This window comes from Mucilaginibacter gossypii, from assembly GCF_017569325.2.
GTDB lineage: Bacteria > Bacteroidota > Bacteroidia > Sphingobacteriales > Sphingobacteriaceae > Mucilaginibacter > Mucilaginibacter gossypii.
On the sequence record NZ_CP071878.2, the window covers coordinates 634,386 to 1,095,758 of the forward strand.

Sequence of the window (461,373 nt, forward strand, 5' to 3'; positions counted from 1 at the left end):
GCCACACGGCGCAAAAGCTGCGCACGATCCGCCATCGGCGTTTTTTTCCAGGTTTGAAAAGCATGATCGGCAACCGCGATCTTTGATTCGATCTACTCATCGCTCATCATTTCGAAAGATTTGACCAGTTCATTGTTAAAAGGGTTTACCGTTTTTATCGGCGAAGTTTTCGCTGCTGTTTCCATTTTGATTGATTTTAAATACTCTTTCAAAATTAGAAACTCGCTGGCCGGCAGAAATGACACAGAACAACTTTTGAAATGAGCATACTCATTTCTTTCGGCGTGGTTTTTCCTAAAATTTGCCTTGTTAAACAATAGATCATGAGCAGGGAACTGATAGAATTTTCGGACCGGATAGATGAATTGTTCGATCATCAAATGGTTGAACCGGATGATTTTTGGGAACAACCGTGTAACCTGTTTATCTGACAATATTTACTTCTTGCACGTTGCATCCATGCCTAAATATTTAAGCATGTCAGGAAAAGACAAAATACCGGACACTTACCGGGGAAAATAACGGAATCGGAGTTGAATAACATGAAGAAATAGACAACGAAGCGGATGAAACGTGGTGCCTGTTTGACGAGCAACTGGTGGATGCCGAATTATATGCCATCTGGACCAAATTTGCGGCCGGCGTAAGGATATTGATTATATCCTGCAGCTGCCATAGCGGTACAATCATCAAATTTAATAATACCGAGATTATCCGTAAAGGCGCGGAAAACCTTCCGGAACGAGAGGTAGGAAAAGGCGCCGCAGCTATTGAACATCGGACAAAACAATGTGGTCCAGTTTCGTCGACAATAGCCCTGAAAAAGCCACCAAATACCAATTCGATCCGGACCCCAAAGGGTTTTACATCGGTTTTCAATATAATTTCCGACTTTCATGTAATAGCAAATCAACCACACTCAGTGAGCTAAATGGAAAAAAGCCCCTAAATCATTGATTTAACGGCTTTTAAGCGATTTTACGCTGCTTTTGTAGTCAGAGCGGGAATGAACTCCGGTATTATAAGCTTTAAAATCAATGTTTTATAACGATGCGTTTTTCCTACTCAATGAGTCGCTCACTATAAGTAAAACTGGCTTTACCAACGCGTATAAAAAAGCAAAAATAATTTAGGTTTCAGTGGCAACTGCAACCGTTTTATGCAGCCGTGAATATAAACTCTATCTGCTAGGCAAAGAATAACTCAAAAAACAAAATCAAATAAAATAAAATATCAAAAAAGGAGGGCTCACCGTCAACCTATCTAAGGTACGCTTGGGTGGCCGAACATAATCTATTGTTCAAGTGTGATTATAATTCAAGCATGAGGTGTTCGCATTTTGCGAACCCTACAGAGCCCGCTGGAGCGAAGCCCTTGGCGTCTGCCCCCCCCCCGGAATATTAAACCTGATAATGACCAATATCATTAAATGGGCCGTTAACGATCACCTTGTTTTCGTGCTGTTAGTGTAACTTTAATTATTCAACAATCAGTAAATGCTAAAATGACTGCCCAGGGATTTAAATTTCTATTTTTTACAGGAAAAGGTGGCGTAGGTAAAACTACGCTGGCCTGCGCCACTGCGGTGGCCATGGCGGATAAGGGTAAGAAGGTGCTGTTGATCAGTACGGATCCAGCTTCCAATCTGCAAGATGTATTGGGCACCCCCGTTAGCGATCAAATAACGCAGCATCAGGATCTAAATCTCCTGTTCACGGTCAATATCGATCCCCAAACTGCTGCAGAAGATTACCGCAAAAGGGTGATAGATCCGCTTGCAGCCATTGCTACAGCTGATGAGATAAGCAAAATAAGAGAAGGGCTTTCTGGCGCCTGTACCACGGAGATCGCTTCCTTTGATGAGTTTTCCCGGTTTATCACCGGGGAAGGTCTTTCAGAAATATTTGATAACGTCATTTTTGATACTGCGCCGACCGGGCATACCATCCGTCTTCTGGAATTACCCGCCGCCTGGGATGATTTTCTTGGGAATAACCCGAACGGGGCTTCCTGCATCGGGCCTTCGTCGGCCCTGAAAAGTAGTAGGGAAAGATATGAAAAGGTAGTGTCCAGTTTAAGAGATCCCTTGCAAACTACTTTTTTCCTGGTAACGCGGCCCGACGCTGCATCATTGAAAGAAGCGGGCAAAACAAGCCGGGATCTGATCGACCTGGGGATGGCCAATCAAAGCTTATTGATCAACGGAATATTTCAGGCAAGGGACCAAACGGACACTACCGCGCTAAAAATGGAAAAAATAGCGGAAAGGGAATTGCTGGAGATGCCCGGGATATTAAAAAACCTAGCTGCTGAGCATTATCCATTATTGCCTTATAACGTACTGGGCCTGGAAAATCTACGGTCTGTATTTGATACGGACCTCCAAAGTAAAATCGTAGCCGCTGAATTTTTAAAATTAACGGAAGCTGGTCATTTGCTGCCTGATTTGAAGGCATTAGTTGATGAACTGGAAAAAAATAGCGATAGTGGCCTGATCATGACCATGGGAAAAGGCGGTGTAGGTAAAACCATCGTAGCAGCATCAATAGCAACGATGCTGGCCCATCGGGGGCATCCCGTTCTTTTAACCACGACCGATCCGGCGGCACATATCAGGGACTTTATGGATCAGTTAACGGCCATCCCGGAAAAATTAACCATTGAACGGATCGACCCGAAAATTGAAACGAAGGATTATATCGATAAGATCGCCGCACAAAAGGGGAAACATTTGGATGAGGAAGGTAAAAAACTCCTGCGTGAAGACCTTCAGTCGCCTTGCACGGAAGAAGTGGCTGTATTTCATGCTTTTTCTAAAGCAATTCAAAGTGCCAGGCGGCGGTTTGTGGTGATGGATACTGCGCCGACAGGCCATACACTACTACTGCTGGATACAACCGGCAGCTACCATAAGGAAATCATGAAAAACATGGCTGTAAGTCCAAGCAAGATTACCACACCGTATATGATGTTACAAGACGGTGTTTTTGCCAAGATTCTATTGGTCGCCTTACCGGAAACAACGCCCATGAGGGAAGCTGAAGCGCTTCAAAAAGATCTGCAACGGGCCGGAATTGTACCCTATGCCTGGGTTATTAATGAATGTCTTTCAGCTGTAAACGATTTAAAAGATCCCCTTTTAAGAAAACGGACATCCGCTGAAGTTCCTATCATTGATCATATTGCTGCTCATTTATCAAAAAGAACGTTTGAGATCCCATATATAGCGGAAGAAATATTGCTGCCGGCGATCCTTTCACGCTATGACGACGCGGTGGTCCAGGCGATTTGATTTTTTCCCCGACTATAAAAGGCGTATATTATTGCCTATGAAAAGCTAACGCCGGTAGCCGTAAAACGGGCCATAGAACTCATTGGCCTGTCGGCCTGGGACGATCATCGTTTCCGGGAACACGATCCTATGCTCTTGCTGATGGCTTTTTTTTTGCCGGTATCCTTTTTTTCAGAAAGATAGGGATTCCCGAAGTGATCGCCGTTTTTTTACCATGCTTTCCATCTTTTTTTGATCTCCAGGTTCATCACCATATACTTTTCCCCGTCTGCCAGGGGGCTTGCCGTTGGACGGGCGTACACCATATTTGTTGAAGTAATAATTGGGGGATTGGCCAAAACGTTTGAAATGCAGGGGCAGGCCAATCTGGCCTTTATTGCTTATCACGCGGTCATATCGACAATAGACGAATCCTTTTGCAATAACTAAATGTATTTTGTTTTATCTCTGGTTGGAAATAAAATACCTTGTAAATCATCAATTTACAAGGCTATGATAGAAGTTGATATCCGATTTTGTAAACGATTTCAGCAATTCGAAAACTAATAGCAGGTTAAAGAGTGTTATTTCTCCAGTACATAGATTTTCTTTTCGTTAAAATCCCAAACCGTTTTGTATTGGTCAAAAAACCGGTAGCCAAAATATATATAGCTGGCCTCATTGATTTGCATCCCTTTTCGAAACGGAGCATTGTCTGCAAAGGTATATGGAGCAATACCTTTGATATTTACTTTCAATCTACCATTTAAAACAACATCATTAACATTCACTATCGGATCATCAAATGCTATAATCAAATATACAAAATGCAGTAATATGAAATACTGATCGCCAAATTAATTATATAATTTCTATAGAAATTGTAGTATTTATCAAATCTTTTTCTACATTTGTGCCAGTAAACAAAATCACTACAAAAAAACAGTTTAAAAGCAACCACCATGCAACCCGAACTTTTACTTAAATACGGCTTTGCTAATCAACATTTAACTGCTTCTGCTTTTACATGCTGTTGTCCTTCTTGTTGTTGCTGTTAATAAAGCAATACAGGGATTCTCTCCCTTCCTTTCATTCTGCTATTTATAGGCAGATGCTCTGATCCTTTTTAATTAACAGGTGCTTGTACCGGTAATCCGGACCGCTATAAGGTGCCTATGCTATAATAACTTAATCAGATTTATCATGACGCTTAACGACGTTTCCCTTATCGGGAAGAAGGTATTGGTGGGCATTATCGTAACCATTATCCCTTTCATTATCATCTTCGGAGGCCTGTGGCTCGGTCGCAAATTGCTCGACAATGCGCCGAAGGCCAAGACAGCGCAAATTGTTCAACCTCAAAACACCAACGTATCATGAAATTAGAACAATCAACCAAAAAGCAGATCATCAAAAACGCTTCATTGAGCTTGTTGCTGTACATACTGCCTATCGCACTCATGTTTGGCACTTTCGCCATTACTGGTCAGCGGCCTTGGGAAAAAAAGCGGCATCAGGATAAACAGGAAAACACAGTAAAAACTAAAACCACGAACTCGCAAGACAATGATTGAGCAAATAAAACAAGTAATAGATAACCTTAACGGCTACGGTTTTTCCGTTTTAACGCTGGTATTGGGCGTACTCGAATTTTCGTTCGGCCTGTACAAAAAACGTTGGAATAAAAATGAAAAATGGGTGGATATAGCCTGTTTTACAATTCCTAAACTGGTGGTGAGGCCCTTGGTAGCCTACTATAGTTTATTGGTATTGCCAGCTTTGTTACCGGCTTTAAAAAACACGTTTGATTGGGTGCCATTTTTATGGGGATGCGCCATCATAGCTGTGGCCGACGATTTGACCCAGTACTGGTATCACCGCCTGCACCATCAAGTGCCATGGTTATGGCGTTTCCACCGAACGCACCACTCGGCATCGTACATGGGCATGGCTATGGCCAGCAGGCAAAATATCATTTACACGCTGTTCTTTTCGCAAACTTATTTAACCGCAGCTTTGGTTTATCTGGGTTTGGGAATCCCAGCTTTGGTTGTGAAAGGTATTAAAGGTACTATCACCACGCTGGCGCATTCAAGCATCCCATGGGATAAACCTTTTTATCAGTATAAGGTGTTACATCCGCTGGCCTGGATATTGGAGCGCACCATATCAACACCAGCAACACACCACGCGCACCACGCAGCTACTACCGATGATGGCGTGGGTTATTACAAAGGCAACTTTGGCAATATGTTTTTTTGGTGGGATGTCATTTTCGGTACAGCGCACATCTCTCGCCAGTATCCTAAAGCTTACGGTATTTCGCACTATGGGGGCGACCAATGGTATGCGCAACTGGCCTGGCCAATTTTTAAATCGAAAGTTGAGGGAAGTGAATTAGCTGCCGATGGCCCTATGGTTAAGGACGATGTGCCTTTGCAGCCTCACCAGTTATACCGTCCTGATCCATTGGCCAAAGCCGAAGCGGAGCAACCTGTTGCAGAGTTCCAGTTACAGCCGGTAAAAGTGTAATGAAAAATAGAATACTGATATTGTTTGGGGCGATATTACTTGCTGCGTGCGGGCAGCAGGAAAAACCGGTGACCATTGCTGCTATTGCCCGGGTTCCGGGCAATAATAAGAAGGTTTGCTGCGAATCGAATTTACCAGGCAGGTTTAAAACAGCAGGGCTAAGCGGTGCTGCGCTTATCCTGCCTGATACTGGCAACACCCATGCCAACCATGCGGGGATGGTTTGGATACCCGCCGGGACTTTTAGGATGGGGGCAGATAACCAACAGGCCGAGCCCGATGAGTACCCGAAACACGATGTTACTGTTGATGGCTTCTGGATAGATAAAACCGAAGTAACCAATGCCGAGTTTGCCCGGTTTATTAAAGCTACCGGCTACGTCACCACCGCCGAGCGCAAGCCTGATTGGGATGAACTGAAAAGGCAAATGCCGCCAGGCACCGAAAAGCCTGCCGATAGTTTACTGGTACCGGCGTCGCTGGTATTTGTACCGGCAGAGCACCCGGTTAATCTTAATGAGTACGCGCAATGGTGGGCCTGGAAAACGGGAGCCAACTGGAAGCATCCCCATGGTCCCGGCAGTGATATCAAGGGCAAGGAAAACTACCCGGTAGTGCAGGTATCATGGTACGATGCCGTGGCCTACAGTAAATGGGCCGGAAAACGCTTGCCAACCGAAGCCGAATGGGAACGGGCGGCAAGGGGAGGACTGGAAGATAAAATCTACCCATGGGGCAATGAAAAAATAAACGAAGGACAGCCAAAAGCCAACACCTGGGAAGGAAGTTTTCCTTACAAAAATACCCAGCGAGACAGATACTATTATCTGGCCCCGGTAAGTTCGTTTAAACCAAACGGCTACGGATTGTATGATATGGCCGGCAATGTATGGGAATGGTGTGCCGATCTGTACAACAATAACTATTACAAAACATTGGGTACATCAAGCGTGAAAAACCCCAAGGGCGCTTCCAAATCGTACGACCCGGATGAGCCTTATGCCATAAAACGGGCGGTACGTGGCGGGTCATTTTTATGTAACGATAGCTATTGCTCTGGCTACCGGGTATCGCGCCGGATGAAAACTACCGAAGATAGCGGGATGGAGCATTTGGGTTTCCGTTGTGTTAGTAACTAAATTAAATACCCCGAATTAAATAATTGACCTGCCTGCTTAATGGCGGGCACAAACAGAAAGGAACATGAAACGATAATATTTACCTACTGCAAATAAGGGAAAAGCATTGCTTTTCCCTCCGGATCAAAACAACGAAACAGGGATCGATTGGCGTTGAGCCTGTTTTATGGTGTCATTTTAATTAATCAAATCTATGCAAAATATTGCAAAGGCGGGAAAAGGCTATACGTTGCCTTTTGCCCGGCGGGCAGCAGCCTTTACGCTGCAATTTATGGAGGATGCTTTTCATCCGCACCAATTATACAAGCTGTTTTACGCAGACAATCAACCGGCGGAGTTTTTAACCTTTAACAACCTGTCGACATGAAAAAACTGTTATTAATTACATTTTTATTATTGATAGGCTTGCCGTTGCTAACCATAGCGCAGCAAACCCAGCCTACCATCAATTCGCATTTGGTTGGCCGTGTAATTGACAGCGCAACCCGCGAACCATTGCCAGGCGCTGTGGTTAAGATCCAGGGTACCACGCACGTGGTTTCAACAGACATTGAAGGTAAATTCAGCTTTATTACCGGCCAAAAATTTCCATACAAACTCATTATCACTTTCACCGGTTACGAAAAGAAAGAGTTTATTGCTGATGGCAGTCCGGTTGAAATTAAACTTAAAGACGCTCAAACTCAGCTAAATCAGGTTGTTGTAGTGGGATATGGTTCACAGAAACGTAAAGACATCACCGGTTCGGTAGCATCGGTACCCGCCCTTGCTTTGAAGCAGCCGGTCCCTTCGCTCGACAGGGCTTTGCAGGGCTCTGTGTCGGGCATCCAGGTTACACAGGCCACCGGGCAGCCGGGAGCAGGTGTAACAGTGCAGGTCCGCGGTGTAAACTCTATCAATGCGGTTGCCGAACCGCTGTATATTATTGATGGTTTCCCTACTTCAAACAGCAATTCGCTTACCGACGCGGGAGTAACCAACGGTCCAAAGATTAACCCGCTGGCTTCTATCAATACATCGGACATTGAAAGTATCGAGGTTTTAAAGGATGCTTCGGCCACAGCTATTTATGGTACACGCGGTGCCAATGGCGTAATCATTATCACCACTAAAAAGGGTAAAGCAGGTGTATCATCAATCAATTATGATGGCAGCTACGGTAAGCAGGAAGTGATTAAAACTTTGTCGCTGCTTAACACCCCTCAATGGGAAGCTTTGCGTAACGATGCTTTGGTGAACACCGGAAAAACCGCCCAAACAGAAGCGCAGCTAAACCCATATAATGCCAATACCGACTGGCAGGCTGCGGCTTTCCGCAAGGGAACTTCGCAAAATCACAGCCTTTCGATATTTTCAGGTACCGAGCGTACAAGACTTGCCTTTTCCGGCAATTACTTTAAACAGGACGGGATCTTGCAAAATACCAACTTTGAGCGTTACGCAGGCAGGGTAAATGTAGAGCACGATTATAACGATAAGTTCAAGATCTCGTCATTCATTACCGGAAGCCGCACCACCGCGCAAATTGCACCCCAGGGTGTTGTACCAGCCATTTTGCTGATGACGCCAACCACGCCGGTTTACAATAGCGATGGTTCATTTTTTATCAAAAACGTATTTGAGGGCACTTATGGTAACCCGATCAATACGCTATATAACCAAACCAATACAACTACCACAAGCCGCATTTTAGGCAATATCGCAGGTGATTATAAGATCACCGAAAACCTTACCGCAAGAGTATTGGCCGGTGTCGATATCATCGACAATAAGCAAAACCGCTACCTGCCTTCTACTGTTTATGAAGGCTCGGGCTATTCAGGCCTTGGCGAGGTTGGTACGCTAAACTCATTTAACTGGCTAAACGAAAATACGCTTACCTACAACAAAAAATTTGGCAAACACTCTTTAAATGTTTTAGCTGGTTTTACCCAACAGCAGTTTAAGGCCGAAGGCGCCATAACCGGTTCATCGGGTTTTGTGAGCGATTATGATACCTTTAATAACCTTGGTTCGGGCAGTGTTACTTCGGTATCGGGCAGTGGGTTTGCAATCGCTCCATCCTCATCGTCAAATACCTGGGCTTTAAAATCATACCTGGGCAGGATCAATTATGGTTTTAACAGCAAATACCTGTTAACGTTGACCTTGCGTGCTGATGGTTCGTCGAAGTTTGCGCCGGGGCATCAATGGGCATCATTCCCTTCTGCTGCTATAGCATGGAATGCATCCAGTGAAGATTTTCTGAAAAATGTAACAGCCATCAGCCAGTTAAAACTGAGGTTGAGTGCCGGTCAAACAGGTAACAGCGATATCCCGGCTTACCAGTCGTACTCGCAGTTAGGTTATTATCGCTACAATTTTGGTAACTCTACAGTTGCAGGTTTCGCGCCAAATAGTTTATACAATCCCAACCTAACCTGGGAAAAAACCAGTCAATATGATTTTGGCTTCGACCTGGGTTTGTTTAAAGACCGGGTTACTGTAACAGCCGATGTTTATTATAAGAAAACAACCAACCTGCTGCTTTACCTGCCTTTGCCGGCAACAAGCGGTTTAACTATCATTACCAACACAGCTATTACCAATCCGCAGCAGTATGAAAACGTGGGTTCGGTGCAGAACAAAGGTTTTGAATTGGGTATTAACTCGCGCAACATTGTTGGCAGTTTTGTATGGAGTACCAACCTGGTATTTGCAGTTAACCGTAATAAAGTGCTGAGCCTTGGCGGTAACGGCGTTAACCAGTTCATCCCAGATTCGTCGCTACCATCCATCATTAAAGTTGGCGAACCTATAGGTTCATTTATCGGTTACAAAACCAATGGCCTCATCCAGGCCGGTGGACCGGTACTTACCCCGGCTGCCAATACTTCGCCGGGAGGTCAAAATTACCGAGATATTAATGGAGATGGTAAAATAACACAAGCTGGTGACAGGGTTATCCTTGGTAACTCACAGCCTAAGTTTACCGGAGGCATTACCAACACATTCGCTTACAAAGGCTTTGATTTAAGTGTTTTCTTACAAGGATCATATGGCAACAAGATCTACAATCAGCAAAGAGGTGTTTTGGAATTAGGAACAGGCTATACCAATGCCACTACCACTTTGTTAAACCGCTGGGCACCAACCAACACCAATACCGATGTGCACAGTGCTTACCAGGACCCTGCGCCAACTATATCGGATAGATTTGTGGAGAATGGCTCATACCTGCGCCTTAAAAGCCTTGGTTTGGGTTACACTTTTCCGCAGTCGGTACTTTCCAGGTCGCCTATCAAGAAAGTCAGGATCTACCTGAGCGCCCAAAACCTGGCAACCTGGACTAAATACACCGGTTATGACCCTGAAGTAAGCAGCAATGAGCAATCGGCCATTACATCAGGAGTTGATAACGGTGCTTACCCGAACAATAAATCTGTAATAGTTGGTATAGGGGTTACCCTGTAACGGCTAAACCTTGATTTTTTAAGATATGAAGACGAAAAATATTAAATACCTTATTATACTGGTTGCTCTTGCCGCTGTTTCATGCGCCAAACTTAAGGAAGACCCGCGGTCGTTCATCCCGGCAAGTCAGTTTTATAAAACCCAGGCAGATGCCGTAGCGGCAGTCACAGCTGCTTATTCGTTATTGAACGCCGGGGCAAATAGTGTTCAAACACCTTATAATACCCTTTTTAACACAGGGATGAATTTTATGGGTGATGATGAAGGCCCCGGCCCCGGCGCTACCAATGCCGACGTACGCTCACAGTCTGTATTAGGCCATTCAGCTTCCGGTCTAAGGATCCTGCAGATCTGGCAACAGCATTATGCAGCTATTAAAAAGGCTAATATCGCCATTGATACCATTCCTGATATCAAATTTGATGCTACGCTAAATAAAAGGCTTGTTGCCGAGGCGAAGTTTTTGAGGGCGCTATATTACTTTAACCTGGTGAGGCTTTATGGCGATGTGCCTTTGGTTTTGCACGATCAAACTTCCATTAACCTGGCTGATCTGCAGATACCAAGAACAGCTGCAGCTACAGTTTATGCCCAAATAGAAACCGATTTAACTAATGCAGCTACCGACTTACCTAATAATTACACCGGTCCGGATGTAGGCAGGGCTACAGCGGGGGCAGCCTACTCATTGCTGGCTAAGGTTTATTTGACCGAACGTAAATGGGATAAGGCTGTGGCGCAGGCCGAAGCTGTAATTAATGGCCCATACGGCTATGACCTTTTTGCGAATTATGCCGATGTGTTTTTGCCTGCAAGTAAAAACGGAAAAGAGCACATTTTTTCGGCACAGTTTAAATCAAACTCACAGGGGCAGGGCAATAACCAGGCACCGCGATCAATATTGAACGGCATCCCGGGGATGGTGGGCAGCTATGCCGATCAGGTGGTGTTTTATTCGGTGCCCGATGCTACCAAACCCGGTGGTGTGGATAAGTTTTTCAGTATTTATAAGTTGTATCCGGCTAATGATAAACGTAAACGGGTAAGCTTTGTAACACGCTTTCAAAGCCCTGCTACCAACCTTTGGTATGGTAAGCTCAATGATGCTACTATTCCCAACGATTCGATCCCCTTCTTTAATAAATATTACGATCCAAGTGTGGCATCTAACGAAGCGGAGTCAGGCGCTAATGTATCTATTATCCGCTTTTCGGATGTACTGCTGATCCATGCCGAAGCTGAGAATGAATTAAACGGGCCAACAGCCAAAGCATATGCATCCATCAACAGGGTAAGGAAACGTGCCGGGCTGGATGACCTTGCCGGGCTTGATCGGGCTTCATTCCGTAACGCGGTTTATTTAGAGCGCAGGCTGGAATTTGTATTTGAATACCAGCGCTGGTTTGATCTGATCCGTGAAAGGGATGCATCGGGTAAAGGCATTCTTGAGGCAAGTCTGCTGAAAGTTGGCAAAACCAATGTAAGCAAAGGCGCGGCTGGCAAATTTTATTTGTTCCCGATACCGCAGCAGGAAATTGATAACAGCAATGGTAAGCTTACACAAAACCCTGGGTGGCAATAACAACCGATGACCTGAGTGATGCGGGCAATGGCCAGCGCGATTCCCCTCTTGAGAGGGGTGGAGGGGTGTGTTACTCTATAGGTGACTTATCGCTTTGTACAACACACCCCTCCCCACGCTCTGTCCTTCGCGCCCCCTCTCAAGAGGGGAGTATGAATTTTAAAAGCAATACCTATGAAAAAGATAACAATGTTCCTGCTCATCTTGGTCGTACTAACCGGTAAAGCATCGGCACAAACGGCATCAACGGAAAGCGGCTCGCATGGCATCGATCCAAGGGTTAGCGCTGCCGTGCTGCAGGTGCTTGACGAGTATATGGCCACTTTTAATGCCAAAGACCTGAAAGGGTGGGAAGATACTTACCAGTTTCCGCACTACCGGCTGGCAGGCGGCAAAATGTCTGTGCTGGAAAAGGCCGGTCTGCGCGATTCGGTAAAAGTATTTGGCGAGTTGCAAAAAGCAGGCTGGGACCATAGCCAGTGGAACCACCTTAACATTGTTCAGGCATCAGCAGATAAGGTACATGTAGATACCCGCTTTTCACGCTTCAGGGCAGATGGTAGCCTGATAGGGCATTATGAATCATTATACATATTAACCAAAGAAAACGGCCGCTGGGGCGTAAAGTTTCGCTCCAGCTATGCCGAATAAACTTTTTATCAATGAAAACAAGAAAAATAACATTGTTCCTTTCGCTTGGCTTGCTTGCAGCATTTACAGCCAAAGCACAAAACGGACAAACGCCGGTATTTGGCGGTACGGTGGGCAAAACGCTCGATGAGTCGAAGGAGTGGTGGCCGGAGCCTCATAAAGCGCCCACCGGCGCGCCAAACGTATTGTGGATTATTTTAGATGATGTTGGCTTTGGCGCTACAAGCACCTTTGGCGGCATTATCAAAACCCCCAATTTTGATACCCTGGCCAATAACGGTTTGCGTTACACCAATTTCCACACGGCAGGAATCTGCGCGCCAACGCGTTCAGCTTTGTTAACCGGACGTAACCATCATTATGTTCATGAAGGTGGTTTTTCGCATGTAACCTTATCGGCGGGTTTTCCGGGGTACGACGGGCGGATCCCATCTGATAAGGGAACCATTGCCGAGATTTTGCGCGAGAATGGCTACAACACATTCGCGGTTGGCAAATATGGTTTAACACCCGATGAGGACGCTACCGACGCCGGTCCGTTTGACCGCTGGCCTACAGGCAAGGGCTTTGACCATTTCTTCGGATTTTTAGGGTCTGCAACTGATCAGTACAAACCCGATCTGGTTGAAGACAACGCTCACGTAACACCCGATGGCCGTCACCTTACCGATCAAATCACGGATAAGGCTATCTTCTATTTAACACGCCAGCATAAGGTTGCGCCTGATAAACCATTCTTTTTATATTATGCGCCAGGGGCTACGCATTCGCCCCACCAGGTGGCAAAGGAATGGAGCGACCTGTACAAAGGCCAGTTTGACAGCGGCTGGGACGATTTCAGGGAGAAGGTGATCGCAAGGCAAAAACAATTGGGTATTATCCCAGCCTACGCCAAATTGCCCGAGCGTAACTCACGCATCCCGGCCTGGAAATCATTGCCTGATGCCGAGAAAAAACTGTACGCCCGCTTTATGGAAGTTTATGCCGGATACCTTACCTATACCGATCATGAGGTTGGCAGGCTCATCAATCATCTGAAACAAAGCGGTCAGCTGGATAATACGCTGGTGTTCGTGATCATTGGTGATAACGGGGCCAGTAAAGAAGGGACGGTTCACGGTGTTATCAACCCTAAAAAGAACTCGGCTAAACTTGTTGCAGAAGACGCTTACCTAAAAACCAATATTGAAGACATTGACGATATCGGTACACCACAGGCCAGCACTAACTACCCGTTAGGCTGGGCGCAGGCAGCCAATACGCCATTTAAATACTGGAAACAGGATGCCAATTCTGAAGGTGGTACCCGTAACCCACTGATAGTTTACTATCCAAAAGGAATTAAAGACAAAGGCACTATCCGCACCCAATACGGGCATGTGATTGACGTATTGCCTACTACGCTTGAATACACCGGTATCAAACTGCCCGAATATATCCGCGGTATTAAGCAGGATACTTTGCAGGGCACATCACTGGTATATTCATTTGATCATCCCGAGGCAAAATCAAAACATGTTTTGCAGCACTATTACATTTTTGGTTCGAGGTCGATTTATAGCGATGGCTGGAAGGCCGAAGCTGCACACCACCCGGATAACGTAGAACTGGGTGACTTTAAAGTTGGACAAAATGTGCCCGATAAGAGCTTTGATGAGGATACCTGGGAGCTATATAACCTGAACGAGGATTTCAACGAGCGGATTGATCTCGCCAAAAAATATCCCGAAAAACTGAAAGAGTTGAAGGCTGTATTTGAAGCACAGGCTAAAAAAAATAACCTGTATCCATTTATCGACTGGTATGATGTTTACCACCAGCGTATCCACAAAAACTATAAAAAGTAACTAATAACATGAAAGCTGAAAGCGGAAGGCAGAAAGCCCAAAGCTATAGCTTGATTGGATTAATTAAAAAACTTATATAACCATTTACAATTATGAAATCCGTTTATCAACGAATTGCCGCCATGTCGGCAATGGCTGTCGTGTTCAACGCGCCTGTTTTTGCGCAACTGCCGCAGGTAAAGGTAACACCGGCCAACATAGCGCCTATTGATCCCGCTAATTACAAAGGCGTGGAAGGCAAAACACTTGCCGAATCAAAAGAGTGGTGGAATAAGCCACTCAAAGCACCAAAAGGCGCTCCAAACATCGTTTGGATTTTGCTTGATGACGTAGGCTTCGGCGCGTCAGGAACCTTTGGCGGGCTCATCAGTATGCCCAATTTTGATACGCTGGCCAACAACGGCTTACGCTATGTTAACTTCCATACGGCAGGCATTTGCGCACCAACACGGTCGTCGCTGCTTACCGGGCGTAACCATCATTATGTACACATGGGTAACTTTGCCCATGCTTCTACAGCTGCGGGTTTCCCGGGTTATGACGGCCGCATCCCGCCAGATAAAGGAACTATTGCCGAAGCGCTTCGCTCTAATGGCTACAGCACTTTCGCTGTAGGTAAATGGGGGGTAACGCCCGATGAGGATACCACGGCCGTTGGCCCGTTTGACCGCTGGCCTACCGGTAAAGGCTTTGATCATCACTTTGGTTTCCTTGAATCGGCTACCGACCAGTATAACCCGCCGCATTTGGTGGAGGATAATTTCCACATCAAGCCCGACGGCCGTAACCTGAACGAGCAGATCACTGATAAGGCTATCGCCTATATCGATGCCGCTCATAAAGCTGCACCTGATCAGCCTTTCTTTTTATACTATGCACCGGGAGCTACCCATGCGCCGCACCAGGTGAGCCATGAATGGAGCGACCTGTATAAAGGTAAGTTTGATGAGGGATGGGATGTCTATCGCCAAAAGGTTTTTGACAATCAAAAGAAAGCCGGTTATATTCCTGCTTATGCAAAACTGCCCGAGCGCAACGAACGGATCCAGGCCTGGAACAGCCTGCCTGCCGATCAGAAGAAATTGTACGCCCGGTTCATGGAAGTTTATGCGGGTTATTTGACCTACATAGACCACCAGGTTGGCCGCGTGATCAGCTACCTGAAAGCTTCGGGCCAGTTTGATAATACTTTGGTTTTTGTGATGATAGGGGATAACGGTGCCAGTAAAGAAGGAACTGTACACGGCGTTATCAATCCTAAAAACTCGGCAGCAACCACACCCGAGGCCGATTATATCAAAAAGAACGAAAGCGATTACGAAACCATTGGTACGCCGGAAGCTTCCGCTAATTATCCTTTAGGCTGGGCACAGGCTGCCAATACGCCTTTCAAATACTGGAAATCTGACGCTGACGCTGAAGGGGGTACCCACAACCCGCTTATTGTTTATTACCCGAAACTCATTACCGAAAAAGGCGGCATCCGTACGCAATACAGCCATGTATCTGATGTATTCCCGACCACTATTGAAGCTGCCGGTTTAAAACTGCCGGAGTACGTTAAGGGCATTAAGCAGGATACGTTGCAGGGTAAATCATTTTTTGGCTCGTTCAATAATGCACAGGCGAAAACCCTGCACACACAGCAGTACTATTACATTTTTACGTCAAGGTCTATCTACAAAGATGGCTGGAAGGCCGAAGCTGCACACCGTCCTGATAACGTGGACCTGCTAAACTTCCCGAAAGAGAAAACTATCCCAGAGCGCAATTACGATAAGGATGTTTGGAAGCTTTATAACCTGAACGAGGATTTTAACGAGCGTGTTGACCTCGCCAAAAAATATCCTGAAAAGTTAAAAGAACTGAAAGATCTGTTTGACGCGGAAGCCAAAAAGAACCACATCTATCCTTTTATCGATCGGGATGATATCAACAACAAACGAATCCATAAACTCGAAAACAATAATTAATCATGAAAAACCTAAAAATTGCTCTACTGGCCTTGCTGGTAGTTTTCACCGGCGAAGTGAAAGCGCAATCACCTGCTTTATTATCTCTTGAAGCATTTGCCGCCAAATTAAAACAGGCAAAAGAGCCGCAGATCTTAGATGCCCGTTCGGCAGAAGAGTTTGTACAAAATCATATCAAAGGCGCGGTAAATATCGATGCCAAAGCAGCAGATTATCAGCAAAAACTGGAAGGCTTAGATAAGGAAAAACCAACTTTTGTATATTCGATAGCTAATGGCCGCAGCACCGTACTTTCGCGCGAGTTGAGGACTAAAGGATTTAAGGATGTAGAGGAATTACCCGGTGGCTTAGCCAATTGGATAGGTTCAGGTTATCCTATCATTTCTACAACAAAAAAGAGCGTTTCACTGTCAAAAGCCCAATTTGATGAACTGGCAGCTTCGTCATCTTTAGTGTTGGTTGATTTTGGGTCGAAGTATTGCGGGGCCTGCAAAAAGCTGGTGCCTGTATTGGATTCGCTCAAAGCAAATTCAGCCTTTACGCCTAAGGTGATCAGTATCGAAGTTTACGACAATACTAATCTGGCTAAAGAGCTAAAAGTAAATGTATTGCCAACGTTGGTGCTGTACAAAAATGGTAAGGAAGTTTGGAAAAAACAGGGCTTTTCATCAACAGCTCAGGTTATTGCAAACACCGAACTGGCCAAAAGCGGATTGGCCTCGAATAATAAATAAAGCTGGAACATGATTAAATACATAGGCTACCTACTGGTAGCTATATTTTGCACGGGGCCTGTATTTGGGCAGGCCCCTAAGCAAAAGCCCAATATCGTTGTCATTTTGGCCGACGATATGGGCTTTTCTGATATAGGCTGCTTTGGTTCGGAGATCAGCACACCTAATATTGACAGGCTTGCCCGGGAAGGGCTGAAAATGACCCAGTTTTATAATGCTGGCAGATGTTGCCCTTCACGTGCGGCTTTGCTTACGGGGCTATATCCGCATCAGGCAGGCGTTGGCGACATGGTGAAATACAAAGGTTCGCCGGCATACCAGGGTTACCTGAATGAGCATAGCGCTACCATTGCCGAGTTGTTGAAAGATGAGGCTGGTTATAATACCATTGTATCGGGCAAGTGGCACGTTGGGTTACAGCAATCTGCATTAGCCTATAACCGCGGGTTTGATAAATCGTTTACGATGTTGAATAATGGTAGTAGCTATTTTAATTCGGCACCATTGTATAATGATGGTAGTAAGATCACCTTTATGCTGAATGATAAGGAGATCACTCGCAGTGATACTTCAAAGTATCTTACACAGGCCATTACCGATTTTGCTGTGAAGTCATTGGATGAGATCAAAGACCAGCATAAGCCATTCTTTATGTATGTGGCTTACAATGCCCCACACTGGCCCATCCAGGCACTGCCGCAAGATATTGCAAAGTTTAAAGGTCAATATCTTAAAGGCTGGGATGTGTTACGGAAACAGCGTTATGAAAAACAGCTGGCAACAGGTATCGTCAAAAAACAATGGCAGCTATCGGCAAGGGATAAACGCGCCCCGGCATGGGATTCATTATCTCCCGATGAAAAAGATAAATGGGATACCCGGATGGCTATTTATGCCGCCATGGTTTACTGCATGGATGCCTGCATAGGTGAGATCATGACCAAATTGAAGCAACTGGGAAAAGACAAAAATACCATTGTCCTTTTTGCATCAGACAATGGCGGCAGTGCCGATGAGGTAAGAAGCCTGAAAACAGTGATCCAGAAGAACGGTGAGCCCGGATCAGTAAATTCTATCGATAGTTACGAGATTCCCTGGGCTAATGTAAGTAACACGCCTTTTAAACTATTTAAGCGCAACACCCACGAGGGTGGGATAGCAACGCCCATGATTGCTTGGTATCCAGGGCATATTAAAGCGGGAAGTACCAGCAGTAGTGTAGGGCATCTGGTCGATCTGATGCCTACCTGTTTGCAGCTGGCCGGGGTAACTTATCCCGCTCAATTTAAAAACCGGGAACTTACGCCTTTGGCAGGTAGAAGCCTTATTCCAGTTTTTACAGGCAAGGCAAATAATGGGGAACGCACACTTTTTTGGGAACACGAAGGCAGCCGCGCCATCCGAAAAGGCAAATGGAAGCTGGTTGCAGAACCGAAACAGCCCTGGGAACTCTACGATATCGAAGCAGACCGTTCTGAAACGAAAGACCTGGCTAAAAAATGTCCCGCAAAGGTAATCGAACTGGAGAAAGCATATCTGGCCTGGGCAAATAAGACCGGCGTAGTTGACTGGGAAACAATAAAAGACTTGTAACTTAATTAATTGCTGATAATATCTTTTCTAAATGTAAGTTCGCGCATATCCGCGCTCACTTTTTTATCTATCAGTTTTGCATAATGTTGTGTTTGTTTAATATTGGTATGACCAAGCAATTTTGATACAGTTTCTATAGGTACACCATGATTCAATGTTATTGTTGTAGCGAATGTATGTCTGGCGATGTGAAAGGTCAACTCTTTGTTGATACCCACTATTCCTGCAATCTCTTTCAAATAGGAGTTCATTTTCTGATTACTCAACATAGGAGGGGCCAGTCCTGTATTTAGGCATTTTGGGTTTTTCTTATATTTTTCTAGAATAATGATTGCTTCAGGTAGTAGTGATTGTGATAATGAGAGGAGTGAGTATTCGTGATCGAAAGCGTAGGTTTTCGTTACCTGTGAAACATTAACTTTTCCTCATGACCCACTAACTGTTTCACTATTGTTTCACCAGAAATTTCAGAAAACAAAAAAGCGATTAGTGTCTTTCATCTAATCGTTTGATTTTCAAGTACTCAGAGTGGAAATCGAACAGTGTATGTAAGTCCTTGATTTTTATTGACTTGTAAGGTGGTGTTTAAGCTACTCAATGAATCGTTCAATAAACACATATCGACCTTTGCCGATTGTGTTACGAAGATAGTAAAAAAGTTTTTATGGGCTTTTCATATTCCTAATAACTTATTTTATACACTCATTGCGAACACCTGATATGAAATAATGAAATAAAAGACAAGAATGGGATAATAGTTGTCATAAGGATTAAAGTCTAATTTTTTATATCTTAGGAGCAGCCCCCGAGGAATTCTCGGTGGTTCAATACAACAGCAATCGCATTTTTTCTGTTATAGAAATGCCTATTGATGTTGTGCATTTTTTGCATAAGTTATTGTCTTGCCTAAATTGGCGGGCTTTTCAAAAATATAGCGACCCGACAGTTACTGTTAAGGAAAATTCAATTATGTATCCTGATGTTTTTGTAACTGCTTAGGTAAATTAACTATGGATAAGGCTTTCAATATTACCAAACCATAAAAAAATCAGTTTTGGCGCGATTTAGGAATTATATCAATTAAACAGACTTTCTAGTTTGATATCATTTTGTACAAGTCCTATTTTGTAGCTATTGTCTTGTGTGCCAAAGGTCGTAACCATGACAATAAATAGTGTTTTGGCGGTTTTAGTCTTGTTTTTAAACACATCTTTTTTATGCACCAAATCTGCCGCATAAGCCTTATCTATTGTGAAAACTGAGTTTGAGAATTTCATTTCACAAATACTGATACAGAAATCCTGACGATCAAACAGTAAATCAATTTGTGCGCCTGGCTGGCCTTTCCCCGGAACATATCGCCATGCCGACTCTTCGGTATAAACCCCGGCGATCCCCAACGCCGCTTTAATTTCTTTTATGTGCTTTAAGCAAACGCTTTCAAAAGCTGTACCACTCCAACTTCGCCATGAAGAACTTGTAGAAAGCTTTATCCAGGTTCCAGCACCAGTTGCACGGCTGTTTTCTATGAATTTAAGATAGAATCTTGAATATTCATCCGATAATTTATAAATGCTGTCGCGTACGTTTTTTTCAAATGGCAGATAAGCGGAAATAAAGCCCGATTCTGTTAGTTCCTCCAATAGTAAGGTAGCCGTTCCACCTGTAGATAAACCACATTCTGCAATAATTTCCTTGCGTGTTAAACCTGATGGTTTATTGGCAAGCGCCCTTACAATAGAAATATGTTTATCTGCTTGGGCAAATAGCGATTGGTACAGATTATTAAACTCATTTTGCAAAATGCCATCTTTTGTAAAACAAATCCGGTCTATATTTTGAGCTGCGCTTTGTCCCGGCGAAATTTCTTTCAAATATTGTGGGATTCCCCCCATAGCCATATATAGCTGTGCAATTTGATAATGGTCCAGATTTATATTGTTGTGTCGCAAATATTCATTTGTTTCAGCAAGTGTAAATGGAAGTAACCGTAGTTTCTTTGTAATCCTGTTATGTAGGCCGCCTTTATTGTTTACTACTTTTTGGATCATCCATGATGCTGCTGATCCACAAATGATAAGAACCAGGTTGTTTTGTTGTGTTCCCCATGAGTTCCAAAAAAACTCAAACGCAGGTAAAAAGCCAGATTTGGCCGAGCTTAACCAGGGGAACTCATCCAGGAAAATAACACATTTGTTTTTCTTTAATAGCGGCTCTGCATAGTTTTTAAGCATTTGAAAAGCCTGTGTCCAGTTACTTGGAATAGCCGGAGGGATAGGTAATTGCATCCTTTCAGCCAATGTGTTGCTAAAATTTATTAGCTGATCTTTTAATGTTGCATTATGGACACCAGAAATTTCAAAAATAATATGTTTTTGAAAGGATTTTCGGATCAGATAGGTTTTGCCAACTCGCCTTCTGCCAAATATAGCTATCAATTCAGCTTCATTAGATTGCAAAGCCTGCCCGAGTATAAGCTGTTCTTCTATACGACCGATAACTTCTTTCACTTCTATTTTAACTTTGATTTTCCATGCTTGTGAGCAAATCGTATTCTTTATAATCAGCCACAACTATGCAAATATAAATACTTGTGGCTAATTATAAAAACACATAATCAGCCACAAGTCCATTTAAAAAGATGGTTATGGCTGAGTATGATATTAGGCTAATGTTTGTAGATATAGGGTTTCCAGGCTTCGCATTTTGCATTAATCGGAAAGGTTTTTGACAGCTTGGAGGACCTATACTTAAAGCTTTTTTAAGTAATGCTTTTTACGTACTCGCCTTTTTGAGCAGCAATTTCATTCCCCCAGTTAAGAATGGCATCAAGTACCGGTGTAAAGGATTTCCCAAAATTAGTTAAGCTGTATACAACTTTAACAGGCGGCTTTTCACCATAAACCTGCCTTGCAATTAATCCGCATTCCTCTAATTGTTTTAATTGCAAACTCAAGGTCATTTCAGTAATGCCAGGCATTTCTTTTCTCAGTTCGCCATAGCGCTTACTCGAATCTTTTAAATGATACAGGATGACCACTTTCCGCCGACCAGGTCCATAGCTACACTTACGGTGCAGGAGTATAACTTATTCCGTTTTTTTATAAGTTATTTTACAAATAATGTTAAATTATAATGCAGTAATCGGTGTTTATCCGTTTTTGTATAAATTATTTTATATGCCATCCAGAGAATCAGGCGGGGTTCCGCTTGACGAAGAGGGGGCAACCAAATGGTTTTTCCATAAAGGGATCATTGCTGGGCAAATCCCAGCCAAACATCAGCGGTGAGCGAAAAATACATCATAGGCTCATTAATGTAGCTGAACCTACTCATGCGGTTATCACCCCTTTCGGCACGGATACCGATCCTGCCAAGTGGCAGCATATTACCGTCGGGCCAGCCTCCGGGTATGCGGTAGGCATTCCATCTTCTAAAGACATCAAAATGGTCTTTGAGTATGTGCCAGTTGTCCCAGAAATCGTCCATAGTGCGCACATATTCGCATGTTGCTACACATCGGCGGGACTTTTTATAGGGGTTTCACCCGGCGAGGTACTCAATGCAATCTTTCTCCATGTCTTGTCAATTGCTTTTCGGATCATTTCCACATTTCATTTCCTCTTCTTTAACCAGCCTGAATAAGGTAAATCAGTGCAGGATATTTTTTAGGAGCCATAACGCTTTCATCCCATTAATCATATTTGCAGTTCCTACTGGCGTAATTTTACCTGCATTTAATACACTTTGATACAACAATTTTTTTGATCGCATTGGCCACTTGGTCAATGTCCGCCGACTTTGATATAAAAAAATCACTACCGGAGTTGAGCATTCGATTAGCGACTTCAGGGATGGTTAATGAAGAGTGGATGATAATGAAAACTTCCGGCCACAGTTGCTTAATCTTCCTTGCCGTTTCAAATCCGCCCATGACAGGCATCTCTATGTCCAATATTACTGCTGATGGCAATGCCGAGCAACGACTCATTTGGTCGATGCCTGCCTTCCCATTATTTGCCTGGAATACCACAGCGACACCCGACCGTTGCAGCAATCTCGTTACAATTGTTCGGTAGAGGTCGTCATCGTCAATAATGGCTACAGAAATAGGCATTTCACTCATTTCACTCATTTTATTACATCGTTAGTTTTGTTGCGGTTCTCTTTCATATGCTGATTTTTTATACCATTCCAGAAAGCTGCTACTTTTTTTGAATCCTAATTCTGTCGCAATTTCTTTAAGTGTCTTTTCTCTATTTTCTATCCTATGCAATGCATAATGCACCTGTAGGTTTCTGAAGTATTCCAAGGGGGTAACACCATGCGTCTCTTTAAAATCACGCTTGAGCTTCGATACAGATACGTTACAACTGAAAGCGAGATCTTTGATGCCCGGAAACCTCGTATGAAATTGTTGTTCGAGAATTTTCGCCGCTTTCAACATTGCATAGTCGGAGGCTCCTATTGATACATTGGCGGTACCTTTCTCATCCATAGAGAGCCTAAAAAAAAAGCGGTTAGCTCAAACAGTATGCTAAAAATGGAAGATTTATAGTGATATTTCTTGCGCTCGTATCTTAAAATATTAAAAAGACGGTCTTGCAGGAACACCTCTGCCCGGGTAGCAACGCGAAACAATGGTGAATGTTCCAACCTGTCATCTGTTGCCTCCGTCTGCCTATCGCCTAGACCCTCGTTGTCTGTATTGGACAATCCTGTCAAGTAACTACCGGTAAAAATCAGACGGCAGCACTTTAAAACTTTGCCTTTCTCCGCGTAAATTTCAGTCACGGTGCCTGGACCCGAGAAAACCACCTGATTGTCCGCCCAATGAACGTCCTGATTATTGAGATAGCCTATTCTTCCGGCGCTGGAAAAGAAATTAATTGAAAAGAGCCCTGGTGAGTGCCTTTTAGCCTCCAAGATGTAGTGATTGTTGCTTTTAACGTGGATTTCCATCGCAACCAGCCAAAATCCAAAATCAATCCGCTCGTAAAAAACCTCACACCAGCTATGCTTCTCGTCAATGAAAAAATGGTGCCCGGCGGCCAACTGTGCGAAGCCCTCCTTACGTCTGTAATAGCGGGGGTAGACGTGCGGAGTGACCCTGCCAAGTGTTATATTTTCCCATCGTATCGGTAGACTGTTCATGATCAAGTGCTAAGTGGTATCTATGTTGGTGAAAGGTTCATTTTGCAAGAAATTTTATTTGTCGACGAAGATTGAAATAACATTAGGGACGTCACGTGAAGAAGATGGCGTAGGGTCTTTCTTACTTTCAGTGTGATTGTGTACCTGTTTTTTCAGGAGCACCTTTTTAGTCATGCATCGGTAGCAGAAGTAATTTCTTATTGGGAGCCAAAAAAGAACGGTTTTCATAAAAGGTGTTCTTGGGATGCGCTCAAGTGGTTCGTTGCACTTGTTACAATGTGGCTTTGATTTTTTGTTGTCTAGTCGGGGGACAGCGGGTTTGTTATGCATAGAAGAATCGGTTTAGCATTGCGCAATGTTACATAAACGCCGCTTTCGCATTAAGCCCAAATCACCCCCAATAAGCCCATAATTGCCGGTTGTTTGCAAGCCTGCATTTTGCAGGACTTAGCATCTGATTGCATATAGCTTCAACATTCGCCAATTGCCGGTGCAGCACGGGGCTTCATATTACGAACTATCAACCAACACTGTGCGGGGGCGTCCTTTTCAATGCTTGCATGCATAGTATAGTCTTGATGTTTGATGATGTCACAGATGATAGCGCGCGAAGAGCCTTCGTAGTCGAGAGTTATCGGTTTTAGTTGCTCGAAATATTCGCACGTACCTGCATTGATGATCGCCTGCAATTGCGGCAAGGTATAACATAGATATTGCGCCAGGACTTTAGAGCTGCCGTATTCGCTTTTGATCTCGAAATTCATTCGAAATGATACTGCACTCAATGCGTTCATAGCCGCGATCTTTTCTTTGGTGGCTGACTTTCCATACGAGCGTCAGGAACTGGGGAAGCGTCGCGCCATCGGTGATTACGTAACTGGCTTCGGTCCCCCAATCAAGTTGGTCGCCTTCGGAAATTGCAAATAAAGAGCTACGGCTATAACTGATTGGCTTGGTGTCGATAGGGGAGATTAGCATAATGATGGATGATAGAATGGCTACTTGTCACCCGTAGTACTGTTGCATAGCGTCGCGACGTGCTGGACACTGATGGGAGGGCACTGGTGCTGAAAAAAGCACTTTGTTTTCTCATGAGGGGATAAGATTTAACGGCATAAAGGTAACTCCGCAGACATTACATTTTCTCCGTATTTTGGCCAATAATAGCCTATTATTATCTTACAGTAAGCGGAATACTGCGTTGCTATGGTAAGATTGTCACAAACACATATCAAACACCTTATCAAGGGTGTTTGATAAAGCGCCTGGGTATGCCAAATGATAAATTCTTTGTCTTTATTGCAGACTACTTTTTTACCTTGTTCCCGGCATACTGCACCATCGATTGAAACTTGCAAATGATCGACACATTGTTTAAAGGTAAATCCTAAACAATATTGAATCTGCTTCAACTTTCCATTCAGACTTTGAAGATGTCTATAACATCCCGCATAGCCCTCTGTTCCACGGGAGCTTTGCTCTGACGTAGTCTGTTTAGGGACTGATGCTCCGATCAATTCCTCCTATTATCGTATGCAACGGTGTGTTCTGTGCGGAGTTCCTAATCTCGAAGATAAGAAGGATATAACATGGCAAAAGATAAAGACTAAACGATTATGTCGACCGCTATAGTTAAGTATCTTTTCGTAACAGTTTTGCCCCTCTTGCATGTCATAATCAATTTTGCTAAATTCAATAGGATTAATTATTCAAATAATTCATAATTAGATATTTAATAAAAATTATTTCAAATCGCTTCATAATTCGACCTGTTTTTCAGACTTTGGTATTACCTAAGTATTACCTAAAAGGGCACTTTTAATATTACCTATTATACTATGGAGATATTGAAAAAGTTAGTTCTATGAACCTACAAAGAGCCCGTTAACGGGGAGTATGAGATCAGGATCAGGCTGACCCTTCGCAAAGAATAAAAATATTTTAATGTCGGTCATTCCTGTTCCCTGGAGAACTTGGATAATCAAGTTTGCACGCTTATGGCAATCATACGTTTTATAATAGCTCATCCACAGGGAATAAAAACTGTTTCCGTAGGTCGAATCAGGATTAATAAACACGATACGTTTCACGCGGCTGACCAATAAGGCGCTAGTGCAAAAAGGACAAGGTTCGAGCGTGGTGTAGATGGTAGTACCCGCATTTAGGGTATCATAAGACTGAGCATCATTAAAGAGCATGTTGCGGTAATATTTTTCATCGGAAGTTGTCGTCGGTTCTCTTGACGAAATCTGTTTTTTCTTCTCTACAGCTCCCTGTAGGGTTAGTTACTCTGCATGCAGTAAAGCGCTATTAAAATGATGGGAGCAGTAAAGTATCTGAAGCCAGGGAATGCAAAACAGCGAGGACGAACAAAAAAGAGGATATAATTAATTCTTCGTTGTGGGTCCGCTTTTTTCGTTTTTACCTGTTTATTATTAAACTCACCAATATGACATTTTACAATAAACGTTTCGATTGAACTATTCTCCCCGCTTGATCGTTGTCACCAGGTGGCCGGAAAGATCGATGGTCTTGAATTACAAATTCTTTCCCTAAAGCAGACGCTCTGTGAGATTGGGAATTCTTTTTATTTCTTCGTTTTCCCAGCCAGATCAAAAAGCCGGTGATGGGTAATGAGCCACATATCAGACTGGCTATAAAAGCCAATATTTGTGTTGGCAAACCATAGATGCGACCGGTGTGTATATCCTTGTTTGAATTGCGCCACTTTAAACCAAGCGGTTTGTTTGGATGCTCTATGCGGTCAAACATTTCGCCGGTGCGAATGTCGAAATAGTAATAATTGATCGGCCGCCAACCGTCGGTTCGACTTTTAATGTAGACAAAAGCCATCAGGACCTTGTTCCCGTTTTCAGGCAAATTAAGCCCGATAGTAAGATAATTGCCGCTGAGCTTCGTTTGCAGCGTGTTCAGGATTTGATCCAGATGATTGCCGGTGCTATCAGCAGCGGTGGCCACGGGTGCTTTACGTAGCAGTACCACAGGTTTTGGTGACCCGAGTATTTGGTAGATGCCTTTTTCCCACCATTTGAAAGACCATGTTAAACCCGTTACGACAATTATCAGAGCAACCGGGAGCACCCAAAAACCCAAGGTATTGTGCAGGTCATAATTGACACGTTTCCACTTAGCTTTCCACCTGACTGAAATATGCCGCTTGAACTGACGGTAGTTTTTTGGCAGCCACAGCAGAAAACCGGTGACCAGCATCAAAAGGAATAACAGGACACAACCACCAACCAGAACACTGCCGACAGGTTTGACCAGCAGTAATTGCCGATGTAATTGCTCCACGACATTGAAAAACTCATAGCGGACATCCACCACGCCTAAAACCTGACCCGTATAGGGGTTCACATAGATATCGTCCCTGTATTTGAACTGGCTGAAATAACTAAGTGTAATATCCTTGCGCTCATTGATTTTAGACGCGGTGAAGACAAAGCTTTTTGTTTCCTCACCGATGCGCAGATCGGTGATTTCTTTTTTCGCTCCAACCGCTTTCTGCGCAATGGATAATAACTCAGAAACAGGTCTTGCAGGTCCTGTTTTGTTTACAACGATCAGATCCCGATGAAAAAACGCGAAAAGTTCTTCATCAAATACCTGGAGACATCCGGTAAGGGAGACGATAACGACAACGATACCGGTAAAAAGTCCTATCCACAAATGCAGCCAGGCAGCAAAGAATTTAATGCGCATCCAGATCATTGCGATCAATTAAAAGTATAAGTAAGCGTAGCCAGATAATTGCGCGGCGCACCCGGGAATAAACGGATGTAATCATAACCGCCAACCCAGTATTTCTTGCCGGTGACATTATTGGCGTTGAGCTGCAACTGGACCTTACCAACTGTGTAGTAAGCTGCCGCGTTCACCAGCATGTACTCAGGTATGCTCTGCGTCAGGTTGATTGACAGGTTGCGCTTCCCGACGTAATTGGTGCCGGCACCAAAGCCAACGCCCCTGAATGCCCCGGCAGAAATATTGTAACGTGTCCAGATGTTCGCCAAATTACGTGGCGCATTAGGGTTTTGTACGCCTACTTCTTTTGCCACCGGGCTTTCCGAAATGTATGAGCGGTTGTAAGCGTATGAAGCTATTACGCTCCAGTAGGGCGTGATGCGTCCGGTAACATCGAACTCGATTCCTTTGGATATCACGCCACCTACCTGCCTCAGCAAATCCGGCTGGCCGGTTACATTCGCCGGGTAAAGTACATTGTTCTGTTTGATACGATAAACAGCCGTGGTTAAGCCCAAACGGCCATTCAAGAAATCACCTTTAGCACCTATCTCCTGCATATTACTCTCCAGGGGTTTGAAAGGACCACCCGCATTGGGATTGGCCAGCGTGGCCGCATTCTGCGGGTTGTAACCTGTTACGTAAGAACCGTAAATATTCAGGTTGTTGATGATGCTGTAGACCACGCCAACGCGCGGTAACCAGGCATGTGAGTTTGTTTTAACCTCATTCCTGGCAGCGTAATTGCTGAAATCGGTATAATACTCATAACGCAGACCAACCAGCACCTGGAACCTGTTCCAGCGAAGTTGATCTTGTGCATAACCTGCATTGAGATAATAATAAGCGGGCGCTATCGATGCAACCGAGAAAAATGCCTTGCTGTCATCCTGCAGTTGCTGTGATGCGCGGATATTGGTCAGATCAAAGCTCGGTACATTCGGCACAGGGTTCCCATTTTTATCGAGCAGGTAATTTTGTTTATTGGCTGGGTTATAGGTAGCAATGAAACCCGTATTTGCAGCGTTACGGTAACCCGACGCTGTCAGTTGAGATGCACCCACCGGCGTTTTTTCACTGCCGAAATCATATCCTAATACCAATTTATGTTCAATGGGGCCGGTATTTTCTTTGTAATTGAAAAAGCCGGAGAAGTTATCGATATAACGCTTTCTTTTACGGGTAAATATCTGCATGGCGACCATATTGCTGATCTGTTTCCCGTTGGCGTCCGAAGCATAGGCATTGGCACTGCGGTGCTCATAGAGATCTTCATCATAGCCTGTTTTCAGGTATGCGGCGCTGAAGCTCAGTTTATCGGTAAGTTGACGGCTTAAGGAGAAGGACACCATATAGGTATTCTCGTTCTCACGGTCGTTGGGCGTGCTTAAAGCTAAAGATATCGGTGTAGAGTTCAGATCATCACCGATCACTGATTGCCCTCTATCAAGCCTGCTGCGAGACGAATTGTAAACAAGATCGAAGTTGATCCGGGTTTTGCGGTCCGGAAGGAAAGATAACGATGGCGCAACGACGACATTTTTATCAAATTGCAGGTCCCGAAATGAATTGGCATCTTCATAGCCCAGGTTCAGGCGGTAAAGCAAGGTGCTGTCTTTTGTAGCAGGACCTGTAAAATCAGCCAGTGCCCTAAAGGTGTCGAAGCTTCCCAAGGAAATGCCGATTGATTTACGGGTTTCGTCCAGCGGCTTTTTGGTTACCCTGTTGACAACACCACCGGGGCTTGCATTACCATATAACGCGGAAGCCGGGCCTTTCAAAACTTCCAGCCGCTCCAGATAGTTGGTAAGCGGTTGTTTCCAGAAGCCGGTACTGGTGCGCATGCCGTTGAATAGCTGGGTGTTGCTTTGACCGTTCACACGGAAGCCTCGAATGGTCAGGTCATCATAGAAAGTGAACTGGCTGACACCGCTGAAATTTTTAACAACGTCGCCTGTTCGTACTATACCCTGGTCTGCCATCAACTCCTTGCTGACATAAGAAACTGACTGCGGCAGATCTAATATGTCGGTTTGTGTTTTGTTGCCGATAAAAGTTGACTTTGTTTTATAGGTACGCTCTTTCCGCCCGGTGATCTCCACCGTTTGCAGTTGCTGCTTATCTTCATTGAGTATAAAATTCAATTCAAGTATTTGACCGGCTACTATATTGAAGCTTTTAGAAATGGTTTGATAGCCCACACCGGAAATGGTTAGCTGGTGAGAGCCGGATGAGACGTTGTCAAGTTGGTATTCCCCTTTGGCGTTGGTCATCGTTCCGCGGTGACTTGCTTGTAATGAAATGCTGATGAACTCGGCTGGTTTATTATCAGGTGTACTTACGCTGCCTTTGATCATCCCGGCGTTTTGAGCAAAAGATAGCACAGGAATCAACAGGGCAGCTATGAGCAGGATAAAATGTGAATAAAGTGATTTCATTTAGATATGAGTTAAACGCCGTAAACATAATTCTTATTTAGACTAATTACAAATAAAGAATTGATAAATTATTTTCCTGACCTTCAAAGGCTGGAAATCATCGTTGAAGATCCATCAGACGCCCAAAAAAAATACCCATCGTATTACCTGTGTAGATATTCCGGCAGGCTTAACCATATTGTTCTGCGCTTTTTAGCGCAACGAATTGTGTTAATGAATTTTTAATTTAGCAATCTGAGCGAAGAAGATAGCATGGTCAGAGCGTAACGGAATGCCCTGCCCTATTTTTCGGAATGAATTGGTCAACGGTTCCGGAATATCCAAGCAATTAACAGGGCGATGTTAAAAAAGAATATATGCAGGAAAAAAAAGAAAAGATTCTGATGTTTAACAAAACATGGGATATGAAAGACGAAGGGGACTTTACGATTCCGATAGTTGACGGGTTCGAGCTGACAACAGAACAACGGTTTATGGATGAGGCAATAGCTGTTATTTTTCACATGCCGACTTTATCGTTAGCGGATATACAACTGATCAGACATAAAAAAAAAGCGGGACAATTCTGGGTTTTTTGGTCGATGGAATGTGAAGCGCATTATAGCTGGCAGTCTGAGCCCGAGATACTGGGTTTATTCGATATAAAGGCAACCTATAAGTTCGATTCAGATATTGTAGTACCTTACCTATACCCCAATTACCAGGAATTGCTACGGCGTGCGTCGATCCCTAAGACCGGCTTTATAAACGCGTTCATTTCCAGTAGTTTTGACTTAAGTGGCCGGTATAAATATCTAAAGGAGCTCATGAATTATGTAGCCGTAGATTCCTATGGAAAAACGCTGAAAAATAAAACAATACCTCAGGATTCCGGGGAAAATTCGAAACTTGAACTCATCGCAGGCTACAAATTCTCTTTGGCTTTTGAAAATGCCCGCGCACATGATTATGTAACTGAAAAATTATATCAACCGCTCATCGCCGGATCAGTACCTGTTTACCTTGGAGCGTCCAATGTCGAAGATTTTGCACCGGGTGAAAAATGCTTTATTAATGTAGACAAATTTGCTACAGTAAAAGCAGCGGCCGATTACTTATTGGAACTTGCCAACAACGAGGAGGAGTATAACCGATTTCTAAAATGGAAAACGGAGCCTTTCAGGAAGGAATTTAACGACAAGATGGAGGCCGTGAAATTGCACCCGCTCAAAAGATTGTGCAAGGTAATCGAAGATAAGGTTGCGATGACGAAATTTCAATAAATCCGGCATCGTACCCATTGTTCACCATTTCTATTTCTGAGGAATAACAATGAAACTATGCTTGTTGCAAGGGGTTGACTAAAAGATAAAGCGAAAAAAACTGACAGAATTTTATTTCGATCATTTGCCCCGCTTTAAATATTATCGATTATAATTTGTAAAGTTATGGTACAGTATGTCATGTGGCAGTCCGGCTGGCAAATCAGCTTTTTAGTCAGCCCCGATTTTCGATCTCTTTTCCGCTAATTATACCTTCTTTTTGTTGGAAGTAAGGCTTACTGCCCTGGTGCCGGTAATTATTAAAAACAGAGGGCTTATTTTCTGCAACAAAGCATGTCGACCTGCCCGGGTGCGAGGCAAATAACTCTACTAACAACACGGCAAAGCGTCGGGAATTGCTCATTTAAACATCAGAAGCAACCCGCAGTATCAGCTTAGCCGCAAAAAATGCAGCTGAAGATGACGATGTCATCACCATTTTTTCCCATAAAAAAGTCAGCTATGCAGATTAATATGTCAGTTATCTATGCAAAAGTAATGTTCGTGTAAAAAATTTTCGCATAGCCTATCATTCAGCTACATTCATATCGTTGATTTTTTAATGTTTTTGCTTGGAGTGATGCAATGAATTTTAGATGGCATTGCCCACACACAATACTTAAGAAAGCGGATAAGTTGTTACCCGCTGTTGCGATAGCATTTCCGATTTCGACAATATAGTTATTGATGATTTTTTCGAAAAACAAGCCCTTAAAAGTATGAGCGGAATGACGCAAGGATGGAATCTGATTTATACCAAACCTAAACATGAAAAGAAACTAGCTGGCGAGTTGAGCTTAAGAAATATTGAATATTTCTTGCCCTGCGTCAAAGTGGAGAAACAGTGGCGTGATCGAAAGAAAATAATCGATGAGGTATTATTTCCATCCTATATTTTTGTAAGGACTGCTAATAAAAAGGATTTTTTTGAATTGGCAGCAGCTCCGGGGTATTGTGGTTACGTGAAGTTCGGTAAAGTATATGCCTCGGTGTCGCAATTGGTAATCGATCAGATTAAAGTGATTATTTCAAGCCAGCTCAATACGGTAGTGACCAGCGCCTTTTATCAACCGGGACAACGAATCGTAGTTAATGAAGGTCCATTATCTGGTTTATGCGGTGAGGTGGTGAAAAACGCCGGAGAGGCTAAGATTCTTGTCAGGATGGAAATACTGAACAGATGTATTTTAGTCGATATGCCTGCTGCTTACCTGCTATGATAAAATCAAAACTTTTCACTTAGTTCTGAAGATGAGCGCCCGGCTCACAGGGATTGCTACGCCATAATTTTTTTAAACACCTATCAACTCGCAGAGTCAATAAATATGTTCATTATCATTCGATTGCTTAAGTCTAAATCCCGGTGGTTCTTCGCCTTTTTAGCAGTATTAAGCGTTACCAGCACTTTGACCAATTTCGGAATTTTATTTTTGATCAATATAGCATTAACACACAATTATAACAGCCTGATTGGTGATCTCAGCTTTCCGATCTTCCTGGGCCTGATTACGCTTTCTTTTGCAAGCAATGTTTTCTTTCAAAATCAGATGAATATCCTGACTAATGATATCATTTATGACCTGGAATTGTCCATTGTAGAAAAAGTGAGAAATGCTTCATATGATTCTTTTTTAAGAATGGGACGGGAGCGCATTTACGCGGTTATCGGGGATGCGGAAGTTTTGGGCCGGCTTCCCGAAATATTGATTGTGTTTTTAAACACTTCTATTTCTATTGTATGTTCGCTGACCTACCTGATCTGGGTGTCCGGGCTTGGAGGGGTGTCAATACTCACTTTCGTCGCCGTTTTATTTGTTGTGTTCGTATACAGAAATAAAGGTATACTAGCGGACTTAAACAGGGTAAGGGATCAGCAGGATACTTATTATTCATTTTTAAGGGAGCTTATCGATGGCTTTAAGCAAATACGAATATCGGATGCCCGCAACAATATTCTTTTTGAGCAATATATTCTTCCTAACAGAACGGTATCCAAAAACCTCAGGGTTAAAACTTCCAGAAATTATATCATTAATCAGTTGTCCGGGATATTCAGCTGGTATTTTATCCTGGGCCTGATCATATTTGTGCTGCCTTTGATCTTCAAATTTAATCTGACTCAAATGGCAACCTTTGTGACGACCATACTATTTTTAATGGGACCAATATCCGGCCTTATTAATGTCATCCCGTTTTTTACAAGATTGAAAATTTCAGTAGAGCGCATAGAGGAAATTAATGACCTTCTCGCAGTCGATGCAGTAAACCCCGTGAAGCCGGCTGCTGAATTCGTAAATTTCAAATCGATCAGATTTGAGAATATTGTCTACCGTTATGGCCAAAATGGAGCTGAGGGATTTTGTATCAAATTAGACGACCTGACGATAACTTCCAATGAAGCACTCTTTTTGGTTGGGGGAAACGGAAGTGGCAAAACGACATTTATCAACTTTCTAACTGGTCTATGTAAACCGGAAAGTGGGAGTATTTTTCTTAATGAACAGCGAATAAGCTGGGACGATTTCAGGTCTTTTAGCAATCAGATGGCAGTGATATACACGGACCATTATCTGTTTAAAGAGAATTATGATAATCATGATTTTGATAAAAACGAAATCAAAGAATTCAAAGATTTATTCAATGTGCAGGACATTTTCAAAGTGGATGATCATTCGAAAAGTATCAACACGAAGTTGTCAAAGGGGCAGCAGAAAAGGATAGCATTGCTGATGGCGATGCTGGAAGATAAACCCATCATTGTTTTAGATGAATGGGCTGCTGAGCAGGATACGCTTAACCGCAATTTGTTCTACACAAAATGGCTTGCAGAATTAAAAAGGCGGGGTAAAACTGTAATTCTGATTTCACACGACAACGATTGCTTTGGACAAGCGGACAGGCTGGTGAAATTCGAGTTTGGAAAGATTGTAAGTGACGTCTATTCAAACCAATCTGTCTTGATTAACTAAACAGCTATCATGAACAAAATCAAACTATTCTGCCTGCCCTTTGCCGGGGGTAATAAATATTCCTACAGGTCATTTTTGGCTTCGTGCCCTCCCTGGATAGATCCGATTACATTAGAATACCCCGGGAGGGGCGAACGGATCAGGGAAACGTTTTTAACGGACATCAATCAACTGGCGGCCGACGTTTTTGATCAAATAAAAAAAATGGGAACCGGAATGGTTTACGCATTATACGGTCACAGCATGGGGGGGCTGGTCGCTGTTTCGGCCTTGCAGAAAATGGCTCTCGAACGAAATTTAATGCTCCCGAGCCACGCGTTCGTCTCCGGATGTGCCGGACCGGCATCACAGAAAAGGAATAAAAAACGACATCTACTCGAAAAAAAAGAGTTCATACGCGAAATAATAAACCTCCACGGCAGCCCTGCAGAGATTTTACACGATGAGGACCTCCTGGATTTTTATGAACCGATCCTTCGCGCTGATTTTACAGCTTGTGAAACCTACGAACATCTGTGCGCCCCCCCTTTAAATATACCACTTACTGTTATAACCGGAGCTGAAGAAGATATCGAATTGAAGGAAATCGGCCTTTGGCAACTGGAAACAATTCAACCTGTCCGTTTTATACAAATGGATGGCGATCATTTTTTTATCCTGAAAAAACAAGCACAGATATGGCAGGTCATCAGCAAGGAGCTATTAAAAAAAATATAAAATAATTATGAAAGAGAACATGTTATACCTGAAATCAAATGTTGTAATAGAGCCTTTAGTGGATAGATGGTATGCCTGGAGCCATTTGATCTCACCTGCGACGGCAGCCATGAACATCGTTGAAAGGCATATGACGATTATGGAGTCCTTTATCATGGACCCGGATATTCATGCCCAGGCTGTATCGAATCCCAAAATGAAGGGAGGTCCTTTTATGGATATTCCTGAAAAAAGGCGGGAAGATGTTCAAAAGCTATTGGAGAGCACCATGACAAACCAGCAGGATATTATAGCTTTCTGCAAAGCGGTAAAGCAACTCGATAAGTTGTTGAGTACGGAAGCCAAGGGGTTCGGGATGGAAGACTTGTATCCTAAAGTACCGGCAATTCTCCGCGGATATGTGGAATTGTTTTATGATCGGAATAATAATCCCGATTTCAGGTTTTTCGAATCGTTATTATATAAAAGTAAATTTTATAACGAGGCCAGCCAGAGCATCGCGCTTTGGATTACGAATAATGATCACAGGCCTTTTTGTTTGAGCACTCCGCGCCTGGATGAGGCAGATGTTCTTCATTTGAGCATCCCTTTCAATCACCCGGGGATAGATGAATTGGCAAAAATGAAAAATGTCCCTCAAAGTCTCGGCTATATAAGTTCTATTTTGCAAATCAGCGATATTCAACTTCCTTTATTTCAGACTTTTTTCACTGAGGATGCGCCTTTGCCTTATAAGAAGTATGAAGGCGACAAAATCAGAATGCGGTATTTTGGACATGCCTGTGTAATGGTTGAGACCAAGGATGTATGTATCCTGGTAGACCCCCTTATCAGTTACTATGGCTATCAATCTGAGGTTGATCGCTTTACCTTCGAAGATATTCCTGAAGTGATCGATTACGTATTGATTACACACAATCACCAGGATCATATCCTTTTTGAAACGTTGCTCCCGCTGAGGCATAAAATCAGGAATATCATCGTACCACGCCAGGGCAGCGGTAAACTTGAAGATCCGGATTTGAAAATAATGTTCAATAGCCTGGGTTTCAATAATGTAACTGCTATTAATGAAATGGAGAGTATCAGGTTCGATAAGGCGATGATCATGGGGCTGCCATTTATTGGAGAACACAGTGATTTGAATATTCTTACCAAATCCTGTTTCCTGGTAGAGATCAGTGGATTCAGGTTGCTTTTTCTCGCCGATTCGAGAATTGTAGAATCGGCCCTATATCAGCATATTCAACGGGTAATCGGTAATGTCGATGTGATGTTTTTAGGAATGGAATGTGATGGAGCTCCTTTATCCTGGCTTTATGGTCCGTTAATGACTAAGAAACTGCCAAGAGACCAGGACGGCAGCAGAAGACTGGCCGGGTCTGATTGTGAAAAGGGTATAGCGCTGGTTGAAATATTTCAACCGGAGGAGGTCTATGTTTACGCCATGGGACAGGAACCATGGATCGAGTTCATCAGCAGTGTGAAATACACTGACGAATCAAACCCTATCGTTCAATCGGACAAACTGGTAGAATGGTGCAGAACAAAAGGGCTGATCGCCGAAAGGCTTTACGGCGAGAAGGAACTTCTTTACCAGACCGATTTAGTCGGTATCGCCGGGCATGAATAACTGCATTGCCCGTGTGACCGGCAGATAGGTCTACTGCCGGTCACACATCATAACGATTTTTATTCTTTCAATTCGCCCCGGGCACCGTTAATAGCTGATTGACGGATTTTAACCGCTTTTCGTCTGGCGTGCGGGTGATGGTGCCTACTATCGTCACAAGATTCAATTGATGACGTCCTCGTAAACTTTAAACATTTAAATTATGCAAAATACCAGATTTCCGCTGCATCCTTCGCAGCAGGATGTGTTTCTTGATCAATTAGTGAATTTGGATAGCCCCCGGTATAATACAGGAGGCTATCTGAAAATCATCGGTAATTTAAACCTGGAAAAGTTTATAGAGGCAACGTATTCGTGTACTGAAGTGTTTGATGCCCTTCGGATGCGGTTTGATTTTGATCGTGATGAGCTCTCATTTACTGTGGATGACGATCGCGCCCGTATCGAAATCGAGTTAATTGATTTTACTGACCGGGAATTCGCATCCGCTGATGCTTTGTCATGGGCGAAGGAACAGTTTAATATACCCTTTAGTTTCCGGGAAAGCGGCCCGCTGGCCCGGCACGCGGTGCTGATGGTCGCTGAAAATGAATTTTGGTTTTTTTTTAAATATCATCACTTGATTAATGATGGGTTTGGTTTTTCAGTATTGTTCCATTATGTGGCCAAAAAGTATTTGTCGTTGATTGCTGAAGACGGTGCCGGGTTCGAATATCCTTCTTATATAGCCGAAGCTGTAAGGGCGGCCGGATATGCTGCATCTGAAAGCTACAGACAGGAGGGGGAGTTCTGGAAGGAAAAAATTATAAAAAATCCTGAACGGCTTTTTTATAAAGAAAAAGGTAGGTTGGCAGGAGGGAAAAGCCAGGTTTTTATTTACACGTTAAGTGTTGAAGAAAGGAAGTCTCTTGTTGAGTTGGAAGCCCTGACCCAGGCTGGTATACAGCAGCTGACTATTGCGGCACTGATCATCTTTTTTGGGAAGACCCGCAGGCAAATTGACTTTGTATTTGGTACGTCTATTCATAAAAGAACGTCCAGAACACTGCGCAATATGGTAGGTATGTTCACAGGGATACTCCCATTCAAAGGAACTTATCAGGAAGAATTGTCGTTAAATGATTTCATTCGCGAAATCGTATCATCCCAAAGAAAGGATTATCGCCATCAGAATTATTTGATAGGAGACCTTAACCGGTATTTCAAAAACAACGCTTCCGGGGACTACCTTGTGCAGGTCATTGTCAATTATGAGTTATTCAACTTTGAGCTCGATTTTGGGCCTGCTGTTGAGAGCGTTATGCACGACCTGTCAAGTGATTTTGAAACAGACCCCCTGCGTTTCGGCTGGAGGGATTTCGGGAAAAATCAGTCGTTGGAGCTGCATGTCAATTTTCAGGCTGATTATTTTGACCGTTCTGAAATAGAATTATTTGTACAACGCTTGTTTTTTATTTTTGGACAGTTTCGATCGAAGCTGGCACTGCCGGTCAAAGATGTAGCCATTGTCCCTCCTGCGGAGTCGTTAGAATTACTTACGCATGGGTGTGGAAGTTTTTCGGGGGATACTTTTGTACTTCGGGAACATCTTCGGTCGGTAATGGCTGCGGAGTCGTTTAGGCCTGCGGTTCGCTGCGGAGAGCGTGTAATGAGTTATGGTTTATTGGGATCGGTTTGTGAGGCGGTTTCGGTATACCTTCGGGGGGAGTGCGGCCTGGTCAAAGGAGACCGGGTTGTGGTTATGATACCCCGTACGGAATGGGTGCCGGTTGTCTTTTTATCGTTATTGGACAGCGGGCTGGTTTACATTCCGGTAGATATGAACTATCCTGCGGACCGGATCCGGTTTCTACTGGAGGATGTGTCCCCCAGGCTGGTCATCTGCACTGCGGAATCCTCGGAGCTGTTGGCTGTTACGGAAAAGTATCCGGTGTTGTTGTTGACAGCGCTGGAGGAATTTACAAGCAGTTATGCAGGGGGCGGCTTTGAAGGTCCGGATCTGGAAGCTGCTGATACGGCTTATATCATCTATACTTCAGGTTCTACGGGTTTGCCTAAAGGTGTTTTGGTCAGCCACGGGAACCTGGGCCACTTTCTGGGCCATGTATACCGTCAGTATGTCCAGGAGGCCGGCATGGTGATGCCGTTTATCGCCTCTTCATCCTTTGATATATCGGTGTTCCAGCTGCTGTTTCCGCTGTTACGGGGCGGGATAAGTCTGATCGTAGATAAATCAGAACTTCAGGACCTGGAAAAGTTTACCAGCCTTTTAAGATCGGCGACTGTATTAGATACGGTTCCCGGGGTTTATGCGCTGCTGGCCGATTACATCCTGGAGCACGGCTTGTCAGGCTCTTTCGGGCATATAGAACGGTTGTTTATCGGTGGGGACAGTATCCCTGACAGTTTATTACTGAAGTTGTCATCAGTTTTCAGCTCGGCCTGTATTACGGTCACTTATGGGCCGACGGAAGGTACGATATTCTGTACGGACCTGGTTTACACCGCCGGAACGCCTGGGCCTTTAAGCCGAGGGTCAATGATAGGGCACCCGATAAGCGGGAGCCGTATTTATATACTGGGGAACGACCAGGAACTGTTACCGGCAGGCGTGGATGGGGAAATATGTATAGGGGGAGCAGGTGTTACGCAAGGCTATTTTCAGCGGCCAGAGCAGACCCTGTCCCGGTTCGTTGAACATAAGGAGTACGGGTTATTGTACCGTACCGGAGATATTGGGCGATGGAGCCCGGAATGGGTGCTGGAATTTCGTGGCCGGAATGATGGGCAGGTTAAGATCCGGGGTCACCGGATAGAACTGGGAGAGATAGAGAATAAACTGCAGGAGAGCGGCCTGTGCAGACAGTCGGTCGTTTTATCCAGGGCCGACGCCCATGGGAATAAAATGCTGGTTGGGTATGTTGTACCTGATGGGCCGTTTGATCGTGACGGGCTGATGACTTACCTGGAACGGAAGCTTCCGGAGTATATGATCCCTTCGCTGCTTATCGCGCTGAAGGATATGCCTTTGACCCCGAACGGCAAGATAGACAGGAAATCACTTCCGGATGTGGACGCTTTATTGGGGGAGAATGCCTATATGGCGCCCCGTACAGAGGCGGAGGCCGCCCTGGCTGTGATATGGGAGGATTTGTTGCGCGTAGAGCGGGTAGGGGTCAATGATAACTTTTTTGAGCTGGGAGGGGACTCCATCATAACTATACAGGTAGTAAGCCGGGCGAAACGTTCAGGCTATAATATACAGATCAAAGATATATTCAGGCACCAGACCATCGCCCGGCTTGTGGCAGCGCTGAATCATCAGGAACAGGGGGAGTCCTGCCGTGGAGAACAGGGATTATTAAGCGGGCGTAGCGGGCTTCTTCCGGTACAGCAAATGTATTTGGAACATGCGGAGCAGGATAGTCCGTACTTTAATCAAAGCCTGTTGTTGGGAATAGATAAAAAGATCAGCGCCCCGGTGATCAGGGAAGCAGTGAGCGCACTGGTTCGGCACCATGATGCTTTACGTTTTGTTTATAGTAAGGAAGGGGCAGAGTGGCAACAATCCTACGGTCCGGAAGCCGTTGGGACAGTAGTTACAGAGCAGATCAGTGCCACACTGCCGGAGCTTTTCGGGGTGATCGTCAGTGATGTCTGCAAAGGTTATCAGCAAAGCCTTTCTATGGGCGGAGGGGAACTTATCCGGGTGGTTTTACTGGAAACGGATAAACGGGTGGCGCAGAACCGTTTGCTGATCGTGATCCATCACCTGGCCGTAGATGGGGTATCCTGGCGTATCCTCTTATCTGACCTGGAGCAATTGCTTTCAGGCATAATGAGGAATGAATACGCTGACCTTGGCCTGAAAAGCAGTTCAGTACGGCAATGGTACGCGGGCCTGCAACATTATGGGAGCAGCGCGAGGTTAAAGCGTCAAAAAGGCTATTGGGAGAATATAACCGGGCAGTATCGTCCATTGATGACGGATACCTCCTACCAGGGCAGGGTAACGACCGGAGATACGGCGGCCATCCGGGTCAGCTTATCGGCCGGGGATACCCGGTCTTTACTTCAGGAGGCGCCCCGGGCCTATCATACGGAGGTGAACGACCTGTTGTTATGCGCCCTTGTGAAAACGTTTTGTGACTGGAACAAGAGCGATCAGCTGCATATCGGGCTGGAAGGCCATGGCCGGGAGGATGATATCCTGGCGGGTGTGGAAAGCAGCCGCACCGTAGGGTGGCTGACTAACCTGTATCCGGTTTTGCTGCAACTGAACGGGGCCCAGTCAGTGGGTTCCTGTATAAAGGAGATAAAAGAACAACTCCGCCGGGTGCCGGATAAAGGTATGGGCTATGGGGTATTGAAATATATCAATAAAGAGCCGGGGCTCGGGGAATCCACGCCGTGGAATGTGGTGTTTAATTACCTTGGGCAACTCGATACGCTGCTGGAAGGAGATGGTACCTGGCTGAGCCGGGTGGACGAGTCTCCTGGCAGGAGCATAAGTGCGGCGCACGAGGTGGACGAGAAGTTCGTCATCAACAGCATGATCCGGAATGGTGCGTTGGAAATAAGCTGGGGTTACAGTACCCTTCATTATACGTCTTCCACCGCCACAGAACTGGCTTCAGCCTATGTTCAAAACCTGGAGTTGCTGATCATGCATTGCAGGTCACAGGCTGTTTCGGTCCCTACGCCATCGGACTATGGTCTTGGTCAGGAGATCAGTTATAAAGAATTGGATGCTTTCCTGGACTTACCCCAAAGCAAGGGAATCGGCAGCATATACCGTTTAAGCGGCTTACAGGAAGGCATGCTTTTCCATAGTTTGTATGACCAGCAGGCCGGAGGTTATGTAGAGCAGTTTGTATGTGACCTGTATGATACCGATGTAGCTATTTTCCACAAGAGCTGGAATATACTGCTTTCCCGTCACAGTGCCCTGCGCAGCACCTTTCATCCGGATACGTTCAGCATTCCGGTACAGTGCGTTCACTTGTCGGTAACGCTGCCGCTCGAAGTCCTGGACTACCGTCACCTGAGTGAAGGGGCGTGTTTACAGGCGATAGAAGAATACGAATCAGCAGATTTGTTAAAGGGGATTGACCTGGGTTCTGCGCCGGTGATGCGGATCAGCTTGTTCCGTATGGACGAAAGCCGTTACCGGATGCTTTGGACCCATCATCATCTGCTGACTGACGGGTGGTCGCTTCCGGTACTGATGGGAGAATTACTGAATACTTATGAGCAGCTCCATGCAGGTGAGGAACCGCCCATCCTTGAGGGAGATAATTATGAAGACTATATCCGCTATATAGAACATCGTGACAAATATGAAGAAGAATCCTACTGGCGGGGTTACCTGAGCGGTTTGGAAGAAAGCAGTCTGCTGCCGTTTATAGGTACGACCGCAGACCGGAATAAAGGGATTGGCAGCTATGCGGAAGAGACGCTGGTTGTGGAAGCGGCATTAAGGGAAGAAATAGCAGGCTATGCACAGCAGCACCGTCTAACGTTAAATACGGTAATGCAGGGTGTCTGGTCGTACCTGTTGTACCGTTATACCGGTAATGCCCATATCACGTACGGAGTAACAGTTTCAGGGCGTCCGGATGACCTTGCGGATATAGAGCAGCGTGTGGGCATGTATATCAATACCCTTCCGCTGCATGCGTTCATTGATGAAGATGAGGGTATATCGGGCTGGCTTGAGGCTATCCAGCAGGGCCAGCTGCAAAGCAGGGAATACCAGTACACCTCACTGAGCGATATCCAGCGGTGGATCGGGCTACCGGGCGACCTTTTTGACAGCTTACTGGTATTTGAGAATTACCCGGTAGATAAGGTATTGTCAGACAAGACATGGTCTTTGCGGATGGAAAAGATCAGTGCACCGGAGAAAACGAATTACCCATTGTGCATTACGGTAAACAGCTCCTCGGAGATCAGCATATCGTTCAGCTATAACACAACATTACTGGGTTCAGAGGAAATCCGCCGGATAAAAGGGCACTTTGCGCATATACTAATGCAGCTGCCGTCCCCGGATAAGGTCAAGCTCGGCGATCTTCAGCTGCTGACGCCGGAAGAGGAAACCGCGCTGGCGGCGTTCAATGATACGGACCATGACTACCCGTCCGACAAGACGATCGTGGACCTTTTCGATGAACAGGTAAAGCTCCACCCCGAAGCTATCGCCGTCCGGTTCGGCGACCACAGCCTGTCCTATCATGAACTACATACCAAAGCTAATCACATTGCCAGTTGTTTGCAAAATGATTACCAAGTACAATCGAAAGATTTGGTTGGACTGGTTATTCACAGATCTGAAATGATACTTGCCGGTATATTCGGCATACTAAAAGCTGGCGCGGCCTATGTGCCGATCGACCCGGGACTGCCCCGCGAAAGAATTGCTTACATGCTAAATGATACCGGAATAAAGGTACTTATACTACAGCCGGAAGACGCTGATTTCCCCGGACGGTTTGGCTTCGAAGGGGCTGTTTTGGATATGGAGCTTTTCAATCAGAAGGGATATTTGCCTTCGCCCTCGTTGACTGCCGTTTCCCCAATAGGGATTGATGACCCGGCTTATGTTATTTATACTTCGGGCTCTACGGGCAGGCCCAAAGGGGTGGTGATTCCTCACCAAGGTGTAGTTAACTTAAGTCACTGGCAAGCAGCTCAGTTTGATGTCAAACCGGGTAAAAATATTTTGCAGTTTTTTTCTTACAGTTTTGACGGGGCGGTTGGCGAAACCTTCATGGCCCTATTGAATGGGGCAACCCTTAAAATGTTTAATACGGAAAAATTAGACCCGGATTACCTGACGGATTTTATAAACAGGGAGGATATTTCTGTCGGCGTATTTGTACCTACCCTGCTGAAACAGATAGACCCTGAAAACCTTTCCTTGATAAAGGATAAATGGATAGTTTCTGTCGGCGAAGAGTGCCCGGTGGATTTAGCTGATAAATGGTCATCATTATGCCGGTTCGTGAACGCTTACGGGCCAACGGAATACACGGTCTACTCTCATCTTTATGAAATGCAAAGCCATAATGTGGTGCCGGTAAATCAAGTCCCGATCGGGAAACCCATATTTAATTCAAAATCATATATTCTTGATCACCGTCTACGCCAGGTCCCGGTAGGGGTACCCGGAGAAATTTATATATCGGGTATGGGCATGGCCAAAGGCTATCTTCGGAATAACCTGATGTCATTGAGCCATTTTTTACCCAATCCATTTACCTTATCCGCTAAATGCACTTTTGGAGAGTTCTCGGAACCTGCCAGTGTCAGAAGTGATATTGAACGATTTAAAGAAAGAAAACGTCATAGCGGCTTTGCCGAAAAAATCTTTAAGGTCGATCATTTTTCTGACGATGACCTGTCTGCTTTTATAAGTAAACTGGATGCCGACCTGATCTTTTTAAGCCAAAAATACCTGAATAACCTGGAATCCGACCGGGAGAAATATAAAAGTTTTAAACGTTATATGCTGGAAGGCGTTCATGATACCTACGCATCGTGCGGGATTAACGAGGAGGTATTAAGAACCTTATTGCCTTTTGAAAATTACAACCGGTTAAAGGGGGTAGACCTGGGTTTCGGCAATGGAGAGGTAATGGAAATTCTGGGAATGATGGGAACGGATACCATCGGTATCGAACTGAGCCCGTTCTCTGTTCAAAGGGCAAGAGATGCCGGATTTGCTGCGTATATGGGCGAAGTCGACCTGGATCCGGCCGACTTTTGTGACCAATACGGCATTAATGCCGGATCTATGGACTTCGCGATTTCCAATTTGGTTTTGGACAGGGTTTCTAACCCACTGAATTACATCAGAAATCTGGTCAATGTTCTGAAGACAGGTGGCCGTTTTGCTTTGCAAACCTTATTGCCGGTAGTCCCTGTGGATGACGGGGAAACTGATAAAAAAATTATTTATACCAGCCCGGAGAACAGGGTAACGCTCGGTAATGATGCGCAGGAAGACACGTGGAAGATTGTTCAATTACTCTGTGAAGTGGGCGGATTGGAGCTGAAGATATTCCAGGTGCCCTTTGTTGTTTCCAGCAGGGATGGTATGCAGGAATATAAAATGTGGAGTTTTAGCGGACTGAAAGGTGCAGTACCCGATGTAAAGCATCAAATGCTGGGATGTTTTTACAAAACAGGAGATTACGGCTTTTATGATAAGGAGGGCCGGATTTACTTCAAAGGCCGCTTGGATGATCAGGTAAAGATTAGGGGTTTCCGGATTGAGCTTGGTGAAATTGAAGAGGCGATCAGACGACATGGCTACATCCAGGATGTAGTAGTGGTAGCATTTGGCAAGGTCCCGGGCGGGAAAACTTTAATAGCCTACGTTGTTGCCGTTGGTGGTTTTGACAAGGAGTCGCTGATGCTTTACCTGCGGGGGAAATTACCGGAGTATATGGTTCCGGCGGCTATTGTGGAACTGGACCGGATGCCTTTGACTTCAAGCGGGAAGATCGATAAACGGTCTCTCCCGGATCCTGACCTGGGCAGCTTGTCGGGAGGGGATTATGTGGCCCCGCGCACGGGGCTGGAGCAAACGCTGGCGGAGATCTGGCAGGACTTGCTGGGCGTCGAGCGTATCGGTATCCATGATGATTTTTTTGAGCTCGGCGGCCATTCTTTACTGGCCACCCGGATTGTATCGGCAATCCGTAAGAAGATAGAGGTCGAGTTTGCGGTCAGGACTTTTTTTCAATTGCCAACCATCGGACTTATGGCGCAATATATCAGTGTTCAGCAACATAATTTGATACTGGAAGCCGATGATTACCAGGTAATAAAATTATAAATCACATTTTCTGCTTTTAACCTAATTATAATGGCCGATTTTAACATGAACGATATAACCAGATTATTGCAAAAGGCCAATGAACTGGGTTTCAAGATTTCCTTTCAGGATAACGAGCTGATGATCCGCTTGCATAAACATATGGAAGCGGATGAGTCTTTTTTGACGGAATTAAGGTGTCAGAAAGAAAATCTCATAGAATATTTTAAAAAGTACCAGATTCAGATGGGTGACGCTGTCCAGGTGAACGGGTACCGTCCCGCGATAACCGCCGGAGACCGGAATGGCAGGGTCCCTCTATCTTTTAGCCAGGAGCGGCTGTGGTTTATCGACCGCCTTGGGGGAAGTGTGCAGTATCATGCATCCGGCGCTATTCGCCTGCGGGGCGAGGTAACGGCGGTCGGGCTGGAACATGCGCTGGGTTCGATAGTTGACCGCCACGAGGTGCTGCGTACGGTGTTGTACGAGGAGGATGGCCGTGCCTACCAGCGTGTCCTGCCTCCGGGCGGCTGGCGGCTGCGGTCTGGTAACTGGGAGGGCGTTGATGATTTGCAATCCGGGATAATGGCGCTTGTGCAGGCGCCTTTTGAGTTGTCTTCGGATCATATGCTTCGGGCAGACCTGCTACGGATCGGGGATAATGAGCACCTGCTGGTGATAACGATGCATCATATTGCATCGGATGCCTGGTCGTTACCGCTGATCATCCGGGAGCTTACGGAGCTTTATGCGGCATACGTGGAAGGGCGGCAGCACAGCCTATTGCCGCTGAAGCTGCAGTATGCGGATTATTCGCTGTGGCAGCGTGAGTATTTGCAGGGTGAAGTGCTGGCAGGTAAACTGAACTACTGGCGGGATCGTTTATCAGGGGTGAGCCGCCTGAACCTTCCGTTGGATTACGTTCGTCCCTTATCAGCGGGGATCTCGGGGGGCGAGGTGGGGACTTTATTGGACAGTGGTATTTATAATCAGTTGCTGGCATATTGCCGGCGGGAAGGTGTGACCTTATATATGGCACTGCTGGGTGTGTTTAATGTATTGCTTCACCGTTACAGCGGGCAGCAGGATATCTGTATCGGCAGTTCTATTGCGGGGCGTCAGTATCAGGAGATCGAGGATCTGGTCGGCTTTTTTGTCAATACACTGGCGCTGCGGAACCATGTTGATCCGTCAAAGCACTTTCGGGAGTTGCTGCAGCAGGTCAAACAAACCACGCTGGATGCTTACGAGCACCAGGACGTACCGTTTGAAAAGGTGGTGGAGGCAGTCGGCGGCGAACGGGACCCCGGGCGCAACCCGATCTTCCAGGTCATGCTGGTACTGGAAAATGTGCCGGATGCGGAGAAGCTGCAACTGGGAGATCTGCAGCTATCAGAAGAACCTACGGGTTTGATCAGTTCGAAGTTTGATATTACACTGAGCATATCAGAATCAAGCCGGGGACTTCGTCTTAATATTACTTACCGTACAGACTTATACCGGGCGGAAACAATCCGCAGGATGCTGGGGCATTATGAACAGCTGATAACGGGTATATTGTCAGATGGAGACTGCACGATAGGGGACCTGGATATGCTTGGCGAAAGTGAGCGTTACGAGTTGCTGGAGTCGTTCAATGCTACGGGTGTAAGGTATGCTGAAGAACAGGAGACGGTAATAGAACATTTCCGGACGCAGGCTTTGCGGAGTCCAGATGCGTTAGCAGTGGTATTCGGGGAAGAGCGCATGAGCTACCGGGAACTGGATGAGCGCTCGACACGGCTTGGTCATTACTTACAGGAGCAGGGTGTCGGCCGTGAGAGCCTTGTTCCGATCTGTGTAGACCGTGGTTTATGGATGATCACGGGTATTTTGGGTATCCTGAAGGCAGGAGGTGCTTATGTTCCGGTAGACCCTTCTTATCCGTCGGACCGGATCAGTTATATGCTTTCGGATACTGGAGGTGCTTTATTGCTGAGCGAACGGGGTGTATTAGGGTCAGGGGTGGTTGATGGGGTTTCCGGTGTGCGGTTTATAGCGCTGGATGAGCTTGAAGAGGAACTGCGGGGTTATCCGCTGAGCCTTCCGCCGGGGCAGGCCCGTGGCGGTGACCTTTGTTATGTGATCTACACTTCGGGCTCGACAGGCCGCCCCAAAGGGGTAATGATCGAACACCACAGCCTGCTGGATTATGTATGCGGGCTTTGGGAAAGAGCCCCTTTAAGCAAGAACAGCGGCTCTTATGCATTGGTGTCGACGATCGCGGCGGATCTTGGGAACACGGTATTATACAGTTCTTTATTGTCCGGAGGGACATTGCACCTGTTTACAGGCCCGCAGGTCAATGATGCGGAAGGTCTCTGCACATACTTTGAATCCCGGCAGATTGATTGCCTGAAAATAGTGCCGTCTCACTGGAAAGCCCTATGTGCCCCGGGCCGGTTGCTGTTACCTTCCAAGTTACTTATTTTCGGGGGAGAGCCCCTGCCGGTAAGTCTGTGTGAACAGTTGGCGGCCTCCGGCGCGCCCTGCAGGATTATCAATCATTACGGACCAACTGAAACTACTATAGGTAAACTGCTTCATATGGTGGACCGTGACGCCGGTTATCCCACGGGCACCATTCCCATCGGGAAGCCGATCGGGAACACGCGGGTGTATATACTGGACGGTCGGGGAGGTTTATGCGGCATCGGTATACCCGGGGAGCTGTACATTTCGGGGTCGGGTCTTGCGCGTGGTTACCTGAACCGTCCAGACCTGACCGGAGAGCGTTTTTTAGCGGACCCTTACGGCGGTGCGGGGAGCCGGATGTACCGTACGGGGGATGTGGGCCGGTGGCTTGCTGACGGAAACATAGAATATATAGGTCGTTCGGATGACCAGGTCAAGATCCGAGGTTACCGTATCGAGCCTGGTGAGATCGAGAGTGTGCTGCAGCAGAGCGAGCAGGTTAGCCAGGGAGTAGTGAGCTGTCATACGGACGCACAGGGTAATAAGCGTCTTGTCGGGTATGTTGTAGCGGGAGCGGGTTATGACCGTGATGGGGTAATGGATTACCTTCGATCCCGTCTTCCGGAGTACATGGTTCCGGTCCAGCTGATCGTTTTGGAGAGTCTTCCGCTGACGGCGAACGGAAAGATCGACCGCCGTCAGCTTCCGGACCCGGAGGAGTCCAGGGGCGGGGGTTATGTTGCGGCCACGACGGGCCTGGAGTTTTCCCTGGTATCGATCTGGGAGGGCCTGCTGGATACGGAAGGGATCGGGGTGACGGACAACTTTTTTGAGCTTGGGGGGCATTCGCTGCTGGCCATCCGGGTGGTCTCTGCGATCCGCAGGGAGCTCGGGGCCGCTATTTCGATCGGGGATGTTTTTGATTACCCGACGATATGCGGGCTTGCCTCGCGCCTGTCTTCAGCGGCAAAGTCATCGTTACCGTTGATCAAAGTAGGAGAGCGTCCGTTGCTGATCCCGTTATCCTACGGTCAGGAGCGTTTATGGTTCATAGACCAGCTGGAGGGCGGTAGCCTTCAATATAATATACCATCGGTACTGTATCTTGAAGGGGGGATAGATATAAGAGGACTTTCGCATGCGCTGGGTTCGATAGTATCTCGCCACGAGGTATTGAGGACGGTTATAGAGTTGCATGAAGGTATTGCTTACCAGCGGGTACTGCCCGCGGGCGATTGGGAGCTTCGGGTAACGGATGATGCGTTATTGCGGTCAGAGGGGGAAGCGCTACAGTCGTATATAGACAGGCAGGCAGGTGAAGGTTTTGATCTTTCGCGGGACTATAAGCTTCGAGCAGAGTTGATCCTGACGGGATCGTCTTCGTCAGTGCTGTTGTTATGCCTGCACCATATCGCATCTGACGGCTGGTCGGTACCGATCCTGGTACGCGAACTGACGTCATTATATAACAGCTATGTAAACGGTACGGAGAAGGAGTTACCTTCCCTGCCGGTACAGTATGCTGATTATTCGCTGTGGCAGCGGGGTTACCTTTCGGGGAATGTGCTGAACAGCAAACTGAGTTACTGGGAGGAAAAGTTATCGGGGTTGTCTACGCTGGAACTACCGTCGGACTACCGGCGTCCTGCGGTTCAGAGCACCCGTGGTTCTGTATATCACTTCCGGATAGAATCGGAATTGACGGGGGCGCTTCATCGGCTGAGCCAAAGTCATGGTGTTACGTTATTCATGACGCTGCTGTCTGCGTTTAAGGTATTATTATACCGTTATAGCGGTCAGGAAGATATCTGTGTCGGGAGTGCGATCGCCAACCGCGGGCAGCACGAGGTAGAAGGTCTGATCGGCTTTTTCATCAATACGCTGGCGCTGCGGAGCGACCTGAGGGGTAACCCGTCCTTTGAGGAGGTACTGGCCCAGGTCAGGGATACGACGCTGGGCGCTTATGAGCACCAGGATGTGCCGTTTGAAAAGGTGGTTGAGCGTGTGGTGAAGGACCGTGATATGAGCCGCAGTCCTTTGTTCCAGGTGATGTTCGACCTGCAGAATAATGAGCGTGATACGACCTCGTCGCTTACAGGAATCACAATCCGTCAGGACCGGCGGGTCCATAATACGTCGAAGTTTGACATCAGTTTTTCGCTGGCAGAGTCGTCTGGGGTGCTGGAAGCGGGTGTAGAATATTGTACAGATCTTTATGATGGTTCAACGATAGCGCGCATGTGCGCGCATTATGTGGCGCTGCTGGATGCAGTGGTGCAGTCGCCGGGTGACCGGATAGGGGACCTGGATATGCTTGGCGAAAGTGAGCGTTACGAGTTGCTGGAGTCGTTCAATGCTACGGGTGTAAGGTATGCTGAAGAACAGGAGACGGTAATAGAACATTTCCGGACGCAGGCTTTGCGGAGTCCAGATGCGTTAGCAGTGGTATTCGGGGAAGAGCGCATGAGCTACCGGGAACTGGATGAGCGCTCGACACGGCTTGGTCATTACTTACAGGAGCAGGGTGTCGGCCGTGAGAGCCTTGTTCCGATCTGTGTAGACCGTGGTTTATGGATGATCACGGGTATTTTGGGTATCCTGAAGGCAGGAGGTGCTTATGTTCCGGTAGACCCTTCTTATCCGTCGGACCGGATCAGTTATATGCTTTCGGATACTGGAGGTGCTTTATTGCTGAGCGAACGGGGTGTATTAGGGTCAGGGGTGGTTGATGGGGTTTCCGGTGTGCGGTTTATAGCGCTGGATGAGCTTGAAGAGGAGCTGCGGGGTTATCCGCTGAGCCTTCCGCCGGGGCAGGCCCGTGGCGGTGACCTTTGTTATGTGATCTACACTTCGGGCTCGACAGGCCGCCCCAAAGGGGTAATGATCGAACACCACAGCCTGCTTAACTACCTGTTATGGAGCAGGGTGCATTATCTGGGAGCCCTTCCGTCTGACAGGGGGAGCTTTATACACCTGTCCTATACATTTGACGCGTCGCTAACGGCGATGTTCATGCCTTTATTAGCAGGCAGGTCAGTTGTTATCGGCACAAATAAATCTACAGCTGTATTTGAAGACAAGTCCTTTCTGTCAAATGCGGATTATGACTTTATAAAGTTAACGCCCGGCCACCTGGGCCTGCTGGAAATGGCGATGCAGGGGGAAAAACCATTAACCGGAAAACTGGTAGTTGGGGGAGAAGCCCTTCATTGGGGCCAGCTTCAATACTTATATGACCAGGGTATCCAGATGGAAGTGATCAATGAATACGGGCCGACCGAAGCCACCGTTGGCTGTATAGCCTATACGATTAAAACGGATGAGGGCCCGGCTGAAACAGGCCGTGTGATTCCCATCGGGAAGCCGATCGGGAACACGCGGGTGTATATACTGGACGGTCGGGGAGGTTTATGCGGCATCGGTATACCCGGGGAGCTGTACATTTCGGGGTCGGGTCTTGCGCGTGGTTACCTGAACCGTCCAGACCTGACCGGAGAGCGTTTTTTAGCGGACCCTTACGGCGGTGCGGGGAGCCGGATGTACCGTACGGGGGATGTGGGCCGGTGGCTTGCTGACGGAAACATAGAATATATAGGTCGTTCGGATGACCAGGTCAAGATCCGAGGTTACCGTATCGAGCCTGGTGAGATCGAGAGTGTGCTGCAGCAGAGCGAGCAGGTTAGCCAGGGAGTAGTGAGCTGTCATACGGACGCACAGGGTAATAAGCGTCTTGTCGGGTATGTTGTAGCGGGAGCGGGTTATGACCGTGATGGGGTAATGGATTACCTTCGATCCCGTCTTCCGGAGTACATGGTTCCGGTCCAGCTGATCGTTTTGGAGAGTCTTCCGCTGACGGCGAACGGAAAGATCGACCGCCGTCAGCTTCCGGACCCGGAGGAGTCCAGGGGCGGGGGTTATGTTGCGGCCACGACGGGCCTGGAGTTTTCCCTGGTATCGATCTGGGAGGGCCTGCTGGATACGGAAGGGATCGGGGTGACGGACAACTTTTTTGAGCTTGGGGGGCATTCGCTGCTGGCCATCCGGGTGGTCTCTGCGATCCGCAGGGAGCTCGGGGTGGAACTCCCGCTCAATGTGTTATTTCAACATCCGGATATCCAGACACTGGCCAAACTTATCACTATTCTTTCCGATAATCTCCCTGCCTCTGCGATTTTTAATGAAGAAATTCATATTTAGGGCGCTTAAAGCCGTCTTACGGTTCGTTTTCATAACAAATCCAGTACAACTTTTTGATCAAGTAACAATTCCCCGCGATAACCATACACCCAAATTAAAATATGATGTCTGAAAAATATCCTTTGATTTCTTGCATATGTGTAACATACAGGAAACCGGAATCCCTGAAAAATGCAATCGCTTGCTTTGAAGCTCAAACCTATCCCCATAAAGAATTAATCATCCTGTTTGAAGATCACGACCAGGAAACCGTGGCTTTCCTGACCAATGACCTTACCCGGACTGAAAATATCCGAACAATCGGCGTTGCCGGAAGCCCAAAAAAGACATTAGGAGAACTCCGCAATATTGCTTTGCAATGTGCAAACGGAGTATTTGTTTGCCAATGGGACGATGATGACTGGTTTCATACGGAAAGGATTGATTATCAATATAATATTATTGCAGAAAACGGGGTTAACGGATGTATCCTGACCCGCTGGATCATATTTGACCAGTGCGGAGAACGTGTTTTCATCTCCAACCAAAGACTATGGGAAGGTAGCCTGATGTGTAAACGAGATGTTTTAATGGCCAAAAAATATGAAAATAAGGCAAAAGGAGAGGATACCGATGTGGTGAATTATCTATATGACAACGGCCATTTGATCGGCATAAATGACCGTCCGGAACTTTATGTATATATCTATCACGGGAAAAATACCTGGGATATAACGCATTTCACCAAGATTTTCAATGCCAGCAGTGAATTACCGGGAGCAGCCGTATTATTAGCTGACATCGTTTTAAATAAATATGCTCCGGGAAAAACCATCACGATTTTTAATGAATGGATGTATAGCGAGACCCGGCTTGTTTTTTAAATTACGTTGTTAATCTATTCAAAAGCTAATTTGGTGTAATATATTTTAAAAGGCGGCATAGGGTGGTTAAATTCAAATCATCATCAGGCGGTACTGCATATTATCGCTATGATCTTACAATTAAAGACTTTGATGAAAAAGTATTACCGATAACGTCTTGTTACTGGGGACAGCGCAAGCTTTATACAGCGGGCAAATTTGAAACTCTTCATCTGTTTTAAGCCTCGGAACTGTAATAGACAAACCAAATTCTTTGCAACGACAATCAATCACACCAGCCAATAACAACTGGTCAACCGGATCCTTCATCTATCATATGTCAAATTCATCTCATTCGGAAATTATCGACTTGTTGGACCGGGCCAACAGGGGAGGTATCAAAGTCACGTATGGCAATGCGGAGCAGTTAAGTTTAAAAATAGCGCATGGATTAACCCCTGCAGGCGACCTGATCGATAAGTTAAAACTGAACAAAAAGGAAATCATCCGATATCTTGAACAGTTTCAACTTCAGCACAGTTTGTTCTCATCCCAGGAAACCGACACCCTGAGCAAGGACGGCAATTTATATTATGAAACTACCCCGATCCAGGATTATTGGCTGAATCATCTGAAAGACAAAGAATATAAAGAGAATGAAAGTACTCACGGCAATATCCTGCTGACTTATGAGGTCCGTGGAGCTTTGGATATGGCGCTTTTGAGTAAATCCATCTCAACAGTTGTTCATCGCCACGAAAGCCTGCACTCGACATTTCACCAAATCGGGAACAGATTTTACCTGAAGGTGGAGCAAGACCTCACACCTTATGAGCCAGAAGTAATTGACTTAAGGGAAAAGAAAAACCTTCTTGCCGGGTTGGAAGGGCTGGCGAAACTCGATGACAGGCCGCTGGTTTTATTGGGGGGAGCCCTGTTTTTTTCGCGGATCATTCAGCTATCGGCGGAGAGGTATATTATTTCTCTCAAATTGCATCACGTGATCGACGATACCTGGTCTGATGAGATTCTAATGAGTGAATTAACTTATTGTTATCATTGCTTCCAACGCCATAAACCAGTTGAATTAAAAACGCTAAGTTTTCAGTTCAAAGACTATTTATCGTTTGTTAACCGCGACCGTAAACAAAACCGGTTGAAGCATAAAGCCTACTGGGAGCGTTTATACCAGACGCTTCCCGGGCCACTGATACTCCCCGGAGCGGTGCGGCCGGGGAAGCGCCTGCAGAAGGACCGGCTGCTCGAAAGCCGCATCCTGGAGATCACTCCGGAAATCAGAGATCAAGTCCATCATCTGTCCAGACATTTTTCGACAACTGCCTTCGTCATATTGCAGGCGGCTTTAAAAGCGTTTATTTTTAATAAAACCCGCCAGCACGATATTTTAATAGGAACGATTATTTCCGGACGTGACCATCTGGAAACCCAGGGACAGATTGGCAGTTACGCCAGTACCGCTCTGATCAGAACGGTATTTGATCATGCGGATTCCTTTTCGGATGCTGTTTTTAAGGTCATAAAGTCCAATCAAGATTTGGCGGAATACAAAGCTTATTCCCTGACGGATCATATTAACAGCATGTTATTGCCTGGTCAGAATTATGATTCATTCTGGAAAATCAATGTCCTTTATTCCGATAAAAAAACTGGTTTTTATACCGATGGGAATGAAACCGAACGTTTAACACAAGACCTGAACTTGAGCTTTAAACCAATTTACCAGGAAACGCAACGGTTGATCCCGATAGATTTTATTCTGCGGTTTGTGAATTTCAAAGATAAACTGCTACTTAATTTTCAATACGATAGCAGCACCTATGACGATGCCTATGTTGACGGCTTATTACAGGACTATCACGATTATCTACACTTGGTTATAAGCGACGTCAATGGATGCTTATTAACTGATGCGGCAGCTTCATAATCACCTTTTACTTTTAATGCCGGCTTAATAACGGACGCTGTTCGTTATAACCGAACAGATCCAATTTTACCTACACATACTTACGAAAATCATGATCAAAACAATAGCCGATCGGAAGATTAAATTAAAATGGATGGGGGCTAACCCGGGGCAGACCAAAAAAGCCGCATTGCTAATCCCCCAGTTTAATGAAAGCAGGAACTGTAATTTTGTCAGTCGCCTGGAGTATTTTAATGAAGTTGCTGAAAAGTTCGGGAAGGAACTTGATGTCATACTGATCGATGACGGATCCACTGATAACAGCTTGACAGTCATGGAATCATTCCAACAGGAGTACAACGCTTCGTTTTACATCGCTTCCGTATACCCAAATGCCGATAAGGTGGGAGCTCTTTTTGTTACGACACTCTCTGTCAGCCATGAACTGATCATCTTATCCGATTTTGATACTGACATCCTGGGACTGGAGGATGTTATTTCCAGTTTGGACTTTTTCCAGAACGATCCTTCTTTAATGGGCGGATATTTCAGAATGCTGCCTTTTGAAGGCGAAGGTCCCGTATTTGACTTCCAACGGCTGGAGTATACCTTATTGAGGAGCCTTTACAAGTTTCAGGAAAAGGAAAGAAGTGTTTCTGTTATGCCCGGCGCGGGATCCTGTTATAAAAGAGAGATATTGATATCGATATATCACAATCATAGCGGGTTAAGAAGTGGTGAAGATCGGGAAGCTACTTTAATTGGGCTTAAATTAGGTTATAAAACATTTTACCTTGATCGCATCCTTACCCTGACCCGGCCCCCACTATCTCTTTCCGCACTTATCAAACAAAGGATCAGGTGGAATCTGGGTTATTTGGAAACTATCAATAAAGAAAAGAAGTATTATTGCACCCAAATCGCCAGGCTGAGCCGTGTGGGGTTAAGGACGGTCGGCGATTTTATAATAGTATTCTGTACGATCGCCCTGCCGGTACTGATTATATGGTTAAGTTTTATAAACCCGTTGTTTTCCCTTTGGCTATTTCTTGGCATTTACCTTGGTGGTATATGCTGGTCGTTAAACCTGCTGTTCATTTCCCCCGCAGAAAGCAGGGAATTGAAAGAAAAATTGACGCTGTCTATCCTGCTTTATCCTGCAATTAAACTAACGCTTGATTATCTTGCATGGACGGGGGCTATCCTGACTTTTATGAAAAAGCTGATTAGTAAGGACTACAAACTTCAGGGCCTGCCTGGCTAATGCCAGCCTGCCCCGCAGAAAAGGCTATTTGACCTCTATTTAATGTTTTGACCGAAGGCATTACACGCCGCCTAAAAAGATTCTTAGAAGGTGTTTGTCTTGATAATATATTACCCGGAAACCGAATGAAATTTGATATAGTTGGCGCGGAACCAGACTTAAGGCAATTGGTATACGCCGCTTTGGTGAACATCAGCGGAGCGGAACATGTGCTTTGTGATGAAGAGTCTGTATGGAAGTACGGTGCGGACATGACTGGAACTTTTCGGTTTGATTTTGATTTTGTTGTCAAGCCGGCAGACCCTCAGCAAATCGCCGCGATCGTCAATGTCTGTAACCGGTATGGTATTCCTATTACTCCGCGCGGGGGAGGCAGCGGCGTGACCGGAGGGGCATTACCCGTCAGAAGAGGAATAGTATTGTCGCTGGAAAGATTGAACAAAGTAATCTCCATAAAAGGGGAAGATGGTTATGCCATGGCTGAATCCGGTGTTTTAACGGCGGACCTTTGTGAACAGGTGGAAAATGCAGGCTATTATTTTCCGGTTTTTCCTTCGAGCGGCGGTTACTCGATGTTAGGTGGGAACGTTGCTGAAAATGCAGGAAGTATTAATTCCTGTAAATATGGAAATACTTCCAGATATGTCCTCAATCTGGAAGTAGTGCTCTCGTCAGGAGCAATCATATGGACGGGGTCAAATGTCAGAAAAGATGCTACCGGGTTCAATTTGACGCAGCTGTTTGTAGGAAGCGAAGGGCTTTTAGGTATTATTACCAAGGTTGTATACCGGATTATTTCCAAACCAGTGTTGCAACACTCAATGTTGGCAGGATTTACTACGCTTGAAGGAGCGATAAACGCTGTAAACGCGATCAGCAGTTCGGCATTGGAGCCCGCAGCTGTTGAACTGATCTGTGAAAATGCATTGCATATTACCGCCGACTATTTTTCCGGGGGGCTTCCGCTGATCAGCGCGCATATCAAAGCACATCTCGTGCTTGATTTTCATGAAGATCATTTTTTTAATATGGAAAACGCCCTGGAACAGGCCGCCACACTATTAGCCCGCTTTACAGCGGAAGATATCTTGCTGGCTGATTCAAAATCCCAACGAGATAAGATATGGAAGTTAAGGTTGGGCATTGGAGCGGCGTTGACAGCAAAAAAACGAAACTACAGGGATATAGACATTTGCGTGCCATTATCGGCTTTATTGGCTTATATACAGGAGGCAGAAAGTATTTGTAATAAATATGGTATAACTATGGCGTGTTTTGGTCATGCGCTGGATGGCAATCTGCACACCATGCTAATTACCGAGAACGGAACAGCAGGCGAGTGGCAATTAATTCAACAGGCCGCAAAGGAGATTTATTCATTTGCGATCGAACTGGGTGGAGTTATTTCCGGCGAACATGGGATAGGATTACTGCAAAAAGATTTTATGAAGTTACAGTTTTCTGAAGATCAGCTTGAAGTGATGCACGGAATTAAAAAGCTACTGGACCCTGCGGACATTCTGAACCCGGGGAAATTTTTGTAACCGGCTCAACAGCAAGACTGCTTAATGACTTCTTTTCCATGGGTTTTCTTGGACCCCAAATCGCGTAATGTATTCTGACACCACTTCTAGGGTAATATTCTTAAACTTTTTTAATATCAATGTATGAAAAGCACAACCACTACACAGGACTACAGCCGCTACGTGGCCGAGGACCATCATACCTGGGCTACTTTGAGCTCCAGGCAAAAAAAACTAAAAGACAACCAGATTTCTGAAGCCTACCTGGATGGTTTAAAAGTACTGCAAATGGACGATCAGCAAATCGTCCGCCTGGATGAAGTCAGTGAAAGACTGGAAGCACTTTCGGGATGGACATTGATCCCGGTAACGGGTTTAATGCCAACCAAAGAGTTCTTTTGCATGCTGATCAGTAAAAAATATCCCATAACGGTATCTATCCGGAAACCGTATGAGATAGATTTCAGCGAACAGCCGGACATTTACCACGATGTGTGCGGCCATCTGCCTTTGCTGACCAATAAGAAGTTTATCGAGTTTCTCACGTCTTACAGCATAATAGCGCTTAAGTATGTTAACAATGAGAAAGCGCTTGATATTTTGGGTAGGTTTTATTGGTTTACCTATGAAATGGGAATTATCAGAGAGAACGGTGTTTCCAAACCTTACGGCGGAGCAATTATCACATCGGCTGAAGAGATTGAAAATAGTAATAATCCGGCAGTTCCGAAACACGAGTTTGATCTTGATCATATATTCAGGACTACTTTTGATCCATATAAGCTTCAAAAAGAATACTTTGTCATAAATTCATTTGATGAATTGTTTGACAGCCTGGAGCACATCGAATCGAAATTAATTGAATACCTGTTGCTGCCTGAACAGGACCTTGTACTTCGGAATTTTGCACTGAACCCTTTTATCGGCAAAGACTTTAATAATGTGATTGGATTCCTCAACGACATTCAATTCAAATTCCCTAAAGCAATTTCTTTTGTAGCCGGCCAACCTGATGAGCGTTTTTTTGAAATTGAAGATAATATCTCCAGGTTCGGGTCCTATGTAACTCATATGATGGAAAGGACGGGACGTTCCAGGAAAGAGGTGGTCAATGGCATCGGCCAGTACAATAAAACAAAGGGGATAGTAAACGATATTTTATCGAAATACTTAAAAAAAGATGAGAATATAATTGTTAAAGAAGAAGATGTATTGGTGACGGTCGGGGCACAGGAAGCTTTCTCCATTATTGTTTCTACGATCTGCAACCGGGAGAATGACGTTATTCTGGCAGAAGATCCGGGATATATAGGCGTCAGTTCTTTTGCCAAGGTCTTTGACTATAATATCAAGGGTATCCGGGCGGATGAAGACGGTATCGATATCAAAGAGCTCAAAAATAAGATAATTGAGATTAACCGGTCAGGAAAAAAAGTCAAGTTACTTTACGTAATTCCGGATTATCAGAACCCGTCCGGCTTTTGTATGCCGATCGGCAACAGGATCCAACTGCTGGAAATGGCCCAACAATATAACTTTTTGATTATTGAGGACAGTGTTTATAACAGCTTTACCTACGCTCAAAAGAAAAATCCGACGTTAAAATCATTGGATAAATTCAATAAGGTCATTTATGTGGGCTCTTTTTCAAAATCTTTATTTCCGGGATTGAGGCTTGGACTTATTGCCGCCGGGCAGCTCATAGAAGATGAAAATGGAGATATCGTCGCGCTGGCAGATGAAATGGCTAAAGTCAAAGCGCAGTTAACCAACAACACCTCGACCATCAACCAGGCTATTCTTGGAGGGATTTTGTTAGATCAGGATTACAGCCTGAATGATTTTAGTAAACCCAAATTCGACAGTTATAAGGTAAAAAGAAATAAAATGGTCGATTCGCTGAATAAGTTTATTCGTTACGAGGATTGGGCAGAGGGCATAAGCTGGAATGAGCCGGATGGCGGATTTTTTATTAAAATGTGCCTGCCATTCGTTGTAGATAATGAATTGGTTTACGAAAGTGCGAGCAAATACAATGTTATCTTTTGCCCGATGTCCAATTTCTACAAAAACGGGGGGGGCGAAAATGAAATACGGCTAACGTTTTCTAATGTTTCTTTAAATGATATTGAAACGGGGGTTAGACAACTCGCCTTGTTTTTAAAAGCAAATATTGTTGGTGAGCAACTTGATTATACGCACAATCAGGTTTTGAATTACTAAGGAAGTCGTTTAAAGCAGATATTGAAAATTTATAGAAATGCAATAAAATCCGGTTTGATCTTCAAAGAAAAACCAGCAAGCTACGGATACTGAAAAAAAAATTAAATGTTTGAAACAAGATATGAAAGCAATTTTGGAAAGCTTCGATATAGATTATATTGAAATATATTCGGCAATGGCTAAATCAATGGCCTACTGGCATTCGGAGGCGTTGGGTTTTACACTTCAGGCACTGAAGAATGCAGAAACAGGTCACCCAGGTATTTCATCATATATGATGAAAAGTAGGGACATCAGGTTGGTCATCACATCTACTTATCCCTCGCAACATGCTGCTGACGGTGAAATTTCAGCTTTTATAAGCTCTAATTACTGCGGCGTTAAGCGGATAGCATTAAAGGTGCCCTCGGTTAAATTGATTTTTGAACATTGTATGGCAAATGGCGCTGTTCCAACTAAATTTCCCTGCATCCAGCAGGATGAATTTGGAAAGATCGAGGAAGCCGGAATCAAATTCTACGATCACAGTGAGCTGTTGTTTATTAGCAGAGAGCAATATGTAGGGGTGTTTAAGCCTGGTTATAAGCAGGTTACAACCTCTGTAGATGAAAAGGAGGAGGTGTTTACAAATATCGATCATGTGGCTAGCGAAGTGCGGATTAATGAAATGTCTTTTTGGACAAAATACTTAACCGATACTATTGGAACATCCCTCGTCCAGCGTATTAAAAAGAGCGCGGACAACAGGACTGGTATGATGCTTAACATCAACCAGTCCCATGATAAAAAATTAACATTGGTTATTGCAGAACCTGAAAGTTATTTAGGGAAATCAAAAGTACAGCAGAATATCGACGCGTTTGGGCCGGGGATCCACCATCTCGCATTTGCAACGGAAGATTTAATTCAAACCGCGGAACAGCTGCTTAAGAAAAATGTAGAGTTTGTGACCTTTCCTCCTGCTTATTATGATTTGTTAAGGACAAATGAGGATTTCAGGGAGATTGACATTGATATACTGCAAAAACTGAATATTTTATGCGACAAAGAAGGGGATACCTACTTGATGCAAAAATTTATTAAGCCCATTAGTGACAGGCCATTTTTTTTATATGAAATCGTACAGCGGGTTAACGGCTATAGTGGGTTTGCCCTGAAAAATATAAACATTTTGAAAAAAGCGGAAGAAATGGAAATAATGAGGACTGTGGAGTAAAAAAGCAGTTTATGTTTTTTCCAGGCATGTTTAAGTGGTATTTGAAAATTTAAATGTGTGATTTTTGCTTGTGCCTCATATAATTAATCGGTTGTCACTGGTTTGTCTATCGTTGCCTGCTGCCCTGGAATTCGTCCGTTGACCGGAAAATGCCCCGGTTGAATGTTGTTTCATTGTCATGATTTAGATCCCCTACTGTACAGAAATTCAATTTATCCATATCGGATCGCCTGGTCCAGCAAGAATTAACTACATCTGAATATCTTAAAACAAATTAGTAGAATGAAGAAGAAACATACCTACGTCCTTGGCGTCGGATTATCGCATGATGGATCCGCCTGCCTGCTCAAAGATGGAAAAATAGCCGTTGCCATAGAAAAGGAAAGACTTACAAGGGTGAAGCATGACGGCGGAAATGACACTGATGTCATTAAATATTGTCTCAAAGCCGAAGGGATTATCCTGGATGATATAGATCTGGTCGTGCAGAACGCCAATTATGGATCTTTCGAATTTGGTAATGATTATTACCGGGGCGAGAGGCTGTTTAATGACTCTGTTTCAGTTCCGGTACATACCATTTCCCACCATCTTGCCCACGCTTATAACGCACTCGGAACCTGCCCTTTCGAGGAAACCGATATCCTGGTTATTGACGGCTGTGGTAGTCTGTTTGATGAGTGCATTGATCTTCAGGGTGCAACGATACCCGAAAATGTTCCTTCTGATATACGTCATCTATTTGCGGAAAAAGATAGCTTTTACCACTATTCAGCAGATAAGTTTTCATCTGTCTATAAAGATTTTTCCCCTTTTGGCATGAGTTTGAAACATTATCCCATGCACCCCCCCACAACTTTGCATTCCATAGGTGGTCTTTACAGCGCGGTAAGCCTTTACTGTTTAAATGGATTTGACGATATCGGCAAATTAATGGGACTTGCACCGTTCGGAAAACCGGGCCAATTCAAAGCTCCCATTTTTGATTTAAAAGACGGCCGGGTCTTTGTAAGGTATGACTGGATGAAATCATTCAGGCAACCGTCCAGGGGCTATGAAAGGTTTAAAGCAGATTTTCAATATTATGCCGATATTGCTTATTGGGTTCAGAAAGAAGTTGAAAAAGCAATTCTATACGTCATTAAGAGCCGATCAGCACTTACTGGGTCAAAAAACCTTGCATACAGTGGCGGGGTTGCGCTAAATGCAGTTGCCAACGCCCACATTACTAAATTTACTGATTATAAAAATATTTATATAACCCCTTCCGCAGGTGATAACGGAATCGCAATTGGATGCGCGTACTATGGATGGCTGAATTTGCTTGGACGCGAGCGTAAGATACACGATGGAAGATCCTATTTCGGGAAATCCTATTCGAATGAAGAGGTAAAAAAAGAACTCGACGATTTTCTCCTTTTTGATAGCAGCGAGAGGATATTTATTATTAATAAAATACTTTCCGACCTGCTGGATAGCGATGCGCAGGGAACAACGCCATTTATGGGACTGGTTTTTCAACTGAATTTTGATGATATCCATAAATACGCTGTTAATTTCCGAAGCAATAAAGAATGTTTTCCCGGTATATTTCCTAACCCGGATTGTACCATTGACATGAGCAGTATTGATTTCATCAAATCAGTGAAATACGAAGGGTATCTCGAGCATGTGAAAATTCGAACCAGTAACCAGGAGCAATGCTATAAGTTTCTAAAATTCATCCGGGACTCCGGGCTTCTTGATCAGGGAGCTATAAACATGCTCAACGGTTTTGAAGAAAAAGCGCGTACCGGTTTTTTTGCTGATGAGGAACTATACCGCAAAGTTGCATCGTTATTAGCTGAGGGAAAAATTATCGGCTGGTTTCAGGACGGAAGCGAGTTCGGCCCCCGTGCTTTAGGCAACAGGAGTATTTTGGCAGACCCAAGAAAAGCCGATATCCAGAGGATTGTCAATTCCGACATCAAATTTAGAGAGGATTTCAGGCCTTTTGCGCCCTCTGTCTTAAGTGAGGACGTTTCACGGGTATTTGAATTTGAAGGCGACAGCCCTTACATGATCATGGTAGCACAAGTCAAGCCAGACTGGAAAGAGAAAATAAGAGGGGTTGTTCATCAGGATAATTCCAGTAGGATACAAACGGTTAAGCTCACGGATAACGAAAAATATTATCGATTAATAGCCGAATTTAAACGCCAAACGGGTATTCCGCTTTTATTAAATACCTCGTTTAACCGGAAAGGAATGCCGATCGTGGAAACTCCCGCTGAGGCTATTAATTTCTTTTTTGAGTGCGGTCTGGATTGCCTCGTAATGAACAATTACCTCGTCATAAAGAAAACACCTGCAGAAGCGCTGAAGCTAAAAGACCTCCTTTCCGCCTTTTATTAACATTTTCCCGGCTTTCCGCCTTTAAACTGCTTATGCTATTCTTAATTTCTGTAATCTAATTTTTTTAAAAATGATTTGGATTACAGAAATTTTGCTACATTTGTAGTGTACTATTTAACTAATACACTAATTAAGTATGATGGTAATCGAAAATATGAACTTTAGTTACAGCAATAGTGTAAAGCTGTTTGAGTGTCTCAATCTTAATTTGGAAGCTGGCCATGTATACGGGCTGCTAGGTAAAAATGGCGCCGGCAAATCAACGTTGTTAAAGAATATGACAGGTCTCGCATTTCCGCAGCAGGGAAGATGCTTACTTAACAACCGCGATGTGACGAAGCGATCGGCAGAAGTGTTGGAGGAGGTTTTTTTTCTGAGTGAGGACATCTGGGTACCGTCATTGTCAAGCGCAGAATTCGGCCACGTAACAGGCTTGTTTTATCCGAAATATGACCAGCAATTTTTTTTAAAATATCTGGAGGTTCTCGACGTGAATCCACGCCTTCAAATGGACACCCTTTCTTACGGGCAACAGAAAAAAGTCATGATTGCCTTTGGATTGGCGACTAATACCTCCCTGCTGTTAATGGATGAGCCAACTAACGGCCTGGACATCTCTTCAAAGGTTCAATTTCGTAAATTAATTGCATCAGCCCTTACGGAGGACCGTTGTGTGGTCATGTCCACTCATCAGGTGCGGGATCTGGAAAGTTTGATCGATACGCTCCTGATACTTCACGGCAGGGAAATTACGATAAATATGTCCATCGAAAGCATAACTGAAAAGCTATATTTTGAAACGTTACAGGGCCTGCCAGGTGGCCCTATCTTATACGAAGAAAAAAATTTAAGAGGACGTAAGGTGATCAGTCGGAACCGCGATGGAAAATACAGCCATATTGATTTGGAGTTGCTGTTCAATGCTGTCACCAGTAATTCTGAATTGGTTTTGGAAGCTTTAAAATCAACAATATGAGAAATTTTAGGATCGATCGGTTTTTAAAGCTTTTCGCAAAGTATAACCGGGAACACTATAAAGAATACCTAATGTCTTTTATGGTTTTACTGGGCGTGTTAATGGGCGGCGCTGGTGTGTTGGTTTTTATCAGCCACGTACCGCTGGGTAATAATATGCAGATTTCAGCTTTTGCCATTGTTCTGTTTTTATCAGGTACCCTATTTACCAGTAACATTTTTTCGGAATTAAGCAGCAAACAAAAAGCAGTCGCATTTTTAACCTTGCCAGCCTCTCACCTGGAGAAGTTTATCATAAGGTGGCTATATAGTTATGTTTTTTTTCCCATAATGTATGTAGCCGGATTTTATGTCGTTATGCTGATTTTATCGAATTTGGATTTAAAAGGCCATGGTTACTTTGACCTGGTTAATATCTTTAAATTAAAGGAAATTACCTATATCATTTTTTCGGGTTATACAGTCTTACATGCGATGGCCTTATTTGGCGCGGTTTATTTCAGTAAAGCCCATTTTGTAAAGTCTGCCTTTGTTTTTTTTATAACGGTTATAACGTTAATCCTGGTAAACAGATTCGCCATGGAGTTGGTTACGGGACGTCCGCTTTTTTCCGCCATACCATTTGGTCCGTTGAATTTTGAAGAGAATAAAAGTAACGTGTCTCTTCATTTGAATCAGGGATTGATGATAAAGTTCGCTGTTCTGCCTTTGGTAGTAGCTGTTTTACTTTGGATTGGGGCATATCTCAGGTTTTTAGAAAAAGAAATTTAAGCATGGCAATTGAGTTTAGCAGTAGTGAATCGATTTATATTCAGATAGCTGACTATATAAGCGATAAGATCCTATTGGGAGAGTGGACGACGGATGAAAAAATCTCTTCGGTCAGGGAGCTCGCGATTGAACTGGAGGTAAATCCTAATACGGTGAACCGCTCTTATGAGTTTTTGCAACATCAGGAGGTTATATATACAAAACGCGGGCTCGGTTTTTTTGTCGCACCTAAAGGGAAGGAAAATATTAAAAGCTATAAAAGAAGGCAATTCTTTGAAAAGGACCTGCCGGGATTTTACCGCAACCTTCTTTTATTGGAAATTGACATCCTGGAAATTGAAGCGGGTTTTCAACAATACAAACTGCTCAATAAAGGGTCAAATAAATAAGATATGAAAAATAGTAATTACGTTTTTTGGGCAACGGTTTTATTGATATTGATTGCCTTGATCATATATGATTATTTGATTTACCTGGTTTATTTACAACATCATATAGCTGTAAATAGTGCCCGATAAACATGTTCGCCTACTGCGAAGGAGAACAAATGACACCAGAAAATAGGTAAAGAACAGCGCAGGCTGAAAACTATCATGTAGGTTTTTAGCGACAAATGAAGTAACGGTTATAATGATAATACTATGAAATTAATAATTGATTCAATCGGAAAAACCTACAACAATGGCGTGCATGCTTTGAAAAATATCTCGCTTATCCTGCATAACGGAATGTTTGGCCTCCTGGGGCCTAATGGCGCGGGCAAGTCTTCTCTGATGAGGACCCTGGCTACGCTTCAGGCTGCTGACTCGGGCAGTATTTTCCTTGATAACCTGAACGTTTTAGAACAAAAGACAGAAGTTCGTCAACTGCTGGGGTATCTACCTCAGGACTTTGGTGTATATCCCAAGATATCCGCGGTAGAAATGCTGGACCATGTGGCGCGCTTGAAGGGTATCAGGAATTCTAAGGAGCGGGCTGAACTGGTTGCCGAATTGTTGGATTGTGTTAATCTTACTAAAGATAAGCACAAGGGCCTGGGTACTTATTCGGGAGGAATGAAACAGCGGTTTGGAATCGCCCAGGCATTGATAGGTGACCCTAAACTTATCATAGTAGATGAACCTACCGCCGGGCTTGATCCCGCTGAACGAAACAGGTTCTATAATTTGTTAAGCCAGCTGGGGGAGAAGACAATTGTTATTTTGTCCACCCATATTGTAGAGGATGTAAGTACGCTTTGTTCAAATTTTGCTATTATTTATAAAGGGGAGGTGCTTTATACCGGAACACCTGACCAGGCCATAAAATCGATGGACGGCCAGATATTCAGCAGGGAAATAGCTCAGCATGAACTGGATTTTTACCATAAAAACTTTCGGGTTATCTCGACAAATCTTAAAGGCGGAAGGCTTTTTATCAGAATCCAAAGTAAAGTCTACCCAGGTAACGATTTCTACCCGGTTATCACAAGCCTGGAGGATGTTTACTTTCATCACATCGGGAATAAAGTAACAGACAACACTTTTCGGTTAAATTAATTAGATATGTTTCAGCAGATTCTTTTACTCGAAATCAAACACTGGTTGAAGCAACCGGTTGTGTACATCTATTTCGCGGCCTCTCTCTTATTTGCGCTGTTCTCCTTCACTTTTGGGTTTCTTCCCGTAAAAGAAAAAGAATTTTACAACTCGCCGGATATACTCGCGACTTACCTGGCGATAGCCAGCATGCTGCTGATGTTGATTTCATCTTCACTCATGGGCAGCGCCATCTTCCGTGATATTCGGTACAATACCAAGAGCTATTATATCGCCTATCCCATAACTAAATCCGGATACTTCTGGGGCCGGTTCCTGGGATCTTTTATATTTGTCGTGTTAATTTGTCTGGCATTGCCACTTGGTGCTTTTGCGGGGACCTATCTCGGGCCGTTGACAGGCCATTCAGGAATTCATTATGGCCCCAATTACTGGATGTATTATTTACAGCCGGTATTCGTGATCGCGCTCCCGAATGTTTTTTTTACTTCTGCCTTGTTTTTTGGCCTGGTTGCTGTAACCAGGAACATTAAAGTCATTTACAGTGGCGGGGTCCTGTTATTGTTGGGTTATATGATCTCCGGCTTTGTTCTTTCCCACTCGCCTTGTCAAACCATAATTAATCTTACAGATCCGTTTGCTATTAATGCATTGAAGTATCAGACGGCTACCTTGCCGGTTACCCTGTTGAATACTTCCCTGACCAAAATGGAGGGAGGTTTCTTGTTCAATCGCCTGATGTGGTTAAGTATAGGAACACTTTCGCTAATCATTGTTTATCTGAATTTTAACTTTGAGCATTTCTTTAAGACCGCTTACAATAAAAAAAAGCAGAATGGCGCTGAAGATTCAATCGGTAAAGCCTATAGGTCGGTCCGCCCTGACTTTAAATCGGGGTATTCAAATGATACCCTGATTGCTCTGGTCAGGCTGGAATTAAAAAATATAATAAGAGATAATTATTTTTGGATTATTGTCGGCGGTGGGGTAATTTTCATGGGCTTCGTGTTCTGGCTGGGGTCTCAGAATTACGGGACGCCGGACCTTCCGCGAACAGTTATGCTCGTAGGTATCTTTAATGACACCTTTTTGTCTGTTCTGTTTTTGATTATTCTCTTTTACACCGGCGAAATTTTAAATCATGAGAAATTATCGGGGTTTTCCCGTATCGGGGACAGTCTGCCTCCTTCGGATGGTGTTTTAAATATGGCTAAGGTTCTCACTGTCTGTGTGCTGGGAGTTTTTTTGTGCGTAGTGCCCATTGTCGTCGCAGTATTTATTCAACTTATCAAAGGTTACCATTTATTCAGCTGGCCGGTTTATACTACGGAAGTATTATTCGTCATTTTTCCCAAAGTATCTGCGATGGTCATGCTTTCTTATACAGTTCATATATTGGCGAACAATAAATTTGCAGGCCATGGGGTTGGTATCCTGATCTGGATATCACTATATATTTTGGTTTTTTCGGGGACCATTGACAATCACTTATTGCTGTATTCTTATACCCCTATTGTGCGTTTTTCAGATTTTGACGGCATAGGGCCGATGTTAGGCCCGGTTATTTGGTTCGATTTGTACTGGATGCTGTTTGGAGGTATTTTGCTTACGGTTGCAAGTTTGTTCTTTAATCGGGGTAATTTCAGCTTTGCCAGAGAACGGATAAAATTAGCCGCCGCCCGTATAACACCGCGCACTTTTTTTTTCATCGTTATACTGCTCGTTGCCTTTGTTGCCACGGGAGGCTTTATTTATTACAATATCAGTTATGTTAACAATTATCTTACACCAGGTGAAAAAGAGGAACGTGCTGCATTGTATGAAAGGACGTTGAAAAGATATGCGTTTCTGGCGCTTCCAGATGTGGTCGCGGTAAGGCTAAACGCTGACCTATATCCTCAACAGCAACTGACCAGGACGAAAGCCTGGTTAACACTGGTCAACAAACGCACTGTTCCGGTTACAGATTTATTGATGGATGCGGAAAGCCTGGACTCTTTTTATCTAAAGATAAATGGTAAAATAATTCCTTATACTTCGCCATTGATTTATCCGCGGGGCAAATTTAATTTGTTCAGGGCCAGGTTCGACACAGCTGCCTACAGGTTGTACCATATGGAAAATCCGATTCAGCCGGGTGATTCGCTGGAGGTAGAGGTTGGCGCTGAAACCCATTCAAAAGGTTTCCGGAACGACTTCGACCCGGAAAAGATGCTCTTCGATGGAATGGCTTTTAATGGCGGACTGCCTGCTTTGGGTTACAATCCGGGTAAAGAATTGCGGCAAAATGATAAAAGGCTAAAATACGGGTTGCCAGTAATTCAAAAGATGGTGAAGGCGGGGGCACAGCGACAGGCGTTGCTGTCGGGGGACAGCACTCATCTGCAGCCGATGGACTTGACCATCAGCACGATCGCTGGGCAGGATGTAATAGCACCCGGAAAAATACAAAAAGAATGGAATAGCCGCGGCCGGACTTATTTTCATTATGTCAAACAAACTCGGAATTTATGTTTGCCTTTATCGATAATTTCGGGACATTATGCCGTTGTTCGTGAGCGTGTAAAGCTGGCGGCTTCGCGCGGGGTTAACCTGACTTTATATTTTAACGCGGTTAACGGAAATAATATCGATAAAATGATGTCGGCTTACCGCGACGGTCTGCTCTACTTTTCATCCGCATTTGGAGATTTTATGTCAGAGGATATGCGTGTAGCGGAAACATCTTCTCACAGTCCGGGCACGACCTCTTTTCCCGGACTAAATTCGATTTCGGAAAACCTGGGGTGGAACGCTGATTTTAGAGATCCGGATAAGATGGATTATTGTTATTGGATTGCTGCCAGGCAACTCGCCGGGCAATGGTGGGAAAATGAGGTTGCTTCCGATAATCACGCCGGGTCACCTGTTATTTCTGAAGGACTTTCCAGTTATGCCGCCCTGATGCTTACCAAAAAGAAATATGGGCAACAACACGTTCGGAGTTTTCTGAACTATGAATTGCAAACCTATTTGTCTGCTAGGGCGAACGCCCTGGACGCGCAAAAACCACTGGTAGCTGCAGATCAATGGTATGTATGGGATAATAAAGCCTGTTTGGCGTTATATGGTCTGCAGGATCTGATTGGCGAAAAAAAAATGAACGCCGCTTTACATGAGTTCAGGGATCACTACCTACTGGCAACGGAGCCGTCCATTGGTGGCAACCGAGATCTTTACCGGATCATAAACAAATACGTCCCAGATTCCTTAAAGTACTTTTTGGACGATTGCTGGAATAAAGTCGCTTATTATGACAATAAGGTTATCTATGCAAAGGCTGAGCGGTCTGGTGGTACGAACGACTACCTAGTCAGCCTTACTATCAGCACTGGCAAAACATATGCTGATGCTCGGGGAAAGGAAGTTCAGGTTGCTGGCATGAATGACTACATCGACCTCGGAATATTTGCTGCTGAAACACGAAATAAGCAGGGACTTATTCAAAGTCATCCGATTTACTTTAAGAAATACCGATTTACTCCAGGATTACATTACCTGCATATCCGCGTAAAGGGCCTGCCGTGTATAGCTGGCATTGACCCATACGGAAAACTCATCGACCGGCTTCCTGATGATAACGTAAGGAAACTGTAAGACAACCTGAGTTCCCGCAGAAAATAGCAAAATCATCTTTTTATTGAATTTTAAACAGGGTTTTTTAAATAAAGCCGGCTGGGGGCCAAAGGTTTGCCTTTTTTAGCCGCCAAACTGACTAAACATAAAAAAAAGCAATCTATCATGAAAAAAGCATTCTTTTTACTTCACTTTCTGACAGTGGTCGGCATGACCACAGCCACTTCAGCCTTTGCCCAAACAGACCCGCCTAAGGGAATTATTTCAGGCAACATTACGGACGAAAAAAAACAGCCTGCAGCCTATGCTACCGTAAGCTTGCTCAGGGCAAAAGACTCTGTATCCATAAAAGGGTCGCTTACAGGTGATGATGGTCTGTTTAGTTTCGATAAAATACCGCCGGGCAGTTATCTTGTCAGTATTACGGAGATCGGATATTACAAAAAAATAATCGGGCCATTTATCATTCAGCCGTCCCAGGAAATTTGTTCGGTCGGTAATATCCTACTTCAAAAAAATATAAAAGAACTCAAAGAAGTAACGGTCGTTACACAAAAACCTTTGGTTGAACGCCAGGTCGATAAAACGGTACTTAATATTGCCAACAGTGCCCTGGCGACTGGCAATTCCGCCCTTGAGATACTTCAAAAAGCGCCGGGGGTATCCGTTGACAAGGACGGGAATGTGAGTTTACGCGGAAAAAAGGGAGTTGCCCTAATGCTGGACGGTAAGCCGACTTATCTGTCGGCAGACCAGTTGATGAGCTTATTGAGATCGACAGAAGGAAATGCTATCCAAACGATTGAGTTAATTACTAACCCATCTTCGAAGTATGACGCTGCAGGAAATTCCGGCATTATTAATATCAGGTTGAAGAAAAATAAAATGTTCGGAACAAACGGCTCTTTAACAGCGGGGGCTGGCTACGGCAGTTATTATAAGAGCAGCGCGGGTATTACGCTGAATCACCGGGAAAAGACATTTAACATATTTGGGAACTACAATTTTTCCAACAATAAAACATTTGACGATCTGGATGTAGACCGTATCAATGCTGCGAGTACGGGTAACACTTATTTTAATCAAGTCAGTAAGACGATCCGAAAAAGGACGAACAATAGTTATAAAATAGGATTGGATTATTTTATAAACAATAAAAATACCCTGGGCTTCGCCGTTAACGGGTATGTCAATAACGGGAATACGTCGACTTTAAATAATACGCTGATTGGCAGCAGCCCGGCCCAGACAGATTCTTCGGTTCTGGCTGAAAACCCCGGTAAAAATCGTTTTTCCGGAATTTCCTATAATTTGAATTATAACGCGGTACTGGATTCCCTTGGCCAGGAATTGTCTTTGGACCTTGACTTCTCAAAATTTAACAGCTCCGTCCAGAATGTTTATAATAATAACTTTTTGGATGGTTCCGGTCAGGCCTATAAACCTTCCTCTATCTTTAGGAATTCAGCCCCCTCTGTAATCAAGGTATGGGCGGGGAAATTAGATTATACCTATCTTTTTAATCCCAAATTAAAATTGGAGACGGGCGCCAAGAGCAGTTATGTTAGTACGGATAACGACTTTCGATTCGAAAACCTGATTGATGGCGCGTACCGGAATGACGAAACCAGAAGTAACTACTTTGTATATCAGGAGAATATCAATGCCCTTTATGCAAACTTGCGTAAGGAATTTAAAGCAACTACGGTTCAGGTCGGTTTGAGAGCAGAGCAGACAAATTCGAAGGGCAATTCGATTACAGAAAACAAGATTGTCGACAGGCATTACCTGAACCTGTTTCCAACCTTATTTATTAATCAAGTCTTATCCAAGAACAATGAAATGGGCTTTTCTTATAGCCGAAGGATAGACCGGCCGGATTACCAGTCATTAAATCCGTTCATTTACTTTATTGATTTTTACACATTTTTAGAAGGCAATCCATTTTTGAATCCTCAGTATACGAATTCGTTTGAATTGTCATATTCCTATAAGAAACGGCTGAATGTCAGCTTAGGATATAGCCATACCACAGGCGTTATTACCCAGGTGTTACTAACCGATACCGTTAAAAAAACACTTTTTCAGACAACGCAGAATTTAGCCCAGCAGAGCTTTTATAGTTTAAATATAAATTATCCGTTAAACCTGGCTTCCTGGTGGACGGTTAACAATAATTTAGCGGTATATTATAATGATTTTAAGTCTCCGAACCTGCTGGGGGCTCCTTATCACAGCGGAAAATTAGCATATCAGTATAACATGAATCAGACGATCAGTATCAATACTGCTACCCGAGTAGAATTATCCGGCAATTATCAGTCTGCGCAGGTTTATGGAACGTACGCGGTTAAACCAATGTATGTTGTCGACCTGGGTATCAGTAGATCTTTTGCCGATAACAAAGCCAATATCAAGATTGCTGCCAATGATATTTTTAATATTAGAAAAATGCGGATCAGTAGTGCGATCCCGACACAGAATTATAAGTTGTTCGAGAAAGAGGAATCCCAGGTATTTAGACTGGCTTTCAGCTATCGGTTCGGCAGTAATGAAGTCAAAGGAGCCAATCAACGGGTAAAAGGTTCCTCTTCGGAAGAAAACAGGGTTAGAAAAGGTAATTGATGCACTTGGTTGGGTTATTCAAGTGTTTTAACGGCTGTTGGCCGAGCGGCCTTATTTTATTAAAACCAGCAAGAAAACGAGATTCAAATGATTAGTTATAATTTTTTTTCCAGGGTGATGCTGCGTACACCGGCTCTAAGTTTTGATGATTATTCCCTGTCCCTGTTGAATTCGACGTTATCGCTTCCTGCTTTCCGGGCAGGCATTTATCTGGCCAGCCCGATTCTGTTCGATCAGTTGGAAAAGCGGAATTTCGATATCAATTTGCTCAAAAAAAAAGAGGTTAATACCTTAAAAAAGTACTTTAACCGTATGTCATTCAGGGCTACACCTTTCGGTATGTTTTCAGCGGTAGGCATGGTTAGTTGGGTGACGGAACAAATGCCAATCATATTTGATCAGGCCGACATAGCTGTTCATCTAAGTGCCGATTTTGAGTTTGAACTAAAGTTGTCCGGATGGTTATTGAAGGGGGAATTAGCCGGATCGGATAAGTGGTATCCTAACAACACGCTCTATAGTGTTGATAGCGAGCTTCGTTATGTAAAAACTATCCGGCAGGATAAAGCGTCCAGGTTTGATTTTTTTCTGGAATCTTTCAGGCCCGATCAGCTTTTCCGCGATTTGGCTGGTTATTGTACTACAGCCAAAACGAGGTCTTCCATTATCAACTACATTATTGAAGTTACTGGTTGCAGTCAGGAGGATGCACAGGCCTATTTTAATCTTTTATGTGACAGACAGATTTTTATTAGTAATTATGGCCCAAGCCTTTCGGGTAAAGGATATTTACGATCCTTAATTGACAGCGTGGGAAAGCATGCTTGGTCCGATCCTTTTATCGCTGAACTGATTCAGGAAATCGAGGCGTTAAGGAATCATAGATCTGTAGACGCGGAATCCCTGAAACATGTTGACCATAACCTGGATAAACTGGTCGAAAATCCAAATTTATCCAAAGCAGCAAGTAATGTCAATGCTTTGATGGAAATCCAGTCAGTAGACGGTGGACTTGCTGATGGATATCAACAGCATATTGCCGATGGCATTTATGCTTTGAATAAACTTCTTCCTTACCAGCCTGTTGGCGGCACTGCGGATTTTGTAAGGAATTTTAAAGAAAGGTTTGAGTTGCAGGAAGTTCCTTTGCTTACCGCTTTAGATCCGGATATTGGTATAGGGCATGATTTTTTGGTGTCTTCCGTACATGGCGTCAGCTTGGTAAAAGATATCGGTTTTGAAGAAATAGAGCAGGCCGACCCATCTTTGCCCTGGTCGTCAACCCATGTCCTTCTGATGAAGAAATGGGTTTCAACCCATGGAAATCCGGTTTCGGAAATCGTTTTGGAAGAACCGGAGCTGCATGCGCTATCGGGCAACGAAGAGTGTAGATTGCCTGAGGCAATGAGTGTCATCTTCAAATTGCCGGATGGAAAGCTGTATATGGAATCCGCCGGCGGCATAAACCCGGCATCACTCATTGGCAGGTACACCAGGTTGTGTCCGGATATTAAATCGCTGGCACTGGAAATCGCCTGTAAACTTCAAAATAATTATCCTGATTGTGTTTTCGCAGAAATCCTCCATGTAAGCGATGCGAAATTGGACGATATCAACCAGCGGGAACACATCTGGCATTATGAGATTCCGTTAACAGCGCAATCCACTTTACCGGAAGATCGTATTATCCCATTATCGGATATTATGGTATCCGTAGATAACGATACCGTTATGTTACGGTCTCGCCGGCTTAATAAAATCATTATGCCCCGCTTGTCTACGGCTTTTAATTATTCTAAAAGCAGCCTGCCTCTTTTTAGGTTTCTGTGCGACCTCCAATACCAAGGCGTTAAAAGCAACCTGACGCTGGATATGGCACTTTTTTTCCCGGGGCTGGCATATTATCCCAGAGTATCTTACAAAGGAGTCATCCTGTCTCTGGCCACCTGGAAGGTCAATGCTGGTGACATCAAAAAGGTATTGGAAAGCGACAAAATAAACCAGTATCGGAATTTCCTGATTTGGGCCGAACATAACCGACTCCCCCAATCTTTCTCCCTGGTTCACCATGATCAGCAATTGATTTTTAATACACACCATGAAGATGAAATAGTGTTCTTTTTGGATTGTATCGCGAAGCAGCCATTTTTTGTGCTGAAGGAAAATATCAGCAGCAGTTCATCAGGACAGTTCGTTATGGATAAACAGGGCAGGCAATACAACAGCCAGTTTATCACCTTTATGTATAATAATGCGCCCCGTAAGCCAAGTGAACTACAGGTAACGCAACAGGCAATTCCCGAAAAAAGCAGGCTTTTTGTCCCCGGTAGTGAATGGCTATATATTAAGATTTACTGCCAGCCTTCCATGTCAAACCGTTTGCTTAAAACTTTTCTGAGCAGTATTTTAGCGGGCGTTGGCAACGAAAATATGATATGGTTTTTTGTTCGCTACCGGGACCCCGGTTACCATATCAGGCTTAGAATCCGATTGCCTGAAAGTGAAATTGGTGAAGCGATAGCCCTATTTAAGAAGAAACTCACTAAGGTCATTCGTGAGGGCCTAATCAGCGATTATCAATTTGATACCTATAAAAGAGAATTGGAACGCTATGGTTATAAAAAGATCGACCGGGTCGAGCTTTTCTTTTGTGAAAGCAGTAATCTTATCCTGAAATTTATAAAACACGATCTGGACGCTTTCTCAAATTGGGGGTACAGCAGTTTGGCTTTCAGGTCCGTTAATGACCTGCTCACCTGCGCATATCAGGATATAAGGGACCGGGATTATTTTGTCCAAAAAATTTATTGTGCTTATTTTAACGAGTTTAAAAATGCTGGCCTTAAAACAGACCTGGATAGCAAATACAGGAATTTAAGACCTATGCTTAGCGAATTGCTTACAGATGATTCTTTTTACAACCTACACAGATCAGATAAGGCCTTCGCAACATTGAAAAAGTCGTTTATAAAGTTGCTGAATTTCAGTAAAAATGAAAGCAGGGAAGTCAGAGAACGTCTTTTGGGCGACATTCTGCATATGCATCTTAACAGAATATTTACGGAACAGCCGCGTAAACAGGAATTGGTATTATATTATTGCCTGCATAAATATAATCAATCAGAGATAGCAAAAAACGGGTTGAAATCGGCCGGAAAAATATTTTAGCTGACAGCGTATATTTATGATTATTAGATAACTTATAAAATGAGAATAATAGCAATGCCTGCGTTGATGTATATTGTCAAAAGCGATAACCGCTTTTGACAATAAAATGCCGTTACCTGTAGTAACCTATCATCAGGCGCAACCGACTGATGATAGGCGTTTATAAACAGAGTAAATTGATTTTTTGTTAAATTATAATACTCTTTTAATCAGAGATTTAGATGTTTGTGCGTTGGCGAATATCCCGGTTATAGTAACGGTCGATGATGTTGGGTCTGTATCTCCTGAATATTGTTGATGACCCGAGTTTTCAAATTTAAACAGCGTTTTTGACTGGAGGTTCCGGATAGATTTTGATATCTTGTTCATGGGTAATTTTTTATTTACCCTAAGCTATTATTAATAATAATACTGGTTGAGTTTATTACGTAAAATGCATTTTTTGATATTTATAATAGCATATTAGAATGGTATATGATTTTTAAGAATTTTAATCCCGTCCTGATTTTTAAGCACACGCTGGCTTGGTTATTATTTGTTATTTACGAAGTATCATTCATCGTGATCACGACTGGAAAAGTAAACGGCGGCTTTTTGAGCTTCTTTTCCTATTACATTGTTAATGTTTCTTTTTTCTACTTTAATGCCTCTGTCGTACTTCCTTCCAAAAAGAATTTGGGAAATGCTAGAATGATCTTTTTAGCGGCGGGCATAATGCTGGAATTGTCTATTTATGTAATTATTATGCTCTCATTGGGTAAAGTGCTGGATTGTGTGAAAACCGGAGCCTCGATCTTTACTCCATTCGTGATTAATAAAATAATATTAGTCAAGTATATTTGGAGAGGGCTTTATTTTCTCGGTTTTAGTACTGCATATTACAGCATGCTTTCCGCTATTGAGCAGAGAAAGAAGATCAACGAACTGGAGCGTAGAAACCTGATCAATCAAAAGGAAAAGGTCGAACTGGAAAGAAACCTGACTCTCGCTGATAATGCTTATCTCAGGTCACAGATCAACCCCCATCTTTTATTTAATTCCTTAAACTTCATTTACAATTCGATTCACGAAATTTCTCCCAAGGCATCAGAAACTGTAATTCTGCTGGCTGATATCATGCGGTATTCTTTGAGTGAAATGGATGAAGACGGCAAGGTAGAAATGGAAAAGGAAATAAGTCATATTTCAAACCTGTTGAAAATAAATCAAATTAGATTTAATAATAAACTGCAGTTGGAATTGGTGCTCGACGGTGATTTTAAAAATCTCAAGATCTTACCTTTGTCATTGCTTACGTTGGTCGAAAATGTTTATAAACACGGTGATTTGACAGATTCCCGGGTTCCTGGTAAAATCATCATTTCCTACGATCGCGGCGTTTTTCATATGATTACACAAAATAAAACAAGAAAGTATTCACTGGACAAAGGAAACGGTATCGGATTAATAAACTTAAAGACAAGGCTTAATAATTTCCATAATAACAAATTTAGTTTTGAGGCGGCAGATGACGGCGAGCTTTTTATTACTGATCTGAAAATTTTTTACCAATAGTTATGATGAATTGTTATGTTGTGGACGATGAAAATCATTCAATTGATATCATGTCCAGATATATATTAAAAACACCAGGGTTGCTTTTAGCTGGCGTAGCTGATAATCCGGTAACTGCACTGGGGGTGATTAACAATGCTGAAGAGAAACCCGATGTTATATTCGTGGATATTGAAATGTCCCAGTTTTCCGGTATAACATTTTCAGAGATGGTTGATAGGTCTATGCCGGTAGTTTTTATTACCGCTTCCCCGGATTATGCTATTCAGGCGTTCGAAAGAAATGCTTACGATTATTTGCTAAAACCGATTACTTATGAAAGATTTCTAAAATCAATTGAAAAAGTTAAAGATCGGTGGAACGGTAGGGCGAGCATCAAGGAAAATAACGATGATTTCTATGTCAAGTGTGATATCAAAGGGAAAGTGGTACGCATAGAGAAAGCTGATATTATATATGTGGAGTCTCTGAATAATTATGTCATGATTCACACGATTGAAAAAAAACATATTACTTACCTTAGTATGAAAGAAATTGAATCATACCTGCCGGCAAGCGAGTTTCTGAGAATTCATAAATCTTATATTATAAACCTGAAAAAAATTATATCCGTGGAAGGCAATATGGTCGTACTTCGTGGGAATCATTCGGTGATTTTGGGAACCAAATATAGAACGTTATTTTTTGAGGCGCTAAAGCACAAGTTACTCGCCAGCAAAAGAGGCGTAATTGAAAGATAAGTCTGTGCCCGTTCGGATATTTTGGCGGATTTAATTATCTTTCCTACCTGCTGATACTGTGTTTCCCTGGCTTTTATCGTTTATCTACGCCAACGGCTGTTTGGTGTAAAAAACTGTAAAAGTTTCCTGCATTTTCAAATATTTGTATTAACTAATAAGCAAGCCCATTCATTATTTTAAACTCACATCATTAATGCGACTATTTTGATAGCTTGCCATATTTAAGGCTCTTAAAAGTAACACTGTTTCACGTTTAAAAAAGGCCCTGCAGTCGAAAAACGCCCTGTTAAATTATTGGTAAGATGATGGTGTTGTCAAAATAATGAAAAGCTATTCGGGTAATTATATTAACAAAAAAAATTACATGATCAATTGTATTGTAATAGACGATGAACCGCACGCAATAGAAATTTTAAAAGGTTTTATTCAAAAAACGCCGGAATTGAACTTTTTAAAGTCTTTTGAAAACCCTCTGGAGGCTATAGAATATGTGACCAATAGTGAAACAAGCATCCATATTTCCTTTGCCGATGTGGATATGCCGCAAATTTCCGGAATTGAGCTTGCCGGGATTGTCAAAAAATATACATCTGTCATTATTACAACCGCTTTTACAGACTATGCATTCAGCGCCTTTGAAAAAGATGTTTACGACTACTTGTTAAAACCAATGACCTATGAACGATTTTTAAAATCGGTCAATAAGGTCATGGATAAAATTCGATTGGTAGCGAGTAGCAGCGAAGCTAAACCCGATTACTGTTACCTGAAATGCGAGTCTAAAAGCAAAAAAGTGAGAATTAAATTTGATGAAATCTATTACGTAGAATCCCTGAAAAATTACATTATAGTATATCTGCAATACGAGAAACATATTACTTATCTGACCATGAAAGAAATGGAAGAAAATCTTCCGGCAGCTATTTTTTCCAGGGTACACAAATCATTCCTGGTCAACCATGAAAAGATCAGGTTTATCGATGGAAACCAGATTGTCCTTACTGACGGGCGTTCTGTTGTTATGGGGCTCACTTATAAAGAGCATATATTTAACAAAATTAACCTTATCATCAGCAAAAGGCAAAGTGAATAGCTTATGTCGGGAATCGTAACTTGAAAATTTATCGTGGTATATGTGGCGGGAAGAAAATAACAAATTATTCAAAGCATTCGAGTTCGAAGATTTCTCCGAAGCTTTTGCCTTCATAATCCGGGTTGGATTTTTGGCAGAATCCGATAATCATCATCCACAAATATTTAACGATTGGAATAAAGTTCATGTTTGGCTAACGACGCATGATCAGGGAAATATAATAACAGACAAAGATATTTCCATGGCTTCAAGGATCGATAAGTTAATTAAGAGCGGGCAATAGCTGCGGCAAGGGACGTGGAAAGATCTTATCTTAAAGCCCTGGATTACTCAATGTGCCAGCCGATTATGGAGAAAGATATTGGTGTTTGAATCCTTTACAAGAAGAAGTTAAGGGTTCGTAATCGGCGAAGGAGATAATTCGGGCAAGATTTAAGGAACGGCAGGGATGGCAGCTTTATCCCCGAAATGGGAGAGGTTTTAGATTGGATAGTCAATGATTATTGTTTATTATAGTTACATTAACGGTTCGTCGTTTTCGGTAGCCAGCCTTGGAAAATATGGTTTCCCGCAGAGCTATTTGAAACGCCTGCTGCGCTTCAGGAACGATCGTGATGCACTGTTATCAATTCATGGACGGCTACTGCTGAAAAATATCCTGAATAACGAATTTCATTTTCAGCTTGACTTTGAATCTATTGTTTATAATCGGTTTGGAAAGCCTTTTATAAACAAAACCAATTTCGATTTCAGTATTTCGCATGCTAGTGGTGTCGTTGTCTGCGCTGTTTCTGATGAGGGCCTGGTGGGGGTTGATCTGGAAAGGGTCGATGAAGTTATTCTAGCCGATTATAGAGATCAGATGACTGATTTCGAATGGACTACTGTGGTCAGCTCGCCTGCGAGCGACGCATTTTTTAATTACTGGACCCAAAAAGAATCTGTCCTGAAGGCTGCCGGAACGGGACTGAGCACTGATTTAAAATCGTTTGAAATAATCTCCGGGAAAACAGTTGTCGATGATAGCAAATGGTTTGTATTACCGATAGAACTGCGGGCGGGTTATGTGTGTCACCTGGCTGGTAACAGCGACTTCGACTCAGAGACCTTGACGTTAAGGGAAGTTGGTTTCAACGACTATTTTTGACAATGTGGTGGTAAACTGGATATTCCGTAAGGCTTGACCATGTTGTTCCGTGCTTTTTAGAGCAACACCAACAATCCGTTTCAAGGGCTACTATAACAAGCCCTTATGCAGCATCTGCGCCAACCAGGCCACCTGGCTGCCGCTTTGCGGAAATTTACCAAAAACGAGTACTTCCTGCTCAAAACTTTTGAAGGCAGCATTCAATGTTTCCGACAAAAAATCAATGTCTTCCTTTGTCAATTCGCCGATATCTTTGTTTTCGATGCCCCATTCGATGATCTGCCTGACAATGGCAATCTCTTTTTCGTCAAATCTTCTGAATTTGAACATAAACCCTATAGGATCTAAACGCAGGTCATCGATGGCTAACTTATACTTTGAGACAATATGACGGAGGTTCTTTAATTTGGTGATATTAAAAGATTCGATATTAGCCGAAAAAGAGCGTCTTTTACTTATCGTAGCTTCACTCTCTGCTAAACAATTAAAAAAAAGCTTCTCGCATACCGCATCCAGCACCTCCTCCTTATTTTTAAAGTAATGGTATATCGTGCTTCGGCCTTTCTTACACTCATTAGAAATATCCTGCATGGAAACCCTGAGATAACCATAACGCTCAAATACCGCGTCAGACCTTACTTTTTTGCCTCGCGTTAACTATGTATGACATGATTGTCGATATAGCTCTCAGTAATATAATTGTTCCGGCAGCGATGAGTAATAGTTTACCGATGATTTGCCTGAGCGTATTGGTAACACGGTGAGATGATCGTCTACTAAAGACTCTTTGAAGAATTAGATTGATCTTTTTGATCTTTAAAAGTGTACAAGCGAGGCATCCAATCCACATCATTAAAAAGAATATCAGTAAACCATTAAGTCCATTGTTTTTAAACCAGGTTATCAAGGAAGTAATAAAAAGATTGAAAAAGAGGACAAACGCTACCAGCATGAATGAAAGGACTTTTCCTGTTGAGCATATTATGGATAACACTGCCTGGAGCCATGGTAAATAATGTGATACGACAGCATTCCAGAATTCGGGCGGAAGCAAAAATAAAATGATAAGGGCGGCTTTGTTTTTATTCATTTGTGATAATGATAACATCAAATATGCATATGGCTCGGTCTATTTGCAAAAACTAACATATGAGGAGTTTCAATTACAGCTTAGGCATTCATTATCAAGAGGGAAATACACAATATGCGAATAAATTGACATAAAAAGGCTAATGCGTGATTATCTAATTATATTTAATCATTCTAAATAGTCACATTTCTTATTGACACACTTAGTTGTATAAAGCATGTGTTATAATAATCTTCTATCCCAAATATGAGATATACTTATTTTTGAGTTAATTACCCACCTATGAGCGTAACATATTTTAAACCGCGTGACCGACTAGTTTATGCCGTACTCTTTAGCGCATCGAGTTGTGTTCGCTATTTATAAAAATGATCACTAAAATTCTATAAATTACCATGGCCAAAGTGTTGCCGAATGGATTATAAGATATTTTAGAACGAATTGATTAATGGCCCCAGAATATTTATTACAAATTAATTGTGAAAATACTGATCATAGAAGACGAAGTTCGTATAGCCTCGTTGGTACAGCAGGGACTGGAAGAACAAGGGCACCAGACAGTTATTGCCCACGATGGCCTAAACGGTAAAAAGTTGGCCCTCCAAAAAGATTATGATCTGGTGATCAGTGATATTATTTTACCCGGCCTGAATGGGATCGAAGTATGCCGCGAAATTCGTTCAGCAAAACCGGATATGGCCGTTATCCTGCTTACTGCCCTGGGTACAACTGACGATAAGGTGGATGGTTTTGATGCCGGAGCAGATGACTATTTGGTAAAGCCGTTTGATTTTCGGGAATTGCTGGTACGTATCCGGGCAGTAATGAACCGCAAAGGCGGCACAAGCATTGCCAAATCTGACATTTTAAAATACGCCGATCTGGAATTAAACAACCAAACCAAAATAGTGAGTCGTTCGGGTAAGGAGATAAACCTTACCCCAAAAGAATTGAAGCTGTTAGAATACATGATGCAAAACAGCGAACGGGTTTTATCCAGGGCAGAGATTGCGGAAAAAGTATGGGACACCCATTTTGATACGGGTACAAACTTTATTGATGTATATATCAATTACCTGCGTAAGAAAATAGATAGAGACTTTACCGTCAAGCTCATCCACACCAAACCTGGTTTGGGCTTCATTTTTAAAGAAGAGGCATGACGATACGTAATAAACTCACTTTGTTGTTTACCTCCATCATCGCGGCCTTATTACTGGCCTTTGCATTGGTGGTCTATTTTTCCTTTTCAAAAAATAGGGAGGATGAGTACTACAGTTCTCTGCGTCACACTGCCATCAATAAAGCGAACCTGTTGCTGGATGCCAAAGTTGCGCCTGCCGTTTTACAACTGATCTACCGTAACTCGGAAAACTCTTTATTCGAAGAAGAAGTCGCCATCTATGATACATCCTTTCGTTTATTATATCATGATGCGGTGAATATTGATCAGGTAAAGGAAACCCGGCAAATGATAGAGGAAATTGTCCAAAAAAAGGAGATCAGGTTTTATCAGGGAGAAATGCAGGTTGTCGGTATTTTTTACCGTCACCATAACCAGAATTATGTGGTCACGGCGATAGCCAATGATCAAGGGGGATATATAAAACTTCGCAACCTGAAATATACCCTGATCATGTCTTTTTTTGTAGCGGTATTCCTGATCTATATAGCGGGGCACGTTTTTTCAAGTAAAGCCTTAAAACCGGTCTCCGATATGGTGGATAAGGTAGAGGAAATAACGGCTACCAATTTGGACCTGCGTATCGATACCGGAAAAGAAAAAGATGAAATCAGCGAACTGGCGGTTACTTTCAACGAAATGCTGAACCGGCTGGAAAAATCTTTTGATGCTCAAAAGGAGTTTGTATCCAATATTTCGCATGAATTAAGAACGCCGTTGACCGCCATGCTGACTGAATTACAGGTTGCGGTTGAAAAAGAGCGTAGCAACGAAACCTATAAGGCATCAATACAACACGCAATCAGTGATGCGCAGAAACTGGTGCGCTTGTCCAACAGCCTGCTCGATCTAGCCAAAGCTAGTTACGACCACACCGAGATCAGTTTTAAAGAGTTGCGGCTGGACGAAGTGATGCTGGATGCCCGGAATGATGCCCTGCATGACCAGCCGAACTGCAAGATTAATATCTTATTTGAAGGTGAAATGGACGATGATAATGATGTTTCTGTCAGCGGAAATGAATACCTGTTAAAGGTAGCTTTTATGAACCTGATGGAGAACGGGTGTAAGTTTTCAGCGAACCGGGAGGTCTCTGTAGCGATCTCTTATTTTAAAGATAAATCCATTCTGCATTTTCGGGATAAGGGTATCGGGATAGCTGAGCTGGAATTACAGCACATCTTTGATGCCTTTTACCGGGGGGCCAACCAGCAATTCGCGGGAGGGAATGGCATCGGGCTATCGCTTACTAAAAAGATCATAGAGTTACACAAAGGAAGTATCTCGGTATCTTCCGGTATTAATGAGGGAACAACGTTTACCATTGAGCTGCCTCACTTATAAAGTATTATTTACCCCAATGCCATTGCATGGCATAATTCTAATGGATTTCTAATTTTTTTCTAATACTCCTCTAACAGCTTGCTGAAAACAGGCCATCTACCTTTGCACCGTTCATAATTGCTGTCTCCGGCAGTTGTTAAGTATTGATTAAAAGCAAAGGTCGTCATGAAAAAAAATCTATTCTTCTTAATAGGACTTACCACCAGTATGTGCCTGGTGGCTGCCTGCCACGGGCCGGAAAAAGCCAAAGAAACAAGCGATTACACCTTATCGGGCGATACGATCCTGGTAACACCAAATTCTAAACTGGAGGGCAAGCTGAAAAACGAAGTGGTTAAAGAGCAATCTTACCGCTTGCAGCTATTAACAGCTGGCACGGTAAAAGCTATCCCAACTCAATATGCCGAGATCGCGCCGCCATTTTCGGGCCGGATCGCCAAATCCTATCTAAAGCTGGGGATGCGTACCACCCCGGAAACACCTTTATTTGAAGTGAGTTCTCCGGACTTTATTACCGCTCAAAAGATCTTTTTCCAGGAAAAGTCACAGTTGCAACTGGCCGAAAAAACTCTGAAAAGACAACAGGACCTGACTGCGCATGGTGTGGGTACACAAAAAGATATGGAAGAAGCCAAAACCGCTTATGAGGTAGAGAAAAAGGAATACGAGAACGCGGTGATCGGCATTAAAATCTTTAAAGCCGACCCTGACCAACTGGTACTGGGCCAACCGCTGGTGGTGCGCTCACCAATTGCCGGTCAGGTGATCGAAAACAAGGTGGTACTTGGGCAATTTATCAAAAACGACGCAACCAGTGTAGCAACCGTAGCCGAACTATCCAAAGTTTGGGTAGCCGGGCAAATCAAGGAAAAGGATATCCGCTTTATCCACGAGTTGGACGAATGTTCTATTCAGATAGCTGCCTTGCCCGAAAAGCAAGTTAAAGGCAAAGTGTATCATGTGAATGATATGGTAGATGAGGATACACGCAGCGTACAGGTACTGATAGAATGTAATAATGCAGACCGTACGTTAAAACCGGGTATGTATGTTACTGTAGATTTTGACAATGCCCCCTCACAGGTTATCCTGATTCCTACCACAGCCGTATTGCAAATGAACGATGAGAGCTTTGTTTTTACTGAGCCGTCACCTGGAAAATATGTAAAACAAAAAATTGAAACAGCCAATACTGATCATAACCAAGTAGTGATCAAATCGGGCTTAAAACCAGGCGACCGGATACTGACCTCGGGTGGTTTTTACCTGTTAGACGCTAAATAAAATACAGCCATCATGAAGAAACTCATTTTTACCGCTATAAAAAAGCGCTGGCTTTTCGCTGCGTTATTTGTCCTGCTGGCCATATTTGGCTATTACTCCTGGACACAGCTATCCGTAGAGGCTTATCCTGATATTGCCGATGTTACCTCACAGGTAGTAACGCAGGTACCCGGCCTTGCTGCCGAAGAGGTGGAACAACAGATCACCATTCCTGTAGAAAGGGCATTGAACGGGATGCCGGGCATGCACGTGATGCGCAGCAAAAGTACGTTCGGTCTTTCTATCATCACCATAGTTTTTGAGGATGGTATTGAGGACTACTGGGCCAGGCAACGCATTACCGAGCGCCTGGGTGATGTCACCCTGCCTTATGGCGCGCAACCTGGGTTAGATCCGCTAACCTCACCCATCGGCGAGATCTATCGTTATATCATCGAAAGCAAAAACCATGACCTCCGGGAGATCACCGGCCTGCAAACCTGGACCATCATCCCTCGCATTAAGCAAGTGGCAGGTGTGGCTGACGTGACCAACTTTGGCGGGATCACCACGCAATACCAGTTGGAAGTTGATCCCGGTAAGCTGGAACAATACAAACTATCACTAACCGATATACAAACAGCTATCAATAATAACAATGCCAACGCGGGTGGCAGCGTGCTCACACGGGGCGATCTGGGCTACGTAGTACGGGGCATTGGCCTGGTGAAAACATTGGAGGGTTTGGGTAACGTTGTGGTTAAATCTGTAAATGGCGTACCTGTTTTTTTAAAGGACGTAGGTACTTTGAAATATGGTAACCTGGAACGCAAGGGTATTTTAGGTTATACAGATCGGAAGGTAAATTACAGTGAAGGCGATGAAGGCATTGTATTATTGTTAAAAGGTGAAAATCCATCAAAAGTATTGGAGGGTATTCATGCTGCCGTAGAAGACCTGAATAAAAATGTATTACCCGAAGGTGTGAGGATCCGACCATATATAGACCGCACCAGTTTGGTTGACACCACCCTGCATACCGTATCGCATACGCTGTTGGAGGGCATGACCCTGGTTATCATTGTGCTGATTGTTTTTTTGGGTAACTGGCGCGGTGCCTTGATCGTAGCTATTACTATTCTGCTGGCCTTATTGGTGGCCTTTATCCTGATGCACTTTACCCATATCCCGGCAAACCTGCTTTCGCTTGGCGCTATTGACTTTGGGATCATCGTAGACGGAGCCATTGTGATGATGGAAACCATTTTGAAAAAGCGGGAAGAAAGCCCAGCGGAAGAGCTACAGGAAACCACTATCGGACAAAGGGCGTTAGCTGTTGCCAAACCCATTTTGTTCTCCACAGTTATTATCATCACCGCATACCTGCCCCTGTTCTCTTTTGAAAGGGTAGAAAAGAAATTGTTTACACCAATGGCTTTCACGGTGGGTTTTGCATTATTGGGTGCATTGGCAGTTGCGTTGTTTCTGATACCAGGGCTGGCTTATGCCGTTTACCGGAAACCCCGGAAACTATTTCATAACAAATGGCTGGAAAAATTAACCACGGCTTATTTTGAAGGTGGTAAAAAGGTGATGAAAAAACCGCAGCAGGTTTTTATTCCTTTAGCTATTGCCTTAATAGGAGCAGTGATCCTTTCTATCACTGTAGGCAAGGATTTTTTACCCCCTTTAGATGAAGGCTCCATCTGGCTTCAGGTACAGCTTCCTCCAGGCGTATCCTTACAAAAGTCAAAGGAAATGAGTGATACGCTACGGCAGCATACCATGAAGTACAGCGAGGTAACCTATATGATGGTGCAGGCAGGCCGAAACGACGACGGCACCGATCCCTGGACAGCCTCACACTTTGAATGTAGCATAGGTATCAAGCCTTACAGCGAATGGAAAAACGGCAGGACAAAAGCCGACCTGATCAACGACCTGGCCAAAGAGTACGCAACCATGCCGGGTTATACGGTTGGGTTCAGTCAACCGATGATCGATGGCGTTATGGACAAAATTGCAGGCGCACACAGCGAGCTGGTGGTAAAAATATACGGGGAAGATTTTAAAGAGACCCGTCGTATTGCCGAAAATGTAATGACCACGATTAAAGGTATCAAAGGCGCTGCTGATGTGGCCATTGACCAGGAGCCACCATTGCCGCAATTACAGATCAGTGTTGACCGCGATGCCGTAGCCCGTTATGGTTTGAATGTAAGCGATGTATCAGAACTGATCGAGGTAGCTATCGGTGGTAAAGCCATATCACAGGTGTTTTCCGGCAATAAAGTTTATGATGTGATCTGCCGCTATAATGAAGAAAGCCGCAACACGCCCGAGAAAATTGCCAACCTGATGCTTACCTCTCAAACAGGTGCAAAAATCCCTTTATCGCAAATTGCAACCGTAAAAACGGCTACAGGCGAAAGCACCATTACCAGGGAGTTGAATAAGCGCCACCTTACTGTTAAACTCAATCTACGAGGCAATGATCTGACCGCTTTTTTAAACGAAGCACAAAGCAAAATTGAAAGCAACATCAAATACGATCACGATAAATATACCATCAAATGGGGTGGGCAATTTGAAAACCAGAACCGGGCTTATGCCAAGCTGATGGTAATTGTACCGCTGGTACTGGCCATCATGTTTTTATTGCTATATGGTGCATTCGGTAAATTCCGCCAGGCAGGATTGATCTTGTCTATTGTGCCACTGGCTTTATTTGGTGGTATGCTGGCATTGAACATCAGGGGTATGACACTGAATGTGTCTTCAGCAGTGGGTTTCATTGCCCTGTTTGGTGTAGCCATACAAAATGGCGTGATACTGATCTCGCACATTAACGATCTGCGAAAAAAAGGATACGATTTACTAAAAGCAGTTGTGGAGGGAGCTGAAGACCGTTTTCGGCCGGTATTGATGACAGCTACGGTTGCTGCATTGGGCCTGCTGCCCGCATCGCTGGCAACCGGCATTGGGTCAGATGTGCAACGGCCATTGGCTACAGTAATTGTATACGGATTGTTTGTAGCAACGGCCATTACTCTGTTTGTACTGCCCGCCCTGTATTACATGCTGGAAAATAAATGGGGAAAGGATGATTTTAAACCGGCAGAGCCTCAGAAATAACGTTATGAAAATTAAGAAACTCAATATCATATACCTGTTACTATTTGTCCTGATGATGAATGGAACAGCAACATTTGCACAACCAAGCAGTGATACCTCTTTTGTAAAGATCAAACTGCCACTTATACAGTTTTTAAGTTTGGTAGGAAAGCAGAACCTGGATTACCAGGCCCAAAAGTATAATGTAAGTATTTCCGAAGCGGGAATAGAATCCGCAAAGGTGTTTCCTGATCCGGAGCTATCTTTCGGGGCATTTGATAATCAGAATGCCAGTAAGAAACTTGGATACGGCTATAACGCCGGCCTGAGTACCACTTTGGAGCTGGGCGGAAAAAGAAGATCAAGGATAGATCTGGCTAAAAGCCAGGTGGAATTAAACAAAGCTATGCTGGAGGATTTTTTCCGTAACCTGCGGGCAGATGCGTCGTTAGCTTACTACACAGCCATACAGAACTTCTATATTTTCCAGGTTCAGAAAAACTCATGGGAGAATATGGACAAATTGGCCAAAGCTGATTCTATCCGTTTTAAGCTAGGTGCTATTACTGAAACCGATGCCCGGCAATCCAAACTGGAGTCAGGTACATTGAGGAATACCTTGTTCCAGAATGAAGCCGACTGGAAAACGGCCCTGGTACAACTCAACTTACTGACCGGAAAAGCCCATGCTGATACGCTGTTTATACCTTCAGGCGATTTTGATAAACTGGACAGGGGTTATTTATTGGGCAACCTGATTGCCAACGCGCAGAATAACAGGGCTGATCTGGTGGTAGCTTTAAACACCAAAACTGCTGCCGAAAAAAGCCTGCAACTGGTTAAGGCCAACCGGACAATTGACCTCGGCATTAACCTGGGAGGCACTTACAATGCGGCAGCCACCAATGAAATAGCACCAACCCCAGCTTATCGGAGTTTAAATGCTGGTCTGTCTATCCCGCTGAAATTCTCCAATCATTATAAAGGCGATATTAAAGCCGCACAGTACACCATCAAACAATCAGCGGTGCAATATGATCAGGTGCTACTGCAAATTCAAACGGAAGTAACCCAATCATGGATGAATTACAAGGCGGCCCAACAACAGGCCACGCAGTTTAAAAATGGTTTATTGACCGAAGCGCAAAAGGTGCTGGACGGGAAAATATACAGTTACAAAAGAGGAGAGACTTCGCTATTAGAAGTGTTGAATGCCCAACGTACCTATAATGATGTGCAGCAGAATTACTATCAATCCTTATTCAACTACGCCTCGGCCCTGATTACGCTGGAGCGCTCAGCTGGTATCTGGGATTTACAATAATCAACCGAATCATGAAAAAGAAATTTTACTTAATCTGCTTATCGTTGGTTTTCCTGACCATGTTTTATTCCTGTGAAAAAGATTCCAGCGGTAATGGCAGTCTAAATATTACGGTGCATTATCATAACCAGCCCGTTGCAGGGGCTAAAGTATATCTAAAAATGGGGGGTTACATCAACCCAAACTTTACGGATAGCCAGTATGATGGCATCCTCACTGCGGACGGCAGTGGAGTTGTGACCTTCAGTAACCTGATGCCGGGAAGATATTACACAAGAGCCGTCGGGTATACAAACCAAACAACGGTACAGGGAGATAGCATTGCTACTGTGGTACGTCGTTATAGGGGAAATAACATAGCTAACTTTACAATTGATGTACAATAAGCAAAGTGCCTTTGAATATTAAAACAAAATGATTTTATAAACCGCTCCTATCAAAATGAAAAGAAATCATTCAAAAAGATAGCCATTTTAAAGGTTATGAAGTTTTTATATAGAAAAATTGAAGAGTATAAAATAGAGGAATTCTAAGCTTGACGATGTTGTTGTTTTAGCGCTCCTGATTAAGTGAGATGATCCCTAAGGAAGTACCTAATCAGGTGATGGCGTCGATAAACCGACGGCCTATAAACCAAATTTGCATTTAACGATATACTCCTGTTTATGGCTTACCCGTTGTTTTTTTCAGAACATGGATCATTCCCGCGGAATAGCCCGCAACTTGCAGATTATCAAGGTCTGTTTTTAAATTTGGCACCACAACTTCGATACTCTTTTGTTGAAAATATATTACATTGCTATCCTGATTGATTTTTAAGGAGGGGGCAGCATTATTATCCTCCAGTATCATTTTTAACAAGGGGTTGTTTTTGCTTAACTCCAAAACAGATTGACCAATAACTGACTTTTCGCCAAGGTTTAGGACGCTCTTAGCTTCATGATTAATAAACAGGATTTCCTGTTTTTCATTGATTCCCCATACCGGGTTCTGTATTTCCTCAATCAGTATTTTTATCCGGCATTCGGCTGCTATTATTTTAGTAAGATCAGCATTTGCCTGGTCGCCAAGATTCAGAGCCATGATATTAAATGCCTTGGCTAATTGGGTAAACTCTTCGCTTGCATTAAATTTAAGCCGGGTATCATAATTTCTTTTACTAACCTGATCAAGACCATCTGCCAGTTCGCGAAGCGGGTTCAGTATAACCCCGGGGAAATTAACTATTAAAATAAAAAGGATAAAAAAGGTAATAAATACCATGGCCCCAAGATATAAGGTCGCCTTGTTTACTGTTGAATGGGTGTACGCATTTTTAAGCTCAATTGCATGCATGTTTAGCTCCTCGATCTTTTTCAACTGCTGGCGCGCGTTTCGTTCTGCTTGTTGCTTTTGATTTAAACCTGATGAGGGTCCGATGAGTAAAATGAAGGCATCTCTTAAGCTGGCGGTTGCTGTTTTTTCACCAGGTTCTGTAATATTATTTTCCTGTTTTTGAAGTGCCTGATCAAATGCACTTGACGCGATGGACGGTAGTGGTAAATCATTTTCATCTAAAACCGAGCGCATCTCCCGGGTAAATGTTAATGTTTTATAATTGTTTTTTAGGGTAACATTTGAAGTTTCGGAAATAACTTCAATATAGTAAACAGAAGCAGCACCAAAAACCAACACAACGACAAACAAAAGGCCGAATCCCAAAAGAAGCTTTTTTTTGATTTTCATGACGGTACAATGAGTTGAATAAAACTGTATTATTATTTAGTTATGAGGCGGATTGTATCGTAAAGATAATTAAATATCACCGTTGTTTTTCTTTACGAACTTATAGGCAGGTTATATTTGAATCACCAATCTTTACATGATGGTTCATCAATTGATATAACACAACTATCATATTGATAAATCTTATCACAAAACGAGATGGCTGTGAAATTTCCTAAATCTGTTTATAAATAGAATTAATGGTTTATTGAACGCAGGAAGGTGTTATGTTCAATTTTACACTATGGGGCAAGCTATTAGCTGATGTATTAATTCAAAATCAAATGTAATTTATTATAATCAAACAAACACATGTTTATCGCTATTTTAGGAGTAATATTACTCGTTGTCGGAATTGTTGCCAAACGCTCACCTGAACCTGTCGGTCGCCTGAGTGGAACCATTAGTACTGTTGGAATTGCCGTTGTCGTTATTGGGCTACTGTTGTCCATGTTTAAAGTTATTGAGCCAGGTAAGGTAGGGGTACAAACCCTGTTTGGAAAAGTACAGGATCATGTGCTTGAAAGTGGTTTGCACATTATAAATCCTATAGTTGATGTCACTACCTTCGATATTCAGACCCAAACTTATACGATGAGTGCGGTTAGCAACGAAGGCCAGAAGGAGGGTGACGACGCGATCAGGGTGTTGTCTTCTGATGGCTTGGAAGATCGCAGGTGAGCATGATATTCTGATCATCAGGGATTCGCTGCTGCAAACGGTTCCGCTTTTCAAAACGTCTGCAGGCAATTCAGTACTTGGAAATGAAAACCTAAAAGGCGATGAAGCCTGGATGACCCTGACCAATCCGGAAGCTATGCGATTTCTGATCTTTCATGAAGAAATGCATTACCGCAGGATTGCCATGCTGATGGATATTGTGCAAAAATGAAAGCCTGACACCGGAGGTTCGGTCTAAACCGGGCGTTGTCAGATTGAAAAAATGACCGATCTGTTCATCTGCACTAAAAAGGCCGTCTCGATCCTGGTGTGACCCCAAAAAGTTAGACAGGTTACAAAATTAAGTTTTTTGGGCGAGAGCTCGGTATTCCACCGGGCTCTTTCCATTTAACCTGTTTTTTATTCTCTTATTATTGTAGTAATGAATGTACTCGTTTAACGAAGCGATAAATTCATCCGCAGTTTCGAAGTTCTGTCTGTACAGTAATTCTGTCTTCAAGACGCCAAAAAAACTTTCGGCCAAGGCATTATCTAAGCAATTTCCTTTTCTGGACATGCTTTGAATAATTCCATTTTTTTCCAAGGCCTTTCGATATCCGTAATGTTGATATTGCCACCCCTGGTCAGAATGAAATATAAGTCCTTTTGTATCTTTCACTTTATCAAAAGCCTCATATAACATTTCGTTTATCATCTGCATATTGGGACTTTTGGAAATACTATAAGAAATCACTTCCCCATTGAACATATCAATTATAGGAGACAAGTAAATCTTCTGATCTTTAATGTTCACCTGAGTAACATCCGTAGCCCATTTCTGATTAGGCAAACTTGCCTCAAAATCCCTTTCAAGCAGATTAGGGGCAATTTTACCCACCTCACCCTTGTATGAGCGATAACTTACTTTCCTGACATTGCATTTTAGGCCTAATGTTCTCATCAATTTTTGAACAGTCTTGTGATTGATACTATAACCCCGGTTCTTCATTTCGGCGGTGACCCGCCGATAGCCATATCTGCCTTTATGCAAGTAGTATATACTTGCGATCTCTGCTTTTTCATGCTTGTATTTTTCATCGTTCAGGCGCTTGCGATGATAATAAAATACCGAGCGGGCCATCTGTTTGCAATCCAACAGAATTGCAACATCATGTTCCGGTCTTAGTTCTTCGATGGCTTTTGCCCACTCTTGCGTTCGCGGGCCTCTCTTTCCTTGACTAAGACCTTGACTTTTTTTAATAACGCATTCTCTGCCCGCAAGCGGTCATTCTCCGCCTGGAGCTTCTCCAATTCTGTTTCAGGTTCAAGCTTCTTTGATCTTCCCATGCATTTAGGTGGCCGCCCAGGATTCTTTTGCTGGTGTAGTACTGCATATCCCTCAACCCGTACTAATCTTACCCAGCGCTCTAAAGCAGTCTTGCTTAATCCATATTCCAGAACAACCTGATTTAAAGTTACTTTTTTTTCTAAGACAAGCCTTACAACTTCTTCTTTGAAATCAGGCGTGGGCTTGACGTTAGGTTGCTTGAGCAGGCCACTTTCACCATAAAGATCATATTTCCGAACCCATTCCAATATCATGCCTTCACGGATATGGCGTTCGCGGGATATCCGAAGAATTGGCTTTCCTTTTCTTACTTCAGAAACTACATCAAGTTTCTCTTCAAATGTGTGCTTTGACATAAATAGTAAACCCCAAAAGTTTTGTCCAACTTTTGGTGGAAAAAACATTTTAGTTGACCCCACCTCGCCAATTTTGTTTGCATTTCTAACTGCTTGATTACAAAAATAGAAAGTGGTCAAAGACAAATCGGCCGACAGGGGGCAATATACTGTGGTTTATCCACCTGATCGCGGTTCCTGTCTCTGAGCAGATCTGGGCTGAGCGAATAAGAAAGGCACAAAAACAGGCAAAAAGTCGTGGCCGGGCACTTTCTGAAGAGTATAAAGAACGTTGCCGGTTCAGCGTATTCATTACCAATGTGGATGCTACCGTTCTTAAATCAACAGATGTAATTGAGCTTTACCGACTCAGGTGGCAAATTGAGATCATCTTTAAAAGCTGGAAATCGCTGTTAAATCTGCACCGGGTAAAACCTGTAAAAAAAGAGCGGTTTGAGTGCTTGCTCATTGCCAGGTTCATTTGGATATTGATCCACTGGAAAATATTCCGATGCCTGGATGTATTTGTTAAGAAAAGAAATAGAGAATATGCCTGTTCTCATTGGAAGTTTTTTAAACAAGCCAGGTTATCGGCATACGCGTTAAGAATGGTGATAAACCATAGCATAACATTTGAATCCTGGCTTGAGTTATTTATCTTTCCGATTATAAAAAGCCTGCTTATTGAGCCTAAGAAAGGCAAAAAAGCAAGCTTTTGTATTGTTAATGATATCTTTAACCCATTAAGTTAACGGCTATGGCCGGCGGCCGCTAAACGCTGGGCTGTTTAGTTTATGATTTGTTTTAACAGCATGAAGGCTTCGGCATAACTTTTTCCTATAGCACTTCCTCTGTAAGTTGCAAGTGCTTTTATGGCTATCAAAGATCGCGGCCCGGGCGGAGGCATTACCTCGCTTTTATAAAGCTCCATTATCTGCAGTTTCTGCTCAACGAAATCAGATATATTAATGTAAACATTAGGTATAAAGCTATGGTCAGAAACAGGGGCAAACTCCGTTTCTGAAATAGTTTCATATAGTAATACTTTGGTTATAAATGGGAAGTTAAAGTTTTTAGTACAACTAAATGCGGCTTTAAAAATTATTTGATGATCTGTATGGATATCGCTTCCATTTGGCAAAAAAACAACAGATGGCTTTATCTCATTTACTATGGCTGTTATTTTTTTTACAAGCGGGCTCACATCTGCTGGAGTTAATTCCGCCGCTGTATAACCTAATTCAAACCGTTTTATAAAACCATACTTTGACGAAACACTTTCTATTTCATTATTTCTTATGGCGATGTTTTCATTGGTTTTCCCCCCTCTGTAAAATTCGGTGCATATTAACCAGTAAACTTTATATCCCTGGTGTATGTATTTCAAAGCGGTACCGCCGCAACCCAGGGTTTCGTCATCCGGATGTGGGGCAACAATTAATATGCTGTGGTTATCATCCATATATTATTAATTTTGTTTTTGCATGTACACCTGATCATGTAATTGAGATTCGGCTATTGCTTTTTTGTATTCCTCTTTACTTCCTATATCTTGCCAATATCCTTCAAATGGATAAACAGCCATTGGCTGATTTTTTCTCAACAAATCATAAATCAATTGATCCATTCCATACGTTTTACAGTTGGGTATAAAATCAACTATACGCTTGCCTGTGGCATAAATACCGGCATTTATTTGTATCCATTCGGGCTTTTCGTCTATTTTAAGAAGCTGCCCTGAGGCATTTGTTTGCAATACCCCGTAAGGTATTGGATATTTCTTTTTATAAGCAGCAATGGTAAACAGGTTTCGGTTTTGTACATGATAATCAAAAAAGTCTTTAAAATTAAGGTCGGCCAGAATATCGCAATTGATCACAATTAAATTGTCGGGAAGATCTTTTAAAATTTTTAAAGGCCCGGCTGTTCCCAACGGGAAATCCTCAACTGAATAGGTTATCCGCAAATTCCATTTGCTGCCGTTGCCGAAATAGTCAATGATGCTTTGGGCGAAATGATAAACCGAAAAAGTAATATCTGAAAAATCGTAATATTTAAGCTGTCTTACAATTATTTCAAGTACCGGGTAATCGCCGACCTGCAACAAACCCTTTGGAATGTTCCTGGTAAAAGGCAATAAGCGGCTGCCTTTACCTCCACAAATAATTATTGCCCGTTTATACATTGTAAAGCCCGCTTTTATATTTGATAATATTGGCCGGCTCAAGCAACCATTTGATTGTTTTAGCAAGCCCCTCATTAAAATTATATTGAGGGCTAAAGCCTGTATGTTTTTTTATTTTACTGTTATCGCACAACAAATGCAGTACTTCTGCATCGGCTGGCCTTATCCTTGATAAATCTGAAACCAGCTCAACCCGGGCATCCATTTGTTTGCAAATAAGTCTAAACACGTCACCTATTTTATGATCAATACCCGAGCCTATATTAAGTGTTTGACCAAATAAATTACTATTTTCTGCAATCAGGGTAAGGCCCTCGCAGGTATCGGTAACATAATTAAGATCACGGCGCGGACTTACATTGCCTATTTCGATTTTCTTTTTACCCTCGGCTATCTGAATTATTATTGCCGGAATAATAGCCCTTGCCGATTGCCGCGGTCCGTATGTATTAAAAGGACGTGCTATTGTAGCTTTTAAAGCGTATGATCTGAAAAAGCTATAAACAATTGCTTCTGCACTTATTTTTGATGCACTGTAGGGAGATTGGGCCTGCAGCGGGTGATTTTCGTCAATAGGCAGGTATTGCGCTGTGCCGTACACTTCACTGCTTGATACATAAATAAGTTTTGCATCAGAAGCCAATGCAGCCTGACAAATGTTAAAGGTGCCGGTGATATTATTGTCAATAAATCCTCTTGGGTTACTAATTGAATATGGAACAGATATAAGAGAAGCTAAATGAAAAACAATGTCTATTTCCTGGGTGAGTTTAATGCATGCTTCTGCGTCCCTGATGTCGCCGGCTATAACTTCAATATTGGAATGATTTTCCAGCTGTTCAAGCCAACCCCAGCTATTAAATGAGTTATAAAGTACTAAAGCACGAATTTGTGCGCCTTTTTTTTGCAGGTTTTCCACCAAATGAGAGCCGATGAACCCTTCGGCACCGGTAATTAGAACCCTTTTTCCCGTCCAGAATTCTTTCATATGTAGTTTGATAAGTTTATATTCAGGTTTAACAATATAGCAAAAGCAGCTTAATCTTTAATTAATTAAAGTTAAAAAATTTCCACGGGGGAAATTATATTGACTGCGTTTTCTTGCCAGTGTAAAAACTGTAAGTATCCTGCAGGCCTTGGTGTAGTGTTATGCTTTTTTCCCAACCTAATGCAGTTAACCTCGATACATCGGTAAGTTTTTGTGTGGTACCATCAGGCATGTTGTGATCCCAAATAATGTCACCGGTATATCCAACTACTTCCTTTACAATCAGGGCTGTCTCAAAAATGCTATTATCGGCACCTGTACCTATATTAATTTGGGTATTTCTAATTTCCTCTTTTACCAATCCTTCAGAATATTGTGATGGCGAAATTTTATGCAAATCTTCAAAATCAATATTCTTCATGATATAAATGCAGGCATCTGCAAGATCATTTGAATGAAGTATTTCACGTCTTGGCTTCCCTGTGCCCCACAATAAGATATTAACTTTCTTCCCCCCGGCAGTTTTGGTAATGCCATAACTTTTTAGCAGTTCAACAATCTGTACGTCAGATGCAGTGCCATTGAGGCCGTTTACCGGATTTTTGTTGAGATCAATACGAATAGCTGCCAGATCATCTTCCATCAACGACTTGCCTAAGTGCATTTTACGTATAAAAGCTGGCAAAAAATGTGAATTGTTCAGATCATAATTATCATTGGGACCGTATAAATTAGTTGGCATTACAGATATAAAATTGGTGCCATATTGTAAATTGTAGCTTTCACACATTTTTATGCCTGCTATTTTTGCTACCCCGTATGGTTCGCTCAAGTATTCTAACGCTCCTGTCATTAAGCACATCTCTTTCATAGGTTGCGGGGCTTCAAACGGGTAAATACAGGTACTGCCCAAAAAAATCAGCTTTTTTACCTTGTTTAAATAGCTATTATGGATAACGTTATTTTGAATTTGCAAATTTTCGTATATAAACTGTGCCCGGTACGTATGGTTGGCCATAATGCCCCCAACTTTTGCCGCCGCCAAAAAGACATATAAAGGACTTTCCCGAGCAAAAAAATCCTTCACCTCAGCAGGCTCCAAAAGGTTTATCTTAACAAACCTGCAAACTTGTGCCCCCGCTTCCGTTTTCTCAAAGTCCCTATCTGGCTTACTAAGGTGATAGCTTGCTACAACATTGGTAAATCCATTTTTTAAAAGACCTCTTATTATGGCCGAGCCGGCCAGCCCTGTGCCACCCGCCACAAATATTTTATCGTTTGTATTCATAGGTTTCGATTTATGTTAAATAAAAGTATTGTTGTTATTAAGCTATAAGCTTCGTCAACAAAATCGCTAATAGATCTAACGCTTAAATAGTTATGCGCGATTGCTCGGTTAATCTGGTGTTTAAATGGGCCTACCGGTGTTTTGCCGGGAACAAACACAATGGTATTAAATTCATTAAAATATTCACAACGAAGAAGGTAACTGTTGTTAGTAATTATTTTTGTTTGTAACGCGATGCTTTCAAAGCATCGCATGGTAATACCGGTTTGGCCGTCGTTGGCGTAGTCAATAACAAACTCCGCCGAACTTAAGGCATTTATATAATCGTTGTGCGCCAATGGCTTTATATTAATATGATGCCAGTACTTTAAGTACAACCCCGGGTTTTTAAGAAAATTAAGCACTCCAAAAAATACATTGTTTTCGTGCAATTGCAAGTAAAAAGATTCTGGCTTTATTGCCTGCAAAACACTGTGGATATATTTTAACCTACCGTAATAATTTTTGCCGATTGCAGTCACCTTGTACGTAACCTGCTCTTTTTTTTCGCTTTTAGGGGTTGCTGAGAACAGCTCAAGAATAGGAAGTTGGTATTGTTGAGCGTAGGCGTAGTCAAATGTGTAATACTTATCTACCTGTTTAAACCAAGTTAATGGAGAACTATTAAATTTAAACGTATCCCAGTTGTAGCCGATTACATAAGGAATTGACTCTTTTATTTTTTTTATCAGTTTTAAACTGATTCCCCTGCCGCGAATAATTACCGCAATATCGTATGTGTTGCTATTAAGAAATTTCGTAACGATATGATTATAGGTACTTCGATAAACAGTAGGAAATTGTATTTTACCGAGAAATTTTCCTAAAAGATTTGTTGGGTATACGTCATTAGCAATAGTAACCCGGTAACCTTTTGAAATAAATGTTTCCGTTAAGAATTTTTCAAAGTGGTGAAATTCCCGGTGAATAATAAGTAAGCAATGCTTTTTTGGAGGCGATGTAATCACTTATATTGGTTTATTGTTTTAAAATTTAGGTGTTCTTGGAGCTTTTATTCTAAGCCGTCGAGTCGAATATAATAAATATTATTGAAAACAATAGTTGATTTTTATTAACTACTGTTTATAGTGTCGTCAGATATTGCTAATTAATCATTGTTTATTTTAGCAATAAGTATACGATGCTCAAAATGCCTAAAATTTATTATATGCCGCATTTGCATATACCTGTTAATTCTGCTTACGAATGATACAAGGTCGGCTACCCGGATCTGACACCTGAACTGACCAATTTTTAGATGATCTGAAACGTTTATCCACCCTGTTTAATAATTAAGCAGTTCCAGGCCAGGGTAATTAAGAATGGCCACGTTAACCTCGGCCCGGACAAGCATTATTACAGCGTCCCTTATCGCTATATCGGCAAGCGGGTCAAACTGTTATACTCCCGCACTACCGTAGAGATCTACTCCAATTATGAGCGTATCGCCTTGCACAAGCGCAATAAAAACCCTTATGGCTATACCACAGACAAAGAGCACATGGCCAGCACCCACCGCTTTAAAAGTGACTGGACACCAGATATGTTCCTGGATTGGGCAGCCTCCATTCACGAGGATGTAAGGCTGTATATCCTCCAAATACTGGAGCGTAAACAACACCCTGAACAGGCTTACAAGTCCTGCCTGGGGGTACTTGGCTTTGCTAAAAAAGCAGGGAATGAACGATTAACAGTGGCCTGTCAGCGGGCATTGAGTTATGGCGTCTATAACTATAAAACGATACAAACCATACTCGAAAACAAGATGGATAACTATGAGGAAAGCTTATTTGCCAATGAGTTGCCAATGCCAGATCACGGTAATATCCGGGGAGAAGACTATTACAAATAACCATTTAAAACAACAATAACATGAATACAAGCACCTTAGACAAACTGCGGAAGATGAAGTTCTTCGGCATGTTCCATGCCTTTAAAAGCAGCATAGAAACCGGTAAAACGAATGATTATACAGCGGACGAACTGTTGGCCCACCTGGTAGAAGCCGAATGGGATGACCGGCAAAACAGGCGTATCGAACGCACGATCCTTTATGCCAAGTTCCGCTATAAAGCGGCTATAGAAGACGTTCATTATCATGCCGACCGAAGCATCGACCGCAACCAGATCATGCGCCTGGCGGACTGTACGTTTATTGACCGCTTCGAGAACCTGCTGATCACTGGCAGCACAGGTATCGGTAAAAGCTACGTGGCTTCTGCTATAGGCCACCAGGCCTGCATATTGGGTTACCGGGTATTATATACCAGTACGCCCAAACTGTTCGCTAAACTGAAGATGGCAAAGGCAGATGGCTCTTATATCAAGGAGATCGCCAAACTCGAACGGCAGCAACTACTGATACTGGATGACTTCGGTATACAGCCTTTTGATGCACAAAGCAGAGCTGCCCTGATGGAGATCATTGAGGACCGGCATGGAAAGACATCGCTGATCATCACCTCACAATTGCCGGTCAGTAAATGGTTTGAAGTAATTGGTGAAAAAACGATTGCTGATGCGATCCTGGACAGGATCGTTCATGATGCACACCGTATCGAACTGAAGGGAGAATCTATGAGAAGAAAACGTAGTGTTGAACCGGAAAACAGCCACTAATGGAATTACCTTTTAAATAACTATTTTTGTACATGCTTTTATAGCATTTGCTGCAACTCAAAAGTCAGCTAACCCGGTGGTCAATTTGGCCCGGAACAGGGTGGTCAACATCTCCATAACATACAGGATGGAAATGGAAAAGGAATTATTGTTGTTGATGAGACAAAAGCAAATGTCGTTAAACAGATTTTCGCTGATTATCTGGATGGGAAGCCAGCTTTTGTCATCCATAAAGAAGTACGAGCGCTCGGCTTTAGTATTAGTGGTAACAGCGCCATTGTACGCGTGTTAGGTAATTGTGTTTATGCCGGGCTTATCAGAGTACCTGCTTATCAGAATTCACCCGAACGGTATATTAAGGGGATACATAGAGGAATTATCAGTGAGGAAGATTTTTGGCTGGCTCAAGAGATGCTTGGAAATAAACGTCCCTCAAAGACTCAGGCAAATAGTGAAGTCCCGCTACGAGGAGTATTGAAATGCCCTTGCGGATTAAGTATGACAAGTGGTTGGAGTAAAGGGAAGAAAAAATACTATTTATATTACCGTTGTACAAAGCATCATGGTATAAATATCCCTGCAATAAAGTTACACGAGGAGTGGAATGAAATTTTGCGACTGTTAAGTTTTAGTCCGGAGCAAGTAAATAGGGTGATTGGGAATAGTAAAGCAAATCTACAAGCTACGTTAAAAGGAATAGTCGAAAAAGTTGGCGACCGTCAAAAAGAGCTAACGGATATTGAAACTAAAATTGAAAGGTTGGAGGAAAAGATGATGAATGATGAGATCGAACCTAGTACTTACAAAAAATGGTTCAATAGATATGCTGGGGAAAAGGCATTCATTGTAAGTGAAATAAAGAAATTAAAAGAAGATAACAAGGATAAGTGGCAAAAAATGATGGATTTATTACCAACACTTCTTGACATTCCTGGGATTTTCGAAAAAGCGGATATAAACGATCAACATTCATTAATTAGGGAGGTGTTCAAACATCCTCTCATGTATAAAGATGGTATGTGTCGAACACCGACAATATAACGGATCAAGCAGAAAAATTGTGGGGGAATAAAAAAAGTGTTTGCTTTGTGGATATAAAACACAACAGGCATCCACTTGTCATCAGCATACGAAACCCTCGTCCGTTTAATCCTACCAGAAGGCCTTTTAAACTATTTTGAACTTACAGATGTTCATTCCTCGGAGAAGGGTCAATTGAATATCTATCTTGAAGAAAAGAACCTGGTGCCATCGGGTTATGATAAATCACAATTAGAGTCGAAAGGCTTCTTGCCGGAGACGGCAATTCAGGATTTTCCTATTCGTGGCCATAAAGTAGCCTTGTGTATAAAAAGACGCAGATGGGAAGTAAAGGCGAGCGGGGAGATCATCACAAGAGATTGGGATTTGGTAAGAAAAGGGGCGCGAATGACAACGGAATTCGGCATTTTTTTAAAAGGAATATTTAGATAATCACCCGATCAGCAGCCATTTATTAGGCCGGTTATACCAGGTAGACGGCAAGCAGCTCGGGCAGCAATACAAAGACCACCTAAGTGATTTCCACAGCTGGGATCAAAAAGAGCATGCAGAGGACTGGATGCTGTTTGCAGATAACATAGGCCCTTATCTGAGTATAGATGAAACCGCGTTAAGCAACGGGGAGCTCTATACCATCGTGACTAACAAACAGGCCAAAGGGAACAAAAAAGCTATAGTGGCGATGATCAAAGGCACACAGTCTGAACAGATCATAGCTGCGCTGGAGAAAATACCCTTAAGGTCAAGGAATAAGGTAAAGGAAGTAACGATGGACATGGCGGCTAATATGATCAAAGCTATCCGCAGGTGTTTTAATTATGCTGTGCGTGTGGTAGATAGGTTCCATGTACAAAAGCTGGCTTATGATGCTGTACAGGAAGCAAGAATAAAGTATCGCTGGGAAGCTCTTGATGCGGAAAGTGAGCTGATTGAACAGGCCCGGAAAAACAAACAACCCTATCAGCCCGAAGTATTTAGTAATGGCGATACTTTAAAACAATTACTGGCCCGAAGCCGCTACTTATTGTTCAAACACCGGTCAAAATGGACACTATCTCAAAAAGAGCGGGCTGATCTGCTTTTTACCAGATATCCGGAATTACTTAAAGCTTATGATCTTGCCATCGGTTTAGGTAAGATATTTACAACCTGTAAAACCAAAGTGATAGCCTTTAAAAAACTGGCTATCTGGTATAATGATGTGGAAACGGCAAATATTGACGCTTTTAAAACTGTAGCCAGATCTGTTCATCAACATTATGAATCTATCTTAAACTTCTTCGACAACAGAAGTACAAACGCATCTGCAGAATCTTTCAATGCGAAGGTGAAAGCTTTCAGGGCAACTTTAAGAGGAGTCAGAGACACTTCCTTTTTTCTATTCAGACTCGCTAAAATCTATGCATGACTTTTATCCCCCCCCCCCAACTTTTCGGTCTGATCCTAGATAACTCAATGAATCACTCAACAGAATTTTGTGTTTATTTGCGAATTTTGAGTGGGCTTTAAAACAAAAAAGCCCCTAAATCATTGATTTAAGGGCTTTTGAAGCGATTTTACGCTGCTTTTGTACTCAGAGCGGGAATCGAACCCGCACTCCGTTTACGGGAACAGGATTTTAAGTCCTGCGTGTCTACCAGTTCCACCATCTGAGCAGGTGTCTAACCTTTTAAAAATAAAACCCTTCTTTTTATCAGGAAGGGCTTTGAGCGAAAGACGAGATTCGAACTCGCGACCCCGACCTTGGCAAGGTCGTGCTCTACCAACTGAGCTACTTTCGCATTGGTATTTTCCTCGCTTTGATCCGGCTTTCGTTAACCGGCTGCCTATCTCGTTTGCGGGAGTGCAAATATAGGCAGAAATGCATACTCTGCAAGGAAAAATTTAATTTTTTTGAAAATAGTTTATAACTCGCTGTTTTTCAAAATATCTGATATCAGCTCAGCTTCAAATCCGCGGCCCATGGCGTACTGCTGCAGCTTGTACCGGCGCTTCAGTTGGTTCTTCTCGTTTAGGGTAGCTTCTTTTTTTTGTAATAAGTGGGTCAAAGCAGTCAAATAATCGTCAGGGTCAATAGTAAGGAGAGCTTTTTTGATCAATACATCGGGCACTCGTTTAAGTTTAAGCCCTTGTTTAATTTTAATACGTCCCCACACTTTTTGGTTAAATTTACTTTTAGCATAGATCCGTGCAAAGCGTTCCTCGTTAAGGAAATTGCCCTCTATCAATTGGCTTATAATGCGTTCAACAGCATCAGGCCATAGTCCCCACTCGTAAAGTTTGTCGCGTACTTCCTGCTGGGCGCGCTCCTGGTAGGCACAAAAGTGTTCGGATTTTGCAAGGGCAACTTTCTCGTCAGTAATTTTAATTGATTTGGTCTGATCCATTTAAAAACCAAAATTCGTTAAAAATTATTCTATTTGTTTTAATATCTCCAAATTAGCAGCATGCCAACTAACTCGTACACCATAAGCGCTATAAAAAAGATCATCAAGGCAGATGGCAACATTGTTGAAGAATATACGATCAGTGCGCTTTTTACCGATAGCCGCAGGATCAACAACCCTGCCGAAGGCTTGTTTTTTGCCCTGAGCGGCAGACGCAATGGCCATGAGTTTGTTGCCGAAGCTTATGCAGGCGGTGTGCGCAATTTTGTGGTAGAACATGGCCCGGAGTTTAACCTGCCCGGCGCAAACTTTTTGATTGTGCCAGATCCGCTGGCTGCCCTGCAAATGCTGGCAGCCTATCACCGCAGCCGTTTTAAGCTGGAGGTAATTGGTATTACGGGCAGTAACGGCAAAACTATTGTTAAAGAATGGCTTTACCAGCTGCTTTCGGCCGATAAAAATATTGTACGTAACCCTAAAAGTTATAACTCGCAAATTGGGGTGCCGCTATCCGTATGGCAAATCAACGACCGGAACGAACTTGGGATTTTTGAAGCGGGCATCTCCACGGTAAACGAGATGAATAAGCTGGAAGCTATCATTAAGCCCGAAATAGGGGTACTCACCCACATAGGCCCTGCGCACGACGAGGGTTTTGAATCGCCCAGGCAAAAGCTCCTGGAAAAACTTGGGCTATTCAAAAACAGCAGGCTGTTGATCCATAATTACGATCAGCTAATCGGTTATGAAAAAGATATCGCGGCTAAAGAAACCTTTACCTGGAGTCGTAAGTTCCGTGAAGCTGATCTGTATGTTTTCAGCGAGACGGTGATCTCTAAAAATTATTATTTCCGTGCACGGTACCAAGGTAAAGAGATTGAGTGTCTTGTTCCTTTTACCGACCAGGCCTCGGTAGAAAATGCCATTACCTGTTGGGCTACTATGCTGGCTTTAGGCTACAGTGCTGTGGAGGCGGATAAGCGCATAGAGCGCCTCGCGCCGGTAAGTATGCGGTTGGAGTTAAAAAACGGCTTAAACAACTGTTCCGTTATTGATGATTCATACAATTCGGATCTGCAATCGCTGGAGATAGCGCTTAACTTTTTGTCGCAGCAAAATCAGCATCAAAAAAAGACGCTGATCCTATCAGATATTTATCAATCGGGCCTGCAGCAAGATGTGCTGTACAAACAGGTGGCCGAATTGATCCGGGCCAAAAAGATTGATAAATTTGTTGGCGTAGGGGAGGCGCTGCTCGGCCACCAGCAATATTTTGACATAGCCCAACAATATTTTTATGCCGATACAGCCACTCTGCTGCAACAGTTAAAAGTGCTCAATTTTAAAGATGAAACCATCCTGATCAAAGGTTCGCGCAGTTTTGAGTTTGAGCAGGTGAGCCGCGCGTTGGCCCAAAAAGCGCATGAAACCGTAATGGAGATCAACCTGAACTCCTTACTAAACAACCTTAACTTTTATAAATCAAAGCTTAAGCCGGGCGTAAAAGTGATGGCTATGGTAAAGGCTTTTAGCTATGGCAGCGGCACTTTTGAGGTTGCCAATATGCTGCAATATAATAAGGTTGATTATTTGGCGGTTGCCTATATTGATGAGGGGGTAGCTTTACGGCAGGCGGGGATTAACCTGCCCATCAAAGTGCTTAACCCCGAAGCTTCGGCATTTGATAAGCTCTCCGAATATAAGCTTGAGCCGGTAATTTACAGTTTTGGTTTATTAGATGATTTTGTGAGCTATGCTTCGGCACAAGGCATTGCCGGTTACCCGGTACACCTTAAAATTGACACCGGTATGCATCGCCTGGGTTTTGAAAATTACGAGATAGAAACCCTGTGCGATATGCTGGAGGTCAACCGTTACGTGCGGGTGCAATCGGTATTTTCGCACCTGGTAGCAAGCGAAAGTCCGGAACACGACGAGTTTACTAAAAAGCAGATAAGGCGCTTTGAAAAGGCTTTTAAAGAAATAGAGCGCACACTGGGTTATAAGGTGATCAAGCACATCTGCAATACAGCCGGCATTATCCGCTGGCCTTCGGCACACTATGATATGGTTAGATTGGGGATAGGATTGTACGGAATCGATTCGTCGGTACCAGGGTCTGATGCGGGTTTGCAGCCCATAGCCAGTTTAAAAACCAGCGTTGCCCAGGTTAAAAAGATTGGAAAAGGAGACACTATCAGCTACGGGCGAAGCGGGAGCCTTGTTAAAGACGGGAAAATAGCTACCGTTCGTATTGGCTATGCCGATGGTTACCTGCGTGCCTTTGGCAAAGGCGTGGGTAAAATGCTGGTGAAAGGCACACTTGTGCCTACCGTGGGCAACATCACTATGGATATGTGCATGCTGGATGTGAGCGGCCTTGATGTGCATGAAGGCGATGAGGTGATCATCTTTGATGAGCATCAGCGCATTGAAGAACTGGCAAAGCAGATAGGTACCATCCCTTATGAAATATTAACCAATATTTCGCAAAGGGTAAAAAGAGTGTACTTTTACGAGTAGAAATCAGGGGCTTAAAATGAACAGGTTAGCGCGGGCATTATTCAGGTATTTTGTAAAAGGGATGTTGGTGGTTGTACCGGTAGGCGCAGCTATTTTCCTGATGTACTGGGCGGTGGCCAGCATTGATAAGGCGCTTAATCTGAGTGATCTTTGGGTTGATAAGACCGGGAAGCACATGTATATCCCGGGTTTGGGGATCCTGAATGTGGTAGTGGTTATCATGATCATGGGGGTGCTGGTTACCAATGTAATCACCGAACCAATTAAAGCCTGGTTTAAGCGGTGGTTTGCACGTTTGCCCATCTTCGCGTTCCTGTATTCGTCGATAAAAGATTTGACAGAAGCCTTTGTCGGCGAAGAGAAAAAGTTCAACGAACCGGTACTGGTTGAGGTTAATGAGTTCGGTTTAAAAAAGATAGGTTTCCTGGTTCAGAAAGACCTGACAAAGATTGGCTTGCCCGGCGAGGTGGCTGTATACTTCCCGTATTCCTACTCGTTTGCAGGGCAGGTAATCATCATTGCTGCCGATAGGGTAAAACCGATGGATAAGAGTGCTGCCGATGTGATGAAGTTTGTGATATCTGGCGGCGTGAGCGGATTGGATTAGCTCTCTATAAATCTCCTCCGGTGTAGGGGCGATTTTCTTAAAGCCTTCCTTTCGGGTAGGGTTGGGGTGGGGCTTGCGTGTTTCTACGGCAACACTTCCACCTGTTTTGAATCTGTCACCCTGGCTTTCTTGAAGCTTCTTACTGCCCAAAAAACAGCTATTAGCATTAAAATCGCACCCAAAATATACGGAGCGCCCGGAAAATATGTTGAAGTATTACGATGGGTGAACAAATGAAACACCGAACTCATTAACAGGGGGCCGATGATTACTGCTAAACTACTGATACTGGTCAATGAGCCCTGCAATTCGCCCTGCTCTTTAGCTGATACTGTACTGGTAATCATACCCTGAAGTGAAGGGCCCGAAATACCGCCAAGGCAATAGGGTACCATAAAAACATACATCATCCAACCCTGGTTGGCAAAAGCAATTAGGGTTAAGCCGATGGTGTAAAATAGTAAGCCGGCTACGATATTTTTCTCCTGCCCGAATTTAGGAATGGTAAACCTGATGAGCCCTCCCTGTATGGCTACCAGTACAATGCCGATGAAGAACCCTAAAAAGCCAATGCTTTTCAGCGACCAGTCAAACTTTTCGGTTACGTAAAAGGATAACACATATTCGACAGCTTTTTGGGCGATATAAACCAACGAGAATGCTCCGATCAATCCGGTTAAGGATTTATAGCGCGACAGACTGCGTAATGAGCTAATGGGATTAGCCTTCTTCCATTCAAAACGCCTGCGGTTTTTGATATTTAATGATTCGGGTAATACAAAATAGCCATACGCCGCATTCAGGAGTGCCAGACCGGCCGCCAGCATAAAAGGGAACCGCACATTTAATGCACCCAAAAAGCTCCCGGTGCCTATACCAATAATAAATCCAAGCCCGGATGCTGCCCCAACCAAACCAAAATTTGCCGCCCGGTTTTTACCTGTACTGATATCGGCAATGTAAGCGGTTGCTGTGGTATTACTGGCGCCCGCAAAGCCCGCTATGGCGCGGCCGATAAATAACCAGGCCACAGTAGGAGCAAAGGCCATAAAAATATAATCTATCCCAAAGCCAATAAGCGAACCTAATAATACAGGCCGGCGCCCGTACCTGTCGCTCAGGTTACCCAATAGTGATGAAAACAGGAACTGCATGGAGGCGTACGTGAAAGTTAAATAGCCATTATATTGCGCAGCGGTGCTTACATCCATGTTGCCCAGTTTCTCGAGCAGCGAGGGCATTACCGGTATAATGATGCCTAAACCAAGTACATCAATAAAAAGCGTTACGAAAATAAATCCTAAGGCGGCGGTATGTTTTTTAGGTTTGGCGCTCATTAATAATGATAAAGGTTTAAGCAGGTCAAAAGTTTTATTTCAAGCTATATTACAGCTTTATCTTCAATCCATATTCATGTTTTAAGGTAAGCAATGCTTCGGCATTGCCTTTGGCATCATCAGCCGGGTGATGTGTGTGCGATGTTTGGCGCAGGTGTTTAAAGTTCTGAAACATATCTTTTACTATCCCTTTGTACAGGCTGCCCAGGTTTTGCGAGCTGAAACCAAAAGGATTGTCGCCTGTGAAATGATGAAAATACCAGCAGATGAACATCCAGTCAAATCCATTATTATCACTGATGAAATGTGGTTTATCATGGCAAACCCGTTTTAACCACGCTGCGAAATCATTCATGACCTTTGCCGGATCATCAAAATTTAAAGTTTCCTCGCGGGTATGTCCGGATACAGCCAGCGCTTCTGGAATGTAATTTTCAGAAATGGGCTTCAACTGCCCGTAAAAAGTTTCTTTGAGGCCGTCTTGTACCAGCACCGCCCCAAACGAGATCATAGAATAATCGCCCGGAATTGGACCGTCGCTTTCTATATCTACCATAATGTAAGCCATTGTATTAATTATTATAGTTTGTATTGGCTTTAAATAAGCATGTTAATTATCTATAATATACAAAAAATAAATGATCAATGCAATGTTGCTAAGGCACCCACGTCCTTTGCTGAGGTTTTCTTCACGTTTTTGAAATTACGGATAGCAAGCAACGCGCTTATCAACATCAGTATTGCACCTAAAATAAAGGGGGCTCCCGGAAAAAAGAAGGGCCTTTTATCGTTGGTGAAATAATAAAATAAAGTGGTCATTACCCAGGGGCCAAAAATGGCGCTCAGACTCATGAGGCTGGTTAGGCCACCCTGAAGTTCGCCCTGTTCATTGGCGGGTACCTGGTTGGTCATGATGCCCTGCAACGCGGGGCCTGCAATACCGCCAAGGGCATAAGGCACCATAAAGGCAAACATCATCCAACCCTGGGTTGCCACAGCAAACAGGATAAGGCCGATGCTATATAGCAGCAAGCCAACCCAAATGCAACGTTCCATGCCCAGTTTAGGTAAGATCAGGCGCATCAGGCCGCCCTGTACCAGCGCTATCATCAGGCCTATAAAGGCGAGAGAATAACCGACAGTATCCTCGCCCCATTTAAATTTTTCGAAAGTAAAATATGTCCAAACGTTTTGTACGGCCTGCCCGGCAAAATATACCAGGAACAGCGATAGGGCCAAACCCATAACCGACGGATATTTTTTAAGCTGCAGCAATGAGCCAAGCGGGTTTGCCCTTTTGATATCGAAGGGGCGGCGATGGGCCTCATCCAGCGATTCGGGCAGGATGAAGAAACCATAAAGGGCGTTCAAAAAGGCTAAACCTGCGGCAGCGAAAAAGGGATATTGAACATCCATTTTACCTAACACACCGCCAATTGCCGGACCAATGATAAAGCCGAGGCCAAAGGCAACGCCAATCATACCAAAGTTTTGGGCGCGCTTTTCGGGAGTACTCACATCGGCTATATAGGCCGATGCTGTGGTGAAGCTGGCGCCGGTAATGCCTGCAATTGCCCGGCCTAAAAATAGCCACCATATGGATGGTGCAAAGGCAAGGAACAAATAATCAATGCCAAAACCCAGTAAGGAACAAAGCAAAACCGGGCGGCGGCCATACTTATCACTCAGGTTGCCTATCATTGGCGAAAAAAGGAACTGCATTACCGAATAGGCCAGCGTTAAAAAGCCGGCATACAAAGAAGCTTCGCTCAACCCGGCGTGGATCAATTTTTCAATCAGTTTGGGCAGTACAGGTATGATGATCCCTAAGCCTACCACATCAATCAGTAAAGTAACGAATATAAAGCCTAAAGCTCCCTGGGGTTTATTCTTGGCGGACTTATCCATGGCGCAAAATAAATTATTAACGTTAATAATTGTTAAAATAATTGTATTTATAATAATTTGTATTTAACTTGAACTATATAATTAGTTAAACCTATGAAACCACACAAATCAATGCTACTGTTGCCGGCGCTGCTGGTTGTGCAAAGTGTTTTTGCACAAAGTAATCATCTTACATTATCTGATAGTTATCCATCGGCAACCGAAAAGGTTAAAATTACTTATGATCCGAAAGGTACGCCTGTTGCCGGTAAAAAGGATATCAGCGCAGAGGTATACTACATTGATGGGAAGGATAACCCGGCGGCCGACATCGAATTAAAACCTAATGGCTCTTTACTTTCCGGCGATTTCACTATTCCTGCCACAGCGAAAGCTTTTTTTGTAAAGATTTTTAGTAACGGTGATATTGATAATAATAACGACAAAGGGTACATATACTTAGTTTATAAAGATAAAAAACCTGTTCAGGGTGCTTATGAAGCAAAAGCTTACATATTGGCCAGTGGGGTTGGCAGTAATTTTGCCAAAATAAAGATAGACTCCGAAGAAGGCCTGACTTTATATAAAAAAGAATATGATGCCTACCCGCAGGCCGAAAAACCATATCAGTTTAATTACTACTATATATTGGCCAAGAAAAAAGATCCGGCTACTTCTGCCTTGTTAGAAGCCAAAGTTAAAGCGCTTGAAAAAAGCGCGGTAGAAAAAGATCTGATCCTGGCCGCTAACATACTGAACTGGCGTAACAAAAAAAACTCTGCCGATTCATTGGGAGAGATTATCAAAGCTAAGTATCCTAACGGCGAATCAGTAAAAAACGAGGCGGAATTTGCCATGATGCGCGAGAAGGATGTGCACAAAAAAGATTCGCTTTATAAAGCATATATAGCCAAATTCCCCGCTATGGCTACTGATAAAGGTTCTCGAATAGATTATATACGAGGGCAACTGGCTACCGGCTTTTTGACTGATGGTAATACAGCTGCTTTTAATGCTTATGCAGCACAAGTCCAAAATAAATCAAGCATTGCAAACAGCTATAACAACATAGCTTATGGCTGGGCTCAACAAGATGAGCGACTTGATGAGGCTGAAAAACTATCAAAACAATCATTGGACATCGTTATTGAAAAAATGAAGCATCCTGAGGCTTCGCCGTTTATGTCGGTAAAGAGCATGCAAAAGCAAAACAAGGATGTATATAACATGTATGCTGATAGTTACGCATTCATTTTATATAAAGAGAAAAAATATAATGAGGCCCTTAAATATCAAAAAGAGGTTTATACAGACAACAAGGATAACGACCCTATCACCACCGAGCATTACGTACTTATTTTAAATGCCCTTGGCAAATATGCCGAATCAAAAGATGTAATTGAAGGCGCGTTTAAGGCAGCTAAAGTTTCCCCTGCTTTAACAGAAGAGTTAAAAAAGGCCTATGTAGGCTTAAAAGGCAATGAAGCAGGTTACGATCAATACCTGGCCGGTTTAACAGCTATTGCAAAAGACAAAAAAAGGGAGGAGGTGGCTAAGCAAATGATCAACGAGCCTGCTGCCAAATTTGCCCTTAAAGATTTCGCGGGAAAAACCGTTTCGCTGGCCGACTTAAAAGGCAAGATTGTTATAGTTGATTTTTGGGCTACCTGGTGCGGCCCTTGTAAAGCATCTTTTCCGGGGATGCAAATGGCTGTAAATAAATATAAAGATGATGAGGATGTGAAATTCCTGTTTATTGATACCTGGGAAAACGGCGATAATTATATTGATGGCGTAAAAAAATTCATTACCGATAATAATTACACTTTTAACGTGCTGGTAGATGAAAAAGGCAGCGATGGCAGGCAATCAAAAGTGGTTTCACAATTTGGAGTAACCGGTATTCCAACCAAGTTCATCATCGATAAAAACGGCAATACCCGCTTTAAGGTTGTGGGATTTGGTGGTTCGGCAGAAGGGTTGGTAGAAGAAGTGAGCACAATGATTGACATGGCAAAAGCGCCGGTTGCCGCGGAAGTTGCTGCTACGCCAAAACAAAACATGAAATAGCTGATTGCAAACCTAAAACTATATCAAACAAAAATGCCGCCCTGTTGGAGCGGCATTTTTTATTGTATTGCCTGTTAAAAGTTTGGCTTAAGTACGTATTTGTTATAGAAACGGGTGATGTGCTCAACAGCTTCTTCCGCGGTATCAACCACGCGATAAAGGTTCAGGTCGTCGGGATTGATATTGTGCTGATCGTTCAGCATTTTTTCTTCAACCCATTTAAACAGGCCTTTCCAGTACTCAACCCCAACAAAAATGATTGGGAAACGGGCAATTTTACCGGTTTGGATAAGGGTAATGGCCTCAAACGATTCATCCATAGTGCCAAAGCCGCCGGGCAAAATGATAAAACCCTGCGAGTACTTCATGAACATAACCTTGCGGATAAAGAAGTAATCAAACTCCATGATCTTATCCCTGTCGATATATTTATTGTGGAACTGCTCAAATGGGAGTTCGATGTTTAAACCTACCGATTTACCGCCGTTTTCATAGGCGCCCTTGTTGGCAGCTTCCATTATACCGGGCCCGCCGCCTGATATTACACCGTAACCATGCTCGGTAAGCAGTCGGGCGGTTTCTACGGCCAGTTGGTAGTATTTGTTGTCGGTATGCGTACGTGCCGACCCGAAGATGGATACGCACGGGCCAATTTTGGCCAGTTTTTCAAAGCCGTCAACAAATTCGGCCATTATTTTAAAGATCTGCCAGGAGTCGGTAACCTTAATTTCCTGCCAGTTTTTGTTCTCGAAAGCTTGTCTTATTTTATCTTCTCCGGTCATATTCTTTTTTTAGTCCGGAAGTTGGGGAGTCCAAAAGTCCGGAAGTGTTTTTTTAGTCCGGAAGTCGGAACGTCCGAAAGTCCGGAAGTTTTTATTCTATATTAATTAATGCAAAGTACAAAGAAAATTGATTCCGGTTTATTTGTTGTTTTACTTTTTAATTACCCGATCTCCGGGTTTTCCGACTTACGGACTTCCCCAGCTTTCGAACTCGAAGTAACCCAAAGCCCAATAAATGTAATTAATCCGTTTACAATGATGAGTTCGTTACCAAAAACATATCCGCCTAAAATTGATTTTGATTCGGCATTTAAAAAATAGCATATAGCAGGAGAGAGTATGCAAATGAAAGGCACCAGTTTATCCATTACCTGCCTGTTGCCTACAAACAGGCCAAATGAATAAAGGCCAAGCAGCGGCCCATAGGTATATGATGCCACGGTGAATATGGCGCTAACTACAGCATCATTATTAATGGCGTTAAATATGATGATGGTTAAAAACATCAACCCCGAAAAAGCAATGTGTACCCAATGACGTACGGCCACCATTTTTTTGCTATTCACATCCTTGCGCTTGTTAAAACCTAAAAAGTCTACACAAAAAGAGGTGGTGAGCGCTGTAAGTGCCGAATCGGTAGTGGCAAAGGTAGCAGCTGTTAAGCCCAGCATGAATACCATAGCCGGAACAAGCCCTAAATATTGCAGGGCGATAGTAGGGTAAAGATAGTCGGTTTTAGTAACGTTGATGCCGTTTTTGGCAGCGTACATGTATAGCAAAGCGCCTACGCTCAGGAAGAATATGTTAATAATCACGAAAACGCCAACAAAGCTGAACATGTTTTTTTGCGCTTCTTTGATATTTTTAAGGCTAAGGTTTTTTTGCATCAGGTCCTGGTCAAGCCCGGTCATGCCGATAGTGATAAACATGGCGCCTAAAAACTGTTTACCTAAATGCAGCTTGCTGCTCATGAAATCGTTAAAGAAGAATATTTTAGAATAGCTGCTGTTTTTGATGGTTTCGGCAGCTTCAAAAATGTTCATGTGCAGGCTTTGGCAAATAAAATATATCGACAGGAAAACAGATGTTACCAGGAAAAATGTTTGCAAGCTGTCGGTAATGATAATGGTTTTCAATCCTCCCTTAAAGGTGTACGACCAGATGAGCAGCAAACAAATAAGCACTGTAACCGCAAAGGGAATATGGTAGCTGTCGAAAATAAACTTCTGCAGTACGATAACCACCAGGTATAACCTGAAAGCCGAGCCGATAACCCGGCTCACCAGGAATATAGCAGCAGCTGTTTTATAGCTCCAAACGCCTAAAGCGCCTTCAATGTAGCTGTAAATGGATGTGAGTTTAAGCCGGTAATATAATGGAAGCAATACCGTGGCTATGATGAAAAAGCCGGCAGCGTTGCCCAGCACAAACTGGAAATAGGCAAAATCATCGGTGCCAACCTTACCGGGAACAGAGATAAAAGTAACCCCGCTCAATGCCGTACCAATCATCCCGAAGGCAACTAAATACCATTTGGAATTTCGGTTAGCTACGAAAAAAGTATCATTATCCGACGATTTTTTTGATGTAAGCCAGGAGATGACCAGTAAAACCAAAAAGTAACCGATGATGAATGACAATAATACTCCGGGCGACATAGATGTGTGTTATGTTTTTTTCTAAAGTCGGAATCTTTTTTCAAAAAAGGTAATTATTGTTTGATGGGTATTTTAGCTCCCGTCATTGCGAGTAACCATCAGGGAAGCCCTGAAAAAAAATGAAATGACATGCATTGCGATGAGAAGTAAGATATTTGTCTTGAACATCGGGCAAACTACACACCCCGTATAACCCTTGGGGCCTTTAAGAGCCCGCTTGCGAGTTTGGGACTGTCGCTTTTTGCAAAAAACATTATAGGGAACCACCAGTTCTGACCAACTGGTGGTTTACCGCGCTTTTAAGCTTAGACTTTTTAAAGCGGCAGAGTTTGCCCTGTTTTTTAAAAATATGGGCAAAGCTAAACAAAACAAAAAGAAGAAGGGGGCAGGAACTCCTGCAGGTTCAAAAAAGATGGAACGATTTGGGATTCTTTACCCCAGATCAGCCGGGATCGATGTAGGGAGTATGCTCATGGTCGTATCTTACACTGATTCCAGGGATCAGATCCACCTGAAACAGTTTGACAGTTTTACCTCCAGTCTTAATAAACTGGCCGACTTGCTACAGGGGGAAAAGGTGGAGATCGTAACGATGGAATCAACCGCCAACTATTGGATGCCCCTGCATAGTATCCTTGAGTCCCGGGGCATAAAGGTGGTGATGATCAACCCAAGCCATTATCGGAATGTATCGGCACGAAAAACGGATATTAATGATGCACAGTGGTTGCATAAGCTGCTTACCCATGGTCTTTTACGCGAATCACATATTGCTCCGGCCTGTTACCAGGACCTGCGGCAATATATCCATGAAAGGCAGATCTGCCAGGACCAAAAAAGCGATACACTCAACCGTATCCAAAACACCCTGACCAAAATGAATATCAAGTTCCAGCACCTGATCAGCGATATTGAAGGTGTATGCGGCATGAAGCTTTTGCGGATGATCTGCTCAGGGATCTCAGATCCGGAAAAACTGCTTTGTAGTATCGATCATAAACGGCTGAAAGCAAGTCAGCAGGAATTGCTCCATTCTCTTGAGGGAGACTACCGGGACAGCCAGATCAATACACTTAGGGGCAGCCTAAAGGCATACGACTTTTTTAAAGAGCAGATGCTTTATTACGAACAGCACATCGAACAAACGCTTAAACTATTGGCACCGGAGATAAAAAGCTCAAAGAAACAAGGCATGGTCCGCAAGAATCAATATCATATCAACTTAAAAGATTACCTGGTAGCAATTTTGGGCGTGGACCTGACAGCAGTGGAAGGCTTGGATGAGATCGGCTTGCTAACGATACTGGCAGTAACAGGGCCTGAGATGAGCAAATGGCCTACCGCAGGCCATTTTACAAGTTGGTTAAACCTGTCACCCCGTCCTAAAATAACAGGAGGCAAGCTCGTAGGCTATGAAAAACGGATCACCCACAACCCGGCTACGCAGGCTTTCAGGTTGGCGGCAAACTGCCTGTGGCAAAGCAAGGGGCCGTTAGGGCAGCAATACCGAAAATTAGCTGCAACTAAGGGAAAGGCAAAAGCTATTAAAGCAGTGGCCAGGAAAATAGCCGTGATATTTTATAATATGGTACTTAAACAGGAAGCCTACGATGTCACTAAAGTCCAGCAAGATGTAGAGGTTCAAAAGGCAAGAAAGATCAGCCGTCTGCAAAAAGAAGCGCAAAAACTTGGTCTTACACTCCAAAAATCAGCTTGATTATGAATCTCTTACAGACACGTCATTATAAGGTACGAAGCAATCGCGAACTTTACAGGGAAACCTTACATGGCCCTCTGCAAATCGGGGATTGCTTCGTACCTCGTAATGACGGTGGAGATGATGTGATTGTTGGAAAATGCAATCACATAAAAAATATTTACCTTCGTACAATGAATTTTTCGTCCAAATTGCTGGAAAATGCTGTAGCCGAATTTGCTAAATTACCAGGGGTAGGTCAAAAAACCGCCCTTCGTTTGGTGCTGCATTTACTTAACCAGGACAAGCAGGATGTTGAACGTTTCAGTACCGCGGTAACCAAGCTTCGCAACGAAATACAGTTTTGCAGGGTTTGTCATAATATCTCTGATCAGCCGGTTTGCGAGATCTGCTCATCGCACCGCCGAGACCACAGCCTTATCTGTGTGGTTGAGGATACCCGCGATGTAATGGCTATTGAAAATACGAATCAGTTTAATGGCGTTTACCATGTGCTGGGCGGCTTAATATCGCCGATGGATGGCGTTGGGCCGTCAGATTTGCAGGTGGATACGCTGGTCGAACGTCTTAAGCCAACCACAGATAACGAGGTTAAAGAAGTGGTTTTTGCCCTCAGCGCCACTATGGAAGGTGACACAACCTTGTTCTATCTTCATAAAAAATTAAAAAATTTCAATATTACCATCACAACTATAGCTCGTGGCATAGCTTTTGGTGGTGAATTAGAGTACGTAGATGAGATAACTTTGGGCCGTTCCATAGCTACCCGCGTTCCGTACGAAAATTCACTATCTAAATAGCATGAAACTATCTATAGTTGTTGTAAGCCATAATACCTGCAACCTGCTCAGGATTGCCCTGAATGCAGCGGTCAGGGCTGCTCAGGACCTTAGTCACGAGGTTTTTGTGGTCGACAATGCTTCGGCTGATAAGTCGATAGCCATGTTAAATACTGAATTTCCGGATGTAAAGATAATAGCCAACGATAAAAACGAGGGTATGGCCCGGGCATATAACCATGCACTTAAACTGGCTACAGGCGAGTATGTTTTACTGGTCAATGCGGATACTATTACAGGCAAGAAGACCATAGAAAAGGCCCTTGAATTTATGGATCTGCATACCGACGCCGGTGGTTTGGGGGTACGTATGATAACTCCTGAAGGCAAATTTTTAAAAGAATCAAAACGCGGGTTCAACAAGCCCTGGGAAACCTTTTTCAAGCTAACCGGCCTGGCAAAACACTTTTCAAAATCAAGGCTTACCAGCCCGCAAAGTAAAGACTGGGTTGAAGAGTTTCAAACCTCCGAATCGGATATCATCAACGGTGCCTTTATGCTGCTGCGTAAAGAGGCGCTTAACCAGGTAGGATTAATGGATGAGCGTTTTCATACCTATGGCTATGACATCGATTATTCATACCGGATCAGGCTTGCCGGGTTTAAAAACTACTATTTCCCCAAAACATATATCATCAATTTTAACATACAAAACAAGGTTAAATTTAGCTGGGCACACATTAAAGAATATTATGGGGCTATGATTATCTTCGCCTCCAAATATTTATTTAAGGTGCCCGAACTTAAGGTGGAAGGCATCCCCCAGCTAATTCCTCCTTCGTATGAAGTTAAATGATAAGATCGTAATCATCACCGGCGCCTCGTCGGGCATCGGGAAATCACTTGCTTATGAATGTGCCAGGCGCGGCGCCAATGTGGTACTGGCGGCAAGGCAATATGTTACCCTTTGCCAGCTTACCGAACAGCTTGAGCGGGAATATAAAATCAAAGCATTAGCAGTACAGTGTGATGTAACCAATGAAGATGATTGCGCCCAGCTCATTAAACAAACCCTTATTACTTTTGGTAAAATTGACGTATTGATCAACAACGCAGGCATCACTATGCGTGCCCTGTTTAAGGATGTAAAAGTGGATGTGCTGAAACAGGTGATGGACGTTAATTTTTGGGGAATGGTTAACTGCATCAAATATGCACTGCCCGAAATTACTAAAACCAAAGGCAGTATAGTAGGTGTATCATCTATAGCGGGGTATAAAGGTTTGCCCGGTCGTTCAGGTTACTCGGCATCAAAATTTGCCATGAACGGCTTTTTAGATTCATTAAGGATCGAAAATCTTAAAACAGGGGTACATGTATTAACAGCCTGCCCTGGCTTTACGGCATCAAACATACGTAACACCGCTTTGAACAGCGAAGGCAAACAGCAAGGAGAGAGCACCCTTGAAGAACAAAAAATGATGAGCAGTGATGAGGTAGCCAAACATATTGTTGATGGCATTGAAAACCGGGCCCGCACATTAACCCTCACCGGCCAGGGCAAACTTACGGTAGCCCTGAGTAAATTTATACCGGCATTTTTAGATAAAATGGTTTATAAGCATTTTACCAAAGAACGGGACCCGCTTCTTCATTAGTCATTCTTTCATTAGGTCATTGAGTCATTGCACTTACGCTGCAAAAAAATGACTTAATGACGCAATGACTAATGAATGGTATCATATGCACTGATCCTGCTCAAATCCAATACAACGCGACCTGTTTCGTCGCGCTCAAAGGCTGGTTTAAATTTAGCGTCCCATACAAAATCGTCGTATTGGTATGAAGTACGGGAATGGACGGTTTGCGAAAAAGTATCGTCGAAAGTTTTCAGGATTACCGAAAGGCCGGCTTGCCTGCGTTCAAGCTCCTCGGGTGTGATATCTTTAATCGGGCTGTTTTCATCAAGCGGGTGAACTACTGTCCAGTTCAGGGTTAAGATACTAACGCGGGTTCGTTCCAGTTCGAGCTGGAAGAATTTACGTACGGTTTTGCCGTTTTCCTCGTCGTTATAGCTGAAAACTACTTCCATTTCCAGGTCGATGAGGATGTTTCTGCGTTCGTTGGCCAGGCGAAACATCAAACCTTTACCGCCTTCGCGATAGGGCGCGATAAGCACATTGCGGCTATACATGATCTTGGCCGAGGGACGTGAAAAACGACCGTAAAGTAAACCGGTTGCCAAAGCAAAAGCCAGCAGGCCCATCATTGATTCGAGCGCGGCGATGGTATTGGGAATCATGCCCCTGGGACTGATATGGCCATAGCCTACGGTTGATATGGTTTGTGCCGAAAAAAAGAAGGCGTCCATAAAGCGGTCGAAATCGGTATTGCCGCTTTTGCCGTCAAGCACATCAGGACCCAAGGAAAAATAAATAAACGCGAAAATAATGTTTACTATAAAATAGCAGCTAAAAACAATGAACCAAAACTTGCGCCAGCTCATGGTAATGAGCGAGTGGTAGTTGTTTGATGTAGTAAAAAACGGAAGGCCGGTACGTTTTACATTGATAGTGCCATCCTTATTTATAACAGGTTGGCTTTTAATAACAGGCTGGGTACCAAAACCAAGATCATCTTCGGGATTAATTTTCTCTTTATGTATGGCCATGGAGCTAATTACTGAATTAGTGAGTTAATGATTTAGTGAATTTTTGATTGAACACGGGCAATACTGCCAATCCAATAAATCAACAGCTAAAATATCGAATTTAAGTAATCTGGGATTGCTTTCCAGATTAAATCACTAAATCGCTAACTCACTAATTCATTAACTGATCTTAAATCACTAACTCACTAATTCAAAATTGATTTCACTATCTGTTTGTTTTTATAAAAACTATTTACATATTTGTGCCAACAAGTAACAATGACAAAATTAAACAACAATTGGTGGTGGCTTAACGAGTAATCGTAAGGCAATTCCATGTTTGTTTAAAAGATATATTCAAAAGGGTTGCCATACGGCAACCCTTTTTTTATGCTTCGCCCCCCGGCCCCCTAAAGGGGGAGTAACGGCAAAAGGGGGTAAAAACTTTAACAATAAACTACCCCCTTTAGGGGGTTGGGGGGCATATGAAACAGATATTAAATCATCTTTTTGAACACAAAACCTTTAGCAGGGAACAATCAAAAGGCATTTTGATCAATATTGCGCAGGGTAAGTACAATAACGCGCAAATGGCAGCTTTCATGACAGCCTATTGTATGCGAAGCATTACCGTTGAAGAACTGGAAGGCTTTCGCGATGCCATGCTGGAACTTTGTCTGCCCGTTAACCTGGAAACCGATGGCCTCATTGATCTTTGCGGTACCGGAGGCGATGGTAAGGACACTTTTAACATTTCAACGCTTGCTTCATTTGTTGTTGCGGGTGCGGGGTATAAGGTGGCCAAGCATGGTAACTATGGGGTATCATCGGGCTGCGGTTCATCAAATGTGATGGAGTACCTGGGTTACCAGTTTACCAACAATATTGACAAGCTGAAACGGAGTGCCGAGGAAGCTAATATCTGTTTTCTGCACGCGCCTTTGTTTCACCCGGCTATGAAAACCGTTGCGCCTATCCGCAGGGAACTGGGTGTTAAAACCTTCTTCAACATGCTGGGGCCTCTGGTTAACCCGGCGAAGCCCGATAATCAATTGGTAGGGGTGTTTAACCTGGAGCTTGCCCGGGTATACGCTTACCTTTACCAAAAATCAACTACAAAATATACTATCATAAACGCCCTGGAAGGCTATGACGAAATCTCATTAACCTGCGATTTTAAGACCTTTTCGGCAGATGGTGAAAAGATCAACAGTGTTGAAGACCTTGGATTTGAAAAGCTTGATCCTAAAGAAATCATCGGCGGCGATACTGTGACAGCTTCGGCTGCCATATTTAGTTCGGTGCTTAAAGGCGAAGGCACCCCAGCCCAAAATAACGTGGTACTGGCTAACGCCGCGCTGGCCATTAAAACCATCGGCCCTGAAAAAACTTTTGGTGATTGTTTTTATGAAGCCGAAGAAGCATTGTTAAGCAAAAAAGCGCTGAGGAGTTTTAATACTTTATTACAAAACTAAACCATGAAAATAAAGGTTTGCGGTTTAAAACATCCTGAAAATATTAAAGCGGTTGCCGCTTTACAGCCCGACTATGCAGGCTTTATTTTCTACGGCAAATCGCCACGCTATATGGCAAACCTGGCGGCAGGTGCGTTGCAAACCATACCCGCCTCTATCCAAAAAACGGGCGTTTTCGTAAATGAAAGCTCTGAAAATATTGATCGCCTGGTCACTGAATATGGTTTTAACGCGGTTCAGTTGCATGGTGATGAAAGTCCGGAATTTTGCGCTGCTTTTAAAGGTAGGGTAACTGTAATCAAAGCTTTTGGTATTAACGAAGATTTTGATTTTGAACAGTTAAAAGATTATGCCAACAATGTCGATCTTTTCCTGTTCGATACCAAAACAAAAGAATATGGAGGCTCGGGCAAAACTTTTGACTGGGCTATTCTTGATCAATATAAACTGGACATTCCCTTCTTTTTATCAGGAGGGGTGGGGCTTGAAAATATAAAAGAGGTTAAAAACATCACACATCCCCAATTTTATGGGGTTGACCTTAACAGCAGGTTTGAAAATGAGCCGGGCTTGAAGAATATCGAAAAATTAAAAGGGGCATTTAAAATCATCAACAATAAAACACAACAGATGAAATACGGAGTTAACGAACAAGGTTATTATGGCGATTTTGGGGGAGCATATATCCCCGAAATGTTGTACCCTAACGTAGAGGAATTAAGGGAGCAATACCTCAATATCATAAATGACGATGATTTTAAAGCCGAGTTTGATGACCTGCTTAAAAACTACGTCGGCCGACCTTCTCCGTTATATCATGCCAAAAGGTATTCGGAAAAATATGGCGCTAACATCTTCTTTAAACGCGAAGACCTGAACCATACCGGCTCACATAAGATCAATAACGCCATAGGGCAGATCCTGTTAGCAAAACGCCTGGGTAAAAAGCGTATCATTGCCGAAACCGGCGCAGGTCAGCATGGGGTGGCTACCGCTACCGTATGCGCGCTCATGAATATTGAATGCGTTGTTTACATGGGCGAAATTGACATGGTAAGGCAGGCGCCGAACGTTGCTCGTATGAAAATGCTTGGCGCTAAGGTTGTACCGGCCACATCGGGCAGTAAAACACTTAAAGACGCTACCAACGAGGCCCTGCGCGATTGGATAGGCAACCCGGTTGATACACATTATATCATCGGTTCTGTAGTTGGCCCGTATCCTTATCCGGATATTGTGGCCCGTTTTCAATCTATCATATCGCAGGAAACAAAGGCACAGTTGCTTGAGCAAACCGGCAAGGAGTTACCGCAATATGTGATGGCTTGTGTAGGCGGAGGCAGCAACGCTATGGGGATGTTTTATCATTTTATAGAGGATGAGGCTGTGAAACTGGTTGCTGTTGAAGCGGCAGGTAAAGGCGTAAATAGTGGTGAATCGGCCGCTACAACAGCTTTGGGCGATGAAGGGGTGCTGCATGGCAGTCGCACCATATTGATGCAAACCGAAGACGGACAGGTGGTTGAGCCTTATTCAATTTCGGCGGGACTGGATTATCCGGGTATAGGGCCGCAGCACGCACATTTGTTTAAAACTGGCCGCGGGCAATACGTAAGTATTACCGATGAGGAGGCTTTGCAGGCAGGTTTACTTTGCTGTCAGCTGGAAGGGATTATCCCGGCCATTGAAACAGCCCACGCTTTGGCGCAGTTAGAAAAAATGAAGTTTGAGGCCAACGATAATGTGGTGATCTGTATTTCGGGCAGGGGAGATAAGGACCTGGATACGTATATTAATTATTTTGGCTATTAATTTGGAAATTGTCAGATATCGGGACTGGGTCTTAGAGGTTGACCGGAAAGAAACTGAGGCTGTATACCAACAGATTGAAATGAGCGGTACACAAAGCTGTGGCTGTGGCAATTGCAAATATTTTGAAACCATAGCTAATGAGATTTTTCCTGATGAAATCAAACAGCTTTTTGAACAATTAGGTGTCGATATAAAAAAGAACTTCGAAGTAAATGATTTGGGAGACGGCGTAAATGAATATGACTTTGAAGTTCGGTTTCATTTTAAAGGGAATTTGATTAAAGGTGACGATTGTTACTTGCCCTTACTTTCAAACGGATACACGATCAAGCTGTCGCCTGTAAATGATATGTTTGAGATCGGTTTTACTAAAAATGGCCCGAGATCGTTTTTTAACGAACAGGAACAAATAATTCAAATACACATTATGACCAAGTGTCATAGAACATTATAAAAACAAACAACCGGCTATCATGAACCGTTTAAACAAGCTTTTTGTATCAAAAAATAACAACCTGTTATCCATTTATTTTACAGCGGGCTACCCAGCGCTGAACACTACAGTTGATATTGCCGAAGCCCTTGAAAAATCAGGTGCTGATTTTCTGGAGATTGGTTTTCCTTATTCTGATCCCGTAGCTGATGGCCCGACTATTCAGCATAGCTCAGAGGTAGCATTGGAAAATGGCATGAGCCTTAAAGTTTTGTTTGAAGAGCTTGCCGAACTACGCAGCAGGGTAAGTATTCCTATTTTGCTCATGGGCTATTTTAATCCCATTGCACAGTATGGTGTTGAACGGTTTTGTAAAAAGGCTGCCGAGGTAGGTGTTGACGGTATTATTGTACCCGATCTGCCGATCTATGAATATGAAAAAATGTACTCGTCATATTTTATCGATAACGGCCTGAGTAACATATTCCTGGTAACCCCGCAAACATCCGAAGAGCGCATCTGCAAAATTGATGAACTGAGCAACAGCTTTATCTATCTGCTGTCGTCATCAACAATAACCGGCTATAACCTGAAACTGAGTGATAGTGTAGAAGAATACTACAAACGCATTACCGCGATGAAGCTAAAGAATCCGACAATTATTGGTTTTGGGATTACTGATAGTAGCAGCTTTGCCAAAGCATGCAATTATGCCAATGGGGCAATTATAGGCAGCAAATTTGTGAAGCTTTTAGGCGAGGACGGTTATATGGATAAGATTGATGGGTTTGTGAAGGGAATAAGGCCGTAAATAAATATACACCGGTCGATGAATATTAATGAATAAAACCGAATGTCATTTCGACGAACCGGTTCTGGAAAATGTGTGAAGGGGGGAGGAGAAATCTTATACGCCTTGTTCTAAAACGTGTGTACGACTCTACAGTGCGTATAAGATTTCTCTTTCGCCCCAGCGCCGATGCCCAGCTGCTCAATCGAAATGACATTTTCTTTTAGTTACAGATGTGTTCACATAGTAGTGCAATGCCCTGAATATTTAAGGCTTTTCTACAAATACAACTCCAAATCACCTTTACCTTCACGCACAATATCAAAGTCGCCGGTAGTGCAATCTACTATCGTTGATGGGATGTTATCGCCGTAGCCGCCATCAATTACAATATCAACAAGGTCTTCATATTTTTCGTGGATCAGCTCCGGGTCGGTTGAGTACTCGATAATATCGTCGTCATCCCTTATAGATGTTGAAAGGATAGGATTGCCTAACACACGCACAATTTCGCGGGCTATGTTATTATCGGGTACCCTGATACCAACCGTTTTTTTGTTAGAGCTGAGCATTTTGGGCACCATATGACTGGCGTTGAATATGAATGTAAAAGGCCCCGGTAATGCCTTTTTCAGTACACGGAAAGTAGTATTGTCAATGGGTTTGATATAGTCAGAGATATGGCTCAGGTCATAGCAAATAAATGAGAAGTTTGCTTTTTCGGGTTTGATGTTCCTGATCTTGCAAATGGCCTCAATAGCGCGGTGGTTGGTGATATCGCAGCCTAAACCATAAATGGTATCAGTAGGGTATATGATGAGGCCGCCTTTTTTTAATACCTCAACCACCTGCTCAATAGCCTTTGGATTAGGGTTTTCGGGATATATTTTAATTAACATAAGTATAAGAACAAAGATACAGCTACTTGGTTTAAAAAGCGCTTGAAAATCAAGGTTATTGACATTTGGTAAAACTTGAAATTGATAACTGCCGTTTAGTTCTTTAGTAGTATTTCGAATTTTGAAACTCCTGGGCCTCATCCAGGTAAAAATATCCTGTTATTAAATGATCGATATCATCAGCCTTTTCTATCAATACTTTTTTTAATTTAAGCTTTTGGGTTTCCTCGCCAGTAAAAAATATAGCATTTAATTCATCATCAATATGTTGTTTTAGCAGCTTGATGTAAAGCTGTTTTTGTTTTGCTACATTATATTTTTTAAAATCCTTATTCTGTTCATGGTATTTGTATTTATAAACAGAATATTCGGCGTAGCCAAATATACGTGCTTGCTGATGGTCGAAATACGTACCTCCGCCGGCCAGCTGTTCATATATAAAATTTATATCCTGATACATTTTGATCAGTTTCTCTCTTTGATCCGCATATTTTTCCTTCCCGGTTTTAAGCATCAGGAAATACGCGTATAAGAGATAATAATCGTCCATCCCATTCTCGCTGCCGTAGTTTATATAACTGGTATCGTTGGGACGGTTACTTAATGGCCCCTCGTTGTAGGTAGCATCCGGAGAAAGCGGTATTTTATTACCCAATTCGGAGTTGTAGTACAGAATTTTTTTTAGCTCTTTTTTTGAGTATTTGATCGTATCTGTTTTAACAGTGCTGATGTTTATAGTGTCGTTTATAGAGGGGGATGTATTGTCTGCTTTAACGATGTTTATCAATGAATTTACTTTTTTCCTCTTTTGAGGGTGAGTACATGCTGATATTAGTAAAATAACGAACAGAATTGAAAGGTGTTTCATAAGGCTTGGTTACTCGTTTTAAAATTAACCAATTGAAAGCAAAATCCATCTAAAAACAACAAAGCCATCCCGATTAAATCAGAATGGCTTTGCTATTTAAATTTTAACCTGTTTTGCTGTTTCAATAATGCCGTGTTGTTTGGATCCTTTAACAACAGCGGCATTTTAAAAGTTAAAACACAGCAACAGTATTAAAACAATTAAGCTTGTTTAGTAAACTGTATGTTGATCAACAATTTAATGTCTTCGCCAACTACAATTGAACCGGCTTCGGTTACACCGTCCCAGGTTAAACCGAAATCTTTACGGTTGATTTTACCGCTGATCTCGAAACCAGCTTTGGTATTGCCATAAAAGTCGGCAGCCGAACCACCAAATTCTACGTCGAGCGTTACCGGTTTGGTTTGATCTTTAATGGTCAGGTTACCTTTCAATTCATACTCTTCATCATCAGTTTTGGTAAATGAAGTTGATTTGAAAACAATCTGTGGATATTTTTCAGCGTCAAAAAATTCGGCCGATTTCAAGTGCTCGTCGCGCTGTGTCTGATTGGTGTCAATGCTGTTGATATCTAAAGAGAAATCAATTTCAGCATTTTCAAAATCATCATTATCAGTTAATAACTCACCATTAAAGCTTTTGAAAAAACCACTCACGGTTGAAATAACCAGGTGTTTAACTTTAAATTGTACTTCTGAGTGCATAGGGTCAATAACCCATTTTGTTGCTGTTTCTGTTGCCATGATTTTTATTTCTTTTTTGTTGATACAAAGATAAGCACAAAATAGATGTTTAAACATCTATTTTTACTTTGTGACTTTAAAACGACATTGAGTAAGTTTCTTAACCACAAATTTGCCCTATTGTTTAAATTATAAATCTATTTTTATCAAACTTAATAGCCGCTTCATATAAAATTAACTATCCATGAGAAAGCTCTTCGTTGTTTCGTTCTTTATCATATTCAGTATGCTTGCTTTGTGGACTGTCATCTGGCCACCCGCTGCATGGTCGTTCCTGTTCATTGGACCTATATATCTTATCGGTTTTTATGATATGGTGCAGCCTAAGCATAGCATTGTGCGCAATTACCCTGTATTTGGCCACCTGAGGTATTTGATGGAAGAGTTAAGACCTAAAATATACCAGTACTTTATTGAAAGCGATACCAACGGTACGCCCTTTAACCGTCAAAACAGGAGCGTAATTTACCAGCGAGCCAAAAAGGTTGATGACACCCGTCCCTTTGGTACTGAGCTTGATGTTTATGATAATGGCTACGAATGGCTTAACCATAGCATCGCCGCTATGGATCACCATAAATTAAATATGGATCCCCGCGTAAAGGTCGGCGGGGCATCCTGTACGCAGCCTTATATGGCCAGCGTATTTAATATTTCGGCCATGAGCTTTGGTTCGTTGAGTATGAACGCCATACTGGCCCTTAACGGCGGTGCAAAACTGGATAACTTTGCCCATAACACCGGCGAGGGCGGATTGAGTGATTACCACTTGCAACCGGGCGGCGATATCATTTGGCAAATAGGCACCGGCTATTTCAGTTGCCGCCATAAGGATGGTACTATGAACTACGATGCCTTTGCCGAACGCGCGGTGCTGCCACAAGTGAAAATGATCGAGATCAAGCTGTCGCAAGGAGCAAAGCCCGGTCATGGCGGGATATTGCCCGCTGCCAAAGTCACCCCTGAAATTGCACGGATCAGGCTGGTGGAGATGGGGGAGGATGTAGTATCGCCGCCATACCATACCGCGTTCACCAATCCATTGGAGCTGATGGTATTTATTCAAAAGCTTCGGGATCTTTCAGGCGGCAAGCCAATCGGATTTAAATTGTGTGTAGGTCATAAAAGCGAGTTTTTAGCTATTTGCAAGGCCATGGTTAAAACAGGCATTACTCCCGATTTTATTACTGTTGATGGGGGAGAAGGCGGCACCGGCGCTGCCCCGCTTGAGTTCAGTAACTCGGTAGGGATGCCGCTGCGCGAGGCTTTGGCTTTTGTTTATGACGCGCTGACCGGGTTCGATCTTAAAAAAAATATCAAGCTTATAGCATCAGGAAAAGTAGCCACGGGTTTTGACCTGGTCAAAAATTTTGCCCTCGGTGCTGATATGTGCAACAGTGCCCGCGGCATGATGTTCGCCCTTGGCTGCATCCAGGCGCTGGAATGCAATACGAATACCTGCCCAACCGGTGTGGCTACACAGGATAAAAGCCTGATGAAGGGCCTGGTAGTGGATGATAAAAAAGTACGTGTGGCTAATTTCCACCGGCAAACGGTGAGCAGCGCCATTCAAATGATAGGTGCCGCGGGTTTAAGCAAACCGTGCGACCTGCACCGCATGTATATTTACCGTCGTGTTAACCACAGCCAGATCCTGACTTATGGCGAGTTGTTCCCTTACATCCCCAAAGGCAGTTTGTTAAACACACCTTATCCGGCATCGTTTGAGTTTGATATGGCCATCAGCAGCGAAAATACGTTTGTGCCTGATTATAGTGGGATTACAAATGTTGACTATAGCAATGTGAGCTCGTATTGAAGAGATTTGAGGCTTGGTGATTAGATATTAATTAAAAAAGGCGCGATTGCCGGTTCAAGCACGAATGCCTGACCCGGCGGGTTATATTGCGAAAGCCCCGCGCTTGAGAGGGAAATTCAAAACACTTAACGGATCTGTTAGCATAATTAATGTCCTACACTTACTACCCTTGTCACTTTCCATTGCCCGTCCTTATACTGCCAAATGTGTACGAATTTCATCAGACCGATTACCGGTTGGCCGTTTTCGGTATGTGTGAAACGATGCGTACCCATTTCAATAGCGCCAAAACCGGGCATGGGGTAAACCTCAAGCGTTTCTTTAAGCAGGTCGCGGCGCAGGTCGGCGGCTTGTTTGTTTTCAAAAATTCCTTTAAAGCCGGCCATGGTGCCGTCATAGTCGGTTAAGCCCTTACCGTCATTATAAAATTCAACATCGGGCGCAAACAGTGTTTTCATCACTTCTAAATTACGGCCGTTAAAGGCGTTGAACATTACACTATCCATGTGTGCGATGGTGTTAAATAACTGCTGGTCTTTTGGTTTAAACGCCTTGGTTTGCGCGTTGGCAACGGAGGCAGACAGTATTGCGGCAAAGCCAATAATAAACAGGGTATAGGTTGATTTTTTCATGATATGATAGAGCGTCTAATAATTAATTCACATAAAATAATTAAATAATGTTAATAAACAGAATGCTAAGTTTTCGGCTGTGTACGTTCTGTTTTTAGCTTTATATAAATGTATTAAATATATCATCATGACGCGCCACCATGACCGATAGTGACAATGATATAGACCATTTTCATGGTTAAAAAAACCGTATGGTACTCCTGCAATTCATAATTAAGTAAAAATGCTCCCGATTAACATAATTTAACGGTTTATGCCCGGTGCCTGTGTAATATTTGGACTGCATTTTACGTAACTTTACTTATTAAATTAAGCGCAATGAAAAGGAATATCTTTATGATAGGCTTGATGCTTTTAGGCGGTTTGTTTAGCGGCACCGTAAAGGCCCAGGAAACTGCATCGCTGGTTGCCGATCAAAATCCACGCTACATGGAAAGCCAGGCAAAATATATCAGGGTTGCCGATACCCTGAACAGCCTGCACGGGGTAACCATACAAAATACTTACAAAGCTTACGATTGGTATGAAGCCAAACTTGAACGTCGCCGTCAAAACCGCGCGTGGCGGCATGAGGAACGCATGAACGGATATTATGATTATTCACCGTCATGGGGCTTATATGGCGGCTACTCTTATTCGCCATTTTTAAACTATGGATGGGGCAATCGCTGGGGCGGCTATTATGGTGGCCGCTGGGGCGGCCGTACAAGCATCGGTATCGGTTTTGGCTGGTAACAAATTAAGCAACAATCAATCTAACACATCATAATTTATAATATACTACAAATGAAATTTAACAGGATTTTAACAGTTGCTGCAATAGCAGTTTCAGGGATTTTTATAGCCTCATGTTCAAGGCAGGTTACACGCGTTAGCACCGACCAAACTATTGATGTTAGCGGCAACTGGAATAACAGTGATGCACGAATGGCAGCCGATGAGCTTACCGGAAAAATTTTAGGTGCTAACTGGATAGATACTCACCTTAACGAGCACCAGGGTAAACGCCCGGTAGTCATAGTTGGCTTTGTACAAAATAAAAGCCACGAACATATTGATGCCGAAACATTCTTAACTGATATTGAAAGCTCATTCATCCAATCGCAAAAAGTACGTTTGGTGCAGGGCGGTAAAAAACGTGATGAGTTACGTGCCGAAAAGGCCGATCAGCAAACAAACGCTACGGTATCAAGCATGAAAAAATTTGGCCTGGAAAACGGTGCCGATTATATACTGCAGGGCTCAATCAATTCAATAGTTGATTCGCACAAACGCCAAAAAGTTGTTTACTACCAGGTAAATCTGGAGCTTACCAACATTCAAACAAATGAAGTGGTTTGGATAGGCGAAAAGAAAATTGCCAAATACGTTAAAAACTAAAGCTGGTAAACATCATTGCCCTGAACACGGTACGCCTGTGTTCGGGGCAGTTTGTATTTAATAATGATCAACTTACGTACGCATATTCTCCGGGTATTTTCTTTTATCGGGCTGATGCTTTTTTTATCGGCGTGTTCAACCTATAATCAAAGTGTTGCTCCTTATTACAAAAATGTATTGGCCGGTAACTATCCACAGGCTGAGAAGGAGCTTGATAATAACAGCCTGATTCAAAAGCCCCGAAATAAGCTCCTGTACCTGATGGAGAAGGGGAGGATCTGCCATTTAAAAGGCGAGTACGAAAATAGCAACAACTACTTTAACCAGGCAGATCAGTTGCTTGATGAAGGTTTGACCAGCGCATCTGACGCCGCTGTTGGCGTTTTGCTTAATTCCGCATCGCAAAGGTATAAAGGAGAGGATTTTGAAAAGTTCATGATCCATTATTATAAGGCGCTCAATTATTTGTACCTGAATAAAACAGAGGATGCAATTGTTGAAGCCCGTCGTATTACTTTACAGGCTCAGGAACAGGGCGATAAGTATAACAATAAAGACAGCCGTTACTCAAACGACGCTTTTTCGCTGACGTTGCAGGGAATGTTGTACGAAAGCAACAACGATGTAAACAATGCATTTATATCATACAGGAACGCGGCGGAGATCTATCTTAAAAGTCCTGATAAAACTTATTACGGTACCCCGATGCCCGCTGAACTGCAGGAGGACGTGATCCGCACGGCAAAGCTGAACGGTTTTACAACAGAAGCTGACCAGTTTGAAACAACCTTTGGCATTAAATATGAACCTGTAAAACCATCGGACGGTGGTGAGCTGATATTTTTTTGGGAGAACGGCCTTGCCCCGGTAAAAACGCAGGTCGACCTGTTTTTTAGCCTGATTCGTAACAGCAACGGCGACTTGTTTTTTACGGATGCTGCCGGAGGCCTGGTAATTCCCTTTAATTACGACGGTGACAGGAACAGGGTGAACACCAAGTCGGTTGAAAGCCTACGGGTTGCATTTCCTAAATATGTTGCGCAAACGCCATATTATTCAAGCGCAAGTATCTCGGTTAATAACCAGGATGCGTCATTGGTAAAAGCTGAAGATATTAATGAGCTGGCATTTAAAACTTTGCAGCAGCGTGCATTAAAAGAAATGAGCGGGATCCTGTCGCGCCTTGCTGTGAAGAAGATAGCCGAATATTCGATACGTGCAGCTGCCAAAAGCGATGGCAAAACCAACGGGTTATTGGAAGGGCTCGGTTATGGCATTCAGCTTTACAGCTTACTATCTGAAAAAGCAGATACCCGCAACTGGCAAAGCCTGCCGGCTTATATTTCTTATGCACGGATCCCTTTGCAAAAAGGAGATAACCAGGTGCATATTACCCTCAAAAATGCCCAGGGCGCTACTGAAACCAAAACCATTACTATACAAGGGAATGGCAGGTTGCAGTTTTATAATTATGCTACCTTGCGATAGCTGGCAACAATATTTGAGATTTTTATATAAATAAAAAAGCCATTTGCTGTTAAGGGCAGATGGCTAATTTATATTGATAGGGTTTAGGTTCGATATTTAAATACTTTTCTAAGTATTTTTCAATATAATAGCTTTAATATTATCTCCTTGAAATACCCCTTTATCAGTATATTTAAGTATTTCACGGTTCGCTTTCAAAAAAACTAAAATATCTACTGCAATTGCCAGCTCAGTAATCTTTCGGTGTATTGAACCATCAATAGTTTTCATCACATATTGAAAGCAGGTTTAAGCCAGTTGTTTTTCCGTTACCGAGATCAGGTTTACCAGTTCGTTCCCGGCAAGTTCAATAGCACCGTCATTCTGTATTTCGATGCAGTTTTCGAGATTGGTGTTGAGTTCGGCAGTGCGGGCTATACGATTGGCTATTTCTTCAGTGTTTTCCCGTCCGCGCCCAACCAGGCGACTTGCAATAGCTTCGGGACTCGCAGTTACTAATATTACTATCAGATCGGGGTAGAGCCGCTGTGCAACGGGCAGGTATTCGCGCGATCCGTTAACCACCACATTGAAGCCTTTATTAAGCCAGTTGTTTATTTCCTGGCCTATGCCATAGTATTTATCGTGGCTGCCCCAGCTTAAAGCAAACATCCCGGCTTTGCTTCTTAATGCAAATTCCTCATAGGTTAAGCTAACGTGGTTCTCATTGCCAGAAAATGGCGGACGGGTAATATACCGGTGTGCAAATACCACATTTTCCGATCCGTTAATTTGCTTGCGGGCGTAATTCATCAAGGTGTCTTTGCCTGCTCCGGATGCGCCAATAACATAAAATAGCTTGCTCATGGTGGTTTTTTATGGATGAAAAGAGCGGATTGTTTGAACCGCTATATTTTGGATGGTAAAATTACCGATTGACGGCAGGTTGTTTATAGTCAATTTATTACAAGTGTTGTGGTGATGCCGAAATGATCGCTCGGGTACAAGCCGGTTTCTTCATCAGGCACATTTAATACCACTGCCGAATCAATAAACCGCGGGTAATTATCCGTACCAGGGAAGGGCAAAGTAAAGATCTGGTCAACACATACTTGTTTGTTGGCTTTGTAATAGGCGTCCGTAAGGCTGTATCTCGGTTCTGCACCATTACCTTCGGTATAACAGTCAGCAGCTTTAGATAATTCCCGGAAAGCCATAACCGCTTCCGAATCGGGTGTAGCATTAAAGTCGCCGCAAATAATGTGGTATGGCTTTGGGCTTTCCTCAATAACAAAAAGCGCAAGGGCTTCGGCCTGGGCTTTTCTTAGTCCTTTATGCTGGCCCAGGTGTGTAAGATGGGTAGTGGTAACAGTAACTATTTTTCCCGATGGTAGGTTTACGTTTACCCGGAAAGCTTTACGGTCGTTATCTTCGGCTACTACAGGTAAATCAAAACTCCCGGTTTCGGTAACCGGGTAAACTGATAATATGCCCAGGCCCGATGTACTGTTAACCATACTCCCTTCAAACCGTCTTTTTTTTGATCGGCCGGGTAAAAAACAATAGTGCATATTTAATTCGGCAGCCAAAAAATTCAGGGTATCGGCATTTGCTTCTTCACTGTAAAAACATTCCTGGCAAGCTATAATATGAGGTTTTAATTGTTTAAGTTGTTTGGCAAGTATGCCCATGCGTACCCTGTACTCACCATCACATTTCCATGTATTTATGGTGACAATTTTAACATTTTCCACTCAGGCAATATCAGCAATCTAAATTATACAATCAACATTCGGTAATTATTAACTGATAACACCGGCGTGGCGATGCTGATCAGGAGCCTACCGGTTAACCCGTGTAAAATTTACAGTATAAAAATTCCAATTGAGCGTGGCAAGAGGCAAGGTGTTTTCAGTAAACAGGTTAATAAAACTGGTGAATGTTTATTTTACCTTTTTAAACAAGGCAAGTGAAAGTGCATTGCCCTTTAACCTTTAACCAAATTTTCATTTTTTTTTGAAAGTTTAAAAACTTGTTTATATTTGTGCATGGAATTGGCAGAGGCAAAGTTAAAGTTCATTGAGGCCTGGGGTAAGCTGGGGTCGGAGTGGGGGATTAACCGCACCATGGCCCAGGTACATGCTTTGCTGATGATCTCGCCAGAGGCTTTGACCACTGAAGAAGTGATGACCGAATTAAGTATATCACGCGGTAATGCCAATATGACCCTGCGCGACCTCATTGATTGGGGTTTGGTTGAAAAGCAGCATAAAACCGGCGAGCGTAAGGAGTTTTTTTACGCAGAGAAAGATGTGTGGACTATTGCCCGCCGTGTTGCCGAAGAGCGTAAAAAGCGCGAGCTTACACCTATCATTAAAATACTTGATCAACTGGCTGAGGTTGATGGCGATACAAAAGATCCGGCTTATAAAACATTTAAAACCACGGTTACTGATATAAATAAGCTGGCTAATAATGTGAACAAAACACTTGATACCATGCTCAGGGCCGAAGAGAACTGGTTTTTTGGTTCGATATTGAAAGTGTTCAAATAATTTTTTTTACAAATAAATTTCAATTTTTACTGAAAATTCTAAATAATTAATAACAACTAAATCTTTATATCATGAACTACTTTATTTTAACCTATGTCATTTACCTGTTGGCAAGCATAGCATTAACAGTATGGGTTGCCAAAGTGCTGTTTAAAAACGGGCGTATATTTTTAGTGGATATTTTTCACGGCAATAGTGAACTTGCCGATTCTGTGAACAAGCTGCTTGTAGTAGGCTTTTACCTGGTAAATATAGGCTATATGAGCCTGGCCTTAAAGGAGTATGGCAGTATTGCCAATATGCAGGTAGTGGTTGAAGTACTGAGTTATAAAGTGGGCTGGATAATTTTAATATTGGGCGGTATGCATTTCCTAAACCTTGTCATTTTCTTTAAGCTGCGTAATCGCGCTAAACGGGAAAATGCATTTACTATAAATGCTTAGTTTTTAGTTTTGTTTTGATTTGACGGGGTAGGCCAATATTTGCCTGCTCCGTTTTTTTTGCGGGGACATGTCCAGTATATCAGGCGGCATTTCTTAATTGTCTGTTTATACTATTCAGCAAAACATCAATATCAAAGGGTTTGGCTATAAAATCATCAGGCGAACCGGCCTGGCTGAGCATACCCGGATTATGGCTTGCCGAAATTAATATAACAGGGATGTTTTTGGTTTCCTGTTGGTTTTTAAGGGTCTTGCAAAGTTCACGGCCATCTAAATTGCCGAGCATAATGTCAAGCAAAATCAAATCGGGTTCATGTTGCTTTATCCGGTCAAACAAATTTTTGCCTTCAGTTAAGGTATCAACCTCATAGCCTGAATCTTCCAGTATATATTTTATGATTTCTAAAATATCTTTGTCGTCGTCCACCGCTAATATCCGTCGCATAAGTAATCTGTTAAAAAAATGTATCAGCAAAAAAGTCAATGGCGATATGGCTTTATACAATATCAGAAAAATTAGAGCAATTTTTATACCAAGTATTATGCTTAACTATCTTAATCCAAATTTGTAGTTTATACGGCTTTATATGGGAATACTCTGTAATTCTGTATTTATAACATATACAACGATTATATTTTTGTATACAAATAAGGTCGGGGCTTTAAAATAACAGTATAAGAGGAGTGCAAACGCAGATTATCTGCATTTACTGGTAATAACAGGGTATCAATACACCAAAGAAATTGATTAATTGAAAATTATTTGATGAAAACGTGAGCCGATTTTTTGCACTTTGCGCAAAAATATTTCCTGACCGGTATAAAAAACAGGACGTTTTTCAAAAACCAACTCCTTCGCATCTGGAAGTGGTAAGGGGCTCCGCATTTTGAACAATAATAGCTTTTCTTTGACTTGGCTTCGTTTTCTTCCACAAAATTAAAATAACAGGCAGCCAAAATACAATATCTATATTATGGTGAAGAAGAAAAGGAAGAAAAAGTACTTTTAAGTAAGTGTTGATTTCTTTTTGTGAAATAAATTATCGTAATACGTATCTCTTGCGTTGGCATTTGAAGCACATGTACCTCTTTAAAGGGAGAAAAAACAAAACTTTTTTCACAAAAAAGCCTCTGGGCACACGGTTATCAAGCTCTGATTTACACCTTGGGCATACCGGTGCCTTTTTTACTTCTGTTTTCTCGTGTTGATTTATTGATAGTACCATAATACAATCAGGGGCTTATTGTATTTAATTAATTATTTTGCTTTAACCTATAAAACAAAGTTAAAATAATTACCAATATTTCAATCATGCTCTTTAAGTATTGATAATTAATCAATTTATACCTTAAAAATATGCTGTATTTGTAATGTTGAATGCTTTAAAGCGCTTTCTTTGCTTTTTTTATAATTATTATCCCGGTTTAGCAGAAGAAAAAAATGAAATAAAGGTTAAATGGATAGTGCAAGAGGGAGGTAAATTGACCGCTGAGGTTGAGATTACGTTTTTAAAGCAGGTTATTAACCTTTTCAACAAGTTCGGTCAAATCAAATGGTTTGTTGATTATTGCGTCGCACCCGTAGCCGATGAGCTCATTTTCATTGTTCACGTAGGCCGAGAATATAATAACAGGAGTATTGCCAAATTTAGGATGTACTTTTATGTTTCGGCAAATTTCGCCGCCATTGGTACCCGCTACCCGGTAATCAAGTATAACAAGGTCCGGTTCAAAACTCTCAATTAACGGAAGCACATCGGTGCTTATTGATGTACTTTTAACTTCAAATTGTTCATAAGTAAGGGTTTCATGCACAATATCAAGTATGTCTTGATTGTCGTCTAATACTAAAATACGCTTTACCATAATAAAAGTTAAAGAAATAAATGCCGAAAAGGTATTAAAGTATGTGTTAAAATTACAGTATCCTGTAAAATAGCGGTTTGGGTTAATCTTAATCGGATAAAACTTTAACGCAAAATTAAAACTATTTTTTATAAAATTAATAAAACAATGCTATAAATAGCAACATGTTGTATGTTAGTTACACAAACTGCTTGTTTTTCAAGTACAAATGACAAAATTAAAAGGCTTATTGATTATTGAGGCCGGGTTATCAAAGCTTTTACCATATAAAAACCCTAAACTCAAATTTTGTTATTACTTTAGTTGGCATCAGCAGGTGCCCTATACTGAGGTTGCACGCCCGCTGGCCACACATAACCTATAACTTAATGGTACTGTTAACTATCTTTTTTTGTATTGTTTTACTGGTTTTGCTGGTGAGCCTGGTAAAAATAAACCCTTTTATTGCCTTTCTCATTGTTTCGATAATTGCAGGTTTGTTATTGGGCATACCCATTAATAAGGTAACCGCTTCCGTTCAAAAAGGCATGGGTGATATTTTAGGTCAGCTGCTCATCATTATTTGCCTGGGCGCTATGCTTGGAAAGCTGGTTGCTGTGAGCGGGGCCGCGCAAAAAATAGCGAGTGTACTTGTTGCCGCCGTAGGCGAAAAATATATTCAATGGGCGCTGGTTGCAGCTGGGTTTATTATAGGCATTCCGCTGTTTTATGGTATTGGCTTCGTGCTGATGGTACCGCTTATATTCTCGGTGGTTTACAAGTATAAACTGCCGGCTGTGTATATAGGCTTACCCATGCTGGCTTCGCTGTCGGTAACGCATGGTTTTTTGCCCCCGCACCCGTCGCCATCGGCATTAGTGGCTTTATTTCACGCTAATATGGCAACTACCTTTATTTACGGACTTATGATAGCTATTCCGGCTATTATACTGGCGGGGCCGGTGTTTGCACAATTTCTTAAAAAAATCCCGTCGGAGCCGCTGGCTACTTTCAGGGCTGAAGAGTTACCTGCCGAAAAGCTGCCCGGCGCGTTCAATAGCTTTTTTACGGCTTTATTGCCGGTTTTGCTTTTAATGCTTACCGCATTTTTTCCATACCTTAACATACAGGATCCGGGTGTAGCAAAGTTTATCACATTTCTTGGCGATCCCTCAATTGTTATGCTGATAGCGCTTATGGTTGCCACTTATACTTTAGGTATAAAACAAGGTAAAAGCATGGGCCAGCTTGCGGGCAATTTTACCGATGCCGTGAAGGATGTGGCCTTGATATTATTGATCATAGCAGGATCGGGCGCCTTTAAAGAGGTTTTAACCGCCAGCGGTGTAAGCGGCCAGATAGCATCGCAACTGCAATCGTTCAATTTGCCGCCGTTGTTATTAGGCTGGGTGATAGCCGCTATTATCCGCGTTAGTTTGGGCTCGGCAACAGTTGCCGGACTAACAGCTGCAGGCATTGTTGCGCCGCTGGTTTTGCAAAATCATATTAATCCCAATTTAATGGTATTATCTATCGGGGCCGGGAGCCTGGCATTTTCGCACGTAAACGACTCGGGTTTTTGGTTGTATAAAGAGTATTTTAATTTAAGTATTAAGGATACTATAAAATCATGGTCATTAATGGAAACGCTTGTTTCTGTTATAGGGCTTGTGGGGGTAACCTTTATTAATCTGTTTATTAAATAAAAATATGCTTGTTATCAAAAAACTATCGGCAAGTTTAGCTCTGTTAATTTTTATGCTGATTACCGGCAATTGTGTATTAGCGCAGCCGGTTACTGCTCCGGGCAGCTATTATACCTCGTTTGATGGTGTTAAAATCCATTATGAAGCGAAAGGCGATGGCTTCCCGGTGATACTGGTACATGGTTTTTCGGGCACGGGCGAAGGCTGGAAAAAAGGAAAGCTTTATAATGATATGTTAACGGCTGGTTATAAAGTGATTATACTGGATCAGAGGGGCAACGGACGGTCGGACAAGCCCCACGATGATGCGGGTTATGCTAACGATGCCGAAGCTAAAGACATTATGGGCCTGGCTACAAGCCTGGGGCTGAAACGATATGATGTTGTTGGATACTCCCGCGGATCGATCATTACTTCGCGCGTGTTTGTGCTGGATAAACGGGTTCAAAAGGCGGTAATGGGTGGTATGGGCGATGCTTACACTAACCCCGAATGGCCGCGAAGGATTCATGCTTATAAGGCTTTAATGGGCGATACAAGCTTTCATGATGTTGATGGGATGATCAATTATATCCACAGTAACCCTTTTGATGAACTTGCTTTAGCCTATCAGCAAAAGTGGCAGCCATCAACCAGCAAACAGGAGTTAGCTAAGGTGAAAATCCCGGTACTGCTCATAGATGGGAGCGAAGATCATGATAACGGCGACGAGGTTGCTCTTCATAAACTCATTCCCGGCTCAAAGCTGGTTCACGTTCCGGGCGATCATAACAGCGCCAGCCGCACTCCCGAATTTTCAAAAGCTGTAATGGCTTTCCTGAAATAAACATTGCCGGTTAACATTCAATTGTTGAATTTTTGTGCCGCTATTTTCGATAATGGTCTATTATTTGCATGAGTGTTTATGTTAACACTTATAAATACATACCATTATGAAAAAGCTAATGATATATATGTGCTTTTTAATTGGCCTGATGCTATCCATCAGTATCACTGCCAATGCACAAACCACGCAGAAAAAGGGAATAAGTAAACAAGGCAAAGGCGCAATCATAGGTGGAGCAGGCGGTGCAATTGCGGGTGGCCTTATTACGCATAGTGCGGGCGGCGCTTTAGTTGGCGGTGCGCTTGGTGCCGGTGGCGGTTATATTATCGGTAATGAAGCCCGCCGGCGCGAAGAGAAAAGGCAGCGTGCTGCCCGCATTGCATGGCGCAGGGCACATCCCCATCACCATTATACCACAACCAAAACAACCGTAACAAAACAAACAACCTATCATTAATTTAAATGGTTGTTATAAAGGCCTGTAGGTTTCAATGCTTACAGGCCTTTTTTATTTCAATTAATTTAGCTAAATTGAAGCGATTGCCCTGTTTTCTCCGTTATTAAAATTATTAACAGCCAAACAGCAAGTCAATATTTTTCGTTTAAGGTACGATGGTAAAAGGGTTATGCGTAATAGTTTTATGTTTGATTCCGGCAATGTTGCTGGCACAGCAGCCGGTTGCAGATACCATCAGCATAAAAAAAGATTCAGTACCGCAACGGGATGTTATTGACATTGTACGTTCGCTTTTTAAAATACAACCCCGGCACCAGGCAACTCAGCGGAAAAAGATCTACTTTTCTGTTTTTCCCACCTCAACAACCGATGGGCGCAGTGGCGGAAAAGCATTGTTTACTTCAACAACAGCTGGGTTTTACCTGGGGGATGAAGCTACTACTAATTTATCAAGCTTTACTTTTACCCCTTATTTTAATTTGAAGGGGAGGTACGGCTTGCCTATCCGGTCAAATATCTGGCTTAATAATAATGAGTGGAATATACAGGGTGATACCCGGCTGATGGTTTACCCTCAATATACCTGGGGCTTGGGTGGCAACCAGGGGCCAGCGGATAAGTTTTTGATAAATTATAATTATCTCCGCTTTTATCAAAGCGTGTTAAAGCAGATTAAGCCATACTTTTATGCCGGGTTAGGCTATAATTTGGATTACTATATGGATATTGAAAGCAACGGCGATCAAAACCTGCGTAAGTTTACCGGTTATAAATATGGTACTGCGGCCGATCAGGATGCGTTTTCATCGGGTGTAACGCTCAATTTATTATACGATTCGCGCAAAAACTCAATCAATCCACTACCCGGGGCTTATACCAACATAGTTTACCGGGTTAATGCCAAGGCCTTTGGAAGCCATACCGACTGGAGGTCACTGTATATCGATATGCGTAAATATGTGCAGTTAACCAACTCGGGGCCTAAAAACGTGCTGGCTTTCTGGGCCTATTACTGGACAACACTTACGCCCCGCACACCTTATCTTAACCTACCAAGTCTTGGCTGGGAGCCTTATCAGCGATCGGGCAGGGGATTTCCGCAAAGCCGTTACCGGGGCGACAGGCTGGTATATTTTGAAACTGAATACCGCCGCGATATCACCCGCAATGGTTTATTGGGCTTTGTAGTATTTGCTAACGTAAACTCCGTTACCGAGCCCGAGAACCATGCTTTTGTGTACTGGCACCCGGCCGCCGGCACAGGCCTGCGTTTTAAGTTCAATAAAAAAACAGGAACCAATATCAGCCTCGATTATGGCGTGAGCAAAAACTTTTCATCAATAAGTCTTAATTTAGGCGAGGCGTTTTAGGGGAGTTCATAGTCGATGGTCCATAGACAATTGCCTGGGCTTTGAAAAATCACTAAGATACAATAAATCCAATACCACCATCGACCATGGCCTATTGATCATGGACCAAATAAATATGACCAAACAAAAATATACAGTACTGATCCTCATATTAGGTTCGCTTACAGCACTTGGCCCTTTTTCTATCGATATGTACCTGCCGGGCTTTAAAGCCATAGCTAAGTACTTGCATACCAGTACCGATGAGGTAGCGCTGTCATTATCGAGCTATTTTATTGGCATCGCCGCCGGGCAATTACTTTATGGGCCTTTGCTCGACAGGTTTGGCCGTAAAAACCCATTATACTGGGGGCTTGGACTTTACATCGTGTCATCAATGGGATGTTTTTTCTCTTCATCGCTCGAAATGCTTATTGCACTGCGTTTTTTTCAGGCGGTGGGCAGCTGTGCGGCAAGTGTAGCCGCCATGGCCATGGTGCGTGATTTGTTCCCGATTGAGGATAATGCCAAAGTATTTTCGTTGCTGATCCTGGTACTCGGTGCTTCGCCCATGCTGGCCCCTACCGTAGGCAGTTACATTACCGCGGCTTTTGAATGGCAGGTCATTTTCCTGGTGTTAACTATTATAGCGGTGCTGATATTGCTGGCTGTAATATTCTGGCTCCCCGAAAGCTATCAGCCCGATCCTGCATATTCTTTAAAACCAGGGCCGATTATAGGGCATTTTATAACAGTTTTAAAGGATGCGCAGTTTGTAACCTATGCCATAGGCGGCGCGTTCGCTTTCGCGGGTTTGTTTGCCTATGTTTCGTCATCGCCCATTGTGTTTATTGAGGGCTTTAAAGTAAGCGAAAAACAGTTCGGCTGGATCTTTGCTGGGCTTTCGGTAGGGTTTATTGGTTCAAGTCAGCTAAACAGCGTATTGATTAAAAAATACAAAAGCGAACAAATGATAGGCGCATCACTTATTTTAATGGTGATTATCTCCACGTTTTTTTTGGCGGGTTCATTAAATCATTGGTTCGGGATAGGTGGTACTATAGCGATGATATTTGGAGTGTTATGCTGCGTTGGCATTTGCGCGCCCAATACATCAGCATTATCCCTTGCTCCCTTCTCTAAAAATGCGGGTTCGGCTTCTGCAATATTAGGCGCATCGCAAATGGCGGTGGGAGCCTTATCATCTATAGGTATCTCCGTAATAAAACAACACAGCTCGCTGCCCATGGCGGCCGTTATGGCAGCCTCATCAATTTTGGCACTCCTGATTGTATTTATTGGCAAGCGGTTTATAAAAAACAAGGTTGAGGCAAGCAGAGATGTTGTTGCGGCACATTGAACCTTGATTTTAGGATTACAGGATTAGCTTGATTTTAAATTACTTGTAAGTGCAGGCCAGAAGGCTGTGTCTTGTGGCCTGCAAGCAAAGAATCAACTGATTTAAAATTTGCTTGCCCGCAAAGCTGTAACCTTTGAGCCTTCGGAGCCGGTACTTTCAAAAACTATCTTATTTTCGGTTAGTTCCGAAACGTAAAAAACGAAATTGCGGGTTTTGCCATCAGGGAGTTTCTCGGTTACATTCATGTTGCTTCCATTCAGCGTAAAAGAGCCATGCGACAGGAATTTGCCGCCCCATACAATCAGGAATTTCATTTCGGGCGTAAACTGAATATAAGGTACGTTGGCATCCAACTCGGCTTGTTTTACGGTATCGGGCGGGCTTGCATTTGGATGCTCGATTTTTTTATATTTCCATTTGCCGGTAAGCGTCCTAACCGAAACTTCAGGTTTACATGATGCTATAAAAAGCACTACAACAGCAAACAATAAAAAGCCTTGTTTTATCATAACAGAAAAATGTTTGGATAAAACTATACAATTGCTTTTAAAATTGAAAGCGAAGGCTTAGTCTTTAGTCTAAAGTCATAAGTCTGAAATGCGGTGAGGAAAAAGAGATCTTTTGACATCCGACTTAAGACTATTGACTTTACACTATCTCTTCTTCAAACCTTTATTAGTACGCTCTTCGGCTTGCTTCACTTCGTCTTTTTCACTTAGCGGGCCCTCGGTTTTGATCTCTTTGGCTTTCTGTCCACCCGCTTTTACCGGACTTATCCTGGTACCTTCTTTTTTGATGTCTTTGGGGATACTCATAGCGGTAATGTTAAGTATTCATTAAACAATAGGATACTTATTTAACTATACCTGTTGTAAAATGTTTCCTGAAAATCGTTATAAAATTTACTTTCTGTGTATCAATTAATTACATGTATCTGACGATGCCCTTAAAATATTTTTAGGATTTTTCGTAACAAAGCTTAATTGCAACTGTCTTAATGACACTATATAGCCAAGGTACTCTTCCAGGTAAGCTATAAGTGTTGTGAGGGCCCGCACCTTAAGGGTTCCGTTAAAAAAATCAAAAACAATCTTTAAAAAAATGGACAATCTAATTGTTAGTCTGTGGTGGGTTATACCCGTCATAGTGTTATTGCTGATGTACAAATTTGTTTTGCGCGTGTTTTGCGGCATGGTTATCGTTCCGGACGACCGTATTGGGTTGGTGATCAAAAAGTTTGCCCTTACAGGTAACAGCCGCCTGCCCGATGGTCGGATCATTGCCACCAAAGGCGAGGCTGGTATGCAGGGCCGTGGCCTTGCGCCGGGCTTATATTGGAAAATGTGGCCATGGCAGTATACTATTATCATGCAGCCCTTTACCATTATTGAGCAAAACAAGCTTGGCCTGGTAAAAGCAAAAGACGGTGCCTCGTTTGATACCGGCCGTGTGCTGGGTAAACCGGTTGATTGTGATAAGTTTCAGGATGCGGTAGCATTTTTGGATAATAATGGTCAAAAAGGCCCGCAGGCAGCTTTCCTTACACCGGGTAGTTATCGCATCAACACATTTTTGTTTGATATTGAGATGGTGCCTATCACCCAGATCCACGAAAACAAGGTAGGTATTATTACCACTTTGGATGGCGAGCCGCTGAACAAAGGCGAGATAGCCGGCGAATCGGTTGCAGGGCATAAAAACTACCAGGACCCAATCGCTTTTATCACCGCAGGCGGTCGCAAAGGTTTGCAGGAGGATGTGATCCTGGCGGGTACTTACTACCTTAACCCCTGGTTTGTGAGCGTTGAGCAGGTAGATATGATCTATATCCCTATCGGTTACGTAGGTGTTGTGAACTCCTTTGTGGGCCCGGAAGGAAAGGATACCAGCGGCGATAATTTCAAACATGGTAACATTGTTAAGCGTAACGAAAAAGGGGTTTGGGACGAACCGCTCGATCCCGGTAAGCACCCGGTAAACATCTATACCCATGCTGTTGAAATTGTACCCACAACCAACATCGTATTAAACTGGGCAGATAGCCGCACCGAGTCGCACGAACTGGATAAGAACCTTTGTACCATTACGGTAAGGTCAAGCGATGGTTTTACTTTTAACCTGGATGTGTCACAGATCATCCACGTGCCACGTAACGAAGCACCGAAAGTGATAGCAAGGTTTGGTAAAATGAAAAACCTGGTATCGCAGGTACTGGAGCCAACTATTGCCAACTACTTCCGTAACTCGGCCCAAAAAAGTGATGTGATCGGCTTCCTGGCCAACCGTATCCAAAGGCAAACTGATGCCCGTGAGCATATTGGTCGCGTACTGGAAACCTATAACGTAATTGGTGTGGATACCCTGATAGGTGACATAGTGCCTCCGGCAGCGCTGATGAAAACACTTACCGACCGTAAACTGGCCGAGGAGGAAAAGGTTACTTACGAGATACAGCGCCACGCGCAAATTGAACGTAAAGAATTTGAAAGCGCCCGTGCCGGTGCCGATATGCAGCCTGAGGTAGTAAAATCAACCCGCCAGGTTGAGATTAACACCCAGATGGCCGCTTCAAGGGTTGCCGCTTCAAAAGGTGAGGCAGAAGCTAAGACCATCAACGCCAAAGCTGATGCTGAGGTAAGGATCACGATAGCCAAAGCCGATGCCGAAGCAAAAACAGTGAACGCCAAAGCCGACGCTAACGCCACAGAGGTGAATGGTATGGCCGAAGGTGCCAAGATCAAAGCCATAGGTTTATCAGAAGCCGAGGTTACCAAACAAAAAACCGAAGCCATGGGTACCGAACAATACGCCATAGTGCGTGTGGCCGAAGCTTTGGCTGCTGCAGGTATCAGGTTGGTGCCTGAGATATTGGTAAGCGGCAAAGAGGGCGGTAGCGGCGGTATGATTGATGCCTTGATAGGTACCGAAATGCTCAAAAAACTGCAGATCGAAAACCAGGGCAAAGGCGGCAACACCACTAAAGGCGAATAATTGAATATCCCTTTGCATAAAAATTTGCAGGTTGGTTATGTAATCCCTTCAAATTATGCATCGTGGTTAAGGTTTGTGATGAGAGATTTTTGAGGAAGAGTACAAAATAACTCAAAATCCTAAACCTTTTTATTGAAGAGATCAACGGTTGGAGGTTGGTAATTAAATGCCGCCTCCGGCCAAAAGATAATACGTTCTTTATACCTAAACCTTTTTTATACTGATCAGAGCTTGAAGATTAGAGATAGGTTGCTGTGATAGTATCCGGCTTTATGATTCAATCGCACTGATTTAATTGACGAGGCTTTTAACCTAAACCGATCAATGAACAAAGGCATCCCGCGAGGGGATGCCTTTTGTGTTTTTACAAGTTAAAAAATCAACGAAATCAAAACCAATCAACGGTTAAAGGTCGCTTAGTTTAAACGTATCCTTAACCCGGATGCCTTTTTCTGTTTGCTGTAAAGTGCAGCATTCATTAACCGGGTCGTGCTCAAAGTATAGTATGTATTCTTTTTCAAGGGCCTCGTTTAAAAATAGTTTTTTTTCAGTAAGCGTTTGAAGCGGGAACATATCATAAGCCATTATATAGGGGATAGGCAGGTGCCCGATTGATGGTAGCAGATCCGCCATATAGAGTACCTTTTTCCCTTTATAATTAATAAGCGGCAGCATCATTGATTCGGTGTGCCCGGATACAAAGCGGACCTCAAAATTTTTCATAAAGTTAATGCCGTCTTCGGTATCAACAAATTTTAGCTGGCCGCTTTCCTGTATAGGGATGATGTTTTCTCTGAAAAAGGAAGCTTTTTCCCGTTCGTTAGGGTTAACTGCCCAATCCCAATGTTTGGGATTACTCCAGTAGGTGGCGTTTTTAAAGGCAGGGAGCAGGTTTTCGCCCTCGCGTACAACGGCACCGCCCACATGGTCAAAGTGCAGGTGGGTTAAAAACACGTCGGTAATATCGCCGCGATGAAAACCGAGCGAAGCCAGCGAACTATCTAAACTTGCGTTGCCGTGAAGATAATAGTGGCTGAAAAACTTTTCGTTTTGCTTGTTTCCTATGCCGGTATCAACTAATACTAACCTGTTTTCATGTTCAACCAGCAGGCAGCGCATGGCCCAGGTGCAAAGGTTGTTTTCATCGGCAGGATTGGTTTTGTTCCAGATGGTTTTCGGAACAACGCCAAACATAGCCCCGCCGTCTAATTTGAAAAAGCCGGTATCGATGGTGTGTAGTTTCATTTTAGTTCATGGAGTATGGTTCATGGATCATGGTTGATAGTTCATGGTCTTTGATGTGTAAAAGTCCATAGTACTTACAAGGCTAAATTAGGATATTATTTTTAAGATGACTTTCACTTAATGACCTTATAAAATTAAAAAGCCTCAAACTAAATGCTATACATTTAATTTGAGGCTTTGAATATGTGTTGAAGCTGTAAGCAGCTATCAACCATGAACTATGATCCATGAACCATACCCCATGAACCAAAAACTACAAGTGGATACACTCACCGTAAGCTTCGGCAGTGGCTTCCATTACGGCTTCGCTCATGGTTGGGTGAGGGTGTACCGATTTGATGATCTCATGGCCGGTAGCTTCCAGTTTGCGGGCGGTAACTACTTCGGCAATCATTTCGGTAACATTGTAGCCAAGCATGTGAGCGCCTAAGAACTCGCCGTATTTGGCATCAAATATCACTTTTACAAAGCCATCTTTAGCGCCGGCAGCACTTGCCTTACCTGATGCCGAGAATGGGAATTTACCAACTTTAACTTCATACCCAGCCTCTTTAGCTGCTTTTTCGGTATAACCAACAGAAGCAACTTCTGGTGAGCAATAGGTACAGCCCGGAATGTTGTTATAGTCAAGCGGGTGAGGGTTTTGACCGGCAATTTTTTCAACGCAGATAATACCTTCGGCAGATGCTACGTGAGCCAGGGCCTGGCCTTTAACAATATCGCCAATGGCGTAAACGCCTTCAACATTGGTACGGTAGAAATCATCAACCAATACTTTGCCGCGATCGGTTTTAACACCGTTTTCTTCAAGGCCGATGCCTTCAAGGTTGGTGGCGATACCTACCGCAGAAAGAACGATCTCGGCTTCAAGAGTTTCGGTGCCGGTAGCTGTTTTTACAGTTACCTTGCACAAATCGCCGCTGGTATCAACCGACTCCACATTGGAGCTGGTCATGATGTTGATGCCTTGTTTTTTAAGAATGCGGTTTAATCCTTTTGATACATCCTCATCCTCTAACGGAACGATATTATCTAAAAACTCAACTACGGTAACTTTTGTGCCTATTGAGTTGTAAAAATAAGCAAACTCAATACCGATAGCACCCGAACCAACTACAACCATTGATTTGGGTTGCTGCGGCAATACCATGGCCTGGCGGTAACCGATAACTTTTTTACCATCCTGTTTCAGGTTAGGTAACTCGCGCGAGCGGCCGCCTGTTGCTAATATAATGTGTTTTGCACTGTAGGTTTTAGCTGAGCCATCGGCAGCTTTAACTTCAACAGCGCCTTTGCTTTTCAATTTACCAAAGCCAACAAGAACATCTATCTTGTTTTTCTTCATCAAAAACTGAACACCTTTGCTCATGCCATCGGCAACGTTACGGCTTCTTTTAACAACCGCGGCAAAATCAACTTCGCCGGCGCCGTTAATTTTAATACCGTAATCGGCACTGTGGTTAAGGTATTCAAAAACCTGGGCGCTTTTTAATAAAGCCTTGGTTGGGATACAACCCCAGTTCAAACAGATACCGCCTAATGATTCTTTTTCGACAATGGCGGTTTTTAAACCAAGCTGGGAAGCGCGGATAGCAGCAACGTAGCCACCCGGACCAGACCCAATAACAATTACATCGTAATCCATATTATTATTGATATACTTTAATTTCGTTTCAAAGGTAAATAAGCTGCGCGGATTTTTGTGGTTTTTCCGCAGCGCCTATTTTTTGAATGCCAAAGCTAAGGAAAAGGGCTGAAATCAAAAAATGTACTGCCGGTATATATTACCTGCCTTGGGTTATTTATATCTGCGCTGTGTCATAAAAGCAAATGGTGTAATGTAACCGTTAAGCTCCGATATGATTTAAACTATATTATTTGTAATATTTTCATTGTTTTTGGCGATTGTTTTATGGTTTTTATACTTATAATGTAAAATGTTGATAAATATATAATAATTGTTAACGTTAACTTAACATTGGTAATTAGTTCATTAATTATCTTTGCGCCAATTAATTAAACGTATAATTAAAAAAGCAATTTATGAGGAAGCATTACCTTCTTTTATTCATTTTTTCGCTGCTCACACTAAACTTTGCGTTCGCGCAAAACGTTACTACAAGTAGCATGTCTGGTACAGTGGTTGATGAAAAGGGATTACCACTCCCTGGTGTAACCATTACCGCGTTACACACACCCACAGGTACTAATTATTCAACTGTTAGCCGCGCCGACGGCCGTTACAACTTACCAAACATCCGTGTTGGTGGTCCGTACACTATCAGTTTTAAATTTATTGGTTTTAATACCTTCAGCCAGGATAACATAACGTTATCATTAGGTCAGGACTTTAAGATCAACGCTAAACTTGCACCAACCAATACCGAACTTAAGGAAGTTGTGGTTTCGGGTGTACAGAACAAGGTTATTAATACTTCAAGAACAGGTTCTCAGGAGATTATTAACCGCGCCCAGATCGATCGTTTACCAACTATCAGCAGGTCAATTTATGATTACACTAAATTAACTCCTACTGCAAATGGTACATCATTTGGCGGTCGTAACGGTAATGGTAACAACTTAACTGTTGACGGTGCCTTGTTCAATAACTCGTTTGGTTTATCAAACACCTTAGGTGGCCAGGCAAACTCACAGCCAATTTCATTAGACGCGATTGAGCAGATCCAGGTTTCTGTATCTCCTTTCGACGTTAGCCAGGGCCGTTTTGCCGGTACCGGTATCAATACCGTAACCAAATCGGGTACCAACGAATTTAAAGGTAGCGTTTACTACTACAAACGCTCGGCTGGTTTAGTAGGTTTACATACGCTTACTACCGATGTTCAAAAACCAACAGTTGATTATAACCAACGTGGTATCAGCTTAGGTGGCCCGATCATCAAAAACAAATTATTCTTCTTTGTATCAGGCGAGCAGGAAAGGATCAAAGATCCGGCTACTTCTTACACCGCTTTACGCGATGGCCAAACTGCCGGCGGTAGCATTTCACAAGCATCTTATGCTGATTTGACAGCCCTGTCTACCTTCCTTAAAACTACTTATGGTTATAATCCTGGCGCTTTTGAAAACTACCAGTTACGTACGCAATCAGATAAGATCGCTGCCAAATTGGATTGGAATATCGACAAAAATAATACCTTGTCATTGAAATATTTCTATTTGAAATCTTTCCGTGATGTGCCTCCAAGCAGTTCAGGTGCGCCTACAGGTGGTCGTGCACCAAGCAGCACTTCGTTGCCGTTCTTTTCATCTTACTATACCATCAACAACAACTTCAATATTGGTATTGCCGAGTTGAACACCCGTATCAGCTCAAACCTTGCCAATAAATTAACTGTAGGTTACCAGGCCCTGCGCGATTTCCGCCAGTCTCCGGGCGGTGGTTCATTCCCATTGGTTGATATCCAAAACCCTAATGGTACTACTTTAACCTCATTTGGTTATGAGCCATTTACTGCCAACAACGTATTGAATACCGATACCTGGCAGGCATCTGATAACTTAACCCTTTACAAGGGTAAACACGAGCTTAACTTTGGCTTATCATATGAGTCGAATAAATTTAAAAATGGGTTCGCTCCTAACTACTATGGTGGTTACCGTTTTAAAAGCTTAGATGATTTTTACGCTTCGGCTAAACAAGGCTTGCCAACCGCAACCCGCTACGATTTCCGTTATTCAGCTTTGCCTGATGGCTCGTTCCCGTTTGCTATTGTAAAATCATATACCATCGGCGCTTATGCTCAGGACAAATGGACAGTTAACGACAACTTTAAATTAACTTACGGTATTCGTTTTGATTTACCGGTTTACAATACTGACAGCCAGTATAATACCAATGCAGCGGCGTTAACGGGTTTCAGGGACGGTTACAAGATCAATACTTCACAGTTCCCTAAAACGAATATTCAAATTTCACCAAGGGTAGGCTTTAACTGGGATGTTAACGGCGATGCCAGCACACAAGTTCGTGGTGGTGCAGGTATCTTTACCGGTCCGGTTCCTTATGTATATATATCAAACCAGGCCAGCAACAATGGTGTACAGTTTGGTTCATACAGCATTGTGCCTGGTGCCGGTGGTGTATTACCAACCGACCCCCGCTTGGTTTTTAGCCCGGATGTTAATAAAAACAGGCCAACTGGGGCTGCTGCAAACACTTCATATAACCTGGTTGTTACCGACCGGAATTTCAAATTCCCATCAAACTTCCGTTTAAACCTGGCTTTAGACCAAAAATTGCCATTAGGCATTATCGGTACTTTAGAAGGTATCTATTCAAAAGATATCAACTCGGTATATTTTGTTAACCTTGCGTTGCCTACATCAGGCCAGGCTTTGGTTGGCAGCGATAACCGGATCCGTTACAGCAGTACTACTGTTTATCCTTCAATCCCTGCTGCCCAGGGTGGTAACACAGCTGCGGTGCCTAATATTACCGATGCTATCCTGATGAAAAACACCAGCAAAGGTTATACTTACAGCGTTACCGGCCAGTTACAAAGAACATTTAAAGAGCTTTACTTTAACATAGCTTACACTCACTCTGATTCACGCTCGGTTAATGACGGTGGTTCTATCGCCCAGTCAACCTGGAGAGACCGTGTTGTATCCGGCGATCCAAACGCTGATGTTACTTCATATGCTAACTTCTACCAGCCAAACCGTATCATCGCTTCGGTATCATTCCGTAAGGATTATATCAAACACCTTACTACTTCGGTTGGTTTAACTTACGAAAGCGCTAACAACGGTGTTGCTTCATACACTTATAATGGCGACTTGAATGGTGACGGTCAAACTACCAACGATTTGATGTACATCCCTAAAGATATAAATGACATCGTACTGGTAAAAGACAACGCAAATGACCCTCGTACTGTTGACCAGACTTACCAGCAGTTGAACGCGTTTATTAACCAGGACCCATACCTGAGCAAACACCGCGGTCAATATGCTAAGCGTAATGCTTTGGTATTGCCATACTTTCACCTGGTTAACTTTAATTTTACCCAGGACCTGTATGCTTCAACCGGCAAGTTTAAAAATACTTTACAGTTTGAATTTAACATCATCAATCTTGGCAACTTCCTGAACAGGAACTGGGGTAACTTTAAATTTGTTAACCGTACAAGCCCGTTATCATTTAAAGGTTTATACGCTAACAATGCTAACCCTAATGATCCTAACATTGGTAAGCCAACATTCTCGTTCCCTTACTTTGATGATAAAAACCAAATCCCGCTTACATCAACTTTTGGTAACGGTATTTCGCAGGTATCACGCTGGCAAGCTCAAATTGGTTTAAGGTATCTCTTTAACTAATTGAATTTACCATATGATTTAAAGCCCCGGTCAATTTGACCGGGGCTTTTTTCGTTAGAAATAATTTGATTATATATTTATATTATTTCATAGTGAGTGAAGGTTAATGTATTGGTTAATAATTATTAACCAATACATTAACTTTGTTTTGAATTATGTTTTATATTTGAATAATACTTAAATTTTATCACTTATGAAAACAAATATCAAAATCATCGTGCTCATCCTCTTTAGTTTTTTAATCGGCTTCTCCATACACTTAGGCTTTACTATGTCAATTGTGTCGTTTGAATTTACGTTATTGAAAGATATATTAAACCCCGGAAATAGCTTTTGGAATCAACTAAATATCTCACTTTTAGTGTTGTTTCATCTTGGATTGTTAGCGCTGCCCTTCATAAGATCATCAAAGTATTATAAAGTCTTTTTGATCTTTATTCCGGCGTGTTTTCTGTTAACTGTTTGCACAAATACGGTCATCTTTTTATTAATAGCGCCGGATTTGGCAGTCTCGATGATTCCCTTTATAGTTATGTGGATCATCTGCCTGGTTAAAAAAGATAATTCTAAGCGCATACCATATGAGGTATCGTTGAACATATAAGCAAGGATAAAATTCGATCTAACCAATTATAGCCGGGAGCATTTGCATCGCCTCCGGCTTTTATTTTTTATAAAAGGTGAGCTTATAAGCCTATTGTTTAAGGCTTATAAGTTTTAAATAACCTATCCCAGATGTTGGTATAAAAGCCGAAATTAAAATCAATTTCCAGGTGATGCCGATGGTGAAAAGAGGGTGTACCTAAATATTTAAAAGGAGCCATTTTTCGAACAGAGGCAGGAACGGGTTCGATACCTAAATGGCCCATGATACCGAAAAATACATTGGCTGTAAGGTAAATCAGTACCGCATAGAAATTGAAACCATAAAGAGCCAATATTACAAGCCATAAAGAGCCAAAGCCAATCGTTTCGATAGGATGGAGAACAAATAAGTCGATAGGGATAGGATCGGTGTAATGATGGTGAAATTTGTGGATCGCTTTATAAATAACTGAGTGGTGGATGAAGTAATGGAAAATGAACATGGCCAGGTCCATCAGCATAAATAAGAGCAAGAAATCAAGAAGGGTGTACCACTTTAACTGGAACGTGAGTGTTATATAGTTGTGCTTAAAAAGCCAATAACCGGCATAGGTGATCGCTGTGTTGATGGCATTGGTTAACATGCATACCAGAATCTCGTTTCGGCTTGCCCATTTTATTGGTTTGTTGGATAGTTTTAAGATCAACCATCCGAATAGCAGGGCCAGGGTAGTAACAAAAAGGTTTTCGGCTAAAAATATCGCCCATAATTTTAATGGGGACAAAGTAGCCAAAAACCTCAGCATAAATTTATGTCGTTATTATTTACTCGTACTCAAACACTCCAAACTCCGATGTCACGGTTACTTTTTTAGTATCTGCCTTTTCTACACGGCCAATGATCTGTGCATCAACACCAAAGCTTTTTGAAATATTGATCAGGTCGGCAGCAATAGCTTCAGGTACATAAAGCTCCATACGGTGCCCCATATTAAATACCTTGTACATTTCCTGCCAGCTGGTTTTTGATTCCTCGTGAATGAGTTTAAACAATGGTGGTACAGGGAACAGGTTGTCTTTTATAATATGCAAACCTTCTACAAAATGCAATACTTTGGTTTGCGCGCCGCCGCTGCAATGTACCATGCCATGAACCTGGCTGCGGTAGCCATCAAGTATTTGCTTAATGATTGGCGCGTAGGTACGGGTCGCACTTAAAACAAGCTTGCCTGCCGTTACGGTTTCACCGTTGCCAATGTCAATAGCGTCGGTAAGGTTTTTACTGCCCGAAAAGATCAGCTCGTAAGGGATGGCCGCGTCATAGCTTTCGGGGAATTTATCGGCGATGGTTTTATTAAACACATCATGGCGGGCAGATGTAAGGCCGTTTGAGCCCATGCCGCCGTTATATTCTTTTTCATAGCTGGCTTGTCCGTACGAGGCAAGGCCTACAATAACGTCGCCGGGTTCAATGCGGTGGTTGGAAATCACATCTTCGCGCTTCATACGGCAGGTAACTGTCGAATCAACAATGATAGTACGTACCAGGTCACCCACATCAGCAGTTTCGCCGCCGGTGGAGTAGATGCCTATGCCGGCCTCGCGCAGTTCGGCTAAAATTTCCTCGGTACCATTAATGATAGCGGCAATAACTTCACCGGGAATGAGTCCTTTATTGCGGCCGATGGTTGATGACAGCAGGATATTATCTGTAGCGCCAACACAAAGCAAGTCATCAAGGTTCATGATGATGGCATCCTGGGCTATGCCGCGCCATACAGAGATATCACCTGTCTCTTTCCAGTAGGTATACGCCAGGGACGATTTGGTACCGGCACCATCGGCATGCATAATATTGCAATACTCAGGATCGTTGGTTAAGATATCGGGTACTATTTTGCAGAAAGCTTTTGGGAAAACGCCCTTGTCGATATTTTTTATGGCATTGTGCACGTCGTCTTTGGAGGCTGATACGCCACGCTGATCATATCTTTGCGAAGAAATCATGGGCAAATATAATGCTATTAACCTTAATTTCCTTACCTCAGCTATCTGAAGTCGGGGACTTAGGAGCATTATACTTGTAGTGCCAAAACTGTAATGTGTTTTAGACTTAAAAAATTATGGAATAGCTGTGGTTGCAACTACTATTATAGATAATTTGAAATCGGCGAATTTTAACAGGGAGTTTTTAATATTCCCATCCTTCATACTTGATGTCTGGTATTTCGGTTTTAGGTGATTGTCTTATTTTTCGGTTCCGCTGCTTTTTTAACCATTTTCTAAAGCCGGCTTTAGGCTTTACGTCGTATTTTCGATTAAACCAGTGTTCAATCTGTTGGTTTCTTAAAGACATATAATAAGCTATAGACGCAAGTTTAATAATTAATTAGTTGTTGTAAATTAACCTCTATTTACTTTAATGAATATAAATTGCCCTGAATTGTGTTAATTTGTAACAAATCGACTAATACACGTCATTAGTCTGTTTTATCAGCTTAATTGAAAACAATTCGCGCTCATAACTCTTCATCAGCAGAATTGGTAGTATATACTTCTTATGTTAAAAACGCTTTCCTACAAAATAAACCGCTGGCGGTTAAAACGCAATAGTCAACGTAACTTTTTAATTTATTGCAGCGTGTTTGTAGGTTTTATGGGCGGACTGGCCGCCGTTGCCCTTAAGTTTTTAGTGCATTTAATGGAAGAGTTAAGCCGGAATATCTCTTCGCACCTGTATTATCATATAGCATATGTGTTTTTACCTGCAATAGGCATTTTGGGTACGGTGCTGTATCAACACCTGATCAATCGCGATAAGATTGAAAAAGGGATAGGTAAGGTGCTCATCAATATCAAAAAGAACCGTTCAAACATCAAAGCCAATAATATTTATTCGCATTTAATAACCAGTTCATTAACCATAGGTTTCGGTGGCTCGGCAGGGTTGGAGGCGCCTATTGTTTGTACGGGTACAGCAATCGGTTCAAATGTAGGTAAGTTTTTTAAGCTTACACCCTATGAAAAAACGGTATTGTTGGCTGCAGGATGTTCGGCGGGCATAGCTGCGGTATTTAACAGCCCTATTGCCGGGGTGCTTTTTTCGTTGGAGATATTAATAGGAGAGATCACCATTCCCACCTTTATACCTTTATTAATAGCCTCCGCTACAGGAGTTGTGGTTTCCAAATTATTATACTCGGGGCAATTGTTCCATCTGGTTACCGAAGGCTGGGCAATGAACGCCCTGCCATTTTACGTGCTGCTTGGCATATTAAGCGGATGGATAGCGATATACATATCCAAAGTAGGGGGTAAACTTGAAGGAGGGATCCTTAAAAAACAAAACCGATATGTGAGGGCAGTTGGTGGCGGTGTGATATTAGGGTTGATCATTGCTGTGTTTCCTCAATTGTTTGGCGAGGGGTATCATTATCTCACCGAAATTTTAAATGGTAATATCAATGTATTAAAGGAAGAAAGCTTTTTTGCCAACTGGCTTTCCGAACCGCTTATCATGCTGTTATTTATAGGGGCACTCGTGTTTACCAAGATCATTGCTGCGGGTATTACCATTGGTGCCGGTGGCAATGGCGGTACATTTGCACCTACGGTATTTACCGGCGCTTTCCTGGGCTTGTTTGTGGCTTATGGGGTTAATCAAACCGGGCTGATACATTTAAATACGGTTAATTTTATTGCGGTGGGTATGGCGGGGGCCCTGGCCGGTGTATTGCATGCACCCTTAACTGCTATATTTTTGATAGCCGAAATTACCGGTGGATATGTGCTGTTTATCCCGCTCATGATCGTATCAGCTATGTCATACATCATATCGCGTTACTCATCGCCCCATAATATGTACTGGAGCCAGCTGATTCATCATAATAATATTCACCCGGGGCAGGATTATGGCATGCTTAACAGTATAATGCTTGATAGCATCATTAACCGCAAATACACCCCGGTTGATAAACAAATGCCGGTTGGCGAATTTTACCAGGTACTGGCCAAAACCGATGCTAATATTTTCCCGGTGCTTAAAGGGGATGGGAGTCTTGAAGGTGTTGTATTGATAGACGACATTCGCCGGCGCCTGTTCAATAAAGATATCGCGGATGAAAATATAGCCGATATCATGATTGAGCCACCGGCTATAATTGATTATGATCAACCGGCCAGCAGCGTTATGGACACCTTTGATGCCATTGACGTATGGCAGTTACCGGTAGTAAAAGATGAGGTTTTTATCGGCTTTATATCCAAATCGGCATTGCTGTCAAAATACAGGGCTGTGATTATTGAACAGCATAAGGCGAGTGATTTGTTTGCGTAGGCACTAATTTTACAAATTCAATCGAATTTCACGAATTGCCTTGCTTATTTGTGAGAATTAAGAGAGGAGATAGGGGCCTGGTAGCTCAGGTTATAATTCTGCACAGCCAGATTATGGGATTAAAATAAAAAACGAATTGCCACAAAATTTATCGAACTATAATTGGTGTAATTCGATTTAATTCGTGGCAATTCGTGTTAATATCTTATTTAATAAACAACAGCTCCCTGAATTTAGGCAGCGGCCACTGGCGGTCATCAACCAGTTGCTCCAGTTTATCAACATGGTAGCGGATAGGCTGGAAGAATGATTTTACCTTTTCATCGTAATCAATAGCGCGCTGACGAAGGTCGTCGATAACGTTAGCTTTTTTGCGCTCGTTAACCATTTGCTCGGTATTGGTTTTAATGAAGTTCACATGCTCAGAGATCCTGTTAATGATGTCAAGCTGCGAAGCATAAGTTGCTTTATCCAGGCCAATATCTTTTAGTCCTTTTACATTTTCAATCAGTTTGCTTTGATAAGCAATTGCTGCCGGGATAATCACGTTCATCACCATTTCGCCAATTACGCGGGCTTCTATCTGTAGCTTTTTGTAGAAAGCATCAAGTAAGATCTCGTGACGTGCATGCGCTTCACGCACGGTGAATACGCCGGTTTCGGCAAAAAGATGTTCAGACTTATCGTTTATTAAAGCATCCAGCGCTTTTGGTGTGGTTTTAATATTGGGTAAACCTCTTAGCGCGGCTTCTTTTTCCCATTCTTCGCTATAGCCATTTCCCTCAAAGCGGATGTTTTTTGATTCTTTGATGTACTTTTTGATCACCATTAATAAAGCAAGATCTTTTTTCTCGCCTTTTTTCATCAGCTTATCTACATCGTATTTAAATTTTTTAAGCTGATCGGCAACGATAAGGTTAAGAATGGTCATCGGGCTGGCCGAGTTGGCTGATGAGCCTACTGCGCGCAGCTCAAACTTGTTACCGGTAAAGGCAAAAGGCGAAGTACGGTTACGGTCGGTATTGTCGGGCAAAATTTGCGGGATCTTAGGGATGCCCTGCCATAACAGGTTTTCTTCTTTGATTTTTTTGCTGATGCGGGATGTTTCTATCTCATCAAGCACGTCGCTAAGCTGGCTGCCCAAAAATATAGATATAATGGCCGGAGGGGCTTCATTGGCGCCTAAACGGTGGTCGTTATTAACTGATGCAATGGATGCCCTTAACAGATCAGCATGCTCGTGTACCGCTTTTATGGTATTCACAAAAAAGGCCAGGAACATGAGGTTGTTTTTAGGCGTTTTGCCCGGCGATAACAGGTTTTTGCCTGTATTGGTTATCAGCGACCAGTTATTGTGCTTGCCCGAACCATTAAGGCCCGCATATGGTTTTTCATGAAGTAACACCTTAAAGTTATGGCGCCTGGCAACACGGTCCATCAAATCCATTAACAGTTGGTTATGGTCGATGGCGAGGTTAATCTCTTCATATATCGGTGCACATTCAAACTGGGATGGAGCAACCTCATTATGACGGGTTTTAAGCGGGATGCCTAATTGCAATGCTTCGGCTTCCATATCCTGCATGTAAGCATACACGCGCTCAGGTATCGAGCCAAAGTAATGATCTTCCAGTTGCTGGTTTTTGGCCGACATGTGGCCGAATAAAGTACGGCCGGTTAAATAAAGATCGGGACGGGCATTAAATAAGGCCAGGTCAACCAAAAAGTATTCCTGCTCAATACCTAATGATGCATTTACTTTTTCTATGCCTTTATCAAAATAATGGCAAACATCAACGGCCGCTTTATCAAGCACGTTGAGTGCCTTTAATAAAGGTACTTTATAATCAAGTGCTTCGCCGGTGTACGATACGAACACTGTTGGGATACACAGGGTACGCGCCATTAAAAAGGCAGGCGAGGAAGGGTCCCAGGCAGTATAACCGCGGGCCTCAAATGTATTACGGATGCCGCCGCTCGGGAAGCTTGAAGCATCAGGCTCCTGTTGTGCAAGGGCATCGCCCGAAAAACGTTCTATAGCACCGCCATCTGCAGTGGGCTCAAAAAAAGCGTCATGCTTTTCGGCAGTGGTGCCGGTAAGCGGTTGAAACCAGTGTGTATAATGGGTTGCGCCTTTGCCCAAAGCCCAGGCTTTCATTGCCGAAGCGATCTGTTCTGCCAAATCACGAGGGATCGGCTCACCTTTTTCAATTGAATTTACTATTCCCTGGTAAGCCTCTGATGAAAGGTATTCTTTCATCTTCTTTTTATCAAAAACATTCGACCCAAAATAATCGGAAATTTTTGGTGAGGGTGGTTTTACTTCAGGGATAGTTCTTGAAAGTACATCCTGTAAGGCTTTAAAACGGATATTGGACATATTTTATGAGGTTTAAATAAAGGTTAGTGTTCAAAAATATAACTATCCTTTAAAATATCGGGCAAAATTAAGTGAAATATAACATACCACCTAATCATTAAAAAACTGATATAATTTAAAGGAAAGTCTTAATTATTCTAAAAGTTCTGCCTGAAATCAATAAAATCGTATTTTTTCATTGCTTTTGAGCGATTATTTGCTTTTAAAACTGATTAAATTGTATTTTAAACTGTAAAAATTAGATTTTTTAATTTTTTTAATGATTAAAATGAATTTATATTCAAAATATCATTTTTAAATGTTTAAAAAATGACATTTTAAGAGCCTTGTTTTTGCAATTTTCATAATTTTTCTATTTTTTGCCATTAATTTATCATTAATAATTTGTTATTCTTAAAAATACTACCTAATTTCAGAAAATAATTTACGAAAACACACCAATTATTATGCTTTTTATAAAAAAATGAAAAAGATTAAAGGCAGGATTGAAGATTTGGAGGTGAAAAAGGTTTTGTAATTCAGGATAGCAATCAAACTAAATTTAAATACAACAATCAAACTAATTAATTTTTAAAAAACAATCAAACTAAATTAAACGATGAAAGTAGGTTCTACAAAACACAACTTCCTAAGTGCAGTCCGACAGCTGACACGTGAAAAATGGGCGCTGGGAGCAACCATTTTTACAGGGAAAATGATTGGCTTATTGCTGGTGTTTGCCGCAATGATGGTTTTGCCAGGTGTATTTGGCACAAAAGCTAACGCTGCCGAAACGTACACCGCCCATGAAACAGCGTTAATTAACACGGTTAATACTGTTTGGACACTGGTTGCTGCCTTTTTGGTATTTGGTATGCAGGCGGGTTTTGTTATGCTCGAGGCTGGTTTCGCCCGTAAACGCGAAACAGTGAACGTGCTGATGGAGTGTATTTTTGATACTTGTCTTTGTGGTTTACTATTTTATGCTGTAGGTTATGCCTTTATGTTTGGCAACGGTAACGGCTTTATTGGCTGGGGTGGTGCTGATGGCAAAACCTGGTTCTTCCTTCAAAACACCCCTGAAACTTATGGTTCAACCGGCATCCCGGTATTGGCACATTGGATTTTCCAGTACGCTTTTGCTGATACCTGCTCAACGATCGTATCTGGTGCAATGATCGGTCGTACCAGTTTCCGTGGCGATATTCTTTACAGTATCGGTATTACCGGCTTTATCTATCCTATTATCGGTCACTGGGCATGGGGTCCGGATGGTTTCCTTGCGTTAATGGGAACTTCAGGCTTCTTTAAATCAATAAGCGCTCAGCCTTTCCGTGACTTTGCAGGTTCAACAGTAGTACACACTATTGGTGGTGTGGCTTCTTTGGCTGGTGCAATGGTATTAGGCCCACGCTTAGGCAGGATATTTGCCCGCGATGATAAAGAAAAAGGCGGTTTACCTCCAGGTCACAACTTATTGGTTGCTGCTGTAGGTGGTTTTATACTTTGGTTTGGTTGGTATGGTTTTAACCCTGGTTCAACGCTATCAGCAATGGATATGCAGGGTATCGGCCGTGTTGCTGCTAACACTACGCTTGCAGCCTGCGCCGGCGGTTTTGCTGCTATGCTTGCCGCTTTATGGTTTGGCCCAACTAAAGGCAAATTTGATTTGGCCTTTACAATAAATGGATTTTTAGGTGGCCTTGTTGCAATTACCTGTCCTTGTTACTGGGTAAGCCCGCTTGGCGCTATCCTGCTGGGTGTGGTTGCCGGCTTTGTAATATTTGCAGGTGTTTACCTGATCGAGTGGTTCCGTATCGATGATCCGGTTGGTGCGGTGTCAGTACATGGTCTTTGCGGTATCTGGGGTACTTTATCATTGGGTTTATTTGCTTCAGGTCAGTACGGTGCTACAGGCCCAACAGGCGCAGATAACTCTGCTCCGGTAGCAGGTTTGTTCTATGGCGGCGGCTTTGATGTGTTGAAGGCGCAGCTTATAGGTAGCTTAACTATTACCGTTGCTGTGTTTGTAATTACTTATGTGATGATGTTTGTGATCAACAAATTAGGTCATCCATGGAAATTACGTATCGAAGAACACGGTGAAACAGGCGCAGGTGGTATCGACGTATTTGACCACGGTATCGAAGTTTACCCTGTTCAGGATGATGAGATCAGCTTAAGCGGCCTTTTTGATAATGGCGCTAAGGTTGCTTCTGAAGCCTGATCATATAGGAGCTTAACAGCTTAAATAAAGATATTGATGCCTTGTGCGGTTGGAGAGTGGTAGTATTAGCCTGTAGTCCTCAGTTTAAAGTCGGGAGTTCATTTCTGACTTTAAACTAAGGTGGAGGCTTAAGACTAAACAGCATTTCATATTAAAACAGCAGTAGTTGTTTAAATGGACGTTGCCGTTGCCAATCGTGCAGGGATTTTTTATGCCGACACATAAACTATCCTTTTAACTGCAAGGTGTTGATAATCAAATAATAACAGTGTATTTATCCCAAAAAACAACAATTAACAAATAGTTTATCAATTCACAATTAAATCGTTATCATGAAAAAAGTATTTCTACTCTTCTCATTTTTTTCAATTGCGGCCTTTACGGTTAAGGCTCAGGACACGGTTAAAACAACCTCAGATTCTCCTCTGGTGATCTACGGTTCGGTAGATACCTATTATAAATATGATTTTTCTGATAAGGGTTCGCAAATCCCTACCAGCTTTGCAAGTGATCATAATTCAGTATCAATTGGCATGATTGATCTGGGTTTGAAGAAAAAAGTTGGTAAAGCATCTTTTGTGGGCGAGCTTTCATTTGGTCCGCGTGGCCAGGCCCAATCAATTCCTAATGGTCCTAATGGCGATTCATTCCACATTCAAAATTTGTACGTATCATATGATCTAACCGATAAATTAAACCTTACCGGTGGTTACATGGCTACCTTTATTGGTTATGAGGTTATTAGCCCGGTAGGTAACTTTAACTACTCTACTTCGTATTTATTTACCAACGGTCCGTTCCAAAACCCTGGTGTTAAATTAACTTACGCGTTTAGCGATAAAGTAAGTTTAATGGCCGGTATTTTTAATGATACCTGGAACAATTATACTTCAACGCATAAGGTAAATACTTTCGGCTCACAGTTGTTTGTATCTCCTGTTAAAGGATGGACTGCTTATCTTAACCTTGCTACCGGAAGTACTTCAGGTACCGAAGTTGATTTAACAACCGCTTATCAAATTACTGATGCCTTTAAACTGGGCTTAAACGGCGCTACTTATTCAGCTCCGCATGATGGTGGTGGTTTTAGCGGCGTTGCTTTATATCCGCAGTTAGCAGTATCAAAAACAGTAACTTTAGGTTTAAGGGGCGAGTACTTTAAAACTAAAAAAGGTGATTTAGTAACTTTAGGCCCTCCTCCGGGACAAAATGTTAAAGCATTTACCTTTACTGCAAATATCAAATCAGGCCCGCTTACTTTCATTCCTGAAATCAGGTTAGATCACGGCTCATCTACTTCATTCCTGAACCACTCTGGCGATCCTTCAAAATCAGCCGGTCAGTTTGCTGTAGCTGCTGTGTACGCTTTCTAAAAAAAAATAATTTAATCTATTTTTATCACGAGCCGTTCCGGAATTATCCGGAGCGGCTTTTATATTTGTTACATGAAAAAGATACTATTAGGCTTTGTCGGTCTCCTTTTTTCATCAGGCGCTTTCGCGCAGAAGGATTCACTGGCTTTTGATGAGAATAATAAATACATTTATTATAAAACGGTTGACCAGCCCGGCTCTATTACAGATTCGCTTTATAGCAGGGGATTGTATTTTTTAACTAAAGCCTATCCTAAAAAAGTGCTTAAACTGGCAAAGGCCGATAAGGATGGCAATGCGCTTACCGGTACGGGTATTTTTTTGGTTAACAAAAAAGGCCTGATGGGTAATAGTGAAGGCGGTGAGCTAAGCTATACGCTTAAAGTAGAGGTAAAAGATGGCAAATACCGTTATTGGTTAACGGATTTTGTTTATCAGCCATATCAGCGTAACCGTTATGGTAATGTGGAACATATGCATGGCAAGGATGTCGCCCTGGAAAAGGCGTCGGAAAAATTATCAAAGGTTGATTTTAACGCCTGTTTAAACCAGGTGCTGAGCAACAGCAAGCATGTAGGTGATAATTTAAAGGCTTATATGCTTAAAACCTCGTCGCTTGAAAAGCCGGCGGAAGTTAAAAAAGTAAAAAGGGTATCTACTAAAGAATGGTAGTTTTCTTGAGTTTGCAGTTGCAGTTTTGCAGTTTCAGTAGATAATGCGCAAGATGAAATAAAAGAGCCGCACGCTGTACAGGGTGCGGCTTATTTTTTATGTTGTTAATTGAGTTTAATCAGGTAGGGTAGGATCTGGTTATAGTTCCTCGTCGTGCTGGCTGATGTCAAGACCTGCAAGCTCTTCTTCTGGTGTTACACGCAGTGTGCTGATCATGTCGGTGATTTTTAATAAGATGAATGAGCCGAAGAAAGCGAAGGCTGATACACCTACAAGGGTAATTAAATGAATAATGAAAAGGTGTGTTTCGCCGTAAAATAAACCGTTACCGGTTGTGTTGGCGGAGTTTACGTTTTGGTGTGCAAATACACCGGTTAATAACATGCCTACCATGCCGCCTACGCCATGGCATGGGAATACATCGAGGGTATCATCAATGCTGGTTTTTGTTCTCCAAATCACAACCAGGTTACTTACAACTGCTGCTACGATACCGATAATTAATGAATGGGGAATAGTTACATAGCCCGCTGCAGGGGTGATAGCCACCAAACCTACAACCGCGCCGATACAGGCACCTAACACACTTGGTTTTTTACCGCGAAGGATATCAAAGAACATCCATGCCATAGCAGCCGCGGCTGATGCTGTAGTGGTTGTTGCCAAAGCGGTTGCTGCCAATGTGCCCGAACCCAGGGCCGAACCTGCGTTAAAGCCAAACCAGCCAAACCACAATAAGCCTGTTCCTAATAATACATAACTGATCCGGGCCGGATTGTGTGATGTTTCATTACGGCCCTTTAAATATATGGCTGATGCCAAAGCTGCCCAGCCTGCACTCATGTGCACCACGGTGCCGCCGGCAAAGTCAAGTACACCTTTTCCGAAAAGGAAGCCTTTTGGATGCCAGGTAGCGTGAGCCAAGGGTGCATATATAAACACCATGAACAGGCAAAGGAAAATAACATAAGAGTTGAAGCGGATCCTTTCGGCAAACGCGCCGGTGATGAGGGCCGGGGTGATAACCGCAAATTTTAGCTGGAACATAGCAAATAGTATCAGCGGGATAGTTGGGGCCAGTTCCCAGGTGGCGTTGCCCAATGTGCCTTTCATCATAAAGAAAGTGCCGGGATTACCAATAAAGCCACCAAACTCATCTTCGCCAAAGGCAAGGCTAAAGCCGAATATTACCCATATAACAGTAATTACACCCATACAAACAAAGCTTTGCAACATGGTTGACAACACGTTTTTTTTGCTCACCATACCGCCATAAAAAAATGCCAGGCCGGGGGTCATGATCAGTACAAGGGCGGTACTTACTAATAGCCAGGCGGTATCACCTGTATCAATTTTGCTGTCTTTAATGGTTGTAAGTGTAACTGAAGGGTATAGAAGGGCTAATACAATTACAATTAAAAGTATGCCGAAGGGTATGAATTTTTTCATGTTTTGGGTTTAAGGGAGGAAAAATGAAGGTTTGAGTAATACTGCCCGGTATCCAATCAAAAATACCGGACAGCATTAAAACTAAATTTTTTTAAAAAACAATAAATCCTGCATGCTTAATCAGAGCATGAGGGTTGGTTTATTGTTTTTTGCCTACCAAAAATCGTGAAATGGAAAAAGGATGAGCTTGCGGAACCTGGAGAGCTTACTTGTATCCAGTCCGCAAATGAAATCAAGGTATTTAAATTTAATGGCGTAGCCGCCGGGCGTTGCTACAAAGGCCTGTAAAGAATGTGCACCCCTATGCTGGTGTATATTAATAGCGGGCGTGAGCGCATTATTGAGTGTGAATTCAAAATTTAACGGGCGGTGATGCGGTATTGTCGCGGATACCGTGGTTTTTTTTGTGGTTTTGTGGTAATAATGGTATAATTCACCCTTAGCGGACGCAGTGAATCCGCTAAAGAGTAAAAAAAATAAGGCGATAAGTTTATAAAGCCTGTTAACCATATCTAAAAGTAATAAAAAAATAAAATAACTGCACTTTTTTTTAAAATATTTTAAGTTTTTAATGATTTATATATAAAAATTTTGTTTAAATGAATGTTTTTGTGCTGTTTTTGTTTAATTGATAAAAAAAATTGGTTTGGTTATTGATTTTTGAACAGAATATTATGATTTGATGGTTTTTGTGAGAAAATGAAAATTTGATGAAAAATTAGGCGGAATTTTTTTCGATAAATTTAGTTTTATACAAAATATAATATAGGTATATTCGTTATAATTGAAATTTAATTCTGAAACTATGCTTATCACCAAATTTGATTTGTACAATGCCGAGTGGCTCGACCTTGTATTTGACCATCGAAACAAAAATTACGGCGCTTATGAATTAAGACAAAGCTATGGGCGTACCATGACAAAATCCATGGGGATCGCCTTTGCAGCAGTAGCCCTTTTATCGGCCGCAGCCATTATTTTTAAGGCAAAGCCAAAGCCAATTGATAATAGCCGGAGAATTGAAGTGACACTTGATCCTTCCATCCCCAAACCACCTGTTGAGGCCAAACCCAAGCAACCGGATGCTCCTGCTCCAATGGAGCATCAAAAGCCGGCCGCCCCGGTTGAAACAAAAGGTCTTACAACTCCGCATATAGTTCCAACAAATCCGCCAACAGACCCGCCTACAATGGACGAACTGAAAAATGTTGCCATTGGCCCAACTGATATAGCCGGTAAAAGCGGGACAGATAATGTGGCCAAATCTGATGAGGGGACACCCGGAGGAACATCATCAGTTCCTGCTAATAATAATGAAGTGTACACACCCGGTACCCTCGAAGTAATGCCCGAACCCGTTGGCGGGGCTGCCGCCTGGGCTAAGTTTTTGCAAAAAAACCTACGCTTTCCGGGAGCCGCACAAGATGCAGGTGTGTCAGGCAAAGTGTTTATGAGCTTCATCATTGAAAAAGATGGTACGCTTTCAAATATCAAAGTCGACCGCGGTGCCGGTTATGGTTTTGATGAAGAAGCAACCCGCGTACTAAAATTGGCCAAAGCCTGGAAGCCTGGTGTGCAAAACGGCCAGAATGTACGGGTTAGGTACAGTATTCCAATAAGCTTTCAGTTAGCGACAGAAGAATAGGTAATAATTTGCTGTGTGTTTTTAATTAAATGTGTGTTATATAGTAGCTAACTGTTTCGGCCCCGCTTACGCGGGGCTTTTTGTTATCCATCATGCCTCCCGGAAAGTGGTTTATGAACAGGTAAAACATTTTTGGTAGAGACGCATAATTGCGTCTCCTGGAGGGATAATCCGATTTCGAAAATATTCTACTGCCATTAATTGCAAGCGCCAGACGCAATTATGCGTCTCTACATAAAAAATAGATAAAAATGCATCATTGTAAATAACCACCCTGGGGAACCCGGAAAAAGTTGCGGTGATGTATAAAATAGGTTTTAACGATGGTGAGCGGGGCCGCGTTAGTGATAGGAGCGGATACCGGCCAATGAGCATAAGGCCTGCAGGCGTATGAGCGGATAGCACGGCCGCAGGCAACGCCCATATTTATAATATTGACCGGGAAAACACATTTAACGATCAGTAACTTACAGTCGCGTTATTATAAGAAATGAACTAATGACGCCTTTTTTTATAAAATCTTCATCAGGCTGTTTTTAAAAAGCCTCTTAATACCTCATTATATAAAGACTGTGCCGAAACTATCGCCGAGTATTTGCCACTTTCTGTTATTACAATAAAAGGATCTTCATTGGCGAACAGGGCGTTTGTTTGCTGCTCATTATCCCAGTTTTTGTCTATCTGTTTTTTTATCAGTACCGGCTTAAATAAATTATCAAGGTGTACGGTGCTGATATGCTTTGCGCCGCCCGTGCTTTCAATAGTTTGGCCAAGTTCGTTCTGTAAAAGTTGCTCGGTTAATAATTCGTTAGGTAAACCGGTGGTGGTTGAAAACGCCATCCAGGCGTGGCTCAGGGCAAGTATACCCTGCATCCAGGGCGGCGGCGGCGGAGCATTATAATAACTGCCGGGCGGCAAGAGGGCTAAGGGGCCTAATAATGCCCATTGCGCGGCAGCCGCACGGGCGGCATAAAAGGTTCTTAAATATCGCGGGTCTTCTTTTAGCAGCTGTTCCAGCAGGTCGCCGGGGCGGGCCCACCCTAAATAAGTTTGCTCTCTTGCTTCGGCAGTTGCTACAAAAACAATTTTATCGGGCTTTTTAAGGCGGTCAGCGCCGGCCAGTAAAACTAACAACCGGGTTTCCCACCAGGCGTGCCCATCTTCAAGGTCGATCACCGCGACGCCCGAAGAGGTGGCCGCGCGCAGTGTTTCGAGGATATTGGATGTGCCACTGTCGGCAACATACTGTCCCCGTACCCCAATATTGGCGGGCACGGTAAAACCCGAGTTTGACAGTTGCTGGATTTTTGAAAAGTCGATCTTGAGGTCGCCATAGCCTATGCTGCCCCCGCGCTCAATAACTACGTTGAGAATTGCGAGGACAATAGGGAGCAGGCTAAGGATAAAAATACCGATCAAAACGGTGTTATTGGCCGATTCGGCAGGCCAGCCTGTATAAACACGGAGCACCCCGGTGAGCAGCAGGAGTACCAATAAAACAACAACGGCGGTAATGATACTCACCTTTGGCGTAAACGGCCAAAAACTATGATCGCGCGGTTTCATTTATTTCGCCTTTTAATAAATATTAATGATGGTAAAAGCACAATTGTGCTTGTGCAAATCCTAATTGCTGGTTGGTATGGTTTTATTGCTGTTAGATGAATGAAATTAAATATAAATTATTGAAAAGCAATGCGTTGAACCACGTTTTGCGTGTGCGGTTTTTACGTGAATGTAGTATATAATATAGCGAAAACAACTATCTTTAATTCAATAAATTTTTTATGAAAAAGTTAATTCTGGCTACATTTTTACTGGGTTTTAATTGTGCTTTTGGTTATGGGCAGGAATATGGGGCAGCTACAAATGCAACAGAGCGAAAGGTATTAAAGCTTATTAATGCTTTACCAGAGGTGCAGCGGGAAAATGAGTTTAGAAAAGCACATAAAAATCCCAGGTTGTTAAAAGCACAAATTGAGGATACACCAACTAAAGAAAATAATTATTACAAGGTATCAATAATTGAAGATCTCGGCTTTCAATTGCGAACTTATGAATGGTACGAAGTTGATGCCAAAACCTTCGCTATAAGGTATTGGGATGTCGCGAACGATAGAACCATGTCATTAAGCGAAATGCGCAAGCTTAAAAGATCTCAATGATAAACAGAATTATTTTGCAACTTCAGGAGCCGCCTGGGCCATTTCCCTTATAGAAACCCAACCGTAGGGGCTGTTTTTATACCTGACAAAAACAGTCATTGATCGCCCCCGGCCTACAGACGGCTTGCCGCCATTTACCGGGGTTGCCCTAAACGCGAATATGCAGGTTTCGATAATGGTGTTGCCATTAAAGGCGGTACTTTCAACCTGGTTCTGGATTAATTCCATCCTGGATGTGCGGAACATGGCCGTTAACTGCCGGGCCAGCTGCGCGCGGCCGGTAACCACATTGCTGCCGCCAAAATATTTAACAATATCAGGATGGTGCAGCGCTACAATAGCCTTTACATCACTATGAGCAAAAGCCGCGGTAAAAGCGGCCTTGGTTTTTTCAAGAGCAAGTTTGTCGGCGGCAAGGTTATCGCTTTGGGGTGCTGAGGAGCAGCCGCAAAATATTAAAGCGATGAAAATAAGGTAGCGTGATGTTTTCATACCGGCTATTGGTTTTTGATAACAAAATAGCTAATGTTAACGGTATGGGTTTGAGGAATTGATGACTGTGTTGGGATAATTGACGAGATGCGGGTTGGGCGGGATGAAGGGGGCCGAAGTTACGCTATCGCTAAACTTGGACCAGTAAAGGAGACCAGTGAAGGTAAAACAGAACGGCCATTACTATAAAGTATCGGCTGTTTTAATGAATTTAGGCTTAAGCGCCGGATAGCCCCATTTGCTGCTTACCACATATGAGAGAGTGTGCCTTTTAGTGTTCCAATGTTTCCTGGGCTTTTTTGATCCAATCGTCTTTTTCCTGCAAATAAACGGCGGGCTTTATACCCGTTTCATCAATTCCCTGGCCTACATCCACGCGGCGGCTACGAGAGGAAGAATAATGAAGAACGTACGGCATGCAAGAAAACGGAGCTTGTAGTACGTTGGAATAATCGAGCGTTCCTGATGTGTTCTGCCCCATCAGCGTAACTTTTTTACTTTGGCGGCTTTGTAGTAAAAACTCTTCGGTAGTACTGGCGCAATTATTATCAATTAATATAACAACCTTAGCCGGGTTGGGCTGTATTTTGTATCCGGTGATGTCAAAATCGTTAGCATTCATTACCATTTTACCCCTGTTTGCTTCAAGCGAGGCAACTGTTTTTCTGAGTGATTGTTTGTTTTCTTCGGATCTGTCATTGTCATTTAATATATTTTTCCAGCCGGCTATATTGGCATCGGTAGACAGCAAATCATTACCTATATGTTTAATCGGGCCGGTATACACCAAATCCATTAAGGGGGTAAAGGTATAGTCGGCGCCGCCGCCATTGCCTCTCAGATCTAAAACCAAATTAGGGGTGTTTGAAAGTATCGCTTTATTTGCCTTAACAATAGAATCAATATTTGTTGCATTTGACGGAGAAAAGGTTGATATTTTCAGATAGCTGGTTTTATCAGATAATTTACGGAATGCCACCGGTTCGTATTTGGATGAGGCGGACTCAGTAACTGTAGTCCCCTCGCGATGCCAATCGCCATAAATCCGGTTGCCTTTAAAATAAAACCCTTCTACTTTTGGCATCCCGTTAAGTATATATAATACACCACGCCCAATACTGTCATTAACCATTTTAGCTTCCCATTTGATCATGCCTGGTTTCCATCCCGGCAGGTTGGAGCTTATAATCACAGCCAGATAGTCGTGCAAAGGTGTTTTGTCTTTTATTACGGCTATCTTATATTTGGCCGGATCATGAAAATCATAAATACCCTCAAAGCCTTTAGATTTTCTTAATTCGGCAATTTTTTCTGCTGTTATTGGAACGATCTCCCGGTTTGCTATATACGCCGAATCAATTTTAGTTGCATCAAATTTAACACCAACGGATACATGGTGGTCTTTAAATTTACCAAGATATTGGGCGATGATCAGGAGACAATGTTCATTGGCATGGGGCTTTTTTGCAAGCCCGATATATTCATTGAGCATTTTATCGTAGCTGGCTTTAGTCATCAGTGCCTGCTTGTCCTTAAAACCGGCGTAATTCTTTTCCATAAAGCCGGCGATATATTTTACTTCGGTTTCACAGTTACAGGTTTGCGAAAAAGTACGGTAACCGATAAGTGTTAAAGTAAATAGTAAGGCGATTTTTCTGATCATTGCGAAAGGCTTAAGTTTTACCGTAAGTTACAATAAAACACTTTACTTCAAAGCAGAATAACAAAATAGTTACTGAAAATATATATACTATGCATATTTATGACCCGAACGCGGGGCACAATCAAAGACGCTTGCGGGAGCCTCGCTTGTATACCTCAGATATGCAGCTTGATATTCATATTTGATGTTATGTTGTCGCTAAGCTTCGGCCAGTTAACGGTGCGACCAGCTAAAGAACGATCAGCCCAAATTCCCAATCATTTCCCCGCTATTTTCTTATCATACTCAGCCTGCAGTTCATTTATTTCATCGTAATAATTCTTCTTATCAGCAAAAACCATTGGATTATAAGGGCTGCCGGGCTTGTACTTGCTGAGGAGATCAAATTGGATGCCATGGGATGCAACCCAGAGATCAAATTTTAAACCCTTCATTGCGTTAAATGTATACTCATAGTCTTTAGCGATGTTAGGGTAAGAAGGTATATCTGTGAACTTTTTATCGGTAACGATAGTGGGCATGTTGGCGATCAAAACCCTGTAGTTTCGTTTATTATCTTTTACATCAAATAAATAGCTGCAGGAACCTTTGGTATGGCCCGGATGGTGAAGTACAGTTAGTTTCATGTTACCCAGCTTAATACTATCGCCGTTGTGTAAAATACGGTCTGCTTTTACAGGGTTGAATGTGCGCACATCCCCTTTAAGATCATAATCGGAAAGACCGCCATCGGCTGCTACAGCCGCGTCACCTTCATCTACCATCATCCGCGCTCCGGTTATCTTCTTTATTGCGGCCATAGCGCCCATGTGATCAAAGTGCGCCTGCGTTGTTAAAAGGATTTTTGTGTCTGAAATCCTGAATCCCAGGGTTTTGATATTTGCTGTGATTTGCTGTTCGGAAGACGCCAACCCGGTATTGATCAGGATATTGCCTCCGGAAGTGGTGATGAGATAACAAGCCAGATCGGTGGTGCCCACATAATAAAGATTGCCCGCGATTTGAAAAGGCGGAAAGGAGCGGCACCATTCCGGGTGCTTTTCTGCTGATGGTTCCATTACCCTTTGGGCCTGTACTATTAAAGCGTTGCAGAAAAATAATAACAGGATAAGCGTTCGTTTCATTTCATCAATCTTTTAAAGGTGAAAGGATTTATTTATGCGCGCATGGTGCTGCAACAAAAATGCAACAAACTCGAAAGTATTTGCAACATACGCGTAAGTGTTTTTTTTACTGGTAATGTAGCTTTGTAAGCTAATTGCATTTGCGTTATAGCCCCGGCAACAAAGCCTGCAATTTACACTAAACCTAATATCCATTAAATACCCTATGAAAAACACTTATCCATCCGGGCTTTATAGCCTATCGTTTAATGCTTTGAAAATCAGTAGATTAATTGCAATTGCAGGTCTGCTGTTTTTTGCCGCCTGCAAAAAGGATGCACCATCTGTAACTAAAACAAACAACGGTGCAGATACAACCGGTAAAGGAACGGGTACAGGTACCGGAACAGGTACAGGTGGAGGAACGGGTACCATTATTGATACCCTAACCCCCAGTAAAGTTGCTGTTGCCGCTTTAGATGATGAGGTAAATACCTTTATGACTACTTATGATGTACCGGCGGTATCCGTAGCGATTACCAAAGGCGAAAAACTGGTTTACCTGAAAGCTTACGGCGTAAGCGATAAATCTAAAGGTACCAAAGCCGTGATCAGCGACCGTTACCGGTTGGCCAGCTGTTCAAAACAATTTACGGCGGTTGCCATCATGAAACTGCTTGAACAGGGCAAAATAAAGCTATCGGACAAAGTATTTGGCGATGGCGCTATTTTAGGTAAAACCTATGGTACTAAAGCCTATGGCTTACACATTGCCGATATTACGGTTGATGAATTGCTGCACCACACCTCGGGCGGCTGGGGAAATGAAACAGATGACCCGATGTTCAGTAACCCGACAATGACGGCAGCACAGCTCATTACCTGGACTTTAGATAACCGCCCGCTCGATCATGTACCGGGTACCAATTACGACTATTCTAACTTTGGATATTGCATATTGGGGCGCGTAATAGAAAAAATTACCGGCCAAACCTATGCTGAAGCTGTAAAAACATTGGTTTTAACTCCAATCGGAATTACGGATATGACCATTGGCGGCAACACACTGGCCGATAAACAGGCTAAAGAAGTTACCTATTACGGTCAATCCGGAGAGGATCCTTATGCTTATAATATTACGCGGATGGATGCGCACGGGGGCTGGGTTGCTACCGCTGCCGACCTGGCCAGGTTCCTGGTTTATATTGATAAATTTCCCGTACGGCCAGATATCCTTACCTCGGCTTCGCTAACCACCATGTATACCGGCTCAACGGCCAATGCCGGCTATGGTTGCGGCTGGGCCATTGCAGGCGATAGCTACTTTCACCAGGGAAGCTTGCCCGGTACGGCTACAGAACAAGCCCGTTTGGGTAACGGGTTTAATTTTGTGATCCTGACCAACACACGCAGTTTCAAAGCTAATTTCGATCTTGCCCTTGATCAGATCTTCTGGAAGGCATACGCCAAAAACCCAACCTGGGCTACAGGGGATCTGTTTCTTAAATAGTTAATAGTTAATTGGCTGCATCCCCTCGCCGGTTGGGAGACCGGTGGGGGATGACTTATTTTTGCTTCAGTTTTGCAAAGAAATCGGTAATAGTGCCAATAACCGCGCATGGCGAATTGGCCGGGCAGTTACTAACTACGGGAACATAAAAAATCCTTCGGCTACCGGCTTGCCCGTCGGGGCTTATTTCCACAACGTAGGTTTCCTCACTCATACCGCCGCAATTGCACTCCCGCTTGTTGATATTTTCAAAATTTTTGGCGGTCAGCTTGCTCATGAAGTTGTTCATGGCGGCATCAGCAATGTATTTACCGTTTTCAGCCGATAAAGGTTTGCCTATTTGCGCATGGGGTACTTTTTTAAAGTAATAACACTTAGCCGCCAAAAGTGCTATGGCCTTAACCTTATGGTCTTTTTTGTGGTGCGGATTGTACCGGTAGATGATAACCTGCTTTGAATTTAGGTTTGACGGGGATTGGCTGGCGGCCCGGGCAAAAGTATTTCCTGTGCTTATGATAAGCAACGCTGTCGATACGATTTTTACGAATATGGACATTGGTTTAATTGTATTTGCGGTGATGCCTTTTGCGTGTGCCTAATAACTCTTTATTGCCTGTTCAACGTATCTGCTGTGCACTTTTGCTTCCTGCCAGAAGGGTGAGGCTGTTCGGTTTGGTACTTGGTTGAATAAAATTAAGGATTTGCTGGGGGAATGGCAATTGTTGGTTGTTGCAAAGTCTTATGTGCGTCCTTTGCCTGCCGAAAGCGTCCTCGCTTGTGAACGTCATTTAGCTATGTTGGTTTGTCTTGTAATGTTTATGACCCAAACGCCGGGGCAGAAGCGAGGACACTTGCAGCAGCGGGGGGATGGCAGGTGCGCCGGCAGCAAAAGGTCACTTCGCCGTTGTTAATTAAAATTTCAAAATGAATAGACGCTTATGATCATTTTTTTTGAAATAATAAATAATATGCCGACGATCATTCAGTGAATCGTATACTATTGTATCATTGTTGATTTTTATTGATTTTTTACCGATAACCTGGCACGCTAATTTTGGTTTCAGATCATTCTCTTCTAAAAAATTCTTGAGCTTTGAAAATTCATCTCTTTTAAATTCAAGCCAACCTTCCGATTTTAAAAAGCTTACAGCGTTAAGCGATCCATCTTCGTCGAAGATTTCGGAAGTTTTAATTAAATAATGGTGTTTTTTGTAATGGATTATCCTATCCGCGGAAGGCAGTGGAAAATGTTTTTCTATTTCAATAGCTGATAACCGCTCATTTACCCTAATTTTCTGCTGAGTGCCTGGCAGTAGAATTGTTAGTAATAATATCAATTGTTTTTTCATGCTGCTATTTACCGAAGTCACATACTGCTGTTGCCTTTTATGCTAAGTGAATAATGATTGTCAATATTTATCTTGTTCGAAAATAAGTTTACACAATTGTAAACAAACATGAAAAGATAATTAAAAATTATGGAAGAGTCCGTTCGCTGGTGCAGGTTCATATCTGTAAAAAGGCAACTTATTTGCTTCAGCTTTGAAAAAAAGCCGGTAATGGTGCCAATTACCGCTCATGGGGAGTTGGTCGGGCAGTTACTAACTATGGAAACAGAAAAAATCCTTCGGCTGCCGGCTTGTCCGTCGGGGCATATCTCTACAACATAGGTTTCCTCACTGATACCGCTGCAATTACATTCCCGCTTTTGATGTTTTCAAAATTTTTTGCGGTTAGCTTGTTCATGAAGTTGAGCATGGTGACATCAGCTATGTATTTGCCGTTTTCGGCCGATAAAGGTTTGCCTATTTGCGCATGCGGTACTTTTTTAAAGTAATAACACTTGGCTGCCCGAAGCGCTATAGCTTTAACCTTATGGTCTTTTTTGTGGTGCGGATTATACCGATAGATGATAACCTGTTTTGAATTGATGTTTGACAGAGAATGGCTGCATACTCGCGCCAGTAAAAGAATGCTCAAATTTGCCCTTTAGCCATCAAAAACCTCCAAATCCGCTTACGTTAAACTTGTCACTGTAAAAAACTCAACTACTTGTGTTTAGTTACCACAATGCCTGTAGCCTGTGCCCTCGATGTTGCCAGTACAACCAGCGAATTATTTTTCCAATAACCCGCAATACCGCTATTATTTCCCGGCGGGGAGCTATATCCGGATATATATAAATCATTATTGTAAAATGCTATCCCTGTGGCGTTTGGTGATTGTTCGCTCATCCCCAACATGATAGTGGTGTTATCTTTTTTATAATAAGCATTAATTGCGTCATAAGGCCCTGCGGTATAAACTGCAGAACCATTAATGCCAATAACACTGCTTTTTGAATAAATGGAGTTATCAAATAATTGAACACCTGTAGTATTTTTCCAATACACCGCACCACCAATGTCTGTAGGTTTTGCCAGGATGCCGGTGGCCGGAATAATAAAACCAGCCATATAAATATCAGTTCCCTGAACCACCAGATCTGTTACCATAGACTTCGCACACAAATTACCAAAGCTTGATGAATAAGTTGTGAGATTGGTTGCCGCCCCGTTTTTCCAGTAGAGGGCAACTGTATTACCACCACCATATGTGCCATTGCCAAAACCTCCAACATATACATCATTGCCAGAAACTGAAATAGCTAATGCGTCTGCATTAGGCAGCCCACCACTTATATCTCCAATAGGATTTACCAACTTATTAATAACCCCGTTTTTCCAATATGCAGCAACCATAACAGGTGGCACAGAAGTTCCATAGACGTAATAATCAAAATTCCCTGATACATAGACATCTGTCCCCTGTACGACAATGTCCGTAGCCGCGCCGTCATCAAGTACAACCATGTTGCCATTTTTCCAGTAAACGGCTTTCTTTTTCCCGCTAACCTGCGCGGATCCCGCTACATAAACATCATTATCCTTAATAAAAATAGCATTAGCAACCGTGTTTGAACTACCATCGCCTAATTTAACAAGCGTGTTCCCTTTCCAATAGACAGCGGTAGAGTTGAATCCAACTAACAGGTTCCCGCTTACATAAACATCAGTTTCCTGGACAACGGGAGGAACCACAATGGGTGGTGGGATTACGACGGGAGGAACTACAACTGGCGGAGGTACAACTGGCAGAGGTACGGGCGACGGACCCCTGGATTTTCCGCATGCAGCTATAAACAATAGTATAAATAGCGCAAATATTCGGCGGTTTGGTTTAAATATAACGTGCATAAGGATTTGTATGCTAATTTATAATAATAATATTAATTGCAAGATTTTCAAATGCTCTTGTTAAATTTAAAACGTATGTTTTTGATCATAATATCCTAAAACAACAACCTCGGATCTTCAAACCTGAAGTTTTTGTTTTTTTTCAACTGAAGTAAGCGACCTATTCGTTCCTCAAACTCCTCACAGGGTTAGCCAGGGCCGCCCCGTTACCGCAAGCAAATTCAAGACTTAGCATATTTACCACAGGGCACAGCCCTGCGGTAGCAAAAAATCTGAAATGCTGCCGCAAGGCTGTGCCTTGTGGCCCACATGCAAGGTATAATCCAGAAATGTTCAGCTATCGTAAGCAAAATCTAAACGCTTCCACATGGCTGTGGCTTATGCCCTACATGCAAGGTATAATTTTACGGAGTTTAATTTTCCAACTTCTCCAGCATCTGCCTACCATTACTATTCTGCGGATTTAACTCCAACGACTTTTTGTAATAGCGGATCGCGTTAGGTTTATCCCCTAAATGCATATACGCTTCACCAAGGCTGTCGTATGCATTAAATGATGCGGGATGTTTCTTAACGTTTTCAGAAAAAATGCTAACCGCATTTTTAATATGATTTAAGCGCAATTGATAATAGCCGCAATTATTTAGAAATTCTTCGCTTGGGGTCATCTTGTAACCGAATTCATCAGACAGTTTCTGAAACCTTGCATCAATAGCAGGCATGGTCAGGTTATCGTTTTCGTAATAATCTATAAACCAATCCCAATAGATGAATTTTAAGCCATCAAACACCGTTTTATAGGGGGCTGTAAAATGGTTTTCATCGGGGTAATATTGATTGGCCCAGTTAAACCAAACGGGGGCCTGTCGCTTTAAGTTGGCAACTAACAGATCTACTTTTGATGTGTTCTCATTGCCGATCCCAACAAACATTTTGCCGTTATACGGGTGGTTAAAATTAAGGAAGCGTGCCAGGTTAGCAAGCAATCTGTCGGTTGTAACGGGACTGCTCAGTATCATACCGGGGAAAAGCAAGGGATCTGTTTCCTTTGCGTAAAGCGCGAATAAGCCACCCAATGAATGTGCTGCCAGTATACGATAAGGTTGCACCCGGTAATTTTTATCAATATATGGAACAACCTCCTGTTGAAGGTAACGAAGAAAACGTCCTGCACCGGTGTCGGGCATAATTTTGGAACTGTCCCTGTTTCCGTCTTGTTTCTTTAAATATACCGGCGTAAAATCCCGGCCCCTGTCAATATTTACTACGCCGACAACAATCATCTTTGGTGTCCTGTTGCGGTCATAGCCCGAAAGAAAGTCGGTTGTGCGGGCGAGGTAATTAAAATGAGAATCACCGTCCAGCACATAAAACACGGGGTAGTCATTGTTACTGGTATAGTAATCGTCCGGGACATGGATCCACAGTGTCCTGGTTTCGGCCATTACCTTCGATTTAAAATGAATTGCGGTATCATTACGGGCCGGTAACGGGTCATCTTGCGCATAAGCAACCTGAGGATTAAAAAATAGAAGGGATGGTAACGATAATAAAAGGCAGTAACAGATAATGGCAATTTTTTTCATCTCAAGTTGTTTTTATTACTTCTACCAAAAACAATTAAAGATATGGCACATTTACTACAAGGCTGTATTTTAAATTCCAATAATGGTGACGCTATTCTGTCAGTACCTTTTGCAACTAAATCGCTGATTGCAGAAAATCTCCAAAAAATTATAAAAAATGAATGAAATAAATGGAAGATGAAAAATCGATGGTTTGATCCCATTTTTTACTCTTTATAGTTTTATTAGCTGATTATGAGGTATTTAATGACGTTTCGGGTAAAATGGTAGTTCTTTGATTTTCAACGTGTTTCAATAAAAAGGTGTCCCGCGTTTTCACACTCAAAATTTGGAACATGCTCATTTTTTAAAAAAGACGCCGGAGATTTTTTTATTTTTTTTAGGGAATCAAAAAATTGGGACAGCCGCTTTGTTACAATTGAATGCCTCAACTTACGCAATCATCTGCTCATACCTTTCGCCTTTTACCTTTTAGCTTTCACCTAAACCTAAACTCCCTTTCGCCTTTCCCTCAAAAATTCATACTTTTGCGCATCCTTTCAAATAAAACAATATTACATTGGAGCACCAGGAATTAACCACCGTTGAAACCGCTAAAGATCTGGGCCTTTTACCCGAAGAATTTGCACGTATAAATGAAATATTAGGGCGTGTGCCCAACTTTACCGAGCTTTCTATTTTCTCGGTTATGTGGAGCGAGCACTGCTCATACAAAAATTCAATTACATGGCTTAAAACTTTACCAAAGGATAGTCCGCGGATGCTGGCTAAGGCAGGTGAAGAAAATGCCGGTCTGGTTGACCTTGGCGATGGCATAGGCTGCGCCTTCAAAATCGAATCGCACAATCACCCTTCGGCCCTTGAACCATACCAGGGCGCCGCGACAGGGGTAGGCGGTATTAACCGCGATATTTTCACCATGGGCGCAAGGCCAATCGCACAGCTTAACTCATTACGGTTTGGCGACCTGAGCCTTGACAAAACCAAATGGTTGGTTAAAGGTGTGGTTAAAGGGATCAGCCACTATGGTAATGCTTTCGGCATCCCAACCGTAGGTGGCGAATTGTTTTTTGACGATTGCTATAATGTTAACCCGCTGGTTAATGCTATGTCGGCCGGTATTGTTAAGGCCGGCGAAACCGTTTCTGCTACATCATACGGTGTAGGCAACCCGGTTTATATAGTTGGTTCGGCTACAGGTAAAGACGGGATCCACGGTGCCGCCTTTGCTTCTAAAGATATTACCGAAGATTCGGTGAACGACCTTCCTGCCGTACAGGTAGGCGACCCTTTCCAGGAGAAACTGTTACTGGAAGCTACCCTTGAGGTTATTAAAACCGGTGCCGTTGTTGGTATGCAGGATATGGGCGCTGCCGGTATCATCTGCTCAAACTCGGAAATGAGTGCTAAAGGCGAGCACGGTATGCGTATCGACCTGGACAAAGTGCCAACCCGCCAGGATCATATGAAACCTTACGAAATCCTGCTTTCTGAATCACAGGAGCGCATGCTGATCGTGGTTCATAAAGGTCGCGAAAAAGAAGTTGAAGACATTTTTGACAAATGGGACCTTAACTGCGCCATTATTGGTGAAGTTACTGATACCAAACGTTTGGAGTACTTTATGCACGGCGAAAAAGTTGCCGATGTGCCTGCCGATGACCTTGTATTAGGCGGCGGTGCCCCGGTTTACCAGCGCGAATACCGCGAGCCTGCTTACTTTGCCGAAAACCAGAAATTTAATATCGATGACGTTGCCGAGCCTGCAAACCTGGTTGAGGTTGCAGAGCATTTGGTTGGTCACCCTAATATTGCTTCAAAACGTTGGGTAACCGACCAATACGATAGCATGGTAGGCGTACAAACCATGACGGCCAACCGTTCATGCGATGCTGCCGTTGTTGCCGTTAAAGATACCGATAAAGCTATCGTATTAACTACCGACTGTAACTCGCGCTACGTATACGCCGACCCATACAAAGGTACTGCCATTGCCGTTGCCGAAGCAGCACGTAACATTACTTGTGCCGGTGGCGAGCCTGTGGCTATTACCAACTGCTTAAACTTTGGTAACCCTTATATCCCTGAAGTTTACTGGCAGTTTGTAAGCGCTATTAAAGGTATGGGCGATGCCTGCCGCAAGTTTGAAACTCCTGTTACCGGTGGTAACGTGAGCTTCTATAACCAGTCTGCCGATGGTGGTTCGGTATTCCCTACACCAACTATTGGTATGCTTGGTGTAATGGACAACGTTGAAAACATCATGACTGCCGACTTTAAACAGCCTGGCGATCTGATCTATCTGATTGGCGAATCGGTTAATGATATTGCTTCGTCGCAATACCTTGCTTCATGGCATAAAATAACTAAAGCACCTGCGCCGCATTTCGATATCGATAAAGAATACGATATGCAGCAAACCGTTAAGGAACTGATCAAACACAAAGTGGTTGAATCGGCTCATGACGTTGCTGACGGTGGTTTATATATTGCGCTGTTAGAGTCGGCCATGCCTAACGGACTTGGTTTTGAGATCGCTTCTGACGATAGCATCCGTAAAGATGCCTTCTTATTTGGCGAGGCACAAGGCCGGGTAGTAGTGAGCGTTGCACCGGAAGAGGAGGAACGTTTTGTTGAGGTAATGGCTACCAGTGAGGTTGAATTTACCTTATTGGGTACTGTAACCAACGGTGGTTTAACTGTCGATGAAGAAGCCTTCGGTCATGTTACCGACCTGAAAATGGTTCACGCCAATATCCTTCACGGTATTTTAGGCGAATAATGTTAAAACTTAACCGGGTACATCATATAGCTATCATTTGTTCGGATTTTGCAAAATCCAAACGGTTTTATACTGAGGTGCTTGGTTTAAAAATAGTTCGTGAGGTTTACCGCGAACAACGACAATCATACAAGCTTGATCTGGCATTGGGAGACCTCTACCAGATCGAGCTTTTTTCTTTTCCCGATCCCCCTGCACGTCCGTCGCACCCCGAAGCAGCAGGTTTACGTCATTTAGCGTTTGAGGTTGATGATCTGGATGAAGCGGTAGCGCATATTTCTTCATTTGGTGTGGATATTGAACCTATCCGCATAGATGAAACCACCGACAAACGCTTTACGTTTTTTGCCGATCCGGATGGTTTGCCGCTGGAGTTGTATGAGATCTAATTTTGGTAGTCGTGCCGAATTTATTTCGGCATCCCACAGGACAAGTCTGCTTCGTTTTAAATAACTTTTGTTGTTATTAACAATCATCGGCCCGCTCAATTGCCGCGGGAGGGCTGTTACTTTTGTCTTGACACAAAAGTAACCAAAAAGTCAAGTCAGCAGATAGGCTTCTTTACCGCACCGGCCAGTGCACATGCCTTTGTTTGGCCTTTGCCCTGCAAACCGGGCATAACCACGGGCTGCAATTATTTTGCCCCGCTTCGCCCGCGCTTGGCCAATACTTCTGCAAAAACTTGCTATGCCCCTGCAACCGCACAGGCCACCATTGTTCTGCCCGCTTTCGCCCGAAGCTTACCTGCTGACGGGGAGGGGAAAAGATTCAGGAGATCAAGATGCAAGAGACAAGAAAGAGGTGGGAAAGAGAAGCGAGAAATCGATATACAAGCAGTAAGTCAACTGCTTCCTTAGGAGAAAAAAATAACCTTACGATTCCCAAACCAAAAGCGGGTAAAGGCCCGGCAAAAAAGCGGGCCAGGGAGTATGGCCTGTGGGGGGAAGCATTTTTTTGCCTTGATGTTTGGTTACTTTGCATCTAAGGTAAAGTAACTGGCCCCGCCCGGCCAAGAGGGCGACGATGTAAGTTATATAGTAGAAATATCTTTAAAACCCAACCAACAGAATAAAACAATAACTTCGCCCTCATGTTCCGTTTCAAACAATTCAGCGTTGATCAAGCCGGCTGTGCCATGAAAATTAATACCGATGGGGTATTGCTGGGTGCAATCGCAGGTGATGGTCATCCGTTAAACATACTTGATATTGGCACCGGAACAGGTGTAATAGCCCTGATGCTCGCACAACGTTTCACGGATGCCAAAATAGACGCAGTTGAAATTGATGAACAAGCAGCAGCTACGGCCAAAAGCAATTTCGGCAATTCGCCATTTAAAAACAGGTTAACCCTTTATGCAAATGGATTTGAACAGTTTTTTGAAGATTATCCTGAAAAAAGATATGACCTTATTGTATCTAATCCGCCGTTTTACATCAACTCCCTGCAATCGCCGGGAGTTAAAACAAATTTAGCCAAACATGCTGCTGATGGCTTTTTTGAAAAGTTGATATCGGTAGTCGCAACGCAGCTTACAAAGCAGGGCATTTGCTGGCTCATACTGCCTGTAGATACTTCGGCACTGGTGAAAAACCTCGCCTTACAAAGCGGTCTTTATCTGCAAAAAACAATTAGCATTCACTCCTTTAAGGATGATACAGCGCACCGGGAAATTCTTGCTTTCGGAAAAAACAACACGCATATGATAACCGGTAAATTTGTAATCTACAGCGAACCAAATGTATATACGGAAACGTACCGGGGAGTGCTAAAGGATTTCCTGACGATATTTTAGCCCGCCTCGAATCTTAATTCTTGGCTCTTAACTCTTGACTAATTAAATCCTAACTTTGCCCCATGACCCGCATAGGCCTCATTTCCGATACCCACAGCTACCTTGACGATGCCGTTTTTAAACATTTTGAAAACTGCGACGAGATCTGGCATGCCGGCGATTTCGGCACCCTTGCACTGGCCGACAAGCTTGCCGCTTTTAAGCCTTTAAAAGGCGTATATGGCAACATCGACGATAAAGATGTACGAATTGTTTACCCCGAATATTTACGCTTTAAATGCGAAGATGTAGATGTATGGATGACCCATATCGGGGGCTATCCCGGCAGGTATAGCCAAAATATCAAGGCTGAGATTTACAGCAATCCACCTCAATTATTTATTACCGGCCATTCGCACATATTAAAAGTGATGTTTGATAAAAAGATCAACTGCCTGCACATGAACCCCGGCGCTGCCGGTAAGCAGGGCTGGCATAAGGTGCGTACGTTGTTGAGATTTAATATTGATGGTGACAAGATCCAGGATCTGCAGATAATTGAACTGGCGGGGTGAAAGTTTTGATGTAGAGACGCATAATTGCGTCTCCCGCAAAGCTAAACCATCCCTGCCCTTGCATTCTCAGCCTCAAAAACAGAATCTATAAGCAGGGGAGGGCGTTTACCAGCAGCTACTGCCAATTGGTCGCAACGCTCATTTTCGGGGTGGCCGTTATGCCCACGCACCCAGGTGAATTTAATTTTATGAAGCTTGCTGATCTCCAAATAGCGCATCCACAGATCTTTGTTTTTTTTGCCTGCGAACCCTTTTGCTACCCAACCATTAACCCAGCGTTTTTCGATAGCGTCAATAACATATTTGGAGTCGGAAAAGATCATTACATTTTGATTGGGCGCTTTCAGCGCTTCCAGGCCTTTGATCACAGCAAGTAGCTCCATCCGGTTATTGGTAGTTTTCCGGAAACCTTCGGATAGCTCTTTATAATGCTGTCCCGAACGTAATATCACACCGTATCCACCCGGTCCCGGATTTCCGCTTGAAGCCCCGTCTGTAAAAATCTCGATCATATCTTAAGTCCATGGACGATAGTTGATAGTCCATGGCAAAAGTAAGAAACTTTAAATCATACGTTGCATTGATCTAAAGCAAATAGAAACTATGGGCTATAGACTATGGTCTATCGACTTTCTTAATCTTCAGTCTCAATGAGTTCCCAATCACTACCACGTCCGAAAACGCCATGGTGAGTGCGCCAACCATAGGATTAAGGAAACCCATTGCTGCCACAGGGATAGCTATGATATTATAGGCAAAGGCCCAAAAAAGGTTTTGTTTTATGGTAAGCAGCGTATGCCTGCTGATCTGTAAAAACTTGATCACTGAATGCAGGTCGGTATTTAATAATACCACACTGGCCGACTGAATTGCCACCTGACTGGCGTCATTCATTGATATGCCAACATCGGCATGGGTTAGGGCAGGAGCATCGTTAATGCCGTCACCTATCATAATGGTTTTACCTTTTTGTTTATAAATGTCAATTACCTTCAGTTTTTCTTCAGGAAGTTTTTCGCCATGAACCTCTGTGATACCTAATTGATGAGCTATGCTAAGGCAACGGTCTTTTTTATCACCGCTCAACAGTACCGGGATAATACCCATTTGTTTAAGTTGAGTTATAAGCGTGGCGGCTTCAGGTTTTACCTGATCATCGACAGCAATTTGCGCCATCAGTACCTGGTTTTTATACAGCACAATGTTGAAATTGGCCTGGTGGTTGGTTTTCGCTGTACCCAAAAAGTAATTATTGCCGTGGATATCTTCTGCACGCATACCCAGGCCTTTTTCTTCTTTAACCGATTTTAAAATGAGCTTTTGCTGAGGTAATCCTTTTAAACCATTTACAAGCGATTTGGCTATAGGATGATTAGATCGTTCCTCAATAGCAGTGATCATGCCCCTGATGTGTTCTATATCCGCACCATTCTCAATCCTGATCTCATTAACGATAAACTTGCCGGTTGTAAGGGTACCTGTTTTATCAAACACTACATATCTGGTATTAGTAACAGCTTCAATCGTATCTCCGCCTTTTACCAGGATGCCGTTCTTAGCCGCCCGGCCCAAACCAACCATAACAGCAGTGGGCGTGGCTAAACCCATGGCACATGGACAAGATATAACCAGCACAGCAATAGCATTCATGATAGCATGTTGTAAACCCGAACCGCCAACAAAGTAAGTGAGCATAAAGGTGGTCAATGCTATCAGTATTACCACAGGGACAAATACAGCCGCAACCTTATCACCGAGTTTTTGAACAGGTGGTTTAGCCGCCTGGGCTTTCTTCATCAGGTCGATGATCTGCGCAAGAATGGTATTTGAGCCAACACGGGTTGCCAGCATATGGAAATTGCCATTAAGCAATATAGTACCTCCAATAACCTTATCGTATTTTTGTTTTTCAACCGGGATACTTTCGCCTGTGAGCATGGCCTCATTAACCGAACCCTGGCCTGAAAGGATCTCGCCGTCAACAGGTATTTTATCGCCTTCATTAACCAGTAATGTATCACCAGGGCGCACCTCTTTGGCATTGATTATTTCAACGCTTCCATTTATGATGCGATTGGCATTCACTTCCTGAAATTTGATGAGGTCTTTTACAGCCGAGGTAGTTTGACTCACCGAACGTTTTTCGAACACATTACCTAACAACACCAGGGTAATAATGGTGGCGCAAGTTTCGTAAAACTGGTATTGAGGGCCGAGGTTTTGTATTGTGCCGATAAGGCTATATATAAATGCCGATGTTGAGCCCACAAAAATGAGCACATCCATATTAGGGACACCTCCCTTTATTGAACTAATGGCGCTTTTGCCAAAGTGTAAACATCCAGCTATAAAAACCGGAAGGCATAACAACAATTGAATTATGGGCTGATGCAGAAAGTGCCAGGGTAATATCATGTGCAGCAAAAGTGGTGCGGTAAAGATGGCGCAGAAGATAAATTTGTTTTCTACCCGTTCGTAAAACGGTACCGAATGGGTGCTGAGATCCTCGACAACTTTAAAACCTAAACTTTCTATCCCTTTTTTTATTTCAGGCAGCCGGGTTTCATCGTTGGTTGAAAATTTTACCTCTTCGCCGGCAAAATCAACCAGGATATTGTGTAAACCTTTTTTTTCGAGGAATTTATGGACGGACATTGCGCAATTATTACAATGCATGCCGGTCACATTTAGTTCTATCAATTGCTCAGCCATAGTTACAAAAATACTTATTAAGCATAATCATTCTAAATTAAACGGGTAAGCTTAATGTAATTTTAAAAAAGAGTTTGCAATTAACCGGGAGATTTCTATTTTTGCACACTCGAAAAACAAAACGGTAGGCATAGCTCAGTTGGTTAGAGCACCAGATTGTGGTTCTGGGGGTCGTGGGTTCGAGCCCCATTGCTTACCCGCTTTTATAGGGCTCATTTACATACGTAAATGGGCCTTTTTTTACGCCCATATTATGGCTCATTATTACCTGGCACGGTCCGGCAGGTTGGGCACCTGTTCAGACAGGGGGAGAAAAATAAAAAAACTGGAACCTGTTCCGACAGTGCTTTCATAATTAAGCCTGCCGCCCTGGCGTTCCATGAAATCTTTACAAAGCACCAAGCCGAGGCCAATACCCCGTTCGTTTTCTGTACCGTAAGCGGGTTCGGTAACCGGAGAGAAAAGACCTGCTCTCTTGTCCGATGGTATACCAACTCCATTGTCGTTTACTTCTAGCTTACAATCAGCACCGGATATGCTTCCACGGATTAAAATGAGACCGTTCGGTCGAGTAAATTTGATCGCATTGCTGATCAGGTTGCGGATCACCAGCTCAAGCATGTCTTTGTCGCCGGTTGCGGTAAGCCCGGATGCAATGTCCCATCTAAGATCTATCTTTTTTACTGCAGCCAATGAACGTTCCATTTCCAGTGTTGGCAGGAGGGTACCCAGCAAGTTAAGCGCGGTGAGGTGAACAACGGGGCCTGTCATTTGTGTCCTTGACCAGTTTAACAGGTTAGACAACATGTTGATCGTATCGCGGGTGGCGTTTTTCAAACTGTTTTCCAGCATTTCCCTATCCTGGCTGTCCAATTGATCCTCGCTTAATAGCTCCAGATAATTTTGGATATTGATCAGGGGCGCTCGTAGGTCATGTGAAATGATCGACATAAGTTTGCTCTTTTCTGCGTTGCTTTTTTCAAGCTGTTCTTTGTGTTGCAGCATTTGCTCGTTTCTTAATTCGATGGACTTCGTTTTTTCCGATACCTCGCTTCTTTCTTTATCATAATTTTTCCTGATAAATTTGATTATGATATAAATCGCCAGCACAGGAATGGGAAACGCCGTGATCCGGTCAAGGACCTGGCCCTTGCCCTGCACGAAAGGATGGCTCACCAGGGAAGGATCGAGGTATTCGGCCAAGTGGATCAATATAAAAACGATGACATATGTTGAAAGCCAGGCAAGGTGCTGCCGGTATGGCGAGATGGCAAACACGAGTAACAAGTAAGACGGCCAGATGAGGTCTGTGGAACCGCTGATGCCGGCGTTGGAAAAATAGTTTACTGAAAATATGAAAAGTCCGGTTATTCCGAATATGACATTACTATGCGGTTTGCTCCTGAATCTGGAGAAATAGAATTGATGCAGGAAAACGGTGCCAATCAACAGGCATGATACAGCTGCTACTTTCAGACCCGCGACAAGATTGTATGGAATATAACAGGCGGCCAAAACCATCAGGCTTAGGCTGATTGAATGAAATATACGTGATTCAAGCGAGAAATTTGAGGAATCGCCAATTAATGAGTTCCACAAGTGAGGAATACGTCGGCAGTACCGAACAAAGAAGTAGTTTAATTTAGGGTTTTGCATGATGAACAGGTACTTGGAGCGCAAGAATATACTTCTATACGCCATTTATTTTAAAAAGTTGTTTATGTGAGATTTAGGCCCCTGGGTTGTTTTTATTTTTTCTGATATTGTTTGTCGGATAATGACATATCATTGCTTTTCATTACCTGATTAATAACCCGGCCATGTACGGCCACTTTATCGATAAGTAAAATCAGATACTGGAACTGCCTTTTCGAAAATTTTTGACGGGAGTGACCTCGGCGTGACATTACTTGATCGTCGCTTTAAGATCCTCTACCGGAGCCCGGCCGCTAAACGGATAAAGGGTTAGGCGTGTTTGAAATATTTTAAATCCTACGCTCTCCGCCTCGCTAATTGAGCAAAAATGAATTTGCCCCATTGAAAAACCTGGCGAAAGCAAAAAAACTGCACAAACAACCGGCACAACAGAGAGATGGCTTTAGCCATTATCAAATTATTCGTCAGGCAAGGCGCCTATTTTTATAACACCGGCACCGCCAAGAACGACTCAATCCCACCGCTAAGTATTATTTAATTAGAGCGAAATTTCTGTAAGTCAATTATTTACAAGTTTTTTATAATTTTAGCCCGACCAAAATAAACCATTAATCGCTTTGTTCCGGTGACCTGTAGATGAATTTGTTAGCGGTAAAACTGCTGGTTATCAAAACGGTTATATAAAATTTTTGCCGTTTAAAGTTATTCACCTTTGCAGACTTTCATTTCAGAATTGTTATTTATATTTTATTTCCTCAGCATTTTCAACGATTTCTAATATTATTGCATCTAACTTATTAACTGCAGTTAACAAATGATTTAATACCTCCCCCTTTTCAGCCTCTGTTAATTCCTCGTTTTTCAAAACATTCATTAAGCCCAATAAATTTGCAACATGAGGCCGGGTTAAGTGCGATTGCATCCAGGCAACTGTCCTTAATTTTTCATTTTGTTGCTCTATAGCTTTGGAATGAAGCAACCTTTCGGTAATGTCCTTAAAATACACCGACAATCCGTTTTCGGATGGGTAAACCATTACGTCAAACCACCTATTCACGGCAGGGCTTAATGTTTCAAACGATTGTACAGTTTTTTCTTTAAACGCTTTTTTGTAGTGCTCGTAAGTAGCACGTCCCGGTATATCGGGGTAAATATCTCTCAGGTCTCGTCCAATAACTTCTTCGCGAGGCTTTTCCAGAATAATTTCGGCCCTTTTATTCCAATAGTTTACTACCCAATTTTTGTCCATCGCAAAAAAGCCATCGCCAATGCTTTCCAGTATTTCATTTCTTTCCTTGTAAGAACTGTTTAATTTTTGCTCTGCTAATTTTTGCTCTGTAACATCCCGCTCAATCGCAATCCAATGAGTAAACCTACCCTTTTCATTTGCTATGGGTGTAATAGAAGTGTTTATCCAAAATTGCTCGCCACTCTTTTTATAATTGATAATTGTGATCTCACAGGATAGCCAATTACGGATTGCCTCATTAAGTCGTGCCAACTCGGCCCGATCACTGTTCGGCCCCTGCAGAATTCTTGGCGATTTACCCAGAACCTCGGCTGCAGTATATCCCGTCATTTTAGTAAATGCATTATTAACATATATGATACGTGGTCCCTGCTCATCAAATGGCTCAGCCTCCATTATAATTACCGAATCGTTGGTATTAGTAATCACAGATTCCAATAATCTCAGCTGTCGTTCTTCTTTTTTCAATTCGGTAATATCGTGTACCGACCCTACCAGTTGCATACAATTATTGTATTGGTCAAAAATTGGTGTAACTGTTACTTCCCCTATTTTTGTGCCTGTAGGGTATGGTGTTGTTTCTGTCCAGGTAATTTTTTCTTTACTACTTATCGCCTGTTTATACTTAGACACCGCCAGGGTTAAAGATGGTTCGGGAATTATATAGTCAATGTATTTTCCTATAACATCACTTTCCTGAATTCCTGTTATGTCGGTAAAGGCTTGGTTTACAGATAGGAATTTAAACTTCCCGTCCGCTTCAATGCTAATCACAAAAATTACATCTTTAACATTGTTATATATAAGCGATAACTGCTGTTGGCTATCCAATAGCTTTTGTTCGTTATCTTTTATCTTCTTCAAGCTAATTTCCTTTTCGGTAATATCGTTAAATACAACCATCATGCATTCTTTGTCGTCATAAGTGATGGCGTAACCCGAAACTTCAACGTTAATAGTCGTGTTGTTTTTTTTTAAATGCTCATATACCCCAAATTGGTATGCCCGATTTTTATCAATAAGGCCATTAAGTATCTTATTAACCTCTTCAACATCTTTTTGAGGCCTGTAATCATGTATAGTCATGTTTAAAAATTCGGCCTTGCTATATCCGTAATGTAAGACAGCCATCTCATTTACATCAAGTATTCTATAACTAGATAACTCATATATGAGCATTGGTAACGGGCTTTTGTCAAACAGCACACGGTATTGCAAGTCGTGTTTCTTGGTTTTTACCTGGCCCTTGGTTTTTTCTACGTAACTCCCACCAGCAGCGGTAATTTTTTGTAAAGAAGCATCATTTCTCTTTGACATAATCTTGGTCCTAACACCTGTAAATACAAATAAATGTAAGTTATGAGAGTTTAAAAAGTAACAAAAGAATGAATTTTATTTTCGTTTAAAAATTGGTTCGAGCACAATACAACTAAGTTTAATTAATTACAGTAAATGCATGTTGAAGTCAGATAATTAATCCGACATAAGATGTTAATTTCCGAACAATAATATCGCGTGCGATCTCATATCATGTGCCAAGATATTTTGACTTATCAAATGGCTGGATAAACCATAACAGATTGACCCCTGCAGGCCAATTTGATTTTGACCGCCTTTATTTATCAGTCAAAACTTTAAATAAAATTGGTGAAGACGGGGCCAATCAAAACAGTTTCTCCAGTTATCCAAAATACAGGTGAGAAATCGTTGAAGACTTTAACGCTATATATTAATCCAGATGCAAAAGACAACGCTACGGGCGAACTTTACTGGGATAAGGGCGAAGGTTGGGGATTTAAGAAAAGCAGTACAGCAAAATCAAATTCAAGGCAGCAAAAAACGGCCACGAAATTACGCTGCGTGTGGTTACCCAGGAGGGCAGTTATCCCATTAATAAGGAGGTTGCCAATTTAAAAGTTGTCGTCCTTAAGGATGGCAAAGAACATTTGGGAGCAGGTAATTTGAAAAAGGCGTTTCTGTGCAAATCTGAAGTTTTTGGCTACTGCAATCTCGTTAGTTCAAGTTGCCGAACAACCGGCAATTCTGGTAGCTGCAAAAAACGGGTCAACTATTATCTGCCAAATGTGTAATTATTAAAATGATAGCGGATAACAGGCAAGTTGCTAATTAAAAGATTTCCTGAATTCCAGCGGCGAAAGATTCGTCCTGGTCTTAAATAGCTTACTGAACGACTGTGAATGCTCAAAACCTAAAGCATAAGCCACCTCGTTGACCGACAGGCTTGTGGTAGATAATTTTTCCTTCGCTTTTTCAATGAGATGATCATGAATGTGCTGTTGGGCGCTTTGCCCGGTCAGTGATCGCAGCATGTCACTCAGGTAGTTAGGCGAAAGGTTCAGTTTTTCGGCCAGGTAGGCAACGGTAGGGATTCCGTGGCTCAACGTCAGTTCATCATTGAAATACGTATCCAGCGTTTCCTCCAACCGTTGCAGGATGTCGGTGTTGGCCGCTTTGCGCGTCAGGAACTGCCGCTTATAAAAACGGTTGGCATAACTGAGCAGCAGTTCAATCTGGGAGATCATCACCTCCTGGCTGAAGTCGTCGATCCGGCCTTCGAGTTCATTTTCCATAAAGCTAAAGATAGCCAGGACCGTGTTTTTTTCTTCTTCCGAGAGATGCAGTGTTTCGTTGGTGCTGTAGGAAAAGAAGCCATATTGCTTGATCTTTTTAGCCAGTGGGTACCCCAAAAAGAAATCCGGGTGGATGATGAGAGTGTACTCTGAGCACACCGCCCCCTCCAGGTCGTTACCGCCGATGATCTGCCCCGGTGCGGCGAATAACAAACCGCCGTTATCAAAATCATAATAGCCCTGGCCATATTTCAACTTACCGCCTAACCTGGGCTTGTAGGCGATCTTGTAATAGGCCAGCACATGCCGGGTGGGTAATTTGCCTTCCAATACCGTGTGTGCACCGTTAATCAGGCTGATCAGCGGGTGTTTAGGCTGCGGTAAGCCGAACATCCGGTGCGCCTCGGTCAGCGACTCAAGTTTCAATGGCGGGTTCTCATCCTTTTTCATCATAGCTAAGTTAAGGACACCAAGCCGTAATTTGCAGTGGCTGGTGTCCGTATTTTGTAATTTCATTGCGCCGAGCGCGAAACTTCATCCCAGGCTTCCCAGGTGGCAATGCGCTCCGCGTAGGCAGTTTTCAGGCCGGTTAGGTTATGGCTACCAAGGTTAAAACGCAGCGGCGGGTTTTCGGAGTCCACCACTTTGAACAGTGCCTGCGGGGTAGCGGCCGGGTTGCCTCTCTCCATGCCTTTTATACCCTCCATGAATTTCGCTTTAAAATCGTGGTAAACCGGGTTTCCTTCGAAAATCGTCGGGATCTGATCGCTACCAAATTCGGTTGCATATGCGCCAGGTTCAATGATGGTGACTTTGATACCGAACTGTGCCACTTCCAGGGCCAGGCTTTCATGGATAGCTTCAAACGCCCATTTGGACGAACAGTAATAGCCCAGGATCGGCATAGCCAGATGGCCCAGGTTACTGGAAGTACCCAGGATATGTCCGTAACCTTGCCCACGCAGCAGCGGCAAAGCCGCCTGGATCACACTAACAGGGCCTATCACGTTGGTTTCGTACAGGGCGCGGATATCGCCGGCACTGCCGTCCTCGATCGTCCCGATCAGTGGGTACCCCGCGTTATTCAACACGATGTCTAACCGGCCAAAATGCTCATGCGCTTTATTTACGACTTCTTTGACCTGAGCAGGGTTGGTCACGTCAAGTTCCAGTGTTAATACCCTATCTTCATATTGTTCTTTCAATGCAGCGATGCTGCTCAATTCGCGGGCCGTCGCGGCCACCTGATCTCCGCGCTCCAATGCCGCTTCTGTCCATATACGTCCCAGACCGCGCGAAGCGCCAGTGATGAACCATATTTTATTCGTTTGCTGTGTCATACTATATTTTATTTGATGAAAGCAAAGTTCAGGGAACAAGCCTTTTGCTTTGTAGCCTAATTACTGTTCTTTGTAGGCTGATCTCTGTATTTTTTCAGGTAATCCGGGACACATCCAGAGAGATCTCCAAAAAAGCGCAGGGACATATCAGGGCTTTAATCGCTGCGGGGAAAAGTATATTTTGCCCATGCTGCAGGTGCACAGCGCCCCACAGGTAGGAAGCCAGAAGCAATAGCCCCAAGAGGGCGATCCATCAAATGATGAATAAGCCTGCCGAAGTTAGTTATGTAATGCCTAACAACTGATAGGTTCCGGGTGCAATGACAAAAAATTGCGTCATTAAGCAGGCTCTGTTATTATTTAATTCAAACAGGTTAATTAAATGCTTTTATGTGAATTTGAATGGGATGCTTTTATTACAGAACCTGACTTAGTTTTAAGTTACTTATAAATTGTTATTATATAAATTCTAAAAAAAAAGTGGAGGCGGGGGGATTCGAACTCTCGACCCAATAATTATGACGGCCAATAATCTTAGGAAAAGATAGAGATAGTCAGAATAATTGGTTTGAATCAATATGTAAATGAAATCCATGTTAACATGAGTATCGACGCTCTGCTAATATGCCCAGTTAGAATTTCAAAATTCTGAGTTGAAGTATTATGCTATTTATGGGAAGGGTCATCTTTCGGATCGACATAAGTTACTCCGGATGGGCCGAACCCGGTTATTTCGACAATAACTGGTTCTTTTCCGGTCATGGCAAAGTGATTCTGTCCGGCTACTTCCGAATAAATACTGCCTGCGGGCAACTCTTTGAGTTTTGATGAGTCAAATTTGTCACCGTAACCAAAGTGCCATGTGCCCGACAGTACCGTGGCCGTGCGTTGGTCCGGATGCATGTGGGCGGCTATTTTGGTATTCGGTTCAATCTCCAGCAGTATCATATACATTCCTTGTTTGGAGGGGTTGCCCATGATTACTATTTCCTTAACAGCCGAATAATTGGACGATCCGGGAGCATTTGTACCCCAACCGGTTTTAAGGGCCTTCACTTCGTGGAGATTTAGACGAAATTGACCGTTCTTGGAAATTTGGGCGCTGGCAGTACCGGCGAATAAAAGCGCCGACAACGAGAAAGTAAGGATGCGAAACATAAAGTTTTTTTTAAAGGTGAAAAAGACGTTCATATCATCACTTCATTCAACTTAGATGCCAATTATTTAATTTTCTGATAATCAGAAATTTAATATGTTGTTGGTTTTTTTTGGTACGACATATCGAGGTTGTGAATAAACAACCACGATATGCAGTGGTCTCAGGCAATCTTGAATGAAAAAGAATCCCAGTTGGGGAGGGGGATGTTCTGTACCGTAGGTTAAAGAAAGAAGGGGGGATGAGTCATCCTCCCATTAAAACCGCATCGGTTTTGAACGAGATCTTTAAGCACAAACCTTTTTCGCTGATGATTTGAAGCTTGCCATTTAGCTGTTTACTTAAACCCTTAATAAGTTTCATCCCTAAAGAGCGGCATTCCTCTATATTAAATCCCGGCTCAAGCCCCCGGCCATTGTCGGCTATGATCAATAAATAGCTGTTTTCACAAGTTTCAGTAAGAGTTATGTTGATTGTTCCATAGCCATCTTCGGGGAAGGCATATTTTATAGAATTCGTGATCGCTTCGTTCAAAATAAGGCCAACAGGAACAGCCTGTGCAACATCCAGTTGTATCGCGTCCACCTCTCGCAGAAAGATTATCCGGCTTTGTGGATCAAGGTATTCTTTTAGATAGGAAACAAATCCATCAATGTAATCCGCCATGTCAATTAATGCCAAATCGTCGGACTGGTAAAGTTTTTGGTGGATCAAAGCGATCGACTGCATTCTGTGTTCGCTATTCTGAATGATCGCCAATGCCTCGGCGTTGTCGACAAAAGACGATTGTCTTTGTAAAAGGCCGATGACGATCTGAAGATTGTTTTTCACCCGGTGGTGTATTTCTTTGATCAGCCATTCTTTGTCCTTAACTAATTGGTTAAGTGCATCATTTTTCTCCCTGATCTCATTATTGGTTTTTTGTTTGAGCCGGTAGTTGTAATAAAATAACACCATGAATAAAACTACCGCGGCGCTACCACCCAGGGCAACATTGCGTGAAGTATTTGCCTGCCGGGCAATGTTATCCTTGATTTGATTGCTCTTAGTTAGTAATTTTATATCTTTCTCCTTTTGATCTGTTTCATATTTAATTTGCAATTCGGCAATTTGCTTGCTTGTGGCTTCGTTGAAAATCGAATCGCTTAAGGCTTTATATCGTTTAAAATGGTTTATGGCGGAAGGAAAATTTCGCAGCGCTGAGTCGATCTGAAAAAAAAGCAATTCAAAATCGCGGGCCCGCGGAATGCTATTTATCGTTATTCCTCCCTTTGAAAAGTAGGCGGCTTTGGTATATTTTTTCTGATGTATATAAAACCTGGCAATATCGTATTTCGCAAGTTCAATTATTTCCGTGTTTATACCGCCCTCATTGTAATCTCTCATCATCGCCAGGTAGTTTTTTTCGGCCATAGTAGGTTCGTTTAGCGCCTCGTAGCAATTTGCTTTGATTTGCTCAATTACGGCAGCCATGAACTTACTGTCATGCGGATGCCGCCTTTCCATATATTCGATATAATTCAGCGCTTCACGCGGCTGTTTTAATTTAATCAACCCCTGTACTACGAATCCCGCTGTCCTGAATATATATTCCTGCGGGACGTTATTGCCTTTCTCTCTCAGCTCGATCGTCTTTTTGTAGTAATAAATGCTCTTCTCCGTTTCTCCAAGGTCCTGATAGATCTGTGCCAGTTCACCATAGGTCGATTCAGAGGCTTTGCCCTTTGACTCCGATATTTTGACGCTTTTCAATATATAAAAAAGGGATTGGTTCAAATTGCCTTGATATCGGTTTACAGACGCCAGGAGCCTGTATACCTGGTCAAGTTGCAGGTCATTAGCGTTTTTATATTGGCTGACAACTTTTTTACAAATCTGTTGGGCTGTATCTAATTTATTTAGCGATACATAGCCGCCGGCAATTTCCAGGTTGACATCAATGATCCTCGCCGGCATTTTTAGTTTTTGAAAAATTTCGAGCGCCTTCTTTAAAATTTCAATTTTTTCTGAAGCATTTGTTTCTTTCTCACCGAACCATTGCAATATGACCGCCTGATTGTAGAGGTCGTGGATGTCCTGGTAATGATTTATGATTTTCACGAAGTAAGCATCGGCTTGGTCTTTATTACCTTTCGCAAAACTGACTTCTCCTAGTTTGCCCAGGCTTTCGTACTTACCATACCTAGATGTGTCGTTTAAAGCATTGCTAAGCTCAAGTTCCTTAGTGAAGAAGTATTTTGCACTGTCCAGGTCGCTCTTCTTTTTCTGATATTGCTTTTTTAGGTAATAATTGCCTAATTCATGTAGGATTTTTAATTGAGCAGTATCTGGCTTGCTATCATGAAGTTTTTTTAATAAGTTGTTTTGCTGGCTGAAACAAGGGGAAACAATTGCCAATAACATTCCGGCAAAGAAAAGAAACTTCAGAATAGTATTTTTAGATCGTGCAGCCATTGAGTATTAACCAAAAAGTATCGTTCAATTTGTGATAAAAGGTTATTAAAAAAATATTAGCGTGATTAACGAGCCATGACTTGTAAATAATCGCCCGCAAAAAAATACTAACGGTCACTACATTATTAGCCCAATGAAGCAAATAACATAGTGACCATTAAAATTAAATATAGCAAATTACTTTAATTACCCGCCTTAGTTCTGCAGAAAGAAATCGAGCAGATCTTTCTGAACCTGCGGCGTATTTTCCTGCACAACCCAATGCCCTGAATTTTTGATGATTGATTCCTTTACGTTTGTGGCTACCAGCCTGCAATGCTCTGCAAGAAAAGAACCAGCAAAATGATCTGATCCCATAGCCAGCAAAGGCATCGGCAGCTTATTCTTCATCAGCTCAAGGTTATCCTGGCCGTCCTGGTTAAATGCACCGAACCAATGAAAAGCCCCTGTGGTAGCACCTGGAACCGAATAAGCCCGGATAAATTCATTCCGCTCAGCTTGCGTAAATGCGTCTTTTACATAACCCACCACAGGCCAGAAATCGGTGAAGAATGTCCCAACCCTGCCACTAACGAGCTCGCCTGAATGTGGCTGGGCGAAAAAGCCAAACCACCATGCCTGCGCTTTAACCTGGCTCCAGACAGGCTCAACCCCTGGCAGCAATGCGTCCATCAATGCCAGTTTCTTAACTTCGTTCGGGAATTGTGCGGCATAAGCATAGGCTACCATCAGGCCGATGTCGTGTCCGGCAAGATTGATAGTTTTATAGCCGAGTTTTTTCATTAATTCGTGCATATCTATCGCCATATTTTTTTTGTCATATCCATCGGCTGGCTTCGCTGATTCGCCGACGCCTCGCAGATCAGGTGCAATCACCCTGAAGTGTTTTGAAAGCTCAGGCAACAAACGGTTCCACATATACCAGTTTTGACCGAACCCATGAATAAGAAGTAAAGGCTCTCCTTTACCGCCGGTTACGTAATGAATTTTGACGCCGTTTACTGTTGCGTATTGGTGCTTGAAACCAGTTGGGGGTGATGCAGGCGTTGTCGTAGAAGCTGGTTTAGTTGCCGCCATGAAAGCTGAGGCATGTGTTGGGGCCAGCCAACCGGCGCTTGCTACTATTAAAAGAACGAGAAATGATTTGGTAATTGTTTTCATGATTTTGATGGGGTTTTATTGTCTGATAATTGTTACTGTCATTTGCTAAGTTGTTCTATTTTCCGGTGGGCAATTGCTCTATCCAATGGGCAATAAAATCTGCGTCTTCCTTCCAGGTGGGTTGACCCAGAACAAAATGATTTCGTCCTTCGAATTCTTTATAGGCGGTTATCGATCCTGTATGTTTATAATTTTTATAGTTGGCGTAATTCAGTGACGCCGGGATAAAATTATCGGTTGAGCCTGCTATGAATAATAAAGGTGCGTGCGGCTTTTTAAAATCGACCTTTGCAGCTTTGGATATGGCATCCCTAACCACCAGTTTGGATTCTGGTATAAGATATTTGTAATACCCTTCCTTTTGTTCTTCATATGACATCCCATTTGTAAATGCGTATTGCCATTGCTTAAAAGACATTAAAAAGGATTTTTTTGCTGAAGTAAAAAATCCAAGTGGACCCCAACCGGCTTTATAAAAAGAGAACTTGAAGGTGAAGACGCCTTGCGGTTGCAAGGAGTGTATTGCTACTCCGGCAGCTGCCAATTCCCGTTCAAGTAAAATTTGGGTAATGAGCCCGCCCATCGAATGCCCGATTAGGATAGGTTTTTCAGGCAATTGCCGGACAAACTCGTCGAAATAATTCGTTAGGTTTTCCAGCCGTAGGGCCGCAATACAGGAGTTCGGTTGCGTTTGCCGCAGGTCATTGGCTGCGCCATCCTTAGCGGGCCATGGAGGAGCAATCGTTTTATAGCCTTCTCCTTCAAAAAAAATACGCCATTCGTCCCAACACGAATTGCTCACAAATGCTCCTGTTATAAAGACTATGGTTTTTGAAGAATCTTTGTTCATGGTGTTCTGATAGTTAAAATTGAAATCGGACTGGCAGTCGCCGGGATCAACTCAATAGATATGCCAGTGCTTGAAAATGATTGATAATCAGATTTTTGTAAAATGTAATTATAGCCGCGTTACTTTATCTCGTAGCTGGCTCAGCATTATAACGAAATAGCGTTGTTTTTAGAAGGTATTTTGGGAATCAATACAGTGCGATGTAGCCTGCGATGTTCCTTGATTGCAGTTATTTTGCTGCGATAGCTTGGCCCGGAAGACAGTCAAACGAACACTTGTCCCGCTTATTTTTGGAAGGATCTTGTAATGCCTAATTTCTTCATTTTGGAATTTAAGGTAGTCGGCGGTAAATTCAGCAACCTGGCGGCACCGCCAGGGCCCCAGATTTTCCAGCCGCATTCATTCAATGCCCGCAGAATATGTGTTTTCTCATTTTCTTTCATTGTTTGAACGCTTGCATTCGCAATGAAACTCATGGCTGGTTGCTCAGTTTGGAATGGTAATGCAATTGTATCAATAAAGTCGCTTTTAGCCAGTAACACGCTTCTTTCGATCAGATTTTCGAGCTCACGGATATTGCCGGGCCAGCGATAGGTCTGCATACTTTCCAAAACCTTTTCCGACAAGCCTTTAATTGCTTTCCCGGTTTTGCGGCTGTAAATAATTAAAAAATGATTAGCAAGCGCGGGGATATCTTCTTTACGCTCGCGTAGCGGAGGCATAACAATCGGGAAAACATTTAATCGGTAATACAGGTCGAGCCGGAAGCGACCTTCAGCGACTTCCATTTCTAAATTGCGGTTTGTAGCAGCGATAATGCGAACATCAGTTTTAATAGTAGTTCGACCCCCGATACGTTCAATTTCCTTTTCCTGCAGTACCCGCAACAACTTTACCTGCAATTCCAACGGGATTTCACCAATTTCGTCTAAAAACAATGTTCCTGTATGTGCTTGTTCAAACCGCCCTATTTTTCTCTCAAACGCTCCGGTAAAAGAACCCTTTTCGTGTCCAAATAATTCGGAATCAATTAAAGTGGCAGGCAAAGCAGCACAGTTTACCTTAATAAATGGTTTGGATTTACGCGGGGACAAGTAATGAATACGCTCTGCGATTCTTTCTTTGCCTGTCCCGCTTTCGCCCAGGATAAGGACGGAAGAATCCGCCGGCGCTACCTGTTGAACATTATCGAAAACATTTAACAAAAGGTGGCTGCTTCCGATAATCCCGGCAAATAAATTAGCACTCATTTCCTGTCCCGCTGTTCTGTGCACTCCATTATAAACGGGGTTGCTACCCAAAGGGCTCTTTGAGTCAGAGACCATGATTTGGGCAAAATCACCAATTAAATTCCTGAATTGGTCGCACAATATTAAATGATCAGAGTCGTATGCGTCTGGCCGACGGCCGTAGAAAAAGAAATAAATTGCCTGGTTGCCAGACAAGGGTACCGGAAAAACCAAAAGCGATTTCATTGAAAACGTTTCCGTTATCAGTTTTCTCATCGGTTGTTCATTAAAAGCCGCCTGCAGCTCCTTTTCGTCATACCAGGTTGCCAACTGCTCCCATGTGCTTTTTCCTTTCAAGGCTGAAAGCTCATATGATTTTTTGTTGGTGATAACCATAAGTTCCTTGGGACCAATGGTTTGGTATTCCTCGAATCCAATACGCATAAATCCAATTTCGTCATTATTGTTGTCATTTGACTTAAGGCCAACGGATAGATATTCGAATGGAATATAAGGTTGAAGTGCCTGGCCGATTTGCATCAGTTTGTAAGTCCAGTCTGCTTGCAAATCAATGATCCGTGCCACTTTTTTCTGCAATGCCGCATTTTGCCTCAATTTATTTTCAAGGTTGTTTTCATGCCGGTAAACGGCAATGTCTAAAGCCACAAGAACATCTTTTTCGCGGAATGGCTTTACGATAAAGCCGTAAGGATTCGTTTTCTTTGCTTCTTCAAGGATACTTTGATTGGAGTTCGCAGAAAGATATACAAATGGAATATTTTCTTCCGTTAACTGATTCGCCAGGTCGATACCGGTTAATTTGCCTTTCAGGTAAATATCCAACAAGACAAAATTAGGCCTATTGATCTCGATCAACTCCAGGGCTTCATCAACTGAATCAGCTATACCGCATATATCATAGCCGGCATTCTGTAATAAATTGCGTAAAACATCAGCAATGATATATTCGTCTTCGACGATCAAGATCTTCTTACTTAACTGGTCTGTCATGTTTAGCCCACCTGATATTGATTACATTAGTCGGTTACAGTTTTTGTAAACGCACTAATTCATAAATCCTGCCAAATGAATCGAAAGTAACGCTTAATCAGCCGCTCGACTCAAATCAGTTAAAATTACATCACTTTCACCTAATATAACGAACATGAAGGTTTAATTCATGCCGAGATCTACATGGATGGCCATTATGGATTAATAATTACAACCATATTTCGTAAGGTTTGAATTTCAAGAACCACGATATTTCGTTGTTTTAACTCAAATAGTAATCATAAAATCACTGCTAAAAAGCATTATGCTTGATATCTTTAATGAAGTACGTCTCTTATTTGTCATATATGTCAATCTTCTCTTGAAATAGCGTGATGTTGTACCTGTAGTCGAAAAATGGCGCAACCGATTGTTTTGCACTGTATTCTCGTACATTACATATGATCTCATCATTTTTGCCTGTTTGGAGTGTCAAACAGGCCCGTCCAATTTTTGAGGTATTAATTATGTTTTATATTTGTGTGTGCGTACACACAAATACTTATTCTCTTTTTTCTCGTAATTTATCAACTATGCTAAAAAGACTGTTGTTTTTAATTTGTATCGGCCTAACAAGCGCTACCAAAGCTCAGGATGTTTTTCTTTCGGGTGTAAAACCGGGCAAGGCATTGGCGTTTTCTACTAAAGGGACATTGGTTTTAAAAAATAATTGTTTATCTGTAAAGTGGCTTGCTGGTAAATCGATAATTACCATAAACGAATCTGCCGTTCAGAATAAGAAACAAATTAATTTAAAAGGCTCTCCTTTATTTGGATTAGAGTTTAAGGATGGTACTATAATCAATTCTGCTGATTTTCAATTAAGCACCATTCCGCAAATTGTTCAGATCAAAGGAGATCCTGGGGCAGTTAAATTTTCTGAAAAGGAAGATGGTGTGAAAATTTTAGCCGAATTTTTGAATGTGAAATATGGTGTTAGTGTAAAGTGGGAGGCTGTTTTGAAAGATAATTCCAATTATATCAGACAAGTTTTCGGCGTTTTTGCTTTGAAAGACTCTTTAAAGATCAGGAAATTGAATCTGATCAATTTTCCGGCAGAAACGGGCATTAAGCCGTTGGGGGTTGTGGACGGATCGCCAATGGTATCGGATGATTTCTTTTTTGCCTGTGAAAGTCCAATAAGTAAATACAATAATCAGAATGGCCGGATCTGCAGTTATATTGAACGGCAGGAGCCAACTCTTGATTTCGAAGCTTCTACCGTATGGGGAATTGCCCCTGAAGGCCAGTTACGAAGGGGATTTCTTTATTACCTTGAGCGGGAAAGAGCAGTGCCATACCGCCAGATGCTTCATTATAATTCATGGTATGACCTGTCCTGGGCCGATCGTAAGTTAACCGAAGCTGGTTGTCTTGATCGTATTCAGGCATTTGGTGACAGCCTTACGGCAAAACGTTATATTAGCTTAAACGCATTTTTGTTTGACGATGGCTGGGATGACAACCAAACATTGTGGCAGATCAGCCAAAAGAATTTCCCTGCAGGTTTTGATAACATTAAAGCGCTGGCTGATAAATACGGAGCTTCATTGGGAGTGTGGATGTCGCCCTGGGGTGGTTACGAGCAGGCAAAGGAACAGCGGCTACAGTATGGCCGAAGCCAAAATCCTCCTTTTGAAACTAATTTGCATGGGTTTTCTCTTTCCGGGCCGGTTTATTCGTCCAGGTTTAAAAGTACTGCCGCTAAGTTCGTAACCAGTGATGGTATCTCTATGTTTAAATTTGATGGTGTAGGGGCGGGAGATCAGTCTACAGGTGCCACTGTTGAATATCAAACAGATATGGAGTCTTTGCTGAATTTAGTAACGGGCTTGCGTAAGGTAAAACCGGATTTGTATTTTAGCCTCACCATAGGTACCTGGCCGTCGCCTTTTTGGCTTAAATATGGTGATGTAATTTGGCGGAATGGCTGGGATACAAACACGCAAGGGCAGGGCAATGGTCGTCAGCAATGGCTCAATTACCGGGATGGTCAGGCCTATAAGAATATTGTAATGCGCGCTCCCCTTTATCCTTTGAGCTCCCTGATGTATCACGGGATTTGTATTGCGGATAATGGCGCGCCTGCTAAGTTTGACATGGATGATAAAGATATTTCTGACGAGATATGGTCGTTTTTTGGATCTGGAACCAGTTTGCAGGAGTTGTATATCAATCCCCATAAGCTAAACGAGGCCAACTGGAATTGCCTTGCCGCTGCCATAAAATGGTCGCGCGAAAATGCGGATATTATGCCGGATGTGCATTGGGTAGGCGGCGATCCATCCAAAGGGGATGTTTACGGTTTTGCAGCCTGGTCTCCGCAAAAGGCTGTTCTTACCTTAAGAAATCCCTCGAATACAGCTAAAACATACCTGGTTAATACCCGGGAAGTATTTGAATTGCCATCAAATAGTACTCCAGATTATATCTTTTATAATGCGAAAGTTAACAGTAAAGAAACGAAGTCGTATGTGTTTAAGGGAGCCGTTCATGCTGTTAAGCTTGAGCCGTTTGAAGTGATGGTTTTAAACGCTGTACCTGTAAAATGACGGTTTAATCCATTTGTTTGTCTTCTGATTTGAATTATAAATTGATGTTGTAAGTGTGCGCGCAAACGCATTGGCCTGCATGAGGGTGTGTATGGCAACATTGTTTTTAAATAAATAAAAATGAAACGCGTATTCGTAGTAGTATTGCTAATCCTTTGCCTTTTTAATAAAACATCTTTTTCGCAAAATTTAGCTCCATATAAATGGTATAATCCGGTTAAGGCTGATTTTCCGGTTATAGAAGGGCAGGCCTGGTCAAAAGAAACGGCAGGTAGTTATGACAGGCTTCCGGCGCGTGCTCAAAAGGGCCTTAATCCCAATGTGTGGAACATCTCCCATAGCAGTGCCGGTTTGTACATTAAGTTTAAAACAGATGCACAGAATTTGGTTATCCGGTATAAAGTTAATGGCGAGTTTGCTATGTCACATATGCCGGCCACTGGTGTAAGTGGGTTGGACCTTTATGTATTGGATCCTAATGGCCAATGGTGCCTTGCTCCGGGTAGTTTCTCGTTTAAGGATACGATTACTTACCGGTTTTCAAATATTAAGGTAAGTGCCGATTTTGCGGGGCGAAGTTATGAATACCGGCTTTTCCTGCCTTTGTATAATTCGTTATCATGGCTTGAAATAGGCGTTCCACTTGGTAGTGCATTTAATTTTATGCCTTTATCCAAAGAAAAGCCGGTGCTTGTATACGGAACATCCATTGCGCAGGGGGCCTGTGCTTCAAGGCCAGGTTTAGCATGGACCTCCATTTTGCAGCGCGCGCTGGATCGCCCGTTGATTAATCTTGGTTTTTCCGGCTCCGGATTGCTTGAGAAATCAGTTATTGATCTGATGGCAGAGGTGGATGCGAAAGTATATGTGCTTGATTGTATGCCTAATATGATAAGTTTTTCTGACCAGGAAATCGAAGCACGTTTATCTGCAGCGATACAAACTTTAAAGCAGAAGCACCCATTGGTGCCGATATTGCTTGTTGAACATAGCGGGGGTAACACGGGTGGACTATTGGACACGGGCAGAAATGCCGGTTATGATCATGTCAATAAAGTGCTTGGCCTGGCTTATTCAAAGTTGACTGCAGCCGGAGCAAAAGGCATTTATTTATTGACTGGCAAAGAAATTGGATTTGGTATCAACTCAACAGTTGATGGTTTACATCCTAATGATATCGGAATGGAGCAGTATGCCGCAGCATTTGAAAAAACAATCCGTGTTATAATTAATGAACCAGTTGGCCGCTATTCAACCACGCGGCCTGTAGTGCAAAGCAGGGATGGGTATTACGACTGGCGAAGCAGGCATAATGAAATATTAACGCTTATCAAAACCAGTTCGCCAAAGATTGTATTTCTTGGTAACTCTATTCTGAATTACTGGGGTGGTGAGCCTAAGGCGCCTTTAGCAAGAGGAGCTGATTCGTGGGATAAATATATCGAACCTCTGGGTGTGAAAAATTTTGGTTTTGGCTGGGACCAGGTAGAGAATGTGCTATGGCGTGTATACCATGAAGAAATAGAAGGGTTTAAGGCGGACAAAGTGATGATTATGATAGGCACCAATAACTTGTCTGCCTGCAGTGACCAGGAAATATCAGAAGGGTTGAAAATGCTTGTGCTGGCTGTGAAGGAACGTCAGCCCACAGCGGAGGTTATTTTGTCGGGTTTGCTGCCCAGGAGGGCGATGGAAAGCCGGATAAAGGTGCTCAATAAAGCCATTGCTAAACTGGCAGCTCAAACCCAGGTCCGTTTTATTGATCCGGGCAAACTATTGCTTAACCATAAAGGGAAGATTGATGAATCACTTTTCGGAGATGGCCTGCACCCCAATGAGGTTGGTTATCAAAAGCTGGCGGTAACATTGGTGCCATATCTTAAAAAATAATAAAGATGCTGGTATGAAATGCGCTTGACATGTGCAACGCTGAAATAAGTTCAGTATAGCGGAATTGTTTTAAAAGTAATTTCTATCAAATGATAGTCGATATTGATGAGATGGACTATATTAAATTACTTTTGCTATCTTTTCTACGCTAAAGTTTATTATGAAGAATAAAATTGTTCGCATTAAAGACATTGCCGAAAAAGCGAAGGTTTCGACGGGTACGGTTGACAGAGTACTGCATAAGCGCGGGCGGGTATCAAAAAAGGTAGAAGAGAAAGTGCTCAAAATTATTGAAGAGATGGATTACGAGCCCAATCTTATGGCAAGGGCTTTGGGATCCAATAAAATATACCAAATAGCAGCCTTAATACCCGATCATGAAATTGATTTCTATTGGCACGCGCCTAAAGCCGGAATTGAAAAGGCAGAAAAAGACTTGAAGCAATATGGCATTATTGTACAACAATATGTGTTTGATCCATATGATGTAGATTCATTTATAAGCAAGGCCAATAAATTAACCACTGATAAGCCCGACGGCATAATTTTATCGCCTATATTTTACCGGGAAACCCTGCCTTTTTTCGAGAAATGGAAGGCTGCCGAAATTCCCTTTGTGCTGTTTAATACACAAATTGCTGAATGTGAGCCTTTAAGTTATATAGGCCAGGATTCATATCAGAGCGGGTTTTTGGCTGGTAAGCTTATTCATTATGGGCAACCCGATTCCTGCTGTATTTTAATTGCACACATTGATGAAGAGACGAGCAACGCCGCTCACCTTTTAAAAAAAGAGCAGGGATTTCGCAATTATTTTGCTCAAAATAACCTGGATCATCAGTACAAAATTCTGAGGGTTGAGTTAAACAGGTCAAATGCCGCTGTTTTTATGAAACAACTGGGGGATATTATTGACAGCACCCCTGATTTAGGCAGTATTTTCGTGACAACATCTAAAGCTCATGAAATTGCGAAGTACCTGGAACAGCGATATATAAAGCATATTAAAATAATAGGATATGATTTATTGCCTCCCAATCTGTATTTTCTGAATAAAGGGACAATCAGTTTCCTGATCAATCAAAACCCGAAAGGGCAGGGCTATTGGGGCATCTACCAGTTAACCGACAGCCTGGTGTTCAAAAAGGAAGTACCCATTATCAAGTATCTTCCGCTTGATATCGTTACAAAGGAAAATGCGAACTATTATGTTGATGATGAGGATGCCGTTTATTTAGATATCTGATCTCTCTTTAGCTAATTGTCCTTCATTCACAGGTCTGTATCCGCCATTGTTCGGTTATCCGGTTCAAACCCCAGTCAAATCCTTTTCTGCCAAAGCCCAATTTTTATGGGTTAAGAAAAAAAGGTACAATAAATTACTTGATCTCTCACAACGGCGCTATGCTTTTAAGTTTCCCATTTGCGGCTTAGTGTCCTTGTACGCAAAAAACTTTTTAATAACATTTTTTGTGCACAACCAGAGGGGCTCAGCTCAGCACGATATCCACCGATAAGTTCTCGCTGATTAATCTGTTTCATTTATATGATCCGAAGGTTTTTCCGGTGCATTATCCTCATGAAAAAAATAGTAACAAAAGATTAACAAAGTGTGTGCGAACACACTAATATAATTATATTTGTATCAAGGTGATTATGCTAATTTAATGTGTTCGTAAACATTTTACTGATCGCAACGTATAAACGAAAAATAAATGTCATATAATATCTCTGAAATAGTATCCAATTTTTGCATTGAAGGAAATGTCGCAGCTATTACTCCGTATGGGTCCGGGCACATAAACGATACATTTCATTTAAAAAATACAAATCCGGGTTTGTCGGGGTATTTGCTTCAGCGAATCAATCATCACGTGTTTGAAAACGTTCCGGCTTTGATGAAAAATGTACAATTAGTAACAGATCATTTAAAAGAAAAATTGACCGGCATTCCGGGTTCAAGCCCTGACAAAGAAGTACTGACAATAGTTTCGGCTAAAGACAAACAGTGTTTTTTTTGTGATGAAACAGGTAATTACTGGAGAATGTATTGTTTTTTGAAAGATACCAAGAGTTATGACATGGTATTAACCGAACAGCAAGCTTATGAAGGCGGAAAAGCATTTGGAAAATTCCAGTTACTGTTGTCAGATCTTGATAGCGGATTACTTTACGAAACTATACCCGGCTTTCATAACATCACCATGAGGCTTGATCGTTTAAACAAAGCGGTATTGGCTGATCCGAAAAATCGGATTAAGGATGTTTTGACTGAGTTGTCGTTTATAATTGAAAGAGCAGATCAGATGGCTACTATCATGAATTTGGGAAAGGAAGGGAAATTGCCGCTGCGCATTATTCATAACGATACCAAATTCAACAACATATTGCTTGATATGAATGATCATGAACAATGTGTAATTGACCTGGATACAGTTATGCCAGGCTATGTGGCATATGATTTTGGCGATGCCATCCGCACTATCATCAATACCGCGCCCGAGGATGAGCAGGATGTTACTAAAATAGAGCTAAACATCCCCTTATTTAAAGCTTATGCAGCGGGGTATTTTGAATACGCCGGTAGCTTTTTGTCAGATACAGAAGTTAAATCGCTTTCGATGGGAGTTTTATTAATACCCTATATGCAGGGTGTGCGTTTCCTGACGGATTATATAGAAGGGGATGTTTATTACAAGATCCACTCTCCCGAACATAATTTACAGCGAGCCAGGGCACAGTTCGAGCTGCTTAGTAAGCTTGAGAAGAATTACGATGTTTTAGACCAGATAATTCATAACACAGCAAAAAAGTACATACAGATAACAACCGAAATTAAATAATGGAACTTACAGTAGCATTTTTAGAAGATATGGACAAAAGCAGTCCTATTGAACACGTGTCTGTTTTGTTAGACGAGCAGGAGAAGCACCTTGTTGGAATTGTACCATGGCCCGATTATGATTACAAACCCGATGTTCATTTTGCGATAGCTTACAGCAATGATTGTTTTATGTTGAAATATTACGTAAAAGAAAAAGCGATAAAAGCTTCCTGTTACAAGCCCAACGAACCCGTTCACCAGGATAGCTGTGTGGAATTTTTCATTGGTTTTGGTACCGAGCTGGAGTATTACAATTTTGGGTTTAACTGTATCGGAACTTGTTCGCTTGGGTTCGGAAGGGGCAGGGAAAATCGCGAGTTATCACCTGAAAAGCTAATACGGCTTATAAAGTCTCAGGTGCGGTTAACACAGCAAACAAATATTGGGCATGGCGATATTAGCTGGGAGCTTACCCTGATGTTACCGTTGGATGTGTTTTATCATCATTCATTTACATCATTAAAAGGACAACAATGCCATGCTAATTTTTATAAATGTGGCGATGAACTACCTGAGCCACACTTTTTAACGTGGCATAATATTGAATGCGACGACCCTGACTTTCACCACCCGGAGTTTTTTGGGGAAATAAAGCTTGAAGCTTAACATAGCCATGCGGCATTTATATGTGTTTTAAGTTATTTGCAAGGTAATAGCACAGAGTTTTTTGTTTTTATTATTGATAATGTAGATCCCGGAAGAACGACGATTTTATGAGAATGAAACTTATATTAATAATGTTATTATATAGTGCAGTGGCTTTGGCACAGGTTAAAGTTGATGAAACTTACCAGGAGCTTCCGGATCCCAAACCTGTAAAACAGGCAAGCTGGAGTACGCTGAAACCCGGAGTTTATGTAAGTTTCGCTACCGCCAATATACGTTATGATAAACATAATGCTCCTGCTATATCTCCTTTACAGGCTCAATGGAAAACCAAAGCCTGGAAAGGAGAAAAAGTGCATACTCAATTCCTGATATGGACAACCCGGAATCTGAAACAACTAAGCTTTATATGGAATAAACTTAAAGATGGTAAAGGGCATGAAATCCCCGAACAAAATATAAACGCGAGTTTTGTACGTTATGTGATGGCCGATGGGTTAAACAACGAAGGCGGTGGCTGTGGTATATTGCCCGGCCATGATTCCAGCCTTGTTGAGGATGTTATTGACCCTGTAAAAATGCTTCCGGCGGGTAAAAATACAACCAGGCCGGTTTGGTTAAGTGTGAGTGTACCGGCTACCGCTGTTGAAGGCCTTTACAAGGGGAATGTGAAGTTAATTGAGGGCAAAGGCAAGCCCCCTTTAATTTTACATTACGCTATACAAGTGCTTAACCATACTTTGCCTGCACCGGAGCACTGGAAATTTCACCTTGACTTGTGGCAAAATCCCTATTCGGTGGCCCGGGTGTATGGTGTAAAGCCATGGTCAAAGCAACATTTTTATGTAATGCGCCCTTACATGAAAATGCTGGCAAATGCCGGGCAGAAAGCAATTACTACCACACTCATTCATGATCCGTGGAATAGCCAAACCTATGATATTTACGGATCGATGATAAAATGGACAAAAAATAAGAATGGCTCATGGAGGTACGATTATTCAGTATTTGATAAGTGGGTGTCTTTTATGATGTCATTGGGGATTAATAAGTTAATCAACTGCTATAGTATGATTCCCTGGAATCTAAAGTTTTACTACTATGACGAAGCCCTGAGAAAAGACACGATGATCGTGGCTAAACCCGGCTCGGCAGAGTACGAGGCACATTGGCGCCCAATGCTGATGGATTTTGCCCGCCATCTTAAAGAAAAAGGATGGTTTAATAAAACCACTATAGCTATGGACGAAAGATCCATGGCCGATATGCAAAAAGCTATAGCGTTAATAAAAAGCGCTGATAAAAATTTTAAGATTTCGTTAGCGGGCAATTATCATCCGGAAATTGAAAAAGATTTGTTTGATTATAGTGTGGCGTCAAACCAGTTAATGGATGAAGCAACAATTCGTTTGCGCAGGGAATCGGGTTTAAATACCACCTATTATACCTGCTGCACAGAAGGGTATCCCAATACATTCAGTTTTTCGGCCCCGGCCGAGTGTGTTTGGTTGGCATGGTATGCCGCTTACAAAGGATATGACGGGTATTTGAGATGGGCTTACAATTGCTGGACCAAAGATCCTTTACGTGATACACGATTTGGGTCATGGTCATCGGGCGATGCTTACCTGGTTTATCCCGGTCCACGGTCCTCTGTTCGCCTGGAACGATTGATCGAGGGCATCCAGGATTTTGAAAAAATTAATATTTTAAAGGAACGGTTTATGAAAAATAACCAGCAGGATAAATTGCTTCAGCTAAAAAATATATTGGAAGGTTTTGACATAGGCGAGTTGAAAAATAAGACTGCCGCCGAAACACTTCAGGCCGCGCAGGAACGACTGAATAGCTTATAAATCGCAAAAAAAACGTTTTAATAATTTATATTAATTGTTTGCCCGCTTTCATTTTCAGTTTTTTTTTGACTTTATTTATACCTTCTGATTATTTTGAAAAGCTTAATATAAATGGCTTACACCAAGCCCTTAAGAAATAGCTTTTTTAATTTTAAAAAGTTAAAATCAATAATCGATAATAAGTACATTCTTTGGATGATGCCAATTATAAATTTTATAATGCAGAATGAATAGCCTGGAAGTTCAGCTGATGACGGATGAGGATCTTATAGCATTGATCAGGGAAAATGACCTTGGGGCGTTTGAACGTATTTATAATAAATATTGGTCAAAGCTTTATCTTTCAGCATATAACATCATCAGAGATCGCCAGGTAGCTGAAGATGTAACCCAGGAAGTATTGGTAAACCTGTGGATGAAACGGGCCAATCTTAAACTCACTTCGTTAAATGCCTATTTATATACATCTGTTCGTTACCAGGTGTTTAATGTTATCCGTTCGGGTAAAGTAAGAGCGGATCTTTTTAACAGGCTGGAGGAGCTTTTTAGCAATAACGGCGGCGAGGAGCTCCTGTCTGAAAAAGAAATTAACCGTTTGCTGGAACAAGGTGTTGCTGAGTTACCTGAAAAGTGCCGCCAGATTTTTATTATGAGCCGCAAAGAACACTTATCAACCAAAGAAATTGCCGAACGGCTGGGTATCGCGCCAAAAACAGTCGAAAACCAACTGACTGTAGCCCTGAACCGCTTGCGCAAAACGCTGGGCGATTTTGTATGCATAGCCGCCATTATGTTATGCGGGCGTTGGTTTTAAGCTTTTTTACCTGTATCTCGTTGCATTTATCCCTTCCTTAATATTATTACGGGTTTTACTCTCCAAAATTTCATGATTCCTTAATGCTGTAGAAATATTTTATTATTCTTTGGGGGTATGGCCTGTTTAGGGTTACTTACATACAATAACTACCCAAATGAAAAAACAAACACTGATAAACTTAATAAACAAATACTTATCAAACGAGGCTACCCCCGAAGAGGAGGCCCGGTTGCTAAGCTATTATGATACACTCCAAAAAAACAAGCTGCAATGGGATGAGCTTGAAATGGGCGATGAGAATGTAACAAAGAACGAGTTGTACAGCAAGATACTATCGGAGATAAAAAAACGTGAATCTGCACCTAAAAAAATGATTTTTCTGAGGAGGTGGTTTGTGGCAGCCTCTATCACAACATTGCTGATCGCGTCGGCTTCATTGGTTTTTTACATGAAGCATAACAGCTCATATTTCATCGCAAAAAATAGTATCTATCCCGTAAACAAGCACAGTATTGCCCCGGGAGGAAATAAAGCATTACTAACTTTAGCCGATGGTTCAAAAATTACCCTGGATGATGCCGCATCCGGCGAACTGGCCAAACAATCGGGTACAAAAGTATCTAAGGCGGCAAATGGTCAGTTGGTTTACACAGTTGAAAACTCTGCATCTCATGCCACTGCTCCGGGTTTGCCCGAATACAATGTTATTGAAACCCCAAAGGGAGGGCAATACCAGGTTAATTTAGCCGATGGCACTAAGGTTTGGTTAAATGCCGGATCTTCGCTCAAATATCCTACAAATTTTGATAGTGCAGTACGCAAGGTTGAATTAGCAGGAGAAGCTTACTTCGAAGTTGCTAAAAATGCACATAAACCATTTCAGGTTATCAGTAACCAGCAGATGGTGGAGGTTCTGGGTACACACTTCAATATCAGCTCTTATACGGACGAAACTTCGGTTAAAACTACTTTATTAGAAGGCTCGGTTAAGGTATCTGCGCTCAAGGCCAATCAATCCAAATTACTGAAACCAGGTCAGCAATCCGATATCCATTACGCAAATAACACAATTTCGGTACAACCGGTTAATACCGAAGAGGTTGTGGCTTGGAAAAATGGTTATTTCCTTTTTACCGACGAAGATTTGAAAAGCATTATGAGCAAGTTTGCCCGCTGGTATAATGTTGAGGTAGAATACCAGGGCAATGTGGATAATTTAAGATTTGGAGGGATGGTGTCGCGTTCAAAAGACCTTGCGCAGGCATTGAAGATAATTGAACAGACAGGGAACGTAAAAACCAGGATCGAAGGAAGGAGGGTTATCATTATGCCGTGATCATTACCCAGCATAAGGTAGCCTAAAAAGGAAAGCCGGAAGTGGTGGAACACTTCCGGCCGGAAAGTTAGGGCTTTACCATGAAATTAAATTCGTAGTCCAATTACAGATTAAACCCAAAACAAGTTCAAATGTATGAAATGTTATGAAATAAGTTTATACACGATCCCCCGTATAAAAAATAAAGCACTGTTGGTCATGAAATTATCGATCATATTGTTACTGGCGACAATACTTCAGGTAAGTGCTAAGAGCTATGCACAAAAAATCACATTGTCAGAGAAAAATGCTCCGTTAGAAAAAGTGCTTAAAGAAATAAGAGAGCAAAGCGGGTACGATTTTTTTTATAACTCAAAGCTGATTAAAGAGGCTAATCCGGTTAGTATCAATGTACGGAACATAGAATTGGAAGAAGTATTGAAACTGGCACTTTCAGGTCAGCCGTTTATCTATAGCATAGAAGAGAAAACAATAATTATAAAACCTAAGCCTGCGCCTGTTAAGCCTCCCGTTCAGGCAGTACCTACTATCAAAGTTTCAGGTGTTGTTACTGATTCAAAGGGTGTTACTTTACCCGGCGCGAGTGTACGTATCAAAGGGACTGATAAGGGGGTAATAACTGATAGTGAGGGGCGGTTTACCATTGAAGCTAATGATAACAGCACCCTTGTTATTTCATTTGCCGGGTTCGTTGCCAAAGAAATTACGGTTACCGGAGCAACATCTTTCCTGACCGTTCAGTTACTTGACGATACCAAGGGTATAAATGAAGTAGTGGTAGTAGGCTATGGTAAACAAAAGAAGCTGACCATAACCGGGGCTGTTACTACGGTAAATGTTGCTGATATAACAACTCCAAACCGCTCCCTATCTAATGCACTGGCAGGTAAAGTAGCGGGGGTTATATCCATGCAAAGAAGCGGGGAGCCGGGTTATGATAACGCGTCATTTACCATCAGGGGCATTGGCACTTTTACAGGTAACTCAAACCCGCTTATTATTATAGACGGAGTGCAGCGGGATGACGTGAACAGTACTTATGGTGGAGCTTACAACAACATCGATCCAGAAGATATTCAAAGCATTTCCCTGTTAAAAGATGCATCGTCAACCGCCGTATATGGAGCCAAAGGCGCCAACGGGGTTTTGATCATTACCACCAAAAAAGGTGTCGCAGGTAAACCTAAAATTTCCTTTAAAACAGAAACATCCATGTCGGGCCTTACCAGGACCCCTAAAATGCTGGATGCCGTTTCATGGATGAGGTTACATAACGAAGCAACTACAAACGATGGTAACCCCCCTGCATATTCTGAAGAAACTATCCAGAAAACGGCAAGCGGTTTGGACCCGTACCTTTATCCCAATGTAAACTGGATAAAATCTGTATATAAGAATTGGGCCCCCGGTTATAATACCAACTTAAATGTTACCGGGGGTGCTTCGTCGGTAAGGTATTATGTTTCCGCTTCTTTTTATGACCAGGATGGAAGTTATAAAGTAACCAAACAAAATGGCTATAATCCCAACCTTAACTTTAAGCGTTATGACTTCAGGTCAAACCTTGATATAGATATCAGCAAAACCACTTTACTGACCATGAACCTGGATGCGATGCTGGTAAGCAGCCGTTATCCCGGCATCTCGGCAGGAAACATCTGGTATGAATCATATTTAACCCCACCTAACGCGTTCCCGATAAGATACCCCGATGGCAAATGGGCCGGTCCGTATAACAATGGCGGATCCAACCCGGTAAACGATATCCAAAACTCAGGTTATAACACCGAGTTTCGCCCTACTATCCAGTCTGTTTTTTCCATTAACCAGAAACTGGATGCAATTACCAGCGGGCTAAGCGCCATGGCCAGGTTTTCGTTCGATTCGTACAGCGAAAATGACAATGGCAGAACAGGTACCAATGATCTTTACTTAGCTACGTCAAGAGATCCGCAGGGTAACCTGGTATTAGGTCAATCGAGGTACGGAAACCAGTTTTTGGGTTATACGCAGTATTCATCTGCCGAAAAAACCATGTACCTGGAAACCAATATTAATTATGATCAGTCTTTCGGCAAGCACCACGTTGGCGGATTGCTTCTATACAATATGCGATCGAGGGTCCAGAGCACCGCAGGTAGTGTTATTACCTCTATCCCTTATAACAATCAGAGTTTGGCCGGCAGGGCAACATATACTTATGCCGATAAATACCTACTTGAATTTGATGCCGGCTATACCGGTTCAGAAAACTTTGAACCAGGCAAAAAGTTTGGCTTTTTCCCGGCTGTCTCTGCGGGTTGGGTAATTTCAAGGGAGCCTTTTTTCAAAGATTTTTCAAAAACATTTAACCTGCTTAAAATAAGGGGTTCACATGGTCTCGTAGGTAACGACCAAATTGGCTCAAACTATCAAATCACCAGGTTTCCTTATATCAACCAATATGGCAGTGGCGGTTCTGTGGGTTTAGGCCTTAACGGAACAATATATGGAGGTACTACCGAAAGTGTGATAGGAGTGGAGAACCTGACATGGGAAAAAGCTACAAAAGATAATATTGGCCTGGAGATTGGGCTGTTTAATAAACTGAATATCACTATTGATGCTTATAAAGAGAGAAGGAAAAGTATTTTGGTTCAACGGAGTTCATTATCCGGTATATTGGGTGTAAGCGGCGCTGTATTCGCCAATCTTGGCGAAATGAATAACCATGGTATTGAGGGTAACATTGAATATAATGATAATATAGGTAAGGTAGGCTTGCGCCTGTATGGCAATTTCACTTATAACAATAATAAAATTGTACAGAAAGATGAGCCTAAACAATTATACGCCTATCAGCAGGCTACCGGTCGCAAATATGGCGATAACCTGATGTACGTTGCGGAAGGGTTATTTACTTCGCAGGAAGATGTTGATAAAAGCCCCACCCAGTTTGGCGCTGTGTTGAGGCCCGGCGATATCAAGTATAAAGATGTAAATGGCGATGGCGTGATCAACAGCTATGACAGGGTTTATACAGGTAAATCCGACATACCTACCATATTGTACGGCGCAGGGTTTACGGTTGGTTATAAGAAGTTCGATCTCTCTCTTTTCTTCCAGGGAACGGGTAATGTAATTATTATGGCAAACGGTTCTTCTATAATCGGTGCAGGTGCACAAGGCGCGGGTATTGTACCATTTACAGGCATGGGCACTTATCCATCGGGTATGCTTGCAAGCCTTGAGGACAGGTGGACAGTTGATAACCCGAGTCAGAATGTTTACTATCCGCGTTTGGGCATTGCTAATCAAAACAGCAATAATTATCAGCCCAGTACATGGTGGTCAAAAGACGCAAGTTTTGTCCGTTTAAAACAGGCTACATTGGGTTATACTTATAAGCCTTTGTTTCTTACCAGGGCGGGTGTAAACTCAGTTTACTTTTATTTAACGGGGCAAAACCTGTTAACATTCTCCAAATTCAAACTTTGGGACCCTGAACTTGGCTCAAACGGTGCAGGCTATCCACCGGTAAGAATACTTGCCTTAGGGTTAAGGGTCGCGTTATAGAAATCGTGAATTTAAATCAATTTCAAAAGAATTTAAAGTGTGCCAAATGAAAAAAAACATACTAATAATGGTAGTTGGGATCTGCTTCCTGAGTGCCTGTTTATCGTCCTGTAATTACCTTAATAAAAAACCGGATAACCTGTTAACATCAGATCTGATCTGGAGCACCAGGGCTAATGCCGAATCGTATTTATATAATATATATGGTTATATCAAACAAACCGATGGGGGAGATTACAGCGCGATGGGCGCCAGTGACGAGTCGTCGGTATCCATTCCGGGTACCAATGTAAGACAAATGGTTGTGGGCAACTGGAGCCCGGTAAACGCCTATTTTGATTACTGGGATAATTACTATACCGGCATCCGGTCGTCTTTCATTTTTGAAGCCAATATTGATAAGGTTCCCGCTACCCAACTAAGTGTCAGCCTAAAAAATCAATATAAAGCCGAAGCAAGGTTTTTGCGCGGGTGGTTTTACTGGCAGTTAATGAAGCAATATGGTCCGGTGGTGAAAGTAACGGAAACGTTAAGCTTAAATGATGACTTCAATAAGTACCCGAGAGCGTCTTTTGACGAATGCAAGGATTATGTTAACCAACTGATGGATCAGGCCGCTTCGGGTTTACCGGCGCAATGGCCTTCAACCAGCAATTACGGTCGGCCAACAAAAGGTGCCTGCCTTGCTGTAAAAGCTCAGCTGGCCTTACTGTCGGCAAGCCCCTTATGGAATGGTAATCCATCATTTGCTTCTTTTAAAAACCAGGATGGCACCCCGCTGGCACCCACAGTATTTGACGCCGGCAAATGGAAAATAGCTGCCGATGCAGCCAAGGCTGTAATTGATCTTGGTTCGTACAAGTTATTTACAAATCTGGATAATGGCGGAACCCAGTTTGATCCTTATCTGTCTGTCAGGGACCTTTTCTTAACAAACTGGAACAGTGAGATCATATTTTCAAGAAACTCCTGGAATTATTGGGGATATACCAAATGTGTGTCGCCGGGGCCGGGAGGATATAGCATGTACAATGCCACCCAGAATGTTGTGGATGCGTTTTATATGAATAATGGCCGCACCATTGATGATCCGCTTTCGGGATATACAGCTACAAGTTTTGCTCAAAGTAATGGCGCAAAATATTGGGAGCACAGCAAAGGGCAATGGAACATGTATGCTAATCGCGAACCGCGGTTTTATGCCTATATCCAGTATAATGGCCGACCGGTATTGCCTGCGCCAACTGTTGATGATAAAAACTATTATTCATCTGCAGCGAATATTGACGGCACAGGCCGGGTTGAATTTTATTATAACGGTAAAGCCGGTGCAAAAGCCAGCGGCGCAAGTAATAATATTACCGGATATGATGTATTAAAAAATGTAAGTCCTGCCGATAACATAAGGATGGATGCCACCAACTACAGGCCGTTTATATTGATCAGGTATGCCGAGATATTATTGGATTATGTAGAAGCCCTGAATGAATATGATCCTTCGAACCCCAATGTCGTGCTTTATCTTGATCAGATCAGGACAAGGGCAGGCTTGCCTGGCATAGAGACAGTTTATCCGGGAGCTGTTGGAAACAAGGATTTAATGCGGAAATATATTTTAAGGGAACGCCAGGTAGAGCTTTGTTTTGAAAGCGACCGATACTTTACCCTTGTAAGAAGGCTGTTACTGGGTGCCGATGAAAATCAGACTATTTATGGCCTTAATGTCAACACTGACGATCAAGGCCTGGGATTTGCATTTACCGGGCTTTACAACAAAACGCTTTTTCAAAAAAGGGTATGGAACAATAAAATGTACCTATTCCCAATATCCCAGTACCAATTGGACCGCGATAGGGCACTGGTACAAAACCCGGGTTGGTAATGATGACTCTTGTTAACCCAACAGGGCGTAAAAGGTCTGGAAATAAATAATTAAACCGTATTATTCAAATGAAAACATTCATAAATATATTGGCAAAAGGCATCAATCAATACCTGCTTGCCGGGGCGCTTTTTATAATGATAGCTTTTATAAGCTGTAAAAAAGAAAAAGTCCCTGCACATGATCCTGCATCACCTATCAGTATTAGTACATTTATCCCGGCACAAGGTAGCGGTGGTACCGAAGTATTGATTTCCGGTACCAACTTTTCAACAGATACCTCGCAAATTTCGGTTACCCTGAATGGGTTCAAACTGAAGGTCATTGGTGCCAACACCAAACAAATGATGGTAGTGGTGCCTAAGAAAGCAGGTTCCGGGCCCATAGTTGTAACTATTGGAAAAGGAACCGCAACAAGCACCGATAATTTTACATACCAATATACCAGGACTGTCACCACCCTGGCAGGATCAGGTAAAGCAGGCTTTGCAAACGGTAAAGGAACAGATGCTATGTTTGATTTTAGCGGGCAAAGCTGGTACCGAAGCTGCGGAGTAACCGTTGATGACAACCTGAATGTTTATGTTGCCGACCCCGGAAATCATTGCATCAGGAAAATTGATACGGCAGGTAATGTATCTACACTCGCCGGTAATCCCCAGGTTTCGGGTTACGCGGATGGTAAAGGGGGCGCGGCAAATTTCTCCCTACCTTACGATGTTGCCGTTGATGCCCAGGGAAATGTATATTCCGTTGATCCGGGAAATTATGATATTCGTAAAATAAGCCCCGATGGTACTGCAATTACCTGGGCTTGGGGAAACCAATCGCCATGGAGCATTGCTGTTGACAGAACCACAGGTTATATTTATTACTCCAGCTGCTCCAGCCCCGGAAACATCTACCAGGTATCAGCTCAATGGACTACCAAACAGGTGATATCCGGTCTTAACTATCCCGCTGGAATCAAATTTGACAAAGCCGGCAACTTATACGTATCGGTTAATGGTGACCAGGTTATCAGAAAATTTAATGCCGGCGACTGGAAGGGCAGTATCATTGCAGGGCAGCTTGGGGTTTCGGGTTATTTAAACGGAGCGGCTGCAACTGCAAAATTCGCTTATCCATGGGGCATCGCGGTTGACAATAGCAGCAATATTTATGTGGCAGGCAATGGAACCTGGGACGGCGGAAGCTACAACCCCGACCAAAGTATCCGCTTTATACAAGCTAATACTTTTGATGTGAGCACCTTTGCCGGCAGCGGTACGGCAGGTTATGCTGACGCAATAGGAGGATCTGCGCTTTTCAGCGCGCCAACCGGTGTTGCTGTTGATAAGAATGGAACCGTGTATGTTTTGGATAAAAACAACAATCGGATAAGAAAAATAGTTTCGGAATAATTACGATCCTTTTTAAAAATACTATCACAGTTTATTTTTCAACCCAGGCATATCCTTGTTGTCCGGGATAAATATGAGTAGTAGTTAATAATTGTTTGGGTTTATTTAAGGGGTACTCCGTAGCAGAAACGTGTTTCTGCTACGGGCAGGTACTGCGCGGTTTTAAGTGCGAATAAACTTAATGCATGTCAAACAATAGCTACGGCAATTTTTCTTAGAATAAATTTAATGAAACATTATATAAATATCTTTTTAATACATGTTTTTGCCATTCAGACAATGGCTTGCAGCAAAAAAACGGTAGGTAATGACGTAATAGTCTCAACCGGTAATACGCATATCTACTATGTATCAGTTAACGGCTCTGATGCTAATTCGGGTAAAATCAATACCCCTTTCCAGTCCATCAATGCCGCCTTAGATCATGCCTTGCCCGGTGATACCGTTATGGTTAGAGGTGGCAGCTATTATGATAAGGTGGTGTTTCCGCAATCGGGGATCATGAATAAGTTAATCACTTTAAAGGCATATCCCGGCGAAAAGCCGGTGATAGACGGGAGCAAAATAATAGTTTCGGGCTGGGTGCCGCTGGTTACACTGAGCAATGTAAGATATATAACATTGGATGGCTTTGATATCTGTAATCTCACGAGCTCAACTTTTAATACCGATCCTGAAGGGATCGCCATCAATGGCAATTCGCACGATATCACTATCAAAAACTGCAACATTTATAACATAAAGAACAACGCATCCCTGAACGACTGGCGAAGCGGACACGCTATACTGGCAATTGGTAACGGAACTACTGCCATTACTAACCTGGTTATTACGCATTGTACTGTACATGATACGCAGACCGGTACAAGTGAAAATGTAACGCTGGCCGGTAATATTGACGGCTTTGTTTTTAGCCATAATAAAGTATATGATACAGAAAACATCGGGATAATTGTTGCCGGTGGTGATGGTTTAAATCCCAAGGGAGATGTAGCTACCAACTATGCCCGCAATGGCGTGATAAGTGATAATATTTTTCACGATAATACCATGACCAGGACCCCGGAAACCTGGGGCCCCGACAGGTACGGTGCTATCTCCATTTACGTTTGCGGCGGTGCTAATACCATTATCGAAAGAAACACAGTATATAACAGTGACCGGGGGATTGGACTGGTGAGCGAAAGCAACGTATATGCAACCAAAACCACCATCGTGCGAAACAATTTTGTATATAACTGCTATCGCACAGGTATATACATGGGCGACTATCTGAACTACACATCCGGCGGAACTAAAAACTGTTACATAGTAAACAATACCTTATATCAGAATAACCGTGTACTGGGCGCTTTTGGCGAAATTGAAGGGGAGATCAGGCTTACGGAGCACTGCGACGATAACGTGATCAAAAATAACATAGTTTATGCAAGGCCCGTTGATGTATTTATTCATAAGTATACCACAACAGGCAGCAATAACATTATCGACAATAATTTATACTATACTACTGGCACTCCGCAATGGATTTGGAACAGTACTAACGGTGCTCCATATACCGATTTGAGCGCCTGGAAAGCATTCAGTGGCAATGATGCCGGTTCAACAAACGGGCAGGACCCTCTTTTGTTGAGTACATCATCGCCTGATCTCCATATACAATCGGCCTCTCCTGCAAAAAATACCGGAAATGTAATCTCTGCCGATATAAATGGCACTACAGATATTGACGGAAATACACGCATTGTAAATAATAAGATAAGTAAAGGCGCACAGCAGTAACATGTTTAATTAAAAAAGTATGCTTATGAAATGTAATGTCTATGTTTTTTTAATGCTTGGTTTTGCTATACAGGCATTTGGTTGCAGTAAAAAGAACGATCCCGGCGGTAATGTCACAATTACCGGGAGCACTCATGTTTATTATGTAGCTGCCAACGGGTTAGAGTCAAATAAAGGAACAATTGACGCGCCTTTTCAAACTATCAATAACGCGCTTTCCCATACCATTCCCGGCGATACCGTAATGGTAAGGGGTGGAGTATATAGCGAAAAGGTTGTATTTCCCAAATCTGGCGTAATGGATAAGTATATCACGTTGAAAGCTTACCGTGGGGAAACACCTATAATTGACGGTAGTGCTTTTAGTGTTAACGGGAGGGAAGCCCTGGTAACCATTGATAAGGCAAAGTATATAGTTGTAGATGGCTTTGAAATACGCAATCTTAAAACCGCAACTGGCGATCCCAAAGCCATTATGGTTGAAGGTGGATCCGACTACATTATTATAAAAAACAATACGGTATACGGTATTGATTATACTCAGCTCCCGCTCAATGGAGGCGGAAATGCTATACTGGTCATCGGGAATACTACCGATCCCGTAACTAATATTACCGTTACCGGGAATACAATCCATGACTGTAAAACCGGGTACGGCGAAAATTTAACCATCAATGGCTATGTTGACGGTTTTACCATCACCAATAATACCATTTATAATGCTCAAAATATTGGGATAGATGCAGCAGGAGGTTATGCAGCAAATAGCGATCCAACGCTTAACTATGCCCGTAATGGTGTTATCAGCGGCAACACCCTCTATAACATTGAAAGCAAAAGAGGACCGCTTGGTGGACATGGCGCCATAGGTATTTATGTAGACGGCGGCAGGAATGTGGTAGTGGAAAAAAACAAAGTGTCCGTTACAGACAGGGGGATTGGTGTTGTGAGCGAAACCAATGGCTTCCCCACCGATCATGTTACCATAAGGAATAACCTGGTATTTAACTGTTGGTGCTCCGGGATCTATATGGGTGGGTATTTAAATTACACAGGCGGTGGTACAAGCAACTCGGCTATAGTAAACAATACCTTGTATAATAACAACCAGGCATTAGGTGCCTTTGGCGAAATAGAAGGGGAGATAAGTATCAGGGAAGATTGCACCAATAACGTAATAAAAAATAACATCATTTATGGTGGGGCATCAGATATGTTTATTCATAAATATACCAACCGCGGATCGGGTAATATCATCGATTATAACCTGTATTACACCACAGGCCCCGCGCAGTGGACCTGGAACGGCGTGGCCTATACCGACTATAACTTATGGAAGACAGCCTGCGGCGGGGACGCCAGTTCAACATATGGCACTGATCCTTTATTTGTCAATACATCCGGCCTTGATTTTCACCTGCAATCATCCTCAGTAGCAAAAAATAGCGGGCAGGTGATATCTGATGGCGTTAACGGTACGGTTGATTTTGATGGTAATACGCGTATCGTAAATAAGCAGATAAGTAAAGGGGCATATCAATAATCAATACCCATTGTTTTTAATCTTGATTACAAAATGGAAAAGATTCCCACAATTAAAGAGATAGCTAAACGCTTAAAAGTAAGCCCTTCAACAGTGTCGCGTGCTCTTCATGGTCATCCCAGCATTGGCCTTGTAACTACCATGCGGGTTAATAAGGTAGCAAGCGAACTAAATTATGAGCGAAATCAAACAGCTGTATTTTTTAAACAACGAAAAACATTAACTATTGGTGTAATTGTTCCGGATTTTTCTGACGCTTTTTTTTCTTCGGCCCTTAGTGGGATAGAAGATTACGCCAGCAAAAGGAATTATAACGTTTTTGTTGGGCAATCGTTAGAAAACCCTGATAAGGAAAAACGTATCCTGGAAACAATGAAAACACATCGGTTAGACGGCATTATCATTTCGATAAGCAAAAATACCACGAATTATGAAGTGTTTGAACAATTGAAAAAATATAACATTCCTGTTGTTTTTTTTGACCGTATTCCTGGTATGGAAGATATTCATTACTCGGCTTGTAATCTCCAATCGGGAATGTTACAGGCCATTGATTGTTTAATAGAAAAAGGGCATCGTAGTATTGGGTTAATTAATGGTCCATCGCAACTGGCTGCAAGTAAAGAGCGCCTGGATGCTTACAAACAGGGGCTTGATAAATATCAGATAGCAGTAAATACTGACCTGATAGTCTCTTCGGATCTATCGTCGGCGCAAAATACTTATGCTATGCGGCGGCTATTATCTTTAGCAGATAAGCCCACAGCTATTATCACTTTTAACGATTATGTGGCACGCGATGCAATTAAGTTGTTGAAGAACTATAATTTGGCTCCCAATCACGATATTAGCTTTGTCAGTTTTGCAAATTCTCCTATTTGGAGTTTTATGGATAGTGCCCCAATGGCGTCCATTGAACAATTTCCCCAAAAGCAAGGCATAAAAGCGGCCGAAATACTTTTTAAAATAATTGATGATCGCATCAGTGAAGCGTCGTTAACCCCGGTTTTCCATCATGCGGTATTTGATTCCAGTATGGTGTCTCATAGAGGGCGTACCAATGTATAGGATAAGGTTATAACAGTCCCAATTTCGATTTGCATAAAGCATTAGCGGGTAATATTTATAGAAAAAGGGGTTTACATATTTTTTAGAAATTACACTTAATAATTTGATTATTAACTGTATATGTGAATGTTAGCCCTGAATTGTGTTAACCCTGTTAACCCCTCTTTGTTAATAGAGTAAATCCAACCCAACACTATATATCGCTTAGTATCTGAAAAATTCAAAAAAAGCGAGGCTCATCATACCGCCTCGTTTGTTTTGAATTTATAAGGCAGAGGTTGATAGGCTTGTTGTTTGTATACTCTTTAATATTCCAATTCAAAAGTGTCACTATACTTTAATTTGCTGTTCTTTTGTAAAGATTTGGGAATTTGAATATTCAACTGCCCATTTTGATAGGCCCATTTTAACTTTTCAGCGTTGCCCAACAGGCTTACTTTTTTAATCCGTTTAATATTGTTTACAGGGAAACTTACCTCGGCCGGAAGGGTTATATTATCTTTTTCTGATAGCCAGAAGGCATATAATGTGTTTTTTGTTTTTGACCTTGTAAAATATATGTTCCCAACAGAATAAGGTATAACAGGTTCGGAAGCGTAGATCCCTTTTTCGTTAATCTTCATCCAATCCGCAATGTCCTGTAACCTTTGATAGGCAATCGGATTCCAGTCGCCATTTGGTCCGGGGGCTATATTAAGCAAGAGGTTACCTCCCCTTGAAACTATTTTTATCAGCGTTTGTACCAATTGACGGCTGGGCTTAAATTCGTCATCAGGAACATAACTCCAGTATTTGCCAATGGTCATACAGGTTTCCCATGGGTAGGATAAGGGCTTGTCCGGGACTTCCTGTTCGGGTGTGGTATAGTTTTCAAATTCGCCGGTCGCTGTCCTGTCTACCATAATCAAACCTGGCTGATAGCTGCGGCTCATTTTTGCTATCCGGGCCATATCAATGTCCTGGTTATAATGTTGCGGGTCGTTATCCTTTGTAACTGATGGCCGTACCCAGCCGCCATCGAGCCATAGAATATCTATTTTACCATAACCGGTCATTAATTCTTCAATTTGGTTGTAGGTAAAATCTTTAAATTTTTGCCAGCGTTCAGGATATCGTTGCGGATCGTAATTTACATTATGATCTTTAGGAGGAAAGTAAGGCCACCAATAATTTTCATTATGCCAGTCGGGTTTTGAGAAATATGCCCCGATCATAAAATTGTCTTTACGGAAGGCGTTAAATATTTCTTTGGTGACATTGCTTCGCGGATTTTTTGAAAACGGAGTTTTAGGGTCGGTAATTTTATAATCTGTTTGTTTAGTATCAAACATGCTAAAACCATCGTGATGTTTAGTGGTAAATACCACATAATTCATCCCCGCAGCCTTGGCCGCTTTAACCCATTTTTCGGGGTTAAAATTGACGGGGTTGAAAGTGGTTTGGAGGTTTTCGTATGCTTTTTTATAAGCGAAATAATCATTGCTATAGGGGCCGGTACGCGTAACCCAGTCATCAGGGCAAATGGTCCAGCTTTCGGCCACACCCCATTGACTGTATGTTCCCCAGTGCATAAATAAACCAAACTTTTGGTCTTGCCAGCGGGCAAGTTTTTGCCGTACCAGGGAATCTTTAGGAAGTTGGTACGTATCTGACATTTTATGTTCGTTTTGTGCCAATGCCGCGTGGGTGCATCCTAAAATAAACAGGTAGGGTAAAAGTTTTCGGATCATGATGGTATAATACATTGGTAGTTTTGCTTTCATAGGTAGATGAGCAAACATTAATTTAAAACCAATTCAATTACCGGTATCTCACTATCGGGCTTGGTTTCTGGTAGATTTAATATCAGGTCGTTACCTGTATCCTTTGATTTGCTATCCTGTTGTATCTCCGACGCGTCATGTAAAAACTGAACGTATTTTACTTTATCCTTATAGCCTGGTAAAGTAAGTGTTTTGCCGGGATATGCTAACAAATGCACGTATAAGCGCCGGGTATTTGCATTATAGGTAAGCAGGGTGTGCTCCGGGGCTACAAAGGTTTCCGGAGCTTCGGTACATCCATAAATGGAGCGGCTGTTATATTTCATCCAGGCTGCTATTCCGTCCAGCCTTTCGTTAGCACGTTTATCAAATAAACCGCGTGCAGTAGGGCCCACGTTAAGCAACAGGTTACCTCTTTTGCTTACAGCCTCTATCAGCATGGTAATTAATTGCGTGGTACTTTTCCAGCTGTTTTCGTCGCGGAAATAACCCCAGGAACCAGAAAACGTTTGGCAAGTTTCCCAGTAGGTTTTGTAATCATTTTTTTTGACCCATTCCGATAAATTTACCTGTTCGGGTGTCAGGTAATCCCAACCATCCTGGTATTCATTTAAATCGAGGCGGTTATCAATTATAATATTGGGCTGTAGTTTTCTTATTTCTTTAACGAGTTCAACAGATCCCCAGTCTTTGGCCCCTTTTCCATGTTTGCCATTATCAGGGTACGAAAAATCGAGCCATAGCATATCAATTTTGCCGTAATTGGTAAGCAGTTCTTTAATCTGGTTGTGCATATAGGTACGGTACCTGGCCATATCACGCCCTTTGTTCAGCTTATCATAATCCTCGTCCTTTTCGCTTGCCGGTTGCAATGGGTGTAAAACATCAACCGTAAAGTCAGGATGGTGCCAATCCAACAGTGAGTAATAAAACCCTATTTTTATACCCTCGGCCCTAAAAGCATCAACAAACTCCTTTACAAGGTCTCTTTTAGCAGCGGTTTTAGCAGCCTTGTAGTCAGTATATTTTGAATCAAACAGGCAAAACCCTTCATGATGTTTAGTGGTAAGCACAGCATATTTCATCCCGGCTGCCTTAGCTTTCTTTGCCCACTCTTTGGGATTAAACAAATCTGGATTAAACTCATCAAAATAAGGCTGGTATTGCGCATCCGTCATGCGCTCCCATCTTTTTACCCATTCATGCCTTGCCGCCTGCGAATAAAGTCCCCAATGGATAAACATACCAAAGCGATCATCAGTCCACCAGGACATACGTTTGGCTTTTTGTTCGGGTGTTTCCGTTCCTATTTTCTTTTGGGCATATAAAGGGGAAAATGCAATAAAAACCAATAAAATACCTGTTAACGTTTTTTTCATTTGGCGGATAGCTGACGTTAGTTTTAAAAAGCGTGTTTAAAAAAGGAGATGTTTTACATCGATAAAATTTCATCAACCACTTCCAGTAAAGGCCTTTGAGGCTTTTCGGGATTTAGCTTTTGGTTGTCGTCCACCCATTTTCGTTCCCAGGAAAAGTAATCAGGTTCCTGAACGTTTTTACCTTGCAGATTGCTGCGCAAATAATCAAAATAAATCTCCCAGCGGGGCAAGTAATAGCTATCCATCAGACCGGCCCACTCTTTATAAGCATACTCATGCAGATTGTCTTCGGTACGCACATTTTCGCCCCAATAGGTAATTTGCATTAATTCGTTTTTTAAATTGTTTGCTTTTTCTTCTGCGGTATTGCCGTTATCTATGGCTTGTTTGAGATAGGTGTTGAGCCTGAAATACTGATCGGTATTTAAGAGATCATCTGTCAGCCTTATCATATGCAGGAATTTTGCGCTGGCTGCGTTAAATGTTTGCAGATTCTTGCTGTTATAAGCAGTTACCATTTCATTAAATGTGAGCGTGCCTTTATTAGCCAGCAGTTGCCGCACCATATTGATGAGGTCTATTTTATAAGTAGCCGAATTTTTAAGAGCAGGCGCCGCTTTTGCAAATTCTTTTACCGCATTTGCAAAAGCAACTGTGTCATAATTCCGGGTGAGCGTACCCCAACTGGAAATTGATTTAACTTTAAGTGCGGGCCTTGCGCAAAAAATGGATTCGCCAGCCCCTTCCTGGTAACCGGGAAGGCTTTGATAAATGGTTTGTAAAAATCCCTGCCAGGCATTACTTGCATGCCCATTGCTTTTACCATAACGATATAGAGCGTATTTATCTATCCAACTGCGGGTGTCTACATGTTCCTGGTGCCAGCCCAGTTCAAGCATCAGGTCATAATCAGGAGGGTTATTATTGATGCCTTCAGGCATAATCCCCACACCTTTAAGATAATTGCTGTAAGTGCTTTTACGGGCACGGTATACCTCATCGGCAAAGCGCTGCAGTTTTCCATATACGCCAGGCCGTTCGCCAAAATTGTTAACGCTGCACCATATAAATGGTGTATTATCATAAGCCTTACGCTTTTCCCAGTTATTGGTAAACTCACCAAAAAGTTCCTGTACCAATACTTTTGATTTATCGAGACCATCAAGCATGGCCTGCTTGGGATTATCCTGCCAGCCCTGCAATACCCATGTTGAACCGGGGTAGTAATTTTGCATCGATGCCTGTATGGCAGTGCCTGCTTTTTTCAAATCGACACCTTCCGTTTTACCACCCTCATGAAAAGGGTCGCCGGCAAAAAAATGGATGTTCTTACCGTATAATTTTTGAATTTCGCTATAGTAGATGCCGGCAATGCGGCTAAACTCAGGATCAGTGGGGTCAAGTATATCAGGTCTTTTAAAAGCACCCCAGGTACCCTGATCAATGATATGTGCTTTACTTTTGTTTTTTAATGAGCTTGGCACCATGCCATAAAAACCTTGCAACACAGGTTGTATACCCAACTCCTGCATCCGCTTCATCATTTTCTGTTGAATCAGCTTTCTGTTGTCTATCTGGCTTTGAGGCATGGGACCTCCCCAGCCTTCAATATTTCCCATCAGCCACCATGCGGTATAAGCAGGCCCAACAATGAAACTGTTAATTTCATTTTCAGTGTATCCTATTTTCCTCAGCGTGTTTTGCCATACCGCTTCCATACCTTCAACAGTAAGCATTGTATTAACACCATTTAACGCCATCCAGTCAAGCTCCCGTTCCCAGTCGGGCCAGCTATAAAAGCTCATTGTGTAATTATAGGTGCAGTAATTTAACGCATAACGATACTTGGCCGCAGCTTGTACGGTTACTTTTTTGTTAACATTAGGAATAGGAAACACGGGCAACATGTTATCACCCATGTGAGACATAGAGCGATAGCAGTAATATTTTAAATACCAGTTTATACCAACAGCTGCCGCATTGGCTCCTGAAGCATGGATAACCAGTTTATTCTTGATGGTTTGCAGTTCAACTATTTCTGAACTGGTGTTTTTTAAGGGTTCAAAAACGATATGGTTGCTTAACCACGGAGCGCGCCTTTTAACCAGTGCTTTTACAGCATCAAATTGTTGCGCTAAAAGCTGTATAGGCAATAATAAAAGTAGCAGACAGGTTAGTTTTCGCATAAAAATTTGTTGGTTTTTTCTGTTAATATGTCCGAAACTAACTAAAATTTAATGGAAAGATTATGCATAATTCTATGCCCTGGAGCCTTGAAACCTACGCAAACGTTTGTTACTGTAAAGACAAACGTTTGCGTAAGTTTTCACTGTTTTTTATCAAATATAGAGCGGGCGATATGCTAATCCTGCCTGGATAACCCCGATTGACATTAACAGCCTGGGTTATTTTATGATAGGGCGAAAAAATGTAGCCGATATTACAGTTACCTAAGGACTGCCGATAACTACGGCCTATAACGGCCGCTGAAAAATGGAATAAAGGCGCTAAATTAGAGCAGAATTACGGATATTAATAACCTAACCAAACTGGTGGTTTAACTCACGAGTTCGGTTGATTTTTAATATGGTCACATGATACAATATTATAAATGTTAAAATCACTCTTGAATACCCGCATAAGTTATTATAAATATTATAACCGCAGTATATTAAAAGCAACACCGCTACTGCATTTACTGGTAACCTTAACAACAATAAGCGTTAGTGCTCAAAATTTGAGTGTAAAAACTGCTTTAGCCTCAAAATCAACAGATATTACAGTGGCCACTGCTCAAAAAAGTATAAGTTTAGCTATTGATAATTCTGATTACCAGGCGGTGAAACTTGCGGCTTGCTTTTTTGCTGACGATATAAAACAGGTTACCGGAACTTTGCCGGCTATTACTACTTTGCAACACCCCGCCGCTGAAATGATTATTGCCGGCACTATTGGTAAAAGCCCAGCTATTGATAGGTTGATAGCTGCACACAAGATCAAAGATATTATTAAAATTAAAGGCCGTTGGGAGGCTTCATTATGGCAAATAGTTAACAACCCCGCACCTGGTGTAAAAAAAGCGCTCATTATAGTTGGAAGCGATAGACGAGGGACAGTTTATGGACTCTTACAAATTTCAAGGAAAATGGGTGTATCGCCATGGCATTGGTGGGCAGATGTTCCTACTGCTAAAAGAAAAACAGTTACAATCTCCGTACCTAAACCAACTTGGGATGAACCGGCAGTTAAATATCGCGGTATTTTTATTAATGATGAAGACTGGGGAATAAATCAATGGGCGAGGAAAAACTTTGAAAAGGATTTTGCACATGGCATTGGCCCCAAAACATATGAAAAATTATTTGAATTGATGTTGCGTTTGCGGCTCAACTATATTTGGCCTGCTATGCATGAGGTGTCTAAAGAATTTGGCGATACTCCCGAGAATGTAGCTTTGGCCGATCATTATGGTATTGTTGCAGGTTCATCACATTGCGAACCGATGCTGTATAATAACGTGCATTGGAACGAGAAACTTAAAGGTGCCTGGAATTATAGCACTAATCCTGATAGTATTTATAAATATTGGAAAGAAACTGCTAAGGACAGAAAAGACAAAGAAGCAGTTTGGACAATGGGTATACGCGGTATACATGATCGTGGTATGGAATCGCCACCATCAGGTATACCTGAAAGGATAACCCTTTTAGAAAAGGTATTTAAAGACCAGCGAGATCTTATTAATCAATACGTCAATAAACAATGGGGGGCTGTTGCTCAATGTTTTGTTCCTTATAAAGAAGTATTGCCTGTGTATGATGCCGGCTTAAAAGTACCTGATGATGTAACTCTGATTTGGGTAGATGACAATTTTGGATACATTCGCCGCTTATCGAATCCAACCGAAAGGAAGCGGTCTGGCGGTAGCGGATTATACTGGCACTTATCTTACTACGGTGGTCCTCATTCGTATACATGGATTAATTCTACCGCCCCGGCATTGATGTGGGAAGAGTTTCATAAGGCCTGGGAAAATCAGGCCCGGACGATGTGGGTGATTAACGTAGGTGATGTTAAACCGATGGAATTGGGGATCGACTATTTTTCACGCTTATCATGGAACCCGGAAAGTCAAAAGACGGATGCACAACCCCAATTTTTAAAAGCATTTCTTACAGAACATTTTAATGAAAATGTAGCTAAGCTTAACGACTTGCTTACAGAATTTTATCGTTTAGGCACAGTACGAAAACCTGAATTAATGAATCGTGATTGGGCTATTTCTTTGTCGGATAACGAAGCTGTGCAATTACAAGCTGATTATCAGAGATTATTAAATCTTGAAACTTCTGTAGCAAAGTCTGTACCCTTAAATAAGCAGGATCCTTATACAGAAATGATTGGTTTTCCGGCCCGTATCATGGCAGAAACCGGACTTATATTTATGCATGACAGGGCAATTGTTTATGGCGCAAATCAAGCTACCCATCATGTCGAGATAGATCGCCTTAAAGCGGCTTTGGAATCCGAAGTTAATAATTACAATAATAAAATAGCAGGGGGGAAATGGCAATATATGATGCCGGGAACAATAACCTGTCAAAATCTTCTATCATGGAATAGCCAGGTAGCATGGCCATGGGCTGAAACCAGGAAACCGGATACCACCAAAAAAGCAATTCAGGCGGATATAACAAGAAACGCTTCATCTGCCGATGAACAAACCACAGCTGGAACCGCAAAATGGTCGGTTATACCAGGATTGGGCAATAGCGGCCGGGCTATGGCATTGACACCGGTTAACCTTAATTTATCATGGAAACCTGGCGATGCAAAAGCTCCAACATTGAATTACAATTTTAAAACTGATGGTAATTCAGCAAAGGTGAGGATTGATTTTATGCCAACTTTCAGAATTTATCCTGGTATGCAATTAAGGGTAGCCATTTTAGTTGATAATAAATTTATTTCAACAACAGAAGTGCCGGGGTCAAATGGCAAGGAAGATGAGAATGGACCCAACCGTAACCAGGGTATTAGAAATAATTACGTTAGTGCATTAATAGATTTACCAGCATTAACCACCGGTACACACAAATTGTCTATCAGGGCTATCGACCCTGGCGTAGTAATTGATAAAATTTCATTTTATAAAAATTAGTGTCCTCAACTTTTTTATTTATCCCCCACAGCCGACGGGGCCAAAAGAAAACGATATATTCAGGAAACCGCCCTGCGGAAATCAGTAGGTGATTGCTGCGTATGCTTCTTAAAGTATTTCATAAAGTACGATGGGCGTCTACGACCCATGCAAAGCTCCATTCCTTTATTGCAGGATCTGTAAAATTTGTATTGGACATGCAGCGCCGTTTTGGAGAAACTAGGGTTATGCCAGCTCATGAATATTTAATCCCTGATGAACAACAAATGATGATCAAGACCAATTTTTCAGGAATGAGGCAAAAACTTCTTTATATTGTTCTGTTACAGGTATCGTAGTATTTGTAATCTGGACAGAATTTTTGGTAACGGATTTGACTGCTTCTTTGGATACGATAAATGAGCGGTGAATTCGCAGGAAAATACTGGCCGGGAGTTTCTCTTCAAGGTTTTTCAGGCTTGTGAGGGTTAATAACGGTTTATCCTGGTTCGCCAGGAAAATCTTTACATAATCTTTAAGTCCTTCGATATAAAGGATGTCTGCTATATTAACCTTTACCAGCTGATAATCAACCTTAAGATAAATATAGTTCTTTTCAACAGGCGTTCCGGGAGTTATATTATTTTGAGCGCTTTCCAAAATCTCAAAATAATCATATGCTTTGGCAGCCGCTTTTGAAAAATCAACAAAACTAAACGGTTTCAGTAAGTAATCTAACGCGTTCACCTTAAAGCCCTCTAAAGCATATTGATCATAAGCCGTTGTAAATATAACGCGCGGACCTTTTTTCTTTCCGGTTTGCTCAATGATCCTTGCCAGTTCAACACCGCTTAGGTCGGCCATCCTGATGTCTAAAAATATCAATTGAAGGCCGGGTTGTTGATGAATAGCTTTCAGCGCTTCGATAGCGTTGCCGAACGTACCCTGTAAATTTAAAAACGGGGTTTGTTCAATGTACGAAGTAATTAGCTTTAAAGCTATCGGTTCGTCGTCTACAGCTATGCAGTCAATTTTCATTTGAATCGGAAAGTTAAATTTACAATGAATTCCCTGATATTGGAGTCGCGGTCAACCGATAATGTGTAGCGCCCGGGATATAGCAGGTCGAGCCTTCTTTTCGTATTTACAATACCGATGCCATTACTATCTTCCAACTGAGCTGTTTGTTCTTCAAAAAGTGAATTCCTGATCTCCAGCTTCAACTCTTCGGCAGATTGGCTGACCTCTATATAAATGTAACTTGGGTGTACACCGCTGATGCCATGCTTAAAGGCATTTTCAACAAATGGCAGGAAAAGCATGGGGGCTATTTCATGATTTTTTAGGTTGACCTGTTTTTCAAAAATGATCTGTACATCATCGCTCAGTCTCAGCTTCATCAGTTTGATATAGTCCTCAATAAATTTGATCTCTTTTTCCAGGTCGGTCAGATCGTTCTTGGTTTCATAAATAACATAACGCATCATATGCGAAAGCGTGTAAACCGCATCTTTAGACGCCACGGGGTTGCTATCGGCGAGTGCATAAATGGTATGCAGGATATTAAAAAAGAAGTGCGGATTGATCTGCGCTTTTAAAAAAGAAAGCTCTGAGCTGATTTTTTCCTGTTCAGTGGCACGGAAGGCTTCCTGATCGGCCTTGATCTTCCTGGAGACCGCGATGATTGTGCTTACTCCCAGTAAAACAAGTGCAGTTATGATAGTCCAATAATTATAAACATGGTTATCGTCAGATGATTTTTTAGCCGGGTTTTTGTAAACTTTGGTAAATACAGCTTTCCAGCCGGTTACTTCATCTAACCAATTGTTTAAGTACACAACGGAGACGAGAATAGCTATCATCAAAAGAACAAATAATACAGCCTTGTTTTTATAAATCAATTGGGGCGTAAAATAAAACAGATTGGCATAGAATAATGTTGCCCATACCAAATGTATCAATACCTGTTTGATCCAAAATTCACCGGGGAGTTTTAAGGGCCAGGATAATGGGAATAACATTAACGCTAATAAACAGGCCACTATATAAAAGTGAACTGAGAAAAAGATCTTCTTTAAGCCTGAAAAAGCCATATCGCGAATTTTACCATAAAAATAGCGGAAAAAAAGTGCGTTTTGTTTCTCAGGCAAAACGCACCATACTGTATCAAATACAGTAATCAACTAAATCCCATCTCACCGGGATGCTGCAAATGACAAAATGTTTTTTTATTTTTTTTTAGGAATAGATGGTTTACAGGAATTAATAGACAGAATGGCAACTTTGATCTATAGCTTTTATTGAAAATTCCTCCAATCACAAAGTCATAGACTCTAACGTTCATTTGGTCTATTATTAAGGCCGATCCGTCTATTCTGCAGATTTTGATCAATGTATTTACTTTGTTTTGTTTCAAAATCTCGAATATGGGAACTGAAAATTACAAGTTCAACTTAAAAAATACAACGAGCCTGCGGGCATTGAAACTGATAACCTGGTTTTTATTGGCAGCAGGGACCGTGCAAGCCCAACAGCCCGCAGGCCCGCCATCAGGTGCCCCTATGGGTAATGGAACTATCTTAGGAACCGTAATAGATTCCCTTACTAAAAAGCCACTGGACTATTCGACAGTAAGCTTATTTAAAGCAGGTACAACTGCTCCAGTGAACGGTAGCCTGACAGATCAGAAAGGTGGTTTCAAAATCACCGGTGTGGCGCCGGGAACTTATCGCATCCAAATCGCTTTTATAGGTTACTCCACCAAAACAATTGACGGCGTTGTTTTAACGGGAGCCAAAACCGACAGAAACCTTGGGCAGGTTATCGTTTCGCCAAGCGCTAAGATGCTGGCTGATGTTCAGGTTACCGGGCAAAGAGCCCTGGTGGAAAACCACATTGACAAATTAGTTTTTAATGCAGAAAAAGATGTAACCAGTGCAGGCGGCAATGCTTCTGATATCTTGCGCAAAGTGCCCATGGTTTCGGTTGACATGGACGGCAATGTTTCCCTCCGCGGAAATCAGAACGTACGGATACTGATCAATGGCAAGCCTTCAGGAGCGTTGGTAACCAACGCGGGCGACGTTTTGAAATCCATGCCTTCCGATCAGATCAAGAATATTGAAGTGATAACGGCACCCTCGGCTAAATACGATGCGGAAGGTTCGGCCGGCATCATCAATATTATTACCAAGAAGAAGGAGGTTGCCGGTGTAAGCGGCTCCATCAATATGGGTATAGGCACCCGTCAAAACAATGAGAGCGGGAATATCAATTTCAACAAAAATAAACTAAGCATCACAGCTAACCTGGGTTATAACGTTGGATGGCCGCAAACCACCTATCAATCCTTCAGCAGTCGAAATACCGAGCTGGGTACATCATCCTCGTCAAACGGGCAAAGTACATCAAATCGTCATTTTACTAATGGCTCGGCATCTTTGGGATATGATTTTAATGATCAAAACACGTTTAACTCTACTTTTAGCCTAAGGGGAGGGGCATTTAAAAATAAAGGTAACTCGGTAAATAGCAATAATTCTGCATCAGAGGGAAATATCGATTATACAGCCTTAACAAGCAACGAATTCAAAGTCTCCAACTTTGACTGGAATAACGATTTTACTCATAAGTTTAAAAAGGAAGGTGAAGAATTAAGCTTTGCTTTTCAATGGACACATGGTACATCAGATGTAAACTATCTGTCAGAATATTCTGCTTTTACTCAAAACCAGCGTGCGGTTAATAACGGTATCAATAACGAGTATACTTACCAGCTGGATTACGTACTACCGGTCAGCAAGGTATTTAAGCTGGAAACAGGTGCGAAAAGTATTTTAAGGAGGATCTCCAGCGAATACGATTTTTTCAATCCAGATGCTTCAGGCGCGTACGTATTTAATACGGCCACATCCAACACCTATAGTTACGACCAGGACGTGTACTCAGGCTACGGCTTGCTTACTGCAAATTTGAAAGATGGTTTTACTGTACAGGCAGGCGCCCGGTTAGAGAATACAAAAATTAATGGAAATTCGGGCAATGTCAGTGCCGGCCTGGCACCTTTTGATAATACGTATACCAACTTTATTCCAAGTTTTGTGATTTCAAAGGCTTTAACGCCTACCCAAACGCTGAAACTAAGCTATAGTAAGCGTATCCAACGGCCGAGCCTGCAATATTTAAACCCGTTTCTGAATACCAGCAACCCTCTCAACCAAACGCAGGGTAACCCGGAATTGTCGCCCGAAATTACGCAGACCGTGGAAATGACTTATTCTACTTTCATCAAAAGCAGCGTTATCAATGCCTCCGTCTATTACAGGAAGACCAATGATATTATTGAAAGCTATGTACGTACGGTGCCTTACACAACGGTGGATAATAACGGGAACCCGGTTACCAGGGATGTTTCCCTCACCAATTACCTTAACGTGGGTAACAATAATTCCATTGGTGTAACCTTCTTTGGCTCAACAGAACTGTTCAAGGTCCTCACGATACGGGGCAACATTAATGCGTTTACCTATAAACCGCAGGTGATCAGCAGCCTTCAGCAGGCAAGTCAGTCTACCTATGTTCAGTACAATGCCTTCATTAGCGGAACAGTAAAAATAAACAAGGCTTTGTCTGCCGAAACTTTTTTGATCCAGAACTCGGCAAGGAGAACTTTCCAGGGAACAAACCCATCTTTCAATTTATGGGTGATAGGTTTGAAGCAGGATGTTTGGAAAAAACGCGGAACTATTGGTTTGAACATTACGCAGCCATTTAAGGATTATAAAGACTTTACCTCCAATATTAATAGCGGCCCGCTTAGTCAAAGCAGCAGGTTCTCAGTGCCGTTCAGATCTTTTGGCGTTAGCTTTGCCTATAACTTCGGTAAAATGAATTTTGGTCCGCAGATGCCTAAGAAGAAACGCGGCGTTAACAATGATGATTTAAAACAGGGCGACAGTAGTGGGCAAGGGGCGCAAAATTGATAGAAAATATTGAGGGTAAATTTTTGAGTAATTCCCTTATCAAGGAAAATGAGGGCTATATGGGCTATATCTCTAACGAACTGATCCCGGCAATAACAAACAATCTGACTGAAAAAATATTCAAAAAACAGGAAAGGTACTACTGGTAGAGATTAAAATGGAAAAGCAACACCCCCATAATTACCTGAACCTTGCGCCGGGCTCGGCGGGAAATGACATGCCTGCCGGGATATTTAAAAATGATAAAAAGTAATCCTGATAAATATCCCGGACTGGTTTGTTTGATATGGTGATGCTATTTAAATGATTTAAAAGCCTCCGCAGCCTGGTTTAATTGCGCTGCGCTGTTAGTTTGCGGGCCATTGTGTATGATGATCCGATACCTGAATGTTACCGATTCGCCTTTCTTTAAAGTCAGGTTCTTTTCAGATTTGCCGTTGGTAAACACCTTTTCGCCCAGCGGATTGGCTGCAAACAGGCCGTAGCCACGGGCATGCCAAAAAGTAGGGTAATTTGGGTTTTGAGGATGATCAATAATAGTAACGCTTACCGAATCTGCTCCAATTTTACCATATACCTTGCACCATACACCGCGGGTGCTCCATGCGTCGTTACCTGTTTTGCCTTCGCTGGTGAGGTAAGTACCGTTAGCTACCTTATCGGTACCTCCTTTTACTATGGTTACGTTACCTTTATCGTCGGTAAATTTCTGATCGGCAGGGTCAGGGATTTGCAGCTCATGGGCCAGGCGCAGGCCAAGCATGCCATCTTTGGCATCTTTAAAAAGAGCGTCCTTATCCGCAGTAAGTGTAGTTGCACGGTCAATGATCCGTTCCCGGGCATTTCCGCTAAATTCAAAACGCGTTTGTTCTTCTAATATCACCTGCTTTTGCTGATCTGTCCAGTTTGCATGATAGGCCAGTATACCTTTTGTGCCATCTTTTGTTTCCAAAATTTTGTCGGTTCGGATCCAACCATAACCACTCTTTTTAGCGGCCGGTATGGCATAAGAGTTATTCCAGAAATCAAGACCGTTCAGGTTTTCAAAGTTAAACCATAACCCTATGTGATGCGGATGATCTGTAGGATCGCCAGGTCGTGGGGCCAGCGGAAAGCCGCGGGTCACCAATGTGCCGTTTGCCGACCGCAAAGGGTAAAGAACGGGTTTTTCTAAACTATCCGGATAAAGGAAACTGGTAAAGGGTTTTCCACCTATCAGGATATCTATTTTATTATTTGTTGTTTTTACCAGCCTTACCGGTTCGGCTTTTTGAGCGTGTACTACAGGAAACAATAGCATATTTGCGGCAACGGCGAGCCCCAGTTTTTTTATGATCTTCATTGATTGATGTAAGGTTAAAAAAGGCTGTGCCCTAATGGTAGGGCACGGCCAATGTCAATAATGTTTGTGACCTATCCGGCTATTAATATTTAAAAACTTTTCCATTAGCCATTACTTCCTGGGTAGCTTCATCAAAAGTGGCCTTATAGCCGGTATGAACAGCTGCATTGGTCATGATATTGGCTATCGAATGGCTGTAACCGGCTTCAACCGGGGCGTTTGGCTGCTTACGGCTGCGTACGCATTCCATCCAGTTGCGTACGTGGTTTGAAGTAAGTATATCACCTCCGGTATTGGCTGATGCTACCACCTTTTCGGTATTAGCCAGGCTAATCTCAGGCAGCAGGTTTGCCTTCATATGCATGGCATCGGCCATTTTTTGAGTAAGACCTCCTTTTGGCGATACTGTGTTGGTGATGAGGTTAAGCTCACCGCCGTTTGAATAGTAAATTTCGGCCGGATGCTCATCGCCATTGTGCATGCGTGAGCCAAACGTAACCTGGAAGCCGGTTGAAGGATCATTAAGCGGACCGTAATCAAAAGCGGCAAGTATGGTATCCCAGTTGCGGCGCCCATCTTTCCACATATAGATGCCGCCGTTGGCAACTACACTGCGCGGGTGTTTTAAGCCGGTAAACCAGTGTACAGTATCAATCTGATGGCTCATCCACTGCCCTGGCAGTCCTGACGAATATGGCCAGAACAGGCGGTATTCCAGATATTTACGCGGGTCGAAATCTTCATAAGGCCGGTTCATTATAAAACGTTTCCAGTCGGTATCCTGTTCCTTCAGCTGTCCTAATAACTCCGGCCGGCGCCAGCGGCCTGGTTGATTCACATTCCAGGTAAGCTCAACCATGGTGATAGGGCCAAACTTGCCCGAACTGATAAATTCATTGGCCGCATGATAATTAGCGCCGCTTCTGCGCTGCGATCCAATTTGCACAATTTTGCCCGATTCCTTTACTGCTTTTAAGGCAGCCCGGTTATCTTCCATGGTTTCGGCAAATGGTTTTTCTACATAAGCATCGCAGCCGGCCTTCACAGCTTCAATAGCATGGCGTGCATGCTGGAAATCAGCAGTGCTGATGAATACAGCGTCCACACTTTTACTATCATATAATTCTTCATTATTGCGGTAAGCTTTTACATCGTGCTGCATTTTTTCTTTCCAGAGGGCAGAGCCTTCCTCACGCCGCTTGTTCCAGATATCAGATACGGCTACTACATCAAAGTTGAGTTCTTTATAATGGTTCATGAAACTGGGCACGTGCGAACTTTTGTGCCTGTCTGAAAAGCCTACCACCCCAACCCTGACCCGGTCATTGGCGCCAATGATACGTTTATAACTTTGTGCGCTCCAACTTTTGGGGGCAAGCATAATTCCGGCCCCGGCTAACGAGGCCTGCCTGATAAAGGTACGGCGTGATTTTTCCATGTAGTAAATAGTTTTATTTGCAGGTTGTTTTCTTCAAAATACGGGTACGTCAGGGGGCAGGTGCCTGTATTTTTTGCTGATTAAAAGGTAAACTGGTTAAAGCCGGCGCTTATGCGTGGCTAAATCAAATATCGAAGAATAGAATTGAAAAGCAATAGTGTTTTTAAATGTTAATGTAACAATAATACTGTTTTTTGCAGATCAGGTTTCCTTAAAATAGTGTCCTGGTTTAAAATGTAACAGGTTAATATTTAATTAGGCTAATTGATTAAGCAACCCAAATTTATAGCAGTATAAAGTTTGAGATAAAATAATTGATTAAACCCTCAAGCGCCTTTCATGAAAAATGAAAGGCGCTTGAGGGTTTAAAAGTTGTTCGAAACTTTTAGATTTTAGTTTCAATATATTGACTAATAGAATATTATGTTTTATTTGGTTAGCTTTAATTGCGTTAACTAACTTTCTTTAGGATTAGGTTCTCCTTTACCTGTGGTAATGAGGTTGTACAAACTTCCCGTAATATAACCGGCCCAGGCGTTTGAGCAAACCTCATAACATTCATGAGGTGGAACCAGGCCCTGGTGGATGAAGCGGACTTGTGTTTTGTCGTCCTGTTCGGAAATTTCAAAGATCACTTTGGTGCCTTTCCATTCGGTTTGATCTTTGGTGAAACTAAAATAGTTGTCCAGTACAAGCCAAACCACTTTTTGGTTGGGAACAACTTCTGTTAATTTCAAGGTACAGCGGTGAAGGTCCCTGGCTTTGTAGGTAAACTCGTCATTGAGTTTTTCTGTGCCGCCTTTAACTTCTTCCGACCACCATCCGCGAACATTATTGATGGCATCATAAGCCTCTTTAGGGGTTTTATCTACCGAAATGGTTAATGTTAAATCCTGATCTTTCATTTTTTGTTCATTTTATCGTTCATTAAAACTCCCAGTTTGTCCAGTTTATCGCCCCAGAATTTATCATAGTAGGCTAACCAGGCCTGTAGCTCTTTAAAGCCGTCTTGCTTCAACACACAATGCCTTTCTCTGCCGATGTCTTGTATAGAGATAAAACCGGCATTGTAAAGTACTTTGATATGCTTTGAAACGGCCGGCCTGCTCATATCAAAGTTCTCAGCCAATGAGTTTATTGTACGGCTGTCTTTTGAAAGCAGGTGCAGGATCTGCCTCCTGCTCGGATCGGCAATTACCTGGAATACATCAAGCCTGTGCTGTTCCATCTTTTTCTGCGTTTATGATCTGCAGCATTTTATTGATAAGCACCAACCAGCCTTTTTCCATCGAGCTAAACATCAACGGGTTTACAGAGTCTGCAAAATCACGGTGTACCAGCAAAAGTTCGGTGCCATTATCTTTTTCGGTTAACATCCAGTTTACTGTCGAGTTGCTTAGTTCACCATTGCCCGGGCCGAATTTCCATGAATAAGAAAGTTTTTTGAAGGGGATAACCTCCAGGATCTTGCAATAAAAAATCCCGTCGAAATCCATTTCGGGCATAGGTTTGGCCTTGAGCTGAAATTCGTGACCCAGTACAGGTTTCAGATCGCCGGGCATGAGCCATTGCGATATCAGTTCCTGATCGGTTAAAAATTCCCAAACCACTGCGGGTGGGTGCGGGTAAAATAATTGGTGCTGAATAATTTTTGCCATGATAGGTAACTTTTAAGTTACTCAAATGTATATGTAACTTGTGAGTTACGCAAATTTATTTTTATTTTTATTTGGGATGTTCGAAAAAGCTTGTTAAAAATGTAGAGACGCATCACATGCGTCTCCCACATGCAGATTACGATAGGCAAGCGCTGTGTAAAGGAAGCTTGCCCTATGGAAGACGCAATTATGCATCTCTACGTAAAATGATTGGGGACTTTGTGTTTTAGGGTAGCTTTTCTACGCGGGATGAGCGTTTTGATATAGGATCCACCCAATTATTATCAAGGCTATTACAAGTAGCACGGCCAGGATAATCTTAATGACGCTTACCGGGCGCTGGCCGATAACTTCACCGGTGCTGGCATTAACTGTAAATTGATAAATCTTGTTATTGTAGTTATAGGCACTTACCCAAACCGGTAACATCAGGTATTTTATAGCTTTATCAAAATATTGGGTGTCGGTGCTGTCGATTCTTTGCTCGTCTCCGCCTATGTCGTCCCGTATTGCCGAATTTATCGCTCCAACAGTTTGTTCGGCCGCTTTAGTAAAACCTTGTTCCGGGCCTAACTGGTAAGTTTCGGAACGGAAACCGCTCATATAACGTTCATCAAACTTAACCAGCATATTAAAGTTCCATGGGCCGAGTTTGGTAAGCGTTTTTTCGGGCAATGAGTTGCTGGCGGGTACCATCAAATCGCGAAAATCACATTCCACCCTTCCTGATGCATATGACCAATCAGTATGGCGTACCTGCCTGGTTCTGGTCTGCGATTTCCCGTCTACAGTTTCAGTATACGTTTCGGTGGTGTAGTAGTAATCGCCGCGCTCACCGCTATAATCGGTGATGGTGTAGGTATCATAAGTCCAGTGAGGAAGATATACACCTTTTAGCGCCGATGAGGCATCACTAACTTTTTTTGCCAGATCGTTTGGCGCCCACCACAAGCTTTTAAGCCATTTTTTGAAAAAATCGACCCCTTGTTGTTGCGTAACAGCAAATGGTAAGATATAATGGGGCGGTACATATTGCTGTCCGCTTTCTAAATCTAATACAAGCGGAGCAGTACAAAAAGGGCATTTATCTGAAGTTACAAACTGATCAAGAATTGTTTGCGAACCACAATTTTTACAGTTCACTACTTTAAGGTCGGCGCTTTGTTTATTATCATCGATTTCGGCAATAAACTCATCGTAGTCATAAGATAAAATATCGCAGCTATCGGGGGCACTTTCAATGGCATTGCTTACACCGCAATAATCGCACAGCAAATTATGGGTGCCGGGATTAAAGTGCAATAACGCCCCACAGCCCGAACAATTTAAAGAGTTGTTTATAGCCGATGGGTTAACCTCGTTGTTCATTTCAGAAATATAGAATTAGGAATGATTATAGGTTAGGCTATTGGTGGAGGGACGTTACTAAACAATTCGGCTATTTCCTCAACAGATGATGCTACAGCCCAGGCAGCCATGCCTTTTTTCCAAACCATACTTTCCCTGCTTAGCTGCCCGCTGGCTATCATCGCATTGATGTCGTTTAATGAATGCGGACCGTCAGATTTGCCGTCTTTCGCAATATGGTACTGAACAGCGGGCTGGGGTGGAGGAGGCGGTACATTGCCACCGGTATTGTTGGGAGTAACCTGATTTTGCTGAAAGATATTGCCAACCTGGCTCATCATCGCAGCGCCAACACCAAGGCCCATACCGGCAGCACCTAAATTACCGCCTATGGTATTTTCGGCAGATTTTTCAATAGCGTTGGCCGCCTGGAATTGCGCGTATGCACCAAGGTTGCCTAATATGCCCATTTCGCTGCGTTTATCAAGCACCTGCTCAACTTCGGGTGGCAGGGAGATATTTTCGACTAATAGTTTGGTTAGGTTTAAACCAAGCTCAGCGAAATCGGGTTGGATAGATTCTGTTATGAATTTGCCCATTTCGTTGTAGTTGGCTGCCAGATCAAGCACGTTTATTTTTGATTCGGCTACGGCATCCATCCCCCGCGAAACAACGGTGTTTCGTAACTGCTCATTGATATCGTCAATAATGAAATCGGGATTAGTGGCAGCGATTTCCTTAATAAATACTTTGGGGTCCAGAATCTTAAAGTTAAACGAACCAAATGCCCTCAACCTCACCGGTCCAAATTCAGCATCGCGGATCATTACCGGGTTTTTGGTACCCCATTTTTGATTTGTGAACTGGCGCAGGCTTACGAAGAAGATATCAACCTTAAACGGGCTTTCAAAGCCATATTTCCAGCTCATTAAGGTGGTTAACAAAGGCATGTTCTGAGTTTGCAACTCATAAGTACCGGGAGTAAATACATCGGCGATGCGTCCCTCGTTCATGAAAACAGCGGCCTGCGATTCGCGAACAATAAGTTTTGCACCCATCTTTATGGCATTATCATGGCGCGGAAATTTCCATACAAGCGTATTCTGGGTGGTATCAACCCACTCTATTACATCTATAAATTCGTTACGAAGGATATTGAACAGGCCCATATTTTTCGATGTCAGGTTTAAATAATGATTAAATATGTGAAAAAATCAGAAATGTAAAATGTTCGCCCGGCTAATTATTTTTATCCTGTTAAAATCTCCATAAAAAAACCGGACGCTAATCAATTGACTAATGCCCGGCTCAAATGTTACAAATCAACTAAATTATGGTACTACTTTATCAAGAGGCGGGATATTGGTTTCGGCGCCCGCGTATCCTTTACTTTGATTGATGTGACCATTTACATTCAGGTCGATCTCGCTTTGCGGGACAGGCCACAGCACGTGATATGGTGAAATAGTATAGTGGTTGCCCGAGTTGGTTACAACATTAGGGTTTTTGTAAAAATCGTTCTTCTCCATTATCCTGTCGTAAAAGAAGTTGCTTGTTGAAAAATTAGCTATGTTATAGCTTTTTCCGTTATAAGCGGCAATTCCTGTTTGCGCAAAAATGAAAGCGATACGGGTAAGCTCGGTTTTACGTGGCTCCTCCCAATACAGTTCTCTTTGGCGTTCGTCAAGTATAGTGCCGATATTAACTTTGCCCGGATCTGTTAACAACTGTGCATTTGCACGTGCCCTTACTTTGTTGATATCATCCATAGCAAGTGCGGTTTGGCCTTTCCATACGTAGGCTTCGGCACGCAGCAGGTAGGTTTCGGCTAAGCGAAAAACATACCAGTCGGTGTTGGTACCACGCGGCGGGCTCCACCATTTATCAAGCGCAATAGGGCCCGAGCCTATGAACACTTTGTAATGCGGCCAGCCAAACCAGGCACGGATGGTATCTTTTGCACCATTCAGGAAGCGTTGCTTAACGTTAGCATCGGTATATTGCTCAAGATGCTTACCATACCATGCCGGATCGGAGGTTTTAATGGCCGGGCTATTGTAAACCAAATCGGTCATGTTCATCCAGTTACCGGGGGCGTGCCTTAAGTCGGTATTATCTGTCCATATGTATTTGGTAGCATAAGGCGTACCGCGTAAACGACCGATACCACGGCCATACCATAAAGTAAGCGGGAATTCTTCGGTTACTTTATCTGAAATGCCCGGTTTCAGCGCTCCGGGGGTAAGAATAGTACCGTTATGCCACATCGGCACGCAGTTCCTCATCACCTGCGATCCGTTTGGTGTTGCTCCGTCAAGTGTTTCACGGTCAAGTACTACATATAAAGCCTCGGCATTTGTTCCCAAAGCCTTGTTTTCGGGTCGGTGAAGGTCCCAGATGATGTTTTTTGAAGCATCACCCGCAACTATACCAAAACGATTGGTCATGAGGTGATACGGGCCGTTGATGGCAACGTTGGCGGCTGCAATGGCGTCATCAAATAAACCAAGGGCAAGGTCAACCTTAGCTAAAAGGTGGGCAGCGCCGCCTTTGGAAATATCACCTTTGGCGTTCGCATCGGTAAGATTAGCTACGGCGAACTCCAGGTCTGTTTTCATTTGCTTTAGGATAACGATACGCTGCGTACTGAAGTAGCCGGTGTTTACCGCAGTTTCTTCTTTTAGCAGCAATGGCACATCGCCAAACTCATGTACTAAGCGATAGTAACGGTAAGCCCGGTGAAAAAGCGCGGTAGCCTTAACCAGATTTTTATCAGCATCCGATGGCCATTTAATGTTATCCAGCCTCGATAAAATAACGTTACAGTCATGTATCCCCTGGTACCAGGCGCTCCAGTAGCGGCCTATCTTGTTATAGTCGTCGCTGTTTAAGTTGGCGGTAGGGGTGATACGCGCGTTCAGATCTTGCGCCGGCGTGGTTTTATCGGTAGTACCTTCAACCGCAGCATCAGTAAATATCGATTCGGTAAGCAACGGGGCCGAGTCGCCAAAGTATTCAAACCTAACGCTTACATTTAATGTAGCCAAAGCGGCTTTAAATGCAGCAGGTGAGGTATAAGTTACGTCGGGTGTAAATTTTGAAGGTGCCTGCGGATACAGATCAGCCCGCTTGGTGCAGCCTCCGGTTATAAATATGGTTGCCGCTGTTAAAGCCGCAGCCATGATGTTTTTGTTTATCTTGTTCATGTATTAAATCCCTCCTTTAAAAAACTACGTTAAACCCGGCTGATAAATATCTTGGAGTAGGACCGCCATTTTGCGGGTCCCAAAGCGGCCAGCTTGAAAACACAGCTGCATTGCTTGCGTTCACAAATAATTTGGCGCTTGATATGCCCAGGCGTTTGATAAGCTGCGGACTGAAAGTATAGCCGATAGAAGCGGTTTGAAGCCTCACAAATGAAGCTTTGCGCCAAACGTTGATGGTAGTGCCGGATGAGCCTGAGTTTAAACGGGCGTAATCATCAATCTCGTTATCAGGTGTCCAATAAGGTAATACATATGAGTTCATACGGGCAAAGCCTACGCTCCCCGGGTTGTTTAAAGCCTGGTTATATTGCCTTAACTGACCAATGCTTGATACCAGCAGGAATGATACATCGAAATGTTTAAGGAAATTAAAATCATTGCGTAAAGACCAGCTAAAGCGTGGATTGGTTGAACCCAGAAATTGCTTATCATCATTGGTGAATTTAAAATCGCCGTTTACATCCTGCAGTTTAAAATCACCGGGTTTAGCGCCGTATTTAGCTGCTTCAGTAGCATCTGCGGTTTTCCAAACACCCAGGATCCTGTAATCCCAAACAGCGTTGATATCGTGACCAATGAACCAGCCGTTGCCGATATCATCTTTTTCAACATTGGTGGTAACGCCGTTGGCATCAGTAACCGGGAATGCACCGTACAGGTGAACAATTTTGTTGCGGTTTAAGAAAAACGTTCCACTGGCATTCCAGTTAAAGTTTTCGCTTTTAATGATCTTGCCATCCAATGAAATTTCAAACCCCTTGTTGTTAACCTGGCCGATGTTGGTGTATGGGTTGGAGTTGTTAGCCCCACCAACTAAATCGCCCGATGAGTTGTAGCCCTGAACATCAAGAATACTTCGTTTAACCAGCAGGTCGGTAGTTTTACGGTCATAAACGTCTATTGAACCGCTAAGCCTGTTGTGCAATATGGTGAAATCCAAACCGATGTTAGGCCCTACGGTACGTTCCCATTTTAAAGCCGCATTTTGTAAAGTACTTACATAAATGCCGCTGTTGTTGGTTACAGTACCAGAGTTGTTTGCTGTTGGATATTTGATACCGCCCAATACAGCTAATGAGATAGATGGATCGGCAGTGGTTGTAGAGGTACGGTTACCGTTTGCACCGTAGCTGAAACGTAGTTTACCATAGTCAAGCCATTTAAATGCGTCACCTTTCATGAAGCTTTCATCGCTGAATACCCAGGCAATTGCTCCAGAAGGGTATACCTCGCGTGGATGCTGCAAGCCAAATGCAGAGAAACCGTCGCGGCGTACAGTGGCGGTAACAATGTACCTGCCCAACAAGGTGTAGTTGATCCTGCCCATGATGGCATCGGCATTATAAATTCGGTCATCGCTGCTTTCAACAGGTAAATTACCGGCGCCTATGTTGTGGTAACCCAAAATATCGGTTGGAGTTAACTGTGTGTTTGAAGCATTGGTATACCAGGTTTGGTATTTTTCTTTGTTAAGCAGGAAGGTTGCATCAAAGCTATGGATGCCAAATGTTTTGTTCCAGCTTAAAATATTATCGAGGTTGTACCTGTAGCGGTTTTCTTGCGAGCGTATAGCTGTACCTCCAGAAAGTTCATTAGGGTTAGCTACCGGGCGGAAAAAGAAGTTCCGGTACGATTCGATGGTTGGCGCATAATTCACCGTATACTTAATACCGAAAGGAAGATCCAAACGGGCAAAAAGCACCGAGAACAGCGTGTTTTGAACCGCTACGTTTTGATTATAGCGGTTCCCGAGGAATGGGTTACGCTGGTTCAAACCGCTGTCATCAGTATCGATACGGCGTAATGAGCCATCGGCATTGTACACATCTCCATAAGGAGATGAGTTAATGATCTGCGTCCAGTCGGCTTCGGTAGCGTCAATACCCTGACCGCTTAGCGGGGTACTGGCAGCGCCTTCATCACGGCTTGCAAACTGTGCGTTTACACCCAGGGTTAAAAACTTAGCTGCCTTACCTTCCAGGTTTACGCGGAAACGTCCGTCGGTATACTGGCCGCCCTGAATCAGGTTCTGGTTTTTGGTGTAGTTGCCCGATACATAATATTTAACGGTTTCTGAACTTCCCGAAAAGCTGCCGGTATAATCCTGGCGGAAGCCATTGCGGAAAATCAGTTTTGACCAGTCGGTCATTTTACCAGCCTGGTAGTTGGCAATCTCGTTAGGGAATAAGCCTAAACGCTGCAGCCAGATGGTAGTTGGATCGCCGGTAGCACCGTTTAAGAACTGTTGTAGCGTTACACCATCAGGCAGTTTGTTGGGGCTGCTGTAATAATAATAAGGATTTGAAGTATTGGAACTGCGGGCTCCGTCGGCACGCCAGTTAAGAAAGCCGTCGCTGGTGTAATATTTTTGATTTTGCAATAGTTGAGCGATACCAAAGTTGGCATTCAGGGTGATTTGGGTGCCGCCTTTTTTACCTTTTTTAGTGGTAATGGCTACAACGCCGCCAGCAGATTGAGCACCGTATACAGCAAGTGCGCTTGGGTCGCGCAGTACATCAACGCGGTCGATATCGTTAGGGTTGATATCAGCCAGCTGGCCGGGATAAATAACACCATCCAATACGATAACAGGCTGTACGTTGCCCGAAAGAGAGGCTTTACCCCTGATCTGCAGGTCGCCTGTACCGCCGCCTTTGGCTGAGGTATTCAATGCAACCGATATCCCCGGGATGTTACCCCTGATAATGTCTGTAGCACTGGCCGGGTGTTCATTTTCCAATTTCTCGGCCTTAACACTGCTGATGGCACCGGTAACATCTTTAACGGCACGTGTGCCGTAACCTATAACTACAACTTCTTCCAGTTGTTTGTTGGCATCGGCCAGTGTTACATCAATTGTTGTGCGTCCATTAACCGGCTGCTCTTGTGTGGCCGAACCCACAAAGCTGAAAACAAGTGTAGCGTTGCTGTTGGCTGTGATAGAATAGCTGCCTTTTAAATCCGTAACTGTTACCGCACCTGTCGACTTGTTTTTTACAGTAGCGCCAGGTATTGGCAGACCCTGGCTGTCTTTAACAATACCTTTCACGGTAATGTCCTGTGCGAACGTGCGTGTTAGTATTGTAATAAGTAAAACAAAAATTAGCGTAATTTTTTTCTTCATAATTAATTGCTGTTTAATTGGTTAAGCAGCCCATGGCTGCCGGAACGGGCTATAGGCAAACCTGGTTTACACCATAGCGATGCAGGTAAATAACTGCTGTGCAATCTTTACTTCATATAAGCGATTTGTTGGTTAAGCGTATTACTAATTGGTATTTGGTGGGGTAAATTTAACGTGGAATAAACCAATAATGCAATAGGTGAACTTTATGTAAGTTATTGATTTTAAGATATTTAAATCAATTTTGATACGTTTTGATAACGAGGAACTCAAACGTTGAAGTGGCGTATTTACAGCAGATTACACCCGGTTTGTTTTTGCAGCTGATACGCTTTGTGAACAAGAAAAAAAAGTGAAAATAATTTAAAAAATGACAAAGGAGGAGATCGGGGAGATGGTTAATACTTGTTTTATAATGATAAAAATGAGGTTTTCACGCTATGAGGATCCTCTGCGAGCTTGGGTTAACGCACAAAACTAATAGCAAATGGCTATTGCCAATTGATTGATCAACGCGGGTTGAACCCCTCTGGGGTTCGTACAAGTGGGGAAGGATATTTCTACAAACCTTTTCCCGCTCTGGGTGACTAATAAACAAACATTAATTGAGATGTACTGACAGGTGGTGCACCAGAGGTGCAAAAGGTTTGCAGCTTCTAGTTCCAGTGGTAATCCTTTGCCCAGAGGGGCAAAACAAGGAGCTTTGCTGAATAAATCATCGTCGGCCACAACGGCGTCGTGTTTATAGCAAATATGGAGTATGTTTTAGCGCGTAGGTGCCTTCTATCGATATTCAGAAAGTTTACCTCACATCACCAACACCGTCCAGCCTTGCTGATCATTCTTCTTTCGTGATTTTTTCTTTTCATGCAACACTTTTTTTATGCGGATGGCGTAAGTCCAGCAGGTGCTTTGGCGGATATCGAGCTTTTCGGAAAGCTGGTGCGATGATATCGTGCCGTTAGTACTGTAAATAAGATAGGTTAGATAAAAAGCCTTATTGATAGGGATGCGGCTGTTTTGAAATATGGTATTATGCAGCGCTGATTCTTCATAACTGCATTTGGTACAGCGGCGGCTGTGCGGCAACCTTCCGGCACAATATGTTGTATTTGAGCAGCGGGTACAGATAAAGCCATCTTTCCATTTTAAAGCCGACAGGAATTTAAAACAGGTTTCCTGGTCGGGATACTTTGCGCTGAATTCTTCATAGCCCAACTCTGTAGATAACGCTCGTGATTCGGTAACCTTTTCAATGTTTGTTTTGAGCTGAACATTATCTTTTTCAAGTAAAATATTCATTCTTAATATTTCACCAGCCTGCTTTTCCAACTGCTCGTTGGCCCGTAACAATTCTTTGTTTTGGTTTTCGATGATCTGACTTTGTTGCCTCACCTCGTTTGATTTTTCAACCAGTTCATGCGTGCGGATTTCAACTTGGCGCTCCAATTCCTCATTTATCGAATCCTTCAACTGGCTGTTCAATTGCATTTGCCGTATGGTTTCTTCATGGGCTGCATCCTTCTCTTTCCGCAGGATCCTTACCTGGTCGCCAATGGCAAATGATAACAGTACCATCTCAATAATAAAACAAAAGCTGAGGCTATAGTAACTTATAGGAGCTGGTAAAAAGTAAGTATAACCAAGAGCGGTAAGAGCTTTAACTATAAAGCCCACAAACAAAATGGAGTAGGCCAGCACAAAAAAGCGGGCCGGCTTGTAACCGTTTTTATAGATATACACACCGGTAGCAAAAGCCAGCGATAGCGGAATCACTTCAACAAACTTATATACAAACAGCGAATTGTTGAAGATAAGGCAATACAGAAAATAGGTGGTGCGCAGCAATATCACACAATTGATTAGCCTGTTTAATTGCGGAGCTTTTGTTTTAACCTGCAATAACTCCTTGCTGAATATCAGGGCACAAATACTGGTAAAATATAGAGCAGTGCCGTTCCCGTAATTATTTAAAGCCGGCGCTCCCGGCCATAAATATTGGAACGCGATACCATCGGCACTCATTTCGTAAAGGCCTACGCTTAAAATGTAAAATACGTAGTACAGGTATTGTTTCTTTTTAACCGCAAGGAACATGAGTAGGTTATGGAAACAAAAAATAAGGATCATGCCATAAAACAGGCCGTAGGTTAAGTATTCGTTAAGCGCATAATGAATAAAGTAATTAATGGTACGGTAAACTATAATAACATTTACCGCATTGTGCGATTTGATCCTGAAATAATAAGTATGATAACCAGGTTTGGTATCTCCGATCTGAAACTCAAAGTTTTTATGATGAAAAAGCCTGCTGTTGAAATTAAGGCTAGCGCCCGATTCACTTTTGATATAGTTACCTGTCGCATCAGGCATATAAGCCGTTACCTCATCGGTTGTTTGATCAAAGAGCTCAATAATGCTGTTGTTGTTTACAGGTTCGCTAAAGTACATCCGCACGCGAAACCAGTAAGCAGAGTTTTTATAGTGATTGCTGGGATAGTATGAGCTGTTTTCGTTAAAAGAGGAGCTCATTTCCTGTATATCCCGGAAAGTTAGCTTGCCGGTGCTATCCTGCAGGTATTTTACCTCGTTAAGGGTAAACTTATGTTGCTGAACACTTTTATCAACCCGGAGTATATTTTGAGCACGAGAAGTAAGTGCCCATAGGCATATAAAAAAAACAAATAAATACTTAGTCAATGCAGGTAAATGTTTAATCAAATGTTTTCAATAAGTAGTGTAGCTTGCAATAATTTAAAATGCATAGTTATTGCATTCTCCCATTTTTTGGGATGACGGCCATACACAATAATGTTTATTAAGAACAGGTTTATAATATCCCAAATATAATTAATTGTTAATTATTTGTCGTTGCTGGTTGCTCTATTTTCTTTATGTTTTCTGACACGCTTTTGATGTATTGTAATTCACGATGTATCAAAATAGGATAAAATTTGCGAATGAAAGCCTGCTACATTTTGATACCTTTGGCAACAACCAGTTATTAATTACGGCGGATGTTTCAGCAATTAAAGGCCTTTTTGCTCATTTCTTTTTTATGCTATTCTTTAGCAGCCTCAGCAAAAGGCCCTGGTTTCCCGGTTAGGTATTTAGGTATTGAAGATGGTCTTTCAAACAATGCGGTAACCTGTATTACACAGGATAAATATGGCTTTATGTGGATGGGGACTTATGACGGGCTCAACAGGTATGACGGTTACACATTTAAAGTCTTCCGGAACATCTGGGGCGATAAAAACTCGCTCGTCAATAATCACATTAAATCCATTAATGCCAGCGGCGGGCGAATATACGTGGGAACCGAAAAAGGACTCATGCATTTTGATTATGCCGACTCACGCTTTCATGCACTTTATTGTTATAACGAAAAGCATCAACCAATAAAAATAGGGTTTAATATCAATGAGATAGTTGCCGACCGGTCGGGCAATATTTTCGCTACCAATGGTACATACGGTTTCCTAAAATTTGGGAAGACAGATACCATTGGCAAAGAGATCCTGTATGATGTCAAAAAACAACAGTTTAATACCATTGCTGCCCAGATGGATAAGCAGGGCACTATCTGGATTCTGGTAAACGGGGTTGGGCTTGGCAGGTACGATGCAGCGGCTGAAAAGATAAAAATTGTATCACCAGAACTGGCATATGCGGGTTGTATGACCATTGATGGAAAAGGTAAAATTATTGCAGGCGCAGGTAATGAATTATGGATGTATGATCCCGTCACCTTGAAAACTACGAGGCTGGAGAACGGGCTTAACAAAGTGACCAACAACAATATTTTTAGCCTCACCACAACAAGAAACGGCGATATCTGGATTGCAACCAATGGGGGAGGGATTAAAGTTTGGAACCCGGAGACCAATACGCTCATCTATATCAATGCAGGCGAAACACCTAACAGCTTACGGAGCGATGCTGTTGATGCTGTTTATGAGGATGATGAATCCCGGATCTGGATAGCAACCTTACGGGGTGGCGTGAACATTATTGACCGTAAACCGGCCTCATTTCATGTGTTCGCGCATGATGCTTTTAATAAAAACAGTGTTATCAATAATTTTATCCTGTCGTTTTGCGAAGATAAGCAGCATAATGTATGGATTGGCACTGACGGCGGCGGGTTAAATTACTGGAACACTAAAACAAATACGTTTACTGCCTATGTACACCAAAATATTCCGGGATCTATCAGCAGTAATTTTGTTGTAAGTATTTTAAACGACTATACCAATAAGATTTGGGTGGCAACCTTTAATGGTGGCATTGATGCGTTTGATAATGCAACCGGACGGTTTAAACATTATAGCTGTTATAACCCGGTAGATAAAAAAGAAGAACGGAATTTTTGGAAGCTTTATGAAGATTCGCAGCACCGTTTGTGGGCAGGCAGTACCTGGGGAGGGGCATTGTTTTTGTACAACCGAGCCAAAGATCAGTTTGAACTTTTTGATAACAGCCTGGTAAATCTCCACGCGCTTTTTGAAGATCACAGAGGTAATTTGTGGGCGGGAAATTATAGTCGTCTCATCAAAATAGATGTTCAGCATAAAAAACACCAGGTTTATTTTATCGGCCAGGCCATCAGGGCTATTACCGAAGATAATAAACGCAATTTATGGATTGGTACTGAAGGCGGAGGGCTGCTTCAATATAATACCAACACCCATCAGTATAAAAGATACACCGAATCGGCAGGGTTACCGAGCAATACTGTACTGAATATATTGGTTGATAACAGCGGCAATTTATGGTGCAGTACTTATAATGGCCTTTCCTGTTTTAATGTAATCACAAAAAAGATCACCAATTACAATGCATCTGATGGTTTGCAAAGCAACCAGTTTAATTACAACGCGGCCTTAAAGCTGGCATCGGGCAAAATGTTGTTCGGCGGAATCAAAGGGTTTAATTTGTTTTCGCCCGATAGTATCGCTCCTTATGCACACCAGCCCCGGCTCATGCTTTCTGATTTTAAAATAAATAACGTTTCAATTGAACTCGATAGTGCATATGGCCCAAAACTGCCGTTAAATGAATTAAAAAATATAGCCATCCCGTTTAGCCAGGCAACGCTGAACATCAGTTATACAGCGCTTGAATATTCATTTCCCGAAAAGATCTCCTATGCATATTACCTTGAAGGCTGGGACCATGGCTGGAACTATGTAGGCAAGCTAAAGTCGGCCTACTTTTCGCGTCTCAATGAAGGCTCCTATACACTGAAAATCAGGGCTACCAATACGGAAGGACAGTGGACAGCGCCACCCATTACCATTAAAATTATTGTTTTGCCACCTTGGTATCGTACCTGGTGGGCCTATATAGTTTACCTGTCATTAATAGTTGCTATAGGCTACGCGTTTTACAGGTACAGATTAAACCAGGCCAGGCTCAGGTTTAAGGTAAAGCTGGCCAACCTGCAGGTGGAGAAAGAAAAGGAGCTCAACGAAAAGAAACTGACTTTCTTTACCAATGTATCGCATGAGTTCAGGACTCCGTTAACGCTTATTATTAACCCCATCAAGGATCTCCTTAATCAAAGTAAAGGCAATACCGAAGAGTTGAGCACGATATACCGCAACGCACGCCGTTTGCTGGGGTTGGTTGATCATTTGCTCCTTTTCAGAAAAACCGAAAGTGAAAATGCGTCGCTTAAAGTGAGCAGGTTAAATTTTGTTGCTTTATGTAATGAGGTTTATTCGTGCTTTATTCAGCAAGCCAGAATTAAACACCTTAATTATACCCTCGCAGGTGGAGCAGATGCTATTGAAGTATACTGCGACCTGGAAAAGATAGAAATAGCCTTATTTAACCTTATTTCAAACGCAATAAAATTTACTCCGGATAAGGGGACGATCAACGTTGTAATTGAACAGGACGATGTTTATGTATATTTTAAGGTAATTGATAATGGTATAGGCATAAATACCGAAGCGGGCGACAGGCTGTTTGATAAATTTTACCAGGCAAAGGATAAAAATTATTTCCGCAAGGGTTTTGGCATAGGCTTATACCTGGTTAAGGTTTTTATAGAAAGTCATAAAGGTAATATCCGCTACTCTAATAATCCCGATGGGGGGACAACTTTCGTGCTTGCGTTGCCAAAGGGCAAATCACATTTTTCGGAGGATGTTATTGCTGACGATGTTGTGCCAGATTACACTTACGTAAATGACCTTATTGGCGAAGATAACAAGGATGTTATGCCGGAAGATGAGGACTTGGCGGCATTGGAACTCTTCAGTTCGGCGCGGCATACGCTTATCGTGATTGATGATAATGATCAGATCCGTTCATACATCAAAAAAATTTTTACGCCGGGCTATAACGTAATCGAGGCGCAGGACGGTACTACTGGCCTCGAACTTATCAAGAAGCATATTCCCGACGTAATTATAAGCGATATTGTAATGGACGGCATTAGCGGACTTGACCTGTGCCGGATTGTTAAGGAAGATCAGGCTATAAACCATATCCCTGTTATCCTATTAACCGGGGACACTACGCCTGATATTATGCTTAGAAGTATAGATGAGGGAGCCATTGATTTTTTACGCAAACCATTTGATAAAGAATTGCTGATAGCACGGGTAAAAAGTGTATTGCGCAATAAAACCGAGCTCCAAAACTATTTTTATAAGGAAGTTACCAAGAAAAGTACCGGCCGTAGCATCTCCCAGGAAAACAAAGACTTTCTGAATAACTGTATTTCGGTAATTGAGCATTACTTTACCGACGATCAGTTTGATGTATATGTGTTGGCCAAAGAGATTGGTATCAGTTATGCAACGTTATTTAAACGTCTTAAAAACATCACGGGGCAATCGGTCAATAACTTTATTCGGTTTGTGCGCCTGCGCAAAGCTGCCGAATTATTGATCCAAACCAATTGTAATGTCAACGAAGCCGCTTTCCAGGTTGGCTTTAGTGATGTGAAATATTTTCGCGAACAATTCTTCAAACAGTACGGCATCAACCCGTCTGATTTTATCAAAAAGCACCGCGCCAATTTTCAAATTTCGTATCGACTGAACGAGTTCGAAAAAAGCTCTTCCAAATAGGCCGCCTTTGTTAGGATGACATTCCATCACTCCGAAAAGCTTGCTGAAATAAAATAAAAGTGAATTTGACACTTATTTTCTCGTGTATTCTACAAAAATCATCAAAAAGGCTTGTTTTTGTATGTTTTGACCCCGGTAATTTATAGTTTTACCCCTCTCTCGTAATGCCGAATTACGCTTATTTCGTTCCAACCGACAGGCAATAAGCAGTGCCAATATTTTATTGCCGGCAATTCATAAACTAAAAATTAATGCTATGAAAGTTTCAAAAATGCGCAACCGGGCAGCTTTTGCCATGGTGTTAAACCGGCCCGGATAGGCTCAGTTACCACCCGAAATACCAAATTAAATGAACCCTATAAACCAAATTAAATTATGAAATATAGATTTACTCTCTTAAAAAGTTTTTCCGTATTGCTTTTAATGATGATGCTCACAAGCATTGCTCAGCTGGCAAGCGCGCAAACAAAAATTAATGTAAAAGGTGTTGTAAAAGATGCCACCGGCAATGTATTGCCCGGTGCAACTGTAAACATCCAGGGCACAACCCAATCAACCACAACCGATGTTAATGGCGCTTTTAAAATGGAAGTTGCCGAAGGCTCAACGTTAAAGATCTCTTTTGTGAGCATGGTAACCAAATTCATTGAGGTTACAAAAAATACCACCACACTAAATATCGTGCTTGAGGATAGTAACAAGCAGCTTAACGAAGTAGTAGGTTACGGTACGCAAAAACGTTCAGATGTTACCGGCTCTGTTACAACGGTGCCTAAGTCTCGCTTGTCGCAGTTGCCTGTTACAAACGTTTTGCAGGCCGTAGAGGGAGCGGTTGCCGGGGTAACTGTAACCACATCATCCTCAATTCCTGGTCGCCAGCCTTCAGTTACGGTTAGGGGGCAAAACTCTATCTCGGCTGCTTCTGGCCCTTTTGTGGTAGTTGATGGTATCCCGCTTACCAAAAGTGGAGGATCACTTAATGATATTAACCCCAACGATATTGCATCAATGGAGATCCTTAAAGATGCTTCCGCCGTTGCTATTTATGGTGCTAACGGCTCGCAAGGCGTTATCCTGATCACTACAAAACGTGGTACTACTGGTAAACCTGTAATTCGTTACAACGGATATGCCGGTTATGAAAATCTTGGGCATATCCTTGAACCACGTGATCCGGCCTCATTTACCCAGAAGTTCCTTGATTATGAATCTCAAAACCACTTAACCCAACAATTCCCGGAGCCGGTATATAATAACTCTGAAAGGGCTAACTACGCTGCCGGCCGCACTATTGATTGGGTAAAAGAAGTTACCCAGCAAGGCTTTATACAGGATCACAACCTGAGTGTAACAGGCGGTACCCCTGATGTTAAATACTTTTTATCAGGCGATTACCTAAAACAAAAAGGTGTGATAAAAGGCTATCAGTATAACCGTGCAAGCGTACGTTCAAACTTGGATGTAAACGTGACCAGCTATCTGAGTGTAGGCGCCAATTTGTATTTCGCCAATAATAATTATGATGGCGGCAGGGCAAACTTACTCAACGCTACAGCCATGAGCCCCTATGGTAACATATATAATGCTGATGGCACTTATGCCATTTACCCAATGGCCCCCGAACAGCTATATGTTAATCCTCTGCTTGGTTTAACTACCGACCAGATAAACCGAAGCGTGAATATAAGCGGCAACGGCTATGCCGAAGTAAAATTTGGCGGTGTACTCAAAGGTTTAAAATACCGCTTAAATGCCGGGTATACTTACCTGCCTACCCGTGTAGACGGCTATAGCGGCCGTTTGGCTAATACACCTTTAGGTTCGGCAACCGCGGTAAGTTCCGAAACAAATAGCTACACACTTGATAACCTGTTGCTTTATACCCGCGATTTTGGTAAGCACCGGATCGATTTCACCGGCTTATACAGTGCTCAACAACGTAAATATTTCATTTCGGGAATAGCCGGTACTGGTTATATAAACGACGAACTGTCATTTAACCAGATTGGCATTGGCGCAACGGTATCAGGTGCAAGTGTAAATGGCTTTTCAGGGAGCTATTCAGACAGATATGCGCTTAATTCGCAAATGGCCAGGTTGAATTATTCATATGACAGCAGATATCTGGTAACCCTGACCGTAAGGCGCGACGGTTCATCAGTATTTGGTGCCAATACTTCCAAATATGGCTGGTTCCCGGTTGCAGCCCTGGGTTGGAATGTAAGTAATGAAGATTTTCTCAAAAACTCAAAACTGATCAATAGCTTAAAGCTTAGGGCATCATATGGTAAAACAGGTAACGAGGCTGTAAGTGTTTACAGAACCATTACATCGGATGGTACGGTAAGGTTTCCTTTTAATGGGGTAAGCACCGTAGGCATACAAGCAAGCAACCTTGGTAATGGCAACCTGCACTGGGAGAGCACTAATCAGGCTAATATCGCGGCCGACTTTTCTGTGTTGAATAGCAGAATCAGCGGTACCGTGGAATATTATGATTCAAGAACAACCGGGCTATTGTTAAACCGTGCACTACCAACCATTACCGGTTACAACCAGGTTGTTGATAACATAGGTAAGGTAGCAAATAAAGGTATCGAGGTAACGCTAAATACCCGCAATATTGATGGCAAAGATTTTAGATGGGAAAGCACTATTGTGTTTGCAGCTAATAAAAATAGAGTTGTTGCCCTTTATGGCGATGGCAAAGATGATATTGGCAACAAATGGTTTATTGGCAAACCTATCAATGTAATATATGATTATAAAATGACCGGTGTTTGGCAAACAGGCGAAGATCCCTCCAAGCAGGATCCCGTTGCTAAGCCGGGGGATTTGAAATTTGCCGATATTAACGGCGATGGTAAAATTACTGCCGATGGGGACAGGGTAATATTGGGACAGCAGGACCCTAAATGGACCGGCGGTTTAACCAACACATTTCATTATAAGAATTTTAACCTGAGCATCTTTGTACAAACGGCACAGGGTATGTTAAAAAATAACGCCGATTTAAATTACGCCGATGAATCGGGCAGAAGAAATACACCTGCCGCGGTTGGTTACTGGACACCAACCAATAATAGCAACGAGTTTCAGTCATTAACTTATACCAACACGCGTGGTTATGGTTATCCGCGTAATGCCAGCTATACACGTATTAAAGATGTGACTTTTAGTTACGTAGTTCCTCAAAGATTGCTTGATAAAGCAGGCATAAGCGGTTTAACCTTTTATTTAAGCGGTAGAAACCTGAAAACGTTTACAAACTGGATAGGATGGGACCCTGAGGCCAATTACTCAACCCGCGGATCGGGCGATTGGGTAAATAATTATCCACAAACCCGTACAATCATTTTAGGTGCTAATATTTCTTTAAAATAACTAACCCGTAAAAAGACATGAAAAACTATTCAGCAATATTACTCTTTGCAGGTGTGTTAACAGCATTCGCATCTTGCAAAAAATCATATCTCGACGAAAAACCATACTCGTCATATACTCCCCTTACTGTTACGGATTCATTGGGTATGGAGGCATCGGCAATAGGTTTATACAACCTTGAAACCGGTATCCTAACCTATTCAGGTGCGCAAGGCTGGCCAAGTGTTTGGCAGGTAGGTACCGATGTGGCGAACGCTACAGCCCAGCAGCAGGGGATAGAGGTGCCTTATTATAATTATAGTGCGCTGGCACCACAGGATGACGCCGCCAAATATATCTGGGGCAAATATTATGCGATGATCAATAACGCTAATATTATAATTGACAATGCTGAAAATCCATCAAATACAAAATTAGGATCTGTAGGAAAAAAACAAGTGGAAGCAGAGGCCAAGTTTTTCAGGGCCTATGCCTACAATAACTTGGTTACCTTATTTGGTAAAGTGCCGCTTACTGATCACGCTTTAACTGTTCCGAAGATAAACTTTACCCGTGCGTCTCTTGATGATTTAAACGCGCTTATTGCCAGTGACCTTAACTATGCAGTTACTAACCTGGCCGACCTGAATGCCGGTACCGCGAAAACAAACGCTCAGGGTAAGCAGGTTGGCAGGGCTAACAAATACATGGCAATGCAGTTGTTAGCCGAAGCTTATCTGCGTATGGGTAAAAATGACCTTGCTGAGCAGCAAGCTCAAGCCATTATCAATAGTGGCAAATTTAGCCTGATCAAAGCCCGTTATGGCGTAAGGGCAGGTGGCGCCGGCGATTACTATTCAGATATGTTTGTATATGGCAATCAACGCCGTGCACAAGGCAACGCCGAAGCTATCTGGGTGCTTGAACAGGAAAATTCATCAGTTGTTGTAGGTGGAAATGTGGATAATGCTCAGCAACGCAGGGTGTGGGGCGCGGCATACTATCAGATTCCGGGAATGTTGCCTTGCGATTCATTAGGTGGTCGTAGTATCGGGAGATTAAGATTAAGTAACTGGGTGCTTTATGGGCTGTATCCACAAGGGGACATTCGTAATTCACAATACAATATTAAAAGACAATACTATTACAATGATCCTAAGTACCCTGCGTTATTAGGAAAACCTGTACCATTTGCTGGCGCGGATACCTTATTCAGGATTTGCCCGAGTACAACTAAATGGGGCGCGTTTGATCCTAACGATACTTTTGGCTACGCCATGATCAAGGATTTTATCATGATGCGTTTAGGCGAAACTTACCTGCTGCTCGCTGAAGCACAGTTTAAACAAGGTAAAACTGCTGATGCAGCCACTTCTATTAACGTGTTAAGGACGCGGGCTAATGCACCACAGGTAACGGCCGCGCAAATGACACTTGATTTTATACTTGATGAACGTGCCAGGGAATTGATAGGCGAGGAAAACCGCCGCCAAACCTTGATGCGAACAGGTACACTGGTTGACCGTGCCACGCGGCTTAATAGTAACGATGCCGTTCACCCAACAACCGGGCTTGCAGCTAAGAATCTGCTGCTACCTATCCCACTGTCTGAAATTCAATTGAATAAAGATGCGGTACTGGAGCAAAATCCGGGTTATTAATTAAAACACAAATAAAAAGTAAGGGCGATATTAATTGCCCTTACTTTTACTTTTTATGAAGCTATACTGTTTAAAATACCAACTTTTACTATGTATCCTGCTTTACGGCGCTGTGTGTGCAGTGGCTCAAACCGGTAGGGTAACTACCAGTACCATAGGCTTGGGATGGGCAAATAACTCGGTTAATACGGTGATATTCCGCAAAAATTCGCTCATTACCTTTAAGGGCGAACAGTATGCCGCTTATTATAACAACGACCAGGTACTGGTGTTGGCTAAAAGAAAAAGCAATTCAACCAATTGGCAGGTTGCCACAACGCGATATAAAGCGGATGCTGCCGATGCTCATAAGGATATCAGTATTATGGTTGATGGTGCCGGTTATTTGCATGTTGCCTGGGGGCACCATAATCAGGCTTTAAACTATGCTAAAAGCATTAAGCCCGGCAGCCTTATTTTATCAGATCCGCAAAGCATGACGGGAGTCGGCGAAAATAAGGTCAGCTATCCCGAATTTTATCGTTTACGGGGCGGCGATCTGTTATTTGTTTATCGGGACGGCGGTTCGGGTAACGGAAACCTGGTCATGAACAGGTATAGCATAGCTACTCAAAAATGGGTCAACATACAGCAAAACCTTATTGACGGTGAGGGCAAACGCAATGCCTACTGGCAAATGTGTATCGATAAAAAAGGGACAATCCATATTTCATGGGTATGGCGCGAAACGCCAGACGTGGCAAGTAATCATGACATGTGCTACGCCCGATCAAATGACGGAGGTTTAACCTGGGAAAAATCGACTGGCGAAAAATATTTGCTCCCGATTAATGCTGCTAATGCTGAGTACGCATGCCGGATTCCGCAGCACAGCGAGCTCATCAATCAAACATCCATGTTTGCCGATGACGGGGGCAACCCTTTTATCGCAACCTATTGGCGCGATAGCAGTTCAACTGCACCGCAGTATCATATTGTTTTTAAAACCAGCAGTGGTTGGCATTCGGCCAATCTTGGTTTTAGGAAAACGGCATTCAGCCTTGGAGGCACAGGTACCAAACGGATCCCGATATCTCGCCCGCAGATCATTACCTGGAACAATGGCGGGATGCAATCCGCAGCGCTAATTTTCAGGGACGCCGAACGCGGCGATAAAGTTTCGGTGGCGATGAATGCCGACCTGAAAACTTCAAACTGGCAGGTTAGTGATTTAACTACCACGCCTGTAGGGGAGTGGGAGCCAACCTATGATACCGAATTATGGAAGGATAAAAAGATTCTTAACCTGTTTGTACAACAGGTAACCCAGGTTGATGGTGAAGGGAAAGCCAGTATACCGCCCACTAACGTACAGGTATTGGAATGGATGCCTTAAAGTTGAAAGTCTTTAGACATATTTTAAGAAAAAACGACTTAAGACTTAGGGCTTTCGACTTGAGTCTTACAACATGGAACTTGAATCAAAGTATAATAAACAAATAAACATCCCGGATGAAGAAACTCATATTTTACTTTCTATTGATAAGCGCTCCGTTTTGTGCATCCGCCCAAAGCAAAAAGAATACCGTGCAGGTATCTGACAGGAAATTGTGGTTAAGCTACATGGATAAGGTGGCCAGGCCGGTGATTAGCAACCTTGCTGCTGATCAGCTCAAAGAAAAAATGTTCATGGAATTGTCTGATAGGGTTGATAATAAGGAAAGTCGTGCTAAGGTGGGATACCTGGAAGCTTTTGGTCGTACATTGTGTGGTATAGCACCGTGGTTACAATTAGAAGGTGGTGATCCAGCCGAGGTAAAACTTCGCGAACAATACAGGGCCTGGTCTTTAAAGGCTATTGCAAACGCGGTTAATCCGCAGGCTAAAGACTATATGCAATGGAGCGGTGGCCAGCCATTGGTTGATGCTTCGTTTGTTGCTTTTGCCTTGGTACGGAGCCCATGGTTATGGGAGCACCTTGATGATGTCACCAAAAAACAAGTGGTTGAAGTAATGAAAACTACCCGTGCAACGGTTCCGGTTTACTCCAACTGGATCCTGTTTTCGGGGATGATAGAAGTTTTTTTTTGCAAATATGATCTTGGCTATGACCCGGTAAGGGTTGAATTCGGTATCCGCGAATTTACAGAACATTGGTATGTTGGCGACGGTATGTACTCGGATGGGATGAACTTTCATCTCGATTATTATAATAGCATCGTAATCCATCCTAATCTGAGTACCATATTGGAAGAGGTAGATGCTAAAAAGAAAACTTATGTGCGTGAGGAACAACGTGAGCTGGCTGTTGGCCAACGTTATGCCGAAGTGCTTGAGCGCCTTATTAATGCTGATGGAAGCTACCCCGCTATAGGACGGTCGATAGTTTATCGCGGCGGCGCATTTCATCATTTAGCAAATATCGCCTACAAAAAACAACTGCCTGCAAGCCTGAAACCGGCACAGGTAAGATGCGCGCTAACAGCTATGATCAAAAAAACGCTTGGCGCGCCGCAAACTTTTACTGCCGATGGCTGGCTTAATATGGGTTTATATGGCAAGCAGCCCGGCCTGGCCGATTTTTATATTACAACAGGCAGCCTGTATTTCTGCGCCACCGCTTTTGTACCATTAGGTCTGCCCGAAGCCGATCCGTTTTGGGCTGATGCGGAAGAACCCTGGACCGCAGTTAAAATTTGGAGCGGTCAAGATGCACCTGCAGATCATGCACTTGATATCAGAAAATAATACAACATCTTTATATGAAATACTATCGTTTTTTATTGCCGGCCTTTTTGCTGCTAAGTATCCTCGGTCGTGCGCAAACCAAATTAACCAGTTTTAGTCCGGGCGCAATCTGGCCAGATGATAAAGGGGTGCACATTAATGCCCACGGAGGAGGCATTCTGTATAATGATGGGGTTTATTATTGGTTTGGCGAACACAAAATTGCCGGCGATGCAGGTAACCGGGCAATAGTTGGAGTTCATTGCTATTCGTCAAAAGACTTATACAACTGGAAGGATGAGGGGATCTCGCTGAGTGTTTCGCCAGATACCACAAATGATATAGCAAAAGGCTGCATCCTGGAAAGGCCCAAAGTTGTTTATAACAAAAAGACAAAGAAATATGTAATGTGGTTTCACCTGGAACTATTAGGCAAAGGCTACAGCGCTGCCCGCGCCGGGGTTGCTGTAAGCGATAAGGTGACCGGCCCGTACAAGTTTATTAAAAGCTATCGCCCTAACCCAGGGCAGATGCCGTTTTATCCGGCACTTACACCCGAAGGTGATAAAATAAACTGTGTTAATCCGGCTCACGAAACCGATAAGTTTTTTTGCCGCGATTTGCCCGGCGGCCAGATGGCCCGCGATATGACTGTTTTTGTTGATGACGACGGCAAAGCCTACCACGTTTTTTCATCCGAAGAAAACTACACCCTTGATTTGGCCGAACTAACTCCCGATTATACAGGGCATACAGGTAAGTTTATCCGTATCTATATAGGCCATCAAACCGAAGCTCCTGCATTATTTAAACGTAACGGAATTTATTACATGATAGGCTCGGGTTGTACAGGTTGGGCACCCAACGCCGCCCGTTGGTTCAGTGCAAAATCAATTTGGGGGCCTTGGACTTACCACGGTAACCCTTGCCAGGGACAGGATAGCAAAATAACTTACGGCGGTCAAAGTACGCATGTATTGCCTGTGGCCGGTAAAAAAGATGCCTTCATATTTATAGCCGATAAATGGGCTCCAAAAGACGCCATTGATGGCCGTTACCTCTGGCTGCCCATCAGCTTTAAAGGTGATGATATCGAAATAAACTGGGTAGATAAATGGAACCTTGAAGTATTTAAGAAATAACATGCGAAACTTCATAAGCTTATGCTGCCTGCTGTTCGTTACCGGTACGGCGACCGCTCAAGACAGTCTCATTACCAATATCCAAAGCCGTAAAGCACTTGATCTGAACGGCAAATGGCAATACATTGTTGATCCGTACGAAACCGGGTTTTATGATTATCGGTATAAGGAGCTCAACGAAAAAAATGGCGATGCCTATTGGAACAGCGGCATCCCGGCTAATAAAACTGAGAAAAAGGAGCACGGCTATATCGATAAATATAGCATTGATGTACCCGGCGACTGGAACCATCAAAAGCCGGAATTTACTTATTACGAGGGTACTATCTGGTATAAAAAATCGTTCGACTACGTTAAACCGGCCAATGGCGGCAGGCAGTACCTTTATTTTGGTGCGGTAAATTATAGGGCCGATGTATACCTGAACGGTAAAAAGCTGGGCATGCACAAAGGTGGCTTTACGCCGTTTAATTTTGAAATTCCTGCCGGGCTGCTTAAGGGAAAGGATAACCTGTTGGTGGTTAAGGTTGATAATAAGCGCTATGCAGACGAGGTGCCAACCCTTAACACCGATTGGTGGAACTACGGAGGTATCACCCGCGATGTAAAACTGGTTGAAGTACCGGCAACTTATATCCGCGATTTTGTAATCCAGCTTAAAAAGCCTGTTAATGGTGCGGCTCCCGCAAAACAACCGGAGATAAGCGGATGGGTTAAACTGAGCGATACTCCGCCAACTGGTCAAAATATCACCGTACAAATACCCGAGCTCAAGTTTAGTAAGCAGTTTGCTGCCACAGGCAAACTTACGCAGGTTAGCTTTAAATTGCCAAAGGTGCAGCTATGGTCGCCCGAAACACCTAAGCTGTATAAAGTTATCATAAGGTCCGGTGCCGATAAAACAGAAGATAAGATAGGGTTCCGCACCATCGAGGCGTATGGCCCGAAGCTATTGTTAAACGGTAAGCCTGTGTTTTTACGGGGGATCTGTATCCATGGTGAAATACCGCAGGATGTAAGAAGGGCTTACACCCAGCAGGATGCTGAGCAATTGTTCACCCAGGCGCATGAACTTGGCTGCAATATGGTTAGGCTGGCACATTATCCTCACGATGAAAAGATAACCCGCCTGGCCGATTCGCTGGGTATTATGGTTTGGTCGGAGATCCCGGTTTACTGGACAATTGACTTTGGCAACGCAGCAGTACTTGGAAAGGCAAAAGCGCAGCTTAGTGAAATGATTACACGGGATCATAACCGCGCCAGTATCATTATCTGGTCGGTTGGGAACGAAACACCGGTGAGCCCAACACGTACGAATTTTATGCATGATCTGATTATCAGGGCCAAACAACTGGATGATACGCGCCTGGTTTCAGCAGCGCTTGAGGTAAACTATGGTTCGGGTAAAGATTTGAATGTGGTAGATGATCCGCTGGGTGAGTTTGTTGACCTCGTTGCTTTTAACGAATACCTTGGCTGGTATGGCGGCCTGCCCGATAAATGCCGCACTACAAACTGGAGCACGCCATACAATAAACCTTTATTTATCAGCGAAACCGGGGCCGAAGCTAAAACCGGTTTTCATGCCGATTCATTGACCCGCTTTAGCGAGGAGTACCAGGAGTGGTATTTTAAGGAGCAGGTAGCTATGTTTAAGCGGATGCCTGCAAATTTCGTGGGCCTGTCACCATGGGTAATGGCCGATTTTCGGTCGCCCAAACGGAATAACCCACTGTACCAGGAAGGCTGGAACCGCAAGGGTCTTTATGATGATAAAGGCAACAAAAAGAAAGCTTTTTATATTCTTCAAAACTATTACAAACAAAAAAGCGCAGAAGCGCTGAACAGATAGCGCATCACAATGAAAAAAATTACAATATCTTTTTTAACATTATTTTTATGCTTCAGCATAGCGGGCTTTTGCCAGGTACCCAAACATACCTTTGCGCTGGGCGATGAGGCTTTCCTGCTTGACGGGAAACCTTTCCAGATGATCTCGGGCGAAATGCATTATCCCCGCGTACCGCGCGAAGCCTGGCGCGCCCGCATGAAAATGGCTAAGGCAATGGGCTTAAATACCATTGGCACCTATGTTTTCTGGAACCTGCACGAGCCACAAAAAGGTAAGTTTGATTTTACCGGCAATAATGATGTGGCCGAATTTGTACGCATAGCCCAGCAGGAAGGCCTGTGGGTGATCCTTCGCCCAAGCCCGTATGTTTGTGCCGAATGGGAGTTTGGAGGATATCCTTACTGGTTGCAGAACGAAAAAGGCCTTGAGGTGCGTAGCAAAGAAGCTCAATACCTTAAAGAGTATGAAAGCTATATCAAAGAGGTAGGCAGGCAATTAGCCCCGCTACAGATAAACCATGGCGGTAATATCCTGATGATACAAATTGAAAATGAGTACGGCTCATATGGCAGCGATAAAGAGTATTTGGGTATTAATCAAAAACTATTTAAAGAAGCCGGTTTTGACGGATTACTGTACACCTGCGATCCTGCCCCCGATTTGGTAGCCGGTCACCTGCCGGGATTATTGCCAGCTGTTAACGGCCTTGACAATCCTGCAAAAGTGAAAAAAATCATCAATGAAAACCACGATGGCAAGGGCCCATATTATATTGCCGAGTGGTACCCGGCCTGGTTCGACTGGTGGGGAACTGCTCACCACACCATCCCTGCCGAACGTTATGCAGGTAGGCTTGATTCTGTGTTGGCAGCAGGGATTTCTATCAACATGTACATGTTTCATGGCGGTACTACCCGTGCGTTCATGAATGGTGCTAATTTTAAAGATACCTCGCCTTATGAACCGCAAACGAGCAGCTATGATTATGATGCACCCTTAGATGAGGCAGGTAATGCTACCCCGAAATTTATGCAGTTCAGGCAGGTGATCCGTAAGCATTTGCCTGCCGGTATGCAATTGCCGGATGTGCCGGCAGCCAAACCGGTAATCACAATTCCTGCTGTTAAACTAACACAATCGGTAAGTTTATTAAATACTCTGCCAGCTGTTAAAGAAAATCTAAGTCCGCTTACGTTTGAAGACCTGCACCAGGACTATGGCTTTGTGTTGTACCGAACTGTTTTAAACGAAAGCAAAAGCGGACAGCTCAAACTAAAAGAGCTTAGGGACTATGCGGTGATTATGATTAACGGTAAAAAAGTGGGCACGCTCGACCGTAGGCTTAATCAGGATAGCCTGTATCTAAAACTTCCGGCAGGTAAAGTAACGCTTGATATTTTGGTGGAAAACCTTGGCCGCATCAACTTTGGTAAGTATCTTTTGCAAAATAAAAAAGGGATCACTCAACAGGTGCTTTTAAACGGAACAGAAGTGCAGCATTGGAAAATGTATTCGCTGCCGTTTCATGATCTAAGCACCGTGAAATTCTCCGCTGCAAAGCAAAATGTAGAATCGCCGGTTATCAGGAAAGGTGGATTTACGCTGGATAAAGTGGGTGACACTTACCTTGATATGAGCAACTGGGGAAAAGGAGTGGTATGGGTAAATGGCCACAACCTTGGCCGGTACTGGGGCATTGGTCCGCAGCAAACCTTATACCTGCCGGTTGAGTGGTTGAAAAAAGGATATAATGATGTTGAGGTGCTTGAGCTGTTAAAACCTGAGCAAGATCAGTTAGCTGGAATTGATAAACCGATATTGGACGTAGTAAAACCTTAAATAAGCTTAAAGCCGAAGGCTAAATGCTCAAAGCTTATTTTACACGTATTGGCGAAAAAAAGAAGCTTTGGGCTTTAGGCGTTTTGCTTTAAGCTCTTTTGATAACAGACATATATAAATACTATTTACAATGGCAAGAGTAGCGTTTAAAATGAAGCTTCATGAAGGGCAAACCGCCGAATACAAGGCGCGGCATGACGCCATTTGGCCCGAATTAAGCAGTTTGCTTAAGGATGTGGGGATCAGTAATTATTCTATTTTTTTAGATGAGGATACGCATTGGCTTTTCGGGGTGATGGAAGCTGAAGATCAGGAAGCCCTTGATCATTTGCCTGATAGCCCCATTATGAAAAAATGGTGGTTATACATGGCAGATATTATGGATACCAATGCCGATCATTCGCCGGTAAGCACACTTTTAAAAGAGGTTTTCTTTTTGCCATAGATACAAAAATATCCCTTCCGAAATGGCTGTCATAAATGGCATACTGCGTTAGGTGCCTTTATGATAGCCATTTTTGTTTTATACAGGTCAAGCACCTGCTGGGCTGTTACTTTACTATGTGTGCTGATTTTAATAAAAAGAATTATTTTTACAGATATAGTTAACACTGATGAGTATGGTTGAGATATTTCAGAATATCCGTAAAATATACAGGTTCAGCGCACCTTGTGAAGAGCTGGTTAACTATATCGAATTTTATTCGCAATCGGTTTTAGATTTATCAGTACAGCAGGTAAAAGCTGAGTTTTCAACTGTGAAAATGTTCCCGAGCTGGACACCCACTTTTTATATTAACCTTGGTTCGCCTTATTACATTGATTTAAAGAATACCAGGTATCATGTAAAGGAACAGCAGGATGTTTTGTTATTGAGGAATGAGGATGTTACCAGGCATAAACTAACCACCGACAATATATTCACGGTTAAATTTAACCCCGGCGGTTTGGAAGCCGTATTAGGCCTTAACCAGGTGCCGGTTATTGATAAACTAATTGATCTTAATCAAATTTTACCCCGGCAATTACTTCAAAAAATAAAGCAACCTCTAAGCTTTGAAGAGCGAGTAGTAATCATTGAAACTTTTTTGTTAGATAAGCTGATTAAACAAACAACCCCAGATCATTACGTTAAAATGGTTAATGACAGCATTGGCGAATACCGGGGTACCGGTATGCAGCTAAACACATCAAAAGTTGCCGAAAGGCTGTTCATTACATCTAAAACCATCAATCGTTATTTCAACAGGGTGATAGGCACAGCGCCTAAAAATTACTTCTCAATTATGCGGGGCAGAAACGCATTAACCGCATTTGTTAATGATAGAGAAAACTTTGTTCCGATAGATTATGGATATTATGATTTGAGCCATTTTCATAAAGACGTTATGAACCTTACGGGCCAACGGATAACAAAGCATCAATTTTAAATTGTCCGTTTTTTACTTTCAACAGGTAAAGTCAATCTCTTTCTTTGTAGCTAAACAATGGTCATGAAAAAAATCCTTATCATATTACTTTGCGCTGCTATTTTTATTCAAAAAGTGTACTGCCAAAAATATAAGCCGGTATTAGAACCATATCCCGGGCTGGTTAAAGCAGACCCAAGGCTTATTTTAAAAACAGGTTACCTGGTAGTACCTGAAAATAGAAGCAAGCCCGAAGGACGCAAAGTTAAGATCCCGTTTTTGTTTGTACGCCGACCAGATCAGGACCCACGCAAAAACATCACGCTTTACACTACAGGTGGCCCAGGCTACAGCACTACACTAAATATTGATAGCATAAGCTATAACTCCGGCTGGTTAGCCTATGGCGGTTTTATTGCGTTTGACCAACGGGGAACAAAGAGGGCACAACCATGCCTGGATTGTATGGAAGTAGCAGCGGCCATCAAACGCAGTTACAGGGAAGGGAAAAATAAAGATAGCCTCGTATCTCAGGCCGTTACCCAATGCCGAAACCGGTTTACAAAACAGGGTGTCAACTTGTCAGCCTATAATACTATTGAAAGCGCAGAGGATATAAATGATTTAAGGTTAGCCTTAAATATTGATTCGCTTAACCTGGTTGGTATATCTTACAGTGGCGGCCTGATGCTTACCATGGCGCGAAACCATCCCGAGGGCGTTCGGGCGTTGCTTTTGAATTCACCGCTCCCCGGTTACGTAAATTTTGAAGAACACGCTTTGTTTAATATTAATGAAGCGCTTGAGCAGGTATTTCATAATTGCGAAACGGATTCCTCTGGTACGAAATATAAAAATTTAAGAACTAAGTTTCATCAATACTTCAGCGCTATCAACGGGAAGAAGTATACCATGGCTTATCAGGAAAAAGGAAGCAAGCAAGCTAATAATCTCACTTATACAAAAAACGAACTACTCGATGCAATAATAGGCCGGATGAACTCCCGGCAGGTTAGCACGGTGCCTGCGGTAATGATTGATTTAATTGAAGGACGTCATGATAAATATGTACAGGAGGTGTTTGATGGCTATTTCGCGGGTAATTCAAGCGTATCACTGGGTATGAGGTATTCTGTTTATTGTTCAGAACAAATTTCATACGATGATCCTACCTTGGAAGCACAACAACATTTGGTATTACCGTGGTTGGCCGGGTATCCGTTTAATGATGTAAATCATGCTATATGCAATTGTTGGAAGGTGAAGGCAGAACCTGCTATAGCAAAACAACCTGTCTATTCTGCAATACCGGCGTTGATTTCGGCAGGTGACGTCGACCCTGATTGCAGGCCATTTTATAATAGATTAATTAAGCGTTATATGCCTAATAGTCAACTATTAATCATTCATAATAGAGGGCACGCGCCGGGTTTCAGTGTAGATGGAACTGATTATGTGAAGCTATTTTTAGATAACCCACATCAGAAACTTACATCTCAATCAAAAAACCTGATCATTGAATAGCTTAATAGCCATTGTCAGATTTCTCGGTAATAAAGGTTTCGTCGTCTGTTAACATAGTGCTAACATGGCAGTCTTACATTTGGGCCAAAACAACTCTTTGGCATGTATCCTGCACTTACTGATGAAGCGTTGATGGGGCTTATACAACAAGGTAACCCCGTTGCCCTTGAAACTCTTTTTAATCGTTACTACAAAACCTTATGTCAGCTGTGCACGGTGTACACTAAAGATTATACCGTTGCCGAAGAGATCACCGCCAATCTTTTCGTTAAACTTTGGGATAACCGCGATACAGCCATCCTTAATGTAAAAAGTTACCTGTTTGTTGCTGCCAAAAACCTCTCTTTGAATCATATCCAAAAAAAGAAGGATCCGGTACATTCCATCGAAGATATCGACCTGCAGGGACATGTATTAAAAGACAGGGACAACCCATTCAAAATCCTTTCGGGTCGCGAATCGTACAATAAAATACTAAGCCTTATTGATACGTTACCAACCAGTCAGAGGCAGGTGCTGCTCATGAGCCGTATCGATAATCTCGACAAAAACGAGATAGCCAAAGTGTTGGGTATTTCTGTTCGTACGGTTGAAACTACACTTTATCAATCTATCAAAAAACTTCGTCAGCTGTTAAAAGGGCAGCACAATTTCACTTCCGAGGGTTAATAATTTCTTAATGTAAACTTAACTTTTTTCGCTACGTATCGGCTACGTAAAATCAGTCTTTATTGCAGAGACAGATTTAATGGAAGATAATAGTTACCGCTTAATAGTTGAATATTTTGAAAAAACCATCAGCGATGATGGCTTAACACAGTTACAGGAGTGGATTGAGGAGAACCCCGAAAACCTTGCCCAGTTTAGTGAAACCATCCAGATCCTGGAAGCATCCAAAACATACTTTAAACAACCGGAAAATGCCGAGAGCACCTGGGCAAAAATCAATGCACATATAACCCAACCTCAAATACCTGTAACTAAACGCACTACTAAATTCAATTGGATAGCTTACGCTGCCGCCTGCCTGCTTATTTGTACTACCGGTTGGTTTGGATACCGTTATTTCAAACAGTCGCCTGTTTTGGTTTATGAAGAGATCAGCAATGTTGATGGCAAGCATTCAAAAATAATGCTGCCCGATAGTTCGACAGTTTATCTGGGTGGTGGCAGCAAACTCAGATACGCTAAAAACTTTAGTGATGAAAAACGTGATGTAATGCTTAACGGCGAAGCTTTTTTTGATGTGGTTCACCAGGCTAAACCTTTTGTAGTTAAAAGCGGAGATATCACCACTGTAGTATTGGGTACTTCCTTTAATATAAAAGCCTACCTGGCCGATCATAAAGTAGCTGTGACCGTGCAAAGCGGAAAAGTAGGGGTAATGGCCAATGTGCAGGGAAAACCTCAAATGGTTAAATACCTGGTAAAGAACGAAGTGATCAGCATCAATACCCAAAATGGCATCTACACTTTTAACAACACTGATGCATCATCAGTAAGCTCGTGGATCAATAACGAATTTGTTTTCTATAATACAACTTACAGTGAGATAGCCGCTTCGCTTGAGCATCATTACGGCGTTAAGATCAGGTTTACAGAACAGGATTTGGGCAATGTAAGGCTTACAGCCAAATTAAGAGGTATGACATTGACAGATGCCATGGAAACCCTCAGCGCGCTATCAGGATTAGGCTATACGCAAAAAGGTAGTCAGCTTTTTATTTCAAACAATAATCAAAAAGGAGGAAGTATAATGAAATAGTATTACCCGGCTATTGGTAAAAGCCTGGACGTTGCTGGTAACAACCCCAGGCTTCAGAATTTTGACAATTTAAACTCACGGTTAGACAAGTATAAATTAAAGTAAATATATGAAAAAGTTATGGTTATTAACCATGCTGTTATTTTTACAATTGCCTTTTGGCGGCATAAACGCTAAGGCTCAAACAGTAATAAACAAAAGGATCACGTTTGGTGCCGAGGGTACCATGCTCAAGGATGCCTTTCAGCAAATTGAAAAATCAAGCGATATCTCTATCAGCTATAATAACAGCTTGCTGGATGATAAACGCAAAGTACACGTAACAAAAGCAGAGCGCTCTTTAGGCGAAACACTTGACCTGCTTTTAAAAGGAACTACCTGCACATACAGAGCAGCAGGTGAACGTAATATCCTCATCATTGCAAAAACACAGGATAGGGGTAGCATTAAAGGGAAAGTGGTTGACGAAAAATCAGAACCACTTCCCGGTGCTACTGTGAAAGTTCCGGGGACCGGGGCAACTGCCATCAGCGGAGTTGGTGGTTCATACACGTTAAATATTGTGCCGGGTACTTACACGGTTGAGGCAAGCTTTATCTCTTACGAAACTAAGAGAATCCAGAATGTAAGTGTTAGCTCAAATGCAAACACTGTTTTAAATATTACGCTTAGTCCGGCCGATAATAAACTTAACGAGGTTGTGGTAACAGCACTCGGTATCAAAAGGGAAGATAAAAGTTTGGGTTATTCCGCCCCGGTTATTAAAGGTGATCAGCTAACAGGCGCCCTTTCTGGCAACTGGACTGATGCATTATCGGGGAAAGTAGCGGGTTTAAACCTCATCCGTTCAAACAGCGGCCCTGCGGGATCAAACAAAATTATCCTGCGTGGTGAAAATAACCTGACCGGTGATAACGAAGCTTTGATAGTGGTTGACGGTGTTGTAATTAACCAGGGTAGCGGCAGACGTACAAGCAACTCCGGCGAATCGGCTTATGGTACCAGCAGCGATAACATGCCTGCCGATTATGGCAGCAACCTGAACGACATCAACCCAGAGGACATTGAAACGGTAACGGTATTGAAAGGCCCGGGCGCGGCGGCGCTTTATGGCCAGCGCGGTGCCAATGGTGCTATTATCATCACAACAAAATCGGGTAAAAAGCATAGTGGCCTGGGCATCACCTTTAACTCAAATGCAAGCCTTGAAAGTGTAAACCGCTGGCCCGATCTGCAATATGAATACGGACAAGGTACGGCGGGTTCCCGTTATTATTCGTACGGGGCAGGGCCGGATGGTGCAAGCACCAGCTCGACAAGCTCGGCTTACGGCCCTAAATTTGATGGCCAGCTTTTTTATCAGTTGGATCCGGTTACACAAAAGCAAAGCACAACACGTACGCCATGGGTACCATATAAAAACCAGATCCGTGATTTTTTTGATGTTGGCCAAACTTTCACCAACTCGGTAAGTGTTGACGGCGGCAGCGATAAAACAACGGCCCGTTTTTCGGCAACCAACGTTACCAATCACTGGATTACGCCGAATACAGGGTACACCCGTAACAGCATTGCTTTATCGGTTAACTCCAAAATCAATGATAAGTTAACCATCAATGCAAAAGTAAATTACAATAATAAAAACAGCGATAACTTACCAGGTGCAGGTTATGGTAACCAGTCGCTGATGTATTGGTTTATATTCTGGCAGCCCAATGCCAATTTAAACTGGTTGAAGAACTACTGGAAAAACGGGCAAGATGGTAAAGCGATCTTTTATCCTTTCAGCTCGTTCCCAGAAAACCCTTATGCTGTATCTTACGAGTTTATCAATAAATCAAACCGTAATTCGGTTACCGGAAACGTTGAAGCACTTTACAATGTAACAAAAGAGTTTAGCGTACAGGTTCGTGCTACTTTAGATATGGGCTATGAGCAGCGCGCACAGCAGCGTCCATATGATGCCGGAAGTAAATACCCGAAAGGCTCGTACCGTACACAAAACATTTATTCGGAAGAGCAGGGTGCCGATTTCCTGTTGAAATACAACAAGAAAATAACACACGATGTTAACATCACCGCTACGGCAGGTGGTAGCATGCTCCGCAACAATTATAACCGCGATGAGGTACGTGCCGACTCGTTAGTATATCCGGGTGTGTATTCAATGGCTAACAATGCGGGTCCTCTGGTTACCCTGCCATATAAATCAAAATATGCTATCAACAGCTTCTACGGCTTATTGTCCACATCTTTTAAAGATTACTTGTATGTAGATTTAACAGCCCGCCAGGATTGGATCAGTACACTGGCTACTGCGAACCGTACCGATCAGGTTGGTTTCTTCTATCCATCGGCAAGCATGAGCTTTTTGCCATCTGAAGCATTCAAGCTGCCTAAATTTATTGACTATGCAAAAGTGAGGGCATCGCTTGCAGGTGTTGGTAGCGGTACAACAAATCCTTATCAAACCTCATTTAATTATGTATCGGCGGGTAGCACTTATGCAGGTGGTTTGCAAAATCCGCGTACACTATCAAACCCCGATCTGAAACCTTTACGCACCACAACGCTTGAAGTTGGTGCCGAAACCAGGATGTTCAGCAATCGCTTAGGTTTTGATATAGCTTTATATACGGGTAACACTAAAAACCAGATCCTGAGCCGTACTGTGGATCAATCGTCAGGTTATAACCAGGCAGTTATCAACGTAGGTAAGGTAAACAACAAAGGCATCGAAATTACATTGAACGGAACGCCTATACGCAAAGCCAACGTGTTTAGCTGGAATGTTACTGCAACCTTCAGCGCCAATAAAAACACCATCGAGCAACTTGCCGATAGCGCGGTTGTGTTGCGGAATGGCCCTACCGGCGGTGGCCAGATTGTTGCCCGTGTAGGCGGCAGTATGGGCGATATGTACGGTCGCAGTTATTTGCGCTCGCCTGATGGGCAGATCGTTTATGATGCTTCTACAGGTTTTGCCAAATTAGCTGATAACCTGGTTTATTTAGGCAACACCATCCCTAAATGGAAGGCAAGCATGGGCCACGATTTCAGGTATAAGCAATTTAACCTGCACCTGTTGTTTGATGCCCAGGTTGGCGGTGTATCATATTCGCTTTCAAACTATAAACTGGCCGAGCAGGGTAAAACAACGCTCACCCTACCCGGCAGGTATAACGGTATCATAGGCAAAGGCGTTATCCAAAACCCGGACGGCAGTTACAGACCGAACGATGTTATTGCAACAGATGTTGACGGTTACTACCGCTCACACTATGGTATTGATAATGCCGAAGGTAATACGTTTTCAACCAACTTCCTGAAATTCCGCGAGGCAAGGTTTGATTATTCATTGAGCCCTCGTTTAGTTAAACGCCTTGGATTAACGCGTGCTACGGTAGGTGTATATGGTCGTGACCTGTACATCTGGACTAAGTGGCCAATCTTCGATCCTGAATTTGGTACGCTTTCGGGCAGCGATATAGTGCAGGGATTTGAGATTGCACAGTTTCCATCAACCCGCACATTTGGTTTTAACATAGTTATTGGCATTTAATAATTAACAATATGAAAAGGAACGGATATATACTTATATCGATGATGATGTTGTTCGTTAGCATAATGTCGTCATGTAAAAAGGATTTTATTGAACTTAATACCGATCCCAACGGCACGCCAAACGCCCTGCCGCAGCAATTGCTGGCTCCGGCGTTGGTAAATACATTGGGGACTAATATGCTTCGCGCCCGTAATTTTAATAACGAGCTGATGCAGGTTACCGTTGATCCCGGCGATTCGGAAGGCAAAGTATTCAGGTATGATATCAAACGCACCTGGGCCGATGCTACCTGGAATGCCTGGTATACCCAGTTAACCAACTTTAAAGATATTTATAACATAGCCAGTAAGGAAGTTACCTACAACAAAACGTATATGGGCATTTCACTTATTTGTCAGGCATGGTTATATTCCTTGTTGACAGATACTTATGGCGATGTGCCTTACTTTGATTCGAACAAAGGCAAGGAAGGGAACTTTACGCCTGAGTTTGATAAGCAGAAAGATATTTACCTGGATATTTTCAAAAACCTGGAAGCTGCAGATACCCTGCTCAATGCGTCGGCAAACGTAGTTGCCGGCAGTGATCCGGTATTTAGCGGCAATGCTTTAAAATGGCGCAAGTTTGGTAACACGCTTTATTTAAGGTTGTTGTTAAGGGTATCTGGCAAAGCCGATGTTTCGGCTGATGTGATAGCTAAGATCAAGCAAATTGTTGATACCAATCCCGATGTTTACCCCATTATGGGCAGCAATGATGATTCGGCAGTTTTGCGGTGGACCGGCTCCAGTGCTTTAACATCTCCTTTTATTGGCGGAGTACGTGAACAAGACTGGCGACAGCCCGGTGTTTGTGAGTTTTTTGTAAACAACCTTGCCAAATGGGCTGATCCCCGTTTAACTGCTAACCGCTGGTCGATATCAAGCTATCAGGGTGGTATCCAGGGAATCCCGAGCGGCTATGCGCCCGGCCAAAACATTGGTATCAAATCATATTTCCTTTCTACCACATCGGCAACTACATTGATGAACGACCCATTGATGGGTAACATCATGAACTATTCGGAGCTACAGTTTATCCTTGCTGAAGCTGCAGCGAAAGGCTGGATAGCCGGAGATGCGGCCACTTATTATAAAAATGGTGTACAAGCAGGTATCACATTCTGGATCCCGACTTATGCAACCCCTATAGATACCTATTTAGCAGGCGCCGATATTGTTTGGGACAATGCTGCCCCGCTTGATGAAAAGATGGAGATGATCCATGTTCAAAAATACTACTCCATGTTTTACACTGATTTTGAGCAATGGTTTGAGTACCGTCGTACAGGTCACCCGGTATTGCCAAAAGGTAACGGTTTAAGGAACAACGGCATTATGCCGGCAAGGCTGCAATACCCGGTTTATGTACAATCGGCCAATCCTGATAGTTACAAGGCCGCAGTGGCTGTACAGGGTGCCGATGAGATCAGCACGCAGGTTTGGTGGCAAAAACAATAATCAACTGGTTTTAAACTAAGAGATCTATAAAATGAAAAAGATATATTTATTACTGGTGCTTGCAACAGCCATCGGTATAAATTCATGCAAAAAGAATAACTATGCTGAAGGTTCGTTAAGCCCGATTATTGCCGTTGTTGACCTGAAGGGGATTTACAAAGGCTCGGATGTTGTGCTGAACAGCACCAATATGGGCGGAGCAAAGGAAATAGTGGGCGTAGTAATTTCAAACGCCGCAGCAGGTAATAGTCCTGCCGGCGTATTAGTGGTGCAAAACAACCGCCGTAACGCAGTTAGGGGTATTTCTCTCGAAATAGGTAATGCAGCTGCAAACTATGTTCCCGGCGATTCGGTAATAGTGCAAGTTGAGGGCGCTACACTTACCAAAGTAAACGGCAGTATGCGTGTTAAAGGCCTTACCGAAAGCTCAGTGAATAAAGTTGCCACGAATAAAGCCGTTAAAGTGCAGTCGGTTCCATCAGCAACGTTGCTGGCTTCGCCCGATGTTTACGAAGGTACACTGGTTACGATAGCTAAGGCGGTAACCGACCCGGAGCCGCAGCAGGGCGAAACTTACGCGGGTGATAAAACACTTAATGACGGTTTTGGCAAAATAATAATGCATACAGAGGCTAACGCTGCTTTCGCAACTACCGAATTACCGTTCAGCGCTAATTTTACAGGCATTCCGTTAGTGATAACATCAGGCACCGATACCAAAATGCAGCTTTGGCCGCGTACTATCGATGATGTGTTTACGCTTGCTGCAACCAAACCATCGCCAATCATTATAACCGGATACCTTACTAATCCTTCGGGCAGCGATGCTGATTATGAGTATATCCAGTTCAAGGCAACTAAGGACATTGACTTTGCGGTAACCAATTATGCTGTTGTAACCTGTAATAATGCGGGTACTAACCCGGCACCTGCCAATGGCTGGGCGCAAGGTTTGGCAAAAACTTACAAGTTTAACCTCACATCGGGCACAGTTAAAAAAGGCCAGTTCTTTTATGTAGGCGGTAATAAAAATATCTGGGGTAAAGGCTCAACAGATATCAGCTCATCCAACTGGATCAACAGCACCATGTATGCCGAAGTGCCGGGTGCTGATTTCGGCAATGTAACTACCAATCTGTTAGCTAACAGTGGTAACGTAGCAGGAGTTTCAGTTTTTGCGGGTACAACAGTGAGTGCCGCAAGCGTTCCGCTTGATGTTATCATGTACGGTGGCGGTGGTACCGTGTACTCGGCTGGCCCGCCGGAGATTGGTTACCGCATCACCAATACCGATTACTACAGTACCATTAACCCGGTAACCCGTACAGAGCAGGGCTTTTATGGCGGCGGCTCCAATACGTCAAAACTACCTTTACCAACCGATGGCTTATTTAGCCAGTTAGGCGGTGTTTATGATGCGCTTACCGGAAGATGGGTGGCCGGCAGAACCGTAACCAGCGTTCCGCTTACATTGACATCGCCAATAAGCACCATTGAAACGGCTACAGGTGCAACAACAATTCAAAATTAAAACCTCACCCCAACCCCTCTCCAAAGGAGAGGGGCTTTATATAACAGGATCAAATATTTATTTAAGTCCTCACCTTTGGAGAGGATTTAGGTGAGGTTAAAATATTATTACATGAACAGAAGATCATTTTTACAGGGCGTTGGCCTTATAACCGGCGGTGCATTCATATCGCTCCGTGCCAACGCACTTACACAAATATTAACCGGTGATACCGTAAAAGGCCGTGTTACCGCAGGCAAAAAGGGAATTAAAGGAGTAGTAATATCCGACGGTTTTTCGGTAGTGATTACTGATGACAAGGGCAATTACCAACTTACGCCAAATGAAAAGGCCAAAAGCATTTTCATGAGCACACCATCAGGCTACGAGTTTAAAACAGATTATAATGTTGCCAAGCATTACGAAAACATAGGCAGTAGTTCGCATTTTGATTTTAAGCTGGGCCCGCTAAAAGTTGATGATCACAATCACCACTTTATTATCTGGGCCGATCCGCAGGTTAAAAACAAAAAGGATGTTAAACAGATGATGGATACTTCGGTTCCCGACACCATCGCCACCATAAAATCATTAGGTAAAAACGCACTGGTACACGGCATTTGTGTAGGTGATATTGTATGGGATAACCATGAGCTTTTCCCCGCTTATAATGAGGCTGTGGCTAAAATGGAAATCCCATTTTTCCAGGCGATTGGCAACCACGATATGGACTACCGTATGGGCGGCGATGAAACCTCGGATGTTACTTTTAAGCAGATTTATGGACCAACTTACTATTCATTTAACCGGGGCAAGGCTCATTATGTAGTATTGGATAATGTTCGTTACCTGGGTGTTGAGCGTGAGTATGATGGCTATATTACCGAAGATCAGCTAAACTGGCTGGCAAAAGATCTGCAATATGTGAAGAAAGATCAATTGCTGATTATCAACCTGCATATCCCTGTTTATAACCAGGTGAAAAACAACCAGGATTTTTATAAAGTGCTGAATGACTTCAGTAATGTGCACATCATGTCGGGTCATACGCATTACCATGATAACAATATCACCAACGGCATTTTCGAGCATAACCACGGCACCGTATGTGGCGGCTGGTGGACGGGGCCTATTTGCGTTGATGGTACCCCGCGCGGTTATGGTGTATATTCTGTAAATGGTACCGAGCTGAAATGGTATTATAAATCGACAGGTTTACCGGCCGAAAACCAGATCAGTGTTTATGCCGAAAAACTAACCGACCAGATGCACCTCATCGCCAATGTTTGGAACTATGACCCAGAGTGGAAGGTAGTGTATTATTTAGATGACAAACCGATGGGAGCGTTGTCAAAAGAACAGGGATATGATCCCTTATCGGTAAGTTTGTATAAAGGCGATCAGTTACCGGCAGGCCGGCATTTTGTGGAGCCGCATGAAACAGGGCATTTGTTTGTGGCGCACTTTGATCCGTCGGTTAAAAAGGTTAGGGTTGAAGCTACAGATCGTTTCGGAAATAAATATTCAAGCGAATTAGATGCAAAATAAATTGAACATTGTTACCGGTATAAGTCTTATCTTGTTATCAGGCTTTACTGTTGTTAAAAACATGGAATTAAAAAATGCAGATTTTCCCTCATTTAGTGCCGAAGCGCATCGCGGGGGCAGGGGACTGAGGCCCGAAAATACCATTCCTGCTATGAAAAATGCCATCGACCTCGGCACTGTAACCATGCTGGAGATGGATACGCATATTACGGCTGATGGGCAGGTGGTTTTATCGCATGACGAATATGTCAACCCGCTGTTTTCGCTTACTCCTGATGGTAAGGATATCCTCAAGGAAGATGCGAAAAACCTGATCCTCTATAAAATGAAATATGAGGACCTGAAACAATATGATGTAGGTTCAAAGCCGTACAGCAAATTTCCGCGCCAGCAAAAGATCAAAACCTATATGCCGCTTCTGTCTGAATTGATTGATTCGGTACAGCATTATATTAAGATAAATCATAAAAAGCCGGTGTTCTACAACATCGAAACCAAGTGCTCACCCGAAGGTGACGGTATTTATAATCCAGCTCCGGACGAGTTTGTGGATAAGCTGATGGCTGTTTTGATCGAAAAGAAGGTCCTGCCTTACGTTGTGATCCAGTCGTTTGATAGACGTACGCTGCAGATCATCCACAAAAAATATCCTGATGTGCGTACTTCTTATCTTATCGAAAACAAAAAATCGTTTGAAGATAATATGGCCGATCTTGGTTTTACTCCTTTCATCTACAGCCCGGACTATAAACTGGTTGATGCCGACCTGGTAAAGAAATGCCATGATTCAAAGATTAAAGTACTACCATGGACAGTAAATACAAAAGCCGAAATTGAACAGCTTAAAAGTTTAGGTGTTGATGGTGTGATTACTGATTATCCGGATTTGTTTTAGGAAGCAAATCCGCCCTTTATAGCATGCGATTGCCACGTCGCGCCCAAGCTTATTCCCGTTTCGCTCCTCGCAATGACATGTTTTTTGTTGTGCCGAAGCTTATCCACGCCAAATAAGCTGAATGTAATGTCAATTTACCATAATCTAAACATTGAATTTAAATGTGATATTGCAGTTTGTTAAAACGTTTTATCAATTTAACCAACAACCCAATCATGTTTAAGTTAAAAGCTATATGCTTTATTGCGATTTGTGCCGCTTCACTCTCACTAAAAGCACAAACGGCCCGGCAGCCTGTAAAACCGCTTGCCCAGCTTCAGCAGGAATTTGTCGATCTGCGCTTTGGTATGTTTATCCACTTTAACATCCCAACCTATATGGATCAGGACTGGGCCGATCCTGATGCTTTGCCAACTATCTTTAACCCTAAAAAACTGAATTGCGACCAGTGGGCAAAAGCCGCTAAATCGGCAAACATGACTTACGGTTGTATTACCACAAAACACCACAGTGGTTTTTGTATCTGGGATACCAAAACAACCGATTATAACGTGATGAACAGTCCGCTGAAAAAAGACGTAGTGAAAGAGTATACTGATGCTTTCAGGGCTAACGGTCTAAAGGTGTTTTTATATTACTCAATACTGGATACTCACCACAGGTTAAGGCCAAACATGATCACGCCAAAGCATATTGATATGGTAAAAGCGCAAATCACTGAGTTGATGACCAGATACGGCGAGATTTCGGCTCTGATCATTGACGGATGGGATGCACCATGGTCGAGGATTTCATATGATGACGTTCCGTTTGAAGAAATCTACACATTGGTGAAATCATTACAGCCAAACTGTTTGGTAATGGACCTTAATGGTGCCAAATATCCGGCAGAAGGCATGTATTATACTGATATCAAGACTTACGAAATGGGAGCAGGGCAACGGGTTTCAACTAAAGATAACCGCATGCCGGCCATTGCCTGTTTACCATTGCAGGCCAACTGGTTTTGGGAAACAAGCCACCCTACAACCTCGGTTAAGGAGCCTGCCAAACTGGTTAATGATATCCTGAAACCATTGAACAACGTCGACTGTAATTTTATCCTGAACGTGGCACCAAACCGCGATGGTTTATTTGACGATAACGCCCTTGCCGCGCTTAAAGAAATAGGCAAACTTTGGAAGAACGAAGGGCCAGTGGCTAAGCTTTCTACGTTGGATGCGCCGATTATTTCATCAAACATTGCAAAAAATCAGCCGGCAAGCGCAAGCTGGAGCGATGATTCTGCTATTATGGATTTTGCTAACGATGATGATTTTCATAGCTCGTGGGTGTCAAATCCAACAGTTAAAAATCCATGGTATGAGATAGATTTTAAGAAAGACCAGGCATTGAATACCATTGTTATTGCCGAAGAAAAACCGAATATTTCACATTACCGTTTGGAATATTACCTGAACGGAAGTTGGAAGCCATTGTTTGATGGTGATAATGCTAATAAGATTAAAGTTCACCGTTTTGACAGGGTATGGGCAGGCAAGGTTCGGATCTCGATAGATAAATCCGAGCACCAGGTATCGATAGCCGAATTCCAGGTTTATAACGAAAGAAGATAATACACTATAACTGACTGAAATTTAATAAGGAAGACCCGCCCGCAAGGCGGGTTTTTTTTGCTGTAACCCGTTTTTGTATATTAAAATGCCAATAAGCATTATTTTTTATAGCTGTTGCATTGGTATACTTGTAAAAACAATTTTAACCTATTTTATGAACCAAGGCCTGAAAACAACATTCCTGTTTGTAGTTTTACCGCTATGCATGCAATTGATTGCGCCAAACGCAAACGCGCAAAACAATACTTTATGGTATAAAAAGCCCGCAAAAGCGTGGACAGAAGCTTTGCCGATAGGTAACGGCAGATTAGGAGCCATGATTTTTGGTGGCGTTGATGATGAGTTGCTGCAACTCAATGAATCTACCCTATGGTCGGGTGGGCCGGTGAAGCAAAATGTAAATCCCGGTGCATTTCAATACTTGGCCCAGGTAAGGGAAGCGTTGTTTAAAGGGGAATATCAAAAGGCACATGAGCTAACGCAAAAGATGCAGGGCTTATACTCTGAAAGCTTCTTGCCTATGGCCGATCTGCATATCAAACAATCATATAATGGTGGTAACAGCACCAGCTATTACCGCGATCTGAATATCGGGAATGCTGTTGCCACAACAAAATATACCGTTGGCGATATAAACTATAAACGCGAAATTTTTGCTTCGGCACCTGATAAGGTAATTGTTATCCGGTTTACGGCTGATAAGGCTAAACAGTTAAACCTTAAAATAAATACGAGCAGCCAGCTTCGTTTTCAAAAAGAGGTGCTGAATAAAAATGTATTGCAGCTTAGCGGTAAAGCTCCGGCGCATGTTGAGCCAAGCTATGTTGATTCAAAAAATCCGATAGTTTATGATGATGATGATAAGTGCAGAGGTATGCGGTATGAGGTGTTGGCAAAGGCCGTAAGCAGTGATGGTAAAATAACTGCCGATACAAGCGGGATCACCGTAAAAGGGGCATCAAGTTTAACGCTGTATGTTACCGCAGCCACCAGTTTTAAAGCGTACAACCAATGCCTTGATGGCGACGAAAAGGTTGCGGCCAAATACCTTGATAAAGCTGCTGCTAAACCTTATGCACAGTTGCTCGCCGCCCACCTGACCGATTATCATCGTTTTTTTAACAGGGTAAGCCTTAAAATTAACGATAACAAGGGCAGTCATGCCGAATTGCCTACTGATGAACGACTTGCGCTTTACAATAAGAATCATGGTACTGATCCTGGCATTGAAGCTTTATATTTTCAATATGGCCGTTACCTGTTGATAAGCAGCTCCAGAACACCGGGCGTTCCTGCTAACCTTCAGGGCATCTGGAATAAAGAATTACGTGCACCATGGAGCTCAAACTATACCAGCAACATCAACGTGCAAATGAACTACTGGATGGCAGAGGATTGTAACCTGTCTGAAATGCACCAGCCTTTATTTGAGTTGATCAAAGGATTGTCGGAAACGGGCGCTGGTGTTGCTAAAGATTTCTACCATGCTAAGGGCTGGGTAACCCACCATAATACAGATATCTGGGCTTTGGCTAACCCTGTAGGCGACCTTGGTCATGGCGACCCTAAATGGGCAAACTGGGCAATGGGTGGCGACTGGCTAACCCGTCATCTTTGGGAGCACTATTTATATACCGGCGATAAAGCGTTTTTAAAAAATACAGCTTACCCTTCAATGAAAGGCGCCGCCGAATTTACTTTTGATTGGTTAGTGCCCGATGGTCAGGGCCATTTGGTAACTGCACCGTCTATGTCGCCCGAAAATGATTTTATTTATGCTGAGGGTAAAACCGGGGATGTTTCTGTTTCTACTACAATGGATATGGGTATCATCCGCGATCTGTTTGATAACCTGATAGCAGCAACTAAGGTACTGGGCGTTGATGCAGCTTTCAGGGATTCGCTTATCGCCAAAAAAGCTAAACTGATCCCGTATCAGATAGGCAGTAAAGGCCAATTGCAGGAATGGTACAAAGACCAGGAATCGCCTGACCCGCATCACCGCCATGTATCGCATTTATATTCGGTTTACCCGGCTAATGAAATTTCGATAGCTACAAATCCTGAGTTGGCAGCCGCGGCTAAAAGATCGTTAGAGTTACGCGGTGATGAAAGCACCGGCTGGAGCCTGGCCTGGAAAGTAAACCTTTGGGCCCGGTTGAGAGATGGCAACCATGCCTACAAACTTTACCGCGATCTGCTGCGCTTAACCGGCGAAAGTGGATACAACTACAGCGAGGGGGGAGGACTTTATCCGAATATGTTCGATGCTCACCCTCCGTTCCAGATAGATGGTAACTTTGGTGGTACCTCTGGTTTGGCCGAAATGCTGCTGCAAAGCCAGGATGGTAATGTACACCTGCTACCTGCATTGCCCGATGCCTGGGCCAATGGTGAAATTAAAGGTTTGGTAGCAAGAGGCGCATTTGTAGTTGACATGAAATGGGCAGCGGGCAAGGTTGTGACCGCCCAAGTGTTATCAAAAACAGGCGGCACCTGCCATATTATATCTAAATCTAAACTGACAGTTAATGGTTTAAATGCTACTCCTGTTAAGGTAAAAGAGGGGTATGAGTTGGTGATCAATACAGAAAAAGGCAAATCATACCAATTAGTAAGCAGCATATGAGCAGCAGCAGGAGAGATTTTTTAAAGAAAGCATCGCTGGCGGGCGCAGCAGCAATGGCAGCACCGGGATTGGTATCAGCATCAGCAAAGAATGATGATTATTTGCCAGATGATGGCATTGGAAAAACTTTTCTTTTCCAGGGCGATTCGATAACCGACGGCGGCCGCAGTTATGATAAAGACTGGAACCATGTTTACGGTCAGGGCTACGCTTATTTGATAACTGCCCGTATTAATTTTGACTATCCCGGCCGTGATTACCAGTTTTTTAACCGGGGCATCAGTGGTAATACCGTAAATGATCTTGCATCACGCTGGCAAAAAGATACGTTGGATATTAAGCCCGATGTATTAAGCATACTAATAGGCATTAACGATGTGCACAGGGTAATAATGCAGGGCCATAAAGCAACCGCCGACGATTTCGGCAATGCTTATGATAGGCTGTTAACACAAACTAAAGCTGCGTTACCCGATGTTAAGCTGATCATGTTAGAGCCTTTTATTTTACCCGTTGGTATGGTAAGCAAGAACCCGGAGCTTTGGACAACCGAAGTTCAAAAGCGACAGGTTATAGTTAAATCACTTGCATCAAAATTTAACGCCATTTTTGTGCCTTTGCAGGAGGTGTTTAATAAAGCTTTACAAAAAGCCAATGCTGAGCATTGGATCTGGGATGGTGTTCATCCCATGCCGGCAGGGCATGAGCTCATTGCCCGGGAATGGATGAAGGCGGTTAAAAAGCTGTATTGATTTTTGCCGTTTTACGATACAAAAACTCGTTGTGAGTATAGCGTGGCAATCCCATAGTCAATGCATGTCCCATTTGTACAGCTACGAGATTGTCTCGCCGTTTCTTTACATGACTTTTTAACCACTATCTCCAACCCAAATCTCTTCTTCCGAACACTAACAACGGCGTAGAAATTAATGAATCTTTTTCCAATCTATGATATCATGATATTCGTAGTAATCAGCAATAGATTCAATATCATAAAGAATTGGTTCTGCTGAAATGTGAATGCTTTCTAAATATTTTAGATATTTCTTATGGGTTGAAAAAACCCGCTCTATTTTTTTTGCTGGAACCACAACATACCACCCTTCTTTAACATAATTTCCATGAAGAATTGAATTAGTGTAATAAACCAGAATTACGCCATCTATAACATTTGCTTTTTTAATGTGAGAAAAGCCTGTATCCCCATCTATGCCTTCCAGATTCATTCCCCATCCTGATTCTTTAGTTACAATTATTGCTTCATAAGGTTTAATGAATGGTAACCTGGCTGAATCCCATTCTCCTTTTGCTGTGTAAAATTCATCTATATTAGATCGTTTATGAGATTGCCCGGAGCAGGAGAATAGCAGTAAAATGGTTAAAGGAAACAAAAGAGTCGTTTTCATTGTGGTTTATTGTACATTTCGTTGCCAAGAGCTAACCAAAAAACTGTCTTCACGCAATTATTGATTAAGGTAATAGAATTGTAAATAAAAGCTCTAAAAAAATATCAAACAGGCTGTTGGTCGGTTAGTTCGTAGCACAAATAAACTTTATCACTGGCTTTGTTTTTGATTTTAAAGAAAAAGCTTTAGTACTAAAAAAGCAGATCGGGTAAGCCTGATCCGCTTTTGTAAAACTTAATTACTTTCTGCTATCAGCTGAATAGCTTCTTCTCGGGTTTTGTGTTCAATGGCCATTACAAATTCAACAGGGCCGCCGCCTTTACCGCAGCCAAAGCATTGAAAAATATTTTTTTCGGGCGACACCATCAGGGAGGTTGCCTGGTCTTTATGGAAAGGACAGCGGCCTTTTAAATTTCTCCGGCTTTCTTCAAGCAACACATATTTTGAAACAATTCGTACAAGATCGGCCTGTACCGGCAACAGGGAATGAGATGCAGACATGTTGGGCGATAGAATGATTAATTTATCAGGCTGCGAAAATAATTTTTTACCAGGTTGCAATAAGGGATTGTTGAAAAAAAGTTATTCCCACGGGACAAAGTAATGCCTCTTTATCACATGTGGTAATTTACGTAGCAACTGGGCATCATTTTATTTAGCAGCCCACATGCTAAGTTGATGGATGTTTAACAGATTGCTTGCCCCGCGCATTCCCAAAACAAGTTCGGTATGACTTTTTTTTAGTAACTGGCCATGCTTTCTGCTTTTCTCAGAAATATCTACTTTAGCCACACAAGCAAATCGGCAAAAAGACTTTGCGCTTTGCGAGAGAAAAATCAAACACCATGAACTACACTCAAATTTGCAAAGCTTTTAATGATTTAACCGTTACCGAGCTGTACCAATTACTAAAGCTCAGGAGCGAGGTATTTGTAGTTGAACAAAATTGTGTGTTTTTAGACACCGATGATAAAGACTACGCTTGCCACCATCTGTTATTGTTTGATAATGATCAGGAACTGGTGGCCTATGCCCGTATTGTACCCGCGGGTAAATCATATGCCGAAGCATCAATTGGGCGTATAGTTAGCAGCAAAAAAGTACGCGGTACGGGTGTAGGTAAAATACTAACCCAGGCCGCCATCGATCAAACTAAAAAGATCTATGGAGATGTGCCTATCCGGATAGGGGCACAGTACTATGCTATCAAGTTTTATGAACAGTCGGGCTTTAAAATTGATGGTGAAATTTATGATGAAGATGGTATCGACCATATTGAAATGATCCTGTCCTGACAGATCTCTACCTGAAAAGAGCACTGATGATTATTGTTGCCCGCTTTACTAATTTGATGCAGTTGTAAATGTGTTACTGATTAAATTGTATGATGACACTTCCAAAAAAACTACATAGCATGAAAGTCATAATCTGCGGGGCGATGGTGTTTATCACGCTTGTACTGTCATCTATTGGTTGGGATTTGTCATACACATACCATGATCATCCTATGCCGTTGATTTTTTACTTTTGGGTAACCGCATTTACGTTATATTGGCCCCGTAAAAAGACAGTTCAGCGTGTATAGGCATCTGCCAAAATATGAATAAGTTATAACAAGAATAACAATCACAAATTACATATATCATGAAAACAAACATCGGAATTAATGAAGCAGACCGCCAGGCCGTTTCAGATCAGTTAGCCAAATTATTAGCCGACGAATTTGTACTGTACACCAAAACCCGTAATGCTCACTGGAATATTGAAGGCCCCGACTTTCATTCAATGCATGTGTTTTTTGAACAGCAATACAACGAGCTTGATGAAATTATGGACAGCGTGGCCGAACGTATCCGTAAGATAGGTCATTACGCACCAGCTACTTTAACCCAGTTGTTGCAACTTACTCATTTAACCGAAAAGCTCGATCACAAAAACGATAGCGCTGGCTTTTTGAAAGAATTGCTTGAAGACCATGAAAGCATCATCGAGTTCATACGCGGTAATATCAATCCCTTCGCAAATCAGTTTAATGACGCCGGTACCAGCGACTTTATTACCGGCTTGATGGAAACACACGAGGGCATGGCCTGGATGCTGAGGTCGCACTTTAGATAAAATGATCTCCCCGTTTAAATAACACCTTTCGGCTCAAATGATCTTCCGGATACAAACGGAAGATCACGAGCGGAAAGTAAAATGATTATCCCTGCAATATTATTCAGCCTGCTCAAGGTAAGTTAGTTGTTGATGATAATCCTATTGCCATGTAAACCTTTTGCAGCTTCGGTGCATTGCTTACTTGTTCCTGAAGTAAGCGCCCCAGAGGAGAGCGTTAATACCATCGATAATATAATGTATTAAAAAAAGATAGTACAGGATGCCAGATCATGATGAAAGCGTTAGTATTGTTTAATTATAAACTTACCAGCTTTCACGATAAATCTGTCTCATTTGTATTTAATCTCCGGTAATATCTTTAAAGAAGGTGCGGTTAAAGACCTTGACTCGATAAAAAAGACTGTGATTAACCGGCAACTAATAAAGCAGTGCGAAATACGCCTTTACAGCAGTATTTTCCATTGGGCTCTTTCTCAAGAGCGGAATTTTAAAAACAGACAAAAAGATATTTTCACATGAAGAAAATCATCGGCATACTTACACTAACCATCATCTGTTTTATCTGTCAGGCCCAAAAGCTTCCTCCGGTTTTTGATGCTAAGCGATCTGCCGAAGCGCAATCTACAGAAACGGTAAGGAAATATCTTTCACCGGTCCGCATTCTTTGGAAATCGCCGAATGCAGCTACCAATATTATCAATGCCGAAAAACTGCTGAAGCAAGGTGATGGACAAGCCGATCTTTCAGGTAATGACTTGTGCATTCTTCAAAGTGATGAAAAGGGAAAGTCCGGTTTATTGCTTGATTTTGGTAGGGAATTGCACGGCGGTTTGCAATTGGTAACCGATCAGTCAAGGGGTGGCAAGCCGGTGAGGGTGCGTATCCGTTTTGGCGAATCGGCAAGCGAAGCTATGTCAAACATCGATACCATAAAAGGTGCTACTAACGACCACGCTATGCGCGACATGATCATGTCCCTGCCATGGTTGGGTAAGCTGGAAATCGGTAACACCGGTTTTCGCTTTGTACGGATCGATTTGCTGGATGATAACAGTCAACTTAAGCTGAAAGAAGCAAGGGCTATTTTTGTTTACCGCGATATCCCTTACCTCGGCTCATTTAAATGCAGTGATACGCTGCTTAACAAAATATGGCTTACCGGTGCGTACACCGTACACCTCAATATGCAGGATTATCTTTGGGACGGTATTAAACGCGACAGGCTGGTTTGGGTAGGCGATATGCATCCCGAAACATCAACCATTGCCGCTGTATTTGGCGATAATCCGGTAGTGTCAAAGAGCCTTGATCTGGCACGGGACATTACCCCTTTGCCCGACTATATGAACGGTATGGTATCTTATTCTATGTGGTGGATCCTAATCCAACGCGATTGGTATATGTACACCGGTAATTTGAAATATCTGCAGCAGCAGAAAGCTTACTTGGTAAAGTTGCTGAATCAGTACGCTGTACAGGTTGATGCAAACGGCAGCGAAAAGTTGGACGGCGCCGGTCGGTTTTTGGACTGGCCATCGAGCGAAAACAAACCTGCTATTCATGCGGGTTTACAGGCCATGCTGGTGATGACCCTGAATGCCGGTGCCGAACTCTGCAAAATATTGAATGATCAGGCCACCGCCAAAAAATGCGAAGCCGCGATTGCTAAACTAAAAAACAATGTGCCGGATGCCAGCGGTTCAAAACAGGCGGCAGCCTTATCGGGTTTATCGGGTTTACTCCCTGCCGAAAAAGCAAACGATATTCTTTCTAAAGATGGAGTACACAATTACTCAACGTTTTTTGGTTATTATATGCTGTTGACCAAAGCCAAAGCCGGCGACTACCAGGGTGGCATTGATGCTATCCGTAACTTTTGGGGACCGATGCTGAACCTTGGCGCCACTACTTTTTGGGAAGATTTTAATATCGACTGGTTGCCCAACGCTTCGCGGATAGATGAGTTGGTGCCCGATGGTAAAAAAGATATCCATGGTGATTATGGCGCTTATTGTTATAAAGGTTTCAGGCATAGTCTTTCGCATGGCTGGGCATCAGGGCCAACACCGTGGTTAACTGAGTATGTGTTGGGTGTAAAGATATTGGCGCCAGGTTGTAAGGTAATTAAGATTGAACCCCATTTGGGCGATCTGAGCTTTGCCGAAGGCACTTATCCAACGCCATACGGTATTGTGAAAATTAAACATGTTAAGCAGGCTGATGGTAAAGTAAAAACCACAATTAATGCGCCCGCGGAAGTTAAGGTGGTCCAATAAATATCTACCGTTGCCGCTGGCAAAACCGTAAAGTATTGCCGTCAGTATCCGTAACATAAAACTCGCGCGTTCCCCAGGTTTGGTCGGTTGGTCCCTGGTGAACGGGCGATTCTTTTTTAACTGAGGTATCCAGCCCGCGGGATATGTAATTCTTAAACTCGCTATCCACATCATCAATCCAAACATTTACTACAGAGCCAAACAAACGGTCGCTTTCATATATGGTTAGCTGCAGCTCTCCAAAATCACTTACCAGATCAATAACGCCGTCATCAGCCGTGGCTTCAGGGTATTTGAGCCTGAAATCAAGCACGTTGGTGTAAAAACCGACGGCTTGTCGTAAATCGCGGCATTTAAAAAGCGGGATCATTTTCATTGTGAAGTATTTGCTTAAAGTTAGCCCTAAACTTTTGTTAGAAGAAATATTAAAAGCGCGGTGATTGAATAATTGGATTTTTCATTGTTCAAAACAAATTTGTTACGGAGTTATTGATATTAAAAGTGCTATCTTGGTGTAATTATAAATCGCTGTACCTATGTCTACAACAAAGCCCTTCACTCCAACCGACGGCGAAGACAATTCAAACGGAACGCGCCGTGATTTTCTTAAGCAAACATCGCTGTTAACGGCCATTGCCTTAACACCGGGTACTGTAGTTAAAGCGGCCGAAAACCAATGGGATGAGAAATTTGCCGGCGTTTTTGAAAAGCAAGCCCTGCACCTGGAGGTGAACGGTGTAAAACATGAATTAATGGTTGAACCGCGTGTGACCTTGCTGGAAGTGCTGCGCGAACACCTCGACCTTACGGGCACCAAAAAGGGTTGCGACCGCGGCCAATGCGGCGCTTGTACGGTGCATGTAAATGGCGTACGCGTTAACTCATGCCTAAGTCTTGCATTAACAAATGATGGTAAAAAGATAACCACTATTGAAGGTCTTGCCAAAGAGGAAGAGCTGCACCCCATGCAAGAGGCTTTTATTAAGCATGATGGTTTTCAATGCGGATATTGTACATCAGGACAGATCATGTCGGCTGTGGCTTTGCTTAAAGAGGGACATGCCGGTTCTGAAACAGAGATCAGGGAATTTATGAGCGGTAACATTTGCCGTTGCGGCGCTTATCCCAATATTGTTAAGGCTATTCAGGAAGTTAAAGGAGGTATGGTATGAACCAGTTTCAATACACACGACCAGCCGAAACGGCTGTCGCCATTAAATCATTGGCAAAAGAACCAAACGGTTACTTTTTGGCAGGCGGAACCAACTTGGTTGATATGATGAAAATGGGATTGGTGGTACCGGATAAATTAATAGATATTAACCGCCTCCCGCTTAAAAAAATAGAGAAAACGCCTACAGGTGTACACATAGGTGCTTTAGCCTCCAATAGCGAGGTTGCCGAGCACGCTTATATAAAGGCGCAATACCCGTTGCTGGCGCTGGCCATCAATGCCGGTGCTTCGCCGCAGTTGCGCAATATGGCTACCGTTGGGGGCAATCTTATGCAACGTACCCGCTGTCCTTATTTTTTTGATACTGCTATGCCTTGCAATAAACGTACTCCCGGAAGCGGTTGTGGAGCATTGCAAGGGATTAATCGTATGCATGCCCTTTTTGGCGCCAGCGATAAATGTATTGCTGTTAACCCCAGTGATATGAATGTGGCGATGGCCGCGTTGGATGCCACCATCCACGTAACGGGTGTAAAAGGCCCGAGAGCCATTAATATTGGTGATTTTCACCGCTTGCCAGGCGATCATCCGGAACTTGATAATACCTTGCAAAAAGGCGAGTTGATCACTTCAGTTGATCTGCCCGCAGCATCATCTGCTTATAACAAGCATGTTTACTATTTAAAGATCCGCGACCGTACATCATATGCCTTTGCCCTGGTTTCGGTGGCTGCCGCTTTGCATATCGAAAATAATACTATTACAGGTGCAAGACTGGCCATGGGCGGGGTGGCACATAAGCCATGGCGTTTAACCGCTGCCGAAACATTTTTAAAAGGTAAAGCTATTACTGAAGATAATTTTAAGCAAGCGGCGCAAATTGCCATGCAGGGAGCTAAAGCTTATGAGTACAATAAGTTTAAGTTAAAGCTTGCGCCCAATGCTATTGTACAATCCTTAAAATTGGCCACCGGCCTCGCATCATAAATTAACGACTATTTAGCTAATAGATTTAATACTGATCTTCATGAAAAAAGACGCAATTGGCGATTCCTTAAGCCGTGTTGATGGCCGGTTAAAAGTAACCGGCGGAGCTAAATACAGCGGTGAGTATAAAGTCCCCAACCTCACCTATGGGGTGCTGGTATCGGCAACTATTGCTTCTGGCACGGTAACTGCACTTGATACCAGGGCTGCCGAGCGTGCACCGGGAGTGCTTGCTGTCATTACGCCATTTAATGCGCCAAAAGTACCGGGCTACCAGGCCGGCGCCGAAAGGCCGGTACGCGGGCTTAAGTTATTTAATGATAATAAGATTTACTTTAACGCGCAACCCATTGCGTTGGTAGTTGCTGATACCTTTGAACGGGCTACCTATGCGGCAAGCCTGGTTAAAGCAACTTACAATACTGAGCCTTTTGAAACGGATTTTCATAAAAACATAGATAAAGGGGTAACCCCGCAAAAAGGTAATTATAAAGATTATGTGCGCGGTGAGGCAAATGCCTATAAAAATGCCCCGGTAGTGGTTGAGGAGGAATATCTGCTTCCTACAGAAGTACATAACCCTATGGAATTGCACGTTACCACCGCGTTTTGGGATGGGGATGATAAGGTTACACTGTATACCAAATCGCAGGGCGTAAAAGGCTCTCAGCGATCCATTGCTGCGGCGTTCGGACTTAACCCCGATAATGTGCAGATCAATTCGAGGTTTGTTGGTGGAGCTTTCGGCTCTTCGTTACGTACCTGGCCGCATGAAATTGCAGCCGCACAGGCAGCTAAACTGGTAAAACGCCCGGTTAAACTTACACTCACCCGCGAACAGATGTTTACGCAGGTAGGATATCGCCCTTTAACCATCCAAAAAATAGGACTGGGTGCAACTGCCGATGGTAAGCTGATTGGTATTACCCATGAATCGCATTCGCAAACAGCCGTTTATGAAGAATTTACCGAAGGGGCGGTAAATGTATCGCAGTTTTTATATAACAGTCCTAATGTAAATACGCTTTACAAGGTAGTGCCTTTAAATGTAGGCGTGCCTGCGCCTATGCGCGGTCCGGGTGAGGCTACAGGTTCTTTCGCACTTGAATCGGCGCTGGATGAGTTATCTTACAAGCTTAACCTCGATCCCATAGAGTTAAGACTAAGAAACTATACCGATACTGATCCTGAACGGAACAAGCCATGGTCGAGCAAATACCTAAAGGAATGTTACCAGAAAGGGGCCGAGGCCATAGGCTGGGCTGATCGTAAAGCCCAACCCGGCGCCAATAAAGAGGGCGAATGGCTGGTAGGCTACGGGATAGGCTGCGGTGCGTTTGGCGCATACCGGGGCAATGCCGTGGCTAAAATAAAGTTGACGGCCGATGGCAGTGTGAACATTCAGAGTGCCACGAGCGATATCGGCCCGGGCACCGGCACATCAATGGTATTGATAGCTGCTGATACTTTGGGAATCCCTGCGGATAAGATCACGTTTGAGCTGGGCAATTCGGCTTTTCCTAATGCGCCAACGCAGGGTGGGTCGGCAACGGTATCATCTGTTGGTTCGGCGGTACATGATGTGTGTGTGGCTTTGAAACAGAAGCTGTACACCATGGCCGGCAAACCTGCCGATAGCACGGAGCCTATTGATTACGTTGCTGTGTTAAAGCAAAACAATATGCCGTCGGTTGAGCTTACACAAGAATCAAAAGGCAATCCCGAAGCGCAAAAATATTCCATGTACTCGTTTTCGGCGCATTTTGCCAAAGTGCATGTACACCCGCTTACAGGGCAGGTAAAGATCAAAAAGATTGTAGCCTGTGTTGATGCCGGAAAAATAGTTAACCACAAAACCGCCAGCAGCCAGATGATTGGCGGCGCGGTTGGTGGCGTTGGCATGGCCATGACTGAAGAAGCTGTTTTTGATGATCGTTACGGGCGCTACATTAACGGTAACTTTGCCGATTACCACGTGCCGGTAAATGCCGATATCCAGCAGATAGAAGCTATATTTATTGATAAGCCCGATCCGGTTTTGAATCCGGTAGGCACCAAAGGTATTGGCGAAATTTCGTTGATAGGGGTAGCTCCTGCTTTGGCAAACGCCATTTATAACGCTACGGGCAAAAGGGTAAGGGAATTGCCCATAACGCCCGATAAACTGATATAGCTGTAAAGCTGCTGATGAAAGAGATTATTGACATAGTTGCCGCCTATGATGAGGCTCATGCACTGGGTAAAAAAACTGCCCTGGCTACTGTTGTATTGGTGGAAGGTTCTGCCTATCGCCGGGCCGGCGCACGTATGCTGATTACTGAGGACGGGCAACTTACCGGCGCCATCAGCGGCGGGTGTTTGGAAGGCGATGCCCTGCGTAAAGCCCGACTGGTGATCCTGCAGCAACAACCTTTACTGGTAACCTATGATACTACCGACGATGATGATGCCAAGCTGGGCGTAGGATTGGGCTGCAACGGCATTATCCATATTCTTATTGAACCCATAACCAGCGATATCAATAACCCAATTAGTCTGTTGAAAAATATCGTCAGCAATGGTCAGCATGCCGTACTTGCAACTGTATTCTCCGTTAAAGACAGAAAAGCGGCGCAGCCCGGTACGTGCCTTTGCCTTACCGAAGATAAACTTGCGATAAGCCATCCCGGGCACCTGCAATACCAGATTGCTTTGGTAAGTGATGCTGAAAGGGTGCTGGAAGAACAGCGATCAGAAATACGGTTTTACCAGGCTGATACCGAGTATACCGCTTTTGTAGAACATATTAAACCTGTGATTTCGCTCGTGATTGTGGGGGCAGGTAACGACGCAATTCCTTTAACACGAATAGCTGCGGTTTTAGGTTGGAATATTACCGTGATAGATGGTCGGCCTAATTATGCCGTTAAGCAACGGTTCCCGTTTGCTCAAAATATTGTAACTGCCAAACCAGCCGATGTATTATCGCATATAAAGACCAATGATCGTACCGCTATTGTTATGATGACCCACAATTATAACTATGAGATAGCGCTGCTTAAAGAACTATTACCGACATCGTTACCCTATATCGGCATCCTCGGCCCCAAAAAGAAATTGGAACGTATGCTGGCAGAAGTTGAACATGCAGGCATATCTATTAGCGAAGCACAAATGAACAACATCTATGGCCCGGTAGGCTTGGATTTAGGTGCAGAGGGGGCCGAAGAGATAGCCTTATCGATTATGTCTGAAATTAAAGCGGTATTATCAGCACGCCAGGGATATTCATTGAAATATAAACCTGCGCCTATCCATATTTCTAATCTTCAATACCTGGTTAAGTAGCCGTCAGGTATCTGGATTTGAAAGCTAAAAGCAGAAGGCAAAAAGCACAAAGCTTAAATCCAAAGATTGTCTATTAACTTTATTCAAATATTTTATATGAAATTAGTAGACTCTATATAATTACTTTAGTTAGTTTTTCAAATCTTCTTCGAATTAACAGTTTTGGTTGCGATTTGTCATACCGCAATCATTAATTGTCCGGAACCGTAAAATAGACCAAACATCAGAACTTTAGCCATTTTTAATCAGGTATTACTGCGCAATTTTGTATCGCATAGGTGAGGTAATGCAGAGGAATGGGTTGAGTTTTTAAGTGTGTAATATTTACACTAAGATGAGGCCGGTTGCCATAAACTTCAGTAAATTTATGGTAGAAAAACGAGGCAAATGAAGCCGGAATATTTTTCAGATCGGAACCTGATCCTGCTTTACCTGCCTATAAAATATTAAGTATCATGACAAGTATAACACCCCAAAGCGGCAAAAAAAAGATAGTAATTGTTGGCGGCGGTTTTGCCGGGCTTAACATTGCACAGCAGCTATATAAAAACAATTATTATGATGTTACCCTGGTTGATAAAAATAACTACAATTATTTTACACCGCTGCTTTACCAGGTAGCAACCAGTTTCCTTGAACCATCAAGTATCAGCTATCCCTTCCGTAAGCTTTTCAGGGATAAAAGATTGAGTTTCCGTATGGCAGCCGTGGTTAAGGTTGATCCTGCGGCAAAGATTCTTTATTTGAGTAATGGCGAGCTATCTTATGATTACCTCGTTTTCGCGGCCGGTGCAAGTACAAATTTTTACGGGATTGAGAGTATCAAACAAAATGCCATCTCCCTTAAAGAAATTGACGACGCGCTCCGAATGCGTAACAGCCTTATTAAAACAATGGAAAAGGCAGCCATTACTACCGATCCAATAGAGCGTCAAAAGCTTTTAACCATAGTAGTTGCCGGGGGCGGTCCAACTGGTGTTGAAGTAGCTGGTATGCTTGCCGAGATGAAAAACTATATCCTGAAAAAGGATTACCCCGAGCTAATGAATGCCAAAGGTAAAATTTACATAGTTGATGGCGGCCCTGATTTGCTTGCCCCCATGAGTGATAAAACCCACAAGGAAACCCGCCAGGCGCTGATTGAGTTGGGTGTTGAAGTTAAATTAAATGCCCATGTAAACGATTTTAATAATGGTGTGATAACCTTTGCCGATGGTGAAACACTTGAAGCCAAAACCCTGATTTGGGCTGCCGGTATCATTGCCAATACTTTTGAGGGGATCCCTGCGAGTAGTTTAGGCATAGGCCGCCGCATGATCACTGATGAATATAACCGGGTTAAAGACCTTGAAGATGTATATGCCATAGGCGATATCAGCGTGCAAATAACCGATCCGGTTTATCCCAAAGGGCACCCGCAACTGGCACAGGTTGCCATACAAATGGGACGCAATACTGCCAAGAACTTTATAGCCATGGCAAAAGGCAAAGCCATAAAACCATTTAAGTATTTCGATAGGGGAGATATGGCCATTGTTGGCCGGCATAATGCCGTGGTCGACCTGTTTAAGCACAAGGTACACCTTAGTGGTATTGCGGCTTTATTTGTATGGCTATTTATCCACTTAATGTCGTTGGTGAATTATAATAATAAAATTAAAACTTTGTATAACTGGGCTGTAGCCTTTTTAACACGTGATCAGGCACTAAGGATGATATTCGGGAGCGGGCAGAGCCGGGCAGATTAATCGTCTGTATTAAATGGTTTGCTTATACAAAAAAGGGGCAGCGCCTGGTGCAGGTTGCTGCCCCTTTTTCGTTTCTCAAATAATGAGCAAGCGCCTTTATGGCCGGGAGCATTGTAACAAATGAGGTGTCCCAATTTTTTGATTCCCGAAAAAAAAATGAAAAAAGCCCGGTGCTCCTTTTTTTGAAAATCCATGTGTTCCATTTTTTAAGTGAAAAATAACGGAACGGGATAAAAATGTTATTCGTTGATAATAAGAGGTTTGTGTTTTTGTGTGGAACACAGTTAAATTATTGATAATCAGTATTTAAAACTTTTTTGGGTATTTGTTAGGTGTTTCACCCTTAATCCAACGGTGGCTGATTTTGAGTGTATTTTTGTGCTTCTTTTTATGTTTTTTGATAAGACCGGTTGACGAAATCTTGATGGTGACAAAGTACTGCCACCATTGCTTAAAGCCGGGAAGATTAGCTTTGCGCTTTTCTGTGTATATGACGAAGCTTCGCTTCGTCGGCCCTGAGGCCTGAGTACTTTTATTGCCGCTGCACATATGCCGCATGTGCTTTATCTGATATTAGTTTAAACATACCCGCGAAACGCGTACCAGCATGGTAAAATACTTGTTCGCACAATTGAGATTTAGCAGTTTAATGGTAGTTTTGAGCCAACCAATCGCAATTTTATGAGACGTTTAATTTATATGCTTGCTTCAGTATTTACTATGCTGACTGCCAATGCACAACCGGCTCCCGTTAAGGTAAATGAAGGGCTGCTGCAGGGTACTTTTGAAAATAGCCTCACAGTTTATAAAAGTATTCCATTTGCCGCTCCTCCGGTTGGTAAATTGCGCTGGTGCCCTCCGCAACCCGCCGCAAAATGGGATGGTGTGCGCCTGGCCGACAAATTTGCCCCGGAACCTATGCAAGGGGGCAACCCTGTGTCGGGAAAAAGTGAAGATTGCTTGTACCTGAACGTTTGGACACCTGCTAAATCACCCGATAGCAAAATTCCGGTCCTTGTATGGATTTACGGCGGTGCTTTCAATGCCGGCGGCACTGCCGAATGGGCTTATAACGGTGCCAATCTGGCGAAAAAAAATGTGGTGCTGGTAAGTATCGCCTATCGCGTGGGCCAGCTTGGATTTTTGGCGCATCCTGAATTGAGCGCCGAAAGCCCCAAACGAGTATCCGGTAACTACGGCATTCTTGATATGATAGCAGCACTTAAATGGATTAAACAAAATATTGCAGCCTTTGGAGGCGATCCCGGCAAGGTAACTATTTTTGGCGAGTCGGCAGGAGGCATCGCGGTTAGTATGTTATGTGCAAGCCCACTGGCTAAAGGACTGTTTCGCGGGGCCATTTCCGAAAGCGGGGGCTCATTTGGCCCAACGCGTACCACAACATTTCCGGGCGAAAATATGAAAAAGCTGCATGATGCCGAAGCTGCCGGCGAAGCATATGCTAAAGGTGCCGGGTATCCCTCAATTGACAGTTTGCGAAAAGTTGATGCTGATAAGCTCCCCGCCGTACGCGGGCTTGCATGGCCCATTGTTGATGGCTGGGTGATTCCCGATGATCAATATAAGCTCTACGAATCCGGTAAGTATAACGACATACCAATACTGGTTGGTTATAACTCTGATGAAGGGGCCAGTTTTTCGCCGCCTAAAACTACGGATGACTATATCGCCGCAGTAAAAAACCGTTATGGAAAATTCGCCGATGAACTTATTAAGGCTTATCCGCCCGGCACCGGTACGGTAGCCAAAACCGCGCGCGACTTAACACGTGATGCAGCGTTTGGCTGGCATACCTGGAGCTGGGCTACATTACAGGCAAAAAGGGGCAAATCCAAGGTTTTTTATTATTATTTTGATCAACACCCCGAGTATCCGGCAGGTTCCTCGCAGGCAGGTTATGGATCGCCGCATGCACAGGAAGTGGCTTATGTGTTCGGCCTGCTTAATGTATCAGGTGCGCAGGCTAAAGCAGACCTTGATATTTCGGATGCAATGAGTACTTACTGGACAAACTTTGCAAAGTATGGCGACCCCAATGGTGACGGAAAGCCCGAATGGCCGGCCTACAGCCCCGCCCGTCCGGCAGTAATGTACTTTTCCCAAACGGCGCATACCGGCCCTGTTCCGGACCTTGCGTCGCTGAAAGTATTGGATGCTTATTTCAGATGGAGGCGTTCGCCGGATGGCCAGGCCGGTGTTAAGTAAACCGGAGCGCCCGGCTCCTCGTAAATGGCAGGTACCGGATCAAAGAAAATAGCTGTTAGTCCGATTAAGCTTTAAATAAAACTTGAATGAAGTTAAGAACTATTGATGCAACATCACTGACACCGGCCGAAATGCAGGTTTATCTGCACTATGCCATTGCTCCCCGGCCAATATGTTTTGTATCCACTATCAACAAAAGCGGCGGGGTTAACTTAAGTCCGTTTAGTTTTTTTAATGTTTTTAGTATCAACCCGCCAATATGTGTTTTTTCGGCCACAAGCAGGGCGCGGGATAATACCACTAAACACACGCTCGAAAATGTTTTGGAAGTGCCTGAATGTGTGATCAATATTGTGAACTATGATATGGTGCAACAGACCTATTTAACCAGTATGGATTACAAAAAAGGGGTAAACGAATTTGCGAAAGCGGGCTTTACTGAACTGGCTTCGGATACGGTAAAACCACCGAGGGTGGCGGAGTCGACCGTTCAATTGGAATGTGCAGTGAATGATGTGATATCGTTAGGAAAAAACGGGGGCGCGGGTAATTTGGTTATTGCTGAGGTGAAACGGATCCATATCAGCGAAGCTATTTTGGATGCTAATGATAAAATAGACCCGCATAAAATAGATCTGGTGGCCCGTTTAGGTGGCGATTGGTATTGCAGGGTAACCGGTGATAATTTATTTAAAATTTCCAAACCAACAGGCAGCGCCGGAATAGGTATCGGTGTAGATGCTTTTCCAAAAGAGGTTAAATATTCCAAAGTATTAACCGGGAATGATCTTGGGATATTGGGGCTTGTTGAAGCGCTGCCATCACATGAGGAGGTAAACGCTTTTAGCAAAACCGATGAAAAGAAAGAACTGGTTGATGCTGCCACCAGTGACACTCACACCCTGCACCTGCATTTAAAAGCCAAACAATTGTTAGATAACGGCCGTGTAACGGATGCATGGAAAGTGTTGCTGATGTAGGTTACGCTTGTGCCTGTAGGTGATTAGCTTATAAAAGTCAATGCTACCGTAAGCGGTAGTGAGTACTTACGGCAACGGGAATTGACAGCATAATAGTAATTGGCTTTTATAGTAAGGTGGATATTAGCTATTTTTGAGCATGAAACTAAACCGCCTTATCATACTGTGTTTTGCTGTTTTATTTTTTTATGGATGTAGAAAAGGAGAAAACGCAAAAGAAATAATACCAGCACTTACACCCGGTCCGGGAGCGGCAGAAATTGGACTATCAGGTGATATAAAAAACCCTGATGGCTCCGCGGCCGAAGGAGTGGATGTTACTATAGATGGACATAAAATCACAACTTCAGCTTCCGGCTTGTTTGAGTATACCGGCAAAGTAAGTAACGCTGATAAGGTAAAACTTTCGATATCTAAAAAAGGGTATTTCAAATTCAGTAAAACCTTTACCCTGGAAGAGAATAGTACGATAGAAAACCTCTCTTACCTTTTAGTTTTGGAACAAACCGTCGGAAGTTTCGGATCGGCAAGCGGCGGTACCATTACCACTACCTACGCTACGCTGGTTTTTCAGCCTAATAGCTTTGTTAACCAAGACGGAAGTGCCTATAATGGAAACGTGACCGTAAAAATGCCTCCCAATATCATTAGCGAATATGCGGATAAATTGCCGGGGGATACCAGGGCTTTAACGGCAACGAATCAGAAAGTTGTGTTAGACCATTGGGGCGGGATGAATGTGCAGGTTTATGGCAACACGGGGCAACTGCTTAAACTGGTAAAGCCGGTTAATTATACCTATAAAATTGACTGGCGATATGTTTACATTAACAAAAGCAACCCAATAAAGATATGGAGTTACGACGAAGCCGATGATATCTGGAAAGAAGCCGGCGACGCTACCTTGAACGGACAATATTTTACCGGTAGCACAACAAGCCTATCCTATTTGCAATGGGGCACAGCTTATCCGCAAGCTTTGCTCAGGGCTTATGTAACGGATGGCAATTCAAACCCGGCCAGCTTTTTTAGGCTTGGTTGCGGTATAGATAATTACGCCGTTAATAGTTTTTCGGGCGTAAGAATTAACTCGAAAGGCGTTGCATTAATTTACGTGCCGGCCAATACACAAATACGTACAGCCGTAGCATCGCCATGTTATGATATGTTGAACGCCTTTTTAATCCCGCCAATTGCGGTCGATAAAAAATTGGAGCAACCACTGGTTGTTAATTTGGCGCTATACATAACCACCTTTGAGGGTAAAATAGAAGATTGCGGATTTAACGGCGTGAAGGGCAGGGCCGAGTTTACTTTTAACGGCAAAAAGATGCTGAGTAATCTTGATAACAATGGCTATTTTAAGTTTACCTTCCTTCTGTGCCAGTTCAATGGTTACAATGGTAAATTGGTTGTTTATGATGAGCAAAACAAAATTATTCATCAAAACAGCAATAACCCGATAAGGGCCGGCATTAAAAATGCCTATTTGGCTTCATTGTGTACTGTACCGCAAGCTGGTAAGGTAACAATAAATGTAAATGGAAAAACCTATACGTTTGAAACGCCTAAAGATAGCCTGTCGATGAGCGAGACTTTTGAACCCTGGAATGGTAGCCCGACAACCATGATCTCTGCGCACAGTGCCGACAGAACACAGGGCTTTCTTCTGACTTATCTTGGCTTTAAAGGGGGGAAAGTTGATTTGTATACCTGCGGCTTTTCTATACCTTCAAATAATTACACCATGACCTGGGGGCTTTACGAACGTGGTACAACCCAGATCACAAAATATAAAACGAGCGACACCTTAATTGAGGGAACGTTTAAAACTAAAACTAATCTCAATTTTTCGGTAGGGGCGCCCGGTGAGGTGGTGGAGATAAGCGGTAGTTTTAGTATTTCGAGGTAACGGGGGATTAGCCTATAAAATCCCCCGCTGCCGCAAGCGCTGGGGGGGCGGCACGTGTGCACCAACTAAAGGCAGCGTATGCTATGATTAATTTTATAAAAATTCAATCAATTCCGCTTCTCCAATGCATCTTGGCCCTTCGTGTATCCACCATTTTCTGCCTATATTTAAGTAGTGCTCTATTTTCCAACCTAAAAAGAATCTTACAGTTACTGCTTTTTCTTCACCGGGCTCAATTGTAAACCCATCATCCCACCTAATATCCCCGATGTATGTTTCAAACCTGTTGCCATCTTTGTTATATTCAAAAACGTGATTGGGCCGGTATCCGCTTAATATCCCTGTTCGTCTTCCGCCATCTTTGGTTGCTTTTAGCTTTATTAAAGCTTTAACAGAAATTAGTTGGTGTTCTTCCTGCTTTATTTCCCTGATACTCGCAAGAGTATATTTATCATAAGCCATAACATCAAATACTTTTGATGCTCCAGTATCAAGCCATCTTTTGTAAATGAGTTTGCCGTTCATATAAAAATGGAGTTCCCGGTCTTTAATTTCTTTGTGGATTAGCATGGTATTTATAAAGGTAGAAATTGTGGGTGTAAATACCATGAACTATAAGACAGTCAGTGTTGAGAACAGCGGGTAAATTCATTGATCTGCTTTTGGAATAGTATTGATGATAAATGCCCAAAGCGATTTGTTATTAAATAATGCTTCCCTATAATAGAAATGCCCAAATTGATCAAAGCAATACTTAACGGTTGAGTTTGAATAGCTGAAAATTATTTTGCCCCGGACGTCTATTGATTTGAACTCCTTTTCTGTCTTAAAAAGCTTACTTATTCGCAATGAACTTAACCTTGTTAGTTCTGGTTTTTTACTTATTACGCAATACTTGCGTGTATCTAAAAAAGAGGATTCAAAATCATCGCAGCTAACGGCACGGAAAGTTTCGGTTGAAAACGATTCCCATTCGATTTTTACAGAGTGTAACGAAGCTTTTTGGGCAAAAACGGTGTTTACGCATATTAAAGTTATAAAAATGCAGACTGTCCAAATTCTGTTCATGAAGAAGGGATTTAGAGTTACTTTGACTTGTGTTGATAATTCACATAAATTTAATTATTTCAGCCCAATGCTGGTGCACGCGTGTCGTGGCCGTTGCACAACGCGCCAGTTATTTTATAATAATTTATGTTAAGATACTGGTTTTTAGTATCTTAATGACATGCAAGGAAAGAAGCACTATCAAGAGAAACTCTTTACCAATTTCCAATTATCCGACCGTGTTCCGGCAGACAACATATACCGAAAGCTGAAAGAAACACTAGATCTTCAGTTTTTATATGCTTCTACCGCTAAGTATTACGGAAAAGACGGACAAAAAAGTATTGACCCGGTTGTTTTCTTTAAGTTATTACTCGTAGGCTATTTGGAGAATCAGCCAAGTGATAGGCGCATCATTAACATATCATCCATGCGCCTTGATATTCTTTATTTTATTGGTTACGATATCGACGAAGAATTGCCTTGGCATTCTACTTTAAGTCGTACCCGTCAGCTTTATGATGAAGACATATTTAACCAATTATTTAAACAAGTATTAAAGCAGTGCATAGACAAAGGAATGTTAACCGGCAAAAGACAGGCAGTTGATAGTGTGTTTGTAAAAGCGAATGCATCAATGAGTAGTGTTGAGGATATTTTAGAGGATGGACAGGTGTTCACAGACCAGTTAAAAGAAGGTCAGGCAACTGAAGGAGATGATCACTTATCCGATAAATCAGGAAGGCAAAAAACACAAAAGCGCAGTAATGCTAACCGGGCAAGTACTACTGATCCGGATGCGAGAATGTCTGTAAAACCGGGCAAGGTAACTAAGTTAAATTATCTCAGTCAGCTTAGCGTAGATACATCCAGCTATGTGATTACAAGCATTGGAGCCTGCCATGCAGACAAAAAGGACAACCAATGTCTTGATACAGTGCTTGATAAAGTTTGTGTCAATCTCGGAGATCATGGTTTGGAGGTAAAGGAAGTAATTGCGGATGCTAATTATAGCAGTTCAACTGTATTGCAAAGCCTTGTTTCAAGAGGAATTACCGGATATATCCCCAACACAGGCACTTACAAGTCAGAACGGCAGGGTTTTACATATAATGCTGAAAATGATACATACCAATGTAGTCAGGGTAATAGCTTAAAATTTATTGGTTATAAGGATCATCACGGCGTTTCTAAAGAATATATGAGTAAACGATCCGATTGTGCGGTATGTTCTGTTCGCAAACAGTGCCTCAAAAAATCAACCTATAAAACAATTACAAATTCGCTTTCTAAGCCGCTGTTTGACGACATGCACAAACGATTAAACGAGGCCTATGGCAAACAAATGATGGTCATAAGAAAAAGCACAGTGGAGCCTGTCATTGGAACGCTGGTTGAGTACCTGGGAATGAGAAAAGTAAATACAATTGGAATAGAATTAGCCAATAAATGCATGTTGATGGCAGGAATCGCTTACAATCTTAAAAAGTTAATTAAATATGAAGGAAAGTCGTTCTTGCAGGTAATAATGAGCCTTTTAGAAGCATTTAAAAGCTCCCGTTTTTACTACACATAATCAGGTTTTTCAGGAAAGTGATTAGATAACGAATACTTATTTGTTGTCTAAGTATTCGTTGTGCAACGGCCACGTGTCGCGTGTACTTTACTCATCTTGTTTTGAAATAATATTTAGCAAGATAACTTCATTTAACTGGGGCCAAGGCAAGATTGAGAGGAACACGCGTGCGCCAGCGGAGGGGGGACGTAGGGACGATTCTGCCGCAGCAGGATTTAAACAACTTTTGCAGGAATGGTTAGCGTTTATCAGCTAGCGGATAACCAGTTCAAATTACTGTTAATAAGTCTATCATTCTCTTATTCTGGACGAAGTTACGCTGTCGCTAAACTCGACCAGTTGGGGACGCCTGCGGCGCCTTTAGATCTGCAAAACGCATTATAATACAGCATTTCCGTCAAATGGTGGCTGTAACAGAAAGTCCCGCCATGCTTCTACAAGTTCTTTTAATTCTGTAGTAGGAACTTCCGGATAATTCCTCCCAACATCATCTAGATAAAATATCGTAATGGTTTTGTAAACCGTAATTTCTACAAGATCGGAACCAGATTCATATTCGGCAAGTTCACCGCTGAGTACTTTTTCTATCTGTGGGATTACTTCTTCAGTCAGGTCATCCGCCCCCCAACCATATAAAAAGCTGCTGGCTATACTATTGGTATGTGGTATCTTACTAATCTTTTTACCCCATTTGCCCATGTCCATAACCTTATTGGTAAAATTAATCTCGTATTTTTCTATTAACTCCCGGTTCATTTAGCGGTATTTTTTATGAGATAGATAAGCGTCATCGGTTATGCTCTCTTGTGGGCATGGTTGTGTTGATGATTTCTGTTTTTAAAGCTATGGTTAATTCTTGAAAGATACGGTATATATGATTGCGGTGTTGAGTGTTTTAGTACTGGTGCACGCGTGTCGCGTGTACCTTGTCCGTTTTGTTTTGAAAAGATATTTGACAAATTTGTAACTTCACCTAATTAGACATTCATGATCAGTTGAAAGAAACACGCGGCACGCGTGCTCCAGCGAAGAGATAGAGCATTAGTTCATTATATCAAATCAATACTTTCCAATGAATAACAATACGCGGACGGTATGCGATGTTACAACGTCAATATTTTAACTACAACACAAAAAAAGTAATAATATATAACTATTAATATTGGGACCTAAACTTGTTTATTATGATTATCAATAAAAGCAAAATTATTGCTGCTCCATTGTTATTATTTTTTGTTTTTTGGAGCATCATTTTAATGGGGCAGACGAAGAAAATCCATTTATTGTGTCCACGTAAAAATTTTGAAAAAAAAATTATAGATTCTGTATTTGGCTATTTTAATTCAAGGAAAAAAAATACAATTCTGCTAAGAATTCAAAAGAATAAGGATTCTACATCCAGTGTCGGAGTAGGTGTCTATCAGGTAAGACTTACAACATTGGCAGAAGATGATCTTTATAGTTTACTTTTAAAGAAAGACAAATACTACGGCTTCTTTGAATATAAAAAGCACCCTGTTTTAGTTTATGGCCGAAGTGAAGACCCGGGATACTTCTTTTCGAGATTAAAAGCTACGAAAGCCTTCAAATTCTTAAACGCATATCAAGGAGGTTTTGATAACGAACCGCCTGTAAGTATTGAGCCAACAGTTTTTATTTTTTATTATAATAAAGATCGTTTTTTATTTGGATTGAGTGGTATGTTTGGCTTTTGGGAATAAAGTTAATATAAGCGTACAAGAGATCTTAGACGAAATCTTGAATTACGAATGCTGTTACTTATTGTATGTTTGAACAACAAGGGCAGTTCTCTGAAACTGGAATATATATTCTGGTCGAAGCGGTAGCCTGACTTGAACCTAAAACTGTTCAAGCATTTTGCTTGCATGGCCTAAATAGTAATAAACGATATAACTGTCATAAAGTTAAGCTGAAAGCTTAACTCATTTTAGGAGTGATTCCTTTATATAGTTAATCTTGCTTTGCCAAAGAAAACGGTCCTTTATATCTTGCATAATTTGATCTCTTTTTGGAATACTCTTTTTGCTTTGATATTGCTTAGTTTCTTTGAATAACAAATTCTTTTAAAAAATCTCTTAGCGCTTCACCCACAAATCAACCCCGCCACAGTCCTCACCTCCACAAAATCATCCCCTTCCAAATCTTTACAGTTCACATGCGTATCGGTACAAATGAGTTTCTTAATAGCCCCACAGGCTTTTAACTTTCCAATGCCATCGTTCACAAATAAACCATGTGTGGTGATCACATAAATATCCCCGGCACCGGCATTTTTGTAAGTCATCGCGGCGTTTACGATGCTGCCGCCCGAGCGGATCATGTCGTCATAGATAATAACCGTTTTGCCGGCTACGTCGGCGTTGATGGCGCTTACTTCGGTATGGTCGCCTTTGAGGCGGCGTTTCAGGATGAAAGCGGCATTTACGCCCATGTCGTTAGCTAATGACTCAACCCATTTGGCACGACCTGCATCCGTGCTGGCCATTACAAAGTTATCGCCGCCGTATCGGGTGGCCGCTTCAATCACAATATCTTTGCAGTATACGTGTACGGGGTACAGGTCCTGCTCAAAGTAGTACTGGATGCCCTCGCTGTGCAGGTCGAACAGCATCACTTTATTGCCCCGGTTTGATTTGGGTATAGCCGAAAGCAGGCGGGCGCGGGTTTTGGCCGTTACAATTTCGCCGGCTTTAACGGCACGCTCCATGGTGCTGTAACCAAAGTAGGGGATCACCAGCGTAAGCGAATCGGCTCCATAACTCACCAGCGACGAAGCCAGGTCATACAGTTCAAGCGTGGCGCTGTCGCTCACGGTACCGCCAATCAGCAACACCTCGCGGCCTTCCACGTTGGATAGGATGCGCTGGTAACGCTCACCATCGGTAAAGTGGCTCACTTCAATTTCGCCGCGTTCGCAGGTGCCCAGGGCAAGCACTTTTTCGGCAAGGTATTCATATCCGGTTATGGCGAATAGTAATTTTTTCATTTGAGCATCTATATATGAGCTGAAAGCAGAATGCTTAAGGCTTAAAGCTTTTTTTGTTATCGTTATTTATTGGTGTTGCAAGGTATCAATCACCTGTTCAAAGGTAAAATCTTTCATGATATGGCCGTTCTCAAAAACGGTTTGCAGATGATCGGCCAGTTCGGGTTGCTCGTCTTCATGAAGGGTTTTATAACCTTCGGCTGTTTTTACCAGTTTAAGGCGGCCGCCTTTGCTCTTTTTAAAACTGGTAGTGATGTTGCCATTGGCGTCCATTTCGGCAGGGCTTTTCTCAACGGCTATCTCTTCGCCATTTATCACGGCGCTGCTGCATTTAAGGGCAAATTTCTGGGTGTCACGGTCGACTTTTTGCAGTAATGCGCCGCCCATGCCCAGCACCAGGTTTTCGGCGCTGATGCCGTTTTCTTTCAGGGCTTTGTAAATAACACCTATCTCGGTATAATTAACCCCATCACCCTGGATCACCCTAACCTGCGGAGGCAATACTTTATAACCTTTGGCATTGGTGGTAAAGCCAAATTTATCAAACAGAATTTTAAAGATCTCAAGGAGGGTCATCACCGGGTCGCCGCTATCCGGGCGGATCACCAGGGTACCATCGCGTTTTAGGATCTCCTGTTTCAAATCCTCGCCCCAGTACTCGCTGCAGGCACGGAAAATGTTGTAGCTGTCGCTTACACAGGCAATGACGCCGGTAGGGAAGCTGCGCAGCACATGTTTAAACACTTCCAGTTCGCCTTGCTGCCCAAGCAGGGTGCAAATACTGTGCTCGGTAGCAGGGATGCTGAGGCCATATACTTTTTCTGCATGGTAATATTTAATAGCCATGCCAGAGCCAGCAAGGTTATCGCTGCCTGCAAAGCTGAGCAGGTGAGCCGCACCACCAATTTTGGCACTTTCCACGCTGCTCACCCCACGGAAACCGAAGTCATTCAGCACAAAACCAATCCCGCCGAAAGCTTCGGGTGTGGCGGTTTCCTCGTAGTATTGGGTAACTACTTTTTTAACCTCATGGCTAAGCGTAGCTACGGTGCAAGGGTACCAAACCTGCATCAGCAGCGTTTCGAGGAAGTTGGTGAGCCAGTAACATTCAGGGTCGGTATTTTCGATGGTCATGAGCACGTTGCCGGTGGGTACGCTGCTGCCTTCGGCCACAGCTTTGATGCGCACCGGCAGGTGGCCGTTGTATTTATCTAATATGTATTGAAACTTGTTGCAATCAAACACATCATCCCTGCCGAAAACCTGTTTCATAAATTCGTCGGCTTCGTCCAAATCAACCTGGTTAAAGGTTGGTCCCTGCAGGTATTCCTTTAAAAAATATTGCAGACCGAAGAAAACGGTTTCGTTGAACATCCCACCGCGGCTTTCCAGGTAACTGTAAATATTGGTGGTGCCGGGGTAGTAAAATTTATGGTGGGCGTATTTATATGCGTCGGCTAAGAGGATCAGATTTTCCTTTTTCATGGCTTTAGTTTTTAAGGTATTTGCCGGTGATGAAATTAAACAATTCAATGTGTTCTTCGCTAATAGAGCTGTCTTTTATCATTAAAGGCAGGTCTGTTAGTTTAAACCAGGCCAGGTCGGCAATATCATCCTGGGCCTTTGGTTCTCCTTCAATAAAGTCGCAGCTAAACAGCAGGGTAATGATCTTATCAGCTTCACTGCGGTAGCGCCAGTCGTTTATTTTGGCCGATGTTTCGTACTGCATGGCAGTGGTTTGCATTTCGCCGCATTCTTCGGTAAGCTCGCGTTTGGCAGCATCTTCGTAACAGGCATCCTCAGGGTCAGAAAAACCACCCACAAAACGCCATTTATTGTTGATGGCTTTTTTGCCTAACAGGATCTCGCTGCGGTTATTCCTGAACAGGGCTACATCCACGGTAGGGTACACTTTTGGATATTGATTATAGTAAGCGTAAAGGATGCCTGCACGGAAATCGTTTGAGTCGAAAACCTTATCGGCGTATTGCTTGCGAAGTTCGGTGGCGTTATAATCACCGTGTTCGGGCAGTTCGATGGTTTCAAATTTACCGCTATAGTAGGGAATGAAGCTGTCGCGGCTGCCGTACAGACAAAACTGCTCGGCATTGAAAACACTTTTCAGCAGGTTGTCCAGGTTATCCGACCAAACTTTATCGCTCGGATTATCGCTGATGGGGAGCACCACAATTTCAGGATAATCTTTTTTGATCATCTTTTCACGCGTGTAATAGTCGTAAGGATTTTTGCGACTGCCTTTTATGGGGCTAACGCCCAGTAATATAATCAGTTTGGCATGGTTTTGCTTAACTTGTCCTATCAATTCCCTGTGACCCTCGTGCAGGTACGGCGTTTGAAAGCGTGCTATTATTACTCCTGTTTTCATTTCTAATTTGCGTTAATTACACACAAATATAAATATGTGTTTTTAATACGCAAATTATTTTTTAATTTTTTTGGGGATAAACTTGTAATGGTGTTAAAATAAACTGGTCACGCTGAAGTTATTTCAGCACGCCATAAGCCGAGGCGCAAACATAGCGGAGACATAGCATGTGAGATCCCGAAATAAATTCGGGACGACGGGTGTGGGCATGTTGAACTTATTTCAACACGCCATAAGCCGAGGCGCAAACATAGCGGAGACTTAGCATGTGAGATCCCGAAATAAATTCGGGACGACGGATGTGGGCATGTTGAACTTATTTCAACACGCCATAAGCCGAGGCGCAAGCATAGCGGTGACTTAGCATGTTGGATCCCGAAATAAATTCGGGACGATGGAAAAGTAAAAGTCTCCCCAACCGGGGGAGATTTAGAGGGGGCTCGCTATATCTCGAAACTAATACCCTCTTTTTGTAGCTGAAAATACTTTTCCTCATTAAAGCGGAAAAGGTTACCCGGTCTGCCGGCGCCTTCGAGGGCCTGTTTTTCGGTAGTTTCTTCGAGGAAGCCGTATTTGGTGATCTTCTTTTTAAAGTTACGGCGGTCGATAGGGCGGTCGAGCACGGCGAGGTAGAGTTTTTCGAGTTCAGAAAAGGGGAACTTTTCTTCAAGCAGCTCAAAGCCCACGGGCTGATAAAGCATTTTGCTTTTAAGGCGTTCGCGCGCTACGCTGATAATGGTAGTATGATCGAACGCCAGGGCAGGGAGCTTTTTGATATTGAACCAGTTTACATCGCTGGCGTCGGTAGCGGCTTTAACAACAAAGGCATCCGGCCGTACAAGGCCATAATAAGTTATGGAGATTACCCGGTTACGCGGGTCGCGCCCCGGCTGGCCAAAGCTGTACAGTTGCTCCAGGTAAGTGATGTTTACGCCAGTTTCCTCACGCAGCTCGCGCTGAATAGCTTCCTCTAATGATTCATGATCAGCTACCAGGCCACCAGGCAACGCCCAGCTGTTTTTAAAAGGTTCGATATTGCGTTTAATGAGCAGTACGGATAATCCCTCCTTGGAGGTATATCCAAATACTACGGCATCAACGGCAACCTTTATATTTTGGGTGACTGGCATAATACAAAGTTAGATATTGGGAAACGGCGGGGCAAGGGTTTATAAATAAATCAATCATATAAAGCCAGGGTATCAAATGCCATTTTTCGATACTTAATTATAGAATCAAGCTTGTTATAGTTTTTATTGTGTGAAGTGTTGAATAAAACACGACGACCATCACTGTTATAGATCTCCATAATTTTTCGGGATATCGCCGTATCAGGCTTTTGCAAATAGGATTGACACAAACAGCGTGCTAAACGCCCTTTAGCCGCATGGTCTTCGTCTCCCTCCATACCGGGCCACTGGGTACTATAATAATAATTTTCTGTGCAATTTTTAAAAGAAACGGTTTGCATCGAGCGCTTGTTTATACAATTTATCAAATTATAGATGCCAGTCCCCAATGCATAAAAGTATCACAGTTAATGTCCATTTCCTTTCGTTCATTATAATTTTCGGCATAGGATATTGGTTTGTATTTAATACGATGATTACCCAAAAGTAACCCTGTGGATAGTTAAAGAACGTGATAACACGAATGGCTTAACCCCAATCTTTTTACCATTCCAGATTGATCGAATAACCTGGTTTAGCGCAAGTAATATTTAAAAGTTTTTTTATTTAAAAATTTTCTTGTAAATATGCCCTACCAATCAGTAAACCGTTTTACCGCCGCTATGCTTCACGATAAGGAATATCAAATGTGGCCTGATGCCCGGTTATTGGAGCAGTTAAGGCTTGATGACCGTAAGGCATTTGAAATTCTGTACCATAAATATTCGTCGAAGTTGTTTTACGCAGCTTATAATCTTTTCAGGGATAAGGATGTCTGTGAAGACCTGGTGCAGGAATTATTTATTGATCTGTGGACAAAGCGCAATCAGCTAAATATTACCTCGCTCGAAGCTTACCTCAAAGTGGCTATCAGGCACCGTGTGTTATTTTATCTGCGCACAAAAAAGGCATCGGTAGATCTTGCGGTGATTGAAACGCTCGTTGAAAAATATTCGGCCGATAGTAAATTGTTCCAGGATGATATTGCTCATTTACTGGAAGATGGCGTAGCCCAGTTACCCGAAAAATGCAGGCAGATCTTTACCCTGAGCCGCAAAGAATATCTCAGCAATAAAGAAATAGCTACCCGGCTAAACATCTCTATTAAAACTGTCGAAAACCAGATCACTATCGCTTTAAGATACCTGCGCACCGGTTTAACCGATTATCTGCCGTCGGTAGTGGCGCTGGTATTGCTGCATATTTTTGGCAAATAGACCCAAAAAAATATTTTCAATTGCTTTGGGGGGTACCCCGGTTTATTGCATCCTGCAGTTATAAACCATGGCAAAATTCCCTTTCAGAAAAAAACAATCCGGTGCAAATGACAGGCATTTGCAGGAAGAGCTTGTAAATAAATATTTCGACGAGCTCGATCTCCGCAGCGTACAAAACGAGGCAGGTGATGAGGTGGAATTTAATGCTGATGGCGTGTACAGCAGAATCAATGCTGCTTTAGATAATACGGAAAAGAAAAATCCGGGAAAATTAAAAAAATGGATGGTTGCGGCTTCGCTTCTTGCAGGCTTATGTATTTCGGTAACAATAGCTTATCAATACCGCTATGCCCTGCTTGATCGTTTGGATCCTATTGCCAGCAAACAATTGGTTGCCGCTAACGGGCAAACTGTAAATTTCACCCTTGCCGATGGTACCAAAATATGGTTAAATGCTGGCAGTAAACTTACTTATCCCGAAACCTTCCGGGGCGAAAAACGAGAGATCAGGCTGGAAGGTGAAGCTTTTTTGGATGTAGCCCATGATCCGGCGAAAGCTTTTATTATACATACGGGGCAGGTGAGCACCCATGTATTGGGTACCAGTTTCAATATCAAAGCCTACGCTAACGAAAGCTTTATTAAGGTTGACGTTTTAAGCGGCAAAGTTGGGGTAGTTACTCCGGCCGGTGCAACAAAAAGTACAACCACATTTTTAATCCCCGCCGAGGAGGTTGTTTTTGATAAGGATAAGCTATCCGTGATAAAAAATGCTCAGGTTGATGTGAACGCCCTAAGCAGTTGGAAAGACGGTGAATTGGTATTTAAAAATATGGCGCTGCCCGAAGTGCTCAACACCATTAACCGCCGCTTCAATGTAACCGTAAAGGCCGATGTTAATCTGGCACGTTGCTCTATCACCGCCAACTTTACCAATGTTTCACTGGAAAATATCATGAAGATCATATCGAAACTGGTGAAGGGAAAAGCTGTGCAAAAGGGCCCGGCTTATCAGCTAAAAGGCAAGGGCTGCTAACATAAAACCAATTAATAAAAGAGATATACCAATTATCAGTTAACCTAAATACAAGCTATGATAACATAAATACATTAAAAAACCCTGCTCAAAAGGGATTTTGACAGGGTTAAACTAAAATGCCGGGTTATTAATAAGTGCAGCGTTTAGAGGTCCAATTCAGAACGAAGCACTTGAATTTCAAACACTTTAATTTTCTCAAATCTATGAATATATCTCTATTTTCAAATGGAGTAATTCGTCATGTATTAATATTAATGAAAATTACCTCGCTTGCCTGCTTTGTGGTTTGTCTCATGTGCTTTACGGCCGTGGCAAACAACTCGTTCGGGCAAAAATTTCTGGAGGCATCGGTTACGCTCAAGCTCAAAAATGCCAAGCTAACCGATGCGCTGGATAAGATCTCGAACCAAAAGCATATCAAATTTGCCTACGCCGATAATGTACTTAAACCAACTTATGTCATAAGCCTTAAGGTTAAAGACAAAAGTATCAGGGAAGTACTTGACCAGGTTTTAACGCCCTTTAATCTCAGCTATAAGATCATTGACGATGTTATAGTTATTGATGAAAAGCCGGAGATAGAAAGCAGTACCGGGGGTATTGAGCAAGGCCCCAGGCAACCCATCAAAGTTAAAGGTAAAGTTACCGACGAAAATAACTTAGTTATACCCGGTGCAAGCGTACGGGTTAAAGGCACCACCATAGGTACTGTAACCGATGTTAACGGAAACTACACCATTGATGCGCCCGATGCTGACGCTGTACTGGTGTTTAACTTTATAGGCTATGCAACAAAAGAGCAGCCCATCGGCAACCAGGCTACGCTGAATGTGCAACTGGTCCCCGAGCGTACTTCGCTTAATGAGGTAGTGGTGGTAGGCTACGGTACCCAGCGGCGCTCCAATGTGATAGGCGCGGTAGATCAGATCAGTGCGAAAGCCATTGAATCAAAACCTTCAATAAACTTAACACAGGCTTTGCAGGGTACTTCGCCCAACCTTATTATACAACAAACCAGCTCCGAGCCCGGGGCTTACGCCAATGTGAATATCAGGGGGGTGAGCACACTTAATGATAACACCCCATTGGTGGTAATTGATGGTATTACCGGTGGTGATATCAACCTCCTTAATCCACAGGATATCGAAAGTGTTTCGGTACTGAAGGATGCCGGTTCGGCGGCTATTTATGGTTCACGCTCTGCTAATGGGGTTATTTTAGTAACCACCAAAAAAGGTAAAAACAATTCACGCACTACCGTAAATTATAATGGTCAGGCCGGTATTCAATCCCCGCACGTGGGTTATAAACCGGTACACAGCTATGAAAATGCCATTTTACGCAATGAGGCTATGGTTAATGCCGGTTTGCAGCCTATTTATAGTCCGCAGCAAATTCGTGATTTTCAGCAACAGGGCGATCAACAATGGTTCCTGGATGCTATTTTGAAAGACTCATGGCAGCAAAGCCATAACCTGAGTTTAACAGGTGGCAACGCCACAACATCGTTCCTGGTGTCGGCGGGCGTAACCGATCAGCGCAGCAACCTTGTCGGGCCTGACTATGGTTTAAGGCGCTATAACTACCGCATGAACTTAACCAGTAACTACGGTAAGTTAAAGCTTACAAGTATCCTGGCTTATTCACGCTCCGAAATCAGAGAACACTCCTACAGCACAGGCACGCTGATAGTGGATGCAGGCCGTACACCCACCTATTATAAAATTAAGGACGATCAGGGCCGGTACCTTACTAATGATGTACTCACAGAGTTTAACCCGCTTGGTATCCTGGAACAGGGCGGTTACCGTACCCATGACGATGACAATCTGTTAGGTAACTTAAATGCAGAACTTTCTGTTACCAAAGATTTTAAACTGAAAGCTGTTTTTGGCGGCAGGTTATTGTCCGATCACCAGTTTACGCGTGTTAAGCAGGTGAATTTTTATCCATCCGGAACTTACGGGGCAGATCGTAACACCAATGATGATAATAACAAAACCCTGTTCACCAATACGCAGTTACTGGCCGAGTTTGCCAAAACTTTTAATAAATCACACAATGTTGATGTATTGGTAGGCGTGGCTAACGAATCTACCACGGCAAAGCAAAACAGTATCCATCTTAAATATACCGACCCGGAACTGGGTACACCTACCACCGGTACTATCATTGACCCCGCTACTTCATCAGCATCCAATAACGGAACTACCGAAACAAGTCTTAACTCATTATTTGGCAGGGCAAGTTATTCGTACCAAAATAAGTATTATGGCGAGTTTGATTTTCGTGTAGATGCTTCGTCAAAATTTGCGCCGCAAAATCGCGGCGCTTTCTTCCCTTCGGTATCGGGCGGCTACCGCCTTACCGAGGAGCGCTTCATGCAAAACTATCGTAACAACATAGGCGATTTGAAGCTGCGTGCCTCATACGGTATTTTGGGTAACCAAAGTGTTAGCGATTATCAGTACCTGCGCACTTATGGCCCTTTTCAAAATGCTTATGGCTTTAACAACTCGGGCGTGGGTGGCACAGCCATATCCTTTGCCAACCCCGATCTGCGTTGGGAACGTGCTGCAACACTGAATATTGGGGTTGATGCAGGCTTCCTGAAAAACAGTTTGACCGTTGCTATCGACTACTTTAATAAAACCACCCGCGATATCCTGCTGCCACCCATTGTGCCGGGAACCTTTGGTGCTGGTTTGCCAAGTTATAACGCGGGCAAAGTACAAAACCATGGCTGGGAGCTAACGGTTAACTATTATCTCACTACGCAAAACTTTAAACACTCCTTTAGCTTCAACGTGGCTGATAGCAAAAACAAGGTGCTTTACCTTGAGGGCGGCGATCAGCTAAAAAGCTATGATGAGATGCAGGTGATCAACCGCGTAGGCTTGCCGATAGGCTCATATGTGGCCTTAAAACGCGACGGCTATTTCCAAAACCTTCATGATATTCAAACAGGTGCTAAGCCAACCGGTTTAACCGTATCGCCCGGCGATAACCGCTATGTTGATGTTAACGGCGACGGCGTAATTGACGATAACGATAAGTTTGTTTTCGGTAACCCGTTCCCTCGCTTAACTTTCGGCTTTACATATAATGTAAGCTATAAAGGCTTTGACTTTAACCTGTTTTTACAGGGCGTAGGTAAACGCAGCATGTTTATTAGGGGCGAGCAGGTTGAGCCATTTCACGTAAACTACTCACAGGTTATCTATCAGCACGAGCTTGATTTCTGGACACCTCAAAATCCTGATGCCCGTTTTCCGCGCCTTGCGGCCAGCGGCAGCCAATCAAACGAAAACAACTTCAGGCGTGGATCAGATATGTATTTGTTTGATGGCAAGTACCTGCGCGTAAAAAATGTACAGGTGGGCTATACACTTCCAAATGCATGGGCCAAGTTGCTGGGTTTACAAAAACTGAGGGCTTATGTATCGGGCCAAAACCTGCTTACGTTTTCGGGCGTGAAATTTATCGATCCAGAATCGACCGAATTTAACAGTAACCTGGGGGCTGGCGGCGCTAACAGTGCGCGGTCATACCCAACGCCAATTTACTACGGTTTTGGTTTAGATGTAACCCTATAACACTATCCATCATGAAAAAATATTCGACATATAAAACCGCCTTTTTAGTATTACTGGCCAGTTTATCGGCTTGTAAAAAACTCGATCTGGCGCCTACCAATAAGTTCACCGACAGCAATTTCTGGACTACTACCGAAAAAGCCGGCGCGGTGCTTAATACCGCTTATTCGCAAATGTTCAGCAACGACTATTTCTTTTATAACGAAGGAGCGTCGGACAATGCATACAATGGCCGCGGTGACAACCAGGGTGCTGCCTCGCTTGCCGCGGGTACATATGATCCGTCGTTAGGGCGTATCAAACAGGAGTGGGGGGGCCACTACAGTGGCATAAAAACCTGCAACATTTTTTTAGAGAATGTAGACAGGGTAACCGCTATGGATGCAACGCTAAAAGCCCGTATGAAAGCTGAAGCAAGGTTTATTCGAGCTTTTCATTATTTTATGCTGGAAACCTGGTGGGGCGATGTGCCTTTGTTTGATCACGACATCAGCATTGACGAATCAAAAAGCATTGCCCGCACACCAAAAGCGCAGGTTGTTGATTTTGTATTGAAAGAGCTTGACGCTGCAGCAACTGATTTGCCGGTAAATACCGCCTATAAAGATGCCGACAGGGGCCGGATCACCAAAGGTGCAGCCATAGCCTTAAAAGCAAGGGTGCTGCTATATGAAAGCCGCTGGCAGGATGTAGCAGCCACCTGCGAAAAGCTGATGAACGATAACAGCAATGGTACTTACAGCCTGTTTCCATCGTACGAAAGTTTGTTTTTACCGCAGAATGAGTACAACAGCGAGGTGATCCTCGACCTGGAATTTGTACCGGATGTAAAAACATACAGTAACTTTTTTGATATGGCTCCGCTTGCTGTTGGAGCCCGTTTAAATGCCCTTGCCCCAACACAGGAGCTGGTTGACAGTTACCTGATGGAAAATGGTAAAAAGATCACCGATCCAGGCTCAGGGTATGACGAAAATAATCCCTATGTAAACCGCGATCCAAGGCTTACCAACACGGTTGTGTACAACGGTTATAAATGGAAAAAGCCGGATAACAGCGTACAAATTATTTATACCAAACCGGGCGGCGATCCGGGTGCTACCAAGCCTGATGAATATGCGCCGGGCAAGGTAAGTTCACCAACAGCTTATTATACCCGTAAATATTACGACCCTTCATCTGCCGTAAATTTTCAATCCGCTTTAAACCTGATTCTCATCCGTTATGCCGATGTGCTGCTGATGTATGCCGAAGCTAAAAATGAGCTTGGTCAGCTGGATGCCGGTGTTTGGGATAAAACTATCAAAGCGCTGCGCAGTCGTGCAGGCTTTACCGATGCCCCTGCATTAAATTTTGCAGCTGGAAGCCAGGCTGATTTAAGAGAGATAGTTCGTAACGAGCGCCGTGTAGAACTGGCTATGGAAGGCCTGCGGGTATTTGATATCCGCCGCTGGCACACCGCCGAAACCGTATTGAATGGTTGGGTGCACGGAGCCAAATTTGGTCCGGCATCGGTTGATAATGGCTACATCAGGGCCAACCTGCGCACATTTGACAAAGGTAAAAACTACCTGTGGCCAATCCCTCGCGATGAGCGCGCTGTTGACCCTAACCTAACTCAAAACCCGGGCTGGTAAATCATTAATTATTTATAAAAAGACATTATAATCAATTACGATCATGAAAAATATTACATACTGCCTCATGGCAGGCATCATAGCCATTTTAATGGTAACAGGCTGCAAAAAGGATAAAACCTTACAACATACACAGGTATCGGCAGTAACCAACCTTTTTGCTCCTGCAAATAACAAATTCATCCAGTTGGAGCCGGTAACCGGTTCGGCCACATTTGAATGGGCCGAAGCCCATGCCGAAGACAATGGCCTGGTTTTGTACGAGGTTGCTTTTGATAAAGAAAGCGGCGATTTTTCAAAGCCAATTTATACTATTCCTTCAGATGCTAACGGACTCTACAACAAGCTTACCATCTCCTACAAAGACCTGAATAAGGTGGCCGATTTAGCGGGGATCCAACCGCAGGCTACAGGTAAATTGAAATGGACCGTAATGTCGTCGAAAGGTATCAATGTGGTTAAAGCGACTGCATCAAGCATTATTGAAGTGCAGCGTGCCGCGGGTTTTACTGATATTCCTGCCGATCTGTACCTGACAGGTTCGGCTACCGAAGGCGGCGAAGACTTAAGCAAAGCGGTACATTTTAAACAAACTGCTGCTGGTGTATTTGAGGCCTGGACTTCATTAAAAGCAGGTACTTATCACTTTGCCGAGCGTAACACAGGCACGCCCGCTACCTATTCTATTGACGGTATCAAGCTGCTGAAAGATGGTAGCACTACCGTAACTGGCGCAACTAAAGTTGAGCGTATCGTAGTTGACTTTACATCTGCATCGGCTACTATAACCGAAGTAACCGAGGTTGGTTTATGGTTTGCGGCAGATAATAAAGTATGGTTCCCGCTGCCTTATAAAGCCGGTGGTAAATGGGAAATAGATAATGCTTCTATTGTGTTTCACCAGGAATCATGGGGTAGGGATGAGCGTTACAAGTTCCGCTTTACCTTTAAAGATGCTGCGGGTAATACTTCAACCCAGTTTTATGGCAGCAAAAATTCGGATAACAGTCGTCCGGATGCCAATACAGCTAAATCATTCTGGTACATGGTGCCGGTTAACAACTCGCAATATGATTTCTGCTTTAAGTTTACCGGTGCAGCCGATAATCACAACGCCGATATCGTAGTTGACTTTAGCGCTGATGCTGCTGCTTATACCCACTCTGTTACTGTTAAATAATATTAACCGCCTACCTGCCGCCGTGTTGTCAAAATATGGCGGCAGGTTGACGATAAAAGATATTTTATGAAAAATAAATTGCTCAACATAGCTACTGCTGTCCTTATGGGTGGCATAGCCATGACTTTTTCATCGTGTTTAAAGGATAAGCCTTTCCCCTTGTACGGCAATAAAGCTTCGGCAAAGGTGCAATATAAGTACGCCGAAACAGCCGATTCATTACAGGAAAAAACATACACAACCTTCATATCGGCAAACGGAAATTATTTTGTGGCGAACAATGCCGGCAGTACCACTTTTAATTACTGGCCTAATGCCCATACCCTTGATATTTTTACCGATGCCTACCTGCGCACCAATAATGATATCTACAAGCAAAGAATGAGCTCGCTTTTAGCCGGAATAAAAACTACTAACGGCGGTCTTTCCAATAATTTTTACGATGATATGGAATGGCTGGATCTGGCTACATTAAGGGCTTACAATGCTACAAAGGATGCCGCTTATCTAACGGCAGCCCACACGCTTTGGACAGATATTCAAACCGGCGAAAACAGCAACCAGGGCGGCGGCATAGCCTGGCGTAAAAATCAGTTGGATTATAAAAATACACCTGCAAATGCTCCGGCCATCATCTTTGCGGCCCGTTTATATGCTTTGGAAAAAAATGAGGCTGATCTTGCGACAGCAAAAAGATTATATACCTGGCTCAAGAAAACCCTGCTTGATCCTTCGGGCATTATCTGGGATGGTATCAACGCCAATGGCGACGGGCAGATCAGCAAGTGGAAGTTTACTTATAACCAGGGCGTGTTTATCGGGGCTGCATTGGAACTTTATCACGTTACCAAAGATGCTGCTTACCTTACCGATGCGGTAAACACAGCCAATGCCACCATTAATGATACAGATATTTCACCAGGCGGCATCCTGAAATCGGAAGGACAGGGCGATGGTGGTTTATTTAAAGGTATCCTGATCCGATACCTTACATTGCTGGCGCTTGATCCGGATGTTTCAGAAGCAGACAAAACTAAGTTTATCAGCTTCCTAAAATTTAACGCCGAAACGCTCTACACAGCCGGTATCGAGCGGCCGTCACTCATGATCAGTCCCGATTGGAAAAAACAGCCATCGGGAACAACGGACCTTACTACCCAGTTAAGTGGTGTGATGATGGTTGAAGCTGCCGCAACGCTGAAAGCGGCCGGTAAATTTTAAACAACAGCTTTGTAACAATAAAAGCCATAAAAGTATTCAACCACTTTTATGGCTTATTTTAGTATCTGATTTATACCTGTCCCAAATACAATTATCTATGAAAATTAAATTGATTACGCTGCTTTGTCTGTCTGTTGCCTTAAGTACAAGTGCCCAAACGCCCGGCTACAAAGAGCGGATAAAAATCATTAACCAAAATATCAACAGTTGTTTTGCTGATACCAAAACAGGGTTGTATCTTGAAACTACCGACTCGGTTGCGAATAAGGGCAACCATTCGTTTTTGTGGCCACTTTGTGCCCTGGTGCAGGCTGCTAATGAAATGGAAGTGCTGGAACCTTCCAAACAATATCTTAAGCCTGTTATGGTTGCTATCCAGCAATATTATTCGCCTCGTTCACCTGCACCGGCTTACCAGGCCGTGGTAGCAAAGGAAAAACAGGATTCGCGTTTTTATGATGATAACGAGTGGGTGGCCATTGCCCTGATGGATGCCTATAACCGTACCCATAACAAACAATATTTGGAAACCTCCAAAATGATCTACCGCTTTTTACTAACCGGTTATACCAATGAAGCCGGTGGTGGTTTTTATTGGGAAGAAGGCAACCGGAAAAGTAAAAACACCTGCTCAAATGGTCCGGGGATTTTGGTGGCCTTACAGCTTTACAAAGCAACCGGGCGTAAACAGTATTTAGATACCGCATTGCTGGCTTATAACTGGACAAACAAAAACCTGCAGGCGCCATCCGGCTTGTTTTATGATAACATAAAGGTGCCGTCGTTAAAGATCGATTCGGCCATTTATACTTATAACGCGGGTACCATGCTGCAGGCCAATGTGCTGCTCTATAACATCACCCATGATAAAAAATACCTGACCGAGGCGCGCCGCATAGCCAAAGCTTCCGAACAATATTTTTATCGTAACAACCGGTTGCCGGGCAATTATTGGTTTAATGCAGTTTTACTTCGTGGCTACCAGGAATTATATCGTGTTGATAAAGACAAAACACAATTTCGTTTTTTTGTTGACGACGCTAACCGCATATGGCAACAGGAACGGAATGATAAAAACCTGCTCGGCCCGCATCGCATCAAAAGCCTGATAGACCAGGCAGCGATGATAGAGATTTATGCGAGGTTGGAAGAGATGGGGGGGTAAAAACGTCGGTGTACAGCAAAAAAATGGATGTCATGCTTCGACGAGCTACCCTATGACAACTTAAAAAAGGGGTGTCATACTGAGCCAGTCGAAGTATGGCGGGCAGGCCTCTGCGCGCGAGTCTTCGACGGGCTCAGACTGACAGGCCCTCTTTGTCATCTAACCTTCAGAGGCCCCGGATTATATCGTAAAGGCCGTTACGCACAACCCTCGGCTCAAAAGGACAGGCCTTTAGTTTTTGCTTTCGCTTTAGCTAATTCCGGTAAAAGGTCCCAAGTGCCGTTTATGATAGCTTCTTTCTTTTCTCTTCGCCATCCTTTAACCTGTTTTTCAAATGCTATAGCTTGGTTAACGTCATTAAATACCTCATTAAACACCAGTTCCAAAGGTCGCCGTTTAAAAGTATAACAAGTAGGATTCTCGCCTGATTGATGCTCAATCAATCTTCGCTCAATATTATTAGTTATTCCAGTGTAATATGAGCCATCAGCACACTTCAATATGTAAACGTGATATTGATTAAGACCAACATTTATCATCCCCTACCCAAACAAATTATTCGTAAACTCCATCTTTATCCTTGTTTGAAAGTTATCTATCGTCTTAAAAATCTCCTTTAAGGCTACCTTTTCAATTTTGGTGAGTTTATCCGGGTCGATGTAGTTGTCGGGTTCGGTGCGGTCCCGAATAATTTGGGAGGCCTGGTTGCGGAGGCGCAGGCCCATCAAAAAATAGTACGACTGGATCAGCTCGTGTACCTCTTTTTCGTTGAAAACGTCTTTTTCTTTCAGGGCTTTCAACCGCTCGCCGGTGTTAACTTCAAAAACCCGGTGACGCAGGGCATACATGCGCACCAAATCAACAATTGGGGTCATTGATTTTTTGATGTCGAAAACTTCCTGGCTGCCTTTGGTGAACGTTTTGATGTTTTTGAAAAAGGTGAGGGGCGGCTCGTATTGCAGAGCATTTTTAGCCATATGGAAAAAGATCTTACCCAAAGGTTTTTGCAATTCCTCGTCCAGAAACTCTTTTAACTCATCCATAATGCCGGCTTCGCCATAGAGGTATCGGCAGTCAAAAAATGTAGAGAACTGAATTACAGTTTCGGGAACAGCTTCGGTCATCCAACTTTCGTAATTGCGTTTCCAATGGGAGAGAGAGTGCGTCCATTTGGGGTTTTGGGCCATGTAGCCGCCGGTGCAAAAGCTGAAGCCGATATGGTCAAGTTTTTCAGATACCTGTTGCGCAAAACTCAGGAAATATTCGCGCACTAACTCACGCTGCTCGTTGGCTTTATCTTCGTAAATAATGGCGTTATCCTGGTCGGTTTTAAAAGTTTGTTCCTTACGGCCTTCGCTGCCAAGCACCATGAAAACAAATTTGGCCGGCGGTTGGCCCATTGTTGCAATAACGCTTTCAATTACTTTTATGGCAATGGTATCGGCAATAGTGGTGATCACCTGGTTTACAATTTCGGCGTTTACACCCCGACCAAGCAATTGTGTGACCATTTGCGGTACGGATTCCCATTTGCGCTTAAGCTCCTGTACTGAAATGGCTTGTTTTACCGATTGAATGAACACCAGGGGCGATTGCGCCTGTTCGGACAATAATTTATTCCTGCTGATGCTGCCTACAAATTCATCCCCGTTTTTGATGAGTAAATACCGGGTTTTGGTACGGAACATCATCAAGATAGCTTCGTATACATAAGCGTTGGTGCTAATGCAAACGATAGGGTTATCCATAATGTTGCCGACCGGTTGGGCGGTATCTGCCTGTTTTGCAACTACATTATCGCGCAGGGTTATATCGGTCACATAGCCTACAATTTTGGCTTGCTCATCGCGGATAAAAATGCAGCTTACCTTGTGTTTGGCCATCAACCGTGCCGTTTCATAAACCGGGGTCCCTTGAGGGCAGGATACTATCTCGCGGTATTCGATACTTTCAATTTTGCGCGAGTACATTTGTTCGGAAGCTATATAGCTTTCCTCAAAAGTTGCCGGGCGTTTGTAAAAATGGGCAAACTCATCATTAAGCATCCGTTTACCAAAATCGGCAGTAAAATATTGTACAAAGTCTTCGTAAGCTTTGCACAGCGACCGGAAATCTTTGCGATGTAAAAAGAAAACGGTTGTGCCCTTTTTGGCTATTACCGTACGGATAGACTGTTTACGGTTAAGCAATACCGAAATACCTCCATAGCAGTAACCCGAATGATGATACTCCAACAACCGCTTATTTTGCTGGGTGTCATAAAAAAAGGATTCGTATTCGCCTTCGGCAATGATGTCTACGCCGCGCATTTTGGTTACTTCCTGCTGGTAAATAACCGTGTCTTTACTATAACGGATCTCCTGCAACTGGTCGGCAACCTGTTCCAATACTTCTGTTGGAAGCAGATTAAAAGGGGATACTTTACTTAAAAATTCAAGACGTTGAACCATATAACCAAAAAGCTATGATGATGATCAAAATTAAAATGATCGCTGCGGGTAAAAGGTATTTTTTTTCGGAGCGGATTTTTTGCAGGTAAACCTCCTGGTGCTCCACGCTCTCTTCGGTAATATCGCCGCGTTTCAGCATCTCAAAAAAGCACTCGGCGGTAGCCTCGGCATCTTCAAGGGCGTTGTGCTGTCTGTCAAAGGTTTTGTTAAACAATACTTCGTACAGTTGGTTTAACCTTAAATACTTGGTTTGCGGGTTTTGTACCCACTTGGTGGTAGCCAGCATGGTACAAAAGGTTTTTAAATTTTGAAGCGGATTGGTGATGCCGGTGCGGTAAAACTCAACGCCGGCAACATTCAGGTCGAGCTCAATAAAATGACCTATTACCAGTGGTTGATACTCTAAAAGATCATTGGCCAGCATGGTCATTACATCTTTGCGCCATTCGCCGTGCTCAACCAAATACTCCTGGGTAAGGCCGTGTACTGCGTATGCTTTTGGGCTTATGGTGAAGTCATTATCTTTAATATAATGATCTTCACGCTTTACCTCCCGCATATCTTTGGTGTACACGATCCACGACACCTGCAGGGCATAAGGCCAGTTGTCGTTATCACAATAGGGCAGGTCCCACTTTTTGGGCAGGCCGGAGGTTTCGGTATCTATGAATAAAAGGTAATCTTGCACATGCTAAATTTATGAATTTATTTGAATGATGGTAACAGGCAACAAAATCCCTGCGGGGAAATATTGGTTTAAATAAAAAACACTCGCCTTGGGCGGGTGTTTTTATATGATTTTACTCCAATAGTTGCCCCTTTAGGGGCTGGCGGTTACGGCGCTATCAATGTCTTCCTCTCCACCGTATGAACACTAAAATATCCCAGTGCGCCGCCCTTGATATTGGTTAACGGATTTGCCGGGGCGGCGTTATTACCATCGCCGTTGGCGCTGTTGCTAAGACTGTAAAAGTATTTGTAAACGGCCTGGTCAATGCTCATCATTTCAATGGTTACCTGATTGCCAGGGCGGATGTCGCGCGCCTGGTTATCGTTGCTGTTATCAAACCTAAGGTTGTTGTTCACCTCCTGTCCGTTGGTAAATTCGTCGTCTTCCAACATGATCGTTTCTTCTTTGCGGCCGTTTACATACTGAACAAAACGGTAATAGTTTTTGGTAGCTATAGGGTCGTCATATCGCACGGTAACATATTTGCGCGGGGTGCCGTCCTTGTTATTTTGAAGTTCGTCTTTAACCAGGTAAATACTATCTAAGGGAACCGCGGGATGCATTAAGCAGCTTGAGGTGAATGTTTTGCCATCAACACTCACACTAAGCTGATAGGTATGGCCAGGGGTGCCTGTTAAAGTACTGTTTTGGTAAATGCCGGTACTTGTAGCTGTAAGCGGGTAAACATTGTTATTATCATCGGCAATGGTAACGGTAGCGCCGCCTATGCCATTGAAGTCATTGTTATCGGTGAAGTTTTTGGTCTTACTTAATAATACTTTGCAGCCGCCGGCCTGGTTGGTTAATACACCTTCAACTACATATTGCGGGGTGGTATCTTTCAGTTTAAGGTCGATGGCCTTTTCGCAGCTGCTTAGGCTTGCTGCAAAAAGCATAAGGGTTATGTATTTTATAGTATTTTTCATCGGCTTAAAATTTAAAGTTATAAGTAACCGAAGGCACAAAGGTGAACAGGGTAGTGCGCACCGCCTCGGTACGGCTTGCGTCGGTCTTGTTGTCGCGGAAAAATATGCGGTAAGCGTTTGGATTACCGTATGCATTGTACAAACTGAATGTCAGATCAGACTGAAATTTCGCCGTTTTTTTAAGTTGCCTGGTTGCCCCTAAATCTAAACGGTGATAAGCCGGCATCCTGTCGGCATTTCGGTTGGTATAGTAGTAATAAGTTACGCCGTCAACCTGGTATTTACCACTCGGAAAGGTCACGGCATCGCCGGTATAGTAAACAAAGTTGGCGGAGAATGTCCATTTTTCGCTGGCTTTATACATGGCTACAATGGCAATGTCGTGGGTGCGGTCCTGCCGGGCATTATACCACTGATTGTTATTGATGCCGTCAATCATCCGTTCAGATTTTGACAGCGTATAGCTGATCCAGCCGCTAAGCCTGCCGGTTTTCTTCTTCAGCAAAAACTCGGCACCGTAGGAGCGGCCTTTTCCAAAAAGTAACTGTGTTTCTATGGGTTGGTTGGTGAACACATTGGCGCCATTGCGGTAATCTATCTGGTTTTGCAGCTTTTTGTAATAGCTTTCAACGGTAAATTCATAGTTGTGTTCGTTGAAATCCTTGTAGTATCCCACAGAGAACTGGTCAGCAATTTCCGGCTTAATGATATTAGTGCTGGCCACCCATTTATCCGTTGGTGAACCCGAGTTTGAGTTGGAGATCAAATGCAGGTTTTGCGCATTGCGGGCGTACGATGCCTTGATAGAACTTACATCATTTAGCTGGAAAGCCGCTGCAATGCGGGGCTCGGGGTTTATATAGGTTTTTACCTCCTGGCCGGAAGTGTAATGTTTAGAGCCTACGATGTTCCCGTCAGCATCAATGTCATAATAATCGCCTGAGCCAAGTATGGTAAAGGCCGACAGGCGTACCCCATAGGTTAGGGTAAAACGGTCTGTCGCTTTCCAGGTGTTGGTAACATAAGCGGCGTTTTCAAGGGCATACCTGTTTTGCAGGCTTTGTGATATAACCCCGGAGTTACCGGTAGCCGAAATTTCGCCCGGCTTAATGGTATGGTAAATGCTGTTTACACCAAAGCTGATGGTGTTTTTGTCGCCGGCATACCATTGCATGTCTTCCTTAAAGTTAAAATCGCGGATCTGCGAATAAATATTGTATTCGTTTACATCCTGCTTAATGTTAAGCTTATAGTCATAATTGCTGTAGATGAGCGAGGTGTTTGAAAATAGCTGACTGTTAAAAATATGGTTCCAGCGCAGGGTAGCCGTGGTGTTACCCCAGTTAATGCCGGCTATATCGGCAGCCTTAAGCACATCCTTTCCAAAATATCCCGAAACAAACAACCTGTCTTTATCGCCTAAAACATAGTTGGCTTTGGCATTAAGGTCATAAAAATAAAGCTGGCTTTTTTTGGCAATACTGTCTTTTGACAAGGCCAGGAAAGCATCTGCATAAGTACGCCGTGCAGAAATCAGGAAAGATGATTTGCCCTTTTGAATAGGCCCTTCGGCATTGATGCGCGCGGCAATCAGGCCAATGCCGCCGCTTACGCCAAACTTCTGGTTGTTACCATCGTTCATTTTAATATCCAGTACAGATGAAAGCCTGCCGCCATATTGCGCGGGCATGTCGCCTTTATAAATATTGATATTCTTGATGGCATCCGAGTTAAAGGTGGAGAAGAAACCCAGCAAATGCGATGCATTGTATACGGGTGCCTCATCCAGCAGGATCAAATTTTGATCGGTTGCGCCACCACGTACAAAGAACCCGCCGCTGCCTTCCCCGGCCGATTTGATACCGGGCAGCAATTGGATGGTTTTGATCACATCACGCTCGCCAAGCAGCACGGGAATGTTTTTGGTTTCCTGAATGCTAAGGTGCTCAACGCCCATTTGCGGGCTGGCCAGGTCGCGCGCGCCGGCAGGCACTGCTTTAACGGTTACTTCCTGCAATTGCTGGGCATTGTCTTCCAGTTCGATATTTAAACGAAGGTTGCCGGCTAATGATACCGGAACAACCGCGGCTTTTTGCCCCATAGCGCTTACCGAAAGTTGATGGTCACCGGCAGGCAGTGTAAGCGAATAAAAGCCGTATTCGTTACTTGATGTGCCAAAGTTTGCATCGGTAACCCTAATGCTTGCGCCAATAATAGTTTCGCCGGTTTGTTTTGATTTAACAGTGCCGCTTACCGTGTATTTGCCATCAGTGCCGGCGGCTGCCTGCTTTTTTACCTTGCCGGCATCGTATTTGATCAATACTTCATTATCAAGCACCGTAAAAATAAACGGGTGCGGAGCAAGGGCCTTGCGTAATATATCGCCCAAAGGCTGGTTTTTGGTATTCACACTGATCTTAACAGTGCTTTTGGCAACTGTTTCATTATAGGTAAACCTTACGCCACAGGCAGCTGTGATTTTATCCAAAGCCTGCTTAAGCGGTTCGTTGTTTATGGTTATAGTAACGGGTTTATCTAAAGGCCCCTGGGCTTGTGCTTTGCTTAGTGCCGTCATTAAAAATAACAACATGCAGAGTGCCGTTCGGAAGGGTGTTCGCGTTATTTCGCAAATCAGCATGGAGGGCCATGCCGGTCTGTTGGTTTTCATAGTTGCTTTAAATTGTTGGTGTGGTTTGTTTCCTTTTTAGGGATGATGTTTTAGAATGAAAAGGTTAATTGTTGGATGATAAGGGTTGCAGGAAATATTGGTTTTCGACCCGTTTCCACCGAAGGTCCATTACGGCGCAAAGTTTGTTAAACGTTTTGTCGATCGGCTCATTCGTGTTGATGTGGCCGTAAAAACCGTTTTGGGTGATATCCGGAGTAAGGTTTACGCGGATACCATACTGATGCGACAGGTCGTCAACCACGGTTTGCAGTGACGCCCCGTCATAACTGAACAAACCGGTGCGCTGTGAAAGGAATTTGGAGGCATTGGGATAATTTTCCTTAATTAACGATCTGTCAGCCTTGTTATACAAGGCCCGTTGATTAAGTACCATAATGGCTTGCTGGCTTTTGGGCAGGTTATGCTCCTGCACCGCCACTTTTCCGCTGATAACCGTAACTTCAGAGATAATCTGGTCGGGATAGGCCTTAACATTAAAGCTGGTACCCAATACAACGGTTTTAAGCTGTCCCGATTGGATAACGAATGGATGGTCCTCATCATGTACTACGTCGAAAAACGCCTCGCCCTCCAGTGTTACCAAACGTTCTTTAGTCCTGAATTTATCTGGATAACTGATGCGGCTGCCGGGACTAAGCCAGATCCGGGTGCCATCGGGCAAACTGATTTGCCGGTGTTTGCCCGGAGCTGTAACCAGATCGATCTGTTTGGCAGGATCAATAACTTCCAATACCTGGTTTTTGTAAAGCGCGGCAAAGGTAACCAGTAATACCACAGCCGCTGCAGCAGCTATATTTCGCCATAAGGTAAATACCTTACGTACAGGTTGTTCAGGTGTTTCCATTTGCGCGGTTATCTTACTCAAAATACTTTCCCGCAGCTGCTCAGGATTTTGGTATTTCGAGGCAGATAACAATACTTCTTCATCATTAAAACCAGCATACCAGGTATCAAGCCAGGCTTTTTCGTTAGCACTGATGGTGCCTTGTTTTAATTTATGAGCGAGCTCCCTTACGTTGTAGGTGTTGTTTTCCATTGTGCCTGATCTTTCAACCTTTTGCACATATAGTCAGTGATGGAAGCAGATACCCTTAGTGGAAAATGAAAAATATTTACCGCTATCTTTTTTTTCTTTTTTGGTGAGATAAAGATCTGTATAAGTTATGCCGGTTGAAAATTTACTAATTTTAAAAAAGCCAATTAAAACCAATCAAATGAGAAAAGTAATCTACGGCATTAACCTAAGCTTAGATGGTTGTTGCGACCATGCCAAATTTAGCGGTGGCAAGGATATATTAGAACATTTTACCCGACTTATGGATGATGTAGACCTGATTGTATACGGGCGTAAAACCTTCGAGCTTATGGTTCCGTATTGGCCGGATGCCGCAAAAGATCCTTTATCAACCAAAGAGGAAAAAGAATTTGCACAGGCATTTGACGGTATTGAAAAACTTGTTTTCTCACGGACGCTGACCGGCACCAACGATAAAAACTCTGTTATTAGTCAAGCAAACCCTGGCGACGAGATCCGCAAACTGAAGCAACAGGCCGGAGGTAATATTTCAATAGGAGGTGTGAACCTGCCCTTACAACTCATTGAACTTGGTTTGGTTGATGAGTTCCATTATGTTATACATCCCGTAATTGTAGGCGAGGGGAGAAGTTTGCTGGAAGCCGTAGGTTTAAAGGAAAATGTAGGCTTAAAACTAATTGAATCAAAGATCCTTGAATCGGGCTGTATCGCGCTTCATTATGTTAAAAACTGAAGTGTATATTAGCTGAGGAGTAAAATTAGCACCGGCAGAGAAATACCCAGCGATTGCCTTAACGAACTTAGTGCCTTTGACATATGCGCTTCAACGGTTTTTTGTGATATGCCCAGTTCAGCAGCTATCTCGGCATAGGTTTTATTTTCATCGCGGCTAAGCAGGAATACGATGCGGCATTTTTCGGGCAGAAGGCTGATGTTGTGGTTAAGCCGTTGGCGCAGTTCTTTTTCCTCCAGCCATTGAATGGTGCTGTCGTCTGCTTCGGGCGAGGTAAAAGCGAGTTCATCCAGGTGCTGTTGTTTCCTGTACTGGCGATCAAGATGATTGATCACCTTGTATTTAATGGCTACCGAAAGATACGTAGCCATGGTATGTGTTAACTTAAGGCTTGCCCGGCGCTGCCAGATACTTAAAAATACTTCCTGCACTACTTCTTCGGCTTCATGCTCGTCATCTAAACGGTGATAGGCTACAGCAAAGGTTTTATCCCAATACCGGTTATACAGCTCGGTAAAGGCATCACGGTTGTCGCGGGCCATTAGCTGTAATAACTGTTCGTCCGTGTGGGCTATGTGCTGGTTTGGTACAGGCATTATTTCATCTGCAATGCTATGTTAAATAGATTGCAAAATCTTATTTTTTGAACCTATTTAACATGTTTTAACAGTTTACAAGTTTAGAGTTTAATCAACATATAAAGTTACAGAGCTATCAATATTTATGAATCTCCTCTAAAATGAAAAAAGGTCGCCCCACAACCGGGGCGACCTGTATCGAATCAGTCAGTTAATAGTTTTTCAGTTAATTATTTAAAATGTAAAGCCTACCCTGGCAAAAAAGCGGCGGCCGTTTTCGCCCATTTGTACGGCATCAAACGGGCCTGATGGTTCGTTGTTATAAGCCCATCCCTTAGCTCCCTTTACATAAGCCAGATCGGGATGTACGTTAAAAATGTTATCCGCTCCGATAGATACACGAACCGATTTTGCCACTTTATAAGCGAAATACAGGTCGCTCACAACTTTGCCGCTGTAAATATATTGGTCGGGCAGTTGTGCCGAACCATTATCGGTTGGTACGGTAGGTGTAAGAGTTGTACCGTCGCCATAGCCATCAATCACAACTTTGCCAAAGTAAGTAAAGCGGGTACCTACGGTAAAGCTTTTGTGGCTAAACTCGGGGTTTAAGCTAAGTTTTTGAGGGGGGGCCGATGCCAGGATAAATTTCTTTTCGCGCTCGCTCAAAAATGTTTCGCGCAGGGCAGGGGTAGTACCAAGTATAGGCGGGTAGTTTACCTTGTCAATCTTCATGGTTTGGAAATTGCCTGTAAAAAGTACCCTGAACCTGTTGGTGCCAATGGTTTTGTTGTAGTCAATAACTACGTCCAACCCTTTATTGGTAGTGTTTACAGCATTGGCAAAAAACTGGGCAGAGCTTACATGCAGGTTTTTCAGGGCATTGGTAAATGTAGGGTCGAGGGTTTCGTCATCGGCACTGAACTGGCCAGAAAGCACAACGCGGTCGGTAACTTTAATATAGTATCCATCAACAGTAAAGCTTAACTCAGGCATCGGTTTAAAGGTAAAGCCTAAACCAGCATTTTTTGATTTTTCCTGTTTAAGGTTAGGGATGCCTGCTGCTTTGGTGATGGGGCTGTAGTTAGGGGCTATTTTAACTTCAGATATCACAGTGCCCTGTACGTTGGTAAAAGTTGAACTGTAATTGATCTGTTGTAATGAAGGTGCGCGGAAGCCTGTTCCCAATGAACCGCGGATGTTAAAGTTATCGGTGATTTTGTAACGGGTGGCCAGTTTGGTATTAAAGTTTGAACCAAAGTCGCTGTAATGTTCATAACGGTTAGCGAAATCGACCAGCCATTTTTTAGTGATATCGCCTTCAAGATCAACATATACACCTTCTACCGAACGGTGGGCATTTACCACATCACCGGGCTGATAGCCTGGAAATCCCTGTGAGCCTGCCGCTTTTACACCGGTCGGGTCGTAATTTTTGTAGGATGCCTCTTCGCCCGAAAAGATCTTATAGCGCTCGTAACGGTATTCGCCGCCAAAACCAAGGTTAAGGCCCTGCATTACATTGCCAAAATGTTTGTTGATGTTCAGGTTACTGGTGTTTTGTAAAAACTCCGATCCGCCGTCGTCAAAATTGGTTTTATCAGCCCCTAAAGAAGCATTAAATGTTTTATAGCCAAAAAAGTGGAACTTATTGTTACCAATATTATTGCTCAAATCCCAGTCCCAGGCATTGCCTAGGGTGCCTTTTGCGCCTACGGCAATGGCAAGATCTGTATTATGTGTACGGATAATGGGATTGTAATATGATTCGCCGTCTGGGGTGTTAAAAATGATACCGCTCACCGGGATCATTTTGCCGCTGTTGTCGGTAGGGAAACGTTCAGGACGGCCAGAGAAATTACGGGTAAAGGCATAATCGTCAGATGCCTTATAGCTGTAACCACCAAAGCTGTACAAGGTTGTACGGGTACCGGCAAGAGGTGATTCATGGTTGAAAAAGAATGTGCCGCTCTCGGCCGATCCATCGCCATTGGCACGCCTGTACGGGTTTATAGGCAGCGCTTTAGGGTTTGAGGTTGTGGTATCATGCGTTTGGCGAAAGGTTTTGCCGTTTTTGGCATAGTCGCCCGTAAAGTTGATGAAACCGCCGTTTTTGCCGAGCGCTAAACCATAGTTGGCATCAATAGTGATACCATTGCCATCAATAGCACCCCCGTGAGGGTATTGAGACGCAACAACACTTTTACCACTGTTAAAAGCGGGATCATAATAACCAGAATAACCAACATTGGCATTAAACACGCCGGTGGTTTTCTTTAAAACAAGGTTGATAACACCCGCAATAGCGTCAGAGCCATATTGGGCCGAAGCTCCGTCACGGAGGATCTCGATCCTGTCGATAGATGCTGTTGGGATAGAACTCAGATCGACACCGGAGTTACCGCGGCCACGCGTACCGAATACCGAAACGAAAGCAGTGGAGTGCCGGCGCTTACCATTTATCAATACAAGTGTTTGATCGGGACCGAGGCCGCGTAAGGTACCCAGTTCAACGTGATCGGCACCATCCGAACCCGATTGTTTATTATAGTTGAACGATGGGGCCGAGTAGTTAAGGATGTCGGTGATATCCATACGACCGGTTACCGATGCCGCTTTACCCACGTTAACAATATCAACCGGAACTGCCGTTTCCAGCTTTACCCGCCCGGCAGATCGTGTACCTATTAATACCACTTCATTTAATTGGGCTATATCACTAACCATGGTGATGTCAATTTTAGAGCGCCCGTTAATGGCAACTGTTATGGTTTTGTAGCCCGTATAACTTATAATCAGTTCATCAGTTGCTGCTGCCGAAATGGTGTATATCCCTTTTGCATTGGTGCTTGTACCTAAATTGCTGCCTTTTATATGTACCGATACCCCGGGCATTGGTGCATTGCTTGCTGCATCGGTAACGATTCCGGTTATAGCTTTCTTTTGTGCTAATGCCAATAGGGGAGTTATGGTTAGCAAAATGAGAGTGAATAGTAAAATTTTCTTCATAAAACGGAAGTTATGGCTGTTTGAATAATGTTAATTTTAACGTAAGTTAATAATTATTGAATAATTATCAATATAAAATCAATTTTATTGGAATGTTTGCACTCTAAATTTGCTGTTTTAGGTAATTGGTATTAAAAATATTGACCTAATTGTGTTTTTTTATGCCTAATTGTTGAAGTAATAAAAAAAGCCAATTGTTGAAAGGTTTTAACCCGTTAACAATTGGCTTTTTTGAATTTAAAAAATGGATTGAGCGTCTTTTATTTGTTTGTTTTTTTTAACTAAACGGCTTTTTCCGCCTCTGTATCTTTTATCGATTTGCTCGCAGGCGCTTTTGCAGGAGTAATTGGTGCAGCGTCGGTTGCTTTTTTCTCTTTTTTTGCTTTGGGTTCAGCGGGAGCGGCGTGTGCTTCAGGACTTAATTTAGCCGCCAATATTTTTGCCAGGTTTTTTGCAGCTTTGTCTATAGCTTTTTTGGCTTTGCCGGCATCGGGGCCAAATTCACTTACCAGGGTTTCAATCTGGATAACTAATTTCTCTTTTATTTGTTTCTTAAGAGCTTTACGGGCTTGTTTAGTAGCGGCTTTATCTTTTATGTTTTTCATGTGAATGGATTAGAGATCGGGTGAAGCACATTTTTTTCTGTGCGTTGCAAAGTTATGTTAATATAATGTGGTTTTAATATTATGTTTATGTTAACATCTACTATTTATGTTAAATTTTTATTAATTGATAATCAACGCTATTAATTGTTGTTGCTTTATTTATTTTTTGTTTTATAACCCTTGGCCTAATACGGCTTTACTAATTTTTTGAAAGCCTTAGGGTTAATTCTTAACTTAGCCGTTTATTTATTGCCCTAAAACAACATGATCAAAGATTTAAGTGCATTAACCCAGGTAGCCGAATTTCATGCCACTTTTAAGCACCCTATAATTGAAAAACCTGCAATACCCTCAAGAGCACGCTGCGATCTGCGTATCGAACTGATTGCCGAAGAATTAAAAGAACTGCAGCAGGCTGTTAATGATAATAACATGGTTGAAGTAGCTGATGCCCTCTGTGATCTGCAATACGTATTATCAGGAGCAGTACTTGAATTTGGCCTGGGCTCAAAGTTTAAAGAACTGTTTGATGAAGTGCACCGCTCCAATATGAGCAAAGCCTGCAAAACGGTTGAAGAGGCTGAGAAAACCATCGAACACTATAAAAATACGGCCAGTACGGATGCATACTATAAAGAGATAGACGGTTTGTACCTGGTGTACCGTACCTCTGATCATAAAACATTAAAATCTATCAATTATTCGCCTGCCTATCTGAATGGTATTGTGGGTTAATCATAAACTAAAAACACTATTCCATTGTCAGCACAAGAATCCAATCAGCCTCAGGCTAAAACCAATATGCACCCGCGTAATAAACACCGCGGGGGGTATGATTTTAAAGCATTGATCAAAGCCACGCCTGCCCTGAGGCCATTTGTGCGTACCAATGAGTATGATAATTTTACCATTAATTTTGCCGATCCGGAAGCAGTAAAAACACTTAATAAGGCATTGCTGCAACATCATTACGATATAAACTACTGGGACATTCCCGAAGGTTTTTTATGTCCGCCTATACCTGGTCGTGCCGATTATATCCATTATGCGGCCGATCTGCTTGCTTCTGTTAACAACGGTGTTGTGCGCAAAGGCAGGAAAGTACGTGTACTTGACATCGGAACAGGCGCTAACCTGGTTTATCCCATAGTAGGTTTCAAAGAATATGGCTGGAACTTTGTTGGCTCAGAACTCGACCTGGAGGCTATGGCATCCGCACAAAGTATTGTTGAGCAAAACAGCCAGTTAAAGGTTGCTGTTGAATTGAGGCAGCAAAGCAAGAAGGCTGATATATTTAAAGGGATCATTAAACCCGGCGAGTTATTTGATCTTACTATCTGTAACCCGCCCTTCCACGCTTCGGCTAAGGAAGCTGCTGCCGGTTCGGCCCGTAAATGGGATAACCTGGGTTTACGAAAAGATAAACAGCCTATACTTAATTTCGGCGGCCAAAATACCGAGTTGTGGTATCCCGGGGGCGAAGCTGCATTCCTGAAACTGATGGCCGCGCAAAGCAAGGCCTTTGAAAAACAGGTTTTATGGTTTACCACGCTGGTTTCAAAAAAAGAAAATCTCAGGATCTTGTATAATGCCCTTCAAAAAGAAGGCGTAAAAGATGTGCAAACCATCAATATGTCGCAAGGCCAAAAGGTAAGCCGCATCATGGCCTGGACTTATTTAACGCCGGAGGAGCAGAAAATGTGGTTGAACCCTGATTTATAGGATTAAAGGATGCCGTGATATTTAAACCTTGATTTGCCGGACTTTAGGATAGCCTTGATGCTTTTTAATTCATGGTTATCCTAAAATCCTTTCAATCAAGGTTCAGCTTACACTCTCAAAAATGTCTTCTTGGTATATAAATAATACAAAAACGCCCATTTTACCATTACGAAGCAAATAGCCATTACTACAATATTGTATGGATCGCCTACTAACTGGCCTATCCATCCAAAAAAGCCTTCGGTTGTATAACTCCATTTAATAAAATGGCCCGAAATATAAATCAAAATGGAGTTCATGCCTATCACCCTGAAATAAAATGCCCATTTCTGATAGCCTTTTACATCAATGATATAATAAAATAAAGCCATCAATAATAAGCTTAAACCGCCTACATGCAGCACAAATGAGCTTGTCCACAGGTTTTTGTTGATCGGGAAATCGAGGTTCCAGATTTGTGCAAGGATCAGGAAGATGATACCTACTGCAGCCATGGTAGTTACCTTGCGCATTTGTGTAACGCCGCCTTTTTTTAGCAACAGGCCGGTAAGGATGCCTAATATGCCCGTGCTGATGGCCGGGATGGTTGAAAAAAGTCCCTCAGGGTCGTGGATGCCTAAATACAACCGGCCCGGTAGTATGCTGCGGTCAACGTATGAGGCAAAGTTGCCTTTCATGGTCAGGTCGCCCATAGGGAAGCCCGGTGCGGAGGTAAACTTAAGCAGCAGCCAATAGCCGATGATGAAAAAGCCAAACCAAAACATTTGCCAGCGCTCGGTACTGTACAGGTAAATGATGTTGGCAAACATATAGGCGATACCGATACGGCCCAATACGCTGGGAAACCGGATCTCTGAAACAGGCATAATTTTTAACCCGTTGTTTACCACAAGGCCGAGCAACACTAAAATAAATGCCCTTTTTATAACGCGCAGCAATAATTGCTGGCGTGTTTTGCCTTTTTCCAGTTCGCGCCCCACAGAAAATGGAGTTGATACGCCTGCCATAAACAGGAACAACGGGAAGATAAGATCATACAGGTGAAAACCATTCCAGTCGGGATGGGTAAATTGGTTGGCAATAGCGCCCCAGAAAGGTGAACCGGTGGCTTTGGCCATGCCGTGGAAGATCTCTTCGCCGCCCATAATCCAAAACATATCAAATCCCCGGAGGGCGTCCAATGAAAATAAACGGGTGCGCGCCGCGTTAATATCGTCGGCTTGTTTAGCACTTGCCTGGTCTGCTGTGGTAGCCATTAGTTTAATTGTATTTAGGTATGAACTAAAGATAGGAAAAGCAATACTATTTAAAATTATTTTTTTACATCAATAACTTTTAAAAGCTGTTTAAAAAGATTTTGTGAGGTATTTTAATGTGATGCGTTTCTGCGATGGAAAGATTTCGGAAATAAATCCAAAATGCTGCCGTAAATTCGCAGCCTTGTAATTATGCCCATGTTAGAGATCATATACCGCGATGAACACCTGATTGCCATCAACAAGCCCCATGGATTGCTGGTTCACCGGTCGCCCATAGCAGCCGATGCTTCAGAGTTTGCCCTGCAATTGCTTCGGGATCAAATTGGCATGAAAGTTAACCCTGTTCACCGCATCGATCGTAAAACCGGTGGCATCCTGCTTTTTGCTTTTAATAAAGAGGTAGAGATTGCCATGCAAAAGGCATTTATGGAAAACCGGGTGAGCAAGAAATACCTGGCCATAGTAAGGGGCCATACACCTGATGCGGAAGATATAGATTACCCGCTGCGCAAAGAGAATGGCACTTTGCAGGATGCATTTACCAGTTACACTACCCTAAAAAGGGCAGAACTTGATATCGCCTTTGGCAAACATCCAACTTCAAGGTATTCATTGGTTGAGGCTGTGCCTGCAACCGGGCGTATGCACCAATTACGCAAGCACCTGAGCCACATTTTTCACCCAATTATAGGCGACCGCACCCACGGCTGTAACAAACAGAATAAGTTGTTTTTAGAGCAATGGGCAATGACAACCATGCTACTGCATGCATCGCAGTTAAATTTTAAGCACCCCATAACCAGCGAAGAAATAACGATCAAAGCTGCACTTCAACCCGAATTTACCCGGGTTATGGAGATCATGAGCTGGTAAGCCAGTCTTAAGGTAATTATTTAAACAAAACGGGCTTAATATTGTAGTTGATAGATGGAAAAGTCGGTGATCTATGATCTGGATACCGAAGATGGTATACGCCAGATCGGCATTGAAGCGGTGCAGCAGCTGATACCCGGTACAAATGTGTATGCAACTGGCGTATTTAGGTTAAGTGAAGGGGAAACAGATCTTGGAGATATTGTTTTTGACGATCATATGCACGAATGGGAATATACCTGTATGGGAAATTTAACCCATCGGGAAGCTAAAAAGGTTGCAAGGTTTATTAAGCATAATTTTAAAACGGAAGTGGCGGAGTAAGAAGCTAAAGGGAAAAATCCCCTCTCGGGAAGGAAATCGCACAATCTCCCGCTTTTTTAGTCCGTTAAGTTAATAGCTAAGCCGATACAGATAATCGGTCCCCCGGGGAAATTTTACCGTATCTTTGCGCCTCAACAAAAACAAACCATGATTGATCATGCATTGAGTAACCTCGGCATAACTGCCCTTAACCCCATGCAGCTTGCCGCGCTTAGTGCCGCTAAAAAAGGTGATGTAATCCTTTTATCACCTACGGGCTCGGGGAAAACACTTGGCTTTTTATTGCCTTTACTTAACCTGCTTGATGCCGGTGTTACCACAGTACAGGTGATGATCCTGGTGCCCTCGCGTGAGCTTGCTTTACAAATTGAGCAGGTTTGGAAATCTATGGGTACAGGTTTCAAGATCAATTGCTGTTATGGCGGCCATGCCGTAAAAATTGAACGGAATAATCTTTCACATCCGCCTGCAGTTTTGGTTGGTACGCCGGGGAGGATTGCCTTTCATTTGCGTGAAGAAAATTTTAGTACTGATACTGTACGTACGCTCATTCTCGATGAGTTTGATAAAGCGCTTGAGTTCGGTTTCCAGGAGGATATGGCTTATATCATCAGGCAGTTGCCCCTTGTTAAAAAGCGGATATTGACTTCGGCTACAAAAATGAGTGAGATCCCGGATTTTACAGGGATTGCTAAACCTGTTGAAGTGAACTTTTTAAGTAATGTTACTTCGGCGCCAGATATTAAACAAAAAGCGGTGATATCCGAAGCTGCCGATAAACTGGATGCACTTTTTGCCCTGATCTGTAAAATTGGTAATAAAGCAACCCTTGTGTTTTGTAATCACCGTGAAGCGGTTGACAGGATCAGCGAGCTGCTTTGGTACAAGGGGTTGGAGCACGATGTTTTTCACGGCGGTATGGAACAGGACGACCGGGAACGCGCCCTGTTAAAATTCAGGAACGGAAGTCACCGTTTATTGATCACCACCGATCTGGCCTCACGTGGGCTGGATATCCCTGAAATAGAATATGTGGTACATTACCAGCTGCCGCATAATGAGGAGGCTTTTTTACACCGTAACGGCCGCACAGCACGTATGAACGCTAAAGGTACATCATACCTGATGCTAACACCCGATGAAAAGTTGCCATATTTAAAGCAATTGCCCCAGATTGAAGAACTGCCCGAAAAACTGATATTGCCGCCCGCATCGCCTTGGCTTACGCTGTACATAGCTGCCGGAAAAAAGGATAAGGTTAATAAGGTGGATATTGTAGGACTGCTGCTTAAAAAAGGCGGACTGGCAAAGGAGGACCTTGGTTTGATAGAAGTGCTTGACTACTCATCGTACGCGGCTATCAAGCGCGATAAAATAGAAAGTGTAGTAAAGCAGGTAAAGGCCGAAAAAATTAAGGGCAAAAAGGTGAAGATGGAAATTTCGAGGTAATTTTGTTTAAAAGAAAGATATATAATGAGCAATAACGATATCATGAAAAAGCTGCGGGTGGCTATGAAATTTACTGATGATGATATCATCAAGGTTTTGGCATTGGTTAATTTCAGGATCACCAAAGCCGAGATTGGTGCCATATTCCGTGCTGACGATCACCCCAACTTTAAACCCTGCGGCGATCAGATCCTGCGTAATTTCCTGAATGGCCTCATTATCTACAAACGCGGCCCAAGGGAGCCAAAACCAAAACCGGAGTAATCTGAACCGGGATTTGGGGTGATTCACCGGATTTATAGGATTTGATTTGTGAGCGGATAGATAAACCCGGGCAATCCTTTAATCCTAAAAATCCCGGTTCAGGCAATAATCAATGCCCTTCCACAGGCTTTTCCTGTATTAATCTGTATCTCCCTGATTTAATCAACTTTTGTTGCTGAGCCGAAAATGAGGTCCGGCCGCCAAAATCCTGTACCCAATAGGTTTTATATTCTGCCACGCCAACTTCTTTAAAGTCCGGGTTCATGAGATTGCGGCAATGGCCTTCACTTTTAAACCAGCCATCCATCACTTCTGCAATGCTTTGTTGGCCCTGGGCTATGTTTTCGCCTATGGCAAAACTTTTGAACCCTTTGAATTTATAACCGGCGTATACTATGCGGTCTTCCATGCTGCGGCCGTCTTTGCTATCGTGACTAAAATAGCTTTTGCGGGCCATGTCTTTAGCGTGCCCTATGGCTGCATCTTCCAAATCATTATTCCAGGTGAGGGGAGGAGCCGGCGGGAAATATTTGCTGCCGCAATTGCAGCCTTTTTGGCGTGTAGCATTAATGCTGTTTAAAAACTCAGTCCTAAAGTGTTTGCTGCTTTGGCTGTAGGCATTTGCAAACCAGAATAATGTAGCAAATAATACTATCAATTTTTTCATCTTAGTGCTTTGACATTTTTAAACGCCTGTGGTTTAAATTATTGTTTAGGCCGCCTGATAGCAGAACGCCAGCGACCGGTTTTCTTTCGCCTGTAAATGATAATGATAGCTATAACGACGAGAATAATAGTGGTGACTGTGAGGATGATAACGATGTTATGTGCCTGGCGTACCTTAGCATTGGCCTGCGCCTGGAGTTTTTGGTAAATACTTTTTTTTTGGCTATCGCCGAATCCTGCTTTTTGATCTTGATCGAATCGGCAGCAGCTACCTTGGCAATGCTGTCAACTGTGACCTGGTTAAGGCTATCGTCTAAAAACTCATGGCGCTTAATGGCTACTGCAGCTTTATCATAATCGTTCATTTTCCGGTACAGTTCGGCAAAACCTACCTGCACTATCGACTCTTTTTTAGGATCGTGGGTTTTGAGCGATAAGGTTAAAGCATCGTTCAGGTCCTTCATACTGAGTTTATAGTCTTTGATGTCGCTTTTAATGGCTGCAAGCTCTATAAGCGAGTTGATAATATTAAGCGTATCCTTCCTTTGCCTCGATATGGTGTTCGATTGCAAAATGAACCATTTGGCCTGGCTGAATTTACGCTGCGAACGATAAACCTTTGCAAGCGCGTTAAAGCTCGTACGCAAGCCTAAAGTATCGTTATAAGTGGAATAGCTATGCAGGGCGAGCATAGTGTAATTAAGCGCCTCAGTTTGGAAATAGTATTTCATTCGCCGGGTTGATACGGTATCGTATCCTAAATAATGGGCAGCTATTTGGGTATAGATAGGGCCTTTTAACGAATCACTGGTAACCTGTAATTTTTGCTTAAGACTATCAAGCTCACTGGCGTGTGCTGATAATTTAAGCATGGCTGTCAGAAAAAAAAGTAAGGTAAAAAGTCTCTTCATATAACAGATTACTCGAAAATGCAATAATCTACTTGTAATTACGCAAATAGCGTGCCTGTTTAAGATCACCGCCATGGGTGTTTGTGAAAGGTGCTTGGCTTTTTGTTCGTTTTTGAACAGTATGAACTGTTTTTCAGGAGGATAACCCTGGAAATATTAATTAACAATTGCCTGCGCATATTCCACAGCATCAGCTTTAATGCATAGTATTGTATACAAAAAAAGATTTTGCTATGCGATTGCTTAAGAGATTACCCGTTCGTAATTATTTAACGCTGATCGTAAACCTGCAAATTGCTTTAACAGTACGTTGTATAACGTAATACCTGATACCGCGCAAGTGATACCGGCTAACACGTCAAGCACGTAATGGTGGCTTGCATATACCGCCGTAAACCAGATGCCAACGGTTACCACCGCAAAAAAGATATTAGCAAATCCCAGCTTGTTTTTTAAGCCATAGTAAAGCACTATAACCGGGTATGAGGAATGCAGCGACGGCATGGCAGCAAATACGTTTGATCCTTTTGTATAAATCCCTTTAAAAACCCCGGCATGAAAATAGGCGTCAAACCTGGCCAGGCCGGCCGTATTGCCCATAGTTAAGGGAATAAAATGAAATCCGTGATATTGAACAAACCAGGGTGGTGCGGCAGGGTAGGCGTAGTAAACTATAAAGCCCAGGATATTCACCAAAACAAACGTTAACGAAAAATTAAGGAACTGTTTTTTGTTTTTGAAGAACAGGTAAGCGGCAAAGCCCAGCGGCACAGGGATCCAGCACAAATAAAACAAGCCCGATAACACATCAATAAAAGTGTTGCTGTTGGCCAGCCAGTATTCGTTGGGTGTAAGCAGCTTGCCATTAAAATGAATGCCGAACAGGTGTTTCTCCGCATTATAGAGCTCGGCAATATGTACCGGGTTGTAGTTATAATTGGGGAAGGCTTTCATGTAATCAAAAACAATCCAGTACACTATGAAAATAGTGAAGCCCAATATAAACTTGCGGGTTATTGCCGACGCATAGAACAGCACATTGAAAATAACTACCAGCGTAAGCTCGTCTGGTTTATAACCAATAAGGAAAGTTGAAAACGCCAGGTAAGCAATGGAAAGCAGCGAAACAATAATTATCGACCGGATATTTACTGTTACGCCTGTATTGGCATTGGTCATTGCTATTTTTTTAAGAAATCTGAACGGAAAATTTTATCCCAGAAAGGTGAACTCACACCATAACCTTTTTCAGGATCCTGATAGTGGTGCAGCATATGGTGTTGTTTTATTTTTTTGAACAGGCCGCTTTTAAAGTTAAAATGGTGCATGGCATAGTGAGATATGTCATAAAACAGGTAGCCTAAAATAAAGCCCGGAAAAAAGCCCCAGATGTAGTTTACAGGCAATAACCATTTAAACAAAAAGAAAAAGCCTGTAGCCAGCGGAATACTTAATGACGGGGGCAATACCAAACGTTTGGCATCGCTCGGGTAATCATGATGCACACCATGCATAATAAAATGGAGTCGTTGCGCCCATTCCAGTTTTTCACTTGGTTGATAGTGAAAAACAAAACGGTGCATAATGTATTCGGTGATGGTCCAAATGAAGAGGCCGAAAATGAACAGGCCTATGTAGGTTAATATGTCTAACCCTAAATCAAAGAATTTATAACTGCAATATCCAATAACAGGCACAAAAATGTACAGGGGCACGGTATAATGTACCTTTGATAAGCCTTCTAAAAAGTCGCTCTTAAACATTCGCACCGATTCCTGCGAGTTGGATATATATTTCTTTTTCATTGTTATAATCAGGTTTTAAAATGTTTTATTATTTCTCTGCCTGTTTATGGATGTTAAAATTTTTCAGAATGGCTGGCCTTTAATCACCAAAAGGCAATTTTAGCAAAGATATTGCTAAGTGTAAATGCCTTTATTTTATTGTTGCGAAGATATGATATTTGTTGGTAAGTCTTAAGCCAAAAGTTTTAAGTCTAAAGTTCGCAGCCTTAAGAGAAGTAATTCAACGTCCTTGCTTAAGACTTTTGACTTAAAACTATAAACTTACTTACCTTCTTCCTCTTCCAGTTTAATTAATGCTTTTTTAGCCTCTCTTAACCTGTTAAAAGCGGTGATATTGGTTAAAACAGCAAGTATTACCAGCGGAATAGTAAATATCGATATGGTTTCAAATACATGAAATTTGATGCCGGGAACAAATAATTTATAGTTACCGCCGATGTACTGAGCTACTATGCCCGATAAAGCTGCGCATAAGCCGATAGTTACTACACGTTCAGGTCTTTGCATTAAACCGCCTTTAATTTCAACCCCTAAACCTTCGGCACGTGCACGTACATAACTAACCATCATTGAGCCGATCAACGCTATAAAGGCAGCTATCGAACTCAGGAAGTAGTGGTGCGCCACCAGGTAATAGCAAATACCCAAAAACATGATCAATTCGCTGTAGCGATCAAGTACGGAATCGTACAAAGCACCAAAGGTTGATTTCATATTCCCTAAGCGGGCTACCTGGCCGTCAAGCATATCAAATAAGCCTGCAAAAAGGATGAGGCCGCCGGCCCAGCCTACGTAGGTTAAATCGCCGCGGTTACCTTCTTCGGCACCTAAAATAAATATCCCTGCAACGCCTACGTTAAGTACAAAACCTATAGTAGTTACGGCATTGGGGGTTAAACCTATTTTTATAAGGATCTTCACAAACGGATCAATAACCTTATAAATGCCTAATTGCAAGTTGGTTCTGAATGATCTCCTAAGTGTTGTTGTTTGCTGTTCCATGTTATTCTCTCTGCTTATTTAGGTACGATGATTAGAAGTCAAATTTAAGCCTTGTCCGTAACCCCCATTGGGCAACGTTTGGCTGGTCAAGGTAGTTAAAGCGCCTTACAAAATCTATGCGTATAAATTTAAATATATTTTCGATACCAACACTACCTTCAACGTAAGGTGTTTTACCTAATGTGTAAGTAATTGGTACACCATCAACGCCAACCGGCAATTGATACAATGACGGATGTATTGAAGGATTATTTTGGTCAGACAAACCACCGTATAATACTTTTACTGATGCGGTTTCGCGCCATTTAAGTTTCTTTAACAACGGTATTTTGTTGAAGAAGAAGCCGCTGAAATGCTGGTCAATCCTGAAGCTTGCATATTTATCACTCACAAACTCCAAAAAGTTCATTAAGTTGTATGAGTCTATATCGTATGCATAGGTTTGGTTTGCCCTGTGTATAGTTAACAACGGGTAAGGTACCGAACCAAAAATTTTACCTGCCGAAACATTGATATCCGCATAGCCTAACTGTGAAAAGTAAAAGCGCTTATCAGCACGGAAATCAAGCTTTTGGTAGTTGTATTCGCCATTAAAAAAGCCTTTAATACCAGCTGCATAATCAAGCTCAAAAGCGGGGTATTTGTTAGGAATAGGGATCCTGTAGATTTTACCCTGGTAAAACTGCTCATGCGGTGCCCAGCGTACGCTTGCTGTAAGTTCGGTAGTAGTTAAATGGTGGATAGAGTTTGGCAAATCGTTAATGATGTTGTCAAAATACAGTGATCCTGCAGGTTCTTGTGTCCATTTTTTAAAGCCACCTGCGTAAGAGAAGTGGCTTTCCAGCTCGTGTACATAATCAAACCTGTAAAAGTCATTATACAGGAACTTGTCGTTTACACCACGTTTAAACGATAACAAAAAGTTGTCTTCCTGTACAAACTGCAAGTTCGCACCGGGGATCTTGGTATCACGCTGAAAGCTTGCCCTAATGTAATTTTGCGGGAAACGGTAGATGGACTTATCGTTAAGCGAGTATGTTGCGCTAAGAAAGTACTTCCAGCGCTCATCTTTAAAGCCATAAGCTGCATAAGTTTCAAAATAGTAACGCTTGCTTAGGTCTGGCGTGGTTCGGCCGCCTACACGTAAACGGAATCCCTCAACAGGGTTAAAGCTGTAAAATGTATTAGCCGGACCTAACTCAAACTTGCCGAAGCCTTTGTAACCTGCAAGCAAAAGGGTTGCTATATCAACTGTGCGCTTAAATGATGGCATATTGCGCAGGCTGTCAATATTCTTGTATACTTTAGATTCGGCAGTTCTTAAAGTATCTGGCCTGTTTTCCTGCCAGAATGATTCGGGTCGATGCTTCACTTCATCGCTTAATTCCGCATATTCTGATCCCTGGTAGGTTGTATCCGGCCGGGGTTTGTTAACCACGTAATTGCTGTAGGTTATAGCCCGGATACCAAATAAACCACTCTTTGCATCTTTTTTGGATGCGCCAAAATCTGCAATGGTAGTGCTTTTGCTCAGGTGATAGCGGCCATCCGGGTTTTGTTGAAACTCCAGGTTAACGGTCATCGACCTGATGAAGTTGATATTGATATGCTTGTTGATAGTTAAATCACACTTTTGAACAGCGTAGTTGCCATCGAGCGTTATGTATATGCTACCCTCAAAAAGTACGTCGGTACTGTTGCGCGGCGTAAAATCAAGTTTAACAAGCTTGTTATTGTGCTCATCAAGAACAGTATCCGCAATAAAATATTTGTAATAGTTTGGCGAGTTATCAGAGATTGGGCTCAGGAACTGGCTGGTTATCAAAAATACGTTGTTGGTGTAAATATCAACTTTGTTGTACAGGTGTTTAAAGTATTGGGTAAGGCCTTCATTATCAATACCAGGGCCAAAGTTTACACTTTTTTGGCCAGTTATGTTTTCCCTTGTTTTTTCGGGGTTTTTACGATAATAAACTTGCTGCAATTTTTCATCAAGGTAAATAGGCAATAACGATTTGCCGGGTACCAATGTACTATCCCTATTATCTAAAATGAACTTATACTTACGGAAAAATTTCCTGTCCGAGAATTGGGCTGATACATTGCTCAACGCAAACATCATTTTATCATACTCCTTGTATTCAACATAGTTGTACGCTTCGGGACGGTTCTTTTCTTTATTTTCGATAACCTTACGGATCAGCTCAACAGCGGGGTTATCTTTATTACGGTATTTAGGTTTTTTGCCCGATTTTACCACAACTTCGTTAAGTTGTTGCGAAGCCGGGAACATTTTTACATTTATAACCTGCTCTTTACCGGGAACAACAGCTAAAAAAGCGTCTTTATAACCTAAAAATGAAATTTTGATTTGTTTGTATTGCTGATTGTTTGTAGCCAGGCGATATTTGCCATTAACATCTGTAGTGGTACCGGTAGTGGTGCCCGTGAAAGAAATACTAACAGAAGGCAGGGTTTGTTTGTTACCTGCATCGGTAACAGTACCCGTTATTACCGTTTGCTGCGCATATAATGCCGAAGCAGAAAAGAACAGTATTAAGAAAAATAAGCTTTTATAAAATTTTTTACAATCCATGTACTTTGTGCAATTGTGCAAATACAAACTTCTTTTTTCGGCTCAATACTGTTATTATTGGATAAAGAGGTATGTATTAATTATTCAAATATTCCTGGCAGATTAATTATGTCCGCCCCTGTATGTTTTTCGTTGTTCTGCCACCCAATCTTTCCTCACTTACCTTGCTTTGTACACTCCCGGCAGATGGTTATTACGGAGTTTACAATTAACAGGCCAAAGGTAAAAAAAATCACTACAGACTAATGTGGTCAAAAAGTCAAATATTGTTTACAGCTATTTACTGTATTATATTACCTTAGCCATAATAACCCAAACAACGGCTTTGAGCAGCCATTAGTATGCTCGTTACTTTTCGGTTTACTATATTGTTTATTTTATAATCATCTGGTAATCAAATATAATCAGGGGTTTTGTTGCCGACTGAAAGGGTGCCGGGCTATCCAAATAACATTATTTAACAATTTATACTTGGCGCTAATAAGACTAATGCTGATAAAGGAATGTTACCCGCCCCTGGATTTTTTTACCTCACAAAAACAAAACAGCCGTGAAGCAGGGGTTCAACTGCTTACGGCTGTTTTGACGGTATTTGGTAATTTAACGATTATTCGGTCGCGAACATGTCGTCATAGTAATCCAAACCAAGGTGGGTGATCAGGTCTTCGCCCATCAGGTAACGAAGGGTATTCTCCAATTTGATCAGTTGTTTAAAGATGTCGTTTTCTGCATGTAGGCCTGGTGCTGTTTGAGGCGATTTCAAGTAGAATGACAACCACTCCTGGATACCGCTCATGCCGGCACGTTTAGCCAGATCGCAGAAGATAGCCAAATCAAGCGCGATAGGGGCAGCAAGGATCGAGTCGCGGCAAAGGAAGTTGATCTTAATCTGCATTTTGTAGCCTAACCAGCCAAAAATATCGATGTTATCCCAGCTCTCTTTGTTATCACCATGCGGAGGGTAATAGTTGATACGGATTTTGTGGTAGATGTTACCATAAAGTTCCTGGTTATCTTCCGGTTTGAAGATATCTTCCAATACACCCAGTTTTGATACTTCTTTAGTTTTGAAGTTATCCGGATCGTCAAGAACCCAGCCATCGCGGTTACCCAAAATGTTGGTCGAGAACCAACCGTGTACACCTAATGAACGTGCTGCCAAACCTGGGGCCAATACTGTTTTCATTAAAGTTTGACCTGTTTTGAAATCTTTACCTGCAATTGGAGTTTTGGTTAATTTAGCCAGTTCGATTAATGCAGGGATATCAACTGTTAAGTTAGGGGCGCCGTTAGCAAAAGGAACACCTAATTTTAAAGCCGCGTAAGCATAGATCATACTTGGAGCGATCAGCTTGTCGTCATTCTTCAAACCTTCTTCAAAAGCTGCTAATGACTGGTGTACAGCTGATGCTTCGTAGTAGATCTCGGTTGAACCACACCATACCAACACAACCCTGTCAAGACCATTAGCCTCTTTAAAGTTTTTGATATCTTCCATTACCTGCTCGGCAAGCTCAAGCCTGGTTCCGGTTTTAACGTGGGTGCCATCAAGGTTTTTAGCGTAGTTTTTATCAAACGCTGCTTTCATTGGCTTTATAGCTTCCAATTCGGCTTTAACCGAATGTAAAAGTCCTGCTTCCAGTACCTGTGCGTTTGATGCAGCTTCAAATACGTTATCTTCATAAACATCCCAACCGCCAAATACGATGTCGTTTAAATCGGCTAAAGGAACAAATTCTTTAATTTTCGGGTTACGGTTTTCGGTCCTTTTTCCTAAACGTATGTGGCCCATTTGAGTAAGGGAGCCAATTGGCTGCGAGATGCCTTTTTTAACGGCCTCTACGCCGGCAATTAAGGTAGTTGCTACAGCGCCTAACCCGGGGATCAGGATGCCAAGCTTACCTTTAGCAGGTGTAATGTTGATTTTCATTTATGTTACTATTATTTATTTCAAATTAATCGGCTAAAGCCATTTGTTGGCTTTATACCATTTTAGCGTTTCGGCCATGCCGTTTTGCAGATTGTATAAAGGATAAAAACCCAAGTCGGATTTAGCTGCTTCAATATCGCAATTCCAGTTAATGGCGGTCAGTTCATTAAGCTTTTCAATATTCAGCACCGCAGCTTTGTTGCTCAAAGAACTTATTTTTTCAGATACTGCTGCAATCATTTTAACAAAATTTACAGGCAGATGAAACTTTAGCGTTTTTAGCATTAACACATCTTTGGTGATGGTGCCTAACTCGTAACGGTTATAAAAATTACCATCGCTCAGATTATATGTCTTGTTATTGCCACCGTATAAGGCCTTGATACTTGCTTTGGCCAGGTCTTTAACATATATAAAGCTGAGCTTTTGCTGCGCCTTGCCTATATAGGGCTCAATGCCCTTCACTATCTGTTTGAAAAATATAAATATGCCGGTGTCCCTCGGTCCGTAAACCGCGGTTGGCCTTAGGATAGTATAATTCAAGCCGTTTACCGTTTTTAATTTTTCTTCGGCAAGCAATTTGCTCCTGCCGTATGCTGTAACAGGACGCGGAGGGGTTGATTCGGTTATGGTGCCGGTTAGCGTGTTAAGCGGCCCAACTGAAGCCAGGCTGCCAATAAGTACAAACTTTTTTAAATCAGGGCAAGCTTCATAAGCCGCCGAAGCCAGGTTATGGGTATATGTAGCATTGATCCGGTTATATTCGGCCTCGGAGCGGGCGCTGGTTACACCTGCCGCGTGGATGATATAATCGGGTTTTATTTCTGCCAGTTGCTTCTTTAATGTTTCTTTATTGTTAAATTCGGGGTAGATATATTGAATGTCTAATTCCTTTAGGTGATCAATTTTGCTGCTTTTACGTACAGCTATAAAAACCTCCAGGTTGTTTTGCAGGGCTTCTTCAATTAAATGATATCCAACAAATCCGCTTGCACCGGTTATTAAAACCCGTTCCCTCATATCGCTTTTTGATATAACCTGTATTTTTTATACGGGTCGCCTTTTATAGCTTCAATGGCACGGTTCATCATATCGTTGTTCTCCAGTGTCCAGCCGGCTTCGGCATGTTTATAACCCTTGGCCTTATATTCCCTTATAATGGTGCCGTATAAGCAGGCTTCAATGCCCATTTTGCGGTAATCTTCAATAACGCCGAGGGCATAAATGCGGATGCCGGTGATGCTTTTTTTGCCGAACAATAATTTGAAAATGCCGGTGGGCAACAAGCGGCCGCGTTTTATTTTTTTGAAGATATCGTTATAATCGGGCAGGGCCAGGCCAAATGCAACTATCTTGCCACGTTGCTCGGCAACAATAGCAAAATCAGGATCAAGGATCAGTTTAAGATCTTTGGCCAGGTAATCATATTCTTCATTGGTAAGCGGCACAAAACCGGTGTTTTTGTCCCAGGCCGAGTTATAAACGTCGCGAAGTTTTGCAGCCTCTTCCTTAAAATTTTTAAGGTTGATCTTGCGGATAATGATATCATTGCGTTTTAACCGATCTTCAAGCGCGTTTAATAACCTTACCGATTTGTCATCATAGGCTTGTCCTTCCCAATGCCATCCAATCAGGTCAACATCTTTTTTAAAGCCAAAATGCTCAACCAGGTCGGCATAATACGCAAAATTGTAGGTGTTCATCAGGAATGGTGAACTATCAAATCCCTTTATTAATAAGCCACAGGGCTCATTTGTTGAAAAGTTGGTAGGGCCTAACAGTTTACCGGTAACGCCTTTTTCTTTAAGCCATTTGGTAACGGTTTCAAAAAGCAGGTTAGATATTGCCGTGTCGTTAATACAATCAAAAAAGCCAAAAAAGCCATCGTTAACATGGCTGTATTCGTTATGCCCGTTATTAAGGATCGCGGCTATCCGGCCAACAATTTTATCGCCATCATAAGCTAAAAAGGGTTGTACGGTATTGTGTTTATGGAAGGGATGTTTGGTTAAGAGGTCCCTTTGGGCAATAAACAACTCCGGAACATAGTAAGGATCGTCCTTGTACAGGTCATGCGGGAAATCAATAAATGAAGCCAGTTCTTTTTTTGATTTAACCGTTACTATTGTAATCATGTGTGGTAAATGATTGAATAAAGCAAATTGGTATGCTTTAAAATAAAAAGTGCATTTAGCTTACTTTAATAAAAAAGCAGCTAAATGCACCTCAGGTTTCTTCATTATATTTTTTCTTTAACAGAAGCGGTTACACCAACTTCTTTAAAGGCTTTTGACAGTTTTTCAACGGCTTCGTCAATTTGCTCAAAGGTATGGGTAGCCATCAATGAGAAACGAAGCAGTGACGAATCGGAAGGAACGGCAGGGGATACAACCGGGTTAACAAATACACCTGAAGCTTGCAGGTGTTTGGTAACCGCGAAAGTTTTTTCGTTATCACGAACGTAGATCGGCAAAATAGGGCTTTCGGTAGGGCCAAGGTCAAAGCCTTCTTCCAGCAAAAGTTTCATGGCATAATTGGTGTTATCCCATAATTTCTCGATACGCTCCGGTTCTGATTCAATGATATCTAATGCTGCAATTACGCTGGCTACAGAGCCCGGAGGCATACTTGCGCTAAACATCAATGAACGTGCGCGGTGTTTGATATAATCAATAGTGTCCTGATCGCTGGCGATGAAACCACCTAACGAGGCTAATGATTTACTGAAGGTACCCATGATCAGGTCAACTTCATTGGTAAGGTTAAAGTGTGAGGCGGTACCTGCACCCTTATCACCAATTACACCAAGGCTGTGGGCATCATCAACCATGATATTGGCACCGTAAGTATCGGCAAGCTCAACAATCTTAGGCAATTTAACAATATCGCCTTCCATGCTGAAAATACCGTCAACAGCGATAATCTTCACGGCATCTTCAGGAAGTATGCTTAATTTGCGCTCCAAATCGGCCATATCGTTATGAGCGTACTTGATCACTTTTGAAAACGACAGGCGGCTGCCGTCAATGATACAGGCATGGTCATACTCATCAAGTATGATATAATCATTCCTGCCGGTAACGCACGAAAGTACACCAAGGTTAACCTGGTAACCTGTGCTGAATAAAACAGTAGCTTCTTTGCCTACATAGTTAGCAAGCCTGTTTTCAAGCTCAATGTGGATATCAAGTGTACCGTTCAAAAAACGTGAACCGGCACAGCCTGTGCCATATTTGTCAATTGCTTTTTTTGAAGCTTCTTTGATTTTTGGATGATTGGTAAGGCCTAAGTATGAGTTAGAACCAAACATTAATACCCGCTTGTTGTCAATAATTACCTCAGTGTCTTGTGCAGACTCAATAGGCCTGAAATAAGGATATAACCCCCGTTCACGCAGCATATTTGCTACTTGAAACTGAGCGATTTTCCCATGTAGTTTTTTAACCATGTATATTAACTCTGCTTAAATTTTGTGTAAAAATACCATGAATAAGCATATAACTTATACGGTGTGTGTAAATTTTTTTAAAATAATGCCTATTAACGTATCAATACTACTTAAGAAGCACACAAATTCTTACACGGCAAATTAATTAATTTTTTTGTTTATATCGAGCCTATTATTTTCATTTTTTTGTCAAAAGCCCAAAAAGCTGATACTATCCCGTGTTTTTGTAATTTTTTTACGTAAAATTCTTGTTCGTGATTTTAAATTAGTAATATTAATTACATATTCGCATTCCCCATAACAATCCTGCACTAATTATAAAATTTTTTCTTATAATTTTTGCCTGATATACATTGTTATTTATAGCTACCCTATGAAAAAACACAAGTACTTTTTGGCGCTTCTTGTACTTAATTTAACATTGAATTTACATAGCAATAGTTATGCCCAAACTGCCGCTGATAGTATAAGCGGATCGGTTTCCCTCAAACAGGCTATTGACTTTGCCTTGCGTAACCAACCAACAGTAAGGCAGGCTTCCATTGATGAACAGATCAATGAGCGTGATATTAGAATTGGCCTGTCGGCCTGGCTGCCGCAGGTGAACGGCTCGGGCCTTTATAATTATTACTATAAGGGCAGCCCTCAGGCTGGTGCCTCCGGTGCTAACATCCCCAGCAACGCGGGCAGTATCCGTAACCTTTCAACCCTGGGCGTTACGGCATCGCAGGTACTATATAACAACGATGTATTTCTTGCTTCAAGGGCGAAAAGATATTCGCGCGAGTACTATAAGCAGAACACCTTGAGCAGCCAGATTGATGTAGTAAGTGATGTAAGCAAAGCTTTTTTTGATGTTTTACTATCCGGCAAGCAACTTGACATTACTAATGAGGACATCATCAGGTTGCAAAGAAGCCTGAAGGATGCCAAAAGCAGGTATACTGCCGGTGTATCCGATCCTACGGATTATAAGCAGGCAACCATCGCTTTAAATAATTCATTGGCTACCCGTAAACAAACCGAAGAAGCCATCAAAAGTAAAACGGCTTTATTAAAACGGATCATGGGCGTAGGGGCGGCTACACCGTTAAGCCTTTCTTATGATTCGAGCCGGTATGAGCAGGAGGCCAGTATTGATACTTTACAATCGCTCAATGTAAATAACCGGATCGAATACCGTTTGCTTGAAACAACAAAGGCACTCAATAATCTCAACGTAAATTACTACCGCTTTGGGTTTTTGCCTTCATTATCGGCGGTAGGGAGTTACCAGCATGCATACTTCAGTCATGATTTAGGTGATTTGTATAATAAGTCTTTCCCTACAGGTTATGTTGGCTTAACGCTGGCTGTACCTATTTTCCAGGGGACGAAGCGCCTGCAAAACCTCGCTAAAGCCAGGCTGCAGGTTGAACGTACCGACCTGGACCTGATCAATACAAAAAATAGTATTTATACGGAATATACCCAGGCACTGGCGGCATATAAAAGCAATTATACCAGCTACCAGCTCATTCGCGAAAATGTAACACTTGCAAAAGATGTATATAAGGTGGTAAGCCTGCAATACCGCGAGGGAGTAAAAACTTACCTCGACGTAATTGTATCGCAGGCAGATCTGCGTACTGCCGAACTGAGCTATTATAATGCCCTGTTCAATTTACTCAGCAGCAAAATTGACCTGCAGAGGGCTCTTGGAATCCTGCCTGTTCAGCAACCATAAGATATCGTCATAAAAAAATAAAAACTACAGCAACACACGAACAACCTATTCTACATGAAACATACATATATATATTGGTTAGCCCCTGCAGCACTTTTAACATGGGCATCATGCGGTAAACCTCAAAAGGGCGGGTCGGCGGCCATGCCCCCAACCCCAGTATACCTTGCCGACGCTAAAACAGCCGAAGCAGTATACTATGATAAATACCAGGGTATTGTGGTTTCGGTGAACACTGTCGAACTGCGCAGCCAGGTACCGGGTTTTGTAACGGGTATATTTTTTAAAGAGGGTGATGTTGTTCAAAAAGGCAAAGTATTGTATGAAATAGATAAACGCAAATACCAGGCTGCTTTTGACCAGGCTAAAGCTAATGTGCTAAGCGCCGAAGCCAATTTGGTTAAAGCGCAAAAAGACATTGACAGGTATAACATGCTGCTTAAGAGCGATGCGATTGCCCGTCAGACAGTTGATCAGGCACAGGCTACCTACGAAACTAATAAAAGCCAGGTTGCGGTAGCCAAAGCCGCGCTTGAGTCGGCCCGTACCGATTTATCATATGCCACCATTACCGCGCCTTTTACGGGGCGAATAGGGATCTCGCAAGTGAGGCTTGGAACACAGGTAGCAGCAGGTACCACATTGATGAACACTATATCGGCCGAGCACCCTATAGGTGTTGATGTGGTAATCAATGAGCAGGACATCAACCGCTTTTATGGTCTTCAAAAATCAAGTACCGACAGTACCTTTAAACTGGTGCTACCCGACGGAAGCAAATACAACAAGACAGGTAAAGTACTGGCGATTGACAGGGGCGTTAGCAATCAAACCGGCAGCATTAGGGTAAGGATCCAGTTTCCGAACGAGGATGACGTGCTTAAGGATGGCATGAGCTGTGTTTTGCAGGTGCTGAACAGCCAATCGGGCCAGCGGGTACAAATCCCTTACAAAGCAGTAACTGAGCAAATGGGTGAGTTTTTTGTTTTCGCAACAAGAGATACTGTTGTTAAAGATACCGCAGCTGATAAAACAGTTAAAGACAGGCGCGATACGATAGCAAAACAGGTGAAGGTGAAATTAGGGCCGCGTATTAACAGCGACGTAGTGATAATGGATGGCATAAAACAAGGTGATAAAGTGATTACCGACGGTTTTCAGCGTTTGCGCGATGGTGGCAGGGTCACTACCGGAACAGCCGCGCCGGCCGGAGCAGCACCCAAAAAATAAATTTATATCAACAGGAAAAATTTTAAGCCGAAGAAGGGGCGCATCTACCCTGGAAAACTTAATATAGAGAAAGAATGATCGCAGATACTTTTATAAAACGACCGGTTACCGCCATTGTAATATCCCTGGTAATATTAATAGTGGGCATCCTGTCAATATCCAGCCTGCCTATAGGCCAGTACCCTGATATTACACCTCCAACCGTGTCAGTTAGCGGTAACTATGTCGGTGCTGATGCGTTAACAGTTGAGCAAACGGTAGCTACACCTGTTGAGGTGCAGGTAAACGGCGTACCGGGTATGACCTACCTGCAAAGTAACAGCAGCAGCAACGGGCAAATGAGCATGACGGTTAACTTTGATGTTGGTACTGATATTAACATTGCAGCCCTCGATGTGCAAAACCGTGTAGGTATTGCTTTACCAACTTTACCGCAGGAGGTACAGCGTTTGGGTATGGTAGTACGTAAACGTAACCCAAGTATCCTGATGCTTGTGGCCATGTTTAGTCCTAAAGGCACCCATGATGTCACTTTTACTGATAACTACACCAACGTATTTATAAAGGATGCTATTTTGCGTACCAAAGGAGTAGGTGACGTTGTTACACGTGCCGATGATTTTAGTATGCGCATCTGGCTTAACCCGGATAAACTTGCTGCGTTAGGTATGAGCGCTGCCGATGTAACCAGTGCCCTGCAGGAGCAAAACGCGCAGGTTGCCGCCGGTACTGTAGGTGCTACACCTCAGTTAAAAGGACAGACATTTGAGTATTCGGTTATTGTAAAAGGCCGTTTAGAGAAGCCGGAAGAATTTGGTAATGTGGTTGTTAAAACCCAGCCTAACAATGGGGGCATAGTACACTTAAAAGATGTTGCCAGGATTGAGCTGGGTAAATTCAACTACTCAGGTAACTCATTTGTTGATGGTAAAAGGGCATCTTATCTGCTGGTGTACCAGGCCCCGAACAGTAACTCGCTTGAAACTGCCGATAATGTATACGCTACGATGAATGAGCTTAAAAAGAGCTTTCCTAAAGATATAGATTACGTAGTTCCTTTTGAGGCCATAACCGTGGTAAAGGTTTCGGTAAGCGAGGTTATCGAAACGCTGGTTATTGCACTTGTACTGGTTATTATTGTAGTATTCCTGTTTTTACAAAGCTGGCGCACAACCCTCATTCCGGTACTGGCTATTCCGGTATCAATTATTGGTACGTTCATTTTCTTTATTCCGCTCAACTTTACTATCAATACGTTAACGTTGTTTGGTTTCGTACTGGCCATTGGTATTGTGGTGGATGATGCTATTGTGGTGGTTGAGGCTGTACAGCATTATATGGATGAGGAGGGTATGACACCTAAAGAAGCCACACAGCACGCTATGGCCGATATCTCGGCCCCCGTAATAGCCATTGCGTTGATCCTGGCAGCAGTGTTTGTGCCGGTAGGCTTTGTGCCGGGTATAGTAGGGCGATTGTATCAACAGTTTGCCATCACCATTGCCATATCTGTATTGATATCAGCTTTTGTTGCGCTATCATTAACACCTGCATTGTGTACGTTGATATTAAGGCCGCATAAGATAGATGAAAGCTCTCGTGGCTTAAATAAGTTTTTCTTTAAATTCAATACCTGGTTTACCCGCGTAACCGGTAAATATCGAAACACAGTTGATAAAAGCATTAAAAACTCAAGATACATTATCATTCTGCTGGTGTGTATCATTGTAGGGACGATACTTTTATTCAGAAGTAAACCATCTGGTTTTATCCCGCTGGAAGATGATGGTCGTGTGTATATTACTTTTGATTTGCCCGAGGCTTCAGCAACCGGCCGTACTGTTGATGTGTTGCACAACATGATGAGAACGCTTGATAGCGTACCGGAAATAGCTCATTACGCGGCGCTGGGTGGTTTGAATGCCATCAGCTTTGCAAGTAAATCAAATAGTGCAACCATATTCGTGCAGTTGAAACCTTGGGATGAACGTAAAGAAAAGTCGCAGCAGATAACAGCGCTTGTTGCACGGTTAAACCAAAAGCTCGGTAAGTATAAGGAAGCCAATGTTGTGGTGATCCAGCCACCGGCAATTCCGGGGTTGGGTAGTACAGGAGGTTTCTCGTTTATATTAGAGGAGAAACAGGCAGGTGGCGACATTAAGGTATTTGAGAAAACGCTCCGAACGTTCCTTGGCGCAATTAATCAGCGTAAAGAGATAGCAAGGGCCTTCTCGTTCTTTACTGCCAGTACGCCTGCTTACCAGTTAACGATAGACAGAGAGAAATCTAAAAAGCTTGGTGTAGCGATATCTGACGTGAACAATGCGCTGCAAACCTATTTGGGTAGTACCTATATCAACGACTTTACCATTTATGGTCGTAACTTCAGGGTAGTAGCCCAGGCCGATACCAGTTATCGTACCAATGTGCAAAACATAGGACAGTATTTTGTGCGTAATTCATCAGGAGCCATGGTGCCATTGAGCACACTTACATCATATAAGGTAATTGAAAACTCACCGTTGATATCGCACTATAACCTGTTCCGTTCGGCCGAGATTAACGGTAGTACCAAGCCGGGATATAGTAGTGGTGATGCTATTACCGCTTTGAAAGAGACAGCCGCGCAGGTATTGCCGCAAGGTTACGGTTACGAGTTTTCGGGCCTGAGCCGTGAGGAGTTATTATCCGGGTCAAAAACGGTATATATATTTGCACTGTCAATAGGATTCGTGTTCCTGTTCCTGGCTGCTTTGTATGAAAGCTGGTCGGTACCGTTCTCTGTGTTATTGTCAGTGCCCCTGGGTGCATTTGGTGCCATATTGTTCCTTACTTTCTGGCCTGATCTTACTAACAACGTTTATGCACAAATTGGTTTGATAACGCTGATTGGTTTGGCGGCCAAAAACGCCATCCTGATCGTAGAGTTTGCCAAGGAACGTGTAGACGCAGGCATGGAATTGGAAAAAGCTACGCTCGAGGCTGTCCGGCTACGTTTAAGGCCAATCATCATGACGTCGATGGCATTTATATTAGGTGTAGGTCCGTTGATGGTTGCATCGGGCGCCGGTGCTGAAGCCCGTAAAACCATAGGCTGGACGGTGTTTGGGGGAATGCTTACTGCTACATCATTGGCTATATTTATAGTACCGGTTTTATTTTACCTGATCACTAAAATGGCTTACGGTAAGGAAAAACTTGCCGAGCTTGAAAAAAATTATGATCCTAAAAAGCACGGACCGGAGGTATAATAATTGTTAAAGTTTTGTAAAAAGAGAGGCGCAAGTCTCTCTTTTTTACTTTCCGACAGGTTTGGTATACTGCTACACCTGGCTATTTAACCATTTATGCGCTCGAAATTAGGTGTTAGTAGACACTTTTGATGCTTATGCAGGGCAGTTTTTAATAAAACTATTCATCATAAAGTATATTAAACGGTCATTATTTTGTATTGACCTCATCGCATTAAATAATATTGATTTTCAATTATTAAGCCGTGTGTGATTGGATTAAACGCGGTTGTTTTATTAGTTTAAATAATATCCTGGATAGTGAATGATGCCAATAATGGCAAAGTATTTGTTAAGGAGGAGTTAATACAATGGAAAATTAAAAAAATCAACATTGTAGAATTTGACTAAAAAACACAACTATGAAAACAATGACTAAAATGATAGCTTCGGCGTTTACTGCGGTGGCTATCTTCATCGGAACAAATGTTAAAGCTCAAACTACACCAGCGAACGCACTACGCTTTGGGGTAGGCCTGGAAGCAGGTATCCCAACAGGTAACGCTCACGACATTTCAAAATTTGAGTTAGGCGGTACTGCTCGTTTGCAATATGGTGTAAGTAATGATTTAGCCCTTACACTTACCTCGGGTTATTACAATTTTTTTGGTAAAACCTATACTTCATCATTTTCCAACTCTACGTCAACAACTACAGTTACAGTTAAAGGCAGGTCTTTAGGCATAATTCCGGTAAAAGCCGGTATTAAAGCTTTTGTTGGCGATGGCTTTTATTTCGCAGGCGAAGTGGGTGCCGGTTTTGAAGTTCACCCACCAATTGCGGGGGGTGAAAAGAATACTAAACTTATCCTTTCTCCTGGCTTAGGTTACGCCACCAAATCATGGGATATTGGTGTGCGTTATGAAAACTTCTCGGGACAAAGCAATAACTATGGCCTGGTTGGCTTACGTTTAGCTTATGGATTTGGATTGTAATTTTTAATATACTTAAACAAAAAAATCCGCTTGCCAACAGCAAGCGGATTTTTTATTTCTGAACCGGGATTTGCGGGGATTTACCGGATTTATAGGATTGATTTTGCGGTGCAGACAATTAATATCCTGATAATCCTCAAATCCTAAAAATCAAGTTTCAGTTTATTATGCCAATTTACCCAACGCTTCTTTTAACCTTCTCATAGCCTCAATCAGTTTGTCTTCGGCCGCGGCATATGATAAACGGATTGAAGAAGGATCACCGAATGAATCGCCGCCCACGGTAGCTACGTGGCCTTCTTCAAGCAGGTAAAGGCTCAAGTCGTCAGAGTCATTGATCACGCGGCCATTGTAGCTTTTACCAAAGAACGAAGTAACGTTAGGGAAAAAGTAGAACGCTCCATCTGGCAGGTTTACTTTAATGCCTTCTATTTCGCTCAGCAATTTATAAACAATATCCCGGCGTTTTTTGAATGCGGCGCGCATTTCAAGCACGCTTTCCAAACCACCTTCGTAAGCGGCTATGCCGGCACGCTGAGTGATTGAACAGGTACCGGAAGTTACCTGTCCCTGCATCTTATCAAAAGCAGCAGCAAGTTCTTTAGTGCTGGCTGTGTAACCAATACGCCAGCCGGTCATGGCAAAGGCTTTCGACCAGCCGTTGATGATCACCACACGATCTTTGATATAGTCAAACTGCGCGATAGACTCGTGTTTGTCAACAAAGTTGATGTGTTCGTAGATCTCGTCGCTCAGGATGTAAACTTGTGGATGTTTTTCGAATACTTTAGCCAAACCTTCCAGCTCATCTTTAGTGTAAACACTGCCGGTAGGGTTACATGGCGATGAAAACATGAACAACTTGGTATTAGGAGTAATGGCTGCCTCTAATTGCTCGGGGGTGATTTTGAAGTTAGTATCAACGGTAGTGTTAATGAAAACGCTTTTACCTTCGGCCAATTTAACTACTTCACTGTATGAAACCCAGTAAGGAGTAGGGATAATTACTTCTTCGCCTGGGTTAACCAAACACAATACCGCGTTAGCGATAGCCTGCTTGGCACCTGTTGAAACAACTATGTCGGCAGCATCATAATCAAGATTGTTCTCGTTCTTCAGCTTGGCAACTACGGCTTTACGAAGTTCAGGGTAGCCTGCTACTGGTGTGTAGTAGGTAAAGTTCTTGTCCATGGCCTGCTTGGCGGCTTCCTTGATGTGTTCAGGGGTATGAAAATCAGGTTCACCAAAGCTAAGGCTGATCACGTCGACACCTTTAGCGGCAAGTTCACGGCCCAGTTTGGCCATTTTAATCGTTGCAGATTCGGACAGGTTTTGTATCCGGGTACTTAATGCGCTCATATAAATTATGTTATCGCGGCAAATATAGAAAATAACTTTACTGCTACTTACGCTTGTTATTTTTTAAATTTGCGGCCTAATACCACCCTTGCTTTGAATCAACAAAAAAGGATCATTTTAATTTCGCTTATAACGGGGATTGTGCTGATGCTGGCGAAATTTGGCGCCTACTTTTTAACAGCCTCCAATTTTGTACTTACCGATGCCGCCGAAAGTATTGTAAATGTAATTGCAAGCTCATTTGCCTTTTACAGTATCTACCTCTCGGCCCTGCCACGAGATGAAAACCACCCTTACGGCCACGGCAAGGTGGAGTTTTTTTCGGTTTTTATAGAAGGATCACTTATCGGCATTGCCGGGTGCATCATCATTGTAAAATCGGTTTACAGCTTTTTCTTTCCCAACATTATCCATGACCTGTTTACCGGTGCTATTATTATAGCGGCAACCGGAGCCATTAATGGCGTGCTGGGTTATTATATGATCCGTAAGGGCAAAGAGCTTCGTTCCATCACCCTTGATGCCGACGGTCGTCATTTGCTGGCCGATACCGTTACCAGCGTAGGCCTGGTGGTAGGTTTATTGTTAATTGAATTTACCAGGATTTTATGGCTCGATAGTGCATTATCTATATTGGTTGGTTTATATATAGTGTACAGTAGTTACAAATTGGTGCGTAAATCGGTAGGAGGATTAATGGATGAGGCAGATTTTCAGGTAGTGACCGGGATCGTGAACGTTTTAAGTGAAAAACGCCGTGAGGCCTGGATAGATGTACACAATTTGCGCGCGCAGAAATATGGACATGAGCTGCATATCGACTGTCACATGACGCTGCCCAACTATTTTGATCTGAATACAGTACATACTGAAATATCCTTGGTTGATAAGATGATAAATAACGATATGGGCATAAAAACGGAGCTTTTTATTCATGCTGACCCTTGTGTACCCAATTGCTGCCACTACTGCAGTATGCCCAATTGCCCTATCCGGTCGGAAGCAAAAAACGAAACAATAGCCTGGACAATGGAAAAGGTTGTACGTAATAAAAAACACTTTGAATAATGGAATACTTTAATGTAAGGGTTTACGGTCTGCTGCTGAACGATGATGATGAATTGCTCATAAGCGATGAACAGGAATACGGTGTGCGTTTTTCAAAGTTCCCGGGCGGAGGTCTGGAACTTGGCGAGGGCCTGATTGACGGGCTTAAACGCGAGTTTATGGAAGAGTGTAATATTGAGATAGAAGTTGTAGGCCATTTTTACACCACTGATTTTGCCGTAAAATCGGCATTTAACAACTCCCAGGTTATCAGTGTATATTATTTAGTGCGAAGCATCACCCCGGTTAATTTGAATATAAAGGCTGTTGCCTTTGATTTTGATGGGGAAGGAGAGGTGTTGCAGGCTTTTAGATGGGTGCCGCTTACCGCGCTTAGTGTGGCCGACTTTGAATTTCCGACAGATAAACGTGTGGTTGAACTTTTGCAGAACGAACTATGAACCTTACCGAAAGGGATTTAAAAGTAATATGGCACCCCTATACCCAAATGAAAACCGCGCAGCCGCCTGTAGGTATTGTACGCGGCGAAGGGGCACTGTTATTTGATGAAGAAGGAAAACAGTACATTGATGCAGTATCGTCATGGTGGGTAAACATTCACGGGCATGCACATCCTTATATTGCCCAAAAGGTATCAGAGCAGCTTCACAAACTGGAACATGTGATATTTGCAGGTTTTACCCATGAAGGCGCCGTTGAATTGGCGGAACGGCTGTTAGCAATTTTGCCGGCCAACCAAAAAAAAGCTTTTTACTCAGATAACGGTTCAACCGCTGTTGAGGTAGCTATAAAAATGTGCCTGCAATACTGGCTTAATAAAGGCGATCAGCGCACTAAGATCGTCGCGTTTAATAACGCGTATCATGGCGATACATTCGGGGCTATGGCCGTAAGCGGCCGCAGTGCATTCACTAAAGCTTTTGACAGCTTACTATTCGAGGTAGAGTTTATCGATATACCCAACGCAGAAAATATAGAAAGCCTCAAATCTCAGATCTCAGATCTCAAATCTCAGACGGCCTGCTTTGTTTTTGAACCATTGGTGCAGGGCTCGGCAGGGATGATCATGTATGAGGCTGAGTATTTGAATGAATTGATGGCCCACTGCCGTGAGGAAGAAGTGATGCTGATTGCCGATGAAGTTTTCACCGGCTTCGGGCGTACAGGCAAACCTTTCGCCACGAATCATGTAAATGTCGAGCCGGATATCATGTGTTTCTCCAAAGGACTTACAGGCGGCACGATGGCGCTGGGCTTAACTACCTGTACGCAGCAAATTTATGATGCCTTTTTATCGGATGATAAGTTGAAAACCCTTTTCCACGGGCATTCGTTTACGGCCAACCCGATAGCATGTGCTTCGGCATTGGCCAGCCTGGATCTGTTTCAACAACCCGAAACGGCAGAGAATATTGCCAGGATCAAAGCCGCTCATACTGCCTTTGCCGATAAGATCCGCAATCACCCTAAAATAAAAACCGTGAGGCAAACAGGCACTATACTGGCCATGGAGTGGGAAACCGGCGATAATACCTCATACTTCAGTTCGCTCAGGGATAAGCTGTACCATTATTTTTTATCCGCGGGGATCATATTGCGCCCCCTTGGAAACGTTATTTATATTTTACCGCCATATTGCATTACTAATGAGCAACTCAGTTATGTTTACAGCAAAATTGAGCAGGCTCTTGAAGAATTATAAATTATGCTGAACAAAATACTACCTACTATAATAGCCGATAACGAACTTCATTCGCGCTGGTTAAACACATTATCGTTAATGGAAAATACCGGCGCACGCAAGATTTCGGCCAGTGAAGACCCGCTTACGGTTACTTACATTATATTAAAGCACGCTGCCGAAGAGCACCGTCATGCCTTCTATCTTAAAAAGCAACTGGAAAAAACGGGTGTAACGTTACCAACCTACGCTGCCGAATACCTGCTGGCCCCGGGCTCAAGCAAGTATTATTTAAATCAGTTGGATGTGGATGTTTGCCGTTATTTAAAAAGTGAGCTGAACCTGAAAGGCGCTGAGCTCCGTTTTGCAGCTTACCTGTTGGTTACCTACGCTATTGAGGTACGTGCCGATGAACTTTATCCAATTTACCAGGATGCCCTTGACGAAGCAGGTAGCAAAGTAAACGTAAAATCGATCATTTTAGAGGAAGAAGGCCACTTGGAAGAGATGATCAACCAACTGCAGCATTTCTCGCCCGATTGGGAACTGCACGCTCAAAAAGCTGTTGAATTTGAAACCAAACTGTTTAATCAATGGCTTGAGCAGTTGGGTAAAGAATTGGCTTTGTAAGGAATAAAAAATATGTCATTGCGAGCGTAGCGCGGCAATCGCACTGAAGCTGAGCGGCTCTGTATAGCTACGAGATTGCTTCGTCGTTCCTCCTCGCAATGACATGAATAAACCTTAATACCCCATATACTCCGTAAACACCTGCTGCAAATAGGCTTTACCACAAGCAAGCGCCGCTTCAGTAGCATTTTTATCAGCATTTGGTTTGCTGTTATAGATCATGGTGCGGCCGGCGTTATCATATGAAACAGCCTGCCCCGGCTGCATAAAACCGAACCCGTTATCCCAATCAAAAAAAGCAAACTCTTTACTATTGGGATTCAAGAGATCTTTCGACCACTTAAACTGATTATGTGGCATACCTAACTGAGCCAGCAGGGTAGCTGCGAGGTCTGTTTGTCCGCCCAGTTTACTGTTTTTTTTACCACGATATTCGGGCTTGATCACATCGCCGAAAAACAAAAGAGGTATATGGTATTTAGCCGGGTCGTAAGCCTCGGCTGTATTACGCGGCAGGCGGTGACCGTGATCGGCCACCAGGATAAACAGTGTGTTTTTATACCAGGGTTGTTTTCTGGCCTGATCAAAATAAGCGTTCAGGCATGAATCGGTAAAATAGGCTGTGCTTCTGAATTTATTACTTACATCAGCGTCATCATTAAAATGGTGCTTAACAGGTAGTACAAAAGGCTCATGATTGGATGATGTTTGTACATAGTTAAAGAACGGCTGTTTTTGACGGGCCAAATATTGCAGGTTTCGGGTAAGCAGGTCATCGTCATAAACACCCCATTGTGTTTTTATATGGCTGTTATCAAAGCTGGCCTCGTCGATAATATGATCGATATTATGTGAAGTCATGAACTTATCAAAATTCATATAATTACTTTTGCCACCATAAAAATAAGCGGTTTCATAGCCTGCATCTTTAAACGATGCAGATAAAGCCGGAAGTTTTTTATGTTTAAGCGTATCGCTGATTATGGTACGGATTGCCTGTGACGGGAAGCCACTCAGGAGGGCTACAATACCCTTGTCGGTACGATCGCCTGAGGCATAAATGTTGTTAAAGAACAGTCCGTTTTTAATGAACTTTTCAAAGTTTGGCGCTACGCCTTTATCTCCTCCTAATGATTCTATCACGTCGGCTGTATAGCTTTCCATTTGGATGATTACTATGTTTGGGCGGCTGATAGTCAGGATTTGTTCTGTTGAATTGCCTTTAACATTATATAATTCTTCAACGGTTTTTGCGGCCTCATCCGGGCGGTCGTATAGATAGGGATTGTAAAGCGGGCGCAAATTTTCAAATACGTTATTGAACAGGTTCCACTCGGTGTTGAGGGCACTCTGGTTGAGGATTTGCTTTTCGGAGAAATAAGCAGAGTTCTGGCTTACCGGCTTAGCTTGCAAACCGCCGCGCATCATCACAAAGTTTACAAAAAGCAGCAGTGTAGTAAGCGAAACTTTAAGGCTTGGCCGGACATCAGGCTTTTTAAACTGATAATTGATGATGAGATGAGATAGCATTATACCGGTGGCCAGTAAGGCAATCCCGATAAAAATACATTTACCAACCGGCGATGATCCACTTGATGCGATTGCTTCTGAAGGTGCGTGATAAAACGAAGTAAACACCCTGAAACTAACTTTGGTGCCCCATTCACGGAAAATATTAAAGTTAAGTACCGTATTCAACGAAATGCAGAACAAGCAAAACCAAACATATACTTTTAGCCAGATGGGTTTTATTCTAACCTTTGGGATAAACCAGTTGATGGCAAATACAAGGATGGGAATGATACAGATATATGCTGTTGCCGATATGTCAAGCCTTAAGCCCCAGAAAAACGTTTGAAGGATTTCCCCGATGCGGGCGTGATCCAGCTTGTGCAGAAAATAGATCTCAAATGTCGCTCTCGTAATTGCGAAAAAAGCGATCCAAAAGATGAAGAATCTGAAAAAGCTAAAAAGGTTCTTTAACATTGGGGTAACAAAAATAGTATTTTGCCACAATGTTAAGGAACCTTTAATGAATTGTTAATGAAATATTCGATTATCTGCCGCCGCTCATAGCTTTCAGGTCATCCAGGGTGATCTTTTCAAAATCAGCAGGGATCCCGAATGTACCGGCAGGGTTTTTTTGTTCGGTAATACTTTTAACAGTAACCTCGGTGCTTTGACCTTGTGAAAATGAGGTGTATTGTACCGGGAAACCACCAACAGCGCGGTAGTATTTAGCAATAGCAGTTACAGGTACAGTAACATCATTAGTTACCCAGATATCATAAGTTTTATTGGCTTTTGCATCTGTAGCTACCACTTTTTTGCAGTTAAAACCCGAAATAACTTTAGTTTCGGTACCGGGAGCAAAGGTAAGAGTTGGTAATGAAGCCATAGCCTGGTCAACCTCATCAGGAGTAGCAACCGCAGCTTTCTTGATAGACGCAACAGGTACATCAACCATTACAACTAATGATTTACCATCGGCATCGGTTAATATTTTTATGGTAGCGGGCCCTGTAGTAAATTGCATAGCGGCCGAATCGGCGCGGAAATAACTTTTAGCTTCAACCTGTTGCCCCTGCATAGCTGTTGAAATAGTTACCACGCCCTCTTTGTAAGCTTTTTGGGCGTTTGCGCTGATAGCTGTTGCGGTAAGGGCAAGGCCTAAGGCAACATTGAAAATTTTAATGTTCATGTTTTGAGTTTGATTTAATGCCAAATTAATTTTTAATAATTAAAAGACAAATTTTTAGATAAGTAGTTTAATATGTTTTTCAATTAGATGCTGTCACGAACGATTTGTTACGTTTTAATATTACATAATTGACATGCAGGGCACGTGCCTGATCTGCAATAAATTGTACGGTTTTAGGGGCATTGGTGGCATCAATAATTATAGTATGATATTCGTGATTTTTATTAATAATAGCAAGCGGAATTTTAGGGCTCCCGGTTATGTATAGGTAGTCGGTTTTTTGTTTTACCGCGGATATGGTGTCCACATAATCTCTGTTCACAACAGCTATCGACCGATTTCGAAATTGAATAAAATTATTCTGTTTTCGTAAAAAGCCAGATCGGATATCCTGATTAGGTTGATACAAAGCGATGTCGTTTATTTTACAACTATCAAGATAGGGTTGGATAGAATAATGGTAGTTTTTGTCGGTATCAGTGAGGTTACTTAGTACAATAGCACGGTTACCGTTTTTAAAGATGATCCCCATGTTTTTACGCAGGTTTAAAAAGGCAATGCTGTTGGTGTTGTATGACCTGTATCGTTTTATGCTGATACTTACAGCTAACAAAAATATCAATGCAATACCTGCTCTCAGCAGCCATATTTTTCTATCGTACAAAAAGTAAAAAACGCATATGATAATAGCGTAAAGCAACAGGTACTCGGTTGTGGTAAGCCATATTTTGTTAATGCTTGCCAACGGCAGGTGCTCAAACCTGGCCAGTACAGCGTTCATGAGCAGGATGGTTTTTTCGAGGAGCCATGCAAGGCCGGCAGATATAAAGGGGATTTGCGGCAATAGCAGGTAAAAGATCCCGCTATACATAATAACAGCTGTGGGAACGATGATGAACAGGTTGCTAAACAAAAAATAAACCGGGAACTGGTGAAAATAAAAAGCGCTCAGCGGGAACGTAATAACCTGCGCGGCTATTGATACCGAACACAAAGCCCATAGTTTGTCGATCCATTTATTAGAAAAAGTAAACCATTTATAAACCACAGGTTGTAAAACTACCAGCCCGGCAACCGCGAGGTATGACAATTGAAAGCCTACATCTGTTATCAGCAAAGGGTTATAAAGTAATAATATAAAAGCCGATATAGCCAGAATATTTAAATTGTTGATGTACCGGTTGTAGGTTTTCCCGATGATAACCGTGCTGATCATCACCGCTGCCCGACAAACCGCGGGTGAAAAACCGGTTAACATAGCATAATACCAGATGATAGGAATAATGATGATCGCTTTAATCACCCTGCCATGCCTGAACCTGTTCAGGAAATTCAGCATAAATGCCAGCAAAGCCCAAATGATAGCCACATGAGCACCGGAAACCGATAACACGTGAATGGTGCCGGTTTTGGAATAGGCCTGCAATACATCTTCGCTTAAATCAGCTTTATAACCTAATATTAAGGTGGAGGCTACGGCTATAGCATTTGCATTGTGCATTTGGTTTTTTAGCTTTTCAACCATTTGTAGCCTTAGCGCCAGTGCATTTGCCATGAACATATTGCCGGCGTGTGATTGCACCAAACGGTATTGTCCCGGGTATAAAAACTCCTGGTAATAAATGTTTTGGTGCGCCAGGTACTTTTTATAGTTAAACTCGGCAGGGTTAAAAGGCGGGTCGATAGCAGTGTATTTACCGGGGACCAACAGTTCATCGCCATAAGCCAGGTGCATCGCAGCACTATCTTTTATGGTGATCATCAACGTCCCGGTTGCCGGGAGGGAATTTTTTTGATTGATGTTCGCTACAACGTTGGCCGTAAAATGGATCAGCCCGTTTTTTATTTGTGGCTCATTATTAATGCATACAAGCTGCCGTTGCGCGGGCAGCTTTGAAAAATGACCGGGATTATTAAGTTCGTTGTTGTTGATGACAGCTATCCAGCCAGCAAGAAACAATAACAAGTGAATGATGATTCCGCCAAGCCACCGCTTTTTATAAACTTTAAAGCGACTGTAATAAAAATTGAGCAGCAGAAATAACATCAGCAAACTGGCAAACCCAACAGCCAAGGGCATTAAATAAGCGACAGACCTTAAATTGATCCCAACGCTTATACCTAACAAAAAGGGAATCAGTAAAATAACAACCGGGATCTCGCCCTTGTGGTTAGCGATCATATATCTTACGGATTGTTATAGCAGGTGACAGCATGGTTATAGGTTAACCCGACGGTATTTTAGAAATAAAGATAGTTTTTATGCGGAAGATTACAACTGGTCGCGTACCTCAAGCAGGAATTTTTTGAGATTTTCGAGCGAATCGATAACGCGCTGGTTATCCCTGGTATCGCCCATGTTGTTTTTAAGATGTTCTTTTGCTCCGTTTAAAGTGTAGCCCTTATCACGGATGAGGTGGAAGATGATCTTGAAGTTTTCAATGTCTTCGGGGGTGAAATACCGGTTGCCTTTTTTGTTTTTCTTAGGTTGCAGAACATCAAACTCTTTTTCATAAAAACGTATAAGCGACTGATTAACATCAAACATGGCCGATACCTCGCCCATGGTGTAGTACATCTTGCTTATCTCACGTTCTTTATACGGCATAATACAAATGTATCTATTTGATTTCGGAATTGGGAATTTCGATTTCGGAATTTTCTTTGAATCTGATCCATATAATTATATATTTATGGCTCTAATAACCTTATGACTATTAAACTATTGATAACATACACGCTGTGTGTGTTATGTACTATGCGGTTAAGTGCCCTCGAAGTTGATTCGGCTGTAACCATAACCTCCTTGAAAAATGAGTTTCGGTTTAATTGGAACAGCAAAGATAACCGTGTAGAGATCATCCAGAAACTTAATAATATCTACACCAGTAGTGCTTACCAGGTTAATTACACGGTATCTGAATTTTACAACAACAATATCTCTATTGATAATATAACCTGCAAAGTTGACGGCCGCACTCCCCGCGGTTTTAAACCTGAGTATACTTATTACAGCAATAATGATATTTTTTATTCGGACGAACGGTTGTGTTACTTTACGCTCGATCTGGCAAAAAAAGGAAGTATTGGCAATGTTACTTTTGAAGAAACCGTTAATGATCCCCGCTATTTTACCAATATTTATTTTGCTGATAACCTGCCGGTCCAACAAGGCGAAGTTAGTATCGAAATTCCGCGCTGGATGAAGGTGGATATTAAGGAGTTTAATTTTAATGCTTTTAATATTAAAAAAAGTACCGTTTATAACAGCAGCAATGATGCCGATATTATAACATATAAGTTTACTAATATCCCGGCAATGAAAAAGGAATTGCATGGTCCGGGCCCAACCTACGTATATCCGCATTTGCTCATCATGTGTAAATCGGCGATTGTAGGGAGTAAACAATTTACTTATTTCAATACTCTTGCCGATCTTTATGCATGGTACCACGAGTTAGTAAAGGATGTGGCCGGCGACCCCGCGCTGTTACGTACTAAAAGTAATGAGCTCACTGCAGGGTTAACTAATGATTTAGATAAAATAAAAGCCATATTTTATTATGTTCAGGACAACATCAGATATATAGCATTTGAAGATGGCATAGCAGGTTTTAAACCTGAAAAAGCCGACGAGGTGCTAAGAAAAAAATATGGTGACTGTAAGGGAATGGCCAACCTCACCAAAGCCCTGCTTGTATCTGCAGGCTTTGATGCCCGGCTTTGCTGGCTGGGTACAAAACATATTGCTTATGATTATCAAACACCCTCAATGGCAGTTGATAATCATATGATTTGCGGGTTGCCTTATAAAGGCAAAACCTACTATCTTGATGCCACTGAAACCTATATAGGTATTAATGAATATGCTGAAAGGATACAAGGCAGACAGGTTTTAATGGAAGATGGTGATAAGTATATTCTCGGTAAAATACCATACGCGCAACCTCAGCAAAATGTAAGCAGCGAAATAAGCAAACTCTATATAAATGGCGCAAGCCTTGCCGGTGAAGTGAGCAACGTTTGGAAAGGAGAGGATAAAGAAGCAGTATTAGCCGGAATAAATAGCATTAAGCATGAAAATGTCGAAGATGTTATGAAACATTATCTTGCTGCGGGTAATACCGATTATGCCATCAATAACCTTGTTTTAAGTAGTACAAGCAATCCCGACAAAGATTTAAATGCCGGGTATGATGTTGACCGTAAAAGTGGAATATCTGCTTTTGGTAAAGAGTATTATATTGATCTGGATAACCGTAAAGAGCTTTCGGGGGCTGTCATAGCTATTGATGAGCAAAAAAATGATTACTGGTTTTCAAGAAAAGACCAGATTGCAACCGAGACCGAACTCACGCTGCCGCCAGGTTATAAAGCTGCAAGCATACCGCCCGGCGTTAACATATCCAGGCCGGGGTATGAGTTTCATATCAGTTACATCAGTTCGCCCGGAAAAATCACTTATAAAAAAACGTTGCTCATAAATAACACGCTGCTTACAAAGGCAAATTTTGCGCAATGGAACCAGGATATTGAACTCTTGAATAAAGCTTACAACGAAAATTTAGTTATAAAACCTGTATCACAATGAAAAAAACATTACGTTTATTATTTTTCTTTCCTCTGTTTGCTATGACCGCGGGTGCGCAAAACAATAACCAAACCTACGCGGAAAAAGCAGCCGAAATTCAGAAGGAGGTTTGGGGGACAACCGTGCCTGAATTTGCAACCACAAAGGTGCCTGTTAATTTAAGTAATGAAAGCGCCGTGGTTTTTGCCAAATCATACAGCATGCAAAGATCGCTGACCAATAAATTTAAATTTATGATCATCACGGCGTCATCAACAACTCGGGCACTCAAGCTTACCACTTTTCACGAACGGGTTAAGATAAACGACAAATCAGCACTTGAAGATTTTTCAACTATATCTTACCAAAAACGTCTTGATGAAAGCGTACATATTTTGAGCGCTAAATTTTCCATGACACATGATACCTACATTGGGGCTAAGATCATTAAGCCAAGCGGCAAAGAAGTTGTGGTAAACACAAGCGAAGAAGTTCTGATAAAAAATGAAAAGAAAGATCAGGTAAGTAAACTTGCCATATCCGATTTGCAGGTTGGTGATATACTTGATTATTACGTGAGCACTGTCGACGTAAACGAAAATGCAAGTACCGATAATTTTGCTGATAACGATATGGTTTTTGTATTGGCCGGCGAGTATCCTGTTTTATACAGCAGCTACGATTTTCAATATTCAAAAAAAGATAATGTAAAGCATATTTGTGCAAATGGCGCCCCGCAGTTTAATATAAGTACGAACGCAGCAGGCGACCAGATATACAGTTTGAAGGTCAGAGATCAAGCCAAGTATTCCAGTGAATTTTGGACTTCCAAGTTTCGTCAGTTCCCTTATATCGAAATCAGCAGTTCACACACCATGGGTTTTGTAAAGTTTGTTTCGGGTGGTAAAGCAGGTGAAAGCGCTGCTGATAGGTTGCAGGCCAATAAGGCAATTTTTGAAGGCACTTTTACCGAACGGAACATTCCTTACTTCAGCGATGTTGTTGATCGTTTAAAAAAATATTTCGACGGTAAAAAGAACATTAAAGCTGTACCGCTTGATAGCGCTATGAAGGTGCTTTACAATATCAGGAAAGGGATGGTTTTTGGTAGTTATAGTAAAGATGATGTTGGCAAAGTTGATGAAATCAATTATCGTCGTATGTCCTCAAAGTTTAATACGGTTGTTATGAGCATGGCTTTAAATGATCTGAAAATAGATCATGACGTATTGTTGGTTTGTTCGCGTAATGCTAATACACTCGATAATATCTTTAATTACAGTGATTTTGACGCCTGCATCCGCATAAACGATACAAAGCCGCTATATATGTTTTTTGATGACGCCGCAACTCACTTTAATGAGATACCTCAACGCTTTCAGGGTGAAAAAGTGATTGTGCTTACTCCTAAGCGGGAAAGTTCAACCAAATATTCGTTTACTGAAGGTACGGCAGTTTTGCCCGTAATGCAGGCCGCTGTTAATAATATAAATGAAGACATTAAGGTATCGCTTTTGCCGACCAATATGCAAAAGATAAAGATACAGAGGTTGGTTAAACAAACAGGTTTGATGAGGCATGATGATCAGTTACGTTTACTGCCGGTAGTTGATATTGATAACATCCTTATGGAATTATCTAAGAGTGAAAAGCTGGAAAAACGACTGGCAGAAAACCCCGAAACAAAAAAACTGCGTGATGATTTCAGCTACGCATTTTCGGATGATGAGTCAAAGTCAGTAAAGAAATTTACATCTGAAATAAAAACCCAGTACGAGCAGGAGCCAACCCAGGTTACAGATTGTAAAATTATTAATGCCGCTCTTGATAACAGCAGTCCGGTTTTTCAGTATTCGGAATCATTTGTATTGGATAATTTGGTAAAAAAAGCGGGCAATAATTATATTATTGACGCCGGTAAACTTGCAGGATCGTTTTACAAACTGGAAGAAAAAGAACGAAAACGCACTTATGACGTGTATATGCCATGTTCCCGTAGTTTTAAATACACCATAAACATTGCTGTGCCACAGGGATATACAGCCAAAGGCCTGGAAGAAATAGCGGCTAAAAAGACTAATAAAACCGGTTCGTTTTCGTCAGAAGCAACCCTTAACGGTAATGTTGTAACTATTGTGATAACACGTGTTTACAATAATAATTTTGAAAAAGCAGAAAACTGGCCGCTCCTTAGCGAGGTGATTGACGCTTCAGCGGGATTCAACGCGCGGAAAATACTGTTTGAGAAAAAAAGTTAATAACTGTTGAAAAAGAGTACGGATACAACATCCGGACTCTTTTTCAACAGTCTCTATAATTGCACCAGCAATTATTTTTTATGTCCGCTAAATCTGTATCGTATGGCTATTTGGTTTCGCTCCAGGGTAGGGAGGAGGCTTTGCCTGCTAAAAAATCGGCTTTGCGGCTGGCCATGTCCTTAGCTTGTTGTTCAAGCACGGCATCGCTTTCATTATCTATGCGGTAATTATAGTCCAAACTATCAAGAAAAGCCAGGAGCACTCGTTTCTCCTGTTCGTTTTGAATATCAACTCTTAAAGTTTCCATAAACAAATTTACACCAAATATGATAAATTGTTTAATTGTATCGATGAATGGGAGGGTTAATATGATGTAATCAATAAATAAATCCGAAATCGAAAATCCGATATCCGAAATAATTGAAAATCCTATCTTTGCTTCCTATGACTGCTACCGAAATACGACAGGCTTTTCTTGATTTTTTTGTTTCAAAGGGACATACCATCGTTCCTTCGGCTCCAATTGTAATTAAAAACGACCCAACCCTGATGTTTACCAACGCGGGGATGAACCAGTTTAAAGATATATTTTTAGGCGAGGCGGCACCCAAGGCCTCCCGCGTGGCGGACACCCAGCGTTGTTTACGAGTGTCCGGCAAGCACAACGATTTGGAAGAGGTGGGTATCGATACCTATCACCACACCATGTTTGAAATGCTGGGTAACTGGAGCTTTGGCGACTATTTTAAAAAAGAAGCCATTGCCTGGAGCTGGGAACTGCTTACCGAGGTGTACAAGTTGCCTAAAGACCGCCTGTACGTTACCTATTTTGAAGGTGACGAAAAGGAAGGCCTCGAAGCTGATACTGAAACCTACGAATTATGGAAACAGTACGTAGCGGAAGATCACATCCTCCGTGGTAACAAAAAAGACAACTTTTGGGAAATGGGCGAAACTGGTCCGTGCGGTCCTTGTTCGGAGATTCATTTTGATAGCCGCCCGGATAATGAGCGTGCGGAAGTAAGTGGTGCTACATTGGTAAATGCCGACCATGACCAGGTTATCGAGATCTGGAACGATGTATTTATGCAATTTAACCGCCTTAAAGGTGGTGTATTGCAGCCACTCCCTAATAAGCACGTTGATACAGGGATGGGTTTTGAGCGTCTGGTACGCGTGTTGCAGGGCAAAACATCAAACTATGATACCGATGTTTTTCAACCGATGATCCAGTTCATTGCCGAAAAATCTGGGAAGAAATATTATTCTTCTGCTAATCCTTTTAATGATCAACTTAGTGATGAGGAAGTTGATCAAAACGGGGGAAGTGGTGATGGCGCAGGAGATGGATTTGGTGAAGGTTTTGGTGGCGGATCTGGAGCAGGAGCCGGCGAGGACGACGGCTCTGGTTATGGAGATCGATGGGGACAGTATACTGATAATTGGAATAACGCGGTTGCTATGCGAGTAATAGCTGACCATATTAGAGCTATAAGTTTCGCGATTGCCGACGGGCAACTACCTTCAAATAATAAGGCTGGCTATGTGATTCGTCGAATTCTACGTCGTGCGGTAAGATATAGCTATCAATATTTGGGATTTAAGGAACCATTTGTAAATCAACTGGTACCAATGTTGGCTGAACAGTTTAAAGGCGTATTTGACGAGTTGTATAACCAAAAAGAGTTTGTACAAAAAGTTGTTTTAGAAGAGGAAGCATCTTTCTTGAGAACATTATCATCAGGTATCAGGAAATTCAGGGAAGCTATGTTTGGAGATGTGAAAGTAATTTCAGGAAAAGTTGCTTTCGAATTGTCTGATACTTATGGTTTTCCAATTGATTTAACTGAATTAATGGCTCGCGAAAATGGGCTGACAGTTGATTTAGACGGGTTCGAAAAGGAGCTCCAAGAACAGAAAACTCGTTCCCGCGCTGCCACTGCTATCGATACCGGCGACTGGATCGTATTAAAAGACGATGAATCGGTTGAATTTACCGGTTATGACGAAACCGAAACCATTGCCCATATTGTAAAATACCGCAAGGTAACCGCTAAGGGCAAGGAGCAATATCAATTGGTATTGGATAAAACACCTTTCTATGCTGAAAGTGGCGGCCAGGTAGGGGATAAGGGCGAACTGGTTTTTCCTGATGGCGAGATTATCCTCGTTACGGACACCAAAAAAGAAAACGGACTGATAGTTCATTTTACAGATAAACTTCCGCAGGATATTGACGATGCTTTAACAGCTATTGTTGATCCTGCCTTACGCAGCCAAACCAACAGTAATCACTCGGCCACGCACCTGCTGCATGCTGCCATGAAACAGATCCTTGGTACGCACGTAAATCAAAAAGGTTCATTGGTGAATGCCGATTACCTGAGGTTCGATTTTTCACACTTCGCTAAAGTTACCGATGAGGAGCTGGCGCAGATCGAGGCTATTGTTAACCAGAAGGTGCGCGAAAATATTCCGCTCAAGGAAGAGCGTAGCGTGCTGTATGCCGAAGCCATCAGCAGTGGTGTAACCGCCCTGTTTGGTGAAAAATATGGCGAGTATGTGCGTGTAATTACTTTTGATGATAGCTTTAGTAAGGAGCTTTGCGGCGGTACACATGTGAAAGCTACCGGGCAAATTGGTTTCTTCAAAATTATTGCCGAAAGTGCTGTAGCTGCCGGTGTTCGCCGTATTGAAGCTATTACCGGTGTTGCTGCCGAAAAATATATCGTTACCCAAAATGCTTTGGTTAACCAGTTAAAAGAACTGCTTAAGAATCCAAAAGACCTTTCAAAAAGCATTGAAGGCTTGTTGGACGAAAACGCTAAACTGAAAAAGGAGATCGAAAAATCGATCCTTGAAAAATCATCGGGCTTAAAAACAGAGTTGGCTCAAAAAGTTGAAGCCATTGGCGATATCAATTTCATCGCCCAAAAAGTAGCCCTGCCTAATGCCGACGCGGTTAAGAACCTGGCTTACCAGCTTAAGGATATCGTATCGAACCTGTTCCTGGTGCTGGTTGCTGATTTCGATGGCAAACCAAGCATTACCGTGATGATTGCGGAAAACCTGGTGAAGGAAAAAGGCCTGCATGCCGGTAACATCGTAAAAGAGCTGGCTAAAGAAGTTAAAGGCGGTGGCGGCGGTCAGCCGTTTTTTGCTACCGCGGGTGGCAGTGATGTAAGCGGATTGGATAAAGTATTAATGAAGGCGAGGAGCTTTGCGGGGTAAAGAGGCTGTCATGCTGAGCCTGTCGAAGCATGGTGGGTAAGGCCTCTGCGCGCGACCCTTCGACGGGCTCAGGGTGACAGGCCCTCTATAGCAAATAGCATTTCACCGTTCAAACCGGATGCCAAATTCCCATGATGTGGTGTATAGATAATCTAATAAAAGTAAAAAGACCACTTCTGTTGAGGCGGTCTTTTTACTTTTATATTTTTTAGGGGAAAGCCTGTTGGACAATTAATGGTGGTGACCATTTTTTTGCCCACGGTGTTCAACTACGCGGGTACGTTTTACTACGGTTTTATGTGGCTTTTGGTAATGGTTTACTACCCTGGTACGGTTAACCACATGTGTGCGGTTTACTACCCTGGTGCGGTAGTTGTCTCGTACTATAACATTTTTTGTACCGCGGTAGCGGGCATAGGTATCACGGTCGTGTGTAAAATAGGTATATGCTCTTGGGCGGTTTACGGCCACTTTGTAACCTGTTGCAATGTTGTAGCTGGCATAGCGTGGCGGCAATGATCGCCTCCAAACCCAGTTTCCGCCATCCAAATAAACGTATTGATGAGTAGGGACATAATAGTAGCTTTCTACATCGGGTAAGTAGTAATAATTAATACCGGCATATTCGGCGGGCGGGTTCCATAAGCCAACGTTTAAATTTACACTTACCTGTGCGTTTGTCCTGGTAACCGAAGCTGCAAGTAAAAAGCATCCTGCAAGCATTCCTAAAATTAATTTTTTCATGGTGTCTGTCTAAATATGAACACTTATTCAATTTCTGTGCCTGACAAATAAATAGACGGCGGCGGATACAGAAAGTTTAATCATGCTGATGACAGGCATGTTTGATTTGAATATTTTCATCAACTGATCTCCAATCATGGGGTATAATCTCTATAACCCCTACCTTACAACTATATAATTGCACTTTTACCGTTGTTTTAAAAGCAAAATGGTGTTGTTACTGTATTAATCTTTATATATTTGACTTTTATACATCAGTAAAATCATAGCTGAATTTTTATTTTTATGACAGTTCTCGCAGACGGGGTAGCTGAAAAGTACGAGTTGGTGATAGGCCTCGAAGTACACGCACAGTTATCTACATCAAGTAAGATATTCTCGGCAGATTCGGCTGCCTTTGGTGCCGAACCTAACCGCCATGTTAGCGCGGTATCGCTGGGGCATCCAGGCACTTTGCCCTTTATTAATAAAAAAGCGGTTGAATATGCCGTTAAAATGGGCCTGGCCTGTAATTGCACTATCAACCTGAATAACAGCTTCGCCCGTAAAAATTATTTTTATGCCGATCTGCCTAAAGGCTACCAGATTAGCCAGGACCAGGCGCCTATTTGCCTTAACGGTTATGTGGCCGTGAAACTGGCCGATGGCACTGAAAAGAACATAGCCCTGCACCACATTCACATGGAAGAGGATGCCGGGAAAAGTATGCATGATCAGCATCACGCCGATTCACTGATCGACCTGAACCGCGCCGGTGTACCGCTGGTGGAAATCGTATCTGAACCAGATATGCGCAGCGCCGAAGAGGCTGGCCAGTTCCTGACCGAAATGCGTAAAATTCTCCGCTATCTTGATATTTGCGATGGTAACATGGAAGAGGGCAGCATGCGCTGCGACGCTAATATTTCGGTACGGCTTAAAGGTGCAACTGCCTATGGTAACCGTTGCGAGGTAAAAAACCTTAACTCCATCCGTAACGTGCAGCGTGCTATTGAGCATGAGTTTGCTCGCCAGGTAAACATTATTGAAGCCGGCGGCCACATTGATCAAAATACGCTGAACTTTAATGCCGATACAGGTGAAACTTCAGTGCTCCGTTCAAAAGAAATGGCCAACGATTACCGCTATTTTCCCGAGCCGGACCTTCCGCCCTTGAAGCTTACCAATGAGTATGTCGATAATATCCGTAAAAGTCTGCCTGCATTACCCGGTCAGTTGTATCATAAGTATACAGAGCAATTAGGCTTAACCGATTATGACGCGTCGGTTATCACTGCTGATAGGGACACCGCCTTTTATTTTGAATCGCTGATAAAATATACCGATCATTATAAAGCTGCTGCTAACTGGCTGATGGGTGCTGTACGCTCATACCTGAATGATCATAACCAAACCATTGGTAACTTTGCTGTTACGCCGCAAAACCTTGCCGCCCTCATCAAACTAATTGACACCGGGGTGATAAATAATTCTGTAGCTTCGCACAAATTATTTCCTGTCATGATCAAAGAACCCGGCAAAAAACCGGATGATCTGGCTAAGGAACTTAACCTGCTGATCAGTGCCGATGGTGATGATGTAACCCGTTTTATAAAGGATGCCATCGCAAAATATCCTGATAAGGTTAAGGAATACCAAAAGGGGAAAAAGGGGGTTTTAGGCCTGTTTATGGGCGAGATCATGAAAAGCTCAAAAGGTAAGATCGACCCGCAGAAAACTAATCAGCTATTGATAAAGGAATTAGAAGCTAAGTAAATGAAAGTTAAAAATCTGGCTGCCGGCGCACTGTTATTGCTTAGCGCGGGCATGTACTCTTGTAAAAACGAATCACAATTTAGTGTTTCGGGAACTATCAAAAATCCGGGTAACCTTAAAGCTGTTTATTTGATTGAGGCCGATAGCTCGGGCTTAAAGGTTGTTGATTCTACTTCGTTAGGCGAGGGCGGTAAGTTTGAGTTTAAACATGTGGCGCTTTACCCAAACCTGTTTAAACTTCGGGTAGGCAATACCGGTCCGCAGGGGAGCGAAATGCAGGGCGAAAACCTGTACGATTTTATTGCTAAAAATGGCGATGATATTGAGTTTGAAACAGACAATAACAATAAAAACCACGAGTATACTATCAAGGGTTCCGATGATTCGGACAAGATAAAGGAGTTTAACCGCATCAGTAATCTTTACGGGGATAAAAATACTAAGCTTTTTGCCGAATACCAGGAAAAATCTCGCGGTGAGCGGAACGATTCGCTGCTGAAAATATATATGCCTATATTTTTAAAGAATATGAATGAAGGCGGCGAGGCGGTTTTAAAATTTGTGAACGATAATAAAAAATCGCTTGCCGGCTTTTATGCAGCTACCACGCTCGATCCTACCAAATATGAAGCCCAGCTTATCAAATTTGCTGATGAAATCAGGGGCGATTTTAAGGATAATACTACGGTACAAAAGTTTATTGCGCAGATGGATAAGGCTAAGCCGATCTCTCTTGGTCATAAAGCGCCTGAGTTTACCATTAACGGTATTGATGGCAAGCAAATTAATTTGTCTGATTACAAAGGCAAATATGTAATGATTGATTTTTGGGCTTCATGGTGCCAGCCTTGCCGTCAGGAAAATCCTAATGTGGTTAAACAGTACAATGCCTTTAAAGGTAAAGGCTTTAACATCTTAGGTGTTTCCCTTGATAAGGACAAAGCACCGTGGCAAAAGGCTATCAGCGATGATAAGCTTGCCTGGGCCCATGGCTCGGATTTAAACGGCTTTGAAGGCGCTACAGAAAGGCTTTACCGTATTGAAGCTATCCCTTCAAATTTCATCATCGATCCGCAGGGAAATATTGTTGCCAAAAATATTACAGGCGCCGATCTTGAAGCTTTTTTAAATAAAACATTTAAATAGCCTCAACTTAGGGTTAATATAAGGTAACGTTTAACAATTTGTTAATATTGGCTTAACCATTAGCTGTTGTAAAGCGTATACTTTTATACAAAAAAATTAACGCAACATGAGCAGCACCGCAAAACAGAAAATACTTATTGTTGATGATGAACCGGATATTTTAGAACTGATTGAGTATAACCTCAAAAAGGAAGGTTACCAGGTGTTTTTAGCACGTAACGGCCAGGAAGCTGTTGCCGAGGCAAAAAAGGCCTTGCCTGATCTGATTGTACTTGACATCATGATGCCTAAAATGGATGGGATAGAAGCATGCCGCATTATGCGCACCATGCCCGAGTTTAAAAATACCTTTATGGTGTTTTTAACAGCCCGCAGCGAAGAGTATTCGGAAATTGCCGGTTTTAACGTAGGTGCCGATGATTACATTGCAAAACCTATCAAGCCACGTGCGCTGGTTAGCCGCATAAACGCCATACTTCGTCGTAATGCCCCTGCCGAAGACGTAATTGATAATAAACTGGAAATAGGCGACCTGGTTATCGACCGTGAAGCTTACCTGGTTTATAAAAACGGTGTTAAAGTAGTATTGGCCAAAAAAGAATTTGAGCTATTGTACCTGCTGGCTTCAAAACCCGGCAAAGTTTATACCCGTGAGGTGATCCTTAAAAATATCTGGGAAGATTCGGTAGTGGTTACCAACCGCACCATCGACGTACACATCCGTAAACTACGCGAAAAACTGGGCGACGATTGCGTTGCTACTGTGAAGGGTGTGGGTTATAAGTTTGAAGCTTAAGCCCCCGGCCCCGAAGGAAGTTATGTAAACGCGAAAAAAAAAGGTTGAAATTGAATAATTAAAAAGGTATGAAAATTCATTTAAAATAAATCCTAAAAACAGGCAAATTTTCAATAATAAATTATATTCATAAAAACATACATTTTTATTTACTAAATACGGTTTCCCGTATTAAAAAGGCAATTCAAAATGTTAATATTGCCGCTATGAGAAACCTAACCAAAATAACTTTAATATTCGCATTAGTAGTCGTATTCTTTGCATGCAAAAAAGACAATAAGTCTACACCTCAAAACAAGCTTCCTGAACTGGTAAACACCACTTGGGCAGGATATTCGTATACAGATAAGTTATCTGGTACTAAATATTATGATTATCTGCACTTTACAAGTAGCACTAAAGTAAATCTGTATACCTACGATATTCTCGGTAAAGAAGATCATGAGGGAGATCCCGGCGTAACTACCTGTACTTATCAGGTTACAGGAAATGAGTTTGTTATATATTTTCCAAACGGAACCAGTGCAGCAGGTAAGGCAACTGATAATACAAGTGTTATTACCTATCAAGGCGTATCGTTTGTGAAGCGATAAGAAATATTTCAAAGAACAAGTTGGGCGCTTAAACGCTATTTAAACGCCCTTTAAGTTGTGTTTTAAGTTAATTATCTGAGAAGTCGCTGTCGATTACCTCCCTATTATTACTGAGGTAATGAGCCTGTTCCCACGAGGTTACAACACCCTCGTTCGCATCCGATAACTTCAGCACGTATGATTTAAGTAGCTGAATGGACTGATCCTGCTGTTCTATAATGTTTTTGGCAAGATCAACGAATTTAGATCGTTGATCTTTACTGATTGCAGTTACATTTTTAGAGTATTGGGCAAGCTGCTCAGCGGTTTCCCTGATTTTATTATAATCTATATTATTCATTGTGTATGCTGCTTAAAGTGCTGGTAAATACTTTCTAATTACCCATTGCTAATAGTCGTTTCAGCTTTCTGTTTAGATGCGATAACGGCTACTGCCTCGTCATAGTTATCGAATCTATGAGGTATGCTGAATCTGCATGAAAATTGAGGCTCTGTTGCTAAAACAGCTAATACCATCTCTCCACCCATTGAAACCAGCCTTTTGCTATCGTTCATGGTTTCATGATACATTGTTTTCATAAACTCTGTACAGAGGTCAGATATATTGGTAATTTCGTTGTTATTAGCCTTTTTTAATATGGCATTCTTCGCACTATCAGATATTGGCGGATGACAGTAAAAAGATCCGCTCACCGGATTTAATACCTCGACAGATACGTTATCTCTGTCAACAAGAAGATAATATTTAACAAGCCTGTTTAAGGCCTGGCTGTATCCGAATATATGGGCATCACCTATAACATTATTATGCCCCTCTAAAACAGGGTAATTATCAAGATTTATAAATGATAGAAAGTAATTCTTTAAAGCCTCTGCCAACTCGCTAATGTCAGTACCAATTGTATGACTTCTGATAAATGCATAAATATCTCTTTTGAGCCTTGAATATCCCAATGATACAATGCAAGTACGATATTCAGGGTAAAAATCAATTTTTTGGCTGAGTTTTTCAATCCTGGCATTGGTACTCAATCCGCTGTAGGTAAGCGTATCCGTTGCAAAATAGTATTCAGTGTCTGTAAAAAATGCGAATAATGCTGACATGTTATTTAAATTTTAAGTTTGTGAATGTAGTTTGATATAAATTTCGGTTGCACCCTTCCAAAACGTTAGCCTGCTCCTGTGTTATGCCCTGTATCGCTCCTGATAAACTTGATTGGCTACTGCTTCCATTAGCTGAATTAAAGAGGTCAATCCCCTGCTTTTTAGCCTCGTCCTGTGCCGCTTTCAAAGCATCCTGATACTGTTTGGCAAGGGGTCCCGCATCTTTAAAGAAGTTAACCAGATCGTCTGTGGCACTTTGATCACCGGTTACCAAAAACGATGCTTTCAGGCTATCCGAAAGTTTGTCAAACTCACCTCCAAATATGTTTTCAAACAGGAATTGAGAAACTATATTTTCGATTACCTTATCAACACTGTCACCAAAAGCTTTAGCTGCATCAGTGCCATTTTTAAACGCGTCTACCAAAGCATTTCTCAAATCATCGCCTAAACCACCCGCCAAATCTTTGATGTCCTGGTTAATCTGCTCTACTGCCGCCTGCCTGGCATCATTCATGTCGATGGTGTTTTGCAACAGTACCTTAGTGCTATCAGTTACCTGGTTATTTGCTATTAAGTTTTTCGCAAGCGCCTCGTTAAACGTAACAGTCCCATCAGTGGCCTTTTTTATCAATTCGGGATATTTACCCAATAATGGCACCAGATTATCTACTTTCTTTTTGCCGCCAAACAGCCCTCCAACAAAACCTACAGCTCCGCCAATGATAGCACCGGCAGCAGCAGCAGGAACTGACAAAACACCACCTCCGGCGATTGCACCAACAGCAGCTCCCGTGGCAGCACCTGCAAGACCCGCCTTTGCCGCATTATCGGCACTCGTAGCGTTTCTTTGGCCGTCCTTTGCCTGCCCTCCCTGCAATGCACCGAGTGTCGTTTGAAACTCCTTGTTTACTGAGGCAAGTGCAGTGGCAGCACTTGCTATGTCTTTTTGATAGTTTTTGAAAAAAAGGTTGCCATTTAGCTGCTCCTGTAGCCTGATCTGGTCAATGGTGTTTATTTTATACTGATTCTGAAACGCTAAAACTGAATTTTGATAAGCTTCTTCTGCCTCTTTTCTTTGCTTAGCGGCAGAAGTAAAAACCCCAACAAGTGTTATAGCTGAACTTGCAGCAGCCGTATAAAGCGAAATCTGGTCTTGTGACTTCTGTTTCATTTCGTCTGCCGTAAGATTAGCCTTGCTGCTCAAATTGTTGAGCTCTCTGCTTATCTTACTGATATTAGCAAACTCCCTAATGCTCCCGCCCAGATTACTTAAAATGCCCGCGAGTACACCGTTCACATTTTGGAGTGCACCGGCAACGGAATCAAACCCTGATGCATAATTATTCAGGTTATCAAATAGCTTACTATCAAGCTCTTTTAATGTATTGGATGAAAGGCGCTGAATTTCATTGTAGGTACTTTTATTGATCTTCCCGCTATCAAGGTCAACTTTAGCCTTTGCCTGGGCTTTAGCTATATAATCCCTTAAATCCTTATCCCTTAACTGTTGGTACTGATCGTACAGGTGTTTATACTCGTCAAGCTGCTTAACCTTATTGCTTTCAAAGTCGTTCAATTCCTGTTCGCCGTTTTTAATGGCCTGATCTGCCTGATCTAAATAGGCCTGCCGGTCAGCTGCGCTTTGAGCGGCATATGCTTTTTGCCTTAAGGCTCCTGCCTGATCGAGATATTTTTGTATTATTCGGTTATGCCCTTGCTCATAGGTTTCCGTTGAGGTGTATAATTGTGAATACTGGTCAAGCTGCTTCTTTTGAGCTTCTTTACCTGCTACAGCAATCAATTTTAACAATACATCCCGCTGAGCGTTTGCAGATGCAGAGAAATCATCTCCTGCCGGCATCAGTGACTTTAAGTATTCGACAAACGTTTTAAATCCTTTCAACTGATCTGCGTAAAGGCGGTTTGCGGCGGCTTCTCCGTTCTGTAACTTGTAGTCTTCGAATGCATCAAAAATAGCTTTCTGCTCATCTATAACAGCCTTTTGTTTTTCTACCTGCTGTTTAGCCTTGACATCATCTACCGCCGCCTGCTCTGCCTGAGGTACGTTGATCATAACCCCATTGACATTATATTTTGTAGGGTCAATCTTTTTCCAGTTATTTTGCCCTGCTTTAATATTGAAACGTTCAATTTCTTTCAATAACTGCTCATACTTGGCCTTCGTTTGGGCAATTTCCTTTTCATCGCTTGTAAGGCTATTTTGCCTACTCTCCTCATTGATCTTTGCTATTTGATCGGCTATTGCGTTACGTGCTGCTATTTCGGCATTTGCCGCTTTCTGTAATTTCGCATCCTCACCGGGATCATAGGTTTTAATAATATCCTTCACCTCAGCAAGCCTTTTCTTTAAGACTTCTTTTTGCGAATCATTAGGGGCAAGTGCTTTCAATTTAGCTGATAACCCATCGCGGAGTGCCTCAAGATCGGTTTCGCTGTTAGCCTCTTTTAAGATGGTATTGAAATTTTCAAGGATGCCCTTAACACCATCACCGGCCAGAGCGGCTTTCAGGTCTTTACTAAATTTGGATACAAAGTCTTTTGCACCGGTGTTGCCGGTTAACGTCTTTTTGATCTGTTCGCCGAACTGAGCATCAATTTGCTTATTAGCATCTTCGTAAGTTTTAACCAGCTGTGCTACAATCTGCTTGTTGTCTGCATCAGTCGAGGTCGTGAAATTTCCCGAAAAGAAGTTTTGAAGACTATAGCCTACACGCTCGGTATTGCTGATCGCATCAATACCTTTTGTCTTAAGCTCGGTTATCTTTTTAAGGTTTTCAAGCTTTTGGCTATAGGCAGCTTCGCCCTGAAGCTTTTTATCAAGGTCATCAAGGTAGTCCTTGATTGCTTTTGATGCCGCTTTGGTATTAGCCGTTTCAAGCGTGATGTTTCCCAGGTATTCGGGCGCAATGGCATTAAGCTTCTTAAGCGCCGCCAGTCTATCCTCCTGGGTATTGTTATGGTCGTTAATGATCTTATTCAGATCGTTAATCTTCGTTTTTTGAATCTCAACCTGTACGTTGGCATCGCTGGTGATGGCGTTAGTCTCGCTGTTGATCCTGTTGGTTAGGTCGCTTGCGTCGTGCCATGACTTCAGGGCAATAACAAGCGCCGAGATGACAGCTGTGTACGCTGCCGTAGTAGCGATAGTCAGGATCTTTTCCGCGTTTAAAACTTCGAGGCCATCCCTCAACAATCGATAAGCCACGGTTTCAAGACCTATTGCAACAGTGTTTGCTCCTGATGCAATGGTGCTTGCAATGGTCGAAGCAGTTTGTAAAAGCAAAGCAGCACGGTACGCACCATAGGTTACAATAAGCAGCTCAACAATGTCAATCACTTTCTGGTAGTTAGTCACCAGGCTTGCCGCTAATTCTATACCTCCTTTTAAAATCCCCTCGTTGCTTTCTCCAATACTGTTCAGCATCTGTGAAAAAGCATCTTCCAGGTTACTAAGCATCCCGGTAAGGGTATGGCTTTGTTTTTCCATCAGGTTGTAGAAGATCCCCGATGAACCTGTTAAATTTTCAAAGGCTTTCTGCACTTCAGGGAAACCAACTTTACCGGCTTCAACCAGTTTATTGACCTCTTCTTCGCTCACATGGAATTGCTTTGCAAGCTCCTGTATGATCGGGATCCCTCGTCCGGTAAATTGCCTGATATCCTGAGCGTATGCGCGGCCTTGCGTTTTCAGCGTGCCATACAGGTAAACGATATCACTCAAAGGAGCAGACACACCGGCAGCGACGTTGCCTGTAGTGGTAAGCACGTCATTAATATCTTTTGCAGCAAAGCCATAGGCAAGCAGCTGCTTGGTAGCGGTAGCTACTTCGGTAAGGTTAAATGGCGTTGTAGCCGCAAACTTTACAGTTTCGGCAAACAGGGCATCGCCTTTGGCTTTGCTCTTAAGTATGGTATCATAGGCAACGTTAAGCTGCTCAAATTCGCCGCGTACTTTAATGATCTCCTGTACGAAGTTTTGAGCAGCCTGTATTGAAAAAAAGGAAGTAGCAGCAATTGCCGCTTTTTTAGCCCAGCCGTCAAGCGCATCGCTCATCTGCTGCCCTTCACGGGTAATAACACGGTTAGTGTTTTGCGTATCCTGTTCTGCCTGGCGCAATGAGCGGAGCAAAGCAGGGTTATTTATCAAAATGTCTATATCTATCGGCCCTAATCCATCCATCTTAGTAGTATTTTGTTTTAAAAAATATGCCCGGCGCTTAGGGGTTTAGCGTACCGGGCAAGTGAGTTAATGTTAAGTTTTATTGAAAATCAATCAATATTGGCGCTCTTCATGCCAAATATTTTACTAAATGAAGGAGGAACGGCTTGCTGTAACAGCACCTACATTATTGGTCATTCCGAACAATGCCAGATAAGCATCATTATTTTTTGCTTTAAAGTCAAGCTGTTGGGCTAACGAAAGCTTTTCAAAGTCATCTGCTGTTTTAATATCTGATGACTTGTATGGTGTTAATGAAAGTTTACTACTTGTATCTTCAGCAGGCTTTACAACTGTAGCGTTGTTAAATAAGGCCTGATAATCTTTAGCGTGATTCATTTTGAAATCCATCTTTTCTTTGTCTGAAAGCTTTTCAAAATCATCAACAGTTGAAATTTTATTACTCATGGTATTTTGTAAAAAATGTTTAATGGTTAATTACTGTATTTATTAACTGGCTTCCTTGTATTCTGACGGCTTCATGCTTTTGTAATACATTAATGTCCTGTAACTGATGTTAATCCCATGTTCAGGAAATCTTTTAGCAACAATGCGTGTATCGGGTATGTCTGCCTCTTTGATCGACTGATATACGCTCATAATATGCGCTATTTTCTTCTTGTTATTTTTGCTGTTGTAGGCCATTGATACAAATCACGGCGTTTGAGCAACCCATGCACAAAACAACCGCAAGCTTTGCACATGTTTTATAACGAGGCTTTTAATTGGTCTATACTTGAATGATTTTTTTTCATCGGTATTAGTAAAGTTTAATTTTTTTTTGAGAATGCTGCCCGCGAGGGGCAGCATTTCTTTTATTCTCACTTGTCAGTCTTAAAATATCAATCTGGTATGTAATCAGCCGGATATCTGGCCTCATTATCCCGGATAACTTTTAAAGATGGCCTCATGACTCCATCGGGATGCTTATCAAGGCCGAAAGGCTCTATCCTGAAGGTAGCTTTAATTTGCTCAAGCTGATTGTTGACTTCAATCACATGATCCCGCCAATCCAATAACACATTATATGTCTGAACACCTTTGTCATTCTTGGTGTAGTGAGTATACTTCTCTGTCACCTTATCGTTTGTGTCTGGCTTGCGCTGTACTACATCTTGAACGATCTCGAATAAATCAGGTGATAGATGACTTTGATGTCTTTCATGTCCATATCTCACTTCTGATTCTACGCCGCCTGTGGCTTTAGTAAACCGTTTTGAAATAGGCTTAACAGGGTTATCATGTATCCATTTTCTAATGAAATGAACATCAGGAATATCGATCATTTCTTTAAACGCATGCTTTTTAATAGCAATGCCGTTAAAGTGCGGGTTACCTGCTTTTTCAAGCATTTTATTTACGACAAGATCATGAAAAAGATGTTCTTTGCTGTGAGGGTTTAAAATCTCTTCCCTTACGTGATTAATTTCATTTAGGGTTACTGTAATGCCAACGCTTTTGAAAAGGTCGTATATCGCCTGAAAATAGGCAATTTGCGAATCGAGCCATAATTGCTCTAATGCTATCCGCTCAGGATAGGCTACTATTAAAATAGGTTCCATTTTTAAGGGGTTTAAATGTTATTTAAAAAGGTTTTTAATTACTTTTGAAATGCCTGTCGGTCGCTTATTTATTGCATCATAATCAGGCATAATAGTCCGTTGGGTAAACTTCTCTTTAATGATGCTATCGGCATCTTTTAACTTCAATACCCTACCGTCCATCAGTTCAAGATAAGTAGTATTGACATAGGCAGGACTGGCACCAAATTCCGGCTTTCTGTTTTGGGATATCCATTCCAAATCTGCTTTCAGGTTAGGTAATTTTACATGCTTATTGATCTCGTACTTTGGCAACGCCGAGAAGCTTTTGTACTTCGCATGCTCAAGCATTCTTTTTAATACCAGTTCATCAAAAGTCTGCTCATATCCTACGAGAGTAGCACACCCTACTATAGTGTTAAAATCTTCTATGTGCAGTACAACATCAACGTGATCGAACCTGTCGTATATCCCCTGCAAATAAGGGATCAGTTTTTTTATTACAGCTTGTTGCTGCTCAATCCCTTCCTGGTTTACTTCTATTATTTCTTTGGTTTTCATATAATTCAAATGGTTTTATTAAATTTGTGGTGGCCAGGCTGTGTACCTGGCCGACAAAGCAAAGGGCAGCAGATCAATTCTATTGCCCTTTGTGATTTATGGCGGTTTTATGTGCATCTCTTGCATTTGATTTTAATAGTCAATAGTTTATACTTACTTTTGTCGTGGGCAGGCCGTGTACCTGCCCGCAGCAAAGGCGGTCAATTTATTTTGATCGCCTTTGCTCATTATTACAGGTAAAAGTTTTATCAAGCCGCGTTATCCAAGTCCTTAAGCTGGCATATGCAGCGTAGTTCATACAACAGGTAAAACCCGTCTGATCTGTTAGAGTAGCCGTTCTGATCAGCATTATCGATCAGGAGCTGCCCGTACTGGATGCCTATTTCGTCAAGTTTCTGGGCAAGTCTTTCGAGGGTGTAATCTTTAGTTATAAAGTTCCTGAACAGTTCAACCGCTTTTTCGATATCCTGCTCTGCTTTTTGTTGACTGTTCATAATTTTGAGTTATTAGAGGTTGGTAAATCAAGTTCACTAAGCAGGTGCTTTACTGCTGCATCAGCTTCTTTATTATCGGCTGTCTTTTGGGTGCTTTTGGCAATGGCCTCAAATTGACGGTGTGTTTTTATCAGCTCAGCATAGTTCATGTCATTCAGCGGCTTTTTAACCGCTCCACGCTGTTTTATAAAAAGGTTGAGCTTAGCGGCGTTTATCTTCTTATCTTCTCCTGTAGAGCCGTAAATAATGCCTGATCGGTAAGCCAGTGAGAATATTAAGCTTTTCATCCGTTCTCGCGGATCGTATTCCGCTAAATCCTTGATCAGCCGCCTCGCCTCTTCAAACGAAAGGCCTTTGCTGCTTTCGGTACGCCCGTTGGTAGCATTGCTGATCAAATCTTTTTTTTCATCTATCCAACCTAACTGGTTAAGCAGGACATGTATTTTCTGTATCTGTGCTGTACTCGCGTAGTTCATGGTATTTAAATTTTATAAGTTTGAATCGATATGGTTACTTGATTTCAGGGCGTTGGTATCGTCTGTTTGCTTTATTATTTTCAGTTTCTTTCGGAGGTATTTCATCCGGGCAATCTGAACGGTAGGAGCATTTTGGGGATATAGGCTTTCGTAATAGCTGCAAAAGTCATTTACAATCTCTTTGTACTTGTTGTGAGACTGGCTTAACAAACGTGCGGCATCCCAACCATTAATTAATACCCAACAATTTATTAAATCCTCTCTTACGCTTAATTTGATAGCTATTTCGGTCTTAGTAAGCCCTTTTTCGATATACATGTGAGCGGCCTTATACTCGTTTACCTTGTCTGTGTCCGGGCGGTAATCATCCCATTTACCGGCGATCCGCCATACTCGCAAAGCCTTTGTTGATACGCCTATCTGCTCGCTAATCTGCATAGCAGACAAGCCGTGTTTTATGTACAGTATGGCAGCTTTAACTTTTAAATCTGCATACTGAGCTTTATCCTTTCTCATAAGTTTTCGACCTTTCCCCTGCTGCTCAGGTAATCAAGAGAGTTAATAGGGTGATTTTCAGCAACAGTAACCAGTTCAAGGCTTTTGCATTTGGCCGTAAGCTGCTTTTTAAATGCTGCAAAGGACTTCCAGTAAGGCGACAGACTACTCACATATTTCTGCTTAGCCATGCGGCTACGCTTGCCGAATACTTTCGCATTTTCTTTCAAGTCTTTAGCCTTATACACCGGGATCTTGCGTTCATTGTAGAATTTTTGGCCGATCTCGCTTTCGGCGCTCATGTATTCGCCTTTGATAAAACCATCAACATAAATCACCATCAACAGGCTCATTCCGTTACGTTGCGTTTGCAGCGTTAACTTGTGGCCGTCTGCTATGATCTGTATTTGGTCGTAAAAAGCGCCCCAGGCGTTTTTTACGGTTTGCCAGTTTGCGCTATTCATGAAGTTTTTATACTTGTAAGCTTTATTAATAAATCATTTAATGGCGGTTGAGTAATACGCAATTCGATAGAAGCGCTTTTGATTTTTGTGTTTGTCAAACACAAAAACGTATCTATTATCTCGTTCATTTGCTCGTCTTTAAACCCGTTTGACTCTTCTATATAGATATGAAGCATTCTCATAAAATAACTTAACTGGTCGTAAGCGGTTAGCGCCTTTAAAAGATCTAAATCCTGTAGTGACAGAGCTGTTACGGTATGATCAGCATTCATAATTGCCCCCTTTCGTTCAAAATGGCATTGTACAGCAGCCTGTAATTTGGTAATCTGTGAAAGTCGCTGATTATATCATCATCGTTCAAGCCGTTACCTTTGCAAATTGCAGTAATCTCCGTTTTGGTAGGGCGGTTAAGTATGTTCCAGTTAACAATACGACTGTGAAACTCCGGATAGCCAGGCTTTTCTTTAGTGACAGCCTTTTCCATGTCCCGTTGGAAATATTCACAACCGGCCAGGATGATACCGGCATTGTACATTGTGCCGTTCCTGATATCATGCAGGTCAAGCAATACGTTGGTTGAAACCTTTCCGGCCTCGTCAATAATAACAAGGGGCTTTGTTTGGCTATTAAGCTGCTCAATGATCTGCTTAACCATATCGTAAACACTGCCCAGGTAATTGATACCCATTTCAAGTAAAACCGAATGTAAAAATTGCCTCCTGTTCATAGAGTTTTTACACTCAACATAGTACACGTTACGGCCTGCTCGGTAGTAGTCATACAGCGCTGTAGTTTTACCTGCACCTGTATAACCTATTACAGCGTTCATCAGGCTGTGTGCCTGGCTCTTTTGGCAGATGCTTTGAACGGAGTTGTAATTTGACGTTCCTAAAATGGTAAAGTCGCTTGCAGGTTTTAAGGCGTTGATCACCTTAAGTAGCATTTCTTCTGATAGGTTATCAGTGTTACCCTGCTCAATAAAGGTTAAAACAGCAGGTGATACCTGAATTTTAGAGGCAAGCCGGTTTTTGCTTACCTTTTTTAAGCCGGTGTAATCGTTAATTAACTCCCTGGCTTGTTGAATTAGGTTTTCTTTTTGCATCTTTGTTCAGATTTTTTTATAAATGGTTTATGACTGTTTAATAGGCCGTTGAGCACTGGTAATGCTCAGCGGTTTTCTTTTATATTTTACCTACCTTTTCAAGGGTAGCGGGTATAATGTTCGCTTTTGAATGCCGCTCCTGTGCGGTCTGTTTTTTACGTTGGGGAATAGCCTCAATTGCGGCAGGCTCGTAGGCGTGTACATCACCAGTGCCGTTGTAATTCTTTATCCATTTAAGTTGCTGCTGTGTTTCAGCATCGTTAAGCACTCCTTTTAAGGCAACCTTCAAGGGGTTGGCTGTTTTAAGCATTTCGTCAATATCTCCCTCAAAGCCCTCATTTGCTATTTGTTCACTAATCCGTTTAGCTACATTTAGCTTGCTTTGATTATGCTTGCTTTGCTTGATGATCTGTATTACATCGGCATCAGTTTGATTAACAGGTGCTTTGTAAAACCCGATTTTTTGCCTGCATTCGCACAGATATTGACCTGATAAGCTGAATACATGCACGGTTGACAGGTCTTTTTCATCGTAATACACTTTTACCTTTGTGCCGTCAAGCTTAAGACCCAATTCATGATTATACACCTCGTAGAAGTAATCATTGTGCCTAACGGTCATTTCAATCTCGCTTTTTTGAACCTTCAGCGTTTTATTCATCCAAAACAACATTGCTAAATCAGCATGATTAATACTGGTAGTATTAGGCCGTTCACTTTCGCTGAATATTTTACCTGGCGATTTGCGTTTTTCATCACCTTTGTTATTGTAAACCAATACCAAGGCGTCAACAATGGTGCGCATATCATCGTAACTGTACAGGTTGTCACGTTTATGCAGGTGGGCAAGGTGTTCAATGTCGATCCTTCCATTATCCCGCTTGGTACGTACACCTTCGCCGGTAAAACCGTCAATCATACGCTGAAAGCCAGTTTGAAAGGTTTCAAACCATCTTTCGACATCTGCTTTTTGCTTTGGATCGCCCTTTGCAGTTGGGGCTAAACGGCATCCTTTAAGCAATAACTCGTCTTTTAAGGTTAAAAACTCCGCCGTTTTGGTTGCACTGGCATTATCATGCATCAGGGTATGAGGCAATAGCATTTCTTTGCTAAATGCCATTTTAAAAGCGCCGAACCAATTGTGTCTGTCTTCGCTAAGCGCAAGGTCATAGCCCATTATCATTTTACTTTTTACATCCATCACAACAAACAGGTTAAGCCTGATCTTTTCCTTTTCTGCCTTATCCCAACAAAAAATTTGAAGCGGGGTGCCGTCTGCATAGTACAGATCCCCGGCATGTGCGGGGTCTTTACGGCGGCTTGATGGCTGCACGTTGTTTCGGTAATAGGCTTTATCCCTGTAAGCGGACAGGCGGTTTCTAACTTCTGGCTTAGCTACATATTTAGCCACGGTTTCAACAGAAACCCGGGTTTTACCGGCCTCTATGCAATCGGCTGTTAAAAGTTCATGGATGATTTTATTAGTGTACTTATTGGCATTGGCGTAATACTTCTCAATCCTGGCGATATGCCATAAGGTAAGCTTAACCAGGTGAGCTCGAGGTGTGCCCGTACATTTATGCACTATGCGGATGCCATTTGCGGCAAAATCCTTGATTTTCTGCCTGAACTTCTCGGCGCTCTTTAGCGTAATCTTAACGCCTTTTGCAGACAGGTAAGCGGCATGAAGCTCGTTATTATTATAACTCCCACGTAAATCAATGCAGCACTGTATAAGTGCATGTATCTTGGCAAGTTCTATAGTTTTTTCCCTTTTGCCTGGGAACATGGCATTATACTGTGAACAGTATTGGTGAAAGGTATTGGTTACTGCATTTTCTAAGATTGCCGATAACTGTGCGGCCTTTAAGTCCTTTTGTTTTTGCTTTTCGTCCTCAGCCGCTAATACCTTATCCTGTTTTATAAGATCTATGAGGTCTTTTGTTGACGGTAAATTGTATTTGCTTTTGGTTTGTTTAGGTATAGAATTGTATTCAATTAAAATTTTCCTTCCATCAAGTTTGTCAGGATGGTTAATCCATGAAATAGGTTTAACTGACAAACTCGACCGACCGCAACTCGACATTACACTCTTAGCTTTAAGCTTACTATTAGTCAAGTCTACCAGTTCAGAAACTGAAATCAATACATCACTATGCCCGTGCCTCACCATACTATCCGTTGATTATGGCCATGTAGCCTCTCCTTTTTTGTTCTACATCTGCCACTACTTCAAGAGCTGCCAACTCAACCATTATGTTGTCATTTCTGCCATTCAAAAAATTAGAAACAGTCACTCTATTTACACCGGCTTTTTCGGCTATCATCTTTGCATAACCGTGAGGAATTTTAGATTTTAATTCTTCTCTTGTCATAACTTTTATACTTTTGTTAACTAATATGTCACAAAAATAACATTTGCTTTTATAATTAACAAATCATTTAACATTTTATTTAACAATGGCAACAATAGCAGAGAAAATAAAAAATCTCCGGGTACAAACAGGATTGACACAAGAGGACTTTGCTCATAAAATAGGCATCAGTAGGTCTAACTTAGCACAAATTGAAACAGGAAAAACAAATCCGACATTTGAAGCAATAGGAGCGATTTGTTCGGCTTTTAATATCGATGCAAACTATTTACACAATGAATCATTGAATGTAAATGAAAATGCAATAAGTAATGTTATTCAAAATGTTGGTAATAATGTTATACTAAATTCAGAAAATGCTGATTTCGATGGTCAAAAAACCACCAATACGCATGCTTCTGGAATATCTGAAAAGATAGACTACTTTGCCAATAGCAAAAAACTAACTGCCTTTTACAAGAAGGTTTTTGAGCAAGCGCCAGAGCTTGATAATTTTATGTCTGATCTAACCGAATTGGAACATCTAAAAGATGATCTTAACGAGTATATCGAGAAATTGAATAAGCCCATCAACGAGGTTTACGACAGTGTTATAGCTGGTGATTACAAATCCATATTATCTAATGAATTTGTGTCAAAAAACGTCTTAAAGCTATCAGAATTGAAGAAATACGCCAAGTCGGTCAGGGAGTTGGTTGACCTGATAAATTCAGTATTGTTATTTGAAGAAAGTGAATAAATTCGGCTACGTTTAAACATCCAATAAACGGCGTTTAAAGTCCTTAAAAATGGTGGTTAAATTCAGTTTAAGCGCCAGTTTCGACACAGAAAATACAAGCATATTGCCGTTTTCTGTTCTTTATGTTACAGGAAATACAAGTAAAATAGTAGTAAATGGTAGTAAACCGGAAACCTACTTTTTAAATTACTTTTACGTTATCTTTTTAGCAGGCAAAAAAACCGCCTTGGTTATATCAAAAACGCCGTTTTTTTCAATTTTGCCGTTTTTCCTTCTTTATGTTAAAATATACCTTTTTAAATACCCCCTACAGTTATTAAAAAAGCGATTGGATTGTCCCCAATCGCTTTTTTTGCGGGATGGCATTGTAATTAGTCCCCTTTGGCTATAACTTCATTACGATAGTATTTTCTGCGAAGCCAAAATGCCACGTTAACCAGCGCTATCAGTGCCGGAACCTCAACCAGCGGGCCGATTACCCCTGCAAATGCTTGCCCCGAATTAATACCAAATACACCAATAGATACGGCGATAGCCAGCTCAAAATTATTGCCGGTAGCTGTAAACGCAATGGAGGTGCTTTTTGAGTAATCGGCATCAAAATATTTGCCGATGAAGAAACTAAGCAGGAACATAATTGCAAAGTAAAATACCAGCGGTATAGCAATATGAACCACATCCATAGGGATTTGCACTATAAGCCTACCCTTGAGGCTAAACATCAGTATAATGGTAAACAACAGCGCAATAAGCGTTATGGGCGAAATAAAAGGAACAAATTTTTGCTGAAACCAGCCCTCGCCCTTTAGTTTGATCAATGTATAACGACTAATAATACCGGCGGCAAAAGGAATACCAAGATAGATACCCACGCTTTTGGCAATCTGGAGCATGGTAATATGTACCTGGAGACTTTTAAAGCCAAGCACCGGCGGCAGTACGGTTATAAAAATGTAAGCATATACGCTATATAAAAGTACCTGGAAAATACTGTTCAGGGCTATCAAACCGGCGGCATATTCGCGGCTGCCATCGGCAAGTTCATTCCATACTACAACCATGGCAATACAACGGGCAAGCCCAATTAGTATCAGCCCTGTCATATATTCGGGGTAACCGCGCAGGAAAACGACAGCTAAAATGAACATTAGGATAGGGCCTATTATCCAGTTTAAAACAAGTGAGGCACTTAATATTTTGATATCTTTAAATACCCTGCCCATTTGTTCATATTTTACTTTGGCAAGCGGCGGGTACATCATTAATATGAGGCCGATCGCCAACGGAATATTAGTAGTCCCGCTCGAAAACGAATTGATAAAATCGGACGATGAGGGTATAAAGTATCCTGTTACAACGCCTATAGCCATAGCCAGGAAAATCCAGATGGTGAGATAACGATCAATAAAACCGAGCCGTTTTCGTTCAACAGCCGGAGTGCAATTATTGGCAGACATATTATTGCGCTTCGGTTAAATGCTGTTCTACAAATTGTTGGGTGTACGCTTTGATCTGTTCACGTACTTTTCTGAATTCGCCCATCACTTCATCTTCGGTGCCGCGGGCTTTGGCCGGATCCGGGAAGTTGTAATGAAAACGTTTCACATTCCCCGGAAAGTAAGGGCAGGCTTCGTTAGCATTATCGCAAACAGTTATTAAATAATCAAAAGCAATGTTGGCGTATTCATCCACATGGTTTGAGGTATGGTTGGAAATATCAATATCATCCTCGGCCATGGTTTTAATGGCTTTGGGGTTTACGCCATGTGTTTCAATGCCCGCACTGTATATGTTTGCTTTACTGCCCGCAAAATGCTTTAAATATCCCTCGGCTATCTGACTACGGCAACTATTGCCTGTGCATAGTACTAATATATTTTTCATAATTGTTTTATTGGCAGCAGCCTGGTTCGCAGCATACTTTTGTTTCGGGTTTTTCGGCATACACGGTAACGCTTACAATAGCGCCGTTGCCGTTTTTAAATTCGTTAATTTCATCTGCCGATAGGTAATTGCTTAAAATATCGTCAGGAATAATAATGGGTTTTTCTTTTTGCACAATGATATTGACAAAACCATTTTTGCTGATGAGCTCAAGGTATTCCTCTTTTTGAATGGCCCCTGATACGCAGCCTGCATACATTTCGGCGGCTGTCCTGATCTTTTCGGGCAGGCTGCCTGTCAATACAATATCCGAAATGCTAAAATGGCCCCCGGGTTTCAATACGCGGTAAATGTCTTTAATGACAGCGTTTTTATCGGGCACCAGGTTTAATACACAGTTGCTTACAATTACATCGGCCGCGTTGGCAGTTACCGGCATATGCTCGATATCGCCCAAACGAAACTCCACATTATTAAAGCCAAGTTTGTCGGCGTTTTCGCGGGCCTTGCTAATCATAGCGTCTGTAAAATCAATCCCTATTACTTTGCCGGTCTCGCCGGTTTCGGAACGGGCGATAAAGCAATCATTGCCTGCACCACTGCCGAGGTCAATTACCGTATCTCCCTTTTTAATTTGGGCGAATTGCGTGGGCAAACCGCAGCCCAAACCGAGATCGGCATCGGCATTGTAACCCTGCAGTTTGGTATAATCTTCGCTCATGATATTGTAAACCTCGGTTGAACATCCGCCAGCCCCGCAGCATGATGATTGATTGGTATCCTTATCCTGTAAGGCAATTTCGCTGTATTTCAGCTTTACCAATTCTTTTAATTCCTCGTTTGTTTTCATTTGTGTATTGCAATATTACGATTAATGTGACCAAAAAATTTTAACAGCAATTATTGAAGTCTTTGTACGATGAGAATAGTTTATTTAACTCATCATTCAGGTTTTTCCAGGCTTCGGGCTCAATGCAATAGCAAACACTTACACCTTCTATAGTACCCTGTATGAGGCCTGCATTCTTTAATTCTTTAAGATGCTGGGATACGGTGGGTTGGGCAAGCCCCAGTTCGGATGACAGATCGCCGCAGATGCAAGCCTTAGCTTCAATAATAAGCTGCAGGATGGCAATACGGGCCGGATGAGCGATAGCTTTAAGCTGCACAGCCAGTTTGTTCTGCTCGTCGGTAAATATTTCTGTTTTAGTGATTCCCATAATTATATTGCAATATTACGATTAATTAAATTGCTGTCAATAGCTTTTACAATTTAATTTTAGGCTGAGTGTTGGCTGATGAAGTAAATTCGGAAGGAGGAGAGGAAGACCTGCGAAGTTTCTAAAACTTCGCAGGTCTGAAAATTGGCAACCTTACTTAGCTGTCGCTGCCGCTTTCTTTTTAACGCTGGTAGCTGTTTTGGCAGTTTTCGATGCTATGGCCTTTTTAGCTTCCGTGGCTTCAGTTTTGGCTTTTGTGGTAATAGCTTTTGCTTTAGTTGCTGCCTTTGCTTTTACATCAGCCACAGCTTTTTTAGCGGTTGCCGCTTCATCTTTTGCTTTGGCGGTAATGGCTTTAGCCTTGGTTTCGGCTTTCGCTTTTACTTCAGAAACTGCGTTTTTTGCTTTGGTGGTTACCACATTTGCTTTTTTAGCTGCTGCGGTTTTAGTTGGCGCAGCTTTTTTGGTAGCCGTGGCTTTTTTAGCGGCTACTTTTTCCTTGATATCCTCTATTTTTTCTTCGGCTGCTTCTTTTACGTCTTCGGCTGTATCTTTTGTGCCTTCCCAAAGGCTTTCAATTGTTTCTTTAACCTTCTCGAAAAATCCCTTTTCTTCAGGTTGGGTTGATTGATCACTCATGATGTTTTTATAGATAGGTAAACAGATTGTTATTAATTAACCTGTTAACCTCAAAAAGTTTAGGTTTGTTTTAAATCTGCTTAACAAACATTAAACATCGAAGCCATTAAGATAAGCCCGTAAACCTGGCATTACTCAACCCATATAAGCCGTCTATTATTTTTAAAGTAGCCTCGCCAACTCTTTGCTTCAAGAGTGATCGTATCTCGATATAGATATCTTGTTTAACCCATAAATGTATGGCCTGAAGTGTTTCGGTCTTATTACCCAGATGTTCATAAAGCGATACGCAGGCGGCATTCCACAGGTTTCAGATTTTTGCCTGAAACACCATTCGGCAAAATCATAGTTCTTTTTGAGTTGTGCGACGTTATTACTTTTATGAGACGCTACAGTAACCGGTAATAACTCCATGAAAACGCCATAAATTGAAGTTTGTGGATCCTCAAAGTCCTTCTTTAAGGAAGGGAGGCTTTCAATTGCCCGTTTTCGCCAGGCGCTCATTTTGTATATCTATGGTTATATCAGGAACTAATATAAAGCAAAAAGTCCTGCCGTTGGGCAGGACTTTTGTATAAAAAAAGTGTTCAGTTATTTTACTACCGAAAACTTATAAAGCGATTGCGTTTTATAGGTATCGCCGGGTTTCAATTCCGTAGAAGGGAATTGCGGCTGATTTGGTGAATCAGGAAAATGCTGGGTTTCCATCGCGAACGAAGTCCGGTACTCATCTTTAATACCGCGTTTCATTGCGTTTTTAGCCTGCATAAAGTTACCGCTGTAAAACTGTAAGCCAGGTTCTTCGGTAAATACTTCCATTTTGATACCGCTTTTATCACCTACAACAGTCGCAATTGGAGTGCTCAGGTCATGTTTGTTCAGTACAAAGTTGTGGTCGTAACCTTTGCCATCTTTTAACTGCACATTGTCTTCGTTAATACGTTTGCCAATGGTTTCGGGCTTAGTGAAATCGAACGGAGTGCCGGCAACTTTTTCAAGTTTCCCGGTAGGGATCAAGCCTGCATCAACCGGTAAATAATTATCAGCATCTATCTGCACCAAATGATTGAGGATTGTACCGCTGCCTTCGCCATTGAGGTTAAAGAACGCGTGGTTGGTAAGGTTAACAACCGTTTTTTTATCGGTAGTAGCTTCGTACTGGCATTTAAATGAATTATCGTCGGTAAGGCTGTAAATTACTTTAACATTGAGGTTACCGGGGAAGCCTTCTTCCATATCTTTTGAAAGATAGGTAAGCTCTACGGTAGATGAATCGATCATTTTACCATCCCACACCACTTCCTGGAAACCGTGTTTGCCACCGTGCAACATATTGGGCGTATTGTTAATTGACGATTGATAATCTTTACCATCTATTTTAAAATGGCCTTTGGCAATACGGTTGCCGTAACGGCCAATGGTAGCGCCATAATAACGTTCGGTTGATTTTTCAAAACCTTCCACATCATCAAAACCTAAAACAACATCGGTTAACTTGCCATTTTTATCGGGTACTAACAAGCTTACCACACGGCCGCCATAATTGGTGATGGTGGCAATAATGCCGTTTTTGTTTTTAAGGGTAAATAAATGGGTTTGTTTACCATCGATTGTTTTTTCGAATGCTGATGCAGTGGTTTGGGTGCTATCCGCCATAGTAGTGTTTTTCTGTGAGGTTGAATTTTGATTACAGGCAGCCAAATATAGGCTACAAGCAGGTAAAATTGTTAAATAAATACCTTTAATTAATTTTCTCATAAATAGGTTGGTTATAGTTTGGTTTAAAAATAGCGTTTTTTCATTATTCCCTCGTTTTATAATGGACCTCACTTAAACCACGCAATTTTTCAGCAGCAAACTCTGCTGTGATATCGCGTTGCGGATTGGCAAGCATCTCATAACCTACCATGAACTTTTTAACCGTGGCCGAACGTAACAGCGGCGGATAAAAATGCATATGCCAGTGCCAGTAGGGATGATCGCCCGAGTTAACCGGAGACTGGTGCATACCAGCCGAATAAGGAAACGATGTTTCAAACATGTTATCATACCTGATGGTGAGCCTCCTGATAGCGTCGGCAAGGGCATGTTTTTCCTGCTCGGTAAAGTATAAAATGCTTGTTACATGCCTTTTGCTTACAATCATAGTTTCGTACGGCCAAACTGCCCAAAATGGTACAAGCACAACAAAATGTTCATTTTCAAAAACTATGCGGTCCTGCTTTTTAAGTTCCAATGCAAGGTAATCGGCTAAAAGGCTAGTTCCTTTTTGCTCAAAATGAAGCTTTTGCTGCTGGGTTTCTTTGGCTACTTCAACGGGCAGGCTGTTTTGCGCCCAGATTTGCCCATGTGGGTGAGGGTTACTGCAGCCCATGATATCGCCCTTGTTTTCAAAGATCTGGATGTGTTTGATCCACGGATAAGAAGCCAGGTCTTCAAATTCCGACTGCCATACGTCAACCACTTTGCTGATCTCTTTGGTGGTCATCTGGGGCAGGGTGAGGTCATGCCTCGGCGAGAAACTGATTACCCGGCAAATGCCTTTCTGGCTGTTAGCTACCAGTAGTTCATCTTCATTTAAACCGCCATCGGGCGTATTCAGCAACAACGATGAATAGTCATTGGTGAAAACAAAGCTTCCTTTATAATCAGGGTTTTCGCTGCCATCGGCCCTTTTGTTTGTGGGGCACAGGTAACAGGCCGGATCATACTGCGGGCGGTCGTCGGCTTGTGTAGCCTCAACTTTGCCTTGCCACGGGCGTTTTGTACGATGCGGCGATACCAGGATCCAGTCGCCTGTTAAAATGTTTAACCTGCTGTGAGGGTGCTCTTTAAGATCAAAATTTGTGTCCATTAGTTTAAAATCAGGTAATAATTGGCTTATACATGTAAGGTAGACAGTTATACCTTAGCGATTTCAAAGTTGGTAAAAATAAATGTAAATCATACATTTAAAACAAATTTTTCTAAATAAATAGTTACAGTAGAAAGATTGATAGGATTTGTAGAAAAAGGGGGAGATTGAATGTCATACGAGTAGGAACGACGAAGCAATAACATTCTATACAGGTGGCTATGCTTTCCTGGCGGTTGCCGCGCGATGACGTGCTTTGGAAGTTTAGAATCCCAATCCACCGGCCTCCACCACTGCCGAATCGCAGATATAAGTTGGCACAATGCCGGTGGCGGTGATGCGGTTTTCGGCGTCTTTGGCCTGGGTATTACCGGATAGCACCAGTACGGTATCCAAACCAAATTTATTACCGCCCAAAATGTCTGTTTGCAGGGTATCACCTACCATTACAATATCTCTTTTACTGATCGGTCTGCGCTCGCGGAGCAGATCGTAGGCAAACATGAACATCTGCGAATCAGGCTTACCAAAACGAATAAACTCTTTACCCACAATTTTTTCTATCATACTGGCTAAGCCGCCTATGGCTATAGATACGTCATGCTTGGTTAGGGGATAGGCATGATCGGTATTGGCTACAATGGCCGGAATGGTGCGCTTACGCATGAGGTTAACTGATTTGTTCAGATCACGGCCCCAGTCAAAACCTTCGTCATCCAAAAAAACCAGCGCGTTAACCCTGTCAATATTGCTTTCGTTTACTTCGCTGATAGGCAATGTATGCAGCCCCGAGCTGTCAATGTAATGGGCAGAATCGGGCGTACCTAAATAAGCTACGATACCGTCGTTCACCTTCAGGTCAAGATATTCTTTGGTAAGCATGCCCGATGATATAATCCTGTCGGGTGTTATGGCGGTCAATCCTTTAGTGGTATAGGATTCCGCTAATTGCACCGGGCTTCGTGAAGCATCGTTGGTTACAATGTAATACTCCTTACCTTGTTCTGCCAGGTAAGAAAAGGTGCGCTCAATACTCGGAAGCAGGCCGCCATAGTTTTTCAGAACCCCAAAAGCATCAAAAAAAACAACTTCGTATTTATCAATTATGGATTTAAAGTTGTCTATCCTGGTCATGCTTATCTGTTTTAGGGCTTTTTATAAAATCAGCCCGAAAGATAGCTAACCTATTTTAATTTTAAGGCCTCAATGATCTTTTCGGCATCAAAATCCCTGTCTACCGATGGTAAATAGATGTCAAAAGCTTCAGCCTGTAGTTTTTTGGCATATTGTTCGCTAAAAAAGTGCTTGCCATCTTTAATTACGTAATTCAGGATAAAAAAACGATAAGCTTCTTTTAAAAAGCGGATCTCATCGGCAGTAAGCGGGTTAACTTTATGGTATTCTTTTAAAAAAATGATGAATCGGTCTTCCATCATGGTGTTGATCACGTAGCTGAAAACGGTACGGTCGCCGATATCAGAAACTACGCGACTAAAAAAATAAAAATCGAGCAAACGGTAACTCATCCTGAACCAATCATAATCCCAGCGCGAGTAAAGCTCAAGATCAGGTGTTACCGAAAAGTTGCCGATATTCCAGTCGATAAATACAGGAATGATCTCGAACGAGCTCATATTGTATTTGGAGCGGTTTTTCAAAAAGGTTTCGCAGTGGTATTTTAAAAAGTCGGCCTGCATACCGGAGCCAAATTGTTTTGGGTTGGTCTCGATTTGTTGCTGCAACGCCCAGATATCGGTGCGTAAAGTCTTTGACGATTTAGGCAACACATTTTTAACCCTGGAGCATGCTTTATGGAATTTGCCAACCTGCTGACCAAGTTTTTTAATATGGTTTTCTTCTAACCGGCGTGGCAGGCGCTGTAAAATGCGTGTAGGGTTATAGAAAACCACCCAGGCATCGGTTTTGCCGTGTTTATGATGATAGATGTAAACGCGGTTGTTTTTTTGTAAAGAACGGGCCAGGAAATTCTCAAACGGGTAAAGCAGGTTAATTGCCAGCGTTTGAATAATGCGGTGGTCCTCCTTAAAATGTTCGAACTTGCCAAAGTATGAGAGTTTGGCTATGATAATATCATCGTCATCAAACGTAATACGGTACACGTGATTGGTTGAAACCATAGCGCTGATATCTTCAATATCGCGGATGGTTTTTGACGCGTCATACCCTTCCCAGGCCTTGCGGATAATAAAAGAATAGTCCATTTGTATGTATCTGCCGGCAAAGTTACGCCATTGGCAGCATTCGGTTTATAATTAACGGTGTAAATATATTATTAATTTCTGAACCGGGATTTGGAAGGTTTTTTTGGATGGGCAGGATTTTACCTGGTGTTTTTCTCTGAACCAGGATTAAATGGATTTTTAAGATTTATTGGCTTTTATCTTTAGGGTTTATATTTTTTGTTTAGGAGTCTTTTTACAGTTAATGATTTGCTCCCAAAATTTAATAGCAAACCAATCTCTACATTATAGGCTTCCAGATAGTTTATGGCCTGTGCCAAATGAACATCTTCAAGTTGGGTAATTGCCTTAAGCTCCACGATGATCATTCCGGATACAAAGAAATCAACTCTGCGGGTTCCGATATGAAGATCCCTGTAATGGATTGGCATCTCCTTCTCCCGTTCAAACACAAGGCCATTTAAGGCCATCTCAATTTCTAAAGCTTTCTGATAAATAACCTCCTGAAATCCGTTGCCAAAGTGCTATGTACCTGCATAGCACAGCCAATTATTTTACCTGTTATGTCGGTGTGTTTAAGTTGATCCATTTTGAAAACAAAATAAAAGAGCCATCAGCATAACAATCTTTGCCCTCATGCAAATCAAAATCCTAAAAATCCAAAAAATCCCCCCAAATCCCGGTTCAGATAATCTCAAAATACCTTTTCAACTCCCAGTCGGTTACGCTTTTGGTAAACTGGCGGTATTCCCACAGCCGGGTTTGGGTAAAGTGATCAACAAAGCCTTCGCCGAAGAGCTCTTTGGCAATATCGGAGTTTTGCATGGCTGTTGCGGCTGCATGCAGGTTTGGCCATAGTACACCATTGCTTTTGTCCTGGTAACCATTGCCTGTTGTTGGCTTAATATTTAGCTCAAGCTTGTTTTTAATACCGTACAAGCCCGAAGCCAGTGCTGCAGCCATGGCCAGGTATGGGTTAGTATCCGAGCCAGGGATGCGGGTTTCCAGGCGGGTATAGTTTTGGGTGGTATTGATAACACGTAGCGCGGTAGTGCGGTTTTCAACACCCCATGTTATGGTGGTGGGCGCCCAGGCGCCTTCAACAAGGCGTTTGTAGCTGTTTATGGTTGGCGCGTACATAGGCAACAGGTGAGGCATGCAGTATAGCTGACCTGCAAGGTAATGCTTATGCAGGTCGCTCATTTTGTTTACATCGTTAGAGTCGTAAAACAGGTTTTTTGATTGGTCTTTAGTCCACAGGCTTTGATGGATGTGGCCACTGCAGCCAGGCAGTGTTTCGGTCCATTTGGCCATGAATGATGCCATGATACCGTGTTTATAGGCTATCTCTTTAACTGCGGTTTTAAACAGCGTTGCTTTATCTGCGGCAGCTAAAACTTCATCATGAAGTATGGCAGCTTCATATACTCCCGGGCCAGTTTCGGTATGCAGCCCTTCTATTGGAATATTAAATTTAGTAAGCAGGTTAAACAGATCGTAATAAAAATCGCTGTTTTCTGATGTACGTAGTATAGAATAGCCGAACATGCCCGGTGTTAGTGGTTCAATATTGGTGAATTTTTTATCGGCAAGCGTTTGTGGTGTCTCTTTAAAATTGAACCATTCAAACTCCTGAGCAAACTCGGCATGATAACCCATTGCTTCACACCCGGCCTTGATATGTTTGAGAAGGCTACGAGGGCAAGCCGGCAGATCGTTGCCATCAGGTTTGCTGAAATCGGCTAAAAAAAAGGGGATATTATCCTGCCAGGGTACATTACGCAGGGTCGACAGGTCAATACGGCAAAGTTTATCCGGGTAACCGCTTTGCCAGCCGGTTAACTGTACGTTATCATAACAAACATCGCTGCTATCCCAGCCAAATACCACATCGCAAAAGCCATAGCCACTTTGCAATCCATCAATAAATTTTTTAGGGTGGATCACCTTACCGCGCAAAATGCCATCAATATCGGCAAAGGCGAATTTTATTTTCTGGATGTTATTCTGTTCTATATATGCTTTGATCTCTTCTGTGTTCATGGTATAAAAGTATGGCCGGTTAAGGTGCAGCAAGATAGCTATTATGGCTTAAACTATAAAAAAATAGCCTGTGCGTGTATAATACGCGATAGCGTTTACCTTTGTTTGAGTTATTTATGGAAACAACAAGTCAATTTTTATTTGTGTATGGCACATTGCTGCAGCCTGGTAACGAGTTTGCAGCGTATCTAAATAAACACTGTAAATTTATAGGTAACGGAAGAACAAGAGGGCGACTTTATGATATTGGCCAGTATCCCGGCGCTGTGATCGGTAATACTGAAGAACGCTACATTTACGGTAGTATTTTTATGATGGATGACCCTGAAACAATATTGAAAGTAGTTGATGATTATGAGGGAATAGGAGAATTGTACAATCATCCGCACGAATATATCAGGGAGAAGGTTGATATTTTTACTGATAATGGAGATATAAATTGCTGGATGTATCTTTATAATTTACCTGTAGCCGCTTATAATGAGGTTACCACGGGTGACTATATCCAATATTTAAAAGATACTTCTGCCCAAAACAATGCTTCTAAACAGCTATTTAAATAAAAGTTGAATGTTAATATTATAAAGCTAATGCTTTGATAGAAGAAGTATATGTAGTTGACAAACAGATTGTAGAAAAAAAATCCCCCGGTTTACAAACCGGGGGATAAAATAATAACTATTTATTAGGGGGATTAAATCTTAGCTGATTTTACAGTTTTGATGATCACAGCAGCAACTTTGTATGGATCGGCAGCTGAGTTAGGACGACGATCTTCCAGGTAACCGCTCCAGTTGTGATCAACAGCATACAGAGGGATACGGATAGAAGCACCACGGTCAGATACACCATAGCTAAAGTCATGGATAGAAGCTGTTTCGTGTTTACCGGTTAAACGCTGATCGTTATCAGCACCGTAAACAGCGATACACTCAGCAACTGCAGGGCGGAAAGACTCGCAGATAGCTGTGAAAATTTCTTTGCTGTTTGCAGTACGTAAAGTAGTATTTGAGAAGTTAGCGTGCATACCAGAACCGTTCCAGTCTAATTGACCAAGCGGTTTGCAATGCCAGTTAACAGCAACTCCGTATTTTTCGCCAATTCTTTCCAATAAGTAACGTGCAACCCAGATCTGGTCACCAGCTTCTTTAGCACCTTTAGCAAAGATCTGGAATTCCCACTGGCCGGCAGCAACCTCAGCGTTGATACCTTCAACGTTTAAGCCTGCTTCTAAACACACGTCTAAGTGTTCTTCAACAATTTCGCGGCCGAAAGCATTGTTTGCACCTACTGAACAGTAGTAAGGGCCTTGCGGACCAGGGTAGCCACCTGCAGGGAAACCAAGTGGTTTGTTTGTTGCGGGATCCCACAGGAAGTATTCCTGCTCAAAACCGAACCAGAAATCATTATCATCATCAGCGATGGTAGCACGGCCGTTTGATTCATGTGGTTTGCCATCAGCACTTAATACTTCGCACATTACTAAGTAAGCGCTTTTTCTTTGCGGATCTGGAACAACAAAAACTGGCTTTAAGATACAATCAGATGAACCACCTGGTGCCTGCTCAGTTGAAGAACCGTCAAAGCTCCAGTTATCTAAATCTTCTACTTTTCCGCTAAATTCTTTAACGATTTTTGTTTTGCTACGCAGGCTTTGTGTTGGTTTATAGCCGTCAAGCCAAATGTACTCGAGTTTCGTTGCCATTTTTTAATTAATTTGTAAAGTTGGGGTTCTAATTATAGTTTTTGTATTAATCTCAATAATTATTAAGGCGAATTTAAATTATTTTTACAAAATTCATTACAAATGTTAAGAAATTTTGTATTTTTTTTCAATAACACGTTAATTATAGCTGTAAACCTGTAAAAAAGGATCTGTAAAACTGTGTTTTTAACAATTTCATATTTTCGGAAATGAATAAGGGCTGTTTTTTATCAATAATGCAAATGTGCGTGTACGGGGTAGACTTGCAGGTATAATACAAGCAGATATACTTGCCTCTTTCGGTAAGGCTGAGATAAAAATTATTGATACAGGAACTTAGTCGCTTAATTTTTCTGATATGTTCTTAATAGCGTCGTCGAGCCTGGTGGCCGAATCGTAAAGATGCTTTTCAACCTGTAAAAACTCCTCTTTTTTGTCTTTGCTTTCGCTCATCAGCTCAACGAGGCCTAATATATTGGTAAGATGTTTACGTACCTCATGCGAGTTGATAAAAGCCAGCTCGTTTTTTTTGGTATCATATAATAATTTTTCATAGTGCCGTTTTTGCCTGGCGCTGCGATATAACAGGGCAATAACAGCAAACATGAAAACTGTGGTAATGCTGATGAGGATCAAAATAAGGCGTTCGCGCCTGTATTTTTCGGCAGTATCGGTAAACGAGGTTTCAATCTTATCAATTTTTATTTGCGCCGATACATTGCCCACCTGTGTGGTATTATTCAGGCTTTCTTCTGATTGTTTCAATGCAAGGTCAAAATTCTCGACAGCCAGCTTGTAATCGCCCCTGTCCCGGGCTATTTTTCCAAGCAATTGATAAAGATGATGCTTTATTTCAGGGTGATTATCAGAATATGGAAGCGCGAGCAGCTGGTTAGCTATAGAGCTTGCCGAATCCGGTTGTCCGTTCAGGTAAAAAGCATCGGCTAGGTTTTGTTTCTCAACATCGTTAGGTACATATTTTTTGTCCCTTTGAAGGTTTTTGATTTGTGTTATAGCTTTGTTATAATCATGTTTTAACAGCGATATATAATAGGCAGTACGATATTGATAGCTGAATAGTTTATAACTTTTGTTGTTTGGCCCCATTAAATCATCATGACATCGCTGCAGCGAATCAAGGTTTTTCGTCCTAAAAAAGTTTTCGGCCTTGTTATAGCTTATTATCGTGTAAAATCTGTCGTCCTTTATCTTATTTTCTTCCTTAATATGAAATGCCTGGTTAAGGTAATATAATGACTGACTATACAGGTTGAGTTTGTAATACAGATCGGATATATTGATATTCAAGAATACCTGCAATAGCGGATCGTTAAGTTTTAAAGCTTGTTTTTGAGCCAGACCGTAACTGTATATGGCGCCTATGGGGTTGCCTTTATCTGTTTGAATAAAAGCAAGATGGCTAATAAACGAATAAAGCAAAAAATCGGCTTTGTTCTTTGATGCCTGGTTAATGGCTTTAACCATAGCCGTTTCAGCTTCGGGGAGTTTTAAAAAGCGTTTCTGAATAATGCTTTCAATAAAGTATTTTAAAGCTTCCTTGTCGCCCACATCGTATTTATCAAGCTCTTTATAAACTTCATTTTTACCCTGCGGGATCGTATTTACGGGCCCCTGCTGAAAGCGAAGCTTAATATAATTAACCAGTTTTTTATCCTGAAGATCCCTGTTCTGGATTTTTAAAAAATGAACAAGACTGTCTTCTGGAAGATATACATATGGATCAGCTTTTGAATAGCTCACACCAGATATTATCAGCAAAATACAGAAGAGGGATTTTTTTAAGCTACGCGCCATGGAGCATAAAAATACGTTGGCGTATGATAATTTCAAATACTTTATACCATTTAATTTTAACTGTCAAACTTATCAAGCAGCTTCAAAAGCGTTTCAAAGTCTTTAGGATATGGAGCATGGATGGTAACTTCGGTTTCGGGATTGATACGAAATGTTATTTCATAAGCATGCAGGGCAAAGCGCTTCATGATAGGCAGCTCTTCCTGATCTTTACCTAGATGATATTTGCGCTTTATTTTGGAGAGGAAAACAGGCTCGCCCTTATACATCTCATCGCCGGCTATGGAGGCCCTTTGTGTTGCCAGGTGGATTCTGATCTGGTGCATACGGCCTGTAACCGGGCGACATTCAACCAAAGTATAATGTTTATAATATTTTAACGACTGAAACCAGGTTTCGGCACGCTTGCCTTCCTGCCTGCTAATGGTTACACTGCCCTTGCCAACATTTAATATAGGCAAATCAACAAGCAGGTTATCGAAAGTATGCGTACCGTCAATAACCGCATGATATACTTTTTTAACTTTACGCTTTTCAAACTGAATGGAAATCGATCGGTAAGCCTCGGGATTTTTTGCAAAAATAAGCGCGCCGGATGTTTCTTTATCAAGGCGATGACAGATCTGCGCATCGTCCCAATAAGCCTTAGCCAGTCTTAACATGCTGATCTCACTGCTGCCTTCGCCCCGTTCATCAAGTGAACTTATAAAAGGCGGTTTGTTTACAACAATAACGTCGTCGTTCTCAAACAGTATCAGATCGGCAAATTTGGGAAACTTCATAGCCCGCAAAAATACGGTTTATAATTTAAACAGCTGCCACCGTATTTTATTCATTTGTGCTGCTAAATTGAAGCTGCAAACACGGTAGCGAATTAAGTTGAATGTTAATAAAAGTTTTAGCCAATATTTACTCCATATCATCATTGTTTAATAAATAAAACTTCCTGTTTTTCCTCGTTAAAAAAGTGTACCTTCGCGCCGTTATTTTCATGGTGGTGCTGAGCGCTTTTTTGCCTGTAATCCCTTCATCGACAATAAAAAAGAATTAAATAAACAATGAAAAAAATTGGCGACTACAGGAAACTCCTGAACGTGACCGAAAATGCGGAGTTAAGTGAGTTACGTTCGGTTTATAAAAGCATGATGAAAACCTGGCATCCCGACAGGTTTCAGGACGACAACAGGGCAGAGGCAGAAGAGAAGAGTAAAACAATTATTGAAGCTTATCATTTTTTGGTAAGTATTGCCCCTGAAACCCGTGCTCAAACTTTGCCCGATTATACAGCTACCACAACGTTATCAAACATTGCCGATTTTGAGTATAAGCAACAGGTACTGAAAGTTACTTTTCTTGATGGTAATGTATATGAATATTTTGGAGTGCCCAAAGCGGTCTATATCAAACTGATCAATGCTGATTCGCCCGGCCGGTTTGCCCGCAGGCATATTTTTAACGAGTTTGTATATCGCAGCGTAAATAAACTGGTTGCTTCGGCTTAATTATCTTATCCTACCTGGTTAAGCCTTTCTAAATCATCGGCGGTGTCAATGTCAATAGCGCCCAGCGGAAAAGGGAGTATAAAAACGTCATCGGTATGTGCTTCGATGATTTTTTTTGCACCTTCTACCCCCTGCAGGCCAAGTAGTTCAGGGAAATATTTTATATCGAACAAAGCGGGCGCGCCCAAAACATCACGATAGCCGCAGGCAATAATACCGCAGTCATTAACCTCCTTTTTTTCCATTAATTGTGATATCAGGAATGAATCAACAAATGGCTGATCGCAAAGCATCAGGATAATTGAAGTTATGCCGGGTTCAAGCCTCAAAATTTCGGCTACACCAACTTTTATTGACGAACCCATTCCCTCTTCCCAACGCGGATTGTGAATAACGCCTACAGCTTGTTCATCTATATTGGGACGGATTAATTGTTCATTGGCTCCTAACACCACAATAACTTTTTCGCAATTCAGGCAGGTAAGCGCGGTTTGAATTGCCCGCTGTAAAAGGGTTTTACCCTGGTAGATTTGGTTTTGCTTGGGGGAGCCAAAACGATTTGATGCGCCTGCTGCCAGAATAATAATCCCTGTCATTTTTTATAACTGTTACGTTAGATGTTGATATGACTGTTGTTGTAATGCCTGGTTAATGATCATGCATTACCATTTTGTAGCTTCCGGTCCTGCGTTTTATGTTTGTTTAGGCTCAGGGGGCTTCCTTTTTATAAATTCTTTGGGGCGGATGCTTGCCTTAATACGGTAATAATTTAATGAAAGTTTTAATTAGATCTGTTCATTTATAACAAATTGATTTTTTGTGCTTTATGTGTGTATTGCGAAAGGAGTATAACTCGGTTACGCTTTGGTAATTTTATTTAAGACCGGATATATCACTGAGGAAGGAAATAAAAATACATTTCGTAAACATCTCCAAGCGGGGTAATGCTTATTTTTACAATTGCCATGCATAAACTTAAAGGTGTAATGGCTGTTAATTAATTAAATTTACAGGATAAAAAGGCTACATTTTGTTAAAAGATAATCATGGACGGAAGATCAGCTATATGCGCCTCGCGGTGACAGACAGGTGCAACCTGCGCTGTTTTTACTGTATGCCTGAAGATGGCTTGAAGTGGCTTTCACGCGCCGAGCTCATGACCTATGAGGAAATGCTGCGCAGCTGCAGTTTGCTTGTAAAAATGGGTATCGAAAAAATCCGTATTACCGGGGGCGAGCCCTTTGTACGCAAAGATATTATGCATTTGCTCACAGCTATATCCAGGCTGGATGGTTTGAAAGAGCTGGGCCTTACAACTAACGGCGTGCTTACAGCTCCTTATGTGCCCGAATTAAAAAAGATAGGTGTACGGTCAATAAACCTGAGCCTGGATACGCTGGATGCCAACCGCTTTTTTACTATTACCCGCCGCGACGAATTTGCCAGTGTGATGACAGCCTTAGATGCCATGCTGAGCCATGATATGGAAGTAAAGATCAATGCTGTGGTGATGGATGGCAAGAACATTCAGGACATTATCCCGCTGGTTGAATTGGCCAAAGAGCTACCTGTAAGTGTCAGGTTTATAGAAGAAATGCCTTTTAACGGCGATGGCCATGTATACGACGGGTTGCATTGGGATTACCTTCGCATTTTAGATGAAATAAAAAGCAAATATCCGCAAATAAAGAAACTGGATGACCCGGCTTATTCCACTTCATACAATTATCAGGTCCCGGGGCATAAAGGTACAATTGGTATTATAGCCGCTTATTCGCGTACATTTTGCGGCAGCTGTAACCGGATCCGCATAACGCCTCAGGGTGGGTTAAAAACCTGTTTGTATGATGATGGCGTGCTCAATTTAAAAGATCTGATGCGCGCGGGAGCTTCTGATGAAGTATTGGAGGATGCCTTGTTAACCGCTTTTAGCCACCGTCCGGCAGATGGCTGGGAAGCCGAGCGGGCACGGGTAGCCAAAACAGGCATCCACGAGTCAATGGCCACTATTGGCGGATAGTTTTTAAACTACATATATATGACAACGGTTGAAGAAGCTGAAAAACTGGTGCTTGCACAAATCAGGGATTATGGTACTCAAAGCCTCCCGTTTGAACAGGCTCTGGGTTGTGCCCTGGCCGAAGACCTGAAGGCCGATCGTGATCTGCCGCCCTTTAACCGGGTAACCATGGATGGTATCGCTATAAGATATGAAGCTATTGAAAGCGGGATCAATATTTTCCGCATCAAAGCTACCCAGGCAGCCGGTGACGAGCCGGTTCAAATCGACAGCGCCGAGGAATGCATCGAGATCATGACCGGTGCTGTGTTGCCCGCTTCGGTTGATACAGTGATCCGTTATGAGGATGTGGAGATCATCGCCGGGTCGGCGAGCGTACACACCCGCGACATAAAAAAGGGGCAGAACCTGCATTTGCAGGGCCTTGATAAAAAACAAAATGATGTTATATCAACGGAAGGACAGGTGGTAAGCCCCGCTATCATTAGTGTGGCGGCATCAGTAGGTAAAACCCACCTGCTTGTTAAAAAAATGCCGCGTGTGGTAATAGTTTCGTCAGGAGATGAATTAGTTGATGTGCATGAAACGCCGCTGCCGTACCAGATCCGCAAATCAAACAGCTATATGGTAAAAGCCGTTTTAAAACAACATGGTACCGATGCTGATATTTTGCATATCCCCGATGAGCCCGCGGTTACTGAAGAAAAGATCCAGTACTGTTTACAAAACTATGATATACTGCTGCTAAGCGGTGGTGTTTCGATGGGGAAGTTTGATTATATCCCCCGGACGCTTGAGGAATTAAAGGTTGAAAAGTTGTTTCATAAAGTAGCCCAGCGGCCCGGTAAACCCTTTTGGTTTGGCAGGCATAATAACGGTGCATTGGTGTTTGCTTTTCCGGGTAACCCGGTAGCCACATTTATGTGCCTGCACCGTTACTTTTTAACATGGCTTAATACAGCGCTGGGCTTGCCCGCAAAAGCCGCCACATATGCGGTATTAGGGAAAGATTTTACATTTCAGCCGGCATTACAATACTATTTGCAGGTAAAGCTGCAAAGTAACGGGCAAGGCCAATTGATAGCTACGCCTGTTGAGGGAAATGGTTCTGGCGATTTTGCTAACTTAGCAGATACCGAAGCTTTTTTAGAACTTCCGGCCGAAAAGAATAATTTTAAAGCAGGAGAGGTGTTTAAGGTTTGGAGGTTTTAGTTTTTGGGATTTCACCGATTTTCTTTGTTGATTACACCGATTTTTTGATTTGATCGAATCCATAACATAATAAGTCGCTATAAACAAACAAAGGAATCATGGCCCTAACAAATCGGTGAAATCACAATAAAAATCAGTGTAATCATAATAAAAAATAATGTTAACCCACATAAACAAACAAGGCGATCCTAATATGGTTGATGTAACTGAAAAGCAGGTTACCCACCGTACTGCTACTGCGCGTAGCATTGTTAGTTTGCCGGCAGAGGTATTTGAACTTTTAGCAGGGAATGAATTGCAGAGTAAAAAAGGCCCTGTTTTTCAAACGGCTATTATTGCCGGTATCATGGCGGCAAAAAAAACCGGCGATTTGATACCACTTTGCCACCCGCTGGGTTTGGATAATTGCAATGTAGTCATATATATCAACGAACAACAGGAGGTTGTTGTTGATTGTACTGCAAGCATTACCGCCAAAACAGGCGTAGAAATGGAAGCGTTGGTAGGAGCTTCAATAGCGGCGCTTACTATTTATGATATGTGCAAGGCCATGAGCCATGATATAGTGATAAAAGAAACCAAACTGATCTCAAAAACAGGAGGTAAACGTGACTTTAAAAGATCATAACCAGCCGTCGGGCACCCATAAAAAACACGCCAGGCTGTCAAGGCCTTCAACCGGTAACTTTGGCCGTAACGAGTGGGCTATTCTGGGCGGCCCCTGTACCGTGATCAAATTATTGGCCGATGATGTGATCCGTTCACTTTCACCGGTTTATAAATGTGCTTATGTGGATATGTCACATAATGATGATATTACTTTGCTGCCCGGCAGATTGGTGAGCGGCGCCTCGCTCGAATATACCGACCAGGTAAACTATCAGCAATTCAATTATCAAAACCCGGTATATCCTTATCAGCTCAAACAGCAATTTTCATTTGCCGACCTGATATTGGTTAATGGTAACCATCAGCAGGCCAATGCCCAGATAGTTATCATCGATAGTAATAAAGAAGCGTCGCTGCAAAAAAGGACAGGTCAGCTCAATAACGTTCAGCTTTTTCTGCTGGCCGATAATGCAAGCGAAATTCCGGGCTTTATACAGGAGGTTATCCCTCACTGGCAGCAGATCCCCGTTTTAAAAGTAGATGACCGTGAAAGGATCGTTGCTTTTTTTGAGACTGCTTTAAAACAGGCCAAACCTGTTTTAAACGGCCTGGTATTGGCTGGGGGCAAAAGTACCCGAATGGGTTTTGATAAAGGTACGGCCACGTGGCATGGCAAGCAGCAACGGTATTATATGGCCGATTTGCTCAAAAACTTTTGCCGGGAGGTTTACATTTCCGGTCGCCCCGGCCAGCAGCAGGAAATTGACCCGGCTTATCCCGTTATAGAGGATACATTTGCTGGTTTAGGGCCTTACGGGGCTATTCTTTCCGCTTTTCGCGAACAGCCGGATGCCGCCTGGCTGGTCATAGCCTGCGATTTGCCTTTGATGGATGAAGCTACCCTTCGCAATTTAGTGGCCTGGCGAAACAGTTCGTCGGTGGCTACGGCTTATCACAGTCCGGTAACCGATTTTCCGGAACCGTTGATAGCCATATGGGAACCTAAAAGCTACCCTGCATTGTTGTCGTTTTTGGCGCAAGGGTATTCATGCCCGCGCAAGGTTTTGATCAATAGTGATATTACGTTGTTAAACGCCCCACAACAGGAGGCGCTTACCAATGTGAACACGCCTGAAGAATTGGAGAAAGTAAAATCAATGATCCACCATACAATAGTTGCTACTAATGAATCAGGATTTACAACGATATAACTGCCAGATAGCACTGCCCGGTTTTGGCGAGGGAGCCCAGCAATTATTGCAGCAAGCCCGCGTACTGGTTGTTGGGGCAGGAGGGTTGGGCTGCCCGGCTGCACAATACCTGGCATCAACTGGAATAGGCACATTAGGTATTGCCGATTTTGACCAGGTATCGGTAAGCAACCTGCATCGCCAGGTGTTATACACGCCGGCCGATGAAGGCGAAAATAAAGCTGAAGTGGCCTGTACACGCCTGCAGGCCCAAAATCCGGGTATTAAGATCGTACCTCATGCCATCAAAATAACATCCGATAATGTGATGGATGTCATCAGCAATTACGACATTGTGCTGGATGGTACCGATAATTTTGAAACCCGTTATTTGCTCAACGATGCCTGTGTTTTGGCAGGTAAACCCATTGTTTACGGTGCTATTTACCAGTTTGAAGGGCAGGTTGCCGTTTGGAATGTAAGCAACGCTAAAGGGCTTAATTCGCCCAATTACCGTGATCTGTTTCCCGAAGTGGATGCTACCCAGATCCCTAACTGTACCGAAGGCGGAGTTGTACCTACACTTGCCGGAATCATTGGCTGTATGCAAGCCAATGAAGTAATCAAGTACATCACCAAAACCGGTGAATTATTGGCTGGAAAAGTGCTGATCTTTGACGCACAAAGCATGCAAAGCCGTATCTTTAAAATTGGCCCGGTGACAAAAACGCATATCCGCAGGTTAAAAACAACTATCACCATTCCAACCATCAACGCTGATGAACTAAAAAAACGAACCCTTTTGGATGATACCATAGAACTTATTGACGTGCGTACCATTCAGGAGCGTGAAGCCTATGATATTGGCGGTACGCATATCCCGCTCGATGAAATAGAAGAGTACCTGGCCTATTTTACCAGCCCTAATACCAAAGTCCTTTACTGCTCATCGGGCAAACGAAGCGACGAGGCGGTAAAACTAATTCTCAAAATGATTCCCGATGCAGATGTATTTTCGTTGGAAGGTGGATTGGAAGAGTACAAGGTTGGATAGATGATTTCGGATTTCGGAATTTCGATTTCGGATTTTTTTATTGTGATGTTGGCGGTGTTGTCACCGTGCCGTTGTTGGTGTTGTCACCAACAATCATCGGCTAAGATCATAAATATTGGCAATTGCATGGCGTAAAGTTGTTGGTGACAACACCAACAACGGCACACAGTTTTTTTAAAATGAAAAATCCAAAATCGAACATCCCAAATCCGAAATCCTAAGGATGTGCTGCCACCCAAACATCGCCGTCCTCAAAGCTTTCTTTTTTCCAAATAGGGACGGTTTGTTTAAGTGTATCGATAATATACCTGCAGGCGTCAAAGGCAGCATCACGGTGTGCTGCTGAAACTGCAATAACAACCGGCACCTCGCCAACCTGCAGCAATCCGGTACGGTGGTGGATCAGTATTTTTTGAATGGGCCAGCGTTCAAAGGCCTGGGCGGCAATTTTGTTCATCTCGCTGATAGCCATGGGCTCATAAGCTTCAAAATCGAGCCTTAAAACTTTTTTCCCTTTGGTTGCATTACGAACGGTACCAATAAACACGTCTATCCCCCCGGATTCGGGTGACATGATCCAATCAATACACGATTGAATATCCAGTGTTTGGGCCGATAAGAGGATCTGTGTATTCATAGCAATGCAAATCTATATTTTATCTACCAATGATTTCATGAGGTATTTGGGCGATTCGGTATAACCCTGCCTGTAATAAAACCGGTGGGCATCAGTCCTGCGTGTATGGCAGTGTACCTCTATCCTGTCGGCATTACATTCTTTGCCAAGTTCGGTAATATAATCCTCAAGCGACTTGCCAATACCTTTGCCCCGGGTGTTTTCATCAACAGAAAAACAACTGATGCGAATAAAATCACCTTTAACTACCAGCTGTGTTAAAAAATCAATGGCGATAAAACCTGCAACCTTACCTTCATCTTCATAAACCAAAACCTTCGATGAAGATTGTCGCAACATCTTTTCAAGGTTTTCCGGCAAAAAATCTTCAGTGCCAGGATAGCCCAATTGCGTTAGCAGGTTTGATATTGCAGTATGATCGGCAAGCGTTGCGCTTCTGATGGCCATTCTATATTAAGTTGATTGTTTAATATTGATGAAATTAAGGGTAAGTCCTAAAATACTACTGCAAGCTGCCCACTAAAAACTGTAAACTGCCGCTAAAAAGTTTACTGCCACTGCTACTTAAAAACTGCAAACTGATCTACCCCCCGCTTACAGGCGGAATGATCGCAATCTCATCACGTTCGTGAATAGTATCGCCGGGCAGGGCATATTCGTTGTTAACAGCCAGCATGTATGATGAAAGCTGCTTTAAACGCGGGTATTGTTGCTCAAGCAGGTATTTTAAATTGGAGATAGTTGCATCGTTGGTCATTTCCAGGCTAACTTCGCTGCTTCCAAATATCTCCTTAGCCACTCCAAAAGCCAGTATGTTGATCTTCATATCTCAAAAATATTCAAATTAGCTTACAAAACGAGCAGCAGGTGTAAATTTAACAAATCGACATATGTAAGTTCATTATGCGGGTCCAAGCCTCCGGGTTTGAACCTAAACAAAAAATAAGTGTGGGGGATTAACCTTGCCGGGGTTTACATGTGTTAATGCTATTTTTCATGTAATTAATTGATTGTCAATTAAATAATGTAAAATAGTTCGAATTTCTGTTAACCCTGTTAACCCCTTGCCGGCCTAAGTTAACGGCTGTTTTGCAGACGCTTGCCTCAAAAACAATTCAAACGAAGGGACTTAAGCTGGCCTTCTGCATATAAACTTGCATAAACAAACTATTCCATAAATTGTATCTTTGAATATGTCTTCTCCATCAGTTATTCATATCCCGGTTGTAAAAGTTAACGCTAACCGAAGCGCACGGGAGGAGGATAGCGTAGCCATTGAAGAACCACTTGAAATTAAACTGGAATATGGCCCTGCAGATGGCAGGGAGCTACGTAATATCTCTGTAACTATGCGTACCCCCGGGCATGATGCCGAACTGGCAACCGGTTTCCTTTTTACCGAAGGCATTATTAAAAATGCAGATGAGATAAAGTCGGCAAAACACAGCTTTATAACCTGTGCCGAAAACAAGGAGAATACCATGCTGGTAACACTTGAACAAGATGTGATACCACATCTTCAAAATACTGAACGTAATTTTTATACCACCAGCAGTTGCGGTGTGTGTGGCAAGGGTTCTATCGACGCTATTCGCACGGTAAGCAATTTTGCCGCCGGGTCAGATGATGGCAATGTGATCCACAGTTTGGTACTTAATCAGTTGCCGAAGATTTTGCGCGGGCACCAGCGGGTATTTGATGATACGGGCGGTTTGCATGCATCGGCTTTGTTTACTCCTTTGGGTGAGCTGTTATTATTGAGGGAAGACGTAGGCAGGCATAATGCTTTAGATAAGCTGATAGGTGCTGCTATGATGTATAACTGGTTGCCGTTGCAGCAAACAGTATTGTTACTTAGCGGCAGGGCAAGTTTTGAGCTTATTCAAAAGGCCGCGATGGCCGGCATCAGTATTATTGCGGCAGTAGGTGCACCGTCAAGCCTGGCTATAGAACTGGCAAACGAATTTAATATTACACTAATTGGCTTTTTACGCGATGAGCGCTTTAATATTTACGCGGGCGCGCACCGGGTAATGGTCCCCGATGAGGCCGTACTAACGGCGCCATCGGCGTAAACTGATTGATACCAATGAAAATAAGGATAAAAGGTAATTCACTAAGATACAGGCTCACTAAAACCGATGTAGCCAAACTGGCCGGAGAAGGTTATGTTCAGGAAACCGTGGATTTTGGCAGCCAACAGCTTATTTACGCTTTGAGACTGGTTGATGATGAACATCTTTCGGCAACCTATAAGGAGAATGCCATAACATTATATGTGCCAAAAGCTGTGGCCACCGGCTTTGCCAACGATGACAAAGTAGGTTATGAAGGTAAGCACGGCAGTTTGCATTTACTGGTTGAAAAAGATTTTACGTGTTTGGATGAAGTCGCCGAAGATCAGAGCGATAATTATCCTAATCCCCTAGCAGCTAAAAAGCCATGAGCAAGCAAACAGAAAAAGGACCGGTAGCAGAGAATCCTGAGGAATTGCTCGACCTGAAAATAACACATCCAAAAGACTGGGCAGCGGGTATCCCTGCTGTAACAGTGGCTATGGTTGATATATTAAAGGAAACTGGTTTGGCAAGAGGTATGGAGGGTTTGTTTCATATGAACAAAAAGAGCGGCTTTGATTGCTCTGGCTGTGCCTGGCCCGACCCGGATGACGACCGTTCAGCCATTGCCGAATATTGTGAAAATGGAGCCAAAGCCCTTGCCGAAGAAGCTACTACCAAAAAACTCACCAGAGATTTTTTCGCCGAAAATTCAGTAGCGGATCTTGCCAAGCTTAACGATTATGAGATAGGGAAGAAGGGGCGTATCGCCCAGCCGGTTTACCTCGCTAAAGGTGCCACTCACTACGCCCCGGTTAGCTGGGATTTTGCGTTTAAAAAAATAGCGAATGAGCTTAACGCTTTGGCGTCGCCCGATGAAGCTGCATTTTATACATCTGGCCGTACCAGTAACGAGGCTTCATTTACTTACCAGTTATTTGTGCGCGAGTTTGGTACCAATAACATGCCCGATTGCTCCAATATGTGCCATGAAAGTACCGGCGTTGGCCTTGCAGATACCATTGGCATTGGCAAGGGGACCGTCACCCTTAATGATTTTTACGATACCGATGTAGTCATTATCATGGGGCAAAACCCTGGTACCAATCACCCCCGGATGCTTAGCGCGCTTGAAAAGGCTAAACAGAAAGGCTCAAAGATCATTGCGGTAAACCCCTTGCATGAGGCTGGGTTAATGGGTTTCAAAAACCCGCAAACGGTAAAAGGCATTTTAGGTATCAAAACGCAATTAGCCGATCTGTACCTGCAGGTAAAAATAAACGGTGATATGGCTTTGCTAAAAGCCATGGAAAAACTGCTATACAAAGCCGAGCAGGAAAATCCCGGCAGCGTCTTCGATCATGAATTTATTAAAAAGAACACTACTGGTTACGTTGCCTTTTTAGACAGCCTGAACCAATATGAGGTTGAGGACCTGGCTAAAGCTGCCGGTTTAACAGTGAATGAAATTGAGCAGGCTGTTGATCTGATTAAAAATAAAAACCGCATCATCATTTGCTGGGCTATGGGCATCACCCAGCATAAAAACGGAGTGGATACCGTAAAAGAAATTGTGAACCTGGCCATGCTAAAAGGCGCCATCGGTAAGCCCGGGGCCGGTTTGTGTCCGGTGCGTGGCCATAGCAATGTGCAGGGTAACCGTACCATGATGATTTGGGATAAGCCTAAACCGAAGCAGTTGGATAAACTCAGGGAAGTTTTTGGTTTTGAACCGCCGCGGGGGCATGGCTATGATGTTGTTGAATCTATTAAAGCTATGGACGAGGGCAAACTTAAAGTGTTTTTTGCCATGGGTGGCAATTTCCTTTCGGCTACACCGGATACCCTGTTTACGGCACAGGCCATGCGTAAACTTAAGCTGTCGGTACATGTATCAACCAAATTAAACCGCAGTCATCTGGTTCATGGTGAGGAAGCTTTGATCCTGCCAACACTATCACGAAGTGATAAAGACGTTGTAAATGGCGAGGAGCAGTTTATAAGCTGCGAAAACTCTATGGGGGTTGTCCAGATGTCAAAAGGGATGCTGAAGCCGGTATCTGAACATCTGATGAACGAGAACCAGATCATTTGTAATCTCGCTAAAGCCACATTAGGTAATCGCGCCGTTGTCGACTGGGATAAGTACTCACAAAGCTATGATGCAGTGCGCGACGCGATAGCCAAGGTTATTCCGGGCTGTGAGGATTATAACCAAAAGGTACGTTTGCCAGGTGGTTTTTACCTGCCCAATGCTGCGCGGGAGGGTAAGTTTATCACCGAAAAAAATGGAGCTGTTGTGCCTTTCAATATCGCCCCGTTGCCGAAGCATGAACTTGCGGCTGATGAATATCATATGGCCACTATCCGCAGCCATGATCAGTTTAACACCACCATATATGGCCTTGACGACCGCTACCGGGGCATTCACAATGAGCGCCGGGTAATTTTGATGAACGAAAACGACATGAAAAATGCCGATTTTAGAGCGGAGGAAAAAGTTGATCTGTTTAATTATGATGATGGTGTTGAGCGGGTAGCGAGGTTGTTTGTAGTTGTACCCTACAACATTCCCGAGGGGAATACAGCTACCTATTACCCCGAAGCCAATGTGCTGGTCCCTATCAACAGCGTTGCCGAACAAAGTAATACGCCCACATCCAAACTGGTTAATATCAAAATCAGGAAACACGTGGGTTAATAACCATTCTAAATACTTACACCTTAAAACAAAAGCGTTTACATAATACTTATCTCCTTAAAAAAAATATTATGTCATTTGATCAATATCACGAGCCGGCAAATGAACTATCCGACGAAACCCGCACCTTTGCCCGAATGATAGTTTCATTAACCGAAGAGGCTGAGGCTATAAACTGGTACGAACAGCGGATTTCTGTCGAAAAAGATAACCAGGCCAAGGCCATTATGCAAAACGCACAGCAAGAGGAATTTAAGCACTTTGGTATGGACCTGGAGTTTTTGCTGCGCAAAAAACCGGTATGGCGTACTACACTGCAGGCTATTCTTTTTAAAGAGGGTGATATTGTTGAGCTGGGCACCAAAGGTGAAGAAGCGGCAGAATAATAGTCATTTTTACATTTTTAATACCATTGTTTTATCATCGTTATATTAAGTTGGGGCTATTGTATTATCTTTAGCGCTTAAATTAATACGGCCCTACTATAAAAGAATATGATCTGGTACGAAGAGGATGTGAAGCAGCTGGAAATTAAGCGAACCAAGCTTGATTATGTGCCGCGAGTGATTTTTTATGGAAGCTCATCCATTCGTTTGTGGAATACGCTTGATGCTGATTTTGATGACATGCAACCTGTTAACCTTGGCTTTGGCGGTTCTACACTGGCTGCTTGCGTATGGTTTTTTGAACGTATAATGCATTCCTATAACCCCGAATCCATTGTAGTTTATGCGGGCGATAATGATCTCGGCGATGGCCGCAATCCCGAGGAAGTTTTTATATTTTTTAAGCAGCTCACTGTTGAGGTTGAGCGGCTTTTTGGTAATATTCCCTGCTATTATATATCGCTTAAGCCAAGCCTTGCCCGCTGGCCTATTGTTGAAAAGTACAGGTACACCAATAGCTTAATTGAAAACGAGATAATACACCGCCATAAAAACTGGCAGTTCATCAATATATTTAATCAGATGATAGATGCTTCCGGTAAACCAATACGAGAATATTATGATAAAGATGGTTTGCACTTGAGCAGCGCCGGTTACACCTTGTGGAAAAACGCAGTTTTACAGCGAATGCCGCAAAGTATCAAATTAGCTTAATATAGGGTTTACACGCATTTGTCATCTTTCAGCGGTTTAAAAGATGAAAAGAGAGTACCACAAGTGGTTCAGTCCGTCGCTTCAGCGTAATATGGAATTGCTGGTTTTTGGCCATGCGGGCGCCTCTGTCTTATTTTTTCCCACCCGCACAGCCCGGTTCTATGATTATGAAGACTGGAAAGTAATTGAAGCCTTACGCAGTAAAATTGAAGCCGGTCATTTACAGATCTACTGTGTAGATAGTATCGACCGGGAAAGCTTTTATAATGAGTTCAGTCATCCCTACCATCGTATGGAAAGGCACCTGCATTATGAACAGTATATTTTGCAGGAGGTGGTGCCGTTGATGAAAACACTTAATGCCGCCGGTTCAATTATTTCGGCGGGTTGCAGCATGGGGGCTTATCATGCGGTTAATATTGCATTTAAACATCCGTCGGTATTTGTGAAGGTAGTGGGTATGAGCGGACGTTATGACATTACACAGGCTATGGGCAATTTCCGCGACCTGTTAGATGGCTACCGCGATGAGAATGTGTATTTCAACATGCCCAACCAGTTTTTAAATAACCTGCATAGCCCCGAAATTATTGACCAGATCAAACGCCTTCAAATTATCCTGGCGGTGGGCGAGGAGGATGCATTTTTGGAAGATAATAAATACCTAAGCACCGTACTGGCCAGCAAAGGTATCCAAAACAGCCTGTATATCTGGCATGAGGAAGCACACCGCGCCCGTTACTGGCGCAAAATGGTACAACTGTATTTCTAAAAGCAAAACACTTTCCTGTTTGTTATCAGCTGTAAATCTAAAATGTTATGGGTACTATTGAACTGGTACAGGGCGATATCACAAAAATTAAAGCTGATGCCATTGTAAACGCGGCAAACACCTCGCTCATGGGCGGCGGCGGTGTTGACGGTGCTATCCATCGTGCCGGCGGGCCGGAGATCCTGGAAGATTGCCGTAAGATAGTAGCCCGGCAGGGCGGCTGCAAGACCGGGCAGGCTGTGATTACAACCGGCGGTAAGTTGCCGGCTAAATACGTGATCCACACGGTTGGCCCCGTTTACAATAGTGGTAAAAGAGGTGAGGACGAACTGTTGCAATCCGCTTATTTAAATAGTTTGAAGCTTGCGGCAGAAAACGACGTGCATATCATAGCTTTTCCTAATATCAGTACTGGTATTTATCATTTTCCCAAGGATAGGGCTGCGGCAATCGCTGTTAAAACGGTTAAAGATTTTTTGGCAGATAACGAGGTAGTTGAGAAAGTGATATTTGTCTGCTTCGATAACGAAAATTACAGCTTGTATAATAAGCTGCTTACTTAGCAGCACACTGTGCTTATCCCTTATATGTTGCAGACCCAGACTTACGAAGTTTCTAAAACTTCATAAGTCTTCACAGTTTAAAATAATCCGGAATTTGTCAACCCAATGCTAACTGTATAAATTGCAGCCATGCATCCTGCTTTAAAACAACATCTTGAAGGTAAATTAATCCTCTCGCCTGAACATGAGCGGCTGATTGCTAATTGTTTCAAAACCCGTTTTACCAAACGAAACGAGGTGCTGGTTGAAAAGGGGAGCATCGCAAAACATTTATATTTTGTGGTAAAAGGATGCCTTAGGGTATTCTTAACTGATAATGACGGCAATGAATCAACCCGGTTCCTGATTTTTGAAGGGCGCATGGGTACCGCATTTCCCAGCTTTATATTGAAAGAGCCTTCTGTAGCCTCTATTCAAAGCCCGGAGCCGTCCGAACTATTGGTGCTGAGCTATGCGGATCGCGACCTGCTCCTTCAGGAGATTCCCGGTTTTGAAACTATGTACCGTACGGGTCTCGAGCTTGATTATATCGCATCCATCCAGCGGATAGAAAGCCTTATCACTATGGATTCAAAAGCCCGTTATAATATCCTGATGCAAACCCAGCCCGAAATCATCAAAAGACTGCCCAATAAAATAGTTGCTGATTACCTTGGCATCTCGCAGGAGACCCTGAGCCGCCTTAAATCAAAAAAGTGATTTATTGACTATTGTCAATCTTTTTGACTCATTAAATGTCTTGTTTTGTGATATAAACGCTAAACATTATGTGGAAACAAACCTTCACCATGATTATGATTTTGCTGTCAGGCCATCTTGCGATTGCCCAAAACTTAGGCGAACGCACCCTCAATTTTAAAGATGAAAGCCGTAATAACCGCCCGGTGGTAACGGAAATCTGGTATCCAACTGGTGATACATTGAAGGCTGCAGATAAGCACTTTTCGCCCTTTTTACGACAGCCAACAGTTCGTAATGGTAAGCTTTCGGCAAATAAACTGCCGCTTATCCTGCTCTCTCATGGTACAGGCGGCGGCCGGTTAACTTTGGAGTGGCTGGCCCAGGCCATAGCAAACAGCGGTTGTATAGTTGCTGCTGTCGATCATTACGGCAATACGTATGATCATAAAATTCCTCTTGAATTTGTTAAGCCATGGGAACGCCCGCTGGATATCAGCTTCGCCCTTACATCCTTACTGAATAACCCCGAAGTTGGCCCGCTTATCGATCAGCAAAAAATAGGCGCAACCGGTTTTTCATTCGGAGGCTACACCATGATCGCTCTTGCCGGTGCAAAGCTCGATTTTGAACAGGCCCGCAACTATTACAAAACCACGGGCCGCAAAGAGCTGGAAATCCCCGAATTTCCGGGCTTGGTAAAATTACTGGACGATAGCTCCATGATCGCCGATTCCAAACATGTGCCCCCGCTAAAAGATAACCGGATCAAAGCATTCTTTTCCATATCGCCTGCCTTAGGCTTTGGTTTTACCCGTAAAGAGCAGGTAGCTGATATTAAAGGCGCCTTGTATATTGTAGGCTCACAAAGTGATAGCATAGCCCCGGTTAAAACCAATGCAAGGCATTATCATCAGCTAATCGGTAAATCAAAATACAAAGAGCTGCCCGGTAAGGTAGGCCATTACGTAATGCTTGGCGAGGCCATTGACGCTATAAAAAAGGAAGCCCCGATATACTTTACCGATGATCCTTCAGTTAACAGGCATACCATTCATTCACAGATGGACAGTTTGGCTGTCGGCTTTTTTAAGACGTCGTTAAAGTATTAGTCGGCCGGTAAAATTTAATAAAATCTTATCATTAGGCTAAAAACATTTTTATCGTGCTGGAGTTGATAATTAAATCTGAATCGTAGAATTTTTTCCTGCCAATACTATGAAAGCTTTTCGCGGCCTTTCCGGCAGATGCCATAAATGATTAGCGTTAAAATTAGAAGGTTCGCAAATGCCAGGCTGGATGAGTGCCTGTGAAATTAGGGCTACAGGTTACTTTAAGCTCATTTAAGAGTTAAATGTAATATATAAAGGTTGTGACTATGCAAGTGACAGGTGTAAACCTCTTCACTCAAACGATATAGTTAAAATATACGGCTCCGGGCATGGCTGCGCCCACACAGGTTTATATATTTGAAATTCCAACTCCAATATAACCACATGAGAATTAACTACTATCTGCCGCGGGTATTTGTGGCATCTGCTTTATCCATTAGCTTTAGCCTGGCAGCCTCGGCACAGCAAAATAACATCTATCATAAAGGCTGGATAGATTTTAACAAGAACGGTAAAATGGATGTATTCGAAGACCCGTCACAACCCATTGATAAGCGTGTAGCCGACCTGGTAAGCCAGATGACCGTTGAAGAGAAAACCTGCCAAATGGCTACCCTTTATGGTTATAAGCGTGTGTTAAAGGACGAAATGCCCGTCCCTAACTGGAAAAATGAAGTGTGGAAAGATGGCATAGCCAATATTGATGAAGAACTGAATAATCTTACTTCGCATACTGATGATGCGCCTACACAATATTCATATCCGTTTAGCAAGCACGCTGCTGCTATTAACACCATTCAAAAATGGTTTGTTGAAGAAACACGTTTAGGGATCCCGGTTGATTTTACCAACGAGGGTATCCATGGCCTTAACCACGATAGGGCCACGCCATTACCCGCGCCAATATCCATAGGTAGTACTTTTGATAAGGAACTGGTATACCAGGCGGGTAAAACCGTTGGCCGCGAAGCCAAAGCGCTGGGGTATACCAATGTTTACGCCCCCATACTTGACCCCGCCCGCGACCAGCGCTGGGGCCGTGTGGTTGAATGTTATGGTGAAGATCCCTTTCATATTGCCGAAATGGGCAAGCAGATGGTGCTGGGTATCCAGGAAGGCGGCGTAGCGTCAACCCTTAAGCACTTTGCTGTGTACAGCGTGCCTAAAGGAGGCCGTGATGGCAGTGCCCGTACCGATCCGCATGTCGCTCCGCGCGAAATGCACCAGCTATATTTGTATCCCTTCCGCAGGGTGATTCAGGAGGCGCATCCAATGGGGGTAATGAGCAGTTATAATGATTGGGACGGCGTTCCGATAACTGGCAGCTATTACTTCCTTACGCAGCTTTTACGTCAGCAATTTGGCTTTAATGGCTATGTGGTAAGCGATAGTGAGGCTGTTGAGTTTCTTTATTCAAAACATCATGTTGCTGCCGATTACAAAGAAGCTGTAAGGCAGGCTGTTGAGGCTGGCCTTAACGTGCGTACTAATTTCACTATGCCGCAAACCTTTATTATGCCTTTGCGCGAGCTGATCAAAGAAAATCGCATCTCCATGAAGATCATTGATACCCGTGTTGGCGAGGTATTGAAAGTGAAATTTAGGTTAGGTTTGTTTGATAGCCCTTATGTTAAAGATCCTAAAGCTGCCGATAAAATAGTGCACACCGATGCAGATAAAGCCATGAGCCTGAAAATGAACCGCGAGTCGATGGTATTGCTAAAAAATGCAGGCAATCTGCTGCCGTTGGATAAAAAGAAATATCCTAATATCCTGGTAACTGGTCCGCTGGCTAAGGAAACTAACTATGCTGTGAGCAGGTATGGTCCATCGCATAACCCGGTTATTACAGTGTTTGACGGCGTTAAAAATTACGTAGGCAGCGATGCCAAAGTAAGCTATGCTAAAGGCTGTGACATGATTGATGCTACCTGGCCGGAGAGCGAAATTATTGAAACACCGCTAACCGCCCAGGAGCAGGCCGGTATTGATTCGGCAGTTGCACAGGCTAAACAATCGGATATTGTGATTGCTGTGGTAGGCGAGGATGTTGACCGTGTTGGCGAAAGTTTATCGCGTACGGGTTTAAACCTGCCGGGCAGGCAATTAAAGTTGATCCAGGCTTTACAAGCCACCGGCAAACCTGTGGTAATGGTGATGATCAACGGGCAGCCGCTTACCATCAACTGGGAAAATAAATACGTGCCGGCCATTTTAGAGGCCTGGTTTCCGAGCGTACAAAGCGGGCAGGTGATTGCCGAAACCTTATTTGGCGATAATAATCCCGGTGGAAGATTGCCGATCACTTTCCCAAAAACAACAGGTCAACTGGAATATAACTTCCCTTTTAAACCATCGTCACAGGCAGAGCAGGGCGGACAGAACAGCTGGGGTAAAACAAGTGTGAAAGGAGCTTTGTACCCTTATGGTTACGGGTTAAGCTACACCACATTTGAGTACAGCAACCTGCAGGTATCGCCCGAAAAAGGCAATTCTCAGGGACTTATACAGGTTAGCGTTGATGTAACCAATACCGGGCAGCGCAAAGGCGATGATGTGGTGCAGCTTTACCTTAAGGATGAGGTGAGCAGCGTTACTACTTACGAGTACGATCTGCGTGGCTTTAATCGCATTACACTAAATCCCGGCGAGAAGAAAACAGTACAGTTTACCTTGCACCCTGATGATTTGGCCCTGCTGGATAAAAATATGAATTGGACTGTAGAACCCGGTAAATTTGAAGTTATGATAGGTAGTTCATCAGTTGATATTAAACTTAAGAAGGAGTTTGAGGTGCAATAAATCAACTATAAACATGTCAATATATATCAATCGTTACGAAGCGTTTGAAGCTTCGTAACGGTTTTTAAAGAATATCGTTAGTCTGCAGTGATTTCAAGTATCTCTTCCCCGGTTTTTTTTATAACTTCAGCCTAAAATACAACCTATGATCTTAGACGATACCTGGGTATCGGTTGAAGCCGTATCCGACGATGATATTCCGTTGCTGGTCCGCTACAGACCCAATTTATCAAACTTTTTTGAAACCGGTGTTTACCTGCAGCGGATGGATGTAACCTGGAACTATGAATCATTTGATCCGTCATTATTGCCTTCGGCTGATGAAATGTTGCTGATGGAACAGGTAGAGGATGCTTTAGTCGATCTGCTTGAAGATGGTCATCAAAGCATACTGGCCTTCGTATTTACCGGAGAAAACGAACGCTGGTGGGCCTGGTATACCACAGATATTGATGAAGCAGGCGACAGGTTAAACGATGCTTTATCCGAATTTGATGAACTCCCGATTAATATCACGGTTATTGACGACCCGGAATGGGAAGAATATTTTGGTGTAATGGAAGATTTTGGAGAGGATGGGGAGTAAACGATTGCCACCGGTTAAACGTTAATTCTGATGCCCGTTTGGCCGTTCCAGCTTTTGAAATGGTATTTTAAGAATGTTCACAAACTTGCCGGTTCTTTCTTTATCCATATGGGTATCAATGCCAAAGCGGATATCTTCCTGTTCAAGTTCGCCAAAAGTACCGAAAAGCCTGTCCCAGATGCTTAATACATCACCATAATTACGGTCGGTATGTGGTAGTTGATAATGATGGTGTACATGGTGCAGGTTAGGGGTTATAAAAATCAGGCCAACAATTTTGTTAACACGTTGTGGTAACCTGAACTCGGTATGGGCCAGGATATTAAATAATGATTGAAAAGTTTGCCTCAATACCAAAACGCCAATTGCCGGGCCGCAAATAAATACCCAAAGCATTAAGCAACAGGTGCGCACACAGGTTTCGCCGGGATGTTCACGTACTGTGGTTGAAACGTCGACGTGAAGATCACTGTGATGTACGAGGTGAAATTTCCAAAGGGGATCTATTTTGTGCATTACCACGTGATAAACGTATTCGCAAAGGTCAAGCAGCATGAAAAGGCTGATGTAATAAACCCACTTATTGTGATGACCGGGTATGTAGTTAACCAATCCCCAATGATGTGAATTGGTCCAGCCTACTATGATTAAAACAATGGTAGTAAGTAATAGCTGGATAGGGAGAGCGGTAAAAATGAACAGGAGGTTGGTTTTGTTATGTTGCCAGCGTTTTTTCACCGAAATACCTGATGAAAAAACAACTTCCATCAGCCATAATGAGCATATGATTAAAGCATATAAAGCAACTTGCACAGCATCCTGATGCCGGTCTAGAAATTGGGTAATAGTCATTCTTAAATTAGTAGGGTAATCGCCTTTGATATTAGAAGGCAATTAGAATGCAATATCTTTTTTTTGAATGAATGTTTGATGAAGTATGTTAAGCGGTTGTTAAAACTGTGTGACTCGATAATGTACTACTTATGACCGATGTTCAGCACGATTGGTCATCCGGCTGCGATAAACCGATGGTGGTGAGCGCTTAATTATTACTTTTAAATATCTTTGCGTTTGCGCAAAATGAAACTATCAGCTACAGAACAATCTACAGGCGGCGATCTGCTGCTGCTTATCAATGAAAAACATTTCGACAGGATGTTTTTTACCCGCGATCGTCAGCATAAATACCTTACCATAGCCTGGAACCGTGGCGAAAAGCAAACTGTAACCATCGATGAGGTGGATTATGATTTTCAGCCCAACACCGTTCTGCCCCTAATGGTTAACCAATCTTTCCGTTTTGAGCGGCCTGAAGATATAGTAGCCTGGCAGTTTAACCGCGATTTTTATTGCATTGTTGATCATGACGAAGAAGTAAGCTGCGTAGGCTTCCTGTTTTATGGTAGCTCCGACCAGGTATTTGTTACCCTTGACGAAGCCATGCAGTTTAAATTACAGCGCTTGCTGGATATTTTCATTGAAGAATTTGAAACAGCAGATAATATACAGATAGACATGCTCCGGATGTTGTTGAAGCGGCTTATCATTATCGTGACGCGCCTTGCCAAGGCGCACAGCGGGCCTCGTGAAGTTTTGGCCGATGAAAAATTTGGTACCATACGTAAGTTTAATTTGTTGGTAGAGAATAATTACCGTGAACACCATACCGTGGCTTATTATGCGCAGCAGTTAAACAAATCGCCTAAAACGCTTTCCAACCTTTTTGCCCTGTATAACCATAAGACGCCTTTACAGGTGATACAAGAGCGTTTGATTATTGAGGCGAAGCGCCTATTGTATTATACCGATAAATCGGCTAAGGAAATTACTTATGAATTGGGCTTTGATGACGCTGCTTATTTTAGCAATTTCTTTAAAAAACACACCTCATTTTCACCAACCGATTTCAGAAATAATAAGGTTTTAGTTGCCGAAGGGAAATAATTACAAGTACCCGGGAAATTTGCCCATTCCGCAGGGCTGCTAAAGTTGCCACCTTTGTATTGTTAATTCAAAACAACAAAAATTAACATTACAAAAATGAAAACTTTCGCAATTCCAACAAGAGAACAAGTTACTCCAGAAAATCAGGCTATATTTGATACATTAACAAAAGTAGTAGGCCGCGTGCCAAACCTGTTTGCAGTTTTTGCAACTTCAGATCATGCGCTGGCTAACTATATAACTCTTTCAAACGGTAAAACATCATTACGTGCTAAAGAAAAAGAAGCTGTAAACCTTATCGTAAGCCAGGTAAATGATTGTGCTTATTGTTCTGCTGCACACACTGCCATTGCTAAAATGAATGGGTTTAATGATGACCAGATCGTTGAGATCCGTGGCGGTTCAGCTTCGTTCGATGCAAAAATTGATGCTTTAGTTAAGGTAGCTAAATCAATTACCGAAAATAAAGGCCATGCCGATCATCAACTGGTTGAAAACTTTTACGCTGCCGGTTATACACAAGCTAACCTGATTGATGTTGCCGTAGCTGTTGGCGATAAAACCATTACCAACTACGTATACGCCTTAACAGAGGTACCAGTCGACTGGCCTGCTATCCCTGAACTGGTAAAATAATACTTCTGATTTATAATTATAGTTTACACCCTTATGCCCGCCCTGCACTGCAGGGCGGGCATAAGTATTTATCTTAAAATTGTTTACATTATGAACTTTGCACGTTTTGCTTTTACTGATGGTGTTAAAAAGCTGCAGGAAAAATATGGCAGCCGTAGTAGTTATGCCCGTATGGAAAGCCTCATGGCTGATAAAGATGGCATTACCGAACCTGAACAAATGTTTATTGAAAGCCGCGACAGCTTTTATATGGCCAGTATAGGCGAAAACGGCTATCCATATATCCAGCACAGGGGAGGGCCGGCCGGTTTTATTAAAGTGATAGATAACCATACGCTTGGCGTGGTCGATTTCAGGGGCAACAAGCAGTACATTTCGGTTGGTAACGTAATGGAACATCCGCAGGTGTCTTTATTTTTGATGGATTATCCGCATAAAACAAGGCTCAAGATCTATGCTGATGCCCGTATTGTTGAACTTGCCGACAATCCCGAACTGTTTGACCTTATTGATCCCGCTGAGTACAAACATACGCCAGAAAGGATGCTCATCTTTGACATAAAAGCATTCGACTGGAATTGTCCGCAGCATATTACTCCACGGTATACCGTTGATGAAATTAAAGAAGCCTTCGCACCGCAAAATGAATATGTGCTTAAATTGGAGTATGAAATAGCTAAGCTAAAAAAGCAACTGGAAGAAAAATAAGCGGCTTTGATAAATAGACCGCAATAGTTTACCTTTAATTAATGCTGATAACAGCAGGCGTAAACTAATGAACATAATTCAACAAATAATCCCCATGCTTGCCTACGAAGATGGTATTGCGGCCATGAACTGGTTATGCGATGTTTTTGGTTTTACTGAAAATATGCGGATGACGGATGCGGCTGATCGCCTTGCTCATGGGGAGCTCAAAATGGGCGAAAGCCTGGTTATGCTAGCCGAACCCTCGCCTCACTATCAGGGGCCATTACATCACGCTCAAAATTGTAATATCGCCGCAAAATGGAGCAGTGTTCCATATATTATTAACGGGGTTTTGGTGTACGTCGATGATGTTGAACAGCATTACAGAACTGCTAAAAGTAAAGGTGCAAGGATATTAAGTGAATTGGAATATGGTTTCCCCGGCACCCGCTATCGTGCTGCCGACCTGGAGGGGCAGCGCTGGATGTTTATGCAAATTGAAAGAGATTAAACCTCCTTATGACTACGCTGCTCCATTTATTGTTTGTTGTAATTAAATCATCCATTCTTGGGTTGTTTTATACCCCGGTAATCTGGTTTTTATGGATGCTGTTTTTAAAAGCACAGAAAAAGTATACCAACTTTAAATGGCTCAGTGTATTTGCAGTTTATAAAATTGTCGGTATATCATTAATGGTGTTTTCCTTTACCTATTATGGCGATCATGGTCTTGGTGATGAATCCCGGATCCCTTTGGGGCATGGAGAAGCTATGGAGGAGAGCGACCAGTTTGCTTATTTTGTGCCTAAAGGGAAAAGTAAACAAATCCTTGTGGATACCTATCTTTTAAAAGGCGATAATCTTTGCATGTCGGTTGATTCGGGATATAAAGTTTATAATTTAAGAACTAAAGGTGTTGTTAATTTCAGTGATGAGCCAATGTATAATGCTTTTGCTGTTTCGTACGGTTTACCACTATCGCGGCAACTAAAAGATTTTAGATCGCAGTATGATGAATACTGGAGCGGGTGGCGGTTTTGGCTGCTGCCATAGAACTCAATCAGTTATTTTATGGCAGAAATTCACGCATTAAAAGATTGGGCTTTAGATAAAAAGGTTTCCAATAATAAACGCTTTGCCGTAGTCAAGATAGTTCTCCAATACCCGGAGGAGGATCTGTATATCGACCTTAAGCCTAAGGAACGTATTAAGGCAATAAACAAAAGCTTCAGGGATAATTGTAAAAAACTTATCGCTCTTGATCTGTTTGAAAGTTTTGAAATTTCAGATCATAAAAAAAGGCCACAAGCTGTTATTGCGAAGCTAAAATATAGCCGGCTCAAAGATATTGCCGCACTTAACTATATTGCGGGCATCTGGATCCAATCGATAGATTTTGCAGAGCCCTTAGGTAAAGAAAAGGTATTAGTCGACAGGTATTTTTGTGTAAAAATGACTGTTGTTGTTGAGGAAGAGGGAGTTTTATCTAAGAAGCAGCAAATTGAAAAACGCTTTGTACTTATTAAAGCAAAATCAAGTGAGGATGCTTATGAACAACTGGAAAAGCGGGAACATGAATACACGCGGTCTTATTTAAATCCATACGGACGGTTTGTGAGGTGGCGTATTGATAGTTATGAGGATTGTTATGAAACTGATATTGAGTCACCTGCTGACCTTGATAATCCCGCTGGTGTCGAGGTGTATTCCAAACTCTCAACAAGAAAAAACACAGACCGAAAAGCCTGGGATGGTAAATTTTAATCAAAACTTTCGCTTATTTTATATCGTACACGGATATAATAGATATTTTTGTACGTTGTAGGCAAATGGTGTATTAATAGTGTCCATGTACTTACAACAGGTTTAATACTGTAATATTTACAGTTGTAGTTAATAACTTTATTTTTAATTTTATAAAATTCAGAACACTAAGGTGTTGCCTGTTATAAACCAAACTATAATAATTGTTGATGGAAGTTACGAATAAAGGGGTAAAAGGCAGCCAGTTAAAAAATATGATCATTAAAAGGCTTTATTTTAATAAGGCTATGTCGTGCGCAGGGTTAAGTGAGTTATTTGATAAAAGTATCCCGTCTATAGCCAAAGCTATAAACGAGTTAATGCACGAGGGTTTTGTGGTTGAACAGGGGTATGCCCCTTCAAGCGGCGGCCGTCGCCCGTTAATGTATTCGGTAAAATCAAGCGCCATGCATATTTTAGCAATAGCACTTGATCAGCTCACCGCCCGCATCCAGATGTTTGATCTGTTAAACAATCCTGTTGCAGATATGCTCACTTTCGAGCTTAAACTGCTTAATAACCCTGAAGCATTGCCAACATTGGTTGATCAGATCAATGGTTATATTGGACATAGCGGTATCCCTAAAGACAAAATTGCAGGCATCGGTATTGGTATGCCGGGATTTATAAATATCACCGAAGGCATCAATTACACGTACCTTGATGCCGGCGGACAAAGCTTAACGGCTTACCTTACTTCAAAAACAGGTATCGCCACCTACATCGATAACGATTCGAGCCTCATAGCACTTGCCGAACAAAAATTCGGTATAGCCAAATCTCAGCAGGAAGTTATGGTAATAAACCTGGGCTGGGGTATTGGCCTGGGGATGATCGTAAATGGAAAACTGTTCCGCGGTCACAACGGTTTTGCAGGCGAGCTAAGCCATATCCCGCTATCGGAAGATGGTTCCCTTTGCGAATGTGGTAAACGTGGCTGCCTGGAAGCCGAAGCATCATTATTGGTAGTTGCTCAAAAAGCCATAGCAGGTATCAAAAAAGGCCGTGTAACCAGCTTAAAATATAATGAGGAAGATCACTCCAAACTAATGGGTGATGCCTTGATAGAAGCCGCCAATAATGGCGATCAGTTTGCGATTGAACTATTATCGGATGCGGGTTATAAAATAGGGAAGGCCCTGGCCATTCTTATCCATATTATGAACCCGGCCATCATCGTATTAAGTGGTCGCGGGGCTAAAGTTGCCAAGATACTGATGGCCCCGATACAACAAGCCCTTCACAAGTACTGTATCCCGCGCCTGGCAGGCGGTACCGAACTATTAGTATCTGAACTTGGATTTGATGCTGAGTTAATTGGTGCGGCTGTGTTGGTAATGGAAAACTTTGACAGAGTGGTGAAAAATAAAGCAGCTAAAGCAACTAAGCACGCCGCGGCATAAAGAATGGTCTGAATCAGAATTTACAGAATTTTTAAATTAGCAGAATTAATTTCTTTGCCCTGGTATGCAAGCTTCAATTCTGTAACTTCTTAAGTTCTGTAAATTATGCTTAGGCGAACACCCTTCCCGAGTAATCCATCGCTTCTTTAAATTTATCCATATTAAGCACTGTGGGCTCATTTTGTATTTTAAGGTAGCTTATCAGGTTTTCGGTGGCAATATTGCCTGTGAGATCGTCTTTGGCCATTGGGCAGCCTCCGTAGCCTTTTATTGCAGTATCGAAACGCTTGCAACCGCTTTGGTAGGCTGCGGCTATTTTAGGTTGCCATGTATCAGGAGTGGAATGCAGGTGAATGCCAAACTCGGTATTGGTGAATAAACGGCAAAGGTTGGGGTAAATGCCACTGATCTGTGCCGCATCTGCAATGCCTATAGTATCAGCAAGGGCAATATTCTTTATTCCCTCGGCTATCATTTTTTCCGCCCATTGTTCAATGATGCCGGTATTCCATTCATCGCCATAGGGATTACCAAAACCCATAGAGAGGTATACCAATAATTGTTTGTCGTTTTCACCACACAATTCATTTATCCGCTGTACGGTTTCAAAAGCCTGCTCAATGGTTGAGTTTGTATTTCTAAGCTGAAATGTTTCGGATATGGAAAATGGATAACCAAGGTAAGTGATCTCTTCATGTTTAGCCGCGTCTTCTGCCCCGCGATAGTTGGCTATAATAGCCAATAGCTTTGACCGAGTATTACTCAGATCGAGTTTCTTTAATACCTCCGCCGTGTCCTGTAACTGGGGGATAGCCTTGGGTGATACAAAGCTGCCAAAATCTATCGTATCAAAACCCACCTGTAAAAGCAGGTTAATGTATTCCGCCTTTATATCGGTAGGAATAAAATCATGAATGCCCTGCATGGCATCGCGGGGACATTCGGTTATTTTGATGCTCATTTTTGGAAATCTTAGGTTTTAAGTCTTAAGTCAAAAGTCATCAATTTAGTTTAGAAAACGCTAAACTTCCAACTTAAAACTTTTGACTTAAGCCTTAGAACCCGAGACTTTAGACTCCGGACTTAAGCTAATCAACCGTATTAGGCAAATGCTGATCCTCAGTTAAGCCTTCACGCTCAAATTTGCGGATAATAAGTCTCGTACCGCCATTATAGGTTACATAGCTCGATACCCAGTTAATGAATACAATCACCTTATTACGGCCGCCTAAAAGCGATATCAGGTGTACAAACATCCATACAAGCCATGCAAAAAAACCCTGGAATTTTACTTTGCCCAAATCGGCCACCGCCTTATTACGGCCAATAGTTGCCAATGAGCCTTTATCGTTATACTTAAACGGTGAGGTTTGTTCGCCGTTAATGATATGAATGATATTTTTAGCCACGTGCTGGCCCATTTGTATGGCTACCTGCGCTACGCCGGGGTGTCCCTTAGGGGTTTCATCGGTGATCATGGCTGCAACGTCGCCAATTGCGAATACGTTGTTAAAGCCGGCAACGCGGCCTATGCTATCCACTTTTATTCTATTTCCACGTTCAATAACCTCTTTATCAAAGCCATCGGGCACAACACCCATAACCCCGGCACTCCATATCACATTTTTGGTGCGAATGCTTTTACCGCCTTCAAATTTGATTTCCTCGCCGTCGTAGCTTTCCACCTTTACGCCGGTTAGCACTTCAACGCCCATATTGGTCAGGAAGGTGCGGGCTGCGTTGGATGCCTGGTTGGAGAAGGGGCCAAGTACTTTCGGCAAAAAGTCGACCAGGTACACCTTCATGTCCTCTTTTTTAAGTTCAGGGTAGTCTTTAGTCAAAACGTGATTACGAAGTTCGGCCAGTGAGCCTGCAAGCTCAACACCCGTTGGGCCAGCGCCTACCAGTACAAAAGTAAGGTAGGGATCGCGCTCGGCCTTGCCAACTTTAAGCAGGGCCTCTTCAATGTTCTGCAAAATAGAATACCGGAGGTTCAATGCCTCGGGGATCGACTTCATCGGCATAGCATAATGCTCGATGTCTTTATTCCCAAAAAAGTTGGTCGTTGAGCCTGTTGCTATCACCAGGTAATCATAAGCTATATTGCCTATAGTGGTTTCGAGTATGTTATTTTCCGCATCCACCCTGGTTACTTCCGCTATCCTGAAGCGGAAATTCTTTTGGCTCGCAAAATTTTTCCTTAATGAGAAAGCTATCGACTCCGACTCGAGGCTGCCCATAGCAACCTGGTATAAGAGGGGCTGAAAGGTATGGTAGTTGTGCTTATCCAGCATCAAAACGTCTACAGGTTTGTCCTTTAGTTGTTTTGCTACCTGCAGGCCGCCGAAGCCGCCGCCTACGATCACTACAAGTGGAAATTTTGAATTATTTGATGTGTTCATTTATGCAGGTTGATATTTAAAATCTATTCTTTTACAGGCAATACTGCCCGCATATGAAAGTAGCACAATCACCGTGCCGCCAATGCCGATTTGTATTGAAATACAGTGCAATTATACTTCATTGATTACGATATGCAACACCATCTGTCGGCTGTTTTGTTTTTTTTTAATAGCAATAAATGATAACAAAAAAGGCCCCAAATTACTTTGGAGCCTTTTAACAATTTATTCTTTTTCTTATTTCAGGTCTTTCTTTCCAAAGTCAACGATTACTGGTGTTGCCACACAGATCGACGAGTATGTACCGAAAAGAACACCGATCAATAACGCAAATGAGAAGCCTTTGATCACGTCGCCACCAAAGATGAATAATACCAACAATACGAATACCACGGTTAAAGCTGTGATAATTGTACGGCTTAATGTACTGTTGATGGCCCTGTTGATAACCTCTTCTGGTTTTTCGTTTTTGTTAGAGTGATCAAGGAATTCACGAATCCTGTCAAATACTACCACGGTATCGTTAATTGAATAACCGATAACAGTAAGGATAGCCGCGATGAAAGCCTGATCAATATCCAATGAGAACGGAAGGTAGCCATTGAACAACGAGAAGAACGACAGTACCAATAAGGCATCGTGAGCAGTCGCGATCATCGCACCCAAGCTGAACTGCCATTTACGGAAACGGATCAGGATGTAAGCCGAAATCACAAAGATGGCGAACAATACAGTGTAGATAGCTGATGTTTTTAACTCATCGGCAATAGTAGCACTTACTTTTGAACCACCTAAGTCGCTGTTAGCAATTTTGGTTTCGGGTTTTTTATTTAACAAGTCCACCAATGTACCTTTTACTTTAACATCAGCAGCTGTTGAGTTATCATTAAACAAATAGTTGGTAGTGATACTGAATTTATCCCCCATGGTTTTAACCTCGGTACTACGGCCTAAGGTAGCATCAATAGCCTCGTGAATTTGTTCTGTAGTTACCGCTTTGTTGGTAAAGCTAACAATATAGTTACGGCCGCCTTCAAAATCCACACCGTAGGTAAAGCCGCGGGTGAAGATAGATACCAAACCCGCTGCAATGAACAAGCCCGAGAAAATGTAAAACTTAGTACGGTTTTTAACAAACGCAAAGTTTGCATTTTTGAAAGTATGTGAGCTCCATGGGTTTGAGAACTTGATATCCATGCCTTTGTCAAGCATCCACTCAAATATAACCCTTGAGATCAATAATGAACAGAACAATGAAGTAGCGATACCAATCATCAATGTAGTTGCAAAGCCCTGGATAGGACCTGAACCAAATACAAACAGGATTAAGCCGGTAAGGAAGGTACTGATCTGTGAATCGAGGATTGAAGGCAAAGCATGTTTGAACCCATCGGCAACAGCAACCCTTAATGATTTGCCAAGGCCAAGCTCTTCACGCACACGTTCATAAACCAGTACGTTGGCATCTACCGCGATACCGAGGGTTAATACGATACCTGCAACACCTGGCACAGTTAATACCGCGCCTAAACTGGTCAGTACACCCATCAGGAAGAAGATATTGATGATTACCGCAACTACCGCTACAGTACCTGCACGGTTATAGTAAGCGATCATGAAGATCAATACCACAACTAAACCTAAGATACTTGAAGTGATACCTGCAGAGATAGCTTCCTGGCCTAATGACGGACCTACAATTGACTCAGATACGATGTGGGCAGGAGCCGGTAAACGGCCTGCTTTTAATACGTTGGCTAAGTCGCGCGTATCATCAATGGTAAAGTTACCGGAGATTGATGATACACCACCTGAAATTTCGTTTTGTACGGTAGGAGCAGAGTATACGTTATCATCTAAAACGATGGCGATAGCTTTTTTGTTGGTGCCTGATGATGCTTCGGCCGTAACGGCACGCCATTTTTGAGCACCTTCTGAGTTCATGATCATCACAACCTCAGGGCTGCCTTTCTGGTCGTTATCAGCACGGGCGTCGTTAATTACGTCGCCAGATAATACCGGGCCGTTTTCAGCACCTGTAAGTTTAATAGCATATAACGCAAAAGTTTTTGTGTTTTTAATAGGTTTTACTTCCCACAAAAATTTGATGTTACGTGGAATAACTGCTAAAACATCTGCACTGTGCAGGTATGAATTTACTTTAGCAGTATCCTGAAGCGGAGCATAACCAACAACAGGGCCCTGGCCTAATTGCTGCTGGCCGTTTGCACCCTGGCCAACGTTTAATGACATTACTGCAAACAACGGGTGTTGTGCAGCTAATTTTGTTTTGCTTAATGAAGCAGCTGAAGTATCGTTTTTAGCGGCATTTTTCTGAACCTTGCTTAACAATGAACCACCTTTAGCTGTATCAGCTTTTCCGGCTGCAAGTTTAGCAGTGGTATCAGCTTTCGCTGATTTACCTGTGTCCGCTTTGGCAGTTTTGCTTTTTGCAGCAAGCAGGTTGTCAATATTGATCAGGTATTGATATGCCTCAGCATTATCAAAAGTTTCGTAAAACTCCAGTTTCGCAGAACCCGAAAGCAATTTACGAACACGCTCTGGTTCTTTAACGCCTGGCAACTCAACTAAAATCCTGTTTGAGCCTTGTTGCAACTGGATGTTTGGTTGGGTTACACCAAACTGGTTGATACGGGTGTTCAAAACAGTAAATGATTGTTTAACCGCAGTTGAAGCCAAATCCTCAAGATAAGTTTTAACCTCGCTGTTTGAAGCGTTGAACTTCAGGTGGTCCTGGTTATCTTTTGTTGAAAAGATAGCGGCAAGTTTACCATTGGGGTTTAGCTTTTCGTACTCGCTTACAAATAAAGCGATGTAATCTTTTTGGTTGGTTTGAGCATTTGCCTGCAATTTATCGGCATTAGCCAAAGCCTGGTTAAAAGTAGCATCAGGATTGTTGTTGGCAATTTTCCTAACCAGCTCATCAAGCTGGATCTGCATAGTAACGTTCATGCCACCCTTAAGGTCAAGACCTAATGCAATTTCCCTTTGCAATACATAAGCGTAATCATGTTTTAATAGCGGATAAACCGGTTGATTGGAAATAGAATCCAAATAAGCTTTTTCTTTCTCAGGATCTCCCTTTGAGTATACTTTGGCATCCTCCCTAACCTTATGGGCCACCCACGTAAATGATAGCTGGTATAAGCACACCACTGCCAGTAGTATGGCGAAAAATTTAATAACCCCTTTGCCTTGCATCGAATTTGTAATATGTAATAAATTAGTTTATAAGCTTTTTTTCAATAAGGCAGCAAATCTAATAAAATTTCGTAAGCACAAAATTTTAAATTAAAACAAAATCATGACAAAGAATGTTAGCGACGCTCAAGTGTGATAAACGAATATTTATACTTGTTTTTTTCGTCGGGCTCAAAATCTTCACGATCTTTTTCCTGCCACTCATCAGGATTTAACTCCGGGAAGAATGTATCCCCCTCAAAATCCTGGTCAACAATGGTGAGATATATGCGGTTTGTAAGCGGGATAGCCTGCCGGTAGATCTCGGCCCCGCCAACAATAAAAACTTCATCCTCGGTTTTGCAAAGCTCAATAGCCGCTTCAATGGTTGGCACCACCTCGCAACCATCGATACTGATGGCTTGCCGGGTAATAACAATGTTGCGGCGCCTAGGCAATGGCTTACCAACCGAATCAAAAGTTTTACGGCCCATGATAACGGTATGCCCCGTAGTAACATCTTTAAAATGTTTTAGATCGTTAGGTAAATACCAGAGTAATTTATTGTCTTTACCGATAGCGTGGTTTTTGGCTATGGCTACGATGATGGATAGTATCATTTCTTGCAGGTCATTAAGTCATTGGGTCATTTGCTTCGCGTCATTCGTTTTACGTCATATGCACCGCGTCATTAGGTCATTGAGTCATTTTTTTTTGACTTGCCTTATATGTTTCTTTTTCCAATGAATTTGATGTAGATATTTAATTTTAAGTGAATTGTTTCTAACTCCCTAAGTAGCGATTGATAATCGTCGTCATTGATCAGGCTTCTCGTATTTGCCTTTTTGAGCCAGCCTTTGGTTTCAATTATTGATCCGCGGCTAAAATAGCAGAAGTTCTTATTCTCCTTGTAATGATAGCGTCCAAATCCTTCAGCAATGTTTGCGCCAATCGAATCAGACGAGCGAACGATTTGTTTACCCAAAGTGTCTTTAGCAAAGTATTCCCATTTAGCCACTATAAACCAAATCCTGTCTGCAAAGGCTTCTGAAAGGTTATACACTTCAAGTTCTTCAATTCGATTACTCATGATAAGATCAGGCAAAAAATAGGACAATCAAAAAATGACTCAATGACCAAATGACGCGAAGCCAATGACTAAGTTACACCGCCACTTCGGCCTTAATATGCGGCCAGGGATCATAATTCTCCAAAGTGAAATCTTTAAACTTGAATGAAAAGATATCTCTTACCTCCGGATTGATTTTCATGGTTGGCAGGGGGCGAGGATCGCGGCTGAGCTGTAGCCGGGCCTGGTCCATGTGGTTGTTGTATAGGTGCGCATCACCAAAAGTGTGTATAAAGTCGCCAAGGTCAAGGTTACAGACTTGTGCCATCATCATGGTGAGCAACGCATAGGAAGCTATGTTGAACGGAACTCCTAAGAATATATCTGCACTTCTCTGATACAATTGGCATGATAACTTTCCTTTAGTCTCGCCTTTAGAAATATCGGGCGGAGCTACGTAAAACTGGAACAAACTATGGCATGGCGGCAGGGCCATCTGATTAACCTCGGCAACGTTCCAGGCTGACACGATGATACGGCGCGAGTCGGGATTGTTTTTAAGCTGGTTCACCACCTGTTTGATCTGGTCGATATGGCCGCCATCCGGTGTAGGCCATGAGCGCCACTGTTTTCCGTACACGGGGCCAAGGTCGCCATTTTCGTCGGCCCACTCGTCCCATATTTTTACGCCATTTTCTTTCAGGTAGCGGATATTGCTGTCGCCGCTCAAAAACCAGATGAGCTCATGGATGATAGATTTGAGGTGCAGTTTTTTGGTGGTTACCATCGGGAAACCATCCTTGAGATTGAAACGCATCTGGTAGCCAAACACACTTACTGTACCGGTGCCGGTTCTGTCATGCTTTTGCGCTCCGGTTTCCATCACATGCCTCATCAGATCGAGATACTGTTTCATTTTTTTTGTATAGTTAGATTAAGGTGATCAATCAGATAGGCATACTTAGGCAAGGCTTTGAAAAAAACAATGACTTAATGACTAAATGACTCGATGACCAAATTTAAAGGGCAAAGAAAAATAATCTACCTTTGGTTTCCTAATGATGTTGGCAAATACATCACGTGTTAATTACTTTGTATGATTTTATTTCCGAATGCAAAAATAAACATCGGCCTTAATATTACCGAACGCCGGCCGGATGGTTATCATAATCTCGAAACCATTTTTTATCCTATCGATATTAAAGACGCCCTTGAAGTGGTGAAAAGCGATAAGCTCAGCTTCACCTCAACCGGCCTGGAAATTCCCGGGTTGATGGAGGATAATCTTTGCGTTAAAGGCTACCATATGCTTAAGCAGGATTATGACCTGCCGCCGGTAAGCATTCACCTGCATAAGCATATCCCCATAGGCGCGGGACTGGGCGGCGGTTCATCTGACGCGGCGTTTTTTATCCGGCTGATGAACGACAAATTTAAGCTCGGTTTATCTGTTGACGAGATGACTGATTACGCCCGTCGCCTTGGTGCCGACTGCGCCTTCTTCATCGAGAACAAGCCCGTGTTCGCCTTTGAGCGCGGAGACGAATTTGAGAGCATTAAACTTGATCTATCGGCATACAAAATAGTGTTGGTGATGCCTCCTGTTCATGTATCAACAGGGGAGGCTTTCAGAGGCATAAAACCAACTCCGGTAAAAGATTCGCTGTTTGATTTGATCAACGAACCAATAGCCGACTGGAAGAAGCTTATCAAAAATGATTTTGAACAAACCGTGTTTAAAAATCATGCGGAAATCAGAGGCATCAAAGCGGCCCTTTATGAGGCAGGGGCCATATACTCAAGCATGAGCGGAACCGGAGCATCTGTGTTCGGTATTTTTGCTGAAACTCCCGATTTGAAATTTTTGGAAGGGGAGAACCAGGTGTTCTATTTGTGATGTCGGATTTCGGATGTTTGATTTCGGATTTGGGAAGCTGTCCCGAAGCAAAATAAAATCGTCATTGCGAGGTACGAAGCAATCCCCGATTGGCAGGTCGTCCCTGTATAGTTTGGGATTGCTTCGTACCTCGCAATGACGTTGTGATATAAAGCAATTCTGCTACCAAACTTACTTATCCTGCTGCATGTAAATGCCGGATGATTTATCGATCATTTTATCAGTCGATAGACCATCCGGCATTTTATTTAAAAGAAATATCCGATTCCAAAATCCTACTTACAAATTCCGAAATCAAACATCCGAAATCCGAAATCAAATGCCCGCGTCTTCACTCACGCCTCGCCCTATCCCTTCCACCCAGTCGTTCTCGCCCCAGCCTTTGGCAATAGCGGTTAGTAAACGGCTGTGTACGGCGTTTGCAATAGGCATGGGCATCTCGCTTGTCTGCGATAATTTAAATGCGAGGCGCGCATCTTTATAACCCAATTTTGATTTGAAGCCTACCGGTTGATATTGCTTGCCGGCAAGGGCCTTGCCGTAGCTCTGGAAAATTGGAGCGTTGAAAAGCGTCGAGCTGAAAAAGTCGGCTACCTGCATTCTGCTTAGTCCGTTTTTTTCGGCAAGGGTGAATGCCTCGGCCATCATTTCCATGGATGCCATGATCATAAAATTGCCTGCTATTTTAACCACATTTGCACCCCCCGCCGAGGGGCCAAAATCAATCACTTCCTGGCCAAGTAAATCAAGTATAGGACGGGCATCAGTTTTAGTTTGTTCATCACCCGAAACGCAAATCCAAAGCTTACGTGCAGCGGCTGCTTCGGGCCTTCCGAATACAGGAGAAGCGAGGTAGCGATTTCCTGACTGTTCATGTAACCTGGCCAATTCTTCAGAAGTTCCAGGTGAAATAGTGCTCATGGATATGTGTACAGCATTTGGCTGTAGCGTTTTTAAAATTCCGCCGTCGCCTACAGCCGATTCTCGCAGCACCTCGTCATCTGATACCATGGTGATCAAAAATGGCACATTTGCCGCAGCTTCAGCAGGACTCTGGCATTTTGTTACACTGTCGGTGCCAAGCTCGTCTACCTTTGAAAGTGTGCGGTTGTAAATCTGCAAATGGTACCCTGAGTCAATGAGGTTTTTGGCCATGCTGGCACCCATGTTGCCAAGCCCTATAAATCCAATCTTTGTTTTCATATTTTAGCTGATGTATTCCCTGTCTTCGTCACTTAGTGTATCGGTGTCGTCTTTTTTGTGCATGGCGTCATGATAGCCTTCAATATCGAACTTTTGTTTTTTAGGCCATGCCACGATCAAGCCCAATATAAAACCTGTTACCGCAACTACCAGCATCATCATTAGTTTGGATACCCTGAAAGTGGCGAACAAAAATTTGAAGTAAACCTCGTCGGTATTTTGCATTAGTACGATGGTAAGCAAAACTGCGATGGCTACAATGACTATTGTTTTAATGCTCATGATGGATGTTGGTTTTAGAGTAATACAATATCCGCTTTTTAAATGTTTAATAAAAATTGATCTCATGTAAATCGAGGTCATGGAATTTGATCGCGAAATAGTGCGGAGATGTGTCTGCATTTTTAGGTTCATATTTTATTGGCTGTGTCCACCTCTGGTAGCTCTTCAATTTTAAGTCGCCCAGATTTTGCCCGGTTGATAATTGCCCTTTCAAAAATGAGGTGACAATAACCGCAGTGAAATTTTGCCCGTATTTTTCAAAGGCTAAAATCAGAACTTTTAATACCCCTGGAATTTGATATTGCGAGGATTTCTTTCGCCCAAAATTTCTTTGCGAGAATCCTGCGAGAGTGAAAAAAAATCCGTTCGAAAACTGATTTTGTATACAAGCAGGAGAGATGCTGCGATTTTTTTTGATTCCTGAATAGTTACTTCATTACACTTTGTAAATTGGGTTTTGACTTTTGGTTGATTAGAAGTTTTACACTAAATAATTCCATGTATTTATTTGATTTTTAAATTTATATGATACTTTAAAGCGGCTTTAAATTCATATGCTAATATTTTTAGTTTTTTGAGATTTTACTTAGATGAATTTTGATTAACTATCTATTTATTTAAATTTTATAAGTAATTGATTTTTAAATTTATATGTTTAGTATATAATTGAATTATTTAAGTTTGTAGATTTTAAAAAATGGCTAAAAATAGGAATACGTAGATTCGATGCCCTGATTTTTATATTGATATTTAATACACTAAGTTAAAAATGGATTTTGCCCCTGTTTGGCGCTAATGCATTAGTTGAGCCCGGAATGTCTTAAAAAATTTAAATGGCTTAGAGGGGCTAAAAAAGGCTAAAGCAGCCTTAGGTGCTTCGCCCCTATTTGGGAGAAAATGACGAAAAAATTAAGGTGATTTGAGTTGTTGAAAGGCTGCTTTAAGAACAAGCAGAACCACGGCTATTACAAGTGTTTGTATAAAACAAGAATATGGAGAGTTAAGAATTAAGCTACAGTTTTGCGCCTTGTTATTTGCTTTCGGGCTACGGGGTACAAAAAAATTGTTGACAGGATAAGGAATGCTCCGCCCCAAAATCCGGGCGTCATTTTGTTGAGATCTCCGAAAAAAATAAACGAAAGGATGATACCGTATACCGGCTCGAGGTTGGTAATGAGCGCCACCCGGAAAGCCGAAAGCTCACGCATTACAGATACCCCGGCCACGTAAGCAAGCGATGTGCATACGGTGCCAAGCAGCACCAGGTAACCGATATCTGCAGGCTTTAACAGCATGGCACGGGTGTAGCCGGAGGTTATAAATAGGTAGATCGAGATCCATACAAAGGCTCCTGACAGCTCATAAAATGCAATGACTGGTGCCTGTACTTTTTGCACCTGGCGCGAATTAATGATAGAGAAAAGGCTTGCACAAACGGCGCTTGCAAGCCCGGTTGTGATGCCCTTAGTGTATCTGCTTTCAAATTTAAAAATCAAAATAATGCCGGTGATGATTAAAAGACCGGCTAAAATTTCAAGTTTTGAAATGCTTTTTTTATTGATCAGGGGTTCAAATATTGCCGTGAAAAGTGTGATGGATGACAGGCAAACCAAGGTGACAGCGACGGTAGAAAGTTTGATGGCGGCGAAGAAAAGGATCCAGTGTCCGCCGACAATTGCTCCCGTACACACCAGTTTTACCAGGGTTTTTCTGTCGACTTTAAAATCGGTTTTATTGAATTTAAAATACAAAAACAGCGAAACAAAGGCAATAAGTACTCTGTACCACACCAATTGTACGGCCGAAATGGTGATCAGGGCGCCTAAAATTCCGGTAAATCCCCACACAAAAACAGTAAAATGGAGTATTATAAGGTTCTTATTTAGGGTCGAGGGGGTATTTTGCGCCATTATTTAGGTGCTTTTAAAAGTAGGTAATAGCCCAAAATGCCAAAAACGATGTTAGGAATGAATACAGCTGCCAAAGGTGACATACCCCCTTTTACTGAAAATACAAGGGCAAATCGTTCTAATATAATATAAGCGAAGCATAATAGAATACCTATCCCCAGGGGTAATCCAACACCTCCGCGTACCTTTCTCGACGATATAGAAACACCGATTAAAGTAAGTACAAAGGCTGATAAAGGGTATACAAAACGGTGATATTTTTCGAAATAAATGGCCTTTAAATATTCTGGGCGGCGCAGTTTTTCCTTGTCAATATTCTTGTTCAGGTCGCTTAAAGACATGGCCTGGTATACGTTATCATATACAATAAAATCGCTCGGGTGCATATCCAAAACAGTGTCTTTTGGTGTGTTGCTTGTAATGAATTGTTCTTTCATTCCGTTTACATATTTAACACTGTATTGTTTAAGCGACCAGATCCGTTTTAAAGAATCGTATTGAATTTGTTCGGCAATCAGTTTTTCACGCAACGTATCACCATTAAATTTCTCCATTATAAAATTGTAACCTAAATGAGTTGTGGGATCGTAATTGGCAAGATAGACAAAAGTATGTTTGTCAATTTGCATGTGTACCTCCACCTTAGTCGGGTCATTGTCCATCATGCCATTGGCATTTTCAAAGTCGATTTTCAACCGATTTGTGAAAGGAATAAGGTATACATTTGCAAAAAAAGACACCACAAATATGATTGATGAAGCGATTACATAAGGTCTTAAAAATCGATTAAAACTTGCCCGGCCGCTCAGTATCGGAACGATTTCTGTTTGGTTTGCCATCTTGGCTGTAAAGAAAATTACCGCCAAAAAGTTGATCAGCGGCGATAACATATTCAAATAAAACGGAATAAAACCCGCGTAATATCTAAAGACGATATCGTGCAAACTGGCGTGTTTATTCAGAAAGTTATCGAGCTTTTCTGATACGTCAAACACTACAGATATCACCATGAAAATACCCATAGTAAATATAAAAGTGCCGAGGTATTTGCCAATAATAAACCTGTCGATGATCTTTAAATATCTATGAAAAAAAGCTTTCATCTGTCGGTTGTTTGATTGTTAATTTTCATGTTTTTCCTGGAGATTTCTTTTGATTTTATGAGTTATTATAAACGCTGTCCAAGGCGCTTTACCATCATGCTTTTCCAATCGTAAAACTCACCCGCAATGATTTTTTTTCGCGCCTCTTTAACCAGCCATAGATAAAAATGGAGGTTGTGCAAGGTGGCAATTTGAGCGCCTAACATCTCGCCAGAGTGGATCAAATGACGTAAATAAGCTTTACTGTAATCCCTGTCGGCAAACAGATCGCTGTCATCCTCAATGGCCGAAAAGTCGTTTTTCCATTTTTCATTTTTGATGTTGATGATGCCGTTTTTGGTGAAAAGCATGCCATTGCGCGCGTTCCTGGTTGGCATAACGCAATCAAACATGTCAATACCCAGAGCTATGTTTTCCAAAATGTTTACAGGCGTACCTACCCCCATTAAGTAACGCGGTTTTTGCTGCGGTAATATATTGCATACAATTTCGGTCATAGCATACATTTCCTCGGCCGGTTCACCTACTGAAAGGCCACCTATGGCATTGCCTTCACGCTCATATGAAGCTATTACTTCGGCCGATCGTACACGCAGATCTTTATATACCGAACCCTGTACAATTGGGAAAAGCGTTTGACTGTAACCATATTTTGGTCCGGTGCTGTCAAACCTGTCGCAGCAGCGTTTCAGCCAGCGGTGGGTCATTTCTATCGATCGTTTTGCGTAGTTGTAATCGCAGGGATAGGGGGTACACTCATCAAACGCCATGATAATATCGGCGCCGATAATGCGCTGAATGTCCATTACATTTTCGGGAGTAAACAAGTGTTTTGATCCGTCAATATGCGAGCGGAAAGTAACCCCTTCTTCTTTTATTTTACGTACTTCGGTTAATGAATATACCTGGTAGCCACCGCTATCGGTCAAGATGGGGCCGTCCCATCCATTAAATTTATGTAGTCCTCCGGCGCTTTCAAGTGTATTTAAACCGGGGCGCAGATATAGGTGATAAGTGTTGCCCAATATAATTTGCGCCGAAATATCCTGTTTAAGCTCGTGCTGGTGTACCGCCTTTACAGTGCCGGCAGTGCCTACCGGCATAAAAATAGGGGTTTGTATGGTACCGTGGTCGGTAGTGATCTCGCCGGCTCGGGCCTTTGAAAGCGGGTCTTGTGCTGTTAAGTTAAATTTCATTTTAGGGTTGCAAAATTAGCAAAAAAAACCCTCATGCCCGTCCTTTCCAAAACGGCGGCAGGATAAAAGCTATTTATAAACGTGCTGAATATTAAAACCATGTTAATTAAAGTACTTTTATTTTAAGAGGGATTAAATAAGAGTACATTAAACTTCAAATTAACGCTGATATTGAGCCTTAATTTCATTGATTTTTAACAAATTTGCCTCATTATTTTTTTTGTTTGGAAACGTACTTACACGACGCGCTTTTTATTCTTTTTCAGCTTTGTTTTATAGTTCAGCTATATTACCTGGTAAGCAGGCATACCCGCCTTGCAGGTCATAAACCCGCCGAAGGGCCGCCGCCCAGAGTCTTAATCCCCATTTCTGTTATTATCAGCGCCCGCAATGAAGCCCGTAACTTAGAGGAAAATCTTCCATTGATACTGGAACAAAACTATCCTGATTTTGAGGTGGTTGTTATCAATGATTGCTCTTTTGATACTTCCGACGAGGTGCTTGAAACCATGCAAAAAAAATACGCCCACCTTAAAGTTGTTACCATTACCGAGCATGACCGCTTTAAAACCGGTAAAAAGTTTGCCCTTACCTTAGGCATCAAGGCATCAAAAAATGAACACCTTTTATTTACCGATGCTGATTGTAAACCAGCTTCCGAAAACTGGATAAGCCGTATGGCAGCCAATTTTGCAAGCGGTGTGCAAATAGTTTTGGGGTACTCTCCTTATTATAAAAAAGGTGGTTTTATTAATGCTTTTACCCGCTTTGAAACCATAAAAACAGCAACCAGTTACCTGTCGGGCGCGTTAACCGGCGACCCCTATATGGGTATTGGCCGCAACCTTGCCTATACAAAAACGTTATTTTTTAGTGCAAAAGGTTTTGCTTCGCACATGCACGTAATATCAGGCGATGATGACCTGTTTGTTAACCAGCATGCTACTCCTGATAACACAGTGGTTGAACTGAGTCCCGAATCATTTATGTTTACTGAAGCTAAAACCACATTTAAATCGTGGTTTAAACAAAAAAAGCGACACATGGGAGTGGGGAAACTGTATAAAAACCAGCACAGGCGTATGCTTAGTTTTGATGCAGTTAGCGGGTTTATATTCTATATTTTATTGATATTATTCCTTATTTTGAGATATGAGCCGTTACTGGCACTAGGTTTGTACGTTTTTAGGTTGATATTACAAATGGCCATTTATAATCGTATATTTAAAAAACTTAATGGCAAAGACCTTTGGTGGTATCTCCCCTTTTTTGACCTATTATATTATACATATTTAAATGTTTTTGGATTGATCGGTACCTTTTTAAAAACTACTCAATGGAAATAAACGCCAACTTTACCGAGAACGCAAAGAATGATTTTCACCTGGTAGTGAAGGCCAGGCAGGGAGATCAAAAAGCCTATGCCGATTTGATGCACCGTTATAAAGATTCTATTTATTTCATGGTGCTTAAGATGGTAAACAACAAAGAAGATGCAATGGATTTAACGGTTGAAACGTTTGCCAAGGCATTTGAAAAACTTGAAAAATACCAGCCTGATTTTGCTTTTAGCACCTGGCTTTTCAGGGTAGCAACTAACAATTGCATTGATTTTATCCGCAAAAAGAAACTAAGTACCATGTCAATTCATGGCATGATGGACGACGAAGGGGATGAAAAACCGCTGCAAATTAAGGCCGATAGCCTTAACCCCGAAGAAACATCTATCAAAAAGCAACAAACTCAGGAGCTAAGATCATTAATTGAAAGCCTCCCCACGCGTTACCGTAACCTGATTACCTTACGCTATTTTGATGAGCTTTCGTACGAAGAAATAGCTCAGCAACTCGACCTCCCTTTAGGAACGGTAAAGGCGCAATTATTTAGGGCAAGGTACCTGCTTGGCAATATTATTAACCGTTTTAACAGGGATGACATCTGAAATAATTCTACAATATTTTCCTGATTTAAGTGCCGAACAGCGTGAGCAATTTGAAAAATTGCCTGCTTTATATGAACACTGGAACAGCCAGATCAACGTAATTTCCCGCAAAGATATTGATCTTTTATTTGAACGTCACGTGCTCCACTCGCTTGGGATTGCCAAAGTGATGGCTTTTTTACCGGGCGAAAATGTGCTTGATGTGGGTACCGGTGGGGGCTTTCCTGGTATCCCACTGGCTATTTTATTCCCCGAAACACAATTTCATTTGGTTGATTCGATAGGCAAAAAAATCAAGGTTGTTACGGAAGTAGCTGCAGCCTTAGGCCTCAGAAATGTGAAAGCATCACACCTGCGGGCCGAACAAATTGCGGATAAATTTGACTTTGTAGTATCACGCGCTGTTACCCAATTAAAGGATTTTTATCCATGGGTAAAAGGTAAATTCAACAAGCAATCGAATAACAAATTACCCAACGGTATCCTGTATTTAAAGGGCGGCGATTTGGAGAAGGAGATCAAAGAATCGGGCTTAAAAGTTACCCAATATCATCTGAAAGATTACTTTAAAGAGGAGTTTTTCGAAACAAAACAGGTGATATACGTGAAGGGATAATCTATTTGTAATCCACCTTTCTGATTATAAATATGCACATAAAGACGCTACTGCGTTAAAGTAAATCACTTTACGCCTTCGCGTCTTTGCGAGAAATCATTTATAAAATGCGGTTTAACTTCTATATCAAATGATCATGATGCTGGTTGTCGGTGCGTGATGCTGCCCAAAAAACAAACCCCAGGAAAAATAAAGCACCGCCGGCAAAAACAGGCAGTTTAAATGTCCATCCGCCATTTAAGCCGGTAGTGATAATTGAACTGCCAGAGCTATCTACCGCATTGATGGTATGCTTATAAAAAAAATTACCTGCAATAAGCATCACAATGCCTACTATTGCTAAAATGATCCCAAACTTTTTCATATTATGAGGTTTAAAAATGAACAAAATCAGGCTAGCGGTAAGGTCCAGGAAGTATAATTGGTACTTATTAAACAAAGCGGTATTTAATGTGTTTGCTTTGTTTTAGATATATTTTAAAAGAAATTGTCCCGATGGGATATATCTAAGTTACAAATTTTTGGATACTAAAAGAAATTATTTAGCTATTTGTAAAACAGGGCGGTTAAAGAGAACAGAGGGGTTTACGCAGAAAATTGCCGGGACGGTTTTAGGCCGGTCGGCAATTAGAAAAGCTTGTTAAAAGCCTTTTTATTTACTTATTGTCAGTCAGGGGGCCATAGCCTAAAACAACAACTTCGCGAAGAGTAGTTGAAAGTTTAGCGGCCGATGTATTTGCCTGAGCATATAGTTTTGCAGGGGTATAAGCGTATTTTTTATCCTGGGCATCTACCAATGATAGAGTTACAGGTATATTATAGTAACCTGATTTTACACTAAGGTTGCCATCAAAATCATTCACTACCCGCTGCACCTCATTGTCAATTTCCTGGTCAACACCTCTGATAATGTTTACATTGTTTATTTTCCCGTTATCGATACTGAAGGTGAGGATCACTCTTCCCGAAATATGGTTTAAGCGTGCCTTTGAAGGATAGCGAACGTGTTTTGCAACATACGAATACAGGTTCTGAAATGGATCGGCAGGTGGCGGTGGCGGCGGAACGCGCTCTGTAACTGCTGGTACAGGACCTGCCGGTGCTGCCGGGGTAACCGGTGTCACCTCGACCCCTTTAGGTGCTTTCTTTATCTTTTCCGGATTTGCAGGCGGTGGCGGAGGTGGCAGCTTTACATCAATAACTTTTGGTTTTTTGCTGTTTGCGGGTGGAGCAGGCAGTGGTGGCGGAAGCTTTGGATAAATTAACATTTTAGGAAATGTATAGCCGTATTTAGTTTTCAGTGTAGCCAGTTCTTCCGGGGTAGCTTTGCTTTTATAGTATTCTTTTTGCTCGCCGTTCTTTTCGGTAATAATTACTCTGAAATCGGTTTTTTTATTAACAAGGTAACCGGTTTCTTCGTATTTAAAACCTTTGGAAGTAACATCTGCTTTTTTTATTCGGACTGGGTCTACTTTTACAGTGTCGGCGGGGGCTATATGCGTATTGGCCAGCTTTTTATTAACAATTTCCTGTTGGGGCATCAGATCGAAAAAACCATAAGTTTTACTGAATACCAGGGTTGATGCACAAAGCAGGCCGGCGCATATGGGTACGGCCACGAGGTATTTTAGCCTGGCTAATTTCCCCGAACGTTTTTGGTTTAACATAATTATCCTCTTTTTTAATAAATTATAATTGAAAAATGAATGCGCCAGGGGCGAGCCGTTTAACCCATAAGCATTGCTTACCAAAAACGACGAATAGCTAAAGGCATCACTTTCCTGCGCGGCAGTTTGCTCGTCGGCTATATATTCATGGATGGTTTTCAGGCTGATTTGCAATAAATAAACCAGCGGATTAAACCAATTAATGATCTTGATCAGCTCCAGAAAAACAATATCAACTGAGTGTTTTTGACGAATGTGAACCAGCTCGTGCCTGA

At 42.7% G+C, this 461,373-nt stretch carries 370 protein-coding genes, 3 tRNA genes and 1 pseudogene (2 of these 374 running past the window's edge); 202 read left to right on the top strand and 172 right to left on the bottom strand.

Features of this window, described 5'->3' with window-relative positions:
- Window positions 1-92 carry the start of an NAD-dependent succinate-semialdehyde dehydrogenase gene (locus J3L18_RS02825; RefSeq protein ID WP_311086352.1) on the bottom strand. The gene continues 1,219 nt to the left of window position 1, outside the view, so 92 of the gene's 1,311 nt are visible here — the first part of the coding sequence; the start codon lies at window positions 90-92; its stop codon lies beyond the left edge, outside the window.
- A 1,412-nt stretch (window positions 93-1,504) separates the two neighbouring features.
- Between J3L18_RS02825 and arsA the strand changes: the two genes are divergently transcribed.
- On the top strand, window positions 1,505-3,292 hold the full coding sequence (gene arsA / locus J3L18_RS02830) for an arsenical pump-driving ATPase (RefSeq protein WP_129570602.1): 1,788 nt from the start codon (window positions 1,505-1,507) through the stop codon (window positions 3,290-3,292).
- A 563-nt stretch (window positions 3,293-3,855) separates the two neighbouring features.
- Here arsA and J3L18_RS02835 read toward each other — a convergent pair.
- Window positions 3,856-4,089: a hypothetical protein gene (locus tag J3L18_RS02835; protein ID WP_129570601.1), complete on the bottom strand. Its 234-nt coding sequence runs from the start codon at window positions 4,087-4,089 to the stop codon at window positions 3,856-3,858.
- Window positions 4,090-4,474: 385 nt separating this feature from the next.
- On the opposite strand from J3L18_RS02835, the gene J3L18_RS02840 reads away from it, so the two are divergent.
- From J3L18_RS02840 to J3L18_RS02895, 12 genes are all read left to right on the top strand, one after another.
- Entirely contained in the window at window positions 4,475-4,651 is a 177-nt protein-coding gene (locus J3L18_RS02840; protein WP_176844494.1) for a hypothetical protein, read from the top strand.
- Window positions 4,648-4,845, top strand: coding sequence for a hypothetical protein (locus J3L18_RS02845; protein WP_091169859.1), 198 nt, complete (start codon window positions 4,648-4,650; stop codon window positions 4,843-4,845). Before J3L18_RS02840 ends, J3L18_RS02845 begins: the two co-directional genes overlap by 4 nt.
- Window positions 4,838-5,803, top strand: a complete 966-nt coding sequence (locus J3L18_RS02850; RefSeq protein ID WP_091169857.1) for a sterol desaturase family protein — start codon at window positions 4,838-4,840, stop codon at window positions 5,801-5,803. Before J3L18_RS02845 ends, J3L18_RS02850 begins: the two co-directional genes overlap by 8 nt.
- The gene (locus tag J3L18_RS02855) at window positions 5,803-6,942 is read left to right on the top strand and encodes a formylglycine-generating enzyme family protein (RefSeq protein ID WP_129570600.1); all 1,140 of its coding nucleotides are present in this window, start codon (window positions 5,803-5,805) and stop codon (window positions 6,940-6,942) included. The genes J3L18_RS02850 and J3L18_RS02855 overlap by 1 nt, the downstream gene beginning before the upstream one ends.
- A gap of 193 nt (window positions 6,943-7,135) precedes the next feature.
- Entirely contained in the window at window positions 7,136-7,309 is a 174-nt protein-coding gene (locus tag J3L18_RS02860; RefSeq protein WP_176844493.1) for a hypothetical protein, read from the top strand.
- The gene (locus J3L18_RS02865) at window positions 7,306-10,395 is read left to right on the top strand and encodes a SusC/RagA family TonB-linked outer membrane protein (protein WP_129570599.1); all 3,090 of its coding nucleotides are present in this window, start codon (window positions 7,306-7,308) and stop codon (window positions 10,393-10,395) included. Before J3L18_RS02860 ends, J3L18_RS02865 begins: the two co-directional genes overlap by 4 nt.
- Before the next feature lie 25 nt (window positions 10,396-10,420).
- Complete coding sequence (locus J3L18_RS02870) at window positions 10,421-11,977, top strand: RagB/SusD family nutrient uptake outer membrane protein (RefSeq protein WP_129570598.1); 1,557 nt, start codon at window positions 10,421-10,423, stop codon at window positions 11,975-11,977.
- Window positions 11,978-12,151: 174 nt separating this feature from the next.
- On the top strand, window positions 12,152-12,628 hold the full coding sequence (locus J3L18_RS02875) for a DUF6841 family protein (protein ID WP_129570597.1): 477 nt from the start codon (window positions 12,152-12,154) through the stop codon (window positions 12,626-12,628).
- Window positions 12,629-12,639: 11 nt separating this feature from the next.
- The gene (locus tag J3L18_RS02880) at window positions 12,640-14,475 is read left to right on the top strand and encodes an arylsulfatase (RefSeq protein ID WP_129570596.1); all 1,836 of its coding nucleotides are present in this window, start codon (window positions 12,640-12,642) and stop codon (window positions 14,473-14,475) included.
- A 92-nt stretch (window positions 14,476-14,567) separates the two neighbouring features.
- Window positions 14,568-16,448: an arylsulfatase gene (locus tag J3L18_RS02885; RefSeq protein WP_223266228.1), complete on the top strand. Its 1,881-nt coding sequence runs from the start codon at window positions 14,568-14,570 to the stop codon at window positions 16,446-16,448.
- Window positions 16,449-16,450: 2 nt separating this feature from the next.
- Window positions 16,451-17,182, top strand: a complete 732-nt coding sequence (locus tag J3L18_RS02890; RefSeq protein WP_129570595.1) for a thioredoxin domain-containing protein — start codon at window positions 16,451-16,453, stop codon at window positions 17,180-17,182.
- Between the two features lie 9 nt (window positions 17,183-17,191).
- Entirely contained in the window at window positions 17,192-18,775 is a 1,584-nt protein-coding gene (locus J3L18_RS02895) for an arylsulfatase (RefSeq protein ID WP_129570594.1), read from the top strand.
- A gap of 5 nt (window positions 18,776-18,780) precedes the next feature.
- Here the strand turns inward: J3L18_RS02895 and J3L18_RS02900 are convergent, their stop codons facing one another.
- The 11 genes from J3L18_RS02900 to J3L18_RS02945 form a co-directional block, all read right to left on the bottom strand.
- Window positions 18,781-19,044 (bottom strand): tyrosine-type recombinase/integrase, encoded by a 264-nt coding sequence (locus tag J3L18_RS02900; RefSeq protein WP_091169825.1) that lies wholly within the window; start codon window positions 19,042-19,044, stop codon window positions 18,781-18,783.
- An 807-nt stretch (window positions 19,045-19,851) separates the two neighbouring features.
- Window positions 19,852-21,285 carry an AAA family ATPase gene (locus J3L18_RS02905; protein ID WP_129570593.1) on the bottom strand — a complete coding sequence of 478 codons (1,434 nt, stop codon included), beginning with the start codon at window positions 21,283-21,285 and terminating at the stop codon, window positions 19,852-19,854.
- Window positions 21,286-21,536: 251 nt separating this feature from the next.
- Window positions 21,537-21,815, bottom strand: a complete 279-nt coding sequence (locus J3L18_RS02910; protein WP_223266227.1) for a winged helix-turn-helix transcriptional regulator — start codon at window positions 21,813-21,815, stop codon at window positions 21,537-21,539.
- A gap of 212 nt (window positions 21,816-22,027) precedes the next feature.
- On the bottom strand, window positions 22,028-22,264 hold the full coding sequence (locus tag J3L18_RS02915; RefSeq protein WP_189549346.1) for a hypothetical protein: 237 nt from the start codon (window positions 22,262-22,264) through the stop codon (window positions 22,028-22,030).
- A gap of 238 nt (window positions 22,265-22,502) precedes the next feature.
- Window positions 22,503-22,910, bottom strand: a complete 408-nt coding sequence (locus J3L18_RS02920) for a response regulator (RefSeq protein ID WP_129570592.1) — start codon at window positions 22,908-22,910, stop codon at window positions 22,503-22,505.
- A 12-nt stretch (window positions 22,911-22,922) separates the two neighbouring features.
- Complete coding sequence (locus J3L18_RS02925; RefSeq protein ID WP_129570591.1) at window positions 22,923-23,273, bottom strand: helix-turn-helix domain-containing protein; 351 nt, start codon at window positions 23,271-23,273, stop codon at window positions 22,923-22,925.
- Window positions 23,240-23,929, bottom strand: a complete 690-nt coding sequence (locus J3L18_RS02930; RefSeq protein ID WP_129570590.1) for a hypothetical protein — start codon at window positions 23,927-23,929, stop codon at window positions 23,240-23,242. The genes J3L18_RS02925 and J3L18_RS02930 overlap by 34 nt, the downstream gene beginning before the upstream one ends.
- 470 nt (window positions 23,930-24,399) lie before the next feature.
- Window positions 24,400-24,723 carry a hypothetical protein gene (locus tag J3L18_RS02935; protein ID WP_129570589.1) on the bottom strand — a complete coding sequence of 108 codons (324 nt, stop codon included), beginning with the start codon at window positions 24,721-24,723 and terminating at the stop codon, window positions 24,400-24,402.
- Window positions 24,724-25,791: 1,068 nt separating this feature from the next.
- Window positions 25,792-26,127, bottom strand: a complete 336-nt coding sequence (locus tag J3L18_RS31055; protein ID WP_129570588.1) for a cytidine/deoxycytidylate deaminase family protein — start codon at window positions 26,125-26,127, stop codon at window positions 25,792-25,794.
- Window positions 26,128-26,386: 259 nt separating this feature from the next.
- Window positions 26,387-27,661 (bottom strand): PepSY-associated TM helix domain-containing protein, encoded by a 1,275-nt coding sequence (locus J3L18_RS02940; protein WP_129570587.1) that lies wholly within the window; start codon window positions 27,659-27,661, stop codon window positions 26,387-26,389.
- A 5-nt stretch (window positions 27,662-27,666) separates the two neighbouring features.
- On the bottom strand, window positions 27,667-30,132 hold the full coding sequence (locus J3L18_RS02945) for a TonB-dependent receptor (RefSeq protein WP_129570586.1): 2,466 nt from the start codon (window positions 30,130-30,132) through the stop codon (window positions 27,667-27,669).
- Window positions 30,133-30,488: 356 nt separating this feature from the next.
- On the opposite strand from J3L18_RS02945, the gene J3L18_RS02950 reads away from it, so the two are divergent.
- The 21 genes from J3L18_RS02950 to J3L18_RS03050 all read left to right on the top strand — a co-directional run bounded on the left by J3L18_RS02950 (window position 30,489) and on the right by J3L18_RS03050 (window position 76,305).
- Window positions 30,489-31,394 carry a glycosyltransferase family 10 domain-containing protein gene (locus tag J3L18_RS02950; RefSeq protein ID WP_129570585.1) on the top strand — a complete coding sequence of 302 codons (906 nt, stop codon included), beginning with the start codon at window positions 30,489-30,491 and terminating at the stop codon, window positions 31,392-31,394.
- A gap of 758 nt (window positions 31,395-32,152) precedes the next feature.
- Complete coding sequence (nusG, locus tag J3L18_RS02955) at window positions 32,153-32,653, top strand: transcription termination/antitermination protein NusG (protein WP_129570584.1); 501 nt, start codon at window positions 32,153-32,155, stop codon at window positions 32,651-32,653.
- Window positions 32,654-32,758: 105 nt separating this feature from the next.
- Window positions 32,759-34,402 carry an ATP-binding cassette domain-containing protein gene (locus tag J3L18_RS02960; protein ID WP_129570583.1) on the top strand — a complete coding sequence of 548 codons (1,644 nt, stop codon included), beginning with the start codon at window positions 32,759-32,761 and terminating at the stop codon, window positions 34,400-34,402.
- 9 nt (window positions 34,403-34,411) lie between these two features.
- Entirely contained in the window at window positions 34,412-35,119 is a 708-nt protein-coding gene (locus J3L18_RS02965; RefSeq protein WP_129570582.1) for a thioesterase II family protein, read from the top strand.
- A gap of 7 nt (window positions 35,120-35,126) precedes the next feature.
- Entirely contained in the window at window positions 35,127-36,752 is a 1,626-nt protein-coding gene (locus J3L18_RS02970; RefSeq protein WP_129570581.1) for an MBL fold metallo-hydrolase, read from the top strand.
- A gap of 202 nt (window positions 36,753-36,954) precedes the next feature.
- Window positions 36,955-45,597 carry a non-ribosomal peptide synthetase gene (locus J3L18_RS02975; RefSeq protein WP_129570580.1) on the top strand — a complete coding sequence of 2,881 codons (8,643 nt, stop codon included), beginning with the start codon at window positions 36,955-36,957 and terminating at the stop codon, window positions 45,595-45,597.
- A 30-nt stretch (window positions 45,598-45,627) separates the two neighbouring features.
- Window positions 45,628-52,227: a non-ribosomal peptide synthetase gene (locus J3L18_RS02980; protein ID WP_208102513.1), complete on the top strand. Its 6,600-nt coding sequence runs from the start codon at window positions 45,628-45,630 to the stop codon at window positions 52,225-52,227.
- 101 nt (window positions 52,228-52,328) lie between these two features.
- A complete protein-coding gene (locus J3L18_RS02985) occupies window positions 52,329-53,090 on the top strand; it encodes a glycosyltransferase family 2 protein (protein WP_129568937.1) in 762 nt (253 codons plus the stop codon).
- A 316-nt stretch (window positions 53,091-53,406) separates the two neighbouring features.
- A complete protein-coding gene (locus J3L18_RS02990; protein WP_129568936.1) occupies window positions 53,407-55,014 on the top strand; it encodes a condensation domain-containing protein in 1,608 nt (535 codons plus the stop codon).
- 91 nt (window positions 55,015-55,105) lie between these two features.
- On the top strand, window positions 55,106-56,257 hold the full coding sequence (locus tag J3L18_RS02995; protein ID WP_129568935.1) for a glycosyltransferase family 2 protein: 1,152 nt from the start codon (window positions 55,106-55,108) through the stop codon (window positions 56,255-56,257).
- Between the two features lie 125 nt (window positions 56,258-56,382).
- Window positions 56,383-57,801, top strand: coding sequence for an FAD-binding oxidoreductase (locus J3L18_RS03000; protein WP_129568934.1), 1,419 nt, complete (start codon window positions 56,383-56,385; stop codon window positions 57,799-57,801).
- A 123-nt stretch (window positions 57,802-57,924) separates the two neighbouring features.
- Window positions 57,925-60,003, top strand: a complete 2,079-nt coding sequence (locus J3L18_RS03005; RefSeq protein ID WP_129568933.1) for an aminotransferase class I/II-fold pyridoxal phosphate-dependent enzyme — start codon at window positions 57,925-57,927, stop codon at window positions 60,001-60,003.
- 121 nt (window positions 60,004-60,124) lie between these two features.
- Window positions 60,125-61,219, top strand: a complete 1,095-nt coding sequence (locus tag J3L18_RS03010) for a VOC family protein (RefSeq protein WP_129568932.1) — start codon at window positions 60,125-60,127, stop codon at window positions 61,217-61,219.
- A 282-nt stretch (window positions 61,220-61,501) separates the two neighbouring features.
- Entirely contained in the window at window positions 61,502-63,613 is a 2,112-nt protein-coding gene (locus tag J3L18_RS03015; protein ID WP_129568931.1) for a carbamoyltransferase family protein, read from the top strand.
- A gap of 136 nt (window positions 63,614-63,749) precedes the next feature.
- On the top strand, window positions 63,750-64,589 hold the full coding sequence (locus tag J3L18_RS03020) for an ATP-binding cassette domain-containing protein (RefSeq protein ID WP_129568930.1): 840 nt from the start codon (window positions 63,750-63,752) through the stop codon (window positions 64,587-64,589).
- Window positions 64,586-65,359 carry a hypothetical protein gene (locus J3L18_RS03025; protein ID WP_129568929.1) on the top strand — a complete coding sequence of 258 codons (774 nt, stop codon included), beginning with the start codon at window positions 64,586-64,588 and terminating at the stop codon, window positions 65,357-65,359. Before J3L18_RS03020 ends, J3L18_RS03025 begins: the two co-directional genes overlap by 4 nt.
- Window positions 65,360-65,361: 2 nt before the next feature.
- The gene (locus J3L18_RS03030; RefSeq protein ID WP_223266141.1) at window positions 65,362-65,748 is read left to right on the top strand and encodes a GntR family transcriptional regulator; all 387 of its coding nucleotides are present in this window, start codon (window positions 65,362-65,364) and stop codon (window positions 65,746-65,748) included.
- A gap of 252 nt (window positions 65,749-66,000) precedes the next feature.
- On the top strand, window positions 66,001-66,897 hold the full coding sequence (locus J3L18_RS03035) for an ABC transporter ATP-binding protein (RefSeq protein ID WP_129568928.1): 897 nt from the start codon (window positions 66,001-66,003) through the stop codon (window positions 66,895-66,897).
- A gap of 6 nt (window positions 66,898-66,903) precedes the next feature.
- A complete protein-coding gene (locus J3L18_RS03040) occupies window positions 66,904-70,533 on the top strand; it encodes an ABC transporter permease/M1 family aminopeptidase (protein ID WP_129568927.1) in 3,630 nt (1,209 codons plus the stop codon).
- Between the two features lie 144 nt (window positions 70,534-70,677).
- Window positions 70,678-73,137, top strand: coding sequence for an outer membrane beta-barrel family protein (locus J3L18_RS03045; RefSeq protein WP_129568926.1), 2,460 nt, complete (start codon window positions 70,678-70,680; stop codon window positions 73,135-73,137).
- A gap of 87 nt (window positions 73,138-73,224) precedes the next feature.
- On the top strand, window positions 73,225-76,305 hold the full coding sequence (locus J3L18_RS03050) for a lantibiotic dehydratase (RefSeq protein ID WP_129568925.1): 3,081 nt from the start codon (window positions 73,225-73,227) through the stop codon (window positions 76,303-76,305).
- Between the two features lie 192 nt (window positions 76,306-76,497).
- On the opposite strand, the gene J3L18_RS03055 is transcribed toward J3L18_RS03050, so the two are convergent.
- Window positions 76,498-76,674, bottom strand: coding sequence for a hypothetical protein (locus J3L18_RS03055; RefSeq protein ID WP_189549163.1), 177 nt, complete (start codon window positions 76,672-76,674; stop codon window positions 76,498-76,500).
- A gap of 105 nt (window positions 76,675-76,779) precedes the next feature.
- On the opposite strand from J3L18_RS03055, the gene J3L18_RS03060 reads away from it, so the two are divergent.
- The 5 genes from J3L18_RS03060 (at window position 76,780) to J3L18_RS03080 (ending at window position 80,839) form a co-directional block, all read left to right on the top strand.
- Window positions 76,780-77,859: a sensor histidine kinase gene (locus tag J3L18_RS03060; protein WP_129568924.1), complete on the top strand. Its 1,080-nt coding sequence runs from the start codon at window positions 76,780-76,782 to the stop codon at window positions 77,857-77,859.
- A gap of 5 nt (window positions 77,860-77,864) precedes the next feature.
- Window positions 77,865-78,599 (top strand): LytR/AlgR family response regulator transcription factor, encoded by a 735-nt coding sequence (locus tag J3L18_RS03065; RefSeq protein WP_223266143.1) that lies wholly within the window; start codon window positions 77,865-77,867, stop codon window positions 78,597-78,599.
- A 364-nt stretch (window positions 78,600-78,963) separates the two neighbouring features.
- Window positions 78,964-79,692 (top strand): LytR/AlgR family response regulator transcription factor, encoded by a 729-nt coding sequence (locus J3L18_RS03070; RefSeq protein WP_189549159.1) that lies wholly within the window; start codon window positions 78,964-78,966, stop codon window positions 79,690-79,692.
- A 40-nt stretch (window positions 79,693-79,732) separates the two neighbouring features.
- Window positions 79,733-79,975: a 4a-hydroxytetrahydrobiopterin dehydratase gene (locus J3L18_RS03075; RefSeq protein ID WP_129568921.1), complete on the top strand. Its 243-nt coding sequence runs from the start codon at window positions 79,733-79,735 to the stop codon at window positions 79,973-79,975.
- Window positions 79,976-80,188: 213 nt separating this feature from the next.
- A complete protein-coding gene (locus tag J3L18_RS03080) occupies window positions 80,189-80,839 on the top strand; it encodes a 4'-phosphopantetheinyl transferase family protein (RefSeq protein WP_129568920.1) in 651 nt (216 codons plus the stop codon).
- Window positions 80,840-80,929: 90 nt separating this feature from the next.
- Here the strand turns inward: J3L18_RS03080 and J3L18_RS03085 are convergent.
- Window positions 80,930-81,454, bottom strand: a pseudogene (locus tag J3L18_RS03085) (TetR/AcrR family transcriptional regulator); the annotation flags it as partial.
- Between the two features lie 954 nt (window positions 81,455-82,408).
- Between J3L18_RS03085 and J3L18_RS03090 the strand changes: the two are divergent.
- The 6 genes from J3L18_RS03090 to J3L18_RS03115 all read left to right on the top strand — a co-directional run bounded on the left by J3L18_RS03090 (window position 82,409) and on the right by J3L18_RS03115 (window position 90,543).
- Window positions 82,409-83,092: a response regulator transcription factor gene (locus J3L18_RS03090; RefSeq protein ID WP_129568918.1), complete on the top strand. Its 684-nt coding sequence runs from the start codon at window positions 82,409-82,411 to the stop codon at window positions 83,090-83,092.
- Window positions 83,089-84,456, top strand: coding sequence for a sensor histidine kinase (locus J3L18_RS03095; protein ID WP_129568917.1), 1,368 nt, complete (start codon window positions 83,089-83,091; stop codon window positions 84,454-84,456). Before J3L18_RS03090 ends, J3L18_RS03095 begins: the two co-directional genes overlap by 4 nt.
- 165 nt (window positions 84,457-84,621) lie before the next feature.
- Window positions 84,622-85,740 carry an efflux RND transporter periplasmic adaptor subunit gene (locus J3L18_RS03100; protein ID WP_129568916.1) on the top strand — a complete coding sequence of 373 codons (1,119 nt, stop codon included), beginning with the start codon at window positions 84,622-84,624 and terminating at the stop codon, window positions 85,738-85,740.
- A 12-nt stretch (window positions 85,741-85,752) separates the two neighbouring features.
- Window positions 85,753-88,854 (top strand): efflux RND transporter permease subunit, encoded by a 3,102-nt coding sequence (locus tag J3L18_RS03105; RefSeq protein WP_129568915.1) that lies wholly within the window; start codon window positions 85,753-85,755, stop codon window positions 88,852-88,854.
- A gap of 4 nt (window positions 88,855-88,858) precedes the next feature.
- On the top strand, window positions 88,859-90,157 hold the full coding sequence (locus tag J3L18_RS03110) for a TolC family protein (RefSeq protein ID WP_189549157.1): 1,299 nt from the start codon (window positions 88,859-88,861) through the stop codon (window positions 90,155-90,157).
- A gap of 11 nt (window positions 90,158-90,168) precedes the next feature.
- A complete protein-coding gene (locus J3L18_RS03115) occupies window positions 90,169-90,543 on the top strand; it encodes a hypothetical protein (RefSeq protein WP_129568913.1) in 375 nt (124 codons plus the stop codon).
- Between the two features lie 277 nt (window positions 90,544-90,820).
- Here the strand turns inward: J3L18_RS03115 and J3L18_RS03120 are convergent, their stop codons facing one another.
- A complete protein-coding gene (locus tag J3L18_RS03120; RefSeq protein WP_129568912.1) occupies window positions 90,821-91,882 on the bottom strand; it encodes a HAMP domain-containing protein in 1,062 nt (353 codons plus the stop codon).
- Window positions 91,883-92,371: 489 nt separating this feature from the next.
- Between J3L18_RS03120 and J3L18_RS03125 the strand changes: the two genes are divergently transcribed.
- Entirely contained in the window at window positions 92,372-92,602 is a 231-nt protein-coding gene (locus tag J3L18_RS03125) for an SPFH domain-containing protein (protein ID WP_223266140.1), read from the top strand.
- Window positions 92,580-92,813 (top strand): hypothetical protein, encoded by a 234-nt coding sequence (locus J3L18_RS03130; protein ID WP_129568910.1) that lies wholly within the window; start codon window positions 92,580-92,582, stop codon window positions 92,811-92,813. The genes J3L18_RS03125 and J3L18_RS03130 overlap by 23 nt, the downstream gene beginning before the upstream one ends.
- Before the next feature lie 129 nt (window positions 92,814-92,942).
- Here J3L18_RS03130 and J3L18_RS03135 read toward each other — a convergent pair whose 3' ends face one another.
- Together J3L18_RS03135 and J3L18_RS03140 are read right to left on the bottom strand one after the other, a co-directional pair.
- Window positions 92,943-93,842, bottom strand: a complete 900-nt coding sequence (locus J3L18_RS03135; protein ID WP_129568909.1) for an IS3 family transposase — start codon at window positions 93,840-93,842, stop codon at window positions 92,943-92,945.
- Window positions 93,764-94,405, bottom strand: a complete 642-nt coding sequence (locus J3L18_RS03140) for a transposase (RefSeq protein ID WP_208102511.1) — start codon at window positions 94,403-94,405, stop codon at window positions 93,764-93,766. The genes J3L18_RS03135 and J3L18_RS03140 overlap by 79 nt, the downstream gene beginning before the upstream one ends.
- 86 nt (window positions 94,406-94,491) lie before the next feature.
- On the opposite strand from J3L18_RS03140, the gene J3L18_RS03145 reads away from it, so the two are divergent.
- On the top strand, window positions 94,492-95,016 hold the full coding sequence (locus tag J3L18_RS03145) for a transposase (RefSeq protein WP_243771487.1): 525 nt from the start codon (window positions 94,492-94,494) through the stop codon (window positions 95,014-95,016).
- A gap of 35 nt (window positions 95,017-95,051) precedes the next feature.
- On the opposite strand, the gene J3L18_RS03150 is transcribed toward J3L18_RS03145, so the two are convergent.
- From J3L18_RS03150 to J3L18_RS03170, 5 genes are all read right to left on the bottom strand, one after another.
- Window positions 95,052-95,726: a PIG-L deacetylase family protein gene (locus tag J3L18_RS03150; protein WP_129568907.1), complete on the bottom strand. Its 675-nt coding sequence runs from the start codon at window positions 95,724-95,726 to the stop codon at window positions 95,052-95,054.
- Between the two features lie 6 nt (window positions 95,727-95,732).
- Entirely contained in the window at window positions 95,733-96,449 is a 717-nt protein-coding gene (locus tag J3L18_RS03155) for a sugar phosphate nucleotidyltransferase (protein WP_189549156.1), read from the bottom strand.
- Window positions 96,442-97,437: an SDR family NAD(P)-dependent oxidoreductase gene (locus J3L18_RS03160; protein WP_129568905.1), complete on the bottom strand. Its 996-nt coding sequence runs from the start codon at window positions 97,435-97,437 to the stop codon at window positions 96,442-96,444. The genes J3L18_RS03155 and J3L18_RS03160 overlap by 8 nt, the downstream gene beginning before the upstream one ends.
- 94 nt (window positions 97,438-97,531) lie before the next feature.
- Window positions 97,532-98,725: a GDP-L-fucose synthase family protein gene (locus J3L18_RS03165; protein WP_129568904.1), complete on the bottom strand. Its 1,194-nt coding sequence runs from the start codon at window positions 98,723-98,725 to the stop codon at window positions 97,532-97,534.
- Window positions 98,722-99,732: a WaaS/CpsH family glycosyltransferase gene (locus J3L18_RS03170; protein WP_129568903.1), complete on the bottom strand. Its 1,011-nt coding sequence runs from the start codon at window positions 99,730-99,732 to the stop codon at window positions 98,722-98,724. Before J3L18_RS03170 ends, J3L18_RS03165 begins: the two co-directional genes overlap by 4 nt.
- Window positions 99,733-100,055: 323 nt before the next feature.
- On the opposite strand from J3L18_RS03170, the gene J3L18_RS03175 reads away from it, so the two are divergent.
- The 5 genes from J3L18_RS03175 to J3L18_RS03195 all read left to right on the top strand — a co-directional run bounded on the left by J3L18_RS03175 (window position 100,056) and on the right by J3L18_RS03195 (window position 103,832).
- Entirely contained in the window at window positions 100,056-100,616 is a 561-nt protein-coding gene (locus J3L18_RS03175; protein WP_375339184.1) for a Mu transposase domain-containing protein, read from the top strand.
- Window positions 100,617-100,636: 20 nt separating this feature from the next.
- The gene (gene istB, locus J3L18_RS03180; protein ID WP_129571990.1) at window positions 100,637-101,383 is read left to right on the top strand and encodes an IS21-like element helper ATPase IstB; all 747 of its coding nucleotides are present in this window, start codon (window positions 100,637-100,639) and stop codon (window positions 101,381-101,383) included.
- 201 nt (window positions 101,384-101,584) lie between these two features.
- Window positions 101,585-102,424 carry a recombinase zinc beta ribbon domain-containing protein gene (locus J3L18_RS03185; protein ID WP_243771486.1) on the top strand — a complete coding sequence of 280 codons (840 nt, stop codon included), beginning with the start codon at window positions 101,585-101,587 and terminating at the stop codon, window positions 102,422-102,424.
- Between the two features lie 75 nt (window positions 102,425-102,499).
- Window positions 102,500-102,856, top strand: a complete 357-nt coding sequence (locus tag J3L18_RS03190) for an ISAon1 family transposase N-terminal region protein (RefSeq protein WP_129571947.1) — start codon at window positions 102,500-102,502, stop codon at window positions 102,854-102,856.
- 7 nt (window positions 102,857-102,863) lie between these two features.
- Window positions 102,864-103,832 (top strand): ISAon1 family transposase, encoded by a 969-nt coding sequence (locus tag J3L18_RS03195; RefSeq protein WP_129571946.1) that lies wholly within the window; start codon window positions 102,864-102,866, stop codon window positions 103,830-103,832.
- A 162-nt stretch (window positions 103,833-103,994) separates the two neighbouring features.
- Here J3L18_RS03195 and J3L18_RS03200 read toward each other — a convergent pair.
- The 3 genes from J3L18_RS03200 to J3L18_RS03210 form a co-directional block, all read right to left on the bottom strand.
- Window positions 103,995-104,079 (bottom strand) — tRNA-Leu (locus J3L18_RS03200).
- Between the two features lie 53 nt (window positions 104,080-104,132).
- Window positions 104,133-104,205 (bottom strand) — tRNA-Gly (locus J3L18_RS03205).
- Window positions 104,206-104,328: 123 nt separating this feature from the next.
- The gene (locus J3L18_RS03210) at window positions 104,329-104,811 is read right to left on the bottom strand and encodes a regulatory protein RecX (RefSeq protein ID WP_129571255.1); all 483 of its coding nucleotides are present in this window, start codon (window positions 104,809-104,811) and stop codon (window positions 104,329-104,331) included.
- Window positions 104,812-104,871: 60 nt separating this feature from the next.
- Here J3L18_RS03210 and J3L18_RS03215 point away from each other — a divergent pair, with 60 nt between their 5' ends.
- Together J3L18_RS03215 and J3L18_RS03220 are read left to right on the top strand one after the other, a co-directional pair.
- Window positions 104,872-107,334 carry a bifunctional UDP-N-acetylmuramoyl-tripeptide:D-alanyl-D-alanine ligase/alanine racemase gene (locus J3L18_RS03215; protein ID WP_129571254.1) on the top strand — a complete coding sequence of 821 codons (2,463 nt, stop codon included), beginning with the start codon at window positions 104,872-104,874 and terminating at the stop codon, window positions 107,332-107,334.
- Window positions 107,335-107,350: 16 nt separating this feature from the next.
- A complete protein-coding gene (locus tag J3L18_RS03220) occupies window positions 107,351-107,941 on the top strand; it encodes a DUF502 domain-containing protein (protein ID WP_091174469.1) in 591 nt (196 codons plus the stop codon).
- A gap of 83 nt (window positions 107,942-108,024) precedes the next feature.
- On the opposite strand, the gene J3L18_RS03225 is transcribed toward J3L18_RS03220, so the two are convergent.
- From J3L18_RS03225 to J3L18_RS03235, 3 genes are all read right to left on the bottom strand, one after another.
- On the bottom strand, window positions 108,025-109,278 hold the full coding sequence (locus J3L18_RS03225; protein ID WP_129571253.1) for a TCR/Tet family MFS transporter: 1,254 nt from the start codon (window positions 109,276-109,278) through the stop codon (window positions 108,025-108,027).
- Between the two features lie 49 nt (window positions 109,279-109,327).
- The gene (locus tag J3L18_RS03230; RefSeq protein WP_129571252.1) at window positions 109,328-109,846 is read right to left on the bottom strand and encodes a 3'-5' exonuclease family protein; all 519 of its coding nucleotides are present in this window, start codon (window positions 109,844-109,846) and stop codon (window positions 109,328-109,330) included.
- Between the two features lie 74 nt (window positions 109,847-109,920).
- Window positions 109,921-111,186 (bottom strand): TCR/Tet family MFS transporter, encoded by a 1,266-nt coding sequence (locus J3L18_RS03235; RefSeq protein WP_129571251.1) that lies wholly within the window; start codon window positions 111,184-111,186, stop codon window positions 109,921-109,923.
- Window positions 111,187-111,279: 93 nt separating this feature from the next.
- On the opposite strand from J3L18_RS03235, the gene J3L18_RS03240 reads away from it, so the two are divergent.
- The gene (locus tag J3L18_RS03240; protein ID WP_129571250.1) at window positions 111,280-113,235 is read left to right on the top strand and encodes a TlpA family protein disulfide reductase; all 1,956 of its coding nucleotides are present in this window, start codon (window positions 111,280-111,282) and stop codon (window positions 113,233-113,235) included.
- Between the two features lie 74 nt (window positions 113,236-113,309).
- On the opposite strand, the gene J3L18_RS03245 is transcribed toward J3L18_RS03240, so the two are convergent.
- Together J3L18_RS03245 and J3L18_RS03250 are read right to left on the bottom strand one after the other, a co-directional pair.
- Window positions 113,310-114,017 carry an LOG family protein gene (locus tag J3L18_RS03245; protein ID WP_090533093.1) on the bottom strand — a complete coding sequence of 236 codons (708 nt, stop codon included), beginning with the start codon at window positions 114,015-114,017 and terminating at the stop codon, window positions 113,310-113,312.
- 161 nt (window positions 114,018-114,178) lie between these two features.
- A complete protein-coding gene (locus J3L18_RS03250) occupies window positions 114,179-115,675 on the bottom strand; it encodes a sodium:solute symporter (RefSeq protein ID WP_129571249.1) in 1,497 nt (498 codons plus the stop codon).
- A 349-nt stretch (window positions 115,676-116,024) separates the two neighbouring features.
- Here J3L18_RS03250 and J3L18_RS03255 point away from each other — a divergent pair, with 349 nt between their 5' ends.
- The 4 genes from J3L18_RS03255 to J3L18_RS03270 all read left to right on the top strand — a co-directional run bounded on the left by J3L18_RS03255 (window position 116,025) and on the right by J3L18_RS03270 (window position 119,829).
- The gene (locus J3L18_RS03255; protein ID WP_311084455.1) at window positions 116,025-117,392 is read left to right on the top strand and encodes an IS110 family RNA-guided transposase; all 1,368 of its coding nucleotides are present in this window, start codon (window positions 116,025-116,027) and stop codon (window positions 117,390-117,392) included.
- 173 nt (window positions 117,393-117,565) lie between these two features.
- Window positions 117,566-118,192 carry a recombination mediator RecR gene (gene recR / locus J3L18_RS03260; protein WP_112654519.1) on the top strand — a complete coding sequence of 209 codons (627 nt, stop codon included), beginning with the start codon at window positions 117,566-117,568 and terminating at the stop codon, window positions 118,190-118,192.
- Window position 118,193: 1 nt separating this feature from the next.
- The gene (locus J3L18_RS03265) at window positions 118,194-119,027 is read left to right on the top strand and encodes a glycosyltransferase family 2 protein (protein ID WP_129570780.1); all 834 of its coding nucleotides are present in this window, start codon (window positions 118,194-118,196) and stop codon (window positions 119,025-119,027) included.
- Complete coding sequence (locus tag J3L18_RS03270) at window positions 119,014-119,829, top strand: SDR family oxidoreductase (RefSeq protein ID WP_129570779.1); 816 nt, start codon at window positions 119,014-119,016, stop codon at window positions 119,827-119,829. The genes J3L18_RS03265 and J3L18_RS03270 overlap by 14 nt, the downstream gene beginning before the upstream one ends.
- Before the next feature lie 68 nt (window positions 119,830-119,897).
- Here the strand turns inward: J3L18_RS03270 and J3L18_RS03275 are convergent, their stop codons facing one another.
- Window positions 119,898-120,842 carry an ion channel gene (locus tag J3L18_RS03275; protein ID WP_129570778.1) on the bottom strand — a complete coding sequence of 315 codons (945 nt, stop codon included), beginning with the start codon at window positions 120,840-120,842 and terminating at the stop codon, window positions 119,898-119,900.
- Between the two features lie 464 nt (window positions 120,843-121,306).
- Here J3L18_RS03275 and trpD point away from each other — a divergent pair, with 464 nt between their 5' ends.
- The 4 genes from trpD to trpA all read left to right on the top strand — a co-directional run bounded on the left by trpD (window position 121,307) and on the right by trpA (window position 125,352).
- Complete coding sequence (gene trpD / locus J3L18_RS03280) at window positions 121,307-122,296, top strand: anthranilate phosphoribosyltransferase (RefSeq protein ID WP_129570777.1); 990 nt, start codon at window positions 121,307-121,309, stop codon at window positions 122,294-122,296.
- Between the two features lie 3 nt (window positions 122,297-122,299).
- Window positions 122,300-124,108, top strand: a complete 1,809-nt coding sequence (locus J3L18_RS03285; protein WP_129570776.1) for a bifunctional phosphoribosylanthranilate isomerase/tryptophan synthase subunit beta — start codon at window positions 122,300-122,302, stop codon at window positions 124,106-124,108.
- Between the two features lie 79 nt (window positions 124,109-124,187).
- Window positions 124,188-124,562: a hypothetical protein gene (locus tag J3L18_RS03290; RefSeq protein WP_129570775.1), complete on the top strand. Its 375-nt coding sequence runs from the start codon at window positions 124,188-124,190 to the stop codon at window positions 124,560-124,562.
- Between the two features lie 19 nt (window positions 124,563-124,581).
- A complete protein-coding gene (gene trpA, locus J3L18_RS03295) occupies window positions 124,582-125,352 on the top strand; it encodes a tryptophan synthase subunit alpha (RefSeq protein WP_129570774.1) in 771 nt (256 codons plus the stop codon).
- Between the two features lie 257 nt (window positions 125,353-125,609).
- Here trpA and J3L18_RS03300 read toward each other — a convergent pair whose 3' ends face one another.
- The 3 genes from J3L18_RS03300 to J3L18_RS03310 form a co-directional block, all read right to left on the bottom strand.
- Window positions 125,610-126,230 carry an L-threonylcarbamoyladenylate synthase gene (locus J3L18_RS03300; protein ID WP_090533076.1) on the bottom strand — a complete coding sequence of 207 codons (621 nt, stop codon included), beginning with the start codon at window positions 126,228-126,230 and terminating at the stop codon, window positions 125,610-125,612.
- 103 nt (window positions 126,231-126,333) lie between these two features.
- Entirely contained in the window at window positions 126,334-127,098 is a 765-nt protein-coding gene (locus J3L18_RS03305) for a hypothetical protein (protein ID WP_129570773.1), read from the bottom strand.
- Between the two features lie 200 nt (window positions 127,099-127,298).
- Window positions 127,299-127,841 carry a YceI family protein gene (locus J3L18_RS03310; RefSeq protein WP_091174417.1) on the bottom strand — a complete coding sequence of 181 codons (543 nt, stop codon included), beginning with the start codon at window positions 127,839-127,841 and terminating at the stop codon, window positions 127,299-127,301.
- Window positions 127,842-128,025: 184 nt separating this feature from the next.
- On the opposite strand from J3L18_RS03310, the gene J3L18_RS03315 reads away from it, so the two are divergent.
- Complete coding sequence (locus J3L18_RS03315; protein ID WP_129570772.1) at window positions 128,026-129,660, top strand: FMN-binding glutamate synthase family protein; 1,635 nt, start codon at window positions 128,026-128,028, stop codon at window positions 129,658-129,660.
- Between the two features lie 146 nt (window positions 129,661-129,806).
- Here the strand turns inward: J3L18_RS03315 and J3L18_RS03320 are convergent, their stop codons facing one another.
- Complete coding sequence (locus J3L18_RS03320; RefSeq protein ID WP_129570771.1) at window positions 129,807-130,292, bottom strand: nuclear transport factor 2 family protein; 486 nt, start codon at window positions 130,290-130,292, stop codon at window positions 129,807-129,809.
- A 318-nt stretch (window positions 130,293-130,610) separates the two neighbouring features.
- Between J3L18_RS03320 and J3L18_RS03325 the strand changes: the two genes are divergently transcribed.
- The 3 genes from J3L18_RS03325 to J3L18_RS03335 all read left to right on the top strand — a co-directional run bounded on the left by J3L18_RS03325 (window position 130,611) and on the right by J3L18_RS03335 (window position 133,160).
- Entirely contained in the window at window positions 130,611-131,027 is a 417-nt protein-coding gene (locus J3L18_RS03325) for a hypothetical protein (RefSeq protein WP_090533065.1), read from the top strand.
- A gap of 51 nt (window positions 131,028-131,078) precedes the next feature.
- Complete coding sequence (locus tag J3L18_RS03330) at window positions 131,079-131,672, top strand: penicillin-binding protein activator LpoB (protein WP_090533063.1); 594 nt, start codon at window positions 131,079-131,081, stop codon at window positions 131,670-131,672.
- Between the two features lie 63 nt (window positions 131,673-131,735).
- On the top strand, window positions 131,736-133,160 hold the full coding sequence (locus J3L18_RS03335) for a COG3014 family protein (protein ID WP_129570770.1): 1,425 nt from the start codon (window positions 131,736-131,738) through the stop codon (window positions 133,158-133,160).
- Between the two features lie 108 nt (window positions 133,161-133,268).
- On the opposite strand, the gene J3L18_RS03340 is transcribed toward J3L18_RS03335, so the two are convergent.
- The 3 genes from J3L18_RS03340 to J3L18_RS03350 form a co-directional block, all read right to left on the bottom strand.
- Window positions 133,269-133,430, bottom strand: coding sequence for a hypothetical protein (locus J3L18_RS03340; protein ID WP_189549372.1), 162 nt, complete (start codon window positions 133,428-133,430; stop codon window positions 133,269-133,271).
- Window positions 133,431-133,448: 18 nt separating this feature from the next.
- The gene (gene phnN / locus J3L18_RS03345) at window positions 133,449-134,006 is read right to left on the bottom strand and encodes a phosphonate metabolism protein/1,5-bisphosphokinase (PRPP-forming) PhnN (protein WP_129570769.1); all 558 of its coding nucleotides are present in this window, start codon (window positions 134,004-134,006) and stop codon (window positions 133,449-133,451) included.
- Window positions 134,007-134,095: 89 nt separating this feature from the next.
- Complete coding sequence (locus J3L18_RS03350) at window positions 134,096-134,893, bottom strand: endonuclease/exonuclease/phosphatase family protein (RefSeq protein ID WP_129570768.1); 798 nt, start codon at window positions 134,891-134,893, stop codon at window positions 134,096-134,098.
- A gap of 294 nt (window positions 134,894-135,187) precedes the next feature.
- Here J3L18_RS03350 and J3L18_RS03355 point away from each other — a divergent pair, with 294 nt between their 5' ends.
- Both J3L18_RS03355 and J3L18_RS03360 read left to right on the top strand, forming a co-directional pair.
- On the top strand, window positions 135,188-135,694 hold the full coding sequence (locus J3L18_RS03355; RefSeq protein WP_129570767.1) for a GbsR/MarR family transcriptional regulator: 507 nt from the start codon (window positions 135,188-135,190) through the stop codon (window positions 135,692-135,694).
- Window positions 135,695-135,765: 71 nt separating this feature from the next.
- Window positions 135,766-136,137: a hypothetical protein gene (locus J3L18_RS03360; protein ID WP_091174382.1), complete on the top strand. Its 372-nt coding sequence runs from the start codon at window positions 135,766-135,768 to the stop codon at window positions 136,135-136,137.
- Window positions 136,138-136,216: 79 nt separating this feature from the next.
- On the opposite strand, the gene J3L18_RS03365 is transcribed toward J3L18_RS03360, so the two are convergent.
- The gene (locus J3L18_RS03365) at window positions 136,217-136,582 is read right to left on the bottom strand and encodes a response regulator (RefSeq protein WP_091174378.1); all 366 of its coding nucleotides are present in this window, start codon (window positions 136,580-136,582) and stop codon (window positions 136,217-136,219) included.
- Window positions 136,583-137,646: 1,064 nt separating this feature from the next.
- Window positions 137,647-138,003: a response regulator gene (locus J3L18_RS03370; RefSeq protein WP_091174373.1), complete on the bottom strand. Its 357-nt coding sequence runs from the start codon at window positions 138,001-138,003 to the stop codon at window positions 137,647-137,649.
- A 368-nt stretch (window positions 138,004-138,371) separates the two neighbouring features.
- On the opposite strand from J3L18_RS03370, the gene J3L18_RS03375 reads away from it, so the two are divergent.
- The 5 genes from J3L18_RS03375 to J3L18_RS03395 all read left to right on the top strand — a co-directional run bounded on the left by J3L18_RS03375 (window position 138,372) and on the right by J3L18_RS03395 (window position 143,680).
- The gene (locus J3L18_RS03375) at window positions 138,372-139,688 is read left to right on the top strand and encodes a gluconate:H+ symporter (RefSeq protein WP_129570766.1); all 1,317 of its coding nucleotides are present in this window, start codon (window positions 138,372-138,374) and stop codon (window positions 139,686-139,688) included.
- A 4-nt stretch (window positions 139,689-139,692) separates the two neighbouring features.
- Entirely contained in the window at window positions 139,693-140,514 is an 822-nt protein-coding gene (locus J3L18_RS03380; protein WP_208102509.1) for an alpha/beta fold hydrolase, read from the top strand.
- Between the two features lie 106 nt (window positions 140,515-140,620).
- Window positions 140,621-140,971, top strand: a complete 351-nt coding sequence (locus J3L18_RS03385) for a YMGG-like glycine zipper-containing protein (protein ID WP_090533047.1) — start codon at window positions 140,621-140,623, stop codon at window positions 140,969-140,971.
- A 200-nt stretch (window positions 140,972-141,171) separates the two neighbouring features.
- The gene (locus tag J3L18_RS03390; RefSeq protein WP_243771476.1) at window positions 141,172-142,341 is read left to right on the top strand and encodes a BamA/TamA family outer membrane protein; all 1,170 of its coding nucleotides are present in this window, start codon (window positions 141,172-141,174) and stop codon (window positions 142,339-142,341) included.
- Window positions 142,342-142,441: 100 nt separating this feature from the next.
- Complete coding sequence (locus J3L18_RS03395) at window positions 142,442-143,680, top strand: multidrug effflux MFS transporter (RefSeq protein WP_223266234.1); 1,239 nt, start codon at window positions 142,442-142,444, stop codon at window positions 143,678-143,680.
- Window positions 143,681-143,781: 101 nt separating this feature from the next.
- Here J3L18_RS03395 and J3L18_RS03400 read toward each other — a convergent pair whose 3' ends face one another.
- Both J3L18_RS03400 and J3L18_RS03405 read right to left on the bottom strand, forming a co-directional pair.
- Window positions 143,782-144,189 carry a hypothetical protein gene (locus J3L18_RS03400; protein WP_129570764.1) on the bottom strand — a complete coding sequence of 136 codons (408 nt, stop codon included), beginning with the start codon at window positions 144,187-144,189 and terminating at the stop codon, window positions 143,782-143,784.
- Between the two features lie 144 nt (window positions 144,190-144,333).
- Complete coding sequence (locus tag J3L18_RS03405; RefSeq protein ID WP_175490081.1) at window positions 144,334-144,495, bottom strand: hypothetical protein; 162 nt, start codon at window positions 144,493-144,495, stop codon at window positions 144,334-144,336.
- Window positions 144,496-144,781: 286 nt separating this feature from the next.
- On the opposite strand from J3L18_RS03405, the gene J3L18_RS03410 reads away from it, so the two are divergent.
- Window positions 144,782-146,671: an SPFH domain-containing protein gene (locus tag J3L18_RS03410; protein ID WP_091174356.1), complete on the top strand. Its 1,890-nt coding sequence runs from the start codon at window positions 144,782-144,784 to the stop codon at window positions 146,669-146,671.
- A 405-nt stretch (window positions 146,672-147,076) separates the two neighbouring features.
- Here J3L18_RS03410 and J3L18_RS03415 read toward each other — a convergent pair whose 3' ends face one another.
- Both J3L18_RS03415 and lpdA read right to left on the bottom strand, forming a co-directional pair.
- On the bottom strand, window positions 147,077-147,916 hold the full coding sequence (locus J3L18_RS03415; protein ID WP_129570763.1) for an MBL fold metallo-hydrolase: 840 nt from the start codon (window positions 147,914-147,916) through the stop codon (window positions 147,077-147,079).
- Window positions 147,917-148,169: 253 nt separating this feature from the next.
- Window positions 148,170-149,561, bottom strand: coding sequence for a dihydrolipoyl dehydrogenase (gene lpdA / locus J3L18_RS03420; RefSeq protein WP_129570762.1), 1,392 nt, complete (start codon window positions 149,559-149,561; stop codon window positions 148,170-148,172).
- Between the two features lie 398 nt (window positions 149,562-149,959).
- Between lpdA and J3L18_RS03425 the strand changes: the two genes are divergently transcribed.
- Window positions 149,960-153,262, top strand: coding sequence for a TonB-dependent receptor (locus J3L18_RS03425; protein WP_129570761.1), 3,303 nt, complete (start codon window positions 149,960-149,962; stop codon window positions 153,260-153,262).
- 414 nt (window positions 153,263-153,676) lie between these two features.
- Here the strand turns inward: J3L18_RS03425 and J3L18_RS03430 are convergent, their stop codons facing one another.
- The 3 genes from J3L18_RS03430 to J3L18_RS03440 form a co-directional block, all read right to left on the bottom strand.
- On the bottom strand, window positions 153,677-153,862 hold the full coding sequence (locus J3L18_RS03430) for a hypothetical protein (protein WP_090533036.1): 186 nt from the start codon (window positions 153,860-153,862) through the stop codon (window positions 153,677-153,679).
- 101 nt (window positions 153,863-153,963) lie between these two features.
- On the bottom strand, window positions 153,964-154,653 hold the full coding sequence (locus J3L18_RS03435) for a sterol desaturase family protein (protein WP_129570760.1): 690 nt from the start codon (window positions 154,651-154,653) through the stop codon (window positions 153,964-153,966).
- Window positions 154,654-154,672: 19 nt separating this feature from the next.
- Window positions 154,673-155,854 carry an AIR synthase related protein gene (locus tag J3L18_RS03440; RefSeq protein WP_189549370.1) on the bottom strand — a complete coding sequence of 394 codons (1,182 nt, stop codon included), beginning with the start codon at window positions 155,852-155,854 and terminating at the stop codon, window positions 154,673-154,675.
- 553 nt (window positions 155,855-156,407) lie between these two features.
- Between J3L18_RS03440 and J3L18_RS03445 the strand changes: the two genes are divergently transcribed.
- Window positions 156,408-158,183: a chloride channel protein gene (locus tag J3L18_RS03445; protein WP_129570759.1), complete on the top strand. Its 1,776-nt coding sequence runs from the start codon at window positions 156,408-156,410 to the stop codon at window positions 158,181-158,183.
- Between the two features lie 205 nt (window positions 158,184-158,388).
- On the opposite strand, the gene J3L18_RS03450 is transcribed toward J3L18_RS03445, so the two are convergent.
- Window positions 158,389-160,563 (bottom strand): glutamine synthetase III family protein, encoded by a 2,175-nt coding sequence (locus J3L18_RS03450; RefSeq protein WP_091174334.1) that lies wholly within the window; start codon window positions 160,561-160,563, stop codon window positions 158,389-158,391.
- Between the two features lie 598 nt (window positions 160,564-161,161).
- On the opposite strand from J3L18_RS03450, the gene J3L18_RS03455 reads away from it, so the two are divergent.
- The 3 genes from J3L18_RS03455 (at window position 161,162) to J3L18_RS03465 (ending at window position 164,814) form a co-directional block, all read left to right on the top strand.
- On the top strand, window positions 161,162-162,769 hold the full coding sequence (locus J3L18_RS03455; RefSeq protein ID WP_090533028.1) for an ammonium transporter: 1,608 nt from the start codon (window positions 161,162-161,164) through the stop codon (window positions 162,767-162,769).
- Between the two features lie 332 nt (window positions 162,770-163,101).
- Complete coding sequence (locus tag J3L18_RS03460) at window positions 163,102-164,142, top strand: porin (RefSeq protein WP_129570758.1); 1,041 nt, start codon at window positions 163,102-163,104, stop codon at window positions 164,140-164,142.
- Between the two features lie 72 nt (window positions 164,143-164,214).
- On the top strand, window positions 164,215-164,814 hold the full coding sequence (locus J3L18_RS03465; protein ID WP_129570757.1) for a DUF4468 domain-containing protein: 600 nt from the start codon (window positions 164,215-164,217) through the stop codon (window positions 164,812-164,814).
- A gap of 138 nt (window positions 164,815-164,952) precedes the next feature.
- Here J3L18_RS03465 and J3L18_RS03470 read toward each other — a convergent pair whose 3' ends face one another.
- Entirely contained in the window at window positions 164,953-166,263 is a 1,311-nt protein-coding gene (locus J3L18_RS03470; RefSeq protein ID WP_129570756.1) for an ammonium transporter, read from the bottom strand.
- A 153-nt stretch (window positions 166,264-166,416) separates the two neighbouring features.
- The gene (locus J3L18_RS03475; protein WP_129570755.1) at window positions 166,417-166,773 is read right to left on the bottom strand and encodes a hypothetical protein; all 357 of its coding nucleotides are present in this window, start codon (window positions 166,771-166,773) and stop codon (window positions 166,417-166,419) included.
- A 295-nt stretch (window positions 166,774-167,068) separates the two neighbouring features.
- On the opposite strand from J3L18_RS03475, the gene J3L18_RS03480 reads away from it, so the two are divergent.
- The gene (locus J3L18_RS03480) at window positions 167,069-167,908 is read left to right on the top strand and encodes an energy transducer TonB (RefSeq protein WP_129570754.1); all 840 of its coding nucleotides are present in this window, start codon (window positions 167,069-167,071) and stop codon (window positions 167,906-167,908) included.
- Between the two features lie 256 nt (window positions 167,909-168,164).
- On the opposite strand, the gene J3L18_RS03485 is transcribed toward J3L18_RS03480, so the two are convergent.
- Together J3L18_RS03485 and J3L18_RS03490 are read right to left on the bottom strand one after the other, a co-directional pair.
- Complete coding sequence (locus J3L18_RS03485; protein ID WP_189549368.1) at window positions 168,165-168,332, bottom strand: hypothetical protein; 168 nt, start codon at window positions 168,330-168,332, stop codon at window positions 168,165-168,167.
- 101 nt (window positions 168,333-168,433) lie between these two features.
- The gene (locus tag J3L18_RS03490; protein WP_129570753.1) at window positions 168,434-169,474 is read right to left on the bottom strand and encodes a hypothetical protein; all 1,041 of its coding nucleotides are present in this window, start codon (window positions 169,472-169,474) and stop codon (window positions 168,434-168,436) included.
- 221 nt (window positions 169,475-169,695) lie between these two features.
- Between J3L18_RS03490 and J3L18_RS03495 the strand changes: the two genes are divergently transcribed.
- Entirely contained in the window at window positions 169,696-170,073 is a 378-nt protein-coding gene (locus tag J3L18_RS03495; protein WP_129570752.1) for a hypothetical protein, read from the top strand.
- 9 nt (window positions 170,074-170,082) lie between these two features.
- Here the strand turns inward: J3L18_RS03495 and J3L18_RS03500 are convergent, their stop codons facing one another.
- From J3L18_RS03500 to bla, 3 genes are all read right to left on the bottom strand, one after another.
- A complete protein-coding gene (locus J3L18_RS03500) occupies window positions 170,083-170,565 on the bottom strand; it encodes a YybH family protein (RefSeq protein WP_129570751.1) in 483 nt (160 codons plus the stop codon).
- A 271-nt stretch (window positions 170,566-170,836) separates the two neighbouring features.
- Window positions 170,837-172,228 (bottom strand): S41 family peptidase, encoded by a 1,392-nt coding sequence (locus J3L18_RS03505; protein ID WP_129570750.1) that lies wholly within the window; start codon window positions 172,226-172,228, stop codon window positions 170,837-170,839.
- Between the two features lie 257 nt (window positions 172,229-172,485).
- Window positions 172,486-173,352: a subclass B3 metallo-beta-lactamase gene (bla, locus tag J3L18_RS03510; RefSeq protein WP_129570749.1), complete on the bottom strand. Its 867-nt coding sequence runs from the start codon at window positions 173,350-173,352 to the stop codon at window positions 172,486-172,488.
- 205 nt (window positions 173,353-173,557) lie between these two features.
- On the opposite strand from bla, the gene J3L18_RS03515 reads away from it, so the two are divergent.
- Entirely contained in the window at window positions 173,558-174,841 is a 1,284-nt protein-coding gene (locus tag J3L18_RS03515) for a serine hydrolase domain-containing protein (protein ID WP_129570748.1), read from the top strand.
- 55 nt (window positions 174,842-174,896) lie between these two features.
- On the opposite strand, the gene J3L18_RS03520 is transcribed toward J3L18_RS03515, so the two are convergent.
- The gene (locus J3L18_RS03520) at window positions 174,897-175,397 is read right to left on the bottom strand and encodes a hypothetical protein (protein ID WP_129570747.1); all 501 of its coding nucleotides are present in this window, start codon (window positions 175,395-175,397) and stop codon (window positions 174,897-174,899) included.
- 355 nt (window positions 175,398-175,752) lie between these two features.
- A complete protein-coding gene (locus J3L18_RS03525; protein ID WP_129570746.1) occupies window positions 175,753-176,190 on the bottom strand; it encodes a hypothetical protein in 438 nt (145 codons plus the stop codon).
- A gap of 129 nt (window positions 176,191-176,319) precedes the next feature.
- On the opposite strand from J3L18_RS03525, the gene J3L18_RS03530 reads away from it, so the two are divergent.
- The gene (locus tag J3L18_RS03530) at window positions 176,320-176,511 is read left to right on the top strand and encodes a hypothetical protein (RefSeq protein WP_129570745.1); all 192 of its coding nucleotides are present in this window, start codon (window positions 176,320-176,322) and stop codon (window positions 176,509-176,511) included.
- Here the strand turns inward: J3L18_RS03530 and J3L18_RS03535 are convergent.
- The 3 genes from J3L18_RS03535 to J3L18_RS03545 form a co-directional block, all read right to left on the bottom strand.
- Window positions 176,501-176,821 (bottom strand): hypothetical protein, encoded by a 321-nt coding sequence (locus J3L18_RS03535; protein WP_129570744.1) that lies wholly within the window; start codon window positions 176,819-176,821, stop codon window positions 176,501-176,503. The two genes, J3L18_RS03530 and J3L18_RS03535, sit on opposite strands and share 11 nt — an antisense overlap.
- Before the next feature lie 68 nt (window positions 176,822-176,889).
- Window positions 176,890-177,921, bottom strand: a complete 1,032-nt coding sequence (locus J3L18_RS03540; RefSeq protein ID WP_129570743.1) for a hypothetical protein — start codon at window positions 177,919-177,921, stop codon at window positions 176,890-176,892.
- Window positions 177,922-178,490: 569 nt separating this feature from the next.
- On the bottom strand, window positions 178,491-179,663 hold the full coding sequence (locus J3L18_RS03545; protein ID WP_129570742.1) for an alpha/beta hydrolase-fold protein: 1,173 nt from the start codon (window positions 179,661-179,663) through the stop codon (window positions 178,491-178,493).
- A gap of 42 nt (window positions 179,664-179,705) precedes the next feature.
- Here J3L18_RS03545 and J3L18_RS03550 point away from each other — a divergent pair, with 42 nt between their 5' ends.
- From J3L18_RS03550 to J3L18_RS03570, 5 genes are all read left to right on the top strand, one after another.
- Window positions 179,706-179,828, top strand: coding sequence for a hypothetical protein (locus tag J3L18_RS03550; RefSeq protein ID WP_262511178.1), 123 nt, complete (start codon window positions 179,706-179,708; stop codon window positions 179,826-179,828).
- 394 nt (window positions 179,829-180,222) lie between these two features.
- The gene (gene purL, locus J3L18_RS03555; protein WP_129570741.1) at window positions 180,223-182,445 is read left to right on the top strand and encodes a phosphoribosylformylglycinamidine synthase subunit PurL; all 2,223 of its coding nucleotides are present in this window, start codon (window positions 180,223-180,225) and stop codon (window positions 182,443-182,445) included.
- Window positions 182,445-182,834 carry an SMU1112c/YaeR family gloxylase I-like metalloprotein gene (gene gloA2 / locus J3L18_RS03560; RefSeq protein WP_129570740.1) on the top strand — a complete coding sequence of 130 codons (390 nt, stop codon included), beginning with the start codon at window positions 182,445-182,447 and terminating at the stop codon, window positions 182,832-182,834. The genes purL and gloA2 overlap by 1 nt, the downstream gene beginning before the upstream one ends.
- 746 nt (window positions 182,835-183,580) lie before the next feature.
- Window positions 183,581-184,240, top strand: a complete 660-nt coding sequence (locus tag J3L18_RS03565) for a tRNA1(Val) (adenine(37)-N6)-methyltransferase (protein ID WP_189549366.1) — start codon at window positions 183,581-183,583, stop codon at window positions 184,238-184,240.
- Between the two features lie 62 nt (window positions 184,241-184,302).
- Entirely contained in the window at window positions 184,303-184,794 is a 492-nt protein-coding gene (locus J3L18_RS03570) for a metallophosphoesterase family protein (protein WP_129570738.1), read from the top strand.
- Window positions 184,795-184,835: 41 nt separating this feature from the next.
- Here J3L18_RS03570 and rnhA read toward each other — a convergent pair whose 3' ends face one another.
- Both rnhA and J3L18_RS03580 read right to left on the bottom strand, forming a co-directional pair.
- Window positions 184,836-185,306, bottom strand: coding sequence for a ribonuclease HI (gene rnhA / locus J3L18_RS03575; protein ID WP_090533387.1), 471 nt, complete (start codon window positions 185,304-185,306; stop codon window positions 184,836-184,838).
- A gap of 103 nt (window positions 185,307-185,409) precedes the next feature.
- Window positions 185,410-187,506: a heavy metal translocating P-type ATPase gene (locus J3L18_RS03580; protein WP_189549364.1), complete on the bottom strand. Its 2,097-nt coding sequence runs from the start codon at window positions 187,504-187,506 to the stop codon at window positions 185,410-185,412.
- Window positions 187,507-187,630: 124 nt separating this feature from the next.
- On the opposite strand from J3L18_RS03580, the gene J3L18_RS03585 reads away from it, so the two are divergent.
- Window positions 187,631-187,704: transfer RNA gene (locus J3L18_RS03585), tRNA-His, on the top strand.
- Between the two features lie 66 nt (window positions 187,705-187,770).
- On the opposite strand, the gene J3L18_RS03590 is transcribed toward J3L18_RS03585, so the two are convergent.
- The 9 genes from J3L18_RS03590 to J3L18_RS03630 all read right to left on the bottom strand — a co-directional run bounded on the left by J3L18_RS03590 (window position 187,771) and on the right by J3L18_RS03630 (window position 202,203).
- Window positions 187,771-189,162 carry a sensor histidine kinase gene (locus J3L18_RS03590; RefSeq protein ID WP_129570736.1) on the bottom strand — a complete coding sequence of 464 codons (1,392 nt, stop codon included), beginning with the start codon at window positions 189,160-189,162 and terminating at the stop codon, window positions 187,771-187,773.
- Window positions 189,163-189,898: 736 nt separating this feature from the next.
- Window positions 189,899-191,728, bottom strand: coding sequence for a PAS domain-containing protein (locus J3L18_RS03595; protein WP_129570735.1), 1,830 nt, complete (start codon window positions 191,726-191,728; stop codon window positions 189,899-189,901).
- A gap of 806 nt (window positions 191,729-192,534) precedes the next feature.
- Window positions 192,535-193,452 carry a helix-turn-helix domain-containing protein gene (locus tag J3L18_RS03600; protein ID WP_129570785.1) on the bottom strand — a complete coding sequence of 306 codons (918 nt, stop codon included), beginning with the start codon at window positions 193,450-193,452 and terminating at the stop codon, window positions 192,535-192,537.
- A 62-nt stretch (window positions 193,453-193,514) separates the two neighbouring features.
- Window positions 193,515-194,342 (bottom strand): SDR family NAD(P)-dependent oxidoreductase, encoded by an 828-nt coding sequence (locus J3L18_RS03605; RefSeq protein WP_129570734.1) that lies wholly within the window; start codon window positions 194,340-194,342, stop codon window positions 193,515-193,517.
- 666 nt (window positions 194,343-195,008) lie between these two features.
- Window positions 195,009-195,500, bottom strand: coding sequence for a cupin domain-containing protein (locus J3L18_RS03610; protein WP_129570733.1), 492 nt, complete (start codon window positions 195,498-195,500; stop codon window positions 195,009-195,011).
- Window positions 195,501-195,744: 244 nt separating this feature from the next.
- Complete coding sequence (locus J3L18_RS03615; RefSeq protein WP_129570732.1) at window positions 195,745-197,952, bottom strand: tetratricopeptide repeat-containing sensor histidine kinase; 2,208 nt, start codon at window positions 197,950-197,952, stop codon at window positions 195,745-195,747.
- Between the two features lie 195 nt (window positions 197,953-198,147).
- Window positions 198,148-199,113 (bottom strand): alpha/beta fold hydrolase, encoded by a 966-nt coding sequence (locus tag J3L18_RS03620; RefSeq protein ID WP_129570731.1) that lies wholly within the window; start codon window positions 199,111-199,113, stop codon window positions 198,148-198,150.
- Between the two features lie 55 nt (window positions 199,114-199,168).
- Window positions 199,169-199,963, bottom strand: coding sequence for an alpha/beta hydrolase (locus tag J3L18_RS03625; protein WP_129570730.1), 795 nt, complete (start codon window positions 199,961-199,963; stop codon window positions 199,169-199,171).
- Between the two features lie 284 nt (window positions 199,964-200,247).
- The gene (locus J3L18_RS03630) at window positions 200,248-202,203 is read right to left on the bottom strand and encodes a sigma 54-interacting response regulator (protein WP_129570729.1); all 1,956 of its coding nucleotides are present in this window, start codon (window positions 202,201-202,203) and stop codon (window positions 200,248-200,250) included.
- Window positions 202,204-202,775: 572 nt separating this feature from the next.
- On the opposite strand from J3L18_RS03630, the gene J3L18_RS03635 reads away from it, so the two are divergent.
- From J3L18_RS03635 to J3L18_RS03700, 14 genes are all read left to right on the top strand, one after another.
- Window positions 202,776-204,794, top strand: a complete 2,019-nt coding sequence (locus tag J3L18_RS03635; protein ID WP_129570728.1) for an alpha-amylase family protein — start codon at window positions 202,776-202,778, stop codon at window positions 204,792-204,794.
- 120 nt (window positions 204,795-204,914) lie between these two features.
- Window positions 204,915-206,684, top strand: a complete 1,770-nt coding sequence (locus J3L18_RS03640) for an SGNH/GDSL hydrolase family protein (protein ID WP_129570727.1) — start codon at window positions 204,915-204,917, stop codon at window positions 206,682-206,684.
- 160 nt (window positions 206,685-206,844) lie between these two features.
- Entirely contained in the window at window positions 206,845-207,930 is a 1,086-nt protein-coding gene (locus J3L18_RS03645; RefSeq protein ID WP_129570726.1) for a substrate-binding domain-containing protein, read from the top strand.
- Window positions 207,931-208,399: 469 nt separating this feature from the next.
- Window positions 208,400-209,527 carry a phosphotransferase enzyme family protein gene (locus tag J3L18_RS03650; RefSeq protein WP_129570725.1) on the top strand — a complete coding sequence of 376 codons (1,128 nt, stop codon included), beginning with the start codon at window positions 208,400-208,402 and terminating at the stop codon, window positions 209,525-209,527.
- Window positions 209,527-210,174: a carbohydrate-binding family 9-like protein gene (locus J3L18_RS03655; RefSeq protein WP_129570724.1), complete on the top strand. Its 648-nt coding sequence runs from the start codon at window positions 209,527-209,529 to the stop codon at window positions 210,172-210,174. Before J3L18_RS03650 ends, J3L18_RS03655 begins: the two co-directional genes overlap by 1 nt.
- A gap of 113 nt (window positions 210,175-210,287) precedes the next feature.
- Window positions 210,288-212,030 carry a DUF4091 domain-containing protein gene (locus tag J3L18_RS03660; protein ID WP_208102508.1) on the top strand — a complete coding sequence of 581 codons (1,743 nt, stop codon included), beginning with the start codon at window positions 210,288-210,290 and terminating at the stop codon, window positions 212,028-212,030.
- 226 nt (window positions 212,031-212,256) lie between these two features.
- The gene (locus J3L18_RS03665) at window positions 212,257-212,844 is read left to right on the top strand and encodes an RNA polymerase sigma-70 factor (protein WP_129570722.1); all 588 of its coding nucleotides are present in this window, start codon (window positions 212,257-212,259) and stop codon (window positions 212,842-212,844) included.
- 157 nt (window positions 212,845-213,001) lie between these two features.
- Window positions 213,002-214,183, top strand: a complete 1,182-nt coding sequence (locus tag J3L18_RS03670) for a FecR family protein (RefSeq protein ID WP_129570721.1) — start codon at window positions 213,002-213,004, stop codon at window positions 214,181-214,183.
- Between the two features lie 198 nt (window positions 214,184-214,381).
- On the top strand, window positions 214,382-217,738 hold the full coding sequence (locus J3L18_RS03675) for a TonB-dependent receptor (protein ID WP_208102507.1): 3,357 nt from the start codon (window positions 214,382-214,384) through the stop codon (window positions 217,736-217,738).
- Window positions 217,739-217,784: 46 nt separating this feature from the next.
- Window positions 217,785-219,620: a RagB/SusD family nutrient uptake outer membrane protein gene (locus J3L18_RS03680; protein ID WP_129570719.1), complete on the top strand. Its 1,836-nt coding sequence runs from the start codon at window positions 217,785-217,787 to the stop codon at window positions 219,618-219,620.
- 68 nt (window positions 219,621-219,688) lie between these two features.
- Complete coding sequence (locus J3L18_RS03685) at window positions 219,689-221,023, top strand: IPT/TIG domain-containing protein (protein WP_208102506.1); 1,335 nt, start codon at window positions 219,689-219,691, stop codon at window positions 221,021-221,023.
- A gap of 228 nt (window positions 221,024-221,251) precedes the next feature.
- The gene (locus J3L18_RS03690) at window positions 221,252-222,805 is read left to right on the top strand and encodes a right-handed parallel beta-helix repeat-containing protein (RefSeq protein WP_129570718.1); all 1,554 of its coding nucleotides are present in this window, start codon (window positions 221,252-221,254) and stop codon (window positions 222,803-222,805) included.
- Between the two features lie 25 nt (window positions 222,806-222,830).
- Window positions 222,831-224,348, top strand: a complete 1,518-nt coding sequence (locus tag J3L18_RS03695; protein WP_189549363.1) for a right-handed parallel beta-helix repeat-containing protein — start codon at window positions 222,831-222,833, stop codon at window positions 224,346-224,348.
- Between the two features lie 33 nt (window positions 224,349-224,381).
- Window positions 224,382-225,416: a LacI family DNA-binding transcriptional regulator gene (locus J3L18_RS03700; protein ID WP_129570716.1), complete on the top strand. Its 1,035-nt coding sequence runs from the start codon at window positions 224,382-224,384 to the stop codon at window positions 225,414-225,416.
- 305 nt (window positions 225,417-225,721) lie between these two features.
- On the opposite strand, the gene J3L18_RS03705 is transcribed toward J3L18_RS03700, so the two are convergent.
- Genes J3L18_RS03705 through J3L18_RS03715 form a run of 3 tightly spaced genes read right to left on the bottom strand, consistent with a single transcriptional unit; the run spans window position 225,722 to window position 230,744 of the window.
- Entirely contained in the window at window positions 225,722-227,179 is a 1,458-nt protein-coding gene (locus tag J3L18_RS03705; RefSeq protein WP_223266233.1) for an alpha-L-fucosidase, read from the bottom strand.
- A 17-nt stretch (window positions 227,180-227,196) separates the two neighbouring features.
- Window positions 227,197-228,558 (bottom strand): alpha-L-fucosidase, encoded by a 1,362-nt coding sequence (locus tag J3L18_RS03710; RefSeq protein WP_129570715.1) that lies wholly within the window; start codon window positions 228,556-228,558, stop codon window positions 227,197-227,199.
- A gap of 53 nt (window positions 228,559-228,611) precedes the next feature.
- Window positions 228,612-230,744 carry an alpha-N-acetylglucosaminidase gene (locus tag J3L18_RS03715; protein ID WP_129570714.1) on the bottom strand — a complete coding sequence of 711 codons (2,133 nt, stop codon included), beginning with the start codon at window positions 230,742-230,744 and terminating at the stop codon, window positions 228,612-228,614.
- Window positions 230,745-231,169: 425 nt separating this feature from the next.
- On the opposite strand from J3L18_RS03715, the gene J3L18_RS03720 reads away from it, so the two are divergent.
- Window positions 231,170-233,719: a glycosyl hydrolase 115 family protein gene (locus tag J3L18_RS03720; protein ID WP_129570713.1), complete on the top strand. Its 2,550-nt coding sequence runs from the start codon at window positions 231,170-231,172 to the stop codon at window positions 233,717-233,719.
- Between the two features lie 273 nt (window positions 233,720-233,992).
- On the opposite strand, the gene J3L18_RS03725 is transcribed toward J3L18_RS03720, so the two are convergent.
- Together J3L18_RS03725 and J3L18_RS03730 are read right to left on the bottom strand one after the other, a co-directional pair.
- Complete coding sequence (locus tag J3L18_RS03725; RefSeq protein ID WP_129570712.1) at window positions 233,993-234,736, bottom strand: LytR/AlgR family response regulator transcription factor; 744 nt, start codon at window positions 234,734-234,736, stop codon at window positions 233,993-233,995.
- Window positions 234,733-235,560, bottom strand: coding sequence for a sensor histidine kinase (locus tag J3L18_RS03730; RefSeq protein WP_189549361.1), 828 nt, complete (start codon window positions 235,558-235,560; stop codon window positions 234,733-234,735). Before J3L18_RS03730 ends, J3L18_RS03725 begins: the two co-directional genes overlap by 4 nt.
- Before the next feature lie 564 nt (window positions 235,561-236,124).
- Between J3L18_RS03730 and J3L18_RS03735 the strand changes: the two genes are divergently transcribed.
- Window positions 236,125-238,680 carry a TonB-dependent receptor domain-containing protein gene (locus J3L18_RS03735; protein ID WP_129570710.1) on the top strand — a complete coding sequence of 852 codons (2,556 nt, stop codon included), beginning with the start codon at window positions 236,125-236,127 and terminating at the stop codon, window positions 238,678-238,680.
- A gap of 295 nt (window positions 238,681-238,975) precedes the next feature.
- Here J3L18_RS03735 and J3L18_RS03740 read toward each other — a convergent pair whose 3' ends face one another.
- The 10 genes from J3L18_RS03740 to J3L18_RS03785 all read right to left on the bottom strand — a co-directional run bounded on the left by J3L18_RS03740 (window position 238,976) and on the right by J3L18_RS03785 (window position 253,555).
- The gene (locus J3L18_RS03740) at window positions 238,976-240,022 is read right to left on the bottom strand and encodes a DUF6807 domain-containing protein (RefSeq protein ID WP_129570709.1); all 1,047 of its coding nucleotides are present in this window, start codon (window positions 240,020-240,022) and stop codon (window positions 238,976-238,978) included.
- Window positions 240,023-240,104: 82 nt separating this feature from the next.
- On the bottom strand, window positions 240,105-241,460 hold the full coding sequence (locus J3L18_RS03745; protein WP_112654170.1) for a Gfo/Idh/MocA family protein: 1,356 nt from the start codon (window positions 241,458-241,460) through the stop codon (window positions 240,105-240,107).
- Window positions 241,461-241,915: 455 nt separating this feature from the next.
- Window positions 241,916-242,365, bottom strand: coding sequence for an SRPBCC family protein (locus tag J3L18_RS03750; RefSeq protein ID WP_129570708.1), 450 nt, complete (start codon window positions 242,363-242,365; stop codon window positions 241,916-241,918).
- Entirely contained in the window at window positions 242,362-242,688 is a 327-nt protein-coding gene (locus J3L18_RS03755; RefSeq protein ID WP_091163361.1) for an ArsR/SmtB family transcription factor, read from the bottom strand. Before J3L18_RS03755 ends, J3L18_RS03750 begins: the two co-directional genes overlap by 4 nt.
- A complete protein-coding gene (locus tag J3L18_RS03760) occupies window positions 242,669-243,118 on the bottom strand; it encodes an SRPBCC family protein (RefSeq protein ID WP_129570707.1) in 450 nt (149 codons plus the stop codon). The genes J3L18_RS03755 and J3L18_RS03760 overlap by 20 nt, the downstream gene beginning before the upstream one ends.
- 240 nt (window positions 243,119-243,358) lie before the next feature.
- Window positions 243,359-244,486: a zinc finger domain-containing protein gene (locus J3L18_RS03765; RefSeq protein WP_129570706.1), complete on the bottom strand. Its 1,128-nt coding sequence runs from the start codon at window positions 244,484-244,486 to the stop codon at window positions 243,359-243,361.
- Between the two features lie 32 nt (window positions 244,487-244,518).
- Complete coding sequence (locus J3L18_RS03770) at window positions 244,519-245,634, bottom strand: SPFH domain-containing protein (RefSeq protein ID WP_129570705.1); 1,116 nt, start codon at window positions 245,632-245,634, stop codon at window positions 244,519-244,521.
- A 162-nt stretch (window positions 245,635-245,796) separates the two neighbouring features.
- Window positions 245,797-247,671, bottom strand: a complete 1,875-nt coding sequence (locus J3L18_RS03775) for a RagB/SusD family nutrient uptake outer membrane protein (RefSeq protein ID WP_129570704.1) — start codon at window positions 247,669-247,671, stop codon at window positions 245,797-245,799.
- 16 nt (window positions 247,672-247,687) lie between these two features.
- Complete coding sequence (locus tag J3L18_RS03780) at window positions 247,688-250,855, bottom strand: SusC/RagA family TonB-linked outer membrane protein (protein WP_129570703.1); 3,168 nt, start codon at window positions 250,853-250,855, stop codon at window positions 247,688-247,690.
- Window positions 250,856-251,662: 807 nt separating this feature from the next.
- The gene (locus tag J3L18_RS03785) at window positions 251,663-253,555 is read right to left on the bottom strand and encodes a 7TM diverse intracellular signaling domain-containing protein (RefSeq protein ID WP_129570702.1); all 1,893 of its coding nucleotides are present in this window, start codon (window positions 253,553-253,555) and stop codon (window positions 251,663-251,665) included.
- A gap of 317 nt (window positions 253,556-253,872) precedes the next feature.
- Between J3L18_RS03785 and J3L18_RS03790 the strand changes: the two genes are divergently transcribed.
- From J3L18_RS03790 to J3L18_RS03890, 21 genes are all read left to right on the top strand, one after another.
- On the top strand, window positions 253,873-257,943 hold the full coding sequence (locus J3L18_RS03790) for a hybrid sensor histidine kinase/response regulator transcription factor (protein WP_129570701.1): 4,071 nt from the start codon (window positions 253,873-253,875) through the stop codon (window positions 257,941-257,943).
- A 375-nt stretch (window positions 257,944-258,318) separates the two neighbouring features.
- Window positions 258,319-261,327 carry a SusC/RagA family TonB-linked outer membrane protein gene (locus J3L18_RS03795; protein WP_129570700.1) on the top strand — a complete coding sequence of 1,003 codons (3,009 nt, stop codon included), beginning with the start codon at window positions 258,319-258,321 and terminating at the stop codon, window positions 261,325-261,327.
- Between the two features lie 17 nt (window positions 261,328-261,344).
- On the top strand, window positions 261,345-262,967 hold the full coding sequence (locus J3L18_RS03800) for a RagB/SusD family nutrient uptake outer membrane protein (protein ID WP_129570699.1): 1,623 nt from the start codon (window positions 261,345-261,347) through the stop codon (window positions 262,965-262,967).
- Window positions 262,968-263,022: 55 nt separating this feature from the next.
- Window positions 263,023-264,342, top strand: coding sequence for a BNR repeat-containing protein (locus tag J3L18_RS03805; protein ID WP_129570698.1), 1,320 nt, complete (start codon window positions 263,023-263,025; stop codon window positions 264,340-264,342).
- Window positions 264,343-264,458: 116 nt separating this feature from the next.
- Window positions 264,459-265,694, top strand: coding sequence for a DUF2264 domain-containing protein (locus J3L18_RS03810; protein WP_129570697.1), 1,236 nt, complete (start codon window positions 264,459-264,461; stop codon window positions 265,692-265,694).
- A 14-nt stretch (window positions 265,695-265,708) separates the two neighbouring features.
- Entirely contained in the window at window positions 265,709-266,815 is a 1,107-nt protein-coding gene (locus tag J3L18_RS03815; protein WP_129570696.1) for a glycoside hydrolase family 43 protein, read from the top strand.
- A gap of 1 nt (window position 266,816) precedes the next feature.
- Window positions 266,817-268,670, top strand: coding sequence for a glycoside hydrolase family 2 protein (locus J3L18_RS03820; protein ID WP_129570695.1), 1,854 nt, complete (start codon window positions 266,817-266,819; stop codon window positions 268,668-268,670).
- A 9-nt stretch (window positions 268,671-268,679) separates the two neighbouring features.
- Window positions 268,680-270,509: a glycoside hydrolase family 35 protein gene (locus J3L18_RS03825; protein WP_129570694.1), complete on the top strand. Its 1,830-nt coding sequence runs from the start codon at window positions 268,680-268,682 to the stop codon at window positions 270,507-270,509.
- A gap of 130 nt (window positions 270,510-270,639) precedes the next feature.
- Window positions 270,640-270,954: an L-rhamnose mutarotase gene (gene rhaM / locus J3L18_RS03830; protein WP_129570693.1), complete on the top strand. Its 315-nt coding sequence runs from the start codon at window positions 270,640-270,642 to the stop codon at window positions 270,952-270,954.
- Between the two features lie 175 nt (window positions 270,955-271,129).
- A complete protein-coding gene (locus J3L18_RS03835; protein WP_129570692.1) occupies window positions 271,130-271,939 on the top strand; it encodes a helix-turn-helix domain-containing protein in 810 nt (269 codons plus the stop codon).
- Window positions 271,940-272,002: 63 nt separating this feature from the next.
- On the top strand, window positions 272,003-273,442 hold the full coding sequence (locus J3L18_RS03840) for an alpha/beta fold hydrolase (protein WP_129570691.1): 1,440 nt from the start codon (window positions 272,003-272,005) through the stop codon (window positions 273,440-273,442).
- 102 nt (window positions 273,443-273,544) lie between these two features.
- A complete protein-coding gene (locus tag J3L18_RS03845) occupies window positions 273,545-274,111 on the top strand; it encodes an RNA polymerase sigma factor (protein ID WP_129570690.1) in 567 nt (188 codons plus the stop codon).
- Window positions 274,112-274,190: 79 nt separating this feature from the next.
- Window positions 274,191-275,207, top strand: coding sequence for a FecR family protein (locus tag J3L18_RS03850; RefSeq protein WP_129570689.1), 1,017 nt, complete (start codon window positions 274,191-274,193; stop codon window positions 275,205-275,207).
- Window positions 275,208-275,316: 109 nt separating this feature from the next.
- Window positions 275,317-278,769 (top strand): SusC/RagA family TonB-linked outer membrane protein, encoded by a 3,453-nt coding sequence (locus tag J3L18_RS03855; protein WP_189549359.1) that lies wholly within the window; start codon window positions 275,317-275,319, stop codon window positions 278,767-278,769.
- An 11-nt stretch (window positions 278,770-278,780) separates the two neighbouring features.
- Entirely contained in the window at window positions 278,781-280,271 is a 1,491-nt protein-coding gene (locus J3L18_RS03860) for a SusD/RagB family nutrient-binding outer membrane lipoprotein (RefSeq protein WP_129570688.1), read from the top strand.
- Window positions 280,272-280,302: 31 nt separating this feature from the next.
- The gene (locus tag J3L18_RS03865) at window positions 280,303-281,802 is read left to right on the top strand and encodes a DUF5689 domain-containing protein (RefSeq protein WP_129570687.1); all 1,500 of its coding nucleotides are present in this window, start codon (window positions 280,303-280,305) and stop codon (window positions 281,800-281,802) included.
- A gap of 111 nt (window positions 281,803-281,913) precedes the next feature.
- Window positions 281,914-283,329: a calcineurin-like phosphoesterase C-terminal domain-containing protein gene (locus J3L18_RS03870; protein ID WP_129570686.1), complete on the top strand. Its 1,416-nt coding sequence runs from the start codon at window positions 281,914-281,916 to the stop codon at window positions 283,327-283,329.
- A 61-nt stretch (window positions 283,330-283,390) separates the two neighbouring features.
- A complete protein-coding gene (locus tag J3L18_RS03875; protein ID WP_223266232.1) occupies window positions 283,391-284,224 on the top strand; it encodes a glycerophosphodiester phosphodiesterase family protein in 834 nt (277 codons plus the stop codon).
- A 215-nt stretch (window positions 284,225-284,439) separates the two neighbouring features.
- Complete coding sequence (locus tag J3L18_RS03880; RefSeq protein ID WP_129570684.1) at window positions 284,440-285,840, top strand: alpha-L-fucosidase; 1,401 nt, start codon at window positions 284,440-284,442, stop codon at window positions 285,838-285,840.
- Between the two features lie 154 nt (window positions 285,841-285,994).
- Window positions 285,995-288,469, top strand: coding sequence for a glycoside hydrolase family 95 protein (locus J3L18_RS03885; RefSeq protein ID WP_208102505.1), 2,475 nt, complete (start codon window positions 285,995-285,997; stop codon window positions 288,467-288,469).
- Complete coding sequence (locus J3L18_RS03890) at window positions 288,466-289,221, top strand: SGNH/GDSL hydrolase family protein (protein WP_208102553.1); 756 nt, start codon at window positions 288,466-288,468, stop codon at window positions 289,219-289,221. The genes J3L18_RS03885 and J3L18_RS03890 overlap by 4 nt, the downstream gene beginning before the upstream one ends.
- A 174-nt stretch (window positions 289,222-289,395) precedes the next feature.
- Here the strand turns inward: J3L18_RS03890 and J3L18_RS03895 are convergent, their stop codons facing one another.
- Entirely contained in the window at window positions 289,396-289,875 is a 480-nt protein-coding gene (locus J3L18_RS03895; protein WP_129570682.1) for a hypothetical protein, read from the bottom strand.
- A 234-nt stretch (window positions 289,876-290,109) separates the two neighbouring features.
- Entirely contained in the window at window positions 290,110-290,376 is a 267-nt protein-coding gene (locus tag J3L18_RS03900) for a CHC2 zinc finger domain-containing protein (protein ID WP_129570681.1), read from the bottom strand.
- 344 nt (window positions 290,377-290,720) lie between these two features.
- Here J3L18_RS03900 and J3L18_RS03905 point away from each other — a divergent pair, with 344 nt between their 5' ends.
- The 4 genes from J3L18_RS03905 to J3L18_RS03920 all read left to right on the top strand — a co-directional run bounded on the left by J3L18_RS03905 (window position 290,721) and on the right by J3L18_RS03920 (window position 294,272).
- Entirely contained in the window at window positions 290,721-291,170 is a 450-nt protein-coding gene (locus J3L18_RS03905) for a GNAT family N-acetyltransferase (protein ID WP_091163410.1), read from the top strand.
- Between the two features lie 119 nt (window positions 291,171-291,289).
- Complete coding sequence (locus tag J3L18_RS03910; RefSeq protein ID WP_189549357.1) at window positions 291,290-291,460, top strand: hypothetical protein; 171 nt, start codon at window positions 291,290-291,292, stop codon at window positions 291,458-291,460.
- Between the two features lie 59 nt (window positions 291,461-291,519).
- Window positions 291,520-291,993 (top strand): Dps family protein, encoded by a 474-nt coding sequence (locus J3L18_RS03915; RefSeq protein ID WP_112654144.1) that lies wholly within the window; start codon window positions 291,520-291,522, stop codon window positions 291,991-291,993.
- A 518-nt stretch (window positions 291,994-292,511) separates the two neighbouring features.
- Window positions 292,512-294,272 carry an alpha-L-rhamnosidase-related protein gene (locus J3L18_RS03920; protein WP_129570680.1) on the top strand — a complete coding sequence of 587 codons (1,761 nt, stop codon included), beginning with the start codon at window positions 292,512-292,514 and terminating at the stop codon, window positions 294,270-294,272.
- A gap of 4 nt (window positions 294,273-294,276) precedes the next feature.
- Here the strand turns inward: J3L18_RS03920 and J3L18_RS03925 are convergent, their stop codons facing one another.
- A complete protein-coding gene (locus tag J3L18_RS03925; RefSeq protein WP_129570679.1) occupies window positions 294,277-294,648 on the bottom strand; it encodes a glyoxalase superfamily protein in 372 nt (123 codons plus the stop codon).
- A gap of 160 nt (window positions 294,649-294,808) precedes the next feature.
- Between J3L18_RS03925 and J3L18_RS03930 the strand changes: the two genes are divergently transcribed.
- The 8 genes from J3L18_RS03930 to J3L18_RS03965 all read left to right on the top strand — a co-directional run bounded on the left by J3L18_RS03930 (window position 294,809) and on the right by J3L18_RS03965 (window position 306,626).
- Complete coding sequence (locus tag J3L18_RS03930) at window positions 294,809-295,444, top strand: (2Fe-2S)-binding protein (protein ID WP_129570678.1); 636 nt, start codon at window positions 294,809-294,811, stop codon at window positions 295,442-295,444.
- Window positions 295,441-296,433: an FAD binding domain-containing protein gene (locus J3L18_RS03935; RefSeq protein ID WP_129570677.1), complete on the top strand. Its 993-nt coding sequence runs from the start codon at window positions 295,441-295,443 to the stop codon at window positions 296,431-296,433. The genes J3L18_RS03930 and J3L18_RS03935 overlap by 4 nt, the downstream gene beginning before the upstream one ends.
- A 40-nt stretch (window positions 296,434-296,473) precedes the next feature.
- Window positions 296,474-298,606 carry a xanthine dehydrogenase family protein molybdopterin-binding subunit gene (locus tag J3L18_RS03940; RefSeq protein ID WP_129570676.1) on the top strand — a complete coding sequence of 711 codons (2,133 nt, stop codon included), beginning with the start codon at window positions 296,474-296,476 and terminating at the stop codon, window positions 298,604-298,606.
- A 14-nt stretch (window positions 298,607-298,620) separates the two neighbouring features.
- On the top strand, window positions 298,621-299,760 hold the full coding sequence (locus J3L18_RS03945; RefSeq protein WP_129570675.1) for an XdhC family protein: 1,140 nt from the start codon (window positions 298,621-298,623) through the stop codon (window positions 299,758-299,760).
- 455 nt (window positions 299,761-300,215) lie between these two features.
- Complete coding sequence (locus J3L18_RS03950) at window positions 300,216-301,508, top strand: NAD(P)/FAD-dependent oxidoreductase (RefSeq protein ID WP_129570674.1); 1,293 nt, start codon at window positions 300,216-300,218, stop codon at window positions 301,506-301,508.
- Between the two features lie 681 nt (window positions 301,509-302,189).
- Window positions 302,190-303,734 (top strand): carboxylesterase/lipase family protein, encoded by a 1,545-nt coding sequence (locus tag J3L18_RS03955; protein ID WP_129570673.1) that lies wholly within the window; start codon window positions 302,190-302,192, stop codon window positions 303,732-303,734.
- Window positions 303,735-303,820: 86 nt separating this feature from the next.
- Window positions 303,821-304,714, top strand: coding sequence for a flavin reductase family protein (locus J3L18_RS03960; protein ID WP_129570672.1), 894 nt, complete (start codon window positions 303,821-303,823; stop codon window positions 304,712-304,714).
- 139 nt (window positions 304,715-304,853) lie between these two features.
- The gene (locus tag J3L18_RS03965) at window positions 304,854-306,626 is read left to right on the top strand and encodes a hypothetical protein (protein WP_129570671.1); all 1,773 of its coding nucleotides are present in this window, start codon (window positions 304,854-304,856) and stop codon (window positions 306,624-306,626) included.
- Window positions 306,627-306,719: 93 nt separating this feature from the next.
- On the opposite strand, the gene J3L18_RS03970 is transcribed toward J3L18_RS03965, so the two are convergent.
- Window positions 306,720-307,151 carry a hypothetical protein gene (locus J3L18_RS03970; protein ID WP_311085389.1) on the bottom strand — a complete coding sequence of 144 codons (432 nt, stop codon included), beginning with the start codon at window positions 307,149-307,151 and terminating at the stop codon, window positions 306,720-306,722.
- A gap of 703 nt (window positions 307,152-307,854) precedes the next feature.
- Between J3L18_RS03970 and J3L18_RS03975 the strand changes: the two genes are divergently transcribed.
- Window positions 307,855-309,249: a transposase gene (locus J3L18_RS03975; RefSeq protein WP_208102422.1), complete on the top strand. Its 1,395-nt coding sequence runs from the start codon at window positions 307,855-307,857 to the stop codon at window positions 309,247-309,249.
- A 378-nt stretch (window positions 309,250-309,627) separates the two neighbouring features.
- Here J3L18_RS03975 and J3L18_RS03980 read toward each other — a convergent pair whose 3' ends face one another.
- A complete protein-coding gene (locus tag J3L18_RS03980) occupies window positions 309,628-310,005 on the bottom strand; it encodes a hypothetical protein (RefSeq protein ID WP_129571951.1) in 378 nt (125 codons plus the stop codon).
- A gap of 428 nt (window positions 310,006-310,433) precedes the next feature.
- Between J3L18_RS03980 and J3L18_RS03985 the strand changes: the two genes are divergently transcribed.
- Window positions 310,434-310,970 (top strand): hypothetical protein, encoded by a 537-nt coding sequence (locus J3L18_RS03985; RefSeq protein ID WP_091162070.1) that lies wholly within the window; start codon window positions 310,434-310,436, stop codon window positions 310,968-310,970.
- A gap of 383 nt (window positions 310,971-311,353) precedes the next feature.
- Here J3L18_RS03985 and J3L18_RS03990 read toward each other — a convergent pair whose 3' ends face one another.
- From J3L18_RS03990 to J3L18_RS04010, 5 genes are all read right to left on the bottom strand, one after another.
- Entirely contained in the window at window positions 311,354-312,256 is a 903-nt protein-coding gene (locus J3L18_RS03990) for a ribose-phosphate diphosphokinase (protein ID WP_129571950.1), read from the bottom strand.
- Between the two features lie 66 nt (window positions 312,257-312,322).
- On the bottom strand, window positions 312,323-313,741 hold the full coding sequence (locus J3L18_RS03995; RefSeq protein WP_129571949.1) for a nicotinate phosphoribosyltransferase: 1,419 nt from the start codon (window positions 313,739-313,741) through the stop codon (window positions 312,323-312,325).
- A 4-nt stretch (window positions 313,742-313,745) separates the two neighbouring features.
- Entirely contained in the window at window positions 313,746-314,642 is an 897-nt protein-coding gene (locus tag J3L18_RS04000) for an NUDIX domain-containing protein (protein WP_129571948.1), read from the bottom strand.
- 443 nt (window positions 314,643-315,085) lie between these two features.
- Window positions 315,086-315,772, bottom strand: coding sequence for an NUDIX hydrolase (locus J3L18_RS04005; protein ID WP_129569637.1), 687 nt, complete (start codon window positions 315,770-315,772; stop codon window positions 315,086-315,088).
- A 50-nt stretch (window positions 315,773-315,822) separates the two neighbouring features.
- The gene (locus tag J3L18_RS04010; RefSeq protein ID WP_129569638.1) at window positions 315,823-316,113 is read right to left on the bottom strand and encodes a hypothetical protein; all 291 of its coding nucleotides are present in this window, start codon (window positions 316,111-316,113) and stop codon (window positions 315,823-315,825) included.
- A 285-nt stretch (window positions 316,114-316,398) separates the two neighbouring features.
- Between J3L18_RS04010 and J3L18_RS04015 the strand changes: the two genes are divergently transcribed.
- The 7 genes from J3L18_RS04015 (at window position 316,399) to J3L18_RS04045 (ending at window position 326,866) form a co-directional block, all read left to right on the top strand.
- Window positions 316,399-317,028, top strand: coding sequence for an RNA polymerase sigma-70 factor (locus J3L18_RS04015; RefSeq protein ID WP_129569639.1), 630 nt, complete (start codon window positions 316,399-316,401; stop codon window positions 317,026-317,028).
- Window positions 317,029-317,095: 67 nt separating this feature from the next.
- Entirely contained in the window at window positions 317,096-318,064 is a 969-nt protein-coding gene (locus J3L18_RS04020) for a FecR family protein (RefSeq protein ID WP_129569640.1), read from the top strand.
- Between the two features lie 257 nt (window positions 318,065-318,321).
- Window positions 318,322-321,663: a TonB-dependent receptor gene (locus J3L18_RS04025; RefSeq protein WP_189549240.1), complete on the top strand. Its 3,342-nt coding sequence runs from the start codon at window positions 318,322-318,324 to the stop codon at window positions 321,661-321,663.
- Window positions 321,664-321,674: 11 nt separating this feature from the next.
- Window positions 321,675-323,300 carry a RagB/SusD family nutrient uptake outer membrane protein gene (locus J3L18_RS04030; RefSeq protein WP_129569642.1) on the top strand — a complete coding sequence of 542 codons (1,626 nt, stop codon included), beginning with the start codon at window positions 321,675-321,677 and terminating at the stop codon, window positions 323,298-323,300.
- Between the two features lie 43 nt (window positions 323,301-323,343).
- Complete coding sequence (locus tag J3L18_RS04035) at window positions 323,344-324,480, top strand: SusE domain-containing protein (protein WP_129569643.1); 1,137 nt, start codon at window positions 323,344-323,346, stop codon at window positions 324,478-324,480.
- Window positions 324,481-324,546: 66 nt separating this feature from the next.
- Window positions 324,547-325,701: a glycoside hydrolase family 76 protein gene (locus J3L18_RS04040; protein ID WP_129569644.1), complete on the top strand. Its 1,155-nt coding sequence runs from the start codon at window positions 324,547-324,549 to the stop codon at window positions 325,699-325,701.
- 97 nt (window positions 325,702-325,798) lie between these two features.
- Complete coding sequence (locus J3L18_RS04045) at window positions 325,799-326,866, top strand: glycoside hydrolase family 76 protein (protein WP_129569645.1); 1,068 nt, start codon at window positions 325,799-325,801, stop codon at window positions 326,864-326,866.
- A gap of 215 nt (window positions 326,867-327,081) precedes the next feature.
- Here the strand turns inward: J3L18_RS04045 and J3L18_RS04050 are convergent, their stop codons facing one another.
- From J3L18_RS04050 to J3L18_RS04075, 6 genes are all read right to left on the bottom strand, one after another.
- Entirely contained in the window at window positions 327,082-327,405 is a 324-nt protein-coding gene (locus J3L18_RS04050) for a GIY-YIG nuclease family protein (RefSeq protein ID WP_129569646.1), read from the bottom strand.
- Between the two features lie 3 nt (window positions 327,406-327,408).
- Complete coding sequence (locus J3L18_RS04055) at window positions 327,409-329,316, bottom strand: DUF294 nucleotidyltransferase-like domain-containing protein (protein WP_129569647.1); 1,908 nt, start codon at window positions 329,314-329,316, stop codon at window positions 327,409-327,411.
- On the bottom strand, window positions 329,300-330,004 hold the full coding sequence (locus J3L18_RS04060) for a 3'-5' exonuclease (RefSeq protein ID WP_129569648.1): 705 nt from the start codon (window positions 330,002-330,004) through the stop codon (window positions 329,300-329,302). Before J3L18_RS04060 ends, J3L18_RS04055 begins: the two co-directional genes overlap by 17 nt.
- 146 nt (window positions 330,005-330,150) lie before the next feature.
- The gene (locus tag J3L18_RS04065; RefSeq protein WP_129569649.1) at window positions 330,151-330,972 is read right to left on the bottom strand and encodes a DUF4249 domain-containing protein; all 822 of its coding nucleotides are present in this window, start codon (window positions 330,970-330,972) and stop codon (window positions 330,151-330,153) included.
- Window positions 330,973-330,976: 4 nt separating this feature from the next.
- Complete coding sequence (locus J3L18_RS04070) at window positions 330,977-333,640, bottom strand: TonB-dependent receptor (RefSeq protein ID WP_223266174.1); 2,664 nt, start codon at window positions 333,638-333,640, stop codon at window positions 330,977-330,979.
- A 64-nt stretch (window positions 333,641-333,704) separates the two neighbouring features.
- Window positions 333,705-334,697 (bottom strand): FecR family protein, encoded by a 993-nt coding sequence (locus J3L18_RS04075; protein WP_129569650.1) that lies wholly within the window; start codon window positions 334,695-334,697, stop codon window positions 333,705-333,707.
- Window positions 334,698-334,875: 178 nt separating this feature from the next.
- Here J3L18_RS04075 and J3L18_RS04080 point away from each other — a divergent pair, with 178 nt between their 5' ends.
- A complete protein-coding gene (locus tag J3L18_RS04080) occupies window positions 334,876-335,430 on the top strand; it encodes a dihydrofolate reductase family protein (RefSeq protein ID WP_129569651.1) in 555 nt (184 codons plus the stop codon).
- An 8-nt stretch (window positions 335,431-335,438) separates the two neighbouring features.
- On the opposite strand, the gene J3L18_RS04085 is transcribed toward J3L18_RS04080, so the two are convergent.
- The 3 genes from J3L18_RS04085 to J3L18_RS04095 form a co-directional block, all read right to left on the bottom strand.
- A complete protein-coding gene (locus J3L18_RS04085; RefSeq protein ID WP_129569652.1) occupies window positions 335,439-336,026 on the bottom strand; it encodes an RNA polymerase sigma factor in 588 nt (195 codons plus the stop codon).
- Window positions 336,027-336,242: 216 nt separating this feature from the next.
- A complete protein-coding gene (locus tag J3L18_RS04090; protein WP_129569653.1) occupies window positions 336,243-339,017 on the bottom strand; it encodes a TonB-dependent receptor in 2,775 nt (924 codons plus the stop codon).
- A gap of 281 nt (window positions 339,018-339,298) precedes the next feature.
- Window positions 339,299-339,622, bottom strand: a complete 324-nt coding sequence (locus J3L18_RS04095) for a hypothetical protein (protein WP_129569654.1) — start codon at window positions 339,620-339,622, stop codon at window positions 339,299-339,301.
- A gap of 264 nt (window positions 339,623-339,886) precedes the next feature.
- Here J3L18_RS04095 and J3L18_RS04100 point away from each other — a divergent pair, with 264 nt between their 5' ends.
- On the top strand, window positions 339,887-340,357 hold the full coding sequence (locus tag J3L18_RS04100; protein ID WP_208102504.1) for a pyrophosphohydrolase domain-containing protein: 471 nt from the start codon (window positions 339,887-339,889) through the stop codon (window positions 340,355-340,357).
- 24 nt (window positions 340,358-340,381) lie between these two features.
- Window positions 340,382-341,344, top strand: a complete 963-nt coding sequence (rlmF, locus tag J3L18_RS04105) for a 23S rRNA (adenine(1618)-N(6))-methyltransferase RlmF (RefSeq protein WP_129569655.1) — start codon at window positions 340,382-340,384, stop codon at window positions 341,342-341,344.
- A 107-nt stretch (window positions 341,345-341,451) separates the two neighbouring features.
- Here the strand turns inward: rlmF and J3L18_RS04110 are convergent, their stop codons facing one another.
- Window positions 341,452-342,600 (bottom strand): acyltransferase family protein, encoded by a 1,149-nt coding sequence (locus J3L18_RS04110; RefSeq protein WP_129569656.1) that lies wholly within the window; start codon window positions 342,598-342,600, stop codon window positions 341,452-341,454.
- A gap of 198 nt (window positions 342,601-342,798) precedes the next feature.
- Between J3L18_RS04110 and J3L18_RS04115 the strand changes: the two genes are divergently transcribed.
- The 4 genes from J3L18_RS04115 (at window position 342,799) to J3L18_RS04130 (ending at window position 345,513) form a co-directional block, all read left to right on the top strand.
- The gene (locus J3L18_RS04115) at window positions 342,799-343,476 is read left to right on the top strand and encodes a pseudouridine synthase (RefSeq protein WP_129569657.1); all 678 of its coding nucleotides are present in this window, start codon (window positions 342,799-342,801) and stop codon (window positions 343,474-343,476) included.
- 54 nt (window positions 343,477-343,530) lie between these two features.
- Window positions 343,531-343,800 carry a hypothetical protein gene (locus J3L18_RS04120; protein ID WP_091162112.1) on the top strand — a complete coding sequence of 90 codons (270 nt, stop codon included), beginning with the start codon at window positions 343,531-343,533 and terminating at the stop codon, window positions 343,798-343,800.
- A gap of 147 nt (window positions 343,801-343,947) precedes the next feature.
- A complete protein-coding gene (locus tag J3L18_RS04125) occupies window positions 343,948-345,249 on the top strand; it encodes a DEAD/DEAH box helicase (protein ID WP_129569658.1) in 1,302 nt (433 codons plus the stop codon).
- A gap of 24 nt (window positions 345,250-345,273) precedes the next feature.
- Window positions 345,274-345,513, top strand: a complete 240-nt coding sequence (locus tag J3L18_RS04130; RefSeq protein ID WP_091162115.1) for a DUF1456 family protein — start codon at window positions 345,274-345,276, stop codon at window positions 345,511-345,513.
- Between the two features lie 109 nt (window positions 345,514-345,622).
- On the opposite strand, the gene J3L18_RS04135 is transcribed toward J3L18_RS04130, so the two are convergent.
- From J3L18_RS04135 to spt, 10 genes are all read right to left on the bottom strand, one after another.
- A complete protein-coding gene (locus J3L18_RS04135) occupies window positions 345,623-346,180 on the bottom strand; it encodes a CAP domain-containing protein (RefSeq protein WP_129569659.1) in 558 nt (185 codons plus the stop codon).
- 109 nt (window positions 346,181-346,289) lie between these two features.
- Entirely contained in the window at window positions 346,290-347,051 is a 762-nt protein-coding gene (locus J3L18_RS04140; RefSeq protein WP_129569660.1) for a hypothetical protein, read from the bottom strand.
- Window positions 347,052-347,333: 282 nt separating this feature from the next.
- Window positions 347,334-348,269 (bottom strand): phosphatase PAP2 family protein, encoded by a 936-nt coding sequence (locus J3L18_RS04145; protein WP_129569661.1) that lies wholly within the window; start codon window positions 348,267-348,269, stop codon window positions 347,334-347,336.
- A 2-nt stretch (window positions 348,270-348,271) separates the two neighbouring features.
- On the bottom strand, window positions 348,272-348,895 hold the full coding sequence (locus tag J3L18_RS04150) for a sterol desaturase family protein (RefSeq protein WP_091162123.1): 624 nt from the start codon (window positions 348,893-348,895) through the stop codon (window positions 348,272-348,274).
- 261 nt (window positions 348,896-349,156) lie between these two features.
- The gene (locus tag J3L18_RS04155; RefSeq protein WP_129569662.1) at window positions 349,157-349,897 is read right to left on the bottom strand and encodes a CDP-alcohol phosphatidyltransferase family protein; all 741 of its coding nucleotides are present in this window, start codon (window positions 349,895-349,897) and stop codon (window positions 349,157-349,159) included.
- Window positions 349,898-349,928: 31 nt separating this feature from the next.
- On the bottom strand, window positions 349,929-352,493 hold the full coding sequence (locus J3L18_RS04160; RefSeq protein ID WP_129569663.1) for a DUF5686 family protein: 2,565 nt from the start codon (window positions 352,491-352,493) through the stop codon (window positions 349,929-349,931).
- 607 nt (window positions 352,494-353,100) lie between these two features.
- The gene (locus J3L18_RS04165; RefSeq protein WP_090526349.1) at window positions 353,101-354,423 is read right to left on the bottom strand and encodes an inositol-3-phosphate synthase; all 1,323 of its coding nucleotides are present in this window, start codon (window positions 354,421-354,423) and stop codon (window positions 353,101-353,103) included.
- A 33-nt stretch (window positions 354,424-354,456) separates the two neighbouring features.
- Complete coding sequence (locus J3L18_RS04170; RefSeq protein ID WP_129569664.1) at window positions 354,457-355,443, bottom strand: NAD-dependent epimerase/dehydratase family protein; 987 nt, start codon at window positions 355,441-355,443, stop codon at window positions 354,457-354,459.
- A complete protein-coding gene (locus tag J3L18_RS04175) occupies window positions 355,440-356,558 on the bottom strand; it encodes a GNAT family N-acetyltransferase (RefSeq protein ID WP_129569665.1) in 1,119 nt (372 codons plus the stop codon). The genes J3L18_RS04170 and J3L18_RS04175 overlap by 4 nt, the downstream gene beginning before the upstream one ends.
- A gap of 104 nt (window positions 356,559-356,662) precedes the next feature.
- Complete coding sequence (gene spt / locus J3L18_RS04180; RefSeq protein WP_090526354.1) at window positions 356,663-357,871, bottom strand: serine palmitoyltransferase; 1,209 nt, start codon at window positions 357,869-357,871, stop codon at window positions 356,663-356,665.
- A gap of 373 nt (window positions 357,872-358,244) precedes the next feature.
- Here spt and J3L18_RS04185 point away from each other — a divergent pair, with 373 nt between their 5' ends.
- The 4 genes from J3L18_RS04185 to J3L18_RS04200 all read left to right on the top strand — a co-directional run bounded on the left by J3L18_RS04185 (window position 358,245) and on the right by J3L18_RS04200 (window position 365,052).
- Window positions 358,245-359,597 carry a TolC family protein gene (locus J3L18_RS04185; RefSeq protein ID WP_129569666.1) on the top strand — a complete coding sequence of 451 codons (1,353 nt, stop codon included), beginning with the start codon at window positions 358,245-358,247 and terminating at the stop codon, window positions 359,595-359,597.
- Window positions 359,598-359,651: 54 nt separating this feature from the next.
- Entirely contained in the window at window positions 359,652-360,827 is a 1,176-nt protein-coding gene (locus tag J3L18_RS04190; RefSeq protein ID WP_129569667.1) for an efflux RND transporter periplasmic adaptor subunit, read from the top strand.
- 74 nt (window positions 360,828-360,901) lie between these two features.
- A complete protein-coding gene (locus J3L18_RS04195; RefSeq protein ID WP_129569668.1) occupies window positions 360,902-364,078 on the top strand; it encodes an efflux RND transporter permease subunit in 3,177 nt (1,058 codons plus the stop codon).
- 401 nt (window positions 364,079-364,479) lie between these two features.
- Window positions 364,480-365,052, top strand: coding sequence for a hypothetical protein (locus J3L18_RS04200; RefSeq protein ID WP_090526363.1), 573 nt, complete (start codon window positions 364,480-364,482; stop codon window positions 365,050-365,052).
- 165 nt (window positions 365,053-365,217) lie between these two features.
- Here the strand turns inward: J3L18_RS04200 and J3L18_RS04205 are convergent, their stop codons facing one another.
- Window positions 365,218-366,411 carry a pyridoxal phosphate-dependent aminotransferase gene (locus tag J3L18_RS04205; RefSeq protein WP_189549242.1) on the bottom strand — a complete coding sequence of 398 codons (1,194 nt, stop codon included), beginning with the start codon at window positions 366,409-366,411 and terminating at the stop codon, window positions 365,218-365,220.
- A 93-nt stretch (window positions 366,412-366,504) separates the two neighbouring features.
- Here J3L18_RS04205 and J3L18_RS04210 point away from each other — a divergent pair, with 93 nt between their 5' ends.
- From J3L18_RS04210 to J3L18_RS04225, 4 genes are read left to right on the top strand one after another with little or no spacing between them, the layout of a single operon-like run.
- Window positions 366,505-367,479, top strand: a complete 975-nt coding sequence (locus J3L18_RS04210) for a cation diffusion facilitator family transporter (RefSeq protein WP_091162900.1) — start codon at window positions 366,505-366,507, stop codon at window positions 367,477-367,479.
- On the top strand, window positions 367,479-367,919 hold the full coding sequence (locus J3L18_RS04215) for an NUDIX domain-containing protein (protein ID WP_091162137.1): 441 nt from the start codon (window positions 367,479-367,481) through the stop codon (window positions 367,917-367,919). Before J3L18_RS04210 ends, J3L18_RS04215 begins: the two co-directional genes overlap by 1 nt.
- On the top strand, window positions 367,916-369,181 hold the full coding sequence (gene bioA / locus J3L18_RS04220) for an adenosylmethionine--8-amino-7-oxononanoate transaminase (protein WP_129569669.1): 1,266 nt from the start codon (window positions 367,916-367,918) through the stop codon (window positions 369,179-369,181). Before J3L18_RS04215 ends, bioA begins: the two co-directional genes overlap by 4 nt.
- A gap of 3 nt (window positions 369,182-369,184) precedes the next feature.
- Window positions 369,185-369,790 carry a hypothetical protein gene (locus tag J3L18_RS04225; RefSeq protein WP_208102503.1) on the top strand — a complete coding sequence of 202 codons (606 nt, stop codon included), beginning with the start codon at window positions 369,185-369,187 and terminating at the stop codon, window positions 369,788-369,790.
- 114 nt (window positions 369,791-369,904) lie between these two features.
- Here the strand turns inward: J3L18_RS04225 and J3L18_RS04230 are convergent, their stop codons facing one another.
- The 4 genes from J3L18_RS04230 to J3L18_RS04245 form a co-directional block, all read right to left on the bottom strand.
- The gene (locus J3L18_RS04230) at window positions 369,905-371,776 is read right to left on the bottom strand and encodes an LTA synthase family protein (protein WP_129569670.1); all 1,872 of its coding nucleotides are present in this window, start codon (window positions 371,774-371,776) and stop codon (window positions 369,905-369,907) included.
- Window positions 371,777-371,846: 70 nt separating this feature from the next.
- Window positions 371,847-372,491: a DUF4412 domain-containing protein gene (locus J3L18_RS04235; protein ID WP_091162144.1), complete on the bottom strand. Its 645-nt coding sequence runs from the start codon at window positions 372,489-372,491 to the stop codon at window positions 371,847-371,849.
- A gap of 79 nt (window positions 372,492-372,570) precedes the next feature.
- A complete protein-coding gene (locus tag J3L18_RS04240; protein WP_129569671.1) occupies window positions 372,571-374,673 on the bottom strand; it encodes a ComEC/Rec2 family competence protein in 2,103 nt (700 codons plus the stop codon).
- Between the two features lie 90 nt (window positions 374,674-374,763).
- The gene (locus tag J3L18_RS04245) at window positions 374,764-375,099 is read right to left on the bottom strand and encodes a MerR family transcriptional regulator (protein WP_112655836.1); all 336 of its coding nucleotides are present in this window, start codon (window positions 375,097-375,099) and stop codon (window positions 374,764-374,766) included.
- Between the two features lie 102 nt (window positions 375,100-375,201).
- Here J3L18_RS04245 and J3L18_RS04250 point away from each other — a divergent pair, with 102 nt between their 5' ends.
- Both J3L18_RS04250 and J3L18_RS04255 read left to right on the top strand, forming a co-directional pair.
- The gene (locus J3L18_RS04250) at window positions 375,202-377,082 is read left to right on the top strand and encodes a transglutaminase-like domain-containing protein (RefSeq protein WP_129569672.1); all 1,881 of its coding nucleotides are present in this window, start codon (window positions 375,202-375,204) and stop codon (window positions 377,080-377,082) included.
- Window positions 377,079-379,319, top strand: coding sequence for a DUF3858 domain-containing protein (locus tag J3L18_RS04255; protein ID WP_129569673.1), 2,241 nt, complete (start codon window positions 377,079-377,081; stop codon window positions 379,317-379,319). The genes J3L18_RS04250 and J3L18_RS04255 overlap by 4 nt, the downstream gene beginning before the upstream one ends.
- A gap of 106 nt (window positions 379,320-379,425) precedes the next feature.
- Here J3L18_RS04255 and J3L18_RS04260 read toward each other — a convergent pair whose 3' ends face one another.
- A complete protein-coding gene (locus J3L18_RS04260; RefSeq protein ID WP_091162154.1) occupies window positions 379,426-379,626 on the bottom strand; it encodes a hypothetical protein in 201 nt (66 codons plus the stop codon).
- 137 nt (window positions 379,627-379,763) lie between these two features.
- On the opposite strand from J3L18_RS04260, the gene alaS reads away from it, so the two are divergent.
- Window positions 379,764-382,550: an alanine--tRNA ligase gene (alaS, locus tag J3L18_RS04265; protein WP_129569674.1), complete on the top strand. Its 2,787-nt coding sequence runs from the start codon at window positions 379,764-379,766 to the stop codon at window positions 382,548-382,550.
- 231 nt (window positions 382,551-382,781) lie between these two features.
- Here the strand turns inward: alaS and J3L18_RS04270 are convergent, their stop codons facing one another.
- Window positions 382,782-383,294: a hypothetical protein gene (locus tag J3L18_RS04270; RefSeq protein WP_091162158.1), complete on the bottom strand. Its 513-nt coding sequence runs from the start codon at window positions 383,292-383,294 to the stop codon at window positions 382,782-382,784.
- A 285-nt stretch (window positions 383,295-383,579) separates the two neighbouring features.
- On the opposite strand from J3L18_RS04270, the gene gatB reads away from it, so the two are divergent.
- The 4 genes from gatB to J3L18_RS04290 all read left to right on the top strand — a co-directional run bounded on the left by gatB (window position 383,580) and on the right by J3L18_RS04290 (window position 387,584).
- The gene (gatB, locus tag J3L18_RS04275; protein WP_129569675.1) at window positions 383,580-385,049 is read left to right on the top strand and encodes an Asp-tRNA(Asn)/Glu-tRNA(Gln) amidotransferase subunit GatB; all 1,470 of its coding nucleotides are present in this window, start codon (window positions 383,580-383,582) and stop codon (window positions 385,047-385,049) included.
- Entirely contained in the window at window positions 385,050-386,195 is a 1,146-nt protein-coding gene (locus tag J3L18_RS04280; protein WP_129569676.1) for a TlpA disulfide reductase family protein, read from the top strand.
- A gap of 106 nt (window positions 386,196-386,301) precedes the next feature.
- The gene (locus J3L18_RS04285; RefSeq protein ID WP_022831601.1) at window positions 386,302-386,991 is read left to right on the top strand and encodes a response regulator transcription factor; all 690 of its coding nucleotides are present in this window, start codon (window positions 386,302-386,304) and stop codon (window positions 386,989-386,991) included.
- 206 nt (window positions 386,992-387,197) lie between these two features.
- The gene (locus tag J3L18_RS04290) at window positions 387,198-387,584 is read left to right on the top strand and encodes a hypothetical protein (protein WP_129569677.1); all 387 of its coding nucleotides are present in this window, start codon (window positions 387,198-387,200) and stop codon (window positions 387,582-387,584) included.
- Between the two features lie 67 nt (window positions 387,585-387,651).
- On the opposite strand, the gene J3L18_RS04295 is transcribed toward J3L18_RS04290, so the two are convergent.
- The 15 genes from J3L18_RS04295 to J3L18_RS04365 form a co-directional block, all read right to left on the bottom strand.
- Window positions 387,652-387,924, bottom strand: a complete 273-nt coding sequence (locus tag J3L18_RS04295) for a hypothetical protein (protein ID WP_129569678.1) — start codon at window positions 387,922-387,924, stop codon at window positions 387,652-387,654.
- A 38-nt stretch (window positions 387,925-387,962) separates the two neighbouring features.
- Window positions 387,963-388,688 carry a hypothetical protein gene (locus J3L18_RS04300; protein ID WP_129569679.1) on the bottom strand — a complete coding sequence of 242 codons (726 nt, stop codon included), beginning with the start codon at window positions 388,686-388,688 and terminating at the stop codon, window positions 387,963-387,965.
- A gap of 1 nt (window position 388,689) precedes the next feature.
- Window positions 388,690-392,892, bottom strand: a complete 4,203-nt coding sequence (locus J3L18_RS04305; RefSeq protein ID WP_129569680.1) for a tape measure protein — start codon at window positions 392,890-392,892, stop codon at window positions 388,690-388,692.
- 126 nt (window positions 392,893-393,018) lie between these two features.
- Entirely contained in the window at window positions 393,019-393,339 is a 321-nt protein-coding gene (locus J3L18_RS04310; RefSeq protein ID WP_129569681.1) for a hypothetical protein, read from the bottom strand.
- Between the two features lie 42 nt (window positions 393,340-393,381).
- Window positions 393,382-393,576 (bottom strand): hypothetical protein, encoded by a 195-nt coding sequence (locus J3L18_RS04315; RefSeq protein WP_129569682.1) that lies wholly within the window; start codon window positions 393,574-393,576, stop codon window positions 393,382-393,384.
- 197 nt (window positions 393,577-393,773) lie between these two features.
- Window positions 393,774-394,493 carry a hypothetical protein gene (locus J3L18_RS04320; protein ID WP_129569683.1) on the bottom strand — a complete coding sequence of 240 codons (720 nt, stop codon included), beginning with the start codon at window positions 394,491-394,493 and terminating at the stop codon, window positions 393,774-393,776.
- Between the two features lie 18 nt (window positions 394,494-394,511).
- The gene (locus J3L18_RS04325; protein ID WP_129569684.1) at window positions 394,512-395,033 is read right to left on the bottom strand and encodes a hypothetical protein; all 522 of its coding nucleotides are present in this window, start codon (window positions 395,031-395,033) and stop codon (window positions 394,512-394,514) included.
- Between the two features lie 248 nt (window positions 395,034-395,281).
- Complete coding sequence (locus J3L18_RS04330; protein WP_129569685.1) at window positions 395,282-395,527, bottom strand: hypothetical protein; 246 nt, start codon at window positions 395,525-395,527, stop codon at window positions 395,282-395,284.
- A complete protein-coding gene (locus tag J3L18_RS04335) occupies window positions 395,524-396,003 on the bottom strand; it encodes a hypothetical protein (protein WP_129569686.1) in 480 nt (159 codons plus the stop codon). The genes J3L18_RS04330 and J3L18_RS04335 overlap by 4 nt, the downstream gene beginning before the upstream one ends.
- A gap of 12 nt (window positions 396,004-396,015) precedes the next feature.
- Window positions 396,016-396,519: a hypothetical protein gene (locus J3L18_RS04340; RefSeq protein WP_129569687.1), complete on the bottom strand. Its 504-nt coding sequence runs from the start codon at window positions 396,517-396,519 to the stop codon at window positions 396,016-396,018.
- Window positions 396,516-396,962 (bottom strand): hypothetical protein, encoded by a 447-nt coding sequence (locus J3L18_RS04345; protein WP_129569688.1) that lies wholly within the window; start codon window positions 396,960-396,962, stop codon window positions 396,516-396,518. The genes J3L18_RS04340 and J3L18_RS04345 overlap by 4 nt, the downstream gene beginning before the upstream one ends.
- The gene (locus J3L18_RS04350; protein WP_129569689.1) at window positions 396,959-397,234 is read right to left on the bottom strand and encodes a hypothetical protein; all 276 of its coding nucleotides are present in this window, start codon (window positions 397,232-397,234) and stop codon (window positions 396,959-396,961) included. The genes J3L18_RS04345 and J3L18_RS04350 overlap by 4 nt, the downstream gene beginning before the upstream one ends.
- Window positions 397,231-398,064 carry an AAA family ATPase gene (locus J3L18_RS04355; RefSeq protein WP_129569690.1) on the bottom strand — a complete coding sequence of 278 codons (834 nt, stop codon included), beginning with the start codon at window positions 398,062-398,064 and terminating at the stop codon, window positions 397,231-397,233. Before J3L18_RS04355 ends, J3L18_RS04350 begins: the two co-directional genes overlap by 4 nt.
- A 79-nt stretch (window positions 398,065-398,143) precedes the next feature.
- On the bottom strand, window positions 398,144-400,237 hold the full coding sequence (locus J3L18_RS04360; protein WP_129569691.1) for a Mu transposase C-terminal domain-containing protein: 2,094 nt from the start codon (window positions 400,235-400,237) through the stop codon (window positions 398,144-398,146).
- Window position 400,238: 1 nt separating this feature from the next.
- Window positions 400,239-400,439 carry a helix-turn-helix domain-containing protein gene (locus J3L18_RS04365; RefSeq protein WP_129569692.1) on the bottom strand — a complete coding sequence of 67 codons (201 nt, stop codon included), beginning with the start codon at window positions 400,437-400,439 and terminating at the stop codon, window positions 400,239-400,241.
- A gap of 85 nt (window positions 400,440-400,524) precedes the next feature.
- Between J3L18_RS04365 and J3L18_RS04370 the strand changes: the two genes are divergently transcribed.
- The gene (locus tag J3L18_RS04370) at window positions 400,525-401,178 is read left to right on the top strand and encodes a helix-turn-helix domain-containing protein (protein ID WP_129569693.1); all 654 of its coding nucleotides are present in this window, start codon (window positions 400,525-400,527) and stop codon (window positions 401,176-401,178) included.
- Between the two features lie 49 nt (window positions 401,179-401,227).
- Window positions 401,228-401,569, top strand: coding sequence for a hypothetical protein (locus tag J3L18_RS04375; RefSeq protein ID WP_129569694.1), 342 nt, complete (start codon window positions 401,228-401,230; stop codon window positions 401,567-401,569).
- On the opposite strand, the gene arsB is transcribed toward J3L18_RS04375, so the two are convergent.
- From arsB to J3L18_RS04435, 12 genes are all read right to left on the bottom strand, one after another.
- Window positions 401,550-402,635 (bottom strand): ACR3 family arsenite efflux transporter, encoded by a 1,086-nt coding sequence (gene arsB, locus J3L18_RS04380; RefSeq protein WP_129569695.1) that lies wholly within the window; start codon window positions 402,633-402,635, stop codon window positions 401,550-401,552. The two genes, J3L18_RS04375 and arsB, sit on opposite strands and share 20 nt — an antisense overlap.
- 1 nt (window position 402,636) lies before the next feature.
- Window positions 402,637-403,062, bottom strand: a complete 426-nt coding sequence (locus J3L18_RS04385; RefSeq protein WP_091162902.1) for an arsenate reductase ArsC — start codon at window positions 403,060-403,062, stop codon at window positions 402,637-402,639.
- A gap of 7 nt (window positions 403,063-403,069) precedes the next feature.
- Window positions 403,070-403,912: an arsenite methyltransferase gene (locus J3L18_RS04390; RefSeq protein WP_129569696.1), complete on the bottom strand. Its 843-nt coding sequence runs from the start codon at window positions 403,910-403,912 to the stop codon at window positions 403,070-403,072.
- A gap of 40 nt (window positions 403,913-403,952) precedes the next feature.
- Complete coding sequence (locus J3L18_RS04395) at window positions 403,953-404,282, bottom strand: ArsR/SmtB family transcription factor (protein WP_091162165.1); 330 nt, start codon at window positions 404,280-404,282, stop codon at window positions 403,953-403,955.
- Between the two features lie 153 nt (window positions 404,283-404,435).
- Complete coding sequence (locus tag J3L18_RS04400; RefSeq protein ID WP_091162168.1) at window positions 404,436-404,921, bottom strand: hypothetical protein; 486 nt, start codon at window positions 404,919-404,921, stop codon at window positions 404,436-404,438.
- A 189-nt stretch (window positions 404,922-405,110) separates the two neighbouring features.
- Window positions 405,111-405,425: a DUF7674 family protein gene (locus tag J3L18_RS04405; protein WP_129569697.1), complete on the bottom strand. Its 315-nt coding sequence runs from the start codon at window positions 405,423-405,425 to the stop codon at window positions 405,111-405,113.
- 87 nt (window positions 405,426-405,512) lie between these two features.
- Window positions 405,513-406,679 (bottom strand): aldose epimerase family protein, encoded by a 1,167-nt coding sequence (locus J3L18_RS04410; RefSeq protein ID WP_129569698.1) that lies wholly within the window; start codon window positions 406,677-406,679, stop codon window positions 405,513-405,515.
- Window positions 406,680-406,722: 43 nt separating this feature from the next.
- Window positions 406,723-407,775 (bottom strand): UDP-glucose--hexose-1-phosphate uridylyltransferase, encoded by a 1,053-nt coding sequence (locus tag J3L18_RS04415; RefSeq protein ID WP_091162174.1) that lies wholly within the window; start codon window positions 407,773-407,775, stop codon window positions 406,723-406,725.
- 264 nt (window positions 407,776-408,039) lie between these two features.
- Window positions 408,040-408,909: an HAD-IIA family hydrolase gene (locus tag J3L18_RS04420; RefSeq protein ID WP_091162176.1), complete on the bottom strand. Its 870-nt coding sequence runs from the start codon at window positions 408,907-408,909 to the stop codon at window positions 408,040-408,042.
- Between the two features lie 50 nt (window positions 408,910-408,959).
- Window positions 408,960-409,997, bottom strand: a complete 1,038-nt coding sequence (locus J3L18_RS04425) for a hypothetical protein (RefSeq protein WP_091162177.1) — start codon at window positions 409,995-409,997, stop codon at window positions 408,960-408,962.
- Between the two features lie 182 nt (window positions 409,998-410,179).
- Window positions 410,180-410,446: a GxxExxY protein gene (locus J3L18_RS04430; RefSeq protein WP_243771474.1), complete on the bottom strand. Its 267-nt coding sequence runs from the start codon at window positions 410,444-410,446 to the stop codon at window positions 410,180-410,182.
- A 214-nt stretch (window positions 410,447-410,660) separates the two neighbouring features.
- On the bottom strand, window positions 410,661-412,019 hold the full coding sequence (locus tag J3L18_RS04435) for a glutamine synthetase family protein (protein ID WP_129569699.1): 1,359 nt from the start codon (window positions 412,017-412,019) through the stop codon (window positions 410,661-410,663).
- Between the two features lie 116 nt (window positions 412,020-412,135).
- Between J3L18_RS04435 and J3L18_RS04440 the strand changes: the two genes are divergently transcribed.
- On the top strand, window positions 412,136-412,582 hold the full coding sequence (locus J3L18_RS04440) for a gamma-glutamylcyclotransferase family protein (protein ID WP_129569700.1): 447 nt from the start codon (window positions 412,136-412,138) through the stop codon (window positions 412,580-412,582).
- A gap of 131 nt (window positions 412,583-412,713) precedes the next feature.
- Here J3L18_RS04440 and J3L18_RS04445 read toward each other — a convergent pair whose 3' ends face one another.
- The 3 genes from J3L18_RS04445 to J3L18_RS04455 all read right to left on the bottom strand — a co-directional run bounded on the left by J3L18_RS04445 (window position 412,714) and on the right by J3L18_RS04455 (window position 416,321).
- Entirely contained in the window at window positions 412,714-413,724 is a 1,011-nt protein-coding gene (locus tag J3L18_RS04445; RefSeq protein ID WP_091162185.1) for a glutamine synthetase beta-grasp domain-containing protein, read from the bottom strand.
- Between the two features lie 336 nt (window positions 413,725-414,060).
- A complete protein-coding gene (locus J3L18_RS04450; RefSeq protein WP_129569701.1) occupies window positions 414,061-415,485 on the bottom strand; it encodes a hypothetical protein in 1,425 nt (474 codons plus the stop codon).
- Between the two features lie 110 nt (window positions 415,486-415,595).
- The gene (locus tag J3L18_RS04455; RefSeq protein ID WP_129569702.1) at window positions 415,596-416,321 is read right to left on the bottom strand and encodes an RluA family pseudouridine synthase; all 726 of its coding nucleotides are present in this window, start codon (window positions 416,319-416,321) and stop codon (window positions 415,596-415,598) included.
- A 276-nt stretch (window positions 416,322-416,597) separates the two neighbouring features.
- Between J3L18_RS04455 and J3L18_RS04460 the strand changes: the two genes are divergently transcribed.
- Window positions 416,598-417,041, top strand: a complete 444-nt coding sequence (locus tag J3L18_RS04460; protein ID WP_090526427.1) for a KTSC domain-containing protein — start codon at window positions 416,598-416,600, stop codon at window positions 417,039-417,041.
- Between the two features lie 5 nt (window positions 417,042-417,046).
- On the opposite strand, the gene J3L18_RS04465 is transcribed toward J3L18_RS04460, so the two are convergent.
- A complete protein-coding gene (locus J3L18_RS04465; RefSeq protein WP_091162191.1) occupies window positions 417,047-417,637 on the bottom strand; it encodes a nucleotidyltransferase family protein in 591 nt (196 codons plus the stop codon).
- Between the two features lie 434 nt (window positions 417,638-418,071).
- Between J3L18_RS04465 and moaA the strand changes: the two genes are divergently transcribed.
- The 5 genes from moaA to J3L18_RS04490 all read left to right on the top strand — a co-directional run bounded on the left by moaA (window position 418,072) and on the right by J3L18_RS04490 (window position 423,126).
- Complete coding sequence (moaA, locus tag J3L18_RS04470; protein WP_129569703.1) at window positions 418,072-419,061, top strand: GTP 3',8-cyclase MoaA; 990 nt, start codon at window positions 418,072-418,074, stop codon at window positions 419,059-419,061.
- A gap of 18 nt (window positions 419,062-419,079) precedes the next feature.
- Window positions 419,080-420,273, top strand: coding sequence for a molybdopterin molybdotransferase MoeA (locus J3L18_RS04475; protein ID WP_208102502.1), 1,194 nt, complete (start codon window positions 419,080-419,082; stop codon window positions 420,271-420,273).
- A 157-nt stretch (window positions 420,274-420,430) separates the two neighbouring features.
- A complete protein-coding gene (gene moaC, locus J3L18_RS04480; protein ID WP_129569705.1) occupies window positions 420,431-420,901 on the top strand; it encodes a cyclic pyranopterin monophosphate synthase MoaC in 471 nt (156 codons plus the stop codon).
- Complete coding sequence (locus J3L18_RS04485; protein ID WP_208102501.1) at window positions 420,882-422,093, top strand: NTP transferase domain-containing protein; 1,212 nt, start codon at window positions 420,882-420,884, stop codon at window positions 422,091-422,093. Before moaC ends, J3L18_RS04485 begins: the two co-directional genes overlap by 20 nt.
- Window positions 422,068-423,126, top strand: coding sequence for a HesA/MoeB/ThiF family protein (locus J3L18_RS04490; RefSeq protein WP_129569706.1), 1,059 nt, complete (start codon window positions 422,068-422,070; stop codon window positions 423,124-423,126). Before J3L18_RS04485 ends, J3L18_RS04490 begins: the two co-directional genes overlap by 26 nt.
- 217 nt (window positions 423,127-423,343) lie before the next feature.
- Here J3L18_RS04490 and J3L18_RS04495 read toward each other — a convergent pair whose 3' ends face one another.
- The 3 genes from J3L18_RS04495 to J3L18_RS04505 form a co-directional block, all read right to left on the bottom strand.
- The gene (locus J3L18_RS04495) at window positions 423,344-423,763 is read right to left on the bottom strand and encodes a molybdenum cofactor biosynthesis protein MoaE (protein ID WP_091162201.1); all 420 of its coding nucleotides are present in this window, start codon (window positions 423,761-423,763) and stop codon (window positions 423,344-423,346) included.
- A 12-nt stretch (window positions 423,764-423,775) separates the two neighbouring features.
- On the bottom strand, window positions 423,776-424,210 hold the full coding sequence (locus J3L18_RS04500; protein WP_129569707.1) for a GNAT family N-acetyltransferase: 435 nt from the start codon (window positions 424,208-424,210) through the stop codon (window positions 423,776-423,778).
- Between the two features lie 136 nt (window positions 424,211-424,346).
- A complete protein-coding gene (locus J3L18_RS04505; protein WP_090526447.1) occupies window positions 424,347-424,589 on the bottom strand; it encodes a MoaD/ThiS family protein in 243 nt (80 codons plus the stop codon).
- A gap of 367 nt (window positions 424,590-424,956) precedes the next feature.
- On the opposite strand from J3L18_RS04505, the gene fdhD reads away from it, so the two are divergent.
- The 11 genes from fdhD to J3L18_RS04560 all read left to right on the top strand — a co-directional run bounded on the left by fdhD (window position 424,957) and on the right by J3L18_RS04560 (window position 436,134).
- Window positions 424,957-425,838 carry a formate dehydrogenase accessory sulfurtransferase FdhD gene (gene fdhD, locus J3L18_RS04510; RefSeq protein ID WP_129569708.1) on the top strand — a complete coding sequence of 294 codons (882 nt, stop codon included), beginning with the start codon at window positions 424,957-424,959 and terminating at the stop codon, window positions 425,836-425,838.
- A 14-nt stretch (window positions 425,839-425,852) separates the two neighbouring features.
- Window positions 425,853-426,209 (top strand): DUF7009 family protein, encoded by a 357-nt coding sequence (locus tag J3L18_RS04515; protein ID WP_129569709.1) that lies wholly within the window; start codon window positions 425,853-425,855, stop codon window positions 426,207-426,209.
- Window positions 426,206-428,521 carry an FdhF/YdeP family oxidoreductase gene (locus J3L18_RS04520; RefSeq protein WP_129569710.1) on the top strand — a complete coding sequence of 772 codons (2,316 nt, stop codon included), beginning with the start codon at window positions 426,206-426,208 and terminating at the stop codon, window positions 428,519-428,521. The genes J3L18_RS04515 and J3L18_RS04520 overlap by 4 nt, the downstream gene beginning before the upstream one ends.
- Before the next feature lie 71 nt (window positions 428,522-428,592).
- Entirely contained in the window at window positions 428,593-428,907 is a 315-nt protein-coding gene (locus tag J3L18_RS04525) for a ferritin family protein (protein WP_091162212.1), read from the top strand.
- Window positions 428,908-429,015: 108 nt separating this feature from the next.
- Complete coding sequence (locus J3L18_RS04530) at window positions 429,016-429,621, top strand: GDSL-type esterase/lipase family protein (protein WP_112655780.1); 606 nt, start codon at window positions 429,016-429,018, stop codon at window positions 429,619-429,621.
- A gap of 43 nt (window positions 429,622-429,664) precedes the next feature.
- The gene (locus J3L18_RS04535) at window positions 429,665-430,393 is read left to right on the top strand and encodes an esterase family protein (RefSeq protein ID WP_129569711.1); all 729 of its coding nucleotides are present in this window, start codon (window positions 429,665-429,667) and stop codon (window positions 430,391-430,393) included.
- A gap of 47 nt (window positions 430,394-430,440) precedes the next feature.
- Complete coding sequence (locus J3L18_RS04540) at window positions 430,441-430,956, top strand: O-acetyl-ADP-ribose deacetylase (protein ID WP_129569712.1); 516 nt, start codon at window positions 430,441-430,443, stop codon at window positions 430,954-430,956.
- Between the two features lie 129 nt (window positions 430,957-431,085).
- The gene (locus J3L18_RS04545; RefSeq protein WP_129569713.1) at window positions 431,086-431,655 is read left to right on the top strand and encodes a Crp/Fnr family transcriptional regulator; all 570 of its coding nucleotides are present in this window, start codon (window positions 431,086-431,088) and stop codon (window positions 431,653-431,655) included.
- A gap of 68 nt (window positions 431,656-431,723) precedes the next feature.
- A complete protein-coding gene (locus J3L18_RS04550) occupies window positions 431,724-432,746 on the top strand; it encodes an alpha/beta hydrolase family protein (protein ID WP_129569714.1) in 1,023 nt (340 codons plus the stop codon).
- Between the two features lie 384 nt (window positions 432,747-433,130).
- Window positions 433,131-435,548 carry a glycoside hydrolase family 3 N-terminal domain-containing protein gene (locus J3L18_RS04555; RefSeq protein WP_129569715.1) on the top strand — a complete coding sequence of 806 codons (2,418 nt, stop codon included), beginning with the start codon at window positions 433,131-433,133 and terminating at the stop codon, window positions 435,546-435,548.
- A gap of 145 nt (window positions 435,549-435,693) precedes the next feature.
- Window positions 435,694-436,134 (top strand): DUF695 domain-containing protein, encoded by a 441-nt coding sequence (locus tag J3L18_RS04560; RefSeq protein ID WP_129569716.1) that lies wholly within the window; start codon window positions 435,694-435,696, stop codon window positions 436,132-436,134.
- A gap of 21 nt (window positions 436,135-436,155) precedes the next feature.
- Here the strand turns inward: J3L18_RS04560 and J3L18_RS04565 are convergent, their stop codons facing one another.
- Window positions 436,156-436,986: a sterol desaturase family protein gene (locus J3L18_RS04565; protein WP_129569717.1), complete on the bottom strand. Its 831-nt coding sequence runs from the start codon at window positions 436,984-436,986 to the stop codon at window positions 436,156-436,158.
- A gap of 228 nt (window positions 436,987-437,214) precedes the next feature.
- Between J3L18_RS04565 and J3L18_RS04570 the strand changes: the two genes are divergently transcribed.
- The 7 genes from J3L18_RS04570 to J3L18_RS04600 all read left to right on the top strand — a co-directional run bounded on the left by J3L18_RS04570 (window position 437,215) and on the right by J3L18_RS04600 (window position 442,610).
- A complete protein-coding gene (locus J3L18_RS04570; protein ID WP_091162233.1) occupies window positions 437,215-438,078 on the top strand; it encodes a helix-turn-helix domain-containing protein in 864 nt (287 codons plus the stop codon).
- 96 nt (window positions 438,079-438,174) lie between these two features.
- A complete protein-coding gene (locus tag J3L18_RS04575) occupies window positions 438,175-438,714 on the top strand; it encodes a carboxymuconolactone decarboxylase family protein (protein ID WP_091162235.1) in 540 nt (179 codons plus the stop codon).
- Window positions 438,715-438,804: 90 nt separating this feature from the next.
- A complete protein-coding gene (locus J3L18_RS04580) occupies window positions 438,805-439,422 on the top strand; it encodes a pyridoxamine 5'-phosphate oxidase family protein (protein WP_129569718.1) in 618 nt (205 codons plus the stop codon).
- Window positions 439,423-439,489: 67 nt separating this feature from the next.
- Window positions 439,490-439,915 (top strand): VOC family protein, encoded by a 426-nt coding sequence (locus J3L18_RS04585; protein ID WP_129569719.1) that lies wholly within the window; start codon window positions 439,490-439,492, stop codon window positions 439,913-439,915.
- Between the two features lie 8 nt (window positions 439,916-439,923).
- Window positions 439,924-440,457, top strand: coding sequence for a hypothetical protein (locus J3L18_RS04590; protein ID WP_091162239.1), 534 nt, complete (start codon window positions 439,924-439,926; stop codon window positions 440,455-440,457).
- An 18-nt stretch (window positions 440,458-440,475) separates the two neighbouring features.
- Window positions 440,476-441,168, top strand: a complete 693-nt coding sequence (locus tag J3L18_RS04595) for a DUF4288 domain-containing protein (protein WP_129569720.1) — start codon at window positions 440,476-440,478, stop codon at window positions 441,166-441,168.
- 209 nt (window positions 441,169-441,377) lie between these two features.
- Window positions 441,378-442,610 (top strand): ROK family protein, encoded by a 1,233-nt coding sequence (locus J3L18_RS04600; RefSeq protein ID WP_129569721.1) that lies wholly within the window; start codon window positions 441,378-441,380, stop codon window positions 442,608-442,610.
- A gap of 109 nt (window positions 442,611-442,719) precedes the next feature.
- Here J3L18_RS04600 and J3L18_RS04605 read toward each other — a convergent pair whose 3' ends face one another.
- From J3L18_RS04605 to J3L18_RS04630, 6 genes are all read right to left on the bottom strand, one after another.
- A complete protein-coding gene (locus tag J3L18_RS04605) occupies window positions 442,720-443,571 on the bottom strand; it encodes a hydroxymethylglutaryl-CoA lyase (protein WP_129569722.1) in 852 nt (283 codons plus the stop codon).
- A 127-nt stretch (window positions 443,572-443,698) separates the two neighbouring features.
- A complete protein-coding gene (locus J3L18_RS04610) occupies window positions 443,699-445,012 on the bottom strand; it encodes an NAD(P)/FAD-dependent oxidoreductase (protein WP_129569723.1) in 1,314 nt (437 codons plus the stop codon).
- A 237-nt stretch (window positions 445,013-445,249) separates the two neighbouring features.
- Entirely contained in the window at window positions 445,250-448,234 is a 2,985-nt protein-coding gene (gene secDF, locus J3L18_RS04615; protein ID WP_129569724.1) for a protein translocase subunit SecDF, read from the bottom strand.
- Window positions 448,235-448,350: 116 nt separating this feature from the next.
- Window positions 448,351-448,833: a dihydrofolate reductase gene (locus J3L18_RS04620; RefSeq protein WP_129569725.1), complete on the bottom strand. Its 483-nt coding sequence runs from the start codon at window positions 448,831-448,833 to the stop codon at window positions 448,351-448,353.
- Window positions 448,834-448,937: 104 nt separating this feature from the next.
- Entirely contained in the window at window positions 448,938-449,303 is a 366-nt protein-coding gene (locus J3L18_RS04625) for a four helix bundle protein (protein ID WP_129569726.1), read from the bottom strand.
- A 73-nt stretch (window positions 449,304-449,376) separates the two neighbouring features.
- On the bottom strand, window positions 449,377-450,198 hold the full coding sequence (locus J3L18_RS04630; RefSeq protein WP_129569727.1) for a thymidylate synthase: 822 nt from the start codon (window positions 450,196-450,198) through the stop codon (window positions 449,377-449,379).
- A gap of 180 nt (window positions 450,199-450,378) precedes the next feature.
- Between J3L18_RS04630 and ispE the strand changes: the two genes are divergently transcribed.
- Window positions 450,379-451,179: a 4-(cytidine 5'-diphospho)-2-C-methyl-D-erythritol kinase gene (ispE, locus tag J3L18_RS04635; protein ID WP_129569728.1), complete on the top strand. Its 801-nt coding sequence runs from the start codon at window positions 450,379-450,381 to the stop codon at window positions 451,177-451,179.
- A 315-nt stretch (window positions 451,180-451,494) separates the two neighbouring features.
- Here the strand turns inward: ispE and J3L18_RS04640 are convergent, their stop codons facing one another.
- The 5 genes from J3L18_RS04640 to tgt form a co-directional block, all read right to left on the bottom strand.
- Window positions 451,495-452,382, bottom strand: coding sequence for an NAD(P)-dependent oxidoreductase (locus J3L18_RS04640; protein ID WP_129569729.1), 888 nt, complete (start codon window positions 452,380-452,382; stop codon window positions 451,495-451,497).
- Between the two features lie 3 nt (window positions 452,383-452,385).
- On the bottom strand, window positions 452,386-452,664 hold the full coding sequence (locus J3L18_RS04645) for a lipopolysaccharide assembly protein LapA domain-containing protein (RefSeq protein WP_167516085.1): 279 nt from the start codon (window positions 452,662-452,664) through the stop codon (window positions 452,386-452,388).
- A gap of 1,007 nt (window positions 452,665-453,671) precedes the next feature.
- A complete protein-coding gene (locus J3L18_RS04650; protein ID WP_129569731.1) occupies window positions 453,672-454,574 on the bottom strand; it encodes a DMT family transporter in 903 nt (300 codons plus the stop codon).
- Entirely contained in the window at window positions 454,574-455,677 is a 1,104-nt protein-coding gene (locus J3L18_RS04655; RefSeq protein ID WP_112655734.1) for an LptF/LptG family permease, read from the bottom strand. Before J3L18_RS04655 ends, J3L18_RS04650 begins: the two co-directional genes overlap by 1 nt.
- A gap of 65 nt (window positions 455,678-455,742) precedes the next feature.
- Complete coding sequence (gene tgt, locus J3L18_RS04660) at window positions 455,743-456,873, bottom strand: tRNA guanosine(34) transglycosylase Tgt (RefSeq protein ID WP_129569732.1); 1,131 nt, start codon at window positions 456,871-456,873, stop codon at window positions 455,743-455,745.
- Window positions 456,874-457,097: 224 nt separating this feature from the next.
- Here tgt and J3L18_RS04665 point away from each other — a divergent pair, with 224 nt between their 5' ends.
- Genes J3L18_RS04665 through rsmG form a run of 3 tightly spaced genes read left to right on the top strand, consistent with a single transcriptional unit; the run spans window position 457,098 to window position 459,431 of the window.
- Complete coding sequence (locus J3L18_RS04665) at window positions 457,098-458,219, top strand: glycosyltransferase (RefSeq protein ID WP_223266175.1); 1,122 nt, start codon at window positions 457,098-457,100, stop codon at window positions 458,217-458,219.
- Window positions 458,210-458,815, top strand: coding sequence for an RNA polymerase sigma factor (locus J3L18_RS04670; RefSeq protein ID WP_090526513.1), 606 nt, complete (start codon window positions 458,210-458,212; stop codon window positions 458,813-458,815). Before J3L18_RS04665 ends, J3L18_RS04670 begins: the two co-directional genes overlap by 10 nt.
- A complete protein-coding gene (gene rsmG, locus J3L18_RS04675; RefSeq protein WP_129569734.1) occupies window positions 458,805-459,431 on the top strand; it encodes a 16S rRNA (guanine(527)-N(7))-methyltransferase RsmG in 627 nt (208 codons plus the stop codon). The genes J3L18_RS04670 and rsmG overlap by 11 nt, the downstream gene beginning before the upstream one ends.
- 121 nt (window positions 459,432-459,552) lie before the next feature.
- Here rsmG and J3L18_RS04680 read toward each other — a convergent pair whose 3' ends face one another.
- Together J3L18_RS04680 and J3L18_RS04685 are read right to left on the bottom strand one after the other, a co-directional pair.
- The gene (locus tag J3L18_RS04680; RefSeq protein ID WP_091162272.1) at window positions 459,553-459,795 is read right to left on the bottom strand and encodes a hypothetical protein; all 243 of its coding nucleotides are present in this window, start codon (window positions 459,793-459,795) and stop codon (window positions 459,553-459,555) included.
- 292 nt (window positions 459,796-460,087) lie between these two features.
- A protein-coding gene (locus J3L18_RS04685; RefSeq protein WP_129569735.1) for a M56 family metallopeptidase crosses the window boundary here: on the bottom strand, window positions 460,088-461,373 show its 3' portion. Its footprint extends 481 nt past the window's final position; the window shows 1,286 of its 1,767 coding nt (coding positions 482-1,767); its start codon lies beyond the right edge, outside the window; it ends in the stop codon at window positions 460,088-460,090.

What these genes read in the sequence shown, in the direction of transcription:
- arsA (WP_129570602.1), top strand. Translation starts at nt 1,505, where the DNA reads ATGACTGCCCAGGGATTTAAATTTCTATTTTTTACAGGAAAAGGTGGC.
- J3L18_RS02840 (WP_176844494.1), top strand. Translation starts at nt 4,475, where the DNA reads ATGACGCTTAACGACGTTTCCCTTATCGGGAAGAAGGTATTGGTGGGC.
- J3L18_RS02845 (WP_091169859.1), top strand. Translation starts at nt 4,648, where the DNA reads ATGAAATTAGAACAATCAACCAAAAAGCAGATCATCAAAAACGCTTCA.
- J3L18_RS02850 (WP_091169857.1), top strand. Translation starts at nt 4,838, where the DNA reads ATGATTGAGCAAATAAAACAAGTAATAGATAACCTTAACGGCTACGGT.
- J3L18_RS02855 (WP_129570600.1), top strand. Translation starts at nt 5,803, where the DNA reads ATGAAAAATAGAATACTGATATTGTTTGGGGCGATATTACTTGCTGCG.
- J3L18_RS02860 (WP_176844493.1), top strand. Translation starts at nt 7,136, where the DNA reads ATGCAAAATATTGCAAAGGCGGGAAAAGGCTATACGTTGCCTTTTGCC.
- J3L18_RS02865 (WP_129570599.1), top strand. Translation starts at nt 7,306, where the DNA reads ATGAAAAAACTGTTATTAATTACATTTTTATTATTGATAGGCTTGCCG.
- J3L18_RS02870 (WP_129570598.1), top strand. Translation starts at nt 10,421, where the DNA reads ATGAAGACGAAAAATATTAAATACCTTATTATACTGGTTGCTCTTGCC.
- J3L18_RS02875 (WP_129570597.1), top strand. Translation starts at nt 12,152, where the DNA reads ATGAAAAAGATAACAATGTTCCTGCTCATCTTGGTCGTACTAACCGGT.
- J3L18_RS02880 (WP_129570596.1), top strand. Translation starts at nt 12,640, where the DNA reads ATGAAAACAAGAAAAATAACATTGTTCCTTTCGCTTGGCTTGCTTGCA.
- J3L18_RS02885 (WP_223266228.1), top strand. Translation starts at nt 14,568, where the DNA reads ATGAAATCCGTTTATCAACGAATTGCCGCCATGTCGGCAATGGCTGTC.
- J3L18_RS02890 (WP_129570595.1), top strand. Translation starts at nt 16,451, where the DNA reads ATGAAAAACCTAAAAATTGCTCTACTGGCCTTGCTGGTAGTTTTCACC.
- J3L18_RS02895 (WP_129570594.1), top strand. Translation starts at nt 17,192, where the DNA reads ATGATTAAATACATAGGCTACCTACTGGTAGCTATATTTTGCACGGGG.
- J3L18_RS02900 (WP_091169825.1), bottom strand. Translation starts at nt 19,044, where the DNA reads ATGTTGAGTAATCAGAAAATGAACTCCTATTTGAAAGAGATTGCAGGA.
- J3L18_RS02915 (WP_189549346.1), bottom strand. Translation starts at nt 22,264, where the DNA reads ATGGACGATTTCTGGGACAACTGGCACATACTCAAAGACCATTTTGAT.
- J3L18_RS02920 (WP_129570592.1), bottom strand. Translation starts at nt 22,910, where the DNA reads ATGAGTGAAATGAGTGAAATGCCTATTTCTGTAGCCATTATTGACGAT.
- J3L18_RS02925 (WP_129570591.1), bottom strand. Translation starts at nt 23,273, where the DNA reads ATGGATGAGAAAGGTACCGCCAATGTATCAATAGGAGCCTCCGACTAT.
- J3L18_RS02930 (WP_129570590.1), bottom strand. Translation starts at nt 23,929, where the DNA reads ATGAACAGTCTACCGATACGATGGGAAAATATAACACTTGGCAGGGTC.
- J3L18_RS02935 (WP_129570589.1), bottom strand. Translation starts at nt 24,723, where the DNA reads ATGAACGCATTGAGTGCAGTATCATTTCGAATGAATTTCGAGATCAAA.
- J3L18_RS31055 (WP_129570588.1), bottom strand. Translation starts at nt 26,127, where the DNA reads ATGCTCTTTAATGATGCTCAGTCTTATGATACCCTAAATGCGGGTACT.
- J3L18_RS02940 (WP_129570587.1), bottom strand. Translation starts at nt 27,661, where the DNA reads ATGATCTGGATGCGCATTAAATTCTTTGCTGCCTGGCTGCATTTGTGG.
- J3L18_RS02945 (WP_129570586.1), bottom strand. Translation starts at nt 30,132, where the DNA reads ATGAAATCACTTTATTCACATTTTATCCTGCTCATAGCTGCCCTGTTG.
- J3L18_RS02950 (WP_129570585.1), top strand. Translation starts at nt 30,489, where the DNA reads ATGCAGGAAAAAAAAGAAAAGATTCTGATGTTTAACAAAACATGGGAT.
- nusG (WP_129570584.1), top strand. Translation starts at nt 32,153, where the DNA reads ATGAGCGGAATGACGCAAGGATGGAATCTGATTTATACCAAACCTAAA.
- J3L18_RS02960 (WP_129570583.1), top strand. Translation starts at nt 32,759, where the DNA reads ATGTTCATTATCATTCGATTGCTTAAGTCTAAATCCCGGTGGTTCTTC.
- J3L18_RS02965 (WP_129570582.1), top strand. Translation starts at nt 34,412, where the DNA reads ATGAACAAAATCAAACTATTCTGCCTGCCCTTTGCCGGGGGTAATAAA.
- J3L18_RS02970 (WP_129570581.1), top strand. Translation starts at nt 35,127, where the DNA reads ATGAAAGAGAACATGTTATACCTGAAATCAAATGTTGTAATAGAGCCT.
- J3L18_RS02975 (WP_129570580.1), top strand. Translation starts at nt 36,955, where the DNA reads ATGCAAAATACCAGATTTCCGCTGCATCCTTCGCAGCAGGATGTGTTT.
- J3L18_RS02980 (WP_208102513.1), top strand. Translation starts at nt 45,628, where the DNA reads ATGGCCGATTTTAACATGAACGATATAACCAGATTATTGCAAAAGGCC.
- J3L18_RS02985 (WP_129568937.1), top strand. Translation starts at nt 52,329, where the DNA reads ATGATGTCTGAAAAATATCCTTTGATTTCTTGCATATGTGTAACATAC.
- J3L18_RS02990 (WP_129568936.1), top strand. Translation starts at nt 53,407, where the DNA reads ATGTCAAATTCATCTCATTCGGAAATTATCGACTTGTTGGACCGGGCC.
- J3L18_RS02995 (WP_129568935.1), top strand. Translation starts at nt 55,106, where the DNA reads ATGATCAAAACAATAGCCGATCGGAAGATTAAATTAAAATGGATGGGG.
- J3L18_RS03000 (WP_129568934.1), top strand. Translation starts at nt 56,383, where the DNA reads ATGAAATTTGATATAGTTGGCGCGGAACCAGACTTAAGGCAATTGGTA.
- J3L18_RS03005 (WP_129568933.1), top strand. Translation starts at nt 57,925, where the DNA reads ATGAAAAGCACAACCACTACACAGGACTACAGCCGCTACGTGGCCGAG.
- J3L18_RS03010 (WP_129568932.1), top strand. Translation starts at nt 60,125, where the DNA reads ATGAAAGCAATTTTGGAAAGCTTCGATATAGATTATATTGAAATATAT.
- J3L18_RS03015 (WP_129568931.1), top strand. Translation starts at nt 61,502, where the DNA reads ATGAAGAAGAAACATACCTACGTCCTTGGCGTCGGATTATCGCATGAT.
- J3L18_RS03020 (WP_129568930.1), top strand. Translation starts at nt 63,750, where the DNA reads ATGATGGTAATCGAAAATATGAACTTTAGTTACAGCAATAGTGTAAAG.
- J3L18_RS03025 (WP_129568929.1), top strand. Translation starts at nt 64,586, where the DNA reads ATGAGAAATTTTAGGATCGATCGGTTTTTAAAGCTTTTCGCAAAGTAT.
- J3L18_RS03030 (WP_223266141.1), top strand. Translation starts at nt 65,362, where the DNA reads ATGGCAATTGAGTTTAGCAGTAGTGAATCGATTTATATTCAGATAGCT.
- J3L18_RS03035 (WP_129568928.1), top strand. Translation starts at nt 66,001, where the DNA reads ATGAAATTAATAATTGATTCAATCGGAAAAACCTACAACAATGGCGTG.
- J3L18_RS03040 (WP_129568927.1), top strand. Translation starts at nt 66,904, where the DNA reads ATGTTTCAGCAGATTCTTTTACTCGAAATCAAACACTGGTTGAAGCAA.
- J3L18_RS03045 (WP_129568926.1), top strand. Translation starts at nt 70,678, where the DNA reads ATGAAAAAAGCATTCTTTTTACTTCACTTTCTGACAGTGGTCGGCATG.
- J3L18_RS03050 (WP_129568925.1), top strand. Translation starts at nt 73,225, where the DNA reads ATGATTAGTTATAATTTTTTTTCCAGGGTGATGCTGCGTACACCGGCT.
- J3L18_RS03055 (WP_189549163.1), bottom strand. Translation starts at nt 76,674, where the DNA reads ATGAACAAGATATCAAAATCTATCCGGAACCTCCAGTCAAAAACGCTG.
- J3L18_RS03060 (WP_129568924.1), top strand. Translation starts at nt 76,780, where the DNA reads ATGATTTTTAAGAATTTTAATCCCGTCCTGATTTTTAAGCACACGCTG.
- J3L18_RS03065 (WP_223266143.1), top strand. Translation starts at nt 77,865, where the DNA reads ATGAATTGTTATGTTGTGGACGATGAAAATCATTCAATTGATATCATG.
- J3L18_RS03070 (WP_189549159.1), top strand. Translation starts at nt 78,964, where the DNA reads ATGATCAATTGTATTGTAATAGACGATGAACCGCACGCAATAGAAATT.
- J3L18_RS03075 (WP_129568921.1), top strand. Translation starts at nt 79,733, where the DNA reads ATGTGGCGGGAAGAAAATAACAAATTATTCAAAGCATTCGAGTTCGAA.
- J3L18_RS03080 (WP_129568920.1), top strand. Translation starts at nt 80,189, where the DNA reads ATGATTATTGTTTATTATAGTTACATTAACGGTTCGTCGTTTTCGGTA.
- J3L18_RS03095 (WP_129568917.1), top strand. Translation starts at nt 83,089, where the DNA reads ATGACGATACGTAATAAACTCACTTTGTTGTTTACCTCCATCATCGCG.
- J3L18_RS03100 (WP_129568916.1), top strand. Translation starts at nt 84,622, where the DNA reads ATGAAAAAAAATCTATTCTTCTTAATAGGACTTACCACCAGTATGTGC.
- J3L18_RS03105 (WP_129568915.1), top strand. Translation starts at nt 85,753, where the DNA reads ATGAAGAAACTCATTTTTACCGCTATAAAAAAGCGCTGGCTTTTCGCT.
- J3L18_RS03110 (WP_189549157.1), top strand. Translation starts at nt 88,859, where the DNA reads ATGAAAATTAAGAAACTCAATATCATATACCTGTTACTATTTGTCCTG.
- J3L18_RS03115 (WP_129568913.1), top strand. Translation starts at nt 90,169, where the DNA reads ATGAAAAAGAAATTTTACTTAATCTGCTTATCGTTGGTTTTCCTGACC.
- J3L18_RS03120 (WP_129568912.1), bottom strand. Translation starts at nt 91,882, where the DNA reads ATGAAAATCAAAAAAAAGCTTCTTTTGGGATTCGGCCTTTTGTTTGTC.
- J3L18_RS03125 (WP_223266140.1), top strand. Translation starts at nt 92,372, where the DNA reads ATGTTTAAAGTTATTGAGCCAGGTAAGGTAGGGGTACAAACCCTGTTT.
- J3L18_RS03130 (WP_129568910.1), top strand. Translation starts at nt 92,580, where the DNA reads ATGGCTTGGAAGATCGCAGGTGAGCATGATATTCTGATCATCAGGGAT.
- J3L18_RS03150 (WP_129568907.1), bottom strand. Translation starts at nt 95,726, where the DNA reads ATGGATGATAACCACAGCATATTAATTGTTGCCCCACATCCGGATGAC.
- J3L18_RS03155 (WP_189549156.1), bottom strand. Translation starts at nt 96,449, where the DNA reads ATGTATAAACGGGCAATAATTATTTGTGGAGGTAAAGGCAGCCGCTTA.
- J3L18_RS03160 (WP_129568905.1), bottom strand. Translation starts at nt 97,437, where the DNA reads ATGAAAGAATTCTGGACGGGAAAAAGGGTTCTAATTACCGGTGCCGAA.
- J3L18_RS03165 (WP_129568904.1), bottom strand. Translation starts at nt 98,725, where the DNA reads ATGAATACAAACGATAAAATATTTGTGGCGGGTGGCACAGGGCTGGCC.
- istB (WP_129571990.1), top strand. Translation starts at nt 100,637, where the DNA reads ATGAATACAAGCACCTTAGACAAACTGCGGAAGATGAAGTTCTTCGGC.
- J3L18_RS03210 (WP_129571255.1), bottom strand. Translation starts at nt 104,811, where the DNA reads ATGGATCAGACCAAATCAATTAAAATTACTGACGAGAAAGTTGCCCTT.
- J3L18_RS03215 (WP_129571254.1), top strand. Translation starts at nt 104,872, where the DNA reads ATGCCAACTAACTCGTACACCATAAGCGCTATAAAAAAGATCATCAAG.
- J3L18_RS03220 (WP_091174469.1), top strand. Translation starts at nt 107,351, where the DNA reads ATGAACAGGTTAGCGCGGGCATTATTCAGGTATTTTGTAAAAGGGATG.
- J3L18_RS03225 (WP_129571253.1), bottom strand. Translation starts at nt 109,278, where the DNA reads ATGAGCGCCAAACCTAAAAAACATACCGCCGCCTTAGGATTTATTTTC.
- J3L18_RS03230 (WP_129571252.1), bottom strand. Translation starts at nt 109,846, where the DNA reads ATGGCTTACATTATGGTAGATATAGAAAGCGACGGTCCAATTCCGGGC.
- J3L18_RS03235 (WP_129571251.1), bottom strand. Translation starts at nt 111,186, where the DNA reads ATGGATAAGTCCGCCAAGAATAAACCCCAGGGAGCTTTAGGCTTTATA.
- J3L18_RS03240 (WP_129571250.1), top strand. Translation starts at nt 111,280, where the DNA reads ATGAAACCACACAAATCAATGCTACTGTTGCCGGCGCTGCTGGTTGTG.
- J3L18_RS03245 (WP_090533093.1), bottom strand. Translation starts at nt 114,017, where the DNA reads ATGACCGGAGAAGATAAAATAAGACAAGCTTTCGAGAACAAAAACTGG.
- J3L18_RS03250 (WP_129571249.1), bottom strand. Translation starts at nt 115,675, where the DNA reads ATGTCGCCCGGAGTATTATTGTCATTCATCATCGGTTACTTTTTGGTT.
- J3L18_RS03255 (WP_311084455.1), top strand. Translation starts at nt 116,025, where the DNA reads ATGGGCAAAGCTAAACAAAACAAAAAGAAGAAGGGGGCAGGAACTCCT.
- recR (WP_112654519.1), top strand. Translation starts at nt 117,566, where the DNA reads ATGAATTTTTCGTCCAAATTGCTGGAAAATGCTGTAGCCGAATTTGCT.
- J3L18_RS03265 (WP_129570780.1), top strand. Translation starts at nt 118,194, where the DNA reads ATGAAACTATCTATAGTTGTTGTAAGCCATAATACCTGCAACCTGCTC.
- J3L18_RS03270 (WP_129570779.1), top strand. Translation starts at nt 119,014, where the DNA reads ATGAAGTTAAATGATAAGATCGTAATCATCACCGGCGCCTCGTCGGGC.
- J3L18_RS03275 (WP_129570778.1), bottom strand. Translation starts at nt 120,842, where the DNA reads ATGGCCATACATAAAGAGAAAATTAATCCCGAAGATGATCTTGGTTTT.
- trpD (WP_129570777.1), top strand. Translation starts at nt 121,307, where the DNA reads ATGAAACAGATATTAAATCATCTTTTTGAACACAAAACCTTTAGCAGG.
- J3L18_RS03285 (WP_129570776.1), top strand. Translation starts at nt 122,300, where the DNA reads ATGAAAATAAAGGTTTGCGGTTTAAAACATCCTGAAAATATTAAAGCG.
- J3L18_RS03290 (WP_129570775.1), top strand. Translation starts at nt 124,188, where the DNA reads ATGAGCGGTACACAAAGCTGTGGCTGTGGCAATTGCAAATATTTTGAA.
- trpA (WP_129570774.1), top strand. Translation starts at nt 124,582, where the DNA reads ATGAACCGTTTAAACAAGCTTTTTGTATCAAAAAATAACAACCTGTTA.
- J3L18_RS03300 (WP_090533076.1), bottom strand. Translation starts at nt 126,230, where the DNA reads ATGTTAATTAAAATATATCCCGAAAACCCTAATCCAAAGGCTATTGAG.
- J3L18_RS03305 (WP_129570773.1), bottom strand. Translation starts at nt 127,098, where the DNA reads ATGAAACACCTTTCAATTCTGTTCGTTATTTTACTAATATCAGCATGT.
- J3L18_RS03310 (WP_091174417.1), bottom strand. Translation starts at nt 127,841, where the DNA reads ATGGCAACAGAAACAGCAACAAAATGGGTTATTGACCCTATGCACTCA.
- J3L18_RS03315 (WP_129570772.1), top strand. Translation starts at nt 128,026, where the DNA reads ATGAGAAAGCTCTTCGTTGTTTCGTTCTTTATCATATTCAGTATGCTT.
- J3L18_RS03320 (WP_129570771.1), bottom strand. Translation starts at nt 130,292, where the DNA reads ATGAAAAAATCAACCTATACCCTGTTTATTATTGGCTTTGCCGCAATA.
- J3L18_RS03325 (WP_090533065.1), top strand. Translation starts at nt 130,611, where the DNA reads ATGAAAAGGAATATCTTTATGATAGGCTTGATGCTTTTAGGCGGTTTG.
- J3L18_RS03330 (WP_090533063.1), top strand. Translation starts at nt 131,079, where the DNA reads ATGAAATTTAACAGGATTTTAACAGTTGCTGCAATAGCAGTTTCAGGG.
- J3L18_RS03335 (WP_129570770.1), top strand. Translation starts at nt 131,736, where the DNA reads ATGATCAACTTACGTACGCATATTCTCCGGGTATTTTCTTTTATCGGG.
- J3L18_RS03340 (WP_189549372.1), bottom strand. Translation starts at nt 133,430, where the DNA reads ATGAAAACTATTGATGGTTCAATACACCGAAAGATTACTGAGCTGGCA.
- phnN (WP_129570769.1), bottom strand. Translation starts at nt 134,006, where the DNA reads ATGAGCAAGCTATTTTATGTTATTGGCGCATCCGGAGCAGGCAAAGAC.
- J3L18_RS03355 (WP_129570767.1), top strand. Translation starts at nt 135,188, where the DNA reads ATGGAATTGGCAGAGGCAAAGTTAAAGTTCATTGAGGCCTGGGGTAAG.
- J3L18_RS03360 (WP_091174382.1), top strand. Translation starts at nt 135,766, where the DNA reads ATGAACTACTTTATTTTAACCTATGTCATTTACCTGTTGGCAAGCATA.
- J3L18_RS03365 (WP_091174378.1), bottom strand. Translation starts at nt 136,582, where the DNA reads ATGCGACGGATATTAGCGGTGGACGACGACAAAGATATTTTAGAAATC.
- J3L18_RS03370 (WP_091174373.1), bottom strand. Translation starts at nt 138,003, where the DNA reads ATGGTAAAGCGTATTTTAGTATTAGACGACAATCAAGACATACTTGAT.
- J3L18_RS03375 (WP_129570766.1), top strand. Translation starts at nt 138,372, where the DNA reads ATGGTACTGTTAACTATCTTTTTTTGTATTGTTTTACTGGTTTTGCTG.
- J3L18_RS03380 (WP_208102509.1), top strand. Translation starts at nt 139,693, where the DNA reads ATGCTTGTTATCAAAAAACTATCGGCAAGTTTAGCTCTGTTAATTTTT.
- J3L18_RS03385 (WP_090533047.1), top strand. Translation starts at nt 140,621, where the DNA reads ATGAAAAAGCTAATGATATATATGTGCTTTTTAATTGGCCTGATGCTA.
- J3L18_RS03390 (WP_243771476.1), top strand. Translation starts at nt 141,172, where the DNA reads ATGTTGCTGGCACAGCAGCCGGTTGCAGATACCATCAGCATAAAAAAA.
- J3L18_RS03395 (WP_223266234.1), top strand. Translation starts at nt 142,442, where the DNA reads ATGGACCAAATAAATATGACCAAACAAAAATATACAGTACTGATCCTC.
- J3L18_RS03400 (WP_129570764.1), bottom strand. Translation starts at nt 144,189, where the DNA reads ATGATAAAACAAGGCTTTTTATTGTTTGCTGTTGTAGTGCTTTTTATA.
- J3L18_RS03405 (WP_175490081.1), bottom strand. Translation starts at nt 144,495, where the DNA reads ATGAGTATCCCCAAAGACATCAAAAAAGAAGGTACCAGGATAAGTCCG.
- J3L18_RS03410 (WP_091174356.1), top strand. Translation starts at nt 144,782, where the DNA reads ATGGACAATCTAATTGTTAGTCTGTGGTGGGTTATACCCGTCATAGTG.
- J3L18_RS03415 (WP_129570763.1), bottom strand. Translation starts at nt 147,916, where the DNA reads ATGAAACTACACACCATCGATACCGGCTTTTTCAAATTAGACGGCGGG.
- lpdA (WP_129570762.1), bottom strand. Translation starts at nt 149,561, where the DNA reads ATGGATTACGATGTAATTGTTATTGGGTCTGGTCCGGGTGGCTACGTT.
- J3L18_RS03425 (WP_129570761.1), top strand. Translation starts at nt 149,960, where the DNA reads ATGAGGAAGCATTACCTTCTTTTATTCATTTTTTCGCTGCTCACACTA.
- J3L18_RS03430 (WP_090533036.1), bottom strand. Translation starts at nt 153,862, where the DNA reads ATGTTCAACGATACCTCATATGGTATGCGCTTAGAATTATCTTTTTTA.
- J3L18_RS03435 (WP_129570760.1), bottom strand. Translation starts at nt 154,653, where the DNA reads ATGCTGAGGTTTTTGGCTACTTTGTCCCCATTAAAATTATGGGCGATA.
- J3L18_RS03440 (WP_189549370.1), bottom strand. Translation starts at nt 155,854, where the DNA reads ATGATTTCTTCGCAAAGATATGATCAGCGTGGCGTATCAGCCTCCAAA.
- J3L18_RS03445 (WP_129570759.1), top strand. Translation starts at nt 156,408, where the DNA reads ATGTTAAAAACGCTTTCCTACAAAATAAACCGCTGGCGGTTAAAACGC.
- J3L18_RS03450 (WP_091174334.1), bottom strand. Translation starts at nt 160,563, where the DNA reads ATGTCCAATATCCGTTTTAAAGCCTTACAGGATGTACTTTCAAGAACT.
- J3L18_RS03455 (WP_090533028.1), top strand. Translation starts at nt 161,162, where the DNA reads ATGAAAGTAGGTTCTACAAAACACAACTTCCTAAGTGCAGTCCGACAG.
- J3L18_RS03460 (WP_129570758.1), top strand. Translation starts at nt 163,102, where the DNA reads ATGAAAAAAGTATTTCTACTCTTCTCATTTTTTTCAATTGCGGCCTTT.
- J3L18_RS03465 (WP_129570757.1), top strand. Translation starts at nt 164,215, where the DNA reads ATGAAAAAGATACTATTAGGCTTTGTCGGTCTCCTTTTTTCATCAGGC.
- J3L18_RS03470 (WP_129570756.1), bottom strand. Translation starts at nt 166,263, where the DNA reads ATGAAAAAATTCATACCCTTCGGCATACTTTTAATTGTAATTGTATTA.
- J3L18_RS03475 (WP_129570755.1), bottom strand. Translation starts at nt 166,773, where the DNA reads ATGGTTAACAGGCTTTATAAACTTATCGCCTTATTTTTTTTACTCTTT.
- J3L18_RS03480 (WP_129570754.1), top strand. Translation starts at nt 167,069, where the DNA reads ATGCTTATCACCAAATTTGATTTGTACAATGCCGAGTGGCTCGACCTT.
- J3L18_RS03485 (WP_189549368.1), bottom strand. Translation starts at nt 168,332, where the DNA reads ATGGGCGTTGCCTGCGGCCGTGCTATCCGCTCATACGCCTGCAGGCCT.
- J3L18_RS03490 (WP_129570753.1), bottom strand. Translation starts at nt 169,474, where the DNA reads ATGAAACCGCGCGATCATAGTTTTTGGCCGTTTACGCCAAAGGTGAGT.
- J3L18_RS03495 (WP_129570752.1), top strand. Translation starts at nt 169,696, where the DNA reads ATGAAAAAGTTAATTCTGGCTACATTTTTACTGGGTTTTAATTGTGCT.
- J3L18_RS03500 (WP_129570751.1), bottom strand. Translation starts at nt 170,565, where the DNA reads ATGAAAACATCACGCTACCTTATTTTCATCGCTTTAATATTTTGCGGC.
- J3L18_RS03505 (WP_129570750.1), bottom strand. Translation starts at nt 172,228, where the DNA reads ATGATCAGAAAAATCGCCTTACTATTTACTTTAACACTTATCGGTTAC.
- bla (WP_129570749.1), bottom strand. Translation starts at nt 173,352, where the DNA reads ATGAAACGAACGCTTATCCTGTTATTATTTTTCTGCAACGCTTTAATA.
- J3L18_RS03515 (WP_129570748.1), top strand. Translation starts at nt 173,558, where the DNA reads ATGAAAAACACTTATCCATCCGGGCTTTATAGCCTATCGTTTAATGCT.
- J3L18_RS03520 (WP_129570747.1), bottom strand. Translation starts at nt 175,397, where the DNA reads ATGTCCATATTCGTAAAAATCGTATCGACAGCGTTGCTTATCATAAGC.
- J3L18_RS03525 (WP_129570746.1), bottom strand. Translation starts at nt 176,190, where the DNA reads ATGAAAAAACAATTGATATTATTACTAACAATTCTACTGCCAGGCACT.
- J3L18_RS03530 (WP_129570745.1), top strand. Translation starts at nt 176,320, where the DNA reads ATGGAAGAGTCCGTTCGCTGGTGCAGGTTCATATCTGTAAAAAGGCAA.
- J3L18_RS03545 (WP_129570742.1), bottom strand. Translation starts at nt 179,663, where the DNA reads ATGAAAAAAATTGCCATTATCTGTTACTGCCTTTTATTATCGTTACCA.
- J3L18_RS03550 (WP_262511178.1), top strand. Translation starts at nt 179,706, where the DNA reads ATGGCACATTTACTACAAGGCTGTATTTTAAATTCCAATAATGGTGAC.
- gloA2 (WP_129570740.1), top strand. Translation starts at nt 182,445, where the DNA reads ATGTTAAAACTTAACCGGGTACATCATATAGCTATCATTTGTTCGGAT.
- J3L18_RS03565 (WP_189549366.1), top strand. Translation starts at nt 183,581, where the DNA reads ATGAAAATTAATACCGATGGGGTATTGCTGGGTGCAATCGCAGGTGAT.
- J3L18_RS03570 (WP_129570738.1), top strand. Translation starts at nt 184,303, where the DNA reads ATGACCCGCATAGGCCTCATTTCCGATACCCACAGCTACCTTGACGAT.
- rnhA (WP_090533387.1), bottom strand. Translation starts at nt 185,306, where the DNA reads ATGATCGAGATTTTTACAGACGGGGCTTCAAGCGGAAATCCGGGACCG.
- J3L18_RS03580 (WP_189549364.1), bottom strand. Translation starts at nt 187,506, where the DNA reads ATGGCTGAGCAATTGATAGAACTAAATGTGACCGGCATGCATTGTAAT.
- J3L18_RS03590 (WP_129570736.1), bottom strand. Translation starts at nt 189,162, where the DNA reads ATGCAAAACCCTAAATTAAACTACTTCTTTGTTCGGTACTGCCGACGT.
- J3L18_RS03595 (WP_129570735.1), bottom strand. Translation starts at nt 191,728, where the DNA reads ATGTCAAAGAGAAATGATGCTTCTTTACAAAAAATTACCGCTGCTGGT.
- J3L18_RS03600 (WP_129570785.1), bottom strand. Translation starts at nt 193,452, where the DNA reads ATGAAAAAGGATGAGAACCCGCCATTGAAACTTGAGTCGCTGACCGAG.
- J3L18_RS03605 (WP_129570734.1), bottom strand. Translation starts at nt 194,342, where the DNA reads ATGACACAGCAAACGAATAAAATATGGTTCATCACTGGCGCTTCGCGC.
- J3L18_RS03610 (WP_129570733.1), bottom strand. Translation starts at nt 195,500, where the DNA reads ATGTTTCGCATCCTTACTTTCTCGTTGTCGGCGCTTTTATTCGCCGGT.
- J3L18_RS03615 (WP_129570732.1), bottom strand. Translation starts at nt 197,952, where the DNA reads ATGGCTGCACGATCTAAAAATACTATTCTGAAGTTTCTTTTCTTTGCC.
- J3L18_RS03620 (WP_129570731.1), bottom strand. Translation starts at nt 199,113, where the DNA reads ATGAAAACAATTACCAAATCATTTCTCGTTCTTTTAATAGTAGCAAGC.
- J3L18_RS03625 (WP_129570730.1), bottom strand. Translation starts at nt 199,963, where the DNA reads ATGAACAAAGATTCTTCAAAAACCATAGTCTTTATAACAGGAGCATTT.
- J3L18_RS03630 (WP_129570729.1), bottom strand. Translation starts at nt 202,203, where the DNA reads ATGACAGACCAGTTAAGTAAGAAGATCTTGATCGTCGAAGACGAATAT.
- J3L18_RS03635 (WP_129570728.1), top strand. Translation starts at nt 202,776, where the DNA reads ATGCTAAAAAGACTGTTGTTTTTAATTTGTATCGGCCTAACAAGCGCT.
- J3L18_RS03640 (WP_129570727.1), top strand. Translation starts at nt 204,915, where the DNA reads ATGAAACGCGTATTCGTAGTAGTATTGCTAATCCTTTGCCTTTTTAAT.
- J3L18_RS03645 (WP_129570726.1), top strand. Translation starts at nt 206,845, where the DNA reads ATGAAGAATAAAATTGTTCGCATTAAAGACATTGCCGAAAAAGCGAAG.
- J3L18_RS03650 (WP_129570725.1), top strand. Translation starts at nt 208,400, where the DNA reads ATGTCATATAATATCTCTGAAATAGTATCCAATTTTTGCATTGAAGGA.
- J3L18_RS03655 (WP_129570724.1), top strand. Translation starts at nt 209,527, where the DNA reads ATGGAACTTACAGTAGCATTTTTAGAAGATATGGACAAAAGCAGTCCT.
- J3L18_RS03660 (WP_208102508.1), top strand. Translation starts at nt 210,288, where the DNA reads ATGAAACTTATATTAATAATGTTATTATATAGTGCAGTGGCTTTGGCA.
- J3L18_RS03665 (WP_129570722.1), top strand. Translation starts at nt 212,257, where the DNA reads ATGAATAGCCTGGAAGTTCAGCTGATGACGGATGAGGATCTTATAGCA.
- J3L18_RS03670 (WP_129570721.1), top strand. Translation starts at nt 213,002, where the DNA reads ATGAAAAAACAAACACTGATAAACTTAATAAACAAATACTTATCAAAC.
- J3L18_RS03675 (WP_208102507.1), top strand. Translation starts at nt 214,382, where the DNA reads ATGAAATTATCGATCATATTGTTACTGGCGACAATACTTCAGGTAAGT.
- J3L18_RS03680 (WP_129570719.1), top strand. Translation starts at nt 217,785, where the DNA reads ATGAAAAAAAACATACTAATAATGGTAGTTGGGATCTGCTTCCTGAGT.
- J3L18_RS03685 (WP_208102506.1), top strand. Translation starts at nt 219,689, where the DNA reads ATGAAAACATTCATAAATATATTGGCAAAAGGCATCAATCAATACCTG.
- J3L18_RS03690 (WP_129570718.1), top strand. Translation starts at nt 221,252, where the DNA reads ATGAAACATTATATAAATATCTTTTTAATACATGTTTTTGCCATTCAG.
- J3L18_RS03695 (WP_189549363.1), top strand. Translation starts at nt 222,831, where the DNA reads ATGAAATGTAATGTCTATGTTTTTTTAATGCTTGGTTTTGCTATACAG.
- J3L18_RS03700 (WP_129570716.1), top strand. Translation starts at nt 224,382, where the DNA reads ATGGAAAAGATTCCCACAATTAAAGAGATAGCTAAACGCTTAAAAGTA.
- J3L18_RS03705 (WP_223266233.1), bottom strand. Translation starts at nt 227,179, where the DNA reads ATGAAAGCAAAACTACCAATGTATTATACCATCATGATCCGAAAACTT.
- J3L18_RS03710 (WP_129570715.1), bottom strand. Translation starts at nt 228,558, where the DNA reads ATGAAAAAAACGTTAACAGGTATTTTATTGGTTTTTATTGCATTTTCC.
- J3L18_RS03715 (WP_129570714.1), bottom strand. Translation starts at nt 230,744, where the DNA reads ATGCGAAAACTAACCTGTCTGCTACTTTTATTATTGCCTATACAGCTT.
- J3L18_RS03720 (WP_129570713.1), top strand. Translation starts at nt 231,170, where the DNA reads ATGTTAAAATCACTCTTGAATACCCGCATAAGTTATTATAAATATTAT.
- J3L18_RS03725 (WP_129570712.1), bottom strand. Translation starts at nt 234,736, where the DNA reads ATGAAAATTGACTGCATAGCTGTAGACGACGAACCGATAGCTTTAAAG.
- J3L18_RS03730 (WP_189549361.1), bottom strand. Translation starts at nt 235,560, where the DNA reads ATGATAGCTATTCTCGTCTCCGTTGTGTACTTAAACAATTGGTTAGAT.
- J3L18_RS03735 (WP_129570710.1), top strand. Translation starts at nt 236,125, where the DNA reads ATGGGAACTGAAAATTACAAGTTCAACTTAAAAAATACAACGAGCCTG.
- J3L18_RS03740 (WP_129570709.1), bottom strand. Translation starts at nt 240,022, where the DNA reads ATGAAGATCATAAAAAAACTGGGGCTCGCCGTTGCCGCAAATATGCTA.
- J3L18_RS03745 (WP_112654170.1), bottom strand. Translation starts at nt 241,460, where the DNA reads ATGGAAAAATCACGCCGTACCTTTATCAGGCAGGCCTCGTTAGCCGGG.
- J3L18_RS03750 (WP_129570708.1), bottom strand. Translation starts at nt 242,365, where the DNA reads ATGAAAGATCAGGATTTAACATTAACCATTTCGGTAGATAAAACCCCT.
- J3L18_RS03755 (WP_091163361.1), bottom strand. Translation starts at nt 242,688, where the DNA reads ATGGAACAGCACAGGCTTGATGTATTCCAGGTAATTGCCGATCCGAGC.
- J3L18_RS03760 (WP_129570707.1), bottom strand. Translation starts at nt 243,118, where the DNA reads ATGGCAAAAATTATTCAGCACCAATTATTTTACCCGCACCCACCCGCA.
- J3L18_RS03765 (WP_129570706.1), bottom strand. Translation starts at nt 244,486, where the DNA reads ATGAACAACGAGGTTAACCCATCGGCTATAAACAACTCTTTAAATTGT.
- J3L18_RS03770 (WP_129570705.1), bottom strand. Translation starts at nt 245,634, where the DNA reads ATGGGCCTGTTCAATATCCTTCGTAACGAATTTATAGATGTAATAGAG.
- J3L18_RS03775 (WP_129570704.1), bottom strand. Translation starts at nt 247,671, where the DNA reads ATGAACAAGATAAACAAAAACATCATGGCTGCGGCTTTAACAGCGGCA.
- J3L18_RS03780 (WP_129570703.1), bottom strand. Translation starts at nt 250,855, where the DNA reads ATGAAGAAAAAAATTACGCTAATTTTTGTTTTACTTATTACAATACTA.
- J3L18_RS03790 (WP_129570701.1), top strand. Translation starts at nt 253,873, where the DNA reads ATGTTTCAGCAATTAAAGGCCTTTTTGCTCATTTCTTTTTTATGCTAT.
- J3L18_RS03795 (WP_129570700.1), top strand. Translation starts at nt 258,319, where the DNA reads ATGAAATATAGATTTACTCTCTTAAAAAGTTTTTCCGTATTGCTTTTA.
- J3L18_RS03800 (WP_129570699.1), top strand. Translation starts at nt 261,345, where the DNA reads ATGAAAAACTATTCAGCAATATTACTCTTTGCAGGTGTGTTAACAGCA.
- J3L18_RS03805 (WP_129570698.1), top strand. Translation starts at nt 263,023, where the DNA reads ATGAAGCTATACTGTTTAAAATACCAACTTTTACTATGTATCCTGCTT.
- J3L18_RS03810 (WP_129570697.1), top strand. Translation starts at nt 264,459, where the DNA reads ATGAAGAAACTCATATTTTACTTTCTATTGATAAGCGCTCCGTTTTGT.
- J3L18_RS03815 (WP_129570696.1), top strand. Translation starts at nt 265,709, where the DNA reads ATGAAATACTATCGTTTTTTATTGCCGGCCTTTTTGCTGCTAAGTATC.
- J3L18_RS03820 (WP_129570695.1), top strand. Translation starts at nt 266,817, where the DNA reads ATGCGAAACTTCATAAGCTTATGCTGCCTGCTGTTCGTTACCGGTACG.
- J3L18_RS03825 (WP_129570694.1), top strand. Translation starts at nt 268,680, where the DNA reads ATGAAAAAAATTACAATATCTTTTTTAACATTATTTTTATGCTTCAGC.
- rhaM (WP_129570693.1), top strand. Translation starts at nt 270,640, where the DNA reads ATGGCAAGAGTAGCGTTTAAAATGAAGCTTCATGAAGGGCAAACCGCC.
- J3L18_RS03835 (WP_129570692.1), top strand. Translation starts at nt 271,130, where the DNA reads ATGGTTGAGATATTTCAGAATATCCGTAAAATATACAGGTTCAGCGCA.
- J3L18_RS03840 (WP_129570691.1), top strand. Translation starts at nt 272,003, where the DNA reads ATGAAAAAAATCCTTATCATATTACTTTGCGCTGCTATTTTTATTCAA.
- J3L18_RS03845 (WP_129570690.1), top strand. Translation starts at nt 273,545, where the DNA reads ATGTATCCTGCACTTACTGATGAAGCGTTGATGGGGCTTATACAACAA.
- J3L18_RS03850 (WP_129570689.1), top strand. Translation starts at nt 274,191, where the DNA reads ATGGAAGATAATAGTTACCGCTTAATAGTTGAATATTTTGAAAAAACC.
- J3L18_RS03855 (WP_189549359.1), top strand. Translation starts at nt 275,317, where the DNA reads ATGAAAAAGTTATGGTTATTAACCATGCTGTTATTTTTACAATTGCCT.
- J3L18_RS03860 (WP_129570688.1), top strand. Translation starts at nt 278,781, where the DNA reads ATGAAAAGGAACGGATATATACTTATATCGATGATGATGTTGTTCGTT.
- J3L18_RS03865 (WP_129570687.1), top strand. Translation starts at nt 280,303, where the DNA reads ATGAAAAAGATATATTTATTACTGGTGCTTGCAACAGCCATCGGTATA.
- J3L18_RS03870 (WP_129570686.1), top strand. Translation starts at nt 281,914, where the DNA reads ATGAACAGAAGATCATTTTTACAGGGCGTTGGCCTTATAACCGGCGGT.
- J3L18_RS03875 (WP_223266232.1), top strand. Translation starts at nt 283,391, where the DNA reads ATGGAATTAAAAAATGCAGATTTTCCCTCATTTAGTGCCGAAGCGCAT.
- J3L18_RS03880 (WP_129570684.1), top strand. Translation starts at nt 284,440, where the DNA reads ATGTTTAAGTTAAAAGCTATATGCTTTATTGCGATTTGTGCCGCTTCA.
- J3L18_RS03885 (WP_208102505.1), top strand. Translation starts at nt 285,995, where the DNA reads ATGAACCAAGGCCTGAAAACAACATTCCTGTTTGTAGTTTTACCGCTA.
- J3L18_RS03890 (WP_208102553.1), top strand. Translation starts at nt 288,466, where the DNA reads ATGAGCAGCAGCAGGAGAGATTTTTTAAAGAAAGCATCGCTGGCGGGC.
- J3L18_RS03895 (WP_129570682.1), bottom strand. Translation starts at nt 289,875, where the DNA reads ATGAAAACGACTCTTTTGTTTCCTTTAACCATTTTACTGCTATTCTCC.
- J3L18_RS03900 (WP_129570681.1), bottom strand. Translation starts at nt 290,376, where the DNA reads ATGTCTGCATCTCATTCCCTGTTGCCGGTACAGGCCGATCTTGTACGA.
- J3L18_RS03905 (WP_091163410.1), top strand. Translation starts at nt 290,721, where the DNA reads ATGAACTACACTCAAATTTGCAAAGCTTTTAATGATTTAACCGTTACC.
- J3L18_RS03910 (WP_189549357.1), top strand. Translation starts at nt 291,290, where the DNA reads ATGAAAGTCATAATCTGCGGGGCGATGGTGTTTATCACGCTTGTACTG.
- J3L18_RS03915 (WP_112654144.1), top strand. Translation starts at nt 291,520, where the DNA reads ATGAAAACAAACATCGGAATTAATGAAGCAGACCGCCAGGCCGTTTCA.
- J3L18_RS03920 (WP_129570680.1), top strand. Translation starts at nt 292,512, where the DNA reads ATGAAGAAAATCATCGGCATACTTACACTAACCATCATCTGTTTTATC.
- J3L18_RS03925 (WP_129570679.1), bottom strand. Translation starts at nt 294,648, where the DNA reads ATGAAAATGATCCCGCTTTTTAAATGCCGCGATTTACGACAAGCCGTC.
- J3L18_RS03930 (WP_129570678.1), top strand. Translation starts at nt 294,809, where the DNA reads ATGTCTACAACAAAGCCCTTCACTCCAACCGACGGCGAAGACAATTCA.
- J3L18_RS03935 (WP_129570677.1), top strand. Translation starts at nt 295,441, where the DNA reads ATGAACCAGTTTCAATACACACGACCAGCCGAAACGGCTGTCGCCATT.
- J3L18_RS03940 (WP_129570676.1), top strand. Translation starts at nt 296,474, where the DNA reads ATGAAAAAAGACGCAATTGGCGATTCCTTAAGCCGTGTTGATGGCCGG.
- J3L18_RS03945 (WP_129570675.1), top strand. Translation starts at nt 298,621, where the DNA reads ATGAAAGAGATTATTGACATAGTTGCCGCCTATGATGAGGCTCATGCA.
- J3L18_RS03950 (WP_129570674.1), top strand. Translation starts at nt 300,216, where the DNA reads ATGACAAGTATAACACCCCAAAGCGGCAAAAAAAAGATAGTAATTGTT.
- J3L18_RS03955 (WP_129570673.1), top strand. Translation starts at nt 302,190, where the DNA reads ATGAGACGTTTAATTTATATGCTTGCTTCAGTATTTACTATGCTGACT.
- J3L18_RS03960 (WP_129570672.1), top strand. Translation starts at nt 303,821, where the DNA reads ATGAAGTTAAGAACTATTGATGCAACATCACTGACACCGGCCGAAATG.
- J3L18_RS03965 (WP_129570671.1), top strand. Translation starts at nt 304,854, where the DNA reads ATGAAACTAAACCGCCTTATCATACTGTGTTTTGCTGTTTTATTTTTT.
- J3L18_RS03970 (WP_311085389.1), bottom strand. Translation starts at nt 307,151, where the DNA reads ATGAACGGCAAACTCATTTACAAAAGATGGCTTGATACTGGAGCATCA.
- J3L18_RS03975 (WP_208102422.1), top strand. Translation starts at nt 307,855, where the DNA reads ATGCAAGGAAAGAAGCACTATCAAGAGAAACTCTTTACCAATTTCCAA.
- J3L18_RS03980 (WP_129571951.1), bottom strand. Translation starts at nt 310,005, where the DNA reads ATGAACCGGGAGTTAATAGAAAAATACGAGATTAATTTTACCAATAAG.
- J3L18_RS03985 (WP_091162070.1), top strand. Translation starts at nt 310,434, where the DNA reads ATGATTATCAATAAAAGCAAAATTATTGCTGCTCCATTGTTATTATTT.
- J3L18_RS03990 (WP_129571950.1), bottom strand. Translation starts at nt 312,256, where the DNA reads ATGAAAAAATTACTATTCGCCATAACCGGATATGAATACCTTGCCGAA.
- J3L18_RS03995 (WP_129571949.1), bottom strand. Translation starts at nt 313,741, where the DNA reads ATGAAAAAGGAAAATCTGATCCTCTTAGCCGACGCATATAAATACGCC.
- J3L18_RS04000 (WP_129571948.1), bottom strand. Translation starts at nt 314,642, where the DNA reads ATGAAAACAGGAGTAATAATAGCACGCTTTCAAACGCCGTACCTGCAC.
- J3L18_RS04005 (WP_129569637.1), bottom strand. Translation starts at nt 315,772, where the DNA reads ATGCCAGTCACCCAAAATATAAAGGTTGCCGTTGATGCCGTAGTATTT.
- J3L18_RS04010 (WP_129569638.1), bottom strand. Translation starts at nt 316,113, where the DNA reads ATGCAAACCGTTTCTTTTAAAAATTGCACAGAAAATTATTATTATAGT.
- J3L18_RS04015 (WP_129569639.1), top strand. Translation starts at nt 316,399, where the DNA reads ATGCCCTACCAATCAGTAAACCGTTTTACCGCCGCTATGCTTCACGAT.
- J3L18_RS04020 (WP_129569640.1), top strand. Translation starts at nt 317,096, where the DNA reads ATGGCAAAATTCCCTTTCAGAAAAAAACAATCCGGTGCAAATGACAGG.
- J3L18_RS04025 (WP_189549240.1), top strand. Translation starts at nt 318,322, where the DNA reads ATGAAAATTACCTCGCTTGCCTGCTTTGTGGTTTGTCTCATGTGCTTT.
- J3L18_RS04030 (WP_129569642.1), top strand. Translation starts at nt 321,675, where the DNA reads ATGAAAAAATATTCGACATATAAAACCGCCTTTTTAGTATTACTGGCC.
- J3L18_RS04035 (WP_129569643.1), top strand. Translation starts at nt 323,344, where the DNA reads ATGAAAAATATTACATACTGCCTCATGGCAGGCATCATAGCCATTTTA.
- J3L18_RS04040 (WP_129569644.1), top strand. Translation starts at nt 324,547, where the DNA reads ATGAAAAATAAATTGCTCAACATAGCTACTGCTGTCCTTATGGGTGGC.
- J3L18_RS04045 (WP_129569645.1), top strand. Translation starts at nt 325,799, where the DNA reads ATGAAAATTAAATTGATTACGCTGCTTTGTCTGTCTGTTGCCTTAAGT.
- J3L18_RS04050 (WP_129569646.1), bottom strand. Translation starts at nt 327,405, where the DNA reads ATGATAAATGTTGGTCTTAATCAATATCACGTTTACATATTGAAGTGT.
- J3L18_RS04055 (WP_129569647.1), bottom strand. Translation starts at nt 329,316, where the DNA reads ATGGTTCAACGTCTTGAATTTTTAAGTAAAGTATCCCCTTTTAATCTG.
- J3L18_RS04065 (WP_129569649.1), bottom strand. Translation starts at nt 330,972, where the DNA reads ATGAAAAATACTATAAAATACATAACCCTTATGCTTTTTGCAGCAAGC.
- J3L18_RS04070 (WP_223266174.1), bottom strand. Translation starts at nt 333,640, where the DNA reads ATGAAAACCAACAGACCGGCATGGCCCTCCATGCTGATTTGCGAAATA.
- J3L18_RS04075 (WP_129569650.1), bottom strand. Translation starts at nt 334,697, where the DNA reads ATGGAAAACAACACCTACAACGTAAGGGAGCTCGCTCATAAATTAAAA.
- J3L18_RS04080 (WP_129569651.1), top strand. Translation starts at nt 334,876, where the DNA reads ATGAGAAAAGTAATCTACGGCATTAACCTAAGCTTAGATGGTTGTTGC.
- J3L18_RS04085 (WP_129569652.1), bottom strand. Translation starts at nt 336,026, where the DNA reads ATGCCTGTACCAAACCAGCACATAGCCCACACGGACGAACAGTTATTA.
- J3L18_RS04090 (WP_129569653.1), bottom strand. Translation starts at nt 339,017, where the DNA reads ATGAAGAAAATTTTACTATTCACTCTCATTTTGCTAACCATAACTCCC.
- J3L18_RS04095 (WP_129569654.1), bottom strand. Translation starts at nt 339,622, where the DNA reads ATGAAAAACATAAAAGATAAAGCCGCTACTAAACAAGCCCGTAAAGCT.
- J3L18_RS04100 (WP_208102504.1), top strand. Translation starts at nt 339,887, where the DNA reads ATGATCAAAGATTTAAGTGCATTAACCCAGGTAGCCGAATTTCATGCC.
- J3L18_RS04110 (WP_129569656.1), bottom strand. Translation starts at nt 342,600, where the DNA reads ATGGCTACCACAGCAGACCAGGCAAGTGCTAAACAAGCCGACGATATT.
- J3L18_RS04115 (WP_129569657.1), top strand. Translation starts at nt 342,799, where the DNA reads ATGTTAGAGATCATATACCGCGATGAACACCTGATTGCCATCAACAAG.
- J3L18_RS04120 (WP_091162112.1), top strand. Translation starts at nt 343,531, where the DNA reads ATGGAAAAGTCGGTGATCTATGATCTGGATACCGAAGATGGTATACGC.
- J3L18_RS04125 (WP_129569658.1), top strand. Translation starts at nt 343,948, where the DNA reads ATGATTGATCATGCATTGAGTAACCTCGGCATAACTGCCCTTAACCCC.
- J3L18_RS04130 (WP_091162115.1), top strand. Translation starts at nt 345,274, where the DNA reads ATGAGCAATAACGATATCATGAAAAAGCTGCGGGTGGCTATGAAATTT.
- J3L18_RS04135 (WP_129569659.1), bottom strand. Translation starts at nt 346,180, where the DNA reads ATGAAAAAATTGATAGTATTATTTGCTACATTATTCTGGTTTGCAAAT.
- J3L18_RS04140 (WP_129569660.1), bottom strand. Translation starts at nt 347,051, where the DNA reads ATGCTTAAATTATCAGCACACGCCAGTGAGCTTGATAGTCTTAAGCAA.
- J3L18_RS04145 (WP_129569661.1), bottom strand. Translation starts at nt 348,269, where the DNA reads ATGACCAATGCCAATACAGGCGTAACAGTAAATATCCGGTCGATAATT.
- J3L18_RS04150 (WP_091162123.1), bottom strand. Translation starts at nt 348,895, where the DNA reads ATGAAAAAGAAATATATATCCAACTCGCAGGAATCGGTGCGAATGTTT.
- J3L18_RS04155 (WP_129569662.1), bottom strand. Translation starts at nt 349,897, where the DNA reads ATGGAACAGCAAACAACAACACTTAGGAGATCATTCAGAACCAACTTG.
- J3L18_RS04160 (WP_129569663.1), bottom strand. Translation starts at nt 352,493, where the DNA reads ATGGATTGTAAAAAATTTTATAAAAGCTTATTTTTCTTAATACTGTTC.
- J3L18_RS04165 (WP_090526349.1), bottom strand. Translation starts at nt 354,423, where the DNA reads ATGAAAATCAACATTACACCTGCTAAAGGTAAGCTTGGCATCCTGATC.
- J3L18_RS04170 (WP_129569664.1), bottom strand. Translation starts at nt 355,443, where the DNA reads ATGAGGGAACGGGTTTTAATAACCGGTGCAAGCGGATTTGTTGGATAT.
- J3L18_RS04175 (WP_129569665.1), bottom strand. Translation starts at nt 356,558, where the DNA reads ATGATTACAATAGTAACGGTTAAATCAAAAAAAGAACTGGCTTCATTT.
- spt (WP_090526354.1), bottom strand. Translation starts at nt 357,871, where the DNA reads ATGGTTAAAAAACTACATGGGAAAATCGCTCAGTTTCAAGTAGCAAAT.
- J3L18_RS04185 (WP_129569666.1), top strand. Translation starts at nt 358,245, where the DNA reads ATGAAAAAACACAAGTACTTTTTGGCGCTTCTTGTACTTAATTTAACA.
- J3L18_RS04190 (WP_129569667.1), top strand. Translation starts at nt 359,652, where the DNA reads ATGAAACATACATATATATATTGGTTAGCCCCTGCAGCACTTTTAACA.
- J3L18_RS04195 (WP_129569668.1), top strand. Translation starts at nt 360,902, where the DNA reads ATGATCGCAGATACTTTTATAAAACGACCGGTTACCGCCATTGTAATA.
- J3L18_RS04200 (WP_090526363.1), top strand. Translation starts at nt 364,480, where the DNA reads ATGAAAACAATGACTAAAATGATAGCTTCGGCGTTTACTGCGGTGGCT.
- J3L18_RS04205 (WP_189549242.1), bottom strand. Translation starts at nt 366,411, where the DNA reads ATGAGCGCATTAAGTACCCGGATACAAAACCTGTCCGAATCTGCAACG.
- J3L18_RS04215 (WP_091162137.1), top strand. Translation starts at nt 367,479, where the DNA reads ATGGAATACTTTAATGTAAGGGTTTACGGTCTGCTGCTGAACGATGAT.
- bioA (WP_129569669.1), top strand. Translation starts at nt 367,916, where the DNA reads ATGAACCTTACCGAAAGGGATTTAAAAGTAATATGGCACCCCTATACC.
- J3L18_RS04225 (WP_208102503.1), top strand. Translation starts at nt 369,185, where the DNA reads ATGCTGAACAAAATACTACCTACTATAATAGCCGATAACGAACTTCAT.
- J3L18_RS04230 (WP_129569670.1), bottom strand. Translation starts at nt 371,776, where the DNA reads ATGTTAAAGAACCTTTTTAGCTTTTTCAGATTCTTCATCTTTTGGATC.
- J3L18_RS04235 (WP_091162144.1), bottom strand. Translation starts at nt 372,491, where the DNA reads ATGAACATTAAAATTTTCAATGTTGCCTTAGGCCTTGCCCTTACCGCA.
- J3L18_RS04240 (WP_129569671.1), bottom strand. Translation starts at nt 374,673, where the DNA reads ATGATCGCTAACCACAAGGGCGAGATCCCGGTTGTTATTTTACTGATT.
- J3L18_RS04245 (WP_112655836.1), bottom strand. Translation starts at nt 375,099, where the DNA reads ATGCCGTATAAAGAACGTGAGATAAGCAAGATGTACTACACCATGGGC.
- J3L18_RS04250 (WP_129569672.1), top strand. Translation starts at nt 375,202, where the DNA reads ATGACTATTAAACTATTGATAACATACACGCTGTGTGTGTTATGTACT.
- J3L18_RS04255 (WP_129569673.1), top strand. Translation starts at nt 377,079, where the DNA reads ATGAAAAAAACATTACGTTTATTATTTTTCTTTCCTCTGTTTGCTATG.
- J3L18_RS04260 (WP_091162154.1), bottom strand. Translation starts at nt 379,626, where the DNA reads ATGGAAACTTTAAGAGTTGATATTCAAAACGAACAGGAGAAACGAGTG.
- alaS (WP_129569674.1), top strand. Translation starts at nt 379,764, where the DNA reads ATGACTGCTACCGAAATACGACAGGCTTTTCTTGATTTTTTTGTTTCA.
- J3L18_RS04270 (WP_091162158.1), bottom strand. Translation starts at nt 383,294, where the DNA reads ATGAAAAAATTAATTTTAGGAATGCTTGCAGGATGCTTTTTACTTGCA.
- gatB (WP_129569675.1), top strand. Translation starts at nt 383,580, where the DNA reads ATGACAGTTCTCGCAGACGGGGTAGCTGAAAAGTACGAGTTGGTGATA.
- J3L18_RS04280 (WP_129569676.1), top strand. Translation starts at nt 385,050, where the DNA reads ATGAAAGTTAAAAATCTGGCTGCCGGCGCACTGTTATTGCTTAGCGCG.
- J3L18_RS04285 (WP_022831601.1), top strand. Translation starts at nt 386,302, where the DNA reads ATGAGCAGCACCGCAAAACAGAAAATACTTATTGTTGATGATGAACCG.
- J3L18_RS04290 (WP_129569677.1), top strand. Translation starts at nt 387,198, where the DNA reads ATGAGAAACCTAACCAAAATAACTTTAATATTCGCATTAGTAGTCGTA.
- J3L18_RS04295 (WP_129569678.1), bottom strand. Translation starts at nt 387,924, where the DNA reads ATGAATAATATAGATTATAATAAAATCAGGGAAACCGCTGAGCAGCTT.
- J3L18_RS04300 (WP_129569679.1), bottom strand. Translation starts at nt 388,688, where the DNA reads ATGTCAGCATTATTCGCATTTTTTACAGACACTGAATACTATTTTGCA.
- J3L18_RS04305 (WP_129569680.1), bottom strand. Translation starts at nt 392,892, where the DNA reads ATGGATGGATTAGGGCCGATAGATATAGACATTTTGATAAATAACCCT.
- J3L18_RS04310 (WP_129569681.1), bottom strand. Translation starts at nt 393,339, where the DNA reads ATGAGTAATAAAATTTCAACTGTTGATGATTTTGAAAAGCTTTCAGAC.
- J3L18_RS04315 (WP_129569682.1), bottom strand. Translation starts at nt 393,576, where the DNA reads ATGGCCTACAACAGCAAAAATAACAAGAAGAAAATAGCGCATATTATG.
- J3L18_RS04320 (WP_129569683.1), bottom strand. Translation starts at nt 394,493, where the DNA reads ATGGAACCTATTTTAATAGTAGCCTATCCTGAGCGGATAGCATTAGAG.
- J3L18_RS04325 (WP_129569684.1), bottom strand. Translation starts at nt 395,033, where the DNA reads ATGAAAACCAAAGAAATAATAGAAGTAAACCAGGAAGGGATTGAGCAG.
- J3L18_RS04330 (WP_129569685.1), bottom strand. Translation starts at nt 395,527, where the DNA reads ATGAACAGTCAACAAAAAGCAGAGCAGGATATCGAAAAAGCGGTTGAA.
- J3L18_RS04335 (WP_129569686.1), bottom strand. Translation starts at nt 396,003, where the DNA reads ATGAACTACGCGAGTACAGCACAGATACAGAAAATACATGTCCTGCTT.
- J3L18_RS04340 (WP_129569687.1), bottom strand. Translation starts at nt 396,519, where the DNA reads ATGAGAAAGGATAAAGCTCAGTATGCAGATTTAAAAGTTAAAGCTGCC.
- J3L18_RS04345 (WP_129569688.1), bottom strand. Translation starts at nt 396,962, where the DNA reads ATGAATAGCGCAAACTGGCAAACCGTAAAAAACGCCTGGGGCGCTTTT.
- J3L18_RS04350 (WP_129569689.1), bottom strand. Translation starts at nt 397,234, where the DNA reads ATGAATGCTGATCATACCGTAACAGCTCTGTCACTACAGGATTTAGAT.
- J3L18_RS04355 (WP_129569690.1), bottom strand. Translation starts at nt 398,064, where the DNA reads ATGCAAAAAGAAAACCTAATTCAACAAGCCAGGGAGTTAATTAACGAT.
- J3L18_RS04360 (WP_129569691.1), bottom strand. Translation starts at nt 400,237, where the DNA reads ATGGTGAGGCACGGGCATAGTGATGTATTGATTTCAGTTTCTGAACTG.
- J3L18_RS04365 (WP_129569692.1), bottom strand. Translation starts at nt 400,439, where the DNA reads ATGACAAGAGAAGAATTAAAATCTAAAATTCCTCACGGTTATGCAAAG.
- J3L18_RS04370 (WP_129569693.1), top strand. Translation starts at nt 400,525, where the DNA reads ATGGCAACAATAGCAGAGAAAATAAAAAATCTCCGGGTACAAACAGGA.
- J3L18_RS04375 (WP_129569694.1), top strand. Translation starts at nt 401,228, where the DNA reads ATGGTGGTTAAATTCAGTTTAAGCGCCAGTTTCGACACAGAAAATACA.
- arsB (WP_129569695.1), bottom strand. Translation starts at nt 402,635, where the DNA reads ATGTCTGCCAATAATTGCACTCCGGCTGTTGAACGAAAACGGCTCGGT.
- J3L18_RS04385 (WP_091162902.1), bottom strand. Translation starts at nt 403,062, where the DNA reads ATGAAAAATATATTAGTACTATGCACAGGCAATAGTTGCCGTAGTCAG.
- J3L18_RS04390 (WP_129569696.1), bottom strand. Translation starts at nt 403,912, where the DNA reads ATGAAAACAAACGAGGAATTAAAAGAATTGGTAAAGCTGAAATACAGC.
- J3L18_RS04395 (WP_091162165.1), bottom strand. Translation starts at nt 404,282, where the DNA reads ATGGGAATCACTAAAACAGAAATATTTACCGACGAGCAGAACAAACTG.
- J3L18_RS04400 (WP_091162168.1), bottom strand. Translation starts at nt 404,921, where the DNA reads ATGAGTGATCAATCAACCCAACCTGAAGAAAAGGGATTTTTCGAGAAG.
- J3L18_RS04405 (WP_129569697.1), bottom strand. Translation starts at nt 405,425, where the DNA reads ATGAGCGCCTGGCGAAAACGGGCAATTGAAAGCCTCCCTTCCTTAAAG.
- J3L18_RS04410 (WP_129569698.1), bottom strand. Translation starts at nt 406,679, where the DNA reads ATGAGAAAATTAATTAAAGGTATTTATTTAACAATTTTACCTGCTTGT.
- J3L18_RS04415 (WP_091162174.1), bottom strand. Translation starts at nt 407,775, where the DNA reads ATGGACACAAATTTTGATCTTAAAGAGCACCCTCACAGCAGGTTAAAC.
- J3L18_RS04420 (WP_091162176.1), bottom strand. Translation starts at nt 408,909, where the DNA reads ATGACCAGGATAGACAACTTTAAATCCATAATTGATAAATACGAAGTT.
- J3L18_RS04425 (WP_091162177.1), bottom strand. Translation starts at nt 409,997, where the DNA reads ATGGACTATTCTTTTATTATCCGCAAGGCCTGGGAAGGGTATGACGCG.
- J3L18_RS04430 (WP_243771474.1), bottom strand. Translation starts at nt 410,446, where the DNA reads ATGGCCTTAAATGGCCTTGTGTTTGAACGGGAGAAGGAGATGCCAATC.
- J3L18_RS04435 (WP_129569699.1), bottom strand. Translation starts at nt 412,019, where the DNA reads ATGAACACAGAAGAGATCAAAGCATATATAGAACAGAATAACATCCAG.
- J3L18_RS04440 (WP_129569700.1), top strand. Translation starts at nt 412,136, where the DNA reads ATGGAAACAACAAGTCAATTTTTATTTGTGTATGGCACATTGCTGCAG.
- J3L18_RS04445 (WP_091162185.1), bottom strand. Translation starts at nt 413,724, where the DNA reads ATGGCAACGAAACTCGAGTACATTTGGCTTGACGGCTATAAACCAACA.
- J3L18_RS04455 (WP_129569702.1), bottom strand. Translation starts at nt 416,321, where the DNA reads ATGAAGTTTCCCAAATTTGCCGATCTGATACTGTTTGAGAACGACGAC.
- J3L18_RS04460 (WP_090526427.1), top strand. Translation starts at nt 416,598, where the DNA reads ATGAAAAAAATTGGCGACTACAGGAAACTCCTGAACGTGACCGAAAAT.
- J3L18_RS04465 (WP_091162191.1), bottom strand. Translation starts at nt 417,637, where the DNA reads ATGACAGGGATTATTATTCTGGCAGCAGGCGCATCAAATCGTTTTGGC.
- J3L18_RS04475 (WP_208102502.1), top strand. Translation starts at nt 419,080, where the DNA reads ATGACAACGGTTGAAGAAGCTGAAAAACTGGTGCTTGCACAAATCAGG.
- moaC (WP_129569705.1), top strand. Translation starts at nt 420,431, where the DNA reads ATGTTAACCCACATAAACAAACAAGGCGATCCTAATATGGTTGATGTA.
- J3L18_RS04490 (WP_129569706.1), top strand. Translation starts at nt 422,068, where the DNA reads ATGAATCAGGATTTACAACGATATAACTGCCAGATAGCACTGCCCGGT.
- J3L18_RS04495 (WP_091162201.1), bottom strand. Translation starts at nt 423,763, where the DNA reads ATGAATACACAGATCCTCTTATCGGCCCAAACACTGGATATTCAATCG.
- J3L18_RS04500 (WP_129569707.1), bottom strand. Translation starts at nt 424,210, where the DNA reads ATGGCCATCAGAAGCGCAACGCTTGCCGATCATACTGCAATATCAAAC.
- J3L18_RS04505 (WP_090526447.1), bottom strand. Translation starts at nt 424,589, where the DNA reads ATGAAGATCAACATACTGGCTTTTGGAGTGGCTAAGGAGATATTTGGA.
- fdhD (WP_129569708.1), top strand. Translation starts at nt 424,957, where the DNA reads ATGTCTTCTCCATCAGTTATTCATATCCCGGTTGTAAAAGTTAACGCT.
- J3L18_RS04515 (WP_129569709.1), top strand. Translation starts at nt 425,853, where the DNA reads ATGAAAATAAGGATAAAAGGTAATTCACTAAGATACAGGCTCACTAAA.
- J3L18_RS04520 (WP_129569710.1), top strand. Translation starts at nt 426,206, where the DNA reads ATGAGCAAGCAAACAGAAAAAGGACCGGTAGCAGAGAATCCTGAGGAA.
- J3L18_RS04525 (WP_091162212.1), top strand. Translation starts at nt 428,593, where the DNA reads ATGTCATTTGATCAATATCACGAGCCGGCAAATGAACTATCCGACGAA.
- J3L18_RS04530 (WP_112655780.1), top strand. Translation starts at nt 429,016, where the DNA reads ATGATCTGGTACGAAGAGGATGTGAAGCAGCTGGAAATTAAGCGAACC.
- J3L18_RS04535 (WP_129569711.1), top strand. Translation starts at nt 429,665, where the DNA reads ATGAAAAGAGAGTACCACAAGTGGTTCAGTCCGTCGCTTCAGCGTAAT.
- J3L18_RS04540 (WP_129569712.1), top strand. Translation starts at nt 430,441, where the DNA reads ATGGGTACTATTGAACTGGTACAGGGCGATATCACAAAAATTAAAGCT.
- J3L18_RS04545 (WP_129569713.1), top strand. Translation starts at nt 431,086, where the DNA reads ATGCATCCTGCTTTAAAACAACATCTTGAAGGTAAATTAATCCTCTCG.
- J3L18_RS04550 (WP_129569714.1), top strand. Translation starts at nt 431,724, where the DNA reads ATGTGGAAACAAACCTTCACCATGATTATGATTTTGCTGTCAGGCCAT.
- J3L18_RS04555 (WP_129569715.1), top strand. Translation starts at nt 433,131, where the DNA reads ATGAGAATTAACTACTATCTGCCGCGGGTATTTGTGGCATCTGCTTTA.
- J3L18_RS04560 (WP_129569716.1), top strand. Translation starts at nt 435,694, where the DNA reads ATGATCTTAGACGATACCTGGGTATCGGTTGAAGCCGTATCCGACGAT.
- J3L18_RS04565 (WP_129569717.1), bottom strand. Translation starts at nt 436,986, where the DNA reads ATGACTATTACCCAATTTCTAGACCGGCATCAGGATGCTGTGCAAGTT.
- J3L18_RS04570 (WP_091162233.1), top strand. Translation starts at nt 437,215, where the DNA reads ATGAAACTATCAGCTACAGAACAATCTACAGGCGGCGATCTGCTGCTG.
- J3L18_RS04575 (WP_091162235.1), top strand. Translation starts at nt 438,175, where the DNA reads ATGAAAACTTTCGCAATTCCAACAAGAGAACAAGTTACTCCAGAAAAT.
- J3L18_RS04580 (WP_129569718.1), top strand. Translation starts at nt 438,805, where the DNA reads ATGAACTTTGCACGTTTTGCTTTTACTGATGGTGTTAAAAAGCTGCAG.
- J3L18_RS04585 (WP_129569719.1), top strand. Translation starts at nt 439,490, where the DNA reads ATGAACATAATTCAACAAATAATCCCCATGCTTGCCTACGAAGATGGT.
- J3L18_RS04590 (WP_091162239.1), top strand. Translation starts at nt 439,924, where the DNA reads ATGACTACGCTGCTCCATTTATTGTTTGTTGTAATTAAATCATCCATT.
- J3L18_RS04595 (WP_129569720.1), top strand. Translation starts at nt 440,476, where the DNA reads ATGGCAGAAATTCACGCATTAAAAGATTGGGCTTTAGATAAAAAGGTT.
- J3L18_RS04600 (WP_129569721.1), top strand. Translation starts at nt 441,378, where the DNA reads ATGGAAGTTACGAATAAAGGGGTAAAAGGCAGCCAGTTAAAAAATATG.
- J3L18_RS04605 (WP_129569722.1), bottom strand. Translation starts at nt 443,571, where the DNA reads ATGAGCATCAAAATAACCGAATGTCCCCGCGATGCCATGCAGGGCATT.
- J3L18_RS04610 (WP_129569723.1), bottom strand. Translation starts at nt 445,012, where the DNA reads ATGAACACATCAAATAATTCAAAATTTCCACTTGTAGTGATCGTAGGC.
- secDF (WP_129569724.1), bottom strand. Translation starts at nt 448,234, where the DNA reads ATGCAAGGCAAAGGGGTTATTAAATTTTTCGCCATACTACTGGCAGTG.
- J3L18_RS04620 (WP_129569725.1), bottom strand. Translation starts at nt 448,833, where the DNA reads ATGATACTATCCATCATCGTAGCCATAGCCAAAAACCACGCTATCGGT.
- J3L18_RS04625 (WP_129569726.1), bottom strand. Translation starts at nt 449,303, where the DNA reads ATGAGTAATCGAATTGAAGAACTTGAAGTGTATAACCTTTCAGAAGCC.
- J3L18_RS04630 (WP_129569727.1), bottom strand. Translation starts at nt 450,198, where the DNA reads ATGAAACAGTATCTCGATCTGATGAGGCATGTGATGGAAACCGGAGCG.
- ispE (WP_129569728.1), top strand. Translation starts at nt 450,379, where the DNA reads ATGATTTTATTTCCGAATGCAAAAATAAACATCGGCCTTAATATTACC.
- J3L18_RS04640 (WP_129569729.1), bottom strand. Translation starts at nt 452,382, where the DNA reads ATGAAAACAAAGATTGGATTTATAGGGCTTGGCAACATGGGTGCCAGC.
- J3L18_RS04645 (WP_167516085.1), bottom strand. Translation starts at nt 452,664, where the DNA reads ATGAGCATTAAAACAATAGTCATTGTAGCCATCGCAGTTTTGCTTACC.
- J3L18_RS04650 (WP_129569731.1), bottom strand. Translation starts at nt 454,574, where the DNA reads ATGGCGCAAAATACCCCCTCGACCCTAAATAAGAACCTTATAATACTC.
- J3L18_RS04655 (WP_112655734.1), bottom strand. Translation starts at nt 455,677, where the DNA reads ATGAAAGCTTTTTTTCATAGATATTTAAAGATCATCGACAGGTTTATT.
- tgt (WP_129569732.1), bottom strand. Translation starts at nt 456,873, where the DNA reads ATGAAATTTAACTTAACAGCACAAGACCCGCTTTCAAAGGCCCGAGCC.
- J3L18_RS04670 (WP_090526513.1), top strand. Translation starts at nt 458,210, where the DNA reads ATGGAAATAAACGCCAACTTTACCGAGAACGCAAAGAATGATTTTCAC.
- rsmG (WP_129569734.1), top strand. Translation starts at nt 458,805, where the DNA reads ATGACATCTGAAATAATTCTACAATATTTTCCTGATTTAAGTGCCGAA.
- J3L18_RS04680 (WP_091162272.1), bottom strand. Translation starts at nt 459,795, where the DNA reads ATGAAAAAGTTTGGGATCATTTTAGCAATAGTAGGCATTGTGATGCTT.